Genomic DNA, 461,373 nt, shown 5'->3' with positions numbered 1-461,373 from the left:
TCACGAACCGGCAGAATCGCGGTGATACGTTCGTTGGCTTCCAGCGGCAGCAGGTTGACAATCGGACGACCGCGCGCGCCACGGCTGGCTTCCGGCAACTGATAGACCTTCATCCAGTACAGACGGCCCCGGCTGGAGAAGCAGAGGATGGTGTCATGGGTGTTGGCCACCAGCAAACGATCGATAAAGTCTTCTTCTTTAATACGCGCGGCAGATTTACCTTTCCCGCCGCGACGTTGCGCTTCGTAATCCGTCAGCGGTTGATATTTGACGTAACCCTGGTGAGACAGCGTCACGACAACATCTTCCTGGCTAATCAGATCTTCGATATTAATATCGGCGCTATTGGCGGTGATTTCGGTACGGCGCTCATCGCCGAACTGCTCGCGAATTAACTCCATCTCTTCGCGGATCACTTCCATCAGGCGATCGGCACTGCCCAGAATGTGCAGCAGTTCAGCAATCTGCTCCAGCAACTCTTTGTATTCGTCGAGCAGTTTCTCATGCTCCAGGCCGGTCAGTTTCTGCAAACGCAGATCCAGAATCGCCTGCGCCTGCTGTTCAGTCAGGTAGTACTGACCGTCACGCACGCCAAATTCTGGCTCCAGCCATTCCGGACGCGCCGCGTCATCACCGGCGCGTTCCAGCATCGCAGCGACGTTGCCCAGATCCCACGGACGCGAGATCAGCGCCGCTTTCGCTTCCGCCGGCGTTGGCGCGCGACGGATCATCTCAATGATCGGGTCGATGTTCGCCAGCGCAATCGCCAGAGCTTCAAGGATATGCGCACGGTCACGGGCTTTACGCAGTTCAAAAATAGTACGACGCGTCACCACTTCACGGCGGTGGCGCACGAACGCTGAAATGATATCTTTCAGGTTCATGATCTTCGGCTGGCCGTGATGCAGCGCCACCATGTTAATACCGAAGGAAACCTGTAGCTGGGTCTGGGAGTAGAGATTGTTAAGCACCACCTCGCCCACCGCATCGCGTTTCACTTCAATCACGATGCGCATCCCGTCTTTGTCGGATTCGTCACGCAGCGCGCTGATGCCTTCCACGCGTTTATCTTTCACCAGCTCGGCGATTTTCTCGATCAGGCGCGCTTTGTTCACCTGATAGGGAATTTCGTGCACGATGATGGTTTCACGGCCCGTTTTCGCGTCAGCTTCAACTTCCGCACGGGCGCGGATGTACACTTTACCGCGACCGGTGCGGTAGGCCTCTTCGATACCGCGACGACCGTTGATAATGGCCGCCGTCGGGAAATCTGGCCCCGGAATATGTTCCATCAGCCCTTCAATGCTGATGTCTTCGTTGTCGATATATGCCAGGCAGCCGTTAATCACTTCCGTCAGGTTGTGCGGCGGGATATTCGTCGCCATACCTACTGCGATACCGGACGAACCGTTGACCAGCAGATTCGGAATTTTGGTCGGCATGACGTCCGGAATTTTTTCCGTGCCGTCATAGTTATCCACGAAATCCACCGTCTCTTTTTCGAGATCGGCCATCAGTTCGTGGGCGATTTTCGCCAGACGGATCTCCGTATAACGCATTGCCGCCGCGGAGTCGCCGTCAATAGAACCGAAGTTACCCTGACCATCCACCAGCATGTAACGCAGCGAGAATGGCTGCGCCATACGAACGATGGTGTCATACACTGCGGAATCGCCGTGGGGATGGTATTTACCGATTACGTCACCAACGACACGGGCAGATTTTTTATAGGCTTTGTTCCAGTCATTGCCCAATACGTTCATGGCGTAAAGTACGCGACGGTGTACCGGCTTCAGGCCATCTCGGACATCCGGCAGCGCACGGCCAACAATGACCGACATCGCATAATCCAGATAGGAGCTCTTCAGCTCTTCCTCAATGTTGACCGGTGTAATTTCTCTCGCAAGGTCGCTCATCTAACCGCTATCCCTCTACTGTATCCCGGATTCAAAGGTCGCAAATTATAACACAACCGCGTTGATTGAGGTAAACCAATACCGTTTATTCGCCGGGAATGCCTGATATACTTATTCGTCTTGCTAAATAAGGAGTAGAAGCCCCTATGAATGCCGAAAAAGCGCCGGAACGCCATAACGTTGACCATGAAGAAATTGCCAAATTTGAAGCAGTCGCGTCACGCTGGTGGGATCTGGAAGGCGAATTTAAGCCGCTGCACCGTATTAACCCGCTGCGTCTGGGCTACATTGCCGAACGTTCCGGCGGCCTGTTCGGTAAAAAGGTGCTCGATGTCGGCTGCGGCGGCGGTATTCTGGCGGAGAGCATGGCGCGCGAAGGCGCTACCGTTACCGGGCTGGATATGGGCTTTGAGCCTTTGCAGGTCGCCAAACTGCATGCGCTGGAAAGCGGTATCAAGGTAGAGTACGTGCAGGAGACGGTTGAGGAGCATGCGGCAAAACACGCTCAGCAGTACGACGTCGTCACCTGCATGGAAATGCTGGAGCACGTTCCCGATCCGCAATCGGTCGTCCACGCCTGCGCCCAACTGGTTAAACCCGGCGGCGAGGTGTTTTTCTCAACGTTGAACCGCAACGGAAAATCCTGGCTGATGGCGGTCGTCGGCGCTGAGTATATTCTGCGCATGGTGCCAAAAGGCACCCACGACGTGAAGAAATTCATTAAGCCCGCTGAACTGTTAGGCTGGGTAGATGAGACCGTCCTGAAGGAGCAACATATCACCGGGCTGCACTACAACCCGATTACCAATACTTTTAAACTCGGCCCCGGGGTAGACGTTAACTACATGTTGCATACCCGCGCCAAAAAAGCGTGACGTCAAAGAATTTTCTTATGAAGGTTGCGTCAGATCATCGGGCGCAATCTTTCTCTTCGATGAAGAAATCAGCACTCGATCAAATTTTGATTTTTTTTTATGAATTGTTGACATCCTCTCCAGGCCTTATCAGACGCGCATTTAGCGATTCTTACTCTTTTGCAACCGCAATTTAACGCCAAAATCAACTCTTGTACTCAAAAGAATCCCTACTAGAATACTCACCATATAGCGTTTCATTTATCGATCACCCCCTATATATAGTATTTATCCACAGAGTTAGTCACAATGTGGCGTTGTGGATAAGCGGGGGATACTATTTCTTTCACGGACAGGTAAACAGGTAGAAAACCACATGAATCAGAGTCTGCTGGTGACAAAGCGTGACGGCCGTACTGAGCGCATCAATCTCGACAAAATTCATCGCGTTCTTGATTGGGCGGCAGAAGGACTGAACAACGTATCGGTTTCTCAGGTCGAGCTACGCTCGCATATTCAGTTTTATGATGGGATTAAGACCTCCGATATCCATGAAACTATTATTAAGGCCGCCGCAGATCTGATCTCTCGCGATGCGCCGGATTATCAATATCTGGCCGCGCGCCTGGCGATTTTCCACCTGCGTAAGAAAGCCTTCGGCCAGTTTGAGCCGCCCGCGCTTTACCACCATGTGGTAAAAATGGTTGAGCTTGGCAAATACGACAATCATCTGCTGGAAGACTACACGGAAGAAGAGTTCAAGCAGATGGATTCGTTTATCGTTCACGATCGCGATATGACCTTCTCCTATGCTGCCGTTAAGCAACTGGAAGGTAAATATCTGGTGCAGAACCGCGTGACCGGCGAAATCTATGAAAGCGCTCAGTTCCTTTATATCCTGGTGGCCGCTTGCCTGTTCTCGAACTATCCGCGTGAAACGCGTCTTGACTATGTAAAACGTTTTTATGATGCGGTCTCTACGTTCAAAATCTCGCTGCCGACGCCCATCATGTCCGGCGTGCGTACCCCGACCCGTCAGTTTAGCTCTTGCGTACTGATCGAGTGCGGCGACAGTCTGGATTCCATCAACGCCACCTCCAGCGCCATTGTGAAATATGTTTCCCAGCGTGCCGGTATCGGTATCAACGCGGGCCGCATCCGTGCGCTGGGTAGCCCGATTCGCGGCGGCGAAGCCTTCCACACCGGCTGCATCCCGTTCTACAAACACTTCCAGACGGCGGTGAAATCCTGCTCGCAGGGCGGCGTGCGCGGCGGTGCGGCAACGCTCTTCTACCCGATGTGGCATCTGGAAGTTGAAAGCCTGCTGGTGCTGAAAAACAACCGCGGCGTGGAAGGCAACCGCGTACGTCACATGGATTACGGCGTACAGATCAACAAACTGATGTACACCCGTCTGCTGAAAGGCGGCGACATTACGCTGTTCAGTCCCTCCGACGTGCCTGGGCTATACGATGCGTTCTTCGCCGACCAGGAGGAGTTCGAACGCCTGTACGTGAAATATGAAAACGACGACAGCATCCGCAAACAGCGTGTGAAAGCGGTCGAACTGTTCTCGCTGATGATGCAGGAACGCGCCTCTACCGGCCGTATCTATATCCAGAACGTTGACCACTGCAATACTCACAGTCCGTTCGATCCGGTTGTCGCCCCGGTACGCCAGTCTAACCTGTGTCTGGAGATTGCCCTGCCGACTAAACCGCTACACGATGTCAACGATGAAAACGGCGAAATTGCATTGTGTACGCTGTCTGCATTCAACCTGGGTGCCATTAAAACCCTGGACGAGCTGGAAGAACTGGCTATTCTGGCAGTACGCGCTTTGGATGCGCTACTCGATTATCAGGATTACCCGATTCCGGCCGCCAAACGCGGCGCAATGGGCCGCCGTACGCTGGGCATTGGCGTGATTAACTTCGCCTACTGGCTGGCGAAAAACGGTAAACGTTATTCCGACGGTAGCGCCAATAATCTGACGCATAAAACCTTCGAAGCGATTCAGTACTATCTGCTTAAAGCGTCCAACGAACTGGCGAAAGAGCAAGGCGCCTGCCCGTGGTTCAACGAAACCACCTATGCAAAAGGCATTCTGCCGATCGACACCTATAAAAAAGATCTGGATGCGATCGTCAACGAATCGCTGCACTACGACTGGGAACAGTTGCGTGAATCGATCAAAACCCACGGTCTGCGTAACTCCACGCTATCGGCGCTAATGCCGTCGGAAACGTCGTCCCAGATCTCCAACGCCACCAACGGTATCGAACCACCGCGTGGCTACGTCAGCATCAAGGCCTCGAAAGACGGTATTTTGCGTCAGGTCGTGCCGGATTATGAGCATCTGAAAGACGCTTACGAACTGTTGTGGGAGATGCCGAACAACGACGGTTATCTGCAACTTGTCGGTATTATGCAGAAGTTTATCGACCAGTCGATTTCCGCCAATACCAACTACGATCCGTCGCGTTTCCCGTCAGGAAAAGTGCCGATGCAGCAACTGCTGAAAGATTTGCTCACCGCATATAAGTTTGGCGTGAAAACTCTGTACTATCAAAATACCCGCGACGGCGCGGAAGATGCGCAGGACGATCTGGCGCCTTCTATTCAGGACGATGGCTGCGAAAGCGGCGCTTGTAAGATCTGATGAATAGTGCCGGGTAGCGCGATGCTTACCCGGCCTACGATTGTACGGTTTGTAGGCCGGATAAGGCGCTTGCGCCGCCATCCGGTGCTCATCCCATAAAGGATTCACTTCAATGGCATACACCACTTTTTCACAGACGAAAAACGATCAGCTCAAAGAACCCATGTTCTTTGGCCAGCCGGTCAACGTTGCACGCTATGACCAGCAGAAATATGACATCTTCGAAAAACTGATCGAAAAACAGCTCTCTTTCTTCTGGCGTCCGGAGGAAGTCGACGTCTCCCGCGACCGTATCGACTATCAGGCGTTGCCGGAGCACGAAAAACATATCTTCATCAGCAACCTCAAATACCAGACGCTGCTGGATTCCATTCAGGGACGTAGCCCGAACGTAGCCCTGCTGCCGCTCATTTCTATCCCGGAGCTGGAGACGTGGGTAGAAACCTGGGCGTTTTCCGAGACGATTCACTCGCGCTCTTACACCCATATTATTCGTAATATCGTCAACGATCCGGCGGTTGTTTTTGACGATATCGTGACTAATGAGCAAATTCAGAAGCGCGCCGAAGGTATCTCTGCCTACTATGACGAACTTATCGAGATGACCAGTTACTGGCATCTGCTGGGCGAAGGCAGGCACACGGTGAACGGCAAAACCATTACCGTGAGCCTGCGTGAACTCAAGAAGAAGCTCTACCTGTGCCTGATGAGCGTCAATGCGCTGGAAGCCATCCGCTTCTACGTCAGCTTCGCCTGCTCTTTCGCATTTGCCGAGCGTGAACTGATGGAAGGCAACGCCAAAATTATCCGTCTGATCGCCCGTGACGAAGCTCTACATCTGACCGGCACGCAACACATGCTGAACCTGCTGCGTAGCGGCGTGGACGATCCGGAGATGGCGGAAATCGCCGAAGAGTGTAAACAGGAATGTTATGACCTGTTCGTACAGGCGGCGCAGCAGGAAAAAGAGTGGGCGGACTATCTGTTCCGCGACGGTTCGATGATCGGCCTGAATAAAGATATTTTGTGTCAATACGTTGAATATATTACTAACATTCGTATGCAGGCGGTGGGACTGGATCTGCCGTTCCAGACCCGCTCTAACCCAATCCCGTGGATCAATACCTGGTTGGTGTCCGATAACGTTCAGGTCGCGCCACAGGAAGTGGAAGTTAGCTCTTATCTGGTCGGACAAATCGATTCGGAAGTCGATACCGACGATCTGAGCAATTTCCAGCTCTGATGGGACGCGTCACGCTGCGCATCACTGGCACACAACTGCTGTGCCAGGATGAACACCCTTCTCTGCTGGCCGCGCTGGAATCGCATAACGTTGAGGTAGAGTATCAGTGCCGCGAAGGATATTGCGGCTCCTGTCGTACCCGACTGGTTGCCGGTCAGGTTGACTGGATTACGGAACCTTTAGCGTTTATCCAGCCGGGAGAAATTCTGCCCTGCTGCTGCAGGGCAAAAGGCGATATCGAAATCGAGATGTAACTCAGTGCAACTCGCTGGTGGAAACCAAAGGCATCGCGCCACGTTTTTTCATCTGCACGGCATACAGTGCGCCAGCGAGTATCACCAGCACCGCGCCAGCAACATAAATCATACGATAGCCAACCGGCTCAACCATCATTCCCATAATAAAGGCGCCAATCGCCATTCCGGCGTCCATCGCGTTAAAGAACAGTGAATTCGCTACACCGATTTTATGCGGTTCAACCGAGCTGATAATTTGCGTCTGGAAAACCGGCGTAACCGAACCGTAGCCGATACCGATTAAACCGCCGGAAATCATCATTATGATGCTGCCATTGGTGTAGCCCAGCGCCAGCAGGCCGATGGTAAAGACCAACAGGCATGGGTAAACAACATATTTCGGACCTTTTTTATCGCAAATATTCCCGGTGAAGGTACGGCATATCATCAGGAAAATAGCGTAGCACAGCAGGAAATTACTGGCCGCCGCCATTAAATCCAGCTCACGAGCGTACAGCGCCAGGAAAGCCGACACGCCCGCATAGGAGAAGGTCATGAAAAAGGTGACCAGCGCAAAAGGCAAGGCGGCGCGGTCAAACATCGCGGTAAAACCCAGATTCGGCCTGGAACCATCGGCATGATGGATTACCGGAGGGACCGTCACAATCAGGGAAAGCACAATCCCTAATACCGCTACAGCGGTACAGAGCCAGAATGCGGCGGTGAACGCGTTCCAGCGAGCCATATTCAAACCGATCCACGGTCCTACGACCATCGCCAGGCCCATTGCTAAAGAGAAAAAGCTGATGCCCTCTCCACGTCGGGAGGCCGGAATCAACCGCGCTGAAATAGTTCCTTTTACCGTGGTAATAACACCAAACGTAATCCCATGAAGTACGCGGATAAAGAGCAGCGACTCGATGGAATGGCAAACCGGATACAGCGCGGTAATCACCAAAAAAGCCAGAGAAGAGAGCATCAGAATCTTTTTATTCGAATATTTTCCCACCCACTGTCCGGCAAACGGCCGAATAACAATTGCCGCAGCCAGGAAACATGTCACTAATAATCCGGCCTTATCCGCAGAAGCATGCAGGCGGTCAGAAATATATATCGGTAATAGCGTCAGCAGTACGTAAAAAACAAAAAAGACAATAAAGCTGACCAGGGTTATCGCCCAAAAATCCTTCGTCCATAATTTTTCTTTCATTCTTAACGACCCGTTCAGATGGCGCACGCAGGCAACGCTCAGCTCAACTGAACACCTATCAGGTGCGTCAAAATGTGATGTATTCGATAGAATGTCAGTATAAACAAGCGCACTCTATTAGAGAAATTAATCGTTTTAATTATATTAATTAGGTTTTACTAATGACATTAACCCAAATCCACGCCCTGCTTGCCGTGCTGGAGTACGGCGGATTTACCGAGGCCAGCAAGCGGCTATACATGACGCAATCCGCCGTCAGCCAGGCTATCTCCGCGCTTGAGGAGGAACTCGGCGTTGGCATATTGATTCGTGATCGTCGCAAAGAGATTGAGCTTACCGCCGCCGGTAGCCGCATCGTCAGGCATTTACGCGCGATCCAGCGCGACGTCAACGCGGTAAAAGAGATTGCCGAACAAGAAAAAAAGAACCCGGCCCGTACGCTACGGATTGGCTGTTTTCCCAGCGCCTGCGCCTGTATTTTACCTGGCGTAATTCGCTATTTTGAAAGCCATCATCCAAATGTAAAAATTATCCCCTATGAAGAGAACAGTACGGCTATTATTGATTCGCTGCAGGACGGAAGTATTGATGCCGGTTTCGTTCCTTTTCCGGTCAACGGTATGTATTGTGTCCCCATTTACCGGGATAAATTCACCGTAGTAGTGCCTGAAAATCATCCCCTGTCGACTAACAGTACAGTAACGGTCGAAGAACTGATGGACGAACCACTAATTGTCAGTAAAGGTCGTTATGAGTTAAGCATTATGGCATTGTTTAAAGAAAAGGGTATTGAGCCGATATTTAAATATGAATTTAACCATCCCGATACTGCGCTGAGTTTTATTCGACAGGGATTAGGCATCGCCTTATTGCCAGAGTTAACCTTAAAAGCCACGGCAGGAAAATTATGTTCCGTGGCGCTGGAACCCACCTTTTATCGACAAATTTCCCTGTTAGCAAAAGAACCGCCGGTAGAAGGAAGTCCGCTATTTTTATTGCAAAAATGTATGGAAACACTGACCGATGAGGGCTTGCTATAAAACAACACCGCCTGATGGCATTGCGTTTACCAGACCTACGCTGGCGAACGTTGCGCCAGGCCGGATGAGGCGTTTATGCCCTCATCCGGCGCTTCACTTCTACTATGGCATACCTTTAATCATTTTTTTGCAGGAACATGACCGCCTTATCCGGGAAGTCGGTGAACAGCCCGTCGACCCCCGCCTTGTTATACAGGATATCGTACAACTGATTGACATCTGTGGCATAGTCTGGCAATTGATCGGCACGCACAGTGTAAGGATGAACTACCATCTTATTCTGATGCGCGTCTTGCACCATTCCAGTCAGCTTGATGTTCCCTTTCGTCGAGCCTTCCGCAACCAACATATGGTAATCCGGACCAATACCGTCCGCATATTCCGCCACCTGCTTCATGGCGCCCGGCTTAAACATCCAGTCGTAGTTGTAATTCACCCAACGACCATCCGGCTGTTTCTGCTGTGTTTCATTCCAGTCGGTATACGCAATAAGCTGAACCAGATTGAGATCCATCCCCATTTTGGGTTCCAGTTCATTCTTAATACGTTTCAGCTCAGCGACATCAAAACACTGCAAATAGACATTATCCTGCTTGCCGGTATAACCATACTTCTTCAGCACTTCCAGCGTTTTCGCGGCAATATCTTTCCCTTCCTGATGATGGAACCACGGTGCTTTAATTTCCGGATAAATACCAATATTTTTACCGGTAGAGTGATTTAATCCCTGAACGAATTCAATTTCCTCTTCAAAGGTATGAATGCGGAAATCAGATTTTCCCATCGGGAAACGCCCCGGATAAGTTTGTACTTTTTTGCCGTTTTCAATATCAAACCCTTCGGTAAACTTCAGGGATTTAATTTCGTCCAGGGTAAAATCGATAGCGTAATAACGCCCATCTTTACGCGCCCGGTCCGGAAAACGGTCAGCGACGTCAGTCACCCGATCAAGGTAGTGGTCATGGAGGACGACCAGATGGTCGTCCTTTGTCATCACCAAATCCTGTTCCAGGTAATCTGCCCCTTGCGCATACGCCATCGCTTTCGCCGGTAGCGTATGCTCCGGCAGATAACCGCTGGCGCCACGGTGGGCAATGACGACTTTTTCAGCCGCCACGGCACCGCTTCCGATTGCCATTCCTGCCAACATCAGTGCCACGCTAAGGTTTTTCAGTGTGGTTTTCATGTTTATTAGCCTCCGTTGCGTTTTAACTGCAGCTCATCATGATGGCGTTTTTCGCCAATCATCACGACCACCAGCAGGATTACCGCCAGAATGCTGCCGCCAATCATCACCATAAAGCCGCCATCCCAACCGAAGAAGTCAACGGTATAACCCACAATGGCGCTTGCGGCGACAGAACCGCCCAGATAACCAAACAGACCGGTAAAGCCCGCCGCCGTACCCGCCGCTTTTTTCGGCGCCAGTTCCAGCGCATGAAGACCAATCAGCATCACCGGACCGTAAATCAGGAAGCCGATAACAATCATACAAATCATATCAACGGTTGGGTTGCCAGCCGGGTTCATCCAGTAAACGATGGTCGCAATAGTGACCAGGGTCATAAAGAATACGCCCGTCGCGCCACGGTTGCCGCGGAATACTTTGTCTGACATCCAGCCGCACAGCAGGGTGCCTGGAATACCGGCATATTCATAGAGGAAATATGCCCAGGAGGATTTATCCAGAGCGAAATGCTTCACTTCTTTCAGGTACGTTGGCGACCAGTCGAGGATACCGTAGCGCAGCAGGTAGACAAACACGTTGGCGATAGCGATATACCACAGTAATTTGTTCGGCAATACGTACTGCATGAAGATTTGCTTCGCGGTGAGCTCTTCTTCCGCTTTTTCGTTGTAGTCGTCAGGATAGTCGTTTTTATACTCTTCGATAGGCGGCAGACCGCAAGATTGCGGCGTATCGCGCATCATTGCGAAAGCGAACAACGCCACCACAATCGCGCCAAAGGCTGGCATATAGAGCGCCGCTTTCCAGTCGTTAAACCACGCCATCCCCAGCAGGAACAGCAGTGGTGGGATACCGCCGCCGACGTTATGCGCGCAGTTCCAGACTGACACAATGCCGCCGCGCTCTTTCTGCGACCACCAGTGAACCATCGTTCGACCGCACGGCGGCCACCCCATCCCCTGGAACCAGCCGCAAAGGAACAACAGCACAAACATCACGGCGATGCTGGACGTCGCCCACGGCACAAAACCCATAAACAGCATGACTGCTGCGGCCAGAATCAACCCTGCCGGCAGGAAAACGCGCGGATTCGAGCGATCGGACACCGACCCCATTATAAATTTCGAAAAACCATAAGCGATGGAAATCCCGGATAGCGCAAAGCCCAGATCGCCGCGCGAAAAACCCTGCTCTACCAGATAGGGCATCGCGAGGGCAAAGTTCTTGCGCACCAGATAATACGCGGCATAGCCAAAGAATATCCCCAGGAAAATCTGCCAGCGTAACCGGCGATAGGTCGGATCAATCTCCGCCGCTGGCAAGCGCGCTTTATGCGGCGCTGGTTTAAAAATACTCAACATATTGTAGCCTCCGTGGCCCGTATTTTATTTAGAGATAAACACCGCAGTTCGTTCAAACGACCCCGCTGTTCCCAGTGTGGCCGCGATGTTAAGTAAAGATCTGTCTCATGAATGTGAATTACAGCACATATTGTTACAGATTTATGAATAATGTTCAGAAAAGCGCACGAAATCACGTTTCATTTTCGAATAATGAGCGATTATGCGCGAAATCAAACATTCCATATGATTTGTATGGCTAAATGATAAAAAACGAACTGTGAGGAAAAACAATGAAAACTCGTGACTCGCAAGCAAGTGACGTGATTATCATTGGCGGTGGAGCAACAGGCGCAGGGATCGCCCGCGACTGCGCGCTGCGCGGTTTACGTGTCATCCTGGTGGAGCGGCATGATATTGCGACCGGCGCGACCGGGCGTAACCACGGGCTGCTGCACAGCGGCGCTCGTTATGCCGTTACTGACGCGGAATCCGCGCGCGAGTGCATTAGTGAAAACCAGATCTTAAAACGGATCGCCCGCCATTGCGTCGAACCGACGGATGGTCTGTTTATTACGTTACCGGAAGATGATCTTGCGTTTCAGGCCACCTTTATTCACGCCTGTGAAGCGGCAGGCATTCGCGCTGAAGCCATCGATCCGCAGCAGGCGCGCATCATTGAGCCCTCCGTTAATCCTGCGCTCATCGGCGCGGTAAAAGTGCCGGATGGCACCGTGGACCCTTTCCGCCTTACCGCCGCCAATATGCTGGATGCCAGAGAACATGGCGCAATCGTCTTAACAGCGCATGAAGTAACCGGGCTCATTCGTGAAGGCGCAACGGTCTGCGGTGTTCATGTGCGCAGCCATCTCACTGGCGAAACCCAGACGCTTCATGCGCCGGTGGTGGTCAATGCGGCAGGTATCTGGGGACAACGGATCGCCGAATACGCCGACCTGAGTATCCGCATGTTTCCGGCAAAAGGGTCGCTGTTGATCATGGACCATCGGATCAACCAGCATGTGATTAACCGCTGCCGGAAACCATCGGATGCCGACATTCTGGTACCTGGCGATACGATTTCACTGATCGGCACCACCTCTACCCATATTGATTACAATGAGATAGACAGCAACCGCGTTACCGCAGATGAAGTAGATATCCTGCTGCGTGAAGGGGAAAAACTGGCCCCTGTCATGGCGAAGACGCGTATTCTGCGCGCGTATTCTGGCGTCCGCCCGCTGGTGGCCAGTGATGACGATCCCAGCGGTCGTAACGTCAGCCGCGGTATTGTGCTGTTCGACCACGCCGAGCGCGACGGGCTTGAAGGCTTCATTACCATTACCGGCGGGAAGCTAATGACTTACCGCCTGATGGCGGAATGGGCCACCGACGCCGTGTGCCGCAAGTTGGGCAATACACGCCCCTGCATCACGGCGGATACGCCGTTGCCTGGCTCAAAAGAGTCTACGGAACATACGCTGAAACGCATTATCTCGCTTCCCGCGCCGCTACGCGGATCGGCGGTTTATCGGCATGGCGATCGCACGCCGGGATGGCTGAGTGAAGGCCGCCAACACCGTAGCCTGGTCTGTGAATGCGAGGCCGTCACGGCCGGTGAAGTGCAGTATGCCGTCGAAAACTTAACCGTGAATAGCCTGCTGGATCTGCGTCGTCGCACCCGCGTAGGCATGGGCACTTGCCAGGGCGAACTGTGCGCCTGCCGCGCAGCCGGGCTGCTGCAGCGTTTTAATGTGACGACCGCGGCGCAATCTATTACGCAACTCTCTGAGTTTCTGAATGAACGCTGGAAGGGCGTACAACCTGTCGCCTGGGGAGACGCACTGCGCGAAAGCGAATTCACGCGCTGGGTTTATCAGGGATTATGCGGTCTGGAGAAGGAGCACCAGGATGAAATTTGATACGGTTATTATGGGCGGCGGTCTCGCCGGTTTGCTATGCGGACTGCAACTCCAGCAGCATGGATTACGTTGCGCCATTGTCACTCGCGGACAAAGCGCGCTGCATTTTTCCTCTGGCTCGTTGGATCTGCTCAGCGCCCTGCCCGACGGCCAACCGGTGACCGAGATTACCGCCGGGCTTGATGCGCTGCGCCGCCAGGCGCCTGAACATCCTTATTCGCGTTTGGGCGCGCAAAAAGTCCTTACGCTGGCGCAACAGGCGCAAACGCTACTTAACGCCAGCGGCGCGCAGTTATACGGTGACGTACAACAGGCGCACCAGCGTGTAACACCGCTTGGCACATTGCGTTCAACCTGGCTTAGCTCGCCTGAAGTGCCGGTCTGGCCGTTATCCGCACAGCGAATTTGCGTCGTCGGCGTTAGTGGATTACTGGATTTCCAGGCGCACCTTGCGGCAGCGTCGCTGCGCCAACGCGATCTCAACGTCGAAACCGCAGAAATCGACCTTCCGGAACTGGACGTACTGCGTGATAACCCGACGGAATTTCGCGCGGTCAATATCGCGCGTCTGCTTGATAACGAAGAAAAATGGCCACTGCTTTACGACGCGCTATCACCGATAGCGACAAACTGCGACATGATCATCATGCCCGCCTGTTTCGGGCTGGCGAACGATAGGCTGTGGCGCTGGCTTAACGAACGCCTGCCCTGCGCGCTCACGCTGTTGCCGACGCTGCCGCCATCGGTGCTCGGTATACGTCTGCACAATCAGCTCCAGCGCCAGTTTGCTCGTCAGGGCGGCATCTGGATGCCAGGCGATGAAGTGAAGAAAGTCACCTGCCGTCACGGTATCGTGAGCGAAATATGGACACGCAACCATGCCGATATCCCACTGCGTCCGCGTTTTGCCGTACTTGCCAGCGGTAGCTTCTTTAGTAGCGGCCTGGTTGCTGAGCGTAACGAGATCCGCGAACCTATTTTAGGACTCGACGTACAACAAACGGCCTCCCGCGCCGAATGGTATCAACAACATTTCTTCGACCCACAGCCCTGGCAGCAGTTTGGCGTCGTGACGGATGACGCTTTCCGCCCCTCCCTTGCGGGTAACACGGTAGAAAATCTGTATGCAATAGGTTCTGTGCTGGCGGGGTTCGACCCTATAGCCCAGGGATGCGGCGGCGGCGTCTGCGCAGTCAGCGCCCTCCACGCCGCGCACCATATCGCCGAGCGTGCAGGAGAACAGCAATGAGCGACACACGTTTTGAAAGTTGTATTAAATGTACGGTGTGCACCACCGCGTGCCCGGTCAGCCGCGTTAATCCTGGCTACCCTGGTCCTAAACAGGCCGGACCGGATGGCGAGCGTCTGCGTCTGAAAGACGGTACACTGTATGATGAGGCGCTGAAATATTGCATTAACTGCAAACGTTGTGAGGTCGCCTGTCCGTCGGACGTGAAGATCGGCGATATCATCCAGCGCGCCCGCGCGAAATACGATACAACGCGCCCGTCATTGCGTAACTTTATTCTCAGCCATACCGATCTCATGGGCAGCGTTTCAACGCCGTTCGCGCCGGTGGTCAATACCGCCACCGCATTAAAGCCGGTGCGCCAGTTGCTTGATTATGCGCTAAAAATCGATCATCGCCGCACCTTACCAAAATACTCTTTCGGCACCTTCCGCCGCTGGTATCGTAGCGTGGCGGCGCAACAGGCCACATACAAAGATCAGGTCGCCTTTTTTCACGGCTGTTTTGTGAATTACAACCATCCGCAACTTGGAAAAGATCTGATTAAAGTGCTGAACGCAATGGGCACCGGCGTACAACTACTGAGTAAAGAGAAGTGCTGCGGCGTGCCGCTGATCGCTAACGGTTTTACGGATAAAGCTCGCAAACAGGCTATCAGCAATGTGGAATCGCTACGCGAGGCGATTGCCGTCAAAGGTATTCCGGTCATCGCCACGTCATCGACCTGTACGTTTGCGTTGCGCGATGAATATCCTGAAGTGCTGGACGTGGACAACGCCGGGCTACGCGAACATATCGAGCTGGCCACCCGCTGGCTATGGCGCAAACTGGATGCCGGGAAAACGCTGCCGCTTAACCCTTTGCCGCTGAAAGTGGTCTACCATACGCCGTGTCATATGGAAAAAATGGGCTGGACGCTTTACACGCTTGAACTGTTGCGTCAAATTCCGGGGCTTGAATTGACAGTACTTGATTCACAGTGCTGCGGCATTGCCGGTACGTACGGATTTAAAAAGGAAAACTATCCGACATCGCAATCCATCGGCGCACCGCTGTTCCGCCAGATTGAAGAGAGCGGCGCCGACCTTGTTGTCACCGATTGTGAAACCTGTAAGTGGCAGATTGAGATGTCTACAAGCAAACGCTGCGAACATCCCATTACGCTACTGGCAAAAGCGTTGGGTTAAAGCATTCCCGGGTGCGGCCTACGCTTATCAGCCCTGTAAAGACCACAGGCGCCGATAAGCGTAAGCTGCGTCCCGCTCTTTTGCGTATGCCCTTCCGCAAAATTGTATCTGTTGCAGTATGGCGTATTTATTTCTCATCGTTTTTCGCAAAGAAGAAATTCTGCGCATGCAACCGGCGTTTTAGGTGCGTACCGTCATGCTAACTTATGCTGCAGGTGACGGATTACCATGGCCAAATCGACCACTTCAACGCCCCATGATGCGATTTTTAAAAAAATGATGTCTTATCCTGAGGTAGCACGGGATTTTCTTGATAGCCACCTTCCAGCCCCATTACGCGCAATTTGCGATTTAACCACGCTTAATCTGGAGTCAACCTCCTTTATTGAAGACGACCTTCGCGCCTATTATTCCGATATAGTGTGGTCGCTGAAAACCAATAAAGGTGAAGGATATATTTATTGTGTTATAGAGCATCAGAGCACGGCAGTACAGCATATGGCATTCCGGCTGATGCGTTATGCCACTGCCGCAATGCAATATCACCTTGATGCCGGAAATAAAACATTGCCTTTAGTCATCCCGATACTCTTTTATCATGGCGAACAAAGTCCTTATCCATTTTCGCTTAACTGGCTGGATGAATTTGACTCTCCACAGCTCGCGCGGCAACTTTATTCGCAAACCTTTCCTCTGGTGGATATTACGGTAACGCCAGACGATGAAATCATGCAACACCGACGCGTCGCGTTGCTGGAACTGATGCAAAAACATATCCGCGATCGTGACTGGATGAGTATGGTTGACAAACTCACCTCACTTTTAATTGCCGATATCGCTAATGACAGCCAGTTGCAAACGCTGTTTAATTACCTGGTACAATACGGCGATACTTCCCGGGCAAGCGATTTTATCCGTGAAGTTGCTAAACGTTCCCCCCATCACAAGGAGAGATTGATGACGATTGCAGAGAGGCTGCGGCAGGAGGGCCACCACAATGGGCTACAGGAAGGATTGCAGCAAGGACTACAGCAAGGTCGACAACAAGGAACGCGAGAAGAAGCGCTGCGTATCGCGCGCATGATGCAGGAAAAAGGTATCGATCGCGATGCGATTTTGGCCATTACCGGGCTTTCCGTCGAGGAAGCGGCTAACAACCATTGATAAATAATGTCGACATACAGGCCGGATAAGGCTTATCCGGCCTGCGATTTCGTTTTTATCGCCGACAGGCGATAAAGTCGTTATGCCGTCAATGATTCAACCACGTCTATCCAGCCATGCTCGCTGGTAATGTCCTCGCCATTAAGCCAGCGGCGCAGCATATTGAGCGCCATCATCGCACAGACTTCCTGACATATTGCCAGACTATAACGGTTAGCGCCAAAACGCACGCGTAAGGCATAGGTGCCATCCGGCGTCGCCAGCGCGAAATTAAGATGTTCGTTTTCCAGTCCCGACACGGCCAGCGCCAGACCGGCATAATGATTGCTGCGCCGTTCTGTCGTCCAGTGCGCCGTTTGCGCCAGCGTCTCTTCCTGCGAAGGAACAACTTCGCTGGCAAGAACAGGTGCCCCGGCACGGCAAAGCTGTAGCGCCAGTAAGCCGCCGGTGTATTGCTCACTCAATGTCAGGCTAAGCTGCCTTTCCTGCAGACGGCGGGCTATTTGCGCCGGCAGGTTTTCCGTACCTTCAAAAATCAGGCTCTGCCCGGCAACCCGCTTAACCTCGGGCCACAACGCCAGCATCGCCTCCCGCTGCGTAGCCGGGCCGGTCAACTTCAGTTCAATGATCGGCATTGATGAGCGATACCCCATCGTTACGCCGGACGGCAACGACAGTGAATCGAGGCGCTGCGCCAGGTCGCTTTCTGAACGTCCAAAAGTCGTTAACCGCAGACAAAGCGGCGGCTCTGGCAGCGAAAAACGTGCGCGTAACCGCGGTAAGATTTCCTGCTCCACCATAACCTTAAATTCCGATGGTACGCCGGGGGAGAAAAACATCAGGCAGCGGTTGAGCTGTAGCGCAAATCCACAGGCAGTGCCGACCGGATTATTAATAAACTCCGCGCTGGCAGGCAGTTCCGCCTGTTTACGGTTGCTCGGCACCATCACGCGACCACGCTGCTGAAAGTAGCGTTCCATTTCGGCCAGCCACGCTTCGTGCATTACCAATTCTTCGCCTTTTGCCGTTGCCGCGGCGAGCGCGCTTAAATCATCGCTGGTCGGCCCTAACCCGCCATTAACAATCAAAACATCAGCATGTTGACTGCGTTCACGCAAGATAGCGACCAGACTGTCCAGATTATCGCCCACCGTATTTCGCCGTGATAACGGAACGCCCTGATGAAAGAAAAAATCAGCCAGCCAGGCGGCATTGGTGTCAACGATTTGTCCGTGCAACACCTCATCCCCGGTGGATAGCATTTCCACATTTAGCATCGTGTTCTCCTGCTCTTATGATGAAAACACTATAACGCAAAGCTGGACAGGATATGGAAAGAAGAATGATGGGAAAAGGAGGAATATGGCGCGACGATTGCCGCGCCGTTAGCATCAGAAGCTGGCGTTGACGCCAATGTAAGGGCCATCAGCAATCGCGTTATCACGATTGCCATCTTTACCCGCCAGGTTCAGGTAACGATAACCGGCTTCAATGCTCAGCGGGCGCATAATGGTGAAGCGCGCGCCTGCGTTCGCTTCTTCATAACTGTCGATACCGCTGGACAGCGAATCCGGTGAGTAATAATACTCGCCGAACAGACGGAGGCTGTCGCCGATTTTCCATTGTAACCCACCGCCGACAGCCGCCGCATAGCCTTCATCGCTGTCTTTCGGATTGGTATAAATACCTTTACCGCCGACAGTCGCCAGCAGCGGTCCAACCGGAATGTTCAGCCCCAGACCAACGCCCGCGGCGTCGCCATCATCATCATTGTGCATCCAGTTGCCGCTTAGTGTCAGTCCCGTTGATTCCGTACCGAAACCCACGCCAATGTTGGTGTAATCTTCACCCGCCTGGCCGCTAATACTTATGGCCTGCGCCGATGCAGAAACGAACAGCATTCCGGCAAAACCTAACAATATGCTTTTTTTCATTTTTACCCTTTCCAGCAAGCACATAAAGAAAAACTCCCTAAAACGGCAGAATTGTACTGCCAGACGCTGAGGAATCAATGCACTAAAAAACCATTCCAAAAACATATTGTAACGAAATACTACTTTCGCCGTGGCGCATCACTGCGCCAACACATGGCGAGGCCTGCAACAACAAGATTAACAAAAAACGCAGTCTGCGTTATCGCTTCCATTTTTCGCAAAGAATTTCGCAGAATGATTTGTTAAGCTAATGACTTATCTGTTTAAGGAAGCGACTTATGCGTCAACGAACTATAGTTTGCCCATTGATTCAAAATGATGGCTGTTACCTGCTGTGCAAAATGGCCGACAACCGCGGCGTCTTTCCCGGTCAGTGGGCGTTGTCGGGCGGCGGGGTCGAGCCAGGCGAACGTATTGAAGAGGCGCTGCGTCGGGAAATTCGGGAGGAACTCGGCGAGCAACTGATTCTGAGCGATATTACGCCGTGGACCTTCCGCGACGATATCCGCGTTAAAACGTATGCTGATGGCAGACAGGAAGAGATTTATATGATTTATCTCATCTTCGACTGTGTTTCCGCCAATCGCGATATATGTATTAACGACGAGTTTCAGGACTACGCCTGGGTCAAGCCAGAAGAACTTGCGCTGTATGATTTGAATGTAGCAACACGCCACACGTTAACATTGAAAGGGTTATTATAATGACGACAGCCCCCCAGGCTGTCTTTACGTTTTTACCCCCCCAGCTAACCGGGAACAAATTCGCCATCTAAAAAAAGTTTTCCGTTTTCCGCATGCATGACGAGAGCATTGAGATAGTCCGGTTCAAACTTTACGCCGCGCTTATTTTCTGCAATATATGTCAAACAATGATTATGGGTAAAAATAACTATATTTTTATTCTGCGACTTTTTCAGTAACGTCTTGATTGAAGCATAAATACCACTGCCGCAATCCATCATTTTTTTATCCACTGTAAGCGGCCTGCCCGCGGAAAACCAGGTTGCCGACTGGATGGTACGTACCGTATTACTGGAATAGAGATTGTAATTTTGTATATCGGCACTAAAGGCTTTACCCAGCGATCTGGCATCCTGCGCGCCGTTAACCGTAATCCCCGTACTGTCTGACAAGCAGGTGTTATCGGAGCGATCGCACCGCTCGGCATGGCGAAATAACACCACTACCGGATGCTGCTTCGCTAGCGCCGCCAGCGTTTTACCGTTAATCTGCGGCAGACCGTTACCACTCCAGGCATGTTGCGAGGTCAACCCGGCGATAATAACCAACGCCCCCGCCACGATCGCGAAATAGCGTTTGTTTTTAATAAAGCGTAGGGTAAATGCCAACACATTAACCTCTCAGGCAGACAGAGCAGCTAACTTAATAGCCATAAGATTAAAATAAAATTCCATGACGGAAGACGCAGGCCAGAAACATAAAAACAGCTTCCAGGCGCGTATAAAATGCCTTAAACTTTCGGCAAAAGCAAAGCATACCCCCATTAAAAATTATATTTTTACTTCACCTTAATTTCTTAATGTTAATTTAATCTTCATCCAGTAGGGTTCAGCTAAATGCGTTAAAAAATAAGCCCTTTTCTATTCCCCGAATATTTGAAAAGCGGCTTTCAATGGCTGAAGGAAAAATAATGTCGGACTTTTTGCCGTTCTCCCGCCCGGCGATGGGCGCGGAAGAACTCGCTGCCGTTAAGACCGTACTGGACTCAGGTTGGATAACAACCGGCCCAAAAAATCACGAACTGGAAGCGGAATTTTGTCGGCTAACAGGCAATCAATATGCCGTTGCCGTCAGTTCAGCCACCGCCGGTATGCACATCGTTTTGATGGCGCTGGGCCTTGGCAAAGGCGACGACGTCATTACACCGTCAATGACGTGGGTTTCTACGCTAAATATGATCGTTTTACTCGGCGCGAAACCCGTCATGATCGATGTTGATCGCGATACGCTGATGGTCACGCCTGAACATATCGAAGCCGCCATTACGCCACGAACCAAAGCCATTATCCCCGTCCATTACGCCGGCGCGCCTGCCGATCTGGACGCTATTTACGCTCTTGGCGAGCGTTATGGCATTCCGGTGATTGAAGACGCGGCGCACGCGACAGGAACCAGATACAAAGGTCGCCACATTGGCGCCCGGGGAACCGCGATTTTCTCCTTCCACGCCATTAAAAATATTACCTGCGCTGAAGGCGGTATCGTCGTCACGGATAACCCGCAATTGGCGGATAAACTACGCAGTCTCAAGTTTCACGGGCTTGGCGTTGATGCCTGGGATCGACAGAGCGGAGGACGCGCACCGCAGGCGGAAGTCCTGGCGCCGGGCTACAAATATAATCTGCCCGACCTCAACGCCGCTATCGCGCTTGCTCAGTTACAGAAACTGGATGCGCTTAACGCTCGTCGCGCCGCCATCGCAGCGCAGTACCACCAGGCAATGGCAGACCTGCCTTTTCAGCCTCTGAGCCTTCCTCCGTGGGAACATATCCACGCCTGGCATTTATTCATTATCCGGATCGATGAAGCCCGCTGCGGCATTACCCGGGATGCTCTGATGGCATCGCTGAAAACGAAAGGCATCGGCACAGGGCTGCATTTCCGCGCCGCGCATACGCAAAAATACTATCGCGAGCGTTTCCCAACACTCACGCTGCCTGACACCGAGTGGAACAGCGAGCGGATCTGCTCACTGCCGCTCTTCCCCGACATGACCGAGAGTGACCTTGATCGGGTCATTAGCGCCCTTCATCAGATAGCAGGACAATAAACATGTTTGACGCCGCACCGATAAAAAAAGTCTCGGTGGTTATTCCTGTCTATAACGAACAGGAAAGCCTGCCGGAACTGATAAGACGCACCACCGCCGCCTGCGAGAGTCTGGGCAAAGCGTGGGAGATTTTATTGATAGATGATGGTAGCAGCGATAGCTCGGCTGAGCTGATGGTTAAGGCGTCCCAGGAGGCCGGTAGCCATATCATCTCTATTTTACTCAACCGTAACTACGGTCAACATGCAGCGATTATGGCGGGATTTAGTCATGTAAGCGGCGATCTTATCATTACGCTGGATGCCGATCTGCAAAATCCGCCGGAAGAGATCCCGCGCCTGGTGGCAAAAGCCGATGAAGGGTTCGATGTGGTAGGTACAGTGCGCCAAAACCGACAGGACACCCTGTTTCGCAAATCGGCGTCAAAAATCATTAATCTGCTGATCCAGCGCACGACGGGCAAAGCGATGGGCGATTACGGCTGTATGTTACGCGCCTATCGCCGCCCTATTATCGATACCATGTTGCGCTGCCATGAACGCAGCACCTTTATTCCTATTCTGGCCAACATTTTCGCTCGTCGGGCTACTGAGATCCCGGTTCATCACGCTGAACGTGAATTTGGCGACTCTAAATACAGTTTTATGCGTCTCATTAACCTGATGTATGACCTGGTGACCTGCCTGACGACGACGCCGCTGCGCCTGTTAAGCCTGCTGGGAAGCGTTATCGCCATCGGCGGGTTTAGCCTGTCGGTGTTGCTCATTGTACTTCGCCTGGCGCTGGGGCCGCAGTGGGCGGCGGAAGGCGTATTTATGCTCTTTGCCGTCCTGTTTACCTTTATCGGCGCGCAATTCATCGGTATGGGGCTGCTGGGCGAATATATTGGTCGTATTTATAACGATGTCCGCGCCCGCCCCCGCTATTTTGTTCAACAGGTTATCTATCCGGAAAGCACGCCGTTTACTGAGGAAAGTCACCAATGAAAGCCGTTATTTTTGCCTATCACGATATGGGATGTCAGGGCGTGCAGGCCGTACTGGATGCCGGGTATGAGATTGCCGCGATTTTCACTCATGCCGACAATCCTGCGGAAAACACCTTTTTTGGCTCCGTCTCCCGGCTGGCGGCAGGATTAGGGATTCCTGTTTATGCGCCGGATAACGTAAATCATCCTATCTGGGTCGACCGTATCGCTGAACTTGCGCCGGATATTATTTTTTCGTTCTATTACCGCAACCTGTTAAGCGAAGAAATTCTGCAACTCGCCCCGACTGGCGCGTTCAATCTGCACGGTTCTCTATTGCCTGAATATCGGGGCTGCGCGCCGCTAAACTGGGTTCTGGTTAACGGTGAAAGCGAAACGGGCGTAACGCTGCATCGTATGGTCAAACGTGCCGACGCCGGAGAGATTGTCGCCAGTCAACGCGTCGCTATTGCGCAGGACGATGTTGCGATTACCCTGCATCATAAGCTATGCCAGGCCGCGCGCCAGTTGCTTGGTAGCATCCTGCCCACCATGAAATGTGGCGATATACCTTCTGTTCCCCAGCGTGAGTCTGACGCTACGTATTATGGTCGCCGCAGGCCGGAAGATGGTCTTATCGACTGGCACAAACCGGTTTCCACGGTGCATAACCTGGTGCGGGCAGTAGCCGCCCCCTGGCCCGGCGCGTTCAGCTATAGCGGCTCGCAAAAATTTACCATCTGGTCTTCCCGAATTTGTCCGGATGCGCAGGGCGCGCTTCCCGGCTCGGTGATTTCAGTCTCTCCGCTGCGGGTTGCCTGCGCCGATGGCGCGCTGGAGATTATTACCGGCCAGGTCGGAGACGGCATTACCGTGCAGGGCTCGCAGCTTGCACAGACGCTTGGTCTGGTGGCAGGCGCACGTTTGAACCGCCCATCAGCGGCTAGCGGTAAACGTCGCATTCGCGTTCTCATCCTCGGCGTCAACGGTTTTATCGGCAATCATTTGACCGAACGGTTACTGAATGAAGAGAATTACGACGTCTACGGTATGGATATTGGTAGCAACGCCATTAGCCGATTCCTGCTCCACCCACGCTTTCATTTCGTGGAGGGTGATATCAGCATCCACTCAGAATGGATTGAATATCATGTCAAAAAATGCGATGTAATACTGCCGCTGGTAGCGATTGCTACCCCGATTGAATATACCCGTAACCCACTGCGCGTTTTTGAACTCGATTTTGAAGAGAACCTACGGATTATCCGTTACTGCGTGAAATACCGTAAACGCGTGGTTTTCCCGTCTACCTCTGAAGTGTACGGCATGTGTACGGACGCCTCTTTTGACGAGGACAAATCGAATCTGATCGTCGGGCCGGTGAATAAGCCTCGCTGGATTTACTCCGTTTCCAAACAACTTCTCGACCGGGTGATTTGGGCTTATGGCGAAAAAGAGGGGCTGCGCTTCACGCTTTTCCGTCCCTTTAACTGGATGGGGCCGCGGCTGGATAGCCTGAACGCGGCGCGTATCGGCAGTTCACGCGCTATTACTCAGTTGATCCTGAATCTGGTGGAGGGGTCGCCGATCAAACTCATCGACGGTGGCCAGCAGAAGCGCTGTTTTACCGATATTCGCGACGGGATCGAAGCATTATTCCGCATTATTGTGAATGATGGCGATCGGTGCGATGGAAAAATCATTAATATCGGTAATCCTGACAACGAAGCCAGTATTCAGGAACTGGCAACGCTGTTGCTCGACAGTTTTGATAAACATCCGCTGCGCTGCCATTTCCCACCGTTTGCCGGTTTCCAGATCGTCGAAAGTGGCAGTTACTACGGCAAGGGTTATCAGGACGTCGCACACCGGAAACCCAGTATCAACAATGCCAAACGCTGTCTGGATTGGGAACCCTCTATTGCGATGCGGGATACGGTTGAAGAAACGCTGGACTTCTTCCTGCGCAGCGTAGATATCGCGGAACGCGCATCATGACAAAAGTCGGTTTACGCATTGACGTTGATACCTTGCGGGGAACGCGGGAAGGCGTCCCCCGGCTGCTGGCGACATTGCATCGCCACGGCGTTCAGGCCAGCTTTTTCTTCAGCGTCGGGCCGGACAATATGGGTCGTCATCTTTGGCGTCTGATAAGGCCGCGATTTTTATGGAAAATGCTACGTTCAAACGCCGCCTCGCTCTACGGTTGGGATATCCTGCTGGCCGGTACCGCCTGGCCGGGAAAAAATATCGGCAACGCCAATGCCGGGATTATTCGTGAAGCGGCAACATACCATGAGACGGGACTACATGCCTGGGATCACCATGCGTGGCAGACTCACAGCGGCCACTGGAGTATCCGCCAGCTTGAAGAAGATATCGCGCGCGGCATGACGGCGCTTGAAACCATTATCGGCAAACCTGTCACCTGCTCAGCCGCAGCCGGCTGGCGAGCGGATGGGCGCGTTGTTCGCGCGAAGGAGCCGTTCAACCTGCGGTATAACAGCGATTGCCGTGGAACCACCTTATTCCGTCCGCTACTGATGCCGGGCCAGACAGGGACGCCGCAAATCCCCGTCACCTTACCCACGTGGGATGAGGTTATCGGCCCCACTGTTCAGGCGCAGTCGTTCAATACCTGGATAATCTCCCGCATGTTGCAGGACAAAGGCACGCCGGTATACACCATCCATGCGGAAGTCGAAGGCATTGTCCATCAACCGCTGTTTGAAGATCTGCTCGTTCGCGCACGCGACGCGGGGATCACCTTTTGTCCTCTGGGCGAACTGCTGCCGACATCGCCTGAGACTCTGCCACTGGGACAAATTGTACGTGCACACATTCCAGGCCGTGAAGGCTGGCTGGGGTGTCAGCAGACGGTGAGCGGCTTATGATGAAATCGATACGCTATTATCTGGCCTTCGCCGCGTTTATCGTCCTTTACTATATTATCCCTATCAACAGCCGCCTGCTCTGGCAGCCGGATGAAACGCGCTATGCCGAAATAAGTCGGGAGATGCTGGCGTCTGGCGACTGGATCGTGCCGCATTTTCTGGGATTACGTTATTTTGAAAAACCGATAGCCGGTTACTGGATAAACAGTCTGGGTCAGTGGCTTTTTGGCGCCACCAATTTTGGCGTGCGGGCTGGCGCTATTTTAACGACATTGCTGGCCGCGGCGCTGGTGGCGTGGCTGACGTTCCGCTTATGGCGGGATAAACGTACCGCGTTGCTCGCCGCCGTTATCTTTCTATCACTCTTTGCCGTTTACAGCATCGGGACGTATGCGGTGCTCGATCCGATGATCGCGCTTTGGCTTACGGCCGGTATGTGCTGTTTCTGGCAGGGGATGCAGGCCACGACCCGAACGGGCAAGATTGGGATGTTTTTGTTACTGGGCGTAACCTGCGGACTGGGGGTGCTAACCAAAGGCTTCCTCGCCCTGGCCGTACCCGTGGTGAGCGTGTTGCCATGGGTCATTGTCCAGAAACGCTGGAAAGACTTTTTGCTTTACGGCTGGCTGGCGGTATTGAGCTGCCTTGTGGTTGTCCTTCCCTGGGCGCTTGCCATTGCCCGACGCGAAGCCGATTTCTGGCATTACTTTTTCTGGGTGGAGCATATCCAGCGGTTTGCTATGAGCGATGCCCAGCATAAATCCCCTTTCTGGTACTACCTGCCGGTACTAGTCGCGGGAAGTTTACCGTGGCTGGGGTTACTGCCTGGCGCGCTTAAACTGGGCTGGCGCGAGCGAAACGGCGCATTCTATTTGCTCGGATGGACGATCATGCCGTTTCTCTTATTCAGTATTGCGAAAGGGAAACTGCCCACCTATATTCTTTCCTGTTTCGCACCGATAGCAATACTAATGGCGCGCTTCGTCCTGCATAACGTGAAAGAAGGCGTCGCCGCGCTACGTGTCAACGGCGGGATCAACCTGGTATTTGGGTTAATCGGGATCGTCGCAACGTTTGTCGTCTCCTCATGGGGACCGCTGAAATCGCCGATCTGGACGCATATCGAAACGTATAAAGTTTTTTGCGTCTGGGGCTTCTTTACTGTTTGGGCGTTTGTGGGCTGGTATAGCCTCTGTCATAGCCAAAAATACATATTACCCGCGTTTTGTCCGCTGGGGCTGGCACTGTTGTTCGGCTTCTCCATTCCCGACAGGGTCATGGAGTCCAAACAGCCGCAGTTTTTTGTCGAAATGACCCGGGCGCCTTTGACATCAAGCCGCTATATTCTGGCCGACAGCGTCGGCGTCGCCGCCGGGCTGGCCTGGAGTCTGAAACGAGACGATATTATGCTCTACGGGAACGCGGGCGAACTCAGGTATGGTCTTAGCTATCCTGATGTACAGGATAAATTCGTTAAAGCCGACGATTTTAACGCCTGGCTCAACCAACATCGTCAGGAGGGCATTATTACGCTGGTACTTTCAATAGCCAAAGATGAAGACATCAGCACTCTTGCCATTCCCCCTGCGGACAATATTGATTATCAGGGGCGTCTGGTGTTAATTCAGTATCGGCCTAAATGATCGGCGTCGTTCTGGTGCTTGCCAGTCTGCTCAGCGTTGGCGGTCAGCTCTGTCAGAAGCAAGCGACACGGCCATTGACGGCGGGCGGACGCCGCCGCCACCTGATGCTGTGGCTGGGCCTGGCGCTGATATGCATGGGCGCAGCGATGGTGTTGTGGCTGCTGGTGCTACAAACCCTGCCGGTAGGGATTGCTTACCCAATGTTAAGCCTGAATTTTGTCTGGGTCACGCTGGCGGCATGGAAAATCTGGCATGAGCAGGTTCCGCTCCGCCACTGGTTTGGCGTCGCATTGATTATCAGCGGCATTATCATTCTGGGGAGCGCGGCATAATGGGCGTAATGTGGGGACTGATAAGCGTCGTGATTGCCTCCCTCGCCCAGTTGAGTTTGGGGTTCGCCATGATGCGGCTACCATCGATAGCGCATCCACTGGCGTTTATTGCCGGGCTGGGCGCATTTAATGCCGCGACCCTGGCGCTATTCGCCGGTTTAGCGGGGTATCTGGTTTCCGTCTTCTGCTGGCATAAAACCTTACACACGCTCGCGCTAAGCAAATCCTATGCGCTGCTGAGTCTCAGCTATGTGCTTGTTTGGGTAGCCTCAATGCTGTTACCCGGTCTGCAAGGGGCTTTCAGCCTAAAAGCGATGCTCGGCGTATTGTGCATTATGGCGGGGGTAATGCTGATTTTTCTGCCCGCCAGATCATGAGGGCTTGCGCGTCAATCGCTGCCATTCGTCGCAAGAATAACATCGAGCATCAATGATTTTTAGAGTCTGGTGTTTTTCCCGATTGATACAATACTGCGCATCTTTTAAAGGCGACAGGATATCGCCGGGACTCAGTAATATCATGGAATTCGCCTCGGCGATCATTTTTAGCGAACCGCCACTATCGCACAGCACCAGAACATGGCGAGCCCTCTTTTTGACATAATGCGATTTCTTAACCAACCATTCCATAGCGCCCCCGTTTCACGCTGATTATTCATAACACGCTACACATCAACGGGTAAACAAAACGGCAATAGCGATAGAATGGTTGTATATTAACCTAACATTAATTTTTACAGATCTCACACACCCACTGCTGGAGCGCACGGCGAGATATTTTAATCCCTCCGTTTTTCAGTTCTGCCGGCAACGTCAGCCAGCGAACCGGCTGCTGAAAACGCGCCAGCTTATCGCGAACCCATTCAGCGAGGTTCACTTCTCCAGCCTGCGATGCATACTCCACGACCGCAACGGGACGGTGACCAAACTCTTTATCCTCTACCGGCACGACGAAGGCTTGTTGCACCAGCGGATGCGCGTTAATAACGCGTTCGACTTCCTCCGGCTGAATGCCTTCGCCGCCGCTAAAGAACAGGTTATCCAACCGCCCGGCGATGGTTAACCTGCCGTGGTTCAGCTCGCCGCGATCGCGCGTGGCAAACCAGCCCTCGTCATTAACCAACGGGATCAGTTTGCCATCACGCCAGTAGCCTTCCGCCATGCAGGCGGCGCGCAGCCAGACTTCATTATCGACGATTCTGACCTCTCTGCCGGGAAGCGGCGCGCCAACGTCATCCGAACCATCAGCCTCCCTGGCGCATACCGTAGAAGCGAACTCTGTAAGCCCATACCCGCACCAGCAACGAATCCCTTGTTTGCTGGCCTGGTCGGTGAGTTCAACCGGAATCACCGCACCGCCGAGCAAAACGGCTTTCAGCGTCACCGCCGCCTGATTCGCCAGCAGCCGCCACAGTTGCGTCGGCACCAGCGAAGCATGGGTACACCCCGCCAGCATCTGCTCCAGCGGTTGCTTATCACGTACCGTCATTCGCGCCCCGGCGAAGAGCCAACGCCACATAATACCCTGCCCGGATACGTGAAACAGCGGCAGCGATAGCAGCCAGTCATCCTGGGGGCCAAACGGCATTAGCGAAAGCACGCCCTGCGCGCTGGCAAGATGTGCCTGACTCGTATGTACGGCAGCTTTTGGCAATCCTGTGGAACCCGATGTCAGCGTCATGGAAACCAGGCGCTGCGGTTGCCAGGCCACGGCATACGCCGCGGTACTTTTCCGCATCTGCAGCGCGGTTAACCCGGAAAATGCGTTTTCGCCTTCCAACGTCAGCGCAAAACGCAGCGTTAAATCCGGTACCAGCGCCTCCAGCAATGTCTGGGGCAACTGCGGGTTGACGGGCAGAACCCGCGCGCCACACTGCATCAGCGCAAGCCATGCCAACAGAGTGCGCGGCTGATTCCCGGCGCGCAGCAGGACACCGTCGCCCTCCCGTACGCCCTGCGCGGCAAACCCGCCCGCCAGCGCATCAATACGCTCACAGAGCGCACGCCAGCTTAACACCTCATCGTTCAGGCGCAGAGCGGGTGCCTGAGCGCGAACCTGACGCCAGTGGCGCCACGGCCAGTCCGTTAATGTCATAACAGTCGTTCCAGCTCATCACGCTTCAGACAAGGCAACGCGCTACCGGGCCAGAGGCGAATCTGTTGCGCCTGCATCAGATGCAAAGTATCCAGTCCGGGCAGCGTTCCCGGCGTCAGCCAGGCGGCAATCCGCGCCAGTTGCGTCAGGCCGAGGCTGGACTCGATCGAAGAGCTGATGACCGCCGTCAGTCCCAACGCATGGGCGGCAGCGACTTGCTCACGCACTTTATCAAGCGATCCGGTCAGCATAGGTTTAATCACCACGGCGCTGACGCCCGCCTGGGCCTCGAAAACAAAATCCGGCTCACGCAGGCTTTCATCCCAGGCAATCGCGATGCCGGTTTCACGGGCAAAAGCTCGGGAATCATCCCGCGTCTTACACGGCTCTTCGAGAAAGGCGATACGAGCGCGGTAGTCCGGATTAACATACTTTGCGAACTGTTGGGCTTTTAGCGGCGTCCAGGCGCGATTCGCATCCAGACGCAGATGCAGATCCGGGATCGCCTCCAGCAGCAAATTAACCACCATGCCGTCACGTACTACTTCATAGAGACCCACTTTGACCTTGGCGATTTTCTCGCCGGGCATATCGGCAAGCCGTAGCACCAAATCGTCAGGATCGCCAGTACATAACGGCGCAGCGCGATAGTCCGCCGCCTCCGGCAATACGCCAGTCAGTTCCGCCAGCGCGCAGCTTGCGCCAAACGCGACCGAAGGCATCTCCGGTAATACCTCGCGCCCCTGAAGCCAGTCGTTCACCCATGCCAGTAGCGCAGTTTGCGCCTCTTCCCACGTTTCCTGACTGAACCCCGGAAGCGGGGAGATTTCTCCCCACCCCTCACGCTCGCCATCACGCAGACAAACATACAGCCCGTCGCGAGTTTTTAACCGCCTGTCGCGCAAAACCACCCCCGCGTCCATGGGGATCTGCCAGCGGTATATCTGCGCGCTACGCATTATGGGTTCCGTTTGAATTTGCTGAAGTCAGGCTGACGCTTCTGGTTAAAGGCGTTACGGCCTTCCTGCCCTTCTTCCGTCATGTAGAACAGCATGGTGGCGTTGCCCGCCAGCTCCTGCAGACCGGCCTGACCGTCACAATCGGCATTCAGCGCCGCTTTCAGGCAACGCAGCGCCATCGGACTGTTTTGCAACATTTCACGACACCAGCGCACGGTCTCTTTTTCCAGATCCGCCAGGGGAACGACGGTGTTAACCAGCCCCATATCCAGCGCCTGTTTCGCGTCGTACTGACGACACAGAAACCAGATTTCACGCGCTTTCTTCTGACCAACGATACGCGCCATATACGAAGCACCCCAGCCGCCGTCAAAGGAGCCGACTTTCGGGCCGGTCTGGCCAAAGATGGCGTTTTCCGCCGCGATAGTCAGGTCGCACATCATGTGCAGCACGTGACCACCGCCGATGGAATAACCCGCGACCATCGCGACAACCGGTTTTGGACAGGTTCGAATCTGGCGCTGGAAGTCCAGCACGTTCAGGTGATGCACGCCGGAGTCATCCTGGTATCCGCCGTAATCGCCGCGCACCTTCTGGTCGCCGCCCGCGCAAAACGCTTTATCGCCTTCGCCGGTCAGAATAATCACGCCCACGTTGTCGTCGTAACGGGCATCCGCCAGCGCCTGAATCATCTCTTTGACGGTCAACGGACGAAATGCATTGCGCACCTGCGGACGATTAATAGTGATTTTTGCAATACCGTCGGTGGATTTTTCATAACGAATGTCGGTGTAACCCTCCGAGCAGTCGTGCCATTCTACCGGTGCGTAAAGCATTGTTTCATCAGGATAGATCATAGTGTGTCCTTTAGTCAGAGACGCAGAATCTGAGCCAGACTGTCTACCACGCCAGCGGGGTTTTCCCGATGTGCGTTGTGTCCGGCGTTACGAATGACATGGCATGTCGCCGCCACTTCCTGCGCCAGGGCGCGGAATTTGCTGTCGCGTTCGCCACATAAATAATAAAACGGAAATGCCAGCGCGTTGAGCGCCTCGCGTAAATCCGGCTGGACGGCAAGCGATGTCGCCTCCAGCATCGCAGCCAGCGTTTCGCCGTTATTCTGGCTACGCAGCGCCGTTAGCGCCTGTCTTTGCTGCGCCGTCAGCGAGGCGAACACCGGCTGCTGATACCAGTCGTGAAAAACCTCAGTCAATGGTTCATGACGAAAACGCTCTGCCCAGCGCCCGTCGGACAATCGTCTTTCAGCGCGCGCCTGTTCATTTTGCAGCCCCGGATGACCGCCTTCAACCACCAGGCCGCACAGGCCTGGTATTCCCTGGCAGGCTGCCATCATCGCCACCCGGCCGCCAAGGGAGTATCCCACCAACCAAAACTTTAGTATGTTGTAACTAATTAACGTAGCGCGCAGTAATCTGATGACATCGGCAAAGCCGCCGACCGGAATAGCCGCAGATCCGCCATGTCCCGGTAAGTCAATATAAAGCCGCGAACAGCCGTGAAACTGTTCACCAACCGGCTGCCATTCGCGGCAATCGCCAGAAAAACCGTGCAGGAAAACCAGCGAGGGCGCCCCAGGCTGTCCGGGCATGTGCTGCGCGTGCAACATCATAGATGGCTTACCTGAGCCAAAAGTTGCTGCAGCGTCTGCGCGCCATCCGTATCGTTTACCACCAGCTCAATCACCGTTGTCGCCGGGGTTCGCCACGCGCCAGCCAGCGCAGACTCCAGTTCTTCCCAGTTTTCCGGGCGATGATAGCGCAGGTTAAACATGGCGGCCGCATGGTCAAAATGGACGTTTTGCGGCATCAGATAAAAGCGCTCACGCTTACTTTGCGGCGTCGGCAGCAGGGAAAAGATCTGCCCGCCGTTATTGTTGACCACAATCAACACAAACGGCGCGGATACCTGACGTAGTAACGCCAGCGCGTTAAGATCGTACAGCGCGGATAAATCGCCGACGATAGCAAGCGTCGATTTGGCGCTGGCGCGCTGCACGCCCGCCGCCGTGGAAAGCAGGCCGTCAATGCCGCTCGCCCCGCGATTGCTGTATACCGGATAGCCAGCCGGCAACTGCGACAGCGCGTCGATCAGACGTACCACCAGACTATTGCCCACGAACAATTGCCCCTGCTCCGGCAGATAGTCGCGGATACGGTGCGCCAGCTGCGCTTCGCCAAAGGTGTCTCGCTGCGCGACCACCCGTTGCCACGCCAGTTCCGCCAGACGCGGGATCTCTACACACCACGGTTTACGTTTTTCCGCCGGATGCATCTCCAGCCAGTCGGCGATTTTCGCTACCAGTCTGCGTCCACGATGGTGCGCCGGGTCCAGACGACCTTCAATATTATCGATTACCCAGTACTCTTCCGGCTCGCAGGTTGCCTGCCATTGCAGTAAGCGTTTTCCGGTAAGGCTACTGCCAAGCTGGACGACAATCTGCGCCTGCTGCAGTTCGGTCACCGCTTTGGCGTTGCCGAGCCACAGGTCGGCGCACGGCAGCGGCTGCCCGGTTTGCGACAATACGTCGCCAATTAATGGCCATCCCAGAGTTTGCGCCCACTGCGCCACTTTTTTGCCTTCTTCCGCGCTCATACGCCCGGCGACAACGACGCCGCGTTTTTGTCGCCAGAAGAACCAGTCGCGCTGTTTGTCGCTTGCCAGTCGACGCGCTTCGCGCAGCCAGGGTTTTTCATCCTGCCACCAGTCGCCGAGACGCTGCTGCCAGACCAGACCGGTGTCATTCATATCGCCATACAGCGGTTCGGCAAAAGGACAGTTAATGTGCAGCGCGCCCGCATGAAGCATGGCGAGCGCATTGTCGATGGTCGACACCAGCCAGCGCGCCGGAATATCCTGCGTGGGACGCGGCAACGACAGAGTTTGGGAGGGGTGCGAGGCAAACATCCCCGCCTGACGGATCGCCTGGTTGGCGCCGCAGTCAATCAGCTCCGGCGGGCGATCGGCGGTAAGTAAAATGAGCTTCTCGCCCGTCAGACCCGCCTCAATCAGCGCCGGATAGAGGTTCGCCACGGCGGTACCTGAAGTGACAATAACGGCAACCGGCTGTTGGCTGACTTTCGCCAGCCCTAACGCCAGATGACCAAGCCCACGCTCATCAAAGTGCGTATGGTGAATAAAAGCAGGATTCTCTGCCGCCGCCAACGTGAGCGGCGTGGAACGGGAACCAGGGGCGATACAAACATGCCTGACGCCATGACGGGTTAAGGCTTCCAGGATGACCGCCGCCCAGCGCCGGTTAAATGCACTTACTGACATGAGTTTGTCCGGTATCAATCATTGGGACTAAGTATAAAGAGCTGCAAAAATGGATTATTGATATGGGTCGGGAATATGTGACTCATTACGCATCCATCTGCAATAAGGTACGTAACCCGGCAGCTTTATTATCTATTTCCTGCCATTCCTGTTCCGGATCGGAGCCGCGGACGATTCCCGCGCCGGCATACAATCGCACCACATTGGCCGTCACTTTGGCTGAACGTAACGTCACGCAAAACTCACTTTGCCGCGTGGAGAGATAGCCTGCCGACCCGGCATACCATTCACGTTCGAACGGCTCATGTTGTTCTATAAAACAACGCGCGGGTTCACGAGGGATCCCGGCGACCGCTGCGGTAGGCTGTAACTGATGCAGGCAGAGCGTGTCGTCCGCCTGATTAAGCGCCGTCCAGATACAGCGGCGCAAATGCTGAACCTTGCGCAGTCTGAGCACCTGCGGCGGCAGCACATCCAGCGAGTGGGTGCAGTTTTGCAGTCGCTGGCAGATGTCTTCGACAACCAGCATATTTTCTCGCTGGTTTTTATCGTCTTTCATTAACCATTCGCCAAGCTGCCAGGCTTTATGGTTATCCGGATGGTTCGCCACCGTCCCGGCCAGCGCTTCGGTACGCAGCGCCGTTTCACGCCGCCGCCAGAGCCGCTCCGGCGATGATCCCAGAAAGGCGGTATCGGCGGAAAAGGCCATAAAAAAGTGGTAGCAGTTGAGATTTAAACGACGACTGGACGCCATCATCGCGGCGGCATTGACCGGACGGGAGAACTGTAAGTCGGTGGCCCGCGCCAGCACAACTTTATCAAACGCCTCTTGCGCAATGGTGTGGGTGGCCTGCTGAATCAGCTTCACCCAACCGTCTTTGTCCGGCCAGTGTTGTTCGCTCGTGAGCGAAAGGCGCAGCGCCGGAACAGGCTTAATACCGACCAGAGAAGCGAGAAACGCTTTCGCCAGGCGCGCATCATCACGTAGCGAAACGTCACTGTGCAGATGTAAGCGTAAGGTCGCCGTACCCCCGCTACGTCGCCACTCCAGCCTCGGCAGCAATAAGTAGCCCTCTTTCGGCTCGAACGCATTCAGCCCCCAAATACGCAGGTCAGGCTGCGCGTGCTGACGTAAAAACCGTTGCGCCAGATCGAGCGATGAAAAGACGGTGATTGCCCCGAGAACGGCAGCTTCTTCGTCGCCATTACGCTGTTGCCAGTAGAATTGCGGGAAGGATGACTGGCTGGCCAGCCAGCTCAATGCATCGAAGGCATCGTTTAAAGGGAAAGGCGCATCGAAAACGCAAAGCCCTGGCGTCGCCGGTATCTCTTGCGATAGCTGACGCGTCAGATTTTCCAGCGCAGTAGTAATAGAATGCACGCGGACCCTCCCTGTTAAAAACCCCACATTATACGGGGTACTGCCCTAAAAAAGCAGTACCTCATTTAGGGAGGGTTGCAATTCTGTTCAGTAGGGGGATTTAGCGCCGCGCCAGCAGCAGTCCAAGTACCAGTCCTACCGCCGCGCCTACGCCAATACCCTGCCAGGGTTTTTCATGAACGTAGTCATCCGCTTTATAAACGGCCTGCTTTGCCCGGTAATAATAGCTATCCGACGCATGGCTTACGCGGTTTTTCACCTCTTCCAGCGCTTGTTCCGCGCGGGCTTTCAGCTCAATGTATTTTTGATCGGCGGGATCGCCTGAGGAACGTAAAATCTCTTCCAGCGTTTCGCTGAGCAAAGTCAGATCATCATCAACACGTGATTCACCAAATTGATATGACATTCTCATTCTCCGTTGTGTTAACACCTGCTCCTAACTATAGTCAACGGTTTCGGTTTATGCCTGATGAACCTCCCGCGCCATTCCCCGGTGCGGAATGCCATCTTCGTCATAAACATCGGTGACGGGAATAAAACCAAACCGCGCATAAAAAGGTTGCAGATGCGCCTGCGCTCCCAGATATAGCGGCTTATCCGGCCAGTACCGCCCACAGGACTCCAGCGTTTTCGTCATTAATTGCTGGCCCAGTTTCGCCCCTCGCCAGGCGTCGCTGACGATCACCCGGCCAATGACAACCGGGTCTGATTCGTTATCGCTTTTCAGAATCCTCGCATACGCCACCAGCTCATCCTGATGCCAGCCCAGAATATGACGATTGTCGCCGACTAAATCATCGCCATCCACATCCAGGTAAGGACAGCGCTGTTCTACCACAAAGACCGCGCAGCGCAATTTGAGTAACGCGTAAAGTTGAGGAACGGTAAGTTCGCTATGGTGAAGATCCTGCCAGTGAATCATGATGCGCTCCTGTGTTGTGGTAATCTTGGGTTAAACGATAACCAAACGTGTATGGACAAGATGGAATTCATTTTTTTAGGTACGTCCGCAGGCGTTCCCACGCGCTCACGCAATGTAACGGCAATTTTATTACATCTGCAACATCCAACGCAGCCGGGAGTATGGCTTTTTGATTGCGGCGAAGGGACACAGCATCAAATGCTTAATACCGCCTTTCATCCCGGTAAGCTTGAGCGCATTTTTATCAGCCATCTTCACGGAGATCATCTGTTTGGCCTGCCGGGTCTGCTATGCAGCCGGTCGATGGCGGGTAATCCCCATCCGCTCACCGTATACGGACCTCAGGGCGTGCGTGAGTTTATTGCAACCACGCTGCGCCTTAGCGGTTCATGGACCGATTTTCCGTTGCAAATTGAAGAAATTAGCGCAGGCGATATTCTTGACGACGGCCTGCGTAAAGTGACCGCGTTCAGGCTGGAGCATCCCCTGGAGTGCTACGGATATCGCGTTGTTGAACATGACAAGCCCGGCGCGCTGAATGCCAGGGCGTTAAAAGCCGCAGGCGTTACGCCCGGCCCGCTGTTTCAGGCGTTGAAGGCAGGAAAAACCGTCACGCTTGCCGATGGAAGGCAGATCAATGGCGCCGATTACCTTGCTCCCGCCGTGGCCGGGAAATCAGTGGCGATTTTCGGCGATACCGCGCCCTGCGAGGCCGCCCTCGCGTTGGCGCAGGGTGTGGATGTGATGGTACATGAAACCACGCTGGATGCGTCAATGGAGGAGAAAGCCAACGCTCGCGGACACAGCTCCACACGTCAAACCGCGACGCTGGCGCGGGAAGCCGCCGTCGGTCGACTGATCATGACCCACATTAGCTCACGCTATGACGATAAAGGCTGTCAGCGATTACTGGCGGAATGCCGCGCTATTTTCCCGGCGACGGAACTGGCTTACGATTTTTCTGTTTTCCCGGTTTAGCGCTCCATTTTTTGTCCTCATTGCCGATAACACTAAAAAAGGCAGGCTTTCATAATGAGGTTAGGATGGACAATTTCCAGAAAGATATTGATGACAGGGCGAATTTAACCCTGTCCAACCGTTTTGAACTGCTGTTATTCCGTCTTGGTACATCGCTGCATGAACAGAAGTCAGAGCTGTTCGGCATCAATGTATTTAAGCTGCGCGAAATCGTACCGATGCCCGCCTTTACGCGCCCGGCAGGCATGAAAGCGCCACTGTTGGGTATGGTCAATATTCGGGATCAGGTGATTCCGGTAATTGATTTGCCTGCGGTAGCGGGCTGCAAGCCGGAAACCGGACTGAATATTTTGCTGATCACCGAATATGCGCGCAGCGTACAGGCATTTGCCGTCGAGTCGGTGGAAAATATTATGCGTCTTGACTGGAAGCAGGTGCATACCGCCGAGAAAGCCGTCAACGGACGTTATATCACCAGCATCGCCTGTCTGGACGAAGACAAAGAGACCAATAATCTGGCGCTGGTGCTTGATGTCGAACAGATCCTTTATGATATTGTGCCCTCCAGCCACGATCTTCGCGCTACTAATCTGAAAACCAATAAATTTACTATTACCCCAGGCGCGGTAGCCATTGTGGCGGAAGACTCCAAAGTCGCCCGCGCGATGCTGGAAAAAGGGCTGAATGCGATGGAAATTCCGCATCAAATGCATGTGACTGGCAAGGATGCATGGGAGAAAATCCAGCAACTGGCGCAGGAAGCGGAAACCGAAGGTAAGCCCATTAGCGAAAAAATCGCGCTGGTCCTGACAGATCTTGAGATGCCGGAGATGGATGGCTTTACGTTAACACGTAAAATTAAAACCGATGAACGGCTGAAAAAGATCCCGGTCGTTATTCACTCTTCCCTTTCCGGCAGCGCCAACGAAGATCATGTACGTAAGGTGAAGGCCGACGGCTACGTCGCAAAGTTTGAAATCAATGAACTCTCTTCAGTGATACAGGAAGTGATGGAACGCGCGGCGCAAAACATCAGCGGCCCGCTGGTGAGCCGACAGTTGCTAAGTTAAATTCCGGTCGCTAAGGCCTTACATGCCGGATGGCGGCGCAAGCGCCTTATCCGACCTACAGTCCATAGTCATTTCAAAGCATTACATCAGATAATAAAAAACCCGCTTCGTGAAGCGGGTTTTTCGTTTTTACTTATTGCTTACATCAACGGCGTCGCTAACTGCACAAGGCTAATCAACGGCTGCGGCCAGACGCCCAGTACCAGCACCAGCAACGCGGAGATCAGCACCACGATACCGCCTGCGCTGTATTGCCAGTTTGTCGGCGCGTCGCGCCCCGGTTGCTGCGGCGCGTGCAGGTAAAGACTCACGGCAACGCGCAGGTAGTAGTACAAACCAATCGCGGAACCGACCACCACCGCGGCGACCAGCCACCACAGGCTGGCCTGAACGCCAACCGCCAGCACGTAGAATTTGCCGATAAAGCCCAACGTCATCGGGATACCTGCCAACGACAGCATCATCACCGTCATCACCGCAGCAAGAACCGGACGATGCCAGAACAGACCACGATAAGAGTACAGGGAATCGGCATCCGGGCCACGGAACGGGCTGGACATCAGGCTGACCACGCCAAACGCACCGAGGCTGCTGAACAGATAACCGGCCAGATAAACGCCTACCGCTTCCATCGACATTTCGCCGCTCTGCAGGGCAATCAGCGCCACCAGCAGATAACCGAGGTGAGAGATAGAAGAGTAACCGAGCAGACGTTTGATGTTGGTCTGGCTCAGCGCCATCAGGTTACCGAAGATGATAGAGGCAAAGGCGATAATGCCCAGCACCACACGTACCGCTTCGCTGTCGCCTACCGGCGCATACAGGAACAGACGCATCACCACGCCGAAGATAGCAATTTTGCTCGCTGTCGCCAGGAAGGTGGAAACCGGCGCAGGCGCGCCCTGGTAAACGTCTGGCGTCCACAGGTGGAACGGCACCAGAGAGAGTTTAAAGCCCAGACCGACAATCATCAGGCCAAAGCCCGCCAGCAGCAACGGCTCGTGCAGCATACCATCACCAAGGCTCTTACCGAGCGCTTCGAAAGACAAGTTGCCGGACTGCGCATAGACCAACGCCATCCCGAACAGCAGGAAAGACGAGGCGGCAGCGGAGAGGATGGTGTATTTGATACTGGCTTCCAGCGAGCGTTTCTGGCGGAAAGCATAACCAATCAGGCCAAACAGAGGCAGCGAGATCAGTTCAATACCGAGGAACAGCGCCGCCAGGTGGTTGGCGTTTGCCAGCAGAATTCCCCCCAGGCTGGCGATTAACACCAGCAGGTAGAACTCTTCCTGGTTATCGTTATAGCCTTCAAGCCACGGGTAGGCAAAGGTGCAGGTAGCGAGGCTCGCCAGCAGAACCAGCCCGGTGTAGAGCATCGCAAAGCCGTCAACGCGCATCAGCGGCGTGACGTCCATTGCCCCGGCCTGACCGACAAACCAAAGCGAAACCAGCGCAGCGTTAAGCCCAATGACCGACAGCGTGGCATTGAGGAAATGATTGCGTCGCCACGCAATGGAGAGCATCACAACCACCACCGTCAAGCCGACGATCAGCAGCGGTAGCAGCGCAATCAGGTGTTGTGGAGTTATTGTCATGGCGATTTACGGCCTTGTAGTAGTAACGGAATTAACAAACCACTGCTGGATGTTGCTCATCGCAGAATGCGAGGTATCCAGAATCGGCTGCGGATAGAAGCCAAGCAGTACCAGAAGCACCACCAGCAACAGAATGATAAACAGCTCGCGCAGCGACATCCCTGGCAGTTCCTGGCTGGCAATTTGGCTCTTCGCTTTACCAAAGTAAGCGCGATGCAGCATCGCCAGCGAGTATACAGAAGCGAATACCAGCCCAAAGGTGGAGATAACGGTAATCACCGGCACCACCTGGTAGCTGCCGAACAGAATCATAAATTCGCCGACAAAATTACCGGTGCCCGGCATCCCGAGCGTCGCCACCGCAAAGAACATTGACAGCGCAGGCAACCATTTCATTTTGCCCCACAGGCCGCCCATCATACGCATGTCACGCGTATGCAGACGTTCGTACAACTGGCCACACAGAATAAACAGACCCGCCGCGGACAGACCGTGCGCAATCATCTGAATCACCGCGCCCTGGTACGCTAGTTGACTGCCGGTGTAGATAGCGATCAGCACGAAGCCCATGTGGGAAACGGAGGTATAAGCGATCAGGCGCTTGATGTCGTACTGGGTAAAGGCCATCCACGCGCCGTAGAAGATGCCGATGACGCCCAACCACATGGCGATGGGCGCAAACTCCGCCGACGCGTTCGGGAACAATGGCAGGGAGAAACGCAGCAGACCGTAAGCGGCAGTTTTCAGCAAGATACCGGCCAGGTCGACGGAACCGGCGGTCGGCGCCTGGGAGTGCGCATCCGGCAGCCAGCCATGCAGCGGAACCACCGGCATTTTCACCGCAAAAGCGATGAAGAAGCCCAGCATCAGCAGGTATTCCACGCCATGAGACATCGGCGTATTCAAGAGTTCTTCGTAATTGAAGGTCCAGACGCCGGTCGCGTTGTAATGCACAAAGACCAGCGCCAGGATGGCAATCAGCATCACCAGACCACTCGCCTGGGTGTAGATGAAGAACTTGGTGGCCGCCGTGATACGCGTTTTACCGTCAGAAGCTTTGTGGCCCCACAGCGCGATCAGGAAGTACATCGGCACCAGCATCATTTCCCAGAAGAAGAAGAACAGGAACATGTCGATGGCCAGGAACACGCCGATAACGCCGCCCAGAATCCACATCAGGTTCAGGTGGAAAAAGCCCTGATATTTTTCGATTTCTCGCCAGGAGCAAAGTACCGCCAGAACGCCGAGCAGGCCGGTCAGCACCACCATTAGCAGCGACAGTCCGTCGAGCGCCAGATGGATAGAGATGCCAAAACGCGGGATCCACGGCAGGACAAATTCAGATTGCCACTGTGGAATACCGGCAGATTGCGTCAGTGAATAGCCGCCCTGCAACCACAGTTGCAGGCCGAGCGCCAGCGTCAGTCCCATAGTAATCAGCGCGATCCAGCGCGGCACCTTCACGCCAAAGCGTTCGGTCTGCCAGCACAGAAAGCCGCCGATAAAGGGGATTAGTATCAACCAGGGTAATAACATAGCTAAGTATGTCCCTTATATTTACTCCTGCTCAGGCTATCTCACTTGCCAGCCCGAATCCTGCCAGTGCTCGCACAAAACGCATCGCGTTTTGAACGTCCGTAAGGACGGCCCCGTAGGGGTGAGCTTCGCGAATCATCCTCACGTACTTCAGTACGCTCCGGTTGCTGTGCGCTGGCGGTATCCGGTCTGACTTCGCCGATGATGCCTGTACTTCAGGAACAGATTTTCAACGAATTCTAAAAATTATTTTTGGGTTTGTAGGCCGGATAAGCACTGCGCCATCCGGCAGTCGTTCATCCAGCCAACAAACTCAACGTAGTACCATCAGCAGCGCCAGCACCACAACCGCGCCGATGCTCATGGATGCCACATACCAGCGCAAATAACCGTTCTCGCTCAGTACCAGGCCTTTGCCTGCAAAACGGGAAAGGATAGCCGGAATGTTCATCAACGCATTAAGCGGGTCGCGCTTCAGCAGCCAGGCGATACCGAGGAATGGCTTGACGAATACTTTGTCGTACAGCCAGTCAAAACCCCAGGCGTTATACCACCAGGTACCCAGCAGACGGCCCGGCGCGCTGTTGGCGATCGACGTCACAAGCGTGCGTTTGCCCAGCCACAGCCATGCGGCAATCAGGATGCCCGCAATCGCCACCACGCCAGAGGTAATCTCCAGGCTCAACACACGACCATGCGCCAGTTCAGTTGTCTGCGGTAGCACCCCCTGCAATGGCGGCACAATCAGCGCGCCAATGAAGGTGGACAGGATCATCAGGACAATCAGCGGCAGATGGTGGGTAATCCCCTTCCCTGCATGAGCATGAATTTGTTCTTTACCGTGGAATACGATGAAAATCATCCGGAAGGTGTACAAGGAGGTCATGAACGCGCCGACCAAACCTGCCACCATCAGATTGATATGACCGTTCGCCATGGCGCCGGCCAGGATCTCATCCTTACTGAAGAAGCCCGCAGTGACCAGCGGCAGCGCCGACAGCGCCGCGCCGCCCACCAGGAAGCAGGCATACACCAGCGGAATGGACTTACGCAGACCGCCCATCTTAAAGATGTTCTGTTCGTGATGGCAGGCCAGAATCACCGAGCCGGACGCCAGGAACAGTAGCGCTTTAAAGAAGGCGTGAGTCATCAAATGGAAAATCGCCGCATCCCACGCCTGCACGCCCAGCGCCAGGAACATGTAGCCAATCTGACTCATGGTGGAATAGGCCAGCACGCGTTTGATGTCGGTCTGCACCAGCGCGGCGAAACCCGCCATTACCAGCGTAATCGCCCCGATAATGCCCACCAGATGCAGAATTTCCGGGGTCATCAGGAACAGGCCATGAGTACGGGCGATCAGGTAAACGCCCGCAGTCACCATGGTTGCGGCGTGGATCAATGCGGAGACCGGCGTCGGACCAGCCATCGCGTCGGCAAGCCAGGTCTGCAACGGTAGCTGCGCAGACTTACCGACCGCGCCGCCCAGCAGCATCAGCGTCGCCCACATCAGCATGTTGTTGCCGTCAGCAAAGTGCGCTGGCGCCAGCTCCACCATTTCGCGGAAGTTTAGCGTGCCCAGTTCGTTGTACAGAATGAACAGCGCAAAGGCGAGGAAGACGTCGCCCACACGAGTGACGACAAACGCTTTCATCGCCGCCGCGCCGTTCTTCGGATCGCTGTAGTAGAAGCCGATCAACAGATAGGAACACAGGCCCACGCCTTCCCAGCCGAGGTACATCAAAAGCAGGTTATCGGACAGCACCAGAACGACCATGCTGGCGATAAACAGGTTGGTATAAGCGAAGAAGCGGGAGTAGCCCTCTTCCCCGCGCATGTACCAGGAGGCGAACATATGGATCAAGAAGCCGACACCGGTGACCACAGAGAGCATGGTCAGCGACAGACCATCCAGCACCAGGTTAAAACCGATGTTGAAGTTACCGACCGACATCCACGTCCACAGCGGCTGGCTGAACGTCTGTTTACCGTTGGCAAAGAAATCCATCCCGACAAACGCCGTCACCAGCGCCGCCAGACCAACGGAGCCCACGCCGATGGTCGCGGAGAGATTTTCCGACCAGCGTCCGCGAGAGAACGCCAGCAGTACAAAGCCAATCAATGGCAGAATAATGGTTAAGGCAAGCATGTTCATCCACGCATCTCACTTACTGAATCGATGTTCAGGTTCTGGCGACGGCGATGGAGTTGCAGCAACAGCGCAAGTCCAATACTCGCTTCCGCAGCCGCAAGGCTGATGGCGAGAATGTACATCACCTGACCATCGGTCTGGCCCCAGTAGCTCCCGGCGACCACAAAGGCCAGCGCGGAGGCGTTAATCATGATTTCCAGCCCGATCAGCATAAACAGCAGATTGCGGCGGATAACCAGACCGGTTAAACCCAGGACGAATAAAATCGCAGCGAGGATCAGTCCATGTGTTAAAGGGATCATGCGCGCTCCTCCGTTTTTCTTTTCGCACGGTCATCGGCGCGATTACTCAGCACTTCGCCCGCACGCTCTTCACGACCGACGTGGAACGCCACCACCAGGCCTGCCAGCAGCAGCATAGACGCCAGTTCGACCGCCAGAACATAGGGCCCGAACAGCGTAATGCCTACCGCTTTCGCGCTAATCGGCGTGCCGTCGATACCCTGGTCGTTAACGCCCAGAATGGCGTACACAATGACCGCCAGCATGATGGCCGACAAAATCGCCGGACCAATCCACACCTGCGGCTTCAACCACTGGCGTTCCTGTTCGATTTCGCTGCCGCCGAGGTTGAGCATCATCACCACGAAAACAAACAGCACCATGATGGCGCCTGCGTAGACGATAATTTCCAGTGCACCGGCAAAGTAAGCGCCCAGCGAAAAGAACACCCCGGAAATCGCCAGTAGCGATATCACCAGATACAACAGCGCGTGTACCGGATTGGTATGGGTGATCACTCGCAGGGTCGCGAGGATGGCTATCAGGCCACAGATATAAAAAGCGAATTCCATTGCCCTCTCCTTACGGTAACAGGCTCTTGACGTCGATAGGCTTGGCTTCGTTCTCTGCTTCGCCTTTATCTTTGCCGTCGATTGCCATACCCGCCATCCGGTAGAAGTTATATTCCGGGTATTTGCCCGGACCGGAAATCAGCAGATCCTCTTTTTCGTACACCAGATCCTGACGTTTGTATTCGCCCAGTTCGAAGTCCGGGGTCAACTGGATCGCCGTGGTCGGGCACGCTTCTTCGCACAGGCCGCAGAAGATGCAGCGTGAGAAGTTTATGCGGAAAAATTCCGGATACCAGCGGCCATCTTTGGTCTCCGCTTTTTGCAGAGAGATACAGCCTACCGGACAGGCTACCGCACACAGGTTACAGGCAACGCAGCGCTCTTCACCGTCCGGGTCGCGCGTGAGCACGATACGGCCACGGTAACGGGGCGGTAAATAGACCGGCTCTTCCGGATACATCTGCGTTTCGCGTTTCGCGAACGCATGCAGGCCGATCATCCAGATACTGCGTACCTGAGTGCCGAAACCTACTAATAATTCTTTTAAGGTCATGGTCTTTGTGTCCCTTATTGCGCCTGCCACAGAATGACAGCCGCCGTTACCAGCAAGTTGATGAGCGTCAGCGGCAAGCAGACTTTCCAGCCGAAGGACATTACCTGGTCATAACGCGGACGCGGTAACGACGCACGAATCAAAATGAACATCATCATAAAGAACGCGGTTTTCAGCGCGAACCAGACGAATGGCGGTAAGAACGGGCCATGCCAGCCACCGAAGAACAACGTTACCATCAGCGCGGAAACGGTGACGATGCCGATGTACTCCCCCACGAAGAACAGACCGAATTTCATACCGGAATATTCGATGTGGTAACCGTCCGCCAGTTCCTGCTCGGCTTCCGGCTGGTCAAACGGGTGACGGTGACAGACCGCTACGCCCGCGATGGCAAAAGTAACAAACCCAAAGAATTGCGGAATCACGTTCCACAGATGCGCCTGGTTATTGACGATGTCGGTCATATTAAATGAACCGGCCTGCGCCACCACGCCCATCAGGGAAAGACCAAGGAACACTTCGTAGCTCACCGTCTGGGCAGACGCGCGCATCGCGCCCAGCAGCGAGTATTTGTTGTTACTCGACCAACCGGCGAATAGCACCGCGTACACCGCCAGACCCGCCATCATCAGGAAAAACAGAATCCCGATGTTTAAATCGGCCACCACCCAGTTGGGGCTAACCGGCACAATGGCGAAGGAGAGCAGCAGCGAAGTAAACGCGATCATCGGCGCCAGGGTAAAGATGACGCGATCCGAGAATTTCGGCACCCAGTCTTCTTTAAAGAACATCTTGATCATGTCCGCGACTAACTGGAGCGAGCCGCCCCAGCCAACGCGGTTTGGTCCATAACGGTTCTGGAACAGACCCAGCAGACGACGTTCGCCAAAGCTCATGAAGGCCCCGCAGGTGACGACCACCAGCAGAATCACCACCGCTTTGAGAATGCTCAGCAGGATCTCAATCAGATCCGGTGTAATCCAACTCATTGTTGCGCCTCCCGCAGATCCTCAAGACGCGCGCCAGCCAGAACCGGCGCGATGCCAGGCATACCCATCGGCAGCCCTACCTGCCCTGCCGCTAACCCTTCAGAGATTTCAACCGGCAGCGTCACCGTATTGCCATCGTAGCTAAAGGAGACGCACGTCCCGGCATTAACCCCCAACTTCGCGGCATCCGCCGGGTTAAGTTTGATATACGGCTGCGGCATACGGCTCTGGAAGACCGGAGAACGCTGAGACAATTCGTCGCTGCCAAACAGGTGGTAGTACGGCGCAATACGCCACTGACCGTCCTGCGCCTGGAAGCTTGCCGGAACGGTAGTGAAATAATCCAGACCGCCCTCAGTCGCTTCAATCAAACGCACGCCCGGATCGCCGTGACGCAGTTTGCCGCCCACTTCATCCTGGAATTTGTTCCACGCCTGCGGGGAGTTCCAGCCCGGCGCCCAGGCGAACGGAATTTCAGATCGCGGAGCAGTCGGTTGGTTATTCCCTTCCATGGAGAAGGCAAACATGGTGTCTTTATCCTGCGGCTGACGTGGTTCGTGCACGCTGATATTGGCACGCATCGCCGTACGACCGCTGTAACGATGCGGTTCGCGCGCCAGCTTCTGCCCACGAATGCGGAAGGTCGCATCCGGCGCGGCGTCTTTAATGCCGGCAAATTGCGGCATGGCGGCAATGACCGCATCGATCACGTGGTCAAGCTGCGTCCAGTCCACTTCGCGGTTTTCGACGGTGCTGTGCAGCGAATGCAGCCAGCGCCAGCTTTCCAGCATAATCGTCTTGTTATCGTAGTAGGCCGGATCATAAACCTGGAAGAAGCGCTGCGCGCGGCCTTCGTTGTTGATAACCGTACCATCGCTTTCAGCAAAGCTCGCCGCGGAAAGCACCAGATGAGCGTTTTCCATAATCGCCGTGCGCTGATGGTCAACCACCATCACCAGCGGCGCTTTGGAGAGCGCAGCGTTCACGCGGGCGGCGGAAGCATGACGATGGAGATCGTTTTCCAGCACCACCACCGCGTCCGCCCTGCCGGTTTCCAGCTCGGTCAGCGCATCGTCAAGCGAACCGCCGCCCATCATGCCCAGGCCCATACTGTTCACGGAACGGGCAATCATAGTTATACCGACGTCGGCGCCACGGCCTTTCAGCGCTTTCGCCACGTTGGCGGCCGCCTGAATCACCTCACTGCTACCGGCGTTAGTGCCGGAGATAATCAGCGGTTTTTTCGCGCCGGCCAACGCCTGAACAATGACATCAATTTTGTTTTGCAGATCGCTGTCGATGCCGTCAACCGCAGGCGCGGTATTGTCCAGCGCATGGGCAATCGCAAACCCCAGGCGCGCCTGATTTTCAACCGGCGCGCGATAGGTCCAGGCGGCGATATCGTCCAGACGGGTGCTGTCGACGTTGCTGACAAACAGCGGATGCTTTGCACGCTGGCCAATGTTAAGGATGGCCGCAATCTGCCAGTCGGCCACTTTCTGCGCCGCCGCCATTTCACGCGCTTTACCTTTCACCGCCTGGCGTACCGCCAGCGCAACGCGCGCGCCGGTCTGAGTGACATCTTCACCCAATACCAGTACCGCGTCATAAGATTCGATCTCACGCAACGCCGGGGTGTAAATTCCGCCTTCTCGCAGCACTTTCAGCGCCAGTTGCAGACGTTCCTGCTCGCCCTGGGCGATACCGGTGTAGAAATTCTCAGCGCCGACCAGCTCGCGTAGCGCAAAGTTACTCTCAATGCTGGCGCGTGGCGAACCGATACCGATCACTTTCTTCGACTGGCGCAGGATATCCGCCGCGCCCTGCATCGCCTGCTCGGCGTTGAGAGTAATAAAGTCATCGCCGCGGCGCTGAACTGGCTGACGCGGACGGTCTTTCAGGTTCACATAGCCATAGCCGAAACGACCGCGGTCACAGAGAAAGTAGTGGTTAACGGTGCCGTTGTAACGGTTTTCGATGCGGCGCAATTCGCCATAGCGCTCGCCCGGGCTGATGTTACAACCGATGGAACACTGCTGGCAGATGCTTGGCGCAAACTGCATGTCCCATTTACGGTTGTAACGCTCGGAGTGCGTTTTATCGGTGAAGACGCCGGTCGGGCAAATTTCTACCAGGTTACCGGAGAATTCGCTTTCCAGCACGCCGTCTTCCGGACGCCCGAAGTAGACGTTGTCGTGCGCGCCATAGACGCCCAAATCGGTGCCGTCGGCATAATCTTTGTAGTAACGCACGCAACGGTAGCAGGCGATGCAGCGGTTCATTTCGTGAGAGATGAACGGCCCCAGATCCTGGTTGCGATGGGTACGTTTGGTGAAACGGTAGCGGCGGAAGCTGTGACCCGTCATCACAGTCATATCCTGAAGGTGGCAGTTACCACCCTCTTCACAGACCGGACAGTCGTGCGGGTGGTTGGTCATCAGCCACTCCACCACGCTTTCACGGAACTGTTTCGCTTCTTCGTCGTCAATAGAGATAAAAGTACCGTCGGTGGCTGGCGTCATACAGGACATCACCAGGCGACCACGCGTATCTTCCGCGTTTTGGTATTGCTTCACCGCACACTGGCGGCAAGCACCGACGCTTCCCAGCGCCGGGTGCCAGCAAAAATACGGAATATCAAGGCCGAGGGACAGACATGCCTGTAGCAGGTTGTCCGCGCCGTTGACCTCGTATTCTTTGCCGTCTACATGAATCGTAGCCATTAGCATGCTTCCAAATTAAAAATCGTTAACTCACCAGCGCTCTTTGAGCAGGTTCGGCTGAATACCATTGATTAAATGGGTATTGCTGAACGGCTGCTTGATGCCAGCTTCGAATTCTTCGCGGAAATACTTAATTGCGCTTTGCAGTGGCTCAACCGCGCCCGGCGCATGTGCGCAAAAGGTTTTACCCGGTCCGAGGAAACGACACAGTTGCTCAAGTGTCTCGATATCCCCCGGCTGGCCTTCGCCGCGCTCCAGCGCGCGCAGAATTTTCACGCTCCACGGCAGCCCGTCGCGGCATGGCGTACACCAGCCGCAAGATTCGCGGGCAAAGAACTCTTCCAGGTTACGCACCAGCGATACCATGCCGATTTCGTGGTCTACCGCCATCGCCAGCGCGGTCCCCAGACGGCTCCCCGCTTTACCGATGCTTTCGAATTCCATCGGCAGGTCAAGATGCGCCTCGGTCAGGAAGTCGGTTCCCGCCCCGCCCGGTTGCCAGGCTTTGAATTTCAGGCCATCGCGCATACCGCCCGCGTAATCTTCGAGGATCTCGCGCGCGGTAGTGCCGAACGGTAATTCCCAGAGGCCCGGATTCTTCACGCGGCCCGAGAAGCCCATCAGCTTGGTACCCGCATCTTTGCTTTTCGAGATGTTCTGGTACCACTCCACGCCGTTGGCGAGGATTGCCGGGACGTTGCACAACGTTTCGACGTTGTTCACACAGGTCGGCTTGCCCCATACGCCGGAGGTCGCCGGGAAGGGCGGCTTGGAGCGCGGGTTCGCGCGGCGGCCTTCGAGGGAGTTGATAAGCGCAGTTTCTTCACCGCAGATGTAACGCCCTGCCCCGGTGTGGACAAACAGTTCGAAGTCGAACCCGGTGCCCATGATATTTTTGCCAAGCAGCCCGGCCTCGGTTGCTTCAGCAATCGCACGGCGCAGATGTACAGCCGCTTCGATATATTCGCCGCGCAGGAAGATGTAACCGCGATACGCTTTCAGTGCGAACGCGGAGATCAGCATCCCCTCCACCAGCAGGTGCGGCAGTTGTTCCATCAGCAGACGGTCTTTATAAGTGCCCGGCTCCATTTCATCAGCGTTACACAGCAGGTAACGGATGTTCATGGATTCGTCTTTCGGCATCAGACTCCACTTGAGACCGGTGGAAAAGCCCGCGCCGCCGCGTCCTTTCAGACCAGCGTCTTTTACCTGGCTGACGATTTCATCCGGAGACAGGCCGGTCAACGCTTTACGCGCGCCTTCGTAGCCGTTTTTGCTACGATATTCGTCCAGCCAGACCGGCTGTTTGTCATCGCGCAAACGCCAGGTCAGCGGATGGGTTTCGGGAGTACGGATAACGTTTTTCATTTATACCGCTCCAGTAGTTCAGGAATGGCTTCCGGAGTCAGATGGCTGTGAGTATCCTCATCAATCATCATGTTCGGCCCTTTATCGCAATTCCCCAGGCAGCAGGTCGGCAGCAGCGTAAAGCGACCATCAAAGGTCGTCTGCCCCGGTTTGATGTTGAGATTTTTTTCCAGCGCGGCCTGAATCCCTTGATAGCCGGTGATATGGCACACCACGCTGTCGCAGTAGCGAATCACATGGCGACCGACCGGCTGACGGAAGATCTGGCTGTAGAATGTGGCGACGCCTTCGACGTCGCTCGCCGGAATACCCAGCACATCGGCAATAGCGTAGATCGCGCCGTCCGGCACCCAGCCACGCTGCTTCTGAACGATTTTCAGCGCTTCAATGGACGCCGCACGCGGGTCTTCGTAGTGGTGCTTCTCGTGCTCTATCGCTTCACGCTCTGCCGCACTCAGCTCAAAAGCCTCGGTTTGTGGTTGTTGATTCTCGTGCATAATTAGCGGTCCACATCTGACATAACAAAATCGATACTACCCAGATAGACAATCAGGTCGGAGACCAGGCTACCGCGGATCGCCGAGGGAATCTGCTGCAGGTGCGCAAAGCTCGGCGTGCGCACGCGGGTACGGTAGCTCATAGTGCTGCCGTCGCTGGTCAGGTAGTAACTGTTAATCCCTTTAGTCGCTTCCACCATCTGGAAGGACTCCTGCGCCGGCATCACCGGGCCCCAGGAGACCTGCAGGAAGTGGGTGATCAGGGTTTCGATATGTTGCAGCGTGCGCTCTTTCGGCGGCGGCGTGGTCAGCGGGTGATCCGCTTTGAACGGGCCTTCCGGCATGTTATCAAGGCACTGCTGAAGAATGCGCAGACTCTGGCGCAGCTCTTCCACTTTCAGCATCACGCGGGTATAGCAGTCGGAAACGCCGCCGCCCACCGGCACTTCAAAGTCAAAGTTTTCATAACCAGAGTATGGACGCCATTTACGTACGTCGAAGTCGATCCCGGTCGCGCGCAGCCCTGCGCCGGTGGTGCCCCACTCCAGCGCCTCTTTCGCGCCGTAAGCGGCAACGCCCTGCGAACGCCCTTTCAGAATGGTGTTACGCAGCGCGGCTTTCTCGTAAGAATCCAGACGCTTCGGCATCCACTCAAGGAACTCTCGCAGCAGGCGATCCCAACCGCGCGGCAAGTCGTGCGCGACGCCGCCGATACGGAACCAGGCCGGGTGCATACGGAAACCGGTGATCGCCTCCACCAGGTCATAAATCTTCTGCCGGTCGGTAAACGCAAAGAAGACTGGCGTCATCGCGCCGACGTCCTGAATAAAGGTCGAGATGTACAGTAGATGACTGTTAATGCGGAACAGCTCGGAGAGCATCACGCGGATGACGTTAACGCGATCCGGGACGGTGATCCCTGCCAGTTTTTCCACCGCCAGCACGTACGGCATTTCATTGACGCAGCCGCCAAGGTATTCGATACGGTCGGTATAGGGAATGTAGCTATGCCAGGACTGGCGCTCGCCCATTTTTTCGGCGCCGCGATGGTGATAGCCGATATCCGGCACGCAGTCGACGATTTCTTCGCCGTCAAGTTGCAGGATAATACGGAACGCACCGTGTGCAGACGGGTGGTTCGGGCCGAGGTTGAGGAACATAAAGTCCTCGTTGTCAGTCCCGCGCTTCATCCCCCAGTCTTCCGGCTTAAAGGTCAGCGCTTCCATCTCCAGATCCTGCTTGGCTTTGGTCAGCTCAAACGGGTCGAATTCGGTCGCGCGCGCCGGATAATCTTTACGCAGCGGATGGCCTTCCCAGGTTTGCGGCATCATGATGCGCGTCAGATGCGGGTGACCTTCGATATCAATACCAAACATCTCCCAGGTCTCACGCTCATACCAGTTGGCGTTAGGGAAAAGTTTGGTGAAGGTCGGCACGCGCAGGTCGTTTTCAGACAACGCCACCTTGAGCATGATATCGCGATTACGCTCAATAGAAATCAGGTGGTAGAAAACGGAAAAATCCTCGGCGGGTAACCCGTCACGGTGCGTACGCAGGCGTTCATCCATGCCGTGTAAGTCAAACAGCATGACGTAAGGTTTCGGCAGTTTCTTTAAGAAATCGCCAACCTCCAGTAATTGTTCACGCTTGACCCAAACAACGGGGACACCGGTGCGGGTCGCCTGAACGGTAAAGGCATCCGGCCCAAAACGGTTGCGCAGTTCGCCGATAACCGGATCATCAAGATGATCGCGGGTACTCCATGCAGCGTCTTGCGCGGTTAAGTCGGTCATATTGTTCACCATTGCAAATGGTCCGTGGTGGTCGGCAGTGCTTCGCGCTATTAAAATAGTGGTTAGCGAAGTGAAGTGCTGCTGCCGACAGGCGCAAATTAAATCTCGTCCGGGGTACGCAGGTTCGTGACGGCAATACGCTCGCCGCGTTTACGTTCGCGTTCTGGCTGCATATTGGCGCGATATACGCCCTGATCGCCTACCACCCATGAGAGCGGACGGCGCTCTTTGCCAATCGATTCTTGCAGCAGCATCAACGCCTGCATATATGCTTCCGGACGCGGCGGACAGCCTGGGATATATACATCCACCGGGATAAATTTATCAACGCCCTGCACTACCGAATAAATATCGTACATGCCGCCGGAGTTAGCGCAGGCACCCATAGAAATTACCCATTTAGGCTCCAGCATTTGGTCATACAGACGCTGAATAACCGGGGCCATTTTGGTAAAGCAGGTACCGGCCACCACCATCAGGTCAGCCTGACGTGGCGACGCACGCAACACTTCCGCACCGAAACGGGCAACGTCATGTACTGCGGTAAAAGAAGTCACCATCTCTACATAGCAGCAAGAAAGGCCGAAGTTGTAGGGCCAAATTGAGTTTTTACGGCCCCAGTTAACCATGTCATGCAGCTTGCCCATAAACACGTTTTTGTTAACTTCCTGCTCCAGGGGGTCAGTTACGATCTCCTGTTTTTGCAGGGGGTAACGGTCATTCTCACCGTTAGGATCTATGCGGGTGAGCGTATAATCCATCTTAATGCCTCGCGGTTAGCGTTGACGATTAGCGATACTGTTCGTTTCCGGGTTCATACGCTCGCGGCGTGAACGCGCGGGCGTCCAGTCCAACGCGCCAATACGCGCCAGATAAACCAGACCAGCCAGTAACACAAAAATAAAAATTGCAGCTTCCACAAAGCCAACCCAGCCGCTTTCGCGGATAGAAGTTGACCATGCGAACAGATACAGCGCTTCAACGTCGAAGATAACGAAGAACATGGCTACCAGGTAAAACTTGGCAGACAGGCGTAAGCGGGCGGTGCCGACCGAGTCGATACCTGATTCAAACGGAATGTTTTTGTGCCTCGCGCGTGCGCGACCGCCTAAAAACCAACCGCCTACCAGCATCAGGCAGCACAGGCCAATGGCAACGATAAGAAAGATAGCGAATGCCCAGTGATGAGCGATGACTTCAGTGGATGTTGACATACTCATTGCTTACTCATCAAAAGTAGCGCCAGTTTCACTGCTCTTTACGGCAGATGGACGCCACATCGATTCATGGGGAGGAATAAAAAAAACCCTACAATTACTGTAGAAAATGGTAAAAACAGCTAATTGATGTGGTTTTTTACTCCTTTCTATAACCTTTTGTCAACTTTAACAAAAGTTCCTTCACATTAGTTTACATCAATTCATTGTCATTAACATTAAATGCCACCCTGGAGAAAATGCCTACCCGACCACGGGGATTTTATGTTGTTGAATCGTGTCCGTTGTGAAGATAAAGAGATAACACCCACCTATTTTGACAGGAATTTGTGAAGATGCCTCCCCCTAAATGGGAGTATTTTCTTGATCTGTGACACGCTTTTGTTAATTCACCCCGTAAAACAGCAACAATTTCTCTAGTTTTTTAACATACAAATTCATAAAATGGCTGTTCCGGTTATTATTTACCCACAGTAAACAGCGAATCGCTACTGGCTGATTTACCGTGTCTTTTACAATTTGTGCTATTAAGATAGTACAGATAGACGCAAAAAAAGAGCCACTGGGCGTTTTTTCATCGCCAGCGGCTCTTTTTTACATTTACGGCTTAGCGCAATTTCCCTGCGATCTATTCAAAACCGCCCTCAACCATCAGCGAATCATCTCCGCCTTCTGCAGAAAACTGATTATAATGCCACGGGTTTTGATAGCTTTCCATCGCATGGAAAATCACCATCGCCAGCTCATTCTGACTATCAGGATCGCGGCACAATAGATATTCCGTATCCGGCAAAGGCGGTAATCCGTCTGCGGCGCCCAACACGCGTAGGTCGGGACTCATCATCTCGACAGGTCGAGCCGTTACGCCAAGACCGGCTTTAACGGCCGCACGTACCGCCGGTAATGTCGACGCCACGTAGGCCAGCCGCCAGGAAATACCCGCTGCATTTAACGTCTCCAGCACCATATCGCGGAATGGGCTGGGATCGTCCAGCAGCACTAATGGTATAGGTTCTCCCCTTTGCAAAACATATTCAGCCGCACAATACCAATGGGTAGGCGATGTCCGCAGATTGAGACAGTCCAGCGAGTGAGGTTGGTTAGTCGTCACCACCAAATCCACTTCCTGCGATTTAACCATGTCCACCATATAGGCGTTGCGTTTTACCCGTACATCAAGTGCGAGCTTCGGATAAACCGAGCTAATTCGGCTAAGCAAAAAAGGCAGGATAGTGTCAGCTGATTCATCAGAAGCGCCGATTGTTAACACCCCCTGAAGATTACTAAACATTAATGATGAACACGCTTCATCATTAAAACGCAGGATTTTTCTGGCGTACCCCAGAAGCTGGATACCGTGTTCGGTCAAAAGTTTGTTACGACCATGGCGGGCGAACAATTCCTTTCCCACGAGTTGCTCAAGACGCTGCATTTGCTGACTGACCGCAGACTGAGTACGACATACCGCAGCAGCCGCCGCGGCGAAGGTGTTCAGATCGGCAACAGCCACGAACGTTCTCAGCAGATCGAGATCGAGGTTAATTATCGGACGATTTGCATTTATCATAATTTTTCACTTACTGGCGGGTCATATCGGGCTGACCTGGTTAATGCTGTGCATTCAGAAACAAGCAATTCCATTTGTAATGTGCATCCTTCGCAGTACCACCTGGTTACCCAGGTAAATGTTAGAATGTAATTGAAAATACGACCAAAACACTTCTCTTACTTGCCGATATAATACCGAATGCAACCTATCGGGATATATCGAAGAGAATGTGTCATACCTTTAGGCGTCTACAGATTTCTGCTAATGATGGACGTGTAAATTTTGTAACAGCGTCAAATAGTTTACTGACATGCAATGATACAAAAACAATATATTGAACAATAGGTTATGTATAAACTCGCGTCATAAAAATTAGCAGACAACGCAGACTACGCCCCCGTTTCGGATCATTATCTTAACCTAAAACCGCTATATTTATAAGTATTATTACGAATAATCTTAATCTGGGATATGTTATACTAATCGGACCAGCAAGATATTATTACGGCTTTAGTAAATGCTTTTTAAATATTAAATAATAATTAATTAAGATTTCCACCATTCATTAATTATACTTAACAATAGTTTCACACCGCCTAGCGCCGGAAAGGTCTAACCTTCTCATTTCACCGTTAATGCTCAGTATTTCCGAAATAGCCGACGCTACACTAATGATGAATGCTTATCTCTCATAAAACAGACAACTTTCAGCAAAATAAAACACCACACCACAAGCAATAAAGCAGAATAAAAAAACTACATGTATGAATAAAAACAGAAAATAAACCTGTAAAAATGATTTTGTAGAGTTTTAAACAACGAGAAAGCGCGTTAAAAATAAACAAAATCTTCTTCTGCCAACTCTTCAAAACTCACCGTCGTGGGAGTACATTGTTTCGTGCTGACTTCCACGGCAGGGAGTGGCAATAACAGCTAAAAGGTCAAGATTCATGTCCCCCATTGAAAAATCCAGCAAACTCGAAAATGTCTGTTATGACATTCGTGGTCCCGTTCTGAAAGAAGCGAAACGCCTTGAAGAAGAAGGTAATAAAGTTCTTAAACTGAATATCGGCAACCCTGCCCCCTTCGGATTCGAAGCGCCGGACGAAATTCTGGTCGATGTCATTCGTAATTTGCCGACGGCGCAAGGATATTGCGACTCGAAAGGGCTTTATTCCGCCCGTAAAGCGATTATGCAGCATTATCAGGCCCGTGGAATGCGCGATGTGACCGTGGAAGATATCTATATCGGTAACGGCGTTTCCGAACTGATCGTTCAGGCGATGCAGGCGTTGCTTAACAGTGGCGATGAAATGCTGGTTCCCGCGCCCGACTATCCATTATGGACGGCGGCAGTATCGCTTTCCAGCGGCAAGGCGGTACATTATCTTTGCGATGAATCTTCCGACTGGTTCCCGGATCTTGACGATATCCGCGCCAAAATCACCCCACGTACGCGCGGCATTGTCATTATTAATCCAAACAACCCTACTGGCGCCGTCTATTCTAAAGAATTGTTGATGGAAATTGTCACCATTGCGCGCGAGCATAATCTCATCATCTTCGCCGATGAAATTTATGACAAGATTCTCTATGACGATGCCGAACATCACTCTATCGCCGCACTGGCGCCTGACCTGCTAACTATCACCTTTAACGGTCTGTCTAAAACCTATCGCGTCGCCGGATTCCGTCAGGGCTGGATGGTATTGAACGGGCCGAAAAAACATGCGAAGGGCTATATTGAAGGGCTGGAGATGTTAGCCTCAATGCGGTTGTGTGCCAACGTCCCGGCGCAACACGCCATTCAGACCGCGCTCGGCGGCTATCAAAGCATTAGCGAATTTATCCTGCCGGGCGGTCGTCTGTATGAACAACGTAACCGCGCCTGGGAGTTGATTAACGATATCCCCGGCGTTTCCTGCGTGAAACCGCGCGGCGCGTTGTACATGTTCCCCAGGATCGACGCTAAACGTTTTAATATTCACGACGACCAGAAGATGGTGCTGGACTTCCTGCTACAGGAAAAGGTGCTGCTGGTGCAAGGGACCGCCTTTAACTGGCCGTGGCCGGATCACTTCCGTATTGTGACGCTACCACGTGAAGATGACCTGGAGATGGCCATCAACCGCTTTGGGCGCTTCCTCTCAGGCTACCATCAATAATCTTAAATTCAGGCTACTTTGGTAGCCTGAATTGCATCTTCATCTCCCTCCCCGCACAATGAAGTCTGCCGCAGTGAAAACATAAGGTAATCTATGAAGCAGAGCCATTTTTTCGCCCATCTCTCCCGCATGAAGTTGATTAACCGCTGGCCGCTGATGCGTAACGTGCGTACGGAAAACGTCTCCGAACATAGCCTGCAGGTGGCGATGGTCGCCCATGCGTTGGCGGCGATAAAAAACCGTAAATTTGGCGGTCAGCTCAATGCTGAACGTATCGCGCTTCTGGCGATGTATCACGATGCCTCAGAAGTACTGACCGGCGATCTGCCAACGCCGGTAAAATATTTTAATTCCCAGATAGCCCAGGAATATAAAGCGATCGAAAAAATCGCCCAGCAAAAGCTGGTTGATATGGCACCGGATGAATTACGCGATATTTTCGCACCGCTTATTGATGAGAATACCTGGAGCGAAGAAGAACAGGCAATCGTGAAACAGGCCGATGCGCTTTGCGCCTACCTGAAATGTCTGGAAGAGTTATCGGCGGGGAATAATGAGTTTTTGCTGGCGAAAACGCGGCTGGAAAAAACGCTGGAATTACGTCGCAGCCAGGAGATGGACTATTTTATGGCGGTGTTCGTGCCAAGTTTCCATCTTTCTCTTGACGAGATAAGCCAGGATTCACCGCTTTAGTTGCCGGATGGCGGCTGTGCCTTATCCGGCCTGGCGCAACGTTCGCCAGCGTAGGCCTGATAAGCGTAGCGCCATCAGGCATTTTCCAGCCTATGGTTAAAACGGGAATAACATCGGAATCATCACAATACAGACCGCCATCACAATAAGCGTGAACGGCACGCCAAGCTTCACAAAATCGCTAAAGCTATAGTTTCCCGGCCCCAGAACCAGCGTATTGACCGGCGATGAAACCGGCGTCATAAAGGCGGCGGATGCCGCCATCGCCACCGCCATCGCAAACGGATAGGGCGATACGCCCATTGACTTCGCCGCCGCCAGCGCAATCGGCGCCATCAGCACCGCCGTTGCCGTGTTAGAAATAAACAACCCTATGGCGGCACACAGCACGAACAGGCATCCCAGCATCATATACGGCCCATAGCCGCCGCCGATATCCATTAACCCTTTCACCACCAGAGAGACGCCGCCGGTTTTTTGCAACGCCAGCGCAAACGGCATCATACCCACAATCAAAATAATACTCGGCCAGTGGATCGCTTTATAGGCGCTTTCAGCATCAATACAGCGAAATTTCCCCATCAGCAGGCAGGCGATAATCGCCGCGATCGGGTTGGGAATTTCATCGGTTAACATCAGCGCCACCATAAGTACCAGGCAGAAAATGGCGTGCGGCGCCTGGCTGTGCGCTGGAGAGGCTTCGCTGACCTCGACCGGCATATTCAGCACCACAAAGTCGCGACCTTTTTGCCCAAGCTGGCTGATTAACTTCCAGTTCCCCACAACCAGAATGATATCGCCCATCAATAACGGCTCATCGGCCAGCGATCCTTCCAGCGCGACGCCGTCGCGTTTCAGGCCGACCACATTCAGCCCGTAACGTGTACGGAAGGCGATTTCCCGCACCGACTTGCCTATCAGTTCAGACTCCGGAATAAGCGAAATTTCCGCCATCCCGACATCTAACGCCTGATCGGAAAAATATTCTCCACGCAATACCATCGGTTCCAGCAGTTGTTCGGCGCAAAACTCTCTGAGGTCAACCTCCGCCGCCGACATATCAATCAGCAGAACGTCGCGAGCACGAAACTCCGATACGCCGTTCACATTGACGATAACCCGCCGAAAGCGCCGCCAGCGTTCAACGCCGATAACATTGGCGCCGTAACGTTCGCGCAGTTTAAGGTCGTCCAGCCGCTGTCCCACCATCGGCGAACCGGGGCGAATCGCCAGACGGCGAGCGCGTCCCGTCAGGCGGTAATCACGGATAAGATCGCGGAAAGTGCGCCGCTTACCGGCCTGTTGTCCGGGCGTATCGCCTTTTAGCATGAAGCGCATCACCAGCATATAAACAATGCCGAGCGCCAGCACCACTACCCCCAGCGGCGTCACGCTAAAAAAGCTGAACCCGTGCAGGCCTTCACGCAGCAGTTCACTGTTAACCACCAGGTTCGGCGGCGTCGCCACCAGCGTCATCATTCCGCTGATAAGCCCGGCAAAGCTAAGCGGCATCATCAGGCGCGAAGGCGAGGTCTGCATATGCATAGAAACGCTAAGAACAACGGGGATAAAAATCGCCACCACGCCGGTTGAACTCATGAAAGCGCCAAGCCCGGCGACAGTGATCATCAGTAAAACCAGCATCTTGATTTCACTGCTGCCCGCCATTTTAACCAGCCAGGTACCGACCACCGTAGCAACGCCGGTACGCACAAGACCGTCGCCAATAATAAATAAGGCGGCGATAAGAATGACATTCGGATCGCTGAAGCCGGAAAAGGCTTCCGGAAGGGTCAAGGTACCACTAAGGACAAAAGCAACAATGACGAATAAAGCCACCGCATCCATACGTACTTTGCCCGTCGCAAACAGCACAACGGCAACCGCCAGTAAAGAGAGAACCCAAATCAATTCACCGTTCACAACATATCCTTGTCAGATGAGAAGATAATGCGATTCTGCCATAAATATGCCCCGCCAGGGCGGGGCGATATCATGATCAGGTCTTTCTTAACACCACCACATCACCGTTTGGTTGTTTAGCGACCGACAATTGCGTCAGGCTATCCAACACAAAATCAACATCCGCCAGACGCGGCGTGTCGGCCGGCGCATTGACCGCAATGACATGGCAGCCCGCAGCCAGCCCGGACAGCACGCCAGCCGGGGCATCTTCCACTACGGCGCACTCCTGAGGGGCCAGGCCAAGCAGTTGTGCGCCGAGCAAATACGCATCCGGCTCCGGTTTGCCGCGTTTGACTCGTTCGGCGGTGACAAACACCTCTGGCGCGGGAAGGCCCGCGACCTGATGGCGCGCACGCGCGACCGGCATTGAACCGGAGGTAACGATAGCCCACGGAATGCCCGCTTTATTCAGGTGATTAAGTAAATCGGCTGCCCCCGGCAACGCGGTGATCCCTGCGGTTTCAGTGGCTTCTATTTGCTCCAGGCGCGTAAACTCAGCGGCAATTTCCGCCTCCGATTTACCCGCCATAAAATGCCGCAACGAGGTCATCGCCTGTTTGCCATGAATAAAGCCCAGCACCTCATCATGAGCAAGGTTAAAGCGATCGGCCCAGTTACACCACGCGCGTTCAACGGCAGGTAATGAGTCAACCAACGTTCCATCCAGATCAAACAGAAAGCCTTTACACTGCACGCGAACCTCCTCAGGCATTAATGATTTGATTGATTTCATTCGCGCTCAGGTGGTACTGACGCGGACAGGCGTGCCAGACATTCAACATCCGCTGGTATTTTTCCCACATCGGCGTCTGGGCATTAAAGCCGTGCGTCCCGGCGTCAAAGTGAGTGTAGCGCCCTTCTATATTCACCATAAAACGGACATAGCCGAGGTAGCGCGCTTCCGTCGCGGCGTCAAACCCCAGGAAGGTGACGCGACGTTCGTCGATGGCTTGCGTATCTTTGAGGTTGGTCCAGGAGACGTGCAGCGCATGGTACATCTCCATAATATCGATGATGGTACGACAGGTCTCTTCCGTTAGCTCGCCAAACTCGCGATCCAGCTCGCGCATCTGCAGGCCGTAGCCGCGTTCAATAATTGTTTGTAAGCGACGGTAACGCTCGGCGTTGGTGGGATCGAGCATCGTCATCATTTTGTACTGGTTAGACAAAATCAGACGTTGCGCGTTGGTCATTTCCATTTTGAACTCCTGTATCACGCTATGGCGATGAAAAAAAGAAGGCATTGGTATGCCTTCTTTTATATGCGTAATCCGGGGTCAATTACAAATCATCCAGGAAAGTTTTATCCAGTTGTTTGAAGGCGCGCTTAAGCGTGTCAGCTAATGCCTGGTAATCCGGCTTTCCTTCTACCGGCGCCAGCGCTTGTCCGGCTTCCTGCAATTTGCCGCGAACTTCGTAAAACCAGTTGAGGATTGAAGGCGGCAATGGCGTCACGGAACGTTTCCCTAACCACCATAATCCCTGCATGGGCAAGCTCAGGGCGAACAGGGCGGTCGCCACGGCCGGACCTAACTGACCGCCCAGCGCTATCTGCCAGCATAACGTAAAGACCGCGACAGGCGGCATAAATCGTATGGCATAGCGAGTCATACGAATTACGCGGTTTTCGACGAAAACGGGTGCCAGCCGCTTTTCCATCGGCCACGTCTTCGCGTAGTGCTGCCCCCGGCGGAATAAGCTAAAAAAATTTACGGAGCGATTATCCGGTGTCGACATGGCCTACCTCAACTTCACATATAAAATTTAAAAAATTTGTGCAAAACAGCAACTGCGAGGGACAACGTTCAAAACATTTTGTCTTCGATACCCACTATCAGGTATCCTGTGTCGGCCTGTCAAAGGCCGGTAGTTTAAAAGCATTGAGTCGTCAATATTATACATAGTATGCCATTGGCTGAAAAATACGCAAAATGGCATAGACTCAAAGGTATTTCTTCCATCATGCCCAAAAAAACTCCTGCGCATGATGTTAATCATAAATGTCAGGGCTATCATGCGCTACGCTCTATGGCTCACTGACGTTTTTTTAGCCACGTATCATAAATAGGTACTTCCATGTCGAGTAAGTTAGTACTGGTTCTGAACTGCGGTAGTTCTTCACTGAAATTTGCAATTATTGATGCAGTTAACGGTGATGAATACCTTTCTGGTTTAGCCGAATGTTTCCATCTGCCAGAGGCACGCATCAAATGGAAAATGGACGGCAGTAAACAAGAAGCGGCTTTAGGTGCAGGCGCCGCTCACAGTGAAGCGCTAAACTTTATCGTTAACACTATTCTGGCACAAAAACCAGAACTGTCTGCGCAGTTAACTGCAATTGGTCACCGTATCGTACACGGCGGCGAGAAGTATACCCGCTCCGTCGTCATTGATGAGTCCGTCATTCAGGGCATCAAAGATTCCGCCTCTTTCGCACCGCTGCATAACCCGGCTCACCTGATTGGTATCGCCGAAGCGCTGAAATCTTTCCCGCAGCTGAAAGATAAAAACGTTGCAGTATTCGACACTGCCTTCCATCAGACCATGCCAGAAGAGTCTTACCTGTATGCCCTGCCGTACAGCCTGTATAAAGAACACGGCGTTCGTCGCTATGGCGCACACGGCACCAGCCACTTCTATGTGACTCAGGAAGCGGCAAAAATGCTGAACAAGCCGGTAGAAGAACTGAACATTATCACCTGCCACCTGGGCAACGGCGGTTCTGTTTCCGCTATCCGTAACGGTAAATGCGTGGATACCTCTATGGGTCTGACCCCGCTGGAAGGCCTGGTCATGGGTACCCGTTCCGGCGATATCGACCCTGCGATTATCTTCCACCTGCACGACACTCTGGGCATGAGCGTGGATCAGATCAACAAAATGCTGACCAAAGAGTCCGGTCTGCTGGGTCTGACTGAAGTGACCAGCGACTGCCGTTATGTTGAAGACAACTACGCCACCAAAGAAGACGCAAAACGTGCGATGGACGTTTACTGCCACCGCCTGGCGAAATACATCGGTTCTTACACCGCTCTGATGGACGGCCGTCTGGATGCAGTCGTGTTCACCGGCGGTATCGGTGAAAACGCCGCGATGGTGCGTGAACTGTCTCTGGGTAAACTGGGCGTGCTGGGCTTTGAAGTCGACCACGAACGTAACCTGGCAGCCCGCTTCGGCAAATCTGGTTTCATCAACAAAGAAGGCACTCGCCCTGCGGTGGTGATCCCAACCAACGAAGAACTGGTCATCGCGCAAGACGCGAGCCGTCTGACTGCCTGATTTTACACCGCCAGCCTAGCTGGCGGTGCTGTTTTGTATCCCGCCTGAGCCTGGCGGTAACGAAAGAGGATAAACCGTGTCCCGTATTATTATGCTGATCCCTACCGGAACCAGCGTCGGCCTGACCAGCGTCAGCCTCGGCGTCATCCGTGCTATGGAACGCAAAGGCGTTCGTCTGAGCGTCTTTAAGCCTATCGCCCAGCCTCGCGCTGGCGGCGATGCGCCTGACCAGACCACCACTATCGTTCGCGCGAACTCTACCCTGCCCGCGGCTGAACCGCTGAAGATGAGCCACGTTGAATCTCTGCTCTCCAGCAACCAGAAAGACGTGCTGATGGAAGAGATCATCGCAAACTACCACGCGAATACCAAAGACGCGGAAGTGGTGCTGGTTGAAGGTCTGGTTCCGACCCGTAAACATCAGTTCGCTCAGTCTCTGAACTATGAAATTGCGAAAACGCTGAATGCGGAAATCGTTTTTGTCATGTCTCAGGGTACCGACACGCCAGAACAGCTGAACGAGCGTATCGAACTGACGCGCAGCAGCTTCGGCGGCGCGAAAAACACCAACATCACCGGCGTTATCGTCAACAAACTGAATGCGCCGGTTGATGAACAAGGTCGTACTCGCCCGGATCTGTCGGAGATCTTTGACGACTCTTCCAAAGCCCAGGTGATCAAAATCGATCCTGCTAAACTGCAGGAATCCAGCCCGCTGCCGGTTCTGGGCGCGGTGCCGTGGAGCTTCGATCTGATTGCGACCCGCGCTATCGATATGGCGCGTCACCTGAACGCAACCATCATTAACGAAGGCGATATCAAAACCCGCCGCGTTAAATCCGTCACGTTCTGCGCGCGTAGTATTCCGCATATGCTGGAACATTTCCGCGCAGGGTCGTTGTTAGTGACCTCCGCTGACCGTCCGGACGTCCTGGTCGCTGCTTGCCTGGCCGCGATGAACGGCGTAGAAATCGGCGCCCTGCTGCTGACCGGCGGCTATGAAATGGACGCGCGCATTTCTAAACTGTGCGAACGCGCATTCGCCACTGGCCTGCCGGTCTTTATGGTGAACACCAACACCTGGCAGACCTCGCTGAGCCTGCAAAGCTTCAATCTGGAAGTCCCGGTTGATGACCACGAACGCATCGAGAAAGTTCAGGAATATGTCGCGAACTACGTTAACGCTGACTGGATCGAGTCGCTGACCGCCACTTCCGAACGTAGCCGTCGTCTCTCTCCGCCAGCGTTCCGCTACCAACTGACTGAGCTGGCGCGTAAAGCCGGTAAACGCGTAGTGCTGCCGGAAGGCGACGAACCGCGTACCGTCAAAGCGGCGGCAATCTGCGCTGAACGCGGCATCGCCACTTGCGTACTGCTTGGCAACCCGGATGAAATCAACCGCGTCGCGGCATCCCAGGGCGTTGAGCTGGGCGCAGGCATTGAAATCGTCGATCCGGAAGTGGTGCGTGAAAGCTATGTCGCCCGCCTGGTTGAGCTGCGTAAGAGCAAAGGCATGACCGAACCGGTTGCCCGTGAGCAGCTCGAAGACAACGTGGTGCTCGGCACGCTGATGCTGGAGCAGGACGAAGTCGACGGTCTGGTTTCCGGCGCGGTTCATACCACCGCCAACACCATCCGTCCGCCGCTGCAGCTTATTAAAACGGCGCCGGGCAGTTCTCTGGTCTCTTCTGTGTTCTTCATGTTGCTGCCGGAACAGGTTTACGTTTACGGCGACTGCGCAATCAACCCAGACCCGACTGCTGAACAACTGGCAGAAATCGCGATTCAGTCTGCGGATTCCGCTATTGCCTTCGGTATCGAACCGCGTGTCGCGATGCTCTCCTACTCCACCGGCACCTCTGGCGCGGGCAGCGACGTAGAGAAAGTACGCGAAGCGACGCGTCTGGCGCAGGAAAAACGTCCTGACCTGATGATCGACGGTCCGTTGCAGTACGACGCCGCGGTTATGGCTGACGTAGCGAAATCCAAAGCGCCGAACTCGCCGGTTGCTGGTCGCGCTACCGTGTTCATCTTCCCGGATCTGAACACCGGTAATACCACCTACAAAGCGGTACAGCGTTCTGCCGACCTGATCTCCATCGGGCCGATGTTGCAGGGTATGCGCAAGCCGGTGAACGACCTGTCCCGTGGCGCGCTGGTTGACGATATCGTCTACACCATCGCCCTGACGGCGATCCAGGCTTCTCAACAGCAGCAGTAACAGTAAAAGCCAATGCCGGATGGTGGCGTGAACGCCTTGTCCGGCCTACAGATGAGATACCGTTGTAGGCCGGATAAGACGCGTTAGCATCGCCATTCGGCATTCTGCTATTTACCATGCAAACCCGGAATTTTTTGCTTAACTGCGCTGCATCAATGAATAACTATTCCCTTCTTCTCATACTTAGCCTCTTTGCTTTGCAACAGGGATAGTCCGTCATGTCTGTCGTTACAGAATCAAAACCAGCCAGAAAATGGGCGATGCCCGATACGCTGGTCATCATCTTTTTTGTCGCCATTTTAACCAGTATCGCCACTTGGGTCGTGCCCGTTGGGATGTTTGATAGCCAGGAAGTGCAGTATCAGGTCGATGGTCAGACAAAAACCCGCAAAGTCGTCGATCCGCACTCTTTTCGCATTGTGACCAATGAGGCCGGGGAAGCGCAGTATCATCGCGTACAATTTTTCACCACTGGCGATGAGAGACCGGGGCTGATGAATTTTCCGTTTGAAGGGTTAACATCCGGATCGAAATTTGGCACTGCCGTCGGCATCATTATGTTTATGTTGGTGATTGGCGGCGCATTCGGCATCGTGATGCGTACCGGCACCGTGGATAACGGCATTCTGGCGCTGATTCGCCACACGCGGGGCAACGAAGTCCTGTTTATTCCGGTGCTATTTGTCCTCTTTTCATTAGGGGGCGCCGTATTTGGCATGGGCGAAGAAGCGGTCGCCTTTGCGATTATCATTGCCCCGCTGATGGTCAGGCTGGGCTATGACAGCATTACCACTGTCCTGGTGACCTATATCGCCACCCAAATTGGCTTTGCCAGTTCGTGGATGAATCCCTTCTGCGTGGTCGTCGCCCAGGGGATTGCCGGCGTACCGGTACTTTCCGGCTCCGGGCTGCGTATTGTGGTCTGGGTTGTCGCCACGCTGATTGGGCTGGTTTTTACCCTGGTCTACGCCTCACGCGTGAAAAAGAATCCGCAGCTTTCCCGCGTCCACGAATCCGATCGCTATTTCCGCGAACAGCAGGATGAAGTCGTCCAGCGCCCTTTCACCTTCGGTGACTGGCTGGTACTGCTGGTCCTGACCGGCGTAATGATTTGGGTCGTCTGGGGCGTGATTGTCCACGCCTGGTTTATTCCGGAAATCGCCAGCCAGTTTTTCACCATGGGCGTGGTGATCGGCCTCATCGGCGTTATCTTCCGCCTCAACGGCATGACGGTCAACGTAATGGCGTCCTCATTCACCGAAGGGGCGAGAATGATGATCGCGCCCGCGTTACTGGTGGGTTTTGCCAAAGGCATTCTGCTGCTGGTCGGCAATGGCGAAGCCGGGGAACCCAGCGTGCTTAATACGCTGCTTAATAGTATCGCGCATGGCATCAGCGGGCTTAATAATGCTATCGCCGCCTGGTTTATGCTGCTCTTCCAGGCGGTATTTAATTTCTTTGTGACGTCCGGTTCGGGTCAGGCGGCGTTAACCATGCCATTGCTGGCGCCGCTCGGCGATCTGGTCGGCGTTAACCGTCAGGTGACTGTCCTGGCCTTCCAGTTTGGTGATGGCTTCAGCCATATTATCTATCCGACATCGGCCTCGCTGATGGCCACGCTGGGCGTGTGCCGGGTCGATTTTCGCAACTGGCTTAAAGTGGGGGCGTCGCTGCTGGGACTGCTGTTTATTATGTCCAGTGTAGTCGTCATTGGCGCGCAGATGATGGGATATCATTGATCCAAAATACCGGATGAGCATCAGCGTCATCCGGCAATATCTCCATGATTAAAGCATTGATTTCGCTGCTTCTACAATCGCGGCGGCGGTGAGTCCGTACTCTTTTTGTAAGAAATCCTGCGTTCCTACCTGCCCATAACGCTCTTTGACGCCAACACGGCGCATCGGCACCGGGCAATTTTCCACCAGTACTTCCGCCACCGCTGACCCTAGTCCATTATGGATGCTGTGGTTTTCACAAGTGACGATACGCCGCGTTTTTTCCGCGTAGTTTTTCACCAACATGCGATCGATAGGCTTTAAGGTGAACATATCAATGACCGCAGCGCTCACGCCTTCCTGCTCCAGTTGGCGCGCCGCCTCCAGCGCCTCAGCCACCATAATGCCGTTAGCGATAAGCGTAATATCATCGCCTTCGCGCAGTACGTTGCCCTTGCCAATGGTAAAGGTAGAGCCTGGCGCATAGATACTCGGCGCCTGCTTACGGATGGTACGCAGCCAGTAAAAACCGTCCAGGTCCATTAGCTGGCGTAAAATATCCGCGAACATCACCGCATCCGTCACCTCCAGTACTACGGAGTGCGCCAGCCCGCGAACAATCCCCATATCTTCAAAAGACATATGGGTGCCACCGTTATGGCACGCCGTCACTCCGGCATCGGAGGCGATCACTTTGACGTTGTTACGCTGATAATCCAGCGCCATAAAGAGCTGGTCAAAACAGCGACGGCTGGCAAAAGCGGTAAAGGTATGCACAAACGGTTTGCGACCGGTCAGCGCCAGTCCCGCCGCCGTGCCAATCACATTCGCCTCCATAATACCGCAGTTAATGACATGCTGCGGGTAGTCACGCGCCACGCTGTCCATCGCCATCGAGCTCATTAAATCAGCCTCAAGCGCAATAATTGGGCTTCCGGCCTCAATCTGCCTGGCGACAAAACCGGCGTAAACTTTGCGCATTTCGATATCGTCTTTAAGCCCTGCGGGCGCAAGCTTAATCATGCGTGACCTCCAGTTGATGAATGGCCTCATTGAGCGTCTGCTTCATGTCATCCGTCAGGCGTAAATGGTGAGAATTCGTTAACTGCTCCAGGCATGGCACCCCCTGCCCTTTAATGCTGTCAAGGATCACTACCCGTGGTTGGGCATCGGCGGGCGGCACTGGCTGAACGACCGCCAGTAGCCCGGCGATATCATCGCCTTTGACGGTGACGACATCGAAACCAAACGCGCGGAATTTCCCTTCCAGATCGAACGGATTGATAATCTCCTCCAGCTCGCCATCAAGCTGCTGTTTGTTCCAGTCAATGAAAACGGTCAGATTATTCAGGCGGTGGTGGGCAATAAACTGAAACGCCTCCCAGCACTGCCCTTCATTCAACTCCCCATCGCCGACAATGCAAAATACCCGGTTGGGTCGCCGCGCCAGTTTATGCGACAGCGCCATACCGCCCGCAATAGAGATACCCTGTCCCAGTGAGCCGGTCGTGGCGTCCACGCCGCGCGTTTTTAGCCGATCCGGATGGCTGGGCAGACGGGTGCCGTTCTGGTTAAGCGTATTCAGCTCTTCGCGCGGGAAATAGCCTTTAATCGCCAGGGTACTGTACAAGGCGGGGCCCGCATGGCCTTTCGACAGCACGAAGTAATCACGCTCCGGCCAGTCCGGGTCGGCAGGGTCGATTTTCATCACCGCGCCGTACAGAACCGCCAGAGTTTCTACTACCGACATGCTGCCGCCATAGTGACCAAAGCCAAGATGGGTTAAGGATTTGAGCGTGGCGACGCGAATCTCGCGCGCCAGTTGGGTGATTTCGGTTACGTTCATTCTTTCGCTCCGCTATTTTCCTGCACTTCGGCATTCGCTTTTTTGTTTTTGGCCAACACGTTGTACGCCACCAGTAGCGCAAATAGCGCCACCACCAGCCCCGTGATAGCCATCGGCGACAGATAACGCGCCAGGTTGCCCAGCAAAATACCGATTGCGCCAAAGTCAGCATCCGAGAACGTGGTATTGGCGAAGCCGATCGCGCCGAGAACCGGCAGTAACAGCACTGGCAGGAAAGTGATTAATAACCCATTAGCAAATGCGCCGATCATCGCGCCACGACGACCGCCGGTGGCATTGCCAAAGACGCCTGCGGTCGCGCCGGTAAAGAAGTGCGGCACTACGCCAGGCAGGATCAGCACAAGCTTCATCTGTCCGAGCAGGAAAAGTCCCACCAGTCCACCGAGGAAGCTGAACAGGAAGCCAATCAGCACCGCGTTAGGGGCATAGGGATACACCACCGGACAGTCCAACGCCGGTCGTGCGTTTGGCACCAGTTTTTCTGAAAAACCGGTAAAGGCCGGAACAATTTCCGCCAGAATCAGACGAACGCCTTGTAGAATGATGAACACGCCGGCGGCGAAGGTGATCGCCATGATGATGGCGTACACCAGATAGTTTTGCCCACCGCTAAACGTCGCTTCGACATAGTCACGCCCTGCGCTGACTGCCATGATCAGATAGATAATCATCATGGTCAGCGAAATTGAGATAGAACTGTCGCGCAAAAAACTGAGGTTTTTCGGCAGGTTCATCTCTTCCGTGGAGCGGGAGCCTTTACCACACAGGCTGCCAATCCAGCCGGAAAGCACATATCCCAGGGTACCAAAGTGACCAAACGCAATGTCATCGGTGCCGGTAATCCGCCTCATATAGCGCTGGGCCAACGCCGGGAAGAAGGCCATCACCAGTCCCAGGATCAGCGATCCGGTGAATACCAGCCCTACGCCCTCGAAACCCGCCACGGTCAGGATTACGCCAATCATACAGGCCATGTAAAAGGTGTGATGCCCGGTCAAAAAGATATATTTAAGACGCGTAAAGCGCGCCACGACAATATTGGCCACCATACCAAATGCCATAATTAACGCCGTGGACGCGCCATATTTCTCCAGCGCGATTGAGACTATCGCTTCATTATTAGGAATTATGCCCTGAATATTAAAAGCGTGTTCAAACATACCACCCAGCGGGTTTAATGAACCCACCAGTACGGTTGCGCCGCCGCCAAGCACAATAAAACCTAAAATAGTTTTAATCGTGCCTTTTACCACATCGGAAAACGCTTTTTTTTGCGCCACCAGACCAATAAGAGCAATTAACCCTACAAGCACCGATGGCACTTTTAAAATATCAACAACAAAATTCAGCGTTTCAAGGATAAACATATCCACCTCGCCAGCAAAAATTATTGTTTAGCGAACCATGCGCGCAGTTGCGTTTCCAGTTCGTTGATGTCGATGATGTTATTGATCACCACCAGTTGGCTTTCCGGTACGCTGGCGCTGGCCGCGATATCTTTGGCCATTACAAAAAGATCGGCGGCCCCGGGCGTGGCCGATGAGAGATCGGAGTGTTCCACCTCGGCGTCAATATTGAGTTTCTTTAATACTTTTTTAATGTTCATTTCTACCATAAAACTACTACCCAGGCCGGAACCGCAAATTGCCATGATTTTCATTATTGTCACCTTTTAAAAGTAGAGTCGGTCTGCATCACGCACGGGCGCAATGTTATTTACAGCAAAAGAAATGTAATAAAATCAGAAACGATCAATAATCTTTTTAATGTCCTCCAGGTTTTTTGCCTGATGTAATTTTTCCATATCTACATCACTGGAAAATAATTCCGCCAGCGCCGATATCATTTCGATATGACTGTGCTTATCAGGCGCCGCCAGCATAATAATGATGTCAACCGGATCGAACTCGTCTGCGCCAAATGAAACGCCGCGCTGTAGTTTCAGTAACGATAAACCTAACCCTTTCGCCCCCTCTTCCGGCCTCGCATGCGGCATCGCTAACCCCGGCGCTAATACATAATACGGCCCAAGCTTTTGGTGCTGCTGAACAATCGCCGTAATGTATTCCGGTGCGATAACGCCTGCGTCCAGCAGGGGTTTGCCGCAAATTTCCAGCGCCTGCGGCCACGCTTCCACGCTCTCCTGAAGCGTGATGGTTGCGTCAGATAACCAAGTTCCCAGCATGTTATTCGCCCCCACGGTGTATCAAATTATGAACAAACTTTATTCAAGCCATTCGATATTAGCTGCGATCGTTATCACAAAGATAGCGCTACCAGAGACTATTACTCAGAATTGTGATAGCGCTATCAAATTAAAATCATCGTGTGAAATCACAGCAAAAAAAAGGATTTAAGGCGTATACTGCCAGTCATGCGAAGCAAAGAACGACAATAAAAAAGCATCTCAACATGTTGTAATGACGCAGGAATTTGTATGTCGATACCCCGTAAACGGCGTAGTACTGGTAAAGTGACTATCGCCGATGTAGCCCAACTTGCCGGTGTAGGCACGATGACCGTATCACGAGCCTTACGTACGCCGGAACAGGTCTCTGATAAACTCCGGGAAAAAATCGAAGCGGCAGTGCATGAGCTGGGCTATATGCCTAATCTCGCCGCCAGCGCACTGGCGTCTGCCTCCTCGCACACCATCGCGATGGTCGTACCGAACCTTGCGGAAGCGGGGTGTTCTGAAATGTTTGCCGGGCTGCAACAGATTTTACAGCCCGCAGGCTACCAGATTATGCTGGCGGAATCGCAGCATCGCGTAGAGCAAGAGGAGAAGCTGCTCGAAACGCTGCTGGCTTCCAACATTGCTGCGGCGATTCTGCTTAGCGTCGAACATAGCGATACCGTGCGCCAGTGGCTGAAAAATGCCTCTATCCCGGTGATGGAGATGGGCGCGATTCGCAGCGATCCTATTGATATGAATATCGGCATTGATAACGTTGCGGCAATGTATGAGCTGACGGAAATGCTGATTCAGCGCGGTTATCAGAATATCGGACTGCTGTGCGCCAATCAGGAGCAGTGGATTTTTCAGCAACATCTGCATGGCTGGTACAAAGCGATGCTGCGCCACCATATGTCGCCCAACCGGGTAATTAATGCCGCCTTGCCGCCCAATTTTTCTACCGGCGCATCGCAACTGCCGGAGTTTTTACTGGCGTGGCCGGAGCTGGACGCGCTGGTATGCGTATCGGATGAGCTGGCCTGCGGCGCGTTATACGAGTGCCAACGACGGCGTATCAAAGTTCCGGACGATTTAGCGGTTGTCGGGTTTGGCGATAGCGATGTCAGCCGGGTCTGCCAGCCGCCGTTAACAACAATGGCCGTACCGCATCGTAAGATTGGCAGCGAAGCCGGGCGGGCGCTACTGGAAAGGTTAAATCAGGGAAACTGGAGCGATCGAAAATCCATCGCCTCCAGTTTATGTATGCGGGAAAGCTGCTAAGATGCTTATTCCGTCTCTTCCGGTTTCTCCTGAAGCGCGGCTTCGTTTTTGGCGTTGCGGGTCATCCACAGCGCCAGCGCTTTCAGCGAGTCCGGCGTAAATTCATCACAGCGCGCGGTGATCTCCTCCGGGGTCAGCCAACAAACTTCGCTGACTTCATCTTCCTGAAGCGCGAAAGGCCCGTGGGAAACGCAGCTAAACAGCGCGCCCCAGACCCGACAATGTTGGTCTTCAAAGTAAAACAGACCGTGTTCGGCAAACGGCACGCCTGCAATACCCAACTCTTCTTCCGCTTCGCGGCGGGCAGATTCCAGTAGCTGCTCATCAGCCTGGACCACGCCGCCTGCGGTAGCATCTAACATACCGGGCAAAAAATCTTTTGTTTCGGTACGACGCTGCACCAGAATTTTACCCATACCATCGTGAACGACGATATACGTCGCACGATGCCGTAAGCGTTGCGCACGCATCTGTTCCCGGCTGGACTGTGCAATGACTTCATTATCTTCATTCACAATATCCACCCATTCCGTACTTGCCAAACGACGCTGTTCCACCATCAGGAAACCTTCTTATTTCTGGCGCTCTTACGGCGCATTTACGTTTGTGAGGTAAATTACGAGTTAATTGCGACCTGCGCAATGATACTTTGATCATTGAGTGCGATTACGCTCAACACATTATCATCCAGAATGCCGTAGCTTGCCGCATACCCGCCTTTCGGGATGCTCACCGACCCAGGATTAAAGTGATACAGCCCTTCCTGCTGTTGCGCCACCGGCAGATGCGTATGACCATAAACCAACACATCGCCAGCATGCAGAGCGGGCAGATTCGTCGGCCCGAAGAGATGCCCATGCGTTAAAAATAGCCTCCTCTCTTGCGTCAATATTTGCTGCCACGGCGCAGTTATCGGGAAATGCAGTAGCATCTGATCCACTTCGCTATCGCAGTTGCCACGCACGGCAATAATCTGCGTCGCCACCGCATTCAGGCGTTCGGCAACCTCGGCGGGCGCATAGCCTTCAGGCAGCGCATTTCGCGGGCCGTGGTTAAGGACGTCGCCCAATATCACCAGCCAACGCGCGCCGCTTTGCGCGAACCGCTCAAGCACGCGTTCCGTGGCGGGTAAAGAACCATGAATGTCCGATGCGAACATCAGTTTCATCGCTCACTCCTCGTTGTGAAAAACGGCGTTATGATACTGGAATATGAACAGATTTTCAGCCTGAACGCTTCGAGGAAAGCGCAATAAAACGCTGTACGGAAGCACGTTGCCACTGGAACGTCGCATACGCCGCCAGCGACGCCGGCACGTCATCGCCATGCAGCGCCAGACGATTGATCATCAATGCCAGATCGGTATCGGCAATGCACCATTCGCCAAATAAATTTTGCGTTCCCTGCCCCAATAGCGCTTCAGCCGTCGCAAACAGTTTTGCCGCGCTGGCTTTTCCAGCCTCGCTTAGCGGCGCTTTTTTCGCCCCGGCAAACACCACGTCGGTAGGCCGTTCTTCGCGAAGCGGCAGTAAATCGCTGCGTAGCCACGCCTGAATCTGTCGCGCGCGGGCGCGTTTTTGTAAATCGTGCGGGTAGATACGCTCCCACTGCGGCGGCGCGAAACGCTCCTCCAGGTATTCCGCAATAGCGGACGACTCGCTGAGCTCAAAATCGTCTGTCTCAAGCACTGGTACGCGCTGCGTCAGCGCATATCCCCGCCAGCCAGGTTGCAGATGTTCTCCCTTGCCCAGATCGCGGGTTTTCAGCGTAAAGGAAAGCCCTTTTTCTTGTAACGCCACCCAGGCGGACAATACGTAGGGAGAGAAAAAGTTCGCATCCGACCACAGCACAATAACAGGCTTACTCATAATGTCCTCTTGAGGGCGTATTAGATTTCTCCCCAAAATATAGCGTCTTTCGCCTGCTGTCACCTGATGAAAACTCACACACGTCAGGAGGCTTTCTATACTTAATTCAGCCCAGACTATTTACGCACATGCAGGAGCCAAAATGATTGACCTTTACTACGCCCCCACGCCCAACGGGCATAAAATAACGCTGTTTCTGGAAGAGGCGGAGCTGGCGTATCGTTTGCTAAAAGTGGATATCAGCAAGGGCAATCAGTTTCGCCCCGATTTTTTGGCTATCTCTCCCAATAATAAAATTCCTGCCATCGTCGATCACGCCCCGACAGACGGCGGTCAACCGCTTAGTCTTTTTGAATCCGGTGAAATTCTTCTCTACCTGGCGGAAAAAAGCGGCAAACTGCTTAGCGGGGAGCTGCGTGAACGCCATACCACGCTGCAATGGTTGTTCTGGCAGGTCGGCGGGTTGGGGCCAATGCTGGGCCAAAACCATCACTTTAACCACTTTGCGCCGCAGGCAATCCCCTATGCGATTGAACGCTATCAGGTTGAAACGCAACGCTTATACAACGTTCTGAATAAACGCCTGGAAGCCTCCCCATGGTTGGGCGGTGACCACTACAGTATTGCGGATATCGCCAGTTGGCCGTGGGTTAACGCGCATCAGCGTCAGCGAATCGATCTTGATACATACCCGGCGGTGTATAACTGGTTTGAACGCATTCGCACGCGTCCTGCGACAGCGCGCGCTATGTTACAAGCGCAACTGCACTGTAACAGTACGAAAGAGTAACGCGGCACTATTCTCATGTATGATGTGGAGGTTGATAAACGGAACAAGCCTGCAATGGCACAGCCTGACGCCATTATTCGTATTAAAAACCTGACATTAGGGAAGAGGTAATCCTCCCTACTCTGGAGGTCATATGCAGATTCTGATTACCGGCGGTACGGGCCTGATTGGGCGTCACCTTATTCCTCGGCTATTAACACTGGGGCATCAGGTGACGGTCGTTACGCGCAATCCCGATAACGCGCGTCAGATTCTTGATTCCAGAGTGACATTATGGAAAGGGCTGGCGGAACGTGAGCACCTCAATGAGATTGATGCCATCATCAATCTGGCGGGCGAACCGATTGCCGACAAGCGCTGGACGTCGCAACAAAAAGAACGGTTGTGCCAAAGCCGCTGGGCTATCACGCAAAAGTTGGTGGATTTAATTCATGCCAGCGCAACGCCGCCCGCGGTGTTGATATCCGGCTCCGCCACGGGCTATTACGGCGATCTGGGCGACGTTGTCGTCACTGAAGACGAACCGCCGCACAATGAATTTACGCATAAACTTTGCGCCCTCTGGGAACAGATTGCCTGTCGCGCGCAGAACGACCAGACCCGCGTCTGCCTGCTGCGTACCGGCGTCGTCCTGGCGCCGCAAGGCGGGATTCTGGGGAAAATGGTTCCGCCGTTCCGCCTCGGTCTCGGCGGTCCGGTGGGTAATGGTCGGCAATACCTGGCCTGGATTCACATTGACGATATGGTCAACGGCATCCTGTGGCTGCTGGATAACGATCTTCGCGGTCCCTTCAATATGGTCTCGCCGTATCCCGTCCATAATGAGCAGTTTGCTCATGCGCTGGGTCGCGCGCTGCGCCGCCCGGCGATTATTCGCATTCCGGCGACGGCAATTCGCTTATTGATGGGAGAGTCGTCAGTGCTGGTACTGGGCGGACAGCGGGCGCTGCCAAAACGGCTTGAAGCCGCCGGATTCGCATTTCGCTGGTATGATTTAGAAGAGGCGCTGGCGGATGTGATTCGCTAGTTCCCAAAGCGCCTTATCCTACCCGGTAAGCGACGCGCCGCCGGGTTTCTTTTATTTCAGCGAGCCTTTCAGGAACTGCTGTAAACGCGGGCTTTGCGGATTGCCGAACACCTGCTCCGGATCGCCCTCTTCTTCAATTTTCCCCTGATGCAGAAAAATAACGTGCGAAGAGACATGGCGGGCGAAGCCCATTTCATGCGTGACCACCACCATCGTTTTGCCTTCTTCCGCCAGTTGTTGCATGATGCGCAACACTTCGCCGACCAGTTCAGGATCGAGCGCCGAAGTAGGTTCATCGAACAGTAAAACGTCAGGTTCCATCGCCAGCGCGCGCGCAATAGAAACGCGCTGCTGTTGGCCGCCGGAAAGATGGACAGGATATTTTCCCTGAGCGCGCTCATCAATCCCCACCTTCGCCAGATATTTCAGCGCCCGCTCGCGCGCGTCGTGCTTGCTTAATCCCAGTACCTGAATCGGCGCTTCCATCACATTTTCCAGCACCGTCATGTGGCTCCAGAGGTTAAAGTGCTGAAACACCATCGTCAGGCGGGTACGCAACAAGCGTAGCTGATTTTTATCCGCCACTTTGAGCTGTCCGTCTTTGTCACGCACCAGATTAATGTTCTGACCGTTCACGATAATCGCGCCTTCGCTCGGTTTTTCGAGGAAGTTAATGCAGCGCAAAAAAGTGCTTTTACCGGAGCCGGACGAGCCGATGATGCTAATCACATCTCCGGCGCTGGCCTGCAGCGATACCCCTTTCAGCACTTCATGACCGCCGTAGCGTTTGTGCAAATCGATAACGTTTAATTTATTTTCTGACATCATGTTACTCGAATTATTTAGAGGACACGTGCTGCAACCAGCGTCTTTCCGCCCAGCGGAACAGGCTTATCAGGACATACGAAATGAGTAAATACAACACGGCGGCAATGCCAAACGCGGTAAACGGCTGGTAAGTCGCTGAGTTAATATCGCGGGCGATTTTCAACAAATCCGGCACCGTCGCGGTAAACGCCAGCGCCGTAGAGTGCAGCATTAAAATCACTTCGTTGCTATAGGCAGGCAAGGCGATACGTAATGCCGACGGCAAAATAATGCAGCGATACATTTTAAATGACGAGAAGCCATAGGCCCGTGCCGCTTCAATTTCACCGTGCGGCACCGAGCGAATCGCCCCGGCGAAAATCTCCGTGGTGTACGCGCAGGTATTCAGTGTCAGCGCCAGTACGGTACAGTTCAGTCCGCTGCGAAAAAACGCATTAAGAAGGTCAGTGCCTTTAACTATCTCCAGCGTATACATCCCCGAATAGAACACCAGTAGCTGTACGTACAGCGGCGTGCCGCGAAAAATATACGTAAACAGCCAGATGGGAAAACGGATGAATTTATTACTGGAAACGCGGCCCACCGCCAGAATCACCGCCAGAAAACCGCCCATCACCACCGATGAAATTAACAACCACAGCGTAATCGCCACACCGGTAAAACGATAGCCATCCGTCCACAGCAGGGATTTCCAGTACTCCTGAATAATCTCAATCACAGATCGGCCCTCTTCACGCCCACGGAATAGCGACGCTCAAGTAAGAGCAGCACACCATTGGAGACGGTGGTAAATACCAGGTAGATAAGTCCACAGACCACGGCGAAATAGAAAGGCTCCCAGGTACTTTTACCGGCAAGCTGCGTGGCTTTGACGACATCTTCCAGGCCCAGCAGCGACACCAGCGCCGTCGCTTTGAGTATCACCTGCCAGTTATTGCCGATCCCCGGCAGGGCGTAACGCATCATCGCCGGGAACATAATCCGCCGGAAGGTTTTCCCGTGGGTAAAACCAAAGGCCGTCGCCGCTTCGATATGGCCTTTCGGCACCGCCATAAATGCGCCGCGAAAGGTTTCGGTAAAATAGGCGCCGTAGATAAAACCGAGGGTGATAATACCGGCTACCATCGGATCAATATCTATCTGGTCGATACCCAGCGAATCGGTCACCACATTAAGCGCGATTTGCAATCCGTAAAATATCAGCAGCATTAATACCAGATCCGGCACCCCGCGAATCAGGGTGGTGTACCCTTCAAAAATAAGCCCCGTTACCCGGTTTTGCGAAAGCTTCGCCCCCGCGCCGACGAGACCGATAAGCACGGCCAGCACCACGGAACTGAGCGCCAGTTCCAGCGTGACGATCGCGCCTTGTAAAATTACGCCTGAAAACCCGTACAACATGCAGCCTGTCCTGTTGTGTGTGGTGAAGTAAGAAGCCTCTTTTGCATTTTTGCCTCACATCACGCCGGATGGCGGCTGTGCTTGTCAGGCCTACGACGCTCCCCGTAGGCCTGACAAGCACAGCGCCATCAGGCAATGCAGACGATCAACATTCTCTGGGCTTTATCTGCACCGACGGTGATTAACCGCCATAAACATCAAAATCAAAGTACTTTTTCGCCAGCTTTTCGTAAGTACCGTCAGCACGCATTTCAGCAAACGCGTTGTTCAGCGCTTCACGCAGCTCGTTATCCTCTTTGCGCAGCCCCATACCGGTTCCTACGCCGAACAACTTCTCATCTTTCACCGATGGACCGCCGAATTTGTAGTCTTTTCCGACGGGCTGTTTAAGGAAACCTTCGCTGGCGGCGACCTCGTCCTGGAACGCCGCATCAATACGACCAGCCGTCAAATCGGAATAAATGTTGTCCTGCCCCTGATAAGAGACGATCTCAATCCCTTTCGGCGCCCAGTGCTCGTTGCCGAAGGTCTCCTGCGTTGTCCCCTGTAGCACGCCGACGCGCTTGCCTTTCAGCGACGCGATGGTCGGCTGGATATCCGAGCTCTTCGCCACCACCAAACGGGAATCGGCGGCGTAAAGCTTGTCGGTAAACGCGATCTCCTGCTGGCGCTTTTCAGTGATGGACAGCGAGGACATGATGGCATCAATTTTCTTCGCTTTTAAAGATGGAATCAGCGCATCCAGCGGGTTTTCCACGAACGTACACTGTGTGTTGATACGTTTGCACAGTTCTTTGGCCAGATCGATATCAAAGCCGACCAATTCACCCTGTGCATTTTTGGATTCAAACGGCGCGTAAGTCGGATCGGTACCGATACGAATCTTTTGTGGAATAGCGGCAAATGCTGCGGTAGCGCTGGAAAATGCCAGAACCAGAGAAAGGGATAACGCCAGTTTTTTCATAACTATCCTCAACAGACTGTCTTTATAGGAGATCTTTACAGATCCGATGCGGCTATCGTGCCATTAATCAGGCCGACAAGGCAAAGCATTCTACCTTGTCAGCCGGTTTATTTTGCATAAAAATCGATTAAGTATGCATTTATGCGCCTGTTCCGCAACGGCTTATGCACCAAAATGGTGCAAGGCATCTATTTTGCACCGTGATAGTTCCCCAACGCGGTGCGTTATCCCTTCTCTCAATCGCCGTAGACATTAAAATCGAAGTACTTTTTGGCCATTTTGTCGTAAGTTCCGTCCTGGCGCAGTTCCGCGAGCGCTTTATCAAACGCAGCTTTTAGCTCGGTATCGTCTTTGCGCAGCCCAACCCCCGTCCCGTCACCAAAATATTTTTTATCCTTCACGGAAGGGCCGGCAAACGCATATTCTTTACCCGCTGCCTGCTTCAGAAATCCTTCGCTGGCGGCGACTTCATCCTGCAATGCCGCATCCAGACGACCCGCGGTCAAATCGGAATAGATAAGATCCTGGTTGGCATAAGCCACCACATCCACGCCTTTAGTTCGCCAGTTATCATTGGCGTAAGCCTCTTGCGTGGACCCTTGCAGCACGCCGACATGCTTGCCTTTCAGTGCTTCCAGCGTCGGCTGAATGGGGGAACCTTTTGCCGCAATCAGGCGTGAATCCGCCGCGTAAAGTTTGTCGGAAAACGCGATTTCTTGCTGACGTTTATCGGTGATAGAGAGCGATGAAATAATGGCATCGATTTTTTTCGCTTTTAGTGAGGGAATAAGCGCATCAAAATCGCTGGCAACCCAGATACATTTCACCTGCATACGCTTGCACATTTCATTACCGAGATCGATATCAAAGCCAATAAAGTCGCCTTTAGCATCTTTCGATGAGAAAGGCGCGTAGGTGGTATCCGTTCCAATACGAACCGTTTGCGGGAGCGCGGCGTAGCTGGCCGCCGCCGCGCCCAGACCTATCAGCAAAGACAAAGCGAGAACGGTCTTCTTCATACATACCCCTCAAGTGGCGTCATTTTCTTATGTTTTACGTGGTGTTGTGTGTTTGCAGACTTTTTCATGCAGGTCTTATGCCATTTTCACGTCAGCAAAACGATTTGACGTTAAATTTGTTAATAAAACGTTGCAATATTGTCCTGGTGTTGAAGATAGCAGGTATGGCGGTTGAACCGCAGCGTTTCGGCGGCTTTTAACGAATTAAATGTTGAGGATATGATCGCGGTTACAAAATTGCCCTGAAACAGGGCAACAGGGACAATAATGCACGCTAAACAGACAACGCTATGCGCCCTGCCAGCGAACAAAAAGATCGTGCGGAAGGGGGATGTCAAACTGATCCAGAACTCGGTTAACCGTTTGATTTATAACATCATCTAACGTCTGTGGAAGATGATAAAAAGCCGGAACTGGCGGCATAATCACCGCGCCTATCTCAGCGGCCTGGGTCATTAAACGCAAATGCCCGATATGCAGCGGTGTTTCGCGCACGCATAACACCAGAGGTCGCCGCTCTTTCAATATCACATCCGCCGCGCGGGTAAGCAGTCCGTCAGTATAACTGTGGACAATCCCCGACAGCGTTTTAATCGAACAGGGCAAGATAACCATTCCCGCCGTCGGGTAAGAGCCCGAGGAAATACTGGCGGCAATGTCGCGCGCATCGTGCGTCACATCGGCCAGCGCCTGCACCTCGCGCAGCGAAAAATGGGTCTCCAGCGCCAGCGTTTGCCGGGCCGCCTGGCTCATCACCAGATGCGTTTCCACGCTATCGACATCGCGCAAAATTTGTAATAAGCGCACGCCATAAATCGCTCCGCTGGCGCCGCTAATTCCTACAATGAGTCGTTTCATGTTCTCTTACCGTTTACGAGCGCCGTTCATCCCACTGTGTTACGTAATCGGTTCAAAGTGGGTTTGAAGAGATACCATGACAAAAGAATCCCTATCATAAAAGCCAGCTCAACCAACATTATCACTACCCCCTGCTCACTAAACCAGGTGCCGACCATAATGGCAAAATTGGTGATAATGACAAATCGGGCCGTCCAGGGGAAAAGCGGCGATCGATAGCGTAGCAAATCGCTGGCGTACGTTCCATTACGCACCGATTGCCGGAAGCGATACTGGCACCATCCGATGGTTATCCATGCAAGGCAACCCACCTGCCCGGTACTGGCGATCAGATATAAATAAAATTGCTGCGCGGGAATATAGCGGGTCAGCAACGACACCAACGCCAGCAAAGCCGTGATTAAAATAGCATACACCGGCACGCCGCCGCCGTTCGTTTTACCAAAGCAGGCTGGCGCAAAGCGATCGCCCGCCATAGACCATAACATACGCGAACTGGCGTAAATGGCCGAGTTGGCGGCAGAAACCGCGGCGGAAAAGATCACCAGCGTCATCAGCGTATCCGCCCCCGGAATGCCCGCGTGGGAGAATACCCATACAAAGGGACTTTGTCCATTTGGCGTCAGTTCATGCGGATAGACCAGCGCCAGCACCGCAATCGCCAGGCCGTAAAACAAAATGATTCTGAGACCAATCCCCAGGATCACTTTCGGTAAAATAATGTGCGGCGATTCGGTCTCCCCTGCCGCATTTCCTACCAGTTCCACCCCCTGGAAGGAGTAAATCACGATCGTCATACAGACCACAATTTGCTCCCAACCGTGGGGAAACCACATTCCGTCTGTTTTTAACGTCGGGTGCCAGTCGCTATGGCCCATTAGCGAGTAGATCATGACCCCGCCCGCGCAGATAAACAGCACGATCGCGAAGACCTTAATGGCCGAAAGCCAGTATTCGCATTCGCCAAAACTTTTTGCGGAGGTGAGATTGATGGCCGTCAGGATGAGCAGAATCGCCAGGCAGAACATATATACCGGAACCGCGGGGAAAAACTGGTGAGCAATAAACCCTGCGGCAGTGAGGTCGGCCGCAAGGGAAAATACCCAGCTAAACCAGTAAAGCCAGCCAATGGTATAGCTCCAGCCAGGTGACGGCATAAACATCAGCGCGTAATGTTGAAATGAGCCAGAGTGAGGAAAGGCGCATGATAATTCGCCAAGACACATCATCGTCGCCAGCATAATGGTTCCGGCAAACAGATAGGCCAGTAAGGTTCCCGCCGGCCCGACACTGCTTAACGGTTCGGCAATGCCGATAAATAAGCCGGTGCCAATCGTGCCGCCCAACGACATCATCAGCAGATGCCGCTTTTTCAGGTTACGCCGCAGACCGCCTTCAGGCTCTGCTGGCGGTGATTGTTGCAGGGTATCCATCGTTACTCCCTGTCTTTCGTGAGGTCAAAGATGCCGCCGCGACATAGCCGCGGCGGTTATGCGTTAACGCGTAAACCTCCAGGCGACGCCTTTGGTCTGGCAGGCCATTAACAGGCCCGTATAATCCAGCTCAAAGCGAACCACATCGCCTACTTTTAGCGACTGACGACAATCTTCAATATCCACCAGCGTATGATCGCTGGTTTGTCCTAAGATAGTGATAGCGTCGTCGCATGGCACACAGTTATCCGACGGCACATCCTGACGACCAAACGCCAGCAATGCGCGTCGGCGTATGCCACGATCGACAAAGGTTTTACTTTGCAAAAAGGCATCGACGCCCAGCTCCCCGACCGGGACGGTCGGTTTACGGTTCAGTTCGATGATTTCCGCTTCCAGGATATACATATCGGAACAGGCTTTATCGACCGGTTTTGCGGAGTGGTGAAATTCATTCAGGTATTTCATGTCCACATATTCAATACCGAATTCATGCAGTCCGCCGATGCGCAGATGATTCAGCCCCTGCGGCCAGATACCTTTATCCAGCAGGTGATAGCTGGTGCAGTTTCCCGCAGAAAGCCGCCGGACAGGAATACCGCTGTCGGCTTCCAGCCGGGCGGCCAGCGCCAGAAAATCCTCGCCATTTTTTACCGTTGGCAACACGGTGCCGTAACAATTAAAGTTGGTGCCCAGTCCATATAATTCCAGACCGGGCAGACCAGTAATCAGAGTCACGGTCTCAAGAATGCGTTGATATTCACCAAACCAGATACCCTCGCGTAAATCGCCCATATCCACCATCAGTAATACCTGATGCGTTTTCCCCTGGCGTTGGGCTTCTTGCGATAATGCCCGTAATACCACCGGCTCGCTATTTAAACTAATATCCGCGTAGCGCACCACATCTTCGATTTCACTCAGACACGGGCTGCGTAACAGGCAGGTCGTACATCCTGTCTCGCGTATTTTTTTCAAATTATAGGTTCGTGATTCAGCAATAACGGTAATTCCGCCGTTGAACACCGCCTGCGCGGTTTCCACGCAGCCGTCAAAAACTTTATTGACAGCCATCACGTCAATACCGCTGCTTGCCAGCAGAGCTTTTTCCGTGCGGGCGTTTTCTTCCAGCTTGCGTAGATTTATTTCCAGAACTGGCATATACATTTTATTTTCCTCCCGCCATGCTTAAACGGGCATTACGTTTCTGCGCCCGATGGTAAATGTACTCCGCGACGACAACCGCCAGCACGGCTCCGCCAATAATTTTCCCGGCGTACTGGAAATATCCGCCCATATCAATTTGAGAAGGTGGAATAAATAACAGCGCAACGGCAAAGGCGATAGAAAGAAAGCCCAGCGCGGGTAAAATAGCCGGTAAAACCTTGCCCGGAATTTTAAAACTTCTTGGCGTATCCGGCTGAGTCTTACGTAAACGCCAGAACGCCGGGAACATCACCAGATAAGGAATAAAATAGGTGATGGTCGTTAGCGCCGTTAACATCCAGTAAGCCGCCGCAACGCTTGGCGAAATAAAAGTCGAAAAACACAGGACCGTGACAATAATCGCCTGTACAGTCAAGGCAAAGGCGGGAGTTTTCCACACCGGATGTAATTTGCCGATTCGGTCCCCCAGCAGATTATCTTCACGCGAGGCTTCCTGGAGCATATAAATCGGCCCCACCAGCCAGGAGTTAATCTGCCCGAGAGCGCCAAAAAACATACAGATGGCCATAACAGGAATTAACCACGGCATATGCAGCGTGTCCGCAGCAGCATGCATAGCCTGCATGACGCCTGCCACGATGTCGGTTTTCCCGGCGGGTAAAAGCGTATTTAGCGCCCATGTGCCGACCATATAGATCCCAACGATAACGGCGGCGGAGACGGCCATCGCTCGCGGAAAATCACGCTGTGGATTACGGGTACGCCCGGCAATCATCGGGGCGACCTCCAGTCCGGCAAACGCAAACATCATGCTGGATAAGAAAACGATCGTATCCCAGTGTCCGAGATCCGGAATCCAGTTTTTCGCTGTAGCGTAGTCTGTCTGCATCTGGTGTCCGGTACATAGCCATACCACCGCCAGCAAAATGAGGATGGCGGAGGGAATAAATACGCCGCACCAGGCGCTGATGCTATTAATAATTTTTGTCCATTCCATCCCGCGGATATTCATCAGCGTTAATAGCCAGAAAATCACCGCGGAACCAATACCGATAAACGCTTTATTTTCCGCCAGGCCGCCGCCGATCATATAGCCCAGCGCGGTAAAGCCGAATTGCAACATTAATGGGAAAAACAGTACGCAGGAAAAGAGAAAACAAACCACTACAATCCATGCAATACGTTTACCAAATGCCTCTTTAATCCAGACAAATATCCCGCCATCTTTCGGCCAGCCGGTTGACAGCTCGCCGCATACCATCGCTAAAGGAAAAAACAAACAGAATGCGGCTATCACCCATAACAACATGGCCGATGCCCCGTAAGGCGCCACGTTAGGGATTTGCCGCAAACTCAGAATAGCGATGACATTCATAAAGACAATGTCTTTGATGCCAAGTAAGCCAGAATTCGTGTTACTCATGGCCATCTCCTGTTATGCATTCAGGCATCACTGCCCTCTTCTTATCATCTGACGACGGGCTTCAGCATGAAACTGAAGCCCAAAACAGTATTAATAAATGTCGTACTTGACCATATCTTCGTAACTGTCTTCCCGACGAATCAGACGCGTCTCACCATTTTTATCGATCATCACCACGCCCGTGCGCGGACGGTTGTTATAAACAGTTTGACTTTCAATGGTGTATGCCCCGGCGTCAAGAAACGCGACAATATCGCCAACATGAGTCTCCTTCGGCAGTAAAAACTCTTCGCCTTTCACTCCCATGTGGAAATAATCTCCGCCATCACACAGCGGCCCGGCTAATTTTATCCAGGCGTCGTGCGCTGCCGTCATGCGAGAGGCGTTATAGACATAAAAGAACCAGTCAAAATGCTGGCTGTCAGAGAGTACGCTGTAACCAGCGTCGACAAATTTCCATTCAACGTGGCATTCCACATTGCCGTTAAGATCGTAATTTGTTTTACGTTTTTCGCAGGAGACTTCCGTCAGTAAAACCGCCGCCGACCCGGTCACTTTACGTCCCGGTTCAATACATATTTCCACATCGGTACGCCATTTATGCACTTCGCGAATGACCGCATCGGCAAAATCCTGAGCGGTAATACCGGCATACATATTATCTTTTAACGGGTCGCCATTCTCGTCGTCATATTTATAGGGAACCGGAATTCCGCCGCCCACGTTGATCAAATCAAATTTAATACCGAGCACTTCTTCCAGGCGACGGGATTCATCCACCAGCACTTTGGTCGCTTTTGCGAAAGGCTCTGACTCCGGCACCTGATCGCCCACATGCATATGCAAACCGCGTAAATGTACATAAGGCATTGCCAGAATGCGGCGGCAGGTTTCTTCCGCCTGTTCCAGGTCGAGACCCGACTTCGCATGGAAAGCGGTAACCAATTCCGCATGCGTCGCCGAGGGAACATTCGGCTCTACGCGGACGCAAACATTGGCGACTTTCTTCAGCTTGCGAGAGATGGCATCAATATGTTCCAGCTCATACAGGCTATCAACATTAATAAGATACAGATCGTTAGCGATGGCATATTCCAGATCGGCAGGCTTTTTCACCACGCCGTTGAAGACGATCTGATCGCCGCGAAAGCCTATCTCCAGACACTTGCGAACCTCATATTGTGAGTTTGCCTCCGCGCAAATTCCGGCGTCACGAATGGCTTTCAACACCCCCATGACCGAGCAGGTTTTTGACGCAAAGAAGGTTTTGGTATTTTTATGCGCCGCAAATGCCTGCTGGATTTCATGAATGTTACGAATAATCTCCGGCTCAGAAAACACATAAAATGGCGTGGGATACTGGCGCGCCAGAGCGTCCAGATCGACCCCTTCAAAACACAAATGACCGTCTTTGTGCTGGAAACGGCGATCGCCGTTGATTACCTGCTCACGTAGCTGGTTGTAATTCTGCATAATCGAGTCAGTCATAACGCCCTCTGCTTAATGTTTATGGTAAAAATCCGCGTGCTTTACAGGGATAAAGCAAAGGGCATGCCACTATTTTTTATCAAAATAATCAAATGGTTATAAAAAGAAGTTTTTCCTCATTTTCGTCATTGAGTTTGCTATTCATCACAACGACGAAAATTCGTCACTTTTATAATGGCAACATGAGAAATAGATATGAGGAATGCGTGTATGGCATCCACCAATCAGGAACTGGCCTCGGCGCTCAGGATGTTTTCCCGCTTTTTCGATTTGATTCATCAGCCATTGGCCGTTATTAATGAGCGTGGTGAATACGTTTACTACAATCAGGAAAGCGCGGATCTGGACGGCTACAGCATTGAACGGGCAATGGGAAAACATATGCTGGATGTCTATCCGGGCATGAAAGAGACCCAAAGTACGATGCTTTCATCGTTAAAAAAAGGCGTGGAATACATTGGTCATTATCAAATTTATTACAATGCGCGAGGCCAGGCCGTTGACTATCAGCACACCACCGCGCCGCTCTATGCAAGCGATGGCGGCATGGTCGGCGTTATCGAAATCGGCAGGAATATGTCCGGCGTCAGGCGACTCCAGGAGCAGGTGGTAGAACTGAACCAACTGCTGTATGCCGATCACCATGAGAAGCACCACGCCATTATTACCGAAAACCCGGAAATGCTCAGTCATATCGCCAAAGCCAAACGGCTGGCCGCCAGTAATATTCCGGTGACGATTGTCGGGGAGACGGGAACGGGTAAGGAGCTATTTTCCCGCCTGATACATCAATGCAGCAAGCGGGCGAATAAACCGTTCATCGCCCTGAACTGCGGCGCTCTACCGCCTACGCTTATAGAAAGTACGCTTTTTGGCACCGTGCGCGGCGCCTATACCGGCGCGGAAAATAGCCAGGGTTATCTGGAACTGGCAAACGGGGGAACGCTCTTTCTGGATGAGCTGAACGCCATGCCGATAGAGATGCAAAGTAAGTTGCTACGATTCTTACAGGATAAAACCTTCTGGCGGCTCGGCGGACAACAACAACTCCACTCTGACGTCAGGATCGTTGCCGCCATGAACGAAGCGCCCGTCAAATTGATTCAACAAGAACGCCTGCGGGCAGATCTTTTTTATCGGTTGAGCGTCGGAATGTTGACGCTACCGCCGTTGCGCGCCCGCCCGGAAGATATTCCCTTACTGGCGAATTATTTCATTGATAAATACCGTAATGACGTACCGCAAGATATTCACGGATTAAGCGAGACGGCGCGTAATGACCTGCTCAACCACGCCTGGCCGGGTAATGTCAGGATGCTGGAAAATGCGATTGTACGCAGCATGATCATGCAGGAAAAAGACGGGCTGCTTAAGCACATCATTTTTGAGCAGGATGAGTTAAATTTAGGTGTAGCGGAAGCCGCTACGGGAAATCCCCTTCCCCCGTTGCCCGATCCGCAGTATGAGGGGTCGCTGGAGGTGCGGGTTGCCAACTACGAAAGGCATTTAATAGAAACCGCGCTGGATACGCATCAGGGAAACATTGCCGCCGCGGCCCGCAGTCTTAACGTATCCCGCACCACGTTACAGTACAAAGTACAAAAATACGGTATCCGCTTCGGCGTAGTACGTAATTGAAATGGCCAGCGGCATCGCGCCGCTGGCAAAGCCATTAGCCTTCGTTATGCATTTCCAGGTTTTCCATTTCGTTCTGGAACAGCACCGCTTTGGCGTCGTCATTACGTAATGAATCCAGGAAGTCGAGGTATTGCTGGTCTACGTCTTTGGTGACATATACCCCGTTAAATACCGAACATTCAAACTGCTGGATATCCGGATTTTCCGCGCGTACGGCTTCGATCAGATCGTTCAGATCCTGGAAGATAAGCCCGTCTGCGCCGATGATCTGACGAATCTCATCCACCTCGCGGCCATGCGCGATCAGCTCATTGGCCGTCGGCATATCAATGCCATAAACGTTGGGGAAACGAATTTCCGGCGCGGCAGACGCCAGGTACACCTTCTTCGCGCCTGCTTCCCGGGCCATTTCGATGATCTGCTCTGATGTGGTGCCACGCACGATGGAATCATCCACCAGCAGGACGTTCTTATCGCGGAATTCCGCGCGATTAGCATTGAGCTTACGGCGCACGGATTTACGGCGTAGCTGTTGGCCCGGCATGATAAAGGTACGTCCCACGTAACGATTTTTGACAAATCCCTGGCGGTACGGCTTGCCGAGAATACGGGCAATTTCCAGGGCGATATCGCAGGAGGTTTCCGGGATAGGGATCACGACGTCGATGTCCAGATCTTCCCATTCACGAGCGATTTTTTCGCCAAGTTTGGTGCCCATATTCACACGAGCGCTGTAGACGGAGATCTTGTCGATAAAGGAGTCCGGGCGAGCAAAATAAACGTACTCAAACAGACAGGGGTTACTGACCGGGTTATCCGCGCACTGGCGCGTGAACAGTTGCCCCTTTTCGGTAATATAGATAGCTTCGCCCGGCGCGACATCGCGCAGGAATTCAAAGCCCAGCGTATCCAGCGCCACGCTTTCAGAAGCGACCATATACTCCGTACGACCATCGCCAACGTCACGCTTGCCCAGCACTAACGGGCGAATGCCGTGCGGATCGCGAAAAGCCACCATGCCGTGGCCGATAATCATCACCACGCAGGCATAGGCGCCGCGGATTTGACGGTTAGTCGCGGCAATCGCGGCAAAAATATTGTCGGCTTCCAGCGGATAGTGACGGAAGTTGTCGAGCTCGCTGGCGAAAATATTGAGCAGGATTTCGGAATCGGAGGTGGTGTTGATATGACGGCGCTTTTCTTCAAACAGCTTTTTACGTAGCTCGTGCGCATTAGTCAGATTGCCATTATGGGCCAACGTGATGCCATACGGCGAGTTGACGTAAAAAGGTTGCGCTTCGGAAGCGCTGGAGCTGCCTGCGGTAGGGTAACGCACATGGCCGATCCCCATGTTGCCCTGCAAACGCTGCATGTGGCGAGCTTCAAAAATATCGTTCACCAGCCCGTTTGCCTTACGCAAGCGGAAGCAGTTATTCGCATCAATGGTGATGATGCCGGCAGCATCCTGACCACGATGCTGGAGCACTGTTAACGCGTCATAAATCGACTGGTTGACCGGCATAACACCGGCGATACCGACAATACCGCACATACGTCATTTTCCTCGTTAAGCCACATCTCAGAACCTATTACGTCCTGGGCAAGAAACTCGACGAGCTTTGCAGATAGTCAAAGAACCATCTGATGATGAAGCTGAACTGCGGGATGAGCTGCGATTTGCTCCAGTCTTCGCTTTTCGACAAGCCGGTAAAGGTATCGAGGAAGAACAGAATGGCGGCGACAATCAGCGCGCCTCGCAATGCGCCGAAACAGATCCCCAACACCCGGTCAGTCCCCGACAGGCCGGTCTTTTCTACTAGCTGACCTATCACAAAATTCACGATAGCGCCGACGATAAGCGTCGCGATAAACAGTACCGCGATAGCAATCCCATTACGAACCAGTTCGTCTTCAAAGCCCGTAAACCAGACAGACAGGTAAGTGTAGTAGTGACTGGCGACAAAGAAAGCACAACCCCACGTCACCAGCGATAACGCTTCACGAACAAAGCCGCGGATCAGGCTAACCAGACAGGAAAAAGCAATCACCGCGATAATGGCGTAATCAATCCAGACCATAGATGTCCCACGATTTTACGCCCTGTCGTCCTGTTCGGGGCGCATTCTAACAGAAAAAGAAAACGTTTGCGTAGGGATTTCCTTCCCGCGCGTAAATAAAAATGGCGCTGAAAAAATATTCAACGCCATCACACTTTTTATCTCTTCGGGCACGACCAGAAGAGCCGCCATCGGCCTGATAAGCGCAGGGCATCAGGTTCATTCCTTCTGCCGGATGACGGCGTAAACGCCTTATCCGGCCTACAGAACTTCAGGCATTACCGGATGAATCATCGTAGGCCTTAACGCTGCACGCCATCAGGCAAAACGCGGCTTAGTTCGGGCTATACCCCATCACCACGCCGCTTAACCCGGAAATCTGCTTGAGCTCGCCAAGCGATCCTTTCATCTTATCTTTCGATGCATCCGGCCCGACGAGAATACGGGTTATTTTACCCTGTACCGGCGTTGAGGGGGAAGTATAAACCCGGAACCCGGCGGAACGAAGCTTGCCGACTATCTCGTTGACTTTATCCGCATTTTTCAGCGCGCCCAACTGTACGACATAGGCTTTGCCGGTCGGCGCAGGTTTATCGTCGGCGGCCGGTTTCGGCGCGGGCGTCGGCGTGGAAGCGGCGACAACCGGCTGTTGCGGTTTAGGCTTCGGCTTTTCAACCGACTTCGGTTTAGGCGTCTCCACCGGTATCGGATCAAGCTCGACATTGTTAGACGCCATGCGCGACGGGTCCAGCGACGGCGCTGCCGCATCTCCCGCCCGCACCTCTTCAGCCGCCCCTTCCGGCGGCTGTGTCGGCAGCGCCTGCGTTGCGGCAGGCATCATATCCGGCTCATCACGGTCGCCAGGCTTCGGTACCAGTGGAATCGCAGCAAATTCATCCTGATAATGCTTTTTCTGTCCGTCCAGCAGACCGGGAAGCACAATAACCCCCAGCGCGACTAACACAATCGTGCCGACTAAACGATTCTGAAACTTACTCGCCACCGATTCTCCCCGCGTCTATCACTTGCATAACATGTGCGACGGTGTGGAATGATCCGCACACCAGCACGGTATCTTCTGGCTGCGCCGCGTCGATGGCGGCCTGCCATGCCTGCGCGACGCTATCATAGACATTCCCTTTCCCCAGATGTTCCAGAAGTTGTTCCGCCGTCGCGCCGCGCGGCCCCTCTAACGGAGCACAATACCAGTCGTCAACCACGCTTTTCAACCAGGCTAACGTTCCGGCGATATCTTTATCATGCAGCATACCAATCACCGCAAGCACACGCCCGCGTTTCGGCAACGTTTTCAGACGACCCGTCAGGTATTCCGCCGCGTGGGGATTATGGGCGACATCAAAGATAACGCGTGGCGACTCACTCACAATTTGAAAACGTCCCGGCAAGGTAGCCTGTGCAATACCGTCGCGAATCGCCTGTTCGTCAATGTTCAACCCGCTGGCGCGCAGCGCGGCCAGAGCGGTGGCGGCATTCGGCTGGGGAACCTGCGGCAACGGCAATCCGGCAAGCGTGCCGTCGCCATCGGTAAACGCCCAGTGGGTCGCTGTCGCCTCATAACACCAGTCAACGCCGCGACGCCGCAGCAGCGCGTCGGTCTCCTGCGCAACATCCGCGATGGTTGCCGGCATTTCCGGTTCGCCGACAATAGCGGGTTTTTCCGCACGAAAAATCCCGGCCTTCTCGCGGCCGATACTTTCGCGATCCGGCCCCAGCCAGTCAGTGTGGTCAAGCGCGATGCTGGTAATTACCGCCACATCGGCATCCACAATGTTCGTGGCGTCCAGGCGCCCGCCCAGCCCCACCTCCAGGATCACCACGTCAAGGTTAGCCTGTTTAAACAGCCACAATGCCGACAACGTACCATATTCAAAATAGGTCAATGAAATATCGCCGCGCGCCGCTTCTATTTCCGCAAAGGACGCGGTATGCGCGGATTCCGCTAATTCTTTCCCCTGCACGCGCACGCGCTCGGTGTAACGTACCAGATGAGGCGAACTATAGACGCCCACACGATATCCCGCCGCTATTAACACTGACTCCAGCGTTCGACAGGTCGTACCTTTGCCGTTGGTTCCCGCAACGGTAAAAACGAATGGCGCAGGTTTGAGGATGTCCAGACGCGCTGCCACCTGGCTTACGCGTTCAAGGCCTAAATCGATACTCTTGCTGTGCAGGTTTTCCAGATAAGAAAGCCACGAGGCCAGGGGCGACGCAGCTTGAGGTATAGATTTGTTTTTCATTGATTCCGCTGCTTCTTTACGGTGAAAAGCAAAAGGGCAGAGCCTGCGGCCCTGCCCTTTTCAGTTATCAGGCCTCAGACTCCTGATCCGGCGCCGGAGGCACCACCACGCCTTCACGCGGGGCGTCCGGGTTCGGCGCAGGCAGATTCATCAGCTTCGCCAGAATGCTCGCCAGCTTCAGGCGCATTTCCGGACGGCGGACGATCATATCGATCGCGCCTTTTTCGATCAGGAACTCACTGCGCTGGAATCCCGGCGGGAGCTTTTCACGGACGGTTTGTTCGATAACACGCGGGCCGGCGAAGCCAATGAGGGCTTTTGGCTCGGCGATGTTGAGATCGCCCAGCATTGCAAAACTGGCGGAAACGCCGCCCATTGTCGGATCGGTCAACACTGAGATGTAGGGCAGACCACGTTCCTGCATTTTAGCCAGCGCCGCCGAGGTTTTCGCCATCTGCATCAGAGACATCAGCGCTTCTTGCATACGCGCGCCGCCGGAAGCAGAGAAACACACTAACGGACAGTTGTCTTCCAGCGCCTGTTCAACAGCGCGAACGAAGCGTGCGCCAACGACAGACCCCATTGATCCGCCCATGAACGCGAATTCAAACGCGGCGGCGACAATCGGCATACCGTGAAGCGTCCCTTTCATGACCACCAGCGCGTCTTTCTCGCCGGTTTCTTTCTGCGCGGACGCCAGTCTGTCTTTATATTTTTTGGAATCGCGGAACTTGAGCACGTCTTTAGGCTCCAGCTCGCTACCCAACTCCACAAGGGAACCTTCATCTAACAGGCTATGCAGGCGATTGCGCGCCGACATGCGCATATGATGGTCACACTTAGGACAGACCTCAAGATTACGTTCCAGCTCAGCGCGGTATAAAACCTGACCGCAGCTATCACACTTGGTCCACACCCCTTCAGGAATGCTTGCCTTGCGGGTGGGAGTAATGTTGCTTTTAATTCGTTCAATCCAGCTCATTGGTGACCTTTCTGCCTGAACCTTAGTCAGCTTTATTATAAGGGGCGCATAATGCCATTTTTGCCCCCAACAGACCATGAATGTTGCACATTAAAACATAACAGCCCGAAACTTTGGATAAAAAAGTGGTCGAACCGCTGAGTTACTTTCTATTTTGCGGCACGCGACGCAGCGCGCTTATGCCGAACAATCTCAATGACGCCTGGTAATATCGAAACCACGATAATCCCGACAATCAGCAGCTTAAGGTTATCCTGAATCAACGGTATCGTACCGAAGAAATAACCAGCGTAGGTAAAGAGCAGCACCCACAGCAGCGCGCCGATGACGTTATAGGCGGCAAAATGCCGATAGGACATGTGCCCCATCCCTGCCACAAACGGCGCAAAGGTTCTGACGATCGGCACAAAGCGAGCGAGAATGATCGTTTTACCGCCGTGTTTTTCATAAAACTGATGGGTTTTATCCAGGTAGCTGCGGCGGAAAATTTTTGAATTCGGATTACTGAACAGTTTTTCGCCGAACAGTCGACCAATGGTGTAATTCACCGCATCGCCAACAATCGCGGCGATCAGCATTAACGCCACCATGATATGCACATTGAGATCGTTGGTTTCCAGCGAAGCCAGCGCCCCGGCGACAAACAGCAGCGAGTCGCCCGGCAGGAACGGCGTGACGACCAGGCCGGTTTCACAGAACAAAATCAAAAACAAAATGGCGTACACCCAGACGCCGTACTCCGCGACCAGTTCCGCCAGATGCACATCGATGTGCAGGATAAAATCAATAATAAAGTAGATCAGGTCCATATTTGCCTTTGCCTTTCTACCCAACACGTTTCGGGTATGCGATTCGGATTAGTCCGCCAGAAATAGCGGGCCCATTGGCGGTTTTGGAAGGTCAAACCGGTCAGGGTAATCCACCGCAACCAAATATAGCCCTTCCGCCTTCGCCGTTGCCGCCGCCAGCGTTCTGTCCTTCGCTGCTAACAGCTCTGCGATCCAGCTCTCCGGCTGGTTGTGAGCGCCTACTTCCAGCAGGCTGCCGACAATATTCCTGACCATATGATGGACAAAGGCATTCGCTTTGATATCGACCACCACATAAGGGCCGTGGCGGGTAACGTTAATGTGCATCACATTACGCCACGGCGTACGCGACTGGCACTGCACCGCGCGAAACGAGGTAAAATCATTTTCGCCAAGCAGACACTGCGCCGCGCGATGCATCCGCGCTGCATCCAGCGGCTCATAGTAATGCGTCACGCCTTTTGCTAACACCGCAGGACGCAGTCGATGATTGTAGATGATATAGCGATAACGGCGAGCCGTAGCGCTAAAACGCGCGTGAAAATCATCCGGAACAGTTTTCACCCAGCGCACGGCAATGTCACCAGGCAAATTCGCATTTACCCCCAGCGTCCACGCCGCATCTTTGCGCAATGCAGTCGTTTCGAAATGGACAACCTGCCCGGTGCCGTGAACGCCGGCATCGGTACGCCCGGCGCAGAACACGTTAATAGGTTCATTCGCCACCTGCGAGAGCGCTTTTTCCAGCTTTTCCTGCACGCTGCGCACTTCATTCTGACGCTGCCAGCCATAATACTTACTGCCATCGTACTCAATGCCCAGCGCAATTTTATAGACCGGCGATGATTGCTGTCCGGACATCAGTACAGATACTCCTGCACCAGCTTCTCCGCAATTTTAACGGCCATCAGCGCGCCGCCGAAACGCACGTTGTCCGCCACTGACCAGAACTGAATTTGTTCCGGCATACCGTAATCATTATGTACACAGCCAACAGAAAGCTGTGGATTGCCGGAAGCGTCGCCCACCTGCGTCGGGTAATCCGTTTCTTCTGACAGTACGATATCTTCGCCGCGGGAAAATGCCTCGCGCGCCTCTTCCGCCGCCAGCGGACGAAGCGCTTCAAAGCTCACCATCTGCGCATGGCCATAGAACACCGGTGACTGCACGACACTGGCGGAGATCATCACGCCATCATCCTGCAAAATTTTACGCACTTCATCGACGATACGACGTTCCTGGCGCACGCTTCCTTCACGATCCGGCAGCAGCGGCAACATATTGAACGCCAACTGGCGACCAAAGAAATCATCCTCATCAATCGGCATGCCGTTAAGCAGCTTCGCACTCTGTCCGGCCAGCGCATCGACCGCTTTTTTCCCCTGCGCGGACGCTGATAACATACTGGTGACGGCGATGCGCGACAGTCCCCCCTGATCGATTAACGGCTTGAGCGCCGCCAGCAGTTGGCTGGTCAGGCTATCGGCGACCGCAATCACGTTACGGTTACGGTAATCTGCCAGTACATGCGGGTTTACTTCCGGCACGACCAGCGGCACATCAGGCTCAAGCGCGAACAGACCGCTTGAATCTATGACCAGGCAACCTGCGTTGGTCGCGTCGTCTACCCAGGCAGCCGATGCCTCTGCGCCAGCAACGAAAAACGCCAACTGCGCCTGCGTCCAGTCAAAGTCCGCCGCATCCTGAACAATGACCGACTTGCCACCAAAACGGAGGTGCTCGCCCGCGCTTTCATGACGCGCCAACGCATAAATTTCACCGACCGGGAACTGGCGTTCAGCCAGTGTTTCAAGCAGGGCTTCGCCTACGGCGCCCGTCGCGCCCAGAACGGCAATATTCCAGCCTTCAGACATGGTGGTTTACTCCAGAAAAGCGTAAGCTCCCCGCTCAGGCAGGGAGCGATAAAAAAGAGATTAACGAGCCGGGTGATGGACCGCGTTAAAACCAAGCTTTTGCAATAAAGCGGCGGCGCTGGCGTCATCACACATGACATACAACGACGACCATTCGCGGCGCTCAAGGTAGTTTTTACGCAGCTTATCGAACTCGCCCGGTATTCCGGCGACCTTACGCAGCGGCGCATCATCGCGGCGCACATCATACACCAAATGCGCCAGTCTTTTCAGCGTCGGTTGATCCAGCGGACCGTGAAGCGTAATACGCCCAAACTCAGGCGCAGGCAGTAATGTCTCCAGCGCGACATGCTGCTCGCGACCGATAAATGCGCTGTACGCCTCAAAGACCTGGGTGGTGCCGCGCGCTTTGCCTTCCAGCGTATAGCCGGCTATATGCGACGTGCCGATATCCACGGCTTCCAGTAGCGCGACGTTAAGATCCGGTTCACCTTCCCACACATCAAGCACCACACTGAGCGGCTGCCCGACATTGAGTCTTGCCAGTAGCGCGGCGTTATCCACCACCGGGCCGCGGCAGGCGTTAATGAGAATAGCGCCGGGTTTCAGTCGGCGGATCAACGCCTCATCGGCCAGATGCAGCGTTTTGTACGGACCGTCTTTATAGAGTGGCGTATGGAAAGTCAGGACATCCGCTTCCCGCACCACCTCATCCAGCGTACGAAAATCCCCCTCGTCCCCGCGTGCGGCGCGTGGCGGATCGCACAGCAACGTGCGGATACCCAACGCTTCAAGCCTTGTCTGTAGCCGGCTTCCGACGTTACCCACGCCGACAATCCCTACTGTGCGATCGCGTAATGAAAAGCCGTCACGTTCGGCCAGCATCAACAGCGCTGAAAACACATACTCCACCACCGCGATAGCATTACAGCCGGGCGCGGCTGTAAAACCGATGCCCGCCTGCTTCAGCCATGCCTCATCTACATGATCGGTGCCTGCCGTAGCAGTACCGACGAAGTTAATCGACGTACCACTCAGCAGCGATTCATTCACTTTCGTGACCGAACGCACCATTAACGCATCGGCATGGTTTAATTCTTCAACGGGGATCGGGCGACCCGGCACCGCGTTTACCTCACCCAGGCGGCTAAATAATTCGCGGGCGTAAGGCATATTTTCATCAACGAGAATTTTCACGACTGTCGTACCTGTTTGAGAACGAGAGTTAACCGGACAAGTGTGCCATAATCTGGCCGCCAGGAATATATTGCTCAGATTTATGGTTAAAGGATAATTAATTATGCATCCCATCTCCGGTGCCCCCGCTCAGCCTCCAGGCGAAGGGCAGAGTCCTCTTTCCGCTGCGGGCGAGCAGCCGCTTTCCATGCAACAGCGTACGGTGCTGGAAAGGCTGATAACGCGCCTGATTTCACTGACCCAGCAGCAAAGCGCGGAGGTATGGGCCGGAATGAAACACGATCTGGGGATAAAAAATGACGCGCCGCTACTGTCGCGCCACTTCCCCGCCGCTGAACAGAATCTCACCCAGCGTCTGGGCGTAGCGCAGCAAAATCACGCCAATCGTCAGGTGCTTTCACAGCTAACGGAGCTGCTTGGCGTCGGGAATAATCGTCAGGCCGTCAGCGATTTTATCCGTCAGCAATACGGCCAAACCGCGCTTAGCCAGCTTACGCCCGATCAACTCAAAAACGTGCTGACGCTCCTGCAACAGGGGCAGCTTTCCATTCCGCAGCCGCAGCAACCTCCGGCAACGGATCGGCCATTATTGCCTGCTGAACATAATACGTTGAATCAGTTGGTGACGAAGCTGGCGGCCGCGACCGGCGAGTCAAGTAAACTTATCTGGCAATCGATGCTGGAACTCTCCGGCGTGAAAAGCGGCGAACTCATTCCGGCAAAGCAGTTTACCCATCTGGCGACGTGGCTACAGGCGCGGCAAACGCTGTCGCTACAACACGCGCCTACGCTGCATACGCTTCAGGCAGCGTTAAAACAACCGCTGGAGCCGGACGAGCTCACGGCGATCAAAGAGTATGCGCAGCACACTTATCAAATTCAGCCGCAAACGGTGCTGACAACCGCCCAGGTGCAGGATTTACTTAACCATATTTTCCTGCGTCGCGTAGAGCGGGAGGCTGATGAGCTGGAACCGCTCTCCATTCAACCCATCTACCGCCCGTTCGCGCCGATGATTGAAACCGTGAAAAATCTGTCAGCGCGACCAGGCCTGTTGTTTATTGCGCTGTTGATTGTACTGGCGCTTTTCTGGCTGGTTTCTTAGCCGCGCCGGAACGATAAAATCGTCACCAGAATACCAACCACCGCGGAGATCGCTCCCGCCAGGAATACGGAAGGATAGCCGCATGACGTGGCCAGCACGCCCGCCAGCGGGCCGGTAACGCCATAGGAGATATCCTGAAACGCGGCGTAGCCGCCGAGCGCCGTACCGCGAACCTGGGAAGGTACGCGTTTCACGACCTCCACGCCCAGCGCCGGGAAAATCAATGAGTACCCAGCCCCGGTGAGCGCCGCGCCTACCAGCGCTATCCAGGCCGTCGGCGCCAGCCACAAGAGCAGCAGTCCTGCCGTCTCAACCAGTAAAGAGACAAGCGCCACGTTAACGCCGCCAAAGCGGTCCGGCATCCAACCGAACAGTACACGCATCAGTACAAACGCACCGCCAAAAGCGGTTAACGTAAACCCTGCCATCGCCCAACCGTTACTGGCGAAGTAAAGTGAAATAAAAGTGCCGATAACGGCAAACCCTACCCCCTGTAGCGCCAGGCCAAGCCCCGGTTTCCAGATAAGCCCGACGACGCTCCACAGCGACGGGCGCTCACCCGCATGAGCAGGCACTTTGCGCACCGTGCCGTTAAACGCCCACGCCAGCAGCGGCAACGCCATGCTCGCCCCCGCCAGAGCGGCAAAACCGAAATGGCTATGAATCAATAATCCCAGCGGCGCACCGGCCGCCAGCGCGCCGTAAATCGCCATTCCATTCCATGACATCACCTTCCCGGAGCGTGCCGGTCCCACCAGCCCCATCCCCCAGGTTAATGTGCCAGTCAGTAACTGACTTTCGCCGAAACCGAGAATTAAGCGCCCGACAATAAGCAGCGCGAATTTTACCGGCTCGGAAACCGGCAACAGCGCAGCCAGCAGCCATGCGGCGCCCGCCAGTCCACAGGCGAGCATCCCCTGTAGCGCCGATCGTTTAGCGCCATATTGATCCGCCAGCCGTCCGGCATAGCCGCGCGTCAATACCGTCGCCAAAAACTGAATGCCCACGGCGATACCAACCATCGTATTGCTATAGCCCAGTTCGTGATGGACAAAAAGCGGAATGACCGGTAACGGCAGGCCGACCGTCATATAGGTCAGAAAAACCGCAAAGGCGATGCGAAACAGCGAAAAATTCGCAGACGGGGTCGTTGTTTTTTGGCTTACTGCTGTCATGCATTACTCCAGAATGCAGAGTAAGGCGGGGAAATGCCACGCCCCCTCTACCTGAGCGTCAGGATTAAGGTGCGTTGGATAACGTTAAACGCTTACGCATTATCAGAAGGATAATGTAGAGCGTGAAGTCTGCCTGTGAGACGCGAAACTTGTCAACCTTGAAATTGCAGCCAGGGTATCAACGTGGCGGCGTATCATCAAACAGAAAGGGAAAGACGGCTTTCATCCCTTTCACCCTAAACCGTCCGGTCACCTGCTTGCGCTGTTCTGGCGTCAGTAACCTGAACATCATCTCCCAGATATCTTTAGGCTCCGCCTCCTGTAAGGAAATGGGCTCTGGCGTCGGTTCCTCTCCGCTGTCGTCCAGATAACGATGAACATAGAGAGGGAGAACAGAGATATGGAACTCCTCGGCCTTTGATTTAACACGCTTACGCCTGACGCCCTCTTTCCCTTCGCTGTACTTATACAAACGTTCGCGAACCGCAGGCTCGCTTCCCGGGAATCCCGGTAAGCCAAGACATTCCTTAACCGTGAACCATTCCTTTGCCATCGGTTTCTTTCCTTTCCCCTGATAAAATAAAAATATTTCTTCTTTTGCGCGAAATTTCGCTTTCTTTCTGGCACTATTCTTAGGGTGAAAAAGAAAGTAACTTTCTTTTTCACACGCTAATTTTCATCTTAAAAATATCGGCGCCGATAACACATCTTCTTAGGATTACAGAATGGAACCAAAAAGCCAAGACTGGCATCGTGCAGATATTAAAAGCGCACTGGAAAAAAGAGGTATTACGCTCAGAGATCTTTCCCGTCAGGCCGGTTTATCACCTGATTCACTGCGCAATGTCTTTACCCGCTCATGGCCGAGAGCCGAACGAATTATTGCGGACGCGCTTGGCGTCACGCCGCAGGAGATCTGGCCGTCGCGCTATGGCGATATGCCGATAAAAAATAATGCTGATACCGCAGAATGATATTTAATGTTGAATGAATTGGTCTTGATTTATCAATCTCACTAATTAATAAATATTTAAATTTATTATATTGAAAATAGTAATAGCACTATCTGTCATGCTTCCCAAATCAAATACTGTTAAAGCATTACGTAATTGCTATTACGTATTTTATTAACAGGAATCATTATGAGCTGGGATAAAAGGATGGCGGTTAATTATGCCAAAGCGCATGCAGGCTCTCATTCTCAAGGTCGGTGTGCGGAATTTACCCGAAAGGCAATTCAGGCAGGCGGTATCACGCTGGGGCATACCTATCATGCGAAAGATTATGGCCCAATGTTAAGAAGCGCCGGATTTACCACTATTGGTACCTATGAAACGCCGCGCGAGGGTGATGTCATCATTATTCAACCTTACGCTGGCGGAAACCCGAGCGGTCACATGGCGATATACGATGGTGCAGAGTGGTATTCGGATTTTAAACAACGCGATATGTGGGCCGGCCCGGGCTACCGGGCAGCCAGGCCCTCATATACCATCTACAGGAAGAATTAATGAAAACGTTCTCCCTTGTTGCGCTAATTCTCTTGCTTTGCAGTTGCTCTACGCCTCATCGCGACAGCAAGCAGACCGTGAAGCAGTTCTACACCTCATGGATGACGACATTTACGAACGATCTGGATACCGGTGACGACTCGAACGCCTTAATGCAACACTACGTTGCTAAAGAAGTTATTCATCGCCTGGCGCTGATTCAGTCTCTTTATGAGCAGGAGATTGTGGAGGCAGATTATTTTATGTATGCGCAGGACTATGCGCCTGAGTGGATTCCACAGTTACGGGTTGGGCAGCCGCACCCTTTCCTCGGCGGCGAAAAAGTGGATGTTCAGTTGGGTACAGAGTCAACCCCCATCCATCTGGAAGTTTATACCCGTTGGGAGGAGGGACGCTGGAAAATTTACCGCGTTCGGGATGCAGACAATGGCTATGAGCAACCGATTTATGACGCAGGCGTCATTACCCGGGCAGAAGCCTGGTCAGCAAAAATCGCGCCGGCATATAAGAAGCATTAAAAAAGGGAACCGACAGGCTCCCTCGTAGATTAATCAGGTACTTACGCCGCCATCCGGCGATATACAAGCGTTATGCTTTCAGTTTACGCATGACCAGTGTGGCGTTAGTACCGCCGAAACCGAAGCTGTTAGACATGACGGTGGTCAGCTTACGCTCGGTCATTTCGGTCACAATATTCAAACCCGCGGCCTGTTCGTCCATCTCTTCAATGTTGATACTCGGCGCGATAAAACCGTGCTCCAGCATCAGCAGTGAGTAGATAGCTTCTTGCACGCCCGCCGCGCCCAGCGAGTGACCGGTCATCGCTTTAGTCGCGGAGATGGCCGGGCTCTTATTACCAAACACTTCGCGAATAGCGCCCAGTTCTTTCACATCGCCTACCGGCGTGGACGTACCGTGGGAGTTCAGGTAATCGATCGGCGTGTTAACGCCATGCATTGCCATTTGCATACAGCGAACCGCGCCTTCGCCTGACGGGGCAACCATATCGGCGCCATCAGAGGTCGCGCCATAGCCGACGATTTCCGCATAGATATGCGCACCGCGCGCCAGAGCGTGTTCCAGCTCTTCAACAACGACCATACCGCCGCCGCCCGCGATGACAAACCCATCACGGTGCGCGTCATAGGTACGGGACGCTTTTTCAGGCGTATCGTTATATTTGGTGGACAGTGCGCCCATCGCGTCGAACTCACAGGCCATTTCCCAGCATAGCTCTTCGCCGCCGCCAGCAAAAACGATGTCCTGCTTGCCCAGTTGGATCTGCTCAACCGCATTGCCGATACAGTGTGCGGAGGTCGCACAAGCGGAGCTAATGGAGTAGTTCACGCCATAAATTTTAAACGGCGTAGCGAGGCAGGCGGAAACGCCGGATGCCATTGCTTTCGTAACCACATAAGGTCCTACCGCTTTCAGACCACGCTGGCTACGCATGGCGTCCGCGCCAAAGACCTGAAATTTCGGGGAGCCGCCGCCGGAGCCTGCAATCAGGCCGACACGCGGGTTATTCTGATAGACTTCCGGCGCCAGACCGGCGTCGGCCACTGCCTGCTCCATAGACAGATAAGCATAGATGGAGGCGTCGCTCATGAAGCGCACGACTTTGCGGTCAATGAGGCCAGTGGTATCCAGTTTTACGTTGCCCCATACCTGGCTACGCATGCCGGCGTCCTTCAGCTCCTGAGAGAAAGTGATCCCTGAACGTCCTTCACGCAGAGATGCCAGGACTTCCTGCTGGTTATTACCGATGCTGGAAACGATGCCCAGGCCAGTAATCACTGCACGTTTCATTCAATACCTCTGTAATTCGCACTATTTTTAAGTTTCGATTGGCACAATAGCGTACACTTGTACGCCGAACAAGTCCGATCAGCCATTTAGTACGGAAATTTGCGCCGTCAGGCACACATCGTTAAGATCGCGACACCGCCCGTCAGACGAGTAACTTACGTGAAACAATACGCCATACAACCCGCCACACTCGAATTTAACGCTGAGGGTACACCTGTTTCCCGAGATTTTGATGATGTCTATTTTTCTAATGACAATGGACTCGAAGAGACACGCTACGTTTTTCTTGGCGGCAATCGTTTTGCGGAGCGATTTCCCGTACATTCACATCCATTATTTATAGTCGCGGAAAGCGGTTTTGGCACCGGACTCAACTTCCTGACGCTGTGGCAGGCGTTTGACGGCTTTCGTTCTGATCATCCGCAGGCGACGCTGCAAAGGTTACATTTCATCAGCTTTGAGAAATTCCCGTTAACGCGCGACGATCTGGCGCTGGCGCACCAACACTGGCCGGAGCTCGCGCCCTGGGCAGAGCAGCTTCAGGCGCAATGGCCGCTGCCGCTCGCGGGATGCCACCGCCTATTGCTGGATCGGGGCCGGGTGACGCTGGATTTGTGGTTTGGCGATATTAATGAATTGACCGACCAACTGGACGCCACGCTAAATCAAACAGTAGACGCCTGGTTCCTCGACGGTTTTGCTCCGGCGAAAAATCCGGATATGTGGACGCCAAACCTGTTTAACGCGATGGCGCGGCTGGCGCGGCCCGGCGCAACGCTGGCGACATTTACCTCGGCAGGTTTCGTCCGTCGGGGATTACAGGAAGCCGGTTTTACCATGCAAAAACGCAAAGGCTTCGGACGTAAACGCGAGATGCTTTGCGGAGTGATGGAACAACACCTCATGCCAACCCTTTCCGCTCCCTGGTTTTACCGCAGCGGAAGCGAAAAACGTGAAACGGCGATCATTGGCGGCGGCATCGCCAGTGCGCTGTTATCACTGGCGTTACTGCGTCGCGGCTGGCAGGTTACACTCTATTGCGCGGACGACCAACCCGCCCAGGGCGCTTCCGGTAATCGACAGGGCGCGCTTTATCCGCTCCTTAGTAAACATGACGCCGCCATTAATCGCTTTTTCCCGACCGCATTCACCTTTGCGCGTCGCCTGTATGACGCCCTGCCCACCTCTTTTGATCATGACTGGTGCGGCGTGACGCAGCTCGGATGGAATGAGAAAAGCCAGCAAAAAATTGCCCAGATGCTGTCCCTGGCGCTCCCCGCCGGACTGGCCTCGGCGCTTAATGCCGAAGAGGCGGAACAGGCGGTTGGCGTCACGACACGCTGCGGGGGAATTACCTATCCGGCAGGCGGCTGGCTGTGCCCGGAACAATTAACCCGCGCAGTCATCGCACTGGCGACCGAACAGGGTTTACAAACGCGCTTTCGCCATACGCTCACGTCGCTCGTTGCGCAGGAGTCGCACTGGCAACTGCGCTTTACGTCAGGTGAAACCGCCAGCCATGAGACCGTCGTCCTGGCGAACGGTCATCAGATTAACCGTTTTGATCAGACCCAGCCGCTGCCGGTTTATGCCGTCGGGGGGCAGGTCAGTCATATTCCCACTACCCCCGCCCTCTCCGCGTTGCGTCAGGTGTTATGTTACGACGGCTATCTGACGCCGCAGAACCCGCATAATCGGCAGCACTGTATTGGCGCCAGCTATCGCCGGGGCGACGAAAGCACCGTCTGGCGCAAAGAAGATCAGCGTCAGAACCGACAGCGTCTGCTTGACTGTTTTCCAAATGCGGACTGGGCCACAGAGGTTGACGTCAGCGGCAACAGCGCTCGTTGTGGCGTGCGTTGCGCCACCCGCGACCATCTGCCTATGGTGGGCAATGTCCCGGATTACCACGCTACGCTGACGCGCTATGCCGATCTAGCCGATAATAAAACGTCGGCGGCGCCTGCGCCTGTATATCCGGGGTTATTTATGCTCGGGGCGCTGGGATCGCGCGGTTTGTGCTCAGCGCCATTATGCGCAGAAATTCTGGCGGCGCAGATGAGTAACGAACCTATTCCACTGGATTCCAGTACACTGGCAGCGTTAAATCCGAATCGGTTATGGGTGAGAAAGTTATTGAAGGGAAAAGCGGTGAAGTAATGGGACAATAGCGGAAGGCGGCGAGCGTCGCCTTCCGGCCCACGGCGTTATTGTTTTGCCTTGTCGAACAAATTGTCCCACATCGCTTTGACTAACGCCTGATCGCGCGGCGACAGTTCGCCGGCGCCGATCGCTTTTTCCAGACTTTGGCTAACGTTGGCATAGACCGCCTCGACAGAGTGGTCATCACCGCTCTCCAGCTCGGCAATGGCTAACGTCAGGTGGCCACGCAGGTATCCACTGGCAAAAAGCTCATCGTCGCTGGCGTGCTCTACCATATCGTCAATTAATGCCAGAATGCGTGATTCAAACTCCGCGATCATCTTCTTTCCTCATTGTAAACGTGGCGCTGGCTTTAGTTGAGCGCTTCCGGCCACGGGAACTGTTCCGCCTTAAGTTCGGGCGTGTGATAATAATTCTGTAGCGCTTTGATAAAGCGGGCCGGACGTTCAGGAATGCCCTGCTCCAGATACGCTATTACTTGCGCATGAACCCGGCGCTGAAACGCCACGCGATCCGGCTCAATGTCGCCTTCCAGATTGTCGCAACTGACGTTAAAGGGATACCCCGCGGCCACGCAAAACAACCAGTCGAAAGCCTGTGGCTTTACCTCAACGTCTTCAAATTGACTTTGGGTCTGCGCGTCGCGTCCATCCGGGCAGTACCAGTAACCAAAGTCGACCAGTTCGCGGCGCGCCTTACCGGCGATGCACCAGTGTGAAATCTCATGCAGCGCGCTAGCGTAAAACCCATGCGCAAAGACGATGCGGTGGTACGGTACCTGCGCGTCAGCAGGAAGATAGATCGGCTCGTCGTCGCCTTTAATCAGACGGGTATTAAACTCTTCGGCAAAGCAGCCGTTAAAAATCTCAATTAACTGTTCGTAATGATGCGTACTGTTCATTAATTCATCCCCAACCAGTGGAGGATCTCCTGTCCGTGGCTATCATAAAGTAACTTGGCGCTCATCACCGCCGAGACAATAACGATCATCGGTCTGATAAGTTTTTGGCCTTTACTCAACACCAGACGCGACCCCATTCGCGCCCCTAAAAACTGACCAACCAGCATCACAAAGCCCGTCGCCCAGATCACTTTGCCGCCGATGATAAATAACAGCAGGCCGCCAACGTTGGAGGTAGCGTTAAGCACTTTGGCATGCGCTGTGGATTTCGCCAGGTTGTAGCCACATAAGGTGACAAACGCCAGAGCGTAAAACGACCCGGCGGCAGGCCCGAAAAAGCCATCGTAAAACCCGACGCATCCCCCGGCTATCAACGCGAACGGTAATCCATACAGGCGGCGCTGGCGATCTTCCTCGCCCAGCTTCGGCATCAATAAAAAATAGAGGCCGATGAAAATCACCAGGATGGGCAAGATCTGGCGCAAAATATCCGCCTGTACGTGCTGCACCAGCAGCGCGCCGCTCATAGAGCCAATGAACGTCATCAGAATATTGAGCTTTTGCTCGGCCAGGTTTACCACTTTACGGCGAATAAAATAGAGCGAAGATGAGAGGGAGCCGCCGCACGCCTGTAATTTATTGGTCGCCAGCGCGTTTGCCGGCGACATCCCGGCGGCCATCAGCGCAGGAATAGTGAGCAGCCCTCCGCCCCCGGCAATAGAGTCGATAAATCCCGCCAGTACGGCGACAAAAAACAGCACCACCAGCAGCAGCGGGGAGACCATAAACAGATCATAAAAATTGTCCATCAGAGTACATGCTCATCCAGTAGCGCCTGGCAGGAAGGCGGCAACGGCGGCGGTGTCTTCTTCTCAGGCTTTGTGGTGCCAGGTTTTGGCGGTTCGAACCAGCTTTGCAGTTCAGCGCCGCATCCATCGCCCGGCGGGGGTAACGGTTGATCTTCGCACTCCAGGCTGTCGGCAGGGCAGCGTAAACGCACGTGCATATGCGCGCGATGCTGGAACCAGGGGCGCACTTTACGTAGCCAGTCACGATCGCTTCCGGCATCGAGACAAAGCTGTTGTTTAATAGCCGGATTGACGAAAATACGGGTGACGTCATTGTCTTGTGCCGCCAATTTGATCAGACTGGCGATATCCGACGACCAGCGCGACGGCACGACATGTTTACCGTCGCGGGACACCAGATCCAACGCCTGCGGGCGCAATAGCTGCGCCTGGCTCCAGCGCGTTTTCGGCAACTGCAAGAAAATATCCACATCAAGCCCGGTCTGATGACTGGCGTGTCCGCCGTTAAAGCGGCCCCCGGCAGGCATCCCCATGTCGCCTATCAGGACGGTTCCAAGCCCCCGATGATGCGCCTGATGACTCAACCGCTGGATAAACATGACCAGATCCGGGTGGCCGAAATAACGGCGCTGATCGGTGCGCATCACCTGATAATTGTCGGACTGTACCGGCAATGTGTCGGCACCGATGATGCATCCGTTGGCAAAACTACCAACAGACTGCGCGGAGCCGGGGACAGGATGGGTTATTTTCTGCCACGGCGTCGCTGCCAGGCTGGCGCTACTGACAAACCATGCCAGCAACGCAATCGCGGTTTTTTTCATTTCTTACCAGCGTGGAATCTCTGACTTTACGTCCGCATTCTGTGCCCGATGACGTAGCAGGTGATCCATCAGCACGATCGCCAGCATGGCTTCTGCGATCGGCACTGCACGAATCCCCACACACGGATCGTGACGTCCTTTGGTGATCATCTCGACTTCTTCACCCATCCGGTTAATCGTACGTCCCGGCACGGTAATACTGGACGTAGGTTTCAGCGCCATATGCGCCACAATGTGTTGCCCGCTACTGATACCACCGAGGATGCCGCCCGCGTGGTTGCTCTGAAAACCCTGTGCCGTGATTTCATCGCGATTCTGACTGCCGCGCAGCGCCACCACGTTAAATCCTTCGCCGATCTCCACACCTTTCACCGCATTGATGCTCATCAGCGCATGGGCGATGTCCGCGTCCAGTCGGTCAAATACTGGTTCGCCAAGACCTGCCGGCACGCCGCTTGCCATCACCGTCACTTTCGCGCCGATGGAGTCACCCTCTTTTTTCAGCGCGCGCATCAGTTCGTCCAGCGCATCAAGTTTGTCCGCATCGGGGCAAAAGAACGGATTAAGTTCAACCTGACGCCAGTCTTTAATCTCCAGCGGAATGTCGCCCATCTGGGTCAGGCAGCCACGGATTTCGATACCGAACTTTTTCGCCAGGTATTTCTTGGCGATCGCCCCTGCCGCTACGCGCATCGCGGTTTCACGCGCGGAAGAACGTCCACCGCCACGGTAATCGCGCAGGCCGTATTTCTGCTCATAGGTGTAATCCGCGTGTCCCGGACGAAAAACATCCTTAATCGCGCTGTAATCCTGCGAGCGCTGATCGGTATTTTCAATCAGCAGGCCAATGCTGGTGCCGGTCGTCACGCCGTCAAACACGCCGGAGAGAATTTTTACCTGGTCCGGTTCGCGGCGCTGAGTAGTATAGCGCGAGGTACCGGGGCGGCGTCTGTCGAGATCGTGCTGCAGATCGGCCTCCGTCAACGGGATGCCAGGCGGCACGCCATCGACGATACACCCAAGCGCCAGCCCATGCGATTCGCCGAAAGTGGTTACGCGAAAGAGTTGTCCAATTGTGTTTCCTGCCATCACGCCTCCGTTATCGTTGTTGTCATTTGCGTGTTTTAATCTTTATAAATGCTGAAATGTTCACGGGCCGCGAGCAACTGCGCTTTGGTCAACATAAAGACGCCATCGCCGCCGTTGTCAAACTCCAGCCAGGTGAACGGCACATCCGGGTATTGCTCCATCAGATGTACCATGCTGTTTCCGACTTCACAAATCAGAACGCCGTCATCGGACAGATAATCCGGCGCGTTCCCCAGGATACGGCGGGTCAATTTGAGGCCGTCAGTGCCGGACGCCAGCCCCAACTCAGGTTCGTGGCGATATTCGTTCGGCAGATCGGACATATCTTCCGCATCGACATAGGGCGGGTTAGTGACAATCAGATCGTACTGAACTTTCGGCAGATCGCGGAACAGATCGGAACGGATTGGCGTCACGTGATGGATAAGACCGTGTTCTTCAATGTTATGCTCGGCGACAGCCAGCGCATCCGGCGAAATATCGACCGCATCAACCTCCGCTTCCGGGAAAGCGTAAGCACAGGCGATGGCGATACAGCCGCTACCGGTACACATATCCAGAATATATTTCGGCTGTTGGCTAATAAGGCCGGCAAAGTGGTTATTAATCAGCTCGCCAATGGGCGAACGCGGCACCAGCACGCGCTCATCGACATAAAATTCGTGGCCGCAGAACCAGGCTTTATTGGTCAGATAGGCTACCGGGATACGCTCGTTAACGCGACGAATCACCCGCTCGACAATGCGGTGTTTTTCGCTGGACGTCAGCCGCGCGGTCCGCATATCTTCCGGAATATCCAGCGGCAGATAAAGAGACGGCAACACCAGTTGCACCGCTTCATCCCACGGGTTATCGGTGCCGTGTCCATACCAGATATTCGCCGCGCTAAAACGGCTTACCGCCCAGCGCAACATGTCCTGAATAGTATGCAGTTCACTCACTGCTTCATCGACGAAAATTTTATCCACGTATTCCTCCAGGGCATGCTCGCATTAAATTCGGCGGCTAGTTTGCCACGAAGACAGGGATAAATCAGCATTGACGCGGCGGGAGAATACGAAAAATCCGTTTTGACCGTTCGGATATACTCCGGGTCGGGTAAACTAAGGCAAAAGATCAGACGAGGCCCACGAATGAAAAAGAAAGCATCGCTCAGCGAGGAGGACCAGGCGCTGTTCCGTCAGCTGATGGTCGGCACCCGACAGATTAAACAGGATACTATCGTCCATCGGCCACTACGCAAAAAAATCACGGAAGTCCCTACCCGAAGGTTAATTCAGGAACAGGCGGACGCCAGCCACTATTTTTCTGATGAGTTCCAGCCGCTGCTCAATACGGAAGGGCCGGTAAAGTATGTCCGTGAAGATGTCAGCCATTTCGAGCTAAAAAAAATGCGCCGCGGCGACTATTCGCCGGAACTGTTTCTGGATTTACACGGTTTAACGCAGCTTCAGGCCAAGCAGGAACTGGGGGCGCTGATTGCCGCCTGCCGCCGGGAACATATTTTTTGCGCCTGCGTCATGCATGGACACGGTAAACATATTCTGAAACAGCAAACGCCATTATGGCTGGCGCAGCATCCGCATGTAATGGCCTTTCATCAGGCGCCGAAAGAGTACGGCGGCGACGCCGCGGTGCTGGTGTTGATTGAAGTGGAAGAGTGGCAACCGCCCGAATTACCCTGATGCGAAATTGCTGGATGGCGGCGCAAGCGCCTTATCCAGCCTACGAACAGTCAGCGCTGTCGTAGGCCTGAGAAGCGAAGCGCCATCAGGCAGCAAAGATTAAATCGCTTTCGCCATTTTCAGATTGCAGGGACTCATTTGCCAGTTGAATGTCCCCTTGCCGCTTTCATCAAGCGTAACGTTGGCAATTGCGGACGTCGTGAACATCGGCGGCGTTTCGCCAGGACAAAGCTCAGATACCAGGTATCCGACCAGAGGTAAGTGAGAGATCACCAGCACCGATCCGATCTCTTCATTGGCCAGCGCCTGAAGGTAGGCGCTGACCAGACCGACATCGCCGCAGGGCGTTAGCTCCGGCAGGACATCCACCTGAGCCGGCAGATTCATACAATCGCCGACCACATCTAACGTTTGTTCGGCCCGAAGAAACGGACTCACCAGAACACGTTCGATATCCACTTTTTGACCTTTCAGCCAGTTCGCCATCAGGCGAGACTCGTCACACCCACAAGAGGTCAAGGGACGAACCGAATCACTGGCGGCATCGAGGGCTGCGTCGCCGTGACGCATGATAAAAACTTGCATATTGCACCGCTTTTGTTAACCAGTTTCACCAGCACGCTTACCACATGCCCCTATTGGCTGTGGCAAAAATGCGGTGGCCGGCATTGTGCCTTATCCATTCACCGAATGAAACGCTGTTTTTTACCTCAATGGCGTAAGTATAGTCAATCCTTGATTATTATTTCGCCAACAAGGAGGCATTCAGTGCGGATTCATATTCTCTTTGACCTCAATTTCCCTGGTCAGTTTCCCCATTCGTCCAGAAATACTCTCTGCGCTCCGCCATGCGCACTAATTGTTCACAAGGCGCGTAACGAGGACCGTAAAGTGCGGCCAGGCGCTGTAATGTCGCCACCATTTCACCCGGCCCGAGAGCATCCATATAGCGGAACGGGCCGCCGAGAAACGGCGGAAAACCGATACCAAACACGGCGCCAATATCGCCATCGCGCGCGCTGCGAATCACTTTTTCGTCGAAACAGCGCGCCGCTTCGTTAAGCATTAACATGACACAGCGCTCTGCCACCTGCTGCGCAGACAGTCGACTCTGCCCTTGCACGCCAATAAGCTTATAAATAGCAGGGTCAACCTGTTTTTTGCTTTTACGCCCTTTTTCGCCATAAAGATAGAAACCGCGACCATTTTTTCTACCTTTGCGATCGTCATTCAAAATTGAAGCAACAACATTTGCAGGCGCGCTAAAACGTTCTCCATACGCCGCCTCAAGCACAGGGATAATTTTAGTACCCGTGTCGATTCCTACCTCATCCAAAAGTTGGATTGGTCCCACCGGAAAACCAAATTTTACCAGGGCAGCATCAATATGTTCGACGCGTTCGCCTTCAGTCAGCATCCGAATCGCCTCATTAATATACGGCGCGAGAATTCGGTTAACATAAAACCCGGCTTTATCGCTGACGACTATCGGGGTTTTACCCTGTTTTTTCGCCAATTTAACGGTCGTAGCGATGGTCTGCGTGGAAGTAGACGCATGAGGAATAACCTCAACCAGCGGCATTTTTTCGACCGGGCTAAAAAAGTGCAATCCAATCACCTGTTCCGGTCTGGCCGCATTCGCCGCAATATCGCCAATCGGCAGGGAAGAAGTATTGGACGCGAAAATGGTGTGGGCGGCGCAATTTTGCTCCACTTCCGCCACCATCTGTTGTTTTAACGACAGATCTTCAAACACCGCTTCAATTACCAGATCACGATGACTGAAACCAAGGTAATCAGTCGAACCTGATATCAACGCCAACTGTTTATCGCGTTCGCTGGCTTTGATATGGCGGCGGCGTACTTTTGTTTCAAGCTGGTTCCAACTGTACTTCAGAGCATGATTGATTCCCTGAGTATTTATATCCTTAATTCGTACTGGCAAGCCGCCTTTACAGGCCGTAGCCCAGGCGATACCGCCGCCCATTAACCCGCCGCCTAAGATGCCCACGCTGTTCAGCGGGCCGGGCGGCGCATCGCTACCGGGATCTTTTTTCACCTCGGTACTGGCAAAGAAAATAGCACGCAGCGCCTGCGATTGAGGCGTCATCGCCAGCTCGCCGAAAGCGCGCGCTTCCGCGTCATAGCCGCTACTGCTGCCCTGCGCCAGTCCGGTTTCAATCACATCAATGATCCGCTCCGTCGCCGGATAATTACCCTGCGTTTTTTGCGCCGTCTTTTTACGCACCAGGCGAAATAACAGCGCGCGTCCCAGCGGCCCTGCCAGGATACGTTCACGGATCGGTAATGTCCGCTGCGCCAGGCGTTCTTTTTTAGCCAGCTCGACAGCCGCCTCCAGTAAAATAGTTTGCGGCACCACATCATCAACCAGCCCGGCTTTAAGCGCCTGTCTGGCGCGAAGCTGTTTACCTGTCAGGATCATATCCAGCGCGGTACTGATCCCCACCAGCCGCGGAAGACGCTGCGTTCCGCCCGATCCCGGTAAAAGCCCTAACTGTACCTCCGGCAGTCCGAGAACGGTTTTAACGTCATCGGTACAGATACGCCGATGGCAGGCCAGCGCCATTTCAAGACCGCCGCCCAGGCAGGCGCCATGAATGGCGGCGATGACCGGAACAGGCAGCGCCTGGATCTCCGCCATCAGTTGCTGCCCCTGACGCGCCAACGTTTCCGCTTCCTGCGCGTTTTGGCAGTGGCCTATCATGTTGATATCAGCGCCAGCAATAAAGTTATCTGCTTTGGCTGAGATAAAAACAACGCCCTGCAACGCTTTATTTTCCCGGATCTGCTTCAGGATGGCGCGTACCTGCGCGGCAAACTCCGCTTTCAGGGTGTTCACCTTTTCACCAGGGACATCAATAGCGACAACCGCGACATTATCCAGACGCACGTTAAGCATAAAAGCTGATGTGGTAGCCATTATTCCGCCTCCAGAACCATAGCCGCGCCAAGGCCGCCAGCCGCGCAGGCCGTGACCAGGCCAAAACCTCCGCCCCGACGCCGTAATTCATGCAACGTTTGGGTTATCATCCGCGCGCCCGTTGCGGCAAAAGGATGCCCGTAGGCGATTGAGCCGCCGAGCACGTTGAATTTATCGTCATCCACCTCCCCTGTCGCCTGCGCACGACCAAGCACCTCACGGGCAAATCGTTCGCTGCCCAGCAGTTGTAAATTCGCCAGAGTCTGAGCGGCAAACGCTTCATGCATGTCAAAAAGTGTCAGATCGGCCATCGTCAACCCGGCCCGCTCCAGCGCCAGCGGCGTTGACCAGGCCGGCCCCAATAGCATGTCCTGCCAGACATCAATGGCGGTAAACGCGTAGCTGCGCAGATAACCAAGCGGGTGCAGCCCCAGCTCTTTAGCGCGGGATTCGGTCATCAGGATAACGGCGGCAGCGCCGTCGGTCAGCGGCGTACTATTGGCGGCGGTCACGGAGCCATGTTTTCTGTCAAAAGCGGGACGCAGTCTGGCGTAGTCTGCCAGCGTGGAGGTGCCGCGAATGTTGTTGTCTTCTGCAAAGGGGTTTTTATACGGCGGCACATAGGTCGTCATCACTTCTTCCGCCAGTTTACCCTCAGCCCATGCCTGCGCGGCGCGCTGATGTGAACGATGCGCCAGCGCGTCCTGCTGTTCACGCGTAATACCATACGTTTTCGCCATCTGTTCGGCGGTATCGCCCATGCGCAGACCGGTGGAATACTCAGCAACAGCGGGAGGAACGGGCAGCAGGTCGCGTAAGCGCAGACGAGAAAAAAGCGTCAGCCGTTGGCGGGTCGTCCGGGCTTTATTGACATCAACCAGTACCCGCGCCAGGGCTTTACTCACGCCTATTGGCAGTACCGACGACGAATCTGCGCCGCCCGCAATACCCGCGCGTATCGTGCCGGCCATCAGGCTTTCCGCCACATTCGCTACCGCCTGAAAACTGGTGGCGCAGGCGCGGCTTACGCTATAGGCATCGGTATGAACATTCATCCCCGTACCCAGCACAATTTCGCGCGCAATGTTGGGCGCTTCCGGCATTTGTACTACCTGACCAAAAACCAGTTGCTCAATGGCATCGGCAGGGATTTCACTGCGGGCCAGCAGCTCGCCTACCACCATCTTGCCGAGATCAACAGCGGGAATACCATGAAATGCAGTGGCCTGACGAGCAAAGGGGGTTCGCAACCCACTGACAATAGCAATGCGATCGCCCTGACGGGTGACCAACGGTAAAGCCTGACGCATAATACTCCCCTGTAAAAAAATAAATTAGTGGTCTGACCTGATCACAGTCTTAACCAATTTTTTACATTTAGCCAAGCAGAGAGAAAAGAAAGTGGGAGCTATGGCACAGTGAAGGGAAGTGATAAAAAAAGAAAACGCCTCCGCCAGATGATGACGGAGGCGTCGTTAATGAACGGATTAACGCAGGCCGAGCTGGAAGATAAGCGTTTCTGCTTCACAAGCGAAAACAAAATCAATATCCAGCCGAACGCCGTCAGATTCCTCGGTAAAGGTTGGCGTAATTTGGCAAGGCTCAGACTCCACGCTACGCGCTTTTTCGGTTAACGCTGCCAGCGTCTCTTCAGCCTCTGCGCGGGTAGCGAATACGCGGCTGTATGACGCGGTGCAATCGGAGTTATCCATGATGGTTCCAACGTCCATACAGCAGCAAACCGGGGTTTCATCAGCACTGCATTTACTCATTGTAGATTTCCTCTGTATTTGCACCCAGGGTGCCAGATAAACGATGGGGATATTTTACGCTCCCGGCATTCGCCTCTCCAGTCGTTAATGGAGGGAAACGCGTTAAGTGACCGAAATCACACTTAAAAATGATCTAAAACAAAAATCGCGCGATCGGGTGACCGTTAAGCCCGCCGATTTTGCCAACCAGATCTCGTTTCTAAGATCACAATTGAAAAAACTTATAAACATACTTGCAACATTCTAGCTGGTCAGACCTATACTCTCGCCACTGGTCTGATTTCTAAGTCGTACCGCAGACCCTACACTTCGCGCTCCTGTTACAGCATGTAACATAGTTTGTATAAAAATAATCAATGAGGTTATGGTCATGAGCCAGAAAACCCTGTTTACAAAGTCTGCTATCGCAGTCGCAGTGGCAATCATCTCCACCCAGGCCTGGTCTGCAGGCTTTCAGTTAAACGAATTTTCTTCCTCTGGCCTTGGCCGGGCCTATTCGGGAGAAGGCGCAATCGCAGATGATGCGGGTAACGTTAGCCGCAATCCGGCGTTAATTACCATGTTTGACCGCCCAACATTTTCAGCGGGCGCGGTTTATATTGATCCCGATGTTAATATTAGCGGGACGTCACCATCTCGTCGGACGTTAGATGCAGATAACATCGCGCCGACGGCTTGGGTGCCAAATGTCCATTTTGTCGCCCCGATTAACGATCAGTTTGGCTGGGGGGCTTCTATTACCTCTAACTATGGTCTGGCGACAGAGTTTAACGATACATATGCCGGCGGCTCGGTTGGCGGTACGACAGATCTTCAAACCATGAACCTGAATTTAAGCGGCGCTTATCGCTTAAATGAGGCCTGGAGCTTCGGTCTCGGTTTTGATGCGGTATACGCGCGCGCGAAAATCGAACGTTATGCAGGCGATTTAGGCCAGTTGGTCGCGGCGCAGAATCCGGCGCTGGCGCCGGTCGCAAGTCAGATTACCAGCGACACCAAGATTGCCCACCTGAACGGTAATCAGTGGGGCTTTGGCTGGAATGCCGGTATCCTTTATGAACTGGATAAAAATAACCGCTACGCTCTGACCTACCGCTCGGAAGTCAAAATTGACTTTAAAGGCAACTACAGCAGAGATCTTCCCATTGGTATTAACCGATATAACCTGCCCATCCCAACGGCAACCGGCGGCGCGACGCAGTCAGGCTACCTGACGCTCAATCTACCGGAAATGTGGGAAGTCTCCGGTTATAACCGCGTGGCGCCGCAATGGGCGATTCACTACAGCCTCGCCTATACCAGCTGGAGTCAGTTCCAGGAACTGAAGGCCAAGTCAACCAGCGGCCAGACGTTATTCGAGAAGCATGAAGGCTTCAAGGATGCTTACCGTATCGCTTTGGGCACCACCTATTACTACGACGACAACTGGACGTTCCGTACCGGTATCGCCTTCGATGACAGCCCGGTACCAGCGCAAAACCGTTCTATCTCTATTCCGGACCAGGACCGTTTCTGGCTGAGCGCCGGTACGACTTACGCCTTTAATAAAGATGCGTCTGTCGACGTTGGCGTCTCTTATATGCATGGTCAGAGTGTGAAAATTAATGAAGGCCCTTATCAGTTTGAATCTGAAGGGAAAGCCTGGCTATTCGGTACTAACTTTAACTACGCGTTCTAATCTCTTCCTGAAACGGATCAAAAAGGTGAGCATTGCGCTCACCTTTTTATTTGCAGCCGTTTATTCCGAGTCGATCTCTTTGAGTTCGTCCTGAATCGCCTGCGCGTTCGGGTTTTCCTGCGGCTTGAGTTTCCCGCCATTGGCGATAAAGTCATGACGCTGGAAGTACGCCTCGCGCACCATAATATAAGGATCGGAAGACTGGCGCAGCAAACCATCGGAATCCAGCAACTGCGCGCGGGTTTCTATCCCTTCGATAGTCCATTTTCCTATGGACATTGGCCAGGTCAACCACGAGAGCACCGGATACAAGGTATCCGCCATATCCCCGCCATCTTCACGCAGCGTAAAGCTACCGTAGAACGGAAGTTGCACATAAGGCCCATACCCCACGCCATAATGGCCCAGCGTACTGCCAAAACGATGCGGTTCAACGCGCTGCAGTTTAGGATTCGCCATTCCCGCGACGTCAATAAAGCCGCCCATCCCTAATAAGGTGTTCAGGAAGAAACGGGTGAAATGCACCATACCCTGATAAGGATCGCCCTGCAGGAAATAGTTCACCATGATCGCCGGTTCTTCGAGGTTGCCGGTGAAATTACTTAAACCGTTACGCGCAGGCTGTGGAACATAATCACGCCAGGCAACCGCGACCGGCCGAACAACATACGGGTCCAGCACATTAAAGTTGAAGTTGTACATGGTGCGGTTAAACCCTTCAAATGGGTCTGAACGCCCCTGCTGTTCTGTACCGGAACTCGCACACCCGATCAGCAGTGTGGTTCCCAGCGCCAGCGCCGACAGGCGAAGCTTCATAGATGTCTCCCTGTGAATTATGGCTATCGCTGATTGCCATCCATGACGGAACGCTACCGTATCCGCCTGTTTAGGTGTGAGCGATTTTAACAGCACGTCAAACGATGTCTATATGCGCGATCTCATTGCTCTGAGCATAGCCTGGTAACGTCAACAACGTGACGGTCCCATTCTAACGAAACAGATAAAAACGGGCGTGATCATTTTTATTTTTTCGGAGAATGTCCCGGCTTGGGTAAATGAAAAACCGCTACGCTTTATTAATACGTGTTAATCATCAGGGATCATCATGGATAGCCTTAACGACGATAAAATTAACCAGCACAGCAGTGATTTGGAAGTTGAAAGCGAAGAAAAACAAAGCGGTAAAGAGATTGAAGTGGATGAAGATCGTCTTCCTTCCCGCGCCATGGCGATTCATGAACATATTCGCCAGGATGGTGAAAAAGAGATGGAACGAGATGCGATGGCTTTGCTGTGGTCAGCCATTGCCGCAGGACTTTCTATGGGGGCATCACTACTGGCGAAAGGAATTTTCCACGTGCAGCTTGAAGGCGTTCCCGGCGGTTTTTTACTGGAAAATCTCGGCTACACTTTTGGTTTTATCATTGTCATCATGGCCCGCCAGCAATTATTCACTGAAAATACCGTTACCGCCGTATTGCCGGTAATGCAAAATCCCACCCTGAGTAACGTTGGCCTGCTGATGCGCTTATGGGGCGTAGTCTTATTGGGCAACCTTATAGGCACCGGGGTTGCGGCGTGGGCTTTTGAATATATGCCTATATTTGATGAAGAGACCCGCGACGCCTTTGTCAAAATTGGAATGGAGGTCATGAAAAATAGCCCAACGGAGATGTTTGCCAACGCAATTATCTCTGGCTGGATCATCGCCACAATGGTATGGATGTTTCCTGCTGCAGGCGGGGCAAAGATTGTGGTCATTATTTTGATGACCTGGCTTATCGCGCTGGGCGATACCACCCATATTGTCGTCGGTTCCGTTGAAATTTTGTATTTAGTTTTCAACGGCACGCTGCCCTGGAGCGACTTTCTCTGGCCCTTCGCCCTCCCCACACTTGCCGGAAATATCTGCGGTGGCACCTTTATTTTCGCATTGATGAGCCACGCGCAGATTCGCAACGATATGAGCAATAAGCGTAAGGAAGAAGCGAGGCTGCGCGGTGAACGCCTGGAGCGGGAGCGGAAAAAAGCGGAAAAATAGCGCTGAGTGGCGACGGTTTAACCAGTCAGGCGGCGCTACACTTACTCCGGCGAATAAAAAACGCTATACTGGCGCCGCGTTGTCCCCTTAGTTAAATGGATATAACGAGCCCCTCCTAAGGGCTAGTTGCAGGTTCGATTCCTGCAGGGGACACCACTTTTCAGTTCTTCCTCGTTCGTTACAGTTCTCAAATCCCCTTTATAATCACTACTTATGCCAAAAATAAGTTCTTAGGCGTTCGTAGCGGATCGTTGACTGCCGCGCATTAATGCGGGCATATTGTGGGCACATGTTAAAATGACCACGGATTTATGCCCACATGCTCACAGTAAAGCAAATTGACGCGGCAAAACCTGCAGAAAAATCATATCGCCTTGCTGATTCTGGAGGCCTGTTCCTGTTCGTACCTCCATCAGGCAAAAAGGTGTGGCGAATGCGTTACCGTTTCGACGGCAAGGAAAAGACACTGGTCATCGGACCATACCCGCAAATCTCGCTTACCGAAGCCAGGGCAAAACAATCTGACGCGAAAATGAAGCTGCTTTCTGGCGTGGACCCATCAGAGCAGAAGCAGGTTATAAAGAAGAAGGAAAAGGAAGCAGTAGCTCATTCGTTCGGTGATGTCTTCAGGGAATGGCATGCCCACAAATCGAAAGTATGGTCGAAAGGATATGCTGACGAAATGATGAACATGTTCACTGACGATATATTGCCGCTCATCGGGCATCTGAGAATGGAAGAGGTGGAGCCTATGATGCTACTGAAGGTGATCTGGCTATTTGAGGACAGAGGGGCGATGGAACGTGCTGATAAGGCTCGGCGCAGGTGTGGCGAGGTTTTCAGCTACGCAATAGTAACCGGAAGAGCTAAATATAATCCGGCTCCAGACCTTGTTGGGGCAATGAAGGGTTACAGAAAAAACAACTACCCTTTCCTCCCTATGCATCGCATTCACGAATTCCAGAGGGCGCTGAATGGGTATGGAGGCTGGGTTATAGGTAAGATTGCTGCTCAGGTTCTTCACTATACAGCAATGCGAACGGTGGAGTTACGTTCGTTGGTATGGTCAGGAATTGACTTTGAAAACAGCCTGATCACCGTTGACCCTGAAGTCATGAAAGGAAGAAAACTGCATGTCGTTCCAATGTCAGAGCAGGTTACAGCGCTTTTCAAATTCCTGCAACAAATCACCGGACAGTACGAACTTTGCTTCCCGGGAAGGAATGACAGGAAGAAGCCAATCAGCGAAAACGCCGTCCTTGGTGTAATCCGCAGCATAGGATATGAAGGACAGACCAGCGGCCACGGTTTCAGGCACCAATTCAGCACGGTACTCAACGAGAAGCACTGGAACAGCGACGCGATAGAAATGCAGTTGGCACACGTAAGCGGCGGGACACGATCAGTTTACAACCATGCTGCATATCTGGCTACCCGCAGAGAAATGATGCAATTTTGGGCAGACTGGCTTGATGAGAAGGTATCATAGGAACGCAACGCAAAGCCTTACAAACCGATGCAAAGGTTTGTGTGTCCCTCTTCGTTCTCACATCACAGTTCCATTAAGCACCCTGGATCTCATGATGCTGGAGGGAAGCAAGTTGGAGAGATAATTGCCACCTGTGCCGTGCCGGAAGAAAAGCAAATGATGGAGAGAACGATGCCCGCATGAAATATGTTGCTGACGGATGTAGAATGAAATTTTTGTATAACATGGAGCCACTTGTCGTAAATGATAGAAACTCGATTATATGATTCACTAGAATTAATCAATATCCACTTTCATTCTCAGTACCTTATGAACAGAAAAAAGACTGCATATCTTATTTAAGGAATGTAAGTATGAATTTGGAACATCTGGCCATTATTTGGATCTGTGAATTGGATAAAACCAGACAAATTACTACTTGGAGCTGATGATGATGTTCTTACTATGGTTAATTCCCCTAATTTATTAACTCCGAACTTTTTGGTGTTTGAGTTATCAAAAACTGAAAATGAGTTATATGAAGATAAATCTTCCGCCATCACGGAAGCGCCTATAGTTACGGTATTACCATTGGATATGAATGCAATCACATCTACTGCTGATAGTGTAGATGACCTGAGCGTGTTATTTTTTGCGGTAACACCACCTGAATCCATGACAGTAAGTGTTGTTGTAGCGACTTGCGTCGTAACATTAAGGTCATATACGCACCACTCGGCGTGACCGGTTCTCCCACTGACGGATGGGCTATAATGAATCCCCCCTATTGTATACAGTGAATCGACAGCCAATTTTATTCCGGATATTTTTATGCGTGAGTACTTAGAGCCAGCAGACTCCAAAACTTCCCTTTTTGAGTCATGTGGATTGTACATAAAAGGGTCTTTAATCTGGATTACCGTCGCCTCAATGTCTAAACCCCAATCCCTTATAACAACGATATCCTGCTGACAATCTTTAAGAATAGCTCTAACTTTTACACCATGGTTTAATCCATTTGTCGGTATCTCTTTGGTGTTCTCGCTAGAGCCGATTGCAACGCCTCTGTAACAGTTCTCAGCATAAATATCTACCTCTATGCCAGAATTTGGATTATTTATCAGTGAATCTCCTACTATCGACATCTCAAAGCCATATGGGCAGTTGTGCGCTCTCCGACAATTAATTTTTATATTTTGATAAGGGAGTACCGCTGAAGGCCCGTTCTGTATAGTTACAGCTTTTCCACCATCTAGTCCTGAACTTGTCACGGTGAAAGGTAATGAATCAGCCTCAACCTCAATGAATATATTTTTCCCTCCGTTGGTTATTGATACGCCATTTGTTCCGGAGGAATCACCTCTAGTGAGCGTACCCTTAAGAACTGGGAATCCGATAATATTTAAATCGGAAACACAGTTCATCTGGAATATATCAGCACCATCAGGAGATTTTGTTGAAAAAACTACATTACCAATGCAGCGAATGCTGGCCCCCTTGTACGATTTGAAATTATTCAGGTCGCTACCGCGCCACGGCATATTTCTGGATCCAGTAATCGCATAGATTCCGTCATAGAAAATACAATCCACGCCTTCCTCAAACATAATGGCCTCGATAGCCGCCATCTCGTCGTAACAGTCCCCTTCTTTTGGAAGACCAAACATTTTTGCTTCTAGAGTTTTATACTTACGAATCCATCTTCCAGTTGCAACACCAGATACCGCAAATACTGTTCCGCCATTGTCATTTTTAGTTGATGTAGCATCCCAATAAACGACGCTCTCGCCAAGACCATCACCCACCCGGTACGCTTCCAGAATAACAGCATCACCATCTTTACCATGAATAGTACGCAGAGTATCAATATCAGGAACTCGACCAATGAATTTAAATCCATCATTCCCGCTCAGTCTCTTCTCAAATTGGTCTGGATCATACTTCAGTACATTCGGGAAATAGAACTGTTGCACCCCACACCTATCATACACAGCCATGCTGTGTCCCTGCACAGTCACGAACTTTGCAATCTGTCCGTTGTATACCGGATAGCCTGCAGAATTGATAACAATTGGCTGTGCCACCTGAACATGAGTACCATCTTCTCGTTCCAGATATACAGGGATCTGGTTTTCTTGGTTTACCGGGTCAGTGTCAATCTTACCAATATAGATTTTGCCATTAGCATTTGCTTTAAAAGAACGCGCTAAAGTAAATAACTGGCTTGGTTGTGATACAACAATATTTGGCGTGATGTTAGTCATGTATTATTTCCTTAGTAATCAAATCATTGCTTAAATGTTAAATTCAGGATAATACCCAAATTTTAAACCGTCATTAAATAACTGGATAAATACTGGAAGCTATATAGATACATATGGACAGATTCTTCACTTAATTAACTTCTGTATATTTTTGGTATAAAAAACCCAGCCTGAGCTGGGTCGTTGCGTTGGTTATCTGTCAGTAGCGATGTAATGAAGGTGGAAGCTCTTTATTCTTAAGTCTCATCCATGCGGAAATATTTGTCGGTCCGTCAGGCTCATTAATATCAACATCTCGCGTGTGATTGATTAAAACATCTCTCGCCATTCCGATAACATACGAGAACTCATGACCGTAGTCGTAGCACTTTCCTGAATAGTTAGATTGAATCTGTTTCATTGCAGGATACAGTTCGCGGAATAATGCCTGTGAGCGGTTGGCATAATCCCATAACCATACAAGGCTGTTTGCTTCTTTTGCAGAAAGCTCGTTGGTTTTCTTCTCCCGCTTACCGATGAACTCACCTTCAAGCTCATCGCTGCAGCGTGGCTACGACAATATATAGTTACATACCTAAATGGTACGATTGTTGATTTGTACAGTAGGTTTTACGATGCCATTCCACCCCACTGGTGAAGCATCAAGGATGTACCGTCCGTAAGTTCGACCCAGCGCCTAACAATGCGCTAGGCATCCGCGCTCACGCTATCAAGACGTTTTTCAGCAGTCGGAATACAGAAATGTTAGCGGAATACCTTTCAGGGTTAGGATTCGTCAGGCAGAACCTTATAACGGCTCGTGATGTGCTTAATGCTGAGGGTAAAAAGAAATATGAGGCATACATAAAAAACGCCGTAGAAATGCTACCAGCGCGATTTTACGGGCTTAAGCCTTACTACCTGAATATCCTTACCAATCTGATGGCTACCCCCTTCAGGAGAAGCGTAGAGAAGGACGGGAGAGAGATTTCTGATTCTCTTTGCCTGATTGCTGGCTTTATTGAAAAATACAGATACCGCGGCACTGACGAGCGCTACAGAGAATACGCACAGACAATCATCGCGGGTATAGATACAGAACGATTACCACCGATGATCGCCGGGCTTATCATTCAGGAGATAACGGCACTGGTAGATACCGCTTGCGCTACCAATGTGATGACCTTCGCTAACTCAGGAATAACCCACGAAGAATACTGGCGGTTTACAGACCCGGACGACTACGCCGAAGCCTATCCTTATAGCGAGATACCGGAACATGCTTCGCCCCTTGAGGCTCTTGATATTTATCCGTTGCATGAGGGGATAGCACAGCAAAGCCTGTGGTACGGGCTTGATGATTATGTTGATGATTTCATTGTGTCGATAGCTGGTGGCCTTATCTATACGCAATATCCCTCTATGTATCCCACCCACACAAACAACTAACAAATATCTATAATAGTCATGATGTTACCTTACTTCATCATTCCTGCAGGGGACGCCATTGATGTCCAGGGGATTTTCTTATTGCTGCATAACGTTTCGAGCAGTTCTCCTCTCATGTTACTTTTATTGCCCCATGTAATGTCACCGGACATGCCATATATTCAGCAAAAAGTCGTCATCGGCCTGTTTTGACCGATGACCTCCCGATGTGGTCTAGAAGCGGTACTGCAGCCCCGCGGTAACCGTATAGTTATTATTAGCGATACCTGCGGCATCGCCACCAAAATACGCCGTATCACCGCTAGTTTTATCTATGATTTGTGTACCGCCCTTGCCTACTTCATATTTACTATAAGCGAACTCGGCAAAGATTTTTGCATTACTGGTAATATAATATCCGGCGTTTATAGAGGCACCATAATATCGTGAATTCTCCGTTTTTTCACGGAAAGTAAGTTTGCGCATGTAGTGTTCATCATTATCATGCGCATGTACCCAGTCGCTGTATTTAAACAGTACATTACACTCGAATTCATTAATACGATAATTACCCGCCAGCCCGATATAGGGCATTTCGAAACGCTGGCTATAACCTATTCCGCGCTCGCCACGAGGAAAGTTACCAATATATCGACCATTATCATAAATATAAGACCCGCCTCTTGCCGTCCAGCTAAAACGGGTTTCCTGATAGCCCGCTGTTACACCCGCCTTATAGTTATCGCCCTGCAATAACCAACCTTTCGCGTTCAAATCGTATTCATTGGCATGGTTGACGCTGGTGTCCGGATGAATTGAACGATCGGTCCAGCCTGACTGCTCGCTGCTCATCCAGTCATGGTCAACCATATGACCTGACCCCGATGCCAAAGACGTCCAGCCGCGGGCGTCCAGCGTCATGAACGAATAGGGTTCCCATGATAAATCCCCCTGTAGAATGGCGACATTTTTTATTTTCCAGTCCAGTTGACTTAGCTTCCGCCCGGTGTCGGTATCATAAACCAGCTCCCTGGATTTACCATTTAACACTCCCGCGGAAAGGGATGTCGTGACGCTATCAGGAGAGAAGTCCGGAATAAATAAAGTAGACTCCGCATAAGCCGACTCAGAAAATATGGCGATCATCATTACTGCAATAACATGTTTTTTCATTTCTCTTGTCCTCATATTCAGATGTAATCTGGAGAGGTGATGAAGTTTTCATCTTGTCAAATCGTTGGACAAGAGTACATTTGTTACGCCAGAGAACTTGACGCATTTTTACCTTATATTGAAGTTAAGAAATAGAATTCGATGCTCAGATGAATAATAAGGAATCTATAATAACGATGGGATGACTTAGCAGTACGGTGATGCAGCGTTATCTGGCTAACGACATCGCTGCTGATGTTGCCAGTCAGATTAAACGCAACTGTGTTGTCAGAATTTATAATGTTCTTTACTTAGACCATATTTTTTCATGCGCAGATAAAGTTTTTTACGGGGAATTTGCAGGTATTCAGCTACTTCATTAATTCGTCCCTGATGAATATTTAACGCTTCGGTAATAATTTGTCGCTCATACTCTTCAACGCGCCGGTCAAGCGGGGTCGGCTCCTGAAGAAGCAACTTCGGATTGATCGTTTCCGCCAGTGGCAGCACGCCGACAGCAAAAAGCTCCGCCGCATTGGCCAGTTCGCGCACATTGCTTGACCAGGCGCGTCGCATTATTCCTTTCAGTAATTCCCCCGCCATTTCCGGCACTGGATGATTGAGTCGCAGACAGGCTTTTCGAAGATAATGGCGAAATAACGGCTCGATATCATCCGGTCGCTGAGAAAGAGACTGGCAGGCGATTTGGGTCATGGCGAAACAGTAATAAAGCTCGGCCGCAATCTGGTTAGCTGCCGCCTGCTCCACCAACGAAGCGCTGCCAACGCCCACCAGACGAAAAGGCCGATGTTCCAGGCTTTGTAAACGCGCCAGATGGTGCTGCTGTTCTCGCGTCAGATATTCAGGATGACTCAACACCAGCGTACCTCCTTGCGCCTGGTCAATGAATGTCTCCAACTGCGCGGCATTCTCCGGCGTGAGTTCATAGCGCACAAACGGACCTTCCGCGTTACGCCCCAGTTGATGGAGATAACGGGCGCCAGTCATACGTCCAGTACCATGCTCACCGTAAAACCATACGGCAATGTCTGTTTCCGCCAACTGTTGTAACCGTTGTCGAAACTGATTCATCCACTCGCTGCGCCCAATCAGTTCAACCTGTAACGTCTGCTGGCAATATTGCCGCCGTGCAATGACTGACCGACGCTGGCGTAGCGCGTCTTCAATTAATATCAACAGCTTGCCCGGATCGACGGGTTTTTGCAGAAAATCCCAGGCGCCCTTTTTCACCGCATCAACCGCCATCGGTACATCGCCATGCCCGGTAATCAATAAGATTGGCAGTTGATCGTCATCCTGATGAAACAGCGTCATAAGATCGATACCGGAACAACCCGGCATACACACATCGCTCAAAACGATCCCCTCCCAATCTGCTTTTACCCACTCTTTGGCCTCGAAAGGATGGGTAAAGCCACGCACGCGGTAGCCTGCCTGTTCAAGCATTTGGGTATAGGCGTCAAGCACATCAACGTCATCATCAATCAGCAAAATAGAACATTCATCATTCAACATCATCGACATCCGTTACTGAGAATTGCAGCACCACGCAAGCGTTACGCGTCAGCGTCGACGCCAGACGCAGGTCGCCCTTCATTTGCGCCATCAGCGACACGCTAATCGACAGTCCAATACCCAACCCGACATCTTTACTGGTGGTAAATGGCTTGAGTAAAGAGGGCAACAGCGCCACAGGCCAGCCTGGGCCATTATCTGCAATATAAACCTCCAGCGCATCTTCCTGCGTTTGCCACGTCACCGCGATCGCCGCATCATGCGGACAGGCATCAAGCGCATTCGCCAGCACATTCACCAGAACCTGCTGAATACGCACCTCATCGCCGCTAACCCATACGGTACCTGTTGGCAGCGAAAGCGCTCCCTGCCGGGACTGGTGGCGCATGGCTAATAACTCCCATGCCGCCGCAAAGGTTTGGCGCAGCTCAACCGGATACAACGGCGTCTCCAGCTCCGCCCGGCGGCTAAACTGCCGCAACGAACGGATAATGGCGTCAATCCGGTTAATTAGCCCTTCCGCTTTGGTGAGCGTATTTCTCGCCTGTCCGCTCTGACCTTGTTCAATCGCGCGTCCCGCCGTAAATAAATACATTGAAAGCGCATTCAGCGGCTGGTTAATTTCATGCGCCAGCGTGGTCATGGTCTGGCCGACTACCGCCAGTTTCGCCGTCTGAATCAATTCATCCTGCATGGCGCGTAGGTCGGCTTCTATCTCTTTGCGCTCGGCGACCTCTTGTTCAAGCTGCCTGCGTTGCGCATTGAGCTGGCCCAGCGTATGGCGTAGCAGACGAGCTATCCGCCCTAACTCATCGCGCCCGTAAACCGGGATAGTCGAGTCGATTCTCCCCAGCCCTATCTGTACCACAGCCTGGTTAAGCGCGGTAAAACGCTTTACCAGCCGGGAACGGATAAAATAGTGGTTCAGTCCCCAGGCCAGTAGCAACGCCAGGAGCGTCGCTACTAAAATAAGCCCGCCGCTAACGCGGACAATCTGCTCCAGGCGTTGATTGAACGTCTGCATTTGCTGGTGACTACTGCCCAACTGCGCCTCAAGCAGCGTGCGAAAGCGCCCTAGCGTAGCCTCTCTGGCGCGGCTGGCGTCCAGTAATGCTTTTTGCGCCGCAACATAATCGCGCATGGTATCGGGCATCTTATTTTTTACCATCCCGATTTCCAATAGTTCGTCGATGGTTTGCCGCAGCGTGATCGTACTGGGCCAGTCATCCAGCGCGCGAATATTCTCATCCGCCGTTTTTTTTAGATTTTCCAGATAGCGAATATGGGTCTCCACCAGCACCCCGTCATTATTGCCGGACTTGAGCTCATTCAATCTGTCGCGTAGGTCATCAACAATCTGATTTTCAATTCGCGCCAGGGTATATACCTGCTGCTGCTCGTTCTGCACCTCGCGCGAACGTTGCAAGTACTGCGCTGCGTCGCCCTGATTCGCTTCAATTTGATCGAGCAGCGTCCCTTGCTGCCAGGTAAAATCCTGCACCAGCGAATTTAGCTCCGTGGTGAAATCATCATGGAGCCAGTCAATGCGAGCGGAAAGCTCACTGACTTTCTCCCGCACCAAAAACATGTTGTAGAGAGCGTTGTCCAGCTCCGCCAGCAAGGTCCGGCTATCCTGTAAAATGACGGCCAGTTGCCGACGCTCAGCGGGCTGAAGCCCCTGACTGAGACGGTCAATCTTGTCCAGATGCTGAATAATCTGAGTACGCAACTGCAAACGTACCGTCGTGTTCGGCGCCAACAAAAATTCATTGAGTTGATCCACGGCCAGATTCAGGTTCCCCTCAATTAAAAACGCGGAATGGATGCGAGGAAAATATTCATCAAGCGAATAACGAACCTGCGAACTTTGCTCATGCCAGGAGTAAAGGCTGACCATACTGACAATCAGCGTTAGTAATGCGCCAATTAAAAACGCGCCCCGTAAACTGTTGCTGATACTGAGCTGACGAAGCCGTTGGAACAATCCCCCCTTCATTTCAGCTCTTCCAGTTTGTGAATCGCCAGCCGCTGATTGTTCAGAAACCAGATCTGCCATTCCATCATCTGTTGTTCGGCAAAGCTTTTATTATCGAACTGCGCCAGCCAGATTTCATCTTCACTGCTTGCCGCATCTACCGGGATGCTGGTCAATAAGGCTCTGATTTCAGGTAAGGGGCGTTTAAGCCGCGTTTCTGCGCTGTGCAACGCTCGCCATGCATCTTTAAGCTGCGCAAGACGAAAACTGATCGCTGTATCAAACATGCGTTGTACCAGTTGCTGACGCTTCAGGATCAGACGGTAGTTCAGCGGCGGTTGGGCCATCAAACGCTGTTGTTGCGCGGCGCGAGGATTCTCGGCGCTAAGCGGTGTGACTGGATACTTACCGGTATTCGCGTCAGCCAGTATCCTTTGCCCTTTTGGGCTTAATAAGTAATGAATAAAAGCACGCGCTTCGTCTGCGTGACGGCTGTTTTTCAGCACCGCGACGTAAGTGGGCGACACCGCAGAATGCGGGAAATAGGTAAAAGCGAGATTAGGGTCGTTGAGTAGCAAATTAGCATAGTTATCAATGACCGGCCCGGCAACGCCAAGCCCGCTTTTGATTTTATCCGCTACGCCGAAACTGCGGGAGGAAATCGTGACCAGATTGCCCGAGATTGCCAGCAGCGTCGCCCATCCTACCGTCCAACCTTTTTGCTGCAACAGCGACTCTACCATCAAATGATTTGTGTCTGAGCGCGACGGACTGCTCATTAATAGAGCGCCCTGGTAACTGGGCAGGCTCATATCCTGCCAGTCAGCAGGCGGCGGAAGATGGCGCGCAGCGAGCGCTGAACGGTTGAGCAATAGTCCAAAACCGGACACCGCTACCGCCACTGAAGTTGAGCGGATAGAACGCGGCACCAGCTTCTGGCTGGCGGCAGGAGCGCTATCAAATAGCGCCAGCTTTTGGTGCTCCTGAAGGTGTTGCAACAGCATGGGGGATGACGTCAGGATCAGATCGACATTTTCCGCATTCGCCGTATCAAGTAATTGTTCTAAAGAACCGCTGGTGCGGTTGAGCGTACGAATCATGACGGAACCCGGCTCCGTCTGCCAACGCTGGATAATCCAGGCGGTCGCGCTGGGTGAAAAGGTCGTTGCCATCACCAGCTCGCGGCTGTGCGCCTGGCAAGAACCGAACATCGCCGCCAGCCACAGCGTAAAACCACCCACTCTGGCGAAACGACCACAGCATGAGAAAAGTCGATTTGTGATCCCGTTCATAAATATCGATATCACATAAAGAAAACATTGAGACAAAACTTACCCTTTTATTTCTGTTGGCATTCAGAACAGCGTTATTTGAATAATAACGGGGCCGTTACCCGAAAACATCAATAAAGCGTATCAGATAACTGGCAGCAAATTTGTTAATATCCGCACATGATAACGATAAAGCGGTTATGCCGATAATTAAAGTATCACCTCACTCTTTAAGATGGGTCAAAAATAACCTTTAAATTCACTCAATTGAGTCAATTTTGACACATTTTCTCGACTTGAATTTTATTGTCATTCCTTTCACTCTACCGACAAAACCTCCTGATGTTCATCTCACTATAAAATACAGGTGACTCCATGTTAACAATATTAAAAACAGGACAATCGGCGCATAAAGTCCCACCGGAAAAAGTCCAGGCTACGTATGGTCGATATCGTATGCAGGCATTGTTAAGCGTATTTCTGGGATATCTTGCTTACTATATAGTCAGAAACAATTTCACATTATCGACGCCTTATTTAAAAGAGCAACTGGATCTTAGCGCTACGCAAATTGGCCTGCTAAGTAGCTGTATGCTTATTGCTTACGGAATCAGTAAAGGCGTGATGAGCAGTCTGGCGGATAAAGCCAGCCCGAAAGTCTTCATGGCGTGCGGTCTGGTACTCTGCGCGATTGTTAACGTCGGACTGGGGTTCAGTAGCGCATTCTGGATATTTGCCGCTCTGGTGGTCTTCAATGGCCTTTTTCAGGGCATGGGCGTCGGCCCCTCTTTTATTACCATTGCAAACTGGTTCCCTCGTCGGGAGCGCGGACGCGTAGGCGCCTTCTGGAATATCTCGCATAACGTTGGCGGCGGGATCGTCGCGCCTATCGTCGGTGCGGCTTTTGCGATATTGGGCAACGAACACTGGCAAAGCGCCAGTTATATCGTTCCGGCCTGCGTCGCCGTCGTTTTTGCCTTAATTGTTCTGGTATTGGGAAAAGGTTCGCCGCGCGAAGAAGGTCTTCCCTCACTGGAACAGATGATGCCGGAAGAAAAAGTCGTACTGAAAACGAAGAATACGACGAAAGCGCCGGAAAATATGAGCGCATGGCAAATCTTCTGTACTTATGTGCTGCGCAATAAAAATGCCTGGTATATTTCGCTAGTGGATGTCTTCGTCTATATGGTGCGGTTTGGCATGATTAGCTGGCTGCCTATCTATCTGTTAACGGTAAAACATTTTTCGAAAGAACAGATGAGCGTCGCGTTTCTCTTTTTCGAGTGGGCGGCGATTCCCTCCACGCTACTGGCGGGTTGGCTGTCAGATAAACTGTTTAAAGGCCGCAGAATGCCATTAGCCATGATTTGCATGGCGCTGATTTTTGTCTGTCTGATCGGATACTGGAAAAGTGAATCTTTGCTGATGGTAACGATTTTCGCCGCCATTGTAGGTTGCCTGATTTACGTCCCGCAGTTCCTCGCGTCCGTACAGACGATGGAGATAGTCCCCAGCTTTGCCGTAGGTTCCGCCGTCGGATTACGTGGGTTCATGAGCTATATTTTCGGCGCCTCGTTGGGCACCAGCCTGTTTGGCGTGATGGTGGACAGGCTTGGCTGGTACGGCGGATTTTACCTTCTGATGGGCGGTATCGTATGCTGCATTCTATTCTGTTATCTTTCCCATCGCGGTGCGCTGGAACTGGAACGGCAGCGCCAGAATGCGTTACATAATCAGGACTCGCTGCAGCTTGCGGACGCACAATAAACGATTAGCCTTCCCGGGGAAAGAGGCGCCGACGTTATCGGCGCTATCTATTCACTGACACTATGTATGCTAACGCTTGCCGTATCCCACCATAAAGCGAATGATTAACCCACATGCCGGTGCGAGAAAGAGCAATAGTCCGCTAACGATTTCATCGCCATCTTGCAGCCATACATTGAGTAAATAAATCAGTGCGGCAAGGATAACCATTCCAGTAAAAGAAGAAACCGCAGAAAAAGCCCCCATCACCTGACCAATATAGCAACTCACGGCAAGTATACTTATAGCAAGAAATGTCCATAAATAGATCATCTATAATACCTCCTGTCTGTGGCAAGGCTTCCCTATAGCCTTACGGTCCCTATCATTCCTCCTAAGATAAACCTTATTAGCAAGTCATTTCCATAACATTTATCTCACATTTTATTTTTCTAATTATTTTCAATAACCTTCGTCCGAAATAAAATTAGTACTTTAAAAACAAATAATTAAAAATGGTTATCCGCTTTTTTTTGTTACCGGAGAAATATTTACGCTTCTTGATAAAGAATTGCTGGGCGACAGCAAATATCTGATGGTACATTAACCAGCCTGGCGTTCATGCCCTCGTGGTTTAGTACTGACTTAGTTTTACACTCCTTACGGGAACCATTGTCGTACATGATGGCCTAACTATACACAAAATCATTCAAGTTGCGGCAAGCGAACCCATCCCGATGAGCTTACTCAAGTAAGTGATTCAGGTGGGCGACAAATCTATCGGAACAGATTTGAACGTCACACAGCGACGGCCCTTAAAGGCGAGTCTCATGGATGAGACGAGTGACTCAGCAGCCAACACAGTGGCAGCTTGAAAGATGACGTGTATTTCAGAGTGTACCGCTGTGGATAATGACTCTTCTGCGATACATTGTTTTCGTATCTACAGAAGGTATTTTATGTTTCCTCAAAGCAAATTTTCACGCGCGTTTTTGCGTCCGCGCTACTGGCTGACGTGGTTTGGCCTCGCTGTCCTCTGGTTACTGGTGCAACTTCCCTACCCGGTTTTGCGTTTTCTGGGCACCCGCACCGGTAAGCTGGCGCGCCCCTTCCTGAAGCGGCGTGAGTCGATCGCCCAGAAAAATATTGAACTCTGTTTTCCGACACTCTCCCGGGAAGAAAGGGAAAAACTGATCGCCGAGAATTTCCACTCGCTTGGCATGGCGTTGCTTGAAACGGGCATGGCCTGGTTCTGGCCTGACAGCCGGGTTCGAAAATGGTTTGACGTGGACGGGCTGGACAACCTTACCCGCGCGCAGGCGCAAAATCGCGGCGTAATGGTCGTTGGCGTGCATTTTATGTCGCTGGAGTTGGGAGGTCGGGTGATGGGTCTCTGTCAACCGATGATGGCCACCTATCGTCCGCATAACAATCCGCTCATGGAGTGGGTGCAGACGCGCGGTCGTATGCGCTCAAATAAAGCGATGATCGGCAGAAACAACCTGCGCGGCATTGTGGGCGCGCTGAAAAAAGGAGAAGCCGTTTGGTTTGCTCCCGACCAGGACTACGGCCCTAAAGGTAGCTCCTTTGCGCCATTCTTCGCAGTTGAAAACGTCGCCACCACCAACGGCACCTATGTACTGTCAAGGTTGTCTGGCGCCGCCATGTTGACCGTTACAATGGTGAGAAAAACCGATAACTCGGGTTATCGTCTGTATATTACCCCTGAAATGGAAGGTTACCCGGCAGATGAAAACCAGGCCGCTGCCTATATGAATAAAATTATTGAGAAAGAGATCATGCGCGCCCCGGAGCAATATCTCTGGATTCATCGCCGTTTCAAGACTCGCCCGCGAGGAGAAGCGTCACTCTATATCTGAAAAAGGCCGCAAGGCCTTTTATTTTGTCATTTCGCATTGCCATAATATTCATGCCGTAAATTATTCATTCCTGCTTTTAGCGATAAGCCTCCTGTTTACAGGAGGTTTTTTAATGTGTCGGCAGCTTCGCTCAATAGCGATTTATCACTGTCAGAAATCAAACTGTCGCCGATTCACGACACCTGTAAGTTACTAAAAGTAAATAAGAAAATGCCTCTTGTCTCACCTCATTTTTAGGCGTACATTAGCGCCGTCTGGAGCGATGGCGCGCAGAATTCTGAGGTGATGCAGGCAGTCGAAACACGAATAATTCTCAATTTCGTATTGTCCGGTGTCAACTCTCTATAATCAGGTAAGTGTAAGTTCATTTAGGCGTACGACAGGTACGCGGAGAGATGAAACGTGAAATATTTCTTTATGGGCATTTCATTTATGGTCATCGTTTGGGCCGGTACTTTCGCCCTGATGATTTAAAAGTACAATGCAGAGAAAAACAGGAGCCATGAGGCTCCTGTTTGCGTTTCTACTCCGTACGCGCTTCAACAGGCTTCGGATGTACCGACAGCACACTATCGGCGCGGAACATCGCTTTAATCCCTCTGACGGCCTGGCGAATACGATCGCGATTCTCTATTAATGCGAAGCGTACATGGGTGTCGCCATAATCACCAAAGCCTATCCCTGGAGAAACGCAAACCTTCGCCTCATTCAGCAGCTTCTTGGCAAATTCAAGCGACCCCATCGCCGCATATTGCTCCGGGATTTTCGCCCAGACGTACATTGAGGCTTTCGGCATTTCAACCATCCAGCCCGCTTCATGCAGTCCCTTCACCAGCACATCGCGACGACGTTTATACTGCTCGGCGATATCGCGCACGCACTGCTGATCGCCTTCCAGAGCGGCGATAGCCGCTACCTGAAGCGGGGTAAAGGTACCATAATCGTGATAACTTTTTATGCGCGCCAGCGCGCTGACCAGGGTTTTATTGCCCACCATAAACCCAATACGCCAGCCCGCCATATTATAGCTTTTCGACAGAGTGAAAAATTCGACCGCCACGTCGCGCGCGCCGGGCACCTGCATAATCGATGGCGCTTTCCAGCCGTCGTATACGATATCGGCATACGCCAGATCGTGCACTACCAGCACATCATAACGTTTGGCCAGAGCAACTACTTTTTCAAAAAATTCCAGTTCGACGCACTGGGCCGTAGGGTTAGACGGAAAACCCAAAATCATCATTTTCGGTTTCGGATAACTTTCGCGGATAGCGCGCTCCAGCTCGTTGAAGAAATCCACTCCCTCTACCAACGGAACCGAACGCACCTGCGCCCCGGCGATAACGGCGCCATAAATATGAATCGGATAACTGGGGTTCGGCACCAGTACCGTATCGCCATGATCCAGCGTCGCCAGCATTAAATGCGCCAGTCCCTCTTTGGAACCAATGGTCACAATCGCTTCAGTTTCCGGATCGATATCGACATCATAACGTTCCTGATACCAGTGAGAAATCGCGCGGCGTAAACGCGGTATGCCGCGAGACGTTGAATAACCGTGCGTATCCGGACGCTGCGCGACGGTGCAAAGTTTTTCGACAATATGGGGAGGGGTTGCGCCATCAGGATTGCCCATACTGAAATCAATAATATCTTCGCCGCGCCGACGCGCAGCCATTTTGAGTTCAGCGGTGATGTTAAAAACATAGGGCGGAAGGCGATCGATACGCGTAAAGCGACGTTCAGGGCGGAAGTCAGCCATAATATCCTCAGATTAACGTTAGCGCCCGGACCGTCCGAGCGACGCGGCCACGATGGTGGCTCCTTTAGAAAATAGCCTGAAAATTTTCTTCCTGTCGAGAGGGTAATGAAAATATTTTTTAGCGGCGCAAAAGAGGAACAACAATAAAAATTCATCTTTTTAGCTTGTCAGTTATAGCACTCAACAAACCATTTTATTAACAAACTGATATCACAGGAGTTACCTAATGCGATGTAGCCGACGAGAATTTCCCGTTAATAAACCTTATTTTCAATAATCCCCTTTTGATTTTATGGTTTTTCCTCTTTAATCACATCTCTTATTAACAATAATGTTATTCAATCATGCCGTATTGCAGCGTTTTTCAGGTACATTTACCGGAAAATAGGGAGCATTTCCGGCAATCTGACGCGGTGAAACCGTAAATAAGGCAGCGAACCGGGTACGTACAGTAAAATAAATCCCTGTTTTCGCCTCGATGATCGCCATGACGTTATGACTCAACGCGCTGGTGTTTGCTCTTTCGCTCAGCAAGCGTAAAGTGAAATAATTCAGACAGTTGAAGTATTCATGTACAGGAACGGCAATGAAAAAAACAGACTTACCGGCAGACCAACAGTTTTTTGCCGATCTGTTTAGCGGTCTGGTACTTAACCCACACCGATTAGGACGCGTATGGTTTGCCAGCCAACCACCCTCCTTGCCCTCCGGCAGCTTATGTATCGACCTGCCCCGACTGGATATCGTGCTGCGCGGAGAATATGGCAATCAACTGGAAAAAACGCAGCGTTGGCTGACGGAAGGCGAAATGTTGTTTATTCCTGCCCGTGCTGCGAACCTGGCGGTTAGCGACAAACCGGTAATGCTGCTTAGTCTGGTATTCGCGCCCTCCTGGCTGGGTTTATCGTTTTATGAAAATCGTACAGCATCGCTTTTACGTCCGACGCGCCGTATCGAATTGCCGCACCTGCAACGCGGCGAAGGCGAGGCGATGCTGACCGCGCTTACCCATTTAAGCCGTTCGCCTCAGGAGCAAAATATTATTCAGCCGCTGGTGCTCAGCCTCCTGCATTTGTGCCGGAACGTGGTGAACACGCGCCCCGATATCTGCCGTCCACGCACTGAGTTTCTCTATCACAGTATCTGTAATTGGGTACAGGATAACTACGCCCAGCCGTTAAACAGAGAAAGCGTTGCACAGTTCTTTAATATCACCGCCAACCACCTGTCCAGGCTATTTACTCAACATGGCACAATGAGTTTTGTGGAGTATGTTCGCTGGGTGCGAATGGCGAAAGCGCGTATTATGTTGCAGAAATACCACTTGCCGATTAACGAAGTCGCGCTGCGCTGCGGGTATCAGGATAGCGATTATTTTTGCCGTCTGTTCCGACGTCAGTTTGGCCTGACGCCAGGGGATTACAGCGCGCGGTTTCAGTAACAAACCGCTCGCCCGATGGCGAGCGTAAACGCCTTATCCGGCCTACCATCACCCGCGGCGTAGGCCTGATAAGCGCAGCGCCATCAGGCGGTTACCCCATGCCCATGCTAAAACGTTAACTCCGCCTCCAGCAACGCCAGAATACTGTCGGCATCATTGGCGGCAAACAGCGACTGACGGAAGTTTTTATTCACCAGCTTACGGGCGAGCTGTGAAAAAACCTTCACATGATTTATCCCTTCATCCGCCCCAAGCGTCAGCATAATCACCAACTCTACGTCACCCATCTCCGACTGCCAGTCTACGGGCTGTGCGAGACGCGCAATACTGATCGACGAGTGGCGAATCCATTGCGATTTGGTATGGGGGATCGCCACGCCAAAACCGACGGCGGTGGTTACAATCTCTTCACGCTGCCAGACATCCTCTTCCAGTTCAAACGGATGTTCGGTACGCCCGTTAACGCCAAGATTACCGCACAGAAACTGGATAACCTGTTCCTTATTACTGAGCGGCTCGCCGACAAAGATATTTTCCAGCGCCAACAGCGGACGCACCTCTTTTTCCGGCGCGAACTGATTCAGTAGCGCTTCTATCTCCTGGGCGCTGCGGCACTCGCAAGCCTGACTTGCCAGCGCCTGACACGCCAGGCTGTCCAGATGACGTAGCTGACTTTTCACCGCCGGGATACGTGGACTGCTCATACTTAGCTCATCCAGCCCCAGTCCCAAAAGTAGTGGTAAATAGCGGCTTTCTCCGCCCAGTTCGCCGCAAATGCCGACCCATTTACCTCGCTCATGGGCAACATGGATAATCTGCCGCAGCATGCGTAAAAACGATGGCGTAATGGGGTTATACAGCGGCGAGACGCGCGGATTATTACGATCGACCGCGTACAGATATTGCGTCATATCGTTCGAACCGATGCTAAAGAAATCCACCTCATCGCAGAAATGATCGATGATGTAACAGACCGATGGCACCTCAACCATAATCCCCAACGGAATATCCTGCGCGTGACGTAGCCTTTCCCCTTTCAGCTCCGCAATCGCCTTTTTCAGCTCACTTTTTACCCATAAAATCTGGTCAAGACTATGCACCATCGGAATCATCAACTGCGCATGACCGAAAACAGCGGCCCGCAAAATTGCGCGAAGCTGGGTGCGAAAAAGTCCGGCAAACTCAGGGTAGATGCGCACCGCACGGTAGCCAAGAAAAGGGTTCTCTTCCTGCGGAATATTGAGGTAGCGGATATTTTTATCGCCGCCAATATCCATGGTGCGGAAAATCACAGGCTTTTCGTCCGCCGCCAGCAAAACCTGTTGGTAGGCTTCAAACTGCTCCTGCTCATCCGGTGCGCTGTCGCGATCCATAAACAGCATTTCGGTACGAAACAGGCCAATGCCTTCCGCGCCGTTGGAAAACGCGCCTGGGGCCTCCAGCGCGGTGCCAATATTCGCCGCAATATCGATACGCTGGTTGTCCTGTGTACAGGCAAGCAACGCCGCATCGCACGCCTGCCGCTGTTGCCGTTTATCTGCCAGCTTCTGCGCCACGGCATAATAGCCGCGCACCGAGGTATCCGGACTAATCGCCAGTACGCCGCACTGCGCGTCCAGCACCGCAGGCCGGGTCGCATAACGACCAATGGCCTCGGCAGAGAGCCCGCTAAGCACCGGGATCGCGGAGGCGCGCGCCAGAATCAAAGTATGTGACGTCCGCCCGGTCTTTTCCAGGATCATGCCGGACAGATACTGTAAATCGAGGCTTAAAAACTGGCTGGGCGTTAAGTCTTCCGCCACCAGAATGGTAGGACGCGTTAGCACCAGCGCATTACGCGGCTGTTTTTCAGGCCAGGTAATGTGCAACAACCGCTCGGTGATATCGCGAATATCGCTCACCCGCTCGCGCAGATAATCGCTTGCCGAGGCCGAAAGCTGGCTACAAACCTGCTCCATATTAGCAATAATCGCCGCTCCCAGCGCCAGATGGCGTTCAACCATTAAGCGGCGAATGTTACCCACAAACTCATCATCCTGAATCAGCGACAGATGAGCGCTTAAAATGGTCTTACTCTCGCCGTCACGCTCGCGAAGCTGTTGATTAAGCTGTTCCGCCAGCGTCGCCAGGCTATTTTCAAGACGGGTAAGATCTTCAGCGCTCGCAGGAATAGTACGGTAGCCCTCCAGATTATCGCTCTGCCACGGCGTCAGAATCCCCTCGCCCACGCCGCTTGCCAGCACATCGCCGTACAGCAAATCCGGGTTCAGGCGAAGCAGAGATCGCGGCAGCGGATGCGTCGCCAGTTCAGCAGGCCCCGGCTGAACGCTATCGCTGTCGATAAAATGGTGCGCAAGCCAGGCCTCCAGCGATCGCTTAGCCTGTTCTTCGTCACGCCCGCTAATATTCAGAACGCAGCTATCATTGAACAGCGTACTGGTGCCAATAAGCGCCAGCGAACTTTTCGCATCCGCCCGCGTATTCTGGCGATGATTAATAAAAGTGATGTCACTTTGCCACTGGCTGCACTGTTCTTTCAGCTCCCACGCGGGACGCGCATGAATACCGTTAGGTAGCGGGCAGAGAAATTCAATCGTTAACATAACTACTCCTTTAGCGCGAAATCAGCACCTGAAATCCATCAGGTGAGCCACAGTATCGCGCGTAAAACCGGTAATCAGCGCCGACAGCAACTGCTGCGTTTGCAGAATGTCGCGACAGTCGGCAATCGAGGCGGCGCAATGTCCGTGGCGGGTTGCCGGACCAAGCACCACCGTCGGGATGCCCGTTCCGCTAAGATGCACCGCCCCGCCGTCCGTTCCGCCGTTGCTGAACATATCCAACTGTAGCGGTATTCCCGCTTGCGCTGCGATGCTCTCAATCCAGGCAGTTAGTTTTGACGGCGCAATCAGCGATTTATCGCTCAGCACCAGCATCGGTCCCTTACCGATTTGCCGATGATTTGCCGCGCCATAATCAAAATTTTTCGCCCAACAGGCGGTATCCAGTACGATGGCTAAATCCGGCGCAACGACGCGGGCCGCCGTTTGACCTCCGCGTAATCCCACCTCTTCGCTGGAGCTGGCCGCCAGCCAGATTTCCGTCGGTAATTCCACATCGTGCCATTCACGCAGCAACGCTATCAACAGATAGCAACCGAGCCGATCATCAAAGGCTTTACCCATCACCCGCTGATGCGGCAACACCTGAAACGCACTATCAAAGGTCACACGATCGCCGGGACGAATCCCCGCCTGTATCACCTCGTCATAAGAACGCGCGCCAATATCGACCCGCAGTCCGCTCACCTCATTACCGCTGCGCTCGCCATCAAGCAGGCCGGGAATTTTGCATTCCTCCCGCGTGGTGATGCGGACCGGCTGGAGCTGACGCGCCGCCATCCGCACATTGCCCACCGGCAACACATCAATCGCCCCCTCGCCGGAGATACTGCGCACCATAAATCCCACTTCATCCATGTGCGCGCAGATCATGACTTTCGGGCCATCCGAGGCATTAAGCCGGATCAGTACCGATCCCAAGCCATCGAAGCGCACCTCTTTATGCAGGCGATCCGCTTCGTCGAGTAAGATCTGGCGAACCTCCTGTTCTGACGCGGCGATCGCATCCGCCTCGCACAGCGCTTTCAGTAGCGATAAATCCATCATGCGGCTCCTGTCAGTAATACGGTTTTCGGCATGGCATAGAGCACTTCCGCGCCTTCCGGCGTGACCAGTACAACATCTTCGATGCGTACCCCGCCCTGCTCCGGCAGATAAATGCCCGGCTCCACGGTCAGTAACATTCCCGGTGCGAGTACTGTGTGGTCATCAGGCGAAAAGCGTGGATCTTCATGTACCTCAATGCCGATAGAATGGCCGGTGTTATGGACGAAAAACTCGCCATATCCCGCCCGGTCGATAACGTCGCGCGCGGCGGCATCCACCGTCAGACAGCGCGCGCCAGGACGAATAGCCGCAATGGCGGCAAGCTGCGCCTCAAGGACAATGTGATAGACGGGAAACAGCGGATGCTCCTGCGGCGCGCCCGCGCCGGGCACCAGAAAAGTTCGGGTCATATCGGAACAATATCCCTGATACAGCGCGCCGAAATCGAGAGTTATCCATTCCCCCGCCGCCACGATTTTATCGCTGGCTTTACCGTGCGGCAGCGCGCCGCGCCAGCCGCTGGCAATAATCGTATCGAAGGAGGCTTTCTCCGCGCCGCGCTGGCGCATAAACCACTCCAGTTCAGCGGCGATTTCCCGCTCGCTCTGGCCTGGCGCGATAAAGCGGCGAATGTGTTCCGCCCCCGCATCAGCAATGCGACACGCTTCACGAATACGGTCGATTTCCATCGCCGTTTTAATACGCCGCAGCACGTCAATGGAGACGCTGATCATGGTTGCCCGCAGTTCCGTCTGCCAGCGACGCGCCGTCTGCCAACTGACCTGCGCGCCTTCAAAGCCGACCGTTTGCAGATTTTCCGCAGCGATAATCTGATTCACCAGTGACGTCAGCGTCTGTTGCCCGCCGAGCAGATGTATGCAATATCCGTTTGCACGCGCTTTCACATCGGCGTAATAACGGGCATCAACCAAAATATGCGCATGTTGGCGGCTGATCAGGACAAATCCTGAGCTGCTGGAAATGCCCAGATACGGCTGCTTGTTCGGGCGTGAGGAGATCAGTACCGCATCTAATTGGCGCTCGGTGAGCCATTGGCGAAGCGATGTCAGTCGCGTCATGTTATCGGTCCTTATTTCACAGGCTTTCAATCAGCAATTTACCCCGGCGGTACATCATATGGCGCAAGAAGACCACCATCAGCGCCGTAATGACCGCGCCCAGTAAAATGCCCGCGATATAGACGCCGAGATGGCTTACCAGCGGCCACGCCCAGATTGCCGACTCAGGGAACCATTGCACCGCGCCCAGCCAGACGGCGAACGTCGAACCCACGATGGCGCCGACCATGTAAGATGGGATGGCGGTGATCGGGCTTTCCAGCGCAAATGGAATCGCCCCTTCGCTGATCCCCATAAATGCCAGGAACATCGCCGTTTTACCCTGCGGATAAAGCTGCGCGCTGAACAGACGTTTACCGGTCAGACGACGGTCGAGCAGTGTCGCCAGCCCCAGACCAATCGGCGGGATGACAATCGCGATGGAACGCGCCGTCACCGGCAACACATGGTCAGTGGTAAAACTGAAGGCAACAAATCCTGCGGCTTTGTTAATAGGGCCGCCGAGGTCGATGGCAGTCGCGGCGGCGATTCCCATCGCGTACATTAATGCCCCCTTTTCACCCGCTGCGGTGAGTAACGTGCGAATTCCGCCATTGATCCAGCCGCCAAAGGGCGTAATCACGTAGTACATCGCCAGCATCACAAAAATGGCGGAGAGAATCGGCAGCAAAAAGGTGGTCTTAAAGGCCAGCAGAAAGTCAGGCAACTGGATTTTTTGGTTCATCCACTTCACCAGATATCCCGCGACGATAGAAATAATCAGCGCACCGATAAAGGTTGACGGGACTGGCGCGGCAGTCACCCAATGCAGGCTGGCCGGATCAAAATTCAGCACCTGCGTTGGCTGAGTGGACATCAAACCGCCGATAAAACCGGCCGGAAACGCCAGTTTGCCGCCGATAGAGTTCGCAACAAAAGCGGCGAACATGGGGATGGCGAAACCAAACAACACGCCGCCGAAAGATTGCGATAGCCAGGCAAACTTCAATAAGGAGAGGTTAAAACCAGCGAATTTACCGCTGTTCAACGCGTCCAGGATGCCGGTATCGGCGGGAATTTCCAGCCAGCTATAGGCAATCAACTGCGAGAAAGCGAGGATCACCCCGCCCATAATTAACGTCGGCACCATACGCGAAATACCGGACATGATGTGCTGCGGTAACTCGCCCCAAAAACTGTTGCGGGAGGCCTCGGTTTTTTTAATTGTCGCTGCCGCACCGGATGCGCCGGGCACAACAGTCGCACTGCGTTTTTTAATGGCCATATCAGTATCCCTATCGAGCATTACCGTTGATCGGCGGCAATCATCGCTTCAATTTCTTTGATAATGCCCGCGGCATTTTTAATGGCATCCTGAAGCGTTATCTCGTATACGTCGCGAGATTCAAAACGCTCGTTATCTTCCGGCGTTATTGCTACGGAATGGATAATTAACGTCGCTTCGGCAATGTCCTGCGCCGTGAGACGGTTTTGAATACCATCAGCGCCCTGGGTTTCGATTTTGACTTCGTATCCCGCTTCTACCGCGGCCTCTTCCAGCGCCTGCGCCGCCATAAAGGTGTGAGCCAGCCCCATCGGACACGCGCAAACGGCAATCAGTTTTTTAGTCATAACGTTTTCCTCGTAATAGTTAACGAGTGAAATTATGACGGTGAGAAGCCTACGATTGTTACCAGATGAATAATGCTTTTACTGGATAAATAATTCCGCTAAGCAGAAATGTGACGCGTGTCGGCATGGCATGTAACAGGCGAAAAAAAACCGCGTGAGAAACGCGGTTTGAGACTGATAATAGAATTCTTAATTACTTGATGGCGCTGCGCTTATCAGGCCTACAGATGACACGCTTTTGTAGGCCAGATAAGGCGGTTACGCCGCCATCCGGCGAGACCCATCAGGCTTATAGAATATGGCCTAGTGTCTGACGCAGATGCGCGCCGGAGCCTAACAAGCCGGGATTATCATGGACAATCAGATAGACCGGAATACCGTGTACATAATCTTTAAAGCGGCCTTTATCTTCAAAACCACCACGGAAGCCAGACGCTTTAAAAAACTCCAGGAAACGCGGGACAATGCCGCCAGCGATATAAACGCCGCCAAATGTCCCCATGGTTAACGCCAGATCGCCGCCAAATCGTCCCATAATGACGCAAAAGAGCGACAACGCGCGGCGACAATCGATACAACTATCCGCCAGGGCGCGCGCGGTAATATCTTTCGGGCGCAAATTTTCCGGCAGACGGTTATCGGACTTAACAATCGCCCGGTAAAGATTCACCAGCCCCGGGCCAGACAACACGCGCTCGGCGGAAACGTGACCAATTTCGGCGCGCAGTATTTCCAGAATCATGGCTTCTTCTTCGCTGTTAGGCGCAAAATCGACATGCCCGCCTTCGCCCGGAAGGCTAATCCAGCGCTTATCCACATGTACCAGATGCGCCACGCCCAGCCCGGTTCCCGCGCCATACACCGCAATGGGTTTGCCGTCTATCGGTTCGCCGCCGCCGAACTGAATTAAATGCTCTTTTTTCAGCATCGGGATCGCCATCGACACGGCGGTGAAATCGTTGATGATTTCCAGATGGCTAAAGCCGAGATTTTTTTTCATTTCCGCAATAGAAAAAGCCCAGGTATGGTTTGTCATCGCCACCCAGTCGCCGGTAATCGGACAGGCTATGGCGATACAACCATCTTCCACGCTGACGCTATGCTCATCGAGGTAAACGCGCACCACAACCTCAAGGCTGGGATAGTCCAGACCGGAATACGTTTTGGCCTGCGAGATTTCTCCACTGGCGATATCACACAGGGCAAGACGCGCATTCGTGCCGCCTACATCTCCTACTAAAGCATACTTTGTCATTCTTCTACTGCTCCGCTAAAGTCAAAATAAGTCTTTGTCACACTGTAAATTCATGGGGGCATAACAACAACGGCCATCAGGCTGACTGCCTATAAATATAGATCTTCATCACAGAATTACTTTCTTGTTTCAGCACCAATTGCAGCAATGCCGTCGGGCAGGCTGTGCAAAATAGGTATACGACCCCGTGTAAGGAAGAGATTATGTTCCACCCGCGTGCCCGAACGATGCTGCTGCTGTCGCTCCCTGCACTGATTATTGGCGTAGCGTCAAGCCTGGTTTTAATCGCCGCGATGAAAGTCGCGTCAGTTTTTCAGCAATTTCTTTGGCAACGGCTGCCCGCCAGCATCGGAATCGCTTATGATTCGCCGTTCTGGATAGTGGGTATGCTCACGCTAACCGGGATCGTGGTGGGTTTGATTATCCGTTATAGTCCAGGACACGCTGGCCCCGATCCGGCCATTGAGCCGTTAATCAGTATGCCGATCTCGCCATCTGCGCTGCCCGGATTGCTTCTCGCCTTAATCATCGGCCTTGCCGGTGGCGTAAGCCTGGGGCCGGAGCATCCGATAATGACAATAAATATCGCGCTGGCGGTGGCTTTCGGCTCCCGCCTGTTCCCACGCATCGCGGCGTTAGACTGGACGATTCTGGCCTCGGCCGGTACCATCGGCGCGCTGTTCGGCACGCCCGTCGCCGCGGCGCTGATTTTTTCGCAAACGCTTAGCGGCTCTAACGATGTTCCCATGTGGGATCGCCTGTTTGCGCCGTTAATGGCGGCAGCGGCGGGGTCACTCACTACCAGCCTGTTCTTTCATCCGCATTTTTCGTTACCCATCGCCCATTACACGCAGATGCGACTGATGGACATTGCCAGCGGAGCGATCGTCGCGGCGATCGCCATTGCCGCAGGGATGGTCGCCGTCTGGTGCCTTCCGCGTCTGCATGAGTTACTGCACCGGCTGAAAAATCCGGTCCTGATTCTCGGTATTGGCGGTTTTATACTGGGTATCCTGGGCGTCATTGGCGGGCCGCTTACCCTGTTTAAAGGACTGGACGAAATGCAACAAATGGCGTTTAGCCAGACGCTGGGCGCGGGAGATTATTTTACCTTAGCCATTGTCAAACTCGCCGCGCTGGTCATCGCGGCGGCGAGCGGTTTTCGCGGCGGGCGCATTTTTCCGGCCGTGTTTATCGGCGCGGCGCTAGGACTCATGCTCCATGCCCATGTTGAGACCGTGCCCGCGGCGATTACCGTCTCCTGTGCGATTCTTGGCTTAGTGCTGGTGGTGACGCGCGACGGCTGGCTCAGTCTGTTTATGGCTGCTGTCGTCGTACCAGATACCAATCTACTGCCGCTGCTCTGCATTGTGATGCTCCCCGCCTGGCTATTGCTGGCGGGAAAACCGTTGCTGGCCGCCAACCGTCACGAACCCTAATCCGGCGCAGCGGGGGCCATTATCCCCCGTTGCGGGCTTCCAGCGCCCGGGTCACGGTACGCAGTAATTCCGGCAGATCGGCTTTTGGCAACATCACTTCAATAAATGACAAACGTTGTGGGCGCACCAGCCGTTCGAGGACCTCTGCCAGTTGAATAGCCTGCGTCACCCGCCAGCACTCCGCCTGTTGCGCCGCGTTTAGCGCCTGTGGTATCTGCGTCCAGTTCCAGCTCGCGATGTCATTATACCGCTGGGCCGCGCCGTGAATGGCGCGCTCTACGGTATAGCCGTCATTGTTGAGCAGCAGGATAAGTGGCGTCTGCCCGTCGCGTAACATCGAGCCCATCTCCTGAATCGTGAGCTGCGCCGCGCCATCGCCGATAATCAGAATCACCCGCCGATCGGGGCAGGCGGTTTGTGCGCCAAACGCGGCGGGCAAGGAATAGCCGATAGATCCCCACAGCGGCTGTACCACAACTTCCGCACCATCCGGAAGCGACAGCGCGGCAGCGCCAAAGGCAGCGGTGCCCTGGTCAACAAGGAGAATATCGCCAGGTTTGAGATACTGCTGTAAGGTTTGCCAGAAGTTTTCCTGGGTCAGTTCTCCCTTATCAATCCGCACAGGCTGTCCGGCGGAACGCGGCGTCGGCGGTGCAAAAGCGCATTCAAGGCACAGTTCGCGCAGCGTAGACACCGCCTGCGCCATCGGGAGGTTGAACCAGGTTTCGCCGATGCGCGACGCGTAAGGCTGAATCTCCAGCGTGCGTTCCGCCGGCAATTGTTGGGTAAATCCGGCAGTAAGGGTATCGACAAAACGGGTGCCGACGCAGATAACCCTGTCGGCGTCCTCTATGGCCTGACGCACCTCTTTGCTGCTGGCGCCAGCGCTGTAGGTGCCAACGAAGTTCGGGTGCTGTTCATCAAAAAGCCCTTTCCCCATCAGTAGTGTCGCATGGGCGATGGGCGTTTCCGCCATCCAGCGCTGCAACAGAGGCCGTAAACCAAAGCGCCCGGCAAGAAAGTCGGCCAATAGCGCAATGCGCCGACTGTTCATCAGGCACTGACGGGCGTGGTAACGAAATGCCGTCTCCACGCCACTTTGCGTTTCATGCGCGGGCAACGTCAGCGCCTCCGTAGGCGGGATGGCCGTTTTTTTCGCCACGTCGGCGGGCAACATGATGTATCCAGGCCTGCGTGCGGCAAGCATTTCACCCAATACGCGGTCAATCTCGAAACAGGCATTCTGCTCATCCAATATTGCGCTGGCGGCAGATATCGCCTGACTCATGCGATAAAAATGACGAAAATCGCCGTCACCGAGGGTGTGGTGCATCAATTCGCCACGCTGCTGCGCAGCGCTACAGGGCGCGCCGACAATATGCAAGACCGGTACATATTCCGCGTAACTGCCCGCGATACCGTTAATAGCGCTAAGTTCTCCCACGCCAAAGGTGGTGAGTAGCGCACCAGCGCCCGACATGCGCGCATAACCGTCCGCAGCATAAGCGGCGTTCAGCTCATTGGCGCATCCCACCCAACGCAGGGTCGGGTGGTCAATCACATGGTCAAGAAACTGCAAGTTATAATCGCCCGGTACGCCAAAAAGATGGCCAATGCCGCATCCTGCCAGTCTGTCCAGCAAATAGTCGGCCACGGTATAGGGGTTTTGCATGACAGCGTTCCTTTTGACGTTAACATTATGTTGAGTATTAAGGAACGCTGATGGCTGTCCAGCACGACGGGTATGAAAGTCTGGAAAACAATGTTTACAGTAGCGAACAGTAAAATCCGAATACCTCCTGGCGAGTGTAACCGTATACACTATTTATTCACGTCACAGGGGGAAAGGTCATGGTTTATCAGCCCGATGAGAATCGTTATCACACAATGGAATATCGTCGCTGCGGACGCAGTGGCGTCAAACTTCCCGCCATTTCGCTGGGGTTATGGCACAACTTCGGCGATGCGACACGGGTAGAAAACAGCCGGGCGCTGCTGCAACGTGCGTTCGATCTGGGCATTACCCATTTTGATCTCGCCAATAATTATGGCCCGCCGCCGGGCTCCGCAGAATGTAATTTTGGCCGCATTCTGCAGGAAGATTTTTTACCGTGGCGCGATGAATTGGTCATCTCCACCAAAGCGGGCTACACCATGTGGGATGGCCCTTATGGTGACTGGGGCTCACGGAAGTATCTTATCGCCAGCCTCGATCAAAGCCTGAAACGTATGGGGCTGGAGTATGTCGATATCTTTTATCACCATCGCCCCGATCCCGAAACGCCGCTTAAAGAGACGATGAAAGCGTTGGATCACCTTGTCCGCCAGGGCAAAGCGTTGTACGTGGGGATCTCTAACTATCCTGCCGATCTGGCGAGACAAGCTATCGATATTCTCGAGGATCTCGGCACGCCTTGCCTGATTCATCAACCTAAATATTCGCTTTTTGAGCGTTGGGTGGAGGACGGATTACTGGCGCTGTTACAGGAAAAGGGCGTCGGCAGTATTGCGTTCTCGCCGCTGGCGGGCGGACAGCTCACTGACCGTTATCTGAATGGCATTCCGGAAGATTCCCGCGCGGCGAGCGGAAGCCGTTTCCTTAAACCAGAACAGATTACCGCCGACAAGCTGGAAAAAGTTCGCCAGTTGAATGAACTGGCTGCGCGACGGGGCCAAAAATTGTCTCAGATGGCGCTCGCCTGGGTACTGCGTAACGATAACGTTACCTCGGTGCTGATTGGCGCCAGCAAACCGTCACAAATCGAAGATGCCGTAGGAATGCTGGCAAATCGCCGTTTTTCAGCAACGGAATGTGCAGAAATTGACGCTATCCTGAACACGCGACTTTAGCAAAAAATGCTCTCCTTCATGATTTAAGAGTTAAGGCGATGAAACAAAGCTTTACTGCTTCGTAATATTGCATTAACAGGCCGGCTACGGCTCGATCGTGAAGGAGAGAAAGTATGTTCAGGTCACTGATTCTGGCGGCAGCCTTGTTGGCTTTTACACCGCTTGCCGCGAATGCGGGCGAAATCACCCTGTTGCCCTCAATAAAATTACAAATTGGCGATCGCGATGATTACGGTAACTACTGGGACGGCGGTCGCTGGCGCGACCGGGATTACTGGCACAACCATTATGAATGGCGTAAAAATCGCTGGTGGCGCCATGACAACGGCTATCATCGCGGCTGGGATAAGCGTAAAGCGTATGAACGCGGTTATCGGGAAGGCTGGCGCGATCGCGACGATCATCGCGGGCGAGGCCGGGGTCACAAGCATCACCACTAAGCCTCCTGCTGAATGACAGCCCGATGACGCCAACGCATCGGGCCTGCTATCTTTTGATCTCCTATGACAAGCCCATCACCGTTCCAACCAGCAACCAGATATTCAGGGCGACGACCAGCACGACAATCATCCAGCCAATCTGTTTTACCCGCCGCGTATTCACCAGCTCGCCCATTAGCGTGGGGTTACTGGTGAAAATCAGTAGCGGCACCAGCGCCAGCGCAATACCAAAACTCAGCAGCACCTGGCTCATCACCAGAATTCGGGTAGGGTCAAGCCCCATCAAAATCACAATAAATGAGGGCAGCATGGTAATAAAACGCCGTACCCACAGCGGAATGTGAAAACGGACAAACCCTTGCATCACCACCTGCCCCGCCAGAGTTCCTACCACGGTGGAAGAAAGCCCTGCCGCTACCAGACTAAGACCAAACACCGTTGCCGCCACATGGCTAAGCAACGGTTCCAGCGTCAGGTATGCCTGATCGAGATCGGCGATGCCGGTGTGCCCGCTAAAATGAAACGCCGCAGCGGCGGTTGCCATCATTGCCAGATTGACAAAACCGGCAATCGTCATGGCTATAGCAACATCCCATTTCGTTGCTGAATATCGCTGTTGCCGCGTTCCGCCATGCAGATGCTGCGTTAATGAAGAGTGCAAATAAATCACGTGCGGCATAATCGTCGCGCCAAGCACGCCGGCGGCTAAGAATACGGCTTCCGAATTCGGTAGCGCCGGGATAACCATTTCTTTGCCGAGCTGCGCCATATCAGGCTGAGAGAAAAACAGCTCCACTATGTAAGCGGCGGCGACAAAAAGCAGTAAACCGCCGATGACTTTTTCAAGCGGTTTTTGACCGCGGCGCTGTAACATTAAAATCAGAAACGTCGCGATACCCGTCAATACCGCGCCCTGTAATAAAGAGACGCCCAGGATCAGCTTAAAACCAATTGCCGCGCCGATAAACTCAGCTAAATCGGTGGCCATCGCGATGATTTCCGCCTGCACCCAGTAAAACCAGACCACCGGGCGCGGATAATGGTCGCGAATTTGCTCCGCCAGATTCTTGCCCGTGGCAATCCCGAGCTTTGCCGAGAGGATTTGAATCAGCATTGCCATCAGGTTCGCCCAAACCACCACCCAGAGTAGCTGATAGCCAAAGCTGGCGCCAGCCTGAATATTGGTCGCGAAGTTACCGGGATCGATATAACCAATCGCGGCAATGAACGCAGGTCCCATTAATGCGAGCCTTAGCTTGCGCGCCGCCCGTCCGCTGCTATTCTCTACGCGATTGTCAGTCATCTTTTGCCTCAAAAACATAGCCTTTGCTATGTTTCATGCTATGTTTATTGATAATGATTATCAAGTGCATTTCAATGGGTACGGGTGATTACTTTGATAGTGTGAAACGATAGACCGATACGATGACGACCTGTATCAGAACACTTTGGCTTAACATTACAAGATTAGCACACTGATATAACTTTTCATTTTCATATTCAGCACAGTAAAAGTGTATTACAGATCACTAATTTTGAATCTCGTCACAGGTCCTTATTATAGTGTGTGTTGGATCTCGTTTTCTTTACGGCTGTTGCATAGAATGTGCACGAAAATTAAACCTGCCTCATATTTGGAGCAAATATGGACCGCGTCCTTCATTTTGTCCTGGCGCTTGCCGTTGTTGCGGTACTCGCACTGCTGGTTAGCAGCGACCGTAAAAAGATTCGCATTCGTTACGTCATTCAGTTACTCGTTATCGAAGTGTTACTGGCCTGGTTCTTCCTGAACTCTGATGTTGGCCTTGGCTTCGTAAAAGGTTTCTCCGAGATGTTTGAAAAACTGCTCGGATTTGCCAACGAAGGGACAAACTTCGTCTTCGGCAGTATGAACGATCAAGGTTTGGCGTTTTTCTTCCTGAAAGTATTGTGCCCGATCGTCTTTATTTCCGCGTTGATCGGTATTCTCCAGCATATCCGCGTTCTGCCAGTGGTCATCCGCGCTATTGGTTTCCTGTTGTCCAAAGTAAACGGTATGGGCAAACTGGAGTCTTTTAACGCCGTCAGCTCGCTGATCCTGGGCCAGTCCGAGAACTTTATCGCTTATAAAGATATCCTCAGCAAAATGTCCCGTAACCGCATGTACACCATGGCGGCGACCGCAATGTCTACCGTTTCCATGTCTATTGTGGGCGCGTACATGACGATGCTGGACCCTAAATATGTGGTCGCTGCGCTGGTTCTGAACATGTTCAGCACCTTTATCGTTCTGTCGCTGATCAACCCGTACCGCGTGGATGCCAGCGAAGAAAATATTCAGATGTCGAACCTGCATGAAGGCCAAAGTTTCTTCGAAATGCTGGGCGAGTACATTCTGGCAGGTTTTAAAGTGGCGATTATCGTCGCAGCGATGCTGATCGGCTTTATCGCGCTGATCGCGGCGCTGAACGCGCTGTTCGCAACGGTTACCGGTTGGTTCGGCTATAGCATCTCCTTCCAGGGCATTCTGGGCTACATCTTCTACCCGGTCGCGTGGGTGATGGGCGTACCTTCCAGTGAAGCGCTGCAGGTAGGAAGTATCATGGCGACCAAACTGGTTTCCAACGAATTCGTGGCGATGATGGATCTGCAAAAAATCGCCTCCACCCTCTCTCCGCGCGCTGAAGGCATTATCTCTGTCTTCCTGGTATCCTTCGCGAACTTCTCTTCCATCGGTATTATCGCGGGCGCGATTAAAGGCCTGAACGAAGAGCAAGGCAACGTGGTTTCCCGTTTTGGTCTGAAACTGGTTTACGGTTCTACGCTGGTGAGCGTACTGTCCGCCTCTATCGCGGCGCTGGTACTGTAAGCTTTAGCTTTTTAATTCAGAAACCGGGGAGCTATCCCCGGTTTTTTTATGCCGCTTATTTGCCTAACGGGCGCGGGCGGCCAATCAGATATCCCTGCAAACTGTGTACACCAAGCCGCAATAGCAGATCGCGCTGCGCAGGCGTTTCAACAAACTCAGCCACGACGCTCAACGATTTCGCTTTCGCTAAATCAGTAATTGATTTCACGATCATCGCATCCAGGGAGTCCGTCAGAATATCTTTTACGAAACAACCGTCGATTTTAATGATGTCCGCCTTGAGGCGTTTTAGCCGTTCATAGTTTGCATAACCGGTGCCGAAATCATCAATTGCGATTTTTAGGCCAAACTTACGCAGTTGGTTGATATTGTGCATACTGATTTCGGAATGAGAGAAGGCCTGTTCTTCAGTAATTTCGATGATGACCGAAGCAGGCGGGACGCCATAGCGTTTAAAGCACTGAATAATGCGCGGCGCCGTCTCTTTTTGCAGCAGCGTCAGCGGCATCAGATTAACTGAGAAACGCGCTCCCTGCTCCGCCGACGGATGCGTGGACAGCCATTGCAGAAGCGCTTCCATCACCTGCATATCAAACCGCACGCTCAGGTTAAACTGGGCGATAAGCGGAATAAACTGATTCGGCATCATGATACCGTCGTCGCATCTGAGCCGCGTCAGAATCTCGTCATACCCTTTTCCCTGCGCGTCGCGGATAGGCTGAGCATACAAAACAAGCGCGCCGCGCTCCAGCGCCTGACGGATTTTCTGCAACCGCAGCACCCGTTCCGTCGTCTGACCGGAAGCGGCTTCAATACTATGGGTCAGTGCAAGCACCCGACGATGCGAACAGGATTGCTCCGCCAGCCAGCTTAGCTGTCCTAACAACGGTTGTAAGGTTTCCTGGCGACCATCGAATGTTCCCCACGATGCGCCGTATTCCATTTCCAGGCCGGTATTGTTCCAGTAAATTTTGCGATTATTAAGCACATTGAGCATATATTGCAGGCGGGCTTCAGTTTCCGGTCCCGTCAGTACCAGCAATAACTCACTGCCCGGCAGATGGAAAATTTTCTCCTTTTCCAGCAGCAGCGGCTGCAACGCGCGAAACACCTCGCGTTCGCAATGAACGCGCATCAGCATACCGTAATGGCGGCTCAGAAATTCCAGGTTTTCCATGCGTAAATAACACACGCTTTGCCCGGCATCCTGTAAAAGAAACTGCTCCAGCGCACGCAGGTTCGGCAGTTGCGTCAACGGATCGGTCAATGCCTGCGAGTGCCATTGTCGATTCAACCATTCGCTGCGCTGGTTAATCCGCTCCATGTATAACAAACAAATACTAAAAGAAATGAGAACCGAAAGAATAAATGCCAGCGAATATTCTGATCCTACGCCCTGCAGAAAATTGCGGTTGTAGCTAAGCAGGAATAGCGCAGTGATAGCCCAGCTAAAATTCAATAGCGCATAACTGATTTTCCCCACGCCGAGGGTAAATCCAATGAACAGGACTGGCACCAGATAGCCAGCAATATACTTTGTCTCGAAAGGCGTACACAGCACCGCTAATAGCGTCGCCAGAGTTGCAAACCAGAGAAGCGTAAACAAGCGTTTTTCTTTGGCGAGATAAGGAGCGACATCCCTCCGCCAGAAAATACGAATATAGTGCGGACTGACTATCATCCGCAGCGGATAATAGAAAAAGAGGGTAAAAATAAGCGCGGCAGAAATCAGACTCAATAAATCGACAATCGAGAAAATAGCGGTGCCGATGCCAAAGAAGGTAGATATGGTCACCGGGAAAGCCAGGTAGTGCCCCGCCAGATACATACTGATTTTTATGCCGAGCGGCGTCATTAGCCCTAACCAGAAAATGCGTAGCCAGATGCCTTTGTGGGGTATTCCGTAGCGCCAGCGTGCGCCCAACTGCCAGCGTACGATAGCGCAAAACAGCAACACGGGAAACGTTTGGCAAAATAGCAGCACCAGCGCCTGTGGCAGAGGTAAATGAAAATTCCATTCATTGGTCAACATCATTCCGCCTACTATCGGCGCGACGCCGCGGCGGCCAAATAAGAACAGAACGGCAAACATGACGCAGAGCGGTAGCCAGGCCAGAAAAATATAGTTGGAATCAATTATGGCGCGGGGAGAAATGAGACGGGATACCAGAATAGCCGGAACGGTCAGGCAGAGAGCCAGTAAAAATATTTTTATATTTTTTAGTACATTATACTTATCCGGCATTGGTTTAATGCTCACATCATTATATAAGGCGCATGAATAATAAGTATATTCGTATCGTGAAGCAATCTAACAAAAGCTCATATTGACAGCAAAAGCAGTGGCAAACAAACGCACGTGAAGAACAGATCAGGCACCATAAATTCTGTGACAAAAAACAAAAACCCCCGCTTTGCAGCGAGGGTTTGAATGTTGGTGGAGCTAAGCGGGATCGAACCGCTGACCTCTTGCATGCCATGCAAGCGCTCTCCCAGCTGAGCTATAGCCCCACTACGTAAAGCTTGTCGAGTTGACGGGCGGCATCATATGAATTCCCTTCGCATGTGTCAACGGCAAAATGAACTTGCCGAATTCAATCGCTGAAAAAGCATTCAAATAAAAGACATTGCGGCACAACTCGCATTCAGTAGTTAAACGCGTCACGGTTTCGACTAAAATGGTGCTATAAAATGAACCACTAATTAACCCCACGACTATTCAGGGAATCGTTATGTTCAAGGAACGGATGACGCCAGAAGAACTCGCTAATCTCACCGGTTACAGCCGACAAACCATCAATAAATGGGTACGGAAAGAAGGCTGGGCGACATCGCCCAAACCCGGCGTCCAGGGCGGTAAAGCCCGTCTGGTTCATGTAAACGAACAGGTTCGTGAATATATCCGCAGCGCTGAGCGTTCGGTTGACCACCACGCAGACACATTCACGCCTGCCAGCGACGCATCGCTTGAAGCGCTGCTCATGACGCTCGCTAAAGAGATGACCTCATCCGAGCAGAAACAGTTTACCTCTCTCCTCGTTCGCGAAGGGATTACCGGTTTGTTACAACGCTTAGGGATACGCGATAGCAAATAATATGAAAAGATTACGCAGTAAAATGACCACTGAAGAGCTGGCTGAATGCCTCGGCGTGGCCAGACAAACCGTCAATCGCTGGATCAGAGAACAAAACTGGAAAACCGAAAAATTTCCCGGCGTCAAAGGCGGACGCGCAAGACTCATCCATATTGATGCCAGCGTGCGGGAATTTATTCTCAATATTCCGGCTTTTCGCAAACTGCCTGCGTTTTATCAGGCGGAAGAGGCTTTCGCAGAATATGCGAACGCGGCGCACAGTCACGCTTATCGACAAATTATTGATGCAGTTGAAAATATGTCTGCTCAGGAACAGGAAAAACTGGCGCTGTTTTTATCGCGGGAAGGTATTCGCGGATTTCTGACGCGTTTAGGTATCAATGAGGCGGACTAACAAATAAAAAACGGCAGGCGTCTTCCCTGCCGTTCATTCTGTTTCAGCTCGCGTTACTGCTGGCTTTCACGCTCGGCGATAAAGCCCAGCGCTTTGTTGATACGCTCAATGCTGCGGGTTTTGCCAATCGCGTGTACGGTAACATCCAGCGCAGGAGACTGCCCGGCGCCGGTCACGGCCACACGCAGCGGCATCCCCACTTTACCCATCCCCACTTCCAGCTCATCCGCCGTGGCCTGAATCGCGTGGTGGATGTTTTCTGCTGACCAGTCCGTAATCGCCGACAGCTTGTCGCGTACCACTTCCAGCGGCTGACGCGCCACCGGGCGAAGGTGTTTTTTCGCCGCATCGGCGTCAAACTCGCTGAAGTCTTCATAGAAATAGCGGCAGCTCTGCGCCATTTCTTTCAGAGTTTTGCAGCGTTCTCCCAACAACTTCACCAATTCAGCAAGCTGCGGGCCGTTACGGGTATCGATATTTTCCTGCTCGATATGCCATTGCAAATGCGTCGCCACATATTCCGGCGCCAGCGTATTGATGTAGTGGTGGTTCAGCCATAGCAGTTTATCAGTGTTGAATGCACTAGCCGATTTACTGACTGCATTCAGGGAGAACAGTTTGATCATCTCTTCACGGGTGAAGATCTCCTGATCGCCGCTGGACCAGCCCAGACGCACCAGGTAGTTCAGTAGCGCCTCCGGCAGGTAGCCATCGTCGCGATACTGCATGACGCTAACCGCACCATGACGTTTAGACAGTTTTTTACCGTCGTCGCCGTTAATCATCGACACGTGCGCGTACATCGGCACCGGCGCGTTTAACGCTTTCAGGATGTTGATCTGGCGCGGAGTATTGTTGATATGGTCTTCGCCACGAATCACATGGGTAATTTCCATATCCCAGTCGTCAACCACCACACAGAAGTTGTAGGTCGGCGAACCGTCGGTACGGCGAATGATCAAATCGTCCAGCTCCTGATTGCTGAATTCGATCGGCCCACGGATCTGGTCATCAAAAATAACGGAACCGTCCTGCGGGTTGGCAAAGCGCACCACGCATGGCTCATCGTCGGCATGATGCTCGTGGCTATGACGGCAATGCCCGTCATAACGCGGCTTCTCGCCTTTCGCCATCTGATCTTCACGAAGCTGATCCAGACGCTCTTTGGAGCAGTAGCATTTATAGGCCGTTCCCGCCTCCAGCATCTCGTCAATAACCGCGTTATAGCGATCAAAACGTTTGGTCTGGAAATACGGGCCTTCGTCCCATTCCAGGTTCAGCCAGTTCATACCATCCATGATGGCTTCGATGGCTTCCGGCGTGGAACGCTCAAGATCGGTGTCTTCAATACGCAGCACAAACTCACCGCCGTGGTGACGTGCGAAAAGCCAGGAATAAAGAGCAGTACGCGCGCCGCCGACATGCAGATAACCTGTCGGGCTAGGCGCGAAGCGAGTTTTGATTTTCATGAAATGGCCTTACGTTTATAAAGATGCCGACAACCGGCAAATCCTGGAAAGATGAATAGCCTTGTATTCTATCACTGTGGCTTGATTCCTCAATGTTGATCCGGTCAGAACGCTGCGCTTTACTATTTCCGTATAGAAATCATGCAGCGTGGGGTGATTCACGATCGTTTTGTTTAATTTTACGACGAACAAACAAAAACTTTAGAAAATGCGTTGACTCATTTTCAACTCTCCCTATAATGCGACTCCACACAGCGGGGGTGATTAGCTCAGCTGGGAGAGCACCTCCCTTACAAGGAGGGGGTCGGCGGTTCGATCCCGTCATCACCCACCAACTACTTTATGTAGTCTCCGCCGTGTAGATAAGAAATTGAGAAATGGGTGATTAGCTCAGCTGGGAGAGCACCTCCCTTACAAGGAGGGGGTCGGCGGTTCGATCCCGTCATCACCCACCACTTTCTCGCCAGCTAAATTTCTTATTGTGAAGTACCGAAGTGGGTGATTAGCTCAGCCGGGAGAGCACCTCCCTTACAAGGAGGGGGTCGGCGGTTCGATCCCGTCATCACCCACCACTTCGGGTCGTTAGCTCAGTTGGTAGAGCAGTTGACTTTTAATCAATTGGTCGCAGGTTCGAATCCTGCACGACCCACCAATGTAAAAAGGCGCCCTAAAGGCGCTTTTTTGCTATCTGCGATATAACCTGCGCCAGGCGTTACGTTTATCGGGCCTACGCGGCGAATGTAGGCCGGGTAAGGCGAAGCCGCCACCCGGCATAAATACCGCAGCAACGCTACCGGCTCGCTTACCGTCTATATCTGATACAGCGGATCTTTCGCCCTCGCTGCGGTTAATTCGCTGGCCTGGGTGCGTACTACATCCCATAATGCCTGCGCCGCCGTGGAGAGCGACCGGTTTTTTCGCCGCGCCAGCATGAGCTGTCTTTCAACTACGGGCGTCAGCCGTTTAACCAGCAAGTGGCTATCCTGCGGGAGCGGTAACGCCAGCGCAGGCAGTACGCTGATGCCGATTCCCGCTTCCACCATTGGAAAGAGCGTGGCGGGATGGCCAATCTCCTGCACGATATCCGCCTCAATAGCAAAATGGGCAAGCGCCGCATCAATCAGCGGTCGGCTACCGGAAGCATAATCCTGTAAGACCAGCGGCGCCTGTTTAAGATCCTGCCAGCTCACCCATTCCTGATGCGCCAGCGGATGATCCTGGCGACACAATAGTAAAAAAGGCTCTGATAAGATAGCTTCACACTGTAAATCCACCGCTGCGCCGGGATCGATAACGATCCCAAAATCCACTTCCCCCTGACGAATGCTCTCCAGCACCCACTGCTGCGGACGATCGTGCAGTACAAAATCAATAGCGGGATAAAGTGAATTACTTTGGGCAATACATTGCGGAATAAGATGCGCAGAAATGGTCTGGCTGGCAGCAACGCGCACGGTGCCAGTTAATTGTGTCCCTACTCTGCCTGCATCGCGCAGTATACTGTTCAGTTCATCAAGCACCCGCTCCAGACGCGTCGCCAGTTGTTGCCCCGCCTCGGTCAGCACCACCTCACGCGTAGTGCGATCCAGCAGTCTGGCGCCGATTTGCCGCTCCAGCTCTTTTACGCTATGACTGACTGCAGACTGGCTTAGTCCAATCATATCCCCTGCCCGACTAAAACTTTTTGCCTGGGCGACGGTAATAAAAATACGCAGTTGACGCAGTGAATAATTCATCGACTAAATTCATATATAGATGCAATAAATCAATTTTATTTCTCAAAGCGAAAAACGCAAAATGGCTGCACCGACTTTCAGGAGTTTTTATGAAACTTTTTCGTATCCTTGACCCTTTCACGCTGACGCTTATCACCGTGGTACTACTGGCCTCTTTTTTCCCGGCGGAAGGCAGCTTTGTGCCTGTCGTTGAAGGCATCACGACAGCGGCCATCGCTCTGCTGTTTTTTATGCATGGCGCGAAGCTTTCGCGTGAAGCGATCATCGCTGGCGGCAGCCACTGGCGGTTGCATCTGTGGGTCATGTGCAGCACTTTTGTGCTCTTTCCTGTCCTCGGCGTACTGTTTGCCTGGTGGGCGCCTGTCAATGTCGACCCTATGCTCTACAGCGGTTTTCTATATCTGTGTATTTTGCCCGCCACCGTGCAGTCTGCGATTGCGTTTACTTCACTCGCGGGCGGTAACGTCGCGGCTGCGGTGTGCTCAGCGTCTGCGTCCAGCCTGCTGGGCATTTTCCTGTCGCCGCTGCTGGTCGGTCTGGTAATGAATATTCATGGCGCGCAGGGCAGTCTGGAAGAGGTGGGCAAAATTATGCTGCAACTGCTACTGCCTTTCGTGCTGGGACACCTGTCTCGCCCGTGGATTGGCAACTGGGTCGCGCGCAACAAAAAGTGGATCGCGAAGACAGACCAGACCTCTATTTTGCTGGTGGTCTACTCAGCGTTCAGCGAAGCGGTGGTCAACGGCATTTGGCACAAAGTCGGCTGGGGATCGCTGCTGTTTATCGTCGTGGTTAGCCTCGTACTGCTGGCGATCGTCATAGCCATTAACGTCTTTGTCGCCCGTAAATGCGGCTTCAACAAAGCCGACGAAATCACTATCGTCTTCTGCGGTTCGAAAAAGAGCCTGGCCAACGGGATTCCGATGGCCAATATTCTGTTTCCGACGTCAGTGCTGGGTATGATGGTATTACCGCTGATGATCTTCCACCAGATCCAACTGATGGTTTGCGCAGGGCTGGCGCGGCGCTACAAACGCCAGACCGAGAAGTTACAGGCGCAGCAGGAAAGCCACGCCGCGAAAGCTTAAAGCGGGCGTTTCAGGGGCTGCACCAGTTGCGTCAGCCCCTCGGTTTTAATCAGCAGCGTGATTTGCATCAGCTCCCCCAGCTTACCCGCCGGAAATTGATCTTTACGGGCAAACCACAGCAAATACTCTTCCGGAAGGTCGATCAATCGACGCCCCTGATATTTGCCGAACGGCATCAGCGTATTAGCGATGGCGATCAACTGCTCTTTCTCCATATCAGATACCCAGCAAACGAAGCATTTCCGCTTCATCAATGACATTGATGCCCAGTTCCTGCGCTTTGGCAAGTTTGGAACCCGCCGCTTCACCCGCAATCACCAGATCGGTTTTCTTCGATACGCTGCCTGCCACTTTCGCGCCCAGCTCCACTAAACGCGCTTTAGCGTCATCGCGGGACATCTGGCTCAGGCTACCGGTTAGTACCACGGTTTTACCGGCAAACGGGCTGTCGATCTCTTGCGCATTAATGACAACCGGCGCGGGCCAGTGAACCCCTTCCGCCAGTAGCTGTCCGATCACGTCACGATTGCTCTCTTCGGCAAAAAAGTTAAAGACGTGCGTAGCGACCACAATCCCCACGTCAGGCACTTTTTGCAACTCGTCAGTGGAGGCGGCCTGCAGTGCCTCCAGCGTACCGAAATAAGCCGCCAGCCCCGCCGCCGTCGCTTCACCGACTTCACGAATGCCCAGCGCATAGAGAAAACGCGCAAAGGTCGTCGCTTTGGCTTTTTCCAGCGCGTTAACGACATTTTGTGCGGATTTTGGTCCCATTCGGTCCAGGCCGGTCAGTTTACCCGCCGTCAGACGGAACAGATCCGCTGGCGTATGGACATACTCCCTTTCCACCAGTTGGTCGATGATCTTATCGCCCATCCCGTCCACATCCATCGCCCGGCGCGACACAAAATGTTTGAGCGACTCTTTACGCTGCGCGCCACAAATCAATCCACCGGTACAACGGGTAACGGCTTCGCCTTCGACTCGCTCTACGTCCGATCCGCACACCGGACAGTGCGTTGGAAACACAATCGGACACGTCTCTTCAGGGCGTTCGGACAGTACCACATTTACCACCTGAGGGATCACATCGCCTGCCCGACGGATAACCACCTTATCGCCAATGCGCAAGCCAAGACGCTCAATTTCATCGGCATTATGCAACGTGGCATTGCTGACCAGTACACCAGCCACCTGAACCGGTTCCAGACGCGCCACCGGCGTAATTGCCCCGGTGCGCCCTACCTGAAATTCAACATCGCGCACAAAAGTCATCTGCTCCTGAGCAGGAAATTTAAACGCCACCGCCCAGCGCGGCGCGCGAGCCACAAAGCCTAGCTGTTCCTGCAAAACCAGCGAGTTGACCTTAATCACCACGCCGTCGATATCAAAACCGAGCGTGGGACGATCTTCTTCGACGTTGTGATAAAAATCCAGTACCGCCTGGGGAGAATCGCACAGCGTCACGCGATCGCTGACCGGTAGCCCCCATGCTTTAAATTGCAGCAAACGTCCCAGATGCGTATCCGGCAACTCACCACCTTCCAGAATACCGACGCCGTAGCAGAAGAATGTTAGCGGTCGCTTCGCCGTAATACGCGGATCGAGCTGACGCAGCGAGCCTGCCGCCGCGTTACGCGGGTTAGCAAACACTTTGCCGCCAGTGCGGCGCGCTTCTTCATTGATCTTTTCAAACCCGGCCTGCGGTAAAAATACCTCTCCGCGAACTTCAAGACGCGCCGGAATGTTATCGCCGTGCAGCTTTAACGGAATGGCGCGAATCGTGCGCACGTTAGAAGTGATATCTTCACCGGTGGTGCCGTCGCCACGCGTCGCGGCGCTTACCAGCACGCCGTTTTCATACAGAATGCTGACCGCCAAACCATCCAGCTTTAGCTCGCAGCACCAGGTGACATTTTCCGTGCTTTTTAGACGATCCTGCACCCGCTTGTTAAACGCCAGGAAGCTTTCTTCATCAAATACGTTATCGAGCGACAGCATCGGCACTTCATGGCGAATCTGGTTAAATGCCGTCAGCGGCGCCGCGCCAACGCGCTGCGTGGGCGAATCCGGCGTGATGAGATCCGGGCGTTGCGCCTCCAGTTTCCGCAATTCCCGCATCAGGCGGTCATATTCGGCGTCAGGAATCTCCGGCGCATCCATCACATGATACAGATATTCATGATGGCGAAGCGTGGTTCGCAGTTCTGTCAGTTGTTGTTCGATTGGTTCCATATCACACCATCAATGATAAAAAACCCCCGACAGGCGGGGGTTACGTTAAAAATGTCACACCTGCGTTAACCTCAGGCGTTAGCGTCCATCACCTCGCGGATGCGGTCCTGATATTCGCGCAGTTTTTGCGGCGTCATCATCCGACGCTGGTCATCCAGCACGACGCCGCCGACCTCATCAGCGATATGCTGCGCGGATTGCAGCATCAGCTTAAAGTTCTGCAGCGCATCGCCATAAGACGGCACCTGCATAAAGATAGTGACGCCAGGCGTAGTGAAGTCCGTCATTTCAGGATCGAACGTTCCCGGATTGACCATATTCGCGAGACTGAACAAGGCCGGGCCGCTGCCATCCGGGCTCAAATGACGATGGAAAATATTCATATCGCCAAATTTAAAGCCTGACTGCTGAATACTGTTCAGTAACACTTCACCATTAAGCTCGCTGCCATGATGGGCCGCGACGTTCATAATGATGACCGCCTCTTTACGCTGCGGTTTTTCCACAACCGGCGCTTCTTCCACCACCGGTTCCGCCTCAACCACAGGTTCCGCAGGCTGGAAGGTTTGCGGTGCGGGCTGCGCAACAGGCTGCGGCGCTTGCGACGGCGGTGCAGGCTGCTGTTGCGACGGCTGTACCGGCGGCGCAGATGGCTGAGCCTGCAGAGGCTGCGGCACAGGTTGGGGCGGTTGCTGAACCGGCGGTTGCATCGGCGCTTGCGGTTGCGGTGGTGCCGCTGGACGCGGTTGCGCAGACGCATAAGGCGGCTGGTACTGGTGTTGCGGCGACTGGCGAGGGGCATCATGCTCCTGCGGCTGGCCGGGGGCATGATTCACGCGGTGAACACGAACTTCACCCACGCCTTCGTCTTCTTCGACATCGTCGTCATACGAGTCGTCGTCGCGTTTTGATTTCATGCGTTTTAGTGGACGATCGCGGAACATAGAAGATCGTTCTTTACGGCTGGTCCAGAAACCATGTACCAGTAAAGCGATTATGGCGATCGCGCCAACAATGATTAATATCAGACGCAAATCCTGCATCATTATATTCTCTGTTGTTCTAACACCTTGCCACCACGGCAAACATTTACTCACTAAGAGTATTTGCCGATTACGTCAAGTGCAAGTGTACTGTTGGCTTTCGCAGCATAAAGATGAAGGAAAATGTGTTTTTTGCTGTTTTTTCGAACATTTCCGAACTATCCACCGTCTGATAACCGGGTAAGATATCCACGTTTACCCAGGGCTTTAAGAAAAGGAGTATGTCCTGAATATGGTTTCATCATCCACAACCGTACCACGTAGCGGCGTCTATTATTTCTCGCAAGGATGGAAATTAGTTACCCTACCGGGAATCCGCCGCTTTGTTATTTTACCTTTGCTGGTCAACATTGTGCTGATGGGCGGCGCATTTTGGTGGCTGTTTACGCAGCTTGACGCCTGGATACCTTCGTTGATGAGTCATGTACCGGACTGGCTGCAATGGCTGAGCTATCTGCTGTGGCCGATTGCGGTTATCTCTGTTCTGCTGGTCTTTGGCTATTTTTTCTCTACCCTCGCCAACTGGATCGCCGCGCCGTTTAACGGTCTTTTAGCCGAACAGCTTGAGGCGCGGTTAACCGGCGCCACGCCGCCAGATACCGGCGTACTCGGCATCATGAAAGATGTACCGCGCATTATGAAACGCGAATGGCAAAAGCTGGCGTGGTATCTGCCGCGCGCTATTGTACTGCTGGTTCTCTATTTTATTCCTGGCATTGGCCAAACCATCGCGCCGGTGCTGTGGTTTTTGTTCAGCGCCTGGATGCTGGCGATTCAGTATTGCGACTACCCGTTTGATAACCACAAAGTGCCGTTTAAAACGATGCGCGCCGCGTTGCGCACGCAGAAAGTCGCGAACATGCAATTTGGCGCGCTCACCAGCCTTTTTACGATGATTCCGGTGCTTAACCTTTTCATTATGCCTGTCGCCGTCTGTGGCGCAACGGCAATGTGGGTAGATTGCTGGCGTGCTAAGCATGCGTTATGGAAATAAAGTAAAAATGTATAAATAAGGGATGGCTTATGCTGTCTCTTATTCCATACTGATAACCATTATTTCCCATCAGCATATAGATATGCGAAATCCTTACTTCCCCATATCTGGCTGGAAGGTATGCTGGGAAGGTATCCCAATTTCATACAGTTAAGGACAGGCCATGAGTAAGATTTATGAAGATAACTCGCTGACTATCGGTCATACGCCGCTGGTTCGACTGAACCGTATCGGTAACGGACGCATTCTGGCGAAGGTGGAGTCACGCAACCCGAGCTTTAGCGTCAAGTGCCGTATCGGCGCCAATATGATTTGGGATGCCGAAAAGCGCGGCGTGCTGAAACCTGGCGTGGAACTGGTGGAGCCGACCAGCGGCAATACCGGTATTGCGCTGGCGTATGTCGCCGCCGCACGCGGTTACAAACTCACCCTGACCATGCCGGAGACCATGAGCATCGAACGCCGCAAGCTACTCAAAGCGTTAGGCGCAAATCTGGTACTGACCGAAGGGGCGAAAGGGATGAAAGGCGCTATTCAGAAAGCTGAAGAAATTGTCGCCAGCGATCCGCAAAAATATCTCCTGCTTCAACAGTTCAGCAACCCTGCCAACCCGGAAATCCATGAAAAAACCACCGGCCCGGAAATCTGGGAGGACACCGATGGTCAGGTAGATGTGTTTATCTCCGGCGTCGGCACCGGCGGTACGTTGACCGGCGTCACGCGTTATATCAAAGGGACGAAGGGTAAAACCGATCTTATCACCGTCGCGGTAGAACCCACCGACTCCCCGGTTATCGCCCAGGCGCTGGCAGGCGAAGAATTGAAGCCGGGTCCGCATAAAATTCAGGGCATCGGCGCAGGCTTTATCCCAGGCAACCTGGATCTGAAGCTGATTGATAAAGTGGTTGGTATCACCAATGAAGAGGCCATTTCTACCGCGCGCCGTCTGATGGAAGAGGAAGGTATTCTGGCGGGAATTTCTTCCGGCGCGGCGGTCGCTGCAGCGCTTAAGCTACAAGAAGATGAAAGCTTTACCAATAAGAATATTGTGGTTATCCTACCCTCATCAGGTGAGCGTTATCTGAGCACTGCGCTGTTTGCCGATCTCTTTACCGAGAAAGAACTGCAACAGTGATGCCAGCATGTTAAAAACGCGTAAAAAAGCACCTTTTTGGGTGCTTTTTTGTGGCCTGCTTCAAACTTTCACCTCACCTGGCATTGATTCACCCTGCCGGAACTGGTATTTAACCAGACTAATTATTTTGATGCGCGAAATTAATCGTTACAGGAAAAGCGTTAGCTGAATCGATTTTATGATTTGGTTCAAATCTTCCTTTCGCGGCATAATGTTTAATGACGAGCGAAACGTCAGCGGCCATAAGTTGCCAGCAACGGATTGCGTAGAACACCTTTTGTGTCGCGTCCCGTTTACGCCAGCGCTAACAATACAGGCTAAAGTTGAGCCGCCAGGCTAGACTTTAGTTCCACAACACTAAACCTATAAGTTGGGGAAATACAATGTTCCAGCAAGAAGTTACCATTACCGCTCCGAACGGTCTGCACACCCGCCCTGCTGCTCAGTTTGTTAAAGAAGCAAAAGGCTTTACTTCTGAGATTACTGTGACTTCCAACGGCAAAAGCGCCAGCGCGAAAAGCCTGTTTAAACTGCAGACTCTGGGCCTGACTCAAGGCACCATCGTCACCATCTCCGCAGAAGGTGAAGATGAGCAGAAAGCGGTTGAACATCTGGTCAAACTGATGGCGGAACTCGAGTAAGTTTTTTCCGGGTTCTTTTAAAAATCAGTCACAAGTAAGGTAGGGTTATGATTTCAGGCATTTTAGCATCCCCGGGTATCGCTTTCGGCAAAGCACTGCTGCTGAAAGAAGACGAAATCGTCATTGACCGGAAAAAAATTTCTGCCGACAAGGTTGATCAGGAAGTTGAACGTTTTCTGAGCGGTCGTGCCAAGGCATCTGCGCAACTGGAAGCGATCAAGACAAAAGCTGGTGAAACGTTCGGTGAAGAAAAAGAAGCCATCTTTGAAGGGCATATTATGCTGCTCGAAGATGAGGAGCTGGAGCAGGAAATCATAGCCCTGATTAAAGATAAGCACATGACGGCTGACGCAGCCGCACATGAAGTTATCGAAGGTCAGGCCACTGCCCTGGAAGAACTGGATGACGAATACCTGAAAGAGCGTGCGGCTGACGTACGTGATATCGGTAAGCGCCTGCTGCGCAACATCCTGGGTCTGGCCATTATCGATCTGAGCGCAATTCAGGAAGAAGTTATCCTGGTAGCCGCCGATCTTACGCCGTCAGAAACCGCGCAGTTGAACCTGCAGAAAGTGCTGGGTTTCATCACCGATGCGGGCGGACGCACGTCTCATACCTCCATCATGGCACGTTCTCTGGAACTGCCGGCGATCGTAGGTACCGGTAGCGTCACCTCTCAGGTGAAAAACGGCGACTATCTGATTCTGGATGCCGTAAACAACCAGGTTTACGTCAACCCGACCAACGATGTTATTGAGCAACTGCGCGCCGTTCAGGAGCAGGTTGCGACCGAGAAAGCGGAACTCGCAAAACTGAAAGATCTGCCGGCAATCACGCTGGATGGACATCAGGTTGAAGTTTGCGCCAACATCGGTACCGTTCGTGACGTTGAAGGCGCTGAGCGTAACGGCGCGGAAGGCGTTGGTCTGTATCGTACTGAATTCCTGTTCATGGATCGCGACGCGCTGCCGACGGAAGAAGAGCAGTTTGCCGCATATAAAGCGGTCGCTGAAGCGTGCGGCTCGCAGGCGGTTATCGTCCGTACCATGGACATTGGCGGCGACAAAGAGCTGCCGTACATGAACTTCCCGAAAGAAGAAAACCCATTCCTGGGCTGGCGCGCCGTGCGTATCGCCATGGATCGCAAAGAGATCCTGCGTGACCAGGTTCGTGCGATTCTGCGCGCTTCCGCTTTCGGTAAATTGCGCATTATGTTCCCGATGATCATCTCAGTTGAAGAAGTTCGCGCGCTGCGCAAAGAGATTGAAATCTACAAACAGGAACTGCGTGACGAAGGTAAAGCATTTGACGAAAGCATTGAGATTGGCGTGATGGTGGAAACACCGGCTGCGGCGACAATTGCACGTCATTTAGCCAAAGAAGTTGATTTCTTTAGTATCGGCACCAATGATTTAACACAGTACACCCTGGCAGTTGACCGTGGTAATGATATGATTTCACACCTTTACCAGCCAATGTCACCGTCCGTACTGAACTTGATCAAGCAAGTTATTGATGCTTCTCATGCAGAAGGTAAATGGACTGGCATGTGTGGTGAGCTTGCAGGCGATGAACGTGCTACACTTCTGTTGCTGGGGATGGGTCTGGACGAATTCTCTATGAGCGCCATTTCTATCCCGCGCATTAAGAAGATTATCCGTAACACGAACTTCGAAGATGCGAAGGTGTTAGCAGAGCAGGCTCTTGCTCAACCGACAACGGACGAGTTAATGACGCTGGTTAACAAGTTCATTGAAGAAAAAACAATCTGCTAATCCACGAGATGCGGCCCAATTTACTGCTTAGGAGAAGATCATGGGTTTGTTCGATAAACTAAAATCTCTGGTTTCTGATGATAAGAAAGACACCGGAACTATTGAGATTGTTGCCCCGCTCTCTGGCGAGATCGTCAACATCGAAGACGTGCCGGATGTAGTTTTTGCTGAAAAAATCGTTGGTGATGGCATCGCTATCAAACCAACTGGTAACAAAATGGTCGCCCCTGTTGACGGTACCATCGGCAAAATCTTTGAAACCAACCATGCGTTCTCTATCGAATCCGATAGCGGCATTGAGCTGTTCGTTCACTTCGGTATCGACACCGTTGAGCTGAAAGGCGAAGGCTTCAAGCGTATTGCTGAAGAAGGTCAGCGCGTGAAAGTTGGCGATCCGGTCATTGAGTTCGATCTGCCGTTGCTGGAAGAAAAAGCCAAGTCTACCCTGACTCCGGTTGTTATCTCCAACATGGATGAAATCAAAGAACTGATCAAACTGTCCGGTAGCGTGACCGTGGGTGAAACTCCGGTTATCCGCATTAAGAAGTAATTCTTACCGCAGTGAAGAATGGCGCCTTTGGGCGCCATTTTTTTGTCTGCATACAGTGTAGGTCAGGATACAGGCGTTTACGTTGTCATCTGGCATCACAGCGCCGAGGTCACCGGTCGGTAACATTTCTCGCGCATCAGGATTTTCATCCCCTCCGGCCCGCTCTCCAACATCCGCCGCTCTGAATCGGATACCAGTAGTTCGCACTGATACCCGCCAGCCATACTAAACATCGCTCGCGCCACACAGATATCTTCCAGCGCGTCCAGCCCGCTCGTTTCGAAATGCCCCACGATACGTCCCTGCTGGCGAACCACCAGCCGATAACTCTTCATCGCGCCTCCCCTGCCGGCGGCAGAATTAACTCATCACAGCCACACTGCTGTGTCCAGGTCATCACCTCCAGCACGCGCTGCGCTGCATCTTTTGCCGCGGTCGTCAGTTTTTTTCCCTGCACAATACCGCTAACCAGCTCGGCGCAGAAGAGATCTCCCGTCCCTTTTAACTCCGTCGCCACCCGCGGATGGGCAAAGACCTCCACGACCTGCGCGGTAACAACGGCAACCGTTATGGTCTCCAGAGATTCGCCCGGCGCGCTGGTGATAACCACCCATTTCAGCGTATCGGAAAGCAGCGATTGCGCCGCCGCCACCGCCTCTTCCAGCGTGCGGCACGGTTTACCGCTCAGCATCTCCAGCTCAAATACGTTCGGCGTTAGCCCCTGCGCCTGCGGCAGTAAATACGTGCGATAGGCCTGCGGAATTTCCGCCTGCACATACATTGTCAACGCCACGATGTTTGACCGTTATTTGCCATTTTCATGCCCGCTAAGATACTTTCGTTACTGATGCTGTCCGCTTTTCACCATTTCATCATCACTGATTGGCGTTGTGTTTTTGGTCAGCACTCCAGCTTTACGTTTCTCTTTTAACCGGTAACTCTCTCCTTTGATATTCAGCGTGGTTGAGTGATGTAGCAACCGATCCAGTATCGCTGTTGCCAGCACGTGATCTCCGAACATTTCTCCCCAGTCTGCGAACCCTTTGTTTGACGTCAGTATGATGCTCGCTTTTTCATATCGACGGTTCAGTAGCCGGAAGAACAGGCTGGCTTCCTCTCTGTTCATCGGCAGATAGCCTATTTCATCCAGGATCAACACCCGGGCATAACTCAGTTGCTGCAGCTGACGCTCCAGACGGTTTTCCTGTTTCGCTTTCATCAGTGTCGCGATCAGTCTGTCCAGTGGCATAAACAGTACCCGATGTCCCGCATCCACCGCTTTCACGCCAAGAGCTATGGCCAGATGAGTTTTTCCGACACCAGGAGGTCCCAGCAGGATCACGTTTTCGCTGCGCTCCACGAACGCCAGACCAGCCAGTTCCCGGACAACCTTACGGTCGATGCCCGGCTGGAAGGTAAAGTCGAACTGCTCCAGCGTTTTGACCCACGGCAGACGAGCCTGCTTCAGCCTGGACTCCATACCGCGCTGATGCCTGCCGTTCCATTCCTGCTGTAGCGCCATGCACAGGAACTCCCGGTAGTTCAGCTCTTTTTTAGCTGCCTGTTCCAGCAGGCTTTCAACGTGATAACTCAGATGCTCCATTTTCAGGCGACTCAGCAGGACTTCCAGCTCATGCATCACAACAGCTCCTCATAGGCACTCAGTGGTCGATGTTCCACCTGACTGACCTGCTGCCAGAGCGGGGCGTGATGCTCCGGCACTGTCTGCCAGCCAGACGATGCCGAACAGAGGCGATGTGAGGCCACCAGTTTCTCATTACTGTAGATCCGCAACTCGTCATCCAGCGATATTCGTATCGATACCGGCTGACCACACAGCGCTTCGGGAACGCTGTAACGATTACCACCAACCTCGATATAGCTGTCCCAGGACACATGGCGGATATCGAAGTAACTGGTATCGAAGTCCGTATCCGGTAACGGCTGCAGATGTTCCTGCTCCAGCGCGAAGCGCTGTTCCGGCGTTTCTTTGAACTGGCGAAGTTCCCGTTTGTCAGCCACATCGGCTATCCATTGCTCCAGTTGTTGATTAACATGAGTGAAGCTGTCGAACCTGCGGTACCGGACGAAGAAGTTCTCCTTGAGGTATTTCACCATTCGCTCAACCTTACCTTTTGTTCTGGCCCTGCGTGGACGGCATGCCCGTGGCAGGAAGTTATAGTGGTCGGCCAGCAACAGGAATCCGGAGTTGAACACGACTTTCCCGTTGTTATTCTTCAGCACCGCAGCCTTCTGGTTATCAACCAGCACCGTTTTCACACAACCACCGAAGTAGCGGAAGGCGCGAACCAGTGATTCGTAGGTATGCTCAGCATCCTGTTTTGGTGCTGCGAAGACATGGAAGCGGCGGGAGAACCCCAGCGTATTAACCGCAAAGTTAACTTTGCACCGTTGCCCGGCAACCTCCACCTCAACTTCGCCCCAGTCGTGCTGGAGCTGGTATCCAGGCTGAGTTTCGAAGCGAACTGTTCTTTTTGACGGACGCATTTTACGTTTGGGCTGGATGTAGTAACGCAGCATGGAACGTCCGCCCGTATAACCCATTGCCTTAATCTCCGCGAAGATAACCTCACTATTCCAGACATTCTCTGCCAGGCGCATGTCGATGTAATCCATAAACGGTTTCAGCTTAACCATTTTGTGGCGGGTCTTTCTGGCTGGCGGTTCAGGGTATTTGAGGTAGCGTCTGACCGTCCGTTCAGAGCAACCAATCTGAGTCGCAATATCGACAATGTACGCGCCCTGCTGGCGCATTTGCTTTATCATGTAAAAGTCCTCTCTGCTCAGCATGTTGATGTCCTTTCTGGTGTGAGAACCTTAAGGAAACAACATGTTGGGGGGAGCGGACAATCCAAATGGTGAATTACCGTCTTATATCACTGGCGCTGACAACATTCCACTGTCGGTATCGCCAATGACCGGATCGACAAGAATACAGACCTCCGGATGCGAAGCCCGAATTGCCATTAGCCACTTCGAAAGCAATACAATTTGGTCTGCGCTGCCCATGTAACCGGTGGTAATCGCTTTTAATTCGCGTAACGCATCACGCTCATTCAACGCCGTAAGGTAGCCTGCAAACCACTCGGCGGGAATAATGCCGCCATAAAACGTTTTATAGTGCGGCGTATTGCTGAACAGCACCGTCGGGACCGCCGTCACCTGTAAACCCTGCGCTTTTATCGCCGGTACGGCAATACTGTTGCCGACGCTGCCGTACACGACCTGTGACTGAACGGCGACAATGTCGGTCTGTAACGCCCGATGGTTGTCGTCGAAGAGTACTGACTGGATATCACTCTCTTGCCCCATAAAATTTTCCTCTCGCTGGACAGCAGACTATCGCCTCATTATTATCGTCATATGCTAAAATTCATTTTGTCATAGGTCAATAATGATCGACGGAAAAACCGCCAGCGAAATTTTTAACAGTATTCGTCAGCACATTTCCGCTGGCACGTTACGGGCGGAGGACTCGCTCCCGCCGGTACGGGAGCTGGCAAGCGCATTAAAGGTGAACCGCAATACCGTCGCAGCAGCGTATAAACGGCTGATAACGGCGGGACTGGCGCAAAGTTTAGGCCGTAATGGAACGGTGATTAAAGGCAGTCCGTCTCCGGTAGCGCTGGAAGGCGGCGATCCGCATACACCTCTGCACGACCTTTCCGGCGGCAATCCTGATCCGCAGCGTCTGCCCGACCTCAGCCGTTATTTTGCCCGCCTCAACCGCACGCCGCATCTCTACGGCGATGCGCCCGTTTCGCCTGAACTGCATGCCTGGGCGGTGCGCTGGCTACGGGATGCCACACCCGTCGCAGGCGAAATTGATATCACCAGCGGAGCTATCGACGCCATCGAAAGGCTGCTTAGCGCGCATCTGTTGCCGGGCGACAGCGTCGCGGTGGAAGATCCCTGTTTTTTAAGCAGTATCAATATGCTGCGCTATGCCGGTTTTAGCGCCAGTCCGATCAGCGTGGATAGCGAAGGAATGCAGCCTGAAAAGCTGGAGCAAGCGCTAAACCAGGGCGCGCGGGCGGTGATCTTAACGCCGCGTGCGCACAACCCTACTGGCTGTAGCCTGAGCGCTCGCCGCGCCGCCGCGCTGCAAAATATGCTGGCGCGTTACCCTCAGGTACTGGTCATTATCGACGATCACTTCGCTCTTCTTTCTTCGTCGCCCTGGCAGCCGGTTATTGCGCAGACAACGCAACACTGGGCGGTGATACGCTCCGTTTCCAAAACCCTCGGCCCCGATTTACGTCTCGCTATTGTCGCCAGCGACAGCGCGACCTCGGCAAAACTTCGGCTGCGGCTAAATGCCGGTAGCCAGTGGGTCAGCCATCTGTTACAGGATCTGGTCTGCGCCTGCCTGACCGACCCTGAGTATCAGCACAAGCTGGCGCAAACGCGGCTGTTTTACGCCGACCGGCAACAAAAACTGGCCCGCGCCCTACAGCAGCATCGCATCGCCATTTCTCCCGGTGACGGCCTGAATACCTGGCTCCCGCTGGAAACCCATAGCCAGGCCACCGCGTTTACGCTGGCAAAATCCGGCTGGCTGGTACGTGAGGGAGAAGCCTTTGGCGTAAGCGCGCCATCTCACGGTCTACGTATCACGTTGTCAACATTAAATGACAGCGAGATCAACACGCTGGCGGCTGATATCCATCAGGCGCTAAATCGCTAACAGGAGAAAATAACGTGCGAGTTCATTTTGTTGTCCATGAGTCGTTTGAATCCGCTGGCGCTTATTTGAAATGGGCTGAAGATCGCAGTTATGCCATTTCATGGTCGCGCGTCTATGCCGGAGAAGCGCTACCGCGCAATGCCGATGAGTTCGATATGCTCGTTGTATTTGGCGGTCCGCAGTCGCCGCGCACCACCCGCGAAGCGTGCCCGTACTTTGACTCTTGCGCCGAGCAGCACTTAATTAATCAGGCGATTACGGCCCGGCGAATAGTTATCGGCATCTGTCTTGGTTCGCAGCTCATTGGCGAGGCGCTGGGCGCCGCTGTGTGTCAAAGCCCGGAAAAAGAGATTGGTCACTACCCTATTACGCTCACTGAAGCCGGTCTGCGGCATCCGCTTATCGCCCATTTTGGCTCTCCGTTAACCGTCGGCCACTGGCACAACGATATGCCGGGACTCACCGATCAGGCGATTGTGCTGGCGGAAAGCGAAGGCTGTCCACGTCAGATAGTGCAGTATGGCAATTTTGTCTATGGCTTCCAGTGTCATATGGAATTTACCGTCGAGGCGGTTGAAGAATTAATCCAACATTCGCAGCAGGAGCTGGCCGACGCGCAAGGGAAGCGTTTTATCCGCTCAGTCGCCGAGATGCGCGCATGGGATTACCTGCGGATGCATGAAAAGCTGTGGCTATTCCTTGATAAGCTGGTGGAAAAACGTAACGATTAAACATCGTAGGCCGGATAAGACGCTTTGCGTCGTCATCCGGCGATCGTGCCGTAATTTGCCTGATGGCGCTATGCTTATCAGGCCTACACGCTAAATCCCTGCCCCCTGGCTGAAATGCTCTTCGCCAAACACACCAGTAGACAAGTAACGGTCGCCGCGATCGCAGATAATCGCCACCACTAGCGCGCCAGGGTTAGCCTTCGCCATTCGAATCGCACCGGCTACCGCGCCGCCGGAACTCACGCCGCAAAAAATACCTTCACGCACCGCCAGCTCACGCATGGTGTTTTCCGCCTCCTGCTGATGAATATCCAGTACCTCATCTACCAGCGACGCACTGAAAATACCGGGCATATATTCCGCGGGCCAGCGCCGAATCCCCGGAATACTGCTCCCCTCTTGCGGCTGCAAACCGACAATCGTCACTGGCTTTTCCTGCTCACGCAGAAAACGCGAAACGCCGGTAATCGTACCGGTAGTGCCCATGCTGGAAACAAAATGGGTGATTCGCCCTGCGGTTTGACGCCAGATTTCCGGGCCGGTGGTCGTGTAGTGGGCGTATGGATTATCAGGATTATTAAACTGATCGAGCAGTTTGCCCTCGCCGCGTTCAGCCAGGGACAGCGCCAGATCGCGCGCGCCCTCCATTCCCTGTTCTTTGGTGACCAGGATCAGTTCCGCGCCATACGCCCGCATTGCCGCCCGACGCTCCTGACTCATGTTGTCTGGCATCAACAGCTTCATGCGGTAACCTTTCAGCGCGGCGATCATCGCCAGCGCAATCCCGGTGTTGCCGCTGGTCGCTTCAATCAGGACATCGCCCGGTTTAATTTCCCCGCGCTTTTCCGCCTCGACGATCATCGACAGCGCCGCGCGATCCTTAACCGATCCTGCCGGATTATTGCCTTCCAGCTTGAGCCAAATTTCACTGCCATTATCCGGCGTCATCCGCTGTAATTTTATCAACGGCGTATTACCGATTGTGTGTTCTAATGTGTTCACGTTTTCAGCTCGTAAAAAAGCCCGGTATGCGTAGCGCCACCGGGCGATAACTATACAAATTAACCTATCAGGCCGATTGCGCCAGTGCAAGTTCCTCTTCACGCGTTTCAATACGCTGGTCGCCGTTATACAGACGCGCTTTTTGCAGTCCAACAAACAGCCGCTCACCGCGACTCGGGGACTCATCGCCCTGCATGATGACCGTCAGCGGTTCGTTATACCACCCGAGGGGTTGTACAACTAATTGGGTGTAGTGTCCTTTCGGACTGGCTTCCAGCACCTGCACTGGCAACGGCGAATCCAGGCTGGTACGGCGGCTCACGTCCACTTCCCATGGCCGTAGGAACAGATCGACCGGCCCCTGGTACGCGGGCGTATAACCCAGCGGCCAGCGATGCGCGCCAACGTGAAACTGCCCTCCGCGTACGGTGCCTTTCAGGCGGTTCACCTCGCCCATAAACTCCAGTACGAAGCGGGTAGCCGGTTCACGCCACACCCGATCCGGCGCATCAGCCTGTTCGATATTGCCCTGACTCATCACCACCACCCGATCCGCCACTTCCGTCGCTTCTTCCTGATCGTGGGTGACAAAGACGCTGGTGAATTTCAGTTCTTCATGTAGCTGGCGCAACCAGCGACGTAATTCTTTACGTACCTGAGCATCCAGCGCGCCAAACGGTTCATCCAGCAGTAGAATTTGTGGTTCCACGGCAAGCGCGCGCGCCAGCGCCACGCGCTGTTTTTGTCCGCCGGAAAGCTGGGCGGGAAAGCGATCCGCGAGGTGCGCCAGTTGCACCATCTCCAGCAATTGCGTCACTTTCGTTTTAATCGCCGCCGCAGTTGGGCGGTCGCGTCGCGGCAGCACCGTCAGGCCAAAAGCGATGTTGTCAAACACCGTCATATGGCGAAACAGCGCATAGTGCTGAAACACAAAACCGACTTTACGCTCACGCGCGTGCAGGCGACTAACGTCCGTACCGTGGAAACGAATATGGCCGCTGGACTGATGTTCCAGCCCGGCAATAATGCGCAGCAACGTCGTTTTGCCGGAACCAGAAGGCCCCAACAAGGCAACCATCTGGCCGGAAGGAATATCCAGCGAGATATCATTCAGTACCAGAGTACGACCAAACGATTTCTTAATTCTGGCGATCTCAATGCTCATGATTTTTCTCCTGTTGCACGCGTTTTTCCTGATTCTCCAGACGCCATTGCAACATGCTCTTCAAAAACAGGGTAATAATCGCCATTAGCGTCAACAATGCGGCGGCGGTAAAGGAGCCGACGGTATTGTAGTCCTGCTCCAGTAATTCAATCTGTAACGGTAGCGATAACGTTTCGCCGCGAATCGAGCCGGACACCACCGACACCGCGCCAAACTCGCCAATCGCACGGGCATTAGTTAATACCACGCCGTAGAGTAGCGCCCAGCGAATATTCGGCAACGTCACGCGGCGGAACATTTGCCAGCCGGACGCGCCCAGTAAAATCGCCGCCTCATCTTCCTGGCTGCCCTGACTGAGCATCACCGGCACCAGTTCGCGCACCACAAACGGACAGGTGACGAAAATAGTGACCAGCACCATCCCCGGCCAGGAGAACATAATTTGCAGATTATGCTCATCCAGCCAGCCGCCTAACGGGCCGTTGGAGCCGTAAAACAGCAGATAGACCAGACCGGCCACTACCGGCGAGACGGCAAAGGGAATATCCAGCAGGGTCAGCAGTAGCTGACGTCCGGGAAAGTTAAAGCGCGTCACCAGCCACGCCAGCAGAATGCCGAACACCAGATTCACCGGTACTGCGATCAAGGCAATCAACACCGTCAGCCAGATGGCGTGCAGCATGTCCGGATCGGCCAGATTTTGCAGTACCGGCATTAACCCTTTGCTGAACGCCTGCACGAAGATGTAAATCATCGGCACCAGCAGGATAAACGCCGAGACCAGCATCCCGACGCCAATCAGAAACCATTTTCCCCAGTTAATGCGGGGGACGTTGTATCGCTTCAATTGAGCAACGATCGCCATTAATGACCTACCACACGTCGACCAAAGCGACTTTGCAAAGTATTGATAGAGAACAGTAGCAGCAAGGATGCCGCAAGGATCACCGAAGCAATGGCGCTGGCGGCTGGGTAATCAAACTCCTGCAAACGCACAAAAATCATCAGCGAGGTCACTTCTGTTTTCCAGGCGATATTCCCGGCGATAAAAATCACCGCGCCAAACTCGCCCAGGCTACGGGTAAAAGAGAGCGCCACGCCGGCAATCAGCGCAGGCGACAGCTCAGGCAGCACCACTTTGCGAAAACTTTGCAGGCGGGTAGCCCCCAGTGTTTGTGCCGCTTCTTCATATTCCGGCCCCAGTTCTTCCAGTACCGGCTGGACGGTGCGCACCACAAATGGAATGCTGGTAAAGGCCATCGCCACCGCAATACCGAGCCAGGTATAGGTCACTTTGATATCAAACTGCGCAAGAAACTGACCGTAGAAACCGTTCACTGAGAACAGTGAGGCCAGCGTTAACCCCGCAACCGCCGTCGGCAGCGCAAACGGCAGATCCATCAGCGCATCCAGCAACGTGCGCCCTGGAAAACGGTAGCGGGTTAAAATCCACGCCATCAGCAGACCAAACACACCGTTAAAAATCGACGCCACAAATGCCGCCAGCAGCGTCACTTTATAGGCAGCCACCACCTGTGGGTTGGTCACGACATCCCAGTATTGCGCCCAGCTCATCTGTGAGAGCTGCATCACCAGCGCGCTCAACGGCAACAGCAGGATCAGGCAGACAAACAGCAAACTGGTGCCGAGGCTTAACGTAAAGCCGGGCAGCACGCGTCGGGAAGAAACGGCAAGCATTACTTACGCCCCGCCGCCAACAGTTTGTCCAGCTCGCCGCCGCTGGCAAAGTGCGTTTTCATCACTTCCGGCCAGGAACCAAATTTTTCTTCCACGCGGAACAGTTCGGTCTGCGGGAATTTATCTGTCTGCTTGCCCATGATTTCCGGGTTATTCACGCGGTAGTAGTAATGGGTGAGGATGGTCTGCGCCTGCGGGCTATACAGCCAGTTCAGGTAAGCTTTGGCGGCTTTTTCGGTGCCGTTGGCCTTAACATTTTTATCCACCCAGGCGACCGGGAATTCAGCAAGAATGTTAGTTTTCGGGATCACCACTTCAAATCCCTGGGCTTCATATTGTTTGCGGATATTGTTCACTTCCGATTCAAAACTAATCAGCACATCGCCCAGACCACGCTCCGCAAAGGTGGTCGTAGCGCCGCGCCCGCCGGTATCAAACACTTCGACGTTTTTCAGGAACTGGGTCATAAACTGTTCGGTTTTGGCTTTATCGCCGCCGTCCGCGTTATCCGCCGCGCCCCATGCCGCCAGATACGTGTAACGGGCGTTGCCGGAGGTTTTCGGGTTCGGGAAAATCAGCTTCACGTCTGAACGTACAAGGTCGCTCCAGTCGTGAATATTTTTCGGGTTCCCCTTGCGCACCAGGAAGCCCATCGTGGAGTAGAACGGCGAACTATTGTTCGGCAGACGGCTTTGCCAGTCGGCAGGGATCAGTTTGCCTTTATCATGGAGAATTTGTACGTCGGTCACCTGATTGTAGGTCACAACGTCTGCCTTCAGTCCCTGCAAAATCGCCAGCGCCTGTTTTGATGACCCGGCATGAGACTGCTTAATCGTCAGCTTATCACCGCCGTTATCTTTCGCCCATTGCTGCTCAAAAGGTGGATTGAGGGCGGCAAACAGCTCGCGGGAGACGTCGTAAGAGCTGTTCAGCAGTTCCGTCGCCTGTACCTGACCGACCAGTAACAGAGACGCCGCCAGCGTCAGAGCATTTTTTTTCAGGAAGTTAACGGCCATTACACACCCTTATAAATTTAATGACTTTCTATTAGTCATCATATTTATAACGAGTACAAAAGGAGTAACGGTTTTATATACCGTTTGTTGATTTGAAAGTCGAAAAGGGAATAAGAGAATCCCTCCCCACGCGGCGTGAGGAGGAGACCGGCATCAATCAGACGCCTACGCTCACGCTTTCAGGCAGGGTACTACCGCCATCAATGACGTTTTGCGTTCCGGTAAGATAGCTGGACTCATCGGAAGCCAGAAATGCCGCCAGTTCCCCTACTTCCAGCGGATCGGCAAGACGGCGTAGCGGAATGGCTTTTGCCATTTCAGTTAATACCAATTCCGGATCGTCAGGGTTAGACTGACGGGCAATGCTTTCCGCCATTGGCGTTCTTACATAACCGGGGCAGATGGCATTCACGCGAATACCGGACTGCGCATACTCTACCGCCAGCGATTTGGTTAAACCGACAATGGCGGCTTTTGACAGCGCATAGGCCGTTTCACCCGGGTCTGCCACCATATCCCCCGTGACGGAAGACATCATCACAATGCGGCCATCTTTACGTTTGATCATCTCTGGCAGAACGGCTTTGGTCACGTTCCAGACACCTTTAATATTAATATCAATGTGAAAATCGCGATCTTCTTCACTCATATCAAGGAAGTTGCCCAGACGGCACACGCCAGCGTTATTCACCAAAATATCAATTCTACCTTCAGTCTCTTTAGCGCGCGCAACCGCCGCCTGCACCGAAGCAAAATCTCTGACGTCAGCCTTAACGGCAGTACAACGATGCCCGCGCCCGCCCAGTTCATCCGCCAGCTTTTCAATCTCATCGGAGATATCCAGCAAGATTAAGTTCGCGCCGTGGCGTGCGAATACGCGGGCAATCCCTTCGCCGATGCCCTGCGATGCGCCCGTAATCAATGCTGTCTTGCCCGTGAGTTTACCCATTTTCAATGTCTCCTTTTGAATATGGAGCCTTACACTCCATTAACACTGAAAATACAGTAATAACAAATAAGTACTGAGGAATAGCTCACTAATTCAGGTAAATCTTAGGTAAAAAAATCCCCGCGGAGGCGGGGATGAGCATTTTTATGCTACTTCGCCTTACAGCGTCAGCAGACGATCCAGCGACGGCGCAAAATAGTAGCCGCCGGTCACCGGTTTGGTGAAGCGCAGCATCGCGTCGCGTTTACCGTCGGTATCGCCGAACATACTCAGAAGCTGCTGTTCGATATTATGCAGACGTGCACAGTAAGCGCAGAAATAGAGACCATGAGTACCGCTGGCGGTACCGTATGGCAGGCTCTGGCGCACAATCTTCAGCCCTTTGCCATCTTCTTTCAGATCCACGCGGCTCAGGTGAGACGTTGCCGGACGCGCATCGCTGTCAATCTCTTCATTAGCCTCTTTGGTACGACCGATCATCATCTCCTGATCCTGAATACTCATCCGGTTAAGTTGCTTGAGATTGTGTTCCCAACGCTGCACGAAAACATAACTGCCGCCGGCATCCACACCATCTTTGATCACCGCCACTTCACGGCGCGTCTCTTCGCCCGCCGGGTTTTCTGTCCCGTCGACAAAGCCGCTCAGATCGCGTTCTTCCACCCAACGGAAGCCGTGAACTTCTTCTTTCACGTCGATACAATCGCCGAAGGCTTCCATCGCCGCCTGGGCAACAGAAAAATTCACATCGTGGCGCAGGGAAAGGATGTGGATCAGCACGTCATACTGCGTGGCCGGCGCCAGCCCTTTACCATAAGGAATAAAATCTTTCAGTTCTTCCGCCCCGACACCGCCGCTCAGGGCGCGCCAGGTGTTGTTGCCAAACGCCACAACGGCCCCAAGATGGGCGTCCGGAAATTTGACTTCGAAGGTCGCCAGTTTATCGGCAAATGTTCTGCTGGCCGCGCGCAGGGCGTCCAGGTTGCCTTTCACATTGGCTTCAATCCAAATTGCCGCACGGCAATGTTCCGGCAAAATGCCGCTTTGAACCTGAGACATGATTCCTCCTGAAAATGAGAATGCCACGCAGTCGTGGCATTAATGGCGGCTATTTTACCTTGTTTTTAAGCGAAGCGGTTTGTTCAGACGCAAATTAACGACGCCAGATAATTTTACGCACGCCCCAGTTTTTTAAGGCGTCATCAGGAGGCATTAAACCTTCCGGTCCGCTCCACTCACCGGAGAAAACATAGCTAATATGCTGACTTCCCTCGGCTTTACATTCGACGCTGGTATGGTTATCGCTGGAAACCGGCTCGCAGTGACCAAAGGCTTTGCTGTAAAGGTCGCTAAACGGTGTACCGATTTTGACACCCGCGGCGGATGGGATATCGCTGTCCAGCACCTCAATACGGCTCACGGTTCCCTGCTCGCCGTTGATCACCATCGCGACGTTGTCGCCCTTCATCGCTTCGAAAAAGCGCACCACGTTGCCGTTATCGGTTTTCATACCGCTACGCAGGCGATAATCGCCATCTAATGCCTTTGCAATAGCCTGCTCTTCCAGCGGCGTGGTGGCGGTCAGTTCTCCCACGCCTTGCTCAGTGACTTCTGTCGATGAACCAAACCAGTTCCACGGATTTGCGGCAGACCAGTTGACCGATGAGAGCGTCGAACAGCCGGTCAGCGCCAGCGGCAGTGCGAGTAAAGTCAAACGCAGCGATTTCATCTCACTTCCTTTCTTTTATTAATTAACGTTGGTTGGAGTGCGGGCTCGCCAAAAAGTGCCGTTATTCTTTCTCAAAGGGAAAACAGGCACGCAAACGTTGATTGGTTAACAGCCAGATCAGCGCGACGATGTCCGCCAGCAGCAGCGCCAGCCCGACGCCGTCGACCGGGTCGCCTCCCAGCCACATAATCGGCTGCCAGCACAGCAACACCAGTTGAGCGAGGATCAGGAATCCGCGTAGCCAGCGCCACACACCAGGAAACGCTTCACGCCGCCCGCTAAGCAAAAACGCCACTACCGCCGGAACGCCGGGCAACAGCCCCAGCCAAAAATTATTATGGTCGGGATAAAAAAAGTTTAACAAAGTATTACCCTGTTCACGGGATGAACCGGCAATTACAAAGAGTATCCAGGCGCGCGCCTGAAGTAGCAGTACGCACCAGAAGAGAAACGGCAGGCGTAAACGTCCGTGTACATCATAATCGGCTGGATGAAACTCAGTACTCTTCATCTTCAATCAGGCGTTTACCCAAACTCAGGGCGTCAGAATGCTCATACCCCAGACGTTCATACATGCCCAGCACAACGTCGTTATCATCACGCACCATAATTTGGATTTTTGGACAACCACGGGCGATGAGTTTTTTTTCCAGTCGGTTAAGCAGCGCATTCGCAATACCGCGCCCGCGGAACTCCGGGTGAACGCCCAGATAATACGCCGAGCCGCGATGCCCGTCATAACCGCCCATTACCGTACCGACCACTTCGCCGCTAACTTCGGCAACGAGGAACAAACTGACATCGTGAGTTACCTTGCGTTCAATATCCATTTCAGGATCGTTCCATGGACGCAGCAGGTCGCAACGCTCCCAGAGGGTGATCACCTCTTCGAAATCTTCCTGGCGAAAAACGCGTATTTCCATGGTATTCGTTGCCTTTTCGGGTGGAAAAACCAAGATTATGGCGCAAACATCTGATTCAGCCAATATCTGACGCGATGTTGCGGAAAAAATGGCATAATGGCAATGTGTCACGTATTGAAATGAAAAGTAAAACAATTCTCATCACCAACCGTCGTAACGGATTACGCGATACGATATAACATCTTGAACTTAATTTTCACAACTCAGGCCGTATGAGCACTTTTAAACTCCTAAAAACTCTCACATCGCGCCGCCAGGTACTCAAAACAGGTCTGGCGGCCCTGACGCTGTCAGGTATGTCACCTGCATTAGCCAAAGAAGACACGCTAAAAACCAGTAATGGGCACAGCAAACCCAAAACCAAAAAAACCGGCAGTAAACGGCTGGTGATGCTCGATCCCGGACACGGCGGCATCGATACCGGCGCGATTGGCCGCAACGGTTCTCAGGAAAAACACGTCGTGCTGGCCATTGCCAAAAACGTACGCGCTATTTTGCGAAATCACGGAATCGATGCGCGTTTAACCCGGACAGGGGATACCTTTATTCCGCTGTACGATCGGGTAGAAATCGCCCATAAGCACGGCGCGGATCTGTTTATGTCTATTCATGCCGATGGTTTTACCAACCCGAAAGCGGCGGGCGCTTCCGTTTTTGCGCTTTCCAACCGCGGGGCCAGTAGCGCCATGGCGAAGTATCTCTCCGAGCGCGAAAACCGCGCGGACGAAGTAGCGGGTAAAAAAGCCACTGACCGGGATCATCTATTACAACAAGTTTTGTTTGATCTGGTACAAACCGATACGATTAAAAACAGTCTGACGCTGGGTTCGCATATTCTCAAGAAAATCAAACCCATACACAAATTACACAGTCGCACTACCGAACAAGCGGCTTTCGTAGTGCTAAAATCACCGTCAATTCCATCGGTGCTGGTCGAAACCTCGTTTATTACCAATCCGGAAGAAGAACGCCTGCTGGGCACGACGGCGTTTCGCCAGAAAATCGCTACGGCGATCGCCAACGGCATCATCAGTTATTTTCACTGGTTTGATAACCAGAAAGCACACACGAAGAAACGGTAATCATGAAACCCGATGCACATCACGTAAAACAGTTTCTGCTACGCCTGCAGGATGATATTTGCCAAACGTTATCCGCTGTGGATGGCGCAAACTTTATCGAAGATAGCTGGCGACGCGAAGCGGGCGGCGGCGGACGCAGCCGGGTATTACGCAACGGCGGCATTTTCGAACAGGCGGGCGTTAACTTCTCTCACATTCACGGTGATGCGATGCCCGCGTCCGCCACCGCGCATCGGCCGGAGCTGGCCGGGCGTAGCTTTGAAGCGATGGGCGTGTCGCTGGTGGTGCATCCGCACAATCCGTATATTCCCACCAGCCACGCTAACGTGCGCTTTTTTATTGCCGAAAAACCGGGCGCCGATCCGGTGTGGTGGTTTGGCGGCGGGTTCGATTTAACGCCCTACTACGGCTTTGAAGAGGATGCCATTCACTGGCACCGTACCGCCCGCGACCTGTGTCAGCCGTTTGGCGACGATGTGTATCCGCGTTATAAAAAGTGGTGCGACGACTATTTCTACCTCAAACACCGCAACGAACAGCGCGGCGTTGGCGGACTGTTTTTTGACGATTTGAATACGCCGGATTTCGACCACTGTTTTGCTTTTATGCAGGCGGTAGGTAATGGCTACATCGGGGCATATTTACCGATTGTCGAACGACGCAAAGCGATGGTCTGGGGAGAGCGGGAGCGTAATTTTCAGCTTTATCGCCGCGGTCGCTACGTGGAGTTCAATCTGGTATGGGACAGAGGCACCCTGTTTGGTCTGCAAACCGGCGGGCGCACCGAATCCATTTTGATGTCGATGCCGCCGTTAGTGCGCTGGGAATACGACTATCATCCCGAGGAAGGCAGCCCGGAAGCGGCATTGCGCGAGTTTATTCAGGTACGCGACTGGGTGTCGTTACCTGATAACAGTTCCGTTTCGTAGGCCGGATAAGACGCAACGCCTCGTCATCCGGCATGGGTATCATCTCATTGCCTGATGGCGGCTTGCGCCTTATCAGGCCTACCGACACCAGATATACATCATGCCCATTGCCGCATCCGCTGATGCAGCGTCAACGACGGTTTTTCGGCAAATAACTGCTGATAATCGGTGGCAAATTGCCCCAAATGCCAGAATCCCCACTGCATAGCGGCATCTTTCACCGTCGTGCTTTGCGACCAGGGACTTATCAGCTCCCGGCGTACCGCGTTTAAGCGAATACGTTTCAGCCACGCATTGGGACCAATACCCAAAATCGCGTGAAACGCATTTTGCAGCGTGCGACGACTCACGTGCAGTTGATTACATAAATCGAGCACCGTCAGCGGCTCCGACATATTTTCCAGCACATATTCCCGCGCCCGAGACAGTAGCCTACGATATCCCTGATGGCTGATACTTTCGGCGCTATGAATCGGCTTCGCCTCTTCCAGCATCGTGCCCATCGCCAGCAACAAATTATCACTCAATACCTTTCGCACCGCAGGTTGATGCAGGGTTTCAGGACTCTCGCTGAAGGTGGCCAGCGCCTGCTGCACAAAGCCCCACAGCGCCGCTTTATGCTGCTCTTTTACCTCCAGCGCTAACTGGTTACGCAACATATGCAGCACCCTTTCCGGATTATGCAAAAACGTGGCCTGGCGGGAAATAACATCTTCCGAGATAACGACACCCAGAATGGTGTAATCATCCGGCGTACTCAGTTCAAACTCGGTGCCTCCCGGTCGGGTGGCAATCTCAGCGCTGCCGAGCCCCTGCGCGCCGATAAATCCCTGTTCGCCGCGCGTCGCCGGAATACCAAACCAGAAAGAGTTTGGCCAAACCAGACACGACTGACGCAGCGCCAGGCCGGTGTATTCACGGAACACCTGAATCTCATCAAGCAGGATTTCCGTGAACTCGCCATGAAATTTGCCCGGGTGTAGCTGATCGTAGATCTGCTGCCAGGCGGTAATGGTCAGGGCATGTTCATAGACATCCGTCGTCCGTCGCTGATGAACATTGTCCACCTCGACTCTGGGCGTAAGTTTAACGTCTTCGGGTAACGCTTCATGATAAAGATGGTGCAAATTCGCTGTACGGGTCTTTTTCATGATCTTCTATGCCGGACGCCCGCCAGGACGCCCGGCCCTCCGACAGATTAATTTTTGATGCGATAGCGACTACTGCGTTTACGCAACGCTCCGTCAGAAAAGAGTTGTTCCAGCATGTTTCTGGCCTGCTCCAGCGGCCAGCCAAAATGCGCGGCAACCTCTCCCGCCGTCATTCCCTGCCGTACTGATGCCAGCAGCGCCAGTAACGCTTCGGCGAACTCAGGCGTTGCGGGTATCTCAGGCGCTTTCTCAGTCGGCGTTGTCGTACGCGCAAACCCGCCAATCAGCCACTGGGTGTCCTCTTCCGGGCGACCAATTTCTTTGCGGCTAATCACACGGCCTGTGCGCTGCGCGGCGGCGCTTCCGGCATCCAGCGCCGCACGACACGCCGCCAGATCGCCCTCCACCACCAGCGTTAGCCTGCCAGGGTCGAGCACTTGATGACTGAGCAAGCGCACGTTGGCCGCTTTCAGCATGGCATCCGCCGCATCGACGGCGGCGACCATCCCGTCCACTTCCAGTAATCCCAGGGCATTGATCATTGGCAACCTCCGTTACGCACGCTGTACAGGGTTACGAGCGATATCCAGCACGGCGTCGGTAAAGGCGTTGCAGGCGGCTTTACACGCGGCCTGGCTTCCCGTTAAGAACGCAGCCGAATAGTTGGTTTCCGACGGCGGCGGCACGTAAGTCACCAGTTGAACGTCAGCGGACTTCATCGCCGCGTCAATGCCGAATGTCGCTTCCAGCGGCGGTGCCACCAGATAAGCCATTGGATCGCCCAGCGCAATACCTGCGGTAGACGAGAGATACGAGCCGGTACGCGAAACCACATGCGCCAGGAACGCCGTATTTTCCGCATCGTTCGCCCACTGGAACGCCGCGCCGTTTTCAATGCTGGCGACCATCGCATCCAGACCAGCGCGCACTTCCGCCGGGTTCGGTCCACCCAGCATAATCAACACCTCACCGGCGGTAGGCGATGGCCCGTGAGCCGCCCCGGCGTACAGCGAACGGCCATACACCACTTCAACCATCGCCTGTTTGGTCGCTTCGTCAGCGGCAATATACGTCACGTCGTCAGAATCTGCCGTGATGAGTCCGAGGCTACGGATATGCGACGGTAATTTAAGTTCCCGCGCAAAGCCGTCATTCACAGAGGCAATCACGCGCATGGCAGTGACGGAAGGTCGAATCAAATCTAATGCTGGCATGATGTCTCCTTAACGGGTCATGTTGATGCCGGACGCTTTCTGCGCCAGCATCCGTTTGGCCAAATCCACAATCACGGCGGCGGCTTCTACTGGCGGCGTCCCCCCCTGATGAATGTTTGAAATACAGGTTCTGTCGGCCTCGACGGTGGTCGCCACGCGCGGGGAATAGACGGCGTAGCAGGAGAGGCTTTCAGACTGGCCTAAGCCCGGCCGTTCGCCCACCAGCAAAATCACCACCTTCGCGCCAAGAAGCTCGCCAATCTGATCTTCAATCTTCACGCGGCCATAGCGCACAAAGAACGGCGTGCCGACGTTCAGCCCGGCCTGTTTCAGACCGGCAAGCAACGGCGGCAGGATCTCTTCATAGTTGGCGGTGATCGCATCCGTAGAGAGGCCATCGGAGACCACCACCTGCACATCCGGGTTCATCACGCACTGCGACTTCAGCGCGTCAATGGCTTCCGGGCTCAGGCGACGCCCCATATCCGGGCGCGTCAGATACAGGTTTTTGTCGCTGATTTCCGAACGCACTTCCAGCAGCCCCTGGGCTTTCACCCATTCTTCCGGCACCTCTTTGAGCACCGTGTCTTTCGAACGGGAGTGATCGGCCAGGAAGCGCAACAGCGCCTGGGTACGTGGACGCGGCCCGGCACGACCAGTACAGACGCGTGCCGCAGTACTGCGACGCAGTTCGGTCAGCACGTCCGCACGATGCGGGTTCTCAACGCCAATCCAGGCTTTTGCCTCTGCGGAACCCAAATCCAGCGCGCAGCTTTCGGTTGCCGTCGGCGCGGCGCACTGCGGCTTTGCGCCTTCCTGCGTTGACGGCGCGACGGGTTGCGGTACGTCCTGTCCCATTGACGCCATCACGCTACGTACAATTTCTTCAATCTGTTTTTGATCCATGGTGTTATCCCCGCGTCATCAGAAGAACAGTGACGGATCGCCCGCCCGTTTGGTCAGACGACCATTTGCCATAATGCCCATCGTTTCCAGCCAGCGTTCAAACTCCGGCGACGGTCGTAAATTCAGCAACTGACGGACGGTGGCGGTATCGTGGAAGGCGGTGGTCTGGTAGTTGAGCATGATGTCGTCGCCGAGCGGCATCCCCATGATGTAGTTACAGCCAGCGGTGGCGAGCAGAATCATCAGGTTTTCGTTGAGATTCTGGTCGGCGTCGGCATGGTTGGTGTAGCAGCAGTCGCAGCCCATGGAGATGCCGCTCAGCTTGCCCATAAAGTGATCTTCGAGACCGGCGCGGATAATCTGCCGATCGTTGTAGAGATATTCCGGCCCGATAAAGCCCACCACGGTGTTAACCAGGAACGGATCGTAGTGCCGCGCCAGGCCATAATTACGCGCTTCCATCGTCACCTGGTCGGCACCAAAGTTCGCACCAGCCGACAGCGCTGAACCCTGTCCGGTTTCAAAGTACAGGCAGTTTTCCCCGGCGATGCGGTTGAACTCTGCCCCCACTGCCCGTGCTTCATCGAGCATCGCCAGCTCCACGCCGAACTCTTTTAAGCCCTTCTCGCTGCCGCAAATGCTCTGGAAAATCAGTCCGCCCGGCGCGCCCCGGCGTATCGCTTCAATCTGGGTGGTGACGTGCGCCAGCACGCAGCCCTGCGTCGGGATAGTGAATTTATCGATAACGCCGTAAACGGTATCGAGCACGCGAGTCAGGTTCTCCACGTCATCGGTCACCGGGTTAACGCCGATCACCGCATCACCTGCGCCGAAAGAAAGCCCTTCGTAGATTTGCGCGGCGATACTCTGTACATCGTCACGGGTATCGTTCGGCTGCAAACGGCAGCTAAAGGTGCCCGGAATACCGATGGTGGTATTGGCTTTTTTGATCACCGGCATTTTCTTGCCGCCGTAGATCAGGTCGGCGTTGGAGCAGATTTTCGCCACTGCCGCCACCACTTCGGAGGTCAGGCCTTTGCGGGTAAACGCGATGTCGTCCACGGAGGTTTCATCGCTCAGCACGTATTCGCGCAGTTCGCTGATGCTCCAGTTTTTAATCCGGTTATAGGCCGTTTCGTTGACGTCGTCCTGAATCAGGCGCGTCACGCAGTCCTCTTCATAGGCAATCACCGGGTTGTTGCGGATATCCGCCACCGTCATTTCCGACAGTACCTGTTTTGCCGCCACGCGCTCCTGAGAACTTGCCGCGGCAACCCCGGCCAGCACATCCCCCGAACGCAGTTCGTTGGCTTTAGCCAGTACCTCTTTTACATCCTTAAACTGATAAACATTGCCGAACAATGTGGTCTTTAGTTTCATAAGTCGTTCCCTCAGGAAGGAAATGCGAGTGATTTCACCGTCACCGGCACAACCGATCCGCCAAAAAGAGGCGTACCAATGTCGATATAGTCTCCCGCCCGCACGACCACCTCATCGATGACCGCCAGCGGAAGTTGCGGTAACTGTGGGCGCAATAACATGCCCAGCGCTTTACCAAAATCCTGCTCGGCCACCACCAGCAGGGGATGTGGATTGGGATAACGTGCGACAAAAGCCGTCAGCGCGTCGATGACCGTGAGTAATGTGGCGTAACGCACCGGGAGCGTGGCGGGAAGCGCCAGCACGTAAGCGTCGGTTTGCGGGTCGAGATCGAGCTGGAGAAGCGCCTGCCGCCAGGCGTTCACCAGATCGGCGTCATCCTGCGGGATCGCCACCGGCAGGTTGCGCAGCGGCAGTTGAACGTCTTCCAGCCAGATAGTACTGCCGGAAAGCGAGAGCGTATGCGCCCCTGCGCCAATCACCGTAGCGCGCACGGTTTGCACCGGAAACCGCACGTTCATCTCGCGCAGACGCGGGTGTTCATGCAGCGAGGTCGCCAGCAGCGGTCCGATATCAGAAAAGCAGAACGGGTCGGCAGGCTGATGGCGATAGCACTCGCCCACCCCGCCGGAAAGGGTGATCACCTCCGGCGTAATATCGGCGGGCAGCAGCCCGGTTTGCATCAGCGATTGCGCCAGCGGCGAGAGCGCACCGGCGATAACCTCGACGATGAGATCCGCCATCCGCCGCGCCACCTGCCCTAACTGTGCGGCAGCTAAGGCGCGAGCATCAGTACCCGAACCGAACACCTCATCGATAATCATCTGCCCCGGCTGATGGGCATAAACCACGCGCCCCTGAGCGTCGGTTTCCAGCAGGCGACCACCGACGTTAAGGCAGGCGGTGCCGCTGACTTTTCCCGCGTCAAACAGCGCGTAGTTAGACGTGCCGCCGCCGATATCAATATTCAGCACCCGACACATCCGCTGCTCAGACAAGCTTTGCGCCCCGGCGCCGTGACCGGCAATGACCGATTCCAGATGCGGCCCGGCGCTGGCGACCACAAAGTCGCCCAACGATTGCGAGAGCGCCATGACCGCCGGACGGGCGTTGCGGGTTTTGGCGCTTTCGCCGGTGATAATGATCGCCCCGGAGTCCACCGATTCAGGCGCGATGCCTGCGGCCTGATACTGGGCCAGAATCAGCGTTTTAAGTTCTGCCTCTTTCAGACCGCCCTGCTTATCCACGGGCGTAAAGAAGACCGGGCTTTGCCAGCTAATGTCGCGTTTGATGAATTCGTAGCGCGGCACCTGCGACACCGCCGCACGGTTAACCAACTCCAGGCGCGAGAAGATCACCTGCGTGGTGGTGGTGCCGATATCGATACCGACGCTCAGTAGCTGGCGAGTATTCACGATTGCGCCTCCGCTTCGGTTTTCACCTGTGCGGCATCATCTTTCGGCACCAGCATCATCGCCACGCCAATTGCCGTCACACCGCCGATCAGCTTGCCGACAATCATCGGGAAGATCATGGCGTTCATATTCGCGGCGGCGAAGCCTAAATGGTCGCCCAGCGCGAACGCCGCAGAGACGGCAAATGCGCAGTTAATCACTTTGCCGCGGGTATCCATCTGCTTCATCATGCCGAACATAGGGATATTGTTCGCCAGGGTCGCCACCATGCCTGCCGCCGCAATATTATTTACGTTCAGCAGCTTACCGACATTCATCAACGGTTTTTCAAACCAGCGGGTCAGTAACAGCACCATCGGATACGCGCCGAGCAGCACACAGGAGATAGAGCCGATCACTTCAATGGCGCGCATCACTTCGCCGGGTTTGTCGCCTGGTGCCATAAAAATCGGGTCGAGTCCCGGAATCAACTCCCAACCCAACAGGAATTTAACCACCGCAGCCGCCAGACCGATGGTGATCAGCGCCACCAGAAATTTGGCGAAAATCTGGAAACCGTTGATCATTTTTTCCGGGATGAACTTCAGTCCCAGCGCTACCAGCACCGCGACGATCAATACCGGGATCATGTTCATCAGGATCAGCGCGAAGGTAAACTCCACTGGCTGACCATTGATCTGCACGCCTGAGTACATGGCGATCAACCCCCCCGCAATGCAGCCAATGGGAATGGTGACGATACCCGCCAGTACGCCAAGCGCCAGGTAGCGGCGGTCAGACGGTTCGATAATGCCGAGCGCCACCGGAATGGAGAACACAATGGTCGGCCCCATCATCGACCCAAGTATTAACCCTGAGTATAGCCACGCCGCGACATCACCACCGGCCAGCTCTTTGGCGAGGAAGAAGCCGCCCATATCACAGGCCAGCAGCGTACCGGCGAACATGGATGGGTTTGCGCCCAGCATTTCGTATACCGGGATAATAACCGGCCCCAGTACATGCGCCAGCACCGGCGCCAGCGCGGTCATACCGACCATCGCCAGTCCCAGCGCGCCCATCGCCATAAAGCCCTCTTCAAACTGGCCGCCAGACCCTTCGATACTCTTGCCGAATTTACCGAGGAAGCGCGCCGACCCGCCGAACTGCGACAGGACTCTGTCCACGGCGGCAATCAGCATAAAGAACATCATGATGTACATGATGATTTCGTTAATTCCCATAGCCCTTACTCCCTGCCATTTATGATTTGTAGGCCGGATAAGACGCGCCAGCGTCACCATCCGGCGTTTATTGCGCCGCCGTATACAGCTCGATAATGTCGGCCTGGGTAGCGGTTCGCGGGTTGCTGCGCAGACAAATATCCTCCAGCGCGGCTTGCGCCCAGGCGCTGTAGTGTTCGGGTTTAGCGCCAGCGTCAGCCAGCCGTTTGCTCTGCCCCACTTCGGTAATCAGCTCGCTCACCGCCGCAATCGCATCGCGATCGTCCGATTTCTTGTTGGTTAACGCCCGACCGATTTGACTGAAGCGTTCGCGGCATACCATCCGGTTAAAGCCCATGACCGTTGGCAGCAGCATGGCGTTAGCCTGGCCGTGCGGAATATGCAGTGCCGCCCCTGGCTGGTGCGCCATCGCATGACACAACCCCAGACCGGCGCTGGAAAAGGCCATTCCCGCCATACAGGAGGCCAGCAACATATTTTCACGCGCCGCCAGATCGTGGCCGTAACCCACGGCTTTCGGTAGCGATTTACCAATCATCGCTATCGCGCCAATCGCCAGGCTGTCGGTAAACGGCGTAGCGTTGAGCGCGCTGTAGGCCTCAATCGCATGAGTCAACGCATCAATACCGGTCATCGCCGTCACGTTTGGCGGAACGCCTTCAGTCACGGCAGCATCAAGAATCGCCACATCCGGCATTAGCGATGCGTGTGCCAGCACCTGCTTGCGCCCGCTGACCGCATCGATAATCACCGTCACGTTGGTGGTTTCTGAACCAGTTCCGGCGGTGGTCGGCACCGCAATCAGCGGCAGACGCGGGCGTAATGTACTGCGCTCGGTCATTGCGCTCAGCGTCCGGTCAGGGTTAGTCACCAGCAGGGCGACCGCTTTCGCCGCGTCCAGCACCGAACCACCGCCAAAAGCCACTACGCCGTCGCACGCCGCCTCACGCAATTGCGCCACCGCCGCGCAGACATCGGTAATGCACGGTTCACCCGGCGGACACGGCCAGACCGTCATCGCGACGCCCTTCATCGCCAGGCTGCGCGCCAGCGGCGCGGTCATTCCCGCCTGATGCAGAAAACTATCAACCATCACAAACAGATGGCTTAAACCCCGCGATTGCGCCTCCTGTCCACAGGCACTGAGCGCCCCAAGTCCGCACAGCGTGACCGGCGGTACGCTGAACGTTTTCACGCGTTGCAGATTCAGGGTGTCGAATGCCTGAAACAGCGCCGTCTGCAGTTCAGCTTGCATAGAGTCCCTCCGCTTTCGCTCTCCAGCTATTGGCTATCGCCAGCGGGGTCATAAACAGGCTGTGCTGCGGTAAATGCACCTGCAACTCCGGGAAACGCTGGCGAAATAACGCCTCCACGCCCGGCTGCATACAGGAACCGCCCGCCAGCCATAAATCTGTCACTCCCTGCCCGGCAATATGCCGAGCGACGATCTCCGCCATCTTTTCGTACACCGGCTTCACGACCGGCCAAATCTCCTGCGCGTTGCTGCGCTTGTACTGTTCCGCCTCTTCCAGTGGAATACGGCGGTTGCCCGCCAGCGTCAGGGAGATATGATGTCCGCCAGTGGCTTCATCGGCGGACCAGGTCACCTTGCCCTGTTTGACGATGGCAATGCCGGTAGTACCACCGCCAATATCCACCACCCCCGCATTATCCAGTTGCAGCAGATCCGCCACCGCCGTCGGTTCATCCAGTACGTGGCTGACCTCTAACCCGGCAGACTCCAGCACGTTGATCGAAATACGCGGGTCAGTGCCCGGCGGGAACGAGGTCGCCGCATGAGTAAAGCGACAACCGAGCTGCTGTTCGAGCGTGTCGAGATGACGGCGCACAATGGTCACCGCGCCGAAGAAATCCCAGACGATGCCGTCACGCACGACGTCCGCCCAGTCAAGACACACCGCCACCGGCTGCGCGTCAGAGTCAACCACTATCGACACCACGTCACAGGTACCCAAATCCACACCCAGCCACAGCGGTGTGTCGCTGGCGACGGGCGTCTGATGACACAGGGCCGCCGCTTTTTGCAGTCTTGCGGTGAGCCAGAGTTGTTCGTCGTGCGCCATGAGTCATCCCTTATACAATGCGAAACGCATCCACTAGTACGCAGCGACGTAGGCGCACAAAGGTACGCGCGCTGGTCACGCCTTCACCGGTTGGCGTGGTGATGGTCATGGTGGTCCAGCCTTCGCCACCCAATCCAAGCCCGGCAATACACGGCCCATTTTTGACGAAAATGCTGGTGTCGATGGCGTTCGCCATCTGGTTCATATTGTCAATGTTGCGCGAGTGCATCGCCGCCGTATGGTGGCAACCGCCTTCAAGTTGTACCGCCAGAGCGATAGCGTCTTCGACGTTGGCGACCCGCACCACCGGCAGTACCGGCATCATCATTTCAGTGACGGCAAACGGATGGCTGGCCGGGGTTTCAACGAACAACAGGCGCGTCTGCTGCGGCACGTTCAGGCCGATGGCGGCTGCGATCTTGCCCGCGTCACGACCGACCCAGTCACGGCTGACGGTACCTTTACCGCGTTCATCGATATTCTTCAGCAGCACCGACTGGAGCTGTTCGGCCTGGGCTGCGGTCAGTTTCACCGCGTGCTGACCTTCCATCAGGCGCATTAGCTCGTCGGCGACGCTATCGACCACAATCAGCACTTTTTCGTCGGCGCAGATGATGTTGTTGTCAAACGACGCGCCTTTGACGATGGACTGCGCGGCACGCGGCAGGTCGGCGGTCTCATCCACCACAACCGGGGGATTACCGGCACCGGCGGCAATCAGGCGTTTATTAGTATGTTTGCGCGCCGCGTCCACCACCGCTTCGCCGCCAGTCACCACCAGCAGACCAATACCGGGGTACTTGAACAACCGCTGGGCGGTTTCGATATCCGGGTTCGCCACAGTTACCAGCAGATTTTCCGGGCCGCCGGCGGCGACTACCGCCTGATTAAGCAGGGTGATTGCCCGCTGAGAGACCTTTTTCGCTGCCGGATGCGGGGCAAACACCACGCTGTTGCCTGCGGCAATCAGGCTAATAGCGTTATTAATGACCGTTGCCGCCGGGTTGGTGGACGGCGTGACCGAGGCCACCACGCCCCACGGCGCATTTTCAATCAGTGTCAGGCCGTTATCGCCGGTCAGCACCTGCGGAGATAAACACTCGACGCCCGGCGTGCCGCGCGCCTGCGCCACGTTTTTGGCAAATTTATCGTCAACGCGTCCCATGCCGGTTTCGCTGACGGCAAGTTCCGCTAATTCTCGGGCGTGTTTTTCGCCCGCCTCGCGAATGGCATGAATGGCAAGCTGACGCATCGCCACGCTCTTCAGCCCCTGCTGGGCCAGTTTTGCTGCCGCCACTGCGTCATCCAGGGAGGCAAAAACGCCCATCTCATGAACGGTGCCGGTGGGCTTGCTGCTATCCTGCATTTTCAGCAGCACCGCTTTCACCACCTGTTCAATATCCTGTTGATTCATGATGTTCAGTCCTATTTATGGAAAACCACTTTCCCGCCAGCCACCACTTCATCGACGATGCCAATGACGCACAGATCGACCGGTGATAATTCGCTGCGATGCGCCTGGCGTGCGGAACTGCCGCTGACCAGCAGTACCCACTCTCCGGTTCCCGCCCCGATACTGTCGATAGCGACGGCACACTGCCCGTCGGGGTTGCCCTGGGCATCGATCATTTCCACCATCAACAATTTGTCATGCGCCAGTCCCTGATGGCGGACGGTACATACGATTTGTCCTGTGACGACTGCCAGTTTCATATCCGCCTCCATGGATGGCCCGTTGGGTCGTAGGCCTTGAATCTGCGCACCATCAGGAATGGCGCGCATTAATGCCGGATGGCGACGCTACGCGTCTTATCCGGCCTACCATCAAATGTTGCTGTCGCCTTTGAAGCTGATCGGGAACACTTCTTCCAAATCGCCGTGCGGGCGTGGAATAACGTGTACGGAGACCAGCTCGCCAATGCGCTGCGCCGCAGCGGCGCCAGCATCGGTTGCGGCTTTACACGCCGCCACATCGCCACGCACCATCGCCGTAACCAGGCCACCGCCAATCTGCTTCACGCCGACCAGCTTCACGCGTGCGGCTTTTACCATCGCATCTGAGGCCTCAATCAGCGCAACCAGGCCCCGGGTTTCAATCATTCCTAATGCTTCCATCGTGTTTTCCTCTCATTAAAGGGGTCCAGAACGGGACCGTTCATTCAACCAGTGTTTGTAAGCTGCGTTCGCGGCTCACGTCAGTCTGGCGCGGCACGACTGCCACCAACGCCAGTTCGATAATTTCCTGCACGCTACAGCCTCGGGAGAGGTCGTGAAGCGGCGCGGCAAGCCCCTGAATTAGTGGCCCAACAGCGCGATAGCCCCCCAGACGCTGAGCGATTTTGTAGCCAATATTGCCCGCCTCCAGCGACGGGAAAATCATCACGTTGGCGCGGCCTTGCAGCGGGCTGTCAGGCGCTTTTTGCGCGGCGACATCCGGCACGAAAGCGGCGTCAAACTGCAATTCACCGTCCATAAGCAGTTGCGGCGCGCGTTCGCGAACGATCTCTGTCGCCTGCTGCACGTTAGCAACATTGGGGTGACGGGCGCTGCCGTTGCTTGAAAATGACAGCATCGCCACGCGCGGTTCTTCGCCGGTAATGGCTCGCCAGGTGTCGGCGCTGGCGATAGCGATATCCGCCAGTTGCGCCGCCGTCGGCTGCGGCACTACGCTGCAATCGGCGAACCCTAATGCCGGACCGGTGTACTGCGGCAGCATCAGAAAAATAGACGACAATGTTTTGCACCCGGGTTGCAGGCCAATCACCCGCAGCCCTGCGCGCAGAACATTCGCCGTTGACGACAGGTTGCCTGCGATACACACATCAGCCTCACCGGCGCTCACCATGGCGGCAGCGAACATCAGCGGGTCGCTAAGCTTTTCCACTGCGTCCGGCGGCGTTTTTTCTCCGGCACGGGCAAGCCAGCGTTGCGCAAAACGCTGGCGCATACTCAGATTGCTGTGTGGGTCGATGACCTGAATACCATCCATCGCCATACGGTGACTGAGGGCAAACTGACGCAGCGCAAACGGACTGGCGACCAGAATAGGGCGTGCCAGACCGTGCTGTTGCAGGTAATGCGCCGCTTTCAGCACGCGTTCATCCAGCGCATCGGGAAAGACAACTCTGGCGGGGGCGCGTACCGCCAGTTCGCGGGCGCGTTCAATGATCATTGCTCCCCTCCCAGCCGTTGTTGAATTTGGGCGACCGTCAGCGGATGTTTTGCCACGCTCAATATCATCATCACGTAAACCGTGCTGGAGAGACGGTTCAGCGCCTGCAAAATGTCCGGGCGCAAGACCTCAAAACTACGGGTAATAAACACCTGTGCGGCGAGGGTTTCCGTTTCGCGTACTTTGGTTCGCAGCAGATTAAGCAGCGCCACATCGCGACCGTGGCTGGCCTCCGGCACCAGATGATCGTGATCGAGGTAGCGCAGTGGTTGATGGGACAACCGATGCAGTTCATCCGAGTTCAAGCCGACAATCGCCTGCTCAGCCAGCGGCTCATCTATAGCGTCGGCGCGCATAATGTTGCCCAGCCGCGAGCGGATATCGAAAAGCCACGGCTGCCACGGTTCCGTCAGCTCGATTTGCAGCCACACGGTCAGCGCGATGGCGCTATCGAGCGCGGCGCGAAAACCGAGGCGCGGATCGCTTTTGGCGACCATTTTTTCCGCCGTCAGATGGGTTAGCGTATCGGGCTTTTTCACCACCGGCTGGCGGCACAGTTCACAGCAGGCCTGTGGGTACGTATCGCTACTGGTTAAGCCATGTACCGGATGCGGCTGCTGTTCGTCATCATCGACAAACAGCCTGCCTTGCTGATCCAGAAACTTAATGCGCAGGTGTCGGCTTTCCAGCAGTTCCCGGGCCGAGGGCGTCAGTCGTGCATCAGCGGGCAAATGGATCTCCGATCCTTCGCTGAGCGTATGGTTCGCTCTGAGCCACGTTTCAGTGATGAAATCGTTCATACGGATTGCCAGTTCGCAGGCCAGGCGACGTACAGAAAGCGCACGGTCGTCGGCGTGCCAAATTCAATGCTGGAGCCTTTGGGGATGAACATCACATCTCCGGCTTTGGCAATCATAGTTTCGCCTTCATGGCGCACGTGCAGTTCGCCCTCCAGCACCATATCGATTTCGTCGTAGTTCAGCGTCCATGGAAAAAAAGCGTTGTCCCACTGCATAAACCCGGCAGCCATGCTGCTGCCGTCCTGCTCGGTGACTAAATCCGTTAAACCGACGCAGTGCGGCTCAGCGCCGTCGAAGCGGCCAAATTTCACGCTGCTGCCGTCAATGACTTTCACGCCGCCTTTACCCGTTACGGAGGTAAAGCTCGGCTGTATCGTCCCCAGTTCCAGCGACTGCTTTTCCTTCAGCACTTTTTCCATCAACTGCGCTACCAGGCTTTCAGTAAACTGCCCTTCCGGGAGCTGCGCGATGATGGTTTCCCGAATGCGCTGGCTTTCGCTTTTACACGCTTCCGCCGATGTGGATACCGGGACGGACTCGTCGCATTCGGTAATCGTGAAGCCCAGTAGTTCCGCCACTTCGCGAGCCTCCGGGGTAATAATGCTGGCGCGCAGCACTACCGACATCGCCTGTTCGCCGCGGGCGTGGGCCGCACGAATATCGTTAGCTGTGATAAGTTTTTTCACCTGCCTCTTCCTCCTGTTCACTGAGAGCCGCCAGATAATCCACCAACTGCCGCACGCTTTGCGGGTCGTGGCCGTTGAGCTCGAAAATCGGCTCCCGGAATCCAATCTCGCCAAGCAACTGCCGCGTAGCGGCGACGTCGGCATCCGGCATGTCCGTTTTGCTGATAACGGCGATATGTCGTTTACGGGTTCCAACATCTAATAACCCGGCAGGTAAGCGACTTTCTTTATCGTTTGCCGCGTGGACATAAATCAGCGTGTCTACATCCTGCAACGTGGTAATTAAGGCGTGATACCAACGGGGATGGCTGAAATATTCACCCGGCGTATCGATATCGCCATGATCATTAAATTCCACGGCCTGCGTTTTTCTGGCGAGGGAATAATTTCCCCGTAACGCGTTAAAAAGCGTTGTTTTTCCGGCACCGACCGCGCCGACAAAAGCAATACGTTTCATTACCGCCACCAATTAACTTTTCGTTAACTCACACAGAGTAAAGTTTAATAATCGCCCCAGCCCGCTGACCGTCTGTAATAGCGCTTCTTCTACTGCGCCGACGGTGCCATAAATCACCAGCGCACCGCTAAATCTGTCGAGAAAACCGATGTGTACATCAGCAGCCTTCATCGCTAAATCACCCGCGATCATGGCCGTTTCCCCCGGCGTCAAGGTCATAATGCCAATCGCGCCAGATTCGGGAACGCCGATCTTTTTCGCCAGTTCGTCACCAGGGTGCGCAATGAGATGCGCCAGCGTGACCTGTTTGCCCGGCACAAATTCCTGAATAATGCGTTCTTTATTCATTGCTCACCGTCTCCACTGAAACTGCCGTCATCGTGGCAAATTTTTGTCGGAGTAAATAACAAAATTCGGCAAGGTGATGTAAAAGGTGAGGTAGATCACTAAGAAAAAGAAAATAAAAGTTACTTCTGTCGAAGGTGTTAACGATAAATATCGTGGTACATCACATTTTCAGGCGTAATTATGAATTTAAGCCTTTTCCGCAATAAATGCCTCACCGGATATTCTTTGTATTACTATCATCGATAAAAATAATTCGTATCACTCGATTTCTGCATAGTACAGATTCAGTGAAATAAGTAAGGGTAAGCGCAATATGCTCCAGAATATCCCCACCCGAGCCTTCCATGCCATGGCGAAGCCCAGCGGTTCAGACTGTAATCTCAACTGCGCCTACTGCTTTTATCTTGAAAAGCACGCGCTATATAACCATACGCCGCAACCAAGAATGACTGACGTTATGCTGGAGCGCTATGTCCGTGATTACATTGCGTCTGTCGCGCCGGAGGCGGAAGTCGCCTTTACCTGGCAGGGAGGCGAACCCACATTATTGGGGCTGGAATTTTATCGTCGCGCCGTCGCGTTACAGGCCAAATACGGCGCAGGACGACAGATCTCCAATAGTTTTCAAACCAATGGCGTCCTGCTGGACGATGCGTGGTGCGAGTTCTTTGTGCGCCACCATTTCCTGATCGGCCTGTCGCTCGATGGGCCTGAAGAGATTCATAATGAATACCGGTTAACGAAAGGCGGACGTCCAACGCATAAACTGGTCATGCGGGCGTTGGCCCTGCTCCAGCAACATGGCGTAGAGTACAACGTACTGGCCTGCGTGAACCGACGCAGCGCTCGCTCGGCGGAAAAAATTTATGATTTTCTCGTCGCCAGCGGCGTGGAATTTATTCAGTTTATCCCTGTCGTTGAGCGTCTGGCCGATGAATCTGCGCAGCAATCGGGGCTGACGCTACACGCGCCGGGTGACGCCTGCGGTACATTAACGGACTGGTCTGTTATTCCCGAAGACTATGGTCAGTTTCTGTGCGCCGTTTTTGACAGGTGGATCACACGCGATGTCGGTAAGGTGTTCGTCATGAATATCGAATGGGCATTCGCGAATTTCGTTGGCGCGCCGGGAACGGTCTGCCACCATCAACCGACCTGCGGGCGTTCGGTGGTAGTCGAGCATAATGGCGATGTCTATGCCTGCGAGCATTACGTTTATCCGCAGTTCCATTTAGGCAATCTTAACGAACAGACGTTTGCCGCTATGTTGGATTCCCCACAGCAGGAGGCGTTTGGCAAAGATAAATATGCAACGCTACCTGAGCAGTGTCGGCAATGCCCGGTACTACGCGCCTGCTGGGGCGGTTGCCCTAAACACCGTTTTGCATTAACAAAAGAGGGGAAGCCCGGACTCAATTATTTATGCGCAGGGTTTCGCGCTTATTTCCAGCATTTACCTCCCTATCTGAAAGCAATGGCTGATTTGATGGCAATGGGACGTCCGGCCAGCGATATTATGCATGCTCATTTACATTACGCCAGAAGCGATAAGTAAAATTAACCCGCCTCGTAAAGGCGGGTTATTCATATATCGCGTATTACAATTTAATTTGTACTTTAGGCGGATATTTTTTCAGAATTTCCATGTAATTATGGACTTCAGTCTGTAAAGGGACGCCCATAGGGATATGTCTTACGCCTACGCTATCGTCTTCCTGAGGATTAGTATAAAGGTTAAAGATCGTCGTACCTGCTGTTTTTGTAATAGCGCCAGTGAATCCGCCCTGATAGCCAGTTTGCGTGAAAGCGAAAGGCTGCTGGATAAGCAAATGATATTTAAACTCATCAATACGTACCGCCGACAGTTCACCATTGAGGAAATAGTGTTCCGCTTTACGGTTAGACTGGCCGTTTGTCCCCAGGAAGAAAGAGGACTGGTCAACGCCATCAATAAAGGTTTTTGAAGGCACCAGTTTCGCCAGTTCCGCTCCCGGATGCCCGGCTAACGAAAGGCTGGTCGGGAACAAATCCGCTAAATCGACAATACCATCGGATTTACGCGGCTGGATCATCCCCTTCCAGTAAACAAAGGTCGGCACGCGCACGCCGCCTTCCCACGTCGAGCCTTTAGCGCCGCGGAACGGCGTCCGGCCATGCGGCGGAACTTCAGCTTCCGGTCCATTATCAGACGTGAACACAATCAGCGTGTTATCCAGTTGGCCGCTCGTTTCAAGCGCACGGTACAAATTCGCAAAGACGTCATTCATCTCTACTATGCAATCGCTATACGAGGTACGCGCTGGCGAGCGTCCCGCATAATGGGCGTTAGGATAGTTATCAAAGTGACAACCGCGCGTGCCGTAATAGAGGAAAAACGGTTTGTCGTTTTTCGCCATTTTATTAATAAAGTCAACACCATATTTCATCCAGCGTTGATCAAGATCTTCCATGTATTTCGGCGTAATTTCGGCAACCGCCTCCTGCTTACCGCCGCGCACGGCATGGACATCATTTTTATCGAATGGCAGGTTTTTAATGTATTGATAGCGTGAAGGACTGAGCGCCACTTCCGGGTTCATATTCGGATCGCGCCATTCGGTGTACATATCAGAAACGGAGTTAAAACCACGGAAATCGTCAAATCCAACGTTCTGCGGCTGCGAACCGGTATTTTCCCCCATGTGCCATTTACCGATAGCCTGGGTCACATAGCCCTGATCGTGCAGTAATTGCGGCAGCGTTGTCAGGCCTTCCAGCCCTCCCGGCATACCATACATCGGCGGCATTAAAATCCCATGGTGGACGGAATATTGCCCGGTCATGATCGTAGCGCGAGTCGGCGAGGAGCTGGGCTGAGAATAGGCCGATGTCAGGATAAGCCCCTGGCTGGCTACCGCATCAATATCCGGCGTCGGGTTGCCGACCGCGACCCCGCCGCCGTTAAAACCGACATCCATCCAGCCTACATCATCAAGAATAAACACGACAATATTCGGTTTTTTACCCGTTTTTTTCTCTATATCGGCCAGCTTTTGCCGCGTTTCTCTCTCCTGTGTGGGATGAGAAATCACCGGCATCATATTGTCCGCCAATTTCGTGGTCGGCACGCCGATATATTGATTGGGATGGTCATATCCGGCAAAGCCATTCTGAGATGTCGCCACCATCGGTGTTTCGGCAGCGCTGACGGCTAGCGGGATAGCAGCGGCAATAGCGATTGCCAGCTGTCTCGGAGAGAACGTAAAGTCCATAATAATAGCTCCATATAATTCATCTCCCGCAATACGAGAGTATGACGATAAGAGAGCAAAAAAAATGATCTAAGCAGTAAGCGTCTTTGAGGTAAAGGATAATAAAAAAGTGGGTAGTGGCGCAGACCCTTATTAGTTAATGATCATAGATTTGCCCGTGCCAGACTACTATAAACCCGTCGCTATTGTTGTAAATGGTCAGCTTTCATTAACGATACCCGCCTCGAATGAAGAAATGTAAAATTATATTTTAATTATCATTGAAATAAATAAAATATCATTATTGATTATCTCGAAAATATAATTTAGGTCATACTTACGCTAAAGTGGCTTATTAATATTATTTAATTGTTTTTAATAAGACAAATATCATTATAATAAATTATATAAATAATTATTATCGCTACGGCGCATAAAAAAGCGCAGGAGAACCTGCGCCAGAAGAGAGTAATGCGTTATTAAAGCGGCGTGGTTTGCGCTTCAACCACCGCTAACGCCACCATATTCACGATACGGCGTACAGAGGCGATCGGCGTTAATACATGTACTGGTTTAGACACGCCCATCAGTACCGGGCCGACCGTGACGCCTTCGGAACTGGAGACACGTAGTAAGTTGTAACTAATGCGGGCGGCTTCCATATTCGGCATCACCAGAATATTGGCGGACCCCTTCAGCGGGCTATCCGGCATCCGGTCATTACGAATACTTTCTACCAACGCCGCATCGCCGTGCATCTCACCGTCAATCATCAGATCAGGCGCTCGTTCGCGCACCCGCTCAAGGGTTTCGCGCATTTTGCTGGCGGACAGCGAATTTGAGGAACCAAAGTTAGAGTGCGACAGCAGCGCAACTTTAGGCTCAATACCAAAGCGGCGAACGGTTTCCGCCGCCATCACGGTGATCTCCGCCAACTGTTCCGGCGTGGGATCTTCGTTAACATAAGTATCGGCAATAAAAGTGTTGCCGCTTGGCAGCAGTAAGGCGTTCATCGCCCCTGCCGTATGCACGCCGTCACGGTAGCCAAAGACTGCTTTCACCACGCTGAAATGCTCATGGTAGTCGCCGATGGTGCCGCAGATCATCGCATCCGCTTCCCCACGCTGCACCATGATCGCGCCAATGGCCGTATGGTTGCCGATCATCGCACGCTGCACCTGTTCCTGAGTTACCCCGCGACGCTTCATGATCTGGTAATACTCGCTCCAGTACTCTTTGAAGCGCGGATCGGATTCATTATTCACGATCTCGAAATCAACGCCCGCTTTGATCTGCAACCCCAGCTTCTGGATACGCATTTCGATCACGCTCGGGCGCCCGATCAGGATAGGCTTCGCCAGCCCCAGGGTTATCAACTCCTGGGTCGCGTGCAGCACGCGCGCCTCTTCCCCTTCCGGCAGCACTACGCGCTTCGGATCTTTACGTGCCTGCGAGAAGATCGGCTTCATGAACAGGTTGGTTTTGTAGACAAACTCGGTCAGCTTATCAATATAGGCATCAAAGTCAGCAATCGGGCGCGTCGCCACGCCGGAATCTATTGCCGCTTTCGCGACCGCTGGAGCGATTTTGACAATCAGACGCGGGTCGAACGGTTTCGGAATAATGTATTCCGGGCCAAAGCTCAGATCCTGATCGCCATAGGCCGAGGCCACCACTTCGCTCTGTTCGGCATGTGCCAGCTCGGCAATCGCATGTACCGCCGCCAGTTTCATCTCTTCGTTGATCGCCGTCGCGCCGACGTCCAGAGCGCCGCGGAAGATAAACGGGAAACACAATACGTTGTTAACCTGATTAGGATAGTCGGAACGACCGGTACAGATAATGGCGTCCGGACGCACTTCTTTCGCCAGCGGCGGCAGAATTTCCGGCTCCGGGTTGGCCAGCGCCAGAATCATTGGCGCGCGGGCCATTTTCTTCACCATCTCCTGAGTCAGCACTTTCGGGCCTGAACAGCCGAGGAAAATATCCGCGCCGTCAATGACATCATCCAGCGTGCGCTTGCCGCTGTCGTCTACCGCGTAGGCCGCTTTGGTCTCCGCCATATTCGGCTCACGGCCTTTGTAAATAACGCCTTTAGAGTCGCAAACCACGATGTTGTGCTTTTGCATCCCCAACGCGACCAGTAGGTTCATACAAGCGATTGCCGCCGCTCCTGCGCCGGAGACGACCATCCGCACGTCGGAAATATTTTTCTCTACTACTCGCAGGCCATTAAGAATCGCGGCAGTACTGATGATCGCCGTTCCGTGCTGGTCGTCATGGAAGACCGGGATGTTCATTCGCTCGCGCAGTTTCTGCTCAATATAGAAACATTCCGGCGCTTTAATATCTTCGAGGTTAATGCCGCCAAAGGTTGGCTCCAGCGCCGCGACCACATTGATAAATTTATCCGGGTCAAGCTCATCGACTTCTATGTCAAACACATCGATGCCGGCGAATTTTTTAAACAGAACGCCTTTGCCTTCCATGACCGGCTTACCGGCCAGTGCGCCGATATTGCCTAACCCCAGCACCGCTGTACCGTTGGAAATGACCGCGACAAGGTTGCCGCGCGCGGTGTATTTATAGGCTGCCAGCGGATCTTTTTCAATTTCCAGGCAGGGCGCCGCCACGCCTGGAGAGTAAGCTAACGCCAGATCGCGCTGGGTGGCGAGGGGCTTAGTCGGAGAAACCTGAATTTTACCTGGGACCGGAAATTCGTGGAAATCAAGGGCGCTTTGTTTTAACTGCTCATCCATCTTGTTGTTCCTTTCACGTATCGTTCAAAAAGTGACGCGGCCTGGTGCGCCGCACATTATCACCGTACTGCGCAACACAAACTTTGAAGGTCTGCAAACTATCACGACGCGGCGCAAGAGTTTGTTATCAACTTATAACAGCCATGTTACCTGCTTATGCCAGCAATACCATGCCTATCTGCTATGCTTTTTGGTTATGTAGTGTATGAATTTTTCAGAAGTGTGAATCAACACACTCATCTAACACTTTACTTTTCAAGGAGTATTTCCTATGAACCAGCTAGACGGCATCAAACAATTCACTACCGTCGTCGCCGACAGCGGCGACATCGAGTCCATCCGCCACTACCAGCCACAGGACGCCACGACGAATCCATCTTTACTGTTGAAAGCTGCCGGCCTTGAGCAGTATGGTCATTTGATTGAGGATGCGATTACCTGGGGGAAAAAACATGGCGGTACGCAGGAACAGCAGGTTGCGGCAGCCAGCGATAAACTGGCGGTCAATTTTGGCGCGGAAATACTGAAAAGCATTCCCGGTCGCGTCTCCACTGAAGTCGACGCGCGGTTATCGTTCGATAAAGAAAAAAGTATCGAGAAAGCGCGCCATCTGGTGGATCTCTATCAGCAGCAGGACATTGATAAATCGCGCATTCTGATCAAACTCGCCGCGACCTGGGAAGGTATCCGCGCCGCCGAGCAGCTCGAAAAAGAGGGCATTAATTGCAACCTGACGTTGCTGTTCTCTTTTGCCCAGGCGCGCGCCTGCGCCGAAGCGGGCGTCTATTTGATCTCTCCGTTCGTGGGCCGAATTTACGACTGGTATCAGGCGCGTAGTCCGCTGGAGCCGTATGTCGTGGAGGAAGATCCCGGCGTGAAATCGGTACGCAATATCTACGATTACTTTAAACAGCATCGCTATGAAACTATCGTGATGGGCGCAAGTTTCCGCCGTACTGAGCAAATCCTCGCGCTAACCGGCTGCGATCGACTGACTATCTCCCCTAACCTGCTTAAAGAGTTGAAAGAAAAAGAAGAACCGGTGATCCGTAAACTGGTGCCTTCCTCGCAGATGTTCCACCGTCCTACACCAATGACGGAAGCAGAGTTCCGCTGGGAACATAATCAGGACGCGATGGCCGTAGAGAAGCTGTCGGAAGGTATCCGCCTTTTTGCCGTTGACCAGCGCAAACTGGAAGACCTGCTTGCCGCCAAACTATAAACCTTGCCACGGAGTGATTTATGTCCCGTAAAGACCTTGCCAATGCGATTCGTGCGCTGAGCATGGATGCCGTTCAAAAAGCCAATTCCGGGCACCCCGGCGCGCCGATGGGGATGGCGGATATCGCTGAAGTGCTATGGAACGATTTTCTTAAACATAACCCAACCGATCCGACCTGGTATGACCGTGACCGTTTTATTCTTTCCAACGGTCACGCCTCCATGCTGCTCTATAGTCTGCTGCATTTAACCGGTTATGACCTGCCGCTGGAGGAGCTGAAAAACTTCCGTCAACTGCATTCTAAAACGCCAGGCCACCCGGAGATTGGCTATACACCCGGCGTTGAAACCACCACCGGACCGCTGGGCCAGGGGCTGGCGAATGCCGTCGGGCTGGCGATTGCCGAGCGCACGTTAGGCGCACAGTTCAACCGCCCGGACCATGAGATTGTCGATCACTACACTTATGTCTTTATGGGCGATGGCTGTCTGATGGAGGGGATCTCACATGAGGTGTGTTCGCTGGCAGGTACGCTGGGACTGGGCAAACTGATCGGCTTCTACGATCACAACGGCATCTCCATTGATGGCGAAACCGAAGGCTGGTTTACCGACGATACCGCCAAACGCTTTGAAGCCTACCACTGGCATGTCGTGCATGACATTGACGGGCACGATCCGGAAGCGGTGAAAAAAGCCATTCTGCAAGCCCAGAGCGTAAAAGATAAACCTTCGCTAATTATCTGTCGGACGGTGATAGGCTTTGGTTCGCCGAATAAAGCGGGTAAGGAGGAGTCACATGGTGCGGCGCTGGGCGAAGAAGAGGTGGCGCTGACCCGCCAGAAGCTGGGGTGGCATTATCCGGCGTTCGAGATCCCAAAAGAGATTTACCGCGCATGGGATGGTCGCGAAAAAGGTGAGAAAGCGCAGCAGCGGTGGAAAGAAAAGTTTGCAGCTTATGAGAAAGCCTGGCCTGAGCTGGCAGCGGAGTTTACCCGCAGGATGAGCGGCGGACTGCCGGAGGCATGGGAATCCGCCACGCAAAAATTCATTAACGACTTGCAGGCTAATCCGGCCAAAATCGCCACCCGTAAAGCATCGCAAAATACGCTCAATGCCTATGGTCCCCTGTTGCCGGAACTGTTGGGCGGATCGGCGGATCTGGCACCGAGCAACCTGACTATCTGGAAAGGTTCGACCTCGTTGAAAGAGGAGCCGGCAGGTAATTATATCCACTATGGCGTGCGCGAATTCGGCATGACCGCCATTGCCAACGGCATCGCCCACCACGGCGGCTTCGTACCCTATACCGCCACGTTTCTGATGTTTGTCGAATATGCGCGTAACGCGGCGCGTATGGCGGCCTTAATGAAAGCCCGGCAGATTATGGTCTATACCCACGACTCCATCGGTCTGGGCGAAGATGGCCCGACGCACCAGGCCGTGGAACAACTGGCGAGCCTGCGCTTAACGCCAAACTTCAGCACCTGGCGTCCCTGCGATCAGGTTGAGGCGGCGGTCGGCTGGAAGCTCGCCATCGAACGTCACCACGGGCCGACGGCGCTGATTCTCTCACGGCAGAATCTGGCGCAGGTAGAACGCACGCCGGAACAGGTGAAAGCGATAGCCCGCGGCGGTTATATTCTGAAAGATAGCGGCGGCAAGCCGGATATCATTCTGATCGCCACCGGTTCGGAAATGGAAATTACCCTCCAGGCGGCGGAAAAATTGACTGGCGAGGGCCATAACGTTCGCGTTGTGTCGTTACCTTCAACGGATATTTTCGATGCGCAGGATGCGGCATATCGCGAGTCGGTGCTACCGTCGCACGTGACCGCCCGCGTCGCGGTGGAAGCCGGTATAGCTGACTACTGGTATAAATATGTTGGCCTAAAAGGCGCAATTATTGGCATGACGGGATACGGCGAATCCGCCCCGGCTGACAAACTGTTTCCGTACTTTGGCTTTACCGTGGAAAATATTGTAGAAAAAGCCCGCCGGGTGCTGAACATAAAAGACTAAGGGTGAGCGTTAGAAACGCAGATTTTGCGCAGTCTGCAGAGCTGTTCTGTAGGCTGTGCAAAATTACTTCGTAGACTCAGGCGCATCAGATTGCCCGATGACGGCCTCATCAATGGATTTATGACACATCAGGCAAAAGGCCTTTTTTTTATGCTCCTGCAATGTTGAATCCCATGCCTTTGAGCCTCCTTCTTTATTTACTTTTTCTCTTATCGCTGCCAGCCGATCTATTTCATAATAAGCGCTCAGGCAGCCACAATGGGGGCATAATACGGGGCCATTATTTATTTTCATACTATTTCCTGCTGTGGTGAGGCTCTCGGGTAAAGTAACAATCTTACTATAACGTAGCAATCTCTATACCATAAATGAGGCCTAAACAGGTGTATCTCTATTCTGAAAATGGCGATCACGACCAAGATTCAACGCGTGATCCACAGCGTGGGCCAGGCATCCGGTCCGTGCCAGTTATCACAGCTCGGTTCTTCGGCATAACGCACCAGACGAAAACGATCGCCATCATAACGCCAGCGCGTCTGGATACCGCAGTCGGCTAGCCCCCGTCCTTTCGCCAACGTCACCAGCTCGCGCGTTTTCTCGTCAAAGAAGGCGTTCATCAACTCCATGTCATTACTTTCGACGCCGCGATTAAACGGCAGCCGCAAACGTACGGCGCGCGAGACGAGCGTTTTTTTCCGCGAAACTATCCAGGCGAGATCGATAGTGTTATAGGCGCCGGCCTCGCAGTTAACAATCAATAATGCGTTATCATCCGTCAGCGCGCTGACCTGCGCCTCGCGCCGCAGCGGATCGAGCGAACAACGAATGCCGTTTACCCGCCATGCTGCGTAGTCCAGCAGATCGTTGCGTTCTTCCTCACTCAACGGTACGGGCGTTGGATTAATAACGGCGATCCCCTTTAATGCCGGCGCCGGGGGAACGCTGAGCGGCGGTTCGTTTCCTTTTTCAATCCAGGCGGTTTCGCTACCCACGCGTTTTTGCTGTGCGTCAATAAACAGTAACGCCGCTTTTAATCCCGCCAGCGAAAGCGTCTGGACACCGTTTTTTAAGGTGATGGCCTGCGCATCCTGAATAGTCTGTAAAAACGCGGCGATAGTGGCAGGATCGCCCGTCATGAGATGCCAGGGCGACACGCGCCAGTGTGGACTGTTGAACGAAAGCGGTTTGCCATCCAGCAATAAGCGAGGCGCAATAGCGGCTTCTTTAGCGTCGGGCGGCACCAGACCGCCGCGGTCGATACGCAGTACCGCATCGGTACGCGCCCCGGCGCTGCGGCTTAATGTCATCACCAGTCCATGATGTTCGCCGGTATTGCGCGCTACGCAAAAATTTTGGTTATTGCAGGTGACCTGCCAGTCGGAAAAAGTCCGTTGCGCTGGCGCAGCCCACAGTAGCTGGGCCGACAACAGGACAGGCAGACAAAAAAAATAACGCGGTAGCGCATGAACGGTACAACCCCAGATTCAGAACAACACAGCTAAGGCGGTATCTTCCTTTCGCGCCTCAGGGTTCTCAATCAGATTTATCGGATTGGTCTTTTCTGTGTAAAGAAATATATTTCTTTTTTTTCAGTCCATTAGATTAGACATCTGTAAATAGTTAAGCAATAACACGGCCTTACCGTCCCGAATCTCACCCGAGCGTACCATTTCCAGAGCCCGGGAAAACGGCAGTTCAAGCACCTCAATATCTTCGTCCTCCACGCCGCCGCCGATACTGGCGCGCTCGCTATCATGATATTCGGCAATGAAGAAATGAATCAGCTCCGTAACGCCGCCTGGCGACATATAAAGCTCAAATATCTTGCGTACCTCACCAACGTCATACCCTGTCTCTTCAATGGCCTCTTTACGGATACAGACCTCCGGCTCGTCGTTATCAAGCAAGCCAGCACAGGTTTCAATTAACATACCGTCTTGATTACTATTGACCCATGTCGCCACGCGAAACTGGCGAACCAGAACCACAGTTTTTTTGGTTGAATTGTATAGCAGAATGGTTGCGCCATTCCCGCGATCGTAAACCTCACGCTTGTGACGGATAACCTCGCCATTACGACGGGTCAGGTCATAGGTAATGTTGCGCAGAGTGAAATAATTATCAGAAAGAATTTTATCCTTAATAAGCGTAATGGTTTGCGACATGCTGACTCCAGAGTGTAAAAAGAGCATTAATATTACGCCGTGAAGTCGGTTTTGTCTGCTGAAGGGATAGAACCTCAATGCCGACTGAACGGACGTATAGCCACATTCTTTCTGTCATTGTCCTTTATGAGGATATTCTGCTTCTATAGGCTGCAGAGTCCATGATCGCGATATGATTTGACTGCAGGACTGAAACTGAGGAAATAATCATGAAACTTACTATCGTTGCAGCAGTTTTTCTTACTTTTTCTATTTCAGCTTTTGCCGTTGAGTATCCGGTATTGACCAACACCAGCCCTGAGCAAGTGGGCTTTGATAGCAAAAAACTTAACCGACTTGATGGCTGGATTCAAAATCAAATTGATGCCGGATACCCCAGTATTAATCTTCTGGTAATAAAAGATAATCATATTGTTCTACAAAAAGCCTGGGGCTATGCCAAAAAATATGACGGTTCCACTCTGTTAGCCAATCCCATTCTGGCGACCACTAACACGATGTATGACCTGGCTTCAAACACAAAAATGTATGCCACTAATTTTGCATTACAAAAACTGGTGTATGAAGGGAAAATAAATGTCAATGATTTAGTATCAAAATACATCCCCGGTTTTAAGGATATGCCTGGTGATAAAATTAAAGGGAAAGATAAACTCCGTATCATTGACATTCTTCATCACGTCGCGGGCTTTCCTGCCGACCCACAATATCCCAATAAAAAAGTAGCGGGTAAATTATTCTCACAGAATAAAAGCACTACTCTGGAGATGATTAAAAAGACTCCGCTGGAATATCAACCCGGGTCGAAGCATATCTACAGCGACGTGGATTATATGATACTTGGTTTTATCATTGAATCGGTAACAGCAATGCCATTAGATCGCTACGTCGAAACAACCATTTATAAACCGCTCGGATTAAAACATACCGTCTTTAACCCGCTGATGAAAGGCTTCACGCCGCCGCAAATCGCCGCAACGGAACTACATGGCAACACGCGTGACGGCGTGATTCATTTCCCTAATATTCGCACCAATACTATATGGGGTCAGGTGCATGACGAAAAAGCCTGGTATTCAATGGGCGGCGTATCAGGACACGCCGGACTCTTTTCTAACACCCATGATATGGCCGTGTTAATGCAAGTGATGCTCAATGGGGGCGGCTACGGTAACGTGAAGCTATTCGATAAGAAAACGGTTGAACAGTTTACTCGCCATTCGCCAGAAGACGCTACCTTTGGTCTGGGGTGGCGCGTTAACGGCAACGCCTCAATGACCCCAACGTTCGGGGTGTTAGCCACTCCGCAAACGTATGGGCATACCGGATGGACCGGAACGCTGACGTCTATCGATCCGGTTAACCATATGGCGATTGTGATTTTAGGTAACAGGCCGCACTCGCCAGTAGCAGATCCTAAAGTGAATCCAAACGTTTTTGTCAGTGGGTTATTACCCGCGGCAACGTATGGCTGGATTGTTGACCAGGTATATGGTTCCTTAAAATAAAAATTAAGAAGGGATTCTTATAAAGTCCCTTCCTTCAATTTACACTATATTTTCAATACTAAGATTGACCTCATCAGGCCTATTATTTGATAGCAAAACTTATAACGCTTTTTCGCGCTTTAATGTCGGTCTGAAGGAAAATGTTTATCGCAGAGCGTCCAGCCCCGCGAGCGCCATCATTTCTGAAAACGGAGTAAGATTAGTCAATAGGTTTAAGATTTTTTATAACACTGTCGTTTAACCGTTGTAGGCCTGACCCGGCCTACAAATACGATTATTTAGCCAACCAGTCGAGCATCCCCTGCGCGGCATGTCGGCCTTCTGCCATCGCCGTCACCACCAGATCGGCGCCGCGCACCGCATCGCCGCCGGCGAAAATTTTCGGGTTGGACGTCTGGTAACGAAATGCGCTCTCGACGCTGGCGGCAATACGTCCCCAGTTATCCACCTTCACGCCATGCGATTCCAGCCACGGCATACCGTGCGGATGAAAACCAAACGCCATAATGACCGCATCCGCCGGCATCACAAACTCGCTGCCCGGTACAGGTACCGGGCGGCGTCGCCCCTGACCATCCGGTTCGCCAAGCCGCGTACGCAAAAAGCGAATACCGCTGACGTGTCCTTGCGTATCCAGCACCAACTCAACCGGCTGAACGTTAAATTCAAAGTTCGCGCCCTCTTCCCGCGCGTTTTTCACCTCTTTTTTCGACCCCGGCATATTGGCCTCATCGCGGCGATAAGCGCAGGTGACGTTGGCAGCGCCATGACGCAGCGCCGTACGTACGCAGTCCATGGCGGTGTCACCGCCGCCCAGCACAACCACGTTAAGGCCAGCAATATCAATAAACGGCGCATCAGGCGACGCCGGAAGCCCCATCACCTGTTTGGTATTGGCGATGAGGAATGGCAACGCATCATATACCCCCGGCGCGTCTTCATTCGGTAAATCAGCCTTCATGGAACGATAGGTTCCCACCCCGATAAATACGGCGTCATAGCTCTCCAGCAGTGTCTCCAGAGAAATATCTTTCCCCACTTCGCAATTAAGCTCGAAACGAATCCCCATCGCGCTAAAGATCTCCCGGCGTCGCGCCAGCAGAGATTTATCCAGTTTGAAAGCCGGAATACCAAACGTGAGCAAACCGCCGATTTCCGGATGGCGATCGTAGACGGTGGCGCTTACGCCATGGCGCGCCAGCACGTCCGCGCAGGCAAGGCCTGCCGGCCCCGCGCCGATAATCGCCACGCGCTTGTCAAGTTTCTGTACGTCCGACAAGTCGGGACGCCAGCCTTTGCTCAGAGCGCGATCGGAGATATAGCGCTCAATATTGCCGATGGTAACAGCCCCATACTCATCGCGGAGCGTACACGCGCCTTCGCATAGCCTGTCCTGCGGACAGACGCGCCCGGTAATTTCCGGCAGGCAGTTGGTCTGGTGAGAAAGCTCTACCGCCGCATCAATATCGCCGGCTTTCACCAGTTCGATCCACTGGGGAATGAGGTTATGCAACGGACACGTCCATTCGCAAATACTGTGTTCACCGCATGTGAGGCAGCGGGCCGCCTCACGCTCCGCCTGCGCGGCGCGAAACGGCAGATAAATTTCCTCAAAGGTCGTTTTACGCGCTTCAATCGCCAGTTTATCCGGTTCGCCGCGCGGCGGCGTCGCCTGCATACGCTCGGCTTTGCTACTCGTTGTCCCACTGTATTGTGTATCAACGGTATGCCAGGGGCGAATCTCCTGCCGGGCGGTACGCAGCCGTCGTGTTTTAGCCAGATGGGTCAACGACGCTTCGGTGACCAGTTGCAGCGCATCCGCCGGGCAATTTTCCACACAGGCCGGGCCATGTTCACGCCCCTGACACAGATCGCATTTATGCGCGCTGGCTTTGAACTGGTTTGGCGCGACGGGCGTCAATACCATCTGCATGGTGCCGAACGGGCAGGCGACGACGCAGGATTTACAGCCAATACACTTCTGCGCATTGACCTGCACGCTGTCGTTAATATGCGCGATCGCGCCGTTCGGGCAGCTACGGGCACAGGGCGCATCCTCGCAATGGTGACATGTGACCGCACTGCGCTGGTGCTGATGTTTGATGACAGTAATTCGGGGCTGATAGCGCTGTGGCGTCAGGACATGTCGCTCATCATTGTGAGCCATTACGCAGGCGACCTCGCAGGCATGGCATCCCAGACACTGCTGGCTATTGGCCATAATAAAACGATTCATGGCGTCCTTCTGTTTTGGTTGCAAAAACCTTATTCTTTATATGAGCATTGTTATTAACTGACGAAGGCGGGGTCGGCAATGTTCATCTGCCCAGGAAGCACAACTATCTGTCCAGAACCTGTGGCAGATCAATTTATTTCATAGCAAATGAAATTGCGGTTCAGCTAAATGCGGGGAGTACCAGTGTGACGGTTAAACGCCCGGTCTCGGCCAGTCTGGCTAAGGCTTTTTTCTATATTGTGCTGTTGTCTATTCTGTCCACCGGCAGCGCATTACTGACGCTGACCAGCAGTTTACGGGATGCCGAAGCGATCAATATCGCCGGTTCGCTACGGATGCAGAGCTATCGGCTAGGTTACGATCTGCAAAGCCGTAGCCCGCAGATTAATGCGCATCGTCAACTTTTCCAGCACGCGCTCAACTCGCCGGTACTGCAAAATCTCAACGCCTGGTATGTGCCGCAGGCGGTGAAAAATCGCTACGCGCGCCTGCACGCCAACTGGCTGGAGATGAATAGCCGCTTACAAGACGGCGACATTGCCTGGTATCAGACCAATATCAACAATTACGTCGATCAAATTGATCTCTTCGTTCTGGCGTTACAGCATTACGCCGAGCGTAAAGTCATGCTGGTCGTCGCCATATCGCTGGCGGGCGGTATCGGCATATTTACGCTGGTCTTTTTTACTCTACGGCGTATTCGCCAACAGGTGGTTCGCCCGCTTAATCAACTGGTCACCGCCAGTCAACGTATTGAACACGGTCAGTTCGCCCCGCTGCCGCTGGATACCAGCTTACCCAATGAACTGGGATTATTGGCGAAAACGTTTGGTCAAATGTCGAGCGAGCTGCATAAACTTTACCGTTCGCTGGAAGCCTCGGTGGAAGAAAAAACGCACGATCTGCATGAAGCGCACCGTCGCCTGGAGGTGTTATACCAGTGCTCCCAGGCGCTGAATACCAGTCAAATCGATGTCCACTGTTTTCGCCATATTTTGCAAATTGTCCGTGAACATGACGCCGCCTGGTATCTGGAGTTAACCGTGGGCGATAACTGGCGGATTAGCGAAGGCGCGCAAAGCCCCGATTTGCCGATGCAAATGCTGCCGGTTACGATGCAGGACACGGTCTATGGCGAACTTCACTGGCAAAGCCCCAACGTTAATGCCTCCACGCCGCTGCTGAACAGCGTCTCCACGATGCTGGGGCGTGGTTTGTACTTTAATCAGGCGCAAAAACACTTCCAGCAACTTTTGTTAATGGAAGAGCGCGCAACGATTGCCCGTGAGCTACACGATTCGCTGGCGCAGGTACTTTCTTATTTACGTATTCAATTAACGCTTTTGAAGCGCGCCATTCCAGAAGATAACGCCGGCGCGCAAAGCATCATGGCGGATTTTTCCAGAGCGCTGAACGACGCCTACCGTCAGCTTCGCGAACTACTCACCACGTTCCGTCTGACGTTACAGCAGGCCGATTTACCCTGCGCATTACACGAGATGCTGGAAGATTTACAGAGTCAGACCCCGGCCAAACTCACGCTGGATTGCCGTTTACCCACGCTGGCTCTGGATGCGCAAATGCAAGTGCATTTGTTGCAAATTGTGCGTGAAGCGGTCCTGAACGCCATTAAACACGCCAATGCGAGCGAAATCGCCGTGAGTTGCGTCACCGCGCCTGATGGCGATCATACCGTTTATATTCACGATAATGGCATTGGTATCGGTGAACCGCATGAGCCTGCCGGACATTATGGCCTGAATATAATGCGCGAGCGCGCGGAACGGCTTGGCGGCACGCTGAATTTTTCGCAACCCTCCGGCGGCGGCACGCTGGTCAGCATCAGTTTTCGCTCCTCCAGCAAGGAAGAGAGTCAGTTAACGTAAAGAACGGCAAAGCGCCGGAAGGCCAGATGTCAGGCTTTCCGGCGTTGGCACAAAAAGTATGCTGTAAAAGCGCATGATAATTTACATTATCTCCTTTATTTCTCCACGTTTGGCTCGTAGCTTGCCGCTACAGTGAAGCAGTTCATACCTAATAACGATATGTAGAAACACGAGGTTCTCCTTTAATGGCGAATTTTTTTATCGATCGCCCCATTTTTGCCTGGGTGCTGGCTATCCTGTTGTGTCTGACAGGGGCGTTAGCCATTTTTTCTTTACCCGTTGAACAATATCCCGATCTGGCGCCGCCCAACGTGCGTATTACCGCGAATTATCCGGGAGCGTCGGCGCAAACGCTGGAAAATACCGTAACCCAGGTTATTGAGCAGAATATGACGGGTCTCGATAATCTGATGTACATGTCATCACAAAGCAGCGGAACCGGACAGGCGACCATCACGCTGAGCTTTATTGCGGGAACCGATCCTGATGAGGCGGTTCAGCAGGTGCAAAACCAGTTACAGTCCGCGATGCGTAAACTGCCGCAGGCGGTACAGGATCAAGGCGTCACGGTACGCAAAACGGGCGATACCAATATTTTGACCATCGCCTTCGTCTCTACCGACGGTTCTATGGACAAGCAGGATATCGCCGACTACGTCGCCAGTAATATTCAGGACCCGCTCAGCCGCGTTAACGGCGTAGGCGATATTGACGCTTATGGCTCACAGTACTCTATGCGTATCTGGCTCGACCCGGCCAAATTGAATAGTTTTCAGATGACCGCGAAAGACGTGACCAATGCGATTGAGTCGCAGAATGCGCAAATCGCCGTCGGGCAGCTTGGCGGTACGCCTTCAGTCGACAAGCAGGCGCTGAACGCCACCATCAATGCGCAGTCGCTGCTGCAAACGCCGCAACAATTTCGCGATATCACCCTGCGCGTTAATCAGGACGGTTCCGAGGTCAAACTGGGCGATGTCGCCACCGTGGAACTGGGGGCGGAAAAGTATGACTACCTCAGCCGTTTTAACGGCAATCCGGCTTCCGGTCTCGGCGTTAAGCTGGCCTCCGGTGCGAACGAAATGGCGACCGCGAAGCTGGTGCTGGATCGCCTCAACGAGCTGGCGCAGTACTTCCCCCACGGCCTGGAATACAAGATCGCGTATGAAACCACCTCCTTTGTCAAAGCATCGATTATCGATGTAGTCAAAACGTTGCTGGAGGCTATCGCGCTGGTTTTCCTGGTGATGTATCTGTTCCTGCAAAACTTTCGCGCCACGCTGATTCCGACGATCGCCGTGCCGGTAGTATTGATGGGCACCTTCTCCGTGCTTTACGCGTTCGGCTACAGTATTAACACATTAACCATGTTCGCGATGGTGCTGGCGATCGGGCTACTGGTCGACGATGCCATCGTGGTGGTGGAAAACGTCGAACGCATCATGAGCGAAGAAGGCCTCACCCCGCGTGAAGCGACGCGCAAATCCATGGGGCAAATCCAGGGCGCGCTGGTCGGTATCGCGATGGTGCTGTCTGCGGTATTCGTGCCGATGGCGTTCTTTGGCGGCACCACCGGGGCTATTTATCGTCAATTTTCTATTACCATTGTCTCGGCAATGGTGCTGTCGGTGCTGGTCGCCATGATCCTGACGCCGGCGCTGTGCGCGACCTTGTTAAAACCGTTGCGCAAAGGCGAGCAGCACGGGCAAAGCGGATTTTTCGGCTGGTTTAACCGTACCTTCAATCGTAATGCCGAACGTTATGAAAAAGGCGTAGCGAAAATTTTGCATCGCAGCCTGCGCTGGATTCTGATTTATGTTCTGTTGCTTGGCGGCATGGTGTTCCTGTTTTTGCGCCTCCCCACCTCCTTTCTGCCGCAAGAAGATCGGGGCATGTTCACCACATCTATCCAGCTACCGAGCGGTTCTACGCAACAGCAGACCTTGAAAGTCGTTGAAAAGGTTGAAAACTATTACTTCACCCATGAGAAAGACAACATTATGTCGGTCTTCTCGACGGTAGGTTCCGGCCCTGGCGGGAATGGGCAAAACGTTGCGCGCATGTTTGTCCGCTTGAAAGACTGGGACGCGCGCGATCCCACCACCGGCACCTCGTTCGCCATTATTGAACGGGCGACAAAAGCATTTAACCAGATTAAAGAAGCTCGCGTCTTCGCCAGCAGCCCGCCGGCAATTAGCGGTCTGGGCAGCTCCGCCGGTTTTGATATGGAATTACAGGATCACGCCGGAGCAGGCCATGACGCGCTGATGGCCGCACGAGATCAACTCATTGAGCTGGCAGGGAAAAACAGTTCCCTGACCCGCGTGCGCCACAACGGCCTGGACGACAGTCCGCAACTGCAAATTGATATTGACCAACGGAAAGCGCAGGCGCTGGGCGTGTCGATTGACGATATCAACGATACCCTGCAAACGGCCTGGGGGTCGAGCTACGTCAACGACTTTATGGACCGGGGCCGCGTGAAGAAGGTCTATGTCCAGGCGGCGGCGAAATATCGTATGTTGCCGGATGATATTAATCTTTGGTATGTCCGTAACAAAGACGGCGGCATGGTCCCCTTCTCCGCCTTCGCCACCTCGCGCTGGGAAACCGGATCGCCGCGTCTGGAACGCTATAACGGCTATTAGGCGGTAGAAATTGTCGGAGAGGCCGCGCCGGGCGTCAGTACCGGGACAGCTATGGACATCATGGAGTCATTGGTGCATCAGCTACCGGGCGGTTTTGGCCTGGAATGGACAGCCATGTCTTACCAGGAACGGCTCTCGGGCGCGCAGGCGCCCGCGCTGTACGCCATTTCGCTATTAGTCGTCTTCCTGTGTCTGGCGGCATTATATGAAAGCTGGTCAGTGCCCTTCTCAGTGATGCTGGTTGTGCCGCTCGGCGTCATTGGCGCGTTGCTCGCCACCTGGATGCGTGGGCTGGAAAACGATGTTTACTTCCAGGTGGGGCTGTTGACCGTTATCGGCCTCTCGGCAAAAAACGCGATTCTGATTGTGGAATTCGCCAACGAAATGAACCAGAAGGGGCACCCGTTGTTAGACGCCACGCTGCACGCCAGCCGCCAGCGCCTGCGTCCGATACTGATGACCTCGCTGGCGTTTATCTTTGGCGTATTGCCGATGGCGACCAGCAACGGGGCTGGCTCGGGTAGCCAACATGCTGTCGGGACCGGCGTGATGGGGGGAATGATCTCAGCAACCATTCTGGCTATCTTCTTTGTACCACTGTTCTTCGTGCTGGTACGGCGCCGCTTCCCGCTGAAGCCACGCCCGGAATAAGGTATCGGGCAGCCTGATACGAGGTGTCGGGCACAAAAAAGGCGACTTTCGTTGAGTCGCCTTTTTTTATCCCCTATGGGAGCGCGGTGCCTTCCAGTAATTTATTTACGAAGCATAACTTCGATAAAATCTTTCCAGTTCCCCAGTTCACGTTCAATCATAATAGCCTCTCTTATTATTATGGGTATTCTACGTAGTTAGCGGTATAGAGAGAAGATCATTTAACCGATTGTTGCGATACCCTCCGGTTATGCTGTCTATGATATTACTATGGCGCTGTAGCCATAAATTTTATGTGACTTACTGCAATATTTTGCAATATCAATACCTTTTCTACTACTTTACCGAATAGGGTTAAAAAACAAACTATTGCATGCGCGCAAAATACGATTTGTCCAGCGAACCATAAGCACGCCACTTCTGGAACGTTTTGGAATCATTATTCACATTCACTCAACAATGTTATATTGATTGCCGATCAGTGCTGGATAAATAACCATTAACGGCCACACTTATTATCCCGCAGACGATACTATTGATTATTTATTCGAATTTCGCGTTAAAGGATTCAATATGATTACCCTCTATGGCATTAAGAATTGCGACACTATCAAAAAAGCGCGCCGTTGGCTGGAGGAGCATGGCATTGATTATCGTTTTCACGATTACCGGGTGGATGGAATAGACCTCCCTCTTCTTAATACCTTTATTGCCGAACTCGACTGGCAGCCTTTACTGAATACGCGCGGCACAACATGGCGCAAACTGGATGAAGCCGACCGCAGCAGGATTACCGATGCCGACTCCGCCGCCGCCCTCATGGCTGAGCAGCCGGCAATAATTAAACGCCCATTGCTCTGCGCGCCCGGGAAGCCTATGCTGCTTGGTTTCAGTGAATCCCGTTATCAGCAGTTTTTTGATGAGGTGTAGTCTATGTCGTGCCCGGTTATTGAGCTGACACAGCAACTTATTCGTCGCCCCTCCCTGAGTCCGGATGACGCAGGCTGTCAGGCATTAATGATTGAACGCCTGCGTAAAATCGGTTTTACCATTGAGCATATGGATTTTGGCGACACGCAAAATTTTTGGGCATGGCGTGGGCGTGGCGAAACGCTGGCGTTCGCCGGGCATACTGACGTCGTGCCGGCAGGCGATGTCGATCGCTGGATCAATCCGCCGTTTGAGCCTACGATTCGCGACGGAATGTTGTTCGGTCGCGGCGCGGCGGATATGAAAGGATCACTGGCGGCCATGGTGGTGGCTGCTGAACGTTTTGTTGCGCAGCATCCTCATCACCGGGGCCGTCTGGCGTTTCTGATTACCTCTGACGAAGAAGCCAGCGCGAAAAATGGCACCGTAAAGGTGGTTGAAGGGCTGATGGCCCGTAACGAGAGGCTGGATTACTGTCTGGTCGGCGAACCTTCCAGTACTGAAATTGTGGGCGATGTCGTCAAAAACGGGCGTCGCGGTTCTCTCACCTGTAACCTCACTATTCATGGCGTTCAGGGGCACGTCGCCTATCCGCATCTGGCGGATAACCCTGTTCATCGCGCCGCGCCTTTTCTCAATGAACTGGTCGCTATCGAGTGGGATCGGGGCAATGACTTTTTCCCGGCCACCAGTATGCAGGTAGCCAATATCCAGGCAGGCACCGGCAGCAATAATGTCATTCCCGGCGAACTGTTCGTGCAGTTTAACTTCCGTTTCAGCACGGAACTGACCGATGAGATGATCAAAGAACGGGTACATGCGCTGCTTGAGAAGCATCAGCTACGCTATACCGTAGACTGGTGGCTTTCCGGTCAGCCGTTCCTGACCGCACGCGGCAAGCTGGTGGACGCGGTGGTAAACGCCATTGAGCACTATAATGAAATTAAGCCGCAATTACTGACGACGGGCGGTACGTCCGACGGACGTTTTATCGCCCGGATGGGAGCGCAGGTGGTAGAACTGGGGCCGGTGAACGCCACAATTCATAAAATTAATGAATGTGTAAATGCCGCCGATCTCCAGCTACTGGCCCGTATGTATCAACGCATTATGGAACAGCTCGTCGCCTGATGAGCGTTCCTGTAAGAGGAAATGAGCATGGACTGGCTGGCAAAATATTGGTGGATTCTGGTATTGGTGTTTCTGGTAGGTGTACTGCTGAATGTGATCAAAGATCTCAAACGCATCGACCATAAGAAATTCCTTGCCAACAAACCTGAGCTGCCCCCACATCGCGATTTTAACGATAAGTGGGACGATGAAGACGACTGGCCGAAGAAAGATCAGCCGAAAAAGTAACCGGATATCATGCCGGAAAGGCACCGCTATCCGGCATGGTCCCCACCGCCGGGCATAACGTAGCGCAAACGCTGCGTTCGTTCGGCATCCAGCGCAATCAACGCTTGCGCCGCCTGCGCACGCTGCAACGCCAGTAGAGCTTTACGACCTGAAATGTGCAGCCGGACGCACAGTTCGGCATCGCTGGCTTTTTCTTCCAGCCGCCCTCTCAGCGCCGGCAATGGCAATGCGCTGTATTGCAGTAAACGATGCAGGCAACCTAACGACGTCAGTAGCGGGCGGTGCGCGAAAGCAAAACCAACCAGCTCACGCCAGTCTTCATCATTAAGCGCCCCGTCGCGTAACGCCGCCAGCGGTATCGCCTCGCCGTTCCACTGCGTCAGGATATCCGCATCGCGTCGCAAACGCCGGTGTTCCTGCTGCGCCAGCCGTTTTCCCGCGTCGCTCAGCGGCAATAACGCCATCGCCGTATAGCAACCGCTGCTCGCCTCCCGATGGTTGCCCATCCGTACCAGCACAAAGCCGCAGCGTTGCCAGAAACGCCACAGCTCCGGCGTATAGCCGAAGCTGACGGAAAGATAATCACACTGCGCCGCCTGCACGCACGCGCAGGCAATCAACTGCTGACCGATGCCTTCACGCTGGCGGGCGGGGTGCACCGCGATACGGCTTACGCGACGCCCGACTAGCGTCGCGGCTAAAGGGTCGCTACCGTGCGCCGCCAGCGACTGCGCCACCAGATTTCCACGCGGACGCCGGAAACCGCACCATACCGCCCGACTGAGTTCTGCGGATAATCCGCCCTCTTCGACCAGCCAGAGGGCGCCCGCCACACGGTTATTCGCCGTGGCCTGCAAGAAATGCTGCCCTGGCGCATCCATCATTCGGCGCAGATCCAGCGGCGAAGTACGATAGTGCGCCCCCGACAGTAACTGATACACAGCCCGCGGCAACGCGGGCGTCTCCCCCCAGGCCTGCGGGTAAAACACCGAGATTGCTATCGTGCCATGCGGCGCCTGCGCAAACGATTCATCGTCGAATATCAGCGCCTCGCTGACGATATTTTCCAGCGGGCACCCAGGCGCCCAGCGGACAGGCTGACGAAGCGCAAAACGGTGAAGCTGCGGAAAACGGGCGCAAAACTTAAGTAAAAAACCGCGTCCGGTGCCTTCGTAGCCCTGAACGGTGGTGGTCAGTAGCGTACGAGGAAAGCGCGAAACCAGTTGCAGCAGCAGCGGCGCGGGTATTGCCGCCGCCTCGTCAACCACCAGCCAGTCGGCTCTTGCCCCGCTCTCCAGCAGGGCATCAGGCGCCATAAAACAGAACCTCCCGCCGGCAAACGTTGCCAGGATGTCCGTTGCCGCTTTCGCCGGCGCGGTCACGATAGCCGTGCCCGTCATCTGTGAGATGAATTGCCCGGCCAGCGCCGATTTGCCGCGCCCGCGAGCGGCAATCACCGTCGCCACGCCGGGCGGCATTTCAAGTAAACGCGATAAGATAGCCGCCTGCTCCGGCTGCGGCTCGCCGGTGGCCGCTCGCCAGCGTTCACGGGAAGGATAAGATGGCCAGCAAAACGGCTGGTGCTGTCGCCAAAGCAGCGTTTGCGGATCGCGGGAGAGAGTCCGTTTAAGATGCTGTGCAAACTGCGGTGTGGGGATAGGCTGCGCGCAGTCGCTCCAGCGCAGTGAATCGGTATCGGGCCTGCATTCCCATGCCTCATACGGCGGCATCAGCAGAAGCAGCCAGCTTCCGGCCTGCAAGGTCCCGCTCAGAGCGGCAAACGCTGCGGCGTCAAAGCCCTGCCAGGCATCAAATATCGCATGACGGAATTCACGGCCCAGCAGCGTTTGTAACGCCTGTGGCGTACAGCGCGGCTCTGCGGGCGCGTCAGGCGCGACCCACAGCCAGTCACCGGGCAGTGCAGCACGTATAGCCTCGGCCCGTTCCCGGCACCACGCCGTGTCGCCGCTGATGACCAGTAAACGGCGAATGCCTTCCTGTGTCATTTGCGACGTTAACGCCTGTAGCGCATCGATATCAGACATCCCTGCCCCGGTTTATCAAAAGTTTTTGCCAAACGTATTACATTGCGCCGGGTCGCCGCTGTCAAATCCACGCTTAAACCAACTGTAGCGCTGTTCTGAGGTGCCGTGGGTAAAACTATCCGGTATTACGCGCCCCTGCCCCTGTTGCTGTAAGCGATCGTCGCCGATAGCCTGTGCGGCATTGAGCGCCTCTTCCAGATCGCCCGCCTCCAGTACGCCTTGCTGCTGCATACTGTGTCCCCACACGCCGGCAAAGCAATCCGCCTGTAGCTCCATGCGCACCGAAAGGCGATTCACCTCCGTTTGCGACGCGTTTTGCTGCAACTGGCGCACCTTCGGCTCAATACCTAACAGTTTTTGCACATGGTGGCCGACTTCGTGGGCGATGACATAACCCTGGGCAAAATCGCCGTCCGCGCCCAGCTTATTTTTCATATCATCGTAAAATGAGAGATCAATATATACGGTGCCGTCCGCCGGGCAGTAAAACGGCCCCATCACGGACTGACCCGCACCACAGCCGGTGCGCGTCATACCACGGTACATCACCAGTTTTGGCTGCTGATAGCCGCGCCCCATTTTTTGAAAGAGTTGCCCCCAGGTATCTTCGGTCGTCGCCAGGATCACCGAGGTAAATTTTGCCGCTTCATCATCATTGGGGCTTATCGAACGCGTCGACTGCTGCTGCGAAACCGGCTGACCGGTCAACAGACCGGTTAAATCCACCCCATAGTACCCTGCGACCAACACCACCACCAACAGAATGATGCCGCCTTTCCCGCGCGGAAGACGAAAGCCAGGGCCACCCAGCGAGGGGCCGCCTGGCCGATTACGTCTGTCTTCTACATTGTTGCTTTCACGACGCCCTTGCCAGCGCATAATCACCTCATTCTCTCTTTGTTATACAGATGATCGTAGGCGGTCAGGCGCAGGATTACCACAGGTAAACACTATCAGAATGAGGAAAGGATGATACCGGAGAGCGGTTGCCCCCCGGTCAGAAGCGGAATTAATCTAATTTCACGCCCAGGCGATGCGCGACGGCTTCATAGGCTTCAATCAAGCCGCCCAGACTCTGGCGGAAGCGGTCTTTGTCCATTTTGTCCAGCGTCTCTTTATCCCACAGGCGGCTGCCGTCCGGTGAAAACTCATCGCCCAGCACCACTTCGCCTTTATACAGGCCAAACTCCAGTTTGAAATCCACCAGGATAAGACCCGCGTCATCAAACAGTTTTTTCAGTACGTCGTTGGCTTTGTAGGTTAATTCTTTCATACGCGCCAGATTTTCCTGACTGACCCAACCGAAAGTTTCACAATAGGAACCATTCACCATCGGGTCGTGCAGCGCGTCGTTTTTCAGGAACAGATCGAATATCGGCGGGTTAAGCTCCATGCCTTCTTCCACGCCCAGACGCTTGACCAGCGACCCTGCCGCACGGTTGCGCACCACACATTCAACCGGCACCATCTCCAGCTTCTTCACCAGACACTCTGTATCAGACAGCAAACGTTCCATCTGGGTCGGGATGCCCGCCTCGGCTAGTTTGGTCATAATGAAATGGTTGAATTTGTTATTTACCATGCCTTTGCGATCAAACTGTTCAATGCGCGCGCCATCCCCTGCTGACGTATCATTGCGGAATTCGAGCACCAACAGGTCCGGGTTTTCCGTGCTGTATACGGTTTTCGCTTTACCACGATACAACTCAGCTTGCTTTTGCATCTTTAACACTCCTGGGTGTGAATTAACGATAAGTATTCATTTCCTGCTACGCCTGCCGGAGGAGCCGGCCTGTAATTGTGGTGCGAAATAGCGGTTAAATCGCGTTTTTGTACCGACGCACACGTTTGCGTATCTTATCAGAAAAAAGGGCCGGATTGCTCCAGCCCTGTTAAATTACTTGTTGAATGCCGCCTGGAAGACGGCAACCAACGCATCATTCTGGCTTTGCGTCAGGGTATGCCCCTTAGGATCGATAAACTGCAAGCTGCTGCGGTTATCTAAATCGCCGACCTGCAATTTATAGTCTCCGGACACCAGGCCCGGATCGCTTGCGCCCAGATCCCGCCACTCGCTGTCAGACAACGGTTTGTATGTTACCGCCATACTGCCCTGTGAGCGAGTACTGTCGGTGACTTTCATACCCGCTTTTTCCAGCGCGGCCGGAAGACGCTGCCATACCACGTTGAATGGACCGCGAACGACCAACATAGGTAAACCGGTATCATCAGCGGCGCTCTGCACATCCATCGTTGCGGCGGAACGGCTCTGCGCGGAATTTGCCGCATCCGTAGCGGTCTTATCCAGACCGGCGGAAATGACGTTCATCATTTCAGTGCTGTAGCGCTGCAGCGACGCCGCATCGGCGACCGGCTTGCCAGCCTGTTCCAGATTAACCAGTTTTACCGTTACCGCCTGCTGATAGCCCTGCGGCTTCACCGAGATTTGATAACGTCCGCGATACTGTTCGTCTTCATCCAGGCGGTTCCAGTTCACCCAATCGGTCGTCAGGGTCTGGCTGGCATCGTCACGTTTTTCAATCGGATAATTTTTCGCTTGAATCACGCTGACGACTTGCGGCCACAGCGTGCTGCTACGACCATTTTCCACCAATAGCGTAGCGGTATCGCCAGAGAACTGGGTACGCGCGCCGCTCACCAACGCTAACGGCTGCGCCGGCGGACGGATATCCAACGCCTTACCAACCGCGCCGCTCCCCTTTGTGACCGGAATAACATAGTCGCCGGTCGTTATCGGCAGAATCATTCCTGCCGGGGCGTGAAGTTCAGCAAGCGGCGCGGCATCCAGATAGGATTCATCGCCGCTTACCTGGCGCTTGTAGCGCGAATCGGAACTACAGGCAGCGAGCAGCAAAACAAGCGAAACACCCGCAACCTTCGCCAGGCGCGACTTTTGTACTGAGTAAGCCATCAAATCTCCCTAAACTTTACAGCAGGCCAGCATGCTGAAGCGCTGCTTTGACGATATCACGACCATTGTCCGTGATAGGCGTCATTGGCAGGCGCAGCGTGTCGGTCGCCACAAGACCCAATGCCTTACATGCCCATTTCACCGGGATAGGATTGGGTTCGACAAATAGTTTGTTGTGTAACGGCATCAGACGCTGATTGATAGCGCGCGCCTCGGCAAATTGCCCTTCCGCCGCCAGTTTGCACATGTCAGCCATATCGCGCGCGGCTACGTTAGCCGTAACGGAAATCACGCCATGACCACCCAATTGCATAAAATCCAGCGCAGACGCGTCATCGCCGCTAAGCAGAATAAAATCGTCTGAAACCAGCTCTTTGATCTGATGAACGCGGGTTAAGTTCCCTGTCGCCTCTTTGATAGCGATAATATTTTTTATTTCCGCCAGACGACCCACGGTTTCCGGCAGCATATCGCAGCCGGTACGGGACGGCACATTATACAAAATTTGCGGCAAGTCAGTGTGTTCCGCGATGGCTTTGAAATGCTGGAACAAACCTTCCTGCGTGGGGCGATTGTAGTACGGCGTCACCGTCAGGCAGCCAACAACGCCACTGTCGTTAAAACGCTGCGTCAGGCTAATCGCTTCCGCGGTCGCGTTTGCGCCCGTGCCGGCGATAACCGGAATACGTCCGTCAGCCAGTTCCAGCGTCATCATCACGACATCGCCATGTTCATCATGGCTTAGCGTGGCGGACTCGCCGGTGGTGCCAACCGAAACAATCGCCGAGGTACCGTTGGCGACATGATAATCAATGAGTTTTTTCAGGCAAGGCCTACTGACGTTACCTTTCTCATCCATCGGCGTAACAAGCGCGACAATACTTCCCGTGAACATGGGCCATCCTCTGTGCAAACAAGTGCCCCAATGGTACGTTTGGTATGGCAATAAAAGCAAGCGACCAGAGCCGTTCTGATTGTTGTATGCAGGTTTTTTTTATGCTTTCCTTAAGATTACCTCACCGCTCAAAGGAATAACTGGTTTGACACCGTCATCACAACACTATTTGGTTATCACTGCGCTGGGCGCCGACAGGCCCGGCATTGTGAATACCATTACTCGCCATGTCAGTAGTTGCGGCTGTAATATTGAAGACAGCCGACTGGCGATGCTGGGCGATGAATTCACGTTTATTATGCTGTTGTCCGGCACGTGGAATGCGATTACCCTGATTGAATCGACATTGCCGTTAAAAGGCGCAGAACTGGATCTGCTGATTGTGATGAAACGGACATCCGACCGCCCCCGCCCGGCAATGCCCGCGACGGTATGGGTTCAGGTTGAGGTCGCCGACTCCCCGCATTTAATTGAGCGATTCACCGCGCTGTTTGATAGTCATGAAATGAATATTGCGGAGCTGGTCTCCCGCACACAGCCAGCCGAAGGCGATAAAGCCGCGCAATTATTTATTCAAATCACTGCACATAGTCCGGCGTCGCAAAATTCCGCAAATATTGAGCAAGCCTTTAAGGCACTATGTACAGAACTCAATGCGCAAGGCAGTATAAACGTCGTCAATTACTCACAACATGATGAACAGGATGGAGTTAAGTAATGAATCCACTGAAAGCCGGTGATATCGCACCGAAATTTAGCTTGCCGGATCAAGACGGGGAACAAGTAAATTTGACCGACTTCCAGGGACAGCGCGTTCTGGTTTATTTCTACCCAAAAGCCATGACACCCGGCTGTACCGTGCAGGCCTGCGGCTTACGCGATAACATGGACGAGCTCAAAAAAGCAGGCGTGGACGTGCTGGGCATCAGCACCGATAAACCTGAAAAACTCTCCCGTTTCGCTGAAAAAGAGCTGCTGAACTTTACCCTTTTGTCCGATGAAAACCATCAGGTGTGTGAACAATTCGGCGTCTGGGGCGAAAAGTCGTTTATGGGCAAAACGTATGACGGCATTCACCGCATCAGCTTTTTGATTGACGCTGACGGTAAGATTGAGCACGTCTTTAATGATTTTAAAACCAGCAATCACCATGATGTGGTGCTGAACTGGCTGAAAGAAAACGCGTAAAAGCCTCAGGCCGCGCTGATGTGCGGCCTGGAAAGGGAATGCGCCGTCAGGCTTGCCGCGCCAGACGCCATATCGCCGCCACATTGCGCGCCGACAGGCTCAGGTTATATTCTGCCTCGTGTAAGGCTTCCGGCAGCGTAACGATATGTGACAAAATCGATAGTGCCGCATCGATACCCTGTTGATACACAACGTGATGATCGTGTTGCAGCCCACCGGCGAGCGCGATAACCGGTTTATGATACCGCTTAGCCACTCTGGCGACGCCAATCGGCGTCTTGCCGCAAATACTTTGGCTGTCCAGCCGCCCTTCTCCGGTAATCACCAGATCGGCATCTTTAACCGCCTGCTCAAGCTGTAGCGTTTCCACGACAATCTCTACGCCGGCGCGTAATTCCGCATTGAGCAATCCTAAAAGCGCGGCGCCCATTCCGCCTGCCGCACCCGCGCCGGGAGCGTTAATCACCTCACGTCCCGTCGCCTGATAAATATGTCGGCCCCAGTTTTCCAGCGCCGCGTCCAGAGTGTCCACCATTTCCGCTGTCGCCCCTTTTTGTGGGCCAAAGATGGCCGATGCGCCCTGGGGACCACACAGCGGATTGTTGACATCGCACGCCACGGTTATCGATACCTTACGCAGCAATGGGTGACAACCGGACAGATCGATAGAGGCCAGCGCCGCCAGCGCCTCGCCGCCCGGGGGCAGCGAGCGTCCCTGTTTATCACGTAATATAACGCCAAGCGCCTGCATCATCCCCGCGCCGCCGTCATTCGTCGCGCTGCCGCCAATCCCCAGAATAATACGCTTTACGCCACGCTCCAGCGCCGCGACGATTAATTCACCGGTGCCATAGCTGGTGGTATTAAGCGGGTTGCGCAATTCAGGCGAAACGTGATGCAGCCCGGATGCCGCCGCCATTTCAATCACGGCGGTATCGCTATCGCCCAACATTCCCCAACGCGCGGTCACCGGTTGCCCAAGCGGGCCCTGTACCCACTGGTCGACATAACGCCCGCCGCTGGCTTCCACCATCGATTGTACGGTTCCTTCCCCGCCATCCGCCATGGGCACTTTAATGTAGTCGGCGTCAGGATAAATTTCGCGGAACCCCTTTTCTATCGCCTCGGCAACCGCCATTGCGGACAAACTTTCTTTAAATGAATCAGGAGCAATAACAATTTTCATAGGGATTATCCTGCAAAACCGAAGAAGCCGAACATCAGAGTAGAAATAAAGGTAATGGTTAAACCCACCAGCGTTTCATACGGCATTAGCTTTAAACGTTCATGAATTTGCATATTGACGCTACCGCCCGTCGCGTGGAAAAAACTACCGTGCGGCAGATGGTCCAGCACTGTGGTGCCTGCATGGATCATAGCGGCTCCCGCCAGGGCGGAAACGCCAAGTTCAAGTAACGTGGGAGAGAAAACGCCGGACGCCACCGCCGTTCCCGCTGTGGTTGAAGCCGTTGCCATTGACATCATGGCGCCAGACACGGGCGCCAGCAGCCAGGACGGCAATCCCGAAGCGGTGAGGCCATGAATCAGGACATCTTTAAGTTCGGAATTAGCGATAATTCCGGCCAGCGTGCCGGTTCCCAGCAACATAATAGCGACAGGTGCCATACGCATCAGACCGGCGACCATGTACTGGTTACAGTGGCGCGCACGTCCCATTAACAGCAGACCGACCAATCCCCCTACGGGCAGGGCAATTAACGGGTCAATGGAAATGCCGGCAAACGGACGGAGAGAAAGCAGGAAAATCGCGACCAGCGGCGCGCTAATCGCCACCAGAAAACCGGGTCTGGCGACGGAGTCATCATGGTCAGTCACTTCATGATCGGCGACGCCCACGCCTTTATTATTCAGCCGTTTCGCTAACAGATAGGCGATAATAAGCCCAACGATGCCCGGAACCACGCCCGCCAGCATAATAGAGGTAAGAGGAACATGAAACGCATCGGAGGCGGCAATGGCGTTCGGGTTAGGAGACATCACGTTACCCGCTTTGCCACCGCCGACCATCGCCAGCAGAATAGCGCTTTTTGACAGGCCCGCATTACGCGCAATCGACAGCGCAATCGGCGCGACGGTAATCACCGCCACATCAATAAATACGCCGACGGCGGTCAAACATAGCGTGGCAATGGCTAATGCCAATAATGCCCGGGTTTCCCCCACCTTGCGCACAACCGTCTCAGCAATCGTATTCGCCGCCCCGGACTCAATTAATACGCCAGCCAGTACGCCTGCGGCCAGAATACGTAATACGGCATTAACGATGCCCTGCGCGCCTGACACCATCAGCGAAACGGTTTGCAGAAGATCGGCGCCGCCAATCAAACCGCCGACCAGCGCTCCCGCCATCATGCCGTAGGCTGGCGACACTTTCCTTAAAATTAATACGATGGCCACGACCAATGCAGCAATGGCTCCCAGGGTGGATATCGACGTCATATACTGCGCCTCCTTTAACATAGAGCGCGCAGTATGGAAAAGCCCGCCTAAAAATCCGCTGGAGCTTTCAACAGATTTCGATCCGACCAGGCGGCGGTAACTTGTCGGTCGATACAGATTCGGCCTGGAGTTCCATACCGATATAAAGCCAAAGCGTACTTTTTAACTCATTGATTTTTATGTGCGTAATATCTTCACAACGCTGTAAGCGATAGCGCAATGTATTCACATGAATATGCAATGCTTTGGCCGTTTGCGTCAGGTCACAATTATGTTCAAACCAGGTCCGCAGCGTCTGTTGCAATACGCCTTTCGCATCATGTTGTACCAGTTGCAGCCACAAACGCGATAACTCCTGCACTTGCCAACTTTCAGACAGCCCGCTTAGCAGCGCGGGAAGCGCATGGTCATGATAAAAAATGTACTGGCTGCGCAGCTTTTGTCTTTTCGCCATCACCTGCGTGGCTCTGGCAGTGAGCAAAGATCGGTGCAATCCCGTCTCGCCGGCAAAATAGCCCCCAACCAAAATACGGCTAAAGCCCGATGATGCAGCCCATGATTTAAAAATCTGCAATTCGCCCATTTCCTGGCGGGTATTCCACTTTCCCTCTTTTAACGTGATAGGCTTAATAATGATTAATTCATTAAATTCGGTAAACGTCACCAAATGGTTGCGCGCGTGATTCTCGAAATAATCCATTACATTGCGCAGCGCTTCGCGATCCGGCTGGGAAAGTTCAATAATCAGCACCACTCTGGGAACCGCCAGATCAATGCCCAGATAGGCCGCCATGGAACGCAACGATTCCGTCGAATTTTCTCGCAAAATCAATTGGTTGATTAGCTCTTCGCGATAGCGTTTATCCCACTGGCGCTGTTCGATCAGCACCATATGCTCGATCACCAGCTCCGCCGCCATTTTAACCAGCTCGGCATAAGCGCGAACCTGTTCCGGCTCACCGGTAATGCCTACCACGCCAATAAGCTGTTCATGAAAAGAGATGGGGAGATTAATGCCGGATCGCACGCCTTTGAGCTGATTGGCGGTAGCGGAATCAATTTCTACAATACGGTTTTCCTTCAGCGCCAGAATGGCCCCTTCGTGACGCTGGTGAAGGCGCGAAGGTTCGCCAGACGCGATAATGACGCCATGTTCATCCATGACGTTTACCGAGTAAGGAATAATTTTCATGGCTCGCTGTACAATTTGCCGCGCGGTATACCCTTTCAAGTAATGTTTTCTCAACACACTCATTCCCTGTTTCGTTATCGCTTTACATTAAAAAAGCCATTTCGCATCAATGATGTCACTTATTAACGAATTTCTCCGAAGAATGCTTAGGCTAAGTCACCAAATTTTGGCGGCTTTACAGCGAGAATTTTGTAGGTTTCAACAATAGAAATGCCGCAACACGGTGCGGCATTAAAAAAAAGATCGGCTTTCTAAGCGCTTGTCCCCCATCGGGAATGCGCAAAATGGCGACAGGGCACTATGATATCGTTCACGCTTTACGGCTTTCGTACAGACCGCTTAGGATGAGGTATCCGTCACCTGACCATCCGGCCAGGCATGGACGACTGCTTTAATCAGCGTCGCCAATGGAATGGCGAAAAATACCCCCCAGAATCCCCACAGACCGCCGAAAATCACCACCGACAGAATAATCACCAGCGGATGCAAATTCACCGCTTCGGAGAAAAGTACCGGTACCAACAGATTGCCATCCAGCGCCTGAATAATCAGATAAACGGCAAAGCAGCTCCAGAATTCCGTCACCAGGCCAAACTGAAACAGCGCGACGCCCACCACCGGAATTGTCACCACAAAGGCGCCGATATAGGGGATCAGGACCGAAAAGCCCACCAGTACCGCCAGCAGTAGCGAATAGTTGAGGCCAAACAGCAAAAAGCCCAGCCAGGTCGCCACGCCCACCACCACCATCTCCAGCACTTTTCCGCGGATATAGTTGGTGATCTGCTGATTCATCTCATTCCACACCTGCCCCGCCAGCCCGCGATTACGCGGCAGCACGCGGCGCACAGCATTCAGCATCTGCTCTTTATCTTTTACCAGGAAAAAGACCATCAGCGGCACCAGAACCAGATATACCGCCAGCGTCAGTAGCCCGACCAACGAAGCCAACGAATACTTCACCACCGAATCGCCCATGTTAAGCATCCGGGTGCGCATGTTTTCCGCCATCGCATCAATAATGCCCGCATCCATCAGCGCCGGATAACGTCGCGGCAAGGTCGCGGCAAAATCGGACAGTTTATTCAGCATACCGGGCATATCACGAATCAGGTAAATACCCTGCTGCCAGGCAATCGGCATCACCACAAACGCCATTAATAACAGAATGCCGACAAAGAGGATAAGGACAATGGAGGTTGCCCAGCGTCGGGAACAGCCAATCGCCTGTAGGCGTGCCGTTGGCCACTCCAGCAGGTAGGCCAGTACGATAGCGACCAACAGCGGCGCTAACAGGCCGCTAAAGAAAAAGAGGATGCTAAAACCAGCCACCAGAATGACCAGCAAGGCAATCGCCTCCGGGTCGCTGAAGCGACGGCGATACCATTGCATTAACATTTCGAGCATAAAACCCTTCCCAGAACTCAACTGCGGGATTGTGATGCCGAATTGTATCGAAATGTCACAAAAAAGACTTCGCTTTTTATCGTTGATTCAGGAAACTAAAACAGTGCGTCTGTGCTCATCACAGTTACACTTATGAAGTGTCGGAGCGTGGAACGATATTTCACGAAGTTGGTCAAAGGGCTATCTCAAAATAACAGGATAGAGGTTATGTTCAGGCAGTTGAAAAAAAACCTGGTGGCAACCCTCATTGCAGCATTGGCTCTCGGTCAGGTCGCGCCCGCATTTGCCGACCCTGCCGACACGCTGCCCGATATGGGAACCTCGGCAGGAAGCACGCTTTCTATTGGACAAGAGATGCAAATGGGCGACTTTTATGTGCGCCAGCTACGCGGCAGCGCGCCGTTAATCAACGATCCGCTGCTGGTGCAATACATTAACGCTCTCGGAATGCGCCTGGTCTCACACGCCTACTCCGTCAAAACGCCCTTCCATTTTTTCTTGATCAATAATGACGAAATCAACGCCTTCGCGTTCTTTGGCGGCAATGTGGTGCTGCACTCGGCGCTTTTTCGCTATGCGGATAACGAAAGCCAGCTAGCCTCAGTCATGGCGCATGAAATCTCCCACGTTACGCAGCGCCACCTGGCGCGCGCGATGGAAGATCAAAAGCGCAGCGCGCCGCTCACCTGGGTGGGCGCGCTCGGTTCCATTTTGCTGGCAATGGCCAGCCCACAAGCCGGTATGGCGGCACTAACCGGTACTCTGGCGGGAACGCGCCAGGGGATGATAAGCTTCACCCAGCAAAATGAGCAAGAAGCCGACCGTATTGGTATTCAGGTACTGCAACGCGCCGGATTTGACCCACAGGCGATGCCCTCTTTCCTCGAAAAACTGCTCGACCAGGCGCGTTACTCCACGCGCCCGCCTGAAATTTTGCTCACTCACCCCTTACCGGAAAGCCGCCTTGCGGATGCCCGCAACCGCGCAAACCAGATGCGCCCGGTCGTGGTACAATCTTCCGCCGACTTCTATCTCGCCAAAGCGCGTACCCTGGGAATGTATAATTCCGGACGTAACCAGCTCACCAGCGACCTGTTGGATCAGTGGTCTAAAGGCAACGTGCGTCAGCAACATGCGGCACAATATGGCCGGGCGTTGCAGGCGATGGAGGCGAGCAAGTACGATGAAGCGCGCAAAACGTTACAGCCGCTATTAAGCGCGGAACCGAACAATGCCTGGTATCTTGACCTCGCCACCGATATTGACCTGGGGCAGAAAAGAGCCAGCGACGCGATTAATCGCCTGAAAAATGCCCGCGATCTGCGCGTTAATCCGGTGCTGCAGTTAAACCTCGCCAATGCATACCTCCAGGGAGGCCAGCCGAAAGCGGCGGAAACCATTCTGAATCGCTATACCTTTAGCCATAAAGATGATGGCAACGGCTGGGATCTGCTTGCTCAGGCCGAAGCCGCGCTGAACAACCGCGATCAGGAGCTGGCGGCGCGCGCCGAAGGTTATGCGCTGGCGGGACAACTGGATCAGGCAATTTCACTGCTCAGTAGCGCCAGCTCCCAGGCGAAACTGGGTAGCCAGCAACAGGCGCGTTACGATGCGCGTATCGACCAGTTGCGCCAGTTACAGGAACGCTTCAAGCCATACACGAAAATGTAATCGCCATTTATTAGCCGGATGGCGTCACAAGGAGAACTCATGACCGACACGATTAAAATCTACCATAACCCGCGCTGCTCGAAGAGCCGCGACACGCTGAATCTGCTGAAATCTAACGGCGTGGAACCGGAAGTGGTGCTTTATCTGGATACGCCCGCCGATGCCGCCACCGTGCGTGAACTGCTGCGTATGTTGGGCATGTCCAGCGCGCGCGAACTGATGCGCCAGAAAGAAGACCTTTATAAAACGCTTCACCTGGCGGATAGCCAGCTTAGCGAGGAGGCGTTAATTCAGGCGCTGGTTGAACACCCTATACTGATGGAGCGCCCCATTGTGGTGGCGAATGGTCAGGCACGTATTGGTCGGCCGCCTGAGCAGGTACTGGACATCCTCGGTTAACCGCTGAACGCCGCCGTCGCGGCGTATTACAGTTTCAGAATCTCTTTGACAAACGGGATCGTCAGTTTTCGCTGGGCAGTGATCGACGCATGATCGAGCTGATCCAGCGTCATAAACAGCGTGCGCATTTCGCGATCGAGCCGTTTAAGCAAAAACCGTCCGACATCTTCCGGCAGTTCAAACCCCCGTAGCCGGGCGCGCAACTGTAGCGCCTGAAGTTTATCTTCATCCGAAAGAGGCTGGAGTTTATAGATTTGCCCCCAGTCCAGGCGGGAAGCGAGATCGGGCAAGCCCAGATTTAACTGTCTTGGCGGACGATCGCCGGTGATCAATAACCGCGTCTTACCGGACTCCAGAATACGGTTATAGAGATCAAAGATCGCCATCTCCCACAGTTCATCGCCAGCGACGCACTCAATGTTATCAATACACACCAGCGAGAGGTGTTCCATACCGTCGAGCACTTCCGGCACGAACCAGGTGCGTTTATCGAGCGGGACGTAGCCTACCGCATCTCCACGCTGCGACAATTCCGCGCAGGCGGCATGCAACAAATGGCTGCGGCCCGCACCTTCACGCGCCCAAAGGTAGATATATCCACTATGTTCCTGACGCAACACGTTTTGTAACGCGGCCAGTAGAGAGGCGTTATCCCCCGGCCAGAAACTTGCGAAAGTTTCGTCGTCAGGAAGATAAAGTGGCAAAGAGAGCTGTGCCGGTGTGTTCAGAGATACCTCAACCCAGGATTGCATAAAATCGTGCTGAGTTTACCACATAATTCTCTTGAGATAGAACCAGGCAGCATCGCTGCCCGGCAACCCGTTACCGATGCGGCGGCTCCACATCATTTGCCTCCAGCACAACTTCTTCCGGACGCAACAGGCTAATCAGTTTAAAAATCAGGCTAAGGCCAATCCCGACGATGGTCGCCAGCGCCATCCCTTTCAATTCTGCCGCGCCGATAGCCACTTTCGCGCCGCTCACGCCGATGATCAAAATTACCGAGGTGAGGATCAGGTTTTGCGCTTTGTTATAATCGACTTTCGATTCGATCAATACGCGAATCCCCGACGCGCCGATAACGCCGTACAGCAGCAGCGAGACGCCGCCCATCACTGGTAACGGGATAATCTGAATCGCCGCCGCCAGTTTGCCGACGCAGGAAAGCAGAATGGCGAAAATCGCCGCGCCGCCAATAACCCAGGTACTGTAAACGCGAGTTATCGCCATGACGCCAATATTTTCACCATAGGTGGTATTCGGCGTGGAGCCGAAGAAGCCGGAGACGATCGTCGACAGTCCATTGGCGAACATCGAGCGGTGCAAACCGGGATCGCGTACCAGATCTTTTTTGACGATATTCGCCGTTACCACCAGATGACCGACATGCTCGGCAATCACTACCAACGCCGCAGGCAGAATCGTCAGGATCGCGAACCATTCAAAACGCGGCGTATAGAAGGTCGGCAGCGCAAACCAGTGCGCCTGGGCAATCGGCGTGGTATCGACCACCCCCAGCGCGAACGACAGCGCATAGCCCACCAGCACGCCAATCAAAATAGGAATGATCGCCAGGAAACCACGAAACAGTACGGAGCCGAACACCGTCACCGCCAGCGTGACCATGGAGATAATAATCGTTTTTGTGTCCGGCGATTGCCCTTGCGCAGGGAGCAATCCGGCCATCCCCGCCGCGACGCCTGCCAGCTCCAGACCGATAACAGCAACGATTGCGCCCATTGCCGCAGGCGGGAACATCACATCCAGCCAGCCTGTGCCCGCTTTTTTAACGATGAAAGAGACCAGGCAGAATAATACGCCGCACATAATAAAACCGCCCAGCGCCACTTCATAACCCAGCGGCAACAGCAGTAATACCGGCGAAATAAAGGCAAAGCTCGATCCCAGGTAGGCAGGGATTTTACCTTTGCAGATAAAGAGATACAGCAACGTTCCGATACCGTTAAACAGCAGAACCGTCGCGGGGTTGATATGAAACAGAACTGGCACCAGCACGGTCGCGCCAAACATGGCGAAAAGGTGCTGCAAACTAAGCGGGATTGTTTGTAAAAGCGGCGGTCTTTCACTCACCCCGATAGCACGGCGCGTCATAGTGTTTTCCTCTGAGTGTGTTTGTTATGAGTTGTTTTATTCAAAAAAAAGCCGACTCTTAAAGTCGGCTTTTCATCATTTATTCACTTATTTAGTACCAAAAATCTTATCGCCGGCATCGCCAAGCCCTGGAATAATGTATCCGTGCTCGTTAAGCCCCTGATCGATAGAAGCGGTGTACAGTTCAACGTCCGGGTGCGCTTTTTCCAGCGCCGCAATGCCTTCCGGCGCGGCGACCAGCACCAGCACCTTAATGCTGCTACAGCCTGCTTTTTTCAGCAGGTCGATGGTCGCGATGACAGAACCGCCAGTCGCCAGCATCGGGTCGACGATCAGCGCCATGCGCTCATCAATGTTCGATACCAGTTTCTGGAAATAAGGTACTGGCTCAAGCGTCTCTTCGTTACGGTACATCCCGACTACGCTGATACGCGCGCTCGGTACGTTTTCCAGAACGCCTTCCATCATGCCCAGACCCGCACGCAGAATCGGCACAACGGTAATTTTTTTACCTTTGATCTGGTCAATTTCCACCGGGCCATTCCAGCCTTCGATGGTGACTTTTTCCGTTTCCAGGTCGGCTGTCGCTTCATACGTCAGCAGGCTGCCTACTTCTGAGGCGAGTTCACGAAAGCGTTTAGTGCTAATGTCGTTTTCACGCATCAGACCCAGCTTGTGTTTGACGAGTGGGTGTTTGACTTCCACGATCTTCATACTCTTCTCCTATCCTCAGATGACTGGCAACCACAAAAAAAATCGCCGGATTATACCGCTTTTCCTCTCTGGCGCAACACAATGTATGCTTGACCTGGATCAACCAAAAGCGCTGATCGCGGAAAAGCGAGTATAAATCACTCACGTTGAAACCAGCGCCTACCGCCATCAACCTATTGAATTTTAACAGGTGATAATCTTTCTCGTCCACATATCGTAAACCAAGTGCCGGATATCCTTTTCTTTTTTACCAACAGGGAAAATTTTCAAGCAGCGGCCGAAACCATACCAAAAAATCGCCCGGACATGCAGGGCGCAGACCACGCTCGCAAACGTTTGCTTTCCCTGTTAGAATTGCGCCGAATTTAACTTTTACCGCAAGAAAAAACGTGGGGAACCAGGCAGTGACCGATAAAACCTCTCTTAGCTATAAAGATGCCGGCGTCGATATTGATGCGGGTAACGCTCTGGTTGATCGAATCAAAGGCGTAGTGAAGAAAACTCGCCGCCCGGAGGTTATGGGCGGTCTGGGCGGTTTCGGTGCGCTGTGCGCGTTGCCGCAAAAATATCGTGAACCGGTACTGGTTTCCGGCACTGACGGCGTAGGCACCAAACTTCGCCTGGCGATGGATTTAAAACGTCACGACGCTATCGGTATTGATCTGGTGGCGATGTGCGTAAACGATCTGGTCGTTCAGGGCGCGGAACCGCTGTTTTTCCTCGATTACTATGCCACCGGTAAACTGGATGTCGATACCGCCGCCAGTGTGATCAACGGTATTGCCGAAGGCTGCCTGCAATCTGGTTGCGCGCTGGTCGGCGGCGAGACGGCGGAAATGCCGGGCATGTATCACGGCGAAGATTACGACGTGGCGGGTTTCTGCGTTGGCGTAGTCGAAAAATCAGAAATCATCGACGGCTCCCGGGTTGCCGAAGGCGACGTGCTGATTGCGCTCGGCTCCAGCGGCCCGCACTCGAATGGATATTCGCTGGTGCGTAAAATTATTGACGTTAGCGGCTGCGATCCACAAACCACTCTGCTGGAAGGGAAGCCACTTGCCGATCATCTGCTTGAACCGACCCGTATCTACGTAAAATCGGTTCTGGAACTGATTGAAAATATCGATGTACACGCTATCGCACACCTCACCGGCGGCGGCTTTTGGGAAAATATTCCGCGCGTTCTGCCGGAGAATACCCAGGCGGTAATTAATGAGTCGTCCTGGCAATGGCCCGCCATCTTTACCTGGCTGCAAACCGCCGGTAACGTCAGTCGACATGAAATGTACCGTACCTTTAACTGCGGCGTCGGCATGGTGATTGCGCTATCCTCTCCGGAAGCGGACAAAGCGCTTGCTCTGCTAAACGAGAAAGGTGAAAACGCATGGAAAATCGGTATCATCAAAGCCTCTGATTCCGAACAGCGTGTGGTTATTGAATAATGAATATTGTGGTGCTGATTTCCGGCAACGGAAGCAATTTACAGGCGATTATCGATGCCTGCAAAGCAAAGAAAATTAAAGGCACCCTCAGGGCAGTATTCAGCAATAAGGCTGACGCGTTCGGCCTTGAACGCGCCAGAGAAGCCAGTATTCCGGCACAAGCGCTGACTGCCGATCGGTTTGGCAGCCGCGACGCCTTCGATCGCGAGCTGATTCGCGAGATAGACGCGTATTCGCCTGATGTGGTCGTGCTGGCCGGTTTTATGCGTATTCTGAGTCCGGCGTTTGTCGCGCATTACCACGGGCGTCTGCTGAACATTCACCCTTCCCTGCTGCCAAAATATCCGGGGTTGCATACCCATCGCCAGGCGCTGGAAAACGGCGATGAGGAGCATGGTACCTCGGTGCATTTCGTGACAGACGAACTCGACGGCGGTCCGGTCATTCTCCAGGCGAAGGTGCCGATTTTTGCCGACGACAACGAAAATGATATCATCGCACGCGTACAAACTCAGGAACACGCGATTTATCCGCTGGTGATCGGCTGGTTTGCGGAGGGGCGTTTAAAGATGCGCGATAACGCCGCCTGGCTGGACGGGCGTCGTCTGCCGCCGCAAGGTTATGCGTCTGACGAATAATACGCCATCTGATGTGGCTGCGTCTGCTTGCCGGATGGCGGCATAAATGCCTATCCGGCCTACTCTTTTTCCTTCCTTTATGCTATCAGTTTATTGTCATACTTTTCTGACGCAGTTGGACATTAACGCGTAATGCTCGCCATAATCATCAGGCAGTGTCCCGTGAATAAAACGGAGTATAAGTAGTAATGGGTCAGGAAAAGTTATATATCGAGAAAGAACTGAGCTGGTTAGCATTTAACGAACGCGTATTACAGGAAGCAGCGGATAAATCCAACCCGCTGATTGAGCGGATGCGGTTCCTGGGTATCTATTCTAATAACCTCGACGAGTTCTACAAAGTGCGTTTCGCCGAACTGAAACGACGCATTATTATCAGCGAAGAACAGGGCTCAAATTCTCATTCACGCCATTTGTTAGGCAAAATTCAGTCCCGCGTGTTGAAAGCAGACCAGGAGTTCGACGGCCTGTACAACGAATTACTGCTGGAGATGGCGCGTAATCAAATCTTTCTGATCAACGAGCGTCAGCTCTCGGTGAACCAACAGAGCTGGTTGCGCCACTATTTTAAGCACTATTTGCGCCAGCACATTACCCCGATTCTTATTAACCGGGAGACGGACCTTGTTCAGTTTTTAAAAGATGATTACACCTATCTGGCGGTGGAGATTATCCGCGGCGACACCATCAACTATGCGCTGCTGGAGATACCGTCCGACAAAGTCCCACGCTTCGTTAATCTGCCGCCGGAGACACCGCGCAGACGCAAGCCGATGATCCTTCTGGATAATATTCTGCGCTACTGCCTGGATGACATTTTTAAAGGGTTCTTCGATTATGACGCGCTTAACGCCTATTCGATGAAAATGACCCGCGATGCTGAATATGATCTGGTGCATGAGATGGAATCCAGTCTAATGGAGCTGATGTCTTCCAGCCTGAAGCAGCGCCTGACCGCTGAACCGGTGCGCTTTGTCTATCAACGCGATATGCCCGCCGCTCTGGTCGACGTGTTGCGAGAAAAACTGACAATCTCCCGGTATGACTCAATCGTACCCGGCGGACGCTACCACAATTTTAAAGACTTTATTAATTTTCCGAATGTCGGTAAAGCCAACCTGGTCAATAAACCGTTACCGCGGTTACGCCATCTTTGGTTTGATAAAGAGAAGTTTCGTAACGGTTTCGACGCAATTCGCGAACGTGATGTGCTGCTCTATTATCCGTACCATACCTTCGAGCATGTACTGGAACTGTTACGCCAGGCGTCGTTTGACCCAAGCGTGCTGGCGATCAAAATCAATATTTATCGCGTAGCGAAAGACTCGCGCATTATTGACTCGATGATCCATGCCGCCCATAACGGCAAAAAAGTCACCGTGGTGGTGGAGTTGCAGGCGCGCTTCGATGAAGAGGCGAATATTCACTGGGCCAAGCGGTTAACCGAAGCGGGTGTCCATGTTATTTTCTCTGCGCCAGGGCTGAAAATTCACGCCAAACTCTTTCTCATCTCACGAAAAGAGGGCGATGACGTGGTGCGTTATGCGCATATCGGCACCGGTAACTTCAACGAAAAAACGGCGCGGCTGTATACCGATTATTCGCTGCTGACCGCCGATGCGCGCATTACCAATGAAGTACGCCGGGTCTTTAACTTTATTGAAAACCCCTATCGTCCGGTCACTTTCGATTATTTGATGGTTTCTCCACAAAACTCACGGCGTCTGCTGTATGAGATGATCGATCGTGAAATCGCCAATGCCCAGCAAGGCTTACCGTCAGGGATTACGTTAAAGCTTAACAACCTGGTCGATAAAGGGTTAGTCGACAGGCTATACGCCGCGTCGGGTTCGGGTGTCCAGGTCAATCTTTTGGTGCGCGGCATGTGTTCTCTTATTCCGCAACTGGAAGGAATTAGCGATAATATTCGCGCGATTAGCATCGTGGATCGCTATCTTGAACACGATCGGGTTTATATTTTCGAAAACGGCGGCGATAAGCAAGTGTGGCTCTCTTCAGCTGACTGGATGACGCGTAATATTGACTACCGTATCGAAGTCGCTACGCCTATCCTCGACCCGCGGCTTAAACAACGCGTACTGGATATCATTGACATTCTGTTTAGCGACACGGTAAAAGCGCGCTTTATCGATAAAGAACTCAGCAACCGCTACGTACCGCGCGGCAATCGCCGCAAAGTTCAGGCACAGCTGGCGATTTATGACTACATCAAATCACTCGAGCAACCAGACTAACGCTATGCCAATTTACGATAAATCCCCTCGCCCGCAGGAGTTCGCTGCGGTCGATCTCGGCTCAAACAGCTTTCATATGGTCATTGCCCGCGTGGTTGACGGCGCAATGCAGATCATCGGGCGCTTAAAACAGCGCGTCCATCTGGCGGACGGGCTGGGCGCAGATAACAAACTCAGCGAAGAAGCTATGGAACGGGGGCTTAGCTGTCTGTCGCTGTTTGCTGAGCGCTTACAAGGATTCTCCCCTTCCAGCGTCTGTATCGTGGGCACCCACACGTTACGTCAGGCGCAAAATGCCGCTGATTTTCTCAAACGCGCGGAAAAGGTTATTCCCTACCCAATAGAGATTATTTCCGGTAACGAAGAAGCGCGCCTGATCTTTATGGGCGTAGAACATACGCAACCGGAAAAAGGCCGCAAGCTGGTGATCGATATCGGCGGCGGGTCAACAGAGCTCGTCATCGGCGAAAACTTCGAACCCAGGCTGGTTGAAAGCCGTCGTATGGGCTGCGTGAGCTTCGCGCAGCTCTACTTTCCCGGCGGTGTTATCAATAAAGAAAATTTCCAGCGCGCCCGGATGGCGGCAGCGCAAAAACTGGAAACCTTAACCTGGCAGTATCGTATTCAAGGATGGAACGTGGCGATGGGCGCTTCCGGTACCATTAAAGCCGCTCATGAAGTTCTCCTGGCGCTGGGTGAGAAAGATGGCTTCATTACGCCGGAGCGCCTCGACAAACTGAAGTCAGAAGTGTTGAAGCACCGCTCCTTTAATGCGCTCAGCCTGCCGGGTCTGTCTGAAGAACGAAAAGCGGTCTTTGTGCCGGGTCTGGCGATTCTGTGCGGCGTTTTTGATGCATTGGCTATCCGCGAGCTTCGCCTTTCCGACGGCGCATTGCGCGAAGGCGTCCTGTATGAAATGGAAGGTCGCTTCCGCCATCAGGATGTTCGCAGCCGTACCGCAAAAAGTCTGGCCAATCAATACAACATTGACAGAGAACAAGCCAGACGCGTGCTGGAAACCACTATGCAGATGTATGAGCAGTGGCAGGCCCAGCAGCCAAAACTAGCGCATCCGCAGCTCGAAGCGTTGCTCCGCTGGGCGGCAATGCTACATGAAGTTGGACTGAATATTAATCACAGCGGTTTACATCGCCATTCGGCTTATATTCTGCAACACAGCGATTTGCCTGGCTTTAATCAGGAACAGCAAATGATGATGGCGACTCTGGTACGTTATCATCGTAAGGCCGTAAAACTGGATGATATGCCCCGCTTTACGCTGTTTAAGAAAAAACAGTATCTGCCGCTAATTCAGCTATTACGGCTGGGCGTATTATTGAACAACCAGCGGCAGGCGACAACCACGCCGCCGACGCTGCGGCTAACGACCGATAACAGCCACTGGACGTTACGTTTTCCGCATGACTGGTTCAGCCAGAATGCGCTGGTACTGCTTGATCTGGAAAAAGAACAGCAGTACTGGGAAGCGGTAACTGGCTGGCGTCTCAATATTGAGGAAGAAAGCTCGCCGGAGATCGCCGCGTAAATTGTAGGTCAGACGCCGCGGCGCGGCGTCTGACGTTACTGAATCTCAGATAATCGCTGCGGCTCGCCAATTAAATATCCCTGAAGATAGTCGATCCCCAATGAGAGTACCGCGCTGCGTATTTCTTCGCTCTCGACGTACTCCGCGACGACCTGCATTTTTTTCATTCGCGCTAAATGACAAATAGAAGCCACAATCTGATAATCGAGACTGTTTGACACGATGTTGCGGATAAAACTACCATCAATTTTAAGAATATCAGCGTTCACGTTTTTCAGCCGGGCATAGCTGGCGTAGCCGGTACCAAAATCATCAATCGCTATCTGACAGCCAAACTGCTGTAACTGTCCCAGCGTCAGCTGCGCCTGCTCGGCATTGGTGAGGGAGTTACTTTCCGTCACCTCAAACACTAGTTGCCAGGGCTCAACCTGATATTGAGTAAGCAACTGATTAACTTCTGAAGGAAAACGGGCGCGACATACCGATATTGGCGACAGGTTAATGGCAAAGCGATGTGCGGGCATATATTCCCGGCTGGCTGCCATAAACCGCAGCGTGTTTTCAACCACCCAGAGATCGATAGCGGAAGACAAACCAAACTCATGCGCTACGGGTAAAAAATTGTCCGGGTTGATAACGTCGCCGTTGTCATCCCTGAGCCGCAGTAAAATTTCATGGTAAAGGTCCCCACGAACACCAGAAATAGGCTGCGCCATCAGGAAAAAATGATCGTGCTCCAGCGCCTGTTGCAGGCGGTTCATCATCGCAATTCTTCCCTTCAAATCGCGCTGCAGATGCACCGCGCCGCGCCGCTGTAAATCTTCCGGCGCGTTAGTCGTCAACGAAAGATCGGAGCTGGTGCTTAACTCGCCTAACAGAAGATAAAGATGGCTAACCGGGGAACGCACGCAGCAGTAGCTCACGCCGACGGGCGGCTGTAGCGGCAGCCCGTCCCAGATAAACCGAAACTGCTTTATATGTTTATCCAACGCTTCAATACGCTGCTGATGCGACGCTGTATTAAGACGTAGCACCAGGTCGTGCCCTGACATCTGGTACACACACTCATTTGAGGCCAGCATCGGCGTAATCCAGTGAGAAAGCTTTTGCTTATACTGGATGCGCAGCATGACGCCATAATTTTTACCCAATAACTCCAGGCCCGGCACGTGTAAAAAACAGATTGTAGACCAGGGCGCGTTTTTGAGCGCACGGTTTAGCGCACGTAAATTGGGAAGATGGACAACCGGGTCAAGATAGGCCAGCCGACGCGCGCGACCGCTCACCACGCGCTGGCGTGTGGCCAGTACAGCCATATAATTAACAATGAAAGAAAAAACCAGATAGCTCGAAGAGGTAATGGCTAATTGCGTATCATAACCTGAATACCAGGGCATATAACGCTGGTAATAATGAATCGACGTAATCAGCACGACGGCCCAGATGATTGAAATAAATTTATAGCCATAGCGCATCGCTCCCCATAGCATGACCGGCAATAATAACGAAAGCGTATAGTTGGTACTAAATATTGAGCTATTATCAGTCAATGGCATACACAGTATAAACATCAGTGTAATCAGTACCGCTAGCCAAATAACAATCTCTTTTTTAGTGGCTTTGCTATCAACTTGTAGTTTTAATTGCTGATAATACCCCCGCAGGTGCAGCGGATTACGGAGAGTACGAATAATAAAATAACACAACGGCACGCCGATAAGATTGCCGACCAATAACGCCTGATAATTAATCAGCGTGTTGATGTTAAAGGGCATTACTCCCATCAGGCTGGCTTTGCTTTCGTACATGCCAACAAAAGCGGCAAACTGATAGATAACCAGAAATAATGTCGCCGAACAAAATACCTGCCAGAACATTCGTTGGAACATCAAGTGGGCATCACCGTGAGAAACATTGTTTCGCCGGGGGGAAAAAACATGGTAACCGCCCCAGCTTAGCACGATGGTAATGATAAAGTGCATCGTCACGGAAAGGGTTTCATATAGCCCCGTCTGCGGGTATCTGCGCCAGAAGATAGCAATCACAATGCCCGGCAGTGCTGCCCAGCCGAAAAATAACATCAGGCTAAGCATAAAAGCTAACGGCAGGTAAAACAGAACCACATTTCCAGTGCTGGTATGTGCATAAGTGTTTGCGCTACTTAAAACAGGTAATAAAATCGAAGGGAGGATAAGCGGTAGTCCCCACCATTTATCTCTGATATTTATATAAGATTTATTTAGCTTCATAGATGCTCAGCAGCCCCCCCAATCCCAAAGGGGCGTTAACAGACAGGCATCCCACCTGACTTTAAATGGATGATGCGATATACATCATACGATAGTCATCGATTGTAATTATTAAACAAAAGTAACATTTGATTTAAGTCAATTATTACCTTCCTCCGGGAGCCTTTATTCACTTTTTTATTCTTCGTTATCATTAATTTATTATTAATGTAAATACTAAAATTATCTTCCATAACAATATAAGATAAATCAACTGACGCAATTTTACATTAAGAGGAATTGACCATCGGTTCACAGTATGCCTTAATGTAGAGTGAATACAGGCTTGTTACGTTCTTCGCCCTGATAATACCCTTGAAGAACCCGGCCTGATCCCGCCCATACCGCTGGGCCAACGTTAAGGAACCCTTTGTGAGTCAGGCCAACAGTATGCGAAAACGACATCGATTTAACACTCGCATGACCCGTATCGTACTGCTTATCAGTTTTCTCTTCTTCTTTGGACGTTTCGTCTACTCTTCTATCGGCGCCTGGCAGCACCATCAGGATAAAAAAGAAGCGCAACAGTCAACGCTTTCGGTCAACACGCCGGGACAGCGTTAACTAGCCGTTATCCGTTGAAATAGCGATACTATCGTCACAGGCTTGCGGTGTTATCCAGATTCTGCTGCTCCCTTCCCAGGATTAGCATGAATCGATAGTTTGTTTTTTTAAGCGATAGAGGCTGAACGAAAGTCCGCCGTGACAAATGAGAAGCAGATACCGCTCAGGATTGCTACATTTTCTCTTAATAACTTCCACTCAGCATTAAAGATGTTTCGGCATCCAAAACAAAATATCGTTATCTCTATAGCCTCGAATTAGCGTTAATCGTTGCGACAGCTCGGTTTGCGCGACTCTGGTATACCAGCAACAGCTTTTTGCGCTTCAACCAGCCACGTTCAGCCGCTTTACGATACCACGCCAGCGTCATCTGGGTATGTTGGGGAACCCCATTACCGTACATACAGGCATTACTGAGTATTTCTTGCATAAAGCCCCCCAGCCCTGCTGCCTTACGATACCATTTCAACGCTTCTTTTTATTACGAGGAAAGTTTTTACCGTAATTATAATGATAACCAATAACGAAACAGGAAAAATAAGATCCCTGCTTACCTGCTTTTTTCCAGCCATTTTATCGCCAGCTTATAATCCGGGATAACATAGTCGCCATCCGCATACATTCCACCCAGACTAAATTGAGCAAGCCCATCCCTTTTTTCGCTTTGCATTCAGTTATCTGGATGTACTGACACACCTCTGACCCCAGGGGGTATCTATCCTGACTGCGTGAAGCTGTGACTCGCTTCAAGAAATATTAAAATCGACACTAACTCTAGTGAATTTTATTTTTAAAATGAATGAAATACGCATACAACATTCTTATTATAATTACCTCCAGAATATTAACGCATATTTATAGCAACCCGATATCTTTTTGATCCCGATTTATTCGGGCCTGCTTATTATTGAAGTAAAAACCCCGCCGTTAAGCGGTTTCTCTTCAACTTTTCAGCTCAATACGGGGAAACCATTCCCACTCAATGGTTTAGAAACCATCCAACATCTTGTTATCACTGAGTTTTACGACAACCATTTCCAGACAATACCGCAAAAAACATCGTCAAAATAATGAAATTTATGATGTAAATCACGTTGTTATGATAGTATTACAAACACGCCCTTTAGGGCCGTATTATTGCCATACAACACGTATTTAGGGTTATCAGGCCACTATCAGACGCTTAAAGAGCAACTGCTGGATATCCTGCCTGGGTGACCAGATCACATGCGCGGTCACTAAGATTTCCTCGACCGAATACAAAACATGGTGTGGAATAGTGAACATAATCGGTATGAGTTCACTCCAGCTCACGGTGCCGATGGTCCGCTGATTACCTGGACGCCTGAGAGACCTGAAGGAAGTGACCTTCCCTCATGTCAGCGCCAGTGATATAAGACGGTAATTCACCATTTGGATTGTCCGCTCCACCCAACATGTTGTTTCCTTAAGGTTCTCACACCAGAAAGGACATCAACATGCTGAGCAGAGAGGACTTTTACATGATAAAGCAAATGCGCCAGCAGGGCGCGTACATTGTCGATATTGCGACTCAGATTGGTTGCTCTGAACGGACGGTCAGACGCTACCTCAAATACCCTGAACCGCCAGCCAGAAAGACCCGCCACAAAATGGTTAAGCTGAAACCGTTTATGGATTACATCGACATGCGCCTGGCAGAGAATGTCTGGAATAGTGAGGTTATCTTCGCGGAGATTAAGGCAATGGGTTATACGGGCGGACGTTCCATGCTGCGTTACTACATCCAGCCCAAACGTAAAATGCGTCCGTCAAAAAGAACAGTTCGCTTCGAAACTCAGCCTGGATACCAGCTCCAGCACGACTGGGGCGAAGTTGAGGTGGAGGTTGCCGGGCAACGGTGCAAAGTTAACTTTGCGGTTAATACGCTGGGGTTCTCCCGCCGCTTCCATGTCTTCGCAGCACCAAAACAGGATGCTGAGCATACCTACGAATCACTGGTTCGCGCCTTCCGCTACTTCGGTGGTTGTGTGAAAACGGTGCTGGTTGATAACCAGAAGGCTGCGGTGCTGAAGAATAACAACGGGAAAGTCGTGTTCAACTCCGGATTCCTGTTGCTGGCCGACCACTATAACTTCCTGCCACGGGCATGCCGTCCACGCAGGGCCAGAACAAAAGGTAAGGTTGAGCGAATGGTGAAATACCTCAAGGAGAACTTCTTCGTCCGGTACCGCAGGTTCGACAGCTTCACTCATGTTAATCAACAACTGGAGCAATGGATAGCCGATGTGGCTGACAAACGGGAACTTCGCCAGTTCAAAGAAACGCCGGAACAGCGCTTCGCGCTGGAGCAGGAACATCTGCAGCCGTTACCGGATACGGACTTCGATACCAGTTACTTCGATATCCGCCATGTGTCCTGGGACAGCTATATCGAGGTTGGTGGTAATCGTTACAGCGTTCCCGAAGCGCTGTGTGGTCAGCCGGTATCGATACGAATATCGCTGGATGACGAGTTGCGGATCTACAGTAATGAGAAACTGGTGGCCTCACATCGCCTCTGTTCGGCATCGTCTGGCTGGCAGACAGTGCCGGAGCATCACGCCCCGCTCTGGCAGCAGGTCAGTCAGGTGGAACATCGACCACTGAGTGCCTATGAGGAGCTGTTGTGATGCATGAGCTGGAAGTCCTGCTGAGTCGCCTGAAAATGGAGCATCTGAGTTATCACGTTGAAAGCCTGCTGGAACAGGCAGCTAAAAAAGAGCTGAACTACCGGGAGTTCCTGTGCATGGCGCTACAGCAGGAATGGAACGGCAGGCATCAGCGCGGTATGGAGTCCAGGCTGAAGCAGGCTCGTCTGCCGTGGGTCAAAACGCTGGAGCAGTTCGACTTTACCTTCCAGCCGGGCATCGACCGTAAGGTTGTCCGGGAACTGGCTGGTCTGGCGTTCGTGGAGCGCAGCGAAAACGTGATCCTGCTGGGACCTCCTGGTGTCGGAAAAACTCATCTGGCCATAGCTCTTGGCGTGAAAGCGGTGGATGCGGGACATCGGGTACTGTTTATGCCACTGGACAGACTGATCGCGACACTGATGAAAGCGAAACAGGAAAACCGTCTGGAGCGTCAGCTGCAGCAACTGAGTTATGCCCGGGTGTTGATCCTGGATGAAATAGGCTATCTGCCGATGAACAGAGAGGAAGCCAGCCTGTTCTTCCGGCTACTGAACCGTCGATATGAAAAAGCGAGCATCATACTGACGTCAAACAAAGGGTTCGCAGACTGGGGAGAAATGTTCGGAGATCACGTGCTGGCAACAGCGATACTGGATCGGTTGCTACATCACTCAACCACGCTGAATATCAAAGGAGAGAGTTACCGGTTAAAAGAGAAACGTAAAGCTGGAGTGCTGACCAAAAACACAACGCCAATCAGTGATGATGAAATGGTGAAAAGCGGACAGCATCAGTAACGAAAGTATCTTAGCGGGCATGAAAATGGCAAATAACGGTCAAACATCGTGGCGTTGACACTCACATACCGGCAGCGACATCAAGTCAATAGACTAGGCTACAATACTCGTCACGCCAATTCCTGACGGCAAAGATGAATACACGACACCACCATTCCCGGTGCCGGAAGAACGCGATCTTAACGATTACATTCTGGTGTTCCCTGCGGATTCAGGCAGTAAGCCGATTTATGTTTATCTGAAGGATGATCCGCGGGATCAGGCTGGTACAGCTTCAGGAAACGGTTCTCAAATTGAAACAGGATAGAAGTGGCTTGATTTGTCTGTAACAAACAATGGAGAGGGTGCTAAAATCCCTTCAAATATTGCAGATAAATTACGTGGAAGACACTATGATAGTTTCCGTAAGTCTCGGGAGGATTTATGGTTAGAAATAAGCAAAGATCCAGAGCTATCAAAACAGTTTAGTAACGGTAATATAGAGGCGATGCAAGAGGGGAAAGCACCAACAGCTCCATTTGCTGGACATTATGTAGGACCAAAACAAGTAATTAAGAAGTTTGAAATACATCACATAAAACCTATTGAAGAAGGTGGTGGAGTGTATGATATCGATAATTTGCGAATTACAACGCCAAAACTTCATAAATTCATTCATTACGGGGAATGAGGGAGCCTATTATGATTGATATTAATAATGTTAAAGAGAAATTGGAAAGTTATACCGAAAGTGAATTTAAGAAAATATTGGATGAATTTTATGCAAATCATAGATCATCGCCATCACTCAAGGGTGACGAGCTAGAACTTTATTTGGATAATCTCCTTGATTTTCTGACTGTACTGGTTGGAACCGGAGAAGTTAGTGACTTTATATACTATCCAGATACACCTGAAAATGATTCACCTGAAGGTGCATTGAATGAAGTAATTAAATGGAGGAAATCTCAAGGGCTTCCTTTATTCAAAGACTCATAGGTCAAACAAAATCATGAACAGAAAAATAATATGGCTGCCGCATAGCAGCCTTAAGTTATAAGGTTAACATAATAGTAATGTACATGAGGTTATTACGCCATTGCCAGTTAGATTAACCCCCTCTGAAATTCATCACGATAAAATGCAATCTATGACAGCAATTGCAGAAGAATTAACGAATCTCATAGATACTGGGTCCGACGAAATATCTAGCAAAGTGAATGCATTGATAGAAAAGTGGAATATCTTTGCTGTTACTAAGTTTGAATTTAGCGATTTTCGTGACTACCACTCATGGATTTCTACAGAAAATTTTGTAAAGACGGCCCTTTATCAAGCTAAATATCAAGCGGACTTGTCTTTCCATGAGGCGAAATAAATAATAGAATTTATAAGCACCGCTGAAGGTAATGAGGCCTTACAAGGTTATGCTCTTAGCCTGATAGAGTTGAATTTCTCAGAGCCATGTGTCTCAGATCTATTCTACTATCCTGAATACTGGTTCAAAAATGATTCAATGTCTGACGTCAATTTAACTTATGATGAGATTTTCGGGTATTTAATGAAAAAATCAGGCCGTTGGTTACCAGGCGCACCGAAAATTGATTTGCCTTATCCATTACCAGCACAGAGTGTGGGAAAAAATCAATTATGGACCGAAAAACACCTTCATTGTATGAAATTCTTACTTGCAACTTTACAGGGGATCTTCCCCTTGAAGTTATTAACGAAGAAGACCAGGTCATTTTATCTGTATTGGATAACATCCAGCGTATTTTGAACGCCCGGGTCGGGACCATATCCCATTTACCAGATTATGGCTTACCCGATATGACCAAAATTCTTTTTGTGCCTGTATTTAATTCAGATTTTAGAGAATGGCAAAAAAAACACAACACTGGTGGAGATTACATCGTTTTTTCTGATGTATTATGGACTCCTCCACTTGATAAAGATAGGGTGATTGAGTTATGAGAATATGCTCTGTGAGTAAAATTGTTATTTTGTAATACTATTATTCATATGGTTTGTTTTTTCACCTGTAGCTTTTTTTGGCAAGTTTAACTATATTTATGAAAAAGTAAGCCAAGATGGTCAATTTAAAATAGTCGCTTACGACATATTACCCACTACACCCTATGCGGCGTATCAAAACTTCATATGTAATGACATATTTCTTGTTTTATATGATAAAAATGGAAAATATTTAGGGCAAAGTTCTCCATTTCATTTTTCAGAATTTGATGGTGTATTTGCTGATGCTGTTTTTTTCCAGGGGATATTCTTGGAGATAACTCTTTTTCAATAAATGGTGTTAACGACTATGTTGAAGGATACACAATTCCAGTTGATCACAAAAGATGGTGGAGTCAGTTCATCTCAATATTTCACTAACTAATAAAATGGAGGAAACCATTGAGTCTTCCACATTTTAAAGACTCATAAGGATTTTATTATCAATGTATAATTCAATTATCAAAGTTGTCTGGTAGATGTTTTTCATTGACTTCACTGCTGATGATATGCGGTATGCCGATATGACGAAAGAGCAGATACTTGCTCAGGGGAAAATGAATAAACGAGGTGCTGCTGATGACCGCCCCGGAAGGGATGGCGCTGACCAGCGGTGAAGATATGCAACTGGCCGGGGAGAAGCTGGGGCTCTTTGCCCACACCGGACAACTGAGCCTGAAATCCGGAGAAGGGGCAATAGATGTCCAGGCGCAAAACGCCAGCCTGCGGTTGTTTGCAGAGAAGAAGCTGAGGCTGAGCTCAGCGAGTGACATCTCTTTTGCCGGGAAAAAACGCATCACGCTGATCGGCGACGGGAGTTACCTGCGACTGGAGGCGGGGAAAATAGAGTACGGGACAACGACGATGTACCTGCGCCGGACGAAAAGGACGATGGCTGCGACACGAAGCGCTTTACCTCTGGATACCCCCCGCGCCCTCCTCCGGCAACTATGCGGGAACTTAACCCCGCCCCCCCTGGGTAACGCCGGTGTATGCACAATCCTGCCTGAAGGCGAAAGGCTGCACGGATGCCGGTACTGCCGAAGAGCCCGTTGATAACTTTGGACAGATGACAATTTTTGCCCAGCCTGACGACGGAGGCGCAAATGCACCTGCTCAGGCAACGGCTGCACCGCTTGCTCCGGGGACCGCTACTGGCGTAATGACTCAGGTCCGGTGGGAATGGTCCCTGACCGGTGTACTGGGAGCCACCCGGGGGATTCCGTATGTGGGTGCGATAATATCCGTGCTGTATGTCCCGTCTGCGGGTGAAGGCAGCGGCAATGCCCCCGAACGAGATGAATTCTGGTACGAGGAAAAGCTGCGGCAGAAAGCGCTGACCGGGGCAAAAGCCACGACCCGGGTGAATTACATCGGATTAAAAAAGCAGAAAATGATGGAAAAACCCCAATATCAGAAGAGGTGAGAAAACATGAATGCACATAAAGAAAAACCCTCTGCAAGAACAGAGGGTTAAGTTCACTTTTACCTGTTCATGAAAACACAGGAAGGGTTATCGGCTTATTCCCACTCAATTGTTGCCGGCGGTTTACCACTGATGTCATACACCACACGGGAAATCCCGTTGACTTCATTGATGATGCGGTTGGAAACGCGCCCCAGGAAGTCATACGGCAGATGCGCCCAGTGCGCGGTCATAAAGTCGATAGTTTCGACGGCACGCAGGGAGACCACCCAATCGTACTTACGCCCATCACCCATGACGCCCACGGAACGGACCGGCAGGAAGACAGTGAACGCCTGACTCACTTTGTCGTACAGATCCGCTTTGCGCAGCTCTTCAATGAAGATAGCGTCTGCGCGACGCAGCAGGTCACAGTACTCTTTCTTCACTTCGCCCAGTACGCGCACGCCGAGGCCCGGCCCCGGGAACGGATGGCGATACAGCATGTCATACGGCAGGCCCAGCTCCAGACCAATCTTACGTACTTCATCTTTGAACAACTCTTTCAGCGGTTCAACCAGCCCCATCTTCATCTCTTTCGGCAGGCCGCCGACATTGTGGTGAGATTTGATGACATGCGCTTTACCGGTTGCGGAGGCGGCAGATTCGATCACATCAGGATAGATAGTCCCCTGCGCCAGCCATTTCACGTCTTCCAGCTTGAGCGCTTCTTCGTCGAACACTTCCACGAAAACACGGCCAATGATCTTACGCTTGGCTTCCGGATCATTCTCGCCAGCCAACGCGGACAGGAAGCGCTCTTCTGCCGGAACGTGAACGATATTCAGACCGAAATGATCGCCAAACATGTCCATCACCTGCTCGGCTTCGTTCAAGCGCAGCAGACCGTTATCAACGAAAACACAAGTCAGATTTTTACCGATCGCACGGTGCAGCAGCATCGCGGTCACGGAGGAGTCGACCCCCCCGGAGAGACCGAGAATGACTTTATCATCGCCTACCTGCTCGCGAATGCGGGCTACGGCATCGTCGATGATCTTCGCCGGAGTCCACAACGCTTCACACTGGCAGATATCGCGTACAAAACGCTCCAGCATCCGCATCCCCTGGCGGGTATGGGTCACTTCCGGGTGGAACTGCACACCGTAGAAGCGTTTTTCTTCGTTCGCCATAATCGCGAACGGACAGGTTTCGGTGCTGGCGACGGTGACGAAGTCGGACGGAATCGCCGTCACTTTATCACCATGGCTCATCCAGACATCCAGCAACGGCTTGCCGTCAGCGGTCAGGGAGTCTTCAATACCGCGAACCAATGCGCTGTCGGTCAGCACTTCGACCTGCGCGTAACCAAATTCACGTTCATTAGAACCTTCTACATGACCGCCAAGCTGCATCGCCATGGTCTGCATCCCGTAGCAGACGCCAAATACCGGCACGCCTGCTTCAAAGACATACTGCGGCGCGCGCGGGCTGTTTTCTTCGGTGGTACTTTCCGGGCCGCCGGAAAGGATAATGCCGCTTGGATTGAACTCACGGATTTGTGCTTCAGTTACATCCCATGCCCACAGTTCGCAATAAACGCCCAGTTCACGCACGCGACGTGCGACCAACTGAGTGTATTGCGATCCGAAATCCAGGATGAGAATGCGATGTTTATGAATATTGTCTGTCATTGACGCTAATTCCGAGGCAAGTGAAACAGATTAAATAAATCGCCCGACGCGAAGGTCGGGCGAAGAAAATCAGGAGCCCAGACGGTAGTTCGGGGACTCTTTGGTGATGGTCACGTCGTGAACGTGGCTTTCCTGGATACCCGCACCGCTGATACGCACAAACTCCGCTTTAGTACGCAGTTCGTCGATGGTAGCACAACCGGTCAGCCCCATACAGGAGCGCAGGCCGCCCATCTGCTGGTGAATGATCTCTTTCAGGCGACCTTTATAGGCTACGCGGCCTTCGATACCTTCCGGCACCAGTTTGTCGGCAGCGTTATCGCTCTGGAAGTAACGGTCGGAGGAACCTTTGGACATCGCGCCCAGCGAGCCCATGCCGCGGTAAGATTTGTAAGAACGGCCCTGGTAGAGTTCGATTTCGCCCGGAGACTCTTCCGTACCGGCCAGCATAGAGCCGACCATGACGGCGCTCGCGCCAGCGGCGATGGCTTTAGCGATGTCGCCGGAGAAGCGAATCCCGCCGTCAGCGATAACCGGAATCCCGGTGCCTTCCAGCGCTTCCACCGCGTCGGACACCGCGGTAATTTGCGGCACGCCCACACCAGTAACGATACGGGTGGTACAGATAGAGCCCGGACCGATACCCACTTTCACCGCGCTGCAACCCGCTTCCGCCAGCGCGCGAGCGCCTGCGCCCGTCGCGACGTTGCCGCCGATGATTTGCAGATCCGGATATTTAGCGCGCGTCTCACGAATACGTTGCAACACACCTTCTGAATGACCGTGAGAAGAGTCGATCAGCAGTACGTCAACGCCTGCCGCCACCAGCGCGTCAACGCGCTCTTCGTTGCCCGCGCCTGCGCCGACCGCGGCGCCGACACGTAAACGGCCCTGCTCATCTTTACAGGAGTTTGGTTTACGTTCCGCTTTCTGGAAATCTTTTACGGTAATCATGCCAAGCAGATGGAAGTTATCATCAACGACCAGCGCTTTTTCTACGCGTTTTTCGTGCATTTTTGCCAGTACGACTTCACGGGCTTCGCCTTCGCGAACGGTCACCAGACGCTCTTTCGGCGTCATATAAACGCTGACCGGTTGGTTCAGATCGGTGACGAAACGCACGTCACGGCCAGTGATAATACCTACCAGCTCGTTGTCTTCAGTCACCACCGGATAGCCCGCGAAGCCGTTACGCTCGGTCAGGGCTTTCACTTCATGCAACGTGGTGGTTGGCAGGACGGTCTGCGGGTCGGTCACTACGCCGGACTCGTGTTTCTTCACGCGGCGAACTTCTTCCGCCTGGCGCTCAATAGACATGTTTTTGTGGATAAAACCGATGCCGCCCTCCTGTGCCAGGGCAATTGCCAGGCGCGCTTCAGTCACGGTGTCCATCGCCGCAGAAAGCATAGGAATATTCAGACGAATGGTTTTCGTCAACTGCGTGCTGAGATCGGCAGTATTCGGCAGAACGGTAGAGTGAGCGGGAACAAGGAGGACGTCGTCAAACGTCAGGGCTTCTTTAGCGATACGTAGCATGGGCAATATCTCACCTGGGAGGTTAATAAATATTGCCGCGGCATTATACAGAACGTAATCGGTTGCATCTACACTTTTTTGCAAATAGTGCTTGCGATCCCCTGTGAGCAGGTTACTATCGATTGAATAACCTGCTGATTTAGAATTTGATCCCGCTCACATGTTATCCTCTCAGACTTCCTCAATTTTTACCGTAAGCCGCCTCAACCAGACGGTTCGTCTGCTGTTAGAACAGGAGATGGGACAGGTATGGATCAGCGGCGAGATTTCTAATTTCACGCAGCCTGCTTCGGGTCACTGGTACTTTACGCTCAAAGACGATACCGCTCAGGTACGCTGTGCGATGTTCCGTAACAGCAATCGTCGGGTCACGTTCCGCCCGCAGCACGGGCAGCAAGTACTGGTACGCGCCAATATTACGCTGTACGAGCCGCGCGGCGACTATCAGATTATCGCCGAAAGTATGCAGCCCGCGGGCGAAGGGCTTTTGCAGCAGAAGTATGAGCAGCTAAAAGCCAAATTGCAGGCTGAAGGGTTGTTCGATCAGCAACATAAACAACCGTTGCCCTCCCCAGCCCACTGCGTAGGGGTTATCACCTCGAAAACCGGCGCGGCGCTGCACGATATTCTTCACGTGCTGAAACGCCGCGATCCGTCGTTGCCGGTCATTATCTACCCAACAGCAGTTCAGGGCGACGACGCGCCAGGGCAGATCGTGCGTGCCATTGAGCTTGCTAACATCCGCAAAGAGTGCGACGTGCTGATCGTCGGGCGCGGCGGCGGGTCGCTGGAAGATTTATGGAGCTTTAACGACGAGCGCGTCGCACGAGCAATTTTTGCCAGCACCATTCCGGTGGTGAGCGCCGTCGGCCACGAAACGGACGTCACGATAGCCGATTTTGTCGCCGACCTGCGCGCGCCCACGCCGTCCGCAGCGGCGGAAATCGTCAGCCGTAACCAGCAGGAGCTGCTGCGCCAGATACAGACCGCGCGCCAGCGGCTGGAAATGGCGATGGATTATTATCTGGCTAACCGCCAGCGGCGGTTTACCCAACTGTACCACCGTCTGCAACAACAGCATCCGCAACTGCGACTGGCGCGTCAACAGACTGCTCTGGAACGGCTACGCCAACGCATGAGCATCGCGCTTGAAGCCCAACTAAAACGCGCAGCCCAGCAGCAGCAGCGCCTAACGCAGCGTCTGAATCAACAAAACCCGCAACCGCGTATTCACCGTGCGCAGTCGCGCGTTCAGCAACTGGAATATCGTCTGGCGGAAAACCTCCGCGCACGGTTAAGCGAACAGCGCGAGCGTTTCGGTAATGCGGTAACGCACCTGGAAGCCGTTAGCCCGCTGGCGACGATGGCGCGAGGCTACAGTGTCTCAACCGCAACCGACGGTCACGTGCTGAAAAAAGTGAAACAGCTTAACGTGGGCGATATAATGACCACGCGCCTGAAAGACGGTTGGGTGACCAGTGAAGTGACCGCCATCAAACCTGTAAAAAAGATCCGTTTAGGATAAAAGCATATAATGCTTTGATGCTCACAATCTATACTACTGATGTTCTTTTCGGCATTGTCCGCCATAAGGAGATCGGTATGAATACTGTTTCTTGCCACACTGTGATCCCACCTTATATTTTGCGCCGTATTATCGCGAACGGCTCGGCGCCCCAACAGCGATGCGCTCGTCTGACGTTAACGCATGTGCAAACTCTGATGGCGCATAATCCTGTCAAATCACCTGTGTCCCATCCCGCCCATCCAGGCCAGCTTGAACGCGATATCTACGACGCCAGACAAGCTCAGGAATTACCTGGATTACAGGTTCGCCATGAGGGACAACCGTCCAACGGCGATATCGCCGTTGATGAAGCTTATGATTATCTCGGCATTACCCACGAATTTTTCTGGCAAAAGTATCATCGCGACTCGCTGGATAATAAAGGTCTGGCGCTGATCGGTACAGTACACTACGGTCGCGACTACCAGAACGCGTTCTGGAATGGGCAGCAGATGGTATTTGGCGACGGCGATGGAGAAATATTTAACCGTTTTACGATTGCGATTGATATCGTCGCGCATGAGTTGACTCACGGCGTTACAGAAACAGAAGCCGGGTTAATTTATTTTGAGCAAGCTGGCGCGCTGAATGAATCGCTTTCCGACGTTTTTGGTTCACTGGTAAAACAGTTTCATCTCCAGCAAACTGCCGGGCAGGCTGACTGGATTATTGGCGAAGGGCTACTGGCTAAAGGTATTAACGGCAAAGGGTTACGCTCTATGGCCGCGCCGGGCACCGCGTATGACGATCCGCTACTTGGAAAAGACCCTCAGCCTGCTCATATGCAGGATTTTATTAAAACCCGTGAAGACAATGGCGGTGTGCATCTTAATTCCGGCATCCCGAACCGGGCATTTTACCTGGCCGCCCGCCAAATCGGCGGTTATGCCTGGGAAAAAGCCGGTTATGCCTGGTATGATACGCTGTGCGATCGCAATCTCGCCCAAAATGCCAGTTTTGCGGACTTTGCCAGACTCACCATTGCCCACGGAGAAAAACGTTCCGGGCAAACAACGGCTTCCGCCATTGAGCAGGCATGGAAAACCGTAGGAGTGCTATAGATGGATATCCCTGAGCTTACCGATGACGCCATTGTGGAACTGGCGCGTGAAGGCGGGGTGGCATTTATCCCTAAGCTAAATAAGCAGCGCAAGATTGCGTTAGCAACGTTGACGGCTCTCCAACGCCAGCGGATCACCGATATTCTGAAGCAGACGTTACCCGTGGGTTCGCCGCCGGGCCAGGTGAACTCACCCGGCAAAGGTGACCAGCGCTATTTCCGAATCCAGATAATCTGGACGCAGCACCAACAGGCGCAATATACAGACATCGTTATTCTGGTTCCCGAAAACGATGCGCCAGCCTCTCTGGTCGAACTGTGGCAAAAAGGTGAAGCGTGCATTTGTGATTAATATGGAAATCGCACAAATTCGACACGTGTTTAGCGTGTTAGCCGCGCCTTTTTATATACCTGTTTTATGGCTAATTCGTCCGCCGCGAAGATTACGGTAAATTTAATATAAATTCCGAGGAATAATATTTACTATAAATAAGTGGGTAAATAAAAGGATAAAATAGCCGCCGGGCAGGATGACTCTGCTAATGTTACGGGGATATTGAATAGCTATTTTGCCCTTAGCCGAATAAGACGTTGGCCCTTCTGCGGCGTAACGTCGCCAGCGGTTTTATTGATCGAGAATGACGAAATTAACCCGTTTTTTTGAAATTAAACCATGACCGTTCTGGCAAAAATAGTCCACCGCGCCGCAGGCTTTCAAAACCTGTAACGGCTGGCGGCAGTCGGGGCAAATCGCCTGCAACGCAAAATCTTTAGCGCATGTCGCGCAATGCGCAGTATCGCCATCGCGCTCCAGCGCGTGATGGCAAACGGGGCAGGTTATTTCCATAACATTCTCCTCAGGCGCGTAATTCACTTTTACTCGAAAGGCCTGATAGCGCTACGCTTGTCAGGCCTGGAACATTACTGAAAAAGCGTTACTTGCTTTTCTTGATATGCTTCATCAAACGCTTACGTTTGCGCATTTGCGTTGGCGTCAGCGTGTTACGCTTGTTCGCATACGGGTTCTCCCCTTCTTTAAACTGAATGCGAATGGGCGTTCCCATCACTTCCAACGACTTGCGGAAGTAGTTCATCAGATAGCGCTTATAGGAATCCGGCAGATCTTTTACCTGGTTGCCGTGAATAACCACAATCGGCGGGTTATAGCCGCCAGCGTGGGCATATTTCAGCTTCACGCGGCGACCGCGTACCAGCGGTGGCTGATGATCTTCAACCGCCATCGTCATGATACGGGTCAGCATCGCAGTGCTCACCCGGCGAGTGGAACTGTCGTAAGCCTCACGTACGGACTCAAACAGGTTACCGACGCCGCTACCGTGCAACGCAGAGATAAAATGAACGCGGGCAAAATCAATAAAGCCCAGACGGAAATCCAGCGTCTCTTTCACCTGCTCTTTGACTTCCTGGCTCAGGCCATCCCATTTGTTGACTACGATAACGAGTGAGCGCCCACTATTGAGGATAAAGCCCAGCAGAGACAAATCCTGGTCAGAGATCCCCTCGCGCGCATCGATAACCAACAGTACGACGTTAGCGTCTTCAATCGCCTGCAACGTTTTAATCACCGAGAACTTTTCTACCGCATCGGTGATTTTCCCGCGCTTACGCACCCCCGCCGTGTCAATCAGCACATATTCCCGTTCGTCGCGTTCCATCGGGATATAAATGCTGTCGCGAGTAGTGCCGGGCATGTCGTATACCACCACGCGTTCTTCGCCGAGAATACGGTTAGTGAGCGTGGACTTACCTACGTTCGGGCGACCCACAATCGCTAACTTAATCGGCAGATCCTGCGGATTAAAGTCATCTTCCGGCGCTTCTTCGCCATTTTCTTCCGCCTCGAATTGCGCCCAGTATTCTGCGTCTTCATCCACCTCTTCCTGCGGCGCGACATCATCCATCCACGGCAAAAGCACATGTTCCAGCAGGCTCAATACGCCGCGACCATGCGATGCGGCGATAGGGTATATTTCGCCTAATCCCAGCGAGTAAAAATCGACAACCGCCTGATCGGGATCGAGACCATCAGTTTTATTCGCCACCAGGAAGGTCGGTTTTTCACGGGAACGTAGATGTTTGGCAATCGCTTCATCCGCCGGCATCAGGCCAGCGCGCGCATCGACCATGAATAACACCACATCCGCTTCTTCAATCGCCAGCAGCGACTGTTCCGCCATCCGCGTTTCGACGCCGTCTTCAGTGCCGTCAATACCGCCGGTGTCGATACAGATAAACTCGCGGCCTTCAACCTCCGCACGACCGTACTTACGGTCACGAGTCAGACCCGGGAAATCCGCAACCAGCGCATCTCGGGTGCGGGTCAGACGGTTAAATAGCGTGGATTTTCCGACGTTAGGGCGCCCGACAAGCGCGACCACAGGTACCATGTTTAAAGCCTCATTTAAAAAATCATCAGACAACGCGCACATTTTGCGCCGTTGTTAAAAACAGGAAAACGGCCCCTACACCAGGAGCCGTTTTTTAAAACGCACAACCGTGACGATTAACGCGTAATCGCGTAGACCGTACCGTCTTTAGCCTGGATGAGCAGTTTACCCTCCGCCACCGTCGGTTCGGTCAGGAAACCGGAGCTGTCTACTTTTTGTTGGGCCACAAAACGCCCATCATCAACATTAATCCAGTGCAGATAACCTTCGCTATCGCCGACGACTAAATCACCATTATACAGCACCGGGGAGGTCAGCAAACGGTGCAGCAGATCGCTTTGCGTCCACAGCGTTACGCCACCGTCAGTGGTCAGCGCCAGCACGCGATCGTTCTGATCGACCAGGTAGATACGGTCGCCGTCGACGATAAAGTCATTGACCGAACCCAGCTCGCGTTTCCACATAATCTGACCACTGCGCAGATCCAGCGCCGTTAAGTTACCATTATACGCCAACGCGTAAACGACGCCGTTTACCACAACCGGCGTGGTATCGACATCACTCAAACGGTCAATTTCCGTTGGGCCAGTGGCCTGGGAGATACGCTGTTGCCAAATCATCTGCCCTTGTTGCATCAACACGGCGCTGACGCGGCCATTATCACCACCGACGATAGCCGCGCCGAACGCGGTTGCCGGCGCAGATTCGCCGCGCAGAGACAGCGAAGGCATATCCAGGTTCACCGTCCATTTAATTGCGCCATCCGCCTGATTTAGCGCCTGCAACTGACCGTTGCTGGTATGGATAAGGACGATTCCATCACTGACAACCGGACGAGACAACGCTTCGCCTGCGACCTTCGTCTGCCATGCCGTGGTGCCGTCGCTGGTATTCAGCGCATAAACCTCGGCCTTTTCACTGCCGATATAGACGTGACCGCCCGCGACCGTGACGCCGCCGGACAATAGCGCGGACGAACGGGAGAACCAGCCGTCTTTCTCGCCCAGATTCACAGACCAGATCTCTTTGCCATCATCCGCATTGAGCGCTTTTACCACGCCCGCGCGATCGGCTGCATAGACCACGTTATCTGCCATTACCGGATGAAGGTTAGAATAAAAGTCGCCAATTCCGTTCCCGACAGAGGTGCTCCAGGCAGTGGTCGGGGTAAACTGGTTTTCAACTTGCGGTAATGGAGACATCTTAACGACATCTTCTTCGCCGCTAAACAGTGAACAGCCGCTGAGCAGGGTAACGGAAAGCAACCCTGGCAGAAGTAATTTACGCAATTGCATCGGGTCCCTCTCAGATGGACAAATTATTGATTTTCATCTGCATCATTTCGCTCAACGCCGGAGAAGCATCGCTATTGACGCCCGCTTCCCATGCGCTGCGCGCGCCTTTTTTATCACCCTTACTCAGCAACGCTTCGCCACGCAAATCAGCGACAATGGCCGTCCATCCTTCGCCTTTAATGGCATCCAGAGTTTTCAGCGCGGCGTCAGCTTGCTTGAGCTGCAACTGAACGCGAGCGAGACGCAGATTAATTACCGCTTTGAGATTTTCATCGCTGGTGGCCGCCAACCCCTGCTGCAACTGGGCTTCGGCTTTTTTAAGTTCATTCTTATCCACAAACTGCTGCGCCAGTTCCATAGACGCCAGCGCACCATAGGTATTTTTATTCTCAGCCGCGAATTTTTCAGCGGCAGGAATGCTATCCGGCTTATCGGCGCTTACTGCCGTCACCGCATTTTGATACGCCAGAGAAGCAGCACGCGCGGACTCCGTCTGATGGCTGCCCCAGTAACGCCAGCCAACCAGCGCGCCAACCCCTAAAATCACTCCGACAGCCAGCGCTTTGCCGTTTTCGGCAAAGAAGCGTTTAATCGCATCCACCTGGTCGTGTTCGTTCTCGTAAATTTCCACGCTGTCCTTCTCCTTAGCCCAATAAAGTGCGCAAATGCGCGGCGACGCTGTCCTGCGCCACTGCCGTTTGCTCACCGGAGCGCAAATCCTTCACTACAACAGTCCCATTGGCGACTTCAGATTCGCCAAGAACCAGTGCAATACGGGCGCCCCACTTATCGGCGCGGGCAAACTGTTTCTTAAAGTTGCCGCCGCCGTGGTTTGTCATTAGCTTCACGCCTGGCATTTCATCGCGCAGCCGCTCCGCCAGCGTCATTGCCGCAGACTGCGTTTCCGCGCCGGCAGCCACCAGGTATATATCGACAACAGGAGAGGCAATAAATTCCGGATTAACTGCCTGAACTAACAAAACAAGTCGTTCCAGGCCCATCGCAAAGCCCACTGCCGGGGTAGTGCGACCGCCCAGTTGTTCTACCAGACCGTCGTAACGACCACCTGCACAGACGGTGCCTTGTGACCCCAGACTGCTTGTTACCCATTCAAATACAGTGCGGTTGTAGTAGTCAAGACCGCGCACCAGACGCTGGTTGACGGTGTAGGCAATCCCCGCCGCGTCCAGCAATTTGCACAGACCGGCAAAGTGCTCGCGTGAATCGTCATCGAGATAGTCGCCCAAAGCAGGCGCGTCGTTGAGCAGCGCCTGCACGTCCGGGTTTTTTGAATCCAGCACACGTAGCGGATTGGTATACATACGGCGTTTGCAGTCTTCGTCCAGCGTCTCTTGATGCTGTTCGAGGAACGCGACCAGCGCATCGCGATAGTTCGCACGCGCTTCTAACGAACCAATAGAGTTCAGCTCCAGACTAACGTGTTCAGCGATGCCCAGCGCGCGCCACCAGCGTGCGGTCAGCATAATCAGCTCCGCGTCGATATCCGGGCCTTGTAAGCCAAAGACTTCGGCGCCTAGCTGATGGAACTGACGGTAGCGACCTTTTTGCGGACGCTCGTGACGGAACATCGGCCCGATATACCACAAACGCTGTTCCTGATTGTACAGGAGACCATGTTCGATGCCGGCGCGTACACAGCCCGCCGTACCTTCAGGACGCAATGTCAGGCTATCGCCGTTGCGATCCTCAAAGGTATACATCTCTTTTTCAACCACGTCAGTAACTTCACCGATCGCGCGTTTGAATAACGGGGTCTGCTCTACAATCGGCAAGCGGATTTCACTGTAACCGTAGCTGCCGAGCACGTTTTTGAGTGTGCCTTCAATGCGCTGCCAGATGGCGGTTTCGCCAGGCAGATAATCGTTCATGCCGCGAATGGCTTGAATGTTTTTTGCCACGTTTATTCTCTTTCTGAATATAAAAATGAACCCTCAGCGCTTCCCCGAACGAACCGGGAGCCATGCGGGTTCAATCATACACGGGAAGCACGCCGCTTCCCATCACGTTCTTATTTTTCAACCTGCAGGACGTCAATCCGACGCGCTTCATCAAGTTGACTTGCTTTCGCGCGAATACGGGATTCAAGCTGCGCGATCATATCGTCGTTATCGAGACGATCTTTACGCACGCCGTCTTCATACAGGCCGCTTTTCTTATTGCCGCCCGTCACACCCAGCGTCGATACCAGCGCTTCGCCCGGCCCATTCACCACGCAGCCGATGATCGAGACATCCATCGGGGTGATGATATCTTCCAGACGTTGCTCCAGCGCGTTCACCGTGCCGATAACGTCAAACTCCTGGCGAGAACAGGTCGGGCAGGCGATGAAATTGATGCCGCGCGCGCGAATGCGCAGCGACTTCAGTATATCAAACCCTACTTTAATCTCTTCCACCGGGTCGGCCGCCAACGATACGCGCAGCGTGTCGCCGATGCCTTCCGATAACAACAGACCCAAACCGATCGCCGACTTGACCGCCCCGCTACGCGCGCCGCCCGCTTCGGTGATCCCCAAATGCAGCGGCTGATCGATCTGTTTAGCCAACAGACGATAAGACTCAACGGCAAGGAATACATCGGAAGCTTTTACGCTCACTTTGAACTGATCGAAGTTGAGACGATCGAGATGATCGACATGGCGCATTGCCGATTCCAGCAATGCCTGCGGGGTCGGCTCGCCGTACTTTTCCTGCAGATCTTTTTCCAGCGATCCGGCATTTACGCCGATACGGATAGGGATGTTTTTGTCGCGCGCGCAGTCCACCACCATACGAATGCGTTCTTCGTTACCGATATTGCCGGGATTGATGCGCAGGCAATCGACGCCATATTCCGCTACTTTCAGCGCAATGCGGTAGTCGAAGTGAATATCGGCGACCAGAGGGACGCTAACCTGCTGTTTGATGAGCTTAAACGCTTCGGCAGCGTCCATGGTTGGCACGGAAACACGCACAATATCCGCGCCCACGCGCTCAAGCGCTTTAATTTGACTCACCGTCGCCGCCACATCCGTGGTGCGCGTGTTGGTCATCGACTGGACGGTAATGGGGGCGCCATCGCCAATCGGCACATTCCCAACGTAAATACGTGTCGATTTTCTACGTTGAATCGGAGCCTGGTTATGCATGAGAAATCTCCCGCGTTACCCGTCTGTTACTGCGCCGGTGTTGGTTCGGCATTAAGGGTCAGACGCGCAACCTGATTAGTTCTGATAAAGCGGCTCAGATCGACAGGTTTTCCTTGATACTGGATCTGCACCGCGGCCGGCGCGCCAATTTTAAGCTTATAAGGCGCCTGACCGGTTAGGTTTAAATTGCCATCTTTACGCTGCATACCGCTAAACAGTTTCTTACCCGTGGCGTCAGTTACTTCGAGCCAGCAGTCAGCGGTAAAATTCATCACCAGCGCGTTCGGATCGGCAGCAGGCGCCGCTACGCCAGCCTGATCGGTCGGCAACGCGGACGGCGTCTCCGTTGCCGCTGGCGCGGCAGATGTGGCAGCCGTATCGACATTCGCCTGCGAAGGCGCGACTACCGTATTTTGCATTGGCGCTGGCGTTTGCGTCGCCGCCGTCGAATCAACCGGCGTCGCAGGAGCCGTTTGCGCTGGCGTCGTATCCTGGCTTGTCGCGGCACGGGTGTCCAGTGGTACGCTTTGGCCGCTGTCTTTATCTGCGCTCAGTTCAGCCGTGCTTTGATCGGCCATCGTCGTGATCTCTTCCTGCTGCGCCTTATGGTTCTGCCACCACCAGGCGCCAGTCAGCCCCACGACCACAAACAGTACCAGCCAGGTAAAAGACATTAACCAGCCGTCGCGTTTTTTACGACGCTTTCCTAATGAGAAACTCTGCATTGGGGCGACTTTGGCGGAGCGCAGCGGGGCCTGCTTTTCCAGCCCCGGCAGCAGTTCCTCTTCTGGAACATGTACCAGACGCGCATATGAGCGGATATATCCGCGCAGAAAGGTTGAAGCAAGATCGGACGGCGCCTTATCTTCTTCAATATCGCGTACCGTAGAAACCTTCAGGCAAAGTCGCTCAGCGACAGCCTGCTGGCTGAGTCCGAGTTGTTCACGGGCATTGCGCAGACGAACGCCGGTGGTTTGTGCTTCATTTTGGTCGTGCGTGGCTTCAGTATTCATTCGCTACAGCTACAGGTACGTGTAAATTAGGATTCAGGTGCCGACGAGCCGTAATGCCCGCCCACACCGCGAAACATCAGGTGAGTTAACCTTAGTCAGACAGTATAAGCCTGTCAGGCCGCAGATGACAAAACCGCTTAAGACACAAGGCTAAACTCTTGTTGTACCGTTACATACTGCCTTAAAGTCGACAAAAACGCACCGTTATTATTGACCAGACAAGTACAACGTAAAGCATTATTCAACTGACATTGCACCACGGTATAATGAATGCACCGTGGCGCAACTGCTATCAAATAGCCTTGATATCAATCGCCTCTCCCTGCATACGCTTACGCAGGGTACGTTTAGTACGGTCAATCACGTCGCCTGCCAACTGTCCGCACGCCGCATCAATGTCATCGCCACGCGTCTTGCGTACGATGGTCGTGAAGCCATAACTCATCAAAACTTTAGAAAAGCGATCGATACGGCTGTTGGAGCTGCGGCCATACGGCGCGCCAGGGAACGGGTTCCACGGAATCAGATTAATCTTACAAGGCGTCTCTTTTAATAGTTCCGCCAGTTGATGCGCGTGTTCAGTGCCGTCGTTGACGTGGTCAAGCATCACGTATTCAATCGTCACGCGCCCCTGATTGGCGTTGGATTTTTCCAGGTAGCGGCGAACCGCGCCCAGGAACGTTTCGATATTGTATTTTTTGTTGATCGGGACGATTTCGTCGCGAATGGCGTCATTCGGCGCATGCAAGGAGATAGCCAGCGCAACGTCTATCATATCGCCCAGTTTATCCAGCGCAGGCACCACGCCGGACGTTGAGAGCGTTACACGGCGTTTGGACAGGCCGAAACCAAAGTCATCGAGCATAATTTCCATCGCCGGTACGACGTTGGTCAGGTTAAGCAACGGCTCGCCCATCCCCATCATGACCACGTTGGTGATCGGACGCTGGCCAGTGACTTTGGCCGCGCCGACAATTTTCGCCGCACGCCAGACCTGACCGATAATTTCCGATACGCGCAGGTTGCGGTTAAAGCCCTGCTGCGCAGTTGAACAAAATTTGCACTCCAGCGCGCATCCTACCTGTGAAGAGACGCACAGCGTAGCGCGGTCGTCCTCCGGGATGTAGACCGTTTCAACGCGCTGATCGCCGACAGCAATCGCCCACTTAATGGTACCGTCTGAGGAACGCTGCTCTTCCACCACCTCCGGCGCGCGGATTTCCGCGACCTCTTTTAATTTGCCGCGCAACACTTTATTGATGTCGGTCATCTCATCAAAATTATCGCAGCAATAGTGATACATCCATTTCATCACCTGATCGGCGCGGAAAGGTTTTTCACCTAAGTTTTTAAAAAACTCGCGCATCTGCTGACGGTTTAGATCCAGCAGGTTGATTTTTGCTTCGTTGTTGGGAACTACCGGGGTGCTGCTTTCAGGTGTGACAATTTGTTCAGACATATGCTATTCCGGCCTCGTTATTACACGTTATGGCCCCTGGAGGGTTGAAAAAAGAAACGCCCCGGTGAACTTGCTGCTCGTCCGGGGGCGCTGCATTGTACAAATTTTGCCGCAAGGATGCCACGTCTGCACGCGGCATTAGCGAAAATAATGTGTAAAGATGCCCCGATTAACGGGTGCGCGGGCACACTTCGCCTTCACCGAAGAAAAAGGCGATTTCGCGCTGCGCGGATTCCAGCGAATCCGAACCGTGGGTGCCGTTTTCAGTAAAGCTGTCAGCGTAGTCGGCACGTAGCGTACCAGCCAGCGCGTTCGCCGGATTGGTGGCGCCAAGCAGATCGCGGTGACGCTGTACCGCATTTTCACTTTCCAGCACGGATACCACGATAGGACCAGAGGTCATGAACTCCACCAGACCGTCAAAGAACGGCTTGCCGTCGTGCTCAGCATAGAAGCCGCGCGCCTGCTCAACGGTCAGGTGCAACATTTTGGTACCAACAATCCTGAACCCTGCTGCTTCAAAGCGCGCAAAGATGCTGCCAATAACGTTTTTTGCCACCGCGTTGGGTTTAATGATGGAAAAAGTCCGTTCAATAGCCATGTTTACCTCTGAAAAATGTTCTGTTGTTATGTCAGGCGCGGATTATAAAGAGCATCCCATCAATTGCCTATGGATGCAGGTAACATTTTTTTAAAATAAAATGAGCATTAGCAACAAAAGTCAAAGACGCATAGCAAACTCATGGTACTGACACAGCAAGCAGCGCGTGTGTTCAGGCGTGAGAGCATGGAAAGTCCGTTCGCAGCTTTCGCAGGTGAGCGTATGCGCCGCAACATGCCGCGTTTGCGCGGGTTCCACGTCAAACCGCAGCCGCAGCGCCTTATGCGGACATACCGCCACACAGCCGCCGCATCCCGTACAGCGCGCCGCCGCTATCGTTAGGGTATCGTCGGCAAACTGGATAACGTTTTCCGGACAGCTTCGCCAACAGGCTCCGCACATCCAGCACACTTCCAGGCTGATTTCGGGCACGCATTCGCTGAGGGCGGAAAACGCCTGCCTGAGACGCCGTTTCCCCGGCTCGACGGCGCATGGAGTAATGGTGTCGCGCGGAACATGAAACAGCGTGCGCCGCGAAGCGTTAATCTCTGCGCCGACAACGTGTTTAAAAGACCAACATGGCTCACCGTAGCGGCGTAGCGCTAAATTTAGCCCCGCCATCGCCATCAGCCACTGCGCCGACCGCTCTACTATAATATCAATAAAGCGAATACCATACTGGCTGTGCCAGAGAAGCAGCTCATCGACCGTTGACGCCTGTAACGAAAACGGCCCCACCAACGTATTCCCCTGCACAAAGCGTTTAACCGGTTTGACACCGGTAATGGCGTCAACAGGACAGACAAACAGACAGTCGCCACATGCTATGCAGCGCGTCGTATCTATGCTGACCTGCCCCTGCGCCAGCGAAAACACCTGCGCCGGGCAAACATCGGTGCAAGCGCGGCAGGAAGAAAAACGAAAACGACGCCGAACGCAGGCCTGCGTCACGTCTACCGCCGGATCGATCGTCAGATTAACCATCAGCCAATACTAAAGAAGACGTAGCGCAGCACAATCTCGCCGATAAGCAACAATACGCTGCCCACCACCAGAGTCCCTCTGGCATTTCGCAGACCGCCAGCGGCAAAGCAGAGCATTCCCACCGCTGAGACACACCAACCGAGAATATAGACGTCACGCAACTGCGCCAACGCCTGTAGCGGACGATGCGGGAAAGTTACGACCGTCGTATCCACCGCATGGATATCCGCCAGCCATAGCGGCTGCATGATCAGGCGAATCAGCACCATCAGTGCGACCACCACCACGGCGCAGCGCATTGCGGCGCCAGCGTTGCGCAGATAAGCCAGCGCAATGACTAACGAGCCGATAATGCCTGACGTACCAAAGAACAGCGCCAGCGTGTTGCTATGCTGCCAGGTCGCCACCGAGGCATGGATATAAATCTGTGCCATGCAGAATACATCCACCAATCCGAGCGCTGCCGCCAGCGCCAGCAGCGGTTGCCAGCCTGGCTTACGGAAAAACAGCAGCACAACGCCCAGTCCCAGCGCCGCCAGATAAAGGCTGGCAAAGACGATTTCGCGACTCAGCCACGAACTGGCGACATGACGTAACGCGTTTAGCGCATTCAGGGGATAGCCCATGTGCAGCGCTGAAGCGAGCAGCCCCACGCAGGCCAGTACAAACGCTCCCGCCATTGCAGGAAGCGCGCCGCGTGCAGGCACTCGTCCATCTACGGCGTACTGGCGGCCCAACGCCAGCCACAGAGTCACACCCACAGACCCTTGCAAACAGAGCGTAAAAATCAGCAGCGGTAACTCATGCATGGCGTTTACCCTCTTTTTCTGCGCCCTGATGCGCTTTGACAACCAGATTAGGTTTGGTGATTGATGAATCTGGCAGCCCGTTCACGTCACATACGCTGCCGTACTTCGCGCGCAGTTCATCAATAGGGCCAAACTTGATGGCCTCCAGCGGACAGGTCGCGACACAGACGGGCTGTTCACCTTTCGCCTGTAAATCAATGCACATATCACACTTGGACATTTGACCAGTCTGCTCGTTAAGTTGCGGTGCGCCATAAGGGCAGGACCAGGCGCAATAGCCACAGCCGACACATTTGTCGGTATCAACGCGCACGATGCCGTCGCCCGGACGTTTATGCATGGCGGTGGTCGGGCAATTTTTGGTGCAGATCGGGTCCGCGCAGTGGTTGCAGGAAATAGAAAGCGTATAAGCAAATACGTTGTTGCTGACCCCGCCCTGCCCGGTCGGGATGAAACTCCCGCCCTTGACTTCATAGACGCGGCGGAAACGACGGCCTACTTCCAGATTATGTTTGTCTTTGCAGGCCACCTGGCAGGCTTTACAGCCGGAGCAGCGTGAGGAGTCGATAAAAAATCCCAACTGTTTATCGCTCACCGGCGGAAAATGTGTAAACTGACTCATGCTTTAACCACCTCCACCAGCATGGTTTGATGTGAATTTCCCTTCGCCAGAGCGGTAATACGGGCCGAACTGAGGACGTTCGCGCAGCCGCCTTTATCAATACCGTTCTTATCCGGCTGCCACCAGGCACCAGCCTGCATCGCAACAACGCCGGGAATAATGCGCGGCGTCACTTCCGCCGGAATTTCGCAAATCCCGCGTGGATTATGAATGCGTACCATGTCGCCATGCGTAATGCCGCGCTTTTGCGCATCCTGCGGGTTGATCCACAATTTCTGCTGCTGAACTTCAATCAGCCACGGGTTAGCGTATTGCGTTGAGTTGGCGCGGTTTTTCCCTTTCCACGTAATTAACTGAAGCGGAAAATCTTTCGCCAGCGCATCCTCCGGGCCTTCATGCGCGGGAACGTAGTGCGACAACGCCGGGATTTCCGGATGCTGCATGTCGTACAGGCGCTTCGAGAAGATCTCTATTTTCCCTGACGGCGTCGGGAACGGATGATTGTCCGGATCGCGAATATTGTCTTCAAAGGCGACAAACGGCGCGCTTTTGAACAGATGCTGACGGGTCTTTTGCAGCGTGGCAAAATCCGGCAGATTTTCGTCCGGCATCGCCAGGCGCGTCTGTTCCCAGATGTGTTCAATCCACGCTTTCTCATCGCGTCCCTGGCTAAATTCGTTCTCAATGCCTAATTTCGCTGCCACCTCATGCAGCCAGTCGTAGTCGGAGCGACGCTCAAATTCAGGCTCGATCAGTTTTTCAGAGAGAATCAGGTAGCTTGCCGTGCCCCAGGTTTCCCCGATGTTCCAGCGCTCCATGAAACTGGTTTCCGGCAGCAGTAGATCGGCGTATTTCGCGCTCGGTGTCATAAACAGATCGCTGGCAATAATAAACTGGATCTTTGACTCATCCTCCAGTACGCGTACCGCCTGATGCAGGTCGGGGTTCTGATTCGCCAGATAATTCCCGGCCAGCGAGAACAGAAGACGGATGTTACCATCCAGCTCATCGGCATCTTTCAGCCCAACATCCGGCGTCACTTTGCTGGCATCGTCTGCGGCCTGCACCCAGTTCATTACCGAAATTTTGGCTTTTACCGGGTTATCCGGCATCTCCGGACCCGCGGCGAATTTACGGTTAGCGCAGCCACCGTAGCCCGCTGCCCAACCACCTTTGATGCCCACATTACCGGTAATGGTCGCCAGCAGGGTCGAGCCGCGTGCGGTGCGCTCGCCGCAGTTGTGGCGCTGTGGTCCCCACCCCTGAATCAACGCGGCGGGTTTGGTATTCGCGTAATCACGCGCCAACTGGCGAATGGTTTGCGCCGGCACATGGGTGATCTTTTCCGCCCACTCGGGTGACTTAACAACACCGTCTTTGGCGCCGATTAGATACGCCACCAGCGATTCGTTAGCCGGTACGCCTTCCGGCATTGAGGCTTCGTCAAAACCGATAGCGTAGCGCTCAATAAACGCGCGATCGTGCAGATTCTCGCTGATGATGACGTACATCATCGCGTCCATCAACGCATTGTCGGTAGTAGGCAGCAGCGGAATCCACTGATCGGCCAGAGACGCAACGGTGTCGGAATAGCGCGGATCGACCACGATAAACCGCGTACCGTTCTGCTTCATTTTCTGCAAGAAATAGTTGGTATGGCCAAAAATGGTCTCCGTCGGGTTATGGCCCCACAGAATCACCAGTTTGGTCTCTAAAAGCGTATCCAGCGAACTGCCGCTGGCGGCAGTGCCGTAAGTATAGGGCGTCGCAGCCGCCGTGTTACCCATACTCACAGAATGGTAGCTTTCGAGATAACCGCCGGTCAGATTCAGCAGGCGACGCGCCATTTTATCGCCGGAAAAGGTACCGCCGGAAACGGCGGTGCCAACATGAACATAGCGCGAAGCCGGGCCATATTTTTCGGTAATCGATTTTAAATTATCGGCGATTAAGGTTGTCGCTTCATCCCAGGAAATTCGCTCGAATTTTCCTTCACCGCGTTTTCCTACGCGCTTCATGGGATATTTAAGTCTGTCAGGATGATAAACAAATTTACGGTATGCGCGTCCACGAACGCAGGCACGCATCACCGGCATTTGCGCATCCAAAGCATTATCAGGCCGCGTTGAAATTCGCGTCACGATACCGTCACTGACATGCGCCCGAATATCGCATTTGCCCCCGCAGTCAAATGTGCTGCATGTCTGGACGACTTTTTCCGCAGGCCTATTTTCAGTCACCGTTGCCACGCGCTCCTGAGCCGTAGCTGTCGAAGAGACAAACGGTAGCGCAATAAGCGCGGAGCTGGCCTGGATAAAATTGCGTCGGGAAATAGCGGGCTGTTCGCCATTTCCCTGGCTTTTTATTTCTTTCATGATTCAACTCGTTAAATAAAAACGTATTCTCGCGGTTTTGCGCGTTGGATCTTTTGATATTTATCAATATCCCTCTTTAAGAGGTAATCAAGGAATAATTATTAATTATTAATTATTAATTATTAATTATCATTAACCTTAAAATAAAAGAAATTCATAATGTATTCAGAATAATTGTTAACGCATTAATTCAAAATTAACCGCCGCAACCTGACCTGACTCATCTATTACGACAAGTTGATAACGTCCAGCGATATTTAATAATAAAGAAAGGCGATTGTTTGCGCTATTAACAGGTTCGCCGTTTAAAAACCACCAGCGATGCCCTTTACCACCGGTAGTCGAGACGGGCAGCGTGACATTTTCCTGACCGGGCAATTGCCTAATCACTGCGCCTTCCCTTATCCCTGACAGCATTAACGGCGCAGCATTACTGCCCTGTAGCGGCGGGCAGAGGGCGGATGCCACGGGCAAGCGGGCGCTACGTCTTTCCGTCGACGGCAGCCACGGCTCCAGTGGACGCGGCCAGACAATAAAAGTGTGCTCACGCGCCTGCGGGCAGTCGGCAGCGACACGCCGTCCCGTATCATCCAGCCAGACCGGGAAACGAATACCGTTTATGCCTTCCTGTTCCGGTAACAGCAGTGTGGGCGGCTGGCTATCGTCAAGCAGCCAGGTCGCCAGTCGGCGGCGACAGTTGCTGTCTCCGGGAGGCAGAGACTGTCCGCCCGGCCAGCAAATGACGCCGCGGCTTACCGTCTGCGGACGCGGATCTTCCGGCAGGCGTCCTGCATGCGCCAGTAACAGATTATTGACCTGGTTAAGCAATGGCACCGCGCTGGCAAAACCAAATTGTCCCACCACAGGCGTGCCGTCGGGTCTGCCTGTCCAGATGCCGATGATATAGCGCGCGTTAACGCCAATAGCCCACGCATCGCGATAACCGTAGCTGGTGCCGGTTTTCCACGCCAACGGCACAATGCGCGGTAGCGCGTTATCCGGCAAGGGTTGCGCTTCATCCGCCATAATCCGTCGAATGATCCACGCCGCTCCCGGCGACATTAATGGTCTTTCCGACAGCGGATCGTCCGGCTGTAACCGTAGTTTCGCCGCTTTCCCATGACGAGCGAACGCGCTGTATGCCGCCGCCATCTCGTCAAGCCGCGCACCCGCGCCGCCCAGAATCAGCGAAAGATTCGGCGCCGCGCCAGCAGGCAAATATAGCGGCAAGCCGACGTTACGCAGTTTTGCCGCAAATCGTTTCGGCCCATAGGCTTCAAGCACTTGAACGGCAGGCAGATTCAGCGAGCGTACCAGCGCGTCGCTCATGCTGACCGGGCCGTGAAATCCGCTGTCGAAGTTTCCCGGGCGGTAATCTCCGGTGCGGCGCGGAACGTCCTGTAATAATGACGCGGGATGGATCAAAGCGTCATCCAGCGCCAGACCATACACAAAGGGTTTGAGTACCGATCCCGGCGATCGGATCGCCGTTACCATGTCGACATGACCAAAACGGCTGTCGTCATTCAGATCTACCGATCCTACCCAGCCGCGCACGCTCATATCGGTATGATCGACGACGATCATCGCTAACGAACTACGTGCAGGCAGCCGCCCTTTCCATGCCCGCGCCAGATCTTCCAGTTGCCGCTGCAAGCCGGCGTCCAGCGTGGTCACAATTTTGTCGCTCTGGCTTTTACTCAGCATCATTCGGGCAAAAAGCGGCGCCAGTTGCGGCATTTGACGCGGTGCCAGCCAGACCGGCTCTTCACGCGACTCGCGTACCGTTTCGGCAGGCCAGACGCCCTGCGCCGCCATCCGATCCAGCACTTTATTCCGCGCCGCTTCGGCTCTCTCTGGCCAGCGGTCGGGGCGCAATCGACTCGGCGCCTGCGGCAACACGGCCAGCAGCGCCGCATCAGCGTAGCTCAGACGCGCGGGCGGCTTGCCGAAGTAGGCCCAGCTTGCGGCGCCAATACCCTGTAGCGTGCCGCCGAACGGCGCGCGGTTCAGATACAACGTCAGGATGTCGCGCTTGGAAAGATGCCATTCAAGCTGGAGAGCGCGCCAAAGCTGGCGAATTTTACCGCCGAACGTGCGCGGATGCGGGTCCAGAAGTCTCGCCACCTGCATGGTCAGCGTACTACCGCCGGAAATAACGCGCCCGGCGGTGAGATCCTGCCACGCTGCGCGCGCGACAGAGAAAGGGTTAACGCCAGGGTGCCGCCAGAACCAGCGATCTTCGTAATTGATTAAGGCCTCCAGGTAACGGGGGGAGACCTCTTCAATGGTTACCGGATAACGCCAGATCCCCCCGGCGTCGGCAAAGCGCCACAGCGGCGTACCGTCATGAGCTACCACGACCCGCGCAGGATGGACCTCATTGAGCGGCAGCGGCCAGAGGTTATCCGCCGTCCATAACGCCAGGAGAATAAAAAGCGGCGCGCCCGCCAGCCACAGCCAGCGGCCACGTTTACCACGCCAACCGTTCATTTAAGGCGTCACAATCAGCAGCCCCTCGCTCGCGCCGGTCGCCCGCCACTGAGGAACATACATCGATTCCACCTGCGGTTGTGGAAGCTGGTACGTCCCCGGCGTTACCGCGCGCGCCAGGTAGACCAGCGTCACGGGTTGACCTTCGTTAACAGCGACGGCAGCCACAAACCGATCATCGCGGAATTCCATATGCTGAATATCCGTCTGCTGCATCTGATTAAGCAGATTTTGCACCTCGCTACCGCTCTCCGGCAGGCTGGCGCTGCTGTCAGCCAGATTCTGGTTTTCCAGCTCCAGCCCGGCCGGAAGCAGATCCACCACCAGCGCATCCGGCACATTGCGATCGGCCACTACCGTTAACCAGACCAGCACCAGTTCGCCACTACGCAACGAGGAAAGCGATTTGCGCTGACCATCGGTCCCCAGTATTTGTCGTTCAATCTGCAAAACGTTGCTGGCAGCCTCAGGCGCAGATGAGGGATAGCCGCTGCTATCCAGACGCAGCCATAGCGGCTGGCTGCCGACGTTCGTCACCTCAAGGGCGGCCAGTTGGTCAGCATCCAGATTGCGGGTCAGCGCCTTATCGCCCGACAGCGGCTGCGCCTCAAGCGAGGTCTGCGCCTGCCAGGCGCCCGCGCTGGCCTGTCGCGAATGCGCGGCGAGGAACAACGCATTATTTTCCTGGGTGGAGAGCCAGCGCTGAGCGAAGGCCTGTTCGGAAAGCGAGCTTAATAGCACGTTTTGCGCGTCCGGTTTGAGGTTGTTCTCTTCCAGTAGCGACAACATCAGAGCGTTATCGCGCAGAGAACTGCCGTAATCCGCTATCCATTGACGTTCGTCCTGACGCGGCGTATTCAGAGCCAGCGTAATGGCCTCTTCGCCGCGTCTGGCATCGCCCATCGTTTTTAACGCGATGCCCAATTGCATCAGCGGCAGCCCTGAAGCCGCCTGACTACGGCGCTCCCAGATTTCGCGCAGCGCCCCGAGCGGCGCTTTCTGCTGGCGCGCCAGCACCAGCGCGGCGTAGGCCTGAGCGGCAAAAGTACTGGCCTGTGTATTATCGCTATAACGAATCAGCATCATGCCAGGATCTTGCAGATAGCGCAGCAGTCGCTCATTGCCCTGATTAATCGCTTCCGGCGGGACGCTGTACCCCTGCTCGCCCGCGCGAACGAGGAAATCCATCGCGTAAGCCGTTAGCCAGTACTCTTCCGCCCCATTTTTATCCCATAGCGCAAAACCGCCGTTATCACGCTGCATCTGCAGTACCCGGGAGATGCCGATATCCACTGCTGCGCGACGTTTTTCATCGCTATCGCCGACAATACCGAGCGTCTGCAATTGAGCGGCATTGGTATACAGCGCCGGGAATAACCCGCTGGCGGTTTGTTCCAGACACCCGTACGGATACGCTTTCAGCTCGCGAATGTAGCGCGCCAGATTGAGCGGCGGTTTTCCGCTTAGCAGCAGTTGTCCCTGTAACGTGGCTGGCGAAACGTTTGCCAGATGCTGCGCTGGCACGTGCCAACTCTCTCCCGGTGCCAGCGCAATACCGCTATTTACCGTTTGGGCAGGCCAGGCCGGACGCACGCTTATTTTCCACTGTTTATGCTGCGCGCCGAGGGTTTCTCCCGGCAGATTCAGACCGCTAATGGTCGCCTGGATTTCGCCTTCGCCAAAACCGTCCAGCGCGCGTACCGGAACGAATAAGGTGGTGCGCACGCCCGGCGCCAGGTTGACCGGTTGCGGCTGCTGGCTAAGCAGTTCCAGTAGCCCATTGGCGGCGAGAGAAATATTAAGCGTCTGCGGACGGTCGGTCAGGTTGGTGACGTCCAGCACCAGTCGCGAAACATCGCCCCCCGCCAGAAAACGCGGCATATTCAGCTCGGCAATCACTGGCGCGGCGACAACGACTTTGCTTTCGCCGCGACCAAAATCTCCTGCTGTCCATGCCTGCGCCATAACCCGCAGTTCGCCGTTAAAGTCGCCAATCGGCAGCGTTACGACGCCTTCGCCCTGCTCATTGAGCGTGATCGGCTGCGCCTGCTGCGCGATGATATTGACATGGTTTACCGGCGGTTTTCCGCCACGCTTAAGGTCGTCGCCATCGCCGCCAAAACGCAGCGCTGCCAGCCGCCCCTGCCCTTCAATGACCTGACCGTAAATATCGTAGATATCCGCACCGTAGCGTTTTTGACCAAAGAACGCCTGCCAGGGGTCCGGCGTCGCGTAATCGGTGATATTCAATACGCCGCTATCGACCGCGGAGACTAGCACGTTAATCTGTTTAGGCATTTCGCCGTGTTTAACACTGGCTTTCACCCTGACGGTAAGCGGCTGATTTGGACGCATTTTAGCCGGGCTTTCCAGCGCCAGATCAAGGCGACGGTTTTCATCCCCCAGCGGTAGGTGTAGTAACCCCACGGCACGTTTTGGCGTCGCGGAGCGAGATTTATCGCCGGGACGCACCACCAGCGTACTGAGATAGAGGTCGTGGCGATTCCAGGTTTTATCCACCGGAATCGTGAGATCCAGCCCTTGCGCCGGCACATCGATCGCCTGCCACCACAGCGGGCCGTCGCTGGACTCCACCATCGCATAGCCTTTACCGGCGACCGGCGCGGCGATATGCAATTTCATGGTATCGCCTGGACGATAATTCGCTTTATCCAGTTTGAGGGTGACGCGATCCGGACGCGCCGCGCCGCTGCCGTCGCTGTTATCCTGCCAGCTATAGCCTGCCCAGAAACGAACGCTGCTGACCGTCTCATTCGGCGCTTTGACCTCCAGACGGTACGCGCCCCATTCCACCGGAAAGCTTACTTTTCCGGTCTCATCCGCGTTCAGATCCAGCGTCTGTTCGCCCTCCAGCAGATCTTTTTGATCAAACTGCGACTGCCAGCCTTCGCTTTCCGACCAGTTCCAGTAATAGTCGCGACGCTCGCGGATGAGCCGCACCTGCAAACCGGACACGGCTTTTTTCTCACCCTGCGCGTTGGCGTAAACAATATCGAATGCGGCGTTGCTATTTTCGTCGACAATCGGTTGATGAACGGTGGTATTCGTACGGTAGTCGTATACCGCTTTGGCGGCAAACTGTGGACGAATCCCCGGTAACGTATCGGCGGGCCAAATCGCCTGCTCTACGCGACGAGTGACCGGACGACCACCAGATTCCAGCAAGCTGGCCTGTAAAATCACCTGCAACGGCGAATGCGCTTCTTGCCATTGACTTGCGGCGCTCACTTCACCGCGTCCGCTTTTATCCAACGTAACCTGAACTTCGTCCAGGCTGCGCGAAAGATTCTCTTCAGCAATATTGCCGAACTGGAAGCCAGGCAACGCCGCGACGGCGTCGCGCTGCGGACGCAGGAAAAGCTGCCCTTGCAGGGTATTGCCGCTAGCTGGAGCGCCATACAGGTAATAGCCGACAACGGAGAATTTCACCTCATCCGCAGGCGCCAGCGGCGTTTTTTGCGCCGTCAGGTTGAGCGCCATCCGCTCCGGCATAAAGTCTTCAACGTGGAAATCCCACGTCCGCAGCACGTTATCGCCAGTATTGGCGCGGACATGCCACAAGCCGGTCGGCGCGCTGCTATCCAGTGGATAATTCAAACGATATAGTCCGTTTTCCGGCTGGCTGACGACGGTACGCATCACCTGTCCGTCTGGTTTTACCACTTCCAGCTTAACGGGTTGATCGGGCAGCATTTTACCGTCGCTATCGCGCAGTAATCCGTTAAGGATAACCGTTTCGCCCGGTCGGTAGAGATCGCGCGGGCCAAACATAAAGAACTGCTTGCTGTAGCCGGGCGCGCCAGCAACATTAAATTCCGACAGATCCAGCGCCGGAAGTTTGAGATCGAGCAGCGTGGTCTGCCCCTCTTTACGCGCCAGTAATAGCGCTGCCGCTTTATCAGCCTCCAACTGCACATGTCCCTGCGCATCGCTCGTCGCCTGCGCCAGCGTCTGACCTTTATCATTCAGAAGAACGATCTCAATTCCCGACTGCGCCGCGCCGTTTTCCAGGCTTTGCGTAAAGACATCCAGCCGATTATGGTAACGGTGCGCAGACACGCCGATATCGCTAAGGGTAAACAACGTGGCGGCATTACTATAGTTGTAGTGTCCAGCCTGATTCATTACTGCTACATATACGCCCGCCTGTTGCAGCGGCTTAATATCGCTTAATGGCAACAGCAGTTTCTCACGCGTATTGCGCGCCGGATTAAGATCAAAACGGCCGGTATAAACCAGATCCGCCATTTTCAGCAGATTGTCGGACTCCCAGTTAGAGAGCGAACTACGGTACTCCCACTGGCTGACAAATGACGCCAGCGATTCAGGCTTAACGCGGAAAAAGTTCACATCGACATGGTTGACGTTAAGCGCCATGACCGGCAGTCCTTCCGCTATTTTTCCCGGCAACAGCGATCCCCGACTGGCAAAGCCAACGCTTGGCTGGACATCACGCGTGGTAATCGTTTTTTCATAAGGCTTGCCGAAGGTGGCGTTATTCAGCGCCTTAACGGCGGGATCAACCGTGACCACCAGTACGCGCTCAGGTTCCAGATGACGTAACCTAAGCTCTTTTAAATTTGGCGCCAGCTCCCATGCGCCGTCAACGCTGCCGCTTTTTTTATCAACCACGTGAACCACACGGGAGAAATCTTGTTCGGGATCTAAAGGAATTGAAAACGTCAGCACCAGCGTCGCCGCGCCGTCGAGCTGCGCTTCGGAGGCGTCTAATAGCGTGAGCGTTTTCCCCTGGCTTTGCTGCGCCAGCTTTTGTAACTGTGCCGGGTCTTTCGCGGGCGAGGGTTGCGCCGCGGCTGACGCCTCGTTTTTTGTCGTCGGGGCGGTTTTATCGTTGTTATCGCATCCCGCCAGCGCCAGCATGATAATGCAAGCTACCACGCGTAAATGTTTCATTTTTCATCCCTGGCCTTAATGGCCTGTCAGCAACGGTTGATGAGATATTATGCGCGAGAAATTTTATTGTGTAAGTCCGTATTACAACAATGAAACGAGATTTTTACGCAGAAATGTGGTTTCGCCAGCCAAAACAGCCTCTTCTACTTGTCCCTTTCCGGGAAACGTCCGACAATTTGACCATAATCAGGTAACAATGGAGATGCCCATGACCACCGCCTTTTTTGTCGCCGCCGACTGGCTTGCCGAACATATTGATGATCCGGAAATACAAATTCTTGACGCCCGTATGGCGCCCCCAGGACAGGAACATCGTGATATGGCGGGCGAATATCGCGCCGGACATATTCCCGGCGCTCTGTTTTTTGATATTGAAGCGCTTTCCGATCGCGCATCGCCGCTGCCGCATATGATGCCGCGCCCGGAAGCGTTTGCTGTGGCCATGCGTGAACTGGGCGTTCGCCAGGATAAACACCTGGTCATATACGATGAAGGCAATTTGTTCTCCGCTCCCCGGGCATGGTGGATGCTACGCACGTTCGGCGCCGAGAAAATTTCCATTCTGGCGGGCGGACTGGCAGGCTGGCAGCGCGACGAATGGCTATTGCGCGAAGGTGATGAAGCGCATGAAGAAGGCGAGTTTGAAGCGAAACTCGCGCCACAAGCTGTGGTGCGGCTAACCGACGTATTGCTGGCAAGTCATGAAAAAACCGCGCAAATCGTCGACGCGCGCCCGGCGGCGCGTTTTAACGCTCAGGCTGATGAACCGCGTCCGGGGCTGAGGCGCGGACACATTCCCGGCGCGCTAAACGTCCCGTGGACGGAACTGGTGTATGAGGGCGAATTAAAGACCACTGACGAACTGAATGAGGTTTTTTTCAGCCACGGCGTTAGTTTCGACAGACCGATTATCGCCAGCTGCGGTTCCGGCGTGACGGCCGCGGTCGTGGTGCTGGCGCTCGCCACGCTGGATGTGCCTGACGTCACGCTTTACGACGGCGCGTGGAGCGAATGGGGCGCGCGTACTGATTTACCGGTTGAACCCGCTTAATATCTACCATGCCGGATGGCGCTCACGCTTATCCGGCCTACAATTCAGGCTGATTTAAAACGAATCCACATAAATTCTGTTTAAGCAGGCCACAAAAAAACCGCTCAATTGAGCGGTTTTTTTGTGCTGGTCCAGTTCGCGGCCTTCCCAGCAGGCTTTGTTGCCATAGCAACGCAGGCACACCACAGTAGGTAAATACTCTCTTTTAAGGAGAGCGAAGTCAAGTTAATTAACTAAGAAACTATTCAACATTTGAGGTATTATCTTTCCCGGCCACCTCCGCCGTCTCGCAAACGGGCGCTGGCTTCAGGAGAGGATGTTCCATGGCCGTAAGCGCAGGCACACCACAGTGCTTGCTATCACGGCATTATCGCCAGCGGTGCTGCCGTGATGCGGTCTTCGCAAGGACCGCAACATGAAGATACGATGCTTTTGTGTCGAGCTTCTTGTTTCTGGCACGTTGTGTCTTCACGCAGACAGAAGTTATCCAGGTAATTCTGTTCCCGTAACGCTCAACGTCCAGAGCAGGTAAGCCAGGAGGCCGCCCTGTTGGGCGGCTTTCTTTTCTTCAGATGATGCGGTTCTGTTTAAAATCGCGCAGAAACCCGCCCCAGCGGCGCTCGTAGAACGGCGCGATATGCTCGGTGATAAAATGGCTGATCCCCTGCTCACCCTTCCTCACCTGACAAATATCGATCGGTTCGTCACCCGGTAATGTGTCAGTCGCCACATTGCCCGCAGCGTGAATGATCTCTTCAATATCGCCGTCAGCCTCAATGCCAATCAGTAGATTGGGTTGGGCGTCCGCATGTTCTTTAATCGCGCAGAGAAACGCGCGTTTCACCGGTTTGATGGTTTTAAACAGCGTGGTGAGGGAATCAATCATCTGCGACGGCGGCTCGGCCACTTCGGATAAAATAAGCGACTCGCCGCCTTCCAGCACTTCCTGGGTACTTAACGGACTACCTTCCTCACCGAGAAGCAGGCTGATTTCACGCGGCATAAACTCTTTACCGACCGGCAATTTAGCGTTGAGGAATAACGTTTCGCCAAGCGTCATTTCAAACAGCGTGCGCACCGGCATCACCACAAACGCCTGTTCGTCTGCCACGGCCTGCTGCAGCGCCTCCAAAGAAGTAAAGAAGGGAATGACGGTCGTGCCGTCTTCTTTTTCCCAGTGCTGCAAATCCAGAGCGCTGTCTTCCACAATCGCCTCGCCTTCGGCAGCGCTGCCCGGCACCCAGACGGTGGACTCCAGTAAGGTACGGAAAAATGCCGGACGATGCGCGGGCTCAGTCGCCGCTTTCTCCAGCAAGATTTCTAATTCATTTTTAGTTTCGGACATAGGAATCACAAATTGATATACGTGTACCGTGTAGGCCTGATAAGCGCAGTGTCATCAGGCAAAATGCCGGGTGGCGCTTCGCTTACCCGGCCTACAAAAAACGCCATTCAGGCGGTCAGCAGATTAGCAATGGTGCGGACGCCTAAACCGGTTGCCCCGGCAGCCCACTGCTCAACTGGCGCTTTGCGATAAGTAGCGGAACAGTCAATGTGCAGCCAGCCTTCGCGGTAATTTTCAACAAAGTGCGACAGAAAACCCGCGGCGGTGCTTGCCCCAGCGGGATAAGCCGCGCTGCCGGTGTTGTTCAGTTCCGCAAAGTTAGACGGCAGTTGATTACGGTGGAACTCCGCCAGCGGCAAACGCCAGAACGGTTCATTTTCTTGCGCCGCGCAGGTCAGCAAGCGCCCCGCCAGCGTATCGTCAAAACTGAATAGCGCATGGTAGTCGTTACCCAGCGCCGTTTTCGCCGCGCCGGTTAACGTCGCCATATCAATGATCAACTGCGGGTGTTGCGCACTGGCATCAATCAGGCCATCTGCCAGCACCAGTCGCCCTTCCGCATCGGTATTCATGACTTCGACATTCTTGCCATTACGGTAGCGAATAATATCGCCCAGTTTAAAAGCATTGCCGCTGATCAGATTATCGGCGCAACACAGGAACAATTTTACGCGTTTATTCAACCCACGGGTAATGGCGAACGCCAGCGCGCCCGTTACCGTCGCCGCGCCGCCCATATCGGATTTCATTGAGTCCATAAAGGCGCTTTGTTTGATGCTGTAGCCGCCGGAGTCAAAGGTAATGCCTTTACCGACCAGACAGGCGTAAACTGGCGCGTCTTTGTCTCCCGTCGGGTTGTAATCCAGCGCCAACAGTACCGGCGAACGCTCAGAACCACGACCTACGGTATGCAGCCCCATATAGTTCTGCTCGCGCAGATCTTCACCTTTGGTGATACGGTAAGTGACACGATCGCACGCGACGCTGCACAGCAGATCCACCGCGCGCTGCGCCAGTTGCTCCGGCCCAAGCTCTTCCGCCGGGGCATTAATGGTGTCGCGCACCCAGTCAATAATGGTCAGGCGGTTATCCAGTTCCTGACGTTGGGCATCGTCTAAATCCGGCCACATCACGGTACGGACGCCTTTTGGTCCTTTGTAACCCGCCCAGAATGCCCAACAACGCTCGATATCCCATCCTTCGCCTGTCAGCGCGACCTGTTTTATTCCCAGGCCATCGATTTTACGCGCCGCACGCTGGATCAACCCCAGATCGTCTTTACCGTTAAGGTGCAAGGTAATACCGTCGTTATTAATACTGTAAGTGGCTTTGTCGCCCCAACGCGCATCGGCAGGCTGCGTGGAAAGCGTAATTTTCATGGCTTCTGTCATTGTTATTTTCCTTATTAGCAAACGGGCCGCCGTATGGCAGCCCGTTAGATCTTTTGCTAAATGATTCGCATTGCAGGAAGGCGGCAAGTGAGCGAACGCAGCCAACGCACCTGCGGCGCGGATCATGACGCAAAAATTACTCTGCTTCATCCAACCAGACTAGCAGAATCGCCTCCAGAATTTTTTCATTGGATGCGTTAGGGTCGTCGTCAAAATCGTCCAGTTCGCAGATCCACTGATGCAGATCGGTGAAACGAACGGTTTTAGGATCGACATCAGGATATGCGTCGTATAACGCTTCGCCGATCTCGCGGCTATCGGTCCACTTGAGTCCCATACTACCCTCTGTTAATGCTCACGCGCATGGTTGATTGTGTAACGTGGAATTTCGATAACCAGATCGTCGTCGGTAACGCGAGCCTGGCAGCTCAGTCGGCTTTCCGGCTCCAGCCCCCACGCTTTATCCAGCATATCGTCTTCTTCTTCCGAGCTTTCCGGCAAGGAGTCGAAGCCTTCACGTACAATACAGTGACAGGTGGTGCAGGCGCACGATTTCTCACAGGCGTGTTCAATCTCGATGCCGTTGCGCAGCGCAACGTCAAGAATGGTTTCACCGGTCTCAGCTTCCAGAACTGCGCCATCCGGACAAAGATCCTGATGAGGCAGAATAACAATCTTCGGCATGTTAAACCTCGTCTACGGAATGGCCTTTCAGCGCGCGACGAACCGACTGGTCCATACGGCGAGCGGCAAATTCCTGGGTTTGTTTATCTACGTTTTTAATGGCTTGTTCTATGGCGTCAACATCATCGCCTTGTGCGACCGCGCTCAAATGTGCGGCGGCATCATCAATGCATTGACGTTCTGCGGCGCTTAACAGCGCGGCGTCGGCAGTCAGCGCGCCGGTCAAGCTTTCCAGCACGCGCGCGGCTTCGACTTTTTGCTCCGCCAGCATACGCGCTTTCACGTCCTGCTCGGCAAAACTCATGGAGTCTTTGATCATTGAAGCAATTTCGCTATCGGTCAGGCCGTAGGAAGGTTTGACCTGAATGGAGGCCTCGACGCCGGTGGATTTTTCCATTGCGGTAACGCTCAACAGGCCATCGGCATCTACCTGGAAAGTCACGCGAATATGCGCCCCGCCAGCCGGCAACGGCGGAATACCGCGTAGCGCAAAGCGCGCCAGCGAACGGCAGTCCTGCACCAGTTCGCGTTCGCCCTGCATCACATGGATAGACATCGCGGTCTGACCGTCTTTGAAGGTGGTGAAATCCTGCGCGCGCGCCACCGGGATGGTGGTGTTGCGCGGAATAACTTTTTCCACCAGGCCCCCCATCGTTTCCAGTCCAAGAGAGAGTGGAATCACGTCCAGCAGTAGCATTTCGCTGTCCGGCTTGTTGCCGACCAAAATATCAGCCTGAATCGCTGCGCCGATAGCGACTACTTTATCCGGGTCGATAGTGGTTAACGGCGTGCGGCCAAAAAATTCGCCCACCCGCTCACGCACCAGCGGTACACGGGTCGAACCGCCGACCATGACCACTTCCAGAACCTGCCGGGAGTCAACACCGGCATCTTTCAATGCGCGACGGCAGGCCAATAGCGTGCGCTTAACCAGCGCAGAAATGAGATCGTTAAACTGCTCGCGAGTGATCTCCCCCTGCCAGCCCGCAACGTTAACGCGAACGGCATCGGCATCACTTAAGGCGATTTTCGCTGCAATAGCGGCATCCAGCAGTTCGCGCTGAACGCGATTGTCACTACGATCGGCAATCCCTGCCTGCTCGCGAATATAGTCCGCCAGCAGATGGTCAAAGTCGTCGCCGCCGAGCGCAGAATCACCGCCCGTCGCCAGCACTTCAAACACCCCGCGGCTCAGACGTAAAATAGAGATATCAAAGGTGCCGCCGCCGAGATCGTAAACAGCGATAACGCCTTCTTTGCCCGAGTCCAGACCGTAGGCGATCGCCGCCGCCGTCGGTTCGTTGAGTAAGCGCAGCACATGCAGGCCCGCCAGCCGCGCGGCGTCTTTCGTCCCCTGACGCTGGGCATCATCGAAATAGGCGGGAACGGTAATCACCACGCCATCCAGCTCTCCGGAAAGCGATTCGCTAGCCCGCGCGGCCAGCGCTTTGAGAATATCAGCAGATACGCGTACCGGGTTTAGCAACCCTGCCGCTGTTTCAATCATCGGCAGCCCATTAACGCTAGCCTTAAACCGGTAAGGCAGATGCGGATAGCGCGCCTGGATATCCGCCAGCGAGCGTCCCATCATACGTTTCACAGAGCTGATAGTGTTGGCCGTATCCTGCGCGGCATTGTCACGCGCAGCGTAACCGACCGTGTGGCCCTGCGGCTGATAGTGAACCACTGAAGGCAACAGGTGGCGCCCTTCGTGGTCAGGCAGAGTTTCCGCCTGGCCGCTGCGAACCGTCGCCACCAGAGAGTTGGTAGTGCCTAAGTCGATACCCGCCGCCAGACGGCGCTGATGCGGCGCGGCGCTCAGACCAGGCTCACTAATTTGTAATAAGGCCATGTTAGATTCCAGTTAAAAATCGAGCAGCTTTTCTTCGAGTTGTTCTGCGCTGCTTCGCAGTTTATCGAGAAACCGCAGTTTGCGCACCGTATCCGCCGCCACATCCCATGCCGCGTTATCCAGCTGTTCCACCATTTGCTGGAGGCGAGCATCAAACATCTTTTGTACACGCTCAATAAAGCTTTCCAGCCGCGCGTCGTCTTTTGTCTGTTCGATGTCGTCCAGCTCTTCACGAAGCGTCAGTTGCTCCATCAGAAACGCGGTGTCGCGTACGGTGTGCTGCTCGCTGGCCAGATCGAACCCATGTAAGGAAAGCAGATACTCCGCGCGCGTCAGCGGATGACGCAGCGTTTGCCAGGCCTGGTTGATCGTGGCGGATTGCTGGACGGCGGCAAGCTGCTGCGCCTGGGTGCCGTTGGCAAATTTGTCAGGGTGATACTGGCGTTGCAGATCCTGAAAACGAAGGCTCAGCGCCTGGGTGTCAATCTGATAACGGGCTGGTAAGCCAAAGAGGGTGAAGTAATCCATAACATTCTCAGGGATAGCCTGTCAGAACAAACCCCACCCGCAGGCGACTACGGTGGGGTTATACCTTCTTACTTCGCGCCGCAGATGCATTGTCTGCGCGGGTTCACCCCAGTCACTAATTCAAGTAAGCACCTGGGGATTCACTCGCTTGTCGCCTTTCTGCAACACGAATGACTCGGTATAACAGCGGAACACAGTTACACGTGGAAGCTTTCGCCGCAACCACACTCATCTTTCACATTTGGGTTGGAGAATTTAAACCCTTCGTTCAGGCCTTCTTTTACGAAGTCCAACTGTGTACCGTCCAGAAATTGCAGGCTCTTGCCATCAACCACTACCTTAACGCCTTTGTCTTCAAATACGGTGTCTTCCGCCGTCGGTTCGTCAACAAATTCCAGTACATAAGCCATACCTGAACAGCCGGAGGTTCTCACGCCCAGACGCAGGCCAAACCCTTTACCACGGTTGGCCAGGAAGGTATTAACTCGCGCTGCTGCACTGTCGCTAAGTGTAATCGACATAACAAAACCTCAATGTTAACGTTCTATTTTATTTCGCTTCGCGTTTGCTTTTGTAATCTGCAATAGCGGCTTTAATCGCGTCTTCCGCCAGAATAGAGCAGTGGATTTTCACCGGCGGCAGCTCCAGTTCGTCTGCAATATCGGTGTTTTTAATCGCCTGCGCTTCGTCCAGGGATTTCCCTTTCACCCACTCCGTTACCAGAGAACTGGAGGCGATAGCGGAACCGCAGCCGTAAGTCTTGAAGCGCGCGTCTTCAATAATACCTTCATCGTTAACTTTAATCTGCAACTTCATAACGTCGCCGCAGGCCGGAGCGCCAACCATGCCGCTTCCCACGTTATCGTCGTTGTTGTCAAACGACCCTACGTTACGTGGGTTCTCATAGTGATCGATTACTTTTTCGCTGTAAGCCATTATAAATTCTCCTGATTCCGATACCGATTAATGATGAGCCCATTCGATGCTATTTAGATCCACGCCCTGCTTGTACATTTCCCACAGTGGAGAAAGGTCACGCAGACGGCCAATGGATTTACGGACCAGATCAATGGTGTAGTCGATCTCTTCTTCAGTGGTAAAACGACCTAAAGAGAAACGGATAGAGCTATGCGCCAGCTCGTCATTCATGCCCAACGCGCGCAGCACGTAGGACGGTTCCAGACTGGCGGAGGTGCAGGCGGAACCGGAAGAGACCGCAAGGTCTTTCAGTGCCATGATCAGCGACTCGCCTTCAACGTAGTTAAAGCTCACGTTGAGAATGTTTGGCGCGCCCTGTTCAAGGTCGCCGTTCAGGTAAACTTCTTCAATATCTTTGATGCCGTTCCACAGACGGTTACGCAGACCGCGCAGACGGGCCATTTCGGTCTCCATCTCTTCTTTCGCGATACGGTAAGCTTCGCCCATGCCGACGATCTGGTGGACGGGCAGCGTTCCAGAGCGCATACCGCGTTCGTGACCGCCGCCATGCATCTGCGCTTCAATACGAATACGCGGCTTACGACGCACATACAGCGCGCCAATGCCTTTCGGACCATAAATTTTATGACCGGAGAAGGACATCAGGTCCACTTTCAGTTGGCTCAGGTCGACAGGCAGTTTGCCCACGCTCTGGGTAGCATCAACATGGTAGATAATACCGCGCGCGCGGCACATTTCGCCGATGGTCGCGATATCCTGCACCACGCCGATTTCGTTGTTCACGTGCATGATTGAAACCAGAATGGTGTCGTCACGCATCGCTGCTTCGAGTGCTTTAAGATCGATAATCCCGTTGCTCTGCGGCGCGAGGTAGGTCACTTCAAACCCTTCGCGCTCTAGCTGACGGCAGGTGTCCAGCACCGCTTTGTGCTCGGTCTTGCTGGTGATGATGTGCTTGCCTTTTTTCTGATAAAAGTTGGCTGCGCCTTTGATCGCCAGGTTGTCGGACTCCGTCGCGCCGGACGTAAAAACGATTTCACGCGGGTCGGCACCCACTAGCTCAGCAATCTGGTTACGGGCGATATCGACCGCTTCTTCTGCCTGCCAGCCAAAACGGTGTGAACGAGACGCCGGGTTCCCAAAGGTTCCGTCCAGGGTCAGAAACTGCATCATTTTCTCGGCAACACGCGGGTCCACCGGCGTGGTTGCGGAGTAGTCGAGATAAATCGGTAATTTCATTGCTCTTAAACTCCGTACATCACTCAATGCAAGGAATCAGGCAACCGGCTGGATGTACGACCGTGTTGACGGGACGTCCACGTCCCGGCCTGATTCTGAATTCTTTTTACGCTTCGTCCTTCAGGCGACTGCGGCATTAACCGCTTGAGGCCGCCAGAAGAGATGGCGTAATATTTTAATTAAGCACGTAATTTAACGTCGATGGCGTCCTGCGCACGACCATTGGCGCGCGGCGCGTCATGCGTGTGCTGACGACCAGACACATCCAAAACTTCCTGGTTATTCACCAGCTCGCCTAACGTAATATTGTTGAGAAAACCGGTCAGGCGATCGCTTAAATCACGCCACAGCGCGTGGGTCAGGCATTTATCGCCGCCCTGACAGCCGCCTTTCCCCTGGCAACGGGTTGCATCAACGGACTCATCAACCGCGCTGATCACTTCACCGACCGCGATACTGCCGGCATCTTTCCCCAGCAGATAACCGCCGCCTGGCCCGCGTACGCTGGAAACCAGACCGTTTTTACGTAAGCGGGAAAATAGCTGTTCCAGATAAGAAAGGGAAATACCCTGACGTTCAGAAATATCAGCCAACGGTACCGGGCCCGCTTCGGAGTTGAGCGCAACGTCTAACATTGCGGTCACGGCATAACGCCCTTTAGATGTCAGTCTCATGTCTTACTTAACCTCAAACTCGCCCCTGCCCGGGGTTTTTTATTGTAAAATGGGGGTATTGCATAGCAGGGATAAGTCTGACATTCCCGAGTAATTTGGTCAACTATTTACTTGACTGTTTTAGTCAGGTATTTGACGTTCAGTGCTGTTTTCGATTTACCGAATGACGCTTCGCTTATCCGGCCTACGATTAGCGCCATCAGGCATCAAATTGCCTACTTTCCTTTATTCTGCTGCTCAATCGACGCCAGCATTCCACGCAGAATATTCAACTCCTGGCTTTCCGGGCGCGCGCGGGTAAACAAACGGCGCAGCTTATTCATCACCTGCCCCGGATGGTTTTCGCGAATAAAGCCGGTGGAGAGCAACGTTTGCTCCAGATGGCCGTAGAAGCGTTCAAGATCGTCCACCAGCGGATACGGCGTCTCTTCATGCTCTACCGCGTCGCCGTCTTCCTGCGTTGCCAGCCAGGACATACGGACTTCATACGCGATGACCTGTACCGCCATCGCCAGATTCAACGAGCTGTACTCCGGGTTAGCGGCAATGGCAACGTGATAATGGCATTTTTGCAACTCATCGTTAGTCAGCCCGACACGCTCACGACCGAAAACTAAGGCAACCGGCGTGTTTTCCGCTTCTGCAATGCTTTTTAAGCCACACTCGCGCGGATCAAGCATCGGCCACGGCAGAGTGCGGGAACGAGCGCTGGTTCCAACCACCAGACTACAACCTGCCAGCGCTTCATCAAGCGTATCGACGATCTGCGCATTACCGATCACATCGCTGGCGCCTGCCGCCAAAGCGATGGCCTGGGAGTCCGGTTTTACCAGCGGGTTTACCAGCCACAGGTTGGTTAAGCCCATGGTTTTCATAGCGCGAGCCACAGAGCCCATATTGCCGGTGTGGGAGGTTTCCACCAGCACAATTCGAATGTTTTGCAGCATTGTCTTTCTTCAGCTAAAGATTATTCCGCCATCTTACCATAAAACCAAGACAGATTCCGATCTCACTGCTATACTCTGCGCCGTTTTCCCGTTCTTTAACATCCAGTGAGAGAGACCGATGCATCCGATGCTGACCATCGCCGTGCGCGCAGCGCGCAAGGCGGGTAATGTAATTGCCAAAAACTATGAAACTCCGGACGCTGTAGAAGCGAGCCAAAAAGGCAGTAACGATTTTGTGACCAACGTAGATAAGGCCGCTGAAGCGATAATTATCGACACCATTCGCAAATCTTACCCGCAACACACAATTATCACCGAAGAAAGCGGTGAACACGTTGGCACAGATCAGGATGTTCAATGGGTTATCGATCCACTGGATGGCACCACTAATTTTATCAAACGCCTGCCGCACTTTGCGGTATCCATCGCAGTACGCATTAAAGGCCGTACTGAAGTCGCCGTGGTTTACGATCCGATGCGTAACGAATTGTTCACCGCCACCCGCGGTCAGGGCGCGCAACTGAACGGCTACCGTCTGCGCGGCAGTACCGCTCGCGATCTGGACGGCACCATCCTCGCGACCGGCTTCCCGTTCAAAGCCAAACAATACGCGACCACCTACATTAATATTATCGGCAAGCTGTTCACCGAATGCGCCGATTTCCGCCGCACCGGTTCCGCCGCGCTGGATCTGGCCTATGTTGCCGCAGGTCGTGTCGATGGTTTCTTTGAAATTGGCCTTCGTCCGTGGGATTTCGCCGCGGGCGAGCTGCTGGTTCGTGAAGCGGGCGGTATCGTCAGCGATTTCACCGGCGGCCATAACTACATGATGACCGGTAATATCGTGGCGGGGAATCCGCGCGTCGTTAAAGCTATGCTGGCGAATATGCGCGACGAACTGAGTGATGCGCTGAAACGGTAATCGTTCATTCTGGCGGGAGCGTCTTTTCCCGCCAGAAATAAATCCCTTCCACAATTATCATTCTTAAAAACATCCTCCTATTTATTATACCGATAGTAAAAACCATTTTTTCCCGTTAGCGAAGGTGGCTGATTAGCGCTAGCGTAACAGTAATATTCATCTGATTTTTATAACAATTTATTTTCATTTGTTTTTCCTGAATATTACTGTGGAGTATGCGATGGCTATCAAAATTACGCCTGACGAGTTTAGTCTGCTTATCCAGCGATTAAACAAAAAATGGCGCGTGTTTGCCCCGTCCGCAGAGTTTCGCGGTGGGCGTTTTTCCGACACTGACAACATTATTTATCAACAGATTAGCGGTTGGCGCGATCTCATCTGGCACGAGAAATCGCACATGTCGCCGAATACCATTATCACCCCTATCACCGAAACGCTCTTTTATTTCGATAAAGACACGATTCAAATTGCCGAGACAGACACCTCCCCGATAGTCATCTTTGCCCGCGCCTGCGACATTAACGCCATGTCGCGGCTGGATTATATGTATTTATCAAATGGGAATAATTCCGATTACAGTTATCAACTGTTACGGGAGCATATTCGTTTCGTCCTAATTGAGTGTGAAGAAAGTTTCGAAAATTGTTTCTGCGTCTCAATGGGTACCAATAAAACCGACCGTTATAGCGCCGCAATGCGTTTTAGCGACGAGGGTGCGTTTGTCAGCATCCGCGATCCCTTTATCGAGGCGGCGATTCAAGGGCTGGGGCAGGAGGCCAACTATACCCCCTCTTTCGTCAGCGAAAACCGGGAAACCGTCGTCACGCCGGACAGCGTTTGCCGCGATCCGCAAAAAATTCGCGACATTCTCACCCGCCATCCGCTATGGGACGCCTACGACAGCCGCTGCATCAGTTGCGGCCGCTGCACCACCGGGTGTCCAACCTGTACCTGCTATAGCGTCTTTGACGTCGCCTATGATGAAAATCCACAGCGCGGTGAACGCCGTCGCCAGTGGGCAAGCTGCATGGTGCCAGGCTTTAGCGACATGGCCGGTGGTCATGGCTTTCGCGAAAAACCCGGCGAGCGTCTGCGCTACCGCGCCCTGCATAAGGTCAATGACTACAAAGCGCGCAACGGCATTGAACATATGTGCGTCGGCTGCGGCCGCTGCGACGATCGCTGCCCACAATACATCAAATTTTCTTTTATTATCAACAAAATGACCGCCGCCGTTCGGCAGGCGCTGGCAGAGGAGGCATAACGCATGTCACATTGTTCCTGCCATGATAAACCGCAGCACAGTTTGCTGCCTGCGGCGTACCGCATCCTCAGTATTACTCGCCACACGCCGCTGGAGTGGAATTTCCGCGTGGCGGTCGATTTTCCCGCGCACTGGGGGCAATTTGTTGAAGTGTCGCTGCCGCGCGTCGGCGAAGCGCCCATCTCCGTTTCCGACTGCGGCGACGGCTGGATAGATCTGCTGATTCGTAATGTCGGAAAAGTGACCAGCGCCCTCTTTACGCTGAAAGAAGGCGATAACGTGTGGCTACGCGGCTGCTATGGCAATGGCTATCCGGTCGATACGCTGCGCCATAAACCCTTACTGGTTGTCGCAGGCGGTACGGGCGTCGCGCCGGTGAAAGGGTTAATGCGTTATTTCGTTGAGAATCCGCAGGAAATTGGCCAACTGGATATGATTCTCGGCTATAAAAACCGCGACTGCGTGCTGTACAAAGAGGAGATGGCGGCGTGGCGCGGCAAGCATAACCTGGTGTTCACGCTGGATGAAGGCGAGGCCGATGACTGTTACCAGATTGGCCGGGTGACCGATCGGCTTGCCGGCATGGCGCTTAGCGATATCGACACCATGCAAGCCATCGTCGTTGGGCCGCCAATAATGATTACCTTTACTGTAAAAATGCTGCTGCAAAAAGGGCTAAAGCCGGAGCAAATCTGGGTGGACTACGAGCGCCGGATGGCCTGCTCCGTCGGGAAGTGCGGCCACTGCCGTATGGGTGAAGTGTATGTTTGCACCGACGGTCCGATATTTAACTACGCCGTCGCGCAACGTTTTGCCGATTAAGGAGAACATCATGAGCATTGATATTGATATCATTAAAGCCCGTGCGAAAAACGAATATCGCCTGTCAAAAGTGCGCGGCGAAGCCATGATCAGCGTCCGCATTCCCGGCGGCATTTTGCCTGCGCATTTGCTGACGGTGGCGCGTGACATCGCCGAAACCTGGGGTAACGGACAAATCCACCTCACTACCCGCCAGAAGCTGGCGATGCCGGGTATCCGTTACGAAGATATCGACAACGTGAACGCCGCGCTGGAGCCGTTTCTTCGCGAAATTGAAATAGAACTGTGCGACGTCCAGGTTGAGGATACCAAAGCGGGCTATCTCGCTATTGGTGGGCGAAATATTGTCGCCTGTCAGGGGAACCGCATCTGCCAGAAAGCCAACACTGATACTACCGGCCTGTCCCGTCGTCTTGAAAAACTGGTCTATCCCAGCCCTTATCATCTCAAAACGGTGATTGTCGGCTGCCCGAATGACTGCGCGAAGGCGTCAATGGCCGAGCTGGGGATTATTGGCGTGGCGAAAATGCGCTTCACTGCCGAACGCTGTATCGGCTGCGGCGCCTGCGTGAAGGCCTGTAGTCACCACGCGGTAGGCTGCCTGGCGCTGAAGAACGGCAAAGCGGTCAAAGAAGAGTCGGCCTGTATCGGCTGCGGCGAGTGCGTGCTGGCCTGTCCGACGCTAGCCTGGCAACGTAAACCGGATCAGCTCTGGCAAGTCCGTCTGGGCGGACGCACCAGTAAAAAAACGCCGCGCGTCGGCAAGCTCTTCCTCAACTGGGTGACTGAAGACGTGATAAAGCAGGTGATCGTTAACCTGTATGAATTTGAAAAAGAGATGCTCGGCGGAAAACCGATCTATCTGCATATGGGCCATCTGATCGACAAAGGTGGCTATCTGCGCTTTAAAGAGCGGGTGCTGCGCGGCGTTCAGCTCAATCCGGAAGCGATGGTCGCCGAACGAATTTACTGGGCCGAAGACGAATCCATCGCGCGGATGCATCTCAAACCCGCCGGGCACTAATCAACCACGCCATGGCCGCAGCCCGCCCACAGGCTGCGGCACGCTAAACCACATGACCAGAGCCGCGACAAGCAGTATTACCCCTCCGGCCAGCGCCAGCGTTGACCAGCCTACCTGCCGCCATAACGCAGGCGTTTTGTTTCCACTGAGTTTCACCGCCAGAGCGCGAAAAGTGTGTACCAGCAGCGCCAGCGAGGTAATCGTTAGCGAGGTTCCCGCCGCCATCGCCAGTACCGACGCCATTCCCCAGCTAAAAACGCCAATTACTTTACTGAATAACAGCACCATTATCGCGCCGGAACAGGGCCGCATCCCCATAGACAGTACGATCATTAGTCGCGCGCGCCAGTCATCGCCGCTATGCCGTTGTTCCTGCGTCGGTAAATGTTGATGTCCGCAGCCGCATTTTTCATGGTGAACATGGCGCGGCGTAAAGGCGATAACCCCTGGTTTATGTAGCAGCGTGCGCAACCTTTTTATGGCCCGCCAGCACAGCAAGATGCCCAGCCCGCCAACTAACGCATAACTCCCCTTTTCCAGCCAGAAGCCGCTCAGATGTAGCTGCCTTGCCGGAAGTTGCAATACGGTCAGCACCCCTACCACCAACCCGATAGCCACCAGTCCTTGCAATAACGCGGCGACGAGGGTTAACACGATACTTGATTTCAACTTCGAAGGATGCGTCGCCAGCCATGTCGCGATCACCACTTTGCCATGTCCCGGCCCCAGCGCATGAAGCACGCCATACATAAAACTCAACAGAAGCAACGATCCGCCCGCTCGCTCAGGATGCGTCGCCACCGCGTTAAGCAGCGCGCTCAACTGCTGATTCACTTCCCGCTGCCAAAGGACGCTTTTCAACATCACCTGCGGCCAGGCTTGCCATATCCACAGACCGCCAGCCAGCATCAACAGCAGTAATAACGCCAATGGCCACAGAGATAGCCAGCGCCGCCCGGGAGTGCGTTGAGAAAAAATTACTGACATTGCAATGTCACCGTTTGGGCGAACTGTTTACCTAAATCCATATCCTCCGGCGGCGCGTCCTCTTTATCAAGCAACTGGGCGAAACGTAATGTCTCTTCGCCGGGCGCAGGAGTATGAACCTGAATCCGACACTTTTCGCGCAGCGGTTCCGGCATCGTTATATCGCTGTCCTGGTCATAATGCATATCGACATAATAAGAAGGATCAAACGTTGAAAAGGTATAAGTCTGACCGCTTAACGGCTGCGGTTCAGCCAGCGGCAGCGTAAAGCTCAATACCGCCTGATGTGCCTCACGTGTCATACCGTATTCTGTCGGCCTGTTTTTAAACTTTACTTTCGCGCCATTGCGCCACACTTCTGTAAAGTAGTGCTGTCCAAGTACGTTAGCCATCACTTCCGCCGCCAACTTTTTCCATATTTCCGAACCCGGAGCAGCGTTTCCGGCGTCATACAACAGATCTGCGGACGTCAGCTCGTCCATTGTCCAACGCATTTTTAACGCCACAAATTGCTCATTTTCACTGACCACCTGCGTTTGCAGACGGATGAAGCTGTGCGGATGCGCCGCCGCCACGAAAGATAAAACGGCGAGAAATAGTGTTAAGGCGCTGCGTTTCACTGGCTTCATCTGTTCCTCGCGATAAAAATTCTGTGACGCTCCTCAGCATTCCTGGCCTAAAAGCACGCTTATAACATTTTTCACTCGCAAACTTTAGCTATCCTTACCAGACAAACTAACGGGAGACCTGACAGATGATGCCGACGATTGCCCCACCATCTGTACTTTCCGCTCCCCAGCGCCGCTGCCAGGTATTGCTGACGCTTTTCCAGCCGGAGCCAATCGCCACGGTGGAAATCTTCAGCGCACTTAATGGCGTTGATGATGATATTGCCCGTGAGGATATCACTGAGACAAGCCTGGAGATCCAGCGCTATCATCGCCTTGCCATCACGACATGCCAGAACGGTTGCTATCGGATCGAAGGTACAGCACTCGATCAGCGCCTTTGCCTTTTACACTGGCTCAGGCGCGGCCTGCGTTTATGCCCGACCTTCGTCACGCAACACTTTACCCCGGCCTTAAAAAATGCGCTAAAGCAGCGCGGTATCGCGCGTCCGTTGTATGACGATATCAATCTGCACGCGCTCATCAATCTGTGCGCCCGCCGGTTGCAAAAACCATTTGAAAATCGCGACGTGCAGTTCCTGCGTCTCTTTTTACAGTATTGTCTGCTACAACACCATGCCGGTATCACCCCGGCGTTCAACCCTGTGCAGCAGATTTGGGCGCAGTCGTGTGCGGAATATCCGCTTGCCCAGGAAATTGGCCGTCACTGGCAGCGCCACGTGATGCAGGCTGCACCGCTGAACGAAGCGCTGTTTATGGCGTTACTGTTTTCAATGATTCGCCTCCCCGACCCGATTCGCGACACGCATCAACGGGCACAGAAACTGCGACTGGAGGTGGCGCGGCTGGTGCTGCGCTTTAGAGAAAAAGGGAACGTACGCTTCAGCGACGAACAAGGGCTTAACGATCAGCTGTATGTCCATCTCTCCCAGGCGCTGAACCGAAGTTTATTCACGATTGGCATCGATAATACGCTTCCGGAAGAGTTCAACCGTCTTTATCCGCGTCTGGTACGCACCACACGTGAGGCGCTCGCCGGGTTTGAAGCCGAATATGGTATCCGCTTTTCCGAGGAAGAGAGGGGGCTGGTGGCGGTGATTTTCGGCGCCTGGCTGATGCAGGATAACGATCTGCATGAGAAACAGATCGTATTGTTAGCGGATAAAAATGATGCGCTGGAGACGTATATTGAGCAGCAACTGCGTGAACTGACCCTATTGCCGCTCAATATCAAACGGGTATCGACTCAGGCGTTTCAAAAAGAGGGATGCCCACGCGGCGTAGCGCTGATTGTTACCCCTTACGCCACGCCGCTACCGCTCTTCTCACCGCCGTTAATTCATGCGGATCGCGCCCTCACAGCGCACCAGCAGCAACAGATCCGCAAGATCCTGGAATCATGACGCGGCAACCACTTTGGGCCGAAGGAAGATAGCGGGCAATGCCACCAGCGCCATAATCCAGAATACGCCGCCGCCCAGATGTTGATACAGAAAACCGGCAAATACCGTCATAATAGCGATGCTGCCGCCCATCGCCACAGCGGAATAGACGGCCTGCAAACGAATCACCTCGCTTCCCTGACGTGCAGCGATATAGCGCATGGCGGCCAGATGGCAAACGGTAAACGTTCCACAATGCAGGATTTGTATCACAATCAGCCACGGCAACGCCGTACTCCAGCCCATCAGCCACCAGCGTACCACCCCGCACACGGCGGAAAGCAACAGCAAGTCGCGAGCGCTAAACCGGCGGAATAGCTTTTTACTCAGGGCGAAAATGATCACTTCCGCCACCACGCCCAACGACCATAAATAGCCGACTGCCGACGCTGAATAGCCAGCCCCCTGCCAGTATATGGCGCTAAAACCGTAATAGGCGGCGTGCGCCCCTTGCAGCAAACAGACGCAGGCCAGAAAACGCCAGCTTTGCGCCACCAGTGTACTCCAGGCGGGCCAGCCTGCGCTCTCCTGCTGACGGCTTTCCCCCTGCGGCGGCACGCTGGGACGTAACAACATGCCCAGCAACATCGAGGCGACGCCAAGCGTCAGTAGCGCCAGAATCGCCTGGTAATCGTATAAACTCACCAGTTTACCGGTCAGCGCCGACCCTATCACGAAGGCGATAGACCCCCACAGCCGCACCCGGCCATAGTCCAGGGTAATTTGCTTTTGCCAGGTATTGGCCAGCGCATCGGTCAGCGGCACCAGTGGTGAAAAGAAGAGGTTAAACCCGACCATCACCACCATTAGCCACGCGACATGCGTTCCTGCCCAAAATGCCAGCGCAAATACCAGCGTCAACAATGCCAGTACGCGCAGCGCGGAGATCAACCGTGAAGGATCGCTTACGCGAGGAGCAATGAGCAGGCTACCGAGAAAACGCGCGACCAGGCCTCCGCCCAGCAGAAGACCGATGGTTTCCGGCGTTAGCCCAAGACCTTTAAGCCAGACGCTCCAGAATGGCAGAAAAATACCGTAACTAAAGAAGTAGGTGAAATAACTGAGCGCCAGCCAGCGCGTGGAATGCAATGCCATGATTCCCTCCCGTTTGGAAGCGATAGTCTGGCGATAAACGGTTACGCTGGCAAGAGTAACATAAGATTAACAAGCACGGAGGGAGTTCAAACCGCAACGCCGCCGGAGAATGGCTTCCGGCGGCGTTGCGCTATGGTGCATTCAGGTAAGCCCGACAGACACAGCGCCATCGGGCCATTTTCATAACACAAGCGCTTACGCGTAAACCGGGAAGCGGGCGCAGATATCCAGCACTTTGCCCTTCACGCGCTCAATGACCGCTTCATCATTGATATTGTCCAGCACGTCGCACATCCAGCCAGCCAGCTCTTTCACTTCTGCTTCTTTAAAGCCGCGACGAGTGACTGCCGGAGAACCGATACGAATACCGGAGGTGACAAACGGGCTCTTCGGATCGTTCGGCACGCTGTTTTTGTTCACCGTGATGTTGGCGCGGCCCAGGGCGGCGTCGGCTTCTTTACCGGTCAGGTTTTTATCCACCAGGTCCAACAGGAACAGGTGGTTTTCAGTGCCGCCAGACACCACTTTGTAACCGCGATTCAGGAACACTTCTACCATCGCTTTGGCATTTTTCGCTACCTGCTGCTGGTAAACTTTGAACTCTGGCTCCATCGCTTCTTTCAACGCCACGGCTTTTGCTGCGATAACGTGCATCAGCGGGCCGCCTTGCGCGCTTGGGAAGACGGCAGAGTTCAGTTTTTTGTACAGCTCTTCGTCGCCGCCTTTCGCCAGGATCAGGCCGCCGCGCGGACCAGCCAGAGTTTTGTGCGTGGTGGTCGTGACCACATGCGCATGGGGAACCGGGTTCGGGTAAACGCCCGCGGCAATCAGGCCCGCCACGTGCGCCATGTCGACAAACAGGTATGCGCCGATGCTGTCAGCGATTTCACGCATTTTTGCCCAGTCAACCACGCCGGAGTAGGCAGAGAAGCCACCGATAATCATCTTCGGCTTGTGCTCTTTGGCCAGCTTCGCCATATCGTCGTAGTCAATTTTACCGGACTCATCAATACCGTAAGGAATGATGTTGTACAGTTTACCGGAGAAGTTAACCGGAGAACCATGAGTCAGGTGGCCGCCCTGCGCCAGGTTCATGCCCAGAACAGTATCGCCCGGCTGCAGCAGAGCGGTGTAAACAGCGAAGTTAGCCTGAGAACCAGAGTGCGGCTGAACGTTAGCGTAGTCGGCGCCAAACAGAGCTTTCGCGCGGTCAATCGCCAGTTGCTCTACGATATCAACATATTCGCAACCGCCGTAGTAGCGCTTGCCCGGATATCCTTCAGCATATTTATTGGTCAGCTGAGAGCCCTGCGCCTGCATAACGCGCGGGCTGGTGTAGTTTTCGGAGGCGATCAGTTCGATGTGCTCTTCCTGACGTACTTTTTCCTGCTCCATAGCCTGCCACAATTCGGCATCATAATCGGCAATGTTCATTTCACGCTTTAACATCCGCATCTCCTGACTCAGCTAACAATAAAATTTGTGCCTGAAAAGGCAGTCCGTGGGACTTCGGCCAACAGTATAACCGAATCATTCTTCGATAACAGGTCTTGACAAAGGTTTTTACGCAAACGTTTACCTGTACGTCAGATAAGGGTTTCCTGAACGAAAGCCTGACGAATTTCAACGGATTTCTTTTCAGCTTTGTGATGCAGATTTTTCACGTTGTTACGTCCACAACGTAAGGCATTGAAGAACCATTTACAATGCAAGGGTATTTTTATAAGATGCATTTGATATACATCATTAGATTTTCACATAAAGGAAGCACGTATGCTAGACGCACAAACCATCGCTACAGTAAAGGCCACCATTCCCCTGCTGGTTGAAACGGGACCGAAACTGACCGCCCACTTCTACGACCGTATGTTTACGCATAACCCGGAGCTCAAAGAAATCTTCAATATGAGCAACCAGCGTAACGGCGATCAGCGTGAAGCCCTGTTTAACGCTATCGCAGCCTACGCCAGCAATATCGAAAATTTACCGGCGCTGCTGCCGGCGGTAGAAAAAATCGCGCAGAAGCACACCAGCTTCCAGATTAAGCCGGAGCAGTACAACATCGTCGGGACGCATCTGCTGGCGACGCTGGAGGAAATGTTCAACCCAGGTCAGGATGTGCTGGACGCGTGGGGCAAAGCCTATGGCGTACTGGCTAACGTCTTTATCAACCGCGAAGCGGAAATTTATCACGATAACGCCAGCAAAGACGGCGGCTGGGAAGGCACGCGCCCCTTCCGCATCGTCGCGAAAACCCCGCGTAGCGCAATGATCACCAGCTTTGAGTTCGAGCCGGTCGACGGCGGTACGGTGGCGGAATACCGTCCCGGGCAGTATCTGGGCGTCTGGCTGAAGCCGGAAGGTTTTGCGCATCAGGAGATCCGTCAATATTCACTGACCCGTAAACCCGATGGTAAAGGATATCGTATTGCCGTGAAGCGTGAAGACGGCGGCCAGGTATCAAACTGGTTACACAATCACGCCAGCGTAGGCGATGTGGTGCATCTGGCCGCGCCGGCAGGTGACTTCTTTATGAATGTCGCCGCCGATATCCCCGTTTCGCTGATTTCCGCTGGCGTCGGCCAGACGCCGATGTTAGCGATGCTCGATACTCTGGCGAAAACACAGCATACTGCGCAGGTGAACTGGTTCCACGCAGCGGAGAATGGCGACGTTCATGCGTTTGCCGACGAAGTGAGCGAACTGGGCCGTACACTGCCGCGTTTCACTGCCCATACCTGGTATCGCGAACCGACCGAGGCCGATCGCGCCCAAAGCGTCTTTGACAGCGAAGGACTGATGGATTTAAGCAAGCTGGAAGCCGCGATCAGCGATCCGACAATGCAGTTCTATCTTTGCGGCCCGGTAGGCTTTATGCAATTTGCCGCAAAACAACTGGTTTCACTTGGCGTGAATAACGAAAACATTCATTACGAATGCTTCGGCCCGCATAAAGTGCTGTAATTGCAAGAAATCGTCTGAAAAAACGGGCTTTGCCGTTAAGAGGAACGCCCGTTTTCCTCCTCATCCCCCTACTTATTGCGCTACTTTTTACGCCTTTCTTTTACAAAAAAGGGGAATAAAAAAAGTCTGTGCAAATCGTGTTATTATTAACGTTTGACTTAGCTCGTTAGGGCATCTTTTTATGCAGCAACCTGTTGTACGCATTGGAGAGTGGCTGGTTACACCTTCTGTTAATCAGATCAGTCGTCAGGGACGCCAGATTACCCTTGAACCACGTCTGATCGATCTTCTGATGTATTTTGCGCACCACCCGGATGAAGTGTTAAGCCGGGATAACATTATTGATCATGTCTGGATGCGCACTATCGTGACCAACCATGTTGTCACCCAAAGCATTTCTGAACTACGCAAATCACTAAGAGACGGCGGAGACTGCAATGCAGAATACATCGTTACCGTACCTAAACGCGGCTATAAGCTGACGGCACCAGTTATCTGGTGCGAAGAAAATAGCGATGAAATCGATAATTCATCAACGTCGCCGCCGCCCCCGATCGCAGCGACATATGCAGAACCGACGGATGGGGTTCCGGCCGTTACGCCAGCGCCGCCCGCCACTTTGCAAGCGCCGGCTAAAAGGGCGAAAAAGCCGCGTATCGCTGCCTTCTGGACGTGGGTGATGTTCCTGCTCTCGCTGGCGACGCTGATCGTGTTTATTGTCATGTCGGTGGTAGATCATAATGCCGCGGTAACAAAAACGCGGTTATTACTTAACCCACGAGATATAGATGTTCGTTTTGAAGGCGGCAATTCCTGTAATAACTGGGTCTCGCAGGAGTCCTACGCCATCGGTCTGGGCGGCTTAATCACCGACCTGCTGAACACCTACTCGACTTTTATGGTGCACGATAAAACCAATTACCGGGTCAATGAGCCAAGCAGCTCCGGTAAGACGTTAACCATTCAGTTTGTCAATCAGCGCCACTATCGGGCGCAGCAGTGCTTTATGTCTGTAGTGCTCATTGATAACGCCGATGGTTCAACCATGCTGGATAAGCGTTATTTCGTCACCAATACTAACCAGTTGTCCATCCAGGATGATCTGTTTAATAGCCTGTCTTTCGTTTTAACACAGCCCTGGCCTAATCGTATGCGAGAACAACTGGCCCTGTTCAGAACGCCGCAAAATACCGCGCTGATGCGTTTTTATGAGGCGCGCCAGCTTATTCTGAGCGGCGATGCGCAGGCGCTAGGTAAAGCCAGCGATATTCTGAATGGCATTATTAAGGAAACTCCTGATTTCAACTATGCCTATGAATATAAAGTGCTGGTAGATGTATTACGGCAATCACAGCAGCCGTTTGATAAAGAACAAGTGGCCGCACTGAACGAAGAGTTTAAAAAAATAGATCAAATTCCGGGCGTTGAGAAAACGTCTGTTTATTATAAAATCAAGACCGTCGATCTGTTAGGCAAAGGTGATATCGATGCAGCGTATGAGGAAATCAATAAAAGCATCGAGCTTGAAATGTCGTGGTTTAACTATGTCCTGTTGGGGAAAGTTTACGAAATGAAAGGTGAGAATCGTCTGGCCGCTGATGCCTATCTGACCGCCTTTAATTTACGTCTAGGTGAAAACACTCTGTACTGGATCGAGAACGGCGTATTTCAGACATCCGTTCAGAAAATTGTCCCTTATCTGAATAGTTTTCTGGCAGAAGATTAAATTTAACGCTGAACCATGACAAATAAAAGCGAAAAGATATTAAATTTTTCGCTTTTATTTTGTGAAAAACATGTTGCCAAAAATAGCTTATGTTAATTTTGGCAACATATTCATCGCAAAGATATGTAAATATAACTCTTTGTAATTAAACGATGTTTATCCTTTCATGATATTTTTCATGATATTTATATGTTAATTCAAAAAAATCAATCTATCAGTTTTTTCATGTTTGTGTTTATTTCACTTTTTCTTTAGGACTTATCTCAACCCATTCGTTAATCTTGTCGACAGTTGAACGGGCACGCAGCATATATGAAGCATAAGCCCGGTTCTTAAAAATACAGCTCAGGAGAAATGAACATGAGTTCTGTCAAAAAGATCGGGCTATTTGCCTGTACTGGCGTCGTTGCCGGTAATATGATGGGGAGCGGGATTGCATTATTACCCGCCAACCTTGCCAGTATTGGTGGCATTGCCATCTGGGGCTGGGTAATTTCTATTATTGGGGCAATGTCACTGGCTTATGTTTATGCGAGGCTGGCAACCAAAAACCCTCAACAGGGTGGCCCTATCGCTTATGCTGGGGAAATATCTCCGGCGTTTGGTTTCCAGACCGGCGTTCTTTATTATCACGCAAACTGGATTGGTAACTTAGCCATCGGCATTACCGCTGTTTCTTATCTTTCTACGTTCTTCCCGGCATTAAATAATCCAATACCGGCAGGTATTGCCTGTATTGCTATCGTCTGGCTGTTCACCTTTATTAATATGCTGGGTGGGGCCTGGGTCAGCCGCTTGACAACGATTGGCCTATTCCTGGTGCTGATCCCGGTAGTCTTGACCGCAGTCGCCGGCTGGCATTGGTTCGATATCGCGACCTATCACGCGAACTGGAACACGTCCACGACGACCGATTCTCACGCCATTGTTAAAAGTATTCTGCTCTGCCTGTGGGCGTTCGTTGGCGTTGAGTCTGCCGCCGTCAGCACCGGCATGGTGAAAAACCCGAAACGCACCGTACCGCTGGCAACCATGCTGGGTACCGCGCTGGCAGGCATCATCTATATCGCCGCGACTCAGGTTATCGCCGGGATGTTCCCAGCTTCCGTTATGGCCTCTTCCGGCGCGCCGTTCGCTATCAGTACCTCCACGATTCTGGGTGGCTGGGCTGCGCCGCTGGTTTCCGCCTTTACCGCTTTCGCCTGCCTGACGTCTCTGGGCTCCTGGATGATGCTGGTCGGCCAGGCTGGGGTTCGCGCCGCCAACGACGGCAACTTCCCGAAAATTTACGGTGAAATGGATAAAAACGGTATTCCGAAAAAAGGTCTGCTGTTGGCTGCGGTGAAAATGACGGCGCTGATGATTCTGATCACCATCATGAACTCCAGCGGCGGTAAAGCGTCCGACCTGTTCGGCGAACTGACCGGGATTGCCGTACTGCTTACCATGCTGCCGTACTTCTACTCCTGTGTTGACCTGATTCGCTTCGAAGGGTTCAACATCCGTAACTCGGTAAGTCTGATTTGTTCTGTACTGGGCTGCGCGTTTTGCTTCATCGCACTGATGGGCGCCAGCTCCTTCGAACTCTCCGGCACCTTTATCGTCAGTCTGATCATCCTGATGTTCTACGGCCGCAAAATGCACCAGCGCCAGAACAACGACAGCGAAAACAATACGGCTGAAGCGCTTTAACCGCTAACTCCTTTTTCTCAAAGCCCCTTTCGTCACCTGCTATAGCGTAGCGGGAGGGGCCCACTTTACCAGGAACAAGACTATGAACGTTATTGCTATCATGAACCACATGGGCGTCTACTTTAAAGAAGAGCCTATTCGTGAACTGCATCGTGCACTGGAAGGTTTAAATTTCCGTATCGTCTATCCAAACGACCGAGAAGACCTGCTGAAGCTGATTGAAAATAATGCCCGCCTTTGCGGCGTCATTTTCGACTGGGATAAATATAACCTTGAGCTTTGCGAAGAGATTAGCAAGCTGAACGAGTATATGCCGCTGTACGCCTTCGCCAACAGCTACTCTACGCTGGACGTCAGCCTCAACGATCTGAGAATGCAGGTTCGCTTCTTTGAATATGCTTTAGGCGCCGCAGCCGATATCGCGGCGAAAATTCGCCAGAATACCGATGAATACATCGACAATATTCTACCGCCGCTGACAAAAGCGCTGTTCAAATATGTGCGTGAAGGAAAATATACCTTCTGTACGCCTGGCCACATGGGTGGGACCGCTTTCCAGAAAAGCCCGGTAGGCAGCATCTTTTATGATTTCTTCGGCCCGAACACGATGAAATCTGATATTTCGATTTCCGTTTCCGAACTGGGTTCGCTGCTGGACCACTCCGGCCCGCATAAAGAAGCGGAAGAGTATATCGCCCGCGTCTTTAACGCCGAACGTAGCTACATGGTGACGAACGGCACCTCTACGGCGAACAAAATCGTCGGTATGTACTCCGCGCCAGCAGGCAGCACGGTACTGATTGACCGTAACTGTCATAAATCGCTGACTCATCTGATGATGATGAGCGACATTACGCCGATTTATTTCCGCCCAACCCGTAACGCCTACGGTATTCTTGGCGGTATTCCGCAAAGCGAGTTCCAGCACGCCACTATCGCTAAACGGGTAAAAGAGACGCCTAACGCGACCTGGCCGGTTCATGCTGTTATTACTAATTCGACCTATGACGGTCTGTTGTATAACACTGACTACATCAAGAAAACTCTGGATGTGAAGTCCATTCACTTTGACTCCGCCTAGGTGCCTTATACCAATTTCTCCCCCATTTATGAGGGTAAATGCGGTATGAGCGGCGACCGGGTAGAAGGCAAAATCATTTATGAAACCCAGTCCACGCATAAACTGCTGGCGGCGTTTTCACAGGCATCCATGATTCATGTTAAAGGCGACATTAACGAAGAAACCTTTAACGAAGCCTACATGATGCATACCACCACCTCTCCGCACTACGGTATCGTTGCGTCAACTGAAACCGCAGCGGCGATGATGAAAGGTAATGCGGGTAAACGTCTGATTAACGGTTCTATTGAACGTGCGATTAAATTCCGTAAAGAAATTAAGCGCCTGAAAAGCGAATCCGACGGCTGGTTCTTTGACGTATGGCAGCCGGAACATATCGATGGGGCTGAGTGCTGGCCGCTGCGTTCAGATAGCGCATGGCATGGCTTCAAAAATATCGATAATGAACACATGTACCTCGACCCGATCAAAGTCACTATCCTGACTCCGGGGATGAAGAAAGACGGTACGATGGATGAATTCGGTATTCCGGCAAGTCTGGTCGCCAAATATCTCGATGAACGTGGCATCATCGTAGAAAAAACCGGCCCGTACAACCTGCTGTTCCTGTTCAGCATTGGTATCGACAAAACCAAAGCTCTGAGCCTGCTGCGCGCGCTCACTGAATTTAAACGCGCCTTTGACCTGAACCTGCGCGTCAAAAACATTCTGCCGGCACTGTACCGCGAAGCACCTGAGTTTTATGAAAATATGCGAATCCAGGAACTGGCGCAGAATATTCATAAACTGGTCGAACACCATAATCTGCCGGACTTAATGTACCGCGCGTTTGAAGTGCTGCCGACAATGGTGATGACGCCGTATACTGCGTTCCAGAAAGAGCTGCATGGCGAAACGGAAGAGGTATATCTTGAAGAGATGGTTGGACGCGTCAACGCCAACATGATCCTTCCTTACCCTCCGGGAGTGCCGCTGGTGATGCCTGGTGAAATGATCACCGAGGAAAGCCGTCCGGTACTGGAATTCCTGCAAATGCTGTGCGAAATCGGCGCTCACTACCCGGGCTTCGAAACCGATATCCACGGCGCCTATCGTCAGGCGAACGGACGTTACACCGTTAAGGTGCTGAAAGAAAATACGAAATAAGTACCAAAGGGAAGTGGCTTGCCACTTCCCTTTTTCACGCAGCAAGGAGACTTTATGAAAACACCCTCACAACCGCGCGCGATTTTTTACATCGTGGCGATTCAAATTTGGGAATACTTCAGCTTTTACGGCATGCGTGCCTTACTCATCCTTTATCTTACCCACCAGCTTGGTTTTAATGACAGCCACGCGATCAACCTCTTCAGCGCCTACGCCTCTTTAGTTTACGTTACCCCTATTCTTGGCGGCTGGCTTGCCGACCGCCTGCTTGGCAACCGCGTGGCGGTTATCACCGGCGCCTTATTGATGACGCTGGGTCATGTGGTATTAGGCTTAGAATCTGATTCAACGCTGAGTTTATATGTGGCGCTGGCCATTATTATCTGCGGCTATGGCTTGTTTAAATCCAATATTAGCTGTCTGCTGGGCGAACTTTACGCACCTGATGACAACCGCCGCGACGGGGGATTCTCGCTGCTTTACGCCGCCGGAAATATTGGTTCGATAGCCGCGCCGATCGCCTGTGGTCTGGCGGCGCAGTGGTATGGTTGGCATGTCGGCTTTGCGCTGGCGGGCGTGGGAATGTTCATCGGCCTGCTCATCTTTTTAAGCGGTCATCGTCACTTTCAGCAGACGCGCGGTGTTAATCGCCCCGCGCTGCGGGCGGTTAAATTCGCCCTTCCAACCTGGGGCTGGCTGGTATTAATGCTGTGTATCGCGCCGGTATTCTTCACCCTCCTGCTGGAAAATAACTGGTCTGGCTATGTGCTGGCCATTGTCTGCGTCTTCGCGGCGCAACTTATCGCCCGTATTATGGTTAAATTTCCCGAACACCGTCGCGCCTTGTGGCAAATCGTACTGTTAATGATCATCGGCACTCTCTTCTGGGTTCTGGCGCAGCAGGGCGGAAGTTCGATCAGTTTATTCATCGACCGTTTTGTCAACCGCCACTGGCTGCACATGACCGTCCCCACCGCGTTGTTCCAGTCGGTCAATGCGATTGCGGTGATGGCGGCGGGCGTGATGCTGGCGTGGCTGAGCAGCCCGAAAGAGAGCGCCCGCTCGGTACTGCGCGTCTGGCTTAAATTTGCCGTGGGGCTGGTATTAATGGGCAGCGGTTTTATGCTACTGGCGCTAAACGCGCATCAGGCCCGGTTAGACGGGCAGGCATCAATGGGAATGATGATCGCAGGGCTGGCGCTGATGGGCTTTGCGGAGCTGTTTATTGATCCGGTAGCGATGGCGCAAATTACCCGTCTCAATCTGCCGGGCGTCACAGGCGTACTGACCGGTATCTATATGCTGGCGACCGGCGCGGTCGCTAACTGGCTGGCTGGCGTCGTCGCGCAACAAACCACGGAATCGCAAATTAGTGATACGGCTGTAGCCGCCTACGGACACTTTTTCTCGCAAATGGGCGAGTGGACGCTAAGTTGCGTGGCGCTGATCGTCGCCATTGTCGGCCTGAGATGGCTTTGCACTCGAACCACGCCGGCGCTACCGCAGGGCGATTAAACGGTGGTTCGCTGCCCACAGGGAGGAGATAGGCAGCGAATCGGCACATCAGATAGCCGCGTCGTCTTCTTCACCAGTACGGATACGAATAACGCGGGCGACGTCAAAGACAAAAATCTTACCATCGCCGATTTTCCCCGTCTGCGCGGTACGAATGATGGTGTCAACACAGGTATCCACGATGTCGTCAGGCACAACGATTTCAATTTTTACCTTCGGCAGAAAATCCACCATATATTCCGCGCCGCGATACAGCTCGGTGTGGCCTTTTTGACGGCCAAAGCCTTTGACTTCAGTTACCGTCATCCCGGTAATACCTACCTCGGCCAGCGCTTCACGGACATCGTCCAGTTTGAAGGGTTTAATAATCGCATCAATCTTTTTCATGCTATTCCTTGAAAAGGTCGCCTGTGTTTTGATCGGTTAAACGTAACATATTTCGCACTACTTTACGGCATGAAAACTACTCTTTGAAATCATTCGCATCCAGTTCATGACGGGAGAGTAGCTTGTAGAATTCCGTGCGGTTGCGCCCCGCCATCCTTGCCGCGTGCGTCACGTTACCTTTGGTAATTTGCAGTAACTTGCGCAGATAGTTCAGTTCAAATTGGTTTCGCGCTTCGGCAAAGGTTGGCAGCGCGGTGTTTTCGCCTTCCAGCGCCTGCTCGACCAACGCATCGCTGATCACCGGCGAAGAGGTTAACGCCACGCATTGTTCAATGACGTTGACCAGTTGGCGCACGTTGCCCGGCCAGCTTGCCGTCATCAGCCGCTTCATCGCGTCGGTAGAAAAGGCGCGGACAAATGGTTTATGCCGTTGTGCCGATTGTCTGAGCAGATGATTAGCCAGCAGCGGAATATCCTCGGTACGCTCGGCCAGCGCCGGAATTTTCAGGCTAACTACATTCAGCCGGTAGTACAAATCTTCACGAAATTCGCCCCGCGCCATCGCCTTCGGCAGATCGCGGTGCGTCGCAGAAATAATTCGCACGTCGATATCGATATCGCGATTGCTGCCCAGCGGCCTGACTTTGCGCTCCTGTAACACCCGCAGCAGCTTCACCTGTAACGGCGCGGGCATATCGCCAATTTCATCCAGAAACAGCGTGCCGCCTTCCGCCGCCTGGAACAACCCTTCACGATTGCTCACCGCGCCGGTAAAAGCGCCGCGCGCATGGCCGAATAATTCGGACTCCAGCAACTGTTCCGGCAACGCGCCGCAGTTAATGGCGACAAAGGGCTTGTTACTGCGCGGGCTGGCGTTATGAATGGCCTGTGCAAAAATCTCTTTCCCGGTGCCGCTTTGTCCGTTAATCAGCACGCTGACATCCGACTGTGCAACCATGCGCGCCTGTTCAAGCAGTCGCAGCATCAGCGGGCTACGAGTAACGATAGATTTGCGCCAGCTATCGTCCGTCGCGGGAGCGGACTGCTCCAGCGCTTCATCTATCGCTTTATATAACGCGTCTCTGTCGATCGGCTTCGTCAAAAAGCTGAATACGCCCTTCTGGGTAGCGGCCACCGCATCCGGAATGGAACCATGCGCCGTCAGAATGATAACCGGCATTCCCGGCTGTACTTTCTGAATTTCTGTGAACAGTTGCATACCGTCCATTTCATCCATGCGCAGGTCGCTTATTACCAGATCTACTTTTTCCCGATGCAGTACCCGTAGTCCTTCCTGGCCGCTCTCGGCGGTAACCACGCTGTATCCTTCGCTGGTCAGGCGCATACCGAGTAATTTCAGTAATCCGGGATCGTCATCGACCAGCAGTAGGTGCGCCGGTTTACGGCTTATCATGGCGTTACCTCATCTTGTGACGGCGACGGCGCCGCGCCATCTTCAGAGGTCGCGGGTTTGTCATTCGTATGCGGCGTCTCGGCGTTGTAATTCCCTGCCGGTTTCCGTGTCGAAAGCTGGCGCTCAATATCGGTTAAACTCTCCAGCTTACGGGTGGTAAGATCGAACTGCGTTTGCAAGGCCTGTTGCTGCTGGCGCAGCGCATCCAGCTCACTATCTGACGTTTGCTGGAGTTTGCTATAGCGCTGACGTTCGGCAGAAAGGGCTAATTGCAGCGCCTGACCGTCATGCCAGATTTGGTAAACGGGCCGTACCTGAGCCGGTATTTGCGCGCTTAACGCCTCCAGACGGGATACCATGGCGCGACGCTCCGGCGGCGTAATTTTTGCATCCGCCAGTAAGATCCCGCGCCTGAAGGCATTCTGCCAGTTATCATCCGTCAACGCACGCGCCTCTGCGCGCGACTGAACCGGCATCAAACGATCGGCGCAGTCAATCGCGCGTAGCCAGTACAGCGGATTCGTCTCCACCGTCTGCCCGCGTAGCGACCAGATATCCGCGCACGCCGTCGGGAGATAATCCGCCAGTTGATAATGGGGGAGCTTGTCCTGCGCTGCGCTATCGGGCAGTTGCTGTGCGGCGTGGGGAACACATGCGGTCAGCGCCAGACACGATATGCCCGCCGGTATTCCCCACCGCAAAAGGCATCGTTTAATAGTTTGGACTAAAACGTGTGACATACTCACCAGGCTTAAATTCATATTAGTGTTTGTCAGATGTAGGGAGCGGCAGCGAGATGCGAAAACAGACTTCTTGCGCGTTGTCATCCACCAGTCGGATCTCTCCCTGCATTCGACGAATACAATCTCTGGCGATACTCAGCCCTAACCCACTGCCTTTTACTGCCCCTTTTCGCTGGTGGCTTCCCTGGAAAAAAGGCTCAAAAATCATTTCTCTTTCCGTTTGCGGAATCGGCTCACCGCTATTAATCACATCGATATAAACCGTGGAGCCCTGAGAGCGACTACGGATATAAATGTTACCGGATTCAGCGCCGTAGTGCACCGCGTTGGAATAGAGATTATCCAGCACGCTCATCAGCAACATTGGCTCTGCCATGCAGCGCTCGGCCTCCAGGTCGACATCGGTATGCATCATTTTAGCGCGGGCAGGTAAACTGTGGGCGGAAACCACCATATCCACAAGCGGCGCGATATCAACCGCTTCCAGCTCTGTGGCACTGTCCACCAGTTTCCGGTTGTAATCAAGCAATTGCTCAATCAATTTTTGTAAATTACGACTGCTGACATCCAGAATATCGACTACCTCTTTTTGCTCCGGCGTCAGCGGCCCAACCACCTGATCGGCCAGCAGCTCTGTCCCCTCGCGCATACTGGCCAGCGGGGTTTTCAGCTCATGAGACAGGTGACGTAGAAACTGATGCCGCTGGGATTCCAGCCACGCCAGGCGCTCACTCAGCCAGATAATGCGCTGCCCCACCGATCGTAATTCACGCGGACCGGTAAAGGTGACAGTATTCCCCAAAGAACGGCCCTCGCCCAGGCGATTAATCATCCGTTCAATTCCTTTCACCGGCCCGATAATCATGCGGGTAAAAAGTAGCACCATCGCCAGACTCACCAGAAATAGCACCAGCGCCTGCCAGCCGAAAAATTGTCCGCGCTCGGCGATTTCTTGTTGTAACTGCTGCCCGCGCGAGTAAACGACAGTACGCGTCGCCTGCACCATTTCCGTATTGGCATTGGCAAAAGCCTCCAGACGCGCGGCGGCCGCCGCTTCCGGGCCGCTATCTTTACACTGTAATTGTGCCAGCGCGTTTAAATCCTGGCGTAACGCCTGATACAGCTTATCATCCGGCAAGACACCGGCATGGGCGTCCAGCATATCGCTATAGCGCTTACGCTGGCTTTGATACACCTTCGCCAGCGTCGAATCGTCAAGCACGCAATACTGTCGGTAACTTCGCTCCATCTCCAGCGCGACGTTGGTCATCGCCTCACTACGCCGGGCGTCAATAAGCGTGCTGCGGTTAGTCACCGCGGCCTGATCGCTTAACGCGTTAAGACTTTGCCACGCCTGCCAGGCCAGAACCAGCAACGGCAGCAAGATTAGCAAAAAGGCCAGCATGACCAATTGTCGTAAAGATCGGGGGAAAACAGACCAGCGCTTCAACGTGTCGCTCACATAAAAGAAGAATAAAAAAGATGCTAACCGAGGGGAGCGCCAGATACAACAAAGCCGGGTTAAACCCGGCTTTGTTGCGGAATAAGGCGGTGCCTAACTCGACGTTTCGCCCGGAGGTTGATAAAGCTACGCTATTATCAGAAGTTGGACGGCAGGCACCTTGTTGTGCGTCATTCGAAGTTTATGTAGCGCGTCCCTAAGGGGCTGACATAAGAAGGTGAATGAGCCACTGATTACTATTATGCAGTAACTGTGCCAGGTTGCAAAACAATTCATTAATTTGATGATTTTAATGTGTTTTATAACCTGTCCGTATCCTGATGCTGGCGGGCAAAATTTCAGCAACATGTCGCTAAGAAGCGACACTAAAAACCATCATCTTAATATCATTCAAAAAACAATGAGTTAAGTGTCACCCTTTAGCGACACTACGTGTATGGTGATGTCGGGGTTTCACGACACCACCAAAATACCGGACAGCGACGCCTGGAACTACCCTAACTGCTTACGCGCATTACGGAAGATACGCATCCACGGACTATCCTCCCCCCAGTTTTCCGGGTGCCAGGAGTTGGCGACGGTGCGGAATACGCGTTCCGGATGCGGCATCATAATCGTCACCCGACCATTTTCGGTCGTCACCGCCGTGATACCGTTCGGCGAACCGTTCGGGTTAGCAGGGTAACGTTCGGTCACGTGACCGAAATTATCCACGTAGCGCAGGGCGACCAGGCCTTTGCCCTCAAGCGCCGCAAGATGCGCATCGTCACGCACCTCAACGCGCCCTTCCCCATGAGAAACCGCAATCGGCATCTGTGAGCCTACCATTCCTTGCAGCAGCAGCGATGGGCTTTGCGTCACTTCCACCAGACTGAAGCGGGCTTCAAAGCGGTCAGAATGGTTACGTACAAAACGCGGCCACAGTTCGCTGCCCGGGATCAGCTCGCGCAGATTCGACATCATCTGGCAACCATTGCACACCCCAAGCGCCAGCGTTTGCGGACGATGGAAGAAGGTTTCAAACTCGTCACGAACGCGATGGTTAAACAGAATGGATTTCGCCCAGCCTTCACCCGCCCCCAGCACGTCGCCGTAGGAAAAGCCGCCGCAAGCCACCAGCGCGTGGAAGTTACCCAGACCGATGCGACCGCCCAGCAGGTCGCTCATATGGACGTCAATAGCGTCAAAGCCCGCGCGATGGAACGCCGCCGCCATCTCCACGTGAGAGTTCACCCCCTGTTCGCGCAGTACAGCGACTTTCGGTCGTGCGCCTGTCGCAATGTACGGCGCGGCGATATCTTCATTAATGTCAAACGACAGCTTCACGTTGAGGCCCGGATCGGCATCATTCGCTTTCGCCTCATGTTCCTGGTCGGCACATTGCGGATTGTCGCGCAGACGCTGCATCTGCCATGTGGTTTCCGCCCACCAGACACGCAGCGTAGTGCGGCTTTCGCTGAATACCGTCTGGTCATTAGCGGTAATCACAAAGCGATCGCCTGCCAGGGCCTGACCAAGGTAGTGGACGCAGTCAGCAAGGCCGTACTGCGCCAACAGCGCTTCGACCGCGTCTCTGTCTTCAGCGCGTACCTGAATCACGCCGCCCAGCTCCTCGTTGAACAGTGCGGCCAGATGGTCATCGCCCAGCGCGGCGATATTGACCTGCACGCCGCAGTGGCCGGCAAATGCCATCTCGGCCAGCGTCACCAGCAGACCGCCGTCGGAACGGTCGTGCCAGGCCAGCAGTTTACGCGCAGCGACCAGCGCCTGCATGGCGTCATAGAAGCCTTTCAGTTGCGCGACGTCACGCACGTCCGCGGGTTTGTCGCCAAGCTGACGATAGACCTGCGCCAGCGCCGTTGCGCCCAGCGCGTTGTGGCCTTTGCCAAGATCGATCAGCAGCAAGGCGTTATCTTCCGTTGAAAGCTGCGGCGTAAGGGTATGACGCACGTCTTCCACGCGGGCAAAGGCGGAAATCACCAGCGACAGCGGCGAGGTCATTTCGCGCTGTTCGTTGCCTTCCTGCCAGCGAGTTTTCATCGACATCGAATCTTTACCCACCGGAATGGTCAGGCCAAGCTGCGGGCAGAGTTCCTCTCCCACCGCTTTAACCGCGTCATACAAACCGGCATCTTCGCCAGGATGACCGGCTGCCGCCATCCAGTTAGCGGAAAGTTTGATGCGCTTGATATCGCCAATCTGCGTCGCGGCGATGTTGGTCAACGCTTCGCCGACGGCCAGGCGGGCGGAGGCGGCAAAGTCCAGCAGCGCCACCGGCGCACGCTCGCCAATCGACATCGCTTCGCCGTAGTAGCTGTCGAGGCTGGCGGTAGTGACCGCGCAGTTAGCCACCGGGACCTGCCACGGGCCGACCATCTGATCACGCGCCACCATACCGGTGACGGTACGGTCGCCAATAGTGACAAGGAAGGTTTTTTCCGCCACGGTCGGCAGATGCAGAACACGATTTACCGCGTCGGCAATCGTGATATCCGCGCGGTTCAGCGCGTCGCCTTTCGCCTTCAATGTTTGCACATTGCGGGTCATTTTCGGCGTTTTACCCAGCAGGACATCCAGCGGCAGGTCGATCGGCTGATTGTCGAAATGGTTATCATGCAACGAGAGATGCTGTTCTTCGGTAGCGTCGCCAATGACCGCATACGGCGCGCGTTCGCGCTTACACAGTTCATCGAACAGCGGCAACTGGTCAGCCGCCACCGCCAGTACGTAGCGCTCCTGGGATTCGTTACACCAGATTTCCAGCGGGCTCATGCCCGGCTCGTCGCTAAGAATGTCGCGCAGTTCGAACTTCCCGCCGCGCCCGCCGTCGCTAACCAGCTCCGGCATCGCATTGGAGAGACCGCCCGCCCCCACATCATGGATAAACAGAATCGGGTTGGCGTCGCCCAACTGCCAGCAGCGGTCGATCACCTCCTGGCAGCGGCGTTCCATTTCCGGGTTATCACGCTGAACAGAGGCAAAATCAAGATCCGCATCAGACTGGCCGGAAGCCATTGATGATGCCGCGCCGCCGCCGAGACCGATATTCATCGCCGGACCGCCGAGGACAATCAGCTTCGCGCCTACGACGATCTCGCCTTTCTGCACGTGATCGGCGCGGATATTACCGATCCCACCCGCCAGCATGACAGGCTTGTGATAACCACGCAGTTCTTCACCGTTGTGGCTTTTCACTTTCTCTTCATAAGTGCGGAAGTAGCCGGTCAACGCCGGGCGACCAAATTCGTTGTTAAACGCCGCGCCGCCCAGCGGGCCTTCGGTCATGATATCCAGCGCGGTGACAATACGTTCCGGCTTGCCAAAATCCTCTTCCCACGGCTGTTCAAAACCCGGGATACGCAGGTTAGAGACTGAAAAACCCACCAGACCGGCTTTTGGTTTCGCACCGCGCCCGGTGGCGCCTTCATCACGAATTTCGCCACCGGAACCGGTCGCCGCCCCTGGCCACGGAGAGATGGCGGTTGGGTGATTATGCGTTTCGACCTTCATCAGAATGTGCGCGGGCTCCTGATGAAAATCGTAACGGCCGGTATTGTGGTCGGCAAAGTAGCGCCCCACCGCAGATCCTTCCATCACCGCGGCATTGTCTTTATAGGCGGATAGCACATAGTCCGGCGTGGTTTCGAAGGTGTTTTTAATCATTTTAAACAGCGATTTCGGCTGCGGTTTACCGTCGATAATCCAGTCGGCATTAAAAATCTTATGGCGGCAGTGCTCGGAGTTTGCCTGGGCGAACATGTACAGTTCGATATCGTTCGGGTTGCGCCCCAGTTTGGTAAACGCCTCCTGCAAATAATCAATTTCATCCTCCGCCAGCGCCAGACCGAGACGCAGGTTGGCGTCAATCAGCGCCTGGCGGCCTTCTCCCAGCAGATCGACACTGGAAACCGGCGCAGGCTGATGGTGGATAAACAATTTTTCCGCATCGGTTAAAGAAGAAAACACCGTCTCCATCATGCGGTCGTGCAGCTCTGCGGCAACTTGTCGCCACTGTTCCGCCGTCAACGTCGAAGCCTCGATATAGTACGCTACGCCGCGCTCCAGACGATCAACCTGTTGCAAGCCGCAGTTGTGAGCGATATCCGTTGCTTTCGAAGACCAGGGGGAGATAGTGCCAGGACGCGGCGTGACCAACAGGAGTTTACCCACCGGCGTATGACTGCTAAGCGCCGGGCCGTATTGCAGCAGACGGGTAAGCTGCGCCTGCTCGCTATCATTTAACGGGGCGTTCAGGTCAGCAAAATGGACATACTCAGCGTATATATTGTGGACCTGGAGGTTGGCAGCCTGAAAGCGCGCCAGCAGTTTATTGATACGGAATGCAGACAGTGCAGGCGAACCACGCAGAATTTCCATCATAAGTCTCTCGTCTTCTAAGCTTCGGTGTGCGCAAGGGGGGAAACGGACGTCATTATAAAGAATCTGACGCGCCGACGAAACCGTTTGCGTAGAAATAAAATCACCGCATTTTCTTGTCATACGGTGCGGCTATCGTTGCGAATAAGTTGCCAACTGGCGCATTGTTACGCAAAATGCCGCTCATTGATGACTTATCTATTGCAGCAAAACATCTTCTTCAGCCCGAGGCAACGCACGATTCAGAGAATTAACTAATTGAAAAAATTAAAGATTAATTATCTGTTCATCGGCATATTGACGCTGCTGCTGGCAGCAGCCCTTTGGCCCTCTATCCCCTGGTTCGGTAAAACCGAAAACCATGTCGCCGCGATTCAAGCCCGGGGGGTATTGCGCGTCAGCACGATCGACTCGCCATTAACCTATTCCGTTATCAACGGTAAAAAATATGGCCTGGACTATGAACTGGCACAGCAGTTCGCCAACTATCTCGGCGTAAAGCTGAAAGTGACGGTACGCCAGAATATCAGCCAGTTGTTTGACGATCTGGATAACGGCAATGCCGACCTGCTCGCGGCAGGGCTGGTCTACGACAGCGCGCGCGTTAAAAACTATCAGCCCGGTCCCATGTATTACTCGGTTTCGCAACAGCTTGTCTACCGGGTCGGACAATATCGCCCACGTTCGCTGGCGACCGTTAACGAGAATCAGCTTACCATTGCGCCGGGGCACGTCGTGGTCAATGATTTACAGCGTTTAAAAGAGACAAAGTTTCCCGACCTGAGCTGGAAGGTGGATGATAAAAAAGGCTCGACGACGCTGCTGGAAGAGGTCATCAGCGGCAAACTGGATTACACTATCGCCGATTCAGTGGCGATCAGTCTGTTTCAGCGCGTCCATCCCGAACTGGCCGTAGCGCTGGACGTCACGGATGAACAGCCCGTGACCTGGTTTAGCCGACTGGACGACGATAATACGCTCTCCGCTGCGCTGCTCGATTTTTTCAATTCGATCAATGAAGATGGTTCTCTGGCGCGGATTGAAGAGAAATATCTGGGGCATGGCGATGATTTCGACTACGTTGACACCCGCTCTTTCCTGCGAGCGGTGGATAACGTCCTGCCGGAGCTGGAACCGTTATTTAAAAAATATGCCAAAGAGATAGACTGGCGTCTGTTGGCGGCGATTTCTTATCAGGAATCGCACTGGGACCCGCTGGCGACCTCGCCAACCGGCGTGCGCGGCCTGATGATGCTGACTAAAAATACTGCCCAAAGTCTGGGGTTGACCGATCGTACCGATGCGGAGCAAAGCATAAGCGGCGGCGCTCGCTATCTTGAAGATATGATGGCTAAAGTTCCCGAAACCGTTCCGGAAGACGAGCGTATCTGGTTTGCTTTAGCCGCCTACAATATGGGTTATGCGCACATGCTCGACGCCAGATCGCTAACGGTAAAAACCAAAGGCAATCCGGATAGCTGGACCGATGTGAAGCAACGTTTGCCGCTATTAAGCCAAAAACCGTATTACAGTAAGTTAACCTACGGTTACGCGCGCGGACATGAGGCTTATGCTTATGTGGAAAATATCCGTAAATACCAGATAAGTTTGGTGGGGTATTTGCAGGAAAAAGAAAAGCAGGAAGCGGAAGCCATGAAACTGGCGCAGGATTATCCGGCGGTATCCCCGGAGGAGCTGAATAAAGCGCCCTTCCCCTTCCTTTCGTTTTTATCGCAGTCATCAGGCTACCTGACGCATTCGCCGTCTTTACTGTTTACACCGCAGAAGAAAGAAGAAAAATAGCGCGGTGGTCTTATTGGATGGCGACGCGCAACGTCTTATCCGGCATTGCGCTATGCCGCCGGCCCCGTGCCTTCCGCGCGGGCGGCTTTCTTCAGGGCTTTAATTTCCTGACGACGCATACGGAAAAAATCACTGAGCAGCGTCGCACATTCATCGCGCAGCACCCCTTCAATAATGTCGACCCGGTGATTCATTCCCGGATGGTGCAGCACATCAATTAGCGATCCGGCCGCGCCGGTTTTTGCATCGCGCGCGCCAAAGACAACGCGTCCAATGCGGCTATGCACCATAGCGCCTGCGCACATCACACAGGGTTCCAGCGTGACATACAGCGTGGCATCCAGTAACCGGTAATTCTGCAATACCAGACCGCCCTGACGCAGCGCCATTATTTCAGCATGCGCAGTAGGATCGTGGCGGCCAATGGGCCGATTCCAGCCTTCGCCAATGACGCGATGGTTATGCACCAATACCGCGCCAACCGGGACCTCTCGTTCGTCCCAGGCGCGTTTCGCCAGCGTCAGCGCATGGCGCATCCAGTATTCGTGATCTAATTCGACATCAGACAAAGAGGTAACTCCGGTAATGAAAGCGGGCGGCATTATACACAGACGCTATGCTTTTCACTATTCGAGCTGCTGTAACTCGCCGTGCGGCGTCACCCGCCAGCGATGCTGGCAAAAATAAAGCAGCGGGTTATCCTGTTTGCTGTCGCTGTAGCCGCTATAAAGACGCAGCGGCGTACCGATTTTACGTTCCAGTTGCGCGACTTTTTCATGGCCCAGACAGCGCACGGTCAATACCCAGCCGCCATACCGTCGCGCCATCTGGCTGGCGATGAGGTTAACGCGCGGCAGCCACGGCGTATCAAAATAGACTTGCTCTACCAATGATTGCGGAGAACCGGTAATAAGCCAGATATCCGCGTCAGAGCTCAATAGATAGGTGGTCAGACGCTCCTGTACAACCGGAAACGCCGTGACGTTAGCGCGAAACCAACGGACAAAATCCGCCTGATGCGCCTGCAAACGCGTTTCTCTATGGCCAAAAGTACAGCCCCACAACAACAGACTCATCGGCCAGCGGGCCGCACGCCCTTTTACCAGTAAACCAATACCGATAATGGGCAACAGCGGCAGTACGAGCAGCGCATTTAACGGCTGACGGCGCAGCAAATAACGCAGAAAACTGCCGAACATATCCTGTTGATGTAACGTTCCATCCAAATCAAAAAAGACGACACGACGCTCGTGGCTGACCAAACCTTACTCCTCTGGATCGTTGAACCCCAGCAGCCAGGTAAAAATAAACCCGGCAATTACCGCTATTAAATAGCCTAACAGATAGAACAGGACTTTTCCGGCAACAATTGTTAATGCCAGAGGTAAACCGGAAATGCCAAAGGTAATTACCGTCGCCACTTTCCAGTAACTGATCAACGCCCCACCTACCGCGCCGCCAAGGCAAGCGCCAATAAATGGCTTACCCAATGGAAGCGTGACGCCAAAAATCAGCGGCTCGCCAATCCCCAGCAGTCCGACCGGAAGCGCGCCTTTAATCACCTTTTTGAGTCGCGCATTGCGGGTTTTCATCAGTACGGCAATGGCCGCGCCTATCTGACCAACGCCCGCCATCGCCAGGATAGGAAACAACGCGTTATAGCCGTGCGCTTGCACCAGCTCCACATGAATAGGCACCAGCCCCTGATGCAATCCGGTCAGTACCAACGGCAGGAAGGTTCCGGCTAACACCGCGCCCACCAGAAAACCCCCGCTTACGATTGCCCAGGACGCGCCGTGAGCGATAGCGTCTGAAATCCAGCCGCCAAGCGGTTGCAGCGCGACAATCGCTACCGCACCGGTGATAATAGTCGTCAATAAAGGGTTAAGAATTAACTCCAGCGACCCCGGCAACAGCTTACGGAACTGGCGCTCAATCCAGCACATTAACGCCACCACCAGCAGGACGGCAATGACGCCGCCCCGTCCCGGCTGAAGCGCCTCGCCAAAGAGCGTAATCTGCGCCAATTGCGGGCTGGAAAGTATCCCCGCCATCACGCCGCCTAACGCCTGCGATCCGCCAAAGACTTTTGCGGTATTGACGCCAACCAGAATGTTCATGATAGCGAACACCGCGCTACCAAATATCCCCATCAGGCCCAGCAGGTTAGGGTAATGGACGGCAACATCGCCAACAATATCCGGACGTTTAAGAATGTTGATAATGCCGGTAATCAAGCCGGATGCGATAAAGGCGGGGATAAGCGGAATAAAAACATTCGCCAGCTTACGCAACGCATCGCTCATCGGCGCTTTATACTTCGCTTTCGCCTCGGACTTGGTACGCGCCATAGCGTCTATACCCGGTTTTACACCGCCTGCGGCAATCTGCACGCGCATCGCATCGACCACCTGCGCAGCCTTCCCCGGTCCAACGATCAGCTGATGTTGCTCCCCTTGCTTTACGTATCCACTGACGCCAGGCAACGCTTTTAAGCGTGGAATATCCAGTTGGCTATCATCCTGTACCTCCACTCTGACTCGCGTCATACAGTTTTCCAGGCGCAGAATATTTTGCTCTCCGCCTATACCACGTAAAATATCGCTGGCGAGCGCTGCCGTCTTATCCATACACACCTCTTTAGTGTTCTAACGCCGCTCTTAAAAAGCCCTGATGAACGGCGAGTTTTCCCCTGGCGGCCTCGGCATCCAGTCCCGTAAGCGCCATCAGAATGGCGGGCTTAACCTCAAAATCGGTCTGTTTCAACAATGTTTCCGCCTCCTCACGACCTATCCCGGTCACTTCAACGACCATCCGACATGCGCGATCGACCAGTTTGACATTGGTGGCTTTCATATCCACCATCAGGTTTTGATAGACCTTGCCGAACTTCACCATCGCGCCGGTAGAAATCATATTGAGCACCATTTTCTGCGCGGTGCCGGATTTCAGCCGCGTAGAGCCGGTAAGCGCTTCGGGCCCGACAACTGGCGAAATAGCGATATCAGCCTCCCGCGCAACAGGCGAATCTGGATTACAGGAGACGGCCACGGTAGTACAACCGGACTGTCGCGCATAGCGCAGACCGCCAATCACATAGGGTGTACGACCCGACGCCGCAAGCCCCACCACCAGATCTTGTTCTTGCAGATTTAGCGCGACAAGATCGTCTTCGCCTGCCTGTTGGCTGTCTTCCGCGCCTTCGACTGCTTTCAGCAACGCGCCCGGCCCGCCGGCAATCAGCCCGACGACCAGACCGTGCGGAACGCCAAACGTCGGGGGGCATTCTGAGGCATCCAGTACGCCAAGCCGACCGCTGGTGCCCGCGCCCATGTATATGATACGTCCGCCAGACTTCAGCGCCGCCGCTGCGGCATCCACCGCACGTGCAACGTCAGGCAGAGTGGCTTTTACTGCTTCTGCTACCAGCGTATCCTGTTCATTAAAACGCTTAACTAGTTCAGGGGTAGGCAACGCATCCAGATCCATCGTTTGCGGGTTACGGGTTTCAGACACTAACGTACCAAGATTCATTTTTTTCCCTCTGGAATTTTTAATTCATAATAAGCGCCCATAATGGAATAGAATATTCCCCCAGACGAGTGAAATTTTGTTTTGTCGTCGCCATCACGTTTTCGCAGGAGCCGCCCATGAACTGTTTGATTCGTATTCGCCAGCGTTATCCGGATCTCGCGCAAAGCGACAAGAAACTGGCAGATTATCTCCTCGCACAACCGGATACGGCGCGGCATCTGAGCTCGCAGCAACTGGCGGCCGAAGCGGGCGTCAGCCAGTCCAGCGTAGTCAAGTTCGCGCAAAAACTGGGGTTTAAAGGGTTTCCGGCGTTGAAACTGGCTATCAGCGAAGCGTTAGCCAGCAATCCTAATCCGCATTCCGTTCCCGTTCATAACCAGATTCGCGGCGACGATCCGATGCGCCTGGTCGGAGAAAAATTAATTAAGGAGAATGTGGCGGCGATGCACGCCACGCTGGACGTTAACAGCGAAGAAAAACTGTTAGAAAGCGTCGTGATGCTGCGCCACGCCCGACGTATTGTGATCACCGGGATTGGCGCCTCTGGACTGGTGGCGCAAAATTTTGCCTGGAAGCTACTGAAGATTGGCGTTAACGCGGTGGTTGAGCGCGATATGCACGCACTGCTGGCGACGGTGCAGGCAATGGCGCCGGAGGATCTGCTGCTGGCGATCTCTCATTCCGGGGAGCGGCGAGAGCTGAACCTGGCGGCGGACGAAACATTACGCACAGGCGCGAAGATCCTGGCCATTACCGGTTTTTCTCCCAACGCCTTGCAACAGCGCGCCACCCGCTGCCTGTATACGATTGCTGAAGAGCAGGCGACGCGTAGCGCCGCTATCTCCTCGACACATGCGCAAATGATGTTGACCGACTTACTGTTTATGGCGCTGGTACAGCAGGATTTAGAGCGGACACCGGAGCGTATTCGCCATAGCGAGGCGCTGGTAAAAAAACTGGTTTGAGTAAAGAATGCGCGTATAATGCCCGCCCGGTTTGTGATGTTTTGAGAGTTTCCTGATGGCCCTGTTAATCACCAAAAAATGTATCAATTGCGATATGTGCGAGCCCGAATGCCCGAATGAGGCGATTTCAATGGGCGACAGCATTTACGAGATTAACAGCGACAAATGCACCGAGTGTGTAGGTCATTACGAAACGCCAACCTGCCAGAAAGTCTGCCCGATCCCCAATACGATTTTGCAAGATCCCGCCCATGTCGAAACCGAAGAGCAGTTGTGGGATAAGTTTGTCCTGATGCATCATGCAGATAAACTCCAGGCCGAATAAGGCGTTTACGGCGCAACAATGCCTGATGGCGCTACGCTTATCAGGCCGACAAAATATCGGCACGTAGGTCGGATAAGGCGCTTACGCCGCCATCTGGCAACACAAAACAACCCTGCCCGGCAAATCTAACTTTCCAGAATGACCGTAGCGCAGGCGTAATGGCGCTCATCGGCCAGCGTGACATGCATATGCGCCACACCAAGTTTTTCCGCCAGCGTTAACGCCTCTCCCCACAGCCGCAGACGTGGTTTTCCCAACTCATCGTTAAACACTTCGAACTGATTAAACGCCAGACCGTTGCGGATACCGGTGCCAAAAGCTTTCGCTGCCGCCTCTTTGACCGCAAAACGCTTGGCGAGAAAACGCACCGGCTGCTGATGCGTCTCCCAAATAGCCCACTCGTTGTCGCTGAGCACACGCCTTGCCAGACGTTCGCCGGAGCGGGAGATCACTGCCTCAATGCGGGCAATCTCTACAATGTCCGTTCCCAGGCCAAGAATCGCCATTAGCTGCGCGCTTCCAGCATCAAACGTTTCATTTCAGCCACCGCCTCTTTCAGACCCGTCATCACCGCCCGACCAATAATGGCATGACCGATATTGAGTTCGTGCATTTCCGGCAGCGCGGCAATAGCTTTGACGTTATGGTAGGTCAGGCCATGACCCGCATTCACTTTTAGCCCCAGGCGGGCCGCCAGGGTCGCGGCGCTGGCAATACGCGCCAGCTCTTTTGCCTGTTTCGCATCGGTTTCTGCGTTAGCATAGCAACCGGTATGGATTTCGATAAACGGCGCGCCCACTTCCGCCGCCGCATTGATTTGCGCTTCATCAGCATCAATAAAGAGCGAAACCTGGATGCCAGCGGCCGCCAGACGCGCACAGGCATCGCGCATTTTATCGCGCTGTCCGGCCACATCCAGGCCGCCTTCGGTGGTGACTTCCTGGCGTTTTTCCGGCACCAGACAACAGAAATACGGCCTGGTTTCTACGGCGATCGCCAGCATCTCTTCGGTCACCGCCATCTCCAGATTCATGCGCGTATGCAGCGTCTGACGCAGAATGCGCACATCGCGGTCAGTAATGTGGCGACGATCTTCACGCAGGTGTACGGTAATGCCGTCCGCGCCTGCCTGTTCAGCAATAAACGCCGCCTGTACCGGGTCCGGATAGTCGGTGCCGCGCGCGTTACGTAACGTGGCGATGTGGTCAATATTAACGCCTAAGAGTAATTCAGCCATGACAATCCTCGTTAATCTTTCTTCGTTTTTACTGTGCGTTTGGGCATAAATTGCCGGAACAGCTCCCGGCTTTTTAACGGTTTTCCCCCAAGATACGGCTTTAACGCCATACGGGTAAAGCGTTTCGCGGCACGCAGAGTATCTACATCCGGAAATTCCCGCGCCTCCAGTGCTTTCAGGTGCCGTCCGGTAAAGGTGTTGTTATCAATGACGACGCTGGCGATAAACCCCTTTTCTTCGCGATAGCGGTAGGTCATGGTGTCATCCACCCGCTCGTCGCTCCCCGCACAGTGGGTGAAATTGACGCCATAACCCAGATGTCCCAGCAACGCCAGTTCAAAACGTCGCAACGCCGGTTCAGGCGAGCCAGTGGTTCCCGCCAGCGCCTGAATACAGTTCAGATAATCAAAAAAAAGTTCGGAGAAGCGCGTTTCATATTCCAGTACGCGAGAGAGGAGTTCGTTGATATACAGGCCGCTATAGAGCGTAATACCGCTTAACGGCAGCGCCAGAGAAACCGCCTCGGCGCTGCGCAGGGTTTTCACCTCGCCGCGTCCGCTGTAGCGTAGCAATAACGGCGTAAAAGGCTGCAACGCGCCTTTCAGATTGGAACGTTTAGATCGCGCGCCTTTGGCGACAAGGCGCACGCGCCCCGATTCTTCCGTGAAGACGTCCAGCATCAGGCTGGTTTCGCTCCAGGGGCGACTGTGCAGAACAAATGCGCGCTGCCACCCTTCCACGCAGTGTTAACTCACAGATCGTCTACGTAACCGAGACTGCGCAGAGCGCGTTCGTCGTCGGCCCAGCCGGATTTCACTTTCACCCACAGTTCCAGGTGTACCGGCGCTTCGAACATCTCCTGCATGTCTTTACGCGCTTCAATACCAATGGTTTTGATTTTGGCGCCTTTGTTGCCAATCACCATCTTCTTCTGCCCTTCACGCTCGACGAGGATCAGCCCATTGATATCATAGCCGCCGCGTTCGTTGGTAACAAAACGCTCAATCTCAACGGTAACGGAATACGGCAGCTCGGCGCCGAGAAAACGCATCAGCTTTTCACGGATGATTTCAGACGCCATAAAGCGCTGAGAGCGATCGGTGATGTAATCTTCCGGGAAGTGGTGAATAGCTTCCGGTAAATGTTTACGCACGATACCGGCAATGGTATCGACGTTCATACCAGTTTCAGCAGAGATCGGCACGATATCAAGAAAGTTCATCTGGCTTCCCAGGAACTGGAGGTGCGGCAGCAAATCGGCTTTTTCCTGCACGTTATCCACCTTGTTAACGGCGAGAATAACCGGCGCTTTGCCGTCGCGCAGTTTGTTCAGGACCATCTCGTCGTCCGGAGTCCAACGGGTGCCTTCCACAACGAAAATCACCAGCTCAACGTCGCCAATCGAACTGCTCGCCGCCTTATTCATCAAACGGTTAATGGCGCGCTTTTCTTCCATATGCAGCCCCGGGGTATCGACATAGATTGCCTGATACGGGCCTTCGGTATGAATACCGACAATGCGGTGACGCGTGGTCTGCGCTTTACGGGAAGTGATCGAAATCTTCTGCCCAAGCAGTTTGTTCAGCAAAGTGGATTTGCCAACGTTTGGACGTCCGACGATGGCAATAAATCCGCAGTAAGTTTTGTCGGTGCTCATTCCAACTCCAGTTTTTTCAGCGCCTGTTCGGCGGCAGCCTGCTCCGCCTTACGACGGCTGGAACCCGTGCCAACCACCGGTTCACTCAGGCCGCTGACCTGGCAGTGGATAGTAAATTCCTGATCGTGCGCCTCGCCGCGTACCTGCACAACCAGGTAAGATGGCAGCGGCAGATGGCGACCCTGCAAATACTCCTGCAAGCGCGTTTTCGGATCTTTTTGTTTATCGCCCGGGCTTATCTCATCCAGACGGGTTTTATACCAGTTAAGGATTAACTGCTCGACGGTCTGGATATTGCTATCGAGAAATACTCCGCCGATTAACGCTTCAACGGTGTCCGCCAGAATAGACTCACGGCGGAATCCACCGCTTTTTAATTCGCCCGGCCCTAAACGCAGGCACTCGCCTAAATCAAATTCACGGGCTAATTCCGCCAGCGTATTACCACGCACCAACGTGGCGCGCATACGGCTCATATCTCCCTCATCCACCCGTGGAAAACGGTGATAAAGCGCGTTAGCGATAACGAAGCTCAAGATTGAGTCGCCTAAAAACTCCAGACGTTCGTTATGTTTACTGCTGGCGCTGCGGTGAGTTAATGCCTGCTGCAACAGCTCCTGATGATTAAAAGTGTAGCCCAGCTTCCGTTGAAGCCGATTAATTACGATGGGGTTCATGCGATACCAATAAATGAATGCGTCAACAATCCAGCACACGAAACAGACCTGATACACGTCATCTGCCCTGCCGCATCGCTGCAGCGGAAAGAGGGTTGTCTATAACCAACGCTGTTTCGTGTGCCGTGGCGGCCAAACGGCGCCAACCTAAAACTTCGGAGGAATATTCTATACACAACGACAGGGGATGTCGTTAGTCTGAGGGAATTTATCCAGGAAATAATTCACGCTGCCGCTAAAAAGACGACAGCGTGAACGATCATTTCGCCACAGTTAGTGAATACCGCCGATACGACTCAGGCGTACGCCTGTCGGCCACTCCCCTTCCTGCTTGTCAAAACTCATCCAGATAGCAACCGCTTTACCGACCAGATTCGCTTCCGGAACAAATCCCCAGTAACGGCTATCCGCGCTGTTATCGCGGTTATCGCCCATCATGAAATATTGTCCCGGCGGTACAACCCAGGTCGCCAGCGGTTGTCCTGGCTGTTGGTAATACATGCCCAACTGATCCTGGGCTATCGGCACCATCAGGATGCGGTGCGTCACATCGCCCAGCGTCTCTTTACGTTCGGTCAGACGAATGCCGTTTTCTTTCGTCTCGTTTAGCGGAACCTCAAAGAAACCGCTGGTCGCTTCTCCGCCGTTACGGCGGGCAAAGGTCTGTACAAAATCGCTCGGCTCAACGTTAGAGTAGGTAACCGGCAGCGCATTTTCGCACGCCTGACCGGAGCTACAGCCAGGCTGAATCGTCACCTCTTTCGCAACCGGATCATAAGTGATTTTATCGCCCGGCAAACCGACTGCGCGTTTGATGTAATCTAACTTAGGATCTTCCGGATATTTAAATACCACAATATCCCCGCGCTTTGGATGACCGGTTTCAATCAGGGTTTTCTGGTAGATCGGATCTTTAATGCCATAGGCAAATTTTTCCACCAGAATAAAATCGCCGATAAGCAATGTCGGCATCATCGAACCTGACGGAATCTGAAAGGGTTCATAAAGAAATGAACGAACGATCAGCACAATTGCCAGAACCGGGAAAACCGATGCCCCTGTCTCCAGCCAGCCCGGCTTAGGCGCCACTTTATTGAGCGTAGCGTTATCCAGCGCATCTCCCGACGCCGTTTGCGCGGCAGCCTGACGCGCCCGACGTTTTGGCGCGAAAACAAACTTATCAACGCACCATAAAATGCCCGTCACCAGTGTGGCTATCACCAGAATCAGGGCAAACATGTTCGCCATGCCAACTCCTTAGGGATTATTTATTGTCTTTACCGACATGCAGAATGGCGAGGAACGCTTCCTGAGGTAGCTCGACATTACCGATCTGCTTCATGCGTTTCTTACCTTCTTTCTGTTTCTGCAGCAGTTTTTTCTTACGACTGATATCGCCGCCGTAGCACTTCGCCAGCACGTTTTTACGTAACTGTTTTACCGTCGAACGGGCAATAATATGCGTACCAATCGCCGCCTGTATCGCGATATCAAACTGCTGGCGCGGAATCAAATCTTTCATCTTCTCCACCAGCTCGCGACCGCGGCTTTGCGAGTTATCGCGGTGCGTGATCAGCGCCAGAGCATCGACACGCTCGTTGTTGATTAACACATCAACACGCACCATGTCGGAAGCCTGGAAGCGCTTGAAGTTATAATCCAGAGACGCATAGCCGCGCGACGTTGATTTCAGGCGATCAAAGAAGTCGAGCACCACTTCTGCCATCGGAATTTCATAGGTCAACGCCACCTGGTTACCGTGGTACACCATGTTAGTTTGTACGCCGCGTTTCTCAATACACAGCGTAATAACGTTACCTAAATAGGCTTGTGGTAACAGCATATGACACTCGGCGATAGGCTCGCGCAGTTCATAAATGTTATTCAACGGCGGCAGCTTGGAGGGGCTATCAACATAGATAGTCTCTTTCGCCGTCGTTTCTACTTCATAAACCACGGTCGGCGCAGTGGTGATCAGATCCAGATCGTATTCGCGTTCCAGACGCTCCTGAATGATCTCCATGTGCAGCAGACCGAGGAAACCGCAGCGGAAGCCGAAGCCCAGCGCGGTAGAGCTTTCCGGCTCGTAGAACAGGGAGGCGTCGTTCAGGCTCAGCTTGCCGAGCGCGTCGCGGAAACTTTCATAGTCGTCGGAGCTGACCGGGAACAAACCTGCGTAGACCTGCGGTTTCACCTTCTTAAAGCCTGGCAACGCTTTTTCCGCTGGGTTACGCGCTGAGGTTAAGGTATCGCCAACCGGCGCGCCGAGGATATCTTTAATGGCACAGACCAGCCAGCCTACTTCGCCGCACTTCAGCTCGGTACGATCAACCTGTTTCGGCGTGAAGATCCCCAGGCGATCAGCGTTGTAGGTCTGCCCGGTGCTCATCACTTTAATTTTGTCGCCCTTACGCATCGTGCCATTTTTAATACGCACCAGCGATACCACGCCCAGGTAGTTATCGAACCAGGAGTCAATAATCAGCGCCTGCAGCGGGCCGTCCGGATCGCCTTGCGGCGGCGGGATATCGCGCACCAGGCGTTCCAGAACATCCGTCACGCCGACACCCGTTTTGGCGGAGCAGCGTACCGCGTCCGTCGCATCGATACCGACAATGTCTTCAATTTCTTCCGCCACACGCTCCGGATCGGCAGCCGGCAGGTCAATCTTGTTAAGCACCGGCACCACTTCAAGATCCATTTCCATCGCGGTGTAGCAGTTCGCCAACGTTTGCGCTTCTACGCCCTGGCCAGCATCCACCACCAGCAGCGCGCCCTCGCAGGCTGCCAACGAACGGGAAACTTCATAGGAAAAGTCAACGTGTCCCGGCGTGTCGATAAAGTTCAGTTGATAAGTTTCACCATCAGACGCTTTAAAATCCAGCGTCACACTCTGGGCTTTAATAGTAATACCGCGCTCACGCTCAAGATCCATCGAATCAAGTACCTGAGCTTCCATTTCACGGTCAGACAGGCCACCGCAGATCTGGATAATACGGTCAGACAGCGTCGATTTACCGTGGTCAATGTGAGCAATGATCGAAAAGTTACGTATGTTCTTCATAGAGATAAATTATTATGCCTTACGCCTGGTTGACCAGACTTTAGAGGTCGCTGTTCTGAGCTTAACGTCTGTTTTAACTGAAACGCCGCATTCTACACTACAACGCTAAGGCGAGGAAATGTTCATAGTGTAAGGAGAGCGGGAACTGGAAAACGCCTCGCTTTTTTCCTGTAAAACACCGCAACGCAGGAAAAGCTCATGCTTATCGGGACAACAACCCAACGCGGCAGGTGTACCGTTGGGCAAAACGTTTACTGGCGCGTTTCGATTGAGGTGGTTTCGACACGAACAAGGTCAGGCGGGAGGGCTACGCTTAAAATCACCGGCTGCCAGGCGTCGCGCTCGGCCAGTTTTCGGGAATAGCCACGGGCAACCAGAAAACCGCCCACGCCGCCCAGCACGGCCCCGCTTAATGCGGCAAGGTCAGATCCAAACAGCACCTGAAAAAGCGCCGCACAGAAAAATAGCCCCGCTAAAGGCGACATATAGACCAGCAGCGCCGACCCTAACAGGCTTTTTTCGGCAATGCCCAGCTCGACTTTCTGCCCCGGCGCCAGCGGCTCCGAGCTTGGCACAACAATTTTATGCGTGGTTTGCGGCCCTAATTTATTCAGTACGCGACTGCCGCATCCCGCACGGGAGGCGCAGTTGCTGCACGACGCTTTAACGTCGCAGCTCACCACCGCCTGACCATTCTGCCAGGAGACAACGGTTGCCCACTCTTTGATCATTGTACTGCCCTGAACTTGATACTGTCGGCAATGCGCTTCGCCGTTTGCGGCGGAAGCTCGCCGACAATGGTGATTTCCGCGTTGTCGCGAACGCTGCTATAAACCGTTCGGCGTCCGGTACGCAGCATCTGATCGCTGCTGTTTTGCGTCGCCCGGTTCACATTGACGGAAAAGCTAAACAGACCGTCAGAATAAAGCCGCGATTCGATAGGCAGGTTATCCATCGTCGGCAACGGACGACGGCTACTGGAGACTTCGCTAAAGCCTTGCGGCACCCAGGATGGACTCCAGTTAAACTTCGTTTTTTCGCCACCGGGAACAGAAAGCAGCGGCGGAAGATTCGCCTTCGCCAGCGCCTGCATAGTGCTGCCGATATCCTGGCTCACCGTGAACGCAATAACGCGGAACTGCTCCAGCGTCTCGCCATCGCGATCCAGCAGATCAACGCGCATCGGCAGTTTGGTGTCCATGTCCATCCAGACGATATAGCTGTAACGCGTACCATCGCGCGCCACAACGCGGATAACTTCGCACAATCTGTCTGCGATACGGGTGCGTCCTACGGAAATAAAGTCGTAGTAAGGCGCCAGACGCTTGAAGTCGGTGTAAATCAGGGAAGGCAGAGAATCGACAATATAATCACCGTTCAGGGTGAACGGCTCAAGGCCCGGTTCAAAATAACTGATTTCATTACCACGCTGTACGACCTCCCGGCGGGGACCGTCCAACTGTAACAATTGCGCAAGCGGGCGACTATCCAGGCGTGCGTGTCGATAACGCAGAGATTCAACGCCTTGTTTCGTGATGCTGACGAATGACAGCTCGTAATTCAGTGACTGGCTGGCGATGTTCATCTGCTGCAATAACGCCCCGGACGCAGGGTCGGCCGAGGCGTTTACTGAGAAGAACAGGCTAGCCGCCACAAGGGACATGGCAAACCAAAGTTGCTTCATTACTGCGATTGCGTTCCTAAAGTTTGGATTCCTGGCACCTGTACCGCGGCTTGCTGGGTTTGCGCCTGCTCAAACTGAAGCTGTTCGGAGTGCAGTCGGCGTTGCAGTTCATAGTCCTGCAACATGGCATTAATGCGACGACGCTGCTCCTGTACCTGCTGTTGCTGACTGCCGACAGGCGCTGCTTCAGAAGGCACTCCCAGACTTACCGGGCTGGCTTTCCCCATCATAGGCAGGGTATTGAAAACCGGCGTTTCAGGTTGCTGGGATGTTTCAGATTGCCCATTATAGTGCTGGACGCCAACGATAACTGCAAGTGAAACGCACGCCGCCACTCCCATTTGGGTAAGCTGCGCCGCCCACGGACGCACTTTTTTCCAGAACGGCATTTTCTGCCATTGCTGCGGAGCGGGTTGGGCCTCAGGGATTAATGGCGACACCTGACGTACTGGCTCGTTTTCAATAGCGGCCATCACGCGAGCGGATATATCGAAATGGAGAACGTCAGGCGTATCCCCCCGCATTGAATCGCGGATCAGGTGATAACTCTCCCATGTTTTCTGCATTTCCGGGTCGTGCGTAAGCGCTTTGAGCAGCTCACTGTCCAACGTTTCGCCATCCATCAAAGCGGAAAGTTTTTCTTTCTGCATGCCTAATACCTTTTCCAGTATCCCGCTATCGTCAACGCCTGATAAGCGGTTGAACTTTATTATCAATAGCTTCCCGCGCCCGGAAGATACGTGAACGCACCGTCCCCACCGGACAATCCATGATAGCCGCTATCTCTTCATAGCTCAGGCCATCCAGCTCCCGTAAGGTGATTGCCATACGTAAATCTTCCGGGAGGGACTCAATAGTTCGGAAAACTATCTGTCTCAGTTCTTCTGACAACATTAAGTTCTCAGGGTTCGAAATTTCTTTCAGCGCGCCGCCGCTTTCAAAGTTTTCTGCGTCAATCGCGTCTACATCACTGGAAGGCGGACGACGCCCCTGAGCAACCAGGTAGTTCTTCGCGGTATTGACCGCAATGCGATACAACCAGGTATAAAAAGCGCTATCTCCCCGGAAAGAATCCAGCGCGCGATAGGCCTTAATAAATGATTCCTGTACGACATCGGGAACGTCGCCCGATGGCACATAGCGGGAAACCAGACTCGCCACTTTATGCTGGTAGCGCACTACCAGTAAGTTAAAGGCTTTCTGATCTCCCTTCTGGACCCGTTCAACCAGGACCTGGTCCGTTAACTGCTCGCTCATCCGAGGTAATGTCTCCCCAAACCAAATTTCCACGCGCTTTCGAAACGCCACTCCATAAGCCGCACTATGAGCAAGCAACAGGTTAGAGTGTCTATGTTTCGTAAAGTTCCGTTACGCATTTGTTTTTGTTTGTCATGTTGTAGACAGGTCTTATCTTCCATTATAAGTCTACAGATACTGAACAACGCACTATCTGTACAGAAATGCCTATTTCGTCGTTTGCAGAGTAACCTAACAGCATCTTTATTTCACTACAAAATCTGATGCTAACATCCTGCCCTACAAAATATTTTTTGCCGTTTATCTCTCGCCGTATTTTTATTTTATGTTTAATAAGCACAACATCAGCGAAATCATAACGTGCTTTTTAGCGCCATATAGTGCTAATCTACCGCAATAATGTTTAGTAAATTAAACAAAGGCCATAATGACAACTCCTGAACTGTCCTGTGATGTGTTAATTATCGGCAGCGGCGCGGCCGGACTCTCGCTGGCGCTGCGTCTGGCTGAAAAACATAAGGTTATCGTCCTGAGTAAAGGGCCGGTGAGCGAGGGCTCCACGTTTTATGCGCAGGGCGGTATTGCCGCCGTGTTTGATGAAACCGACAGTATTGCGTCGCATGTCGAAGATACGCTGATTGCCGGCGCCGGAATTTGCGATCGCCACGCGGTGGAGTTTGTCGCCAGCAACGCCCGCGCCTGCGTGCAGTGGCTTATCGATCAGGGCGTCCTGTTTGATACGCATGTCCAGCCAAACGGCAAGGAGAGCTATCATCTCACGCGTGAAGGCGGCCACAGTCATCGCCGTATCCTTCATGCCGCCGACGCTACCGGAAAGGAAGTCGAAACCACGCTGGTCAGTCGGGCGCAAAATCATCCTCATATTCAGGTGCTGGAACGCAGCAATGCCGTTGATTTAATTATCTCCGATAAAATTGGTCTGCCGGGGCCTCGCCGGGTCGTCGGCGCCTGGCTCTGGAATCGCAATAAAGAGTGGGTTGAAACCTGTCATGCTAAGTCGGTGGTGCTGGCGACCGGCGGCGCCTCAAAGGTTTATCAATACACCACTAACCCGGATATTTCCTCCGGCGACGGTATCGCGATGGCCTGGCGCGCGGGTTGCCGGGTCGCTAATCTGGAATTTAACCAGTTTCATCCGACCGCCCTTTATCATCCGCAGGCGCGTAATTTTCTCCTTACCGAAGCGCTGCGCGGCGAAGGCGCATACCTTAAACGTCCGGACGGTTCGCGGTTTATGCCGGACATTGACGAACGCGGCGAACTGGCGCCGCGCGATATTGTCGCCCGCGCTATTGACCATGAGATGAAACGACTCGGCGCAGACTGTATGTTTCTCGATATCAGCCACAAGCCTGAAGATTTTGTCCGCCAGCACTTCCCGATGATCTATGAGAAACTGTTCGATTTGGGGATGGATTTAACCAAAGAACCGATTCCCGTCGTTCCTGCCGCGCACTATACCTGCGGCGGCGTGGTCGTCGATGACTATGGTCGTACCGATGTAGACGGTTTATATGCCATTGGCGAAGTCAGTTACACCGGTCTGCACGGCGCTAACCGTATGGCGTCCAACTCGTTGCTGGAATGCTTAGTTTACGGCTGGTCCGCGGCAATGGATATCGACAGGCGAATGCCTTACGCCCACGGCGTTGATGTTCTTCCCGCCTGGGATGAAAGCCGCGTGGAGAACGCCGATGAACGGGTGGTGATTCAGCATAACTGGCATGAGCTGCGTCTGCTGATGTGGGACTATGTGGGTATTGTGCGCACGACGAAACGGCTGGAGCGTGCCCTACGGCGTATTACCATGTTGCAACAAGAGATTGACGAGTATTACGCCAACTTTCGCGTCTCGAATAATTTACTGGAACTGCGTAATCTGGTGCAGGTGGCCGAATTGATTGTGCGTTGCGCGATGATGCGTAAAGAGAGCCGGGGACTGCACTTTACGCTGGATTATCCGCACCAACTGGCTGAATCCGGCCCATCGATCCTTTCGCCGTTAACGTCTCACATAAACAGATAAAATGCCTGGGTCAACGCCGTATAACTTTCAGAATAATGCTGGTCTGACCCGCGAATCACTAATCTGTCGCTAAAGTACTCCCCGGCTTGCGGGGAGAATGCGAGCAGAACCCGGTGCGGCAAGCGCGCTTCGTTTTCCGCAACGTCAGTACGTAACCGCAAATGCCATCCCATGTTGAGCGCTTGCTGCGTAAAAACGTTGCCTATTTGTTCCGGCAATACGACGCAAAAAAAGCCGTCTTCGGTAATACAATCCGCTGCAATAGCCAATAACGTCTGGTGATCCAGCGTAGCGGTGTAACGCGCCTGCTCCCGCTGCGGCGTAGCGCATTCCACGCCGGGTTCGTAATAAGGCGGATTGCTGAGAATAAGATCAAAGCGTACCGTCTGACGAGGTGCCCAACGCTGAATATTGTCAGTATGCACCGTTATTCGATGCGACCAGGGAGAGTGAGCAACGTTTTCCTGTGCTTGCCTGGCAGCCCCGGCATCCAGCTCCACGGCGTCAATAGGCACATTGTCATCCGTCCGCTGCGCCAGCATTAACGCCAGCAGACCGCTTCCAGTACCGATATCCAGAATTCGCTTTACATCCGCGACCGGCGCCCACGCCCCGAGTAAAATACCGTCAGTTCCCACTTTCATCGCACACTGATCATGTGCAACAAAAAACTGTTTAAACGTAAATCCGTTACGACGAAGAACGGAGCCAGACTGAGACATGTAAAAACAACCTTGCGAAAAACGGCGACAGCGCCGGGTGAAAACAATACCTGAGAAGGGATATCCATACAAACAGATGAAGATTGCGGCCGTAACGTCTATAATCAGCGCCCCACACAGAGGTAGAACATGACTGTAACGACTTTTTCCGAACTTGAACTCGACGAAAGCCTGCTGGATGCCCTCCAGGATAAAGGTTTCACTCGCCCGACCGCCATTCAGGCTGCCGCCATTCCGCCTGCGCTCGATGGCCGTGATGTACTCGGTTCTGCGCCGACAGGCACCGGTAAAACGGCGGCATACCTGCTGCCGGCGTTGCAGCACCTGCTCGACTTTCCGCGTAAAAAATCAGGGCCGCCGCGCATTCTGATCCTGACGCCAACCCGCGAACTGGCAATGCAGGTTGCCGATCACGCTCGTGAACTGGCTAAGCATACTCATCTGGATATCGCCACGATTACCGGCGGCGTAGCCTATATGAACCATGCTGAAGTGTTTAGCGAAAACCAGGATATCGTGGTCGCCACGACGGGCCGTCTGCTGCAATATATAAAAGAAGAGAACTTCGACTGCCGGGCGGTTGAAACACTGATCCTTGACGAAGCTGACCGGATGCTGGACATGGGCTTCGCTCAGGATATTGAACATATCGCCGGCGAAACCCGTTGGCGTAAACAGACGATGCTGTTCTCCGCCACGCTGGAAGGCGATGCGATTAAAGATTTTGCCGAACGCCTGCTGGAAGATCCGGTTGAAGTTTCCGCCAATCCGTCAACCCGCGAGCGTAAGAAAATTCACCAGTGGTACTACCGTGCCGACAATTTCGAACATAAAGTTGCTCTGTTGAAGCACCTGCTAAAACAAGACGATGCAACCCGTTCTATCGTGTTTGTGCGTAAACGTGAACGCGTCCATGAACTGGCCGAAACGCTGCGTCTGTCAGGGCTCAACAATTGCTATCTTGAAGGCGAGATGGCGCAGATCAAACGTAACGAAGGTATTAAGCGTCTCACCGACGGTCGCGTTAACGTGCTGGTCGCAACCGACGTCGCTGCACGCGGGATTGATATTCCTGACGTAAGCCACGTCATTAACTTCGACATGCCGCGCAGTGGTGATACCTATCTGCATCGTATTGGTCGTACAGGCCGTGCTGGCCGCAAAGGCACGGCAATCTCGCTGGTAGAAGCCCACGACCATCTGTTGCTGCTGAAAATAGGTCGTTACATCGAAGAGCCGCTAAAAGCGCGCGTCATTGATGAACTTCGCCCGACCACGCGCGCCCCCAGCGAAAAGTTGACCGGCAAACCGTCGAAAAAAGTGCTGGCGAAACGCGCCGAGAAGAAAAAAGAGAAAGAAAAAGAGAAGCCGCGCGTGAAGAAACGTCACCGCGATACAAAAAATATCGGTAAGCGCCGCAAGCCAAGCGGTACGCAAATGCAGGAGCAATCCAGCGAAGAGTGATGATGATGCCGGGCTCTACCCGGCATTTTTTTCCCGATGAATCGACGTAAAAAAACGGAAGACGTATAAACGCCTTCCGTTTGTTATACCTCAAGCCGGTGTAATTCGTGAATCTTACAGGCTTTCAGTAAAGGTACGAGCGATAACGTCGCGCTGCTGTTCCGGCGTCAGGGAGTTAAAACGCACCGCATAACCAGAAACACGAATAGTCAGCTGCGGGTATTTTTCCGGATGCTTAACCGCGTCTTCCAGCGTTTCACGACGCAGAACGTTAACGTTCAGATGCTGACCGCCTTCAACGCGCACTTCCGGTTTAACTTCCATCGGAATTTCACGGTATTCAATCTCGCCCAGTTTGCTGACAGCCACAACTTCATCTTCAGCAAAGCCGGATTTTGCAACGATGCAGCGCGCTTCGCCTTTTTCGCTGTCCAGCAGCCAGAAGGAATTCAGCAGGTCGTCGTTAGCGGCTTTAGTAATCTGGATACCTGTAATCATGTGATGCCTCCCCAGGCAAAATTATTTGATTTCGGTCGGCCTAATCCCGGCCAATTGGTAAAACCATTGTTGCTTGAGTGTATATATACCCTTCGATCACCCTTCATTCTTTGATTTAAATCAACAAAAACCACACCATAAAAAGGGTGATGGAGGGAATTTATTGTTTTACATCAACTTACACCATTCGGCTCTATAAACTTTTTACATAAATTTTCAACTATCTTTTGTAGGTAACGGTTTTTGTAGCACGCAGGATTTTGCACTGCAGAAAGAAGCAGTTAAGCTAAGGGAACTGGAAATTCGCAGGAGAGCGAGATGGCGACTGAGTTAACCTGGCACGATGTGCTGGCTGATGAGAAACAGCAACCTTACTTTATTAATACGCTTCATACCGTTGCTGGCGAGCGTCAGTCGGGGATCACGGTCTACCCGCCGCAAAAAGATGTGTTTAACGCCTTTCGCTTCACGGAACTGGGCGACGTTAAGGTGGTGATCCTGGGGCAAGATCCTTACCACGGCCCCGGCCAGGCGCATGGTCTGGCGTTTTCCGTACGTCCTGGAATCGCGCCCCCGCCGTCATTAGTGAATATGTACAAGGAGCTGGAAGCCTCCATTCCCGGCTTTGTTCGCCCCGCGCACGGTTATCTGGAAAGCTGGGCGCGCCAGGGCGTACTGTTACTGAATACGGTGCTCACGGTACGGGCAGGCCAGGCGCACTCTCATGCCAGCCTGGGGTGGGAAACCTTTACGGATAAAGTGATAAGCCTGATTAACCAACACCGCGAAGGCGTCGTCTTCCTGCTGTGGGGCTCGCACGCCCAGAAGAAAGGCGCGATTATTGATCCGCAGCGCCACCATATTCTGAAAGCCCCGCATCCCTCGCCGCTCTCTGCGCACCGCGGATTTTTTGGCTGCAATCATTTTGCGCTAACGAACCAATGGCTGGAACAACACGGCGAGAAAACTATCGACTGGACGCCAGTACTACCGACTGAGAGTGAATAACGCTGGCGGCTCGCCGTTTTATCGCCCGGATAACGGCGCGAAAGCGCCTTATCTGACCGGGCGGTGGAAGTACATAATTGGCCCGGCACGCGTTGCGCCACCGGGCTGTAGCCCTTACGCTTTATTCTGCCGCCACCACTCGGCGAGCAGCACGCCTGTCGCAACCGACACATTAAGGCTTTCCACGTTCCCCGTGCCGTTAATTTTTACACACAGATCATTGGGTTCGCGCGCCGCTTCCGGCAGGAAGTCATATTCACGGCCTAAGACCAGCACCATCTTTTCCGGCAGGGTCGTACTAAAGAGCGCCTGACCGCGATCGCTGGACGTCGTCACCACGGTGTACCCCGCCTGACGAAAATCATCCAGTACGTCAACAATGCTTTCACCAGTGATCGGCTGGACATGCTCTGCCCCGCCTTCCGCGGTACGAATCGCCGCGCCGGATTCCAGCAACGCCGCATCCTGTACCACCACGCCTTTCACGCCGAAGTGCGCGCAGCTACGCATCATGCCGCCCAGATTATGCGGGTTAGCGACATCTTCCAACGCCAGTACGCAGTCTTGATCCGCCGCCTGCTTTACCCATTGCTTAACGGTCGTACCGTTACGCTTTTTAATCAGGAAACATACGCCGCCGTGGTGCTCAGTCCCGGAAGCTTTTGCCAGTTCGGCTTCATCCACAACATGGTAGGCTTTACGATTCGCCGCCATCCAGCGAAGCGCCTCTTTAAAACGCGGCGTTACGCTTTGGATAAACCATGCGCGCACGATGGCGTCAGGACGGCTCTGGAATAGCGCCTGGCAGGCATTTTCGCCGTAGACGCGCGTCTCTTCCGCACGCTGGCGACGCAAAACTTCAGGGTCGATAAAACTTTTACCGCTAATACCGCCATGATCGACTTTTTCAGGCGCTTCATCGCCTGGCGCGCGGGACACAGTACGCCACGGCGATGTTTCATGTTTACGGTCACGGATCTGATTATTTCGCTCATCACGGGCAGGGCGACGTCCACCGTCAGTGCGAGACTTTGCTGGGCGGCCTCCCCCTTTCCCGGTACGCGGGTTATGGGTGCGTTTATCAGAGTCATCATCACTACGGACATACATCACTTTGACTTTGCCGCTTTTGTTTTTTAATTCATCGTTCATGCTTTTCTCCACCAGCGCTGCGCGAAGCGCGAAGATTACCCGATGTGCATCCGGTTAGCCATGATTTCGTTTAAAAGCCTGCGACTATTGTACTCATTGAATAAAACACATTGTTGTTTAGCACAAACTCCTCGATAATATGTAACATTATAGAAACATCTCGCGCGTAGCGGGACGTATTCAGAGGTTAGCTATGAACACCGTTTGTACCCATTGCCAGGCCATCAACCGCATCCCCGACGATCGGCTTCAGGATGCGGCAAAATGTGGACGCTGCGGTCATGAGTTGTTTGACGGAGAAGTCATTAATGCGACCGGCGAAACGCTGGACAAACTGTTGAAGGACGATCTTCCAGTGGTGATCGACTTTTGGGCGCCCTGGTGCGGCCCTTGCCGTAACTTTGCGCCTATCTTCGAGGATGTCGCAGAAGAGCGCAGCGGTAAAGTCCGTTTTGTCAAAGTGAATACCGAGGCGGAACGTGAACTTAGCGCCCGTTTCGGTATTCGCAGCATCCCGACGATTATGATCTTTAAACATGGACAGGTGGTCGATATGCTCAATGGCGCAGTACCTAAAGCGCCTTTTGACAACTGGCTGAACGAAGCACTGTAAACGCCATGGGGCGCATCTTGTGCCCCATTTTCACCTCTGCCACAATAGCGTTTTTCTCCACAAACGCTTTCTATGACCAATAACGCTGTCCTTCAGTTACGCGCCGAACGGCTTGCGCGCGCTACACGTCCTTTTCTTGCCAGAGGCAACCGGGTTCACCGCTGCCAGCGCTGCTTGCTGCCGCTAAAACGTTGCCTGTGTGATACGTTAACGCCTTCTCAGGCGAAAAGCCGTTTTTGTCTGGTCATGTTTGACACTGAACCGATGAAACCCAGCAATACCGGCCGACTGATAGCCGATATCTTGCCGGATACCGCGGCGTTTCAGTGGTCGCGTACCGAGCCGCCGCAGGCGTTGCTGGAGCTGGTACAGCATCCGGATTATCAGCCGATGGTGGTCTTTCCCGCGTCCTACGCCGACGAAGCGCGCGAGGTCATTTCCACCCCGCCCGCCGGGAAACCGCCGCTGTTTATCATGCTTGACGGCACCTGGCCCGAAGCACGTAAAATGTTTCGTAAAAGCCCTTATCTGGATCATCTGCCGGTAATTTCCGTCGATTTATCGCGTCTTTCAGCTTATCGTCTGCGTGAAATCCATGCCGAAGGGCAATATTGTACCGCCGAAGTCGCGATAGCGTTGTTAGATCTGGCGGGAGATACCGAGGCTGCAACCAGTTTAGGTGAACATTTCACCCGTTTTAAAACGCGCTATCTGGCAGGAAAAACGCAACATCCGGGAAACGTCACAGCAGAAAATAGCGAAAGCGTTTAAAATCATCCGGTCACTTCTGTGTAAGGGAAACCGGTATGAGCCAGCAAGGACTGGAAGCGCTACTGCGACCAAAATCGATCGCGGTGATTGGCGCATCAATGAAGCCCCACCGTGCGGGTTATCTGATGATGCGTAACTTGTTGGCGGGCGGATTCAATGGCCCCGTCCTTCCCGTGACGCCTGCCTGGAAAGCCGTTTTAGGCGTCATGGCCTGGCCGGATATCGCCAGTCTCCCTTTTACTCCCGATCTGGCTATTTTATGCACTAACGCCAGCCGTAACCTGGCGTTACTGGAGGCGCTTGGCGCGAAAGGTTGTAAAACGTGTATTATCCTTTCTGCTCCCACGTCGCAACATGAAGAACTTCTTGTCTGTGCCCGGCACTATAAAATGCGTCTGCTGGGTCCGAACAGTCTTGGGCTCCTCGCGCCGTGGCAAGGGCTGAATGCCAGCTTTTCTCCCGTCCCGATTAAGCAGGGCAAGCTCGCCTTTATTTCCCAGTCTGCCGCCGTTTCCAATACTATTCTTGACTGGGCGCAACAGCGTGAAATGGGCTTCTCCTACTTTATCGCGCTGGGCGATAGTCTGGATATTGATGTCGATGAACTGCTGGACTATCTGGCGCGCGACAGCAAGACCAGCGCGATTTTGCTCTATCTGGAACAGTTAAGTGACGCCCGCCGTTTTGTTTCCGCCGCCCGTAGCGCTTCACGTAACAAACCGATACTGGTGATTAAAAGCGGCCGAAGCCCGGCAGCCCAGCGTTTACTTAATACCAGCGCGGGAATGGACCCGGCGTGGGATGCGGCCATCCAGCGCGCAGGCCTGCTACGAGTCCAGGATACGCACGAGCTTTTTTCCGCCGTCGAAACGCTCAGCCATATGCGTCCGCTACGCGGCGACAGACTGATGATCATCAGCAATGGCGCCGCGCCTGCCGCGCTGGCGTTAGATGAGTTGTGGTCGCGTAACGGCAAGCTGGCGACGTTGAGCGAAGAGACCTGCCTGCAACTACGGCAGGCGCTTCCCGCGCACATTGATATTGCCAATCCGCTAGATCTGTGTGATGACGCCAGCCGCGAACATTACGTCAAAACGCTGGATATCCTGCTCTCCAGTCAGGATTTTGACGCGCTTATGGTTATCCACTCTCCCAGCGCAGCCGCGCCGGGTACGGAAAGCGCCCATGCGCTGATCGAGACGATTAAGCGCCACCCCAGAGGCAGGTTTGTTACGCTGCTGACAAACTGGTGCGGCGAGTTCTCGTCTCAGGAAGCAAGACGGCTATTCAGCGAAGCCGGATTACCCACCTACCGTACGCCGGAAGGCACGATTACCGCTTTTATGCATATGGTGGAATACCGGCGTAATCAGAAGCAACTGCGGGAAACGCCAGCGCTGCCGAGTAACCTGACGTCCAATACCGCCGAAGCGCATAATCTGTTACAGCAGGCGATTGCGGAAGGCGCCACCTCGTTGGATACCCATGAAGTACAGCCAATTTTACACGCCTATGGATTACATACCCTTCCCACCTGGATTGCCGGCGACAGCGCGGAAGCGGTGCATATCGCCGAACAGATAGGCTATCCGGTAGCCCTCAAGTTACGCTCGCCGGATATTCCGCATAAATCTGAAGTTCAGGGGGTTATGCTTTATTTGCGGACCGCGAATGAGGTGCAGCAGGCCGCCAACGCCATTTTCGATCGTGTAAAGATGGCCTGGCCGCAGGCGCGGATTCACGGTTTGCTGGTACAAAGCATGGCTAACCGCGCCGGAGCGCAGGAGCTTCGTGTGGTGGTCGAGCACGATCCGGTGTTTGGTCCTTTGATTATGTTGGGTGAAGGCGGCGTGGAGTGGCGTCCGGAAGAGCAGGCTGTCGTAGCACTGCCGCCGCTCAATATGAATCTGGCGCGCTATCTGGTGATTCAGGGCATTAAACAGCGGAAAATTCGCGCCCGCAGCGCGCTGCATCCGTTGGATATCGTCGGTTTAAGCCAGTTGCTGGTCCAGGTTTCAAACCTGATTGTCGACTGCCCGGAAATTCAGCGTCTGGATATCCATCCGCTGCTGGCTTCCGCCAGTGAGTTTACCGCGCTGGATGTAACGCTGGATATTGCCCCGTTTGATGGCGATAGCGAAAGTCGACTTGCGGTACGCCCCTATCCCCACCAGCTTGAAGAGTGGGTGGAGATGAAAAACGGCGATCGCTGTCTGTTTCGTCCGATCCTGCCGGAAGATGAGCCCCAACTGCGACAATTCATCGCTCAGGTCACTAAAGAGGATCTTTACTACCGTTATTTCAGCGAGATCAACGAATTTACCCACGAAGATTTAGCCAACATGACGCAGATCGACTACGATCGAGAAATGGCGTTTGTGGCTGTGCGACGGCTGGATAACACTGAAGAGATCCTCGGCGTAACGCGTGCGATTTCCGATCCTGATAACATGGATGCTGAATTTGCCGTATTGGTGCGTTCAGATCTCAAAGGATTGGGCTTAGGACGCCGTTTAATGGAGAAATTGATTGCTTATACTCGCGATCACGGATTGAAGCGGCTGAACGGTATTACGATGCCGAACAATCGCGGCATGGTCGCGTTGGCCAGAAAACTGGGATTTCAGGTCGATATTCAGCTCGAAGAGGGCATCGTGGGATTAACGCTGAATCTGGCCAAATGTGATGAATCGTGAGTAATGTACTGGAAATGTTGACCACTTTAACGGGTACTGATGTTATTATTGCTCGCTTATGTCGTCTGCATAGCACAGAGGACCCTTCAATGAACAGAGAAGAAATGCACTGTGATGTTGTCAAAATTTAAGCGTAATAAACATCAACAACACCTTGCCCAACTCCCTAAGATTTCTCAGCCAGTTGATGATGTAGATTTCTTTTATACTCCTGCTACTTTTCGGGAGACACTGCTGGAGAAAATCGCCAGCGCGACGCAGCGTATTTGTATCGTTGCCCTGTATCTGGAACAGGACGATGGGGGTAAAGGTATACTCGACGCGCTCTATGCGGCTAAACGGCAGCGTCCTGAACTGGACGTGCGGGTGCTGGTCGACTGGCATCGCGCGCAGCGTGGGCGCATTGGCGCAGCGGCCTCGAATACCAATGCAGACTGGTATTGCCGGCTGGCGCAGGAAAACCCCGGCATTGATGTCCCGGTTTACGGCGTACCAATTAATACGCGAGAAGCGCTTGGCGTACTGCATTTTAAAGGGTTTATCATTGATGATAGCGTCCTGTACAGCGGCGCCAGTCTGAACGATGTCTATCTCCATCAGCATGACAAATATCGCTATGATCGCTACCAGCTCATTCGTAATCGGCAAATGGCAGACATCATGTTTGACTGGGTTACGCAAAATCTGATGAATGGTCGTGGTGTGAATCGTCTGGATAATACCCAGCGTCCGAAAAGCCCGGAGATTAAAAACGATATCCGCTTATACCGTCAGGAGCTACGTGATGCGTCATATCATTTTCAGGGTGACGCTAATGACGAGCAACTCTCCGTTACGCCGCTGGTCGGGCTTGGAAAATCCAGTCTGCTGAACAAAACCATTTTCCATCTCATGCCCTGTGCGGAGCATAAGCTCACCATTTGTACCCCTTACTTCAATCTACCAGCGGTACTGGTGCGGAATATTATCCAGCTACTGCGCGACGGAAAGAAAGTCGAAATCATTGTTGGCGATAAAACCGCGAATGATTTTTACATTCCGGAAGATGAACCGTTCAAGATCATTGGCGCGCTGCCCTATCTCTATGAGATTAACCTGCGCCGCTTCCTGAGCCGTTTACAATATTACGTCAATACCGATCAGCTTGTGGTGCGTCTGTGGAAAGATGACGACAATACCTATCATCTGAAAGGGATGTGGGTAGATGATAAATGGATGCTACTCACCGGCAACAATTTGAATCCCCGCGCCTGGCGTCTGGATCTGGAAAACGCCATTCTGATCCACGATCCTAAGCAGGAACTTACCCCTCAGCGGGAAAAAGAGCTGGAACTTATCCGAACGCACACGACCATCGTAAAACATTATCGTGACCTGCAGAGCATTGCCGACTATCCGATAAAAGTGCGTAAATTGATTCGCCGCCTGCGCCGGATCCGCATCGACAGATTAATTAGCCGTATCCTGTAATCGAAGCCCCGTCCTGTACGGGGTTTTCTCTTAGGAGTGGACTGGTGCGCGTGTTGATTCCTTTTACGGTGTTGTTTCTCTCCGGGTGCAGCCATCTGGCTAATGACCGCTGGAGCGGTCAGGATAAAGCCCAGCATTTTATGGCATCAGCAATGCTATCGGCAGCCGGTAATGAGTATGCGCGCCACCAGGGAGTAAGCCCCGAACGTAGCGCAGCGATAGGGCTGATGTTTTCTTTGAGTCTCGGAGCCTCAAAAGAACTCTGGGACAGCCGCCCGAAAGGAAGCGGCTGGAGCTGGAAAGATTTTGCCTGGGATGTCGCTGGCGCGACAACCGGTTACGCTATCTGGCAAATGGCGCAGTACTAAAGGCGCAAGCCCTTTCCTTTACAGTGCAACATCAGCGAGACCAGGAAAGCCAGAGCGGCCATCGCGGTAACATACCAGAAAAACGAACTCTCCATACCCACAGATTTTAGCGACAGCGCGACATATTCCGCAGATCCGCCAAACAACGCGTTTGCTACCGCATAAGATAAACCGACCCCCAGAGCGCGAACTTGCGCCGGAAACATCTCCGCTTTCAGTATCCCGCTAATCGAGGTATAGAAACTCACAATCAATAGCGCGCACATCACTAAAGCAAATGCGGCATAAGGCGACGTCACATTCTGCAATGCGGAGAGAATTGGAACGGTGAAAAGAGTCGCGAGCGCGCCAAAACATAGCATAGAGGTACGCCTGCCTATCTTATCGGATAACGCGCCGAATAACGGCTGCACCAACATGAAAACACACAGCGCGGCCGTCATAATGCCGCTGGCGACATTAGCATGCATACCTGCTGTATTTACCAGATATTTCTGCATATAGGTGGTGAAGGTGTAAAAGCACAGCGATCCTGCTGCGGTGAAACCAAGCACCATCAAAAAGGCTTTGCGATTACGCCACAAACCTTTCAACGAACCGGCTTCTTTTAACGCGCGAGTCTCATGCTTCGAGGTTTCATCCAGCTGGCGACGTAGCCATAACGCCACAACTGCCAGCACGGCACCCAGCGCAAAGGGAATACGCCATCCCCAGGCACGAAGTTCAGCATCTTCCAGAACCTGCTGCAAAATCACAACGACCAGCAATGCCAATAGTTGCCCACCAATAAGCGTAACATACTGAAATTAAGCGAAAAATCCCTTACGACCTTCAAGCGCAACTTCACTCATATATGTCGCGCTGGTCCCGTACTCCCCCCCTACCGAGAGCCCCTGAAATAACCTTGCAATAAGTAGCAGCGCCGGCGCCCAGGTGCCGATGGTATCGTAACCGGGTAAACAGGCAATCACCAGCGACCCCATGCACATCATGCACACCGAAATCAACATTGAGGCTTTACGCCCGCGTCGATCGGCAATGCGTCCAAATAGCCAACCACCGATAGGTCGCATTAAAAAACCTGCGGCAAAGACACCTGCCGTTTGCAAAAGCTGAGTGGTGGTATTACCAGAAGGAAAGAAGATATGTGCAAAATAGAGCGAGCAGAAAGAGTAGACGTAGAAATCAAACCATTCCACTAAGTTTCCGGAAGATGCCCCCACGATAGCCCATATGCGTCGCCGCATCTCCGGAGCCTCAGCGTTGTTTTTATCTATACGCTGAATAATTTCTGCCATACTGTTCTCCTTGTTGCCAGGCTTGATCGGCCTTTTATTTTGGAGATTCAGATTACGCGAGACAAAAAAGTAAATAAAGTGTTAATTATTTGTTTGCTAATTTCTATCCCCACCGTGCCTGATGCTGGCGTTTTCGTTTCAGATAGTCTTCGTCCTGACGGATTTTATCCCACCAACCTTTGAAAACCGTTGCCGCCGCGGCCTTAATAGGATCATTACCCCGTGTATTCAGGCTGCCGTCTTCTGCATACTTTTTACCGCCTTTATAGTTAGCGTATCGCCTGGCGCGGGTATATCCCATCTGAATAAATTTACGCGCCATGTCCATACCAACGAAATCATCCTGCTGCCGGTAAGCTTCGAACAACTGGTAGATCTGTTCTGCGGATTTCAGCGCCGATGCTTCATCTTTATAGCGCCAGAACGGAAGAATTTCGCTTTTGTAGGGTTCAACCAGTAGCCCCCCCTGCTCGCCTCGTCCAACCTGATACAATTCAGGCTGCTGGCGGAAGTCAATGCTGGAAAAGTCTTGCTGGTAGTTAAAAGGTTTGATAGCCAATGAAAATCCTCACTGCTTATATAAGCAAGTGTAAAGGATAGTTCATCGTTAACGGTTGGGTGGGTTTTGCCCTTATCGGTTCTACAATAGCGCCAGCTTCGTAGGCGGGATAATTCCTGTGGCTGGATAAGGCGGAGCCGCCATCCGGCAGTGCATACCCGGCCACAGACGCAAAAAAGCCCATCCGTCAGGATGGGCTTCTTCACTGTTTGATGCCTGGCAGTTTATGGCGGGCGTCCTGCCCGCCACCCTCCGGGCCGTTGCTGCGCAACGTGCAAATCCGCTCCCGGCGGATTTGTCCTCCTCAGGAGAGCGCTCACCGACAGACTGCAGATAAAACAGAAGGCCCTGTCTTGCGACAGGGCCCTTCGTTTTATTTGATGCCTGGCAGTTCCCTACTCTCGCATGGGGAGACCCCACACTACCATCGGCGCTACGGCGTTTCACTTCTGAGTTCGGCATGGGGTCAGGTGGGACCACCGCGCTACGGCCGCCAGGCAAATTCTGTTGCCGGAAACGAATCTTTCACACCGATGCTGCGTTGGCTGCATTCGCAAAGTCAGTCACATACTTCAGTATGCTCCTTCCTTTCCTTCATTTGCCGCCTTGCCTCAGCGTAACATCTTTCGTTCCCGAAAATCTGGTATCTAAGCTGAAAATTCTCTCAATCCGCCAAAACAGCTTCGGCGTTGTAAGGTTAAGCCTCACGGTTCATTAGTACCGGTTAGCTCAACGCATCGCTGCGCTTACACACCCGGCCTATCAACGTCATCGTCTTTAACGTTCCTTCAGGAGACTCAAAGTCTCAGGGAAGACTCATCTCGGGGCAAGTTTCGTGCTTAGATGCTTTCAGCACTTATCTTTTCCGCATTTAGCTACCGGGCAGTGCCATTGGCATGACAACCCGAACACCAGTGATGCGTCCACTCCGGTCCTCTCGTACTAGGAGCAGCCCCCCTCAGTCTTCCAGCGCCCACGGCAGATAGGGACCGAACTGTCTCACGACGTTCTAAACCCAGCTCGCGTACCACTTTAAATGGCGAACAGCCATACCCTTGGGACCTACTTCAGCCCCAGGATGTGATGAGCCGACATCGAGGTGCCAAACACCGCCGTCGATATGAACTCTTGGGCGGTATCAGCCTGTTATCCCCGGAGTACCTTTTATCCGTTGAGCGATGGCCCTTCCATTCAGAACCACCGGATCACTATGACCTGCTTTCGCACCTGCTCGCGCCGTCACGCTCGCAGTCAAGCTGGCTTATGCCATTGCACTAACCTCCTGATGTCCGACCAGGATTAGCCAACCTTCGTGCTCCTCCGTTACTCTTTAGGAGGAGACCGCCCCAGTCAAACTACCCACCAGACACTGTCCGCAACCCGGATTACGGGTCCACGTTAGAACATCAAACATTAAAGGGTGGTATTTCAAGGTCGGCTCCACGCAGACTGGCGTCCACGCTTCAAAGCCTCCCACCTATCCTACACATCAAGGCTCAATGTTCAGTGTCAAGCTATAGTAAAGGTTCACGGGGTCTTTCCGTCTTGCCGCGGGTACACTGCATCTTCACAGCGAGTTCAATTTCACTGAGTCTCGGGTGGAGACAGCCTGGCCATCATTACGCCATTCGTGCAGGTCGGAACTTACCCGACAAGGAATTTCGCTACCTTAGGACCGTTATAGTTACGGCCGCCGTTTACCGGGGCTTCGATCAGGAGCTTCGCTTGCGCTGACCCCATCAATTAACCTTCCGGCACCGGGCAGGCGTCACACCGTATACGTCCACTTTCGTGTTTGCACAGTGCTGTGTTTTTAATAAACAGTTGCAGCCAGCTGGTATCTTCGACTGACTTCAGCTCCATGAGTAAATCACTTCACCTACGTGTCAGCGTGCCTTCTCCCGAAGTTACGGCACCATTTTGCCTAGTTCCTTCACCCGAGTTCTCTCAAGCGCCTTGGTATTCTCTACCTGACCACCTGTGTCGGTTTGGGGTACGATTTGATGTTACCTGATGCTTAGAGGCTTTTCCTGGAAGCAGGGCATTTGTTGCTTCAGCACCGTGGTGCCTCGTCATCACGCCTCAGTGTTAAAGTGAACCGGATTTACCTGGAACACACACCTACACGCTTAAACCGGGACAACCGTCGCCCGGCCAACATAGCCTTCTCCGTCCCCCCTTCGCAGTAACACCAAGTACGGGAATATTAACCCGTTTCCCATCGACTACGCCTTTCGGCCTCGCCTTAGGGGTCGACTCACCCTGCCCCGATTAACGTTGGACAGGAACCCTTGGTCTTCCGGCGAGCGGGCTTTTCACCCGCTTTATCGTTACTTATGTCAGCATTCGCACTTCTGATACCTCCAGCACCCCTCACAGGACACCTTCAACGGCTTACAGAACGCTCCCCTACCCAACGAACGTATCCTTAAACCGACTCGACTTTGTATACGCTTTGACGTCGCTTCGCTCCGTCAATCGTAAGCTTCTGAATCGTTTTAAGTGATACGTTCGCTGCCGCAGCTTCGGTGCATGGTTTAGCCCCGTTACATCTTCCGCGCAGGCCGACTCGACCAGTGAGCTATTACGCTTTCTTTAAATGATGGCTGCTTCTAAGCCAACATCCTGGCTGTCTGGGCCTTCCCACATCGTTTCCCACTTAACCATGACTTTGGGACCTTAGCTGGCGGTCTGGGTTGTTTCCCTCTTCACGACGGACGTTAGCACCCGCCGTGTGTCTCCCGTGATAACATTCTCCGGTATTCGCAGTTTGCATCGGGTTGGTAAGCCGGGATGGCCCCCTAGCCGAAACAGTGCTCTACCCCCGGAGATGAGTTCACGAGGCGCTACCTAAATAGCTTTCGGGGAGAACCAGCTATCTCCCGGTTTGATTGGCCTTTCACCCCCAGCCACAGGTCATCCGCTAATTTTTCAACATTAGTCGGTTCGGTCCTCCAGTTAGTGTTACCCAACCTTCAACCTGCCCATGGCTAGATCACCGGGTTTCGGGTCTATACCCTGCAACTTAACGCCCAATTAAGACTCGGTTTCCCTTCGGCTCCCCTATGCGGTTAACCTTGCTACAGAATATAAGTCGCTGACCCATTATACAAAAGGTACGCAGTCACCCCACCACTAAGCCCCCTCTGCTTCTTCTGAGGTTGAACGTCGCTTTCGCTCCGTTAACCGCATCTTCCGCAAAGGATGCGTATGTGGAGTTCACCACTGGCTTAGTGGTGGGGCTCCCACTGCTTGTACGTACACGGTTTCAGGTTCTGTTTCACTCCCCTCGCCGGGGTTCTTTTCGCCTTTCCCTCACGGTACTGGTTCACTATCGGTCAGTCAGGAGTATTTAGCCTTGGAGGATGGTCCCCCCATATTCAGACAGGATACCACGTGTCCCGCCCTACTCATCGAGCTCACAGCATGTGCGCTTTTGTGTACGGGGCTCTCACCCTGTATCGCGCGCCTTTCCAGACGCTTCCACTAACACACATGCTGATTCAGGCTCTGGGCTCCTCCCCGTTCGCTCGCCGCTACTGGGGGAATCTCGGTTGATTTCTTTTCCTCGGGGTACTTAGATGTTTCAGTTCCCCCGGTTCGCCTCATTAACCTATGGATTCAGTTAATGATAGTGTGACGAGTCACACTGGGTTTCCCCATTCGGACATCGCCGGTTATAACGGTTCATATCACCTTACCGGCGCTTTTCGCAGATTAGCACGTCCTTCATCGCCTCTGACTGCCAGGGCATCCACCGTGTACGCTTGGTCGCTTAACCTCACAACCCGAAGATGTCTTGTTCTGTCCGGTTTGTTGCGCGTTGTGAATACTGCGTTGTTCCGTACTCGCGATGCTCATGGACATCAAGTCCACTGCGCTCGCTGCGTGCGGTACGCCTTGTCTTCACTTCGCTCACTTCACCTTTTACAGGTCATCTTCATGATTGCGAAAATTTGAGAGACTCATGAACAATCGAAATTGTTCTTGTTTCAATTTTCAGCTTGATCCAGATTTTTAAAGAGCAAAACTTCGCAGTGAACCCTTTCAGGTACACTCTGAAGTATTTTTTCGTAATACACTCACGAGATGGTGGAGCTATGCGGGATCGAACCGCAGACCTCCTGCGTGCAAAGCAGGCGCTCTCCCAGCTGAGCTATAGCCCCATCGTGTAGTCAGAACCTCTTTACCGATAATTTTTCCTGAGACAAGGCGTGGAATAACGAAGCATACATCAGTATGTGAGTTATTTCACAACGCAGTATTCAGGGAAAATTTGGTAGGCCTGAGTGGACTTGAACCACCGACCTCACCCTTATCAGGGGTGCGCTCTAACCACCTGAGCTACAAGCCTGTAGAGGTTTTACTGCTCGTTTTTCATCAGACAATCTGTGTGAGCACTGCAAAGACCGTTTCTTTCAGGTAAGGAGGTGATCCAACCGCAGGTTCCCCTACGGTTACCTTGTTACGACTTCACCCCAGTCATGAATCACAAAGTGGTAAGCGCCCTCCCGAAGGTTAAGCTACCTACTTCTTTTGCAACCCACTCCCATGGTGTGACGGGCGGTGTGTACAAGGCCCGGGAACGTATTCACCGTGGCATTCTGATCCACGATTACTAGCGATTCCGACTTCATGGAGTCGAGTTGCAGACTCCAATCCGGACTACGACGCACTTTATGAGGTCCGCTTGCTCTCGCGAGGTCGCTTCTCTTTGTATGCGCCATTGTAGCACGTGTGTAGCCCTGGTCGTAAGGGCCATGATGACTTGACGTCATCCCCACCTTCCTCCAGTTTATCACTGGCAGTCTCCTTTGAGTTCCCGACCTAATCGCTGGCAACAAAGGATAAGGGTTGCGCTCGTTGCGGGACTTAACCCAACATTTCACAACACGAGCTGACGACAGCCATGCAGCACCTGTCTCACAGTTCCCGAAGGCACATTCGCATCTCTGCAAACTTCTGTGGATGTCAAGACCAGGTAAGGTTCTTCGCGTTGCATCGAATTAAACCACATGCTCCACCGCTTGTGCGGGCCCCCGTCAATTCATTTGAGTTTTAACCTTGCGGCCGTACTCCCCAGGCGGTCTACTTAACGCGTTAGCTCCGGAAGCCACGCCTCAAGGGCACAGCCTCCAAGTAGACATCGTTTACGGCGTGGACTACCAGGGTATCTAATCCTGTTTGCTCCCCACGCTTTCGCACCTGAGCGTCAGTCTTTGTCCAGGGGGCCGCCTTCGCCACCGGTATTCCTCCAGATCTCTACGCATTTCACCGCTACACCTGGAATTCTACCCCCCTCTACAAGACTCAAGCCTGCCAGTTTCGAATGCAGTTCCCAGGTTGAGCCCGGGGATTTCACATCCGACTTGACAGACCGCCTGCGTGCGCTTTACGCCCAGTAATTCCGATTAACGCTTGCACCCTCCGTATTACCGCGGCTGCTGGCACGGAGTTAGCCGGTGCTTCTTCTGCGGGTAACGTCAATTGCTGCGGTTATTAACCACAACACCTTCCTCCCCGCTGAAAGTACTTTACAACCCGAAGGCCTTCTTCATACACGCGGCATGGCTGCATCAGGCTTGCGCCCATTGTGCAATATTCCCCACTGCTGCCTCCCGTAGGAGTCTGGACCGTGTCTCAGTTCCAGTGTGGCTGGTCATCCTCTCAGACCAGCTAGGGATCGTCGCCTTGGTGAGCCGTTACCTCACCAACAAGCTAATCCCATCTGGGCACATCTGATGGCAAGAGGCCCGAAGGTCCCCCTCTTTGGTCTTGCGACGTTATGCGGTATTAGCCACCGTTTCCAGTAGTTATCCCCCTCCATCAGGCAGTTTCCCAGACATTACTCACCCGTCCGCCACTCGTCAGCAAAGCAGCAAGCTGCTTCCTGTTACCGTTCGACTTGCATGTGTTAGGCCTGCCGCCAGCGTTCAATCTGAGCCATGATCAAACTCTTCAATTTAAGTTTGATGCTCGTGAATTAAACTTCGTAATGAATTACGTGTTCACTCAGAGACTTGGTATTCATTTTTCGTCCGTGGACGTTAAGAATCCGTATCTTCGAGTGCCCACACAGATTGTCTGATAAATTGTTAAAGAGCAGGTGCGACGCGGCTTTCAGCTCACCGTCGCGAGGTGGCGTATATTACGCTTTCCTCTTTCAGAGTCAACCCTGAATGTCAGGATTTTTCTCTTCAACCGACCGGTTGTTTGTGTGAAGTGATTCACATCCGCCGTGTCGATGGAGGCGCATTATAGGGAGTCGATTCAGGAAGACAAGCGGAAAAATGCATTTTTGTTTTAACCGCTCATCTTTTATCCATAACGCTTATTTTTGCTGCTTTTTTATCGCCGATGGCAGGTCGGCAAGGCTGTTTAACACCCAGTCCGCCGCGTTTTCTGCTTCTGCCGTGATCGGTTTGCCCGTACGCACCAGCACTTTTGTCCCGACATTTGCCGCCGCAGCCGCCTGCATATCTTCCAGCTTGTCTCCCACCATATAAGAAGCCGCCATATCGATATGCAGGAAATCACGCGCCGAGATAAGCATTCCTGGATGCGGCTTGCGGCAATCACATACCTGGCGGAACTCTTCTATACTGCCCTGCGGATGGTGAGGACAATAATAGATGCCGTCCAAATCGACATCGCGATCCGCCAACGACCAGTCCATCCATTCGGTTAAGGTTTCAAACTGCGCCTCAGTGAATTTGCCGCGCGCGATTCCGGACTGGTTCGTCACTACCACAAGCGCATAGCCCATTTTTTTTAGCTCGCGCATCGCGTCAATAACACCATCTATAAACTCAAACGCATCGATTTCATGTACGTAGCCGTGATCCACATTAATAGTGCCGTCACGGTCGAGAAAAATTGCGGGTACAGACTTTGCCACCTTTTATAGCTCCTGAGTAAAGCAAGTGACGCTAGTATCGCATGTTTCAGCAGGCAAGAAAGTGCTCATCGTATAAAGCCTGATTGATTTAGACGTCTGGATGCCTTAACATCCATTCTGTTGACGGCGTTGACCGTATTAGGCAGACGAAAATGCCTCCGCTAATTTCATTACGATAATAAAGAATCAATGATTAAACTTTCGAATATTACCAAAGTGTTCCATCAAGGGACTCGCACCATTCAGGCGCTGAACAATGTCAGCCTGCATGTCCCTGCCGGACAAATTTACGGCGTCATCGGCGCATCCGGCGCCGGTAAAAGTACGCTCATTCGCTGCGTAAACTTACTTGAGCGTCCCACTGAAGGAAGCGTAATGGTGGGCGGCCAGGAACTGACCACCCTTTCTGAAGCGGAACTCACCAAAGCCCGTCGCCAGATTGGCATGATTTTTCAGCACTTTAATCTGCTGGCCTCACGAACCGTGTTTGGCAACGTCGCGCTGCCGCTGGAACTGGATAACACACCAAAGGAAGAGATCAAACGCCGTGTAACAGAACTGCTGGATTTAGTCGGTCTTGGCGACAAGCACGACAGCTATCCGGCAAATCTTTCCGGCGGTCAGAAACAGCGTGTCGCGATTGCCCGCGCGTTAGCCAGTAATCCAAAAGTGTTGCTGTGCGATGAAGCCACCAGCGCGCTTGATCCCGCGACCACCCGTTCGATTCTGGAATTGCTGAAAGATATCAACCGTCGCCTGGGATTGACGATTCTGCTTATCACTCATGAAATGGATGTCGTGAAACGTATCTGCGACTGCGTTGCCGTCATCAGTAATGGCGAGCTTATTGAGCAGGATACGGTCAGCGAAGTCTTCTCGCATCCTAAAACGCCGCTGGCACAGAAGTTTATTCAGTCCACTCTGCACCTGGACATTCCAGAGGATTACCAGGCGCGCTTGAAAGCGTCGCCGGAAACTGACAGCGTGCCGATGCTGCGCATGGAATTCACCGGGCAGTCTGTTGACGCCCCGTTGCTTTCCGAAACCGCGCGACGTTTCAACGTGAACAATAATATTATCAGCGCGCAGATGGATTACGCCGGCGGTGTGAAGTTCGGCATTATGCTAACGGAAATGCACGGCACACAAGAAGAAACGCAAGCCGCAATTGCCTGGCTGCAGGATCACCATGTGAAAGTAGAGGTACTGGGTTATGTCTGAGGCAATGATGTGGTTACTGGTTCGTGGCGTCTGGGAAACGCTGGCGATGACCTTTGTCTCCGGTTTCTTCGGTTTTGTGATTGGCCTGCCGGTCGGCGTATTGCTGTATGTTACGCGCCCGGGGCAGATTATGGAGAACGCCAGGCTGTATCGCGCCCTTTCTGCGGTGGTCAATATTTTCCGCTCGATTCCCTTTATCATCCTGCTGGTGTGGATGATTCCTTTTACCCGGATAATTGTCGGTACCTCCATCGGTTTGCAGGCCGCGATTGTACCGCTGACCGTCGGTGCCGCGCCTTTTATCGCCCGTATGGTGGAAAATGCGCTGTTAGAGATCCCTGCCGGACTGATTGAAGCCTCGCGAGCGATGGGCGCCACACCATTGCAAATTGTACGTAAAATCCTTTTACCGGAAGCTCTGCCTGGTCTGGTGAATGCGGCAACCATTACGCTGATTACCCTGGTCGGTTACTCCGCAATGGGCGGCGCAGTCGGCGCAGGCGGCCTCGGTCAAATCGGCTATCAGTACGGTTATATTGGATACAATGCTACCGTGATGAATACGGTGCTGGTATTACTCGTCGTTCTGGTTTATTTAATTCAGTTATCCGGCGATCGCATCGTCAGGGCTGTCACGCATAAATAACGTTAAACACAACACAAATACTCATTAAGGAAATAAGCATGGCGTTCAAATTCAAAACCTTTGCGGCAGTGGGTGCTCTGATTGGTTCTCTGGCACTTGCGGGTTGCGGTCAGGATGAAAAAGATCCGAATCATATTAAAGTCGGCGTAATCGTTGGCGCAGAGCAGCAAGTTGCCGAAGTGGCGCAGAAAGTCGCGAAAGAAAAATACGGTCTGGACGTGGAATTGGTGACCTTTAATGATTATGTTCTGCCTAATGAAGCGCTGAGCAAAGGGGATATCGATGCCAACGCCTTCCAGCACAAACCGTATCTGGATCAGCAAATCAAAGATCGCGGCTACAAACTGGTTTCTGTAGGTAAGACTTTTGTCTATCCCATTGCAGGATATTCCAAAAAAATCAAATCACTGGATGAGCTCCAGGACGGTTCCCAGGTCGCTGTGCCTAACGACCCGACCAACCTTGGTCGCTCCCTGCTGCTGCTGCAAAAAGTGGGGCTGATTAAACTGAAAGACGGCGTCGGTCTGCTTCCTACCTCGCTGGATATTGTGGAAAACCCGAAAAATCTGAAAATTGTTGAGCTGGAAGCGCCGCAGTTGCCGCGTTCGCTGGATGACGCGCAGATCGCGTTAGCGGTCATCAATACGACATACGCCAGCCAGATTGGCCTGACGCCAGCGAAAGACGGTATCTTCGTTGAAGATAAAGACTCTCCGTACGTTAACCTGATCGTGACGCGTGAAGACAATAAAGACGCCGAGAATGTGAAAAAATTCGTTCAGGCTTACCAGTCTGATGAAGTATACGAAGCCGCAAATAAAGTTTTTAATGGTGGAGCGGTGAAAGGCTGGTAAGTTTTAGGCTGATTCCACAATCTGTAATATTATTCAGGACGGGCTATTGCCCGTCTTGTCATTTATGCAAGCTCCTGATTCAATATCTGGCAATTAGAACATTCATTGAGGAAATATTATGCGTGCTTTACCGATCTGTTTATTGGCACTCATGCTGGGCGGTTGTTCCATGCTAAGCAGATCCCCTGTTGAACCCGTTCAAAGCACCGCAACCCCGCCAAAAGCGGAGCCGGAGAAACCTAAAGCGCCGCGTGCCGCTCCCGTCAGGATTTACACCAATGCTGAAGACTTAGTCGGCAAACCTTTCCGCGATCTTGGCGAGGTTAGCGGCGAATCCTGTCAGGCGACAAATCAAGACTCTCCGCCTAACATTCCAACTGCGCGCAAGCGTATGCAGATTAATGCATCTAAAATGAAAGCCAACGCCGTCCTGCTGCATAGCTGTGAAATTACCAGCGGCACGCCAGGCTGCTACCGTCAGGCGGTTTGTATCGGGTCTGCCCTGAATATTTCGGCGAAATGAGCAGCTTTCAGTTTGAACAAATCGGCGTTATTCGCTCCCCCTATAAAGAAAAATTCGCCGTTCCGCGCCAGCCCGGTCTGGTCAAAAGCGCCTGCGGCGAACTGCATCTGATAGCGCCTTACAACCAGGCCGATGCCGTTCGCGGGCTGGAAGCCTTCAGCCATTTGTGGGTGCTTTTCGTTTTTCATCAGACGATGGACGGCGGCTGGCGGCCAACAGTTCGTCCGCCCCGTCTTGGCGGTAACGCCAGAATGGGCGTTTTTGCCACGCGCTCCACGTTCCGCCCCAATCCGATTGGCATGTCGCTCGTTGCGCTAAAAGGTATCGAGTGCCGGAAAGAGAGCGTAATTCTGAAATTAGACAGCCTGGATCTGGTGGATGGCACGCCGGTGGTGGATATCAAACCGTATTTACCGTTTGCCGAAGCCTTACCGGACGCCGTCGCCAGCTATGCGCAACAGGCGCCGATGGCTGAAATGCCCGTGAGTTTTACCGCTGAGGTGGTTCAACAGCTCACGACGCTGGAAAGCCGTTATCCGCAGCTACGGACGTTTATTTGCGATGTGCTGGCGCAAGATCCTCGCCCGGCTTATCGTAAGGGTGAAGAAACGGGCAAAACCTATGCTGTCTGGCTGCATGATTTTAACGTGCGCTGGCGTGTGGTTAACACTGGATTTGAAGTGTTTGCGCTGGAACCACGGTAATTTCACGCCCTTCTCTTTTGACATCCCTTGCACACTGGTAAACTAAATCACTTTTTTTGTATCAGGCTCACATTGAGCCTGTTCGATCGTTCAACTGGAACCGTAACAACATGCGTACTAGCCAATACCTGCTCTCCACTCTGAAGGAGACACCTGCCGATGCCGAGGTTATCAGCCACCAGCTGATGCTGCGCGCCGGGATGATCCGCAAGCTCGCCTCCGGGTTATATACCTGGCTGCCGACTGGTCTGCGCGTCCTGAAAAAAGTCGAAAACATCGTGCGTGAAGAGATGAACAACGCCGGTGCTATCGAGGTGTCGATGCCAGTCGTTCAGCCAGCCGACCTGTGGCAAGAGAGTGGTCGTTGGGAACAGTACGGTCCGGAACTGCTGCGTTTTGTCGACCGTGGCGAGCGTCCGTTCGTACTCGGCCCGACCCACGAAGAAGTTATCACCGATCTGGTGCGTAATGAACTCAGCTCTTATAAGCAATTGCCGCTGAACTTCTTCCAAATCCAGACCAAATTCCGTGATGAAGTGCGTCCGCGCTTTGGCGTGATGCGTTCGCGCGAATTCCTGATGAAAGATGCTTATTCTTTCCACACCTCTCAGGAATCGTTGCAGGAAACCTATGACGCCATGTACGCCGCGTATAGCCGTATCTTCAGCCGTATGGGGCTGGATTTCCGCGCGGTACAGGCCGATACCGGTTCTATCGGCGGCAACGCCTCACATGAGTTCCAGGTGCTGGCGCAAAGCGGTGAAGACGATATCGTTTTCTCTGATGTTTCTGATTACGCGGCTAACATCGAACTGGCAGAAGCTATCGCGCCGCAAGCGCCGCGCGCAGCGGCGACGCAGGAAATGACTCTGGTCGATACGCCAAACGCCAAAACCATCGCGGAGCTGGTGGAACAGTTCAACCTGCCAATTGAAAAAACGGTAAAAACACTGCTGGTTAAAGCGGTGAAAGACAGCAAGTCTCCGCTGGTGGCTCTGCTGGTTCGCGGCGATCATGAACTGAATGAAGTTAAAGCGGAAAAACTACCGCACGTTGCCAGCCCGCTCACCTTCGCTACCGAAGAAGAGATTCGCGCCGTGATTAACGCCGGTCCGGGCTCCCTCGGCCCGGTCAATATGCCGATTCCGGTCATCATCGATCGTACCGTTGCCGCCATGAGCGATTTCGCCGCTGGCGCTAACATCGACGGTAAACACTACCTTGGCATTAACTGGGATCGTGATGTGGCGACGCCTATTGTTGCCGACATCCGTAACGTAGTCGCCGGCGATCCGAGTCCGGATGGTCAGGGAACGTTGCTTATCAAACGCGGTATCGAAGTGGGGCACATCTTCCAGTTGGGTACCAAGTATTCAGAAGCGCTGAAAGCCTCCGTTCAGGGTGAAGATGGTCGTAACCAGACTTTGACAATGGGCTGCTACGGTATTGGTGTAACACGCGTCGTTGCCGCGGCTATCGAGCAGAACTTTGACGAGCGCGGCATTGTATGGCCTGACGCCATTGCGCCTTTCCAGGTCGCTATTCTGCCGATGAATATGCACAAATCCTTCCGTGTGCAGGAGCTGGCGGAAAAGCTGTACAGCGAATTGCGCGCGCAGGGCATTGAAGTGCTGATGGACGACCGTAAAGAGCGCCCGGGCGTGATGTTTGCCGATATGGAACTGATTGGTATTCCACATACTATCGTGATTGGCGATCGTAACCTGGATAACGACGATATTGAGTATAAATACCGTCGTAGCGGTGAAAAATCGCTGATTAAAACCGGCGATATCGTTGACTATCTGGTCAAGGCCATTAAAGGCTAAACGGCATCTTGTTGGGATTGTCCGGCGCCATCCGGCAGATATGTAAAGGCCTCGCACCATGCGAGGCCTTTTATTAGTGAGTGCAATCTTTACCTGGCGCAAACTTCGCATTTTTATCGGCTATTAGCATTTTTACCGGCTCGCCCGTGTCCGGATTCGCGGCAAAAACAAAATGCCCTTCTACCGTCAGCAGCACCGGTTTTTCCGCTTCGCCTTTAGCCGCCAGATAGCCGCGCTCAAGCTGGGCGTTACTGGCGACAGGGAGCCGTTTTCCGGTCGCGCAATCGGTAAAGGTCGCCGCGTCGGCCATATATACATACATACCACGCAGCGGCATTGGCGTTACCGGCAGGCTGGCGGTAACAGGCTCAAGCGTATAATTAAGCGGCGAAGCCACCGGATTGCCTTCTCTGTCGAGCATCTCCAGCGCATCGCCTTTTGCGCGATAATACGATTTCTCGCCATTGCTGTCGGTTAACACCAGTTTATCCGCCGTCCGCGCCCAGGTACCGTATGACGCAAAAGAGGAAGGTTCTTCGCGAACGCCCTGATAGCGCTCGTTCATCACCCATGTGCCATCTTTTTCCAGAAACAGTGACGTTTCAATACCTTCACAATCCGCACAGGGCAGCACGCCGCGCCAGCTTTGCTGCATGGGTTTTAATTCCGCCGCCTGCGCAGGTTGCAGGGCGTCAACTTCCGCACGGTTATTACACCCTATCAATGCAAATAGCGTACAGGCTGCCGCTACTGACAATATTGCTGTTCTCACCATGAAATCCTTATGAAATTGCTATTCCTGCCCGTCAATCCAGTGGACGACGAACTTTACCGCGAAGCGCCTTTACAGAAGATTTTTGCGCCTTCGAGGACAAGCGGCGCTCTTTCGAGGCACGCGTCGGGCGAGTTGCGCGACGGCTTTTCTGCTCCGCGGTTAATTCTTTTATGACGGCAACCAGCCTGGCGATAGCCGCTTCCCGGTTGAGCTCCTGGCTCCGGTACTCCTGCGCCTTAATGATAATTACGCCATCATGGCTTATCAGATGGTGGCTGGCCGTCAGCAAACGCTGTTTATAATACTCTGGCAGGCCAGAGGCCCGAATGTCAAAGCGCAAATGAATCGCGCTAGAGGTCTTATTCACGTGCTGGCCACCCGCGCCCTGCGCGCGAATGGCCGTAATTTCCAGCTCATTATCGTCTATGGAGACCGTCCGGGAGATGGCAATCATGAGGGCTGTTGCCAGGTGGTAAGCTGTATTTCCAGATTATTCCGAGCATCAGAAAGCCAGATTGCGCCGTCCTGAATTGTCGCCTGTAGCGTCATGGTACGATCGGCAAATTCACTGAGCTGCGCCAGTTGTCCGTCATCCAGATACCAGACGGACAGGTTAGCGAACTGCGCACACTTGCTTTGATGCTGCTGCCACCAGATTTGCGCCGCCCGGGAGTTATAAGCAAAGAGCGCGACGTCGCCCGCTTGAGTACAGGCTTTCTTAATACGGCGCTCATCCGGCAGTCCCAGCTCTATCCAGAGATCGATGCCCAGATGATCGTTGCGCAGCCAGGCCTCCGGCTCATCTTCCGCGCTAAGTCCGCGCGTAAACTGCAACCGCTCATCAGCATATTTTATCCATGCCAACAGGCGCAGCATCATACGCTCCTGCGTTTCAGAAGGGTGACGCGCCAGCGTCAATGCCGCATCCAGAAACTGGTTGCGATCAAGGTCAGCCACATTGACGACGGCTTTATAAATTGTCGCTTTAAGCGCCATGAGAAACTCCTTTCGAATCAGGCATCCATTGTAGCGAAAACCGCGCTAAAAGGCTGTTAACGAATCTTTTACTCACTCGCGTCAGGCGCTGATATTGCGTAAATGAGTATGGTATAGTCACCTTGCTAAACAGGATTTAACTTCGTAGGCTTAGACTTGCATCCACGGTTAAGTCAGAATGCTGACAGGAGGGCGTGTGGAAAAATATTGTGAGTTAGTACGCAAGCGGTATGCGGAAATCGCCAGCGGAGACTTAGGGTATGTCCCGGATGCGCTGGGTTGTGTATTGAAAGTGCTTAATGAAGTGGCGGCAGATAGCGCCCTTTCAGAGTCGGTCAGGGAAAAGGCAGCTTATGCTGCCGCGAACTTACTGGTGAGCGATTATGTCAATGAATGAAACGTATCAACCCATTAATTGCGATGACTACGATAGTCTTGAGCTTGCCTGCATGCATCATTTAATACTGACGCTAACGTTAAAAGATGGCGAGATTTTGCAGGCAAAAGCGAACGATTTGATATTACGTAAAAACGTGGAATATCTGCTTGCCGAGGTTTCCGGCGAGTCTCGTGAGCTTCGTCTCGATAAAATCGCCAGTTTCAGCCACCCGGAAATTGGTACAGTGGTGGTCAGCGAATCCTGAATCCTGCGGCCGGATAAGGCATTTTCGCCGCTATCCGGCATTTTATGCTTCTTCTCGCCACAGTAACGCCACACCGTCTTCGTCATTCGCCAGCCCGTCATGGGTGACAAAGTACCCCGCCGCCGCAATCAGCGTATCGCCATAAAACAGCAGCGGCGTGGTATCGCGCCGCCAGGAAGGCACATTCAGCTCCTGCCAGATTTTCTTCAGCTTACGTCCGCCGTGACGTCCCACAATGTGTAGCCCCCCTGGCGCCTTAAAACGAATGCTGACGGATTCTTCCTCTCGCGGCTGGCGCAGTTCGCCGCCAGGAACGAGCTGTACCGTCCCTAAGCTGGCAGGCAGCGCCAGCGGTGTTTGCCAGACGGGCCAGGCGACCGTCGTTTCGCTTTGTCCGGCCACGGATTTAATCCACCACAGTTGTGACTGATAACGGCGAATCTCGCGATCGCCAAAACGTAAACAGGGAGAGGCATCGTCGCGCGCCAGCGCTACTTCCTGCCAGATACGCTCCAGCGCGTCGCGAGAGGGCATCGGCGCATTACGCGTCGCCAGCCAGCGACGCAGAATCGCCGCCCGCCGTACATCGCTCATCGACATTAATGGAGAGAGCCGCAATGTTCCCCGCGCCGTGATACAGTCCGTAAGCTCGCAGGCCAAAAGTTCGTCCAGCAGCCTTTCTTGCTCGGCGCAGAGCGCCGCGCTACGGGCTACCGCCGCAGAGAAATGCGGCCAACGCTGCTGCAAGAGCGGAAGCGCGCGCAGGCGTAAAAAATTGCGATCGTAGGCATCATCCTGATTGCTTTCATCTTCGATCCAGCATAAGTCATGACACACAGCCCACTGTTCCAGCGTCTCCCGCGTTTCTCTCAACAGCGGGCGAAGAAGCTGAGTTCCGGCAAAAGGCGAGCGTTCTCCCATCGCGGAAAGTCCGGCCGGACCGCTACCGCGCTTTAACGCCAGCAGGAATGTTTCACACTGATCGTCACGGTGCTGCGCGGTTGCCAGCACTTCGCCAGGCAATAACGTCTGTGCGAACGCCCGGTAGCGCGCTTCACGCGCATGGGCCTCGATACCCAGGCCATTATCCGCCAGAGTCACCCTCTCTACTACCAGCGGAACCTGCCAGCGTTCGCATACGGTTTCGCAATGCCGCACCCAACTATCAGCATGAGGGCTTAAACCGTGATGAATATGGATAGCACGCAGCGTGACGTCAGGATGACGTTCTCGCCACAACACCAGTTGATGCAAAAGCACCGTAGAATCCAGGCCGCCGCTAAAGGCGGCCAGAATACGGCGAGAAGAGAGTAACGAAGTATTCAGCGTGAGAGTGGTCATGGTTCGTGCTTATAGTGACTTTGCCCGGCAACGTTACCTGGCTAGCGCCTTAATGACAAGTCTTACTGCTCATACAGCTCAAGCGGCAAACCGTCCGGATCGTTGAAAAAAGTAAAGCGCTTCCCGGTATACGGATCGACGCGTATCGGTTCGCACTTAACCTGATGCTTTTCCAGATGCGCAACGGCGTTTTCTACATTTTCCACACTGAAAGCCAGATGGCGCAGGCCGCAGGCTTCAGGTCGGCTTGGACGCGCCGGAGGGAAGGGAAAAGAGAAAAGCTCAATCACATACTGCCCGTTTAGCGCCAAATCGCCCTTCCACGAGTCACGCTCTTCCCGCCAGGCTTCGCTTATCAGCTCGAATCCCAGAATATCGCAATAAAACGCCTTGCTCACCACATAGTCTGTCGCAATGATCGCGATGTGATGAACCTGTTTTAATCCCAGCATAGCGTCTCCTTTATTGATTATCAGTACGTTACTCGCCACATTCCCGTCAGGCAAGCTAACAGGCGTGTTTTAAGACTCGTACCTGGTACACCCCATCTTCATTCCGCTTCGCGCCGTGAATATCCGTTTCAAAACCGGGATAATGCTGACCAATCGAACATAGCATCAGCAGAAAATCGAGCACGGCCCGACTCTGTTGCGTGATCCTCTCGCCGGGCATCAACAGCGGAACGCCTGGCGGATAAGGCAGGATCATATTTGCGGAAACGCGCCCTGGCAGTTGATCGAGCGCCACGGTTTCCACCTCGCCTTTGATCTGACGCTGCCAGGCCTGGTGCGGTGTCATGATCATCTCCGGTAAAACCTCGAACGCCCGCAACATCAGCCCCGGAAGATCGTGCTGGCGGATCAGTTTATGGATCCCCTGCGCCAGATCCTGAATGCGCATGTTGCGATAAAAATCAGGATCTTCCGCATACAGATCCGGCAACATATTTTTGACGCGCAGGTTAAGATCGTAGGCCCGTTTAAATTCCGTCAGTCCGCGCAGCAGCCCCATCGCACGGGTCTTATCAATCCCTATGCTGAACAAAAACAGCAGATTATACGGCCCGGTTTTTTCCACCACCACGCCTCGCTCATCGAGGAACTTCGCCACCAGCGCGGCAGGTATCCCCTCTTCGCTCATGTTGCCCTGTTCATCCATTCCCGGCGTCAGGATTGTCACCTTAACCGGATCGAGGAACATATGATCGTCATCAGCATCGGTGAAGCCGTGCCATGTTTTTCCCGGCGCTACCGGCCAGCATTCGGCCTCATCAACCTCTCCCGGCTGCCAGATATCAAAGAACCAGCTATCGGACTCTTCACGTAACCGCTGTACCTCTTTACGAAAATGGAGCGCCCGTTCCACCGAACGATTAATCAATCTTTTCCCCGGGTTACCGCGCAGCATCGCCGCCGCAGTCTCGATAGAGGCGACAATGGGATAGCTCGGCGATGTAGAGGTGTGCATCATAAACGCTTCGTTAAACGTCTCTTCGTCATATTCCCCTTTGATATGAATAAGCGACGCCTGCGAAAAAGCCGCCAGCATTTTATGGGTGGATTGCGTTTCGAAAATCACTTTTCCGGGCACCCGATCGCCGCTCATCCCACTTTTCCCCTAGTAGATCGGATGAAAATGGGTATAGGGTACCCAGGCGGAATCAAAATGGATCGAGGGAACGTCCAGTATCTGCTTGATCCAGTTAGTGTTATACAGCAGACCATCGTAAGTAGAATTGGTGATAACCGCATGAACCGGCCACTGCGCCTGCTCGGTTTCCGCCACCTTACGCGCAATACTGTCACGGGTGAACTCACGCTTAGGAATACCGCCGAGAATGCCGAGCGCATTGCGCGTCGGCTTTAGCCAGAGAGGCACCACATCGCTCATCATCAGCAAATGCGCCAGCGATTTATGGCAATTACGGTCAATAAGCAACGTACTTCCCGCAGGCGCGGCATACATACCGACAATTTTATTCGAGGTCGACGTACCGTTCGTCACCATGTAACTCTGCTCGGCGCCAAAAGTACGGGCGATATACTCTTCCGCTTCCAGATGCGGCCCGGTGTGATCCAGCAGTGACCCCAGTTCAGTCACCGAAATCGACACATCAGCTTTTAAGGTATTGCCGCCAAAAAAGTCATAAAACAGACAGCCTGGCGGGCTTTTCTGATACGCCGTACCCGCCATATGACCCGGCGTACAAAAGGTATATTTTCCTTCTTTAGCGTAGGTAAACAGCGCTTTGGTAAACGGCGGCGTAATATTATCGAGATATTCGTTTGTATATTGATGAATGCGCGTCGCTATATCTTCGGCCTGCCCCAACGCATACTCAAAAAACCACAGCGCCATGCGCATATCGTAAACGCTAACGTCCAACGTCGAGTTGGTATTGATAAAAGCGTAGAGGGGAAGGTATTCATTTAGCTGATTGATTTCGCTACAAAGGTCGAGGCTGTATTCATCCCAGTCAAAAATAACGCCGCAAATGCGTGGGTTATGTTCAATAAACTTCAACAAATCAACGCTATTTTGCGGCCAGATAATTTGAAATCCCAGGGATTGTAATGCACGCTCAAGCTCCTTGATGGGTTCATCTTTATAATAAACCCCGTGCGGCCCCATAATGGCGATGATGTTCATGCTTTCTCCTGAAAAAAACCTGAGATAAGCATAGTAGCAATCCTGCCGATGCAGAGCACCGACAGGATTTATCTTATTACAATGCGCTCCATGCATCGGCCCAGGCAATTCCTACGCCGGGCTCATAGTAAGCTGGCGCAACATTACACCATGAGCCCGCCGGGAACGGTTTGCACTGGTACAACGCGCCATTACTGTTGACGATATCGCCTGGAATCCATTTCTGGCTGCTGCTCCAGGCAGGGTAGCTGGTGGTCTTATCTTCGTCATCCGCAGCGGCGGCCTTCGCTTTCACATTCAGCGTATAAACTGCGGTGCTGGAGAGCGTACCGTCGCTAACGGTCAGATTCACCACATACTGGGTGTCCTGAGTGACATCAGGCGCATTGAAAATCACAACGGCTTTATCCTGGCCGCTCAGCGTTTTGCCGTCCTGCGACATCCAGGTATAAGTAAGCTTGTCGCCATTCGCGTCGGTATAGGTTCCGCAGACCGCCGGGAATTTACCGATGGCCTTCAGGAAGTTGCTGTAGGTATATTCCGGCGCGCGCATCGGGAACAGATAATCCCAGTCGCTCTCTTTAAGCATACTTTCGACGCGTTTTACGTTTGCCGGGTTAGCGACGCGTCCCGGGGAAATCAGTTCCACTTCACTGTTCGGCAGCGTGGCAATAGACGACTTTACCGCGTTCATTAACGGGAAATTGGTCAGGGCTTTTTCTTTTGCCGCAAGTTCGCTGGCTTTCATGGTTGCCGGTTCGCTGGCGCTCAATAAAGAGGCCGCGTGTGCCCCAGCCATACTCAACACAATTCCGGCGGCGACCGCGCTTAAGGCCATTGTTTTCCGTAATGCCATCCTAATTCTCCTTGAATATCGTTAACAGACTGCCGGCGCAAATGCGGGCAGTAGGCGCAGTTTCAGGGGAGCGGTAGACGAACGCTAATCATCAAACATCAGCGTGACATCATTTCGGCATCAGCAGGCTATAAACGAAAAAAGGGCCGACAAAGCGGCCCTTTTGTGAAAAATGAGGAGCGACTAGGCGTAACCGTAGCTCATCAGACGCTGGTAACGACGGTTTTTCAGGTCGTCTTTACTCAGCACGTCCAGATCGGCCAGGTCTTCCAGCAGTTGTGCTTTCAGCGATGCCGCCATCACTTCCGGGTTGCGGTGCGCGCCGCCCAGCGGCTCCGGAATGATGGAGTCGATAAGCTTCAGTTCTTTCAGACGCGGCGCGATGATGCCCATCGCTTCAGCGGCCAATGGCGCTTTGTCGGCGCTTTTCCACAAAATGGAAGCGCAACCTTCCGGAGAGATAACGGAATAGGTGCTGTATTGCAGCATATTCACTTTATCGCCCACGCCAATCGCCAATGCGCCGCCGGAACCGCCTTCGCCAATCACGGTACAGATAATGGGCACGTTCAGACGCGACATTTCGCGCAGGTTGCGGGCGATAGCTTCAGACTGACCGCGCTCTTCCGCACCCACGCCTGGGTAAGCGCCTGGCGTATCGATAAAGGTGATGATCGGCATGTTGAAGCGCTCGGCCATCTCCATCAAACGCAGCGCTTTGCGGTAGCCTTCCGGCGCTGGCATCCCAAAGTTACGACGAATTTTTTCTTTGGTTTCACGGCCTTTTTGATGACCAATAATCATCACCGGTCGCCCTTCCAGACGCGCGATACCACCGACGATAGCTTTGTCATCAGCATAGGCGCGATCGCCCGCCAGCTCATCAAACTCATCAAACGCCAGACGGACATAATCCAGGGTGTACGGACGCTGCGGATGGCGCGCCAGTTGGGCTACCTGCCATGCGCCGAGATCGGCGAAGATTTTGCGCGTCAGTTCTACGCTTTTTTCGCGCAGGCGATGGACTTCTTCATCGATATTAATATCCAGTTTCTCATCCTGGCGGCTTACCGCAGTCAGAGAATCGATTTTCGCTTCCAGCTCTGCTATCGGCTGTTCAAAATCAAGGAAATTCAGACTCATAGTATTCCTGTATTAGTCAAACTCCAGTTCCACCTGCTCCGAACCAATGAGGCCACGCAGATCGTTAAGTAAACGATCGCTCGGAGAGACACGCCACGTTGCGCCAAAACGCAGTCGCGCACGCGCATCCGCCCTCTGATAGTAGAGATGTACTGGAATGGTCCCCGAGCGGTGGGGTTCCAGAGACTGACGGAGTCGGTTTAAAAGCTGGTCATCAATTTGCCTGTCCGTCAGCGAGATAGCAAGCCCGCGAGCGTATTTTTCGCGAGCTTCGTCAATATCCATCACTTCGCGGGCGGTCATTTTAAGCCCCCCGCTGAAGTCATCAAAGCTGACCTGTCCGCTGACGATAAGTATGCGGTCTTTTTCCAGCAACTGCTGGTATTTATCCAGCGCGTCGGTAAATAACATCACTTCCAGACGCCCGGAACGGTCATCCAGCGTACAGATGCCGATACGATTGCCGCGCTTGGTGACCATAACCCTTGCGGCAATCACGAGCCCCGCAGCCGTGGTGACTTTACCACGTTCTGTCGGATGCATGTCTTTGAGCCTTACCCCGCCGACATAGCGCTCAATTTCTTTTAAATACTGATTGATGGGGTGGCCCGTCAGGTACAACCCCAACGTTTCGCGCTCCCCATCCAATACCACCTGCTCCGGCCACGGCTGGCAGCTGGCATAGGATTGTTCAATTTGCTCCGGCTCTTCCGCCAGTACGCCGAACATATCCGCCTGACCGATAGCTTCCGCTTTGGCATGCTGGTCGGCGGCTTTCAGCGCATCGCCCAATGAGTTCATCAGCGCGGCACGGTGCGGACCCAGCCGGTCGAACGCCCCGGACATGATCAGCTTTTCCAGCACCCGGCGGTTGAGTTTTTTGGTATCGGTCCGCGCGCACAGATCAAACAGTTCGCGGAAATAGCCGCCCTGATTACGCGCGTCGATGATCGCTTCGATCGGCCCTTCGCCAACGCCTTTGATCGCGCCGATGCCGTAGACGATCTCGCCCTCATCGTTAACGTGGAAATGGTACAACCCGGAGTTAATATCCGGCGGCAGAATTTTCAGCCCCATCCGCCAACACTCATCCACCAGGCCGACGACTTTCTCGGTGTTGTCCAGATCGGCAGTCATCACCGCCGCCATAAATTCAGCCGGATAGTGCGCCTTCAGCCATAGCGTCTGGTAAGAAACCAACGCATAGGCGGCCGAGTGCGATTTGTTAAACCCGTAACCGGCGAATTTCTCCACCAGGTCAAAGATTTTCATCGCCAGTTCGCCGTCGATACCGTTCTTTTTCGCGCCCTCTTCAAAAACGGAACGCTGTTTGGCCATCTCTTCCGGCTTTTTCTTACCCATCGCACGACGCAGCATATCCGCGCCGCCGAGAGTATACCCGGAAAGTACCTGGGCAATCTGCATCACCTGTTCCTGATACAGAATGATGCCGTAGGTCGGCTCCAGTACCGGCTTCAGGCTTTCATGCTGCCACTGAACGTCCGGGTAAGAGAGTTCTTCACGACCGTGCTTACGGTCGATAAAGTTATCTACCATCCCCGACTGCAACGGACCGGGACGGAACAGGGCCACAAGCGCGATCATATCTTCAAAGCAGTCCGGCTGCAGACGTTTGATCAGATCTTTCATGCCGCGCGATTCAAGCTGGAAGACCGCCGTGGTTTCCGAGCGTTGCAGCATGTCGAAGCTTTTTTTATCGTCGAGCGGAATAGCGGCGATATCCAGCGGCGGCTCGCCGTTCTTCTCGCGCCGCTTGTTGATCATCTCCAGCGCCCAGTTGATGATGGTCAGCGTACGTAAGCCGAGGAAGTCGAACTTCACCAGCCCGGCATATTCCACGTCGCTTTTATCAAACTGGGTAACCGGATGCTTGCCCTCTTCATCGCAGTACAGCGGCGCAAAGTCGGTAATTTTGGTCGGCGCGATCACCACGCCGCCGGCGTGCTTACCGGCGTTACGAGTGACGCCTTCAAGCTTACGCGCCATATCAATCAGCGCTCTGACCTCTTCGTCCGCCTCGTAAATTTCCGGCAGTTGCGGTTCCGCTTCAAAGGCTTTTGCCAGCGTCATTCCCGGATCGGGCGGCACCAGCTTAGAGATACGATCGACAAAACCGTACGGATGCCCCAGCACGCGGCCCACATCGCGGATAACGGCTTTCGCCGCCATCGTACCGAAGGTGATAATTTGCGATACCGCATCACGCCCGTACATGTCCGCGACGTGCTCAATCACCTGGTCGCGTTTCTCCATACAGAAGTCAACGTCGAAGTCAGGCATAGAGACACGTTCCGGGTTCAGGAAACGTTCGAACAGCAGGTCAAATTCCAGCGGATCAAGGTCGGTAATTTTCAGCGCGTAGGCCACCAGCGAACCGGCCCCGGAACCACGTCCAGGCCCTACCGGCACACCGTTATCTTTTGACCACTGGATAAACTCCATCACGATGAGGAAGTAGCCAGGGAACCCCATCTGGTTGATAACCTGCAGTTCAATATCCAGACGCTCGTCATATTCCGGGCGACGCTTTTTGCGCTCTTCTTCGTCCGGGAACAGGAAAGCCAGACGCTCTTCCAGCCCCTCTTTCGACTTTTTGACCAGATAATCTTCGGTGGTCATATCGCCAGTCGGGAACTGTGGCAGGAAATATTCACCCAGACGCACCGTTACGTTGCAGCGTTTGGCAATCTCCACCGTATTTTCCAGCGCCTCCGGAATATCGGCAAACAGGTCGCACATCTCGTCGATGCTGCGCATATATTGCTGCGGCGAGTAATTGCGCGGACGCTTAGGATCGTCAAGCGTGAAACCGTCGTGGATCGCGACACGAATTTCATGGGCGTCAAAATCATCGCTTTCAAGGAAACGGACATCGTTCGTCGCGACAACCGGCAAACCGCGAGTTTCAGCCAGTTCGACCGCGGCATGCAGGTACGTCTCTTCGTCCTGTCTGCCGGTGCGGATCAGTTCCAGAAAATAGCGATCGGTAAAATGCGCTTCATAGAAGGCAACGCACTCCTCCACCAGAGCCTGGTTGCCGCGTAGCAAACAGCGGCCTACATCACCCATGCGCCCGCCGGAAAGCAGGATCAAACCTTCTTTAAGCTCTACCAGCCAGTCGCGATCGATAATCGGACCTGCCGCACCGTAGCCGCGCTGATACGCTTTCGAGATCAGCAGCGTCAGGTTCTGGTATCCCGTATTATTCGCCGCCAGTACCGTCAGGTGAGTCAGTTCATCTCCCAACAGTTCGTTGTGAACGTTAAAGTCCGCCCCGACGATGGGTTTAATGCCCGCACCATGACCCGCTCCGTAGAACTTCACCAGACCGCAGAGGTTAGTAAAATCGGTGATCGCCAGCGCAGGCATACCTAATGAGGCCGCCTTTTTCACCAGCGGCCCGGTCTTCGCCAGCCCATCGATCATAGAGTAGTCGCTGTGCACCCGCAGGTGGACGAAACGTGGTTCAGACATCTTCAGATTTCTCGATACAAGAATCAGGACGCAAGTCCGAGAGCGCGTTTAACAGGCGCAAAGCTGCGTCGGTGGTGCGCCGTCGCGCCATACTGTGCCAACTTTTCCAGATGAAAAGCGGTTGGATAGCCTTTGTGTTGCGCAAAGCCATACTGAGGAAAAACGATATCCAGCGCCGCCATTTCGGCGTCACGGGTGACTTTCGCCAGAATAGAGGCCGCGCTAATCTCCGCCACGCGGCTATCGCCTTTCACCACGGCCATTGCCGGCACCGGCAGATCCGGACAGCGATTGCCGTCGATCAGCACATACTCTGGCGCAATATGCAGACCGGCGACAGCACGCTGCATCGCAAGCATTGTAGCGTGCAAAATATTCAGTTCATCAATTTCATGCGGCTCCGCGCGCCCCAGACTCCAGCTTAACGCCTTTTCTTTAATCTCGTCATACAACGCCAGACGACGCTTTTCAGACAATTTTTTGGAATCATTCAGACCGACGATCGGGCGAGCCGGATCGAGGATCACGGCGGCGGTCACTACTGCGCCCACCAGCGGGCCACGGCCCACTTCATCCACACCCGCCACTAAATGGGTGTGTGGATAAACAAATTCGATCATTGTGCTAACTCCAGAACGGCATCTGCCGCCTGCTCATCGGCATTACAGCGGATCTGCTGATGCAGTTCACGGAAGGTGTTGTGCATCGCATGGCTGGTTTTACCGTTCGCCAGTAGCGGCAACAGCGCTTCGGCGAGTTTTTGCGGTTCGCACTCCTCCTGCAACAGCTCTTTGACTAATTCTCTTCCCGCCAGCAGGTTAGGCAAAGAAACATACTCGGTTTTCACCAAACGTTTCGCCAGCCAAAAAGTGAAGGGCTTCATACGATATCCCACCACCATCGGGCATTTTGCCAGCATGCATTCCAGCGCCGCTGTACCGGAAGCCAGCAGTGCCGCATCGCTGGCAACCATCGCTTCACGGCCCATCCCGTCCAGCAAATGAACGGCGAGATCCGGCGCAACCTCCGCTTTAATTTTTTCAAACTGTTCGCGGCGTTTCGCGTTCACCAGCGGCACTACCACTTCCAGATCGGGATAGCGCTGTCGCAGCAATTGTGCGGTTTTCAGGAAATCGGCGCTGAGCATTTCCACTTCCGCGCCACGACTGCCCGGCAGTAACGCCAGACAATGAGCGTTATGCGGGATACCCAGCACGTCGCGCGCCGCATTTTTATCCGGGTCCAGCGGCATTGCATCCGCCATGGTGTGACCGATAAAGCGGCACGGGACGTTAAATTTATCGTAAAACGCTTTTTCGAAAGGCAGAAAAGCCAGCACCATATGGGTGGATCTGCCTATTTTGAAAACGCGTTTCTGTCGCCAGGCCCACACGGACGGGCTGACATAATGAATGGTCTTGATCCCTTGCTTTTTCAGATTACCTTCGAGGGTAATGTTGAAATCAGGGGCATCAATCCCGACAAAGACATCGGGCTTGAGTTCGGTAAAACGGCGGGTCAGATCGGCGCGGATACGCAGCAAGCGGCGTAAACGTCCGAGCACTTCAACAATGCCCATGACCGCCAGTTCTTCCATTTCGTACCAGGCTTCACACCCTTCAGCCTGCATACGCGGCCCCGCAACGCCCACAAAACGGGCGTTGGGTACGCGCGCTTTCAGCGCACGAATTAAGCCTGCGCCAAGAATATCGCCGGACGTTTCGCCGGCGACCAGAGCAATCGTTAAAGGACGCTGTGCCACCATTAACGAATCGGACCGCGCGTTGAACGCTCAAAGAACTCGGTAAACGCCTTCACTTCCGGATGCTTTTCAGCAAGTTCAGCGATTTCCTGCTTCGCTTCGTCGAGCGTTTTACCACTGCGATACAACAACTTATAGGCATTACGAATCGCTACCAGCCCTTCACGGCTAAAGCCGCGACGCTTCAACCCTTCGATATTTACCCCGAACGGCGTCGCATGGTTACCCTGCGCAATCACATATGGAGGAACATCCTGCGCTACGCCGGAGCAGCCGCCGACCATCACATGCGCACCGATAATGCAGAATTGATGAACTGCCGTCATACCGCCGATGATCGCAAAATCATCGACTGATACGTGCCCTGCCAGCGTGGCGTTGTTGGCGAGGATACAGCGATTACCTACCGTACAATCATGTGCGACATGCGCATTGATCATCAGCAGATTATCGCTACCCACCTTCGTCAGCCCACCGCCCTGCACTGTACCACGATGAATGGTGACGCTTTCGCGAATGCGGTTACGATCGCCAATTTCTACACGGGTCGGCTCACCAGCATATTTCAGATCCTGGTTCACTTCGCCGATGGAGGCAAACTGATAAATCTCGTTGTCGCGGCCGATTTTGGTTTGACCATTCACGACCACATGAGACTTCAGTACGGTTCCCTCACCAATTTCGACCTGCGGCCCAACAATACAAAAGGGACCAATGTGGACATTAGCGCCAAGTACAGCGCCGTCTTCCACAATGGCGGTAGGATGAATAAAGGCGGATTTATCAATCACGAATCAGGCCTCCCGGCTACGAGCACACATCATGGTTGCTTCGCACACAACTTTACCGTCGACCAGCGCAACCCCTTTAAAGCGGGTCAGGCCACGACGCGTTTTCTCGAAAGTGACTTCCATGATCATCTGATCGCCTGGCACAACCGGACGCTTAAAGCGCGCTTCATCAATACCCGCGAAATAATACAGCTCACCGGGCTCCAGTTTACCGACGCTTTTAAACGCCAGAATACCAGTTGCCTGCGCCATCGCTTCCAGAATCAATACGCCTGGCAAAATTGGTTTGCCCGGGAAATGCCCCTGGAAAAACGGCTCGTTGACGGAGACATTTTTCACCGCACGCAGAAAACGCCCTTCTTCAAAGTCCAGCACGCGATCGACCAGTAAAAACGGAAAACGGTGCGGCAGAAGCTCTAAAATCTCTTCAATCTGCAGAGTATGAGTGTTAGTAGTCAAAATACTCTTCCTGTCCAAATATACAAAAAGGCAATAATAACACGGCCTGCCGCAATCGTATGAATGTGACAGGCCGGAAAAGAATGGCAACTACAAGGCGAAACGTTAGTCTTGTTGATTAACCTTGCGCTCAATCGCTTTGAGACGCTTGCTCATATCATCAATGTTCATCACCAGTGCAGCAGTTTTACGCCATACTTTGTTGGGTTGCAGCGGAATGCCTGAGGAGTAGACGCCCGGTTCCGTGATGGGACGCATCACCATACCCATGCCAGTTACCGTGACTTTGTCGCATATTTCCATATGCCCATTGATCACGCTGGCGCCGCCAATCATGCAGTAACGGCCAATCTTCAGGCTACCCGCCATAATGACGCCACCGGCAACTGCCGTATTGTCGCCAATCACGACGTTATGTGCAATCTGGCACTGATTATCAATAATCACGCCGTTGCCAATAACAGTATCATCCAGCGCGCCACGGTCAATGGTGGTACAAGCGCCGATCTCGACACGATCGCCAATAATGACCCGGCCCAGTTGCGGGATCTTCACCCAGTTGCCACGATCGTTAGCGTAACCAAAACCATCCGCGCCGATCACCGTACTGGACTGGATCAGGCAATTCTCACCGATCTGAATGTCGTGGTAAATCGTTACGTTCGCCCACAAGCGTGAACCCGCCCCGATTTTGCTATTTTTTCCGACGAAACAGCCTGCGCCGATAACCACGTTATCGCCCAGTTGTACGCCAGATTCAATTACCGCATTCGCGCCGACTGAAACATTGCTACCCAGCGTTGCCGTCGCATCAATCACTGCGCTTGGCGCGATATTCTGCGCGGGCTGCGGCGTGGTGTCTAAAATTTGCGCCATGCGCGCGTACGTCAGATAGGGATTTTTCACGACTAACGCTGCGCTTTTTGCGAACGGAAGATCGTCCTGCGTCATCACAACCGCAGAAGCCTGGCATAAACCTAAGTGTTCACGGTACTTAGGATTCACCATAAACGTAATGTGGCCTGTTGTTGCAGATTGCATGGACGCAACGCCGGTGATGACGATATCGCCATCACCGTGTAATTCTGCATCCAACTGTTCTGCTAAGTCAGCCAGTCGAATTGAAGGCATTACTTATTTAACCTGTTTCAGTACGTCAGCGGTGATGTCTTTCACATCGCTGCTGTTGTAAGCAACGGTGTTCGCGTCTACCACCAGATCGATGCTCTGGTCGTTAGCCACTTTTTTCACCGCAGTCTGGATACGAGTCACCAGTTTACCGCGTTCTTCGTTGGAGCGACGAGCGCGATCTTTCTCAAAAGCCTGCGCTTTTTGCGCGAAAGTCTGGCGCTCAGACATCACGTCTTTTTCCAGCTTAGTACGATCGCTGCCTGCCTTCATGGATTGCAGACGCTGCATTTTGGATTGCAGATCGGTTTCCATTTTTTGCAGTTCAGCCGCACGGCCTTTAAACTCGTTTTCCAGTGTATTGGATACACCCGTCTTCTGCGCAACCTGTTGGAACAGATTACCCATGTTGACGATTGCAATTTTGTCAGCAGCCTGTGCGGACGTTACCATCGCCAAACCAAGACCTGCAGCTAATAACCACTTTTTCACAATAAACTCCTTACCATCCCATTTGCACCCGAAGGTACAGCTCTTTGCGTGGCCTGGCGATCCCTGAAGGCATCGCCAAAAGTCATCGCTACACTACCAATGCATTCCTTTGCAGTGAACAATTACCAGGTTTTACCAATGTTAAACTGGAACTGCTCAGCTTTGTCTCCATCGTACTTTTTAAACGGCTGGGCGTAGGAGAAGACCAACGGCCCCAATGGGGACATCCATTGTAATGCGATACCCGCGGACATACGGATGTTGCTTGGATCACTGTAGTCCGGCACACCAGCAGCCCGAGTCTGGCTAGTGTCTTGCCAGTTTGTATCCCAGACGGTACCCATATCCCAGAAGAAGGAAGTACGCACCGAATTAGCATATTTCTCGCTGATAAATGGCGTCGGCGTGATAAATTCCAGGCTAGCGACCGCCATGGCGTTACCCCCTACCGCATCGTCTGAATCACATACCCCACCATCAGTACGGGAGCAATCTTCGTAGTTATCTCCATCACCCGAGTGTGCACCAGATTTATAGACCGCTTTCGGACCAATGGTATTAGACTGGAAACCACGCACAGTACTTGAGCCCCCAGCATAGAAGTTTTCATAGAACGGCATCTCTTTACTACCGATTCCATCCCCATACCCCCAGCGCGTACGACCCAGAACTACCCATTTGTGATCGTTATCGATTGGTACATAGGTCGCGGTATCCAATGTCACTTTATAGTATTCATTATCAGACCCCGGAATTGTCACTTTACCCGTCAGGTTAACTCTTGAGCCATCCGTCGGAAAATAGCCACGGTCCAATTTATTGTAGGTCCAGCCGTAGTTAAAGGTGAAGTCATCTGCAGCAAAGCTACTGCTGTCATCATGTCCCATCGACTCAAGATAACGGTCCATCGCTATCTGAGGCTGCATATTGGACAGGGAGTTATGCACATACCCTACGCCCGCGCGCAACGTGTTGTACTCGTTGATGGGGAAGCCAAGCGTTACATCCGTACCGTAACTCTTGTTGGTATAGTCGGACAGATCCGCATCGTCCGCCTGGAAGTCGTTATAGAAGATACGACCACCGAGGCTCACGCCGTCAACGGTAAAGTATGGGTTAGTAACGGACAGTTCGCTGTAGGTCTGGTAGTCGTTTTTGGTTCCGTTAATCCCCACGGAATAGCCTGTACCTAACCAGTTGTCCTGCTGAACGCCGGCCTGGAAGCTAACGCCGCTTTCTGTACCGTAGCCAATACCGAAGTTGAAGCTACCGGTATTACGCTCTTTCACCTTGTAGACCACATCCACCTGATCCGGGCTGCCCGGAACGCGCTGCGTATCGGTATCAACGGTTTCAAAGTAACCCAAACGGTTCAGACGCTCTTTCCCCTGGTCGACCAGATCGCTGCCCAGCCACGCCCCTTCCATCTGACGCATTTCACGGCGCAGAACGGAATCTTTTGAGGTATCGTTGCCTTCAAAACGGATCTTACGCACGTAGAAACGGTTACCGGCATCGACGTTAACGCGTAATTTAACGGTCTTGTCGGCGTCGTTAATTTCAGGCTGTGACTGCACGCGCGGATAGGCGTAACCATAGCGACCGAGAAGCTTTTTGATGTCATCTTCCATTTTGGTCACTTTGGTGCCGTTATAGAGCTCGCCCGGTTCAATTTTCGTCAGGTTCTCAATTTCAGCGGAATGCCCGGCCAGGTTACCGCTCACCTGAACCCCGGAAAGCTTGTACTGATCGCCTTCGGTGATATTGACGGTGATGTAGATCCCTTTCTTATCCGGCGTCAGACTCACTTGCGTAGAGTCAATATTGAAACGCGCGTAGCCGCGATCCAGATAGTAACTGCGCAAGGTTTCAAGGTCGCCCGCCAGCTTCTGCTTCTGATATTTACGATCGCCAACGACGTTCCACCACGGCACTTCGTCACGCAACTGGAAATGAGAAATGAGTTCTTCGGTGCTAAAGGCATGGTTACCGACGATGTTGATCTGTTGGATCTTCGCCGATACGCCCTCCTGGAACACCAGTTTAAGATCAACACGGTTGCGCGGTAGCGGCGTTACAACCGCCTTAACGCTGGCGCTGTATTTACCTACGCTATAGTAAAAGTCTTCCAGCCCTTTTTCGATATCAGACAGCGTGGTGCGATCCAGCGACTCGCCAACACGTACGCCAGACGCTTCGAGGTTTTGCTTGAGCATGTCGTCTTTCACCGATTTGTTACCGGAGAAAGTGATGCTGGCAATGGTCGGACGTTCTTTTACCTGAACCAGAAGGGTATCACCATCGCGCAGGACGCGGACGTCCTCAAAGTTGCCGGTGGCGAACAGAGCGCGAATGGTGTTACTGATATCTTCATCATTAACCGTGTCGCCTGTGCGCACCGGCATACTGAGGAGAGCCGCACCAACGGCGACTCGCTGCAGGCCTTCGAAATGAATGTCCTTCACTACGAACCCTTCAGCACCGTATACGGTGGCGCTGCTGAACAGCAGCGACGCTATGAGCAACTTTTTCATCGCCATCGTTATTATGCGTTCTTCCTAACTAACTCTCTTACAACCGAGAGAAATCATTGAAAAGTGCAAGCCCCATTAACAACACCAGCAAAATCGAGCCAATGCGATAACTAAAGTCTTGAACTCGCTCGGATACCGGCCCGCCCTTAAGCTTTTCAATCGCCAGGAACAGCAGATGCCCCCCGTCAAGAACGGGCAGCGGAAACAGGTTGATTATCCCTAAGTTCACGCTGATTAGCGCAAGGAACATCAGGTAATAAATCACCCCGAACTCCGCTGACATCCCAGCCCCCTGAGCGATAGAAATCGGCCCACTGAGGTTGTTCAGTTTCACATCACCGGTTATCAATTTACCCAGCATACTGACCGTCAGCTTCATCAACTGCCACGTCTTATCCGTGGCTTCGAGGATGGCGCTAAAAGGCCCATACTGGCGTATAGTCTTGTACTCTTCCGGCAGAGGAATAATTTTAGGCACCACGCCTGCAAAACCTTCCGCCTTTCCGTTAACCGATTTCGTATCCGGCGTTAACGTCAACGACAAGGCGCTCCCCTGCCTTTCAATCTCTAACGCTAACGGCTTACCGGGATTATCGCGTACAAACGTAACGAATTTCATCCACTGCGTTAACGGCTGACCATCGACTTTAACGATCCTGTCGCCCGCTTGCAAACCCGCTTTACTGGCTGCGGAATTCGCCTGCACTTCTGACAGTACCGATTCGATCTGCGGCCCGCGGGGCCGAATCCCTAAAGAAGATACAGGATCTTGCTTATCAGGCTCAAATGCCCAGTGACGTAAATCAAGCGTTTTGTCCTGCCGCTGGTCGCTGCCAAAGGGCGCGACGCTCACCGTCGTCTGCTGGTCGCCAATTTTGGACACCAGTTGTAAACGCACGGCATCCCAATCAGGGGTTTCGATACCATCAATGGCTTTAAGTTCCGTACCAGGCGCAATTTGCGCCTGCGCAGCAATCGAGTTGGGCGTTATTTCGCCAACGACCGGACGAACGCCAGGGACGCCGATGATAAAGACCAACCAGTAAGCAAAGATAGCAAAAATGAAGTTCGCCACCGGACCTGCGGCAATAATTGCGGCGCGCTGGCCCACCGTTTTGTTATTGAAGGCGTGACGACGCAATTCCGGCGCTACCGGTTCGGCGCGCTCATCCAGCATTTTGACATAGCCGCCCAGCGGGATCAGGGCGATGACATACTCGGTACCATACCGGTCAGTACGGCGCCAGAGCGCTTTGCCAAAGCCGATGGAAAAGCGCTCAACACGCACACCGCAGCGCCGGGCAACCCAGAAATGACCAAATTCATGCACAGTGATCAGCACGCCCAGTGCGATGATGAATGCAGCCAGATTCCAGAGAATACTCAGCATAAAACCTTCCGTTAGAGCGTCCTGAACACCAGTAGCAACAGGCAAGCAAAGACCGGTACAGCCGCCGTCAGGCTGTCAATTCGGTCCAGAATACCGCCATGTCCTGGAATCAAGTGGCCGCTATCCTTAATTCCTGCTTCGCGCTTAAACATACTCTCGGTGAGATCACCCAATACGGAAGCCAGTGCCGCAACCACAGAGCAAATCAACAAGATAACAGGCGCAACATTCAGATTCGCCCACATACCGTAACCCCATGAGATCACAGCAGCCGTAGCAAGCCCGCCGATAAACCCTTGCCAGGTTTTACCCGGGGAAACTTTCGGCGCCAGCTTATGTTTGCCAAACAATTTACCAAACATATACGCGCCGGAGTCCGCTCCCCAGACCAGGATCATGACATAGAGTAGCCATATTGCGCCACTGTAATGATTCTCGTCATAGTGCCAGGCACGCAGCGCCAGCATTCCCCAGAAAAATGGCACGATAGTTAACAGGCCGAAAATGAGGCGCAATGTTTTTGAGTTGCGCCAGATTGCCGCCGAACCGGGATAAAATAGCACCAGCAGTAGTGCGACAACCCACCAGCCTAACGATGCCCAAAGCGACATCTCAACCAGCGGTTGACGAATGTTGTGATGATACTCAGGCAACAAAAATAGCATCAGCGCCAATAACAGACCACACAGCACCGCCAGCCAAACCCGCTGTGAACGCGCGGCGAAACCGCTTAACTGTCCCCATTCCCACGCGGCCAGCATACAGACAACCAGCGTAATAATGGCGAACCCCACCGGCGGCAATAAAAAAAGCGCAGCGATGACCGCGGGTATTAACACAAAAGCAGAAATCAGGCGATACTTCAGCAAAAGCAACCCCCATCAGGCTGTGTCATCACCAGGCTCGGTACCGCCGAAACGACGCTCTCGATTAGCAAAGGCATGCAGCGCACCTTCAAAGTCTTGTTCATCGAAATCGGGCCAAAGAACATCCGTAAAGTAAAGTTCGGCATAGGCAATTTGCCAAAGCAAAAAGTTACTAATGCGATGCTCTCCCCCAGTCCTAATTACTAAATCCACAGGCGCCAGCTCATGCATACAAATTTGCTGGCCTAGTCTCTCTTCATCAATCTGATCGGGGCGCAGCACTCCAGCCTGCACCTGTTCCGCCAGTTGCCGGACTCCCTGGACAATATCCCAACGTCCGCCGTAGTTCGCAGCGATATTCAGCGTTAACCCCGTATTACGGGCGGTAAGCGCTTCTGATTTGCGAATACGTTCTTGCAAACGTGAGTTGAATCGACTGATATCGCCGATAATACGCAGGCGAACGTTATGGCGGTGCAGGCTTTTGACTTCGCTATCCAGCGCCCACACGAACAGCTCCATTAACGCGCTCACTTCCTGCGCCGGTCGGTTCCAGTTTTCACTACTAAAGGCATACAGCGTTAACGCATCAATACCGTTATTGGCAGCAAAAGAGACCGCTCGCCGGACGGACTTCGCCCCGGCTTTATGCCCGAAGGCCCGGATCTTCCCTTGCTTTTTCGCCCAGCGACCATTGCCATCCATAATTATTGCAACATGACGGCAGCCATGTGCTGACAAATTTTCGCTTACTGGTTGAGTTGCAGACAACATAACGCGTTTTTTGTCCCTGAAAGGATTTAGCGGTACTCAGGAATACTGAAGCCTTTATACACATTCTCTTCGGTCCGCTTCGCTGATGACTGCGCGTCATCGCCCCTGTCGTGCGCTGTCCGCGCACGCCGGGAACGTATTCGCCTGCCGTCCCGATGCGTCCTGAATGATTTTGTGTATCCACAAAAAAGCCGTGTAAAACCACGGCTAACCTGACCGAAAAAAGCCAAAAACCTGCGATCAGGTGGCGCAGACTATATCACCGAAGCCCAACGCTAACAAATAGCACGATCTTCTGTCGCGGGATAATCGTCAGCGTGAGAGCCGTATCACTTGTTTTCTGGCTACCTCACGCGCGATGGCGTCAACCTGCAATACGTCATCAACGCTTGCCGGTTCCTGTAAATCCATCCTCTCCAGCACCGCTAAATTGAGCCCGGCGATATCGGTAAAACGAATCTGTTGCGCCAGAAACGCGGCAACGGTGATTTCGTTTGCCGCATTGAGCGCCGTCGTTGCCGCCTGACCTTGCTCAAACGCCTCCATCGCCAGCTTCAGGCACGGATAACGCTGATAATCTGGCGCGCTAAACGTCAGCGCGCTGAGTTTGCAAAAATCGAGCGGCTGCGCGCCGGACGCAACGCGATTCGGCCATGCCATCGTATGCGCAATAGGCGTACGCATGTCAGGTTCTCCAAGCTGCGCCAGGACGCTGCCGTCCTGATAACGCACCATCGAATGAATTACCGATTGCGGATGGATCAACACTTCCATCTGACGTGCGCTGGCATTAAATAACCAACGCGCTTCAATGTATTCCAGACCTTTATTCATCATGGTGGCGGAGTCGACGGAGATTTTTCGCCCCATCGACCAGTTCGGATGACGACATGCCTGATCCGGCGTCATCGCTGCCAGATCGCACATTGGCGTTTCACGAAACGGGCCACCAGACCCGGTAAGCAAAATCGACGTTACGCCATTTTGCTCAAGGTCAGCGTATCCCAGATTATGCTGAATAGATTGCGGCAAACTCTGAAAAATCGCGTTATGTTCGCTATCGACGGGTAAAAGCCGGGCGTTGCTGCGTTTCACTTCGTCCATAAACAGCCGCCCGCAGGTCACCAGCGATTCTTTATTCGCCAGCAGAATCGTCTTCCCTGCGCGAATCGCCGCCAGGGTCGGCAGTAAACCAGCCGCGCCCACAATGGCCGCCATCACATGCCCGACCTCATCAAGCGCCGCCATCTCACAGGCAGCCTGCTGACCGCTCAAAACCTCGGTGCGGCTGCCATGCTGCTGAAGCATTATTTTGAGCTGTTCTGCGCTCGACGTATCATCCATTACGGCATAACGCGGCGAGAACTCCAGGCACTGCTCCGCCATGCGGGCAACATTTTTACCCGCCACCAGCGCGACAACGCGGAAGCTATCAGGATTATGGCGCACCACGTCCAGTGTGCTGCAACCAATAGAGCCGGTCGAGCCCAGAATGGTTAATTGCTTCATGAAACGTCCAGAAGTGTTGAAACGGGATAAAAAGCAAAGCGCCGCACAGGAGACCTGATAATGTCTTCTGCGCGGCGCTTTGTACACCACTCATCCGCCAGGTTTAGCGGTGGAATGAGTTTATATCTGCGTACAGATCAATCAGAACTGCATCAGTTCTGCTTCTTTATCTGCCAACGCCGCATCAACTTTTTTAATTGCCGCGTCGGTCATTTTCTGTACTTCTTCCTGAGAACGACGATCGTCATCTTCACTGATCGCTTTATCTTTCAGCAGAGCTTTTACTTTATCGTTCGCATCACGGCGTACGTTACGTACGGCGACACGCGCCTGCTCCGCTTCGCCACGGACAATTTTCGTCAGATCTTTACGACGTTCTTCGGTCAGCGGCGGCAGCGGAACGCGAATGTCGGTGCCCGCAGAGCTTGGATTCAAACCGAGGTCTGACGCCATGATCGCTTTTTCAACGGCAGGCCCCATAGAGCGGTCAAACACGTTAATTTTTAAGGTACGGGAGTCTTCTACCGTTACGCTTGCCAGCTGACGCAGCGGGGTCGGAGTGCCATAGTACTCTACGACAATACCATCCAGCAGGCTGGGAGAAGCACGACCCGTGCGCACTTTGCTGATTTGGGTTTTGAACGCTTCAACGCATTTTTCCATGCGTACTTCAGCATCTTTTCTGATATCGCTAATCACGTTACGAATCCTTGAAAACTAGTCTCAGTCAGACCAGACGGTCACACAATACAAAGATGTGCTAAGTATAGTCTCGTTTAATTTCTGCCAGGTAATAAGACCCGTCAATAGAACAGAATCTTACCTGTATTTGGCGCTCACGGGAATTATTCCGTGATTAGCGTCCCTTCTTTTTCGCCCATCACCACACGACGCAGCGCGCCCGGTTTGTTCATGTTGAAAACACGAATCGGCAGTTTGTGGTCACGAGCCAGCGTGAACGCCGCCAGATCCATCACTTTCAGCTCTTTATCCAGCACTTCGCTGTAGGTAAGCTGATCGTACATGGTCGCGGAAGGATCTTTTGCCGGATCGGCAGTGAATACGCCATCCACTTTGGTCGCTTTCAGTACGACATCCGCTTCAATTTCGATCCCGCGCAGACAGGCTGCTGAGTCGGTAGTAAAAAACGGGTTACCCGTACCTGCAGACAGAATCACAACTCGGTTATTACGCAGCAGGCTGATCGCCTCGGCCCAACTGTAGTTGTCGCACACGCCGTTTAAAGGAATTGCCGACATCAGGCGGGCGTTCACATAGGCGCGGTGAAGCGCATCACGCATTGCCAGGCCGTTCATTACGGTGGCCAACATGCCCATGTGGTCGCCCACAACGCGGTTCATCCCCGCTTTTGCCAGACCCGCGCCACGGAACAGGTTACCACCGCCAATCACCACACCAACCTGAATACCCAGTTCAACCAGTTCTTTGATCTCCTGAGCCATACGATCCAGTATGCTTGCATCAATACCGAAGCCTTCCGTACCCTGCAGAGCTTCGCCGCTTAATTTAAGCAGAATGCGTTTATAGACGGGTTTTGCATTGGTAGCCATGTTTCTTTCCTGAGACTGTCAACGATTGATATGAGTTAATTCCGGCGACATTGTACGTCGCATTTCAGCGCAAACGCCAGGCGTCGGCTGATTTTACAAGAGAGGCGCAAAAAGAAGCCGCCCTCAGGCGGCTCCTCAGGAAAATCAGGACTGCTTAGACATCGCAGCAACTTCCGCTGCAAAGTCAGTCTCGACTTTCTCAATGCCTTCGCCCACTTCAAAGCGGATGAAGCCAGTCACGTCAGCGTTGTGCTCTTTCAGCAGTTGGCCAACAGATTTGCTCGGTTCCATGACGAAAGGCTGACCAGTCAGAGAAACTTCGCCGGTGAATTTCTTCATGCGGCCTTCAACCATTTTCTCTGCGATTTCTTTCGGCTTGCCAGACTGCATCGCGATGTCCAGTTGTACCTGGTACTCTTTCTCTACCACGTCAGCAGACACGTCTTCCGGCTTAACGAATTCCGGCTTGCTTGCAGCAACGTGCATCGCCAACTGTTTAACCAGCTCTTCGTCAGCGCCTTTAGCGGCAACCAGAACGCCGATACGCGCACCGTGCTGATAAGAACCCAGAACGTCGCCTTCCAGGGAAGCTACGCGACGAATGTTGATGTTCTCGCCGATTTTCGCAACCAACGCGACACGCTCTTCTTCGAACTGCGCTTTCAGGACTTCTACGTCAGTGATTTTGCCAGCAACAGCGGCGTCCAGCACTTTGTCAGCGAATGCCTGGAAGCCAGCATCTTTAGCCACGAAGTCAGTCTGGCAGTTAACTTCCAGAATGAAAGCGATGTTGCCGTCGATTTTGGTTTTGATTACGCCGTCAGCAGCCACGTTGCCTGCTTTTTTCGCCGCTTTGATAGCGCCGGACTTACGCATGTTTTCGATTGCCAGCTCAATGTCGCCATTCGCTTCAGTCAGTGCTTTTTTGCAATCCATCATGCCTGCGCCGGTACGCTCACGCAGCTCTTTTACCAGGGATGCGGTAATTTCAGCCATTCTAAAATCCTCGAAAGATTTGATCTGCCCGGCATCAAACCGCACAGATATAAAAGTGAAAAAGGGGCCTAAAGGGCCCCTAACCAAACGTGATACTACCTGGTTTATAAGGGGGCGCTCCCCTTCATATTTCGAGCCGCAGGTGCGTTGCCTTCACTCGCTCATCCCGGTCACTTACTGATGTAAGCTCCCGGGAATTCTCGAGCTTGCCGCCTTCCTGCAACTCGAACTATTTTAGGGAGTTATCAAGCCTTATTATTCAGCTTCTACGAAGCTTTCTTCCGCCTGGGAAGCCAGATCCTGAGAACGGCCTTCACGAACGGTTGCAGCGACAGCGCCCAGGTACAGGCTAACAGCACGGATTGCGTCATCGTTACCCGGGATAACGAAGTCAACGCCGTCCGGATCAGAGTTGGTATCAACGATAGCAAATACCGGAATACCCAGGTTGTTTGCTTCTTTGATAGCAATGTGCTCATGGTCAGCATCGATAACGAACAGAGCGTCCGGCAGACCGCCCATATCTTTGATACCACCCAGGCTGTTTTCCAGTTTCTCAAGCTCACGAGTACGCATCAGCGCTTCTTTCTTGGTCAGCTTTTCGAAAGTACCGTCCTGAGACTGAGTTTCCAGGTCTTTCAGACGTTTGATGGACTGACGAACGGTTTTCCAGTTAGTCAGCATACCGCCCAGCCAGCGATGGTTCACGAAGAACTGGTCGCAGCTGTTAGCAGCTTCTTTCACCGCTTCGCTTGCAGCGCGTTTGGTACCAACGAAAAGGATTTTACCTTTACGAGCAGAGATCTTGTTCAGTTCAGCCAGAGCTTCGTTGAACATCGGTACGGTTTTCTCAAGGTTGATGATGTGAACTTTGTTACGCGCGCCGAAGATGAACGGCTTCATTTTCGGGTTCCAGTAACGGGTCTGGTGACCAAAGTGAACACCAGCCTTGAGCATGTCGCGCATGGAAACAGTTGCCATGATTTAAAACCTCTATAGATTAAGTTGGGGTTATGCCTCCACGTATCCCATATTACCGACCCCAAAGGGCACCCCGGAATATGTGCCGATACGTGTGTGTTGTTACACAAAGTGAGATTTGTCGCTCCCGCCCATCTTGTGTATCAGGGAATGAAACGGAAGTCCGGCGCGCTTTATACCACAAATACGCCTTCGACACCAATAATTGTTGGCACTCCATGCTGTAACTGATTCTCAATCTGGTAGTGGATGCTTCAGACTGTTAACATTGACAGCACATACACAATTATTGTCGAAATCATCGACCCTGATGGACAGAATTCATGGCTATCTCAATCAAGACCCCTGAAGAAATCGAAAAGATGCGCGTCGCGGGCCGTCTGGCAGCCGAAGTGCTGGAAATGATCGAACCGTATATCAAACCGGGCGTCACCACCGGCGAACTGGACCGTATCTGTAACGATTACATCGTTAACGAACAACACGCGATCTCCGCCTGCCTCGGCTACCACGGCTATCCGAAATCCGTCTGTATCTCTATTAATGAAGTGGTGTGCCACGGCATTCCGGATGACGCTAAGCATCTGAAAGATGGTGATATCGTCAACATTGATGTGACGGTTATCAAAGATGAATACCACGGCGACACCTCTAAAATGTTTATCGTCGGCAAACCGACCATTCTGGGCGAGCGTCTGTGCCGCGTCACACAAGAGAGCCTGTATCTGGGCATCAAAATGGTGAAACCGGGTATCCGCCTGCGCACCATTGGCGCCGCCATCCAGAAATATGCCGAAGGCGAAGGTTTCTCCGTGGTACGTGAATACTGCGGACACGGTATTGGTCGCGGCTTCCATGAAGAACCGCAGGTGCTGCATTATGATGCGGACGATGGCGGCGTCGTGTTGCAGCCTGGCATGACCTTTACCATTGAACCGATGCTGAACGCAGGGGACTACCGTATCCGCACCATGAAAGACGGCTGGACGGTGAAAACCAAAGACCGCAGCTTGTCTGCTCAGTACGAGCATACTATTGTGGTAACGGAAAACGGCTGTGAAATTCTGACGCTGCGTAAAGATGACACCATCCCGGCGGTCATTACGCACGACGCATAACTTTTTTGCCTGATGGCGCTGCGCTTATCAGGCCTACATCAAATGCACACCGTAGGCCGGATAAGGCGTTCGCTATCATCCGGCTTTTTAATGGGTGGCGCATATGAATACTCTTCCTGAACAGTACGCGAATACCGCACTCCCCCCCCTTCCCGACCAGCCGCAAAACCCTGGCGTCTGGCCGCGCGCTGAACTGACCGTCGCCGGTATCAAAGCCCGTATCGACATCTTTCAACACTGGCTGGGCGAGGCATTTGACAGCGGCATTTGTGCAGAACAGCTTATTGAAGCCCGTACCGAATTTATCGACCAGTTGTTGCAACGCCTGTGGATTGAGGCTGGTTTCGGTCAGATTGCCGATCTGGCGCTGGTCGCCGTCGGCGGCTATGGACGCGGCGAACTGCATCCGCTTTCCGATATTGATCTGCTCATTTTAAGCCGCAAAAAGCTGCCCGATGAACAGGCGCAAAAAGTTGGCGAACTGCTGACCTTATTATGGGACGTCAAGCTGGATGTCGGTCATAGCGTACGTACGCTGGAAGAATGCCTGCTGGAAGGTCTGTCTGATTTAACCGTTGCGACAAACCTCATCGAAACGCGCCTGCTGATCGGTGATGTCGCTCTGTTTCTGGCGCTGCAAAAACATATTTTCAGCGAAGGCTTTTGGCCATCCGACAAATTTTACGCCGCCAAAGTAGAAGAGCAGAACCAACGCCACCAGCGCTATCACGGCACCAGCTATAATCTGGAGCCGGATATTAAAAGCAGCCCCGGCGGTCTGCGCGATATCCACACGTTGCAGTGGGTCGCCCGACGTCACTTCGGCGCTACCTCGCTCGATGAGATGGTGGGCTTCGGCTTTTTAACCCCGGCTGAGCGCGCGGAACTCAACGAGTGCCTGCATATCCTGTGGCGCATTCGTTTTGCGCTACATCTGGTGGTCAGCCGCTACGATAACCGCCTGCTATTCGACCGCCAGTTGAGCGTCGCTCAACGCCTTAACTACAGCGGCGAAGGCAACGATCCGGTTGAGCGGATGATGAAAGACTACTTCCGGGTCACGCGCCGGGTGAGCGAACTCAATCAGATGCTGCTTCAGCTATTTGACGAGGCGATTCTGGCGCTGCCTGCGGATGAAAAACCACGTCCTATCGACGATGAGTTTCAACTGCGCGGCACGCTCATTGATCTGCGTGACGACACACTGTTTATCCGCGAACCGGAAGCGATCCTGCGGATGTTTTATATGATGGTGCGCAATAGCGCGATCACCGGCATCTACTCTACGACATTACGCCATTTGCGCCACGCCCGCCGCCATCTGAGCCAACCTCTCTGTTACATCCCGGAGGCGCGCACGCTGTTTCTCAGTATGCTGCGCCATCCCGGCGCGGTCAGCCGCGGCCTGCTACCTATGCATCGCCACAGCGTACTGTGGGCTTATATGCCGCAGTGGTCGCACATCGTCGGACAAATGCAGTTTGACCTGTTCCACGCATACACGGTGGATGAACACACCATCCGCGTGATGCTCAAGCTGGAGAGTTTTGCGAAGGAAGAGACGCGCCAGCGCCACCCGCTATGCGTCGATCTCTGGCCGCGGCTTCCCCATCCGGAACTCATTCTGATCGCCGCTCTGTTCCACGATATTGCGAAAGGACGCGGCGGCGACCATTCGGTACTGGGCGCGCAGGATGTACTCACCTTCGCCGAACTACATGGCCTGAACTCGCGCGAAACGCAACTGGTCGCCTGGCTGGTGCGCCAGCACCTGCTGATGTCGGTCACCGCCCAACGCCGCGACATCCAGGACCCGGAAGTCATCAAGCAGTTTGCCGAAGAGGTACAAACCGAAACACGGTTGCGCTTTCTGGTCTGCCTGACCGTCGCGGACATATGCGCGACCAACGAAACCTTGTGGAATAGCTGGAAACAGAGCCTGCTACGCGAGCTGTACTTCGCCACTGAAAAACAGCTCAGGCGCGGAATGCAAAATACGCCGGATATGCGTGAGCGCGTGCGTCACCATCAGCTTCAGGCGCTGGCGCTGCTGCGAATGGACAATATTGATGAAGCCGCGCTGCACAAAATCTGGACCCGCTGTCGCGCTAACTATTTTGTTCGTCATAGTCCAAATCAGCTCGCCTGGCACGCACGCCATTTATTGCAGAACGATCTGCACCAACCGTTAGTGTTACTCAGTCCGCAGGCCACGCGCGGCGGAACCGAAATTTTTATCTGGAGTCCGGACAGACCCTATCTGTTTGCCGCCGTCTGCGCCGAACTGGACAGGCGTAATTTAAGCGTCCATGACGCGCAGATCTTTACCACTCGCGACGGCATGGCAATGGATACGTTTATCGTTCTGGAACCAGACGGCAGCCCGCTAGCGGCGGATCGCCATGAAGTTATTCGTACCGGTCTTGAACAGACCATTACGCAGCGTAGCTGGCAGCCGCCGCAGCCGCGTCGGCAACCGGCAAAGTTACGGCACTTTACGGTCGAAACGGAAGTCAATTTTCTGCCCACCCATACCGACAGAAAATCATTCATGGAATTGATCGCGCTCGATCAACCCGGCCTGTTGGCCAGGGTCGGACAAATTTTTGCCGATCTGGGAATTTCGCTTCATGGCGCCCGAATTACAACCATTGGTGAACGAGTAGAAGATTTATTCATAATCGCCACAGCGGATCGGCGCGCACTTAATAATGTGCTGCAACTTGAGGTGCAACAACGGTTGACAGCGGCCCTCAATCCAAACGATAAAGGGTAGTGTGTTTATTTATATGAAAGAGTTTAACAATGCAGCAGTTACAGAACATTATTGAGACGGCTTTTGAGCGCCGCGCCGATATTACGCCGGCTAATGTAGATACCGTGACCCGGGAGGCGGTAAACCAGGTCATTTCTCTACTCGATTCCGGCGCGTTGCGTGTCGCAGAAAAAATCGACGGTCAGTGGGTCACTCACCAGTGGCTGAAGAAAGCGGTTCTGCTCTCTTTTCGTATTAACGATAACCAGGTTATCGACGGTGCGGAAAGCCGCTACTTCGATAAAGTCCCGATGAAATTCGCTGATTACGACGAAGCGCGTTTTCAGAAAGAAGGTTTCCGCGTCGTTCCGCCAGCGGCCGTTCGTCAGGGCGCATTTATCGCCCGCAACACCGTGCTGATGCCGTCTTACGTTAACATCGGCGCCTACGTTGACGAAGGCACTATGGTTGACACCTGGGCGACCGTGGGTTCCTGCGCGCAGATCGGTAAAAACGTTCACCTCTCCGGCGGCGTGGGTATCGGCGGCGTACTGGAGCCGTTGCAGGCTAACCCGACAATCATTGAAGACAACTGCTTTATTGGCGCGCGTTCTGAAGTCGTGGAAGGCGTAATTGTCGAAGAAGGTTCCGTCATTTCTATGGGCGTATACCTCGGCCAGAGCACCAAAATCTACGATCGCGAAACCGGTGAAGTTCACTATGGTCGCGTACCGGCGGGTTCCGTGGTCGTTTCCGGAAACCTGCCATCAAAAGACGGTAAATACAGTCTGTACTGCGCGGTGATCGTGAAAAAAGTCGACGCCAAAACGCGTGGTAAAGTGGGCATTAACGAATTATTGCGCACTATTGATTAAGCGAGTGAAAAGCGGGGGCGACAGCCCCCTTTGCATTATGGCGAATGCGGCAAAACGGTTTCCGGCGCAATCTTTGCCGCAAACGCCGAAGCCAACGCAGTCAAAACGACATAACCGGCAACCAAAGTCCAACTGTTATCATAGACTGCACTTAACGCTTTAGCGATAAACGGTGTGAATCCCCCTGCCACAACCGCCCCCAACTGAGCGCCAATTGATGAACCGCTATAGCGTACAGGCGGATGAAACAGTCCGGCGAAAAAAGAAGGTTGCACGGCATTCAGTGAATTATGACCAATGTTAATAAGCAGAACGTAGCCCACTATCATCAGTATTAGCGAACGGCTTTCCAGCAGCCAGAAAAAGGGAAAAGCCATTGCCGCTACAAAAAGCGCGCCAAAAATGTACACCTGACGGCAGCCACGCCGATCCGACACGATGCCAAATAGCATGTGCATGGGATACGCCAGCAGACAGGTGAACATTACAATGTACAGAATAGTCAGGCTGGCAATCCCAAGCTGCGTCGTCGCCCAGGAAACCGCGAAGACGGTGGCAAGAAAAAAGGGAACGCTTTCAGCAAAACGTAGAATCATTATCAGCAAAATGCTGCGCCATTGTTCTCGTACTACTTTGACCACCGGCCTTTCTTCTCTTTGCTGCATATGATTAATAGCTTGCTGCTTTTTAAACGCACGGAAGACAGGTGTCTCATCCAGACGATGACGCATATATAATCCCGGCAACACCAAAAGCGCACTGAGCAGAAAAGGAATACGCCATCCCCACGATAACAGCTCCTCCTCCGGTAATTGGGTCACGAATATAAATACGCCAGTCGCCAATAATTGTCCTGTGAGTCCCCCTGTTTGCGATAGCGCGCTTAACCGCCCCCGGTGCTTTCCAACAGCATATTCCACGACCATTAACATGGCGCCGCCCCATTCGCCTCCAACCAGAAATCCCTGCAGAAAACGCAGAATAACCAGTAAAGCAGGCGCCAGCGCGCCAATACTGGCGTAAGAAGGCAGGCAACCGATGAGAAACGTTACCGCGCCCATCCCCCCTAACGTGATTAATAACGTGTTTTTACGCCCAAGCGTATCTCCCCTGTTGCCAAAAAATAGCGCGCCTAACGGCCGGGAAATAAATCCCACGCCGAAACTGGCAAAAGAAGATAACGTTACAGTAAATGGGCTGGCGCCAGGGAAAAAAAGCGGGCCAAATACCAGCGCGCTTGCCAGGCCGTATAATAGAAAATCATAATATTCAATGGAGTTTCCTATCCAGGCGGAAATCACCACCCGGCGAATAGTGGTATTATACGTTCCGGACATAGACTCTGCCTTTCAGGGTTATCGACTGCTGCCTCCGGTCAATTTCCCACACCGACCTCAAACGCTTTCTCTATAAACTGAATATCGCGTTGAATTACTTAGGCTATCAATAACCGCCGCCCTTTTACTCATTACGTTGCCGAGAAGTCTTCTGCGATCAACCGCGCTTTTTTTGTATCCATTGGTGGCGAAAAACCAACTTTTCGTTAATTATTCAAAAGTTATAGTGTGATGAAGGATACCGCTATGTATGACAATCTAAAAAGTCTGGGCATTACCAATCCTGAGGAAATCGATCGTTACAGCCTGCGGCAAGAAGCCAACAACGATATCCTGAAAATCTATTTTCAAAAGGATAGAGGTGAATTCTTTGCTAAAAGCGTGAAGTTTAAGTACCCACGCCAGCGAAAAACGGTGGTGGCCGATGGCATCGGTCAGGGTTATAAAGAAGTACAGGAGATTAGCCCTAACCTACGCTATGTGATTGACGAACTGGACCAAATCTGCCAGCGCGACCGCTCAGAACTCGATCTCAAACGTAAGATCCTCGACGACTTGCGCCATCTGGAAAGCGTCGTCGCGAATAAGATCAGTGAAATCGAAGCCGATCTGGACAAGCTTACCCGTAAGTAAGCTGTGTGTTGCCGGATGGCGACGTGTTACGCCTTATCCGGCCTACAGCTATATCTCCGTAGGCCTGGTAAGCGAAGCGCCGCCGGGCTTAACGCTGTTCATCCAGTTGTAGCGCCACATACAGCAACAGCCGATCGTCAAAATTGCCCAAATCCAGCCCGGTCAGTTCCGAAATGCGATTCAGCCGATATTCCAGTGTATTACGGTGAATAAACAGCGCCTTAGAAGTTGCCAGCGGCTGGACATTATGGCGAAACCACGCCGTCAGCGTCCGACGTAATAACCCGTTGTTATCCATCGCTTTGAGTTTTACCAGCGGGCGCGCCAGCTCATTGGCCTGCCAGCCGCCACGCAGGCCATCTAACAGGACCGGCAGCATCAAATCCTGATAAAAATAGCTGCGACTCTCTGGCATCCGCTGTTTGCCAACCATCATCGTGGTACGCGCCGTGCGATATGAACGTGCAATACTGCCCGGCCCGGTAAAGTAATTGCCCAGCGCCACGCGAAAACGTAGCTGACCGTTTTCTTTCATTCGCGAGATAAGCTGCTCTACACGCTTACGATGATCTTCGGCATCCCAGCGACCAAACGGGTTTAATGCAGGCTTTAGTACCACCATCTCGGAGAGAGAAACAATGGCTATCAGGTTGTTACGTTCCGGCGTGGTGAGCGCATTCTGTAACTGCTGAAGCTCCGCCATTGCGCTGTCGACACCAAGCTGGCCGCTGTCGACTTCGACTACCGCCGCTACACGCGGCTGGTTCAAATCGATCCCCAAACGTTGCGCCCATTCCACCAGCGCTGGCGTATTTTCTTCGGCCTGAATCAGGTTCATCACCAACTCTTCGCGCAGACGGCTATCCTGCGCCAGAAGGTGCATTAACCGCGACTGCTCCAGCATCATTTCGGCGGTCATACACACCAGTTCACCATATTTACGCAGATGTTCTGGTTCGCCAGTGAGGCCGATCACGCCGACAATTTCGCCCTCAAGGCATAAGGGTAGATTTATCCCCTGACGTACCCCGTGCAGGTGTCGCGCCACGGCATCGTCGATATCCACAATCCGGCCTTGTGACAGCACTAATAGCGCGCCTTCGTGCAATTCACCAATACGCTCCCGATCGCCGCTGCCGATAATGCGCCCACGGGCATCCATTACGTTGATATTGGTATCAATGATGCGCATAGTGCGCGCCACGATATCCTGCGCCATTTTGGTATCAAGACGCCAGCCAGCCATAAAACCCTCCAGTGAGCAGAGCATAAGCATAAGGAAGATGGCAGACCTCGACATTGTGCAAATGCACAAAGCAGAGCAAAGAAGTATGGAGTTGTGGGGGGCTTCACAGAAAAAAGTTGCCCCCTTCCGTGGTGGAAGGGGGATAAGGTGATTACTGCATCAACAGATAAATAGAGCTATCGCCACGCTGAATATTCAGCGCCAGAACCGACGGCTTGCTGTCGAGAATCTTACGCAGCTCGGCGATATTTTTCACTGGCTGCTGGTTAGCGCCGATAATCACATCGCCTTTTTTGAGGCCAATTTGCGCGGCTGGTGAGTTCGCTTTCACGCTGCTGACCACAACGCCTTTATCCTGGCCTTTATTGCTCATTTCAGCGCCTTCAATCCCGCTGAAGATGGTGCTGGAATCAACCTGACTCTGGCTGCTCTGCTGCAGTTCCAGATTGACCGTAATAGCTTTACCTTCACGCAGCAGACCGAGGCTGATTTTGCTGCCGACCGGCATAGTGCCGACCTGCGCGCGCAGCGCCGCAAAGCTGCTGATCGGTTTACCGTTCAGGGAGGTAATGACATCCCCGGCTTTAATACCTGCTTTCGCCGCGGACGAATTCGGCATCACCTGGCTGACGAACGCGCCACGCTGGGCGTCGACTTTCATCGCTTTCGCCAGTTCGGAATTCAGCTCAGTCCCCATGATTCCCAGTTCGCCGCGTTTAACCTGGCCATATTCCACCATCTGCGACGTCAGGTTTTTCACCATGTTGCTGGGGATAGCGAAGCCGATACCAATGTTGCCGCCGTCTGGCGCCAGAATCGCGGTGTTAATACCGATCAGCTCGCCGTTCAGGTTCACCAGCGCGCCGCCGGAGTTACCGCGGTTAATCGCGGCGTCGGTCTGAATAAAGTTTTCATAGTTTTCAACGTTCAGGCCGCTACGCCCCAGCGCCGAAACGATACCTGACGTCACCGTTTCGCCCAGACCAAACGGGTTACCAATAGCCACGGTATAATCCCCCACGCGCAGCGCGTCGGAGTCCGCCAGCTTAATCGCCGTCAGGTTTTTCGGATTCTGAATTTGAATCAGCGCAATATCAGAACGCGGATCTTTGCCCACCACTTTGGCATCGAATTTACGCCCATCGCTAAGCTGTACTTTAATCACGTTGGCGTTATCAACAACGTGGTTGTTGGTGACGACGTAACCCTTCGCGGCGTCAATAATTACGCCGGAACCCAGCGCCATGAATTTCTGTTGTTGGCCGCCATTGCCGCCGTTACCGCCGCCCTGGCAGAACGGGGAATTCTGGAACGGAGAACCGTCCTGGCAGAACGGGGAGTCATCGCCAAAGAACTGCTGGAAATTACGCGGCATACGCGGCGTATTCACCGTGGTGCTGCCTTCTACATTAATACTGACCACCGATGGCATCACTTTTTCGAGCATCGGCGCCAGGCTTGGCATCTGCTGGGCGGTCATTGCTGAAGACGACGTTTCAGCCGCCGTGGCAGACAGAGGCGACAATGCCAAACCTAAACTCAGAGCCAGTGCACTCATTGCTAATGTGGTTTTTTTCATGTGTTTCAATCTCGATTAACAGGTAACGCAAAATTGCTGTGTACGTCAGATTCATTTTATAACGCGAAGTTCCGGAATAAAGTTTCTGGAAAAAGTAAAAATTTATTGTCCATCTTTACAAAAGTCCATTTACTGTTCGACCGCCATCAATCGCCGATATTCATCCCATGCGTAAAGGTCAGTCATACCGCTGATATAATCCTGAATCAACCGACAACGATAATAATATTCCAGCACCGGATACTCCGCCGAATCCGTGGGTAATTTACTGACGACTTCCACGTAGGCCAAACGATGGCGCGTAGAGAGTTTCTGAAATAAACGCGATTCTATGGGCAAGCGTTTCAACCGATCTTGTTCCACCAGCTCGCGAAAGTCGTTAAGCGACAGACTTAATAGTGGCTGATAGATATCTAATAACCCACTGATTACCCGGTATCCCTGTAGCTCAAGCTGTTCTACGTCCGGATGGCTAAACACATGTTCAACCGCCACGTTCTTATATAATTCAAGTAGACGACTAAAACCGCTGGCATCTTCCAGCAACGCCTGATTGAAGGTACCGGCAAAAATCTGCGGTAAATTATCAATAAAACGCTGAGCGGCATATGGCACCAGTTTATTTAATGTATTTACCCGTAAATACATAAAAAACTGATCTTCGGTACTGCGGCTTAATGTATTGGCGCGTGATTTTTCCCACGCATTTCCTACCACCAGCTCAAACAGCGAATCCTTCTCATGGTGGCCCCACGCGTGATATAAATGGTGATAAAGCTGCTCAACGCTAAAGATTCTTTTCTCTACCGCGTCTTCAAGATCGGCGACACAATAAGAGATATCATCTGCGGCTTCCATAATCCACGTTAATGGAAAGCGACTGTAAGGCGCTAACTGAAGTTCTTTACGTAACCTCGCAATATACTTCTCTTCAGAAAGATAATAGCCCGGTTTCTTCATTAAATAGCGATGAGAGTCCGGCACCGACCCTCGCCACCATGCCGGACGGGTATATTTTAAAATTCCGCCAACCTGCGCCCAGGTAAGATTCATCCGCATGAGCGTATGCACCAGACGAATTCCCTGTGCATTGCCTTCAAAATGGCAGATATCCTGACGTACTTTGCGGCGAATATCGTTCAGATTTTCTTCGCCTTCCTGTAACCGTAGCAAGGAAACCACACAGCGATCATGCGTGAGCGGCTGACTTTCCGCATCTTCCGGATGCAGCCGCTGACGAAACCAGTCATTGATCGCCGCCTCGCCAAAATGACCGAACGGCGGATTACCGATGTCGTGCATCAGGCAGGCCATTTCCACAATACTTTCAAAGGGACCGGTCAGCGCGTCCAGACCGTACTCCTCCAGCCGGTTTTGCTCTTTCAGGCGGCTTAAAATCTCTTTCGCGATATAACGCCCCACCTGCTGCACCTCCATCGAATGCGTCAGGCGAGTACGCACTGCGGCATTGCGCTCCAGCGGGAAAACCTGCGTTTTTTGCTGCAAACGGCGTATAGCCGGAGAGTTGATAATCCGCCCGCGATCGCTTTCAAAAATCCGCAGGATCTCATGTTCCGTCTTTACGCCCTGCGGTGAACGATAACGGCGATGCCAGTTAATTTTATTTCGGAAATCGATCGATGCCATATCCTCTCCCCGCCTGAGAAATGCGCTTCCCCATAAGCGCATGATAAACTATGCCCCCAAAACTGACTTATCGCGAGTAAATCTATGAAAATCGGCATCATTGGCGCAATGGAAGAAGAAGTTACGCTGCTGCGTGACAAAATTGATAACCGTCAGACGCTGACGCTGGGCGGCTGCGAAATTTACACCGGCCAGTTGAACGGCACCGAAGTGGCGTTACTGAAATCCGGTATCGGTAAGGTCGCGGCGGCGCTGGGCGCAACGTTGCTTCTGGAGCACTGCAAGCCGGACGTGATCATCAATACCGGTTCCGCAGGCGGTCTGGCGTCCACGCTGAAGGTCGGCGATATCGTCGTCTCTGACGAAGCGCGTTACCACGACGCTGATGTGACCGCTTTCGGCTATGAATACGGGCAATTACCGGGCTGTCCGGCCGGATTTAAGGCCGATGACAAACTGATCGCCGCCGCGGAATCCTGCATCAGGGAGCTGAATCTGAACGCGGTACGCGGTCTTATTGTTAGCGGCGACGCGTTTATTAACGGTTCCGTCGGGCTGGCGAAAATCCGGCATAACTTCCCCGAAGCGGTCGCTGTAGAGATGGAAGCCACCGCTATCGCACACGTCTGCTATAACTTCAACGTGCCGTTCGTGGTGGTACGCGCTATCTCTGACGTGGCCGATCAGCAATCGCACCTCAGCTTTGACGAATTCCTCGCGGTGGCGGCGAAACAGTCGACTCTGATGGTCGAAACTCTGGTACAGAAACTGGCGCATGGCTAAGCAAATGTTCAGGGCGCTGGTCGCCCTGCTGCTTACGCTCCCGGTGTGGCTTTACGCCGCGCCGCGCGTAATTACCCTCTCTCCCGCCAATACGGAGCTCGCTTTTGCCGCCGGGATTACGCCCGTTGGCGTCAGCAGCTATTCCGACTACCCGCCCGAAGCGCAAAAAATAGAACAGGTCTCTACCTGGCAGGGAATGAATCTGGAGCGCATTGTGGCGCTGAAGCCGGATCTGGTCGTCGCCTGGCGCGGCGGTAATGCGGAACGTCAGGTAAACCAACTGACTTCGTTAGGTATTAAGGTAATGTGGGTGGACGCGATAACCATCGAACAGATCGCCGACACGCTCCGTCAACTGGCCGACTGGAGCCCGCAGCCGGAAAAGGCTCAGCAGGCAGCGCAGACGTTGCTAAAGGAGTACGCCGCGCTCAAAACCGAGTATGCCAGTAAAGCTAAAAAACGCGTCTTTCTTCAGTTTGGCATGAATCCTTTGTTTACCAGCGGTAAAGGGTCTATCCAACATCAGGTTTTGACGACCTGCGGCGGAGAAAACGTCTTCGCTGACAGCCGCGTGCCGTGGCCGCAAGTCAGCCGTGAGCAGGTGCTGGCAAGGCATCCCCAGGCCATTATCGTGGCCGGAAAAGCGGGCGAAATTCTCAAAATTGAACAATACTGGGGAAACCTGCTAAAAATTCCGGTTATTCCGCTTAACAGCGACTGGTTTGAACGCGCAAGCCCGCGTATTATCCTCGCCGCAAAACAACTCTGTAATGCGCTTTCACAGGTGAATTAGAGCCTGTCTCACCAGGCTCTCAGTGGGGATTCAACAATGCTCGTCTATTGGCTGGATATTGTAGGCACGGCTGTATTTGCTATCTCTGGCGTGTTGCTGGCCGGGAAATTACGTATGGACCCGTTTGGCGTCCTGGTGCTCGGCGTCGTTACTGCCGTCGGCGGCAGGACAATCCGCGATATGGCGCTGGATAACGGCCCGGTATTCTGGGTTAAAGATCTTACCGATCTGGTTGTCGCCATGGTTACCAGTATGTTGACCATCCTGCTGGTTCGCCAGCCAAGACGCCTGCCGAAATGGATGCTGCCGGTATTGGATGCCGTAGGGCTGGCGGTGTTTGTCGGCATTGGGGTAAATAAAGCCTTCCTCGCCGAAACGGGGCCATTAGTGGCAGTCTGTATGGGGGTGATTACCGGCGTCGGCGGCGGGATTATTCGCGATGTTCTGGCACGCGAGATTCCCATGATCCTACGCACCGAAATCTATGCCACGGCCTGTATTATCGGCGGAATTGTTCACGCCACCGCGTTTTATACGTTTTCAGTGCCGCTGGAAAGCGCCAGCATGATGGGCATGGTCGTCACGCTGTTCATTCGGCTGGCGGCGATACGTTGGCACCTGAAACTGCCGACCTTTGCCTTAGATGAGAATTGAAACGTCATTTGCAGACCGGATAAAACGAACCCATTGCCCGGTGGCGCTAACGCTTACCGGGCCTACAGTACAGTTGTCACTTGTTGGCCGGATAAGGCGTTAAGCCGTCATCCGGCAATACATCAGATGCTGAAGGAAGAGCCACACCCGCAGGTGCTTTTCGCATTCGGGTTGGTCACAATGAAGCGGGAGCCTTCCAGACCTTCGGTATAATCTACCGAACCACCGACCAGATACTGCAAACTCATCGGGTCAACCACCAGACCAACGCCCTGTTTTTCGATGGTCATATCCCCTTCGTTAACCTGATCGTCAAAGGTGAAACCGTACTGGAAACCGCTGCAACCACCGCCGGTAATATACACGCGCAGTTTCAGATTCGGGTTATCTTCGTCAGCGATAAGACTTTTTACTTTATTCGCTGCTGCGTCGGTAAACTGCAGCGGCAGCGCTACGTCATCACTCATATTTTGCTCCAAACAACATCGGTAATTGGATAAATTTCCACCCAATATTGGCGGTCATTATCTAATACCCTGGTAATTCGTTCAAGTATTCTCGCCCGCAGGCGCATTCTGGCTTTTCGCCGCCTGTTCCGCATCCTGCTTCGCCAGAGTGCGCGCCAGGATGGTTGAGTATAACGGTTTCCCACCCAAAAACTGGGCTAATAGTGTCGCGCCAAGACAAGTGATAATCATTGGCAAAATGAGCTGGTAGTTATCGGTCATTTCCAGCACCAGCACAATTCCCGTCAGCGGGGCGCGCACCGACGCCGCCATCAGCGCCCCCATCCCGGCAATCGCAAAAGTACCGGCCTCCAGGTGATACTGCGGGAAAAGCACTGCCGCCGCCATACCAAAGGCCGTACCAAGCAGCGTCCCCAGCGCCAGCATCGGGGCGAAAATCCCCCCCGGCGCGCCGGAAGAAAAGCAAAGCAGCGTCGTGACACCCCGGGTAATAAAGATGAACAACAGTAGCCCGACGCTAAAATTACCTGCCGCGGCGATAGGAATAAGGTTAAATCCACCGCCTGCCGCTTCCGGCTCAATCAACCCCAGAATACCGCACAGGCCGCCGATCGCGCCGCCCATTAGCACCCATTTTTTAATTTCGCCGCCATGAAAGCGCTGAAACATATCCTGGGTACGCAGCACCAGCGAATTAAATACCGGCCCGACGCAGCCAAAAATAATGCCGAGGATAAGGTATAACCACAGCGTGTTAACCGGGGCATCAGACAATTTGCCGACTTCAATAATCGGCGCTTCGCCGTTAAATATGCGGAACACAATGCTCGACATGATCACGCCGGTAAACACTGCTTTAATCGAAATCAGGTTGTAGCGAAACTGCGGGCGCATCTCTTCAATAATAAACAGGATACCCGCCAGCGGCGCGTTAAACGCCGCAGAAAGCCCCGCCGCCGCGCCAGTCGCCAGCAACGTATGCCGCGCTTCGGCACTGCGCATACGAAAGACATCCAGCACCATGCGCCCCAGGTTTCCCCCGATTTGCACCGTTGGCCCTTCGCGCCCTAATACCATTCCTGCGCCCAACGTTCCCATCCCACCGATAAACTTCACCGGCAACACGCGCCACCAGCGCACCGGACGTAACTCCTCCAGCGCGCCTTCAATTTCCGGGATACCCGATCCGCCGGCTTCCGGCGCAAATTTTCGCACCAAAAAGTAGCCGACCATCGCCAGTAATGCCGACAGTATAAAGGCCAGCGGCCAAAGCAAAAAAGCATGCTCCGCGACCTGAACCAGCGCGCCAATACGCATGTTTTGTACCCAGGAAACAGCCTTTTCAAAGGCCACGCCAACCAGCCCGGTAAGTGAGCCGACAACGGCCGCCATGAACAGGATGGCCAGCGGCGTTTTATCCCGCTGCATTAACCGGCGAATCTGATCTCTGCGCCGTAAACGCACGATTTGCTGAGCTAAAAAGGTGGAAGTGTCTGTTTTCATCAGAAGATCATTCATTGGTAATACAAATCTAAAGTCGGCATTCTACTCGCCAACGCCGTGAAAATCCCCTGCAAATCGTATTGTTTCAAATGCGTAAAACTTTCATAACCTTCTCTGAATAACTTAGAATAGCGGGTATTCACTTTTTCTACGAACCAGGAACCTTTCCATGAGTAAGTCTGAAAATCTCTATAGCGCAGCGCGCGAGCTGATCCCCGGCGGCGTGAACTCCCCTGTTCGCGCCTTCACTGGCGTGGGCGGCACCCCGCTGTTTATCGAAAAAGCGGACGGAGCCTATCTTTATGATGTCGATGGCAAAGCGTATATCGACTATGTCGGTTCCTGGGGGCCAATGGTACTTGGGCATAACCATCCGGCTATCCGCAATGCGGTGATCGAAGCCGCCGAACGGGGGCTTAGCTTCGGCGCGCCAACCGAAATGGAAGTAAAAATGGCGGAACTGGTCACAAACCTGGTACCGACCATGGACATGGTGCGCATGGTGAACTCCGGCACCGAAGCAACCATGAGCGCCATTCGCCTGGCGCGTGGTTTTACCGGCCGCGATAAGATTATCAAATTCGAAGGCTGCTACCACGGCCACGCAGATTGCCTGCTGGTAAAAGCCGGGTCAGGCGCACTGACGCTCGGTCAGCCGAACTCGCCGGGCGTCCCGGCAGATTTTGCTAAACATACGCTGACCTGCGTCTATAACGATCTGGCATCAGTGCGCGCGGCGTTTGAACAATATCCGCAGGAAATAGCCTGTATCATCGTCGAACCCGTGGCGGGCAATATGAACTGCGTCCCGCCGCTGCCAGCGTTCCTGCCGGGCCTGCGCGCCTTGTGTGATGAGTTCGGCGCGCTGCTGATTATCGACGAAGTGATGACCGGTTTTCGCGTAGCGTTGGCCGGCGCCCAGGATTACTACGGCGTCGTGCCGGACCTAACCTGTCTGGGTAAAATCATCGGCGGCGGGATGCCGGTAGGCGCGTTTGGCGGTCGTCGCGATGTAATGGATGCGCTGGCGCCGACGGGCCCGGTTTACCAGGCGGGCACCCTTTCCGGCAACCCGATTGCGATGGCGGCTGGTTTCGCCTGTCTGAATGAAGTCGCCCAGCCCGGCATTCATGAAACGCTGGATGAGCTCACCACCCGTCTGGCGGAAGGATTGTGCGAAGCAGCACAGGAGGCAGGTATCCCACTGGTCGTCAACCATGTTGGCGGCATGTTCGGGATTTTCTTCACCGACGCCGAGAGCGTAACCTGCTATCAGGACGTGATGGCGTGCGACGTTGAACGCTTTAAGCGTTTCTTCCACCTGATGCTGGAGGAAGGCGTGTATCTGGCGCCATCGGCGTTTGAAGCGGGCTTTATGTCGGTCGCACATAGCATGGACGACATTAATAATACCATTGACGCCGCGCGTCGGGTGCTTGCGACGCTGTAAAGGCGAGATGAAGTATTGTAGGCCGGGTAAGGCGCCAGCCGCCACCCGGCTTTTTTATTACCGGCTCTGTTTACGTAACAGATAAATAAAGTACGGCGCACCAATAAAGCTTGAAAGCAGTCCCGCCGGGATCTGATACGGAAATAGCGCCATCCTGCCGCACCAGTCGGCAAAGACCAGTAAAACGCCCCCCGCCAGCGCCGAGATGACCATATGCGGTATCGTCCGGCGAAAACCGAGCATCCGCGCAATATGCGGCGCCATCAGTCCAACGAAACTCAGCGGCCCAATGGTCATCGTCGCGGCTGCCGTCAAACAAGCCGCCAATGCCAGCAGCGCGATACGCGACGGCGTGAGCGCCATACCCACCGCGCGCGCGGCATCGCCGCCCAGTGGCAAAATCGTTAACCAGCGGCGACACAACGGCACAATTGCCAGCAAAATCACCATCACTATCGCGGTTCGCGTAACCTGCCCGCCAGTAGCGTTATAGGTAGATCCTGAGATCCAGGTCAACACTTCCGCCATCCGCGGATCGCCGCTCGCCTGGAGCATCATTAGCAGCATGGTAAACGCGGTGCTGAGCGCCATCCCCGCCAACAACATCCGTTGCGGCGAAAAACCGCCGCGTCCGGCGGTTATCATAATGATCAGCAATGTCGCCGCCGCGCCAAGGCTTCCGGCAGGCAGTAGCCAACCGAAAGCATTCCCCGGCACCAGAAACAGCATCAACACCACGCCAAACGCAGCCCCGGAACTGATCCCCAGCACTTCAGGACTGGCCATCGGATTACCGGTCAGACGCTGAATAATACAGCCCGCCACCGCCAGCATGACGCCCGCCATTAACGCCGCCAGTATCCGTGGCCAGCGCCACGGCATCAGCTCCTCAAGCAGCGTTCCGCTCGCCCACGTCCAGCCGTGCGCGTCACGACCAAAAGAGAGCGCGACCCATGTTGCCAGCAGCAGGAGCGCCCCACCGGCAACGGTAAAAGCGAGGACATGCCGACGTTCCGCCGCCACGCGATCGCTGGCGTTCATATCCGGCGCGCTCATGTTTTTAAGCCGCGGCAGCAGCCATAGCAGTAGCGGCGCGCCGATTAATGCCGTCACTGACCCGGTGGAGACTTCCATCCATATGCGAGTTAGCCAAAGGATAATCTGATCGGATAGCCACAAAATAAGTGCCCCAATGAGCGGCGCCAGCATCAGGCGCGCCAGCAGGCGTCTTGCGCCAAGCATTTTCGCCAGCAGCGGCGCAAACAGACCGATAAAACCAATAATGCCCACTGCGTTGACCAGCAGCGCGCTCAACACAATCGCCAGCGACAGCGCCGCCAGACGCGCTAACGACAGCGCCAGCCCCAGATTACGCGCAACGCCGTCATCCAGCCCCATCAGCGTCATCGGACGTAACAATAATAAAGTGAGCATTACGCCGCCCACCAACTGGGGCCACAGACGCTGCACGCCGCTCCAGTCAGTTTGCGTCAGCGTTCCGGTGCTCCATAAAAACATGCTTTGCAACTGATCGTGATGGAAAATCACCAATAGCTGGTTGATAGCCCCGCAATAGAGGCTGACCACCAGCCCGGCGAGGATCAGGGTTACCGGCGACAAGCGTTTGCCCCACGCCACACCAAACACCAGCGCGCCGACGATGCAGGCTCCCGTCAGGGCGGCAAACTGCGTCGCCAGCGCGCCGGGAATCGCCCATAGCGTAGTCACCGTGATCCCCAATTGCGCACCGGTCGCCACGCCCAGCGTGGTCGGTTCCGCCAACGGGTTACGTAATACTTGCTGGAACAGTACGCCTACCAGCCCAAGCCCCGCGCCTACCAGCAGTGAAATCGCCAGTCTTGGCAGCAGACTGTAATGAAAAATCATCTGTCCAATGGCATCAACATCCGGCGACCACATCGCCTGCCGCCACTGGTCGCGCGGTAGCGCTATGGAGAGATTCGTCCAGGTCAGCCAGACCGCGATGATAAACAACCCAACCAGCAGAAAGGCCGGGAAGCGCGCCACACGTTTATTCACGCCTTCCCTCCCAGCACGTTATTCAGGATGCGGACAAAATGCATCGTGGAGAGGGTCGCGCCATAGAACCAAACGGCAGGCACCCGGTGAAAACGCCCGGCGCGGACAAACGGCATGGCCTGCCACAGCGGCGTCGCCATCAGCGCATTCATATCGGTGTTATTCCCGTGGTCGAAGCAAATGACATCCGCCTCTTTATACATCGCCAGCCGATCGATGCTGACCGCCGTACTGCCCCAAAAGTTGGTTTCCCCCTGCCAGGCGTTACGGATGCCATACTCGTCCAGCACCTCCTGGAACAGGCAGTTCGGGCCCAGCACCAGCATATGCCGCGGATCGATAAGCGTCGTCATCAGTAACGGACGTCCCCCGCGGCGGATAAAACGCGGCTTCTGGCTTGCGATGAAGCGATCGTATTGCGCCAGATGTTTTTCTGCCGCGGCTTCCAGATTCAGCGTCTGCGCCAGCTCAACCAGCGATCGTCGGGCCACCGCCAGCGGCTTTTTGCCGTCGCTAAAATCGAACCCGCGCCCCGGCGCGATCCGCGCCAGTTTCTCCGGCGAGGGTCCGTAACCTGCCGACCAGACCATAAACGACGGCTTCATCTCCGTCAGCAGTTCAAGATTGGGTTCAGTGCGAAGACCTACATCAATCACCGAATCCGGCAACGGCGGTTCGCTAACCCACAGCTTATAATTTGGCACGTCCGCCACGCCATAAGGCGTAATACCGAGCGCCAGCAACAGCTCAACCGGCAGCCACTCCAGCGCCACAATCCGGCGGGGATCGATAGCGGCAGCCTGCGCCGTATTCATTTGCCAAAGCAGCGGCGAGAGCGCCATCGCCGTTAATAAACGGCGGCGAGTAAGAGGATATAAATCACGCATTAATACACAAAACTCACAGGTGCGGCGCCCGCCGGATGCGGAAGGATGCCCATCGGGATGCCATAAATCTGCTCCAGGGTGTCGCTGCGCATGAGTTCCGCAGGTGTTCCTTGCGCAATCATTTCGCCGCCGCGCAGCGCCACCAGATAGTCGCAATAACGCGCCGCCATATTGATATCATGCAGCACCGCAATCACCGTCAGGCCACGTTGTTGGCTTAAGCGATGCACCAGCGCCAGCACGTCAACCTGATGGGCGATATCCAGCGCTGACGTCGGCTCATCCAGCAGCAGACAACGGCTGTCCTGTGCTACCAGCATTGCGATCCACGCGCGCTGGCGCTCACCGCCGGAAAGACTGTCTACCAGACGATGTGCCAGCGGTTTTAAGCCGACCAGCGTAATCGCCTCTTCTACTTTTTCCCGGTCCGCGACGCCAAAGCGTCCCAGCGCGCCGTGCCATGGATAGCGGCCAATCGCCACCAGTTCGCGCACCGTCATTCCTTCCGCCTGCGGCAATTGCTGAGGCAGATACGCGACTTTGCGGGCAAACGCCTTGCTGCTCCAGCTCGCCAGCGGCTGATTGTCGAGCAGAATATCCCCTTCGAAAGGCGGCTGATGGCGTCCCAGCATTTTTAACAGCGTGGATTTACCGGAACCATTATGGCCGATAAGTCCGGTGACGCGGCCTGCGGGAAACGTTAACGAAAGAGGGTGTAAAAGCGTGCGGCCCGGCACGCGAAAGGCGACGCTTCGCAGCGCAAAGGTGGTATCGGGATGAATGTGGTTTTCCTGCATCGCAGCCAACTTGTAAAACGGGCACGGCAAGCCGTGCCCAAAAAGAAATTAGAAACGGAAGGTTGCCGTTGCGACAACCTGACGCTCCGCGCCCCAGAAACAGCCGTAGGTCTGGAAGCAGCTGGCGACGTATTCGCGGTCAAGCAGGTTGTTAACGTTAACCGCAATGCTGGAGCCCGCCATACCAAAACGCGCCAGATCGTACTTGATGACCGCATCCATCACCGCTGCACTGCCTACCTTGAAGCTATTGGCCGGATCGCCGTAACTGGAACCAATAAAACGACCGCCAGTTCCCAGCGTTAAACCTGACAACGGACCTTGGTTAAAGGTGTAATCGCCCCATAGCGAAGCCATGTGTTCAGGCACCTGCTCTGGAGTATTACCTTTCAGGTTAGTGTCTTTCGTGTATTCAGCATCAGTATAAGTGTAAGACGCCGTCATATTGATGTTAGCCGTCAATGCTGCTTTGGCTTCCAGCTCTACACCTCGCGCGCGAATTTCACCTGCCGGCACCTGCGCTACTGGGTTGGTTGGATCGGCGGTCAGGTTATTGGTTTTGGTCAGTTGATAAACGGCCCCCGTAACAACAACCGGCATCTCTTTCGGTACGTATTTCACCCCTGCTTCATATTGCTCGCCTTTTGACGGCTTGTAAGAAACGCGTGGAATGTTCCATAAATCGAAGGCGCTTGGCTCGAAAGATTGGCTATAGCTGAAGTAAGGTGAAATCCCATTATCGAATACGTAGTTTACGCCACCGCGCCAGGTGAACTGGTGGTCATTACGTTCAATATAGCCTTCCATCGGCGTTATGGAATTCTGACGTACCGTTGTCGCTTGTTTAGACCAGTCATAGCGACCGCCGAGGGTAAACACCCACTTATCCCATTCCGCCTGATCCTGAATATAGATGCCTGTTTGTTTACTTTCGTTCATCTGGTACGGCTCAGCGCCGCCGAAAGCGAAGTATTCAGGATGGTAGTTATTATAGAGATCGATTGACGGCGCACTGCCAAACGTGGCGTTAATATCATTACGCATACGCATGAAATCGACACCCGTCAGCAACGTATGATCAATATCGCCGGTTGCGAATTTACTTTCCAGTTGTGTATCTACACTGAAATTCTGTAAACGCTCGTTGTCAACGATAGTACTGCGGTTAAGCGTATGGCCGTCTGCCGCAATCCCCGTACCATAGACGCTTTTTTGCGCGGTTTTCATTTCAGCAAAACGTAAATTCTGGCGCACGGTAAAGGTGTCGTTAAAGCCATGCTCGAAACTGTATCCCACCATTTTCTCGTTACGAGAATAGGTGTTGTTTGACGCCCCTTCGTTGAAATCCGTCGGCAGGCGTTTGCCGTTTGGCAGCGGTTCAACCGTTCCTTCTTTCGGCAACCAGCCGTAGTAGCCAATCTCTGGTTCATTCTGGAAATAAGAGAGGAACGTAAAATTCGTTTTCTCATCAGGACGCCAGGTAAAAGAGGGGGCAATAGCATAGCGTTGCGACTCAGAACTCTTTTGCTGCTCATTTGTCGAACGCGCCAGCCCCGTCAGACGATATGAGAACTCACCGTTGTCATCCAGGGAATCACTAAAATCAAAACCGGTCTGGAACAAATTGTCCGTCCCCATTTTGAATTGAATTTCTTTCAGCGGCTCAGTAGTCGGCCGCTTGCTGACCATCGAAATGATACCGCCCGGGTTGCTCTTACCGTAGAGAACGGACGTTGGCCCGCGCATCAGCTCAACACGCTCCAGCATATAGGGATCGATGACCGCATCGTTATAAAAATTACCCTGTAGCTTCAATCCATCCAGATAGTTATTTTGACTCAGACCGACAGATGAGAAACCACGAATGATAACGAAATCATAGGTATTGGAAGCGCCGCGACTGCTTACCGTTACGCCCGGCGTGTAACCCAACGCTTCTTTCACCGACTGGAACTGATGCATTTGCATCTCTTCGTTGGTCACGACCGAAACAGACTGCGGCGTCTTTTCGATAGGCGTATCAGTTTTGGTGGTTGTGGCGGAACGCTTCGCGGCAATGGTCGGAGCCGGTCCCCAGGCGCTTTCCTGCGGGGCAGACGCTGCGGTTACGGTAATGGTTTCTTCTTTCGGTTGAACCGCCGCCTGTGCGTAGACAGACATGCCGCTAACCGCTGTGGCTACTACAACTGCGATTTTACGCAGTGAGGAGTTTGGCTGAGCAGTTTTAAGACGCGCCATTGGTATATCTCTGATGAAAAGTGAATGATAACGTAAACGAGAATTATTATTATAACCGCAGCATAATAGGCGAAATATCGTCGCAATGGCAAGCGATACGCGGCCCTACGAAAACTAAGGGGTTAAGAAACAACCAGATGAAAGGAAAGGGTTAATAAATTAGACTGGAATGTTATTTACGGGGGATTTGCCGGATGGCGACGCAAGACGTCTTATCCGGCATACGGGAGTGCGTAGTGTGGTCGTAACGGTGTAGGCCGGGTAAGCGCTGCGCCACCCGGCACTATTACCGCAATTAATTGCCGCCGAACATCTCTTTAATCCAGCCGGCAACGCCGTCGCTCTTCTCTTCTTTCGGCGGCTGTTGCTGCGCAGGCTGCTGCTGAGATGACTGATCGAACGGATTGCCTGACGGCTGCTGTTGCTGCATCATCTCGCCCTGCTGGCACAGCGTATTCGGATCGTCCGTCCAGACCGGTAGAGTTCGCACGCCGCCGCTACAGACAAAATTACCGTCGTAATCAACGCCCATATCCACCACATCTTCCGGCGGCGTCAGAACTAAAGGCGTCGGCGTCTGGTTCGCCAGATAGCGCTGGTAAATCGCCATCGCGCCGCTGGCGCCATACAGTTTAGTCGGCTGGTTGTTATCACGACCTACCCAGGTGATGGTTACCTGGCTGCCGTCGATACCGGCAAACCAGGTATCGACATTGTTGTTTGTCGTCCCGGTTTTACCCGCCAGATGCAGACCCGGATATTTCGCGCCAAGCTGACGCCCCGTACCACGCTGGACGACCTGCTGCATTGTCCAGAGCGTCAGGTAAGCCGCCTGTGCCGGTACGGCGCGTTCAGCTTGCGGATAACTTTGGTACAGCACCTTACCATCTTCCGCAATAACCGAACGCAGCGCTGATAACGGCGCGCGATTTCCGCCGCTGGCGATAGTCTGAAACGCTTGCGCAACTTCGATCGGCGTCAGGTTCAGCGCCCCTAGCAGCATAGCCGGAACCGGATTGAGCTGATCTTTCGGCACGCCGAGCTTCGTCCAGGTATCGGTTACCGCTGGTAAGCCTAACGCCATCCCCAGATTTACCGTCGGTACGTTCATCGAGCGAGTTAACGCATCCACCAGCATTACTTTCCCGCTTTCGCTGTAGCGACGATCGTCGTTCTGCGGCGACCAGATCTGACCATTCGGCTGGCGCAGAGAAATCGGCGCATCGGCAATCCAGGTGTTCAAGCGGTATAAGTTCGGCTGACTTAGCGCAGTCAGATAGGTGGCCGGTTTCGCCAGCGACCCGATGGAACGACGCGCCTGCATGGCGCGGTTATAGCCGGCATACTGCGGCTCCGCCCCACCGACCATCGCGCGCACCTCGCCGCTAAAGCGATCCACTACCACCATCGCAGTTTCCAGATCGCTCAACTTACGCTGTTTCTTTAACGCCGGAATGCCTTCGACAACGGCTTTCTCTGCGGCATCCTGCGCCACGGAGTCAAAGGTGGTGAAGATCTTCACGCCGGAAAGATCTTTAATTTTATCCCCCAGCTTCGCCTGCAGTTCCTGACGAACCATCTGCATAAACGCCGGCTGCGGTGAAATAACGCCGCCGCGCGGCTGTACGCCAAGCGGACGCGCGCTCAGCATGTCATAGAGTTCCTGATCGATGATTTTCTGCTGCTGTAGCAGGCGTAGCACCAGATTACGACGCTCCAGCGCCAGTTTCGGATTGCGCCACGGGTTATAAATCGACGCCCCTTTTACCATCCCTACCAGTAACGCCTGCTGATCGAGGCTCAGTTCTTCTACCGGACGGCCAAAGTAATACAGGCTTGCCAGCGGGAAACCGCGAATTTCATTGTCCCCGCTTTGACCGAGGTAGACCTCGTTCATGTACAGCTCAAGGATACGATCTTTGCTGTAACGGGCATCCATGATCAGCGCCATGTAGGCTTCATTCGCTTTACGCCAGTATGATCTTTCGCTGGAGAGGAACAGGTTCTTCACTAGCTGTTGGGTCAGCGTACTGGCCCCCTGCACCGTGCGTCCCGCCGTCAGGTTGGCCAGTACCGCACGCCCGATGGAGTAAAGACTAATGCCATCATGCTCATAGAAATGACGATCTTCCGTCGCCAACAGCGTATCGACCAGCAGATCCGGGAAACCGCTGCGCGGGACGAATAAACGCTGCTCGCCATTTGGCGAAGAAAGCATGGTGATAAGCCGCGGATCGAGGCGGAAGAAGCCAAACTGGCGGTTGTTATCCAGATTGACAATGGTTTCCAGACGCCCGTCATCGAAAGTCAGCCGCGCGCGCACCTGCCCTTCTTTGCTGTCCGGGAAGTCAAACGGACGACGGATCATCTCAATGCTATTGGCCTGCACGGTAAATTCGCCGGGACGAGTCATCTTCGTCACCAGACGATACTGCGTCGCTTCCAGCAATTTCACCATCTCGTTTTTGCTGACAGGCATGTCTGGCTCAAGGTTCACCATCCGGCCATATACCGCCGCCGGAAGCTGCCAGACCTTGCCATCAATACGGCTGCGGATTTTTTGATCCAGATAGACGCCGTAAATGGCGAACAGCACCACAAAAACGATAAACAGTTTTAACAATAGCCACAGCCAGCCGCGCTTGCCACGAGGCTTACGCCCTTTGCCCTTACCTTTACGCGGCATCGGTTCTTCATCCTCATAGTCATCATCATAGTCGTCGTCATGCTGCCGACGACGGCTCACCTTTTGTTTCACAGGACGCGACGGTTTCCCTTTACGTCCAATCGGCTCGCGGTCATTCCCCGCCATGCTTTTTCTCCGCAACATACAGGCGCAAAGGCCCGATTCTCTATTCTTCCGCCAGACGACAGAAGAAGAAATCTCTCAATTTACCCTTTCGCCGGAGGGCGATTAACGCCTTATCCGGGCTGGGGCAACGTATAACACGTCACGAATACTTCTTCGTGCGCCGCGTTGGGGCCGTATTCGCCGGATCGTCCGGCCAGACATGTTTGGGGTAACGGCCCTTCATCTCTTTTTGCACTTCGCGATACGCGCCCTGCCAGAAAGCGCTTAAATCGCGCGTAATCTGTAGCGGTCGCTGCGCGGGCGAAAGCAGTTCCAGCACCAGCGGCACTCGCCCCTGCGCAAGCGTCGGCGTACTTGCCTCGCCGAACATTTCCTGCATTCTGACCGCCAGTGCGGGCGGGTTATCTTCATGATAACGAATCGTTATTCGGCTTCCCGTCGGCACAGTGTAATGCCCAGGCAGTTCACTATCCAGACGTTGCAGCATGGGATAGTCAAGCAGTCCCCGTAACGCCTGAGTCACATTCAGAGATTTCAGACTTCGTAACGACTGTACGCCTGTCATGTGCGGCAGCAACCAGTTTTCCAGAGTCGCCAGCAGCGACGCCTCATCCACGGCAGGCCAGTCATATTCCGGCAGCCATTTCGCCGCACAGTGCAGACGCAGACGGAACTGCTCCGCTTCCGGCGTCCAGTTAAGGACGGCCAGACCTTTATCGCGGATGCCGTTCAGCATCGCCTGATGAAGCTCCTCTTCAGACGGCTTCGCCAGTGGCTGAACGTTAACCGTCAACTGCCCAATACGCATTCTGCGCCACGCTTTCAACGTTCCCTGCGCTTCGTCCCATTCAACCGTGTCGGACTGGCGCAGTAAATCAGGACACGCCTGAATCAGCGAGGCGATATCCAGCGGCTGCGCCAACAATATTCGGGCGTCCGGCGAGGCGCTACCTTGCAGCAACAGCGGCGCGATCAGCCATTCATGACGTCCCAACGCGTCATCCGCGTCCAGCATCGCCCCCATGCCATTGGCTAACTGATAGCGCCCTTCCTGACCACGACGCCGCGCGATGCGGTCGCTAAACGCTCTGGCCAACAGCGGCACGATAAGCGCGCTATCCGGCTCGCCATTACGTACCTGCAGCCGTTTTAAAAGCTGCTGGCTACGCTGCTGCCAGCCCGGCTGTCGCCGCGAAAATACCACGCTTAAATCCGTACCGCCGCCGCGCGGCGGGTCCTCAAGGATTGCCGCGAGCATAGCGGCGGTGGCGGCGCTATCGCCCTCGCCGGCGTTGACTAACATCGCCGCCAGACGCGGATCGTTACCTGGTGCCGCCATTTTCCGGCCCCGCGCGCTTAATCTCTCACCCTCCAGCGCGCCTAACATCAATAATAAACGGCGGGCGGCCTGAAGATTCACTTCTGGCGGCCTGTCCAGCCAGAAAAGCAATGCCGGATCGTGACATCCCCACTGCAACACCTCCATCAACAAACCGGAGAGATCGCTGTGTAAGATTTCCGGATCGCTTTGCGCCGCCGCCCGCTCCGCCTGTTCTTTTGCCAGCAGATGTACGCAGATACCCGGCGCCAGTCGTCCGGCGCGCCCCGCGCGCTGCGTCATTGACGCCTGACTTATACGCTGCGTAACCAGCCGCGTCAGTCCCGTTCGCGCGTCGAATCGCGCCACGCGCTCCTGAGCGCTATCGACGACCAGACGAATCCCTTCAATCGTCAAACTGGTTTCGGCAATGTTAGTCGCCAACACCACTTTACGCATCCCGGCAGGTGCGGGAATAATCGCTTTGCGTTGCGTCTCCAGAGACAATGCGCCATACAGCGGACAAAGCAGGACATCGCGCCCTACCCGCGACGCCAGATGTTCATGAACGCGCTGTATTTCGCCTACGCCGGGTAAAAATAGCAGCAGCGAACCACTTTCATTGCGCAGCAGTTCCGCTGTCGCCATCGCGACGGCCTCATCAAAACGCAAATGCGCCGCGAGCGGCTGATAACGTCGCTCCACCGGAAACGCGCGCCCCTCCGAGACGATCGTCGGCGCATCGGGCAATCGCTGACAAAGCCTGTTGTTATCCAGCGTCGCAGACATGATTAACAGCCTGAGATCGTCACGGAGCCCTTGCTGGATATCCAGCAACAGCGCCAGAGCTAAATCCGCCTGTAAACTGCGCTCATGAAATTCATCCAGTATCACCAGCCCCACGCCGCGTAATTCGGGATCGCGCTGGATCATTCTGGTCAATACGCCTTCTGTCACCACTTCCAGCCGGGTATGCGGCCCCACGCAGCTTTGCGCGCGCATCCGGTAGCCTACCGTTTCGCCTGGCTTTTCATTCAGCCCTTCCGCCAGACGCTGCGCGACATTACGCGCCGCCAGACGACGCGGTTCAAGCAGGAGGATTTTTCCAGCAACCGGACCTTGTTGCAGGAGTTGCAACGGCAGCCAGGTGGATTTCCCCGCCCCGGTAGGCGCGGACAACAAAACCTGCGGCGCGGTTTTTAGGGCGGTCAACAATTCAGGCAATACGGCGGCAACGGGCAATGACGTCACAAACGGCTCCACAGGGTTAACTTTCTTTGCGCCGCATTGTAGCATCGTGTTAATCCATAACCGAGTATCCCTATGTCTGAGCCAAAACGGCTGTTTTTTGCTATTGACTTACCCGACGAGGCGCGCGCGCAAATTATCGCCTGGCGCGCCGTCCATTTTGCATCTGAAGACGGACGCCCCGTCGCGGCGGCGAACCTACACCTGACACTGGCCTTCTTAGGCAACGTCAGTAACGATAAGCAGCGCGCGCTTGCGCAACTGGCCGGACGAATTCGCCAGCCGGGCTTTACGCTGCATCTGGATGACGCCGGTCAGTGGCTGCGTTCGCGCGTTGTGTGGCTGGGGATGCGCCAGCCGCCGCGCGGGTTGTTGCAGTTGGCGAACATGCTGCGCGCGCAGGCCGCCCGCAGCGGTTGTTACCAAAGCCCGCAGCCTTTTCACCCGCATATTACGCTGCTGCGCGACGCCAGCCATGCGGTGGCTATCCCGCCGCCGGGCTTTTGCTGGTCATTCCCGGTCACGTCGTTTGCGCTTTACGCCACTTCGTATGGGCAGGGCCGCACCCGCTATGCCGAGCTACAGCGCTGGACGCTGGGCGAATAATCATGAAGGAATTTCGATGCTATTCTCACCCCCTTTACAACGCGCTACGCTGATTCAGCGCTATAAACGTTTTTTAGCCGATGTGATCACCCCTGACGGTACGGCGCTCACGCTGCACTGTCCTAATACTGGCGCAATGACCGGCTGCGCCACGCCTGGCGATACCGTCTGGTATTCAACATCAGAAAATACTAAACGCAAATATCCGCACACCTGGGAATTGACTGAAACGCAATCCGGCGCATTCATTTGCGTAAATACTCTGTGGGCGAACCGGCTAACGAAAGAAGCGATTCAAGCGAATCGTCTGCCAGCTCTGGCGGGGTACAATATTCTGAAAAGTGAAGTCAAATATGGCGCCGAACGCAGCCGTATAGATTTTATGTTACAGGCAGATTTCCGCCCGGACTGCTATATTGAAGTGAAATCGGTCACGTTAGCGGAAAAAGAAAACGGTTATTTTCCCGATGCCATCACCGAACGAGGGCAAAAACATCTTCGGGAGTTGATGGGCGTTGCGGCGGCAGGTCATCGCGCGGTGGTGTTGTTCGCGGTGCTGCACTCCGCCATTACACGTTTTTCACCCGCACGTCATATCGATATAAAATACGCGCAGCTATTGAGCGAGGCTCAGAATAAAGGTGTGGAAGTTTTAGCTTATAAAGCAGAACTTTCAGCCACAAAAATGGAACTGAACGAACCAGTACCCATAACGTTGTAGTGGAATAACCGCCTGATTAATAAGTATTCTGGCCGCGTGCGTAAATACGCTTTTCCTCACAGGGTTGTCAAGTGTTACGTTTAGATAATTGCTATCCGGAAAAGCATCTGCTATTTATAGCGACCTGATTTTCCCCCGAACATGGGGATCGATAGTGCGTGTTAAGGAGAAGCAACATGCAAGAAGGGCAAAACCGTAAAACATCGTCCCTGAGTATTCTCGCCATCGCTGGGGTGGAGCCGTACCAGGAGAAACCGGGCGAAGAGTATATGAACGAAGCCCAGCTATCGCACTTCAAGCGTATTCTTGAAGCATGGCGTAATCAACTCCGGGATGAAGTCGATCGCACTGTGACGCACATGCAGGACGAAGCCGCTAACTTCCCCGATCCGGTCGATCGCGCCGCGCAGGAAGAGGAGTTTAGCCTGGAGTTACGTAATCGTGACCGTGAGCGCAAACTGATCAAAAAGATCGAGAAGACGCTGAAGAAAGTGGAAGATGAAGACTTCGGTTATTGCGAATCCTGCGGGGTGGAGATTGGTATCCGCCGCCTGGAGGCGCGTCCGACAGCCGATCTGTGCATCGACTGCAAAACGCTGGCTGAAATTCGCGAAAAACAGATGGCGGGTTAATCCCGTTCGTTTCTACCCTATTTATGACAGGCGGGAGTTTTCCCGCCTTATTCTTTATTGCCCGCAGCATGACTGACTCACACTATATTGGCCGTTTCGCGCCGTCGCCATCCGGCGAACTGCATTTCGGCTCGTTAATCGCCGCCCTCGGCAGCTATCTACAAGCCCGCGCGCAACGCGGAGTCTGGCGCGTTCGCATAGAGGATATCGATCCCCCACGTGAAGTTTCCGGTGCCGCAGCGACCATTCTGCGTCAACTGGAACATTACGGCCTGCACTGGGATGGCGAGGTCTTATGGCAATCACAGCGTCATGAGGCCTATCGCGAGGCGCTGGCCTGGCTTCACGAGCAGGGACTGAGCTACTACTGCACCTGCCCCCGCTCGCGCATTCAACGTCTGGGCGGTATTTACGACGGCCATTGCCGGACGTTATGCCACGGGCCGGAGAATGCCGCCGTCAGAATTAAACAGCAGCATCCGGTGATGCGTTTCCATGATGCCTTGCGCGGCGACATCCAGGCTGACCCACAACTGGCTAGCGAAGATTTTATTATCCACCGCCGCGACGGACTGTTTGCTTATAATCTGGCCGTAGTGGTCGACGATCATTTTCAGGGGGTGACGGAGATCGTCCGCGGCGCGGATTTAATCGAACCCACTGTCCGACAACTTTCACTGTATAAACAGTTTGGCTGGCGTGCGCCAGGTTACGTTCACCTTCCGCTGGCGCTCAACGAACAAGGCGCTAAACTTTCCAAGCAGAATCATGCCTCTGCGCTTCCAACGGGCGATCCGCGCCCGGTACTGGTCCAGGCATTACGCTTTTTAGGCCAGCGCGCCGTCGTAGCGTGGCAGGAGATGTCTGTTGAGGAGTTGCTGCGCTTTGCAGTGGCGCACTGGAGGCTTACAGCCGTACCCACATCGGCTAATGTAAATCCGGCATTCTCAAATGCGTCTCGCTGAGCTATGATTAGCCGCTATTTTTACTCATCGTCTTTCGCATTGCTGCGGCGTTAATGAAGCTTACAGCCCGGGTCGCGTTGTTCTCTTACGCCCGTCTGCCGTAATGCGAAAGACATAGAGTAAGTTGATCTTATTAATGTATGACACTACCGAGGTGCGCTATTTTTACCCGAGTCGCTAATTTTTGCCGTAAGGTGTTAAGCCGCGAGGAGAGCGAGGCAGAACAAGCCGTCGCCCGTCCACATATGACGATTATCCCGCGTGAACAGCACGCTATCTCCCGCAAAGATATCAGTGAAAATGCCCTCAAGGTACTGTACAGGCTGAACAAAGCGGGCTATGAAGCCTACCTGGTCGGCGGCGGCGTCCGCGATCTCCTGCTCGGCAAAAAGCCGAAGGATTTCGACGTGACCACCAACGCTACGCCGGACCAGGTACGGAAATTATTCCGCAATTGCCGTCTGGTGGGACGTCGTTTCCGCCTGGCTCACGTGATGTTTGGCCCGGAAATTATCGAAGTGGCAACGTTTCGTGGTCATCATGAAGGCAGTGAAAGCGACCGTACTACTTCCCAGCGTGGGCAAAACGGTATGCTGCTGCGCGATAATATCTTTGGCTCTATCGAAGAAGATGCTCAGCGCCGCGATTTCACCATCAACAGCCTTTACTACAGCGTGGCGGATTTTACCGTGCGCGATTACGTCGGCGGGATGCAGGATCTGAAAGAAGGCGTGATTCGTCTGATCGGCAATCCGGAAACGCGCTACCGCGAAGATCCGGTTCGGATGCTGCGCGCCGTGCGTTTCGCCGCGAAGCTCAATATGCGTATCAGCCCTGAAACGGCGGAACCAATCCCGCGTCTGGCGACCTTGCTAAACGACATTCCTCCCGCACGCCTGTTCGAAGAGTCGCTGAAGCTGTTGCAGGCGGGGAACGGTTTTGAAACCTATCAACAACTGCGGGAATACAACCTCTTCCAGCCCTTGTTTCCTACCATTACGCGTTATTTCACCGAAAACGGCGACAGCGCAATGGAACGCATCATTGCGCAGGTGTTGAAGAATACGGATAACCGCATCCGTAACGAGATGCGCGTTAACCCGGCATTCTTGTTTGCCGCCATGTTCTGGTATCCGCTGCTGGAGATGGCGCAAAAAATCGCTCAGGAGAGCGGCCTTGCCTATTACGATGCTTTCGCGCTGGCCATGAATGACGTGCTGGATGAAGCCTGCCGCTCGCTGGCGATCCCGAAACGCCTTACCACGCTTACCCGTGATATTTGGCAGCTTCAGTTACGGATGTCGCGACGTCAGGGCAAACGCGCCTGGAAGCTGATGGAACATCCCAAATTCCGCGCCGCGTTTGATTTGCTGGAGCTGCGCGCTCAGGTGGAAAATAATACTGAACTGCAACGTCTGGCGCAGTGGTGGGGCGAGTTTCAGGCTTCCGCGCCGCCGGAACAAAAAGGGATGCTTAACGAGCTGGACGACGATCCTGCTCCGCGCCGCCGCCGTTCACGTCCGCGTCGAAAAACGCCGCGTCGCGAGGGTGCCGCATGACGATCGCATATATCGCGCTTGGCAGTAATCTGGCTTCTCCGCTGGAGCAGGTCAATGCCGCCCTGAAGGCTATCGCCGATATTCCCGATAGCCGTATCGTCGCGGTTTCTTCGTTTTACCGCACGCCACCGCTTGGTCCACAGGATCAGCCTGACTACCTGAACGCCGCGGTGGCTCTGGATACCGCTCTCGCCCCCGAAGAATTGCTTAATTATACCCAGCGTATTGAACGACAACAGGGTCGCGAGCGCAAAGCGGAACGCTGGGGACCGCGCACGCTGGACATCGATATCATGCTGTTTGGCGATAAAATCATTAATACCGAACGTCTGACGGTGCCGCACTACGATATGAAAAACCGCGGCTTTATGCTGTGGCCGCTGTTTGAAGTTGCGCCTGAATTGATCTTTCCGGACGGGCTCACTCTGCGCCAGCAACTTACGCTTCTGGCAGTAGAAAAACCGGCCAGTTGGTAAAGGATTTCCCCCTTTCTTTAGCGTTTACTGCTTTCACGCCAATCGATTGCTTAAATCAATTGCCCCTCTGAATATGACTGTTAGAATGCCGGGAAATATAACCTTTACCATCAGGAAACGTTATGAAACCCACCACTATCGCCCTGTTGCGCAAATATAAGCAGGAAAAAAAACGCTTCGCCACCATTACCGCCTACGACTACAGTTTTGCCAGGCTGTTCGCCGATGAAGGCATCAACGTAATGCTGGTTGGCGACTCACTCGGCATGACGGTACAGGGACACGACTCTACCCTGCCGGTTACGGTAGAAGATATCGCCTATCACACCCGCGCGGTACGTCGGGGCGCGCCGAATTGTCTGCTGCTGGCCGATCTACCGTTTATGGCTTACGCCACGCCGGAGCAGACATTTGCAAACGCGGCGACCTTAATGCGCGCGGGCGCGAATATGGTCAAAATTGAAGGCGGCGCCTGGCTGGCCGATACCGTCAGGATGCTGGCCGAACGCGCCGTACCGGTGTGTGGTCATCTGGGGCTGACGCCGCAGTCGGTCAATATTTTTGGCGGTTACAAAGTTCAGGGCCGCGGTGATGCGGGTGATCAACTACTCAGCGATGCTCTGGAGCTGGAAGCGGCGGGTGCACAGCTATTAGTGCTGGAGTGCGTACCGGTTGAGCTGGCGAAACGCGTCACCCAGGCGCTCTCCATTCCGGTTATCGGTATTGGCGCGGGCAACGTTACCGATGGGCAAATTCTGGTCATGCATGATGCCTTCGGTATTACCGGCGGGCATATCCCTAAATTTGCGAAAAATTTCCTTAGCACAGCGGGCGACATCCGCGCCGCAGTACGGCAGTATATGGCTGAAGTCGAGTCTGGTGTTTATCCGGGCGAAGAACACAGTTTCCATTAATTAGGGCATTCGTAGGCTGGATAAGACGCATTGCGTCGCCATCCGGGAAAATGCCTGATGGCACGACGCTTATCAGGCCTACAACGTACGGGAACTCAGTCAACTACAGGAGTCATAACTTGTTGATTATCGAAACTCTGCCGCTGCTGCGCCAGCATATCCGCCGTTTGCGTCTGGAAGGCAAACGTATTGCGCTGGTGCCAACGATGGGTAACTTGCATGATGGACATATGAAACTCATTGATGAAGCTAAAGACCGCGCCGATGTGGTAGTGGCCAGTATCTTCGTCAACCCGATGCAGTTTGATCGCCCGGACGATCTGACGCGCTATCCACGCACGTTGCAAGAAGATTGTGAAAAACTGAATAAGCGCAAAGTCGATATCATATTTGCCCCGGCCCCGGACCAGATCTATCCGCAGGGTACGGAAGGGCAAACTTATGTTGACGTTCCCGGCCTTTCTACCATGCTGGAAGGTGCCAGCCGTCCGGGACACTTTCGCGGTGTCGCCACTATCGTCAGCAAATTGTTCAACCTGGTACAGCCGGACATCGCCTGCTTTGGCGAGAAGGATTTTCAACAACTTCGGCTTATCCGCAAAATGGTCGCCGATATGGGCTACGATATTGAGATCGTCGGCGTGCCTATCGTCCGCGCTAAAGATGGACTGGCGCTTAGCTCGCGTAATGGCTATCTGACGGCGGAACAACGTAAGTTAGCGCCGGGTTTATATAACGTGATGAGCGACTTAGGCGAAAAATTACAGGCCGGAGAGCGCGACCTTGAAGAGATGATTGCCATCGCAGGCCAGGAGTTGAATGAAAAAGGCTTCCGCCCTGATGATATCCAGATCCGCGATGCCGACACGCTGCTTGAACTGACGGACGCCAGCAAACGCGCGGTGATCCTGATGTCCGCATGGCTGGGACAAGCGCGGCTTATCGATAATAAAATTATTGAGCTATCCTGAATAGCCGCCGCTGGCGCGCACCACCGTTAGCGCCAGCGGATTATCTGCTCGATCTCATCATCCGTTAAAGTGGTTATCTGCGCCACCGCCTCACGCGTCATTCCGCTCTCCAGCATACGGCGGGCGATATTACGTCGCTCCTCAGTTTTGCCTTCCTGAAGTCCTTCTCGTTTACCTTCCAGCATGCCCTCCCGCCCCCCCTTTTGCATACCTTGTTCTTCAAACCATTCAGCGAGCGTCATCATAGATTCCTCCTGCGGCAATCGGTTCGCCAGTTCCCTGTAAAATACCTGTGGTTGATCAGTATGCCCACGCTGCACCATATAGCTGAGCAGCGAGTTCAGCTGACTTTCCGTAGTGTACTCTGCGCTTATCAGCGTTACCAGCCGCTCCAGCAGCGCGATCCGTCGATGCTGCATGATGTCATCGTCGGGGATAACGGTAATATCCACCAGCGGAAAAGGCTCACTATAGATACGCCGCGCCAGCTCGGGTAAGGCGAACATATCCAGCCAGCTCATCGACAGCGGGTAAGGCGACGTTTTTCCCTGATAAAACAACAGGGGCACCACCAGCGGGAGCGGCCCGTTTTCATCTTTTAAAAGACGGTGCATCGCCGCAATTGCGTAACGCATCATACGAAACGCCATCTTTTTGTCTGCGGTACTTTGGTGTTCAATCAAGACATGGATATAGCCGGATGTCCCCTGCATTTTTACCGAATAAAGCACATCGGAATACTACTCTTTAAGGCTCTCCTCAACAGAGTGACTCGATTCCAGACGCAGCGTATCCAGATCGCAGATCCCCCGTATTTCCGCCGGTAGGTGGATATCCAGAAAATCACGGGCCGTATCAGGGTGCATTAAAAACTGTTTGAAAAAGGCATCGTGCGGCGTGTTGCTTATGAGTTCCATCATCTGACCTGCATTTTCTCGTCCAGTGCGTGCAGTATCCCTTCGCAAATTGCCGGGGTCAGTGAGACATTTTCTCTTTTACGAGGCGGCTCGGGATGAAAATCAATAAGATACAAACATTACTGTCGACTCTGGAAAATAGCGCGCAAACAACGCCAGGAAACGACACGCGATGTATAGACACCCTGTAAAAATCGGGCAATACTGCCTGAGAATTTTCTCAAAGCAGGCGCCGCCTGCTTCGTCATTGATAATGAGTTAAAGGTAGACGTTATGATTCGCACAATGTTGCAAGGTAAGCTCCATCGCGTCAAAGTAACCCAGGCTGACCTGCATTACGAAGGCTCCTGCGCTATTGATCAGGATTTTCTCGACGCGGCCGGAATTCTGGAAAACGAAGCCATTGATATCTGGAATGTATCTAATGGTAAGCGCTTCTCAACCTATGCGATTGCGGCGGAGCGAGGCTCTAAAATTATCTCCGTCAACGGCGCAGCGGCACATTGCGCCGCTGTTGGCGATATTGTCATTATCGCCAGCTTTGTCACCATGAGCGATGAAGAAGCGCGCACCTGGCGCCCAAACGTCGCCTACTTCGAAGGCGATAACGAAATGAAGCGTACAGCGAAAGCCATTCCGGTTCAGGTTGCCTGATTACGCTATCCCTGCGGCTGGTTGCTGATCAGCCGCGACATCGTTTCCAGCGAATCCGTTCTTAAAATATACAGACGTTTTAATAAGAACGGATTATCCCCCGGCTTCACCTTCCCTTTCACCGTCGTTACCGCCATATGAAACCCGGCATCTTTTGCCGCTTTGATCGCGGTCGCGTTATAGCCGCCAAAGGGATAAGAAAGATAAAATACGTGCGGAGTAAACTGTGCGAGCGCCCGCCGCGAGCGTTCAAAATCAAACAGAATATTATGGTAGCTGCGGCTATATAAAATCGGACGCCGATGCCCGTCTACCCGGTGTAAAAAGTGGGTATGCGACTGAAAATCAAAAACATCGCTTATCTCGCGCAATTCGGACACGCTCATAAATTGCAACGACTTAGGATTCCATTTTTGCGGATGGCGCTTAATACGCGATGAGATAATAAACGCTGTCGCTTTCATACCGTACTGCTTTAACACCGGATACGCATAGCGACTCACCGATTTAAGGCCATCGTCAAAGGTGATAGCCACCGCGCGTGCCGGGAAATTAGCGCGGTTATGGATGTAATCCTCCAGTTGGTACATCGTCAACGTGGCATAGCCGCGATCGCGAAGCCAGGTCATTTGGTTGCTGAATGCGCGAACCGAAGTCGTGGTGGACGTATGGCGAAAACGGGTATTCTCTTCATCGCGTAAGATGTGATGATAGGTCAAAATAGGAATGCCGTTGTCTTCCTGGGCATCCAGGGCGCTGACATAAGCCAGCCTGTCGCCAATACGGATCTGATACCAGGTTTGATGTAGCCGGCCTTTCAGCTTGCTAATAATGGGGTAACGCAAATTATCCACCAGTACGCCAAACGGGGCGCTACTGATGTCCGGCGCGTTATACACCGGCGTGTCTTTCCAGGTCACCAGATTCTGATTGCTGAGAGGCTTGTTAAGATCGCCCAGGCCATCTTCCACCTTTTGTTTCCCCTGCACGGACTCCAGATGGCCTTTATCGATAAACCCCACGCCAAAGCCGAATTTAAAGGCATAATAGTCAGCCGCTATGGGCGTTACGGAAAGAATTTGTCCGGCACGGATATTTCCCACGGTCACCATTTTATCGCCAATCTGCGACCAGATGGCGGCGTCTTTCGTCGTTTGCATATAACGAGCGGGCAAGGCAGCCAACACATTGCCGGAGAAAAAGAACAGCAAGATAAGAACAACGCGCATAACCATATATCATAACCGAGGCGAAAAAACGCCGTTATTGTAGCAAAAGCGTCGTCAATGGTATTGATCAAAACTCATACAAATCATGCAGCAATACAAAAGGCGGATTTTTCTGCTGCTGATGCCAGAGACTGGTTACATCCGGCGCGCCAAGCGCGACAATCTGGTCGCGAAATGCTGAACTGCTCATCGACTCTCGCAAAGGAAGCATTTCCTCTATCAATGAATAGCTGACACCTGAAATAACTTCACATTGAGAATGTTTATGGCTCATCAGCGACGCTACACGATAAGGCGCCGCGCCGGAAATGTCGGTTAAAAATATCACGCCTTCACCAGAGTCGGTGGCATGGAGGGCATCACACATCATGCGGCTCAGCATGTTTGAGCTCAGGCCGCGCCAAAAATTGACCGCCCGGCATTGCGCCAGCGGACCATTTTTTCTCTCCAGGCGATCAAGCATATCCTGTGCGCGATCGTCATGGCAGGTAATCACCCAACCTAACATAGCCTACCTCCTTAGCAGACAAGTAGTTTATCAGGGTTACCAATCAGGAATGATGACAGCCGTCAAAAGTCTCCTCTTCCCGCCAGGAGAAGAGGAGAATCGTATCAGCTACGCAAACCGCGTCCGCGCTGGATCAGCGACCAGCACAGCAGGTAGAAAGCGGCTATAAAGATCACCAGTACGCCAAATGTCGTCACCAGCGGCACATCATGGATACCGAGGAAACCATAACGGAAGCCGCTTATCATGTAGACGATCGGGTTCAGGTGCGACAACCCTTGCCAGAACGGTGGCAGCAGCGTCAGCGAGTAAAATACCCCGCCGAGGTAGGTCAGCGGCGTCAGCACAAAGGTCGGGATCAGGCTGATATCGTCAAAGGTTTTCGCAAACACGGCGTTCAGCAGTCCGGCCAGCGAGAACAGAATCGCGGTCAGAATCAGCGTTAGCGCGACAAATACCCAGGAATGCACCTGGAAAGGCACGAAAAAGAGCGAAATCGCCGTCACCAGAATCCCCACGCACAGCCCACGCGCCACGCCGCCGCCGACAAATCCGGCGATGATCACGTGCGTTGGTACCGGCGCAACCAGCAGTTCCTCAATATTGCGCTGAAACTTGGCGCTAAAAAATGATGACGCTACATTGGCGTAGGAGTTGGTAATGACCGCCATCATAATCAGGCCCGGCACAATAAATTGCATATAGCTAAAACCATGCATTTCGCCGATGCGCGAACCGATCAGGTTGCCGAAAATAATAAAATAGAGTGTCATGGTGATGACAGGCGGCACCAGCGTTTGCACCCAGATCCGCATAAAGCGATGGATCTCTTTCGCCCAGATGCTTTTAAGGGCAACCCAGTAAAGCTGCATCATGCGCGATCTCCTTGTTTTTCATGCACCAGCGACACAAACAGTTCTTCCAGACGGTTGGCTTTATTACGCATACTTAATACCTGAACCCCCTGCTCGCTCAGTTGGCTAAAGACGCTGTTAACCCCCTGCTCGCGTAACACTTCAACCTCCAGAGTCGAGGTATCTACCAGACGATATTGATAACCCGCAAGCTTAGGTAGCGGGCTTTTTGGCGCTAAATCCAGAATAAACGTCTCCGATTTCAGCTTTGAAAGCAGATTTTTCATGGAGGTATTTTCCACCAGCTCGCCGTGCTGAATAATACCGATATTGCGGCACAACATTTCCGCCTCTTCCAGATAGTGGGTAGTAAGAATAATCGTGGTGCCTTTGGCGTTTAAATCTTTCAGAAACCCCCACATCGAGCGGCGCAATTCGATATCGACGCCCGCCGTCGGCTCGTCGAGAATCAATAGTTTAGGCTCATGCATCAGTGCGCGGGCAATCATCAGGCGGCGTTTCATCCCACCGGAAAGCATCCGCGCGCGTTCATTACGTTTTTCCCACAGATCGAGCTGTTTTAAATACTTTTCGCTACGTAAAACCGCCTCTTTATGTTCCACGCCGTAATAACCGGCTTGATTCACTACGATCTGTTGCACCGTTTCAAACGGGTTAAAGTTAAACTCCTGTGGCACCAGCCCAAGCTGTCGCTTGGCGTTAACCACGTCTTTTTCCAGGTCGTAACCAAAAACGTTAACGCGCCCGGACGTTTTATTAACCAATGAGCTGATAATACCGATGGTGGTCGATTTCCCTGCTCCATTTGGTCCCAGAAGCGCGTAAAAATCCCCCGCTTCGACCTGCAAATCTATGCCGCGCAGCGCCTGAACGCCGCCGGGATAGGTTTTTTTAAGTTGTTGAAGTTCCAGCGCAATGGTCATAAATTCTCACTTACTTTACGTTCTTACACTTTATATATGGTTTAAATAATTACGGAGTTGCCCTATATTAGCCCAACGCACTTATTTGGTTACAGGTCGTTAACTTCCATGAAAGACATAGATACACTCATCAGCAACAATGCACTATGGTCAAAAATGCTGGTGGAAGAGGACCCCGGATTTTTTGAGAAACTGGCGCAAGCGCAAAAACCGCGCTTTCTATGGATTGGATGTTCCGACAGCCGCGTTCCTGCTGAACGTTTAACCGGGCTTGAACCGGGCGAATTGTTTGTTCACCGTAATGTGGCTAACCTGGTTATTCACACCGATCTGAACTGTCTCTCCGTGGTTCAGTATGCGGTAGATGTTCTGGAAGTTGAGCATATTATCATTTGCGGCCACTCCGGTTGCGGCGGTATCAAGGCTGCGGTAGAAAATCCTGAGCTGGGCTTGATTAATAACTGGCTGCTGCATATCCGCGACATCTGGCTTAAACATAGCTCGCTGTTGGGAAAAATGCCCGAAGAGCGACGTCTGGACGCGCTCTACGAATTGAACGTCATGGAACAGGTCTATAACCTGGGGCATTCCACTATTATGCAGTCAGCGTGGAAACGCGGGCAGAATGTGACCATTCACGGCTGGGCGTACAGTATCAATGACGGCCTGCTGCGCGATCTTGACGTCACCGCCACCAACAGAGAAACGCTGGAGAACGGCTATCATAAGGGTATTTCGGCCCTAAGCCTGAAATACATTACCCACCAATAAGCCATTAGCTATAGGCCGGATAAGTCGCTTTAGCGACGCCATCCGGCATTTCTGCTCTTACTCGTCCAGCAGCACCACTTTACCGACATACGGTAGATGGCGATAACGCTGGGCGTAATCAATACCGTACCCCACGACGAACTCATCGGGGATAGAGAAGCCGATAAATTCCACCGGGACATCGACTTCACGGCGAGACGGTTTATCCAGCAGCGTACAAATCGCCAGCGATTTCGGCTCGCGCAGGCCCAGGATTTCACGGACTTTCGACAGCGTATTACCGGAATCAATAATGTCCTCGACAATCAGCACATCTTTACCGCGAATATCCTCATCCAGATCTTTGAGGATTTTCACGTCGCGGGTGGTGGACATGCCGCTACCATAACTGGAGGCGGTCATAAAATCGACTTCATGAGGAACCTGAACTTCACGGCACAGGTCCGCCATAAACATAAATGAGCCACGCAACAGACCAACCAGCACCATTTCACTGCCGCTGTCTTTATAACGTTCGGTAATCTGACGACCCAGTTCGGCAATACGTGCTTTGATCTCCGCTTCGGGGATCATGACTTCAACAGTATGTTTCATATTTATAACCATATGATTTAAAAACAAATCACTCAATGCCGGTTGATAATAACGCCGCATTGACGCGCAAGGCACGCAGTATACCAGCAAACGTATTCATTCGCGGCATTTGATAAGAAAGCTCATTTTGTGAGGACGATCACACATGTTAATTCCTATACTTAATTGCTACTAAAAAATTAACAATTGGGATGGTGTCTTTTTATGGCAGAAAATAACGCACGATCGCCACGATTACTCGTGACGCTGACGGCCCTCTTTGCAGCGCTTTGTGGGCTGTATCTTCTTATCGGAGGTGTCTGGCTGGTTACTATTGGCGGTTCCTGGTACTACCCCATCGCGGGCCTCGTGATGCTGGTCGTAGCCGGGTTGCTATGGCGCAGTAAACGCGTCGCGCTGTGGCTGTATGCCGCCCTGCTGCTGGCGACAATGATTTGGGGCGTGTGGGAAGTCGGGTTCGACTTCTGGGCGCTCACGCCGCGTAGCGATATCCTGGTGTTTTTCGGCATCTGGCTAATATTGCCGTTTGTCTGGCATCGGTTGGTGGTTCCTTCCAGCGGCGCAGTGGCAGCGCTGGTCGTGGCGCTGCTGATTAGCGGCGGCATTCTGACCTGGGCTGGCTTCAACGACCCGCAGGAGATCAACGGTACGCTTCGCGCCGACGCCACACCCGCTGCAACAAGCTCGCCGATCGCCGACGAAGACTGGCCGGCCTATGGACGTAATCAGGAAGGCCAACGCTATTCGCCGCTGAAACAGATCACTGCGGATAACGTTCACCACCTGAAAGAAGCGTGGGTCTTCCGCACCGGCGATCTGAAACAACCAAACGATCCGGGCGAAATCACCAACGAAGTGACCCCGATTAAAGTCGGCGATACGCTCTACCTGTGTACAGCTCACCAGCGACTGTTCGCGCTGGATGCCTCCAGCGGTAAAGAGAAGTGGCACTTTGATCCCCAGTTGAAGACCAATGAGTCCTTCCAGCATGTCACCTGCCGCGGCGTCTCTTATCATGAGGCCAAAGCGGATACCGCCTCGCCGGAGGTCATCGCCGACTGTCCGCGCCGCATTATCCTCCCGGTCAATGACGGTCGCCTTTTCGCGGTGAATGCCGAAACCGGCAAGCTGTGTGAAACCTTCGCCAACAAAGGCGTCCTGAATCTGCAAACCAATATGCCGGACACCACGCCGGGACTGTATGAACCGACGTCGCCGCCGATTATCACCGATAAAACGATTGTCATTGCCGGTTCGGTCACGGATAACTTCTCTACCCGAGAAACGTCCGGCGTTATCCGTGGTTTTGATGTGAATACCGGTAAACTACTGTGGGCCTTCGATCCGGGGGCGAAAGATCCGAACGCGATTCCAGCCGATGAGCACTCTTTTACCTTTAACTCGCCGAACTCGTGGGCGCCTGCCGCCTATGATGCGAAACTGGATCTGGTCTATCTGCCAATGGGCGTGACCACGCCGGATATCTGGGGCGGTAACCGCACGCCGGAGCAGGAACGTTATGCCAGCTCCATCCTGGCGCTGAATGCCACCACCGGGAAACTGGCCTGGAGTTATCAGACCGTCCATCACGATCTGTGGGATATGGACCTGCCGGCACAGCCGACGCTGGCGGATATTACCGTTGATGGTACAACCGTTCCGGTTATCTATGCGCCAGCGAAAACCGGTAATATCTTTGTACTGGACAGACGTAATGGCAAACTGGTCGTGCCCGCCCCGGAAAAACCGGTCCCGCAGGGCGCGGCAAAAGGCGATTACGTCGCCAAAACTCAGCCGTTCTCTGATTTAACCTTCCGCCCGAAAAAAGATCTCTCCGGCGCGGATATGTGGGGCGCGACCATGTTCGACCAACTGGTGTGCCGCGTTATGTTCCACCAGTTGCGCTATGAAGGTATCTTCACCCCGCCGTCCGAGCAGGGGACATTGGTATTCCCTGGCAACCTGGGGATGTTTGAATGGGGCGGTATTTCCGTCGATCCAGACCGTCAGGTCGCTATCGCTAACCCGATGGCGCTGCCGTTTGTATCGAAGCTGATCCCACGCGGCCCTGGCAATCCAATGGAACCGCCGAAAGACGCGAAAGGTACCGGTACAGAAGCAGGTATTCAGCCACAGTACGGCGTACCGTTCGGCGTCACGCTGAATCCGTTCCTTTCGCCGTTTGGCCTGCCGTGTAAACAGCCGGCCTGGGGCTATATTTCCGCGTTGGATCTGAAAACCAATGAAATCGTGTGGAAGAAACGTATAGGGACGCCGCGCGACAGTATGCCGTTCCCGATGCCGGTTCCGGTGCCGTTCAACATGGGGATGCCAATGCTGGGCGGGCCAATCTCAACCGCCGGTAACGTGCTGTTTATCGCCGCGACCGCCGACAACTACCTGCGCGCTTATAACATGAGCAACGGGGAAAAGTTGTGGCAGGGGCGTTTACCCGCCGGGGGCCAGGCAACGCCGATGACCTACGAGGTAAACGGTAAGCAGTACGTGGTAGTTTCTGCCGGAGGCCACGGTTCGTTTGGCACAAAGATGGGCGACTATATCGTCGCATATGCTTTGCCTGACGACGCGAAATAACCATTAATGCCCGGCGCGTGCCGGGCGTTTTGTCAGGTGGCAGCTTCGCTTGCCCGGCCTACGTTAACGTGTATTTGTAGGCCGGATAAGCGCCATCCGGTAAATCAGGTCTGCGCTATCGGACATGCCGGGTGGCGGCTTCGCCTTACCCGGCCTACATCGGATACATCAGTTATACCGTAAATCCTAACATCATCCCCGTATCTTCATGTTCTAACAGATGACAGTGCGCCATATAGGCATGTTCCTTCGGCGCGTCGTGATCGAACTTGACCAGCACTTCGCTGATACCGCCCTCAACGCGTACCGTATCCTTCCAGCCCGTTCTGTGCGCCGCTGGTGCTTTACCATTCTCTGACAAAATACGGAACTGTGTGCCGTGAATATGGAAAGGATGCAGCATCATGTCGCCCACGCCGGAAATCACCCAACGTTCATGGCGGCCTTTCTGCGCCGCAAACATCGGTTTGTTCATATCGAATACCTGGCCGTTGATAAAGTTAGCGTTATGGAAGTCGAATTTGCCGCCGTGATTCATATTGCCCATCGCGCCATGATTCATCCCGCTGTGATCCATGTTGCCATGATCCATCTCGCCATGCCCCATATTGCCGCCCTGCATATGCGCGTTCATGTTGTCATGATCCATGCCGCTCATCGCTTGAGCGCCATATTTCTTCATCAGCATTTGCATCCCCATCATATCAAGACGCGGGTCCATCGACAGTTTCAGGTTGCGCACCGTCAGCCCTTCCAGCGACGGCAACGCCGGCATCGTCGTCAACGTATCCGGCAATGTGCCGGAGGCGGTAATCCGCAGCGGCTGGATACGCATCACCGGATGCGGTTTATCAAACGGAGCGATCGCCATACCCATCTGGCTGACCGGTAGCGTCACCAGATCAAAGGCTTTCCCGTCGCTGATATCCACCAGCACTTCAAAACGCTCGCCCATTAATAACGGCAACTCAGTGACTTTCACTGGTTCCGCCAGCAGACCGCCGTCGCTGGCGATCACATAAAGCGGGCGATTATCGCTGGCGGCAATATTCAGCGAACGTGCATTACAGCCATTCAGCAAGCGCAGGCGTAACCAGCCTTTCGGCGCGGAATGCTGCGGATAGATAGCGCCATTGGTCAGCAGCGTATCGCCAAACCAGCCGACGGCGGCGGTCATCATATCCAGTTGATAATCAATCTGGCCATCGGCGGAGAAGCGTTTGTCCTGAATGATCACCGGCACATCGTCGATGCCCCACTGTTTCGGCAGGCGCAATTTGCGAATCTCGTCATCTTCAATCAGCACCAGTCCGGCAAGGCCCATCGCCACCTGGCGCCCGGTTTTGCCGTGTTTGTGCGGATGAATCCAGCAGGTCGCAGCGCGTTGTTGTGGCGTAAACGTTACCGTGCGGGTTCCGCCTGCGGGAATAATCCCTTGCGGGCCGCCGTCGACGATGCCCGGAATTTCCAGACCATGCCAGTGAAGCGTCGTGTCTTCGGCCAGTTGGTTATGGATATCAACGGTCACGCTTTTTCCCTTGTGAAGCTGTACCGCTGGCCCCAGCAAATTACCGTTGTAGCCCCAGGTCGTCGCGTTCTTACCGGCGAATGTTGACTGGCCGGCTTTAACAATTAGCTGCATACGGTTGCTCGCATCTGCCGTTAACAGGTCAGGAATAGGTAACGCGGGACGTTCGGCGGCAAAAGCGGCGCGGCTCCACAGCGGCAGCGCTGATGCAACCCCCAGCGCCACTGAATATTTTAAGAAATCACGGCGTAACATAATCATTTCCTTATAATGAACAGGCGGGTGTCTAAGCTTAGACCCTGCCCTAACGGGAAGGTCAAGCCAGCAACACGTCTTTACCGTTCCTGACAGCAATACAACAAGAATGAAAACACCGCGGCCAATTCTAATAATAAAAGTCGTCGCTACGTCCGCAGTATGCTAACGTTGACTTTCCCTGATGCCGTGGTAGAAGCAATGAAGACGTTTTTCAGACCCGTGTTGTTTGGCAGCCTGATGGCTTTATGCGCAAATAGCTATGCGCTTACTGAATCCGAAGCTGAAGATATGGCCGATTTAACGGCGGTTTTCGTTTTTCTGAAAAATGACTGTGGTTACCAAAACTTACCTAACAGTCAGATTCGGCGTGCGCTGGTCTTTTTTGCCCAGCAAAATCAGTGGGACCTTAGTAACTACGACACCTTCGATATGAAATCGTTGGGCGAAGACAGCTACCGCGATCTTAGCGGCATCGGTATTCCGGTCGCTAAAAAATGCAAAGCTCTGGCCCGCGATTCTCTGAGCCTGTTAGCCTACGTTAAATAATCCTCGCGCTTTATACTCTACATAATCCAGATTACTGGAAGGCAGCGACGCAGTGAATCCCCAGGCGCTTACATCGGTAAGTGACTGGGGTGAGCGAGTCAAGCCAACGCACCTGAAATTTGAAGCATGGCGAGAATATATTGCTGAAATAATGACCGTGCATCCACGGTCATTGTTAGCTATGATGTTGCGCCCTTTTTTTACGGGTGTTAACAATGGAGGTATCAGCCAATGGCCGAAAATACGATGTGGCATGAAACGCTACACGACCAGTTTGGTCAGTACTTTGCCGTAGACAACGTTCTGTATCATGAAAAAACCGATCACCAGGATTTAATCATCTTTGAAAACACCGCTTTTGGCCGCGTGATGGCACTGGACGGCGTGGTACAGACCACCGAACGCGACGAGTTTATTTATCATGAAATGATGACGCACGTCCCGCTGCTGGCGCACGGTCATGCGAAACATGTCCTGATTATCGGCGGCGGCGACGGCGCAATGCTACGTGAAGTCACCTGGCATAAAAACGTCGAAACCATCACCATGGTGGAGATCGACGCTGGCGTAGTCTCGTTTTGCCGCCAGTATTTACCCAACCACAATGCCGGCAGCTACGACGATCCGCGCTTTACGCTGGTGATCGACGACGGCGTGAATTTCGTCAATCAGACCCATCAGACCTTTGATGTGATCATTTCCGACTGTACCGATCCGATCGGCCCCGGCGAAAGCCTGTTTACCTCTGCCTTTTATGAAGGCTGTAAGCGTTGCCTGAATCCAGGCGGAATTTTTGTCGCCCAGAACGGCGTGTGCTTCCTGCAACAGGATGAAGCGCTCGACAGCCACCGCAAGCTGAGTCATTACTTCAGCGATGTCGGCTTCTACCAGGCGGCGATTCCGACCTATTACGGCGGCATCATGACCTTCGCCTGGGCGACAGACAACGACGCCCTTCGTCACCTGTCGAGCGAAATTATTCAGGCACGTTTTCATGCCGCCGGCCTCAAATGTCGCTATTACAACCCGGCGATTCATGCCGCTGCATTTGCGCTACCGCAATATCTACATGACGCACTGTCCGCACAGTGACGCTAAGGAGGTGATAAAAATTGAAAAAGCTAAAACTGCATGGCTTTAACAATCTGACGAAAAGCCTGAGTTTTTGTATTTACGATATCTGCTACGCCAAAACCGCAGAAGAGCGCGATGGCTATATCGCCTATATCGATGAACTCTATAACGCCAACCGACTGACCGAGATCCTGTCGGAGACCTGCTCCATTATCGGCGCGAACATCCTGAACATCGCCCGTCAGGATTATGAACCCCAGGGCGCCAGCGTCACGATTCTGGTGAGCGAAGAGCCGATCGACCCGAAGCTTATCGACCAAACCGAACATCCCGGCCCGCTACCGGAAACCGTGGTGGCGCACCTCGATAAGAGTCATATCTGTGTGCATACCTATCCGGAAAGCCATCCGGAAGGCGGGCTTTGCACCTTCCGCGCCGACATAGAAGTGTCAACCTGCGGCGTGATTTCACCGCTGAAAGCGCTCAATTATCTGATCCACCAACTAGAGTCCGATATTGTCACCATCGATTACCGCGTGCGCGGCTTTACGCGCGACGTCAACGGTATGAAGCACTTTATCGATCATGAGATCAATTCCATTCAGAATTTTATGTCGGAAGATATGAAATCGCTGTATGACATGGTGGATGTGAACGTGTATCAGGAAAATATTTTCCATACCAAGATGCTGCTTAAGGAGTTCGATCTTAAGCACTACATGTTTCACACCAAACCGGAAGATCTTACTGAAACCGAACGCCAGGAGATCACCGCCGCGCTGTGGAAAGAGATGCGCGAGATTTACTACGGCCGCAATATTCCAGCCGTGTAAATTGATACCGGAGCAAGGAAGCTCCGGTTTTTGCTGCAAAAGCCCAAAAATAGAGTCAGGGTCCGATTTTTAAATCACGATAATAATATTCCTTATCCCGCTGCGTAATTTTACGTAGTACACGACAGGGAACCCCAGCGGCGACCACATCTGGCGGAATATCTTTTGTTACGACGCTACCGGCACCAATTACCGAATTATCACCAATCGTTACGCCAGGATTAATCACGACCTGGCTGCCAATCCATACATTATTGCCAATCGTCACGGGAAAAGAGAACATTTCGCCCTGCATGCGCAGAGAAAAATGGACTGGATGCCCGGTGACGGAAATCGTGACGTTAGGCGCAACCATCACATTATTTCCTATCGTAACCGTATAGTCATCGACAATAGTTAAATTAAAATTGGCGTAAAAGTTGTCACCAATATAAATATTCTTGCCATAAGAAAAAGAGATCGGCGGCTCTATCCACGCATTTCTCCCAATTTTACCAAACATCTGAGCAATTAATTCTCTACGTTTGTTCTCTTCTGAAGGACGCGTATGATTATAATCATACATAAGCTCTTTACCACGTAGTCGCTCTTCGGGAAGTCCTTCTGTTAAGTCAGTAAACAACATGCCCTTTTTTATTTTTTCTCTCATTGATAACATCATTCCCACCTCCGCGCGAATCAGCTTGCGCTCTTCTGTTGTGAGACTCGCATCACTGCCAGCGGCCCTGCTCCGCTTAACGTTGCGGCTGAAATAAGCGTAAAGACCAGTGCAATCAGCCCCAGCACCAGATAAGCGCCCTGGAAACCAATTTTTTCATACATATTCCCGGCCAGTACGGACATAAAAATCATTGCCAGTTGTTTAAAAAAGCAGAAGCAGACCAGGTAGATAGTGGCGGAGAAACGCACCTCAAACTGGCTGGTGATATATTTGAAACATCCCACAATCAGGAAAGGGATCTCGAACATATGCAAGGTCTTAAGAATAACCACTTCCCCCGCCGTAGTCGCAAAAGAGGAACCGATAATGCGCACAGACATAATTATTCCCGCCATCAATAGAGCATTTTTACCGCCAATGCGATTTACGATAAACGGGGCAAAAAACATAATACAGGCATTAAGCAACTCCCCCATTGTCGTGACATAGCCGAATACGCGTGTTCCCTGTTCTCCTGACGCAAAGAACGAGGTAAAGAAGTTGGCAAATTGCTGGTCAAAAACATCATAGGTACAAGAGACGCCCACCACATATAGCGACAGGAACCATAGTTTAGGCTGTTTAAACAGTTCCAGCGCCAGCTTCAGGCTAAACGGCGATGAATTGGCCCCTACCGCATCCGCGACTACGGCTGATGAGCCAGAATCGGTACGAGAGAAAAAGAGCAACAGCGCGAGGATCACCGCACACCCTGACCCCAGCCAGAAAACAAACTCATTATTAATGGTAAACATCACGCCAACAATGGAGGCGCAAAGCGCCCAGCCCACACAGCCGAACATACGCGCACGGCCAAATTCAAAATGACTTCGTCGACTCGCTTTTTCGATATAGGCTTCAATCGCCGGGGCGCCAGCATTGTAGATAAATCCGAGATAAATCCCACCGACAATGGAGCCCAGTAGAATATTAAAATGTAACAGCGGCCCAAAAACATAAATAAAGAACGGGGCAAACATCACCAGCATGCCAGTAATAATCCACAGTAAATTTTTACGCAAACCGAGTTTATCGGACATCAGCCCGAAAACAGGCTGGAAAAGCAGCGAAAAGAGAGAGATACAGGCAAAAATAATTCCGGTATCCCCTTTACTGATATGATTAATATCATGTAACCAGATCGGAAAAAAGGGAAAATAAGCGCCTATAATGAAAAAATAGAAAAAAAAGAAAAAGCCGAACATCCAGAAATTTGTATTCTTCAGGTAATACATATGGATTTCCTTGCATTAAAAATGGGCAGGATCAATCTGCCCAATGAGGTATTTTATTTCCATGCGATCTGATAGTGGTAATGCCGGGCGCTCAGTTGAAATTCCGGCGATACCGACGGGCTCCATGAATCATCCCCGCCCACTCCCATATGATAACCATCGATATTGAGCCAGACGCCTGATTCTGCCTGCAATAAATGGCGGTGGCTGGTTTCCATCAGTTGCCGCTGGCTGTAACGGCTAATATTGAACTGAAAATCGCCGCTCCACTGGTGCGCGCCATAACGCAACTGGCGAGTACCGCAACGCAGGCCATTTTCAGTCGGAAAGACATACGGCGTATACATCGCGTCCAGCGGGAGGTTCCAGCGATCAAAACAAGCGCTGCTCAGGCGATCCGGATAATTCTCATGCGGCCCCAGCCCCAGCCACTCCACCCTTTCATTCACCTGCGCAAGTTGACAGCTCAAGCCAATCCGCGCCGGGTACGGCATTCCACTGGCAACCTCCACCCCGATGTCGATCTGCATTTCGCCATGATCATCAATCCGGTAGGTTTTGCGGCTGATAAACAGCGTTGCCCCCTGATATTGCCAGGCATGCGCGGTGGTTATCAGCACCGCATCCGCCAGCTCGTCTGCATCACACAGCAACAGCGCTGGCTCCGCGCAGTAATGTCCTGCCGCCTTCCAACGCTCCACCCAGGCATTGGGGTCAATGCGTGTCGCTTCACTGACGCCAATATCGTTATCAAGCGGCGCACGGGTGAATTGATCGATAAGCGGGGTCAGCAATTGCGCTTCATCATCCCGCCAGAACTGTGTAAGCCAGCCCTGCTGACGGCAGAACTGCCAACGCAAATTACCTTGCGTGACGCAGAATTCGCCGTCACGCACCGTCAGGGCGGGCGCAACGCTGGCGCGAGTGGGTTTCGATACGCAGAGCTTTTCTTCCAACGGCCACTGTTGCCAGGCGCTGATATGCCCGGCCTCCGACCAGCTTGTCGCCAGCGGTTGCTCAACGCGTACCGTCAGCCAAAGCTGCCCTGCGGTTTCCGGCTGCGGGAATGCAGGTAGCAGGATAATTTGTCGCCCCTGCGGGGCGATATCCAGCACAACTTCACCACTGGCCAACTGATTGCCCTCCTGCGCCAGCATCCAGCGCAGGATCTCGTTATCACTGTGGCGGAACAGATATTCGCTCTGTACTTCAATGCGGCGTTCTTCGCCCGGCAGCAAACGAAACTGGAAAAATTGCTGCACGTGTTTCGCTTCATACAGCGCCGGATGCGGCGTGCGATCGGCAAAGACCAGCCCGTTCATGCAGAACTGACGATCGTTGGGCGTATCGCCAAAATCCCCGCCGTAGGCAGACCACGGTTTGCCGTCCGCGTCATATTTAATCAACGACTGATCTACCCAGTCCCAGACAAAGCCCCCCTGCAGGCGCGGATACTGACGAAACGCCTGCCAGTATTTGGCAAAGCCGCCAAAGCTGTTGCCCATCGCATGCGCATATTCGCAGAGAATGAGCGGACGCTGCTCGCCGGGCAGCGAGAGCCACTTCTTGATTGACCATTTTGGCACAGCCGGGAAGGGCTGATCCTGATCAACGCGCGCATACATCGGGCAGATAATATCCGTCGCGGCGGTGTCCGCGCCGCCGCCCTCATACTGCACCGGGCGAGAAGGATCTTCCGCTTTCAGCCAGCGATAAAGCGCGTCATGGTTAGCCCCATACCCGGATTCATTGCCCAACGACCAGATGATAATGCTCGGATGGTTGCGATCGCGCTGCACCATGCGCGTCACACGCTGACTCATGGCGGGTAGCCAGTCCGGGTCATCGCTCAGGCGATTCATCGGCGTCATACCGTGGGTTTCAATGTTGGCTTCATCCACCACGTAAAGACCATAGCGGTCACATAGGGCGTACCACTGCGGATGATTGGGGTAATGCGAGCAGCGAACGGCATTAAAGTTATTCTGCTTCATCAGCAAAATATCCTGCACCATAGTATCGTAATCCATCACCTGGCCGCGCTCAGGGTGATGCTCATGCCGATTGGTCCCACGGATCAGTAGCGGTTTACCATTTAGCAGTAACAGCCCCTTATCGATGCGGACCTGGCGGAAGCCAACGTCACACGCTTCCGCTTCAATCAGCTCGCCATCGGCGGTACGCAATTGGATCACCGCCCGATACAGATTAGGCGTTTCCGCGCTCCACAGCGCCGGACGATTGATATTGAGGCGTAGCGTGGCGCGGTCATCGTAGCCGCCGCGCTCGTCAATAATTTCACTTCCCGGCGTGGCGTGGGCCTCTCCCGCCAGCGTTTCTCCCTGCCAGAGATGAAGCACGAGCTGCAAATCGTCGTTCACGCCGCCAGCCAGTCGAACTTCCGCCTCAAGCACCGCTTGGGTAAAGTCGTCATTCAGATGAGTATGGAGGTGGAAATCCGTAATCTGCGTCGTCGGCTTATGCAGCAGGGAAACATCGCGGAAAATGCCGCTCATCCGCCACATATCCTGGTCTTCAAGATAGCTACCGTCGCTCCAGCGCAGCACCAGTACCGCCAGGCGATTTTCACCCACCTGTAAATATTCACTCAGGTCAAATTCAGACGGCAGCCGGCTGTCCTGACCATAGCCGACCCAGCGACCGTTACACCACAGATGAAACGCAGAGTTTACGCCGTCAAAAATGATGCGCGTTTGGCCTTCAGTCAGCCAGTCATCATCCATGCAAAATGTGAGCGAATAACATCCAGTGGGGTTTTCTGCCGGAACACAGGGAGGATTAACCGGGAAGGGATAGGTAATGTTGGAATAGATCGGCGAGTCATAACCGTACATCTGCCAGTTCGACGGCACGTTAATGGTGCCAGCCTCCGTAAGATCTTCAAGACGCCAGTTCTCCGGCACTGCTTGCGGCGAGGAGAACCAGGCAAATTTCCAGACGCCGTTCAGACTGCGTATCTGCGTCGCATATTGGTTACGCTGCGCATCGTCTGCCTTGCGCCAGCTACAAAACGGCGGATGCGTGGCCAGCCTGTTAAGCTGTGTCACCGCAGGGTTTTCCCAATCCCGGCGGGCTAACACGGCGGCCAGTGAATCACGTTCTGGTGTCATTATCATATCCTTCCGCAAAATTGTTACTCGCTCACATTTTTTTTGAAGGTATACTGCGAAATAACAATTTAGGTAAAGGATGAGGTTAACGTTTGGTGAGCTGGCTCAAACTAATTCGTTATTAGCACGATAAGCCAGCAAATACAGAGCACACTTTACGACAAGCGTGAAACCTGCCGCGCCAACTGCATTAACGCTTCCGCCAACGCTTGAGGCGAGGCGCGATCGGTTTGCGGCGCGCATACGGTTTTGCGTTCAATCAACGTGACGGGCAACAGTTGACTCTGCGAAACCGAGCCGCCTGCGGCAATCTGTAAAATACGATCGACACTCCCCCGCCCCAGTTGAGCGAAATCTTGTCTGATTGTCGTCAATGGCGGAATATAGCAGGAACTGTCTTCCGTATCGTCATAGCCAATAAGGGAGATATCTGTCGCCACGCGCAGGCCGGATTCGGTAATGGCGCGCATGACTCCTAACGCCATCTGGTCATTAGCGACCAACATCGCCGTTGGGATAACCCCGCTGTTCAGCATCTGTTGCGTTTGCTGGAAACCGGACATCGCGCTCCAGTCGCCCTCAAGTACAGCAACGGGGGTAATCTGGCGATGTTGAAGGTGCTTACGCCAGTCCGCAAGCCGCAGGCGTGCGGAGACGGATGACGCCGGACCAGCCAGCAACGCGATGCGCTGATGCCCATGCGCCACCAGATGCTCAACGCCCAGCTTCGCCCCCTCATCGTGGGAAAAAACAATACTGTTGACTGGGGTCTGTTCAGAAACGTCCAGAAAAAGTACCGGTACGTTACCCGCTGCGGAGACCACCTCCAGCGCCGCGTCTTCTTCCAGAGGAAAGTTAATAATAATCCCGGTAACACGCCGCGCCAGTAGATTGTGAACTGCGATTTTACACGCTTCTACGCCATTGCGCTCCACCATCGCAATCACCACGCTGGCTCCCGACTGGTCGGCGCGAGATTTAATGGCGGCGACAATCTGCGACGGCGCGTGCAGCGCCAGATTAGTGGTCGCCACGCCGATGAGCGGAACGTGTTTCCCCGCCAACTGCTGCGCCGCATGGTTGGGGATGTAATTGAGTTCCGCCATCGCGGCTTCCACTTTCGCGCGTGTTTTCGCCGAAACGTGGCTGGCCTGATTCACCACACGAGAAACCGTCTGATAGGAAACACCGGCATGATTTGCAACGTCGTAGAGCGTGACTGGCTTCACATTCAATACCCTGAGTTCATTTATCCTGGCGCTATCATGCCACACCCTTCAGGGCTTTTCCTCCACGAGGAAAAGCCCCCACCTGTCGTGGTCAACGCTTATTTCTGCTGCATAAAATTGCGATACGCGGCGACGACCCGCAGAAAATCCTCTACGCCGCACAGGGATAAACTCTCTTCATCGTAATAACTCATCCCCTCTTCCATCTCATCGCCGGAAAAATCCAACTGATTGGCGCGAATCATCACCTCTTCGCCGTCCATCCAGATCGTGTATTCATGCCCTGCTCGTTGCCAGGAACGTTCGCTACCTTTGACCGTACGCGCGGCTTGCTCTACTTCATCCAGTAGGGCCAGGTTCTCTTTTACCTCTTCATTAAACCAGTGGCCGACCACTTCGTGCCCCATTGACATACGTACCAAAACCCGTCCGGTCACATCGCGCAGAAATTCGTAATCCATAATGTGTTCCTCTGCAAAGCCCTTACAGTCATTATCGCAGCACCGGAGAAGAAAAAAAGCGGGAGCAGCAGGCGGAATGAAAATAAAAACCCACCGCAGTTGCGATGGGTTTTGTAGGCCCGGTAAGCGTAGCCGCCACCGGGTAATAAGAGGCGTAGGCCTGGTAAGCCTGACGCCATCAGGCAAATTACACCGCGGTCTGGAAAATCACGCCGTCGGCTTTCTCGGTATACTGGGAAAGCTGGTCGAAGTTCAGATAACGGTAGGTATCCACAGCGGTTTTATCTACCTGCGCCACGAAGGTCTGGTACTCTTCCGGCGTCGGTAGCTTACCGATCAGCGCCGCCACCGCCGCCAGCTCCGCAGAGGCCAGGAAGACGTTCGCGCCCGTCCCTAAACGGTTCGGGAAGTTACGGGTTGAGGTAGAGACCACCGTCGCCCCGTCCGCCACGCGCGCCTGGTTGCCCATGCACAGCGAACATCCCGGAATTTCGATACGCGCACCGCTCTTACCGAAGACGCTGTAGTAGCCCTCTTCCGTGAGCTGCGCGGCGTCCATACGGGTTGGCGGCGCTACCCACAGGCGGGTCGGCAACTGGCCTTTATGGTTATCCAGCAGCTTACCAGCCGCACGGAAGTGGCCGATATTGGTCATGCAGGAACCAATGAAGACTTCGTCGATCTTCTCACCCTGCACGTCAGACAGCAGACGCGCGTCGTCCGGATCGTTCGGCGCGCACAGGATTGGTTCTTTGATATCCGCCAGATCGATGTCGATCACCGCCGCATATTCCGCATCGGCATCGGCTTCCAGCAGTTGCGGGTCCGCCAGCCATTTTTCCATCCCCTGAATACGACGTTCCAACGTACGACGATCGCCGTAGCCTTCCGCGATCATCCATTTCAGCAGGACGATGTTGGAGGTCAGGTATTCGATGATAGGCTCTTTGTTCAGCTTGATAGTACAACCCGCAGCGGAACGCTCGGCAGAAGCATCGGTCAGCTCAAACGCCTGCTCGACTTTCAGATCCGGCAGACCTTCAATTTCCAGAATGCGGCCGGAGAAGATGTTTTTCTTGCCTTTCTTCTCAACGGTCAGCAGTCCCTGTTTGATGGCGTACAGCGGAATGGCGTGGACCAGATCGCGCAGGGTAATACCCGGCTGCATTTTGCCTTTAAAGCGTACCAGTACCGATTCCGGCATATCCAGCGGCATAACGCCAGTCGCCGCGGCAAACGCCACCAGGCCTGAGCCCGCCGGGAAGGAGATGCCGATCGGGAAGCGGGTATGGGAGTCGCCGCCGGTACCTACGGTATCCGGCAGCAGCATACGGTTCAGCCAGGAGTGGATCACGCCGTCGCCCGGACGCAGCGACACGCCGCCGCGGTTCATAATGAAATCCGGCAAGGTATGGTGCGTGGTGACGTCAACCGGCTTAGGATAGGCTGCGGTGTGACAGAACGACTGCATGACCAGATCGGCGGAGAATCCCAGACAGGCCAGGTCTTTCAGCTCATCGCGGGTCATCGGGCCGGTAGTATCCTGAGAACCGACAGAGGTCATTTTCGGCTCGCAGTACGCGCCCGGACGAACCCCGGCGACGCCGCAGGCGCGACCGACCATTTTCTGCGCCAACGAGAAGCCGCGGCTGCTTTCCGCCACGTCTTTCGCCTGACGGAATACCTCGCTGTGCGGTAGCCCCAGCGCTTCACGCGCTTTGGTGGTCAGGCCGCGACCGATGATCAACGGGATACGGCCACCGGCACGTACCTCATCAATCAGCACGTCGGTTTTCAGTTCGAAATTCGCCAGTAGCTCGCCGGTTTCGTGGTTACGCACTTCGCCTTTATACGGGTAAACGTCAATCACATCGCCCATGTTCAGTCTGGAGACATCCACTTCAACAGGCAGCGCGCCGGCATCTTCCATGGTATTAAAGAAGATTGGCGCGATTTTGCCGCCGAGGCAAAGACCGCCGCCGCGTTTGTTCGGCACAAACGGAATATCGTCGCCCATAAACCACAGCACGGAGTTAGTGGCAGATTTACGAGAAGAACCGGTACCCACCACATCGCCAACATAAGCCAGCGGGAAGCCTTTTTTCGCTAATGCTTCAATCTGTTTGATGGGGCCAACAACGCCTGGCTGATCCGGCTCAATGCCTTCGCGGGCGTTTTTCAACATCGCCTGAGCATGTAACGGGATATCCGGGCGCGACCACGCATCCGGCGCCGGAGAGAGATCGTCGGTGTTAGTTTCACCGGTCACTTTGAAGACGGTAACGGTGATTTTTTCCGCCAGCGGCGGACGGCTCAGGAACCATTCGGCGTCGGCCCAGGATTGCATCACCTGCTTCGCATAGTCGTTGCCCGCTTTGGCTTTTTCTTCAACATCGTAGAAGTTATCGAACATCAGCAGGGTGTGAGACAGCGCTTTCGCCGCGCCTGGCGCCAGTTTAGCGTCGTCCAGCGCATCAATCAGCGGGTGAATGTTGTAACCACCCTGCATGGTGCCGAGCAGTTCGATAGCTTTCTCAGGGGCGATTAACGGAGACGTAGTTTCGCCTTTCGCGACGGCGGCAAGGAAGCCGGCTTTAACATAGGCGGCTTCATCGACGCCAGGGGGAACACGGTGGGTTAACAGGTCTAACAGGAACTCTTCTTCGCCCGCGGGCGGGTTTTTCAGCAGCTCGACAAGCGCGGCCATTTGGGTTGCATCTAAAGGTTTGGGCACAATCCCCTCGGCGGCACGTTCAGCTACGTGCTTACGGTATTCTTCTAGCACGACGGTTCTCCTCGCTCTCATTGTCATAGTGCGGCATACGCTTTGTGTATGGGCGATTCTCTTCACGCTCCTGTGAGACAGCAGTTAGTAGGGTAAATGCCCGGGTACCGCAACGGGCAGAATAGCAGGATTTTAGTAGGGTGTTAATCTGTTTACAAAAAAGCAACATAAAAAAGTGGCTGAATCGTTAAGGATGGTCTAACGCTCTGCTGAGGCGGGAGCTGCTACCGTAAATGCTTACCTCATTTCGTGCTTTGATCATCACGTAACGTTACCGATCCCAACATTAGTTAAAAATTAAACTATCGTCCCTTTATACTCACGCAAAACTGCACCCCGTCGGCAGCAGGCATAATGACCATAGCGATTCCCTGGAATCGGGAGAGACAAAATGACGTTGCCCTTTAAACCCCATCTCATCGCCCTTGTGTGCAGTGCCGGGTTATTTGCCGCTTCGGGCGTACTGTATGTTAAAAGCCGCGCCCCCGAAGCGCCCGCGCAGGCGACGGCTCCCGCCCCTGAACAAACGCAGGCATCCGTCCCCGCGCCTGTCGCGGAAACGACCTTTACCACTGCGCAAATCGATCAATGGGTCGCGCCTGTCGCGCTTTATCCCGATTCCCTGCTTTCGCAGGTGCTCATGGCCGCCACCTACCCGGCAAACGTGGTTCAGGCCGTCCAGTGGTCGCGAGATAACCCCACGCTGCAGGGCGACGCCGCTATTCAGGCGGTGGCCAGCCAACCGTGGGACCCCAGCGTCAAATCACTGGTCGCCTTTCCCCAGTTGATGGCGCTTATGGGCGAGAATCCGCAATGGGTGCAAAACCTGGGCGATGCGTTCTTAGCCCAACCGCAGGATGTGATGGATGCGGTACAAAGGCTGCGTCTGCTGGCTCAACAAACCGGTTCGCTAAAATCGACGCCGCAGCAAATCGTCACCAGCGTGCCGAAGTCCAGCGCCTCTTCCGCCGTCACGACGACAACCACCACATCCGCCAGTACGCCAGCGGCATCTTCGACCGTCATCAAAATTGAACCCGCGAATCCGCAGGTGGTGTACGTGCCGAACTATAATCCCGCGACGGTGTATGGCGCCTGGCCCAATACCGCTTATCCGCCGGTGTATTTACCGCCCCCTCCGGGACAGCAGTTTGCCGATAGTTTTGTTAAAGGTTTTGGTTATAGTCTGGGCGTCGCCACCACCTATGCCTTGTTCAGCAGCATAGACTGGGATGATGACGATCATCACCACCATGACGACGACCATCATCATGACGATTACCATCATGGTGGTAACGGTTATCAACACAATGGCGATAATATCAATATCAATGTTAATAATTTCAACCGGATATCCGGGCAAAACCTGCCGGGCCAAACGATGGGCTGGCAACATAATTCCACCTGGCGCAATGGCGTCCCCTATCCGAATAATACCGTTGCACAACGATTCCATCCCACCAACGTTAGCGGCGGGCTAAGCGCGACGCAGCAAGCGCCGGTGTCTCGCGATAGCCAGCGCCAGACGGCCATGGCGCAATTCCAACAGCGCAGCCATACGGCGAACGCTTCTTTGCCAGCGGCAAACGCCCGCGATGCCCAGCGTAAGGCGGCCTCTCAACAGTTAAATCAAATAGCCCGGCGTAATAATTATCGCGGTTATGACAATCAGCATGACAGCGCGCAGCGGCAGCCAGCGCAGCAGCATCCCTTATCGCTACAACAGCGTAACGCGGCGCATCAACGGATCGCATCCTCTACGCCGCAACAGCGTCAGGCGTTTCACCAGAATATGCACGCCAATGTGTTTAGCGGGAACGACAGTCGCTCGCCGTCATGGCAATCACAACAGTTACGCGGCCAGGAAAGCCGCCTGGGTGGTCATTTAAACACCGAGCAACGCGCCGCCGCGCGGGAACATTTTTCTGAACACCACGAATTTCATCGCCGTTAACCGGAGCAGATAATGAAAAAGGTTATGTTAAGCGCTCTGTTACTGTCACTCCCCTTGCTGGGCTACGCGCAGGAACGGTTCTCCTCCCCGGAAGCAGCCGCCAGCGCCTTCGCCGCGGCGGTAGCCGGAAAAAGCGAAACGCAGCTTACCGCGCTACTGGGCGATGACTGGCGGCAATTTCTGCCGCCAGAAGGCGCCGATCCAGAGGCCGTGGCCCGCTTCAATCGTGACTGGCGCGAAGGTCACCGCATTGTACAAAAAGATAATACGGCGCACCTGAATGTCGGACGAGAAGACTGGCAGCTCCCGGTACCGATGGTAAAAGAGGCTGGCGGCTGGCGCTTTGATATGGCGGCTGCCCAGGAGGAGATCCTCACACGTACCCTTGGGCGAAATGAACTTTCTACCTTACAGGCCATGCATGCTTACGTTGATGCGCAACAGGACTATTACCTGCAAAACCATCGCTGGGCACACCAGATAATCAGTAGCGAAGGCCAAAAAGATGGCCTGTACTGGCCAACCAAAGCAGGCGAAGTCCCCAGTCCGTTAGGCCCAAACTTTAGCCCCGCAGCTCCAGACGAGGGTTATCACGGCTACCATTTCCGCATTATCAGCGATAACGACGGTCACGGTACGGCGCTTCTGGCCTGGCCAATGCATTACGGCGAAACCGGGGTGATGAGTTTTATGGTCAACCAGGACGATCATATTTATCAGGCGGATTTAGGCAAGGACACTGAGAGTAAAGTTAAGGCTATCACGCGTTTTGCGCCAGACGCGCAGTGGCAGGCCGCCGAATAACCCGTAAGCGCCTGGCGTTATCGCCAGGCCATGATCATTACCCCTGATGCGGCATTAATTCCGGGTGGCCTTGTACCGGCGGCTTGTTGCTGGTCAGAGCGGCTTCATCAGCCTGGATGCTGCCGGAATTAGTCGCCCATACGCCTTCACGCGTGTGGGTGATCTGTTGATGCTGCGCATTCAAATCCTCGCCCATTGCCGCAATATGCGTACTTTCCGTACCACCGCTGTTAGTCGCCCAGGGAATAACGGGATCGCTGGCGAATGCCATGCCGGAAATCAACGTCGCGGTTAGCGCTGCTGTCGTCAGAAAAAGTTTCATATGTTAAATCCTAATAATTTTCTCGCTATTATTTTAGCAAGTTATCAATTTCGGAGGTAATGACAAAGTAAGGAGAGATATTTCTTATGAAACAATTAGTTGGTTGAGAGTAGACGACAAACACCCTGCTGACGGTATGAGGTATGAAAAGCGCACTTCTGCGGAAAAGATAAATTTTGTGGTTTCGTTATCCTTCGCCATCATTTGACACATCTGATTTGCCACGCGTAAAAAAAGCGGCTACAAAGCCGCTTTTCTGGTCGGACGGTGCCTTGCCGGATGACGACTGACGTCTTATCCGGCCTACAACCACCCGGTATTGCCACCCTCAGAAGATTATTTCTTCTTCGCTTTCGGGTTCGGCAGGTCAGTAATGCTACCTTCGAAGATTTCCGCCGCCAGGCCCACAGACTCATGCAGAGTCGGGTGCGCATGAATGGTCAGCGCGATGTCTTCCGCATCACAGCCCATTTCAATCGCCAGTCCGATTTCACCCAGCAGCTCGCCACCATTGGTGCCGACAATCGCCCCGCCGATCACGCGGTGAGATTCTTTGTCGAAAATCAGTTTGGTCATACCGTCTGCGCAATCGGATGCGATAGCACGGCCAGAAGCTGCCCACGGGAAGGTGGCGGTTTCGTAGCTGATGCCTTTCTCTTTCGCTTCTTTCTCGGTCAGTCCAACCCATGCCACTTCTGGCTCCGTGTAGGCGATGGACGGGATAACTTTCGGATCGAAGTAGTGTTTTTTACCGGCGATAACTTCAGCGGCAACGTGACCTTCGTGAACGCCTTTATGCGCCAGCATCGGCTGACCGACGATATCGCCGATAGCGAAGATGTGCGGCACGTTAGTGCGCAACTGTTTGTCAACGCGGATAAAGCCACGGTCGTCAACTTCCACGCCAGCTTTGCCCGCATCGAGGTTTTTACCGTTCGGCACACGACCAATCGCCACCAGAACCGCATCATAACGCTGCGCTTCAGCGGGGGCTTTTTTGCCTTCCATCGAAACGTAAATACCGTCTTCTTTCGCTTCAACGGCGGTCACTTTGGTTTCCAGCATCAGGTTAAATTTCTTGCCGATGCGCTTGGTGAAGACTTTAACGATGTCTTTATCAGCCGCCGGGATAACCTGGTCGAACATTTCAACCACGTCAATCTCTGAACCCAGCGAGTGGTATACGGTACCCATTTCCAGACCAATGATACCGCCGCCCATCACCAGCATACGCTTCGGCACTTCTTTCAGTTCCAGAGCGTCGGTAGAATCCCATACGCGCGGGTCTTCATGCGGAATAAACGGTAATTGGATCGGACGAGAACCCGCCGCGATGATCGCGTTGTCGAAGTTGATCACGGTCTTGCCGTTTTCACCTTCCACTTCCAGGGTGTTAGCCCCGGTGAATTTACCCAGACCGTTGACCACTTTTACTTTACGGCCTTTCGCCATACCAGCCAGACCACCGGTCAGCTGGGTGATCACTTTCTCTTTCCAGGTACGAATTTTGTCAATATCAGTTTTCGGCTCGCCGAAGACGATACCGTGCTCAGCCAACGCTTTCGCTTCTTCGATAACTTTTGCCACGTGCAGCAGAGCTTTAGAAGGGATACAGCCGACGTTCAGACAAACACCGCCAAGGGTGTTGTAGCGTTCTACGATTACGGTTTCCAGACCTAAATCAGCGCAACGGAAAGCGGCAGAATAGCCTGCCGGGCCCCCCCCAAGTACCACGACCTGAGTTTTGATTTCAGTACTCATCATGACCTCTTTATTTGTATCCGGCGGTCCGGGGTACTTGATCGCCCATCATCCACCGGGTCGTTCTATCCGCCCGTATCTTACAAAATTGTTAACAATTTTGAAACAACAAACGGATCACGAATTATCGCTTTCGCTAATAACCTCACAAACCACATGAGATTATCAGAAAAAAGCCGGCCGTCGGCCGGCTTTTTTGCTTACATCACCAAACGGCGAATGTCAGACAACATATTGTTGATAATGGTAATGAAACGCGCACCATCAGCACCGTCGATCACACGGTGGTCGAAGGAAAGAGAGATAGGCATCATCAGACGCGGCACAAACTCTTTCCCATTCCACACTGGTTCCATCGCCGACTTAGATACGCCGAGGATAGCCACTTCCGGCGCGTTGACAATCGGCGCGAAGTGGGTAGTTCCCAGGCCGCCGATACTGGAGATAGTGAAGCAACCACCCTGCATTTCGCCAGCGGTCAGCTTACCGTCACGCGCTTTTTTGGAGATAGTGGTCAATTCGCGAGACAATTCGGTCACACTCTTCTTATTCACGTCTTTAAAGACCGGAACCACCAGACCATTCGGGGTATCAACCGCCACGCCGATGTTGATGTATTTCTTCAGCGTCAGGCGCTGGCCGTCTTCAGACAACGAACTGTTAAAGCGCGGCATCTGCTCCAGCGCAGCGGCAACCGCTTTCATGATGAAGACCACTGGCGTGTATTTCACATCCAGTTTGCGCTTCTCAGCCTCGGCGTTCTGCTGTTTACGGAACGCTTCCAGATCGGTGATATCGGTTTTGTCGAAGTGCGTAACGTGTGGGATCATCACCCAGTTACGGCTCAGGTTCGCGCCAGAGATTTTCTGGATACGACCCAATTCGACTTCTTCGATTTCGCCAAACTTGCTGAAGTCCACTTTCGGCCACGGCAGCATACCCGGGATACCGCCGCCCGCAGCGGCTGCCGGTGCAGACTCGGCGCGTTTGATAGCCTCTTTCACGTAAGCCTGAACGTCTTCGCGCAGGATACGGCCTTTACGGCCAGTCCCTTTCACTTTCGCCAGGTTAACACCAAACTCGCGCGCCAGACGGCGAATCAGCGGGGTAGCGTGAACGTAAGCGTCGTTTTCAGCGAACTCAGATTTACTTTCCGCTTTGGCAGCAGGGGCAGCAGGCTTCTCAGCTTTCGCCGCCGGAGCCGGCGCAACCGCTTCTTGCTTAGCCGGCGACGCAGCAGGGGATGCGCCTTCTACTTCGAAGACCATAATCAGAGAACCGGTTTTGACTTTGTCGCCGGTGCTGATTTTGATTTCTTTCACGGTGCCCGCGAACGGCGCGGGAACTTCCATAGAGGCTTTGTCGCCTTCCACGGTGATCAGTGATTGCTCAGCGGCAATTTTATCGCCCACTTTCACCATCACTTCAGTGACTTCAACTTCGTCACCGCCGATGTCAGGTACGTTAACTTCTTTCGAGCCAGAGGCTGCCGGAGCCGCTGCTGCTGGCGCCGCTTCGGCTTTCGCCGGGGCAGCCGCGCCCGCTTCGCCAGCGACTTCGAAGATCATAATCAGGGAGCCGGTAGACACTTTGTCGCCGGTGCTGATTTTGATCTCTTTCACGGTGCCCGCGAACGGTGCCGGCACTTCCATAGAGGCTTTGTCGCCTTCTACAGTGATCAGAGACTGCTCAGCCGCAACGGTGTCGCCGACTTTAACCATCACTTCGGTAACTTCAACTTCGTCGCCGCCGATGTCCGGTACGTGTACTTCTTTCGCCGCTGCCGCAGCAGGTGCTGCTGCCGGAGCCGCTTCTTTCTTCTCTTCTGCCGGAGCAGGCGCAGCGTCAGATGCACCGTCGGCGGAATCGAAAATCATAATCAGCTTGCCGGTCTCGGTTTTGTCGCCGACAGAGACTTTGATCTCTTTCACGACGCCAGCCTGCGGAGACGGGACTTCCATAGAGGCTTTGTCGCCTTCTACGGTGATCAGCGACTGTTCAGCTTCCACTTTGTCGCCAACGTTGACCAGAATCTCGGTGATTTCAACTTCATCTGTCCCGATGTCCGGTACTTTGATTTCGATAGCCATTATTCTTTTACCTCTTACGCCAGACGCGGGTTAACTTTATCTGCATCGATGTTGAATTTGGTAATCGCATCCGCTACCACTTTCTTGTCGATTTCGCCACGTTTAGCCAGTTCGCCCAGCGCTGCGACAACCACATAAGAAGCATCAACTTCGAAGTGGTGACGCAGGTTCTCACGGCTGTCGGAACGACCGAAGCCATCCGTACCCAGTACGCGATAGTCGTCAGCCGGTACGTAAGTACGGACCTGCTCAGCGAACAGTTTCATATAGTCAGTAGAAGCAACCGCAGGTGCGTCGTTCATTACCTGAGCGATGTACGGTACGCGCGGGGTTTCCAGCGGGTGCAGCATGTTCCAGCGTTCACAATCCTGACCATCACGCGCCAGCTCGGTGAAAGAGGTCACGCTGTAGACGTCAGATCCTACACCGTAGTCTTTCGCCAGAATCTGTGCCGCTTCACGCACGTGACGCAGGATAGAACCGGAGCCTAAAAGCTGAACTTTACCTTTGCTACCTTCCAGAGTTTCGAGTTTGTAGATACCCTTACGGATACCTTCCTCGGCGCCTTCCGGCATCGCTGGCATGTGGTAGTTTTCGTTCAGCGTGGTGATGTAGTAGTAAACGTTCTCTTGTTTCTCACCGTACATACGCTCCAGACCATCATGCATGATGACCGCCACTTCATACGCGTAAGATGGATCGTAAGAGATACAGTTCGGGATAGTCAGCGACTGAATGTGGCTGTGACCATCTTCGTGCTGTAGACCTTCGCCGTTAAGCGTAGTACGACCCGAAGTCCCGCCGATCAGGAAGCCACGAGCCTGCTGATCGCCTGCTGCCCAGCACAGGTCGCCAATACGCTGGAACCCGAACATGGAGTAGTAGATGTAGAACGGAATCATCGGCAGATTATTGGTGCTGTAAGAGGTCGCCGCAGCCAGCCAGGATGCGCCTGCACCCAGCTCGTTGATACCTTCCTGCAGAATCTGGCCTTTCTCGTCTTCTTTGTAGTACGCGACCTGCTCACGGTCCTGCGGAGTATACTGCTGGCCGTTCGGGCTGTAGATACCAATCTGACGGAACAGACCTTCCATACCGAAAGTACGCGCTTCATCGGCGATGATCGGTACCAGGCGGTCTTTGATCGACTTGTTCTTCAGCATCACGTTCAGGGCACGCACAAACGCGATAGTGGTGGAAATCTCTTTGTTCTGCTCTTCCAGCAGCGCGCCGAAATCTGAAAGTTGAGGCAGCTCTAACTTCTCGGTGAAGTTCGGCTGACGGCTTGGCAGGTAGCCGTGCAGCGCCTGACGGCGTTCATGCAGGTATTTGTGTTCTTCAGAACCTTCCGGGAAGGTAATGTACGGCAGTTTTTCGATATCAGCATCAGCAACCGGCACGTTGAAACGATCGCGGACGTAACGCACGCCGTCCATGTTCATTTTCTTCACCTGGTGGGCAATGTTTTTGCCTTCAGCAGAGTCGCCCATGCCGTAACCTTTGATGGTGTGGGCCAGAATTACCGTTGCTTTGCCCTTGGTGTCCTGCGCTTTTTTCAGTGCCGCGTAGACTTTCTTCGGATCGTGACCACCACGGTTCAGCGCCCAAATCTGCTCGTCAGTCCAGTCGGCCACCAACGCGGCGGTTTCCGGGTATTTACCGAAGAAGTGCTCACGCACGTAAGCGCCGTCTTTGGATTTGAAAGTCTGGTAGTCGCCATCAACGGTTTCGTTCATCAGCTGGATAAGCTTACCGCTGGTATCTTTACGCAGCAGCTCATCCCAACGACCACCCCACATCACCTTGATCACGTTCCAGCCAGCGCCTTCGAAGATGCCTTCCAGTTCGTTAACGATTTTGCCGTTACCGGTGACCGGGCCGTCAAGACGCTGCAGGTTACAGTTGATAACAAAAACCAGGTTGTCCAGTTTTTCACGGGTGGCGATGGTGATGGCGCCTTTGGATTCCGGTTCGTCCATCTCGCCATCGCCCAGGAAGGCGTAAACGGTCTGTTTAGAGGTATCTTTCAGGCCGCGGTGTTCCAGATATTTCAGAAACTTCGCCTGATAAATAGCGCCGATTGGGCCCAGCCCCATCGAAACGGTCGGGAACTGCCAGAATTCTGGCATCAGTTTCGGGTGCGGATAGGAAGAGAGGCCATTGCCATGCACTTCCTGACGGAAGTTGTCCATCTGCTCCTGGGTAAGACGACCTTCCAGGAACGCGCGAGCGTATACGCCCGGAGAGATGTGGCCCTGGAAGTACACCAGATCGCCGCCATCCTGTTCGTTGCGCGCACGGAAGAAATGGTTGAAGCAGACATCATAAATCGTGGCGGAAGACTGGAAGGACGCCATGTGGCCACCCAACTCAAGGTCTTTTTTAGACGCGCGCAGCACGGTCATGATGGCGTTCCAGCGGATAGCAGAACGAATGCGACGTTCCAGCTCCAGATTGCCCGGGTATTCCGGTTCGTCTTCAACGGCAATAGTGTTGATGTAATTACTGGCCCCTGCACCTGCCGCTACTTTCACGCCGCCTTTGCGAGCTTCAGAAAGCAGTTGGTCAATCAGATACTGAGCGCGCTCAACACCTTCTTCACGGATGACCGATTCGATCGCCTGTAGCCAGTCGCGAGTTTCGATCGGATCCACGTCATTTGGGAAACGTTCTGACATGGGGGTATTCCTTATCTATCTAATACGTTGAGTTATCTGGAACCTGTCCCATTAAACTTTCGTAAGAAAGCTTAATAAGACAGGTTCTGCGTTTAGTTGCCGCGCACATTTTTGCGCGTTATTCACAACATCTTCTGGTTAACGTTCTGCCAGAAAAAACTAATTCTTGCGTTGTTCCAGACGGCGTAAAGCGCGTTCACGACGGCTCTCTTCGCGGCTTCTGTCCAACATAATCTCTTCGATAAACGCCAGATGGCGATGTGAAGCTTCACGCGCTTCTTCTGGTTTTCCGGCCATAATGGCTTCAAATATACGGGTACGATGCGTACTCACCAGAGGCAGCATTTCACGACGCGCATACAGCAACTCGAAGTTCTGCCGCACGTTTTGCGCCAGCATCGGTTCCATACACCTTAGCAGATGAAGCAATACCACGTTGTGCGCCGCTTCGGTGACGGCGATTTGATACTGAAGCACGGCTTCGGACTCGGCATCCAGATCGCCGGACTCTTGCGCCAGCTCAATGGCGTGGTGCAGCTCGCGAATACGGTCTTTATCTTCGTCGGTACTACGCAGCGCCGCGTAATAAGCCGCAATGCCTTCCAGCGCATGGCGCGTTTCGAGCAGGTCAAACTGGGATTCAGGGTGATCGGAGAGCAGTTCCACCAGCGGGTCGCTAAAGCTCTGCCACAGGCTGCTCTGCACAAAGGTTCCGCCGCCCTGACGACGAAGCAACAATCCCTTCGCTTCGAGACGTTGAATCGCCTCACGCAAGGAGGGACGGGAAACGTCAAACTGTTTTGCCAGTTCACGTTCCGGTGGGAGTTTTTCTCCGGGGCGCAATGTCCCCTCAAGGATTAAAAACTCCAGTTGCTGCTCGATCACATCGGAGAGTTTTGGTTGGCGAATTTTGCTGTAGGCCATGATTCCCTGTCTTAAGCCATTTGTCCGGAGTCAATTGGTCTTACCAATTTCATGTCTGTGACGCTAAAGTAACAAAGTATTCACCTTCTGTCCATACAGGTTTTGATTGAAATCAGTAAAGGAGGCACATTTTAACAAGATTACAGAAATCGCGTTTCAAAATTGTAACCGCGCACAAATGTTAAATTTACCCACCAGGAGGTAGATTTAACGTATTTGAAACGATAAAAAATCTCATTTGAACCGATTCAACAACAAGTTGAATGTATTTTTATGCATAAATAATGAATAAAAACAAATCAACCTCTATAAGGGAAAATAAAAGGAGGTATTTACAAGTGCTTTCTTTTTACGCAACTCGTCATCCCCCCTGCACAAAGCAGGTGCATTCGCGCCCACATACCATTATTCTGATAAAGACAAAAGAGTAGCAGTGACATTTAATAAAAAGGCGCTGTAAATAAATCAATACAAAAAGCGGAATTGCAAACTTACACACGCACTACTGCATCGTTCAAAATAAGCGCGTTATGAATAAACAGCGCACCATACACGAGGTTTTATGATGGACAGTCAGCAGCACGGCGAGCAGCTCAAGCGCGGCCTGAAAAACCGCCATATTCAGCTTATCGCCTTGGGCGGCGCGATAGGAACGGGCTTGTTCCTGGGAAGCGCCTCCGTTATTCAGTCGGCGGGGCCAGGAATTATACTGGGCTATGCGATTGCAGGTTTTATTGCCTTTCTGATTATGCGACAGCTGGGAGAGATGGTGGTTGAAGAACCGGTCGCCGGTTCCTTTAGCCACTTCGCCTATAAATACTGGGGCGGCTTTGCCGGATTCGCTTCCGGCTGGAACTACTGGGTTCTGTACGTATTGGTCGCGATGGCGGAACTGACCGCTGTCGGTAAATATATTCAGTTCTGGTGGCCAGAAATCCCCACCTGGGCCTCAGCGGCGCTTTTCTTCGTTGTCATCAACGCCATTAACCTGACCAACGTCAAAGTGTTCGGCGAGATGGAGTTTTGGTTCGCCATTATCAAAGTGATCGCCGTCATCGCCATGATTTTGTTCGGGGCGTGGTTACTCTTCAGCGATACCGCTGGTCCGCAGGCCACCGTGCGCAACCTGTGGGAGCAGGGCGGCTTTCTGCCGCATGGCTGGACCGGGCTGGTGATGATGATGGCCATTATTATGTTTTCGTTCGGCGGACTAGAGCTGGTAGGGATCACCGCCGCTGAAGCCGATAACCCGGAACAGAGCATTCCCAAAGCCACCAATCAGGTTATCTATCGCATCCTGATTTTTTATATCGGCTCGCTGGCGGTACTGCTTTCGCTGCTGCCATGGACTCGCGTCACCGCCGATACCAGCCCGTTTGTCCTTATCTTCCATGAGCTGGGCGATACGTTTGTCGCCAATGCGCTGAATATTGTGGTTCTCACCGCCGCGCTATCGGTTTATAACAGTTGCGTCTACTGCAACAGCCGTATGCTGTTCGGACTGGCCCAGCAGGGGAATGCGCCGAAAGCGCTATTGTCTGTTGATAAACGCGGCGTGCCGGTCAATACCATTCTGGTGTCGGCGGTCGTCACCGCGCTGTGCGTCCTGATCAACTACCTGGCGCCGGAATCCGCGTTCGGACTGTTAATGGCGCTGGTGGTCTCCGCGCTGGTCATTAACTGGGCGATGATTAGCCTTGCCCATATGAAGTTCCGTCGCGCGAAACAGCAACAGGGCGTGAAAACCCGCTTCCCGGCCCTGTTTTATCCGCTCGGCAACGTTCTCTGCCTGCTGTTTATGGCAGCAGTATTGATCATTATGCTGATGACGCCTGGTATGGCGATCTCCGTGTGGCTGATTCCTGTATGGCTGCTCGTCCTGGGCGTCGGCTACCTGTGTAAGGAAAAAACGGCAAAAACGGTGAAAGCCCACTGATTCGTAGCGTTACTTTTCCGCCCTCCCCGCCCGGGGAGGGTGTTATCTGCCTCACAGTTTCCCGCGTATAACCATTTTATCCATATCAGTGGCGTGATCCTGCTACGCAAATAAAAGCTCGCAGGCGAATAATTACCGCCATCATCTGATGGGGAGAAGTCTCAATGGATAAGGGTAGACTTTCAGTAAGAGAGAAAATCGGGTATGGCATGGGCGACGCCGGATGTAACATTATTTTTGGCGCTATCATGCTGTTTGTTAATTATTTTTATACGGATATTTTTGGACTTGCCCCGGCGTTAGTCGGTGTTCTACTCCTTTCAGTACGCGTTATCGATGCCGTTACCGATCCGATAATGGGCGCACTTGCCGATCGTACCCAAAGTAAATATGGTCGTTTTCGCCCCTGGCTACTGTGGATTGCATTTCCCTACGCGCTGTTCAGCATTCTGATGTTCACGACACCGGACTGGGGCTATAACAGCAAAGTTGTCTATGCCTTCGTCACCTATTTTCTG

At 53.4% G+C, this 461,373-nt stretch carries 402 protein-coding genes, 8 tRNA genes, 3 rRNA genes and 14 pseudogenes (2 of these 427 cut by a window edge); 154 read left to right on the top strand and 273 right to left on the bottom strand.

Going from position 1 to position 461,373, the window contains the following annotated elements; genetic code table 11:
- Positions 1-1,916 carry the 5' portion of a DNA topoisomerase (ATP-hydrolyzing) subunit A gene (gyrA, locus tag ACE15A_RS06955; RefSeq protein WP_001281275.1) on the bottom strand. The gene continues 721 nt to the left of window position 1, outside the view, so the window shows 1,916 of its 2,637 coding nt (coding positions 1-1,916); it begins with the start codon at positions 1,914-1,916; its stop codon lies beyond the left edge, outside the window.
- 146 nt (positions 1,917-2,062) lie between these two features.
- On the opposite strand from gyrA, the gene ubiG reads away from it, so the two are divergent.
- The 4 genes from ubiG (at position 2,063) to yfaE (ending at position 6,929) form a co-directional block, all read left to right on the top strand.
- Complete coding sequence (gene ubiG / locus ACE15A_RS06950) at positions 2,063-2,791, top strand: bifunctional 2-polyprenyl-6-hydroxyphenol methylase/3-demethylubiquinol 3-O-methyltransferase UbiG (RefSeq protein ID WP_023248479.1); 729 nt, start codon at positions 2,063-2,065, stop codon at positions 2,789-2,791.
- 355 nt (positions 2,792-3,146) lie between these two features.
- Positions 3,147-5,432, top strand: coding sequence for a class 1a ribonucleoside-diphosphate reductase subunit alpha (nrdA, locus tag ACE15A_RS06945; protein WP_023248480.1), 2,286 nt, complete (start codon positions 3,147-3,149; stop codon positions 5,430-5,432).
- Positions 5,433-5,544: 112 nt separating this feature from the next.
- Positions 5,545-6,675: a class Ia ribonucleoside-diphosphate reductase subunit beta gene (gene nrdB, locus ACE15A_RS06940; RefSeq protein ID WP_023248481.1), complete on the top strand. Its 1,131-nt coding sequence runs from the start codon at positions 5,545-5,547 to the stop codon at positions 6,673-6,675.
- Positions 6,675-6,929, top strand: a complete 255-nt coding sequence (gene yfaE, locus ACE15A_RS06935; RefSeq protein WP_000533921.1) for a ferredoxin-like diferric-tyrosyl radical cofactor maintenance protein YfaE — start codon at positions 6,675-6,677, stop codon at positions 6,927-6,929. Before nrdB ends, yfaE begins: the two co-directional genes overlap by 1 nt.
- Position 6,930: 1 nt before the next feature.
- Here yfaE and ACE15A_RS06930 read toward each other — a convergent pair whose 3' ends face one another.
- Entirely contained in the window at positions 6,931-8,121 is a 1,191-nt protein-coding gene (locus ACE15A_RS06930) for an MFS transporter (protein ID WP_053507749.1), read from the bottom strand.
- 161 nt (positions 8,122-8,282) lie between these two features.
- Between ACE15A_RS06930 and ACE15A_RS06925 the strand changes: the two genes are divergently transcribed.
- Complete coding sequence (locus ACE15A_RS06925) at positions 8,283-9,161, top strand: LysR family transcriptional regulator (RefSeq protein WP_023248483.1); 879 nt, start codon at positions 8,283-8,285, stop codon at positions 9,159-9,161.
- A gap of 115 nt (positions 9,162-9,276) precedes the next feature.
- Here the strand turns inward: ACE15A_RS06925 and glpQ are convergent, their stop codons facing one another.
- The gene (gene glpQ, locus ACE15A_RS06920) at positions 9,277-10,347 is read right to left on the bottom strand and encodes a glycerophosphodiester phosphodiesterase (protein WP_000858946.1); all 1,071 of its coding nucleotides are present in this window, start codon (positions 10,345-10,347) and stop codon (positions 9,277-9,279) included.
- A gap of 5 nt (positions 10,348-10,352) precedes the next feature.
- On the bottom strand, positions 10,353-11,711 hold the full coding sequence (gene glpT / locus ACE15A_RS06915) for a glycerol-3-phosphate transporter (protein WP_000948741.1): 1,359 nt from the start codon (positions 11,709-11,711) through the stop codon (positions 10,353-10,355).
- A 272-nt stretch (positions 11,712-11,983) separates the two neighbouring features.
- Here glpT and glpA point away from each other — a divergent pair, with 272 nt between their 5' ends.
- The 4 genes from glpA to ACE15A_RS06895 all read left to right on the top strand — a co-directional run bounded on the left by glpA (position 11,984) and on the right by ACE15A_RS06895 (position 17,212).
- Positions 11,984-13,612 carry an anaerobic glycerol-3-phosphate dehydrogenase subunit A gene (glpA, locus tag ACE15A_RS06910; protein WP_023248484.1) on the top strand — a complete coding sequence of 543 codons (1,629 nt, stop codon included), beginning with the start codon at positions 11,984-11,986 and terminating at the stop codon, positions 13,610-13,612.
- Positions 13,602-14,861, top strand: a complete 1,260-nt coding sequence (gene glpB / locus ACE15A_RS06905) for a glycerol-3-phosphate dehydrogenase subunit GlpB (protein ID WP_053507751.1) — start codon at positions 13,602-13,604, stop codon at positions 14,859-14,861. Before glpA ends, glpB begins: the two co-directional genes overlap by 11 nt.
- Positions 14,858-16,048 (top strand): anaerobic glycerol-3-phosphate dehydrogenase subunit GlpC, encoded by a 1,191-nt coding sequence (gene glpC, locus ACE15A_RS06900; protein WP_023248486.1) that lies wholly within the window; start codon positions 14,858-14,860, stop codon positions 16,046-16,048. Before glpB ends, glpC begins: the two co-directional genes overlap by 4 nt.
- Positions 16,049-16,276: 228 nt before the next feature.
- Positions 16,277-17,212, top strand: coding sequence for an Rpn family recombination-promoting nuclease/putative transposase (locus tag ACE15A_RS06895; RefSeq protein WP_053507752.1), 936 nt, complete (start codon positions 16,277-16,279; stop codon positions 17,210-17,212).
- A gap of 80 nt (positions 17,213-17,292) precedes the next feature.
- On the opposite strand, the gene ACE15A_RS06890 is transcribed toward ACE15A_RS06895, so the two are convergent.
- Both ACE15A_RS06890 and ACE15A_RS06885 read right to left on the bottom strand, forming a co-directional pair.
- Positions 17,293-18,489, bottom strand: a complete 1,197-nt coding sequence (locus ACE15A_RS06890) for a nicotinamide mononucleotide deamidase-related protein YfaY (RefSeq protein ID WP_053507753.1) — start codon at positions 18,487-18,489, stop codon at positions 17,293-17,295.
- Between the two features lie 114 nt (positions 18,490-18,603).
- Positions 18,604-19,146 (bottom strand): YfaZ family outer membrane protein, encoded by a 543-nt coding sequence (locus ACE15A_RS06885; RefSeq protein ID WP_053507754.1) that lies wholly within the window; start codon positions 19,144-19,146, stop codon positions 18,604-18,606.
- A 278-nt stretch (positions 19,147-19,424) separates the two neighbouring features.
- Here ACE15A_RS06885 and nudI point away from each other — a divergent pair, with 278 nt between their 5' ends.
- Positions 19,425-19,850, top strand: coding sequence for a nucleoside triphosphatase NudI (gene nudI / locus ACE15A_RS06880; RefSeq protein ID WP_023248490.1), 426 nt, complete (start codon positions 19,425-19,427; stop codon positions 19,848-19,850).
- 44 nt (positions 19,851-19,894) lie between these two features.
- Here the strand turns inward: nudI and pmrG are convergent, their stop codons facing one another.
- On the bottom strand, positions 19,895-20,500 hold the full coding sequence (gene pmrG, locus ACE15A_RS06875) for a lipopolysaccharide core heptose(II)-phosphate phosphatase PmrG (RefSeq protein ID WP_023248491.1): 606 nt from the start codon (positions 20,498-20,500) through the stop codon (positions 19,895-19,897).
- Positions 20,501-20,799: 299 nt separating this feature from the next.
- Here pmrG and arnB point away from each other — a divergent pair, with 299 nt between their 5' ends.
- From arnB to arnF, 7 genes are read left to right on the top strand one after another with little or no spacing between them, the layout of a single operon-like run.
- The gene (arnB, locus tag ACE15A_RS06870) at positions 20,800-21,939 is read left to right on the top strand and encodes a UDP-4-amino-4-deoxy-L-arabinose aminotransferase (RefSeq protein ID WP_053507755.1); all 1,140 of its coding nucleotides are present in this window, start codon (positions 20,800-20,802) and stop codon (positions 21,937-21,939) included.
- Between the two features lie 2 nt (positions 21,940-21,941).
- Positions 21,942-22,925, top strand: coding sequence for an undecaprenyl-phosphate 4-deoxy-4-formamido-L-arabinose transferase (arnC, locus tag ACE15A_RS06865; RefSeq protein ID WP_053507756.1), 984 nt, complete (start codon positions 21,942-21,944; stop codon positions 22,923-22,925).
- Positions 22,922-24,904 (top strand): bifunctional UDP-4-amino-4-deoxy-L-arabinose formyltransferase/UDP-glucuronic acid oxidase ArnA, encoded by a 1,983-nt coding sequence (gene arnA / locus ACE15A_RS06860; RefSeq protein WP_053507757.1) that lies wholly within the window; start codon positions 22,922-22,924, stop codon positions 24,902-24,904. The genes arnC and arnA overlap by 4 nt, the downstream gene beginning before the upstream one ends.
- On the top strand, positions 24,901-25,800 hold the full coding sequence (gene arnD / locus ACE15A_RS06855; RefSeq protein WP_053507758.1) for a 4-deoxy-4-formamido-L-arabinose-phosphoundecaprenol deformylase: 900 nt from the start codon (positions 24,901-24,903) through the stop codon (positions 25,798-25,800). Before arnA ends, arnD begins: the two co-directional genes overlap by 4 nt.
- Complete coding sequence (gene arnT / locus ACE15A_RS06850; protein ID WP_053507759.1) at positions 25,797-27,443, top strand: lipid IV(A) 4-amino-4-deoxy-L-arabinosyltransferase; 1,647 nt, start codon at positions 25,797-25,799, stop codon at positions 27,441-27,443. Before arnD ends, arnT begins: the two co-directional genes overlap by 4 nt.
- Positions 27,440-27,775, top strand: coding sequence for a 4-amino-4-deoxy-L-arabinose-phosphoundecaprenol flippase subunit ArnE (gene arnE / locus ACE15A_RS06845; RefSeq protein ID WP_023248497.1), 336 nt, complete (start codon positions 27,440-27,442; stop codon positions 27,773-27,775). The genes arnT and arnE overlap by 4 nt, the downstream gene beginning before the upstream one ends.
- Positions 27,775-28,152 carry a 4-amino-4-deoxy-L-arabinose-phosphoundecaprenol flippase subunit ArnF gene (gene arnF / locus ACE15A_RS06840; protein WP_053507760.1) on the top strand — a complete coding sequence of 126 codons (378 nt, stop codon included), beginning with the start codon at positions 27,775-27,777 and terminating at the stop codon, positions 28,150-28,152. Before arnE ends, arnF begins: the two co-directional genes overlap by 1 nt.
- Here arnF and pmrD read toward each other — a convergent pair.
- The 9 genes from pmrD to ACE15A_RS06795 form a co-directional block, all read right to left on the bottom strand.
- A complete protein-coding gene (gene pmrD / locus ACE15A_RS06835) occupies positions 28,147-28,404 on the bottom strand; it encodes a signal transduction protein PmrD (protein ID WP_023248498.1) in 258 nt (85 codons plus the stop codon). The two genes, arnF and pmrD, sit on opposite strands and share 6 nt — an antisense overlap.
- Positions 28,405-28,501: 97 nt before the next feature.
- Positions 28,502-29,869, bottom strand: a complete 1,368-nt coding sequence (gene menE, locus ACE15A_RS06830; protein ID WP_053507761.1) for an o-succinylbenzoate--CoA ligase — start codon at positions 29,867-29,869, stop codon at positions 28,502-28,504.
- Positions 29,866-30,828 (bottom strand): o-succinylbenzoate synthase, encoded by a 963-nt coding sequence (gene menC / locus ACE15A_RS06825; protein WP_064055921.1) that lies wholly within the window; start codon positions 30,826-30,828, stop codon positions 29,866-29,868. The genes menE and menC overlap by 4 nt, the downstream gene beginning before the upstream one ends.
- Entirely contained in the window at positions 30,828-31,685 is an 858-nt protein-coding gene (gene menB / locus ACE15A_RS06820) for a 1,4-dihydroxy-2-naphthoyl-CoA synthase (RefSeq protein WP_000640011.1), read from the bottom strand. The genes menC and menB overlap by 1 nt, the downstream gene beginning before the upstream one ends.
- A gap of 14 nt (positions 31,686-31,699) precedes the next feature.
- Entirely contained in the window at positions 31,700-32,458 is a 759-nt protein-coding gene (menH, locus tag ACE15A_RS06815) for a 2-succinyl-6-hydroxy-2,4-cyclohexadiene-1-carboxylate synthase (RefSeq protein WP_000979132.1), read from the bottom strand.
- On the bottom strand, positions 32,455-34,125 hold the full coding sequence (menD, locus tag ACE15A_RS06810; RefSeq protein WP_000116384.1) for a 2-succinyl-5-enolpyruvyl-6-hydroxy-3-cyclohexene-1-carboxylic-acid synthase: 1,671 nt from the start codon (positions 34,123-34,125) through the stop codon (positions 32,455-32,457). The genes menH and menD overlap by 4 nt, the downstream gene beginning before the upstream one ends.
- Positions 34,126-34,210: 85 nt before the next feature.
- Positions 34,211-35,506 (bottom strand): isochorismate synthase MenF, encoded by a 1,296-nt coding sequence (gene menF, locus ACE15A_RS06805; protein ID WP_000555672.1) that lies wholly within the window; start codon positions 35,504-35,506, stop codon positions 34,211-34,213.
- A 100-nt stretch (positions 35,507-35,606) separates the two neighbouring features.
- Positions 35,607-35,912 carry a stress response protein ElaB gene (elaB, locus tag ACE15A_RS06800; RefSeq protein ID WP_001519663.1) on the bottom strand — a complete coding sequence of 102 codons (306 nt, stop codon included), beginning with the start codon at positions 35,910-35,912 and terminating at the stop codon, positions 35,607-35,609.
- Between the two features lie 54 nt (positions 35,913-35,966).
- Positions 35,967-36,428 carry a GNAT family N-acetyltransferase gene (locus tag ACE15A_RS06795; protein WP_023248504.1) on the bottom strand — a complete coding sequence of 154 codons (462 nt, stop codon included), beginning with the start codon at positions 36,426-36,428 and terminating at the stop codon, positions 35,967-35,969.
- A gap of 60 nt (positions 36,429-36,488) precedes the next feature.
- On the opposite strand from ACE15A_RS06795, the gene rbn reads away from it, so the two are divergent.
- Both rbn and ACE15A_RS06785 read left to right on the top strand, forming a co-directional pair.
- Positions 36,489-37,406: a ribonuclease BN gene (rbn, locus tag ACE15A_RS06790; protein WP_023248505.1), complete on the top strand. Its 918-nt coding sequence runs from the start codon at positions 36,489-36,491 to the stop codon at positions 37,404-37,406.
- Positions 37,407-37,471: 65 nt separating this feature from the next.
- Positions 37,472-38,476 (top strand): chemotaxis protein, encoded by a 1,005-nt coding sequence (locus ACE15A_RS06785; RefSeq protein WP_023248506.1) that lies wholly within the window; start codon positions 37,472-37,474, stop codon positions 38,474-38,476.
- Between the two features lie 140 nt (positions 38,477-38,616).
- Here the strand turns inward: ACE15A_RS06785 and nuoN are convergent, their stop codons facing one another.
- From nuoN to lrhA, 15 genes are all read right to left on the bottom strand, one after another.
- The gene (gene nuoN / locus ACE15A_RS06780; protein WP_000156669.1) at positions 38,617-40,074 is read right to left on the bottom strand and encodes an NADH-quinone oxidoreductase subunit NuoN; all 1,458 of its coding nucleotides are present in this window, start codon (positions 40,072-40,074) and stop codon (positions 38,617-38,619) included.
- A 6-nt stretch (positions 40,075-40,080) separates the two neighbouring features.
- Positions 40,081-41,610, bottom strand: a complete 1,530-nt coding sequence (gene nuoM, locus ACE15A_RS06775) for an NADH-quinone oxidoreductase subunit M (protein ID WP_000926430.1) — start codon at positions 41,608-41,610, stop codon at positions 40,081-40,083.
- 313 nt (positions 41,611-41,923) lie between these two features.
- Positions 41,924-43,765: an NADH-quinone oxidoreductase subunit L gene (nuoL, locus tag ACE15A_RS06770; protein ID WP_023248507.1), complete on the bottom strand. Its 1,842-nt coding sequence runs from the start codon at positions 43,763-43,765 to the stop codon at positions 41,924-41,926.
- Positions 43,762-44,064, bottom strand: a complete 303-nt coding sequence (nuoK, locus tag ACE15A_RS06765) for an NADH-quinone oxidoreductase subunit NuoK (RefSeq protein ID WP_000612687.1) — start codon at positions 44,062-44,064, stop codon at positions 43,762-43,764. Before nuoK ends, nuoL begins: the two co-directional genes overlap by 4 nt.
- Positions 44,061-44,615, bottom strand: a complete 555-nt coding sequence (gene nuoJ, locus ACE15A_RS06760; RefSeq protein WP_000393520.1) for an NADH-quinone oxidoreductase subunit J — start codon at positions 44,613-44,615, stop codon at positions 44,061-44,063. Before nuoJ ends, nuoK begins: the two co-directional genes overlap by 4 nt.
- A 10-nt stretch (positions 44,616-44,625) precedes the next feature.
- Positions 44,626-45,168 carry an NADH-quinone oxidoreductase subunit NuoI gene (gene nuoI, locus ACE15A_RS06755; protein ID WP_000172742.1) on the bottom strand — a complete coding sequence of 181 codons (543 nt, stop codon included), beginning with the start codon at positions 45,166-45,168 and terminating at the stop codon, positions 44,626-44,628.
- 14 nt (positions 45,169-45,182) lie between these two features.
- Complete coding sequence (gene nuoH / locus ACE15A_RS06750; RefSeq protein ID WP_000118518.1) at positions 45,183-46,160, bottom strand: NADH-quinone oxidoreductase subunit NuoH; 978 nt, start codon at positions 46,158-46,160, stop codon at positions 45,183-45,185.
- On the bottom strand, positions 46,157-48,883 hold the full coding sequence (gene nuoG, locus ACE15A_RS06745; protein ID WP_023248508.1) for an NADH-quinone oxidoreductase subunit NuoG: 2,727 nt from the start codon (positions 48,881-48,883) through the stop codon (positions 46,157-46,159). The genes nuoH and nuoG overlap by 4 nt, the downstream gene beginning before the upstream one ends.
- 30 nt (positions 48,884-48,913) lie before the next feature.
- Positions 48,914-50,251: an NADH-quinone oxidoreductase subunit NuoF gene (gene nuoF / locus ACE15A_RS06740; protein ID WP_000800048.1), complete on the bottom strand. Its 1,338-nt coding sequence runs from the start codon at positions 50,249-50,251 to the stop codon at positions 48,914-48,916.
- A complete protein-coding gene (nuoE, locus tag ACE15A_RS06735; protein WP_000545038.1) occupies positions 50,248-50,748 on the bottom strand; it encodes an NADH-quinone oxidoreductase subunit NuoE in 501 nt (166 codons plus the stop codon). Before nuoE ends, nuoF begins: the two co-directional genes overlap by 4 nt.
- Positions 50,749-50,750: 2 nt before the next feature.
- Positions 50,751-52,553: an NADH-quinone oxidoreductase subunit C/D gene (gene nuoC / locus ACE15A_RS06730; protein WP_129382383.1), complete on the bottom strand. Its 1,803-nt coding sequence runs from the start codon at positions 52,551-52,553 to the stop codon at positions 50,751-50,753.
- 86 nt (positions 52,554-52,639) lie between these two features.
- A complete protein-coding gene (gene nuoB, locus ACE15A_RS06725) occupies positions 52,640-53,302 on the bottom strand; it encodes an NADH-quinone oxidoreductase subunit NuoB (protein ID WP_000386728.1) in 663 nt (220 codons plus the stop codon).
- Between the two features lie 15 nt (positions 53,303-53,317).
- Entirely contained in the window at positions 53,318-53,761 is a 444-nt protein-coding gene (nuoA, locus tag ACE15A_RS06720) for an NADH-quinone oxidoreductase subunit NuoA (protein ID WP_023248509.1), read from the bottom strand.
- A 381-nt stretch (positions 53,762-54,142) separates the two neighbouring features.
- Complete coding sequence (locus ACE15A_RS06715) at positions 54,143-54,301, bottom strand: hypothetical protein (RefSeq protein WP_044136415.1); 159 nt, start codon at positions 54,299-54,301, stop codon at positions 54,143-54,145.
- Between the two features lie 85 nt (positions 54,302-54,386).
- On the bottom strand, positions 54,387-55,325 hold the full coding sequence (gene lrhA, locus ACE15A_RS06710) for a transcriptional regulator LrhA (protein ID WP_023248510.1): 939 nt from the start codon (positions 55,323-55,325) through the stop codon (positions 54,387-54,389).
- Positions 55,326-56,257: 932 nt separating this feature from the next.
- On the opposite strand from lrhA, the gene alaA reads away from it, so the two are divergent.
- Both alaA and yfbR read left to right on the top strand, forming a co-directional pair.
- Positions 56,258-57,472 carry an alanine transaminase AlaA gene (gene alaA / locus ACE15A_RS06705; RefSeq protein ID WP_000074543.1) on the top strand — a complete coding sequence of 405 codons (1,215 nt, stop codon included), beginning with the start codon at positions 56,258-56,260 and terminating at the stop codon, positions 57,470-57,472.
- 93 nt (positions 57,473-57,565) lie between these two features.
- Positions 57,566-58,165, top strand: a complete 600-nt coding sequence (gene yfbR, locus ACE15A_RS06700) for a 5'-deoxynucleotidase (protein ID WP_053507762.1) — start codon at positions 57,566-57,568, stop codon at positions 58,163-58,165.
- Between the two features lie 96 nt (positions 58,166-58,261).
- Here the strand turns inward: yfbR and ACE15A_RS06695 are convergent, their stop codons facing one another.
- The 4 genes from ACE15A_RS06695 to yfbV form a co-directional block, all read right to left on the bottom strand.
- Positions 58,262-60,088: an SLC13 family permease gene (locus ACE15A_RS06695; protein WP_053530042.1), complete on the bottom strand. Its 1,827-nt coding sequence runs from the start codon at positions 60,086-60,088 to the stop codon at positions 58,262-58,264.
- A gap of 76 nt (positions 60,089-60,164) precedes the next feature.
- On the bottom strand, positions 60,165-60,842 hold the full coding sequence (locus ACE15A_RS06690) for a sugar phosphatase (protein WP_077944395.1): 678 nt from the start codon (positions 60,840-60,842) through the stop codon (positions 60,165-60,167).
- Complete coding sequence (locus ACE15A_RS06685; protein ID WP_000426135.1) at positions 60,835-61,329, bottom strand: YfbU family protein; 495 nt, start codon at positions 61,327-61,329, stop codon at positions 60,835-60,837. The genes ACE15A_RS06690 and ACE15A_RS06685 overlap by 8 nt, the downstream gene beginning before the upstream one ends.
- Before the next feature lie 82 nt (positions 61,330-61,411).
- A complete protein-coding gene (yfbV, locus tag ACE15A_RS06680) occupies positions 61,412-61,867 on the bottom strand; it encodes a terminus macrodomain insulation protein YfbV (RefSeq protein WP_000106617.1) in 456 nt (151 codons plus the stop codon).
- Positions 61,868-62,206: 339 nt separating this feature from the next.
- On the opposite strand from yfbV, the gene ackA reads away from it, so the two are divergent.
- The 3 genes from ackA to yfcC all read left to right on the top strand — a co-directional run bounded on the left by ackA (position 62,207) and on the right by yfcC (position 67,369).
- Positions 62,207-63,409: an acetate kinase gene (ackA, locus tag ACE15A_RS06675; protein ID WP_053507765.1), complete on the top strand. Its 1,203-nt coding sequence runs from the start codon at positions 62,207-62,209 to the stop codon at positions 63,407-63,409.
- A gap of 76 nt (positions 63,410-63,485) precedes the next feature.
- Positions 63,486-65,630 carry a phosphate acetyltransferase gene (gene pta / locus ACE15A_RS06670; protein WP_000086695.1) on the top strand — a complete coding sequence of 715 codons (2,145 nt, stop codon included), beginning with the start codon at positions 63,486-63,488 and terminating at the stop codon, positions 65,628-65,630.
- Positions 65,631-65,848: 218 nt separating this feature from the next.
- Positions 65,849-67,369 carry a putative basic amino acid antiporter YfcC gene (yfcC, locus tag ACE15A_RS06665; RefSeq protein WP_023248514.1) on the top strand — a complete coding sequence of 507 codons (1,521 nt, stop codon included), beginning with the start codon at positions 65,849-65,851 and terminating at the stop codon, positions 67,367-67,369.
- 48 nt (positions 67,370-67,417) lie between these two features.
- Here yfcC and ACE15A_RS06660 read toward each other — a convergent pair whose 3' ends face one another.
- From ACE15A_RS06660 to ACE15A_RS06640, 5 genes are all read right to left on the bottom strand, one after another.
- A complete protein-coding gene (locus tag ACE15A_RS06660) occupies positions 67,418-68,371 on the bottom strand; it encodes a transketolase family protein (RefSeq protein ID WP_053530040.1) in 954 nt (317 codons plus the stop codon).
- Entirely contained in the window at positions 68,364-69,194 is an 831-nt protein-coding gene (locus tag ACE15A_RS06655) for a transketolase (protein ID WP_001103274.1), read from the bottom strand. The genes ACE15A_RS06660 and ACE15A_RS06655 overlap by 8 nt, the downstream gene beginning before the upstream one ends.
- Complete coding sequence (locus ACE15A_RS06650; RefSeq protein WP_001804488.1) at positions 69,191-70,582, bottom strand: PTS ascorbate transporter subunit IIC; 1,392 nt, start codon at positions 70,580-70,582, stop codon at positions 69,191-69,193. Before ACE15A_RS06650 ends, ACE15A_RS06655 begins: the two co-directional genes overlap by 4 nt.
- Positions 70,583-70,602: 20 nt before the next feature.
- The gene (locus tag ACE15A_RS06645; protein WP_000699818.1) at positions 70,603-70,875 is read right to left on the bottom strand and encodes a PTS sugar transporter subunit IIB; all 273 of its coding nucleotides are present in this window, start codon (positions 70,873-70,875) and stop codon (positions 70,603-70,605) included.
- Between the two features lie 81 nt (positions 70,876-70,956).
- Positions 70,957-71,400 carry a PTS sugar transporter subunit IIA gene (locus ACE15A_RS06640; RefSeq protein ID WP_023178231.1) on the bottom strand — a complete coding sequence of 148 codons (444 nt, stop codon included), beginning with the start codon at positions 71,398-71,400 and terminating at the stop codon, positions 70,957-70,959.
- Positions 71,401-71,652: 252 nt separating this feature from the next.
- On the opposite strand from ACE15A_RS06640, the gene ACE15A_RS06635 reads away from it, so the two are divergent.
- Positions 71,653-72,672 (top strand): LacI family DNA-binding transcriptional regulator, encoded by a 1,020-nt coding sequence (locus tag ACE15A_RS06635; RefSeq protein ID WP_000026946.1) that lies wholly within the window; start codon positions 71,653-71,655, stop codon positions 72,670-72,672.
- Positions 72,673-72,677: 5 nt separating this feature from the next.
- On the opposite strand, the gene yfcD is transcribed toward ACE15A_RS06635, so the two are convergent.
- Genes yfcD through yfcF form a run of 3 tightly spaced genes read right to left on the bottom strand, consistent with a single transcriptional unit; the run spans position 72,678 to position 74,540 of the window.
- Positions 72,678-73,232, bottom strand: coding sequence for an NUDIX hydrolase YfcD (gene yfcD / locus ACE15A_RS06630; RefSeq protein ID WP_000230215.1), 555 nt, complete (start codon positions 73,230-73,232; stop codon positions 72,678-72,680).
- A 56-nt stretch (positions 73,233-73,288) separates the two neighbouring features.
- A complete protein-coding gene (yfcE, locus tag ACE15A_RS06625) occupies positions 73,289-73,840 on the bottom strand; it encodes a phosphodiesterase (protein ID WP_023248517.1) in 552 nt (183 codons plus the stop codon).
- Positions 73,841-73,895: 55 nt separating this feature from the next.
- Positions 73,896-74,540, bottom strand: coding sequence for a glutathione transferase (gene yfcF / locus ACE15A_RS06620; protein ID WP_023248518.1), 645 nt, complete (start codon positions 74,538-74,540; stop codon positions 73,896-73,898).
- Between the two features lie 142 nt (positions 74,541-74,682).
- Here yfcF and yfcG point away from each other — a divergent pair, with 142 nt between their 5' ends.
- The gene (yfcG, locus tag ACE15A_RS06615; protein WP_023248519.1) at positions 74,683-75,330 is read left to right on the top strand and encodes a GSH-dependent disulfide bond oxidoreductase; all 648 of its coding nucleotides are present in this window, start codon (positions 74,683-74,685) and stop codon (positions 75,328-75,330) included.
- Between the two features lie 133 nt (positions 75,331-75,463).
- Positions 75,464-76,357: a TIGR01777 family oxidoreductase gene (locus ACE15A_RS06610; protein WP_023248520.1), complete on the top strand. Its 894-nt coding sequence runs from the start codon at positions 75,464-75,466 to the stop codon at positions 76,355-76,357.
- Between the two features lie 51 nt (positions 76,358-76,408).
- Here the strand turns inward: ACE15A_RS06610 and hisP are convergent, their stop codons facing one another.
- The 5 genes from hisP to argT all read right to left on the bottom strand — a co-directional run bounded on the left by hisP (position 76,409) and on the right by argT (position 80,569).
- Positions 76,409-77,182 carry a histidine ABC transporter ATP-binding protein HisP gene (gene hisP / locus ACE15A_RS06605; RefSeq protein ID WP_002954133.1) on the bottom strand — a complete coding sequence of 258 codons (774 nt, stop codon included), beginning with the start codon at positions 77,180-77,182 and terminating at the stop codon, positions 76,409-76,411.
- A 13-nt stretch (positions 77,183-77,195) separates the two neighbouring features.
- A complete protein-coding gene (gene hisM / locus ACE15A_RS06600) occupies positions 77,196-77,903 on the bottom strand; it encodes a histidine ABC transporter permease HisM (RefSeq protein WP_053507767.1) in 708 nt (235 codons plus the stop codon).
- Positions 77,900-78,586 carry a histidine ABC transporter permease HisQ gene (locus ACE15A_RS06595; protein WP_023248522.1) on the bottom strand — a complete coding sequence of 229 codons (687 nt, stop codon included), beginning with the start codon at positions 78,584-78,586 and terminating at the stop codon, positions 77,900-77,902. The genes hisM and ACE15A_RS06595 overlap by 4 nt, the downstream gene beginning before the upstream one ends.
- A gap of 181 nt (positions 78,587-78,767) precedes the next feature.
- Entirely contained in the window at positions 78,768-79,550 is a 783-nt protein-coding gene (gene hisJ / locus ACE15A_RS06590; protein ID WP_053507768.1) for a histidine ABC transporter substrate-binding protein HisJ, read from the bottom strand.
- 236 nt (positions 79,551-79,786) lie between these two features.
- Complete coding sequence (gene argT / locus ACE15A_RS06585; RefSeq protein ID WP_023248524.1) at positions 79,787-80,569, bottom strand: lysine/arginine/ornithine ABC transporter substrate-binding protein ArgT; 783 nt, start codon at positions 80,567-80,569, stop codon at positions 79,787-79,789.
- Between the two features lie 77 nt (positions 80,570-80,646).
- Between argT and ACE15A_RS06580 the strand changes: the two genes are divergently transcribed.
- Positions 80,647-80,769 carry a hypothetical protein gene (locus tag ACE15A_RS06580; protein ID WP_254893403.1) on the top strand — a complete coding sequence of 41 codons (123 nt, stop codon included), beginning with the start codon at positions 80,647-80,649 and terminating at the stop codon, positions 80,767-80,769.
- 88 nt (positions 80,770-80,857) lie between these two features.
- On the opposite strand, the gene ACE15A_RS06575 is transcribed toward ACE15A_RS06580, so the two are convergent.
- From ACE15A_RS06575 to ACE15A_RS06555, 5 genes are all read right to left on the bottom strand, one after another.
- The gene (locus ACE15A_RS06575; RefSeq protein WP_000825682.1) at positions 80,858-81,427 is read right to left on the bottom strand and encodes a UbiX family flavin prenyltransferase; all 570 of its coding nucleotides are present in this window, start codon (positions 81,425-81,427) and stop codon (positions 80,858-80,860) included.
- A 26-nt stretch (positions 81,428-81,453) separates the two neighbouring features.
- On the bottom strand, positions 81,454-82,860 hold the full coding sequence (locus ACE15A_RS06570; RefSeq protein WP_053507769.1) for an amino acid permease: 1,407 nt from the start codon (positions 82,858-82,860) through the stop codon (positions 81,454-81,456).
- Between the two features lie 63 nt (positions 82,861-82,923).
- Entirely contained in the window at positions 82,924-84,027 is a 1,104-nt protein-coding gene (locus ACE15A_RS06565; RefSeq protein WP_023248526.1) for an alanine/ornithine racemase family PLP-dependent enzyme, read from the bottom strand.
- Between the two features lies 1 nt (position 84,028).
- Positions 84,029-85,450 carry an APC family permease gene (locus ACE15A_RS06560; protein WP_023178218.1) on the bottom strand — a complete coding sequence of 474 codons (1,422 nt, stop codon included), beginning with the start codon at positions 85,448-85,450 and terminating at the stop codon, positions 84,029-84,031.
- A gap of 90 nt (positions 85,451-85,540) precedes the next feature.
- Complete coding sequence (locus tag ACE15A_RS06555; protein ID WP_000132306.1) at positions 85,541-86,938, bottom strand: alanine racemase; 1,398 nt, start codon at positions 86,936-86,938, stop codon at positions 85,541-85,543.
- A gap of 210 nt (positions 86,939-87,148) precedes the next feature.
- Between ACE15A_RS06555 and ACE15A_RS06550 the strand changes: the two genes are divergently transcribed.
- Positions 87,149-88,576, top strand: a complete 1,428-nt coding sequence (locus ACE15A_RS06550) for a sigma-54-dependent Fis family transcriptional regulator (RefSeq protein WP_023247486.1) — start codon at positions 87,149-87,151, stop codon at positions 88,574-88,576.
- A gap of 34 nt (positions 88,577-88,610) precedes the next feature.
- Here the strand turns inward: ACE15A_RS06550 and purF are convergent, their stop codons facing one another.
- The 9 genes from purF to pdxB form a co-directional block, all read right to left on the bottom strand.
- On the bottom strand, positions 88,611-90,128 hold the full coding sequence (gene purF, locus ACE15A_RS06545; RefSeq protein ID WP_053507770.1) for an amidophosphoribosyltransferase: 1,518 nt from the start codon (positions 90,126-90,128) through the stop codon (positions 88,611-88,613).
- Between the two features lie 37 nt (positions 90,129-90,165).
- The gene (cvpA, locus tag ACE15A_RS06540) at positions 90,166-90,654 is read right to left on the bottom strand and encodes a colicin V production protein (protein ID WP_000262102.1); all 489 of its coding nucleotides are present in this window, start codon (positions 90,652-90,654) and stop codon (positions 90,166-90,168) included.
- Positions 90,655-90,967: 313 nt separating this feature from the next.
- Positions 90,968-91,636 carry a cell division protein DedD gene (dedD, locus tag ACE15A_RS06535; protein ID WP_053507771.1) on the bottom strand — a complete coding sequence of 223 codons (669 nt, stop codon included), beginning with the start codon at positions 91,634-91,636 and terminating at the stop codon, positions 90,968-90,970.
- Positions 91,626-92,894, bottom strand: a complete 1,269-nt coding sequence (gene folC, locus ACE15A_RS06530; RefSeq protein WP_053507772.1) for a bifunctional tetrahydrofolate synthase/dihydrofolate synthase — start codon at positions 92,892-92,894, stop codon at positions 91,626-91,628. The genes dedD and folC overlap by 11 nt, the downstream gene beginning before the upstream one ends.
- A gap of 67 nt (positions 92,895-92,961) precedes the next feature.
- Positions 92,962-93,876 carry an acetyl-CoA carboxylase, carboxyltransferase subunit beta gene (gene accD / locus ACE15A_RS06525; protein WP_023247483.1) on the bottom strand — a complete coding sequence of 305 codons (915 nt, stop codon included), beginning with the start codon at positions 93,874-93,876 and terminating at the stop codon, positions 92,962-92,964.
- A gap of 149 nt (positions 93,877-94,025) precedes the next feature.
- Positions 94,026-94,685 carry a DedA family protein gene (locus ACE15A_RS06520; RefSeq protein WP_000364312.1) on the bottom strand — a complete coding sequence of 220 codons (660 nt, stop codon included), beginning with the start codon at positions 94,683-94,685 and terminating at the stop codon, positions 94,026-94,028.
- Between the two features lie 48 nt (positions 94,686-94,733).
- Entirely contained in the window at positions 94,734-95,546 is an 813-nt protein-coding gene (gene truA / locus ACE15A_RS06515) for a tRNA pseudouridine(38-40) synthase TruA (protein ID WP_023247482.1), read from the bottom strand.
- On the bottom strand, positions 95,546-96,559 hold the full coding sequence (locus ACE15A_RS06510) for an aspartate-semialdehyde dehydrogenase (protein ID WP_053507773.1): 1,014 nt from the start codon (positions 96,557-96,559) through the stop codon (positions 95,546-95,548). Before ACE15A_RS06510 ends, truA begins: the two co-directional genes overlap by 1 nt.
- Positions 96,560-96,619: 60 nt before the next feature.
- Entirely contained in the window at positions 96,620-97,756 is a 1,137-nt protein-coding gene (gene pdxB / locus ACE15A_RS06505; protein ID WP_023247480.1) for a 4-phosphoerythronate dehydrogenase PdxB, read from the bottom strand.
- 103 nt (positions 97,757-97,859) lie between these two features.
- Here pdxB and flk point away from each other — a divergent pair, with 103 nt between their 5' ends.
- Positions 97,860-98,861 (top strand): flagella biosynthesis regulator Flk, encoded by a 1,002-nt coding sequence (flk, locus tag ACE15A_RS06500; RefSeq protein ID WP_053507774.1) that lies wholly within the window; start codon positions 97,860-97,862, stop codon positions 98,859-98,861.
- Here flk and ACE15A_RS06495 read toward each other — a convergent pair.
- Positions 98,858-100,036, bottom strand: coding sequence for an MFS transporter (locus ACE15A_RS06495; protein WP_053507775.1), 1,179 nt, complete (start codon positions 100,034-100,036; stop codon positions 98,858-98,860). The genes flk and ACE15A_RS06495 overlap by 4 nt on opposite strands.
- Before the next feature lie 178 nt (positions 100,037-100,214).
- Positions 100,215-100,589: a bacteriophage protein gene (locus ACE15A_RS06490; RefSeq protein WP_023247477.1), complete on the bottom strand. Its 375-nt coding sequence runs from the start codon at positions 100,587-100,589 to the stop codon at positions 100,215-100,217.
- Between the two features lie 172 nt (positions 100,590-100,761).
- On the opposite strand from ACE15A_RS06490, the gene ACE15A_RS06485 reads away from it, so the two are divergent.
- The 3 genes from ACE15A_RS06485 to ACE15A_RS06475 all read left to right on the top strand — a co-directional run bounded on the left by ACE15A_RS06485 (position 100,762) and on the right by ACE15A_RS06475 (position 102,065).
- A complete protein-coding gene (locus ACE15A_RS06485; protein ID WP_023247476.1) occupies positions 100,762-101,010 on the top strand; it encodes a transcriptional regulator in 249 nt (82 codons plus the stop codon).
- 168 nt (positions 101,011-101,178) lie between these two features.
- The gene (locus ACE15A_RS06480) at positions 101,179-101,547 is read left to right on the top strand and encodes an NlpC/P60 family protein (protein WP_023247475.1); all 369 of its coding nucleotides are present in this window, start codon (positions 101,179-101,181) and stop codon (positions 101,545-101,547) included.
- Positions 101,547-102,065, top strand: coding sequence for a YbjP/YqhG family protein (locus ACE15A_RS06475; RefSeq protein WP_053507776.1), 519 nt, complete (start codon positions 101,547-101,549; stop codon positions 102,063-102,065). Before ACE15A_RS06480 ends, ACE15A_RS06475 begins: the two co-directional genes overlap by 1 nt.
- Positions 102,066-102,135: 70 nt before the next feature.
- Here the strand turns inward: ACE15A_RS06475 and fabB are convergent, their stop codons facing one another.
- Positions 102,136-103,356 carry a beta-ketoacyl-ACP synthase I gene (gene fabB / locus ACE15A_RS06470; RefSeq protein WP_023247473.1) on the bottom strand — a complete coding sequence of 407 codons (1,221 nt, stop codon included), beginning with the start codon at positions 103,354-103,356 and terminating at the stop codon, positions 102,136-102,138.
- 159 nt (positions 103,357-103,515) lie between these two features.
- Between fabB and mnmC the strand changes: the two genes are divergently transcribed.
- Positions 103,516-105,516, top strand: coding sequence for a bifunctional tRNA (5-methylaminomethyl-2-thiouridine)(34)-methyltransferase MnmD/FAD-dependent 5-carboxymethylaminomethyl-2-thiouridine(34) oxidoreductase MnmC (gene mnmC / locus ACE15A_RS06465; protein ID WP_053507777.1), 2,001 nt, complete (start codon positions 103,516-103,518; stop codon positions 105,514-105,516).
- A gap of 47 nt (positions 105,517-105,563) precedes the next feature.
- On the opposite strand, the gene ACE15A_RS06460 is transcribed toward mnmC, so the two are convergent.
- From ACE15A_RS06460 to prmB, 6 genes are read right to left on the bottom strand one after another with little or no spacing between them, the layout of a single operon-like run.
- On the bottom strand, positions 105,564-105,839 hold the full coding sequence (locus ACE15A_RS06460) for a YfcL family protein (protein WP_000559749.1): 276 nt from the start codon (positions 105,837-105,839) through the stop codon (positions 105,564-105,566).
- A 32-nt stretch (positions 105,840-105,871) separates the two neighbouring features.
- Positions 105,872-106,420, bottom strand: a complete 549-nt coding sequence (locus ACE15A_RS06455) for an elongation factor P hydroxylase (protein ID WP_023248529.1) — start codon at positions 106,418-106,420, stop codon at positions 105,872-105,874.
- Positions 106,420-107,229, bottom strand: coding sequence for a sulfite exporter TauE/SafE family protein (locus ACE15A_RS06450; protein ID WP_023247470.1), 810 nt, complete (start codon positions 107,227-107,229; stop codon positions 106,420-106,422). Before ACE15A_RS06450 ends, ACE15A_RS06455 begins: the two co-directional genes overlap by 1 nt.
- Positions 107,229-108,053, bottom strand: a complete 825-nt coding sequence (mepA, locus tag ACE15A_RS06445) for a penicillin-insensitive murein endopeptidase (RefSeq protein ID WP_053507778.1) — start codon at positions 108,051-108,053, stop codon at positions 107,229-107,231. Before mepA ends, ACE15A_RS06450 begins: the two co-directional genes overlap by 1 nt.
- Positions 108,054-108,056: 3 nt before the next feature.
- Positions 108,057-109,142 carry a chorismate synthase gene (gene aroC, locus ACE15A_RS06440; protein ID WP_023247468.1) on the bottom strand — a complete coding sequence of 362 codons (1,086 nt, stop codon included), beginning with the start codon at positions 109,140-109,142 and terminating at the stop codon, positions 108,057-108,059.
- A 35-nt stretch (positions 109,143-109,177) separates the two neighbouring features.
- Positions 109,178-110,110, bottom strand: coding sequence for a 50S ribosomal protein L3 N(5)-glutamine methyltransferase (gene prmB / locus ACE15A_RS06435; protein WP_023247467.1), 933 nt, complete (start codon positions 110,108-110,110; stop codon positions 109,178-109,180).
- Between the two features lie 165 nt (positions 110,111-110,275).
- On the opposite strand from prmB, the gene smrB reads away from it, so the two are divergent.
- Positions 110,276-110,827: an endonuclease SmrB gene (smrB, locus tag ACE15A_RS06430; RefSeq protein WP_053507779.1), complete on the top strand. Its 552-nt coding sequence runs from the start codon at positions 110,276-110,278 to the stop codon at positions 110,825-110,827.
- Between the two features lie 99 nt (positions 110,828-110,926).
- Here the strand turns inward: smrB and sixA are convergent, their stop codons facing one another.
- The 4 genes from sixA to ACE15A_RS06410 form a co-directional block, all read right to left on the bottom strand.
- Positions 110,927-111,412 (bottom strand): phosphohistidine phosphatase SixA, encoded by a 486-nt coding sequence (gene sixA / locus ACE15A_RS06425; RefSeq protein WP_001195805.1) that lies wholly within the window; start codon positions 111,410-111,412, stop codon positions 110,927-110,929.
- Between the two features lie 208 nt (positions 111,413-111,620).
- Positions 111,621-113,768 (bottom strand): fatty acid oxidation complex subunit alpha FadJ, encoded by a 2,148-nt coding sequence (fadJ, locus tag ACE15A_RS06420; protein WP_053507780.1) that lies wholly within the window; start codon positions 113,766-113,768, stop codon positions 111,621-111,623.
- Complete coding sequence (gene fadI, locus ACE15A_RS06415) at positions 113,768-115,078, bottom strand: acetyl-CoA C-acyltransferase FadI (protein WP_053507781.1); 1,311 nt, start codon at positions 115,076-115,078, stop codon at positions 113,768-113,770. Before fadI ends, fadJ begins: the two co-directional genes overlap by 1 nt.
- Positions 115,079-115,255: 177 nt before the next feature.
- Entirely contained in the window at positions 115,256-115,540 is a 285-nt protein-coding gene (locus tag ACE15A_RS06410; RefSeq protein WP_000030903.1) for a YfcZ/YiiS family protein, read from the bottom strand.
- 370 nt (positions 115,541-115,910) lie between these two features.
- Between ACE15A_RS06410 and fadL the strand changes: the two genes are divergently transcribed.
- A complete protein-coding gene (gene fadL, locus ACE15A_RS06405; protein ID WP_164984567.1) occupies positions 115,911-117,218 on the top strand; it encodes a long-chain fatty acid transporter FadL in 1,308 nt (435 codons plus the stop codon).
- Positions 117,219-117,278: 60 nt separating this feature from the next.
- Here the strand turns inward: fadL and mlaA are convergent, their stop codons facing one another.
- Entirely contained in the window at positions 117,279-118,034 is a 756-nt protein-coding gene (gene mlaA / locus ACE15A_RS06400) for a phospholipid-binding lipoprotein MlaA (protein WP_023247463.1), read from the bottom strand.
- A gap of 289 nt (positions 118,035-118,323) precedes the next feature.
- Between mlaA and ACE15A_RS06395 the strand changes: the two genes are divergently transcribed.
- From ACE15A_RS06395 to ACE15A_RS06385, 3 genes are all read left to right on the top strand, one after another.
- On the top strand, positions 118,324-119,259 hold the full coding sequence (locus ACE15A_RS06395) for a formate/nitrite transporter family protein (protein WP_023247462.1): 936 nt from the start codon (positions 118,324-118,326) through the stop codon (positions 119,257-119,259).
- Between the two features lie 81 nt (positions 119,260-119,340).
- Positions 119,341-119,415, top strand: a tRNA-Arg gene (locus ACE15A_RS06390).
- Positions 119,416-119,578: 163 nt separating this feature from the next.
- Positions 119,579-120,748: a tyrosine-type recombinase/integrase gene (locus tag ACE15A_RS06385; RefSeq protein WP_053507783.1), complete on the top strand. Its 1,170-nt coding sequence runs from the start codon at positions 119,579-119,581 to the stop codon at positions 120,746-120,748.
- 338 nt (positions 120,749-121,086) lie between these two features.
- Here ACE15A_RS06385 and ACE15A_RS06380 read toward each other — a convergent pair whose 3' ends face one another.
- Both ACE15A_RS06380 and ACE15A_RS06375 read right to left on the bottom strand, forming a co-directional pair.
- Complete coding sequence (locus tag ACE15A_RS06380) at positions 121,087-122,991, bottom strand: phage head-binding domain-containing protein (RefSeq protein WP_053507784.1); 1,905 nt, start codon at positions 122,989-122,991, stop codon at positions 121,087-121,089.
- 199 nt (positions 122,992-123,190) lie between these two features.
- Positions 123,191-123,523, bottom strand: a pseudogene (locus ACE15A_RS06375) (P22AR C-terminal domain-containing protein); the annotation flags it as partial.
- A 209-nt stretch (positions 123,524-123,732) separates the two neighbouring features.
- Here ACE15A_RS06375 and ACE15A_RS06370 point away from each other — a divergent pair.
- On the top strand, positions 123,733-124,419 hold the full coding sequence (locus ACE15A_RS06370; protein ID WP_053507785.1) for a hypothetical protein: 687 nt from the start codon (positions 123,733-123,735) through the stop codon (positions 124,417-124,419).
- A gap of 213 nt (positions 124,420-124,632) precedes the next feature.
- Here the strand turns inward: ACE15A_RS06370 and pgtE are convergent, their stop codons facing one another.
- The 4 genes from pgtE to pgtC form a co-directional block, all read right to left on the bottom strand.
- Complete coding sequence (pgtE, locus tag ACE15A_RS06365; RefSeq protein ID WP_053507786.1) at positions 124,633-125,571, bottom strand: omptin family outer membrane protease PgtE; 939 nt, start codon at positions 125,569-125,571, stop codon at positions 124,633-124,635.
- A gap of 267 nt (positions 125,572-125,838) precedes the next feature.
- Positions 125,839-127,086 (bottom strand): two-component system response regulator PgtA, encoded by a 1,248-nt coding sequence (gene pgtA, locus ACE15A_RS06360; RefSeq protein WP_023247460.1) that lies wholly within the window; start codon positions 127,084-127,086, stop codon positions 125,839-125,841.
- Positions 127,076-129,082, bottom strand: a complete 2,007-nt coding sequence (pgtB, locus tag ACE15A_RS06355; protein ID WP_053507787.1) for a two-component system sensor histidine kinase PgtB — start codon at positions 129,080-129,082, stop codon at positions 127,076-127,078. The genes pgtA and pgtB overlap by 11 nt, the downstream gene beginning before the upstream one ends.
- A complete protein-coding gene (gene pgtC / locus ACE15A_RS06350) occupies positions 129,079-130,272 on the bottom strand; it encodes a phosphoglycerate transport regulator PgtC (RefSeq protein ID WP_023247458.1) in 1,194 nt (397 codons plus the stop codon). Before pgtC ends, pgtB begins: the two co-directional genes overlap by 4 nt.
- Before the next feature lie 435 nt (positions 130,273-130,707).
- On the opposite strand from pgtC, the gene pgtP reads away from it, so the two are divergent.
- Positions 130,708-132,099, top strand: a complete 1,392-nt coding sequence (pgtP, locus tag ACE15A_RS06345; RefSeq protein ID WP_023247457.1) for a phosphoglycerate transporter PgtP — start codon at positions 130,708-130,710, stop codon at positions 132,097-132,099.
- 69 nt (positions 132,100-132,168) lie between these two features.
- Here pgtP and ACE15A_RS06340 read toward each other — a convergent pair whose 3' ends face one another.
- Positions 132,169-132,411 carry a YfdY family protein gene (locus ACE15A_RS06340; RefSeq protein WP_000639887.1) on the bottom strand — a complete coding sequence of 81 codons (243 nt, stop codon included), beginning with the start codon at positions 132,409-132,411 and terminating at the stop codon, positions 132,169-132,171.
- Positions 132,412-133,037: 626 nt separating this feature from the next.
- Here ACE15A_RS06340 and lpxP point away from each other — a divergent pair.
- Both lpxP and ypdK read left to right on the top strand, forming a co-directional pair.
- Positions 133,038-133,958, top strand: a complete 921-nt coding sequence (lpxP, locus tag ACE15A_RS06335; protein WP_053507788.1) for a kdo(2)-lipid IV(A) palmitoleoyltransferase — start codon at positions 133,038-133,040, stop codon at positions 133,956-133,958.
- 402 nt (positions 133,959-134,360) lie between these two features.
- On the top strand, positions 134,361-134,432 hold the full coding sequence (ypdK, locus tag ACE15A_RS06330) for a membrane protein YpdK (RefSeq protein WP_010723117.1): 72 nt from the start codon (positions 134,361-134,363) through the stop codon (positions 134,430-134,432).
- 49 nt (positions 134,433-134,481) lie between these two features.
- On the opposite strand, the gene alaC is transcribed toward ypdK, so the two are convergent.
- Complete coding sequence (alaC, locus tag ACE15A_RS06325; RefSeq protein ID WP_023247454.1) at positions 134,482-135,720, bottom strand: alanine transaminase; 1,239 nt, start codon at positions 135,718-135,720, stop codon at positions 134,482-134,484.
- Positions 135,721-136,306: 586 nt separating this feature from the next.
- Between alaC and ACE15A_RS06320 the strand changes: the two genes are divergently transcribed.
- Positions 136,307-137,161, top strand: coding sequence for an AraC family transcriptional regulator (locus tag ACE15A_RS06320; protein WP_053507789.1), 855 nt, complete (start codon positions 136,307-136,309; stop codon positions 137,159-137,161).
- 107 nt (positions 137,162-137,268) lie between these two features.
- Here ACE15A_RS06320 and ptsP read toward each other — a convergent pair whose 3' ends face one another.
- From ptsP to glk, 6 genes are all read right to left on the bottom strand, one after another.
- Positions 137,269-139,764 carry a phosphoenolpyruvate--protein phosphotransferase gene (gene ptsP / locus ACE15A_RS06315; protein WP_023247451.1) on the bottom strand — a complete coding sequence of 832 codons (2,496 nt, stop codon included), beginning with the start codon at positions 139,762-139,764 and terminating at the stop codon, positions 137,269-137,271.
- Positions 139,765-139,785: 21 nt separating this feature from the next.
- A complete protein-coding gene (gene ypdE, locus ACE15A_RS06310; protein WP_023247450.1) occupies positions 139,786-140,826 on the bottom strand; it encodes an aminopeptidase in 1,041 nt (346 codons plus the stop codon).
- Positions 140,826-141,908, bottom strand: a complete 1,083-nt coding sequence (ypdF, locus tag ACE15A_RS06305; RefSeq protein ID WP_053507790.1) for an aminopeptidase — start codon at positions 141,906-141,908, stop codon at positions 140,826-140,828. The genes ypdE and ypdF overlap by 1 nt, the downstream gene beginning before the upstream one ends.
- Before the next feature lie 16 nt (positions 141,909-141,924).
- Positions 141,925-143,172 (bottom strand): PTS fructose transporter subunit IIC, encoded by a 1,248-nt coding sequence (locus ACE15A_RS06300; protein ID WP_053507791.1) that lies wholly within the window; start codon positions 143,170-143,172, stop codon positions 141,925-141,927.
- A 20-nt stretch (positions 143,173-143,192) separates the two neighbouring features.
- Positions 143,193-143,519 carry a PTS fructose transporter subunit IIB gene (locus tag ACE15A_RS06295; RefSeq protein ID WP_023247447.1) on the bottom strand — a complete coding sequence of 109 codons (327 nt, stop codon included), beginning with the start codon at positions 143,517-143,519 and terminating at the stop codon, positions 143,193-143,195.
- A 289-nt stretch (positions 143,520-143,808) separates the two neighbouring features.
- Positions 143,809-144,774 (bottom strand): glucokinase, encoded by a 966-nt coding sequence (gene glk, locus ACE15A_RS06290; RefSeq protein WP_023247446.1) that lies wholly within the window; start codon positions 144,772-144,774, stop codon positions 143,809-143,811.
- 203 nt (positions 144,775-144,977) lie between these two features.
- On the opposite strand from glk, the gene ACE15A_RS06285 reads away from it, so the two are divergent.
- Positions 144,978-146,213: an ion channel protein gene (locus ACE15A_RS06285; protein ID WP_053507792.1), complete on the top strand. Its 1,236-nt coding sequence runs from the start codon at positions 144,978-144,980 to the stop codon at positions 146,211-146,213.
- A gap of 19 nt (positions 146,214-146,232) precedes the next feature.
- Here the strand turns inward: ACE15A_RS06285 and ACE15A_RS06280 are convergent, their stop codons facing one another.
- The gene (locus tag ACE15A_RS06280; protein WP_053507793.1) at positions 146,233-147,885 is read right to left on the bottom strand and encodes an alpha-keto acid decarboxylase family protein; all 1,653 of its coding nucleotides are present in this window, start codon (positions 147,883-147,885) and stop codon (positions 146,233-146,235) included.
- 179 nt (positions 147,886-148,064) lie between these two features.
- Here ACE15A_RS06280 and mgrA point away from each other — a divergent pair, with 179 nt between their 5' ends.
- Together mgrA and ypeC are read left to right on the top strand one after the other, a co-directional pair.
- Positions 148,065-149,063 carry an L-glyceraldehyde 3-phosphate reductase gene (mgrA, locus tag ACE15A_RS06275; protein WP_023247443.1) on the top strand — a complete coding sequence of 333 codons (999 nt, stop codon included), beginning with the start codon at positions 148,065-148,067 and terminating at the stop codon, positions 149,061-149,063.
- Between the two features lie 113 nt (positions 149,064-149,176).
- A complete protein-coding gene (gene ypeC / locus ACE15A_RS06270; protein WP_000490091.1) occupies positions 149,177-149,503 on the top strand; it encodes a DUF2502 domain-containing protein YpeC in 327 nt (108 codons plus the stop codon).
- 61 nt (positions 149,504-149,564) lie between these two features.
- On the opposite strand, the gene ACE15A_RS06265 is transcribed toward ypeC, so the two are convergent.
- Positions 149,565-150,806 (bottom strand): Nramp family divalent metal transporter, encoded by a 1,242-nt coding sequence (locus ACE15A_RS06265; protein WP_053507794.1) that lies wholly within the window; start codon positions 150,804-150,806, stop codon positions 149,565-149,567.
- Positions 150,807-151,148: 342 nt separating this feature from the next.
- Between ACE15A_RS06265 and nupC the strand changes: the two genes are divergently transcribed.
- Positions 151,149-152,351: a nucleoside permease NupC gene (nupC, locus tag ACE15A_RS06260; RefSeq protein WP_053507795.1), complete on the top strand. Its 1,203-nt coding sequence runs from the start codon at positions 151,149-151,151 to the stop codon at positions 152,349-152,351.
- A gap of 55 nt (positions 152,352-152,406) precedes the next feature.
- On the opposite strand, the gene ACE15A_RS06255 is transcribed toward nupC, so the two are convergent.
- On the bottom strand, positions 152,407-154,596 hold the full coding sequence (locus ACE15A_RS06255; RefSeq protein ID WP_053507796.1) for a sensor domain-containing phosphodiesterase: 2,190 nt from the start codon (positions 154,594-154,596) through the stop codon (positions 152,407-152,409).
- Positions 154,597-154,786: 190 nt separating this feature from the next.
- Positions 154,787-154,862, bottom strand: a tRNA-Ala gene (locus ACE15A_RS06250).
- Positions 154,863-155,083: 221 nt separating this feature from the next.
- On the opposite strand from ACE15A_RS06250, the gene ACE15A_RS06245 reads away from it, so the two are divergent.
- The gene (locus tag ACE15A_RS06245; RefSeq protein WP_023183053.1) at positions 155,084-155,446 is read left to right on the top strand and encodes a YfeC-like transcriptional regulator; all 363 of its coding nucleotides are present in this window, start codon (positions 155,084-155,086) and stop codon (positions 155,444-155,446) included.
- A 1-nt stretch (position 155,447) separates the two neighbouring features.
- Positions 155,448-155,840 (top strand): YfeC-like transcriptional regulator, encoded by a 393-nt coding sequence (locus ACE15A_RS06240; protein ID WP_053507797.1) that lies wholly within the window; start codon positions 155,448-155,450, stop codon positions 155,838-155,840.
- 53 nt (positions 155,841-155,893) lie between these two features.
- Here ACE15A_RS06240 and gltX read toward each other — a convergent pair whose 3' ends face one another.
- Positions 155,894-157,309: a glutamate--tRNA ligase gene (gene gltX, locus ACE15A_RS06235; RefSeq protein WP_053507798.1), complete on the bottom strand. Its 1,416-nt coding sequence runs from the start codon at positions 157,307-157,309 to the stop codon at positions 155,894-155,896.
- Between the two features lie 258 nt (positions 157,310-157,567).
- Here gltX and ACE15A_RS06230 point away from each other — a divergent pair.
- The 4 genes from ACE15A_RS06230 to ACE15A_RS06215 all read left to right on the top strand — a co-directional run bounded on the left by ACE15A_RS06230 (position 157,568) and on the right by ACE15A_RS06215 (position 157,961).
- Positions 157,568-157,643, top strand: a tRNA-Val gene (locus ACE15A_RS06230).
- A gap of 45 nt (positions 157,644-157,688) precedes the next feature.
- Positions 157,689-157,764: transfer RNA gene (locus ACE15A_RS06225), tRNA-Val, on the top strand.
- A 41-nt stretch (positions 157,765-157,805) separates the two neighbouring features.
- Positions 157,806-157,881: transfer RNA gene (locus tag ACE15A_RS06220), tRNA-Val, on the top strand.
- A 4-nt stretch (positions 157,882-157,885) separates the two neighbouring features.
- Positions 157,886-157,961, top strand: a tRNA-Lys gene (locus ACE15A_RS06215).
- Positions 157,962-158,118: 157 nt separating this feature from the next.
- Here ACE15A_RS06215 and ACE15A_RS06210 read toward each other — a convergent pair.
- A complete protein-coding gene (locus tag ACE15A_RS06210; protein ID WP_064055916.1) occupies positions 158,119-159,045 on the bottom strand; it encodes a LysR family transcriptional regulator in 927 nt (308 codons plus the stop codon).
- An 89-nt stretch (positions 159,046-159,134) separates the two neighbouring features.
- Between ACE15A_RS06210 and ACE15A_RS06205 the strand changes: the two genes are divergently transcribed.
- The gene (locus tag ACE15A_RS06205; protein ID WP_053507800.1) at positions 159,135-160,133 is read left to right on the top strand and encodes a bile acid:sodium symporter family protein; all 999 of its coding nucleotides are present in this window, start codon (positions 159,135-159,137) and stop codon (positions 160,131-160,133) included.
- On the opposite strand, the gene ACE15A_RS06200 is transcribed toward ACE15A_RS06205, so the two are convergent.
- The 3 genes from ACE15A_RS06200 to zipA form a co-directional block, all read right to left on the bottom strand.
- Positions 160,130-160,348: a DUF3820 family protein gene (locus ACE15A_RS06200; RefSeq protein ID WP_001804474.1), complete on the bottom strand. Its 219-nt coding sequence runs from the start codon at positions 160,346-160,348 to the stop codon at positions 160,130-160,132. The two genes, ACE15A_RS06205 and ACE15A_RS06200, sit on opposite strands and share 4 nt — an antisense overlap.
- Position 160,349: 1 nt before the next feature.
- A complete protein-coding gene (ligA, locus tag ACE15A_RS06195; RefSeq protein ID WP_053507801.1) occupies positions 160,350-162,365 on the bottom strand; it encodes an NAD-dependent DNA ligase LigA in 2,016 nt (671 codons plus the stop codon).
- Positions 162,366-162,436: 71 nt separating this feature from the next.
- On the bottom strand, positions 162,437-163,411 hold the full coding sequence (gene zipA / locus ACE15A_RS06190) for a cell division protein ZipA (protein WP_053507802.1): 975 nt from the start codon (positions 163,409-163,411) through the stop codon (positions 162,437-162,439).
- 229 nt (positions 163,412-163,640) lie between these two features.
- Between zipA and cysZ the strand changes: the two genes are divergently transcribed.
- The 5 genes from cysZ (at position 163,641) to crr (ending at position 168,503) form a co-directional block, all read left to right on the top strand.
- The gene (gene cysZ, locus ACE15A_RS06185) at positions 163,641-164,402 is read left to right on the top strand and encodes a sulfate transporter CysZ (protein ID WP_000255009.1); all 762 of its coding nucleotides are present in this window, start codon (positions 163,641-163,643) and stop codon (positions 164,400-164,402) included.
- Positions 164,403-164,565: 163 nt separating this feature from the next.
- On the top strand, positions 164,566-165,537 hold the full coding sequence (cysK, locus tag ACE15A_RS06180) for a cysteine synthase A (protein WP_023248131.1): 972 nt from the start codon (positions 164,566-164,568) through the stop codon (positions 165,535-165,537).
- A 383-nt stretch (positions 165,538-165,920) separates the two neighbouring features.
- The gene (gene ptsH / locus ACE15A_RS06175; RefSeq protein ID WP_023248132.1) at positions 165,921-166,178 is read left to right on the top strand and encodes a phosphocarrier protein Hpr; all 258 of its coding nucleotides are present in this window, start codon (positions 165,921-165,923) and stop codon (positions 166,176-166,178) included.
- A 47-nt stretch (positions 166,179-166,225) separates the two neighbouring features.
- A complete protein-coding gene (gene ptsI, locus ACE15A_RS06170) occupies positions 166,226-167,953 on the top strand; it encodes a phosphoenolpyruvate-protein phosphotransferase PtsI (protein WP_000623118.1) in 1,728 nt (575 codons plus the stop codon).
- Positions 167,954-167,993: 40 nt separating this feature from the next.
- Positions 167,994-168,503 (top strand): PTS glucose transporter subunit IIA, encoded by a 510-nt coding sequence (gene crr / locus ACE15A_RS06165; RefSeq protein ID WP_000522253.1) that lies wholly within the window; start codon positions 167,994-167,996, stop codon positions 168,501-168,503.
- Positions 168,504-168,598: 95 nt separating this feature from the next.
- Here crr and ACE15A_RS06160 read toward each other — a convergent pair whose 3' ends face one another.
- The 5 genes and pseudogenes from ACE15A_RS06160 to pdxK form a co-directional block, all read right to left on the bottom strand.
- Positions 168,599-168,838, bottom strand: coding sequence for a hypothetical protein (locus ACE15A_RS06160; protein ID WP_000844545.1), 240 nt, complete (start codon positions 168,836-168,838; stop codon positions 168,599-168,601).
- Positions 168,835-169,284, bottom strand: a pseudogene (locus ACE15A_RS06155) (PfkB family carbohydrate kinase); the annotation flags it as partial. The gene ACE15A_RS06160 and the pseudogene ACE15A_RS06155, both read right to left, overlap by 4 nt.
- 60 nt (positions 169,285-169,344) lie before the next feature.
- Positions 169,345-170,142 (bottom strand): IS21-like element IS21 family helper ATPase IstB, encoded by a 798-nt coding sequence (istB, locus tag ACE15A_RS06150; RefSeq protein WP_000544830.1) that lies wholly within the window; start codon positions 170,140-170,142, stop codon positions 169,345-169,347.
- Positions 170,142-171,314 carry an IS21-like element IS21 family transposase gene (gene istA / locus ACE15A_RS06145; RefSeq protein WP_000952373.1) on the bottom strand — a complete coding sequence of 391 codons (1,173 nt, stop codon included), beginning with the start codon at positions 171,312-171,314 and terminating at the stop codon, positions 170,142-170,144. The genes istB (ACE15A_RS06150) and istA (ACE15A_RS06145) overlap by 1 nt, the downstream gene beginning before the upstream one ends.
- Before the next feature lie 102 nt (positions 171,315-171,416).
- Positions 171,417-171,836 (bottom strand): annotated as a pseudogene (gene pdxK / locus ACE15A_RS06140) (pyridoxine/pyridoxal/pyridoxamine kinase); the annotation flags it as partial.
- Between the two features lie 82 nt (positions 171,837-171,918).
- On the opposite strand from pdxK, the gene ptsJ reads away from it, so the two are divergent.
- On the top strand, positions 171,919-173,211 hold the full coding sequence (gene ptsJ / locus ACE15A_RS06135; RefSeq protein ID WP_053507804.1) for a transcriptional regulator PtsJ: 1,293 nt from the start codon (positions 171,919-171,921) through the stop codon (positions 173,209-173,211).
- Positions 173,212-173,225: 14 nt separating this feature from the next.
- A complete protein-coding gene (locus ACE15A_RS06130; protein WP_053507805.1) occupies positions 173,226-173,942 on the top strand; it encodes a type 1 glutamine amidotransferase in 717 nt (238 codons plus the stop codon).
- Between the two features lie 90 nt (positions 173,943-174,032).
- Here ACE15A_RS06130 and cysM read toward each other — a convergent pair whose 3' ends face one another.
- The 10 genes from cysM to ACE15A_RS06080 all read right to left on the bottom strand — a co-directional run bounded on the left by cysM (position 174,033) and on the right by ACE15A_RS06080 (position 182,424).
- Positions 174,033-174,944 (bottom strand): cysteine synthase CysM, encoded by a 912-nt coding sequence (cysM, locus tag ACE15A_RS06125; protein ID WP_023248136.1) that lies wholly within the window; start codon positions 174,942-174,944, stop codon positions 174,033-174,035.
- Between the two features lie 67 nt (positions 174,945-175,011).
- Complete coding sequence (gene cysA, locus ACE15A_RS06120) at positions 175,012-176,109, bottom strand: sulfate/thiosulfate ABC transporter ATP-binding protein CysA (protein WP_023248137.1); 1,098 nt, start codon at positions 176,107-176,109, stop codon at positions 175,012-175,014.
- Entirely contained in the window at positions 176,099-176,974 is an 876-nt protein-coding gene (cysW, locus tag ACE15A_RS06115; protein WP_053507806.1) for a sulfate/thiosulfate ABC transporter permease CysW, read from the bottom strand. The genes cysA and cysW overlap by 11 nt, the downstream gene beginning before the upstream one ends.
- Positions 176,974-177,807: a sulfate/thiosulfate ABC transporter permease CysT gene (gene cysT, locus ACE15A_RS06110; RefSeq protein WP_000881745.1), complete on the bottom strand. Its 834-nt coding sequence runs from the start codon at positions 177,805-177,807 to the stop codon at positions 176,974-176,976. The genes cysW and cysT overlap by 1 nt, the downstream gene beginning before the upstream one ends.
- The gene (cysP, locus tag ACE15A_RS06105) at positions 177,807-178,823 is read right to left on the bottom strand and encodes a thiosulfate/sulfate ABC transporter substrate-binding protein CysP (protein WP_129382379.1); all 1,017 of its coding nucleotides are present in this window, start codon (positions 178,821-178,823) and stop codon (positions 177,807-177,809) included. The genes cysT and cysP overlap by 1 nt, the downstream gene beginning before the upstream one ends.
- 157 nt (positions 178,824-178,980) lie before the next feature.
- Positions 178,981-179,772, bottom strand: coding sequence for an SDR family oxidoreductase UcpA (gene ucpA / locus ACE15A_RS06100; RefSeq protein WP_023248141.1), 792 nt, complete (start codon positions 179,770-179,772; stop codon positions 178,981-178,983).
- 159 nt (positions 179,773-179,931) lie between these two features.
- Positions 179,932-180,831: a Dyp-type peroxidase gene (locus ACE15A_RS06095; RefSeq protein ID WP_023248142.1), complete on the bottom strand. Its 900-nt coding sequence runs from the start codon at positions 180,829-180,831 to the stop codon at positions 179,932-179,934.
- 94 nt (positions 180,832-180,925) lie between these two features.
- The gene (locus tag ACE15A_RS06090) at positions 180,926-181,501 is read right to left on the bottom strand and encodes an RpoE-regulated lipoprotein (protein ID WP_053507807.1); all 576 of its coding nucleotides are present in this window, start codon (positions 181,499-181,501) and stop codon (positions 180,926-180,928) included.
- Between the two features lie 61 nt (positions 181,502-181,562).
- Positions 181,563-182,012 carry a DUF2919 domain-containing protein gene (locus ACE15A_RS06085; protein ID WP_023248144.1) on the bottom strand — a complete coding sequence of 150 codons (450 nt, stop codon included), beginning with the start codon at positions 182,010-182,012 and terminating at the stop codon, positions 181,563-181,565.
- Positions 181,999-182,424 (bottom strand): GNAT family acetyltransferase, encoded by a 426-nt coding sequence (locus ACE15A_RS06080; RefSeq protein WP_023248145.1) that lies wholly within the window; start codon positions 182,422-182,424, stop codon positions 181,999-182,001. The genes ACE15A_RS06085 and ACE15A_RS06080 overlap by 14 nt, the downstream gene beginning before the upstream one ends.
- Positions 182,425-182,636: 212 nt before the next feature.
- Here ACE15A_RS06080 and amiA point away from each other — a divergent pair, with 212 nt between their 5' ends.
- Complete coding sequence (gene amiA / locus ACE15A_RS06075; protein ID WP_053507808.1) at positions 182,637-183,506, top strand: N-acetylmuramoyl-L-alanine amidase AmiA; 870 nt, start codon at positions 182,637-182,639, stop codon at positions 183,504-183,506.
- A 2-nt stretch (positions 183,507-183,508) separates the two neighbouring features.
- The gene (hemF, locus tag ACE15A_RS06070) at positions 183,509-184,435 is read left to right on the top strand and encodes an oxygen-dependent coproporphyrinogen oxidase (RefSeq protein ID WP_053507809.1); all 927 of its coding nucleotides are present in this window, start codon (positions 183,509-183,511) and stop codon (positions 184,433-184,435) included.
- Positions 184,436-184,533: 98 nt separating this feature from the next.
- Here hemF and eutR read toward each other — a convergent pair whose 3' ends face one another.
- The 17 genes from eutR to eutS form a co-directional block, all read right to left on the bottom strand.
- Positions 184,534-185,586 (bottom strand): HTH-type transcriptional regulator EutR, encoded by a 1,053-nt coding sequence (gene eutR / locus ACE15A_RS06065; RefSeq protein WP_000753666.1) that lies wholly within the window; start codon positions 185,584-185,586, stop codon positions 184,534-184,536.
- 47 nt (positions 185,587-185,633) lie between these two features.
- On the bottom strand, positions 185,634-186,128 hold the full coding sequence (gene eutK, locus ACE15A_RS06060) for an ethanolamine utilization microcompartment protein EutK (RefSeq protein ID WP_023248149.1): 495 nt from the start codon (positions 186,126-186,128) through the stop codon (positions 185,634-185,636).
- Between the two features lie 12 nt (positions 186,129-186,140).
- Positions 186,141-186,800 (bottom strand): ethanolamine utilization microcompartment protein EutL, encoded by a 660-nt coding sequence (gene eutL / locus ACE15A_RS06055; RefSeq protein ID WP_001111058.1) that lies wholly within the window; start codon positions 186,798-186,800, stop codon positions 186,141-186,143.
- 9 nt (positions 186,801-186,809) lie between these two features.
- Positions 186,810-187,706, bottom strand: a complete 897-nt coding sequence (gene eutC / locus ACE15A_RS06050; protein ID WP_000372345.1) for an ethanolamine ammonia-lyase subunit EutC — start codon at positions 187,704-187,706, stop codon at positions 186,810-186,812.
- A gap of 18 nt (positions 187,707-187,724) precedes the next feature.
- Positions 187,725-189,086 carry an ethanolamine ammonia-lyase subunit alpha gene (gene eutB / locus ACE15A_RS06045; protein WP_000769996.1) on the bottom strand — a complete coding sequence of 454 codons (1,362 nt, stop codon included), beginning with the start codon at positions 189,084-189,086 and terminating at the stop codon, positions 187,725-187,727.
- An 11-nt stretch (positions 189,087-189,097) separates the two neighbouring features.
- The gene (eutA, locus tag ACE15A_RS06040; RefSeq protein ID WP_053507811.1) at positions 189,098-190,501 is read right to left on the bottom strand and encodes an ethanolamine ammonia-lyase reactivating factor EutA; all 1,404 of its coding nucleotides are present in this window, start codon (positions 190,499-190,501) and stop codon (positions 189,098-189,100) included.
- Entirely contained in the window at positions 190,498-191,724 is a 1,227-nt protein-coding gene (eutH, locus tag ACE15A_RS06035; protein ID WP_000512410.1) for an ethanolamine utilization protein EutH, read from the bottom strand. The genes eutA and eutH overlap by 4 nt, the downstream gene beginning before the upstream one ends.
- Before the next feature lie 67 nt (positions 191,725-191,791).
- On the bottom strand, positions 191,792-192,979 hold the full coding sequence (eutG, locus tag ACE15A_RS06030) for an ethanolamine utilization ethanol dehydrogenase EutG (protein WP_053507812.1): 1,188 nt from the start codon (positions 192,977-192,979) through the stop codon (positions 191,792-191,794).
- Positions 192,969-193,808, bottom strand: coding sequence for an ethanolamine utilization protein EutJ (gene eutJ, locus ACE15A_RS06025; RefSeq protein WP_053507813.1), 840 nt, complete (start codon positions 193,806-193,808; stop codon positions 192,969-192,971). Before eutJ ends, eutG begins: the two co-directional genes overlap by 11 nt.
- A gap of 10 nt (positions 193,809-193,818) precedes the next feature.
- On the bottom strand, positions 193,819-195,222 hold the full coding sequence (locus ACE15A_RS06020; protein WP_053507814.1) for an aldehyde dehydrogenase family protein: 1,404 nt from the start codon (positions 195,220-195,222) through the stop codon (positions 193,819-193,821).
- Positions 195,223-195,233: 11 nt separating this feature from the next.
- Complete coding sequence (eutN, locus tag ACE15A_RS06015) at positions 195,234-195,521, bottom strand: ethanolamine utilization microcompartment protein EutN (protein WP_001522340.1); 288 nt, start codon at positions 195,519-195,521, stop codon at positions 195,234-195,236.
- A 111-nt stretch (positions 195,522-195,632) separates the two neighbouring features.
- A complete protein-coding gene (eutM, locus tag ACE15A_RS06010; protein WP_000387720.1) occupies positions 195,633-195,923 on the bottom strand; it encodes an ethanolamine utilization microcompartment protein EutM in 291 nt (96 codons plus the stop codon).
- Positions 195,924-195,963: 40 nt separating this feature from the next.
- Positions 195,964-196,980 carry a phosphate acetyltransferase gene (gene pta / locus ACE15A_RS06005; protein ID WP_053507815.1) on the bottom strand — a complete coding sequence of 339 codons (1,017 nt, stop codon included), beginning with the start codon at positions 196,978-196,980 and terminating at the stop codon, positions 195,964-195,966.
- Entirely contained in the window at positions 196,977-197,780 is an 804-nt protein-coding gene (gene eutT / locus ACE15A_RS06000; protein WP_053507816.1) for an ethanolamine utilization cob(I)yrinic acid a,c-diamide adenosyltransferase EutT, read from the bottom strand. Before eutT ends, pta (ACE15A_RS06005) begins: the two co-directional genes overlap by 4 nt.
- Complete coding sequence (gene eutQ / locus ACE15A_RS05995) at positions 197,777-198,466, bottom strand: ethanolamine utilization acetate kinase EutQ (protein ID WP_053507817.1); 690 nt, start codon at positions 198,464-198,466, stop codon at positions 197,777-197,779. Before eutQ ends, eutT begins: the two co-directional genes overlap by 4 nt.
- The gene (gene eutP / locus ACE15A_RS05990) at positions 198,444-198,923 is read right to left on the bottom strand and encodes an ethanolamine utilization acetate kinase EutP (RefSeq protein WP_053507834.1); all 480 of its coding nucleotides are present in this window, start codon (positions 198,921-198,923) and stop codon (positions 198,444-198,446) included. Before eutP ends, eutQ begins: the two co-directional genes overlap by 23 nt.
- Before the next feature lie 12 nt (positions 198,924-198,935).
- On the bottom strand, positions 198,936-199,271 hold the full coding sequence (eutS, locus tag ACE15A_RS05985; RefSeq protein ID WP_001031443.1) for an ethanolamine utilization microcompartment protein EutS: 336 nt from the start codon (positions 199,269-199,271) through the stop codon (positions 198,936-198,938).
- A 313-nt stretch (positions 199,272-199,584) separates the two neighbouring features.
- On the opposite strand from eutS, the gene ACE15A_RS05980 reads away from it, so the two are divergent.
- Complete coding sequence (locus ACE15A_RS05980) at positions 199,585-200,826, top strand: anaerobic sulfatase maturase (RefSeq protein ID WP_053507818.1); 1,242 nt, start codon at positions 199,585-199,587, stop codon at positions 200,824-200,826.
- A 43-nt stretch (positions 200,827-200,869) separates the two neighbouring features.
- Here ACE15A_RS05980 and ACE15A_RS05975 read toward each other — a convergent pair whose 3' ends face one another.
- Complete coding sequence (locus tag ACE15A_RS05975; RefSeq protein WP_053507819.1) at positions 200,870-202,522, bottom strand: sulfatase-like hydrolase/transferase; 1,653 nt, start codon at positions 202,520-202,522, stop codon at positions 200,870-200,872.
- 458 nt (positions 202,523-202,980) lie between these two features.
- On the bottom strand, positions 202,981-205,260 hold the full coding sequence (gene maeB / locus ACE15A_RS05970; RefSeq protein WP_064055917.1) for an NADP-dependent oxaloacetate-decarboxylating malate dehydrogenase: 2,280 nt from the start codon (positions 205,258-205,260) through the stop codon (positions 202,981-202,983).
- A 271-nt stretch (positions 205,261-205,531) separates the two neighbouring features.
- Here maeB and tal point away from each other — a divergent pair, with 271 nt between their 5' ends.
- Together tal and tkt are read left to right on the top strand one after the other, a co-directional pair.
- Positions 205,532-206,482, top strand: coding sequence for a transaldolase (gene tal / locus ACE15A_RS05965; RefSeq protein ID WP_053507821.1), 951 nt, complete (start codon positions 205,532-205,534; stop codon positions 206,480-206,482).
- Positions 206,483-206,502: 20 nt separating this feature from the next.
- A complete protein-coding gene (tkt, locus tag ACE15A_RS05960) occupies positions 206,503-208,503 on the top strand; it encodes a transketolase (RefSeq protein ID WP_053507822.1) in 2,001 nt (666 codons plus the stop codon).
- A 63-nt stretch (positions 208,504-208,566) separates the two neighbouring features.
- Here tkt and ACE15A_RS05955 read toward each other — a convergent pair whose 3' ends face one another.
- The 3 genes and pseudogenes from ACE15A_RS05955 to nudK form a co-directional block, all read right to left on the bottom strand.
- On the bottom strand, positions 208,567-208,797 hold the full coding sequence (locus ACE15A_RS05955) for a hypothetical protein (protein WP_023245936.1): 231 nt from the start codon (positions 208,795-208,797) through the stop codon (positions 208,567-208,569).
- Between the two features lie 128 nt (positions 208,798-208,925).
- Positions 208,926-209,968, bottom strand: a pseudogene (locus ACE15A_RS05950) (DUF1176 domain-containing protein).
- Between the two features lie 124 nt (positions 209,969-210,092).
- Entirely contained in the window at positions 210,093-210,668 is a 576-nt protein-coding gene (gene nudK, locus ACE15A_RS05945) for a GDP-mannose pyrophosphatase NudK (protein WP_053507823.1), read from the bottom strand.
- 209 nt (positions 210,669-210,877) lie between these two features.
- Here nudK and pbp4b point away from each other — a divergent pair, with 209 nt between their 5' ends.
- A complete protein-coding gene (pbp4b, locus tag ACE15A_RS05940) occupies positions 210,878-212,176 on the top strand; it encodes a penicillin binding protein PBP4B (protein ID WP_053507824.1) in 1,299 nt (432 codons plus the stop codon).
- A gap of 274 nt (positions 212,177-212,450) precedes the next feature.
- Here the strand turns inward: pbp4b and aegA are convergent, their stop codons facing one another.
- Positions 212,451-214,412, bottom strand: a complete 1,962-nt coding sequence (aegA, locus tag ACE15A_RS05935; RefSeq protein ID WP_053507825.1) for a formate-dependent uric acid utilization protein AegA — start codon at positions 214,410-214,412, stop codon at positions 212,451-212,453.
- A 185-nt stretch (positions 214,413-214,597) separates the two neighbouring features.
- On the opposite strand from aegA, the gene narQ reads away from it, so the two are divergent.
- Both narQ and acrD read left to right on the top strand, forming a co-directional pair.
- Entirely contained in the window at positions 214,598-216,298 is a 1,701-nt protein-coding gene (gene narQ / locus ACE15A_RS05930; RefSeq protein ID WP_023245942.1) for a nitrate/nitrite two-component system sensor histidine kinase NarQ, read from the top strand.
- 185 nt (positions 216,299-216,483) lie between these two features.
- Positions 216,484-219,597: pseudogene (gene acrD, locus ACE15A_RS05925) on the top strand (multidrug efflux RND transporter permease AcrD).
- A gap of 101 nt (positions 219,598-219,698) precedes the next feature.
- Here the strand turns inward: acrD and ypfM are convergent.
- Positions 219,699-219,758, bottom strand: coding sequence for a protein YpfM (ypfM, locus tag ACE15A_RS05920; RefSeq protein WP_001386977.1), 60 nt, complete (start codon positions 219,756-219,758; stop codon positions 219,699-219,701).
- A 412-nt stretch (positions 219,759-220,170) separates the two neighbouring features.
- On the opposite strand from ypfM, the gene ACE15A_RS05915 reads away from it, so the two are divergent.
- The 3 genes from ACE15A_RS05915 to ACE15A_RS05905 are packed head-to-tail and all read left to right on the top strand — an operon-like array spanning position 220,171 to position 221,886.
- The gene (locus ACE15A_RS05915; RefSeq protein ID WP_023245944.1) at positions 220,171-220,527 is read left to right on the top strand and encodes an ArsC family reductase; all 357 of its coding nucleotides are present in this window, start codon (positions 220,171-220,173) and stop codon (positions 220,525-220,527) included.
- Between the two features lie 3 nt (positions 220,528-220,530).
- Positions 220,531-221,658: a succinyl-diaminopimelate desuccinylase gene (dapE, locus tag ACE15A_RS05910; protein ID WP_023245945.1), complete on the top strand. Its 1,128-nt coding sequence runs from the start codon at positions 220,531-220,533 to the stop codon at positions 221,656-221,658.
- Positions 221,659-221,685: 27 nt separating this feature from the next.
- Positions 221,686-221,886: a YpfN family protein gene (locus ACE15A_RS05905; RefSeq protein ID WP_000383839.1), complete on the top strand. Its 201-nt coding sequence runs from the start codon at positions 221,686-221,688 to the stop codon at positions 221,884-221,886.
- A 26-nt stretch (positions 221,887-221,912) separates the two neighbouring features.
- Here ACE15A_RS05905 and tmcA read toward each other — a convergent pair whose 3' ends face one another.
- From tmcA to dapA, 5 genes are all read right to left on the bottom strand, one after another.
- Positions 221,913-223,931 (bottom strand): tRNA cytosine(34) acetyltransferase TmcA, encoded by a 2,019-nt coding sequence (gene tmcA / locus ACE15A_RS05900; protein WP_053507826.1) that lies wholly within the window; start codon positions 223,929-223,931, stop codon positions 221,913-221,915.
- Between the two features lie 15 nt (positions 223,932-223,946).
- A complete protein-coding gene (locus ACE15A_RS05895) occupies positions 223,947-224,810 on the bottom strand; it encodes a neutral zinc metallopeptidase (RefSeq protein ID WP_023245947.1) in 864 nt (287 codons plus the stop codon).
- 130 nt (positions 224,811-224,940) lie between these two features.
- On the bottom strand, positions 224,941-225,654 hold the full coding sequence (gene purC, locus ACE15A_RS05890; RefSeq protein ID WP_023179582.1) for a phosphoribosylaminoimidazolesuccinocarboxamide synthase: 714 nt from the start codon (positions 225,652-225,654) through the stop codon (positions 224,941-224,943).
- Positions 225,655-225,828: 174 nt separating this feature from the next.
- Entirely contained in the window at positions 225,829-226,863 is a 1,035-nt protein-coding gene (bamC, locus tag ACE15A_RS05885) for an outer membrane protein assembly factor BamC (protein ID WP_053507827.1), read from the bottom strand.
- Positions 226,864-226,879: 16 nt separating this feature from the next.
- Positions 226,880-227,758 (bottom strand): 4-hydroxy-tetrahydrodipicolinate synthase, encoded by an 879-nt coding sequence (gene dapA / locus ACE15A_RS05880; protein WP_000494016.1) that lies wholly within the window; start codon positions 227,756-227,758, stop codon positions 226,880-226,882.
- 145 nt (positions 227,759-227,903) lie between these two features.
- Here dapA and ACE15A_RS05875 point away from each other — a divergent pair, with 145 nt between their 5' ends.
- Both ACE15A_RS05875 and bcp read left to right on the top strand, forming a co-directional pair.
- Positions 227,904-228,476, top strand: coding sequence for a glycine cleavage system transcriptional repressor (locus tag ACE15A_RS05875; protein WP_000189059.1), 573 nt, complete (start codon positions 227,904-227,906; stop codon positions 228,474-228,476).
- A complete protein-coding gene (bcp, locus tag ACE15A_RS05870) occupies positions 228,476-228,946 on the top strand; it encodes a thioredoxin-dependent thiol peroxidase (RefSeq protein WP_001068686.1) in 471 nt (156 codons plus the stop codon). Before ACE15A_RS05875 ends, bcp begins: the two co-directional genes overlap by 1 nt.
- Positions 228,947-228,992: 46 nt before the next feature.
- Here bcp and ACE15A_RS05865 read toward each other — a convergent pair whose 3' ends face one another.
- The 4 genes from ACE15A_RS05865 to ACE15A_RS05850 all read right to left on the bottom strand — a co-directional run bounded on the left by ACE15A_RS05865 (position 228,993) and on the right by ACE15A_RS05850 (position 234,005).
- Positions 228,993-230,132 (bottom strand): glycerate kinase, encoded by a 1,140-nt coding sequence (locus tag ACE15A_RS05865; protein WP_053507828.1) that lies wholly within the window; start codon positions 230,130-230,132, stop codon positions 228,993-228,995.
- Positions 230,133-230,137: 5 nt separating this feature from the next.
- Positions 230,138-231,406, bottom strand: coding sequence for a GntP family permease (locus tag ACE15A_RS05860; protein ID WP_053507829.1), 1,269 nt, complete (start codon positions 231,404-231,406; stop codon positions 230,138-230,140).
- Positions 231,407-231,473: 67 nt separating this feature from the next.
- The gene (locus ACE15A_RS05855; RefSeq protein WP_053507830.1) at positions 231,474-232,661 is read right to left on the bottom strand and encodes a sugar diacid recognition domain-containing protein; all 1,188 of its coding nucleotides are present in this window, start codon (positions 232,659-232,661) and stop codon (positions 231,474-231,476) included.
- 276 nt (positions 232,662-232,937) lie between these two features.
- Positions 232,938-234,005, bottom strand: coding sequence for an AI-2E family transporter (locus ACE15A_RS05850; RefSeq protein WP_129382378.1), 1,068 nt, complete (start codon positions 234,003-234,005; stop codon positions 232,938-232,940).
- A 207-nt stretch (positions 234,006-234,212) separates the two neighbouring features.
- Here ACE15A_RS05850 and bepA point away from each other — a divergent pair, with 207 nt between their 5' ends.
- Both bepA and arsC read left to right on the top strand, forming a co-directional pair.
- On the top strand, positions 234,213-235,676 hold the full coding sequence (bepA, locus tag ACE15A_RS05845; protein WP_064055919.1) for a beta-barrel assembly-enhancing protease: 1,464 nt from the start codon (positions 234,213-234,215) through the stop codon (positions 235,674-235,676).
- Between the two features lie 39 nt (positions 235,677-235,715).
- A complete protein-coding gene (gene arsC, locus ACE15A_RS05840; RefSeq protein WP_023245953.1) occupies positions 235,716-236,075 on the top strand; it encodes an arsenate reductase (glutaredoxin) in 360 nt (119 codons plus the stop codon).
- Positions 236,076-236,101: 26 nt separating this feature from the next.
- On the opposite strand, the gene ACE15A_RS05835 is transcribed toward arsC, so the two are convergent.
- The 3 genes from ACE15A_RS05835 to upp all read right to left on the bottom strand — a co-directional run bounded on the left by ACE15A_RS05835 (position 236,102) and on the right by upp (position 238,901).
- Complete coding sequence (locus tag ACE15A_RS05835) at positions 236,102-236,803, bottom strand: DnaA inactivator Hda (RefSeq protein ID WP_061835882.1); 702 nt, start codon at positions 236,801-236,803, stop codon at positions 236,102-236,104.
- A 94-nt stretch (positions 236,804-236,897) separates the two neighbouring features.
- A complete protein-coding gene (gene uraA, locus ACE15A_RS05830) occupies positions 236,898-238,187 on the bottom strand; it encodes a uracil permease (RefSeq protein ID WP_023245954.1) in 1,290 nt (429 codons plus the stop codon).
- Between the two features lie 87 nt (positions 238,188-238,274).
- On the bottom strand, positions 238,275-238,901 hold the full coding sequence (upp, locus tag ACE15A_RS05825) for a uracil phosphoribosyltransferase (protein ID WP_000706208.1): 627 nt from the start codon (positions 238,899-238,901) through the stop codon (positions 238,275-238,277).
- A gap of 404 nt (positions 238,902-239,305) precedes the next feature.
- Between upp and purM the strand changes: the two genes are divergently transcribed.
- From purM to ppx, 4 genes are all read left to right on the top strand, one after another.
- On the top strand, positions 239,306-240,343 hold the full coding sequence (gene purM, locus ACE15A_RS05820) for a phosphoribosylformylglycinamidine cyclo-ligase (protein ID WP_023245955.1): 1,038 nt from the start codon (positions 239,306-239,308) through the stop codon (positions 240,341-240,343).
- Positions 240,343-240,981, top strand: a complete 639-nt coding sequence (gene purN, locus ACE15A_RS05815) for a phosphoribosylglycinamide formyltransferase (protein WP_023245956.1) — start codon at positions 240,343-240,345, stop codon at positions 240,979-240,981. Before purM ends, purN begins: the two co-directional genes overlap by 1 nt.
- Before the next feature lie 188 nt (positions 240,982-241,169).
- Positions 241,170-243,236 carry a polyphosphate kinase 1 gene (ppk1, locus tag ACE15A_RS05810; protein ID WP_000529555.1) on the top strand — a complete coding sequence of 689 codons (2,067 nt, stop codon included), beginning with the start codon at positions 241,170-241,172 and terminating at the stop codon, positions 243,234-243,236.
- A gap of 4 nt (positions 243,237-243,240) precedes the next feature.
- Positions 243,241-244,782, top strand: coding sequence for an exopolyphosphatase (ppx, locus tag ACE15A_RS05805; RefSeq protein WP_053529989.1), 1,542 nt, complete (start codon positions 243,241-243,243; stop codon positions 244,780-244,782).
- A gap of 35 nt (positions 244,783-244,817) precedes the next feature.
- Here the strand turns inward: ppx and ACE15A_RS05800 are convergent, their stop codons facing one another.
- Positions 244,818-247,031: a sensor domain-containing phosphodiesterase gene (locus ACE15A_RS05800; RefSeq protein WP_053507832.1), complete on the bottom strand. Its 2,214-nt coding sequence runs from the start codon at positions 247,029-247,031 to the stop codon at positions 244,818-244,820.
- A 95-nt stretch (positions 247,032-247,126) separates the two neighbouring features.
- Complete coding sequence (locus tag ACE15A_RS05795; protein ID WP_044135994.1) at positions 247,127-247,264, bottom strand: hypothetical protein; 138 nt, start codon at positions 247,262-247,264, stop codon at positions 247,127-247,129.
- Between the two features lie 178 nt (positions 247,265-247,442).
- Between ACE15A_RS05795 and ACE15A_RS05790 the strand changes: the two genes are divergently transcribed.
- Positions 247,443-247,634: a YfgG family protein gene (locus tag ACE15A_RS05790; protein WP_000075925.1), complete on the top strand. Its 192-nt coding sequence runs from the start codon at positions 247,443-247,445 to the stop codon at positions 247,632-247,634.
- Positions 247,635-247,974: 340 nt separating this feature from the next.
- Here ACE15A_RS05790 and ACE15A_RS05785 read toward each other — a convergent pair.
- Both ACE15A_RS05785 and ACE15A_RS05780 read right to left on the bottom strand, forming a co-directional pair.
- Positions 247,975-248,354, bottom strand: a pseudogene (locus tag ACE15A_RS05785) (tetratricopeptide repeat protein); the annotation flags it as partial.
- A gap of 444 nt (positions 248,355-248,798) precedes the next feature.
- Positions 248,799-248,906, bottom strand: a pseudogene (locus tag ACE15A_RS05780) (hypothetical protein); the annotation flags it as partial.
- Here ACE15A_RS05780 and ACE15A_RS05775 point away from each other — a divergent pair.
- The 11 genes and pseudogenes from ACE15A_RS05775 to ACE15A_RS05725 all read left to right on the top strand — a co-directional run.
- Positions 248,889-249,008 (top strand): annotated as a pseudogene (locus ACE15A_RS05775) (S-type pyocin domain-containing protein); the annotation flags it as partial. The pseudogenes ACE15A_RS05780 and ACE15A_RS05775 overlap by 18 nt on opposite strands.
- 104 nt (positions 249,009-249,112) lie before the next feature.
- Positions 249,113-250,285 (top strand): IS21-like element IS21 family transposase, encoded by a 1,173-nt coding sequence (gene istA / locus ACE15A_RS05770; protein WP_000952373.1) that lies wholly within the window; start codon positions 249,113-249,115, stop codon positions 250,283-250,285.
- A complete protein-coding gene (istB, locus tag ACE15A_RS05765) occupies positions 250,285-251,082 on the top strand; it encodes an IS21-like element IS21 family helper ATPase IstB (RefSeq protein WP_000544830.1) in 798 nt (265 codons plus the stop codon). The genes istA (ACE15A_RS05770) and istB (ACE15A_RS05765) overlap by 1 nt, the downstream gene beginning before the upstream one ends.
- A 160-nt stretch (positions 251,083-251,242) precedes the next feature.
- Positions 251,243-251,389, top strand: a complete 147-nt coding sequence (locus tag ACE15A_RS05760; RefSeq protein WP_241489905.1) for an S-type pyocin domain-containing protein — start codon at positions 251,243-251,245, stop codon at positions 251,387-251,389.
- 12 nt (positions 251,390-251,401) lie between these two features.
- Positions 251,402-251,752 carry an HNH endonuclease signature motif containing protein gene (locus tag ACE15A_RS05755; protein WP_023245961.1) on the top strand — a complete coding sequence of 117 codons (351 nt, stop codon included), beginning with the start codon at positions 251,402-251,404 and terminating at the stop codon, positions 251,750-251,752.
- 11 nt (positions 251,753-251,763) lie between these two features.
- On the top strand, positions 251,764-252,060 hold the full coding sequence (locus tag ACE15A_RS05750; RefSeq protein WP_072158779.1) for a bacteriocin immunity protein: 297 nt from the start codon (positions 251,764-251,766) through the stop codon (positions 252,058-252,060).
- A 151-nt stretch (positions 252,061-252,211) separates the two neighbouring features.
- On the top strand, positions 252,212-252,439 hold the full coding sequence (locus ACE15A_RS05745) for a hypothetical protein (protein ID WP_064055719.1): 228 nt from the start codon (positions 252,212-252,214) through the stop codon (positions 252,437-252,439).
- A gap of 272 nt (positions 252,440-252,711) precedes the next feature.
- Positions 252,712-253,032, top strand: a pseudogene (locus ACE15A_RS05740) (DUF6402 family protein); the annotation flags it as partial.
- A gap of 37 nt (positions 253,033-253,069) precedes the next feature.
- Positions 253,070-253,369, top strand: a complete 300-nt coding sequence (locus ACE15A_RS05735) for a DUF6201 family protein (RefSeq protein WP_220529945.1) — start codon at positions 253,070-253,072, stop codon at positions 253,367-253,369.
- 266 nt (positions 253,370-253,635) lie between these two features.
- Positions 253,636-254,130: pseudogene (locus ACE15A_RS05730) on the top strand (DUF2345 domain-containing protein); the annotation flags it as partial.
- Positions 254,063-254,500, top strand: coding sequence for a hypothetical protein (locus ACE15A_RS05725; RefSeq protein WP_023245967.1), 438 nt, complete (start codon positions 254,063-254,065; stop codon positions 254,498-254,500). The pseudogene ACE15A_RS05730 and the gene ACE15A_RS05725, both read left to right, overlap by 68 nt.
- A gap of 95 nt (positions 254,501-254,595) precedes the next feature.
- Here ACE15A_RS05725 and guaA read toward each other — a convergent pair whose 3' ends face one another.
- Together guaA and guaB are read right to left on the bottom strand one after the other, a co-directional pair.
- A complete protein-coding gene (gene guaA / locus ACE15A_RS05720) occupies positions 254,596-256,173 on the bottom strand; it encodes a glutamine-hydrolyzing GMP synthase (RefSeq protein WP_053510729.1) in 1,578 nt (525 codons plus the stop codon).
- Positions 256,174-256,242: 69 nt separating this feature from the next.
- Entirely contained in the window at positions 256,243-257,709 is a 1,467-nt protein-coding gene (gene guaB, locus ACE15A_RS05715) for an IMP dehydrogenase (protein WP_000944174.1), read from the bottom strand.
- A gap of 160 nt (positions 257,710-257,869) precedes the next feature.
- Between guaB and xseA the strand changes: the two genes are divergently transcribed.
- The 3 genes from xseA to ACE15A_RS05700 all read left to right on the top strand — a co-directional run bounded on the left by xseA (position 257,870) and on the right by ACE15A_RS05700 (position 260,688).
- Positions 257,870-259,234 (top strand): exodeoxyribonuclease VII large subunit, encoded by a 1,365-nt coding sequence (gene xseA, locus ACE15A_RS05710; RefSeq protein WP_023245970.1) that lies wholly within the window; start codon positions 257,870-257,872, stop codon positions 259,232-259,234.
- 77 nt (positions 259,235-259,311) lie between these two features.
- A complete protein-coding gene (locus ACE15A_RS05705) occupies positions 259,312-260,337 on the top strand; it encodes a M4 family metallopeptidase (RefSeq protein WP_023245971.1) in 1,026 nt (341 codons plus the stop codon).
- Entirely contained in the window at positions 260,338-260,688 is a 351-nt protein-coding gene (locus ACE15A_RS05700) for a protealysin inhibitor emfourin (protein ID WP_053510731.1), read from the top strand.
- A 273-nt stretch (positions 260,689-260,961) separates the two neighbouring features.
- Here the strand turns inward: ACE15A_RS05700 and ACE15A_RS05695 are convergent, their stop codons facing one another.
- The 15 genes from ACE15A_RS05695 to ACE15A_RS05625 all read right to left on the bottom strand — a co-directional run bounded on the left by ACE15A_RS05695 (position 260,962) and on the right by ACE15A_RS05625 (position 282,478).
- Entirely contained in the window at positions 260,962-261,183 is a 222-nt protein-coding gene (locus ACE15A_RS05695; protein WP_023245973.1) for a zinc ribbon domain-containing protein, read from the bottom strand.
- Positions 261,184-261,271: 88 nt separating this feature from the next.
- Positions 261,272-262,744: a ribosome biogenesis GTPase Der gene (gene der, locus ACE15A_RS05690; protein WP_023245974.1), complete on the bottom strand. Its 1,473-nt coding sequence runs from the start codon at positions 262,742-262,744 to the stop codon at positions 261,272-261,274.
- Positions 262,745-262,860: 116 nt separating this feature from the next.
- A complete protein-coding gene (gene bamB, locus ACE15A_RS05685) occupies positions 262,861-264,039 on the bottom strand; it encodes an outer membrane protein assembly factor BamB (protein ID WP_023245975.1) in 1,179 nt (392 codons plus the stop codon).
- Between the two features lie 10 nt (positions 264,040-264,049).
- Positions 264,050-264,670: a YfgM family protein gene (locus ACE15A_RS05680; RefSeq protein WP_023245976.1), complete on the bottom strand. Its 621-nt coding sequence runs from the start codon at positions 264,668-264,670 to the stop codon at positions 264,050-264,052.
- Positions 264,671-264,683: 13 nt separating this feature from the next.
- Entirely contained in the window at positions 264,684-265,958 is a 1,275-nt protein-coding gene (gene hisS / locus ACE15A_RS05675; protein WP_023245977.1) for a histidine--tRNA ligase, read from the bottom strand.
- A 110-nt stretch (positions 265,959-266,068) separates the two neighbouring features.
- Positions 266,069-267,187, bottom strand: a complete 1,119-nt coding sequence (ispG, locus tag ACE15A_RS05670; RefSeq protein ID WP_002954226.1) for a flavodoxin-dependent (E)-4-hydroxy-3-methylbut-2-enyl-diphosphate synthase — start codon at positions 267,185-267,187, stop codon at positions 266,069-266,071.
- 26 nt (positions 267,188-267,213) lie between these two features.
- The gene (gene rodZ / locus ACE15A_RS05665) at positions 267,214-268,200 is read right to left on the bottom strand and encodes a cytoskeleton protein RodZ (protein ID WP_053510733.1); all 987 of its coding nucleotides are present in this window, start codon (positions 268,198-268,200) and stop codon (positions 267,214-267,216) included.
- Positions 268,201-268,492: 292 nt separating this feature from the next.
- Positions 268,493-269,659: a bifunctional tRNA (adenosine(37)-C2)-methyltransferase TrmG/ribosomal RNA large subunit methyltransferase RlmN gene (locus ACE15A_RS05660; RefSeq protein ID WP_000003212.1), complete on the bottom strand. Its 1,167-nt coding sequence runs from the start codon at positions 269,657-269,659 to the stop codon at positions 268,493-268,495.
- Positions 269,660-269,828: 169 nt separating this feature from the next.
- Positions 269,829-270,260 (bottom strand): nucleoside-diphosphate kinase, encoded by a 432-nt coding sequence (ndk, locus tag ACE15A_RS05655; RefSeq protein WP_000963847.1) that lies wholly within the window; start codon positions 270,258-270,260, stop codon positions 269,829-269,831.
- A 120-nt stretch (positions 270,261-270,380) separates the two neighbouring features.
- On the bottom strand, positions 270,381-271,244 hold the full coding sequence (locus ACE15A_RS05650) for a 4Fe-4S dicluster domain-containing protein (protein WP_053510734.1): 864 nt from the start codon (positions 271,242-271,244) through the stop codon (positions 270,381-270,383).
- Positions 271,244-272,053, bottom strand: a complete 810-nt coding sequence (locus ACE15A_RS05645) for a dimethyl sulfoxide reductase anchor subunit family protein (RefSeq protein WP_023245980.1) — start codon at positions 272,051-272,053, stop codon at positions 271,244-271,246. Before ACE15A_RS05645 ends, ACE15A_RS05650 begins: the two co-directional genes overlap by 1 nt.
- Positions 272,046-272,675 (bottom strand): DMSO/selenate family reductase complex B subunit, encoded by a 630-nt coding sequence (locus ACE15A_RS05640; RefSeq protein ID WP_023245981.1) that lies wholly within the window; start codon positions 272,673-272,675, stop codon positions 272,046-272,048. The genes ACE15A_RS05645 and ACE15A_RS05640 overlap by 8 nt, the downstream gene beginning before the upstream one ends.
- Positions 272,672-275,050, bottom strand: a complete 2,379-nt coding sequence (locus ACE15A_RS05635; RefSeq protein WP_053510736.1) for a DMSO/selenate family reductase complex A subunit — start codon at positions 275,048-275,050, stop codon at positions 272,672-272,674. The genes ACE15A_RS05640 and ACE15A_RS05635 overlap by 4 nt, the downstream gene beginning before the upstream one ends.
- 177 nt (positions 275,051-275,227) lie before the next feature.
- Positions 275,228-277,543 carry a peptidoglycan glycosyltransferase PbpC gene (gene pbpC / locus ACE15A_RS05630; RefSeq protein WP_053510740.1) on the bottom strand — a complete coding sequence of 772 codons (2,316 nt, stop codon included), beginning with the start codon at positions 277,541-277,543 and terminating at the stop codon, positions 275,228-275,230.
- On the bottom strand, positions 277,544-282,478 hold the full coding sequence (locus tag ACE15A_RS05625) for an alpha-2-macroglobulin (RefSeq protein WP_053510747.1): 4,935 nt from the start codon (positions 282,476-282,478) through the stop codon (positions 277,544-277,546). It lies immediately after the preceding gene.
- 208 nt (positions 282,479-282,686) lie between these two features.
- Between ACE15A_RS05625 and sseA the strand changes: the two genes are divergently transcribed.
- Entirely contained in the window at positions 282,687-283,529 is an 843-nt protein-coding gene (sseA, locus tag ACE15A_RS05620) for a 3-mercaptopyruvate sulfurtransferase (RefSeq protein ID WP_053510749.1), read from the top strand.
- Between the two features lie 415 nt (positions 283,530-283,944).
- Positions 283,945-284,061: a small toxic inner membrane protein TimP gene (timP, locus tag ACE15A_RS05615; protein WP_380912968.1), complete on the top strand. Its 117-nt coding sequence runs from the start codon at positions 283,945-283,947 to the stop codon at positions 284,059-284,061.
- A gap of 36 nt (positions 284,062-284,097) precedes the next feature.
- Here the strand turns inward: timP and sseB are convergent, their stop codons facing one another.
- The 11 genes from sseB to trmJ all read right to left on the bottom strand — a co-directional run bounded on the left by sseB (position 284,098) and on the right by trmJ (position 293,128).
- The gene (gene sseB, locus ACE15A_RS05610) at positions 284,098-284,874 is read right to left on the bottom strand and encodes an enhanced serine sensitivity protein SseB (RefSeq protein WP_053510751.1); all 777 of its coding nucleotides are present in this window, start codon (positions 284,872-284,874) and stop codon (positions 284,098-284,100) included.
- A 107-nt stretch (positions 284,875-284,981) separates the two neighbouring features.
- Positions 284,982-286,265, bottom strand: coding sequence for an aminopeptidase PepB (gene pepB / locus ACE15A_RS05605; RefSeq protein ID WP_053510754.1), 1,284 nt, complete (start codon positions 286,263-286,265; stop codon positions 284,982-284,984).
- 136 nt (positions 286,266-286,401) lie between these two features.
- Positions 286,402-286,602 carry a Fe-S cluster assembly protein IscX gene (gene iscX, locus ACE15A_RS05600; protein ID WP_000523621.1) on the bottom strand — a complete coding sequence of 67 codons (201 nt, stop codon included), beginning with the start codon at positions 286,600-286,602 and terminating at the stop codon, positions 286,402-286,404.
- 11 nt (positions 286,603-286,613) lie between these two features.
- Complete coding sequence (fdx, locus tag ACE15A_RS05595; protein WP_001124466.1) at positions 286,614-286,949, bottom strand: ISC system 2Fe-2S type ferredoxin; 336 nt, start codon at positions 286,947-286,949, stop codon at positions 286,614-286,616.
- Position 286,950: 1 nt separating this feature from the next.
- Positions 286,951-288,801, bottom strand: a complete 1,851-nt coding sequence (hscA, locus tag ACE15A_RS05590) for a Fe-S protein assembly chaperone HscA (protein WP_023245989.1) — start codon at positions 288,799-288,801, stop codon at positions 286,951-286,953.
- Between the two features lie 12 nt (positions 288,802-288,813).
- Positions 288,814-289,329, bottom strand: coding sequence for a co-chaperone HscB (gene hscB, locus ACE15A_RS05585; protein WP_053510759.1), 516 nt, complete (start codon positions 289,327-289,329; stop codon positions 288,814-288,816).
- Between the two features lie 197 nt (positions 289,330-289,526).
- Complete coding sequence (gene iscA, locus ACE15A_RS05580) at positions 289,527-289,850, bottom strand: iron-sulfur cluster assembly protein IscA (RefSeq protein WP_000028952.1); 324 nt, start codon at positions 289,848-289,850, stop codon at positions 289,527-289,529.
- A 28-nt stretch (positions 289,851-289,878) separates the two neighbouring features.
- A complete protein-coding gene (gene iscU, locus ACE15A_RS05575) occupies positions 289,879-290,265 on the bottom strand; it encodes a Fe-S cluster assembly scaffold IscU (protein WP_000331704.1) in 387 nt (128 codons plus the stop codon).
- Between the two features lie 27 nt (positions 290,266-290,292).
- Positions 290,293-291,507, bottom strand: coding sequence for a cysteine desulfurase (iscS, locus tag ACE15A_RS05570; protein WP_129382377.1), 1,215 nt, complete (start codon positions 291,505-291,507; stop codon positions 290,293-290,295).
- A 179-nt stretch (positions 291,508-291,686) separates the two neighbouring features.
- Positions 291,687-292,181: a Fe-S cluster assembly transcriptional regulator IscR gene (gene iscR / locus ACE15A_RS05565; protein WP_023179651.1), complete on the bottom strand. Its 495-nt coding sequence runs from the start codon at positions 292,179-292,181 to the stop codon at positions 291,687-291,689.
- 215 nt (positions 292,182-292,396) lie between these two features.
- Positions 292,397-293,128: a tRNA (cytosine(32)/uridine(32)-2'-O)-methyltransferase TrmJ gene (gene trmJ / locus ACE15A_RS05560; protein ID WP_053510761.1), complete on the bottom strand. Its 732-nt coding sequence runs from the start codon at positions 293,126-293,128 to the stop codon at positions 292,397-292,399.
- A 118-nt stretch (positions 293,129-293,246) separates the two neighbouring features.
- Between trmJ and suhB the strand changes: the two genes are divergently transcribed.
- From suhB to asrC, 4 genes are all read left to right on the top strand, one after another.
- The gene (suhB, locus tag ACE15A_RS05555) at positions 293,247-294,050 is read left to right on the top strand and encodes an inositol-1-monophosphatase (RefSeq protein ID WP_023245992.1); all 804 of its coding nucleotides are present in this window, start codon (positions 293,247-293,249) and stop codon (positions 294,048-294,050) included.
- A 220-nt stretch (positions 294,051-294,270) separates the two neighbouring features.
- A complete protein-coding gene (asrA, locus tag ACE15A_RS05550) occupies positions 294,271-295,314 on the top strand; it encodes an anaerobic sulfite reductase subunit AsrA (protein WP_023245993.1) in 1,044 nt (347 codons plus the stop codon).
- 3 nt (positions 295,315-295,317) lie between these two features.
- Positions 295,318-296,136: an anaerobic sulfite reductase subunit AsrB gene (gene asrB / locus ACE15A_RS05545; RefSeq protein WP_053510763.1), complete on the top strand. Its 819-nt coding sequence runs from the start codon at positions 295,318-295,320 to the stop codon at positions 296,134-296,136.
- A 10-nt stretch (positions 296,137-296,146) separates the two neighbouring features.
- On the top strand, positions 296,147-297,160 hold the full coding sequence (gene asrC, locus ACE15A_RS05540; RefSeq protein ID WP_053510765.1) for a sulfite reductase subunit C: 1,014 nt from the start codon (positions 296,147-296,149) through the stop codon (positions 297,158-297,160).
- On the opposite strand, the gene ACE15A_RS05535 is transcribed toward asrC, so the two are convergent.
- Entirely contained in the window at positions 297,161-298,147 is a 987-nt protein-coding gene (locus tag ACE15A_RS05535; RefSeq protein ID WP_053510767.1) for a nickel/cobalt transporter, read from the bottom strand.
- The gene (locus tag ACE15A_RS05530; RefSeq protein ID WP_053510769.1) at positions 298,138-298,776 is read right to left on the bottom strand and encodes a DUF1007 family protein; all 639 of its coding nucleotides are present in this window, start codon (positions 298,774-298,776) and stop codon (positions 298,138-298,140) included. Before ACE15A_RS05530 ends, ACE15A_RS05535 begins: the two co-directional genes overlap by 10 nt.
- Positions 298,777-298,901: 125 nt before the next feature.
- On the opposite strand from ACE15A_RS05530, the gene csiE reads away from it, so the two are divergent.
- Positions 298,902-300,179, top strand: a complete 1,278-nt coding sequence (csiE, locus tag ACE15A_RS05525; RefSeq protein WP_053510771.1) for a stationary phase inducible protein CsiE — start codon at positions 298,902-298,904, stop codon at positions 300,177-300,179.
- On the opposite strand, the gene ACE15A_RS05520 is transcribed toward csiE, so the two are convergent.
- On the bottom strand, positions 300,174-301,313 hold the full coding sequence (locus ACE15A_RS05520) for a 3-phenylpropionate MFS transporter (RefSeq protein WP_053510772.1): 1,140 nt from the start codon (positions 301,311-301,313) through the stop codon (positions 300,174-300,176). The two genes, csiE and ACE15A_RS05520, sit on opposite strands and share 6 nt — an antisense overlap.
- A gap of 195 nt (positions 301,314-301,508) precedes the next feature.
- Positions 301,509-302,762 carry a serine hydroxymethyltransferase gene (glyA, locus tag ACE15A_RS05515; protein WP_053510774.1) on the bottom strand — a complete coding sequence of 418 codons (1,254 nt, stop codon included), beginning with the start codon at positions 302,760-302,762 and terminating at the stop codon, positions 301,509-301,511.
- A gap of 324 nt (positions 302,763-303,086) precedes the next feature.
- On the opposite strand from glyA, the gene hmpA reads away from it, so the two are divergent.
- From hmpA to dtpD, 5 genes and pseudogenes are all read left to right on the top strand, one after another.
- Positions 303,087-304,277 carry an NO-inducible flavohemoprotein gene (hmpA, locus tag ACE15A_RS05510; protein ID WP_053510776.1) on the top strand — a complete coding sequence of 397 codons (1,191 nt, stop codon included), beginning with the start codon at positions 303,087-303,089 and terminating at the stop codon, positions 304,275-304,277.
- Positions 304,278-304,458: 181 nt separating this feature from the next.
- Entirely contained in the window at positions 304,459-306,003 is a 1,545-nt protein-coding gene (gene cadC, locus ACE15A_RS05505; protein WP_053510779.1) for a lysine decarboxylation/transport transcriptional activator CadC, read from the top strand.
- A 360-nt stretch (positions 306,004-306,363) separates the two neighbouring features.
- On the top strand, positions 306,364-307,695 hold the full coding sequence (gene cadB, locus ACE15A_RS05500) for a cadaverine/lysine antiporter (protein WP_000100010.1): 1,332 nt from the start codon (positions 306,364-306,366) through the stop codon (positions 307,693-307,695).
- A gap of 82 nt (positions 307,696-307,777) precedes the next feature.
- Positions 307,778-309,922, top strand: a pseudogene (cadA, locus tag ACE15A_RS05495) (lysine decarboxylase CadA).
- Positions 309,923-309,976: 54 nt separating this feature from the next.
- The gene (gene dtpD / locus ACE15A_RS05490; RefSeq protein WP_053510780.1) at positions 309,977-311,437 is read left to right on the top strand and encodes a dipeptide permease DtpD; all 1,461 of its coding nucleotides are present in this window, start codon (positions 309,977-309,979) and stop codon (positions 311,435-311,437) included.
- A 48-nt stretch (positions 311,438-311,485) separates the two neighbouring features.
- Here dtpD and glnB read toward each other — a convergent pair whose 3' ends face one another.
- From glnB to purL, 5 genes are all read right to left on the bottom strand, one after another.
- Positions 311,486-311,824 carry a nitrogen regulatory protein P-II gene (glnB, locus tag ACE15A_RS05485; protein WP_000717694.1) on the bottom strand — a complete coding sequence of 113 codons (339 nt, stop codon included), beginning with the start codon at positions 311,822-311,824 and terminating at the stop codon, positions 311,486-311,488.
- Between the two features lie 76 nt (positions 311,825-311,900).
- Positions 311,901-313,235, bottom strand: coding sequence for a two-component system response regulator GlrR (gene glrR, locus ACE15A_RS05480; RefSeq protein ID WP_024134831.1), 1,335 nt, complete (start codon positions 313,233-313,235; stop codon positions 311,901-311,903).
- Positions 313,235-313,999: a two-component system QseEF-associated lipoprotein QseG gene (qseG, locus tag ACE15A_RS05475; RefSeq protein ID WP_077944458.1), complete on the bottom strand. Its 765-nt coding sequence runs from the start codon at positions 313,997-313,999 to the stop codon at positions 313,235-313,237. Before qseG ends, glrR begins: the two co-directional genes overlap by 1 nt.
- Position 314,000: 1 nt before the next feature.
- On the bottom strand, positions 314,001-315,431 hold the full coding sequence (gene qseE, locus ACE15A_RS05470; protein WP_129382376.1) for a two component system sensor histidine kinase QseE/GlrK: 1,431 nt from the start codon (positions 315,429-315,431) through the stop codon (positions 314,001-314,003).
- Between the two features lie 504 nt (positions 315,432-315,935).
- Entirely contained in the window at positions 315,936-319,823 is a 3,888-nt protein-coding gene (gene purL, locus ACE15A_RS05465; RefSeq protein ID WP_053510785.1) for a phosphoribosylformylglycinamidine synthase, read from the bottom strand.
- A 24-nt stretch (positions 319,824-319,847) separates the two neighbouring features.
- Here purL and ACE15A_RS05460 point away from each other — a divergent pair, with 24 nt between their 5' ends.
- Both ACE15A_RS05460 and mltF read left to right on the top strand, forming a co-directional pair.
- Positions 319,848-320,078, top strand: coding sequence for a hypothetical protein (locus ACE15A_RS05460; RefSeq protein ID WP_053510787.1), 231 nt, complete (start codon positions 319,848-319,850; stop codon positions 320,076-320,078).
- The gene (gene mltF / locus ACE15A_RS05455) at positions 320,079-321,623 is read left to right on the top strand and encodes a membrane-bound lytic murein transglycosylase MltF (RefSeq protein ID WP_023246007.1); all 1,545 of its coding nucleotides are present in this window, start codon (positions 320,079-320,081) and stop codon (positions 321,621-321,623) included.
- A 50-nt stretch (positions 321,624-321,673) separates the two neighbouring features.
- Here mltF and tadA read toward each other — a convergent pair whose 3' ends face one another.
- From tadA to murQ, 4 genes are read right to left on the bottom strand one after another with little or no spacing between them, the layout of a single operon-like run.
- On the bottom strand, positions 321,674-322,225 hold the full coding sequence (tadA, locus tag ACE15A_RS05450; protein ID WP_023246008.1) for a tRNA adenosine(34) deaminase TadA: 552 nt from the start codon (positions 322,223-322,225) through the stop codon (positions 321,674-321,676).
- Between the two features lie 24 nt (positions 322,226-322,249).
- Positions 322,250-322,885 carry a phosphatidylglycerophosphatase C gene (gene yfhb, locus ACE15A_RS05445; protein ID WP_053510789.1) on the bottom strand — a complete coding sequence of 212 codons (636 nt, stop codon included), beginning with the start codon at positions 322,883-322,885 and terminating at the stop codon, positions 322,250-322,252.
- A 3-nt stretch (positions 322,886-322,888) separates the two neighbouring features.
- Positions 322,889-324,253, bottom strand: a complete 1,365-nt coding sequence (locus ACE15A_RS05440) for a PTS transporter subunit EIIC (protein ID WP_053510791.1) — start codon at positions 324,251-324,253, stop codon at positions 322,889-322,891.
- Between the two features lie 10 nt (positions 324,254-324,263).
- Positions 324,264-325,157, bottom strand: a complete 894-nt coding sequence (gene murQ, locus ACE15A_RS05435; RefSeq protein ID WP_023246010.1) for an N-acetylmuramic acid 6-phosphate etherase — start codon at positions 325,155-325,157, stop codon at positions 324,264-324,266.
- Positions 325,158-325,273: 116 nt separating this feature from the next.
- On the opposite strand from murQ, the gene ACE15A_RS05430 reads away from it, so the two are divergent.
- Complete coding sequence (locus ACE15A_RS05430) at positions 325,274-326,122, top strand: MurR/RpiR family transcriptional regulator (protein WP_053510792.1); 849 nt, start codon at positions 325,274-325,276, stop codon at positions 326,120-326,122.
- Positions 326,123-326,177: 55 nt separating this feature from the next.
- Positions 326,178-326,447: a YfhL family 4Fe-4S dicluster ferredoxin gene (locus ACE15A_RS05425; RefSeq protein WP_023246012.1), complete on the top strand. Its 270-nt coding sequence runs from the start codon at positions 326,178-326,180 to the stop codon at positions 326,445-326,447.
- Positions 326,448-326,572: 125 nt separating this feature from the next.
- Here ACE15A_RS05425 and acpS read toward each other — a convergent pair whose 3' ends face one another.
- The 12 genes from acpS to rseD all read right to left on the bottom strand — a co-directional run bounded on the left by acpS (position 326,573) and on the right by rseD (position 336,184).
- Positions 326,573-326,953, bottom strand: a complete 381-nt coding sequence (gene acpS, locus ACE15A_RS05420; protein ID WP_000986043.1) for a holo-ACP synthase — start codon at positions 326,951-326,953, stop codon at positions 326,573-326,575.
- Positions 326,953-327,684, bottom strand: a complete 732-nt coding sequence (pdxJ, locus tag ACE15A_RS05415) for a pyridoxine 5'-phosphate synthase (protein WP_053510793.1) — start codon at positions 327,682-327,684, stop codon at positions 326,953-326,955. Before pdxJ ends, acpS begins: the two co-directional genes overlap by 1 nt.
- A gap of 11 nt (positions 327,685-327,695) precedes the next feature.
- Positions 327,696-328,424 carry a DNA repair protein RecO gene (gene recO, locus ACE15A_RS05410; protein WP_053510795.1) on the bottom strand — a complete coding sequence of 243 codons (729 nt, stop codon included), beginning with the start codon at positions 328,422-328,424 and terminating at the stop codon, positions 327,696-327,698.
- 11 nt (positions 328,425-328,435) lie between these two features.
- Complete coding sequence (gene era / locus ACE15A_RS05405; RefSeq protein ID WP_023246015.1) at positions 328,436-329,341, bottom strand: GTPase Era; 906 nt, start codon at positions 329,339-329,341, stop codon at positions 328,436-328,438.
- A complete protein-coding gene (gene rnc / locus ACE15A_RS05400) occupies positions 329,338-330,018 on the bottom strand; it encodes a ribonuclease III (protein WP_001068341.1) in 681 nt (226 codons plus the stop codon). The genes era and rnc overlap by 4 nt, the downstream gene beginning before the upstream one ends.
- Before the next feature lie 273 nt (positions 330,019-330,291).
- Positions 330,292-331,266 carry a signal peptidase I gene (lepB, locus tag ACE15A_RS05395; protein ID WP_000002559.1) on the bottom strand — a complete coding sequence of 325 codons (975 nt, stop codon included), beginning with the start codon at positions 331,264-331,266 and terminating at the stop codon, positions 330,292-330,294.
- A 16-nt stretch (positions 331,267-331,282) separates the two neighbouring features.
- On the bottom strand, positions 331,283-333,082 hold the full coding sequence (lepA, locus tag ACE15A_RS05390) for a translation elongation factor 4 (protein ID WP_000790156.1): 1,800 nt from the start codon (positions 333,080-333,082) through the stop codon (positions 331,283-331,285).
- Positions 333,083-333,333: 251 nt separating this feature from the next.
- The gene (rseC, locus tag ACE15A_RS05385) at positions 333,334-333,813 is read right to left on the bottom strand and encodes a SoxR-reducing system protein RseC (RefSeq protein ID WP_053510797.1); all 480 of its coding nucleotides are present in this window, start codon (positions 333,811-333,813) and stop codon (positions 333,334-333,336) included.
- Positions 333,810-334,766, bottom strand: a complete 957-nt coding sequence (gene rseB / locus ACE15A_RS05380; RefSeq protein ID WP_023179692.1) for a sigma-E factor regulatory protein RseB — start codon at positions 334,764-334,766, stop codon at positions 333,810-333,812. Before rseB ends, rseC begins: the two co-directional genes overlap by 4 nt.
- Complete coding sequence (gene rseA / locus ACE15A_RS05375) at positions 334,766-335,416, bottom strand: anti-sigma-E factor RseA (RefSeq protein WP_001168374.1); 651 nt, start codon at positions 335,414-335,416, stop codon at positions 334,766-334,768. Before rseA ends, rseB begins: the two co-directional genes overlap by 1 nt.
- Before the next feature lie 31 nt (positions 335,417-335,447).
- On the bottom strand, positions 335,448-336,023 hold the full coding sequence (rpoE, locus tag ACE15A_RS05370; RefSeq protein ID WP_006176728.1) for an RNA polymerase sigma factor RpoE: 576 nt from the start codon (positions 336,021-336,023) through the stop codon (positions 335,448-335,450).
- Positions 336,020-336,184: a rpoE leader peptide RseD gene (gene rseD, locus ACE15A_RS05365; RefSeq protein WP_014344135.1), complete on the bottom strand. Its 165-nt coding sequence runs from the start codon at positions 336,182-336,184 to the stop codon at positions 336,020-336,022. Before rseD ends, rpoE begins: the two co-directional genes overlap by 4 nt.
- A 263-nt stretch (positions 336,185-336,447) precedes the next feature.
- Here rseD and nadB point away from each other — a divergent pair, with 263 nt between their 5' ends.
- The gene (nadB, locus tag ACE15A_RS05360) at positions 336,448-338,070 is read left to right on the top strand and encodes an L-aspartate oxidase (protein ID WP_053510798.1); all 1,623 of its coding nucleotides are present in this window, start codon (positions 336,448-336,450) and stop codon (positions 338,068-338,070) included.
- On the opposite strand, the gene trmN is transcribed toward nadB, so the two are convergent.
- A complete protein-coding gene (gene trmN / locus ACE15A_RS05355) occupies positions 338,055-338,792 on the bottom strand; it encodes a tRNA(1)(Val) (adenine(37)-N(6))-methyltransferase TrmN (protein WP_053510800.1) in 738 nt (245 codons plus the stop codon). The genes nadB and trmN overlap by 16 nt on opposite strands.
- Positions 338,793-338,921: 129 nt before the next feature.
- On the opposite strand from trmN, the gene srmB reads away from it, so the two are divergent.
- On the top strand, positions 338,922-340,256 hold the full coding sequence (gene srmB / locus ACE15A_RS05350) for an ATP-dependent RNA helicase SrmB (RefSeq protein ID WP_053510806.1): 1,335 nt from the start codon (positions 338,922-338,924) through the stop codon (positions 340,254-340,256).
- A gap of 114 nt (positions 340,257-340,370) precedes the next feature.
- On the opposite strand, the gene grcA is transcribed toward srmB, so the two are convergent.
- The gene (gene grcA / locus ACE15A_RS05345; protein WP_000627811.1) at positions 340,371-340,754 is read right to left on the bottom strand and encodes an autonomous glycyl radical cofactor GrcA; all 384 of its coding nucleotides are present in this window, start codon (positions 340,752-340,754) and stop codon (positions 340,371-340,373) included.
- Positions 340,755-341,072: 318 nt separating this feature from the next.
- Between grcA and ung the strand changes: the two genes are divergently transcribed.
- Positions 341,073-341,762 carry a uracil-DNA glycosylase gene (gene ung, locus ACE15A_RS05340; protein ID WP_023246021.1) on the top strand — a complete coding sequence of 230 codons (690 nt, stop codon included), beginning with the start codon at positions 341,073-341,075 and terminating at the stop codon, positions 341,760-341,762.
- A 114-nt stretch (positions 341,763-341,876) separates the two neighbouring features.
- Here ung and ACE15A_RS05335 read toward each other — a convergent pair whose 3' ends face one another.
- On the bottom strand, positions 341,877-342,914 hold the full coding sequence (locus ACE15A_RS05335; RefSeq protein ID WP_023246022.1) for a tRNA/rRNA methyltransferase: 1,038 nt from the start codon (positions 342,912-342,914) through the stop codon (positions 341,877-341,879).
- Between the two features lie 193 nt (positions 342,915-343,107).
- On the opposite strand from ACE15A_RS05335, the gene trxC reads away from it, so the two are divergent.
- The 5 genes from trxC to ACE15A_RS05310 all read left to right on the top strand — a co-directional run bounded on the left by trxC (position 343,108) and on the right by ACE15A_RS05310 (position 348,832).
- Entirely contained in the window at positions 343,108-343,527 is a 420-nt protein-coding gene (gene trxC, locus ACE15A_RS05330) for a thioredoxin TrxC (protein WP_001098731.1), read from the top strand.
- A 72-nt stretch (positions 343,528-343,599) separates the two neighbouring features.
- On the top strand, positions 343,600-344,298 hold the full coding sequence (gene tapT / locus ACE15A_RS05325) for a tRNA-uridine aminocarboxypropyltransferase (protein ID WP_053510812.1): 699 nt from the start codon (positions 343,600-343,602) through the stop codon (positions 344,296-344,298).
- Positions 344,299-344,333: 35 nt separating this feature from the next.
- Positions 344,334-346,994 (top strand): protein lysine acetyltransferase, encoded by a 2,661-nt coding sequence (pat, locus tag ACE15A_RS05320; protein ID WP_023246024.1) that lies wholly within the window; start codon positions 344,334-344,336, stop codon positions 346,992-346,994.
- Positions 346,995-347,108: 114 nt separating this feature from the next.
- Complete coding sequence (gene pssA, locus ACE15A_RS05315; RefSeq protein WP_053510820.1) at positions 347,109-348,464, top strand: CDP-diacylglycerol--serine O-phosphatidyltransferase; 1,356 nt, start codon at positions 347,109-347,111, stop codon at positions 348,462-348,464.
- 44 nt (positions 348,465-348,508) lie between these two features.
- Complete coding sequence (locus ACE15A_RS05310; protein ID WP_023246026.1) at positions 348,509-348,832, top strand: YfiM family lipoprotein; 324 nt, start codon at positions 348,509-348,511, stop codon at positions 348,830-348,832.
- Here ACE15A_RS05310 and ACE15A_RS05305 read toward each other — a convergent pair.
- The 8 genes and pseudogenes from ACE15A_RS05305 to gmhB all read right to left on the bottom strand — a co-directional run bounded on the left by ACE15A_RS05305 (position 348,829) and on the right by gmhB (position 357,587).
- Positions 348,829-350,130 (bottom strand): annotated as a pseudogene (locus ACE15A_RS05305) (MFS transporter). The gene ACE15A_RS05310 and the pseudogene ACE15A_RS05305 overlap by 4 nt on opposite strands.
- Positions 350,131-350,233: 103 nt before the next feature.
- Positions 350,234-350,689 (bottom strand): DUF4385 domain-containing protein, encoded by a 456-nt coding sequence (locus tag ACE15A_RS05300; protein WP_053510824.1) that lies wholly within the window; start codon positions 350,687-350,689, stop codon positions 350,234-350,236.
- A gap of 382 nt (positions 350,690-351,071) precedes the next feature.
- Positions 351,072-351,187, bottom strand: a 5S ribosomal RNA gene (gene rrf, locus ACE15A_RS05295).
- Between the two features lie 195 nt (positions 351,188-351,382).
- Positions 351,383-354,470: ribosomal RNA gene (locus tag ACE15A_RS05290) — 23S ribosomal RNA — on the bottom strand.
- 309 nt (positions 354,471-354,779) lie between these two features.
- A tRNA-Ala gene (locus ACE15A_RS05285) sits at positions 354,780-354,855 on the bottom strand.
- Positions 354,856-354,966: 111 nt separating this feature from the next.
- Positions 354,967-355,043: transfer RNA gene (locus ACE15A_RS05280), tRNA-Ile, on the bottom strand.
- Positions 355,044-355,112: 69 nt separating this feature from the next.
- Positions 355,113-356,654 (bottom strand): 16S ribosomal RNA (locus tag ACE15A_RS05275).
- Together the 16S, 23S and 5S rRNA genes with 2 tRNA genes alongside form the textbook arrangement of a ribosomal RNA operon.
- 366 nt (positions 356,655-357,020) lie before the next feature.
- Positions 357,021-357,587, bottom strand: a complete 567-nt coding sequence (gmhB, locus tag ACE15A_RS05270; protein WP_001140156.1) for a D-glycero-beta-D-manno-heptose 1,7-bisphosphate 7-phosphatase — start codon at positions 357,585-357,587, stop codon at positions 357,021-357,023.
- Positions 357,588-357,776: 189 nt separating this feature from the next.
- Here gmhB and metN point away from each other — a divergent pair, with 189 nt between their 5' ends.
- From metN to proS, 6 genes are all read left to right on the top strand, one after another.
- Positions 357,777-358,808, top strand: coding sequence for a methionine ABC transporter ATP-binding protein MetN (metN, locus tag ACE15A_RS05265; RefSeq protein ID WP_053508712.1), 1,032 nt, complete (start codon positions 357,777-357,779; stop codon positions 358,806-358,808).
- Positions 358,801-359,454, top strand: coding sequence for a methionine ABC transporter permease MetI (locus ACE15A_RS05260; RefSeq protein ID WP_001287482.1), 654 nt, complete (start codon positions 358,801-358,803; stop codon positions 359,452-359,454). Before metN ends, ACE15A_RS05260 begins: the two co-directional genes overlap by 8 nt.
- A gap of 38 nt (positions 359,455-359,492) precedes the next feature.
- On the top strand, positions 359,493-360,308 hold the full coding sequence (gene metQ, locus ACE15A_RS05255) for a methionine ABC transporter substrate-binding lipoprotein MetQ (RefSeq protein WP_000874218.1): 816 nt from the start codon (positions 359,493-359,495) through the stop codon (positions 360,306-360,308).
- Positions 360,309-360,426: 118 nt separating this feature from the next.
- Complete coding sequence (rcsF, locus tag ACE15A_RS05250) at positions 360,427-360,831, top strand: Rcs stress response system protein RcsF (protein WP_001202315.1); 405 nt, start codon at positions 360,427-360,429, stop codon at positions 360,829-360,831.
- On the top strand, positions 360,828-361,535 hold the full coding sequence (gene tsaA, locus ACE15A_RS05245) for a tRNA (N6-threonylcarbamoyladenosine(37)-N6)-methyltransferase TrmO (RefSeq protein WP_053508715.1): 708 nt from the start codon (positions 360,828-360,830) through the stop codon (positions 361,533-361,535). Before rcsF ends, tsaA begins: the two co-directional genes overlap by 4 nt.
- A 110-nt stretch (positions 361,536-361,645) precedes the next feature.
- Positions 361,646-363,364 carry a proline--tRNA ligase gene (proS, locus tag ACE15A_RS05240; protein WP_053508717.1) on the top strand — a complete coding sequence of 573 codons (1,719 nt, stop codon included), beginning with the start codon at positions 361,646-361,648 and terminating at the stop codon, positions 363,362-363,364.
- Positions 363,365-363,437: 73 nt separating this feature from the next.
- On the opposite strand, the gene nlpE is transcribed toward proS, so the two are convergent.
- From nlpE to ACE15A_RS05225, 3 genes are read right to left on the bottom strand one after another with little or no spacing between them, the layout of a single operon-like run.
- On the bottom strand, positions 363,438-364,139 hold the full coding sequence (gene nlpE, locus ACE15A_RS05235; protein ID WP_053508719.1) for an envelope stress response activation lipoprotein NlpE: 702 nt from the start codon (positions 364,137-364,139) through the stop codon (positions 363,438-363,440).
- 31 nt (positions 364,140-364,170) lie between these two features.
- A complete protein-coding gene (gene arfB, locus ACE15A_RS05230; protein WP_053508721.1) occupies positions 364,171-364,593 on the bottom strand; it encodes an alternative ribosome rescue aminoacyl-tRNA hydrolase ArfB in 423 nt (140 codons plus the stop codon).
- Complete coding sequence (locus ACE15A_RS05225) at positions 364,590-365,135, bottom strand: YaeQ family protein (RefSeq protein ID WP_053508723.1); 546 nt, start codon at positions 365,133-365,135, stop codon at positions 364,590-364,592. Before ACE15A_RS05225 ends, arfB begins: the two co-directional genes overlap by 4 nt.
- A gap of 196 nt (positions 365,136-365,331) precedes the next feature.
- On the opposite strand from ACE15A_RS05225, the gene ACE15A_RS05220 reads away from it, so the two are divergent.
- Positions 365,332-365,532 carry a YaeP family protein gene (locus ACE15A_RS05220; RefSeq protein WP_001518678.1) on the top strand — a complete coding sequence of 67 codons (201 nt, stop codon included), beginning with the start codon at positions 365,332-365,334 and terminating at the stop codon, positions 365,530-365,532.
- Positions 365,519-365,779: a Rho-binding antiterminator gene (gene rof, locus ACE15A_RS05215; RefSeq protein WP_000062326.1), complete on the top strand. Its 261-nt coding sequence runs from the start codon at positions 365,519-365,521 to the stop codon at positions 365,777-365,779. The genes ACE15A_RS05220 and rof overlap by 14 nt, the downstream gene beginning before the upstream one ends.
- Positions 365,780-365,821: 42 nt before the next feature.
- On the opposite strand, the gene tilS is transcribed toward rof, so the two are convergent.
- The 21 genes and pseudogenes from tilS to rpsB all read right to left on the bottom strand — a co-directional run bounded on the left by tilS (position 365,822) and on the right by rpsB (position 390,516).
- A complete protein-coding gene (tilS, locus tag ACE15A_RS05210) occupies positions 365,822-367,120 on the bottom strand; it encodes a tRNA lysidine(34) synthetase TilS (RefSeq protein WP_053508725.1) in 1,299 nt (432 codons plus the stop codon).
- Between the two features lie 62 nt (positions 367,121-367,182).
- Positions 367,183-367,572, bottom strand: a complete 390-nt coding sequence (locus ACE15A_RS05205; RefSeq protein WP_053508727.1) for a VOC family protein — start codon at positions 367,570-367,572, stop codon at positions 367,183-367,185.
- A gap of 55 nt (positions 367,573-367,627) precedes the next feature.
- Positions 367,628-369,769: pseudogene (gene ldcC, locus ACE15A_RS05200) on the bottom strand (lysine decarboxylase LdcC).
- Between the two features lie 76 nt (positions 369,770-369,845).
- On the bottom strand, positions 369,846-370,625 hold the full coding sequence (locus ACE15A_RS05195) for a hypothetical protein (RefSeq protein WP_053508729.1): 780 nt from the start codon (positions 370,623-370,625) through the stop codon (positions 369,846-369,848).
- Between the two features lie 183 nt (positions 370,626-370,808).
- Positions 370,809-371,768 carry an acetyl-CoA carboxylase carboxyl transferase subunit alpha gene (accA, locus tag ACE15A_RS05190; protein WP_053508731.1) on the bottom strand — a complete coding sequence of 320 codons (960 nt, stop codon included), beginning with the start codon at positions 371,766-371,768 and terminating at the stop codon, positions 370,809-370,811.
- Positions 371,769-371,780: 12 nt separating this feature from the next.
- On the bottom strand, positions 371,781-375,263 hold the full coding sequence (gene dnaE, locus ACE15A_RS05185) for a DNA polymerase III subunit alpha (RefSeq protein ID WP_129382375.1): 3,483 nt from the start codon (positions 375,261-375,263) through the stop codon (positions 371,781-371,783).
- Positions 375,264-375,286: 23 nt separating this feature from the next.
- Positions 375,287-375,883 carry a ribonuclease HII gene (gene rnhB, locus ACE15A_RS05180; protein WP_053508736.1) on the bottom strand — a complete coding sequence of 199 codons (597 nt, stop codon included), beginning with the start codon at positions 375,881-375,883 and terminating at the stop codon, positions 375,287-375,289.
- Positions 375,880-377,028: a lipid-A-disaccharide synthase gene (lpxB, locus tag ACE15A_RS05175; protein ID WP_053508738.1), complete on the bottom strand. Its 1,149-nt coding sequence runs from the start codon at positions 377,026-377,028 to the stop codon at positions 375,880-375,882. The genes rnhB and lpxB overlap by 4 nt, the downstream gene beginning before the upstream one ends.
- On the bottom strand, positions 377,028-377,816 hold the full coding sequence (gene lpxA / locus ACE15A_RS05170; RefSeq protein ID WP_053508740.1) for an acyl-ACP--UDP-N-acetylglucosamine O-acyltransferase: 789 nt from the start codon (positions 377,814-377,816) through the stop codon (positions 377,028-377,030). Before lpxA ends, lpxB begins: the two co-directional genes overlap by 1 nt.
- A 3-nt stretch (positions 377,817-377,819) precedes the next feature.
- The gene (fabZ, locus tag ACE15A_RS05165) at positions 377,820-378,275 is read right to left on the bottom strand and encodes a 3-hydroxyacyl-ACP dehydratase FabZ (protein ID WP_000210741.1); all 456 of its coding nucleotides are present in this window, start codon (positions 378,273-378,275) and stop codon (positions 377,820-377,822) included.
- Positions 378,276-378,380: 105 nt separating this feature from the next.
- Positions 378,381-379,406 carry a UDP-3-O-(3-hydroxymyristoyl)glucosamine N-acyltransferase gene (lpxD, locus tag ACE15A_RS05160; RefSeq protein WP_001139265.1) on the bottom strand — a complete coding sequence of 342 codons (1,026 nt, stop codon included), beginning with the start codon at positions 379,404-379,406 and terminating at the stop codon, positions 378,381-378,383.
- Between the two features lie 3 nt (positions 379,407-379,409).
- The gene (skp, locus tag ACE15A_RS05155; RefSeq protein WP_053508742.1) at positions 379,410-379,895 is read right to left on the bottom strand and encodes a molecular chaperone Skp; all 486 of its coding nucleotides are present in this window, start codon (positions 379,893-379,895) and stop codon (positions 379,410-379,412) included.
- 122 nt (positions 379,896-380,017) lie between these two features.
- Positions 380,018-382,435 carry an outer membrane protein assembly factor BamA gene (bamA, locus tag ACE15A_RS05150; RefSeq protein WP_053508744.1) on the bottom strand — a complete coding sequence of 806 codons (2,418 nt, stop codon included), beginning with the start codon at positions 382,433-382,435 and terminating at the stop codon, positions 380,018-380,020.
- Positions 382,436-382,466: 31 nt separating this feature from the next.
- Positions 382,467-383,819, bottom strand: a complete 1,353-nt coding sequence (gene rseP, locus ACE15A_RS05145) for a sigma E protease regulator RseP (RefSeq protein WP_053508746.1) — start codon at positions 383,817-383,819, stop codon at positions 382,467-382,469.
- Positions 383,820-383,830: 11 nt separating this feature from the next.
- Positions 383,831-384,688 (bottom strand): phosphatidate cytidylyltransferase, encoded by an 858-nt coding sequence (gene cdsA / locus ACE15A_RS05140; protein ID WP_000922422.1) that lies wholly within the window; start codon positions 384,686-384,688, stop codon positions 383,831-383,833.
- A 12-nt stretch (positions 384,689-384,700) separates the two neighbouring features.
- On the bottom strand, positions 384,701-385,459 hold the full coding sequence (gene ispU / locus ACE15A_RS05135) for a (2E,6E)-farnesyl-diphosphate-specific ditrans,polycis-undecaprenyl-diphosphate synthase (protein ID WP_053508748.1): 759 nt from the start codon (positions 385,457-385,459) through the stop codon (positions 384,701-384,703).
- 312 nt (positions 385,460-385,771) lie between these two features.
- Positions 385,772-386,968, bottom strand: a complete 1,197-nt coding sequence (gene ispC, locus ACE15A_RS05130; protein ID WP_053508750.1) for a 1-deoxy-D-xylulose-5-phosphate reductoisomerase — start codon at positions 386,966-386,968, stop codon at positions 385,772-385,774.
- A 141-nt stretch (positions 386,969-387,109) separates the two neighbouring features.
- A complete protein-coding gene (gene frr / locus ACE15A_RS05125; protein ID WP_000622423.1) occupies positions 387,110-387,667 on the bottom strand; it encodes a ribosome recycling factor in 558 nt (185 codons plus the stop codon).
- Between the two features lie 146 nt (positions 387,668-387,813).
- Positions 387,814-388,539, bottom strand: coding sequence for a UMP kinase (pyrH, locus tag ACE15A_RS05120; protein ID WP_000224567.1), 726 nt, complete (start codon positions 388,537-388,539; stop codon positions 387,814-387,816).
- Positions 388,540-388,683: 144 nt separating this feature from the next.
- Entirely contained in the window at positions 388,684-389,535 is an 852-nt protein-coding gene (tsf, locus tag ACE15A_RS05115; protein WP_000808102.1) for a translation elongation factor Ts, read from the bottom strand.
- Between the two features lie 255 nt (positions 389,536-389,790).
- Positions 389,791-390,516 carry a 30S ribosomal protein S2 gene (gene rpsB / locus ACE15A_RS05110; protein ID WP_000246886.1) on the bottom strand — a complete coding sequence of 242 codons (726 nt, stop codon included), beginning with the start codon at positions 390,514-390,516 and terminating at the stop codon, positions 389,791-389,793.
- Between the two features lie 323 nt (positions 390,517-390,839).
- On the opposite strand from rpsB, the gene map reads away from it, so the two are divergent.
- The 3 genes from map (at position 390,840) to dapD (ending at position 395,264) form a co-directional block, all read left to right on the top strand.
- Positions 390,840-391,634 carry a type I methionyl aminopeptidase gene (map, locus tag ACE15A_RS05105; protein WP_002946964.1) on the top strand — a complete coding sequence of 265 codons (795 nt, stop codon included), beginning with the start codon at positions 390,840-390,842 and terminating at the stop codon, positions 391,632-391,634.
- 103 nt (positions 391,635-391,737) lie between these two features.
- Positions 391,738-394,410 (top strand): bifunctional uridylyltransferase/uridylyl-removing protein GlnD, encoded by a 2,673-nt coding sequence (gene glnD, locus ACE15A_RS05100; RefSeq protein WP_129382374.1) that lies wholly within the window; start codon positions 391,738-391,740, stop codon positions 394,408-394,410.
- Positions 394,411-394,439: 29 nt separating this feature from the next.
- Positions 394,440-395,264, top strand: coding sequence for a 2,3,4,5-tetrahydropyridine-2,6-dicarboxylate N-succinyltransferase (gene dapD / locus ACE15A_RS05095; protein ID WP_053508754.1), 825 nt, complete (start codon positions 394,440-394,442; stop codon positions 395,262-395,264).
- A gap of 35 nt (positions 395,265-395,299) precedes the next feature.
- Here dapD and ACE15A_RS05090 read toward each other — a convergent pair whose 3' ends face one another.
- Positions 395,300-396,601, bottom strand: a complete 1,302-nt coding sequence (locus ACE15A_RS05090) for an MFS transporter (RefSeq protein WP_053508756.1) — start codon at positions 396,599-396,601, stop codon at positions 395,300-395,302.
- Between the two features lie 246 nt (positions 396,602-396,847).
- Here ACE15A_RS05090 and ACE15A_RS05085 point away from each other — a divergent pair, with 246 nt between their 5' ends.
- Positions 396,848-397,234 carry a DUF3461 family protein gene (locus ACE15A_RS05085; RefSeq protein ID WP_000272193.1) on the top strand — a complete coding sequence of 129 codons (387 nt, stop codon included), beginning with the start codon at positions 396,848-396,850 and terminating at the stop codon, positions 397,232-397,234.
- A gap of 88 nt (positions 397,235-397,322) precedes the next feature.
- On the opposite strand, the gene cdaR is transcribed toward ACE15A_RS05085, so the two are convergent.
- The 3 genes from cdaR to dgt all read right to left on the bottom strand — a co-directional run bounded on the left by cdaR (position 397,323) and on the right by dgt (position 401,706).
- Positions 397,323-398,480, bottom strand: a complete 1,158-nt coding sequence (gene cdaR / locus ACE15A_RS05080; RefSeq protein ID WP_053508757.1) for a DNA-binding transcriptional regulator CdaR — start codon at positions 398,478-398,480, stop codon at positions 397,323-397,325.
- 151 nt (positions 398,481-398,631) lie between these two features.
- Positions 398,632-400,059 carry a serine endoprotease DegP gene (gene degP, locus ACE15A_RS05075; protein WP_053508759.1) on the bottom strand — a complete coding sequence of 476 codons (1,428 nt, stop codon included), beginning with the start codon at positions 400,057-400,059 and terminating at the stop codon, positions 398,632-398,634.
- A 129-nt stretch (positions 400,060-400,188) separates the two neighbouring features.
- A complete protein-coding gene (gene dgt / locus ACE15A_RS05070; RefSeq protein WP_053508760.1) occupies positions 400,189-401,706 on the bottom strand; it encodes a dGTPase in 1,518 nt (505 codons plus the stop codon).
- A gap of 84 nt (positions 401,707-401,790) precedes the next feature.
- Between dgt and mtnN the strand changes: the two genes are divergently transcribed.
- From mtnN to ACE15A_RS05055, 3 genes are read left to right on the top strand one after another with little or no spacing between them, the layout of a single operon-like run.
- Positions 401,791-402,489, top strand: a complete 699-nt coding sequence (gene mtnN, locus ACE15A_RS05065) for a 5'-methylthioadenosine/S-adenosylhomocysteine nucleosidase (protein ID WP_000689829.1) — start codon at positions 401,791-401,793, stop codon at positions 402,487-402,489.
- Positions 402,482-403,282 (top strand): vitamin B12 ABC transporter substrate-binding protein BtuF, encoded by an 801-nt coding sequence (gene btuF, locus ACE15A_RS05060; RefSeq protein WP_053508762.1) that lies wholly within the window; start codon positions 402,482-402,484, stop codon positions 403,280-403,282. The genes mtnN and btuF overlap by 8 nt, the downstream gene beginning before the upstream one ends.
- A gap of 36 nt (positions 403,283-403,318) precedes the next feature.
- Positions 403,319-403,936, top strand: coding sequence for a TRIC cation channel family protein (locus ACE15A_RS05055; RefSeq protein WP_129382373.1), 618 nt, complete (start codon positions 403,319-403,321; stop codon positions 403,934-403,936).
- Between the two features lie 122 nt (positions 403,937-404,058).
- Here ACE15A_RS05055 and erpA read toward each other — a convergent pair whose 3' ends face one another.
- Genes erpA through clcA form a run of 3 tightly spaced genes read right to left on the bottom strand, consistent with a single transcriptional unit; the run spans position 404,059 to position 405,906 of the window.
- Entirely contained in the window at positions 404,059-404,403 is a 345-nt protein-coding gene (gene erpA / locus ACE15A_RS05050; RefSeq protein ID WP_001278668.1) for an iron-sulfur cluster insertion protein ErpA, read from the bottom strand.
- Entirely contained in the window at positions 404,396-404,461 is a 66-nt protein-coding gene (yadW, locus tag ACE15A_RS05045) for a small protein YadW (RefSeq protein WP_380913825.1), read from the bottom strand. Before yadW ends, erpA begins: the two co-directional genes overlap by 8 nt.
- A 23-nt stretch (positions 404,462-404,484) precedes the next feature.
- Positions 404,485-405,906, bottom strand: coding sequence for a H(+)/Cl(-) exchange transporter ClcA (gene clcA / locus ACE15A_RS05040; protein WP_053508767.1), 1,422 nt, complete (start codon positions 405,904-405,906; stop codon positions 404,485-404,487).
- A gap of 169 nt (positions 405,907-406,075) precedes the next feature.
- On the opposite strand from clcA, the gene hemL reads away from it, so the two are divergent.
- Positions 406,076-407,356: a glutamate-1-semialdehyde 2,1-aminomutase gene (hemL, locus tag ACE15A_RS05035; protein ID WP_053508769.1), complete on the top strand. Its 1,281-nt coding sequence runs from the start codon at positions 406,076-406,078 to the stop codon at positions 407,354-407,356.
- A gap of 57 nt (positions 407,357-407,413) precedes the next feature.
- Here the strand turns inward: hemL and fhuB are convergent, their stop codons facing one another.
- The 6 genes from fhuB to hrpB all read right to left on the bottom strand — a co-directional run bounded on the left by fhuB (position 407,414) and on the right by hrpB (position 418,699).
- A complete protein-coding gene (gene fhuB / locus ACE15A_RS05030; protein WP_023245770.1) occupies positions 407,414-409,396 on the bottom strand; it encodes a Fe(3+)-hydroxamate ABC transporter permease FhuB in 1,983 nt (660 codons plus the stop codon).
- On the bottom strand, positions 409,393-410,283 hold the full coding sequence (gene fhuD, locus ACE15A_RS05025) for a Fe(3+)-hydroxamate ABC transporter substrate-binding protein FhuD (protein WP_053508771.1): 891 nt from the start codon (positions 410,281-410,283) through the stop codon (positions 409,393-409,395). Before fhuD ends, fhuB begins: the two co-directional genes overlap by 4 nt.
- A complete protein-coding gene (gene fhuC, locus ACE15A_RS05020) occupies positions 410,283-411,080 on the bottom strand; it encodes a Fe3+-hydroxamate ABC transporter ATP-binding protein FhuC (protein WP_023245768.1) in 798 nt (265 codons plus the stop codon). Before fhuC ends, fhuD begins: the two co-directional genes overlap by 1 nt.
- A gap of 48 nt (positions 411,081-411,128) precedes the next feature.
- Positions 411,129-413,318, bottom strand: coding sequence for a ferrichrome porin FhuA (fhuA, locus tag ACE15A_RS05015; RefSeq protein ID WP_053508773.1), 2,190 nt, complete (start codon positions 413,316-413,318; stop codon positions 411,129-411,131).
- Between the two features lie 295 nt (positions 413,319-413,613).
- Positions 413,614-416,130, bottom strand: a complete 2,517-nt coding sequence (gene mrcB / locus ACE15A_RS05010; RefSeq protein ID WP_023245766.1) for a bifunctional glycosyl transferase/transpeptidase — start codon at positions 416,128-416,130, stop codon at positions 413,614-413,616.
- Between the two features lie 139 nt (positions 416,131-416,269).
- Positions 416,270-418,699: an ATP-dependent helicase HrpB gene (gene hrpB, locus ACE15A_RS05005; protein ID WP_063390940.1), complete on the bottom strand. Its 2,430-nt coding sequence runs from the start codon at positions 418,697-418,699 to the stop codon at positions 416,270-416,272.
- A gap of 72 nt (positions 418,700-418,771) precedes the next feature.
- Between hrpB and thpR the strand changes: the two genes are divergently transcribed.
- From thpR to panC, 8 genes are all read left to right on the top strand, one after another.
- On the top strand, positions 418,772-419,302 hold the full coding sequence (gene thpR / locus ACE15A_RS05000; protein WP_053508775.1) for an RNA 2',3'-cyclic phosphodiesterase: 531 nt from the start codon (positions 418,772-418,774) through the stop codon (positions 419,300-419,302).
- A 16-nt stretch (positions 419,303-419,318) separates the two neighbouring features.
- Entirely contained in the window at positions 419,319-420,023 is a 705-nt protein-coding gene (gene sfsA / locus ACE15A_RS04995) for a DNA/RNA nuclease SfsA (protein ID WP_023245763.1), read from the top strand.
- Positions 420,024-420,199: 176 nt separating this feature from the next.
- Entirely contained in the window at positions 420,200-420,655 is a 456-nt protein-coding gene (gene dksA, locus ACE15A_RS04990; RefSeq protein ID WP_001155232.1) for an RNA polymerase-binding protein DksA, read from the top strand.
- 68 nt (positions 420,656-420,723) lie between these two features.
- Positions 420,724-421,620, top strand: coding sequence for a tRNA glutamyl-Q(34) synthetase GluQRS (gene gluQRS / locus ACE15A_RS04985; RefSeq protein WP_023245762.1), 897 nt, complete (start codon positions 420,724-420,726; stop codon positions 421,618-421,620).
- A 161-nt stretch (positions 421,621-421,781) separates the two neighbouring features.
- Positions 421,782-423,179 carry a polynucleotide adenylyltransferase PcnB gene (gene pcnB / locus ACE15A_RS04980; protein ID WP_205128315.1) on the top strand — a complete coding sequence of 466 codons (1,398 nt, stop codon included), beginning with the start codon at positions 421,782-421,784 and terminating at the stop codon, positions 423,177-423,179.
- Positions 423,176-423,655 carry a 2-amino-4-hydroxy-6-hydroxymethyldihydropteridine diphosphokinase gene (folK, locus tag ACE15A_RS04975; protein ID WP_053508777.1) on the top strand — a complete coding sequence of 160 codons (480 nt, stop codon included), beginning with the start codon at positions 423,176-423,178 and terminating at the stop codon, positions 423,653-423,655. The genes pcnB and folK overlap by 4 nt, the downstream gene beginning before the upstream one ends.
- Positions 423,656-423,777: 122 nt before the next feature.
- On the top strand, positions 423,778-424,569 hold the full coding sequence (panB, locus tag ACE15A_RS04970) for a 3-methyl-2-oxobutanoate hydroxymethyltransferase (protein ID WP_053508779.1): 792 nt from the start codon (positions 423,778-423,780) through the stop codon (positions 424,567-424,569).
- 119 nt (positions 424,570-424,688) lie between these two features.
- A complete protein-coding gene (panC, locus tag ACE15A_RS04965; protein WP_053508781.1) occupies positions 424,689-425,540 on the top strand; it encodes a pantoate--beta-alanine ligase in 852 nt (283 codons plus the stop codon).
- Positions 425,541-425,566: 26 nt separating this feature from the next.
- On the opposite strand, the pseudogene ACE15A_RS04960 reads toward panC, so the two are convergent.
- Positions 425,567-426,457: pseudogene (locus tag ACE15A_RS04960) on the bottom strand (Rpn family recombination-promoting nuclease/putative transposase).
- A 273-nt stretch (positions 426,458-426,730) separates the two neighbouring features.
- Here ACE15A_RS04960 and panD point away from each other — a divergent pair.
- Positions 426,731-427,111, top strand: coding sequence for an aspartate 1-decarboxylase (gene panD / locus ACE15A_RS04955; RefSeq protein ID WP_023245755.1), 381 nt, complete (start codon positions 426,731-426,733; stop codon positions 427,109-427,111).
- Positions 427,112-427,116: 5 nt separating this feature from the next.
- On the opposite strand, the gene ACE15A_RS04950 is transcribed toward panD, so the two are convergent.
- From ACE15A_RS04950 to ACE15A_RS04935, 4 genes are all read right to left on the bottom strand, one after another.
- A complete protein-coding gene (locus tag ACE15A_RS04950) occupies positions 427,117-428,346 on the bottom strand; it encodes a polysaccharide deacetylase family protein (RefSeq protein ID WP_023245754.1) in 1,230 nt (409 codons plus the stop codon).
- A gap of 61 nt (positions 428,347-428,407) precedes the next feature.
- Positions 428,408-428,848, bottom strand: coding sequence for a PTS sugar transporter subunit IIA (locus tag ACE15A_RS04945; RefSeq protein ID WP_000901967.1), 441 nt, complete (start codon positions 428,846-428,848; stop codon positions 428,408-428,410).
- A gap of 104 nt (positions 428,849-428,952) precedes the next feature.
- Positions 428,953-429,723 carry an ABC transporter permease gene (locus tag ACE15A_RS04940; protein WP_000983418.1) on the bottom strand — a complete coding sequence of 257 codons (771 nt, stop codon included), beginning with the start codon at positions 429,721-429,723 and terminating at the stop codon, positions 428,953-428,955.
- Entirely contained in the window at positions 429,720-430,646 is a 927-nt protein-coding gene (locus ACE15A_RS04935) for an ABC transporter ATP-binding protein (RefSeq protein WP_000150624.1), read from the bottom strand. The genes ACE15A_RS04940 and ACE15A_RS04935 overlap by 4 nt, the downstream gene beginning before the upstream one ends.
- Positions 430,647-430,754: 108 nt before the next feature.
- On the opposite strand from ACE15A_RS04935, the gene can reads away from it, so the two are divergent.
- On the top strand, positions 430,755-431,417 hold the full coding sequence (can, locus tag ACE15A_RS04930; RefSeq protein WP_053508783.1) for a carbonate dehydratase: 663 nt from the start codon (positions 430,755-430,757) through the stop codon (positions 431,415-431,417).
- 57 nt (positions 431,418-431,474) lie between these two features.
- Here can and hpt read toward each other — a convergent pair whose 3' ends face one another.
- Positions 431,475-432,011: a hypoxanthine phosphoribosyltransferase gene (hpt, locus tag ACE15A_RS04925; RefSeq protein ID WP_000683341.1), complete on the bottom strand. Its 537-nt coding sequence runs from the start codon at positions 432,009-432,011 to the stop codon at positions 431,475-431,477.
- Between the two features lie 204 nt (positions 432,012-432,215).
- On the opposite strand from hpt, the gene ACE15A_RS04920 reads away from it, so the two are divergent.
- Positions 432,216-434,606 carry a glucose/quinate/shikimate family membrane-bound PQQ-dependent dehydrogenase gene (locus ACE15A_RS04920; protein WP_053508784.1) on the top strand — a complete coding sequence of 797 codons (2,391 nt, stop codon included), beginning with the start codon at positions 432,216-432,218 and terminating at the stop codon, positions 434,604-434,606.
- A 172-nt stretch (positions 434,607-434,778) separates the two neighbouring features.
- Here ACE15A_RS04920 and cueO read toward each other — a convergent pair whose 3' ends face one another.
- Positions 434,779-436,389 carry a multicopper oxidase CueO gene (gene cueO, locus ACE15A_RS04915; RefSeq protein ID WP_053508786.1) on the bottom strand — a complete coding sequence of 537 codons (1,611 nt, stop codon included), beginning with the start codon at positions 436,387-436,389 and terminating at the stop codon, positions 434,779-434,781.
- Positions 436,390-436,590: 201 nt separating this feature from the next.
- Here cueO and ACE15A_RS04910 point away from each other — a divergent pair, with 201 nt between their 5' ends.
- The 3 genes from ACE15A_RS04910 (at position 436,591) to speD (ending at position 438,845) form a co-directional block, all read left to right on the top strand.
- Positions 436,591-436,938, top strand: a complete 348-nt coding sequence (locus ACE15A_RS04910; RefSeq protein ID WP_000846613.1) for a YacC family pilotin-like protein — start codon at positions 436,591-436,593, stop codon at positions 436,936-436,938.
- 231 nt (positions 436,939-437,169) lie between these two features.
- Positions 437,170-438,030, top strand: coding sequence for a polyamine aminopropyltransferase (gene speE, locus ACE15A_RS04905; RefSeq protein WP_053508788.1), 861 nt, complete (start codon positions 437,170-437,172; stop codon positions 438,028-438,030).
- Positions 438,031-438,050: 20 nt separating this feature from the next.
- Positions 438,051-438,845, top strand: a complete 795-nt coding sequence (gene speD / locus ACE15A_RS04900) for an adenosylmethionine decarboxylase (protein WP_023245747.1) — start codon at positions 438,051-438,053, stop codon at positions 438,843-438,845.
- 55 nt (positions 438,846-438,900) lie between these two features.
- On the opposite strand, the gene lacA is transcribed toward speD, so the two are convergent.
- From lacA to acnB, 6 genes are all read right to left on the bottom strand, one after another.
- Positions 438,901-439,506, bottom strand: coding sequence for a galactoside O-acetyltransferase (lacA, locus tag ACE15A_RS04895; protein WP_000979670.1), 606 nt, complete (start codon positions 439,504-439,506; stop codon positions 438,901-438,903).
- 17 nt (positions 439,507-439,523) lie between these two features.
- Positions 439,524-440,780 (bottom strand): MFS transporter, encoded by a 1,257-nt coding sequence (locus ACE15A_RS04890; protein ID WP_380912844.1) that lies wholly within the window; start codon positions 440,778-440,780, stop codon positions 439,524-439,526.
- 53 nt (positions 440,781-440,833) lie between these two features.
- Positions 440,834-443,911 carry a beta-galactosidase gene (locus tag ACE15A_RS04885; protein WP_129382372.1) on the bottom strand — a complete coding sequence of 1,026 codons (3,078 nt, stop codon included), beginning with the start codon at positions 443,909-443,911 and terminating at the stop codon, positions 440,834-440,836.
- Between the two features lie 155 nt (positions 443,912-444,066).
- Positions 444,067-445,164: a LacI family DNA-binding transcriptional regulator gene (locus ACE15A_RS04880; RefSeq protein WP_275043919.1), complete on the bottom strand. Its 1,098-nt coding sequence runs from the start codon at positions 445,162-445,164 to the stop codon at positions 444,067-444,069.
- A gap of 74 nt (positions 445,165-445,238) precedes the next feature.
- Complete coding sequence (gene yacL / locus ACE15A_RS04875; protein ID WP_023245742.1) at positions 445,239-445,601, bottom strand: protein YacL; 363 nt, start codon at positions 445,599-445,601, stop codon at positions 445,239-445,241.
- 187 nt (positions 445,602-445,788) lie between these two features.
- Positions 445,789-448,386, bottom strand: coding sequence for a bifunctional aconitate hydratase 2/2-methylisocitrate dehydratase (acnB, locus tag ACE15A_RS04870; RefSeq protein ID WP_053508793.1), 2,598 nt, complete (start codon positions 448,384-448,386; stop codon positions 445,789-445,791).
- Positions 448,387-448,777: 391 nt separating this feature from the next.
- Between acnB and ACE15A_RS04865 the strand changes: the two genes are divergently transcribed.
- Positions 448,778-450,340 carry a DUF3300 domain-containing protein gene (locus ACE15A_RS04865; RefSeq protein ID WP_064055701.1) on the top strand — a complete coding sequence of 521 codons (1,563 nt, stop codon included), beginning with the start codon at positions 448,778-448,780 and terminating at the stop codon, positions 450,338-450,340.
- A gap of 12 nt (positions 450,341-450,352) precedes the next feature.
- A complete protein-coding gene (locus ACE15A_RS04860) occupies positions 450,353-451,144 on the top strand; it encodes a DUF2950 family protein (RefSeq protein WP_129382371.1) in 792 nt (263 codons plus the stop codon).
- A 37-nt stretch (positions 451,145-451,181) separates the two neighbouring features.
- Here the strand turns inward: ACE15A_RS04860 and ACE15A_RS04855 are convergent, their stop codons facing one another.
- The 5 genes from ACE15A_RS04855 to pdhR all read right to left on the bottom strand — a co-directional run bounded on the left by ACE15A_RS04855 (position 451,182) and on the right by pdhR (position 458,919).
- The gene (locus ACE15A_RS04855; protein WP_023245738.1) at positions 451,182-451,466 is read right to left on the bottom strand and encodes a hypothetical protein; all 285 of its coding nucleotides are present in this window, start codon (positions 451,464-451,466) and stop codon (positions 451,182-451,184) included.
- Positions 451,467-451,802: 336 nt separating this feature from the next.
- Positions 451,803-453,227, bottom strand: a complete 1,425-nt coding sequence (gene lpdA / locus ACE15A_RS04850; RefSeq protein WP_064055700.1) for a dihydrolipoyl dehydrogenase — start codon at positions 453,225-453,227, stop codon at positions 451,803-451,805.
- Positions 453,228-453,427: 200 nt separating this feature from the next.
- The gene (gene aceF / locus ACE15A_RS04845) at positions 453,428-455,317 is read right to left on the bottom strand and encodes a pyruvate dehydrogenase complex dihydrolipoyllysine-residue acetyltransferase (RefSeq protein ID WP_053508799.1); all 1,890 of its coding nucleotides are present in this window, start codon (positions 455,315-455,317) and stop codon (positions 453,428-453,430) included.
- Between the two features lie 14 nt (positions 455,318-455,331).
- A complete protein-coding gene (gene aceE / locus ACE15A_RS04840; RefSeq protein WP_023245735.1) occupies positions 455,332-457,995 on the bottom strand; it encodes a pyruvate dehydrogenase (acetyl-transferring), homodimeric type in 2,664 nt (887 codons plus the stop codon).
- 159 nt (positions 457,996-458,154) lie between these two features.
- Complete coding sequence (gene pdhR / locus ACE15A_RS04835) at positions 458,155-458,919, bottom strand: pyruvate dehydrogenase complex transcriptional repressor PdhR (RefSeq protein WP_000331771.1); 765 nt, start codon at positions 458,917-458,919, stop codon at positions 458,155-458,157.
- 562 nt (positions 458,920-459,481) lie between these two features.
- Here pdhR and aroP point away from each other — a divergent pair.
- Together aroP and ACE15A_RS04825 are read left to right on the top strand one after the other, a co-directional pair.
- Positions 459,482-460,855, top strand: a complete 1,374-nt coding sequence (gene aroP, locus ACE15A_RS04830) for an aromatic amino acid transporter AroP (protein ID WP_088734363.1) — start codon at positions 459,482-459,484, stop codon at positions 460,853-460,855.
- Between the two features lie 164 nt (positions 460,856-461,019).
- A protein-coding gene (locus tag ACE15A_RS04825) for a glycoside-pentoside-hexuronide (GPH):cation symporter (RefSeq protein ID WP_053508803.1) crosses the window boundary here: on the top strand, positions 461,020-461,373 show its beginning. It continues 1,053 nt past the right edge of the window; only the first 354 of its 1,407 coding nucleotides appear in the window; its start codon is at positions 461,020-461,022; the stop codon falls past the right edge of the window.

It is taken from the genome of Salmonella sp. HY31 (assembly GCF_042604575.1).
GTDB lineage: Bacteria > Pseudomonadota > Gammaproteobacteria > Enterobacterales > Enterobacteriaceae > Salmonella > Salmonella diarizonae.
This window is presented reverse-complemented; position numbering and strand designations above follow the sequence as displayed.

Coding starts and splice junctions, on each gene's coding strand:
- ubiG (WP_023248479.1), top strand. CDS start 2,063: ATGAATGCCGAAAAAGCGCCGGAACGCCATAACGTTGACCATGAAGAA.
- nrdA (WP_023248480.1), top strand. CDS start 3,147: ATGAATCAGAGTCTGCTGGTGACAAAGCGTGACGGCCGTACTGAGCGC.
- nrdB (WP_023248481.1), top strand. CDS start 5,545: ATGGCATACACCACTTTTTCACAGACGAAAAACGATCAGCTCAAAGAA.
- yfaE (WP_000533921.1), top strand. CDS start 6,675: ATGGGACGCGTCACGCTGCGCATCACTGGCACACAACTGCTGTGCCAG.
- ACE15A_RS06930 (WP_053507749.1), bottom strand. CDS start 8,121: ATGAAAGAAAAATTATGGACGAAGGATTTTTGGGCGATAACCCTGGTC.
- ACE15A_RS06925 (WP_023248483.1), top strand. CDS start 8,283: ATGACATTAACCCAAATCCACGCCCTGCTTGCCGTGCTGGAGTACGGC.
- glpQ (WP_000858946.1), bottom strand. CDS start 10,347: ATGAAAACCACACTGAAAAACCTTAGCGTGGCACTGATGTTGGCAGGA.
- glpT (WP_000948741.1), bottom strand. CDS start 11,711: ATGTTGAGTATTTTTAAACCAGCGCCGCATAAAGCGCGCTTGCCAGCG.
- glpA (WP_023248484.1), top strand. CDS start 11,984: ATGAAAACTCGTGACTCGCAAGCAAGTGACGTGATTATCATTGGCGGT.
- glpB (WP_053507751.1), top strand. CDS start 13,602: ATGAAATTTGATACGGTTATTATGGGCGGCGGTCTCGCCGGTTTGCTA.
- glpC (WP_023248486.1), top strand. CDS start 14,858: ATGAGCGACACACGTTTTGAAAGTTGTATTAAATGTACGGTGTGCACC.
- ACE15A_RS06895 (WP_053507752.1), top strand. CDS start 16,277: ATGGCCAAATCGACCACTTCAACGCCCCATGATGCGATTTTTAAAAAA.
- ACE15A_RS06890 (WP_053507753.1), bottom strand. CDS start 18,489: ATGCTAAATGTGGAAATGCTATCCACCGGGGATGAGGTGTTGCACGGA.
- ACE15A_RS06885 (WP_053507754.1), bottom strand. CDS start 19,146: ATGAAAAAAAGCATATTGTTAGGTTTTGCCGGAATGCTGTTCGTTTCT.
- nudI (WP_023248490.1), top strand. CDS start 19,425: ATGCGTCAACGAACTATAGTTTGCCCATTGATTCAAAATGATGGCTGT.
- arnB (WP_053507755.1), top strand. CDS start 20,800: ATGTCGGACTTTTTGCCGTTCTCCCGCCCGGCGATGGGCGCGGAAGAA.
- arnC (WP_053507756.1), top strand. CDS start 21,942: ATGTTTGACGCCGCACCGATAAAAAAAGTCTCGGTGGTTATTCCTGTC.
- arnA (WP_053507757.1), top strand. CDS start 22,922: ATGAAAGCCGTTATTTTTGCCTATCACGATATGGGATGTCAGGGCGTG.
- arnD (WP_053507758.1), top strand. CDS start 24,901: ATGACAAAAGTCGGTTTACGCATTGACGTTGATACCTTGCGGGGAACG.
- arnT (WP_053507759.1), top strand. CDS start 25,797: ATGATGAAATCGATACGCTATTATCTGGCCTTCGCCGCGTTTATCGTC.
- arnE (WP_023248497.1), top strand. CDS start 27,440: ATGATCGGCGTCGTTCTGGTGCTTGCCAGTCTGCTCAGCGTTGGCGGT.
- arnF (WP_053507760.1), top strand. CDS start 27,775: ATGGGCGTAATGTGGGGACTGATAAGCGTCGTGATTGCCTCCCTCGCC.
- pmrD (WP_023248498.1), bottom strand. CDS start 28,404: ATGGAATGGTTGGTTAAGAAATCGCATTATGTCAAAAAGAGGGCTCGC.
- menE (WP_053507761.1), bottom strand. CDS start 29,869: ATGACATTAACGGACTGGCCGTGGCGCCACTGGCGTCAGGTTCGCGCT.
- menC (WP_064055921.1), bottom strand. CDS start 30,828: ATGCGTAGCGCGCAGATATACCGCTGGCAGATCCCCATGGACGCGGGG.
- menB (WP_000640011.1), bottom strand. CDS start 31,685: ATGATCTATCCTGATGAAACAATGCTTTACGCACCGGTAGAATGGCAC.
- menH (WP_000979132.1), bottom strand. CDS start 32,458: ATGATGTTGCACGCGCAGCACATGCCCGGACAGCCTGGGGCGCCCTCG.
- menD (WP_000116384.1), bottom strand. CDS start 34,125: ATGTCAGTAAGTGCATTTAACCGGCGCTGGGCGGCGGTCATCCTGGAA.
- elaB (WP_001519663.1), bottom strand. CDS start 35,912: ATGTCATATCAATTTGGTGAATCACGTGTTGATGATGATCTGACTTTG.
- ACE15A_RS06795 (WP_023248504.1), bottom strand. CDS start 36,428: ATGATTCACTGGCAGGATCTTCACCATAGCGAACTTACCGTTCCTCAA.
- rbn (WP_023248505.1), top strand. CDS start 36,489: ATGGAATTCATTTTTTTAGGTACGTCCGCAGGCGTTCCCACGCGCTCA.
- ACE15A_RS06785 (WP_023248506.1), top strand. CDS start 37,472: ATGGACAATTTCCAGAAAGATATTGATGACAGGGCGAATTTAACCCTG.
- nuoN (WP_000156669.1), bottom strand. CDS start 40,074: ATGACAATAACTCCACAACACCTGATTGCGCTGCTACCGCTGCTGATC.
- nuoM (WP_000926430.1), bottom strand. CDS start 41,610: ATGTTATTACCCTGGTTGATACTAATCCCCTTTATCGGCGGCTTTCTG.
- nuoL (WP_023248507.1), bottom strand. CDS start 43,765: ATGAACATGCTTGCCTTAACCATTATTCTGCCATTGATTGGCTTTGTA.
- nuoK (WP_000612687.1), bottom strand. CDS start 44,064: ATGATCCCTTTAACACATGGACTGATCCTCGCTGCGATTTTATTCGTC.
- nuoJ (WP_000393520.1), bottom strand. CDS start 44,615: ATGGAATTCGCTTTTTATATCTGTGGCCTGATAGCCATCCTCGCGACC.
- nuoI (WP_000172742.1), bottom strand. CDS start 45,168: ATGACCTTAAAAGAATTATTAGTAGGTTTCGGCACTCAGGTACGCAGT.
- nuoH (WP_000118518.1), bottom strand. CDS start 46,160: ATGAGTTGGATTACACCGGATCTGATTGAGATCCTGCTGAGCATTCTC.
- nuoG (WP_023248508.1), bottom strand. CDS start 48,883: ATGGCTACGATTCATGTAGACGGCAAAGAATACGAGGTCAACGGCGCG.
- nuoF (WP_000800048.1), bottom strand. CDS start 50,251: ATGAAAAACGTTATCCGTACTCCCGAAACCCATCCGCTGACCTGGCGT.
- nuoE (WP_000545038.1), bottom strand. CDS start 50,748: ATGCACGAGAATCAACAACCACAAACCGAGGCTTTTGAGCTGAGTGCG.
- nuoC (WP_129382383.1), bottom strand. CDS start 52,553: ATGGTGAACAATATGACCGACTTAACCGCGCAAGACGCTGCATGGAGT.
- nuoB (WP_000386728.1), bottom strand. CDS start 53,302: ATGGATTATACGCTCACCCGCATAGATCCTAACGGTGAGAATGACCGT.
- nuoA (WP_023248509.1), bottom strand. CDS start 53,761: ATGAGTATGTCAACATCCACTGAAGTCATCGCTCATCACTGGGCATTC.
- lrhA (WP_023248510.1), bottom strand. CDS start 55,325: ATGATAAATGCAAATCGTCCGATAATTAACCTCGATCTCGATCTGCTG.
- alaA (WP_000074543.1), top strand. CDS start 56,258: ATGTCCCCCATTGAAAAATCCAGCAAACTCGAAAATGTCTGTTATGAC.
- yfbR (WP_053507762.1), top strand. CDS start 57,566: ATGAAGCAGAGCCATTTTTTCGCCCATCTCTCCCGCATGAAGTTGATT.
- ACE15A_RS06690 (WP_077944395.1), bottom strand. CDS start 60,842: ATGCCTGAGGAGGTTCGCGTGCAGTGTAAAGGCTTTCTGTTTGATCTG.
- ACE15A_RS06685 (WP_000426135.1), bottom strand. CDS start 61,329: ATGGAAATGACCAACGCGCAACGTCTGATTTTGTCTAACCAGTACAAA.
- yfbV (WP_000106617.1), bottom strand. CDS start 61,867: ATGTCGACACCGGATAATCGCTCCGTAAATTTTTTTAGCTTATTCCGC.
- ackA (WP_053507765.1), top strand. CDS start 62,207: ATGTCGAGTAAGTTAGTACTGGTTCTGAACTGCGGTAGTTCTTCACTG.
- yfcC (WP_023248514.1), top strand. CDS start 65,849: ATGTCTGTCGTTACAGAATCAAAACCAGCCAGAAAATGGGCGATGCCC.
- ACE15A_RS06660 (WP_053530040.1), bottom strand. CDS start 68,371: ATGATTAAGCTTGCGCCCGCAGGGCTTAAAGACGATATCGAAATGCGC.
- ACE15A_RS06655 (WP_001103274.1), bottom strand. CDS start 69,194: ATGAACGTAACCGAAATCACCCAACTGGCGCGCGAGATTCGCGTCGCC.
- ACE15A_RS06650 (WP_001804488.1), bottom strand. CDS start 70,582: ATGTTTATCCTTGAAACGCTGAATTTTGTTGTTGATATTTTAAAAGTG.
- ACE15A_RS06645 (WP_000699818.1), bottom strand. CDS start 70,875: ATGAAAATCATGGCAATTTGCGGTTCCGGCCTGGGTAGTAGTTTTATG.
- ACE15A_RS06640 (WP_023178231.1), bottom strand. CDS start 71,400: ATGCTGGGAACTTGGTTATCTGACGCAACCATCACGCTTCAGGAGAGC.
- ACE15A_RS06635 (WP_000026946.1), top strand. CDS start 71,653: ATGTCGATACCCCGTAAACGGCGTAGTACTGGTAAAGTGACTATCGCC.
- yfcD (WP_000230215.1), bottom strand. CDS start 73,232: ATGGTGGAACAGCGTCGTTTGGCAAGTACGGAATGGGTGGATATTGTG.
- yfcE (WP_023248517.1), bottom strand. CDS start 73,840: ATGAAACTGATGTTCGCATCGGACATTCATGGTTCTTTACCCGCCACG.
- yfcF (WP_023248518.1), bottom strand. CDS start 74,540: ATGAGTAAGCCTGTTATTGTGCTGTGGTCGGATGCGAACTTTTTCTCT.
- yfcG (WP_023248519.1), top strand. CDS start 74,683: ATGATTGACCTTTACTACGCCCCCACGCCCAACGGGCATAAAATAACG.
- ACE15A_RS06610 (WP_023248520.1), top strand. CDS start 75,464: ATGCAGATTCTGATTACCGGCGGTACGGGCCTGATTGGGCGTCACCTT.
- hisP (WP_002954133.1), bottom strand. CDS start 77,182: ATGTCAGAAAATAAATTAAACGTTATCGATTTGCACAAACGCTACGGC.
- ACE15A_RS06595 (WP_023248522.1), bottom strand. CDS start 78,586: ATGTTGTACGGGTTTTCAGGCGTAATTTTACAAGGCGCGATCGTCACG.
- hisJ (WP_053507768.1), bottom strand. CDS start 79,550: ATGAAAAAACTGGCGTTATCCCTTTCTCTGGTTCTGGCATTTTCCAGC.
- argT (WP_023248524.1), bottom strand. CDS start 80,569: ATGAAGAAGACCGTTCTCGCTTTGTCTTTGCTGATAGGTCTGGGCGCG.
- ACE15A_RS06580 (WP_254893403.1), top strand. CDS start 80,647: ATGCCATTTTCACGTCAGCAAAACGATTTGACGTTAAATTTGTTAATA.
- ACE15A_RS06575 (WP_000825682.1), bottom strand. CDS start 81,427: ATGAAACGACTCATTGTAGGAATTAGCGGCGCCAGCGGAGCGATTTAT.
- ACE15A_RS06570 (WP_053507769.1), bottom strand. CDS start 82,860: ATGGATACCCTGCAACAATCACCGCCAGCAGAGCCTGAAGGCGGTCTG.
- ACE15A_RS06565 (WP_023248526.1), bottom strand. CDS start 84,027: ATGTATATGCCAGTTCTGGAAATAAATCTACGCAAGCTGGAAGAAAAC.
- ACE15A_RS06560 (WP_023178218.1), bottom strand. CDS start 85,450: ATGAGTAACACGAATTCTGGCTTACTTGGCATCAAAGACATTGTCTTT.
- ACE15A_RS06555 (WP_000132306.1), bottom strand. CDS start 86,938: ATGACTGACTCGATTATGCAGAATTACAACCAGCTACGTGAGCAGGTA.
- ACE15A_RS06550 (WP_023247486.1), top strand. CDS start 87,149: ATGGCATCCACCAATCAGGAACTGGCCTCGGCGCTCAGGATGTTTTCC.
- purF (WP_053507770.1), bottom strand. CDS start 90,128: ATGTGCGGTATTGTCGGTATCGCCGGTGTTATGCCGGTCAACCAGTCG.
- cvpA (WP_000262102.1), bottom strand. CDS start 90,654: ATGGTCTGGATTGATTACGCCATTATCGCGGTGATTGCTTTTTCCTGT.
- folC (WP_053507772.1), bottom strand. CDS start 92,894: ATGAAAAACAAATCTATACCTCAAGCTGCGTCGCCCCTGGCCTCGTGG.
- accD (WP_023247483.1), bottom strand. CDS start 93,876: ATGAGCTGGATTGAACGAATTAAAAGCAACATTACTCCCACCCGCAAG.
- ACE15A_RS06520 (WP_000364312.1), bottom strand. CDS start 94,685: ATGGACCTGATCTACTTTATTATTGATTTTATCCTGCACATCGATGTG.
- truA (WP_023247482.1), bottom strand. CDS start 95,546: ATGTCCGGACAGCAATCATCGCCGGTCTATAAAATTGCGCTGGGCATT.
- ACE15A_RS06510 (WP_053507773.1), bottom strand. CDS start 96,559: ATGTCTGAAGGCTGGAATATTGCCGTTCTGGGCGCGACGGGCGCCGTA.
- flk (WP_053507774.1), top strand. CDS start 97,860: ATGCATCCCATCTCCGGTGCCCCCGCTCAGCCTCCAGGCGAAGGGCAG.
- ACE15A_RS06495 (WP_053507775.1), bottom strand. CDS start 100,036: ATGACAGCAGTAAGCCAAAAAACAACGACCCCGTCTGCGAATTTTTCG.
- ACE15A_RS06490 (WP_023247477.1), bottom strand. CDS start 100,589: ATGGCAAAGGAATGGTTCACGGTTAAGGAATGTCTTGGCTTACCGGGA.
- ACE15A_RS06485 (WP_023247476.1), top strand. CDS start 100,762: ATGGAACCAAAAAGCCAAGACTGGCATCGTGCAGATATTAAAAGCGCA.
- ACE15A_RS06480 (WP_023247475.1), top strand. CDS start 101,179: ATGAGCTGGGATAAAAGGATGGCGGTTAATTATGCCAAAGCGCATGCA.
- ACE15A_RS06475 (WP_053507776.1), top strand. CDS start 101,547: ATGAAAACGTTCTCCCTTGTTGCGCTAATTCTCTTGCTTTGCAGTTGC.
- fabB (WP_023247473.1), bottom strand. CDS start 103,356: ATGAAACGTGCAGTGATTACTGGCCTGGGCATCGTTTCCAGCATCGGT.
- ACE15A_RS06460 (WP_000559749.1), bottom strand. CDS start 105,839: ATGATCGCGGAGTTTGAATCACGCATTCTGGCATTAATTGACGATATG.
- ACE15A_RS06455 (WP_023248529.1), bottom strand. CDS start 106,420: ATGAACAGTACGCATCATTACGAACAGTTAATTGAGATTTTTAACGGC.
- ACE15A_RS06450 (WP_023247470.1), bottom strand. CDS start 107,229: ATGGACAATTTTTATGATCTGTTTATGGTCTCCCCGCTGCTGCTGGTG.
- mepA (WP_053507778.1), bottom strand. CDS start 108,053: ATGAAAAAAACCGCGATTGCGTTGCTGGCATGGTTTGTCAGTAGCGCC.
- aroC (WP_023247468.1), bottom strand. CDS start 109,142: ATGGCAGGAAACACAATTGGACAACTCTTTCGCGTAACCACTTTCGGC.
- smrB (WP_053507779.1), top strand. CDS start 110,276: ATGAAAAAGAAAGCATCGCTCAGCGAGGAGGACCAGGCGCTGTTCCGT.
- sixA (WP_001195805.1), bottom strand. CDS start 111,412: ATGCAAGTTTTTATCATGCGTCACGGCGACGCAGCCCTCGATGCCGCC.
- fadJ (WP_053507780.1), bottom strand. CDS start 113,768: ATGGCTACCACATCAGCTTTTATGCTTAACGTGCGTCTGGATAATGTC.
- fadI (WP_053507781.1), bottom strand. CDS start 115,078: ATGCGTCAGGCTTTACCGTTGGTCACCCGTCAGGGCGATCGCATTGCT.
- ACE15A_RS06410 (WP_000030903.1), bottom strand. CDS start 115,540: ATGAGTAAATGCAGTGCTGATGAAACCCCGGTTTGCTGCTGTATGGAC.
- fadL (WP_164984567.1), top strand. CDS start 115,911: ATGAGCCAGAAAACCCTGTTTACAAAGTCTGCTATCGCAGTCGCAGTG.
- mlaA (WP_023247463.1), bottom strand. CDS start 118,034: ATGAAGCTTCGCCTGTCGGCGCTGGCGCTGGGAACCACACTGCTGATC.
- ACE15A_RS06395 (WP_023247462.1), top strand. CDS start 118,324: ATGGATAGCCTTAACGACGATAAAATTAACCAGCACAGCAGTGATTTG.
- ACE15A_RS06385 (WP_053507783.1), top strand. CDS start 119,579: ATGCTCACAGTAAAGCAAATTGACGCGGCAAAACCTGCAGAAAAATCA.
- ACE15A_RS06380 (WP_053507784.1), bottom strand. CDS start 122,991: ATGACTAACATCACGCCAAATATTGTTGTATCACAACCAAGCCAGTTA.
- ACE15A_RS06370 (WP_053507785.1), top strand. CDS start 123,733: ATGTTAGCGGAATACCTTTCAGGGTTAGGATTCGTCAGGCAGAACCTT.
- pgtE (WP_053507786.1), bottom strand. CDS start 125,571: ATGAAAAAACATGTTATTGCAGTAATGATGATCGCCATATTTTCTGAG.
- pgtA (WP_023247460.1), bottom strand. CDS start 127,086: ATGTTGAATGATGAATGTTCTATTTTGCTGATTGATGATGACGTTGAT.
- pgtB (WP_053507787.1), bottom strand. CDS start 129,082: ATGAAGGGGGGATTGTTCCAACGGCTTCGTCAGCTCAGTATCAGCAAC.
- pgtC (WP_023247458.1), bottom strand. CDS start 130,272: ATGTTCGGTTCTTGCCAGGCGCACAGCCGCGAGCTGGTGATGGCAACG.
- pgtP (WP_023247457.1), top strand. CDS start 130,708: ATGTTAACAATATTAAAAACAGGACAATCGGCGCATAAAGTCCCACCG.
- ACE15A_RS06340 (WP_000639887.1), bottom strand. CDS start 132,411: ATGATCTATTTATGGACATTTCTTGCTATAAGTATACTTGCCGTGAGT.
- lpxP (WP_053507788.1), top strand. CDS start 133,038: ATGTTTCCTCAAAGCAAATTTTCACGCGCGTTTTTGCGTCCGCGCTAC.
- alaC (WP_023247454.1), bottom strand. CDS start 135,720: ATGGCTGACTTCCGCCCTGAACGTCGCTTTACGCGTATCGATCGCCTT.
- ACE15A_RS06320 (WP_053507789.1), top strand. CDS start 136,307: ATGAAAAAAACAGACTTACCGGCAGACCAACAGTTTTTTGCCGATCTG.
- ptsP (WP_023247451.1), bottom strand. CDS start 139,764: ATGTTAACGATTGAATTTCTCTGCCCGCTACCTAACGGTATTCATGCG.
- ypdE (WP_023247450.1), bottom strand. CDS start 140,826: ATGGATTTATCGCTACTGAAAGCGCTGTGCGAGGCGGATGCGATCGCC.
- ypdF (WP_053507790.1), bottom strand. CDS start 141,908: ATGACGCGACTGACATCGCTTCGCCAATGGCTCACCGAGCGCCAATTA.
- ACE15A_RS06300 (WP_053507791.1), bottom strand. CDS start 143,172: ATGGCCATTAAAAAACGCAGTGCGACTGTTGTGCCCGGCGCATCCGGT.
- ACE15A_RS06295 (WP_023247447.1), bottom strand. CDS start 143,519: ATGACTAAAAAACTGATTGCCGTTTGCGCGTGTCCGATGGGGCTGGCT.
- glk (WP_023247446.1), bottom strand. CDS start 144,774: ATGACAAAGTATGCTTTAGTAGGAGATGTAGGCGGCACGAATGCGCGT.
- ACE15A_RS06285 (WP_053507792.1), top strand. CDS start 144,978: ATGTTCCACCCGCGTGCCCGAACGATGCTGCTGCTGTCGCTCCCTGCA.
- ACE15A_RS06280 (WP_053507793.1), bottom strand. CDS start 147,885: ATGCAAAACCCCTATACCGTGGCCGACTATTTGCTGGACAGACTGGCA.
- mgrA (WP_023247443.1), top strand. CDS start 148,065: ATGGTTTATCAGCCCGATGAGAATCGTTATCACACAATGGAATATCGT.
- ypeC (WP_000490091.1), top strand. CDS start 149,177: ATGTTCAGGTCACTGATTCTGGCGGCAGCCTTGTTGGCTTTTACACCG.
- ACE15A_RS06265 (WP_053507794.1), bottom strand. CDS start 150,806: ATGACTGACAATCGCGTAGAGAATAGCAGCGGACGGGCGGCGCGCAAG.
- nupC (WP_053507795.1), top strand. CDS start 151,149: ATGGACCGCGTCCTTCATTTTGTCCTGGCGCTTGCCGTTGTTGCGGTA.
- ACE15A_RS06255 (WP_053507796.1), bottom strand. CDS start 154,596: ATGCCGGATAAGTATAATGTACTAAAAAATATAAAAATATTTTTACTG.
- ACE15A_RS06245 (WP_023183053.1), top strand. CDS start 155,084: ATGTTCAAGGAACGGATGACGCCAGAAGAACTCGCTAATCTCACCGGT.
- ACE15A_RS06240 (WP_053507797.1), top strand. CDS start 155,448: ATGAAAAGATTACGCAGTAAAATGACCACTGAAGAGCTGGCTGAATGC.
- gltX (WP_053507798.1), bottom strand. CDS start 157,309: ATGAAAATCAAAACTCGCTTCGCGCCTAGCCCGACAGGTTATCTGCAT.
- ACE15A_RS06210 (WP_064055916.1), bottom strand. CDS start 159,045: ATGAATTATTCACTGCGTCAACTGCGTATTTTTATTACCGTCGCCCAG.
- ACE15A_RS06205 (WP_053507800.1), top strand. CDS start 159,135: ATGAAACTTTTTCGTATCCTTGACCCTTTCACGCTGACGCTTATCACC.
- ACE15A_RS06200 (WP_001804474.1), bottom strand. CDS start 160,348: ATGGAGAAAGAGCAGTTGATCGCCATCGCTAATACGCTGATGCCGTTC.
- ligA (WP_053507801.1), bottom strand. CDS start 162,365: ATGGAACCAATCGAACAACAACTGACAGAACTGCGAACCACGCTTCGC.
- zipA (WP_053507802.1), bottom strand. CDS start 163,411: ATGATGCAGGATTTGCGTCTGATATTAATCATTGTTGGCGCGATCGCC.
- cysZ (WP_000255009.1), top strand. CDS start 163,641: ATGGTTTCATCATCCACAACCGTACCACGTAGCGGCGTCTATTATTTC.
- cysK (WP_023248131.1), top strand. CDS start 164,566: ATGAGTAAGATTTATGAAGATAACTCGCTGACTATCGGTCATACGCCG.
- ptsH (WP_023248132.1), top strand. CDS start 165,921: ATGTTCCAGCAAGAAGTTACCATTACCGCTCCGAACGGTCTGCACACC.
- ptsI (WP_000623118.1), top strand. CDS start 166,226: ATGATTTCAGGCATTTTAGCATCCCCGGGTATCGCTTTCGGCAAAGCA.
- crr (WP_000522253.1), top strand. CDS start 167,994: ATGGGTTTGTTCGATAAACTAAAATCTCTGGTTTCTGATGATAAGAAA.
- ACE15A_RS06160 (WP_000844545.1), bottom strand. CDS start 168,838: ATGAAGAGTTATCGGCTGGTGGTTCGCCAGCAGGGACGTATCGTGGGG.
- istB (WP_000544830.1), bottom strand. CDS start 170,142: ATGCATGAGCTGGAAGTCCTGCTGAGTCGCCTGAAAATGGAGCATCTG.
- istA (WP_000952373.1), bottom strand. CDS start 171,314: ATGCTGAGCAGAGAGGACTTTTACATGATAAAGCAAATGCGCCAGCAG.
- ptsJ (WP_053507804.1), top strand. CDS start 171,919: ATGATCGACGGAAAAACCGCCAGCGAAATTTTTAACAGTATTCGTCAG.
- cysA (WP_023248137.1), bottom strand. CDS start 176,109: ATGAGCATTGAGATCGCCAGAATTAAGAAATCGTTTGGTCGTACTCTG.
- cysW (WP_053507806.1), bottom strand. CDS start 176,974: ATGGCGATCGTTGCTCAATTGAAGCGATACAACGTCCCCCGCATTAAC.
- cysT (WP_000881745.1), bottom strand. CDS start 177,807: ATGCTTGCCGTTTCTTCCCGACGCGTGCTGCCCGGCTTTACGTTAAGC.
- cysP (WP_129382379.1), bottom strand. CDS start 178,823: ATGGCCGTTAACTTCCTGAAAAAAAATGCTCTGACGCTGGCGGCGTCT.
- ucpA (WP_023248141.1), bottom strand. CDS start 179,772: ATGGGTAAACTCACGGGCAAGACAGCATTGATTACGGGCGCATCGCAG.
- ACE15A_RS06095 (WP_023248142.1), bottom strand. CDS start 180,831: ATGTCTCAGGTTCAAAGCGGCATTTTGCCGGAACATTGCCGTGCGGCA.
- ACE15A_RS06090 (WP_053507807.1), bottom strand. CDS start 181,501: ATGAAATCGCTGCGTTTGACTTTACTCGCACTGCCGCTGGCGCTGACC.
- ACE15A_RS06085 (WP_023248144.1), bottom strand. CDS start 182,012: ATGAAGAGTACTGAGTTTCATCCAGCCGATTATGATGTACACGGACGT.
- ACE15A_RS06080 (WP_023248145.1), bottom strand. CDS start 182,424: ATGGAAATACGCGTTTTTCGCCAGGAAGATTTCGAAGAGGTGATCACC.
- amiA (WP_053507808.1), top strand. CDS start 182,637: ATGAGCACTTTTAAACTCCTAAAAACTCTCACATCGCGCCGCCAGGTA.
- hemF (WP_053507809.1), top strand. CDS start 183,509: ATGAAACCCGATGCACATCACGTAAAACAGTTTCTGCTACGCCTGCAG.
- eutR (WP_000753666.1), bottom strand. CDS start 185,586: ATGAAAAAGACCCGTACAGCGAATTTGCACCATCTTTATCATGAAGCG.
- eutK (WP_023248149.1), bottom strand. CDS start 186,128: ATGATCAATGCCCTGGGATTACTGGAAGTGGACGGGATGGTCGCCGCC.
- eutL (WP_001111058.1), bottom strand. CDS start 186,800: ATGCCAGCATTAGATTTGATTCGACCTTCCGTCACTGCCATGCGCGTG.
- eutC (WP_000372345.1), bottom strand. CDS start 187,706: ATGGATCAAAAACAGATTGAAGAAATTGTACGTAGCGTGATGGCGTCA.
- eutB (WP_000769996.1), bottom strand. CDS start 189,086: ATGAAACTAAAGACCACATTGTTCGGCAATGTTTATCAGTTTAAGGAT.
- eutH (WP_000512410.1), bottom strand. CDS start 191,724: ATGGGAATTAACGAAATCATCATGTACATCATGATGTTCTTTATGCTG.
- eutG (WP_053507812.1), bottom strand. CDS start 192,979: ATGCAAGCTGAACTGCAGACGGCGCTGTTTCAGGCATTCGACACCCTG.
- eutJ (WP_053507813.1), bottom strand. CDS start 193,808: ATGGCGCACGACGAACAACTCTGGCTCACCGCAAGACTGCAAAAAGCG.
- ACE15A_RS06020 (WP_053507814.1), bottom strand. CDS start 195,222: ATGAATCAACAGGATATTGAACAGGTGGTGAAAGCGGTGCTGCTGAAA.
- eutN (WP_001522340.1), bottom strand. CDS start 195,521: ATGAAACTGGCAGTCGTCACAGGACAAATCGTATGTACCGTCCGCCAT.
- eutM (WP_000387720.1), bottom strand. CDS start 195,923: ATGGAAGCATTAGGAATGATTGAAACCCGGGGCCTGGTTGCGCTGATT.
- pta (WP_053507815.1), bottom strand. CDS start 196,980: ATGATCATTGAACGCGCCCGCGAACTGGCGGTACGCGCCCCCGCCAGA.
- eutT (WP_053507816.1), bottom strand. CDS start 197,780: ATGAACGATTTCATCACTGAAACGTGGCTCAGAGCGAACCATACGCTC.
- eutP (WP_053507834.1), bottom strand. CDS start 198,923: ATGAAACGTATTGCTTTTGTCGGCGCGGTCGGTGCCGGAAAAACAACG.
- eutS (WP_001031443.1), bottom strand. CDS start 199,271: ATGAATAAAGAACGCATTATTCAGGAATTTGTGCCGGGCAAACAGGTC.
- ACE15A_RS05980 (WP_053507818.1), top strand. CDS start 199,585: ATGCTCCAGAATATCCCCACCCGAGCCTTCCATGCCATGGCGAAGCCC.
- ACE15A_RS05975 (WP_053507819.1), bottom strand. CDS start 202,522: ATGGACTTTACGTTCTCTCCGAGACAGCTGGCAATCGCTATTGCCGCT.
- maeB (WP_064055917.1), bottom strand. CDS start 205,260: ATGGATGAGCAGTTAAAACAAAGCGCCCTTGATTTCCACGAATTTCCG.
- tal (WP_053507821.1), top strand. CDS start 205,532: ATGAACCAGCTAGACGGCATCAAACAATTCACTACCGTCGTCGCCGAC.
- tkt (WP_053507822.1), top strand. CDS start 206,503: ATGTCCCGTAAAGACCTTGCCAATGCGATTCGTGCGCTGAGCATGGAT.
- ACE15A_RS05955 (WP_023245936.1), bottom strand. CDS start 208,797: ATGAAAATAAATAATGGCCCCGTATTATGCCCCCATTGTGGCTGCCTG.
- nudK (WP_053507823.1), bottom strand. CDS start 210,668: ATGTCGCAAACCATTACGCTTATTAAGGATAAAATTCTTTCTGATAAT.
- pbp4b (WP_053507824.1), top strand. CDS start 210,878: ATGAAACTTACTATCGTTGCAGCAGTTTTTCTTACTTTTTCTATTTCA.
- aegA (WP_053507825.1), bottom strand. CDS start 214,412: ATGAATCGTTTTATTATGGCCAATAGCCAGCAGTGTCTGGGATGCCAT.
- ACE15A_RS05915 (WP_023245944.1), top strand. CDS start 220,171: ATGATTACCCTCTATGGCATTAAGAATTGCGACACTATCAAAAAAGCG.
- dapE (WP_023245945.1), top strand. CDS start 220,531: ATGTCGTGCCCGGTTATTGAGCTGACACAGCAACTTATTCGTCGCCCC.
- ACE15A_RS05905 (WP_000383839.1), top strand. CDS start 221,686: ATGGACTGGCTGGCAAAATATTGGTGGATTCTGGTATTGGTGTTTCTG.
- tmcA (WP_053507826.1), bottom strand. CDS start 223,931: ATGTCTGATATCGATGCGCTACAGGCGTTAACGTCGCAAATGACACAG.
- ACE15A_RS05895 (WP_023245947.1), bottom strand. CDS start 224,810: ATGCGCTGGCAAGGGCGTCGTGAAAGCAACAATGTAGAAGACAGACGT.
- purC (WP_023179582.1), bottom strand. CDS start 225,654: ATGCAAAAGCAAGCTGAGTTGTATCGTGGTAAAGCGAAAACCGTATAC.
- bamC (WP_053507827.1), bottom strand. CDS start 226,863: ATGGCTTACTCAGTACAAAAGTCGCGCCTGGCGAAGGTTGCGGGTGTT.
- dapA (WP_000494016.1), bottom strand. CDS start 227,758: ATGTTCACGGGAAGTATTGTCGCGCTTGTTACGCCGATGGATGAGAAA.
- bcp (WP_001068686.1), top strand. CDS start 228,476: ATGAATCCACTGAAAGCCGGTGATATCGCACCGAAATTTAGCTTGCCG.
- ACE15A_RS05865 (WP_053507828.1), bottom strand. CDS start 230,132: ATGAAAATTGTTATTGCTCCTGATTCATTTAAAGAAAGTTTGTCCGCA.
- ACE15A_RS05860 (WP_053507829.1), bottom strand. CDS start 231,406: ATGACGTCGATATCCACCCTGGGAGCCATTGCTGCATTGGTCGTGGCC.
- ACE15A_RS05855 (WP_053507830.1), bottom strand. CDS start 232,661: ATGAGTGTGTTGAGAAAACATTACTTGAAAGGGTATACCGCGCGGCAA.
- ACE15A_RS05850 (WP_129382378.1), bottom strand. CDS start 234,005: ATGCTCGAAATGTTAATGCAATGGTATCGCCGTCGCTTCAGCGACCCG.
- bepA (WP_064055919.1), top strand. CDS start 234,213: ATGTTCAGGCAGTTGAAAAAAAACCTGGTGGCAACCCTCATTGCAGCA.
- arsC (WP_023245953.1), top strand. CDS start 235,716: ATGACCGACACGATTAAAATCTACCATAACCCGCGCTGCTCGAAGAGC.
- uraA (WP_023245954.1), bottom strand. CDS start 238,187: ATGACGCGCCGTGCTATCGGGGTGAGTGAAAGACCGCCGCTTTTACAA.
- upp (WP_000706208.1), bottom strand. CDS start 238,901: ATGAAGATCGTGGAAGTCAAACACCCACTCGTCAAACACAAGCTGGGT.
- purN (WP_023245956.1), top strand. CDS start 240,343: ATGAATATTGTGGTGCTGATTTCCGGCAACGGAAGCAATTTACAGGCG.
- ppk1 (WP_000529555.1), top strand. CDS start 241,170: ATGGGTCAGGAAAAGTTATATATCGAGAAAGAACTGAGCTGGTTAGCA.
- ppx (WP_053529989.1), top strand. CDS start 243,241: ATGCCAATTTACGATAAATCCCCTCGCCCGCAGGAGTTCGCTGCGGTC.
- ACE15A_RS05800 (WP_053507832.1), bottom strand. CDS start 247,031: ATGAAGCTAAATAAATCTTATATAAATATCAGAGATAAATGGTGGGGA.
- ACE15A_RS05795 (WP_044135994.1), bottom strand. CDS start 247,264: ATGGAAGATAATTTTAGTATTTACATTAATAATAAATTAATGATAACG.
- istA (WP_000952373.1), top strand. CDS start 249,113: ATGCTGAGCAGAGAGGACTTTTACATGATAAAGCAAATGCGCCAGCAG.
- istB (WP_000544830.1), top strand. CDS start 250,285: ATGCATGAGCTGGAAGTCCTGCTGAGTCGCCTGAAAATGGAGCATCTG.
- ACE15A_RS05750 (WP_072158779.1), top strand. CDS start 251,764: ATGATTGATATTAATAATGTTAAAGAGAAATTGGAAAGTTATACCGAA.
- ACE15A_RS05745 (WP_064055719.1), top strand. CDS start 252,212: ATGACAGCAATTGCAGAAGAATTAACGAATCTCATAGATACTGGGTCC.
- guaA (WP_053510729.1), bottom strand. CDS start 256,173: ATGACAGACAATATTCATAAACATCGCATTCTCATCCTGGATTTCGGA.
- guaB (WP_000944174.1), bottom strand. CDS start 257,709: ATGCTACGTATCGCTAAAGAAGCCCTGACGTTTGACGACGTCCTCCTT.
- xseA (WP_023245970.1), top strand. CDS start 257,870: ATGTTATCCTCTCAGACTTCCTCAATTTTTACCGTAAGCCGCCTCAAC.
- ACE15A_RS05705 (WP_023245971.1), top strand. CDS start 259,312: ATGAATACTGTTTCTTGCCACACTGTGATCCCACCTTATATTTTGCGC.
- ACE15A_RS05700 (WP_053510731.1), top strand. CDS start 260,338: ATGGATATCCCTGAGCTTACCGATGACGCCATTGTGGAACTGGCGCGT.
- ACE15A_RS05695 (WP_023245973.1), bottom strand. CDS start 261,183: ATGGAAATAACCTGCCCCGTTTGCCATCACGCGCTGGAGCGCGATGGC.
- der (WP_023245974.1), bottom strand. CDS start 262,744: ATGGTACCTGTGGTCGCGCTTGTCGGGCGCCCTAACGTCGGAAAATCC.
- bamB (WP_023245975.1), bottom strand. CDS start 264,039: ATGCAATTGCGTAAATTACTTCTGCCAGGGTTGCTTTCCGTTACCCTG.
- ispG (WP_002954226.1), bottom strand. CDS start 267,187: ATGCATAACCAGGCTCCGATTCAACGTAGAAAATCGACACGTATTTAC.
- rodZ (WP_053510733.1), bottom strand. CDS start 268,200: ATGAATACTGAAGCCACGCACGACCAAAATGAAGCACAAACCACCGGC.
- ACE15A_RS05660 (WP_000003212.1), bottom strand. CDS start 269,659: ATGTCTGAACAAATTGTCACACCTGAAAGCAGCACCCCGGTAGTTCCC.
- ndk (WP_000963847.1), bottom strand. CDS start 270,260: ATGGCTATTGAACGGACTTTTTCCATCATTAAACCCAACGCGGTGGCA.
- ACE15A_RS05650 (WP_053510734.1), bottom strand. CDS start 271,244: ATGGTTAATCTGACGATCGATCCGGCGGTAGACGTGACGCAGGCCTGC.
- ACE15A_RS05645 (WP_023245980.1), bottom strand. CDS start 272,053: ATGCATGAGTTACCGCTGCTGATTTTTACGCTCTGTTTGCAAGGGTCT.
- ACE15A_RS05640 (WP_023245981.1), bottom strand. CDS start 272,675: ATGAGTCAGTTTACACATTTTCCGCCGGTGAGCGATAAACAGTTGGGA.
- ACE15A_RS05635 (WP_053510736.1), bottom strand. CDS start 275,050: ATGAAAGAAATAAAAAGCCAGGGAAATGGCGAACAGCCCGCTATTTCC.
- pbpC (WP_053510740.1), bottom strand. CDS start 277,543: ATGAACGGTTGGCGTGGTAAACGTGGCCGCTGGCTGTGGCTGGCGGGC.
- ACE15A_RS05625 (WP_053510747.1), bottom strand. CDS start 282,478: ATGAAACATTTACGCGTGGTAGCTTGCATTATCATGCTGGCGCTGGCG.
- sseA (WP_053510749.1), top strand. CDS start 282,687: ATGACCACCGCCTTTTTTGTCGCCGCCGACTGGCTTGCCGAACATATT.
- timP (WP_380912968.1), top strand. CDS start 283,945: ATGAAGATACGATGCTTTTGTGTCGAGCTTCTTGTTTCTGGCACGTTG.
- sseB (WP_053510751.1), bottom strand. CDS start 284,874: ATGTCCGAAACTAAAAATGAATTAGAAATCTTGCTGGAGAAAGCGGCG.
- pepB (WP_053510754.1), bottom strand. CDS start 286,265: ATGACAGAAGCCATGAAAATTACGCTTTCCACGCAGCCTGCCGATGCG.
- iscX (WP_000523621.1), bottom strand. CDS start 286,602: ATGGGACTCAAGTGGACCGATAGCCGCGAGATCGGCGAAGCGTTATAC.
- fdx (WP_001124466.1), bottom strand. CDS start 286,949: ATGCCGAAGATTGTTATTCTGCCTCATCAGGATCTTTGTCCGGATGGC.
- hscA (WP_023245989.1), bottom strand. CDS start 288,801: ATGGCCTTATTACAAATTAGTGAGCCTGGTCTGAGCGCCGCGCCGCAT.
- hscB (WP_053510759.1), bottom strand. CDS start 289,329: ATGGATTACTTCACCCTCTTTGGCTTACCAGCCCGTTATCAGATTGAC.
- iscA (WP_000028952.1), bottom strand. CDS start 289,850: ATGTCGATTACACTTAGCGACAGTGCAGCAGCGCGAGTTAATACCTTC.
- iscU (WP_000331704.1), bottom strand. CDS start 290,265: ATGGCTTACAGCGAAAAAGTAATCGATCACTATGAGAACCCACGTAAC.
- iscS (WP_129382377.1), bottom strand. CDS start 291,507: ATGAAATTACCGATTTATCTCGACTACTCCGCAACCACGCCGGTGGAC.
- iscR (WP_023179651.1), bottom strand. CDS start 292,181: ATGAGACTGACATCTAAAGGGCGTTATGCCGTGACCGCAATGTTAGAC.
- trmJ (WP_053510761.1), bottom strand. CDS start 293,128: ATGCTGCAAAACATTCGAATTGTGCTGGTGGAAACCTCCCACACCGGC.
- suhB (WP_023245992.1), top strand. CDS start 293,247: ATGCATCCGATGCTGACCATCGCCGTGCGCGCAGCGCGCAAGGCGGGT.
- asrA (WP_023245993.1), top strand. CDS start 294,271: ATGGCTATCAAAATTACGCCTGACGAGTTTAGTCTGCTTATCCAGCGA.
- asrB (WP_053510763.1), top strand. CDS start 295,318: ATGTCACATTGTTCCTGCCATGATAAACCGCAGCACAGTTTGCTGCCT.
- asrC (WP_053510765.1), top strand. CDS start 296,147: ATGAGCATTGATATTGATATCATTAAAGCCCGTGCGAAAAACGAATAT.
- ACE15A_RS05535 (WP_053510767.1), bottom strand. CDS start 298,147: ATGTCAGTAATTTTTTCTCAACGCACTCCCGGGCGGCGCTGGCTATCT.
- ACE15A_RS05530 (WP_053510769.1), bottom strand. CDS start 298,776: ATGAAGCCAGTGAAACGCAGCGCCTTAACACTATTTCTCGCCGTTTTA.
- csiE (WP_053510771.1), top strand. CDS start 298,902: ATGATGCCGACGATTGCCCCACCATCTGTACTTTCCGCTCCCCAGCGC.
- ACE15A_RS05520 (WP_053510772.1), bottom strand. CDS start 301,313: ATGGCATTGCATTCCACGCGCTGGCTGGCGCTCAGTTATTTCACCTAC.
- glyA (WP_053510774.1), bottom strand. CDS start 302,762: ATGTTAAAGCGTGAAATGAACATTGCCGATTATGATGCCGAATTGTGG.
- hmpA (WP_053510776.1), top strand. CDS start 303,087: ATGCTAGACGCACAAACCATCGCTACAGTAAAGGCCACCATTCCCCTG.
- cadC (WP_053510779.1), top strand. CDS start 304,459: ATGCAGCAACCTGTTGTACGCATTGGAGAGTGGCTGGTTACACCTTCT.
- cadB (WP_000100010.1), top strand. CDS start 306,364: ATGAGTTCTGTCAAAAAGATCGGGCTATTTGCCTGTACTGGCGTCGTT.
- dtpD (WP_053510780.1), top strand. CDS start 309,977: ATGAAAACACCCTCACAACCGCGCGCGATTTTTTACATCGTGGCGATT.
- glnB (WP_000717694.1), bottom strand. CDS start 311,824: ATGAAAAAGATTGATGCGATTATTAAACCCTTCAAACTGGACGATGTC.
- qseG (WP_077944458.1), bottom strand. CDS start 313,999: ATGAATTTAAGCCTGGTGAGTATGTCACACGTTTTAGTCCAAACTATT.
- purL (WP_053510785.1), bottom strand. CDS start 319,823: ATGATGGAAATTCTGCGTGGTTCGCCTGCACTGTCTGCATTCCGTATC.
- tadA (WP_023246008.1), bottom strand. CDS start 322,225: ATGCCGCCCGCTTTCATTACCGGAGTTACCTCTTTGTCTGATGTCGAA.
- ACE15A_RS05440 (WP_053510791.1), bottom strand. CDS start 324,253: ATGGATAAGACGGCAGCGCTCGCCAGCGATATTTTACGTGGTATAGGC.
- murQ (WP_023246010.1), bottom strand. CDS start 325,157: ATGAATCTTGGTACGTTAGTGTCTGAAACCCGTAACCCGCAAACGATG.
- ACE15A_RS05430 (WP_053510792.1), top strand. CDS start 325,274: ATGAACTGTTTGATTCGTATTCGCCAGCGTTATCCGGATCTCGCGCAA.
- ACE15A_RS05425 (WP_023246012.1), top strand. CDS start 326,178: ATGGCCCTGTTAATCACCAAAAAATGTATCAATTGCGATATGTGCGAG.
- acpS (WP_000986043.1), bottom strand. CDS start 326,953: ATGGCGATTCTTGGCCTGGGAACGGACATTGTAGAGATTGCCCGCATT.
- pdxJ (WP_053510793.1), bottom strand. CDS start 327,684: ATGGCTGAATTACTCTTAGGCGTTAATATTGACCACATCGCCACGTTA.
- era (WP_023246015.1), bottom strand. CDS start 329,341: ATGAGCACCGACAAAACTTACTGCGGATTTATTGCCATCGTCGGACGT.
- rnc (WP_001068341.1), bottom strand. CDS start 330,018: ATGAACCCCATCGTAATTAATCGGCTTCAACGGAAGCTGGGCTACACT.
- lepB (WP_000002559.1), bottom strand. CDS start 331,266: ATGGCGAACATGTTTGCCCTGATTCTGGTGATAGCCACACTGGTGACG.
- lepA (WP_000790156.1), bottom strand. CDS start 333,082: ATGAAGAACATACGTAACTTTTCGATCATTGCTCACATTGACCACGGT.
- rseC (WP_053510797.1), bottom strand. CDS start 333,813: ATGATCAAAGAGTGGGCAACCGTTGTCTCCTGGCAGAATGGTCAGGCG.
- rseB (WP_023179692.1), bottom strand. CDS start 334,766: ATGAAGCAACTTTGGTTTGCCATGTCCCTTGTGGCGGCTAGCCTGTTC.
- rseA (WP_001168374.1), bottom strand. CDS start 335,416: ATGCAGAAAGAAAAACTTTCCGCTTTGATGGATGGCGAAACGTTGGAC.
- rpoE (WP_006176728.1), bottom strand. CDS start 336,023: ATGAGCGAGCAGTTAACGGACCAGGTCCTGGTTGAACGGGTCCAGAAG.
- rseD (WP_014344135.1), bottom strand. CDS start 336,184: ATGGAAGATAAGACCTGTCTACAACATGACAAACAAAAACAAATGCGT.
- trmN (WP_053510800.1), bottom strand. CDS start 338,792: ATGTCTCAGTCTGGCTCCGTTCTTCGTCGTAACGGATTTACGTTTAAA.
- srmB (WP_053510806.1), top strand. CDS start 338,922: ATGACTGTAACGACTTTTTCCGAACTTGAACTCGACGAAAGCCTGCTG.
- grcA (WP_000627811.1), bottom strand. CDS start 340,754: ATGATTACAGGTATCCAGATTACTAAAGCCGCTAACGACGACCTGCTG.
- ung (WP_023246021.1), top strand. CDS start 341,073: ATGGCGACTGAGTTAACCTGGCACGATGTGCTGGCTGATGAGAAACAG.
- ACE15A_RS05335 (WP_023246022.1), bottom strand. CDS start 342,914: ATGAACGATGAATTAAAAAACAAAAGCGGCAAAGTCAAAGTGATGTAT.
- trxC (WP_001098731.1), top strand. CDS start 343,108: ATGAACACCGTTTGTACCCATTGCCAGGCCATCAACCGCATCCCCGAC.
- tapT (WP_053510812.1), top strand. CDS start 343,600: ATGACCAATAACGCTGTCCTTCAGTTACGCGCCGAACGGCTTGCGCGC.
- pat (WP_023246024.1), top strand. CDS start 344,334: ATGAGCCAGCAAGGACTGGAAGCGCTACTGCGACCAAAATCGATCGCG.
- pssA (WP_053510820.1), top strand. CDS start 347,109: ATGTTGTCAAAATTTAAGCGTAATAAACATCAACAACACCTTGCCCAA.
- metN (WP_053508712.1), top strand. CDS start 357,777: ATGATTAAACTTTCGAATATTACCAAAGTGTTCCATCAAGGGACTCGC.
- ACE15A_RS05260 (WP_001287482.1), top strand. CDS start 358,801: ATGTCTGAGGCAATGATGTGGTTACTGGTTCGTGGCGTCTGGGAAACG.
- metQ (WP_000874218.1), top strand. CDS start 359,493: ATGGCGTTCAAATTCAAAACCTTTGCGGCAGTGGGTGCTCTGATTGGT.
- rcsF (WP_001202315.1), top strand. CDS start 360,427: ATGCGTGCTTTACCGATCTGTTTATTGGCACTCATGCTGGGCGGTTGT.
- tsaA (WP_053508715.1), top strand. CDS start 360,828: ATGAGCAGCTTTCAGTTTGAACAAATCGGCGTTATTCGCTCCCCCTAT.
- proS (WP_053508717.1), top strand. CDS start 361,646: ATGCGTACTAGCCAATACCTGCTCTCCACTCTGAAGGAGACACCTGCC.
- nlpE (WP_053508719.1), bottom strand. CDS start 364,139: ATGGTGAGAACAGCAATATTGTCAGTAGCGGCAGCCTGTACGCTATTT.
- arfB (WP_053508721.1), bottom strand. CDS start 364,593: ATGATTGCCATCTCCCGGACGGTCTCCATAGACGATAATGAGCTGGAA.
- ACE15A_RS05225 (WP_053508723.1), bottom strand. CDS start 365,135: ATGGCGCTTAAAGCGACAATTTATAAAGCCGTCGTCAATGTGGCTGAC.
- rof (WP_000062326.1), top strand. CDS start 365,519: ATGTCAATGAATGAAACGTATCAACCCATTAATTGCGATGACTACGAT.
- tilS (WP_053508725.1), bottom strand. CDS start 367,120: ATGACCACTCTCACGCTGAATACTTCGTTACTCTCTTCTCGCCGTATT.
- ACE15A_RS05205 (WP_053508727.1), bottom strand. CDS start 367,572: ATGCTGGGATTAAAACAGGTTCATCACATCGCGATCATTGCGACAGAC.
- ACE15A_RS05195 (WP_053508729.1), bottom strand. CDS start 370,625: ATGGCATTACGGAAAACAATGGCCTTAAGCGCGGTCGCCGCCGGAATT.
- accA (WP_053508731.1), bottom strand. CDS start 371,768: ATGAGTCTGAATTTCCTTGATTTTGAACAGCCGATAGCAGAGCTGGAA.
- dnaE (WP_129382375.1), bottom strand. CDS start 375,263: ATGTCTGAACCACGTTTCGTCCACCTGCGGGTGCACAGCGACTACTCT.
- rnhB (WP_053508736.1), bottom strand. CDS start 375,883: ATGATCGAATTTGTTTATCCACACACCCATTTAGTGGCGGGTGTGGAT.
- lpxB (WP_053508738.1), bottom strand. CDS start 377,028: ATGGTGGCACAGCGTCCTTTAACGATTGCTCTGGTCGCCGGCGAAACG.
- lpxD (WP_001139265.1), bottom strand. CDS start 379,406: ATGCCTTCAATTCGACTGGCTGACTTAGCAGAACAGTTGGATGCAGAA.
- bamA (WP_053508744.1), bottom strand. CDS start 382,435: ATGGCGATGAAAAAGTTGCTCATAGCGTCGCTGCTGTTCAGCAGCGCC.
- rseP (WP_053508746.1), bottom strand. CDS start 383,819: ATGCTGAGTATTCTCTGGAATCTGGCTGCATTCATCATCGCACTGGGC.
- ispU (WP_053508748.1), bottom strand. CDS start 385,459: ATGTTGTCTGCAACTCAACCAGTAAGCGAAAATTTGTCAGCACATGGC.
- ispC (WP_053508750.1), bottom strand. CDS start 386,968: ATGAAGCAATTAACCATTCTGGGCTCGACCGGCTCTATTGGTTGCAGC.
- pyrH (WP_000224567.1), bottom strand. CDS start 388,539: ATGGCTACCAATGCAAAACCCGTCTATAAACGCATTCTGCTTAAATTA.
- tsf (WP_000808102.1), bottom strand. CDS start 389,535: ATGGCTGAAATTACCGCATCCCTGGTAAAAGAGCTGCGTGAGCGTACC.
- rpsB (WP_000246886.1), bottom strand. CDS start 390,516: ATGGCAACTGTTTCCATGCGCGACATGCTCAAGGCTGGTGTTCACTTT.
- map (WP_002946964.1), top strand. CDS start 390,840: ATGGCTATCTCAATCAAGACCCCTGAAGAAATCGAAAAGATGCGCGTC.
- glnD (WP_129382374.1), top strand. CDS start 391,738: ATGAATACTCTTCCTGAACAGTACGCGAATACCGCACTCCCCCCCCTT.
- dapD (WP_053508754.1), top strand. CDS start 394,440: ATGCAGCAGTTACAGAACATTATTGAGACGGCTTTTGAGCGCCGCGCC.
- ACE15A_RS05090 (WP_053508756.1), bottom strand. CDS start 396,601: ATGTCCGGAACGTATAATACCACTATTCGCCGGGTGGTGATTTCCGCC.
- ACE15A_RS05085 (WP_000272193.1), top strand. CDS start 396,848: ATGTATGACAATCTAAAAAGTCTGGGCATTACCAATCCTGAGGAAATC.
- cdaR (WP_053508757.1), bottom strand. CDS start 398,480: ATGGCTGGCTGGCGTCTTGATACCAAAATGGCGCAGGATATCGTGGCG.
- degP (WP_053508759.1), bottom strand. CDS start 400,059: ATGAAAAAAACCACATTAGCAATGAGTGCACTGGCTCTGAGTTTAGGT.
- dgt (WP_053508760.1), bottom strand. CDS start 401,706: ATGGCATCGATCGATTTCCGAAATAAAATTAACTGGCATCGCCGTTAT.
- mtnN (WP_000689829.1), top strand. CDS start 401,791: ATGAAAATCGGCATCATTGGCGCAATGGAAGAAGAAGTTACGCTGCTG.
- btuF (WP_053508762.1), top strand. CDS start 402,482: ATGGCTAAGCAAATGTTCAGGGCGCTGGTCGCCCTGCTGCTTACGCTC.
- ACE15A_RS05055 (WP_129382373.1), top strand. CDS start 403,319: ATGCTCGTCTATTGGCTGGATATTGTAGGCACGGCTGTATTTGCTATC.
- erpA (WP_001278668.1), bottom strand. CDS start 404,403: ATGAGTGATGACGTAGCGCTGCCGCTGCAGTTTACCGACGCAGCAGCG.
- clcA (WP_053508767.1), bottom strand. CDS start 405,906: ATGAAAACAGACACTTCCACCTTTTTAGCTCAGCAAATCGTGCGTTTA.
- hemL (WP_053508769.1), top strand. CDS start 406,076: ATGAGTAAGTCTGAAAATCTCTATAGCGCAGCGCGCGAGCTGATCCCC.
- fhuD (WP_053508771.1), bottom strand. CDS start 410,283: ATGCGTGATTTATATCCTCTTACTCGCCGCCGTTTATTAACGGCGATG.
- fhuC (WP_023245768.1), bottom strand. CDS start 411,080: ATGCAGGAAAACCACATTCATCCCGATACCACCTTTGCGCTGCGAAGC.
- fhuA (WP_053508773.1), bottom strand. CDS start 413,318: ATGGCGCGTCTTAAAACTGCTCAGCCAAACTCCTCACTGCGTAAAATC.
- mrcB (WP_023245766.1), bottom strand. CDS start 416,130: ATGGCGGGGAATGACCGCGAGCCGATTGGACGTAAAGGGAAACCGTCG.
- thpR (WP_053508775.1), top strand. CDS start 418,772: ATGTCTGAGCCAAAACGGCTGTTTTTTGCTATTGACTTACCCGACGAG.
- sfsA (WP_023245763.1), top strand. CDS start 419,319: ATGCTATTCTCACCCCCTTTACAACGCGCTACGCTGATTCAGCGCTAT.
- dksA (WP_001155232.1), top strand. CDS start 420,200: ATGCAAGAAGGGCAAAACCGTAAAACATCGTCCCTGAGTATTCTCGCC.
- gluQRS (WP_023245762.1), top strand. CDS start 420,724: ATGACTGACTCACACTATATTGGCCGTTTCGCGCCGTCGCCATCCGGC.
- folK (WP_053508777.1), top strand. CDS start 423,176: ATGACGATCGCATATATCGCGCTTGGCAGTAATCTGGCTTCTCCGCTG.
- panB (WP_053508779.1), top strand. CDS start 423,778: ATGAAACCCACCACTATCGCCCTGTTGCGCAAATATAAGCAGGAAAAA.
- panD (WP_023245755.1), top strand. CDS start 426,731: ATGATTCGCACAATGTTGCAAGGTAAGCTCCATCGCGTCAAAGTAACC.
- ACE15A_RS04950 (WP_023245754.1), bottom strand. CDS start 428,346: ATGGTTATGCGCGTTGTTCTTATCTTGCTGTTCTTTTTCTCCGGCAAT.
- ACE15A_RS04945 (WP_000901967.1), bottom strand. CDS start 428,848: ATGTTAGGTTGGGTGATTACCTGCCATGACGATCGCGCACAGGATATG.
- ACE15A_RS04940 (WP_000983418.1), bottom strand. CDS start 429,723: ATGATGCAGCTTTACTGGGTTGCCCTTAAAAGCATCTGGGCGAAAGAG.
- ACE15A_RS04935 (WP_000150624.1), bottom strand. CDS start 430,646: ATGACCATTGCGCTGGAACTTCAACAACTTAAAAAAACCTATCCCGGC.
- can (WP_053508783.1), top strand. CDS start 430,755: ATGAAAGACATAGATACACTCATCAGCAACAATGCACTATGGTCAAAA.
- hpt (WP_000683341.1), bottom strand. CDS start 432,011: ATGAAACATACTGTTGAAGTCATGATCCCCGAAGCGGAGATCAAAGCA.
- ACE15A_RS04920 (WP_053508784.1), top strand. CDS start 432,216: ATGGCAGAAAATAACGCACGATCGCCACGATTACTCGTGACGCTGACG.
- cueO (WP_053508786.1), bottom strand. CDS start 436,389: ATGTTACGCCGTGATTTCTTAAAATATTCAGTGGCGCTGGGGGTTGCA.
- ACE15A_RS04910 (WP_000846613.1), top strand. CDS start 436,591: ATGAAGACGTTTTTCAGACCCGTGTTGTTTGGCAGCCTGATGGCTTTA.
- speE (WP_053508788.1), top strand. CDS start 437,170: ATGGCCGAAAATACGATGTGGCATGAAACGCTACACGACCAGTTTGGT.
- lacA (WP_000979670.1), bottom strand. CDS start 439,506: ATGATGTTATCAATGAGAGAAAAAATAAAAAAGGGCATGTTGTTTACT.
- ACE15A_RS04890 (WP_380912844.1), bottom strand. CDS start 440,780: ATGTATTACCTGAAGAATACAAATTTCTGGATGTTCGGCTTTTTCTTT.
- ACE15A_RS04885 (WP_129382372.1), bottom strand. CDS start 443,911: ATGACACCAGAACGTGATTCACTGGCCGCCGTGTTAGCCCGCCGGGAT.
- yacL (WP_023245742.1), bottom strand. CDS start 445,601: ATGGATTACGAATTTCTGCGCGATGTGACCGGACGGGTTTTGGTACGT.
- ACE15A_RS04865 (WP_064055701.1), top strand. CDS start 448,778: ATGACGTTGCCCTTTAAACCCCATCTCATCGCCCTTGTGTGCAGTGCC.
- ACE15A_RS04860 (WP_129382371.1), top strand. CDS start 450,353: ATGAAAAAGGTTATGTTAAGCGCTCTGTTACTGTCACTCCCCTTGCTG.
- ACE15A_RS04855 (WP_023245738.1), bottom strand. CDS start 451,466: ATGAAACTTTTTCTGACGACAGCAGCGCTAACCGCGACGTTGATTTCC.
- lpdA (WP_064055700.1), bottom strand. CDS start 453,227: ATGAGTACTGAAATCAAAACTCAGGTCGTGGTACTTGGGGGGGGCCCG.
- aceF (WP_053508799.1), bottom strand. CDS start 455,317: ATGGCTATCGAAATCAAAGTACCGGACATCGGGACAGATGAAGTTGAA.
- aceE (WP_023245735.1), bottom strand. CDS start 457,995: ATGTCAGAACGTTTCCCAAATGACGTGGATCCGATCGAAACTCGCGAC.
- pdhR (WP_000331771.1), bottom strand. CDS start 458,919: ATGGCCTACAGCAAAATTCGCCAACCAAAACTCTCCGATGTGATCGAG.
- aroP (WP_088734363.1), top strand. CDS start 459,482: ATGATGGACAGTCAGCAGCACGGCGAGCAGCTCAAGCGCGGCCTGAAA.